Source organism: Dyadobacter sp. HNCC25DJ186, assembly GCF_056895235.1.
On record NZ_JBXHAS010000002.1, the window covers coordinates 691230 to 1127309 of the forward strand.

Below are 436080 nucleotides of genomic sequence, written 5' to 3' on the forward strand. Positions count from 1 at the left end.
AACAAAAGATAAGCGTGGATTTTCAGTTGACTTTAATTCGTCTACGATGATGGATAAGGGCTTTTACTCGATTCCAAAAGTGCAGGATGAATATGGCCCGGGTGATCACGGCCGTTATGCTTTTGTTGACGGAAAAGGCGGCGGATTAAATGACGGTGATTATGACGGAGGCTGGGGACCACGGTTTGAAGGTCAGTTGATTACTCAGTATGATAGCCCGGTAGATCCAATCACCAAAGTACGTTCTCCAACGCCATGGACTAACCGCGGGAAAGATAACCTGAAACGTTTTCTGGAACCAGGTATTTTATCAACCAATAATGTCTCGGTTTCTGCCTCAGGCGAAAAACACAATATCCGTTTTTCTGTTTCGAATATTTATCAAAAAGGTATTGTTCCAAACACGAAGCTGAACATTACAAACTTCAACATCGCAGCGGATTACAAGTTCTCGGATCGCTGGAAATTTGAATCAAGTCTGCAATATAACCGTCAGTATTCACCAAACATTCCTGACGTAAATTATGGTCCTAACTCGATCATTTATAACATGGTATTCTGGGCTGGTGCCGACTGGAACGTGGACGATATGCGCAATTACTGGCAGCCTGGAAAAGAAGGGATTCAGCAAATTTATGCGGAATATCAACGATATAACAACCCTTATTTCATGAGTTACGAATGGCTTCGCGGGCACCAGAAAACGGATATCGTAGGGCAGGCAGCCATGACATACAAGATCAATGATTTTCTTGAAGCAACTTTAAGAACGCAGGTGACAACATGGAATTTGTTCAGAAATGAAAAAATGCCTTATTCTGCAACTTCTTACGGCAGAGAAGAGGCTCGTGGCGATTACCGTGAAGACCGTCGGAATTTATTTGAAAACAACACCGACATCCTTGTGAAGTTTGATAAAAACCTGTTTGAAGGTTTTAATGCAAAAATCTGGGCGGGTGGAAACCTTCGTAATTTTTCATATAATTCTCAATACGGTTCAACGGATTATTTGAACGTACCGGGTCTTTATAATTTCAACAATTCATATCGCCCGGTTCGCACGTCGAACTTTGCATCGGATATGCGCGTAAACTCTGCTTATTATTCAGCGGATTTTTCTTTCAAGGATTATTTTACGGTTTCAACAACCGGTCGTATGGATAAACTTTCTACGCTGCCTGCCGGAAGCAATACTTTCTTTTATCCTTCTGTGGCAGCTTCTACTATACTTTCAGACTATATTCCAGTTCCGGAAGTTATTTCTTTCCTGAAACTGCGTGCATCTTATGCGAATGTAAAAGATGGTTTGACAAGCGCAACGATTGGTACTACGCCGGCTTTGGGTACCGCGAATCCGATAGGATATGGCGACCAGTATTATGCGCCGTATGGTGGCCCAAGCTACCAGAATGCGGCAGTTTATTCGACTCCTTTTTCTTATAACAACACACCTGCCGCCTACTTCACCAATACCTTGAACAATCCGTCAATCAAGCCAAGTACGACATCTCAGACGGAACTTGGGCTTGATGTTCGCGTGATGAAAAACAGGATTGGTTTGGATGTAACTTATTTTATCTCTAACGAAGGTCCAAGAATTTATCCGTTACCAATCTCAACGACAACAGGTTATACGTCGTATTTGGTGAATGGTATCAATACGCAGAAGACGGGGTGGGAAATTGCCTTGACAGGTTCTCCACTGAAGAGCGCTACGGGTTTGAATTGGGATGTAGTAGCAAATTATTCGACCTATAAGGAGGTATTGAAAGATATTTATCCTGGTGTCGAAAATTATGAGACATTCCTTAAAGTTGGCGACAGACTAGACAAATATTATGGTCGTGCTTTCGCTAAGACTCCCGACGGACAAATTATTAATGATGCGTCTGGTAGGCCGGTATACCTTCCTGTTAATCAGTTTCTTGGGTATATAAATCCAAAATTTGTTTTCGGTATCAACAACAAATTCGCCTACAAAAATATCAGTTTCAGTTTCCAGGTTGACGGACGTATCGGTGGTGTAATTTCAAATTATGTTCAGAAACAAACTTTCCGTGGAGGACGTAATGCTGAGCTTGCAAAAGGTGCTTTTGGTGAAGCGCGTTTGAAAGATTGGGAAGGATTCAAAAGTGGTGCAACAGATAGCAAAAACTATTTGGGAGAAGGTGTGCAGGTCAGCAATGGTAAGGCACTCAACTTTGATACAGACGGTAAAATTACTAACATGGATGAGCTGCAATTTGCGCCAAACACAACCAAACAATATGTTCAGGACTGGGTTAGCCGCTATTATAACACTGAAGAAGGTAACCTGATGAGCCGCTCATTTGCTATGCTTCGTGAAGTAGTAATCGGTTATTCAATTCCGTCAGCCTGGTTGGCAAACTCGAAAATTCTTCGTTCAGCATCAGTTTCGCTGGTAGGAAGAAACCTGCTTTATTTTGCTGAGAAAAAGGATATTGACCTGAACCAGTACATCTCGGGCGGAGAGTCAAGCCCTCAGACTCCTTCGATGCGCCGTTATGGTGTTAATGTAAATCTTACATTTTAATAAAATTTAGCCACAGATTTTTAAAATATTACTATATGCGTTGTTATAAATTTTTAACCGGACTTTTCACTTTTGCTGCCTTGTCTCTCACAAGCTGCGAGAAGAGTTTTGAAGAGCTGGAAGTCGATCCAAACCGTGCCACATCAGCACCGGCGTCCCTGATCTTGCAGGGTATTGAATGGGATATGTATAATAATACCGGAAAGCCGTTTAGTTCTGAAATGCGTTGGAACCAGTATTATGCAATCAATTATAACTATTACGGAAATAACGAATACCAGTGGTCAACTTTTACCAATCATTATGCTACGTTGAAAAATGTTGTTCAAATGGAATTGGAGCAAAAGAAAACGGGTGCTGCCGATGTGAACGGTTATAGTGCATTGGGTAAGTTTTTCCGCGCGTTTTTTCTGGATCAAATGTCTGCCCGTGCAGGTGACCTTCCGATGACTGAGGCACTTCTTGGCCGCGACAATCTTTTTCCAAAGTACGATACACAGAAGGATATTTATATTCAGATACTAAAATGGCTGGATGAATCTAATAGTGAGATAACTTCGTTAATTGCGAAAGGCGAAACCGAAGTAGCAGGTGATTTCTATTTCACTGGTAAACTGGCGAAATGGCAAAAAGTGATTAATGCATTCAGGTTGAGGATCTTGATCCGTTTGAGCAAGAAAGAATCAGAGGCCGGAATGAATGTGAAGGCTCAGTTTTCTGAAATAATTTCTAATCCGGCGAAATATCCGTTACCGGAAGGAATGACTGATAACCTGGAATTTGTATCCAACAACTTTAACAAATATCCTTCTAATCCGGATAACTTCGGGTTTGATGCGACGCGTCAGAACATGGCGGCAACGTACGTTGGATTATTGTCTGAGCGTAAAGATCCGCGTGTTATGGTGACAACCGAACCGGCCGGTGCTCAGTTGAAAGCCGGAAAATCACCTTCTGATTACACTGCTTTTGTTGGAGCTAGTTCTGGTGAAGATTTGGCGGATATGTCGGCCAAGGCCGGTATTGACAACGGAACCGGTTTTGCTCCGGGCGCTTATTCCTTCCAAAGCCGTTCTCGTTACTACTCCAACTATATAGGTGAAAGTGTTTTTATCGTGGGATATCCTGAAATGTGTTTTAATATTGCTGAGGGAATTAATCGCGGTTGGGCAACTGGAAATGCAGAATCCTGGTATCAAAAAGGTATTAAAGCTTCGTTAGAATTTTACGGGATTAAAGACGGAGCCAATAATATGCGGTATTCAAAAACAGGTGGACGTGATGCAGCTGATTTTGTATCATACAATGTAGATTTCAGCTTTGATAATTATTATGCGCAGCCTTTAGTTAAATACAGTGGGAACACAACAGCTGGTTTGGAGCAGATCATCACGCAGAAATATCTTGCTTTCTTTATGAACTCCGGAAGTGAAGCGTATTTTAATTTCAGACGCACTGGTTTCCCTAAATTCATGACGGGTGTTGGTACCGGAAATTCGGGTCGTATTGCAGTTCGCTGGCAATATCCGACTTCGGAAAGAACCTACAATCCGGAAAACTACAAAACTGCGATCGACAGACAATTTGCAGGGAAAGATGATATTAACGATCAGATCTGGTTGTCAAAATAATATCAATTTCAAATAACAAAAAATGTCCGGCCAGCTTTTGGTCGGACATTTTTTATTAAAACAATATTTTAAATTAATGTGCTTCAAGCCAGTTTGCTCCGATACCGATACCCGTTTCCATTTTTACCTGCAAAGGAATCGCGGTGCGCATGAGCTCATCCACTTTTTCTTTGATCAGTTCAACTTCATCACGATGAACATCGAAAACCAATTCATCATGAACCTGCAAAATCATACGTGACCGCAGTTTTTCCTTTTTAATAAAATCATGAATATTGATCATTGCTACTTTGATCATATCGGCCGCAGATCCTTGTATCGGTGCGTTAATAGCATTTCGTTCAGCAAAACCCCTGTTGGTCTGGTTTCTGGAATTAATATCCGGAAGATATCTTCTCCGGCCCAGAATCGTTTCGACATAATGCTGATCGCGGGCGTCAATAATAACTTTATCCATATACTGTTTTACCGCCGGAAATTCTTCAAAATAAGACTTTATAATTTCGCTGGCTTCTCCACGGGGAATCGATAAACGCTGTCCTAATCCAAAAGCAGAAATTCCATAAATGATACCAAAATTGACCATTTTTGCCTTTCTCCGCATATCGGAAGTCACGTCAGCAAGCTCAACTTTAAATACCTTACTTGCCGTTGTTGCGTGAATATCCCGGCCCTGATTAAACGCTTCGATCATACTCGCATCCGCACTGAACGCCGCCATAATCCGCAATTCGATTTGTGAATAATCGGCGGAAAGTATCTGAAAATCTTCATTATCAGGAATAAAAGCTTTGCGTATCTCTCGTCCGCGTGGCGTTCTTATCGGAATATTTTGAAGGTTTGGATTCGTTGAACTTAACCGTCCAGTAGCTGCAACCGCCTGGTTATAAGACGTATGGATACGACCGGTACGTGGACTTACCAACGTGGGCAAAGCATCAACATAAGTTGATTTCAGTTTTTGCAATTCCCGGTAGTCAAGAATTTTCCGGGCAATTTCAAACTGACCTTCCAACTCTGACAAAATTTCTTCGCCCGTTGCGTATTGACCCGTTTTGGTTTTTTTAGGCTTATCGATCAGTTTCATTTTATCAAAAAGCACTTCACCCAATTGTTTGGGAGAACCGATGTTGAAAGACTGTCCGGCAATCTCGAAAATCTCGGATTCTGTTTTGCGCAGATCACCTTCAAGTACCAGTGACATTTCTGCCAAAGCATTTGAATCAAGTCTTACGCCTGTATTTTCCATCGATGCAAGCACCTGAACGAGGGGCATTTCAACTTCTTCAAAAAGTTTCTGTGCGTTGTACTTTGGAAGTTCTTTTGCAAAAATGTTGTGAAGCTGCAAGGTGATATCGGCGTCTTCTCCGGCGTATTGCGTAGCTTCCGGAATAGAAACATCACGCATATTGCCCTGTTTTACTCCTTTTTTACCAATCAAAGAAGTAATGGAAACAGGTTCATAATTCAGATAGGTTTCAGCCAGAATATCCATGCCATGCCGTTTATCCGGTTCAAGAAGATAGTGTGCCAGCATGGTGTCATGCAGCTTGCCCTTTACTTCAATGTTGTAATTTTTTAACACAAGAATATCATACTTGATATTCTGCGCTATTTTTTCAATAGATTCATTTTCAAATACTTCTCTGAAATACTCGACAATTTCCTGTGCTTTTTCTTTATCTGCGGGGACAGGAATGTAAAATGCCTCACCGGGAAGGTACGAAAAGGAAAGTCCAACCAGATCAGCCTCAATTGTTTCCAGCGAAGTCGTCTCTGTATCAAAACAGAAAGCAGTTTGCAAGCTCAGGTATCTTGCAAGACTGGTCATCGTTTCCGGGGTATCTACCGTGTGATAGCGATGGAAAGTATTATCAATCGTTTTTCTTGGTGCAGTGATTGTTTCAGCGTCTTCACCAGTTTCACCAGACAATTCAAAATTGGCAATATCGGTGTCTTGCTGTGTAGGAGCCTTTGGTTCAGCCGAGGTCGGGTTTCCAAATAAATCGTATTGTCCTTTTTTATCTACAGCTTTAACCGGTGCAACGGTTACGCTTGAAGAAGGTGTGTCACTTCCTAAAATTCTCTGACGCAGTGTTTTAAATTCAAGCTCATCAAAAAGCGCATTGACCTTATCCCGATTGGCACCACAAATGGTCAGATCTTCCGCATCAAAAGGAACCGGAACTTTTATATCGATCGTTGCCAGTTGCTTGCTCAGAATTGCCTGCGCCGAAAATTCACGGACTTTCTCGCCTAGTTTTCCTTTTATTTCATCTGCGTGGACGATCAGATTTTCAATCGTATCGTATTCAGCAATAAGTTTTTGTGCTGTTTTTTCGCCAACGCCTGGAATGCCTGGAATATTGTCAACAGCGTCGCCCATCAATCCGAGCATATCAATAACCTGGTCGATACGCTTGATCTGCCAGCGTTCCAAAACTTCGTTGACGCCCAGTTTTTCGGCGCCTTTTCCCATAAATGCCGGTTTGTAAATATGCACATGCTCTTCCACCAACTGACCAAAATCCTTATCAGGCGTCATCATGAAAACTTCAAAATTCGCCTTTGAAGCTTCTTTGGCAATGGTTCCGATAATGTCATCAGCCTCGAAACCGTCCATGATCAAAATTGGGATACACATGGCTTCAAGCAATCTTTTTACATACGGAATGGCTACCGTGATGTCCTCAGGCTGCGCTTCACGCTGTGCTTTATAAGCAGGATACTCAATATGTCTGAAAGTGGGAGCGGAGGTGTCAAAAGCTACGCCGATGTGTGTTGGTTTTTCCTTTTGTAAAACTTCCAGAAGCGTGTTGGTGAATCCAAATACGGCGCTGGTATTCAGTCCTTTGGATGTTATTCTGGGCGCTTTTATAAAAGCAAAATGTGCACGGTAAATCAACGCCATGGCGTCGAGTAGAAATAGCTTTTGGGTGGGTTTCTCCATAAGATTTTTAGAAAACGAAAACCAAAGATAATGTAACCCGGCTTATTTTCTGGCTTACTTCCGGCTAATTCAAGGTCGTTTTTTGCTTATGACCGTTCAAATCAGCATCTTCGCTTTATTTTTCAATGGAAAAACATCAGTAAAAAGAGAAATGAGCGCAATGAAAAAGCAATTTACCCTAGCCATCTTATTAATTGGTTTATCAGTGATGCATGCTTGTAAAGGTCCGGAAGGTCCTGCGGGGCCGGCAGGTGTAGGAACTCCGGGGGAAACAGGACCGGCAGGACCGGCCGGACCGGCTGGAACAGCCAATGTATTTTATTCAAGCTGGGCAGCAGCGGGTCCATGGAGCAAAACAACCTACAACAGTTTGCTTCGCTCTTACATTGATATTCCAGCGCCAAGAATTACGCAGGATGTTTTGGATAAAGGTCTTGTGCTCGTGTATGCGAAGGTGAACACCTCGGATAATTATGTTCGTCAGCTTCCGATAAGTTTGAAATCTCAATTTACAGAAGAATATATCGACTATACCCTTCAAATCAACACCCTGCGAATCTGGTCGACACCTATTGCGGCTACGGTTGACCCGTCTTCGGCTTATCAATTTCGCTATGTTGTAGTTCCAGGCGGTCAGGCGATTCGGATGAATTACGAAAAATTGACTTATGAAGAAGCCGTGATTTTGTTTGATATCAAGGATTAATATTGAAATATCGGTTTGAGATTATATTAAAAAAAACTGCCGGTTCTGCGAAAGGACCGGCAGTTTTCTTTTGTACGAAGTTTGAAAAATAAAAAAATCCGAATTTTTTTGGTCATTTTCGCCGTTGTCTATTTTTGAAATAAATCTTAATGTAGTGAATAAACCATATAACTGGCCTGCCGCTAAGCCACCAGTGGCCGAGCAGAAACCATACGATACCGGAATGCACGGTGACGTGCGTATTGATGAATATTACTGGATGGCGGATTTTTTTCGTGAGGGGCCGGATAGCGAAAAGGTCGTGGAATACCTCAAAGAAGAAAACGCATACACAGAAAAGATGATGGAGGCAACAAACCAGCTTCAGACTGATTTGTTTGCTGAAATGAAAGGACGTATCAAAGAAAAGGATGAGTCTGTGCCGGTATTTAAAAACGGCTATTTTTATTACACCAGAAGCGAAGAAGGGGAGCAGTATTATAAATATTGCAGAAAACTGGGAAGCCTGGACGCGCCGGAGGAAATTTTGCTGGACGTGGATGCACTCGCTAAGGATTATCCCTATTATGCTGCAACCGGTTTTAACATTAGTCCTGATAATAAATTGCTGGCCTATGGCGTAGATACAGTATCCCGGAGGCAGTATACGATTTACATAAAAAATCTTGAAACAGGTGAGGTTTTCCAGGATTCCATTTTTCCTACGAGCGGAGCTTCGGTTTGGGGAAATGATAACCGCACACTATTTTATACCGCAACAAATCCGAAGACACTGCTTAGCGAAGAAATTAAACGGCATACGCTTGGGCAAGCCTCTAAAAGCGATGTAGTTGTATATAAGGAAGAAGATAATAGCAATTACATTGGTGTCGGTAAAACGAAATCAGGGAAATATATTATGATCGCTTCGTCGGCGACGGTTTCTTCCGAGTATTTTATCCTGGACGCTGACCGCCCTGAGGGTGATTTTGAAGTGTTCCAGTCACGGATGAAAGATGTAATCTATGATGTGGATCACCAGAACGACCGTTTTTTAATCGTTACGAATCAGGATGCGCTGAACTTCAAATTGATGGAAACGCCACTGGATAAAACTGGCGTTGAACATTGGAAAGAAGTTATTCCCACCAGCAATGATGTTTTGATCGAAGGCATCGAAGTATTTGAAAAATTTCTTGTCGTGACGGAGCGAAAAGACGGTTTGCTGCAATTACGCATCAGAATTGGCGAAACAAGTACTGAACATTATGTCGATTTTGGAGAGCCGGCATATGCCGCTTATGTCAGCTCGAATCCCGAATATACCAGCGGTATGCTGCGATATTATTACACGTCTTTGACAACCCCCGGATCAACCTATGATTACGATATGGTTTCAAAGTCGAAAACTTTATTGAAACGTCAGGAAGTTGTAGGCGGCTACGATCCTGAGCTTTATCGGGCCGAAAGGTTATATGCAACATCGCACGATGGTTTGAAAATTCCGATTTCTTTGGTTTACAAAAGGGGAATTTCTCTGGATGGAAACGCACCGCTGTTGTTATATGCTTACGGATCTTATGGAAACAGTATAGACGCAGGTTTTAGTACCAACCGGCTAAGTCTGCTTAACAGGGGTTTTATCTTTGCCATAGCACACATTCGGGGAGGTCAGGAGATGGGAAGGCAGTGGTATGAGGACGGAAAATTGTTCAAAAAGAAAAATACATTTACCGATTTTATTACCTGTGCAGAACTACTGATCACTGAAAAATACACGTCTTCACAGCATTTGTATGCCGAAGGTGGCAGTGCCGGAGGTTTGCTGATGGGCGCCATCGTAAATCTACGCCCCGATTTATGGCGTGGCGTGTTGGCCGATGTTCCCTTTGTGGATGTTGTTACAACCATGCTTGATGAAAGTATCCCCCTGACAACGAATGAATTTGATGAATGGGGTAATCCAAAAAACAAAGATTCTTACGATTATATGAAATCATATTCGCCCTATGATAACGTCGACAAAAAGGCCTACCCGAACATGCTTGTGACAACCGGTTTGCACGACAGCCAGGTTCAGTATTTTGAGCCTGCGAAATGGGTGGCCCGGCTTCGCACGCACAAAACGGATCAGAATATTCTCCTGTTGAAGACCAACATGGAAGCCGGGCATGGTGGAGCGTCAGGACGGTTTGAGTATTTGAAGGAAATAGCGCTTCAATATGCCTTCATGTTTGCGCTGGAAGGGATTGCGGACTAACGGAGCCTGATAACTTTAAAAGGGTCGGATATAAACTCCGGCCCTTTTAACAAGAAATAAAATTATCTGGGGAATTTGAGCCGACAATTAACACATAAGAAAGGGGTGCTCAGTTTTTAGGTATTATTTGTTTTGAGTTTGGAAGCCGGCTGTGACATCTTTTATTGAAACCTCATTTTGACGGTTTTTAAGCCAATTAACAATCGTTTTGTTTGTCAAGTAGCTAATTGATGCAGCGTTAGACGACAAATACAAATGGCTGCTTTCCAGTGATATATCTGCTGCTTTTCGTAACATGATCGTTGTTGTTTTAGTGCACTACAAAATAAATACAAGGCTATGACAACGGTATGTCAGTAGTTTTTACGAATCTTTTAAATTATTTAGCACAAAGTTCAGTCGTTTTTTAACGGACTCTGCAAGTGTTTTTGGCTGCACAATCACAGCGAATTCTGCAAACATCACAAACCATCTTGCAAAACCATCGAGAGAAGCACTTAGAAAAGTAATCTCATAATCGTCGCCGATCTTTTTTTCTGAAACAAATCCATAATAATGCTTCTGTTCCTGAATATAGCGTAAGATGTCTTTCTTCACCCGTAGCACGACAAGTTGGAGATTTTCAAGTTTAGGAACGCTTTCGAGATGTTCTTTTAACGATGCGTGTTGTTTGCTAAAAGTCGTGTCCGTGAGCTCAATTTTCGACATACGGTCACAGCGAAAATTTCTATAACTGTCTCTCAATAAGCAAAATGCAACAACATACCAGTAGTTATGCTCATGATAAATTCCGATAGGCTCGATCTCGCGGCTGGTAATGTCATCCGTATTAAATGCAGAATAATGCAATCGTATAACTTTCCTCTCTGAAATCCCTTTTAGTAATATTTCAAGGGTATTATTCAGTGTCGGATTGAATGCCTCACGTTGATGTCTGATCTCAATATGCTGTTCCATATTTTCGAGCAAGTTCTTATCCGCACTTTTCAATACCGATTTTATCTTGAACATCGCCGACTGATGGTGCATTTTGGTTGAAGAATCCGTGAATTTTTCCATCAGCTTTTCAGCCGTGATGAAAGTTCTCGCTTCTTCTTTTGTAAACATAACCGGCGGTAGGCGATAGCCATCCATGATTGAATAACCAACACCTGCCTCACCGATGATGGGTACGCCAGCCTCTGCCAGCGTATTCATATCTCGGTATACCGTCCGCAAACTAATCTCAAACCTTTCAGCCAGATCCTGGGCTTTTACAATCTTGCGTGATTGGAGTTGTATAAGAATGGCAGTAATGCGGTCGAAACGATTCATGAGAAGCAAATTGATTATTTCAATTTGCGAATTTATTCAAATTAAATGCTTCCGCTACTAACTCAAAGGAACGTTTTCTGCTTTCATAACTAGCTGTCATTGTCGAGATGATTATTTCGTCAACATCAAAATCGTCAGCAAGTTTTGTAAGCTGCTCTTTTACATCATCCTTCGTTCCTGAAATGATCCGGCCGCTGTTATACTTTAAGCGCTCAAGTTCGCCCTGGGTGAAATTGTAATTTCTTATCACATCAGCATTCGGGAACGGGCCAAATTTCCCTTTTTCAAACTCTATCAAAATATAGTCCATCATTTTCCGCATAAATCTTGCTTCTTCCTCAGTTTCACCACAGATCAGGAAAATCGAAAGTATAGCAGCTGGCTGTTGATATTGGTAAGACGGTTTGAAGTTTTTCCTGTATGTTTCAACGATCTCGGGCGTGGCAAATCCATTGATAAATTTGGCCACTACAAGTCCAAGTCCGAATCTGGCTGCAATTTTACTGCTCCCGCCGCTTGAACTCAGAATCCATTGCATAGGAATAGTTTCCGACTGCGGAGTGGCGTAAATAAAGCCACGTTCGGTACCGGCTGTGTCCTGGAAGAAATGCTGCAAATGTTCGAGCTGACGTAAATAACTTGGTTCACTGAAATCATTCGACGGATTCAGCAATGACGAAGTAATTCGGTCTGTGCCAGGTGCTCTGCCCATGCCCAGATCAATTCGTCCAGGGAAAAGTGTTTCCAGCAAACGGAAGTTTTCTGCCACTTTCAGCGCGCTATGATTAGGCAGCATAATGCCACCTGACCCAATTCTGATATTTTTTGTAGAATCCGCCAGCTTTACCATAAGCATTTCGGGTGTTGAGCCGGCTATAAAAGTAGAATTATGATGCTCAGAAACCCAAAAACGACTATATCCAAGTGCTTCCGCAAGTTTAGCAGTTTCGATCGTCTCTAATATGGCACCTCTTACATCATCCTGGTTTCTTACGACAGACTGATCGAGAATTCCAATCTTCAAATTTTTCATGGTGAATATTGTGTTTTTTGATACAACACCATGCATTGAATTTGTATTCCAACGCTGTGGGAAATTAGTTTTTTAATTTCAGCCTCTTCAAATAATTAAGTTCTTTCAACTCATGTTTCTATTAATTTCAATTTTTTAAATTTTTGTTATCCGAAACTTTTTTGCGATGATTTTCTTCATAGTTTCGCGATGTATTGTAATCCCATCCAATCTGTCAGTTCATCCGAAATCAGCACATCAATGTTGAAGAAACGTCTGCGTAAAATTTACGCCGCCTTTCTCTTTATTGTGTCTTTAAAGAATATTTAAAATAAAATAGATGAAAATGTAGAAATAATATTACATATATTTGTATATATATTTTTGTCATGTTGTAGAATAATTTTCAAACTGCAAGTTGCTTCATCGTATCAACTTAGGTATTTCTTGTAGAAATACTTACGCTAACTTTAAGGCTAAGAATATCATTTTAACACAAAATCTTGCATCTCGACGTAATGGAAAGGTTTTACAAGCAAATTAAGATAATAGCAGGATGTGCCTTGGTGTTTACTACACAGGCTGTTTTTGGACAAAGTGGAATTGTGGTTACAAAGCGATCAGCTCCAATTGGTTTAGTTAGTTTTTCGTCGGAATCAATCCTTAGTGGTATAAGTGACGCCAAACATATAGACGGTTACGTTAAGAAAAATGGAACCACAAATTTTATTTTTCCAGTTGGCGATAACAATGTCTACCGTCCTTTTGCTGCGGCTGCGGACGGAGTTAAGGGAGCATATTTTCTTGAAAATCCTAACGGAGCCGGCGTGCCATCCGGAGGGCCTTTTTTAATCTCTCAAAAGGAAAACACGGTTGAAACAGTAAGTTCCCGCGAATTTTGGGATATCGATGGATCTAATGCCACTAGGATCACGCTTACCTGGAATGCCGCCAGTGGTATATCATTGCTTACCGGCGGAGTGTTGGATGTCCTAACAATCGTAGGATGGAACACAGGAAGTTCCCGATGGGAAAAGGTCAGCTCAAATGTGGACCAGGCTGCATTGCTTGGAGGTAGCAGCACGCTCACTACCGGCTCAATTTCTTCAAGTGCAAGCATAGTTCCTGATACATACAGCATTTACACATTGGCAGCCGGTTCATCAGCTCCTTTGCCTGTAACGCTTGTTAGTTTCAAAGCCTCATTAAACGACGCTTCAAATACAAATCTTCAATGGCGGACAACATCCGAACAAAATAGTCAAAAGTTCAATATCGAACATAGTACTGACGGCAAAGCTTGGATAGAAAAAGGGAGTGTGGAAGCAGTGGGAGAAAGTTCTTCAAGTGTTGATTATAGTTTTATTGATGTAACTCCCGTGATTGGGGAAAACTTGTATCGTTTAAAAATGGTCGATAAGGACGGTACTTTCGCGTACAGCAGGATTGAAAGTGTTCGACTGGAAGGTGTCGCTGCTGTGTTCTATCCCAATCCGGTTGTAGATAGATTGTTCTTGAAAGTTTCCGACAAATCTCCCGTTATAGAAGTCGCGTTGAGAAACGCAGCGGGTAATAGTGTTTACTCCGCTTCGTCGGTCCCTGCCCATGGTATTGATGTAAAAAGTTTGGATGCCGGAATTTATCTGGTTCAGGTTATCCTTGAAAATGGTCAATACAGGACGCAAAAAATCTTAGTAACAAAGTAATTTCAGTCTGAAAATGGTCTATTTGGATACCTATACCACTCCGTTGACAGCAAGTACGGCAGCTCATTTGCTCCGACGTGCCACATTCGGTCCAACAAATCAGGAAATTGTGGATTCTACTTCAACCTTATTGAAATTTTAGCAGGCTTATCCTTTAACTCGAAAACAGCTTCTCCAAAATTTGCAGCACGGGTTGCGGGGATAATATTATTAGAAAAGCCATATTGCTCCTTAGGAATCCCGAGAAAATTGGTGTCCATTTTCTTATTCCCGTTTTCGTCAAGAAATAACGAAATCGCATATTTACCCGCAGGAATATTATCAAATATAATGGCTATTTCTTTTTGGTTATTGACAGGCACCAATTTCTTGAATATTGGATTATTCTTATCGTTATAGCTTGCCTCACTATTATACCAGCCGATCATTATATTTCCCGTTTTGCTTTTAATGTTGCTGATATGTACAGTCTGGCTGCTCGTTTGAGCATAACAGTTGGGAAAAATAAAAATTAAGAAAAAAGCACTGAAACCAATTTGAAGAAATCTCATGAGTTTTATTTTAGATTATTAAAAACCTGTTACAGCAAAATACCATACCCAAAGGATAAGAAATACTTGCATGGGCACTCGAAACCACAAATAACTTTCTCCATTTCCATCGAATGTACCCTGTTGATAATCAAGATGATCAATAGCAGCCTTGATATTGGCAGGTAATATAAGTATAAAAAATATAATCAGAAGAATCCCGGCTGTGTACCTCAGGTTTGGAAAAAGCAGCGCAAAGCCGAGCAGAATTTCACAAACACCCGTAAAAAAAACGATCTCCTTTTTCAGGGGTAGAAACTGAGGTAACATTTTTTTCATGCCGTTAGCAAACTTAAAATGTCCAACAGCTGTGAAACAGAGCATGAAAAACATGGCGATATTTGCATTAATAACGAATTGCCAGTCTCCCAGGAAGATCTTCGATATTCCGGAACCAACTGTGAAAACTGAAAAAAGAACGATTAAAACCTGCATCATATTTTATGTTTTGTTTCTGCAAATTTCGTGGAATTGTCGGTACCCCGAAATAACATATGTTAGTTTCGGACGTGCTGTCTTCGGATCCTGCTCAGACTTTCCGGTTGTATTCCTAAATAAGAAGACAGGTGTTTGATTGAAAAAGATTGGACAAGCTTTGGATTCTGTTCCAGTAGTTTGAGGTAACGTTCCTCTGCCGTCAAAGACATTAATTCCATTTCACGTTCTATTCTTCGGACATACTGAGCCTGCGCCAATAACCTTCCAATGCGCTCCCCTGATTTGTAGCTTTCATAAAAACTATTCAGAAACTTCTCCGGAATCAAAATGACTTCAACTGGCTCAACTGCTTCAATAGAAAATGGCGATGGTTCGCGGGTTAGAAGCGAATAGTACGCGGTGACGAACTCATTCTCAAAATGAAATCCCACTGTAAATTCTTTTCCATCTTTTGAGAAATAATTACGTGTGGCACCGTTGACGATAAAGAAGATATGATTTTCAACTTGTCCTTCACGACAAAGAAAATCTCCTTTCTCAAAGCTTTTAATCGTGAGGTTTTGACAAAAAAAATCCAGCTCCATCTCGGAAATACTCGTCATGGCTCGGATCGTGGCTTTTAATTTTTCTATGGCTTGCATCCTGGATCGTTTCAAAAAAAATAACAACTGCCCTGTATTTGTCAAACAAAAATTCTTCTAATCAGGCACAGTTTTTTATTACTTCCCATACCATTTCATCAACAAACAACTATCATGTTAGAATTTCAATACAACGATCTGTTCGGTTCAATCATGAACGATTTTCCGGATAAGCAGCTGCCCGACAGTTATCCAAATACTTCGAATCCTACGATTATGCCGCCCATGAATCCGACTCCGGATGTTCCTGGTCCTGACGCGCCCGAAGTGGCTCCTGGTTCAAGAACTGAGAAGCCATCTGAAAGTATGGACGATATTCCATCAGAAAGCAGCGAATCAGAATGATTTAAATTTACAGGAAAAGTACAAACGGTATTTGTTGAAAATGAATATCGTTTATTTCAACCTCTTCACCCGGATAATTTTAACAGGTGGGTTTAATAATTGAGAATCTGCGCCCTGGCCTGTTTGTGCACCTTGAATTTTACGTACAACTTCCATTCCGGACATCACCTGTCCGAATGCTGCAAATCCTTGTCCGTCAGGGTTTCGCTTACCACCAAAATCCAGTTCAGGCTGGTCATTTATACAGATGAAAAATTCGGAGCTTGCAGTTCCCGTCCCCATTCGTGCCATTGAAAGTGTTCCATCAAGATGTTTTAAACCTGTAATTTTCGTATTTTCATGAATAACAGGTTGATAATTTTTGGTCGTGTCATCCTCAACTCCACCTTGGATTACTTCAATTCTTACTTTATTATTGGGTTGATTATCTAGCCTGACAACCCGGTAGAAAGTAGCCCCGTCATATCTCTTTTGGTCAACATTTTGCATAAAATTTTCGCAACTGACAGGTGCCTTTTCAGGAGCTAACCGGATCATGATCTCCCCTTTATCCGTTTCTATTAAAACTTTTTGAGCGACGGATATTGTTTTGATACCTGATAATAAAATCCATATAGTGAGAATGGTCTGATATAAGCCTTTCATAAGTTTTGGTCAGAAGTTCAGTCATGCAATTTTATTAATATTTTGGACAAAATCACATTCTAAATTTCAATCTTTTGGCGTTTTTTCTGTGATGACTGACTACTTTTACGATCCGGAATACTACCATTTAGAAAGATTTATGAACTACCCCCTGATTGCCCAACAAACAAGCATTTCTGAGAAACAAGTACGCAATACCATTCAATTATTTGATGAGGGAGCTACGCTACCGTTTATTTCGCGATATCGAAAAGAAGCTACCGGAGGGTTAGACGAAGTTCAAATTGGAGCTATAAGAGATGCCTATATAAAACAACAGGAAGTTGAAAAACGCAGAGAAGCTATCCTGAAAAGCATCGAAGATCAGGGAAAACTAACGCCTGAATTACGTAAGCAGATTGGAAGCGTTTTTTCGCTTGTTGAGCTGGAAGATATTTATTTGCCTTACAAGCAAAAGAGAAAAACACGTGCTTCCATGGCTATGGAAAAAGGGCTGGAACCTTTAGCACAACTTATATTTTCTGGTAAAGAATCTGATCCGGAGCGTAAGGCACAAAATTATTTGAATGATAAAGTCGAAAAAATTGAAGATGCTTTGCAGGGTGCGCGGGATATTATTGCCGAATGGATCAGTGAAAATCAGGATGCTCGGGCCAAAATCCGTTCTGTTTTTCAAAGAGGCGCGATTATTACATCCAAGGTAAAAAAGAAAAAAGAAGAGGAAGGTGTCAAATATCGTGACTACTTTGAGTTTTCTGAACCGCTTTCCCGAATTCCTTCTCACCGGCTGCTTGCCATTCGCCGCGGGGAGGAGGAAGGATTTTTGAGTGTAGATATCTCTCCTGATGAAGATCAGGCGATCGAGAATCTTGATCGAATCTTTCTGAAAGGTACCGAAAGAAGCAAGGATCAACTTGAACTGGCTATCAGCGATAGTTACAAGCGGTTATTGAAGCCAGGGATCGAAACTGAGTTTTCAAATTTGTCAAAGGAAAAAGCGGACCAGTACGCGATACAGATTTTTACCGAAAATTTGCGACAATTATTGTTAGCATCGCCGCTTGGACAAAAAAACGTTTTGGCAATCGATCCTGGTTACCGGACAGGCTGTAAAGTTGTAGTGCTCGATAATCAGGGAAATCTGGTTGCTGATAAAGTAATTTACCCCTTCGATAGATCCAACGAGGCAAACGCTGTCCTGACAGATTTAATTCAGAAATATAATATTGAAGCCGTCGCCGTAGGAAATGGAACTGCCGGACGGGAAACTGAGGATTTTGTCAAAAAACTTTTATCATCCGCCGATAAAGAAAACAGCATTGGGCTTTTCATGGTCAGTGAACAGGGGGCATCTATTTATTCAGCTTCGGACGTGGCCCGTGAAGAGTTTCCCGATAAAGATGTAACCGTGCGTGGTTCAGTATCTATTGGCCGCCGTCTGATGGATCCGCTTGCGGAACTCGTTAAAATTGACCCAAAATCCATTGGCGTAGGGCAGTACCAACATGATGTGGACCAAACTGCATTGAAGAATGCTTTGGATGTAGCCGTAGAAAGCTGCGTAAATTCCGTAGGCGTAAATCTCAACACGGCTAGTAAGCATTTATTGCGGTACGTTTCGGGACTGGGACCCGCTCTGGCGCAGAATATCGTTGATTTTCGTGCAAAAAATGGGAATTTCAAATCCAGGCAACAACTTTTAAAAGTGCCGCGACTAGGAGCAAAAGCTTTCGAACAAGCTGCCGGGTTTCTGCGAATAGAAAATGGCGTCAATCCGTTGGATAACAGTGCAGTACATCCGGAAAGTTACCCTGTTATTGAGAAGATGGCGAAGGATGTTGGCGCAAGTGTCAAAGATCTTGTTCAAAAACCCGAGTTACGTAAACAAATTAATCCAAACATGTATGTTACTGATACTGTTGGCCTTCCGACGCTGAAAGATATTTTACAAGAACTTGAAAAGCCGTCGCGCGATCCAAGAACGCCAGTTAAAAAATTTGAATTTGACAGTGCCGTGCGTAAACCTGAGGATTTACGTGTGGGTATGGTCCTTCAGGGAATTGTAACGAACATCACTGCCTTCGGTGCTTTTGTTGATGTTGGTGTAAAACAGGATGGGCTTGTGCATCTTTCACAAATGGCCGACAGGTATGTAAAAGATCCTAATGAAGTTGTTAAGCTTCAACAAATCGTGACGGTCAAAGTTTCCGAAGTTGATCTTGCAAGAAAAAGAATTGCTTTGAGTATGAAAGGGATTTAGTTTCGATCCGTTTTAAATTACGGCATGATTGTTGCACAAATGAAAATCTACCAGAACCAAACCCCAATCTATCAATGCAGGAATTATATTTTACGCAGCAATTACCGATTACTTTGGATGAGGCATGGTTGTTTTTTTCAAATCCGGCAAATTTGAAGGAAATAACACCCGCACACATGGATTTTGTTGTCACTTCAAAACACCATGGAGAAAAGATGTATCCTGGTCAGATTATCCGATACATTGTAAAACCTGTTCTTGGTATTCCCTTGAACTGGTGTACGGAAATAACCCACGTGGTTGATAGAAAATATTTTATTGATGAACAGCGTTTCGGTCCTTATGCTTTTTGGCATCATCAACACCACTTTGCCGAAGTAGAAGGCGGAGTCGTTATGACGGACATCTTAAACTATAAAGTGCCGCTAGGTTTTTTGGGAGACATTGCCGATGCCGTTTTTATAAATAATGAAGTAAAAGGAATTTTTGAGTACAGAAAGAAAGTTCTGACCGAGCGGTTTGGATCCTAATCTCTTAAATTTTAAAATGGCTGCGTGTTTATAGACGCAGCCATTTTCATGGCAAAGAATTATCAGAAATTATACTGAACACGACAAGTAAAAACATCATCATCCGCATCTTCAGTGAAACCTGGAATCTGCGAATTTTCATTTTTTACATTTTCATAGTAAAACGTAAATTTCAAAGATTCGTTTGCGCGATAAACATAACCAAAACCCAAAGTATTGTATTGCAAGTCCGCTTTGCTGAAACCATTAGTCGTGCTCAGTTCCTGGCCGGAAACTTTTTTATTTGGATCGTACCAGTCATATTTCATGACAAATTGGTGGTTCTCACTATTCAAATTTTGAAGAAAATAAAAATATGCTCCATCGAAATCTCGAATGTAAAGTGGTGCTTTCGACCCGCTGATCATGGGATATGTTCCGGGCGTTTCGCTGTTGAGTGCAGTAGCAGTTTGGCTTCCTTTTATATATTCCGCGCGAAACTCGGTTTGTCCTCTTTTGTTAGGAATGATCAACTGAGCATCAGCTCCTGCATAATTTCTTGGCGCTGCTTTCCCGAAATTGGTCCGGGAAGAATCTCTTGACATTACATATTGCGTATTATTTTTGACAACTTTATACAGCACTTCCGATTGGCTGGTGATGCCTCCAGCATATCCAGAAATCGCTGCGGAAAACATCGCGCGGGAGTAATGGGTGATTCTTTTCGGTTTCATACTGATTTTGGCGATAACGTCTTTGTGACTGTCATAATCCACCGGGCCAGACATTCCTTGTCCATTAAAAACGCCAATGTCAAATCTGAAATCAGAGCTTTTACCATTTGCGTGGCGTTTGTTTAAGGTTAACATCACACCGATATCGCGCTCTGTTTTCATCAAAATCTGTGACATTCGGCCACGCTCAGGCGTCTCGCGGTTCGCAGATGAAAGATTCACTTCATAACCAAAAGGTCTTGCAAACATTCCCGTGGTGATAGCGAAAAGCTTCAATTTATTCTCATAAAATCTTCCCCAAAAATCTCTGATAACAACGCCTCTTTCCGTACCATCAAATTGAAAAACGAAGTAGGAGGTTGGCTCCCCTTTGGCATTCAGGTGCGCGTAGTCAACCCGGAGTCTTCCGCGACGAAGCATGAAACGGTTATCTGCAAACTCTGAAAAATTTCCACCTGCAAAACTCTCGGCTCCCTTCGCACCGATGAACTGAAATTGCGGCTGGATATATCCGCTGATCCGAACCCGATTATAACGTTCGTAAATTGATAACATTCCTTTGCCCATCTGGTTTGTTGTATCTACAAGGTCCATGAGAAAGCGTTGGGCAAAGGTATAATCGGGTTTTAAAAGCATGAGCAAAAACAGGATTGGCGGTATCCATTTCTTCATTACCAGGAAGTTTTTCTATTTATGGTGTCAGTTCAAAAAAATATTTCGCAACAGATTGATATATAAGTACTTATAAACTAATGTATATTTTTAACTAAAAATGTATTATACATTTTATTCTTTTCACAAGAATATGAAAGTATTAAATATATAATACTAATTAATAATATAAAATGTTTAAAAAGTGCTATATTATTTTACTCTGTGGTAAATATTTGAACCACAAATAACCGCATTAAATGTGAATTAATATTAATTTCATCCTGGATAACTACTCCAATTGATGATTATTTTAGGCTGGCACCTACGATGGGTGAGATTGTTTTCTGCGCTTGTAAATGGAATTATCGGATCGTCTTTGTTTCAAAAATAAAATATTTGCTTAATCAATTTTCGTAAGTGGTAACGTGATTTAGCATCTTCAACGACGCTTTCATTTATAGAAAGATCATTTTGTTGACACATTTGGCAGGATTTCAATGAAGTATTTTAATGATCTAAATTGAATTATGTCGGCTTTGCCTGGGGTAGGGAGAAGGCAAGACGGACTTGCAAAGAAATAATCTTCGCAAGTCCTTTTCTGCTAATGTGTTTTTAATTCCAGGATTTTTTTTAACTGAACCAGGGTGTTCATCCAGTTCTCCTCCATTTTAACCACCTTATCTTCGTCTTCGATATTATCCTGCGTGACGGTAACTGTCGTTTCGTCGTCATAAGGAGATATGTGGTATGTTATGTGTGCATAATTATCTTCGAAATCTTCCGTTCCGGACATGGAGCTCCAATAAGAATAACTAAGAACTCTCTGCGGAATAATGTCAAGAATCACGCCTTTGTCGACATAAGGAATGCCATCCCATTCACCACGAAATGTTATCGGATCGTGAAGCTTCCAGGTAGATTCGGTTTCCGTTCCGTACATATATTGTTTAATAATTTCAGGATCTACCAAGGCTTTCCAGACTTCTGATGGGCTGGCAAAAATTGAAATGGACGTCGTTGCTATCAGTTCTCGGTTCATGATTTCTTGGTTTTAGTTAATATCTCTTCCAAAATACAAAGAAAAATCATGCCATATACAGATACAATCAGGTTAATTCATGGGTGTCCGATTGGAGTAATTACGCAAGATAACAGCGGATTTAAACGGCTAAATTATAAAAAGAATTGAAAGTATTAAAAAATAGATAAGTATAATACTTTTATTTATTTTAAAACTTTTAGTATGTTGTTTATTTATAATATTTATACAACTTTCGTAGTTGTGATCAGCGTTTATTGCGTTTCAATACATTGTCTAAGGCGAAAGTATTGTACTGTTTCTCGAAAATCAGAAGAACAGAAAAGAATGCTGCATGGATCAACTGTGACGGGATTGCATCCCACCATTCAATCATGGTTGAGCCAAAAATTAGAGCGATCATTACAATTGCGCCACCTGTCAATGCTTGTTTGGTAAATAAACCCAGGAGCAACAGCGCTCCTACCGCAAATTCACCAATAGGGAGGACGTAACTAAACGGCGTTACTATAAATTCCGGCAGCATCGATTTTTGAAATTGCTCGACCATCCATCCGCTAAATACATTCAACTTTTCAAGTCTGACCAGCCCGTGACCAAACATACTTATACCGACTGCAAGTCGCGCCATAAGAAAAGATAATTGTTGAGAGGAAATCATAATTTGAAGGATTCGAAAATGTGATGTTCTTTACTCAAATATACATGAAAGCGCTTGAAAAACTCTGTTGCGTTCTATAATCTGTTGTCAGATTTAAATGATATCCCTCTAAAACAAATTGGATGATGGGGCATTTGAGCCAAGAAAGTATTCTTGATTCAAAGGATAAATGTCGAAATGGCCAGGTTATAGGCGATGTATATTATTGGATTATTCTAATATCAGATCGATGCTTTAATATTTAGATGAATTCAATTTGCACGAAATTTACCCATTTTCGTGCAAGATTAGATGCCTTTTAATATTTATTAACCAATTTAAAAAAATAAAAAGTATAATAAATAATATAAGTAAAGTATTTACTGTAATTTTAGTTTGTAGTATAAGTAATTGATAAATGGTTGAAAATCAAGACAATATTTTAGTCTATAATTTGCCCGTCATTTTTTTTGAGGTATTCATGTACTTTTTTCTACCTATTTACGGGGGTTTGGATTTTGTCTTAAGGGTCGATTTATACTGTGTCTATTGTTAATTTTTTCGGACTACTGCGCCTTAATATAGAAAAAATGAAGATTCAATATTTCGATTACCTGGCTTAAAACTCATGTTGACACAATGTAAATTTCAAACTAACCCGCTTAATGTTGAATTTTATCAAGATTAGCCGTTTTTAAACATCTGCTGAAAGTGGCGGATGTGGTTCCCAGATAAGTGGCAATGTAATGGTCGGGAACACGGCGGAACAGTGAATATGGCTGGTTGATGTAGTATTCAACGCGTTGCTCTACAGAAAGATACTTAAACAAACGCACACGCTCGCTGAAACTAACCAAACGTTGTTCTAAAAGCTGAATGATTAACTGGGCAATAAGTATATCCTGCTGCGCAAGCTGGCGGTAAGTGTTGTAGGAAATGGAGTAAACGGTTGTATCAAGAAGCGTTTCCATAACTTCGTCCGATACCTGTTGTGAAAAAAAACTTTCGGCAACACACGCGATTTCTCCATCTGCTATAAGCCTCGAAGTAATATCGTCGGAACCTTTCAAATAATACGATCTGATGACACCAGATTTGATGAAATATATATTATTGTTAACCTGCCCAATGTCTACCAGTAATCTACCTTTCTTAATCACATAAGGAGTGAGGAATTGGGAAAAATGCTCCTTTAATGATTCAAACCGCGGTGTATCAATGGCTTCCATCAATTTATGCAGTGGCAGTTTTCCGTTTTCCATAATTAGGTAATTAATAGGCGTTTAAATAAGAAGAAGCCATAAAATGTCTCTCCGAAACCAACATTCTTGTCGCGCGACAAGCTGAAATATTGTCGTACGACAAGTTGAATTGATGTCGTACGACAAGATATAAATATTGCAAGAAATATTTACTTTGATCCAAGAAAAAATGAATTATCAACTCATACAAAATGCAACATGAAAAACCAACGATTACAATAATATGATCTCAAATGGTGAAGAAGCCATGAGCTGGATGAATTTACCATTACATGGTTTTCATCAAATGCGAAAAAACAGGTGGGAAGAGGGGCGTAATTGGGTCAATACAGATTCTAATACCGGATGGAAACAAGTTATTGGTGCAACCTGGGTTGAACCAATCTACGGAACTCATTGGGAGAATACCTGCTCAGAAGAGTACTACTACACTTATTGTGACACGCAGCCCGACCCTGTTCAATGCCGTTCGTATTGTATGCTTACGTATCAGACTGTTTACTACATTTATCATGATACACCAAGTGATGGTGTGGTAACTCAGGCATCTGCAACAAATCAGGGAGGAGCCTGGCAGGGATTTAGTCAACAAGCCTTCGGCAATATTAATCATGGCGAGTTTAAAAAGATGAATAGAATCGACGATGAACTGGGTATTTAATGGAGGAAATAATTCTTCGATTTTTAGAATATCTTATTAAATAATGATGAAAATCAAACTCTTAACTCTTTATATTTTCTCTGGGTTGCTATCGTGTAATCCGGAGAAAATCACGACTCAAACTGATAAGTATGGAGTGGTGACTGAAAAGCCATTCTTGTGGAAATCTTCAATTTCCGATGGTACTTTGGCGTACGGCCTCTACCACGGCTATGTAATTGATGGTAAAGGGGTACTTTCCATAGCCATGCGAAAATCTTTAGATCCAAAGAAATACGGTGAATTTTATCTTCAGTTAAAAGATGTAATTACAGGAGAGAACATCTGGACTTGGGATGACCTTTATGACAAAACGTTAGTCAGAACCCTTAATAAGGCCATAGTCTTAAACGAGGATAAGTTGTTATTACATGATCGGTACGCAGACTATTGTATTAATTCAAAGACCGGAAAAACGATATGGAAAAGCCAAAGAGGGTTTGCATCAGCGGCTGAACCGACAAACATTGGAAATCAATATTTCATCTCCGGGAACTCTCCTGTCTCTAGAAACCTCAAAAGAATCGAAGATAGTATGTTCATGGGAGATTTTGATACCGATAAATTGGAGGAGAGTATTCGACCTGAATACAATGCTGAATATGCGTATAGTGATGGATACAACTATTTTTTAGGTGCCATTTATCGCTTTAAGACTTTTCTCCTTGATGGCAATATGATGATATTGCTTCCATCCAATGAAATGGGACCACCCGCGCGTTATAATAACAATAGAACTTATTTCGGTCTCTATAATATCTCTCAAAAAAAATGGATTTACAACAGGGCCCCGCTAAGCATTGAAGAGGACGGAGCAGCGCCAAGTTTGACGCCAATTATTGATGGTGGCAAAATTTACCTTACTTCTTTAAATTCCTTGGGTTGTTTTGATCTTATGAAAGGAGAAAGAATTTGGCAATACAAACTTACTGATGAACATACTGGATTTCAGGATTTCATAAAAATCGATGATAAAATTATATTGAGTGGGCACAATGGATATTTGTACTGTATGAAAGCAGGGAATGGAGCTCAACTTTGGGCACTTCAATCTGGCTCGTTATCCAGTGACATTTACCATCAGGATGGTGTCATTTATGGCATCCGCGGCGACAATCTGAGAGCCTATGACTTGCAAACAGGAAAATTGCTATGGGATATGCCTCCGTTGGATGCAAAAGGTGGTTCCATTTACAACGGTTTCGTGACTGGTATCCCTGCTCAAAATGGTAAAAAAGGAAGGGTTTTTGCCAGCACGGAGTTGAATGTATATTGTTTTGAGGCGATAAAATGATCGTCTGCTCCTACTTATCCAACTCTTGGAACATTGAAAACTCAGTAAAATTTTAGAAGCCTTTTATTGTAGTTATTACCCGGAAATCGCGGGTTACATTTGAAAATTTGGCTTTTTCAAACAAACTCCCTGCATCGCCCGGCGATTTGATATTCGTTATCGTTCCATTCCGGCAACACCGATCCCACACCATGTAATAACCTCCGGGGTCACTGAAATCTGCCGGATCAAGAAAAATATCGGTCGCATACGTTATTTGAATAGTTTCTGTTGAAGCAATCACGCAGAGTTGATTTGTATACGAGACCGATTTTCGTCCTGTTTTCGGTATGTCAATAAAGCCCATCGAGGCATTGTCGCGCTTTCTGAATACATAAACCAGAACCCGATTATCTTCGGCGCCTGGGTTGCCGTTGCGCGCATCAAAATACATTGTAAGCCCAATGTTATAGTTATAATAACTATTTTTGTTTTCGGTTATAAATAATTGCCCACCCACAATATGTGTGGCCCTTGCTTCGATGATGCATAGCAGAAGTACGAAGGATAAAATCAATCGGTTTTTCATGATGGGCGTTGCGGTAAAAATTAGGCGATAGGTAGAATTTAGAAATAAAATAAAAACAAATGTCAAAGGGTACCAGGTACGAATACGTTGAAATTACTGATTTCGCGGCAGAAGGTAAGTGTATTTTCAAATCAGAAGATGGTGTAATTTTTATAGAAGGAAATGTTGCGCCGGGGGATATTGTGGACCTGGAAGTGGTCAGAACAAAGAAAAAATTAAAAGAGGCTATTGTCACCAAAGTTCATTCCTATTCTTCGCTTCGGACGCAGCCCTATTGTCAGCATTATTCGGTTTGCGGCGGATGCAAATGGCAGCATATTGCTTACGAACATCAGTTACGGTTTAAGAGACAGCAGGTTGTAGACCATTTTCAGAGAATTGGTAAGATCAAAAATGTGGAAATCAATCCGATTCTTGCAGGACCAAAGACAGAATATTATCGTAACAAACTGGAATTTACTTTCTCAAATTATCGCTGGGTAACAAAAGAGCAATTAGATACTGGCGAAACATTTTCAAGAAACGCACTGGGTTTTCACGTTCCGAAGCGTTTTGACAAAATTTTTACTGTGGACACCTGTCATTTGCAGCCGGATCCATCCAATGCCCTACGTAATTCGCTTCACGCTTTTGGTGAGGAGAATGGAATCCCATATTATGATGTCAAATACAACGTAGGGACGCTCAGAAATCTGGTGGTTCGTACGGCAAATACCGGCGATATCATGGTGATCGTGCAGTTTGGCGAGCAGAACGACGAGGCGATTGATAAGGTCATGAATTTTATGCGGGAAAATCATCCGGAAATTACTTCGCTGAATTATATCGTAAACCTGAAAGGAAATGATTCTTATCAGGATCAGGAAGTAATTAATTTCTCGGGAGAAGCGACGATCAGGGAGACAATGGAAGATCTGACGTTTTTGGTTGGGCCAAAGTCTTTTTATCAGACAAACTCTGAGCAAGCTTACAATTTGTTTAAAGTGACAAGAGATTACGCAGGACTGACCGGAAACGAATCTGTCTACGATTTATATACAGGAACTGGGACGATTGCCAATTTTGTTGCACGCCAGGCCAGGAAGGTAGTCGGTGTTGAATATGTTGAAGCAGCGGTTCAGGATGCGCGAATAAATTCTGCGTTAAACGGAATCACGAATACAGAATTTTTCGCAGGTGATATGCGAAGAATAATGAATGAAGGATTTCTGGCAAAACATGGAAGACCGGACGTAATCATTACCGATCCACCTCGGGCGGGTATGGACCAACCGGTTGTGGAAACAATTCTGGCGGCTGCTCCTGACCGCATTGTTTATGTAAGCTGCAATACGGCCACGCAGGCACGGGATTTGGCGTTTATGTCAGAAGATTATGAAGTTACCAAAGTTCAGCCCGTCGATATGTTCCCTAATACGCATCACGTTGAAAATGTCGCTTTGTTACTAAGAAAGGAACGATAGGATCGAAAGTGTGAATAGTATTATTTCTATTGACTAACTAATTTTTTGCGATGTTTGATTTAAATTAATATAATTTTACCAATAAATAAGAAAGCCGCCTGAACCTTATGTTCAGACGGCTTTTTTATTTATAAACATCTTTTTGGAATTAAAAAGGCGGTTCGCTGTCTGGTCCTTTGTAGTCAAAATTATTTAAATCATTGGCTCGACTTCTTAAAGTCCCTCCACCGGAATTTTGTGCCGGATTAGCATTTCTGTTTTGATTTTCAAAAGAAGAAATCGGATTTGGATTGTTAATCGGGCGATCGGTTACGAATGGAGCAGGCGCAAATTGAGAGTCCAGATCGGCAAATTTTGTATACTTCCCGATGAATCTTAGTTGAACCGTTTCCAGAGATCCAGCCCTGTTTTTTGCAATAATCACTTCGCCGACACCTGCAACAGAGTTTCCGGTTTCATCCTCAGTTATGCCATAATATTCAGGACGATACAAGAAAATTACCATATCGGCATCTTGCTCAATAGATCCGGATTCCCTTAAATCTGAAAGTTGAGGCCTTTTTTCACCACCACGGGTCTCAACCGCACGGCTCAACTGGGAAAGCGCAATCACGGGCACATCAAGTTCCTTAGCAAGATTTTTCAATGAGCGAGAAATCATCGCAATTTCCTGTTCACGGTTACCAGCGCCTTTTCCACCTGTATCACCCGTCATCAGCTGCAAGTAGTCAATAACCACCATCTGGATATCATGCTGCGCTTTTAATCGACGGCATTTTGCCCGCAATTCCAAAATGGATAGGGCAGGGGTATCGTCTATGAAAATTGGTGCGTTGGTCAGTCGATGGATACGGTGGTGAAGCTGCTCCCACTCATGCGGAGCAAGGCTTCCCTTACGGATTTTCTCACTATCAATTTCTGCTTCGGCCGAGATCAGACGATTCACTAACTGAACCGAGGACATTTCGAGCGAAAAAATAGCTACGGACATATTAAAATCCACAGCAGCATTTCGGAGTGATGAAACGACGAAAGCCGTTTTTCCCATACCCGGACGCGCCGCAAGGATAACCAATTCAGTTTTCTGCCAACCTGACGTAACTCTGTCGAGAGCGCTGAAACCCGAAGGAACACCCGTTAGTCCATCCTTGTTATTTTTTTTCTGATCCAGCTCTTCCAATGCCTGACGCATCAAAGAACCCATGTCAGAATAATTTTTCTTAATGTTTGACTCTGAAATTTGAAACAAAGCCTGTTCGGTCTTGTCAAGCAGTTTGAAAACGTCAGTGGTATCCTCGAACGCATCTCTCTGAATTTCAGATGAAATGGTAATTAATTCACGCCTTATGGACGCTTGTGTGATGATCCTCGCATGGTACTCAATGTTTGCCGCCGAGTTGACTTTCGAGGTCAGCCCAACGATATAGGATGACCCTCCAATCAGTTCAATTTCGCCGGTACTCCGCAACTTGGAAATAACGGTGAGCATATCGATAGGCTCCGAATCTGCAAAGAGTGTCAGGATCGCAGCGTATATTCTTTGATGTACATCTTTGTAAAAACTCTGCGGTCTTAATATATCAACAACAGCTGTAAGTGCGTCTTTTTCAATCATTAAGGCACCCAGAACTGCCTCTTCCAGGTCTATGGCCTGAGGAGGAAGTTTGCCATAATTCTGCTCAAAACCCTGTGTTCGGGAAACAGCTGGTTTCCGGCTGGGAATACCAGATTTAGTACCTGACTTGTTAAATTGGTTTGTCGATTTGTCATTTTCCATGTATGACAAAATTAAACATAACGGGCTTGTCAGAAAAGAAACTTGCGACAACTATTTTTTTTAATTTATTAAAAATATCATGTTCCGCTGATTATGAAAGAGTTGATCAAAATATATTTATTTTACATCGTTAGTATTGGTATGGAATTTTTAATTTGTGTATTATTTTAGAATAAATCTTGGTTATTATTACTAAATTTTAGAGTAATTCCTTAAACACTAAACGATCATTCATTTGCTAGAAAAAATTATCACGCTCGAAGACGTCTCAATGGTCGATTTTTTGGGCACTCATAATTCCAATATTAAAGAAGTATCCGCTGCTTTTCCAAAAAGCAAAATTATCTCCCGCGGGAATGAAATCCGGATTCAGGGCACTGCACCTGAAATTATGCGTATCACCGACATACTTGAATCGCTGGTTGCGCATTACCTGAAATATGGTAAGGTCACAAGCGAAAATGTTAAAGTTTATTTGAACGGCATTTCCAGGCCAGCTGTCCAGAATGCTGAGGATGACGCCGATGTGATCATTTACGGAAACAAAGGGCTGGTCGTTAAAGCAAAAACAGCTAACCAGAAATTGTTGGTTGAGGCGGCAGCTAAGTTTGATCTTGTGTTTGCGGTTGGGCCTGCGGGAACTGGAAAAACATATACCGCGGTGGCCATCGCGGTTCGGGCTTTGAAAAATAAAGAAGTACGCAAAATAATTATCACGCGTCCGGCGGTTGAGGCGGGAGAGAACCTTGGGTTTTTGCCGGGTGATTTGAAAGAAAAAATAGATCCCTATTTAAGGCCAATTTACGACGCGCTGGACGACATGATCGCGCCGGAAAAGTTAAAGCTTTATCTGGAAACACGTGTCATCGAAATTGCTCCGCTTGCCTATATGCGCGGTAGAACGCTTAACAATGCTTTCATCTTACTAGACGAGGCGCAGAATACCACGCCGATGCAAATGAAAATGTTTCTTACCCGGATGGGGCCGAGTTCAAAGGCAATCATCACCGGGGATAAGTCGCAGATAGATCTTCCGAAAAACCTGAAATCAGGTTTGATTGACTCGCTTGCCGTTTTGAAAGGCATAAAGGGTATTAGTTTTGTAGAATTGGATGGTTCGGACGTTGTACGCCACCGCTTGGTCAGGGATATTCTGGCTGCTTATGAAAAATCGGAGATTTAATCGTCACGCCTTTTTATTTATAGCGCTCCTGGGACTTAATGTACCCGGGAGCGTTTTTGCGCAAATAGCGGATTCACTTCTGATACGCTGCGTGACACATGAAAGGGAAATTTACAAAGAGAAAAAAAGCCCTGGTTTATATCGGGATCGGATTAATACAGAAAATGCCATTCAGGAGTATTTGAATAATAACCGTTCAGTACTTAGGGTTGGTGCTACAAATGAAGTGATAAGAATTCCTGTTGTCGTGCATATCGTGCATAACCGGCGGGACGGCATGATCGGCGGCCTGAATAATCCAAATATTACAAACGAGCAGATAAGAAGTCAGATTGAGGTTTTGAATGAAGATTACAGGAGAAAGGTCAATACCAGAGGGTTTAACTCAGATCCCGTTGGCGTGGATACCGGCATTGAATTTTACCTCGCCGAGTACGACGAAAATGGAAAAAGTACTACTGGTATCACAAGAACCCAATATCTTGCGAGAGACTTGTTTAACCCGATAACCGACGATCAGCTTTTATCTGACATTGCTTACTGGCCGTCAGATAAATATTTAAATATTTGGGTATGCCGGCTGCTCGATTCCTATCTTGGGATCTCTCAGTTTCCGTCGGTTGAGGGAATTAATGGGCTGAATACAAAAAATGAGAAGTACGAGCGAACCGACGGAGTCATTATCGATTTCAGGTTTTTTGGTAGGGATGCGACAGTTAATACAAGTGAAATTTATAATCTCGGCAGAACGACAACGCATGAAGTAGGGCACTGGCTTGGTTTGATTCATATATGGGGAGATGCATTTTGTGGCGATGATTTCTGCGACGATACACCGCCGGCAGAGAGCAGAAACCAGACTTCCGTTTGTGTCGATAAGTATTCAAATTGCTCCGGATTTCCGACGCGTAATATGATTGAGAATTATATGGATTATTCGCCTGATTCCTGTATGAACATTTTTACTGCTGGCCAGTTAGCGCGGATGAAGGCGGTATTGGAGCTGAGTCCACGGAGGAAAAAAATGATCGAATCGGCGATAGAAGGCAGGCTGGAACCTTCCGAAAACCTCGCATTGGAAGTCTTTCCAAACCCGGCTAGTGAAGAAGTGAGTGCAAATGTCCGCTTTGCCGATTTTCAAAATTTTTCCCTTTCCATTTATGATATCAAAGGAAATCGCCTTGAAACCCAGACGTACACGGATGTCTGGAGCAGACGTGTTACACTCGATATCAATAAATTACATACAGGATTATATTTTTTTAAAGTGACCACAGACAAAGAAACCGTCACAAAGAGGTTTGTAATTAAATGACAAAAAAGTATGCTCTCACGGGTACCTTTTGTTGGATTAATTCTGACTTTTTCAATCGGTATTTTACTTGGCGACTGGATCTTAAAGAATCCTTCGGTGAGTTGGTATTTCAATAGCACAATACAAACGGCTGTGATCTTTTTGGTCACAGCCGTTTCTTTTTGGTTTTATAGTGAAAAAAAGTACCTGGTATTTGGCGTTTTACTTAACATAGTATTGCTTCTGTCAGGATTTCTGTCACTGACGTTGCGCCATGAAAATCTATATCGTAACATCGATTTCCTGACAAAAAATAAATATGATTTTTATCTGGTAACCGTCCGGAATATTCCGGAAAAAAGGGCGAAATCCATCCGGGTCGATGCGGTGATTGAAAAGATTCGCGTTGACGGAAAGTGGATCAAATCTGATGTTAAAGCCTATCTGAGTATTCCGCAGGATGCTTCACAAATTCCTTCTGCAGGCGATCAGATTGTGGTGAGGGGAAATCTGGAAAATCCAAAACCGCCAATGAATCCGGGAGAGTTTGATTACCGGCGTTATTTGTGGAATAAGGGAATTGTCTGGACGGATTATCTGCCGGAAAATTCATATCAGGTTATTAAATTATCTGGAAGTCAGCATATAAATTCATGGGCTCAACGAATTTCTCAATGGTCGGACAGGCAGTTTCGTGAGAACCTGACAGATGATAAATCGTATGGATTAGTTAAAGCCATGTTACTTGGCAGGCGAGATGATTTGCGTTCGGACCAGGTTGACGACTATACCACTTCGGGAACCGTCCATATTCTTTCTGTTTCGGGTATGCACGTCGCAATTATATTTTTTGTGCTCAGCTATTTGTTAGGTTGGATGAAGCGTTTAAAAGGCGGAAAGTACCTTTACCTGGCTACAATAATGCTCCTTCTCGGCTTTTATGCAGTGGTCACCGGCCTGCCACCTTCGGTTCAAAGAGCTACGCTCATGTGTATCGTTTTTGTTGTTGCAGAAGTTTTTGCCCGAAAGCACAATTCCATGAACACGCTTGCCATATCTGCCCTGATCATTTTGTTATTTGATCCACAGGCAATTTTTGATCTGGGATTTCAGCTTTCGTATCTCGCGATGTCCGGAATTTTCCTGTTCTTCAGACCAATAGAATCATTATGGATACCGGTCAGTTGGTTTTGGAAATATATCTGGCAAATTACTGCACTTTCATTTGCTGCGCAGCTCGCCACTTTCCCTTTAAGCCTATTCTATTTTCACCAGTTCCCATTTTATTTTTGGCTTGTCAATCCCTTTGTGATTACGTGTACGAATGCGCTCCTGCCTGCCGCATTGGTTTTGCTTTTTGTCAGCCTGGGTCCGTTTGTCTGGTTAAAAGCGACCGTAGGATGGATAGTTTATGTTTTCGCACTGCTAACGAATATTTCCGCCTCGGTTCCGAAAAACCTGCCTGGTTATCTGATCGGAAATCTTTATCTTGATAGGTTCGAAGTTGTCCTGCTTTATGTTCTGATGTTATTGGCCTGGTATGCTTACGAATCGAGGGAATTTCAAGGGTTGAAATACCTGTCGGGCCTTGTAATATTGTTTGTTTTTTATTCAACCTCACAAAGTTCTCAAAATTACATCAGTTATAAAGGCATAGTTCATTCCGTTCCTAACCATTCCGTCGTCAGCCTCAAAGAAGGTGATAAATTGTTTGTTTTTTCGGATGAGGCCTTTCGCGTGGACACCAGCGCTTATGATTTTTATATCAAAAATTACGGTATCAGTGAAGGTGTTTTAGAGACGATATTTTTGGCAGATTCTGTGAAAACTGAAAGTTTGGTTTCAATGAAGGTTGGTGATGGAAAACTACTTTCCTGGAAAAGCCACTTGATATATCTTGGTGGTTATTTTCCGACCAAAACTTCCATTGATTACGTTCTCCATAATTCATCAAAATACCCGAAGATTTCAGAGATTGATGTAAATTTAAATACTACTTTTTTAATAAGCGGGGAGGTGAAAAAGCGGACAGCAGAACGCTGGCATACCACGCTTAAAGCAAATCATATCCTTGTTCACGACCTTCAAACGCAGGGCGCGTTTTTATTGCCTTGAATAAATATCCAGGATTTCTTTACTGATTTTTCGTTCCCACTCCGCCTGCGCCGTGGCGTTTAGCCCGTGGCCAGTTGCGGCGTCGTACGCTTCCTGCTCCCTGTTCATCTCTCTGAAAGCCTCAAGGAATTGGTATTGAATTTCACTGTCATAATCTTCGATAGTCAATTCTCCTGATTCGAGCCGTTTCTTAAAACGCTCAACGACAACTCTCGTGATGTCAAAATGAAGTTGTTCATGTCTTAATGTACCCGCATTTTTTGCTTCCGGCAGCCCCCAGGACATACTTTTTACCATAAATATTTTCAGGTCAATTTGAAGAATAAGATCGTTGTCTTTTGGATAGGAGTGGCCTTCGTAGGCAAAAGATGTAAATACGGCGGCGGCAAATCTGCTGCCTGGCCTGCTCTTTTGTCCCTGAAAATCTGACCATACCAGTGGCCTTTTAACACTGTAAAAAACGGTATCAGCCTTATCCTGAGCGGTTACTTCATTGAAAACGATTTTCAGATTTTTCGCCAGCGCTGGATTTTTGCCATTATTTGAGCCCATCCACTTTTGAAAATGGGTCAATGCCTGATCAAGCATTTGCCGTATCAATTTTTGATGATCATACTCTTTTTCGGGACGGGTATAGGTCGCAGAAGTCTGGTAGTTTGTAAGTTCGACCGGCACCATATTTCTATACCACCGGAATGTCACTTCCAGCTTAATATCTCCGGAAACGCGGTTTGGGCCAAGCCGCTTCTCATTAATCTGGAAGTCTTTAATCGTAATGTAAAGCGGCAAAAGTTCAGCATTTCTTTTAGGCGCATTGTAGGACCAATAGGAAGCCAGCTCCTTTTCAATCGGGTTGGCTAATGCGGCCGGTTTCTCCTTTCCAAGGGAAATAACTTTTCCAAAAACATTACCCTTTATCTTGCGCTTGTCCTCTACATCCTGCACAAAAAACTTGTTCGCCCGGATCATGGACGACGGTTCTCTTCCGAGCGTTATAATCTCAGGAGTAATTTGAGCAAAAGAAACCAGGTTCAGAAAAATAAATAAGCAAATCAGGCCTTTTGTCCCGCTCTTATTTGTTAATCTATATTGAATCCAATTCATGCTTTTTCTAAGTTTGCAGGTAATTTATGTTTTAAAGAATCGAATGAGTTCACTAACAACGAAAAACCGGCCGGAATTTGATGATATTTTTATGGAGCTTGCAATAAATCTTGCAAAACGCTCTCATTGCATCAAAGCGCAGGTCGGTGCGGTACTGACAAAGGACACGCGGATTATTTCAATAGGTTATAACGGGCCGCCGGCAGGAACGCATAATTGCGATGAGGAGTTTCCGGAAGTTGGATGTCCGAGAGATGCAAAAGGAAGTTGTTCCCTGGCGCTTCACGCTGAACAGAATGCGATTCTTTTTGCCGTTAAAAACGGATCCAACATTGAAGGAGCTACACTTTTTGTAACATTAGCCCCTTGTATTGCCTGCGCAAGAGTTATTTATACGATGAAAATAAGTAAAGTAATTTTCCTGCATTCCTATGCAGCTTACAAGGGTATTGGAAGAGAAGAAGGCGTAGAGTTTTTAAGAACTTTCGGCGTAGAAGTTGAACAATACGGGAAATAATGTTTAATTATTAATTGTTAATGGTTAATTATTAATGATTAAGGGTTAATTTTTAATGATTTAATGGATTAACTGGCATTGAGTCTTCGCCAGCTAATCCATTATCAGTGGTGATGTCAACTGCGCCAACTGTTTGTGAATTAACCATTAACCATTAACCAGTAACCATTAACCATTAACCATTAATCCTTAACCATTAACAATTAATCATTAACCCTTAATCATTATCAATGGTGATGTCCACCCTCGCCATGTACGTGTCCATGACTGATTTCTTCATCCGTCGCAGGGCGAATCGATAGAATAGAGCCCTGGAAATGCATTTCTTTTCCCGCAAGCGGATGGTTGAAGTTCATGACAACCACTTCTTCTTTCACTTCAACAACCTGGCCGTGCATACGCTCGCCATCTTCGTTTGTCATCGGAACAATATTACCGATCTCAAGAAGTTCTTCCTGGTCAACACCTTCCATTGCAAAAACAGCCTTTGGTAATTCGACAATTGCCTCAGGGTCAAATTCTCCGTAACCTTCCTCTGGCGAGACAACGAAGTCAAAAGTATCACCCTGAGCAAGTCCTTCAATCTTTTCTTCGAAGCCCTCAGGAAGTCCGCTGATTCCCTGGATAAAATACATCGGATCTTCTTCCGTTACTACTTCTACAATATCCATTTCACCGTCATTGTCGGGTATTCTAAGACTATATATAAGTGCTACGACATTATTCTTTTCGACTTTCATTTGCTTGTTTGGTTAAAATATTGGTTGTTGTAAAATAATTGTTCCACGTTGGATTAGGAAAAACAAACGTACGGGAATTTTGCCAAAATGTCTTTTTTTATGAATTTTTTAGCGCATTTATTGCTTTCAGGAGACAATGAGGAGGTCATTATCGGAAACTATGTCGGAGATTTTATAAAAGGCAGGTTGACCGGCGAGAAGATAATCGGCTGGAGCAACGATTTTTTGCTCGGAGTAAAATTGCATAGGCATATTGACATGTTTACGGATGAGCACCCAATCGTCAGAGTGGCAAAACATAAGGCTGCGGAAGTCTTGGGAAAAACGGCAGGAATCGCAATTGATATTTACTTTGATTATTTTTTAGCCAAATATTTTGATCAATTTTGCAATGAGACTCTTGCAGCATACAGCGCCAGAATGTATGATGTGGTCCGAAAAAATGATCCGTTGATTCCGGCAAATATGAAATCCATGGTGCGGACGATGATCAAACAGGATTGGCTTAATACCTATGAAACACTGGAAGGAATTAAACTGACATTCGGACGGTTGTCGGGAAGGGCTGATTTTCTGGACGTATTAAATATGGCGGACGAAGATTTAGAAAGAAACGAAGAATTTTATCATGCCAAATTCGATCTTTTTTTTCCGTTGCTGCAAGCAGAATCAGCCAGGTTTATTGTTGAAACCAGGGCTTAGGTAATGCTGTAAAAGTTAGTATATATTAAAATTTAGAATAAAAAATGGCTCAAACGCCTGACGCTGCCCTTAAAGAAATTAAAGCTAAGAAGTTTAAACCGGTATATTTCCTACACGGTGACGAACCCTTTTACATTGATGTTATTGCTGATGCCCTTGAAGAACGTGTTGTATCCGAATCAGAAAAGGGATTTAACCAGTTTGTGCTTTACGGTAAAGATACCGATGTTGCCGGCGTGCTGAGTTATGCAAGACGTTACCCATTTATGGCAGAACGGCAGCTTGTGATTGTCAAAGATGCCAATAAACTCGGCGGTATTGATCAAAAAGAACAACAGGCGCGTCTTGAAGACTATGCCCAAAACCCGCTGCACAGTACCGTTCTTGTGTTCTGTTTTCACGCAAATGCTGACGAACGGAAAACTTTCGTGAAAGCTTTCAATACGCATGGTCATGTCATACAATCAAAAAAAATGTATGACAATAAATTGCCGGATTGGGTTGCTTCTTACTGTCAATCGGAAGGGATGAAAATAAGTCCGAAGGCGGTACAGATGATGGTCGACAATATTGGTAACGATTTGAAAAGGCTTACCAATGAGATCAGGAAAATTATGGTGAACCTCCGTGTTGATCAGGGAATCGATGCCGAGGTGGTGGAGCGTTTTGTTGGAATCAGTAAGGAGTATAATGTTTTTGAATTTCAAAAAGCGCTTTTGATGCGTGACGTCATCAAGGCAAATAAAATTGCCACGCATTTTTCTGCCAACGCGAAGGACAATCCGCTTGCCCCGATTTTGATCATTCTTTTCGGTTTTTTCTCAAAGGTCCTGTTAGTACATGCCAGTCAGGATAAGTCTGAAAAAGGCTTGGCTGCGGCATTGGGTGTAAATCCTTTTTTTGTTAAAGATTATTCGCTGGCAGCCAGAAATTACCCTTTGCCGAAGGTTGCACATGTGATTCACTATTTACGTGAAACAGACAGTCGTTTAAAGGGTCTGGATGGCGTGAGTATACCAGAAGGAGAACTGTTGAAGGAACTGGTTTTTAAAATCGTTCATTAAGTAATATACGAGGCACTGAATAAATGCCTCGTATATTACCATTTAGCTTTGTGCGTCATGAAAAATGATTCCCAGCGTATACCTTTCTCCTGAAAGGACTTCGCTCACGCCGTGTTTCATATTGACCCGATAATATCCTCTGCTGCCTTTCGCCGGCCGGAAATTGGTTGTGAACAAAAGTATGTCGCCCTTTTTTGGTTTTAAAACAATCGCTTTGGATTGTGAGCGGGGTGTTTGTTGGACTAAAACAAATTCGCCTCCATGATAATCTTCATCAGCCTCATTCAGAAAGATCACAAGCTGAATAGGAAAGAATATTTCTCCGTATAAATCCTGATGTAAAGTATTATGACCGCCCTGACCATATTTCAGCACAAGTACGGTAGGTTTTGTCTGTCCATACTCACGGCATAATCCGTGAAGTTCTTCGAGTGACTTTGGGAAAGTTTTATTAATGTTCAACACGTTCATCCAGTTATTGGCAATCGGAACGAGTTTTGGATATACCAATTGTCTAACCTGCTGAATCAGTTCAGGTAACGGATATTGAAAATATTTATACTCACCCAAGCCGAATCGGTAGCGTTCCATGACGATTGTTTTGCGATATAATGCCTGGTTTTGGTATTGGTTAATTAGCGACGCACATTGCTCCGGATTTACGACATTTTTTAGAACCGCAAATCCACTGCTGTTCATATTTTCCGTAATTTTTTCCCAATCGATGGATTCGATAATTTCAGAGATTGTGTTCATAGTTGAAGGATTACTTTTTGGTACAACAAAAGTATCCCGCCCCTCAAATTGAAAAAACCTGAATCTTGCTGAGTTGGCGTCAACATAATTCAGGTTTTCAAATAATTCACAATTTCGATCAGGACTCCAATACGTGAACGTCTTTTCGCTCACCTATTTGTTGTCTCCACATGGCATAATAAAGGCCTTTTTCTTCAAGAAGCGCATTATGGCTTCCGGTTTCAATGATATTGCCTTTTTCCAAAACATAAATTCGGTCCGCATACATAATCGTGGAAAGTCTGTGTGCTATCATAACCGTAATGTGCTGGCGCTGGCTCGTGATGTTGCGGATCGTGTTCGATATTTCTTCTTCCGTCAGAGAATCAAGGGCGGAAGTTGCTTCGTCAAAAATCATCAAATGAGGGTTTCGTAAAAGCGCCCGGGCAATTGATAAACGCTGGCGTTCACCTCCGGATAATTTCAAACCGCCTTCTCCTATCACAGTATCAATTCCATTTTCTGCACGTAACAAGAGGTTATAACACGCCGCCTTTTTAAGTACTTCTTTGATCATTTCATCCGTAGCAGCAGGATTTACGAATAAAAGATTTTCTTTGATCGTTCCTGAAAAAAGCTGTGTGTCCTGCGTGACAAAACCGATCTGATGTCTTAATTCATCAAAATCTATACTACTGTCGCTGTGATCGTTATAGTATATACTTCCGGTATTTGGATGATATAATCCAACCAGCAATTTTACAAGCGTCGTTTTTCCTGATCCTGAAGGTCCTACAAAAGCGATGGTTTCTCCTCGTTTAACGTTGAAAGAAATTTCATCCAGCGCCGGTCTCCTCGCTGTCTGATGCTGGAAGTGGACTTTTTCAAAACGTAATGTCTCAACAGCGTCAATTCGTTCCGGATGCGCAGGTTTTCTTTCGATTGGCCTGCTTAATAATTTTTCAAGATTTATCAAAGACGCTTCTGCTTCGCGGTAAGATAAAATCACATTTCCAAGCTCCTGTAAAGGCGTGAAAATAAAAAATGAATAAAATTGCATCATCATCATTTGACCGACCGTGATCTGATCATGAAATACAAAAAACAGCAGCGAGAACATGATACATTGCTGTAAGAAATTGACGAACGTTCCCTGGATGAAACTGATGGAGCGGATACTTTTAACTTTTTTTAATTCCAGTTTCAGAATCTTAAAAGTTGTTAAATTAAGCCGGCGAATTTCCTGTTGGGTTAGGCCGAGACTTTTTACAAGTTCAATATTTCGTAAAGATTCCGTTGTAGAACCCGCCAGCGCTGTCGTTTCTTTGACAATATTTTTTTGTACCTCTTTAATCTTCCGGCTTAGAATACTGGTAAGCAAAGCCAGCACAACCGAACCAACCAGATAGATAACCGGAAGCATTGGGCTAAGTTTAAAAGCTACTATGGTTACAAAGACAATTCCGACTAACGTTGCGAACAACACGTTTACAAAACTGGTGATGAATTTTTCGCAATCGGCCCGTACTTTTTGTAAAACTGATAAGGTTTCTCCACTACGTTGATCTTCGAAATCCTGATAGGGCAAACGCAACGCATGTCGTAACCCATCGGTATAAAGGTCCGCCCCGAATTTTTGGATAACCACATTGACGACATAATCCTGGAACGCTTTTGCGATTCTGGAAACCATAGCAGCTCCTATGATCATCAGTAGGCCAATTGTGATACCTTTGAAAAACTCGTCGTTCAAACCATTGTCGCGGAAATATTTCGCCTTATTCGCAAACGGATCTATCAAAACATTTCCAAGGATGTAAGGATTCAGTAAAGAGAAGATCTGGTTAATGGCCGCTAAGATCAATGCAAGAAAAATGAGGCCTTTATATCGGCTAAGATATTGTAGTAATAATTTCATGTCGTGGTGAAATGACGGTAGTATTTGGTGCTGATCGTTGTATTAACCTAAAGATGGTAAATTTAATTCTGTTTTCCGCAGATAGAATAGAGGATTATGGAATTGGTGGAGCAGATAGAAATATTAAATTCAAATGGTATGAAAGATGCAAAATAAAAAAGGCATCCTTTTGGATGCCTTTTTTTCGTAGCGGGGAGCAGAATCGAACTGCCGACCTTAGGGTTATGAATCCTACGCTCTAACCATCTGAGCTACCCCGCCGTACCGTTATTGTGGTGCAAAAGTATGTTAAAGAAATTTACAATGCAACTGTTTTTGGTATTTTGAATGAAAAAAACTAAATTGTAAAAAAACAAAAATGTACGTTTTTCATTTTTATTAACGTTTTATGTTATATTACAACTTTTAAGATCAGCAGGTTAACCTTAGTAGAATGGAAGAACCAATAAACCCAGTCCCGATGGAAAAATTTAAGTTTACGACTGAATTTGAGTTACGATCATCCCCAAAAGTGTTATTTCCGTACATATCCACGCCATCTGGCCTGGAACAGTGGTTTGCGGAGAAGGTGATCGTCATGCCAAATCAAAGGTTCGATTTTCAATGGGATGGAGATAGTCACATAGCCAGACAGACGGGGTTGCGAATAAATAAAGGGGTGAAATTTGAATTCGAAAATACGAGCGACGATGACCTGGATAATAACCATCTGGAAATCAAGCTGGAAGTGAGTGAATTGACGCAAACAACCTTTTTAAGAGTGACAGATTATTCGGCGAACAGAGATGAGGCTGAACTAATATCGTTGTGGAATGGGTTTATGGATAATCTTAAAGAAATTGTAGGGAGTTGATGAAAAAGCTGGATAAGCTTATACTAAAGTCCTTTTGGGGACCATTTATAGTAACCATGTCAGTTGTGGTTTTCATATTTTTGATGAAGATCATGATTTTTTATATTGATGATTTTGTGTCAAAAGATCTGGGTATCTGGGATTACTCCCGCCTGTTCTTTTTCTTCAGTCTCATTACTGTCCCGACCGCCCTTCCGCTTGCCATGTTGTTGTCATCATTGATGGCTTTTGGTAACCTCGGAGAGTTTTTCGAATTGACGGCACTCAAAAGTGCCGGTATTTCAGTTGTCAGGGCGATGGCTCCGCTATTCATCGTCGCCGTAGGGATCAGCATCTTTTCTTTTTATTTTAATGACAGGGTCTCGCCCTGGGCAAATCTGAAAGGATATAGTCTGCTCTATGATATAAAAACCACCAAGGCAACTTTGAAAATCAAGGAAGGGATTTTCTATAATGACCTTCCTGGTTACAGTATCAAGGTTGACAAGAAAATGGCTGATGCGCAGTCGATGAAAGGTATGGTGATCTATAAACATGATAACAGGTCATACGAGCGTGGAAACACACAGATTATCCTGGCCGATTCTGGTAAAATGTACACGATCAACGAGAATTCAAATCTGGTGATCGAGTTGTATAACGGGACAATGTACAATGAGGAGACAGAGGGGAGCGGAAGAGCATACATTTCACCCATAGCTACGGGCGGTCCCGGTGCTCCGCCGCCAAGTACAAAGTTTACAAGAAATGTTTTTGATCATTACAAACTCGTTGAAAGTTTGTCGTCTTTCGGTATGAAACGTACGGACGAGGGGCAGTTCAAATATCATGAGTTTATGAAAAATATTAATGATCTGAACCACACGGCTGATTCTATCAAGACTTCTTATGACGAGACGAAGAAAAATCTCTTGCCGAACAGTCAGCAATATTTTTCCTATAACTACAAACAAGGAACTGACAAGACCTTAAAACCTGGAAAATGGATCGACTCTCTATTGGCCAAGCCAATTAAAGACAGTTTGAAAACAGAGATATTGACAAATGCGAAAAGTTCTGCGTCGAGTATGCAGAGTTACGTCAAGTCTAATGCAGATTATTTGCAGTCGAAATTGAAGGAAGCCAGTAAATATGAATTGGAAAAACATCATAAATATACCAATGCGATATCCTGTCTCGTAATGTTTTTGATCGGCGCACCACTAGGAGCGATTATCAAAAAAGGTGGGTTTGGAGTGCCTGTTTTGGTCTCTGTTCTATTTTTTATCTTGCTTTACGTCCTCATCAATCAGGGTGATAAATGGGTTAAGGAAGGTATGTTAAGTGTTCCGGTTGGAGCCTGGCTGGCAAATACGGTGCTATTTCTGGCAGGAGCTTATTTCATTGACCGGGCCCGAAGTGACTCACGGCTTTTCGATAAGGACGTTTATCAAATGCGTATTAAAAGAATTAAATCTTTCCTGGCGAGTAGATTTGGAAAATCGCGGCTTATCAATTCATAGTAAATTATATTTTCTTTATAGTAAAAGAATTTGTACTTTTGCGACCTTGTTTGCAGTATAGTGCTGTAAATCTATCACATATTTAATCTGTTGTTACAATCATGTATTTAACTACGGAAAAGAAGAGAGAGATCTTCGAAACCAAAGGTTTTAAGAAAGAAGGCGGAGACACTGGATCAGCCGAATCACAAATTGCTTTATTTACGTACCGTATCAATTATTTGAACGAGCACTTAAAAACGCACAAAAAAGATAACGATACTCGTCTGGGGCTACTTAAAATGGTAGGAAAGCGCAGAAGATTATTGGATTATCTTTACAAAAACGACATTACTCGTTACCGTGCTATTATCGCGGAATTGAACATCCGTAAGTAATTTATTAGATCAGGGAACTTGCAGCATCGTAAGTTCCCTGATTTTTTGCGGGATTTTTAGAAGGAATTTTCATAAAGAAAGCGTTCTGGTGACGTTTTCACAGCTACCCAAACATTACATATTCTATGCTATTTAACATAGTGACCAAAACGATACCATTGCCTGATGGTAGAGAAATTACAATTGAAACAGGGAAATTAGCAAAACAAGCAGACGGATCGGTTGTGGTGCGTATGGGTAATACCATGCTGCTAGCTACTGTTGTTGCCAATAAAGATATCAGAGAAGGAATTGACTTTTTACCTCTTTCAGTAGATTACCAGGAGAAATTTGCTTCGGCTGGTAGAATACCAGGAAGTTTTATGCGTCGTGAAGGGAAACTTTCTGATCACGAAGTATTGGTTAGCCGTTTGGTTGACCGTGTTCTTCGTCCGCTTTTTCCGGATGATTATCACGCAGAAATTCAGGTGAACATCATGTTGATGTCAGCAGATGAAGAGGCTTTGCCGGATGCATTGGCTGCTCTTGCTGCTTCGGCTGCAATTGCTGCTTCTGACATTCCTTTCGGCGGTCCTGTTTCAGAAGTGCGTGTTGCTAAAATTGACGGACAACTTGTAATAAATCCGGGTACTTCGGTTTTGGAAAATGCTACATTGGAACTTTTGGTAGGTGCAACTTACCAGGATATCACAATGGTTGAAGGCGAAATGAACGAAGTTTCGGAAGAGGAAGTAATCGAAGCTTTGAAATTTGCGCATGAAGTGATCAAACAACAGTGCCTTGCAGTTAAAGAATTCGAAGCTGCTGTTGGAAACATCGTGAAGCGTGAGTACATCGGTGACGTTCAGGACGAAGCGCTTGAAGCTCGCGTTCGTGAATTTTGCTATGACAAAGTTTATGCAGTAGCCCAGTTGGGTTCTAAAAATAAAAATGTTCGTAAAGAAGCTGCAAAGGCAGTTTTGGCTGAATTCCTTGAAACAATCGGAGAGGAAGAAGAAGTTAGTATCTCGCTTGTGAAACGTTATTTCCACGATCTGGAATATGACGCATCCCGTCGTTTGGTACTTGACGAAAGAAAACGTCTTGACGGACGTGCATTGGATGAAGTTCGTCCAATCGCTTCTGAAATTGACTTTTTGCCAAACGCACATGGATCTGCACTATTCACACGTGGAGAAACTCAATCGCTGACAACAGTTACGTTAGGTACAAAAAATGACGAGCAGATTATTGATACGCCGTTGAAATACGGATACAGTAAATTCTTGCTTCATTATAACTTCCCTGGTTTTTCTACTGGTGAAGTGAAACCTAACCGTGGACCGGGACGCCGTGAGGTGGGTCATGGTAATCTTGCCCTTCGTGCTTTGAAAAAAGTTTTGCCTGCGGCAGAGGATAATCCATACACAATCCGTATCGTTTCAGATATTCTGGAATCGAACGGTTCTTCATCCATGGCAACGGTTTGTGCAGGTTCTCTTGCGCTTATGGACGCTGGTTTGAAAATCAAAGCGCCTGTGTCAGGAATTGCGATGGGATTGATCTCGGATGAAAAAACGGGTCAATATGCAGTACTTTCTGATATTCTTGGAGATGAGGATCACTTAGGTGATATGGATTTCAAGGTAACAGGTACTGAAAAAGGTATCACAGCTTGCCAGATGGATATTAAAGTGAATGGACTTTCGTTTGAAGTATTGTCAGAAGCACTTTTGCAAGCAAAGGCTGGCCGTCTGCATATTTTGGGTGAAATGAACAAAACGATTAAAGAACATCGTCCTGACCTGAAACCTCACACGCCTCGCGCCGTCATAATCAAAATTGACCGTGAGATGATTGGAGCAGTTATCGGGCCTGGGGGTAAAGTTGTTCAGGATATTCAGAAAGAATCTGGTGCTACAGTGTCAATTGAGGAAAAAGATGGTGCGGGTTATGTAAGTATATTCTCGGCAGACAAGACTTCCATGGATAAAGCAGTTTCTCGTATCAAGGGAATTATTCTTGTGCCGGAGATTGGTGAAGTTTATTCAGGAAAAGTGAAGTCAATCATGCCGTTTGGCGCGTTCGTTGAGTTCTTACCTGGTAAAGACGGATTGCTTCACATTTCGGAGATTAAGTGGGAACGTATCGAAAATATGGATGGTGTTCTTGAAGTAGGAGAGGAAGTGCAGGTGAAATTGGTAGAGGTTGATAAGAAAACAGGCAAGTATCGTCTGTCACGCAAAGTGTTACTTCCAAAACCAGAGAACAAAAACGCATAAAATTGTGTTTTCATCAACAAGGGCATTTGTAAATGTCGTTATTTATACATATTAATATTTGAATTTAGATGAGACAGCTAAAGATCAGTAAGCAGATCACCAACCGTGAAAGTCAGTCGTTAGATAAATACTTGCAGGAGATCGGAAAGGTAGATTTGTTGACGCCGGATGAGGAAGTGACGTTAGCTCAAAAGATACGGGACGGTGACCAACTTGCGTTGGAAAGATTAACAAAGGCGAACTTACGTTTTGTTGTTTCTGTTGCGAAACAATATCAAAATCAGGGCCTTTCTTTGGGTGATTTAATCAATGAAGGAAATCTGGGTTTGATTAAGGCAGCGCAACGTTTTGATGAAACACGTGGTTTTAAATTTATATCTTACGCTGTATGGTGGATTCGTCAGTCAATTCTTCAGGCGCTTGCTGAGCAATCACGTATTGTACGTCTTCCATTAAACCGCGTTGGTTCTTTAAATAAAATATCAAAGACTTTTTCTGAGCTGGAACAACGTTTTGAACGTGAGCCATCTCCGGAAGAACTTGCAGAGGTGCTTGAAATTTCTTCTTCGGAAGTTGTTGACACGATGAAAATCTCGGGACGTCACGTATCTATGGATGCGCCGTTCGTTCAGGGAGAAGAAAACAGTCTTCTTGATGTGCTTGAAAATGATTTGGAAGACAAGCCTGATTCTGGTTTGGTTAACGAATCATTGCGTAAAGAAGTACAGCGTGCCCTTTGCACACTTACGCAGAGAGAAGCGGATGTAATCGCTCTTTACTTTGGCTTAAATGGGGAACATGCGATGACTTTGGAGGAGATTGGGGAGAAGTTCAACCTTACACGGGAACGCGTGCGTCAGATCAAAGAAAAGGCTATCCGCAGATTACGTCATGTATCAAGAAGCAAAGCTTTGAAAACTTATTTAGGATAAGTAATTATAATATTGAAAAACGGGATGATCAGACATTGACAATCCCTATTTCTATCGAAATTAAAATGGCCTCTTCTGAGGCTATTTTTGTATCCAAACAATATGGCAATATTACAGCCCTTAATCGATCTCGCCGAAATCTGTTATGCCCACGGTATACGGCACGTGGTCATATCTCCGGGATCCAGAAGCGCAGCATTAACGCTCGCATTTGCACGTCATGACGGGTTCAAAAAGACTGTCGTCATGGATGAGCGATCTGCGGGTTTTATAGCCCTGGGAATGGCCCAGCAGCTTGAAATTCCTGTGGTTTTGATCTGCACCTCAGGAAGCGCAGCTTATAACTATGCCCCAGCCATCGCCGAAGCATTTTTTCAGCAAATTCCTTTACTGATATTAACTGCCGACCGGCCGTCCGAATGGATTCATCAATTGGACGGGCAGACCATTTATCAGTCGGAAATCTATGGAAAACATGTCAAGAAATCTTACACACTTCCTGCTGATTATTCCCATAAGGATGCGCGTTGGATGATCAACAGATCCGCTAATGAAGCAGTAATTTGTACCCGGTCGATACCCCCTGGTCCGGTCCATATCAATATCCCAATCCGGGAGCCATTTTATCCGTCAACAGGAGAAAATGTCGCTGTGTCATCAGAAGTGAGAATTGTAAAAAAGACAGAATCGCAGGCAACCTTATCTACGGAAACATGGCATGAGCTTCTGAATGAGTGGGACAGTTTTGACAATATTTTAATAGCCGGTGGGCAGTACAAATACAGTGAAAAACTGAATGATTCACTCACTAAAATAGCTCAGGAGCTTGGTGTGCCAGTTTTAGGAGATAGTATTTCTAATCAGTCAGGCTGCGAGGAATTCATCACCTACCATGATCTGTTTTTACCAATTTCTAACAGTGATAGATTAAGGCCGGAATTGCTGATTACCTATGGCTTATCCTTCATTTCGAAGTCATTGAAACAATTTCTGCAAAACAACCCTGCTGTCCGACACTGGCACGTCAGCGAAGATGGGCATTTGGTTGATACATTTTTCTCAGTAACGCAGCAAATTCCTGTTTCAGCTGAATACTTCTTCGAAAATCTATTTGAAAAACTTGATTACCAGCATTTTGTCCAAGGAGAGGATTCAGACAACGATGCATCGTTTCAGGAGAACTGGAATTCGCTAAATCGTAAATCTAAAAGATTATCGACCCAATACCTGAATAATCTAACATCGTTAAATGATTTAACAGGTGTTAATATGGTGGTTAATGCGTTGCCCGTCGCATCGCAACTTCACGTAGCAAACAGTATGCCAATCCGGTATGTTAATTCCTTGGGAGAAGCCGTCAAACACCTTGAAATTTTCGCCAATCGAGGCACAAGTGGGATTGATGGATGCGTGAGTACAGCGCTTGGAGCGGCGTCAATTACTGAGAAACCGGTTTTTCTACTTGTAGGTGATGTTGCATTCCTTTACGACAGAAATGGGCTACTAATTCAGCCTCTCCCAGAGAACTTAAAGATTATCGTCCTTAATAATAGCGGTGGTAATATTTTTAGAATGATAGATGGCCCGGCCAATCTTCCGGAACTTGAAAGTTATTTCGAAACTCGGCACCCATTTACTGCGAAGAGAACTTCCGAAGACTCAAAAATTGCATACTTTGAAGCAAGTGATTTTGACTCGTTCAGGGTGGTATGGAAGGAGTTCTTAGCAAGTAATACAATAAGTCTTTTGGAAATATTCACGGATCCGGTTAAAAATGCAAAAGCCTGGAAAGACTTCAAAAATCATATCGCAGCTGAATGGTAAAATCGGTAAATTATTTGCAGTTTTTTGCCAGTTCGTCGATTGCTATTGAATCTTTTAGGACCACGCCTTTTCTCCAGGTTTCGCAGGCTTTTGCCTTATTATTTAACGTAAAATAAAGACGGCCAGTAAAGCCATAGAGCAAATCCACAGGTTCTGCAAGCTCTATGGCCTTATTCATTTCATTCAATGCCTTTTCAGGCTCGTTGTTTTTTTGATAGTACAAGCCCAAATTACGCAGGGCGTAACCATTCTCAGGTTGCGCATCAAGGGCTCGCTCTATCAGTTTTTTTGCCTCTTCCAAAGCATTTGTCTGAATCAATACATAACCTTTATTATTCAACGCTAGCGGGTCAGCGGGATTAGTACTTAATATCCTGTCAAAATAGAAAATAGCTTCTTTCCAGACCTTGTCATTTGTCGCAATTAACCCCAGATTGTTGAGCGCCTCGGGCTGCGCAGGATTAAGTTTTATAGCATATTCAAAATCTTTTTTTGCCAAAGCATAGGAGCGAAGTTTATAATAAACCGCACCCCGATTTACGTAAGCTTCAACATTTTTTGAATCCAGTAATATTGCTTTGTCAAAATCGGATAACGCCTCCGAGGTTCGGCTTGTCGCGTCCATCAGATTTCCATGTGTCAGAAAATACTTCGATGAGTCGGCGTACTCTTTGTTTATTTTTTTCAGATCCTCTTCCGCAGCATTAAAATCACCCAGGCGAAGGGCAGATTCGGCTCTCACGAGATTTGCCTGTACAAGTGTAGCATCCAGCTTGATTGCTTCTGACAAAACCTCACGGGCATCATTTATTTTCCCGATTTTCATCAACGCGATACCTTTGTTCAGATAGGCATCGGGAAATTCCGGATTTTTGGCGATGGCCTCGTCGTAAAGTCGGATTGCCTCGGTATAATTATTTTGTTTTAGTGCTACATTCGCTTTAAGAAAAAAATCAGCAGCATCTTTTTTGTCCTGACTGCTGCACGATAAAAATATTAGCACTACGTAAATTAGTAAACTATGTTTTAGCAATGAATTCATCCCAATTTTCAATTGATTACTTTTGCAGAAATTTTTTTTCTTATGCGATATATAAAAGATATTCCCCATCAACAATTCAAGATTAGTATTTACCAGTGGAATAATAAGTACATTATAAAAATTGAAGCTGGCATGTTCGAGCAAACTTACAAAATCGATGAATACGAGATAACAAATATTGAAGAAATCGAGAAATGTATGGATGTTACGTTTTTGACCAAAGTCTTAGCAAGATTTGAATCGATGCAGGGCGATTTTGATGAGACACTGAAGCGTAACGACATTATTTTCTAAACATTGCCACAAAAGTATATCATCATTTAAAAGCAGATTATACGGTTTGAAGGCCGTTAGCGTTAACTATCCAATAATATCAGCAGGTAACAGCCACGAAATATTGTCTTTACATTATTATATGAATAAACAGATTAAGTCACCTCAGAAATCCACAAAACTAACCCCTATGCTTTTAAAACATAGCACGTATGCGCTCGGTTTAGGCTTGTGCGTAGGTTCGCTTTCGGTAAATGCTCAGAGTACATTAAGTTACACAGAGCCCGAAGCCCACTTTCGCAACGGCCTTGAATATTATGAAAAATCTAATTATGTCGCTGCGAGACAGGAGTTTGGCGAATATTTAAATGTAAATGACAAACTTTTAAGTACCAGTGATTATAACAAAGTAACGGCAGAATACTATGTAGCAGTCACAGGACTTTATTTAAATTACCCGGAGGCAGAAGTGCAGGTAGATCGTTTTGTGCGGAATCATGCTGAACATCCCAAGGCGCAACAAATTTACGGGGATCTGGGCCGTTACTACTATGAAGCCGGTCAATATGATAAGGCAATTACTTATTTGGAGAAAGCTACCAAGTTGCCAGGTAGTGGCGCTAAAAAGATGGAAAGCACTTATCAGCTGGCCATGGCCTATTATAATACCAAGCAACTTGACGCAGCATTACCGCTTTTTAATCAGGTAAAACAGGATCCATCGTTTGCCAATTCTGGTGATGCCGCATTTTATGCCGGCGTTATCAATTATCAGAAGAATAACTTCGAAGAAGCCTACCAGGATTTTTTGCAGGTAGAAAACCATCCTTACTACAAAGAAGAAGCTCCAAACTGGATCATATCGTCTCTGTATCAGCTTAAACAGTACGACAAGTTGCTGACCTATGGTGAGAAAATTCTTGCACAGAAACGAGGTGGAACGAAAATTGCCGAAGTTGCATTATATGTAGCAGAAGTGTACTATGAAAAAGGGGACTACGCTGCGGCTGTAAAGGCCTATGAGCGGTATAATAAAATGAAGGCAGGAGCAGTACCTCCATCTGTTGCTTTGCATTATGGCCACTCTTTATTTCGTACAAACAACTTTGAGGGAACAATTTCCACACTTAAGGGAGTTGCACCGGGGAAAGATTCTGTATCGCAGTACGCCTCATATCTATTAGGAATCAGTTACTTAAAGACATCTAATTTAAGTTATGCTTTAACCTCACTGGACAACGCAGCACGGTTAGACTTCAACCCGGTTGTTAAGGAAGAAGCTACCTACAATCACGCAAAAGTACAATTGGATCTTGGCAACAATAATGACGCCATAAAAGAATTCAATGCCTTTCTTGCCAAATATCCAAATAGCAAACATCAGGAAGAAGCGTCGGAATTAGTTGCGGAAGCATACTCCGGAGCCAGCAACAATCTGGGTGCTATCACTTACATAGAGGGTTTGTCAAAAAGGAATACGAAGATCAACACCACTTACCAGCGTTTAACATTTAACCAAGGTGTAGTTGAGTTTAATCAGGAGCGCTTCGAACAGGCATTAGCACTTTTCAACAAGTCGATCAAATTCCCTGTTGATGAAAGTATATTTCTTGCTGCCACTTTTTACAAAGCGGAATCCAATACCGGTTTGAAGAAAATGGACGACGCGGTTTCCATTTATACGCAGTTGTCAAAAAATCCAAAGGCCGGTATTTATGCAAGAAAGAGTTTGTATGCGCTAGGTTATTTTTATTATAATCAGAAGAAATACAGCCAGGCACTTGGATACTTCAAAGATTTCGTAAGCAATACGGAAGGGATGGAGGCGAGCATCATTGAAGATGCCCACGTACGTCTGGCCGACTGTTATCTGGCTGCAAAAAATTACAATGAAGCCATCAGCGTTTACGACAAGGTTTCTGCCAAAGGAAAAATTGATAAGGATTACGCGTTATTTCAAAAGGCTCGCGCTTATGTTTACATGAACAAGGAACAGGACGCCCGTCGCCAGTTTGAACAGCTGATCAGCCAATATCCAGGCTCCCGTTATCTTGATGACGCTTATTTCCAGATAGCGGATATTGATTTTAAAAATGGTGGTTATTCTGCTGCGGTTAAGGGTTACACCCGCATGATCAATGAGAAACCTAAAAGTTACCTTATCCCTGCTGCCTTGTTGCGTCGCGCGCAGTCGTATTACAACTTGCAGGTTTATGAGCAGGCAATTGTCGATTTCCGAAAAATCCTTTCTGAATATCCTGATTCTCCGTCTGCAAGCAGTGCATTGGAAGGTATCCAGGAAAGTTACACAGCGGTTGGCCGTCCGGAAGAATTCACCCAGGTACTTGGCGTGGTTAGAAAAAATAACCCAGGAAACGACAAACTGGAAGAAGTTGAATTTGACAACGTTCGTAATCTTTATTATGCCGAGAAATACGAAAATGCAAAACAGGCATTATTAGAATTCCTGAAAAGCTACCCTTCAAGCAAGCACCAGTATGATGCGCGCTATTTCATTGCGGCCTCCTACGACAAAACCGGAAATGTTGCGGAAGCCTTGCAATACTACGGCAAAGTAGTTCAGGAAAACCGCTCGACCTACGTGGCCGCTTCTGCACAACGTTCCGCTGAACTGGAAATCGGCCGTGGTAATTTCAACAATGCTGTTACCAATTTCAGAGTACTTTTAAGAAATTCGGAAAACAAAAAAGAACAGACGCAGGCTTGGATTGGCTTGATGGACACGTACTATAACCTAAAAAGTTATGACTCGACCTTGTATTATGCAAAGGAAGTTGTGAACGCCGGTAATGTAATTCCTGGAGGTTTAGGCAAGGCACAGCTCTATTTAGGTAAAGTCCCATACGAAAAAGGTGATCTGACGAAAGCTTCGGAAGAGTTTAAAAAACTGGCGAGCACATCAAAGGATGAATACGGAGCAGAAGCGAACTATATGGTGGCTACCATTTTAGTGAAAAATAAGAAATACAAAGAGGCTGAGACAGCAATTCTGGATATGAGCAAAACTTTTGAAGGTTTTGATTATTGGCGGGTTCGTTCGTTCATTCTGCTTGCCGATGCTTACATGGGCTTGAAAGAAGTTGGACAAGCAAAAGCGACCCTTACCTCCATTATTGAAAACTCAGATGATCAGGAAGCAGTGACCCTTGCGAAAGCGAAACTGGCTCAGTTTGAAAAACAAAAATGATAAATTCCTGTCGAAGCAAACAGCAAAAAATATTTCTTATGACGCATTCAAGAACAATCCGAACATCCATATTTTTATTGACATTAGGTTTTTCTTCTAACATGGCTTTTGCCCAAAGAGGAGAGATTGAAAGTCAGACCTACGAAATCGTTAAGGAAAAAAGCATTGAATTTGCCCCTGCAAACCGGCTTTTTGATAAAGTGCAGCCCATTCCAGGAACGACTAACGAGAAAAAGGTTAATTATCAGATCATTGATCCAAACATTAACATTGCTTCTCCAAAATTAACACCAACCGTCGCTGCATCTTCGGACGAAAAGGCGCGTCAGGAGCAACCTGATGTGTTGAACAACTATATTAAATTAGGTGCAGGTAATTACGGGCGTTTTCTTGGTGAAGGTTTTGTAAGCGGACGTCGTGGTGACGATCTTGTTTTTACGGGCCAGGTGAAACACTTATCCGCAGGTAACGGACCAGTTGATGGCAAAAACTCAGCGAATGCCGCCACCAATATTCAGGTTGGCGGAAAATATATCATGAGCACTTACAAAGTGGACGGCTCGCTGGAATATGACCGTAAAAATTATTATTTCTACGGTTACAGACCCCAGCCGGAGGGTTTTGTAGTAAACCGGGACAGTATAAGACAAACGATCAATCAGTTTGGGTTTAACCTTGGATTTGAAAATACGGATCCGTCGGTTGCCGTGGATTATTCAGTCAAAACAAGTTTGAATACGCTTTCTGATCGCTACGATGCATCTGAGCTTGACTGGGGTACAACGTTGAAGGCATCTGTTCCAATCTCGGAATCGTTTTATGCGCAGCTGGAAGCCGGTGCCTTTATCTCACAACGTGTCGACGCTTTAACGTATAACCGGAATTTGTACCGTGTTAAACCTACGTTCAAATATACTTCGGATATCTTTACAGTTACTGCCGGAGTGAATGCCGTGAACGAGACGGATAATCAATTAAATATAAATAAAACCAAAGCATATCCTGTATTGAATATTGACGTAAACCCAATCAGTGGTGTTCACGTTTTTGCAGGCTGGAATGGTGATGTAGTCCGTAATACGTTAAAGAGCATGCTGGCGGAAAATCAATGGCTTGGGTCTAATGTGTTGATTGTGAATACTGAAAAGACCTCCGATATTTTTGCTGGTGTGAAAGGTGAAGTGGCAGGTGGATTTAACTACGAGGGTAAAGTTTCTTACACTCAGTACCGTAATTTCTACAATTTTAACAACTCTTTGGTGGATGTTTCGCGATTTTCCATCATCTACGATCCACAGAAAACAAAGGTGTTAAATATTTCAGGACAAGCAGGTTATACGCTTAACGACGTGTTCAAAAGTTCGTTGAAAGCAAATTTCTACGATTATGCAATGGGTTCTGTCGAAGAAGCCTGGCACCGTCCGGATCTTACGTTAAACTGGTTTAACGCGCTGACCATTAGCAAGAAATTATTCGTGACTGCCGATTTTTACCTTTTAAAAGGAATAAAAGCAAAAGATTTCCAGACCGGAGAAGTTAAAAAATTACCTGCCATTGCAGACTTAAATTTGAAGATTGACTATCTGTTAACCAGGAACTTCTCTGCCTTTGTGGGTATCAACAACCTACTGGGGAAAGAGTACCAGCGTTACCAGTATTACCCGCAGCAGGGTTTGAACTTTGTTGGAGGATTATCATTTTCTTTTTAACTTCGCTTCGTTCATCACAAAAAACACTTCATGATAGCTGTTGAAACTGTTATTAGAAAATTGGTAAGTGACTACGAGTTCGTAATCATTCCAGGCTTTGGGGCGCTTCTGTCACACCAGGCTCAGGCATCTTTTAATGCGGAGACAGGTGTGTTCTCTCCTCCTAATAAGAGGTTGGCATTTAACGAGTTCCTTAAACTGGATGATGGTTTACTTGCCAATTATATTTCACGTCATGAGCAGGTGGCACACACGGATGCAGTGGCACATGTCAGGAACTATACAGAGCAGCTACGAACTTCGTTAAAGTCGACGGAGCATGCAACCATTGAAGGAGTAGGCGAGTTCAGCACAAACGGAGAAGGAAAACTGGTTTTTGAACCTAATACCGACAAATGTTTCAAAAATGAATGGTACGGATTCAAAAGTACACCAGCGAAAATGGTGGAGAAAAAAGCTTCTGTAATTGCGATGCCGGTTGTGGATCTTCATGAAGAACACATTGAAGTACTGGAAGAAAATGAAGCTAAAACATTCAAGGTAAACTGGATAGGATGGGCATCTGCTGCCATGATTGCAGGTATCATGTGTTATTTCAGTTTGTTCTTTGTTTCCGGAAACGGAGAAAATAGGAGCACATTAAACCCGTTTACAAGCCTGTTTGAAAAAATCAGTAATTCATCTTCAGAGAGGGAAATGAAAAAGCCGGCAAGAGTTGCTGAACGTAAAGTCGTTTATGTAACTAAAAAGGCAACTATTGATCCGATTGTGAAGGAAGGCCCTGTAGAGAAGATCGAAGCTGTTGCAATTGAAACCGCAGATGTTAAAGTTGAACCTGCCGTTGATCCAGTTGTTTCTACCTCTAAACGGTTTTATTTGATCGCAGGAACTTTTAAAGGAAGCAAACAGGCGAACGTTCTTTTGAAGGATCTGAAAGAAAAAGGTTACGCAGAAGCTCTGATTATCGACGCCGACAAATACAGCAAAAAGTTTAAGGTTTCTGTGGGTGGTTTTGAAAATGAAAGTGACGCCTACAAGGCAAATGCTAAGCTGAAAAAAGTGATCGGCGGTGAAGGATGGGTTTATAAAAGCAGATAAAATAGATCAGCAATAACAAAAGAAGGAGCCCCGAAAAGGCTCCTTCTTTTGTTATTATACGAAAATGACATAATTTTACGTTCAACACAAAAATCACAAACGAATAAATCAATGTTTGAATTACAAGCAGAAGATCGTCAGCGAATAGCAATATCCTGGGCAATATCTTTTGGTATAACGATTGCTATGTTAGGTATATTTTTCTTTATCCACCTGAGCAGCAACGTTCCAAAAGTGGCGCCCATGGAGCTTTTTGTGGAAGTAAATTACGGAACAAGTAAAGTTGGTAAGGGAGATATCCAGACTTACAATAAACCTAGCAATTCTAAGGTTAGGGAAAATATGCGCGCAGACGCAGAAGAGACAAAAGAGAGAAAGTCTGTCGCAACGCCAAAACCGACGCCTCAGACCCCGCCGAAAATTGAATCGGTGAAGCCTACCAAGACTGTTGCTGAAAAACCTGCGATCACATCGAAAGTTGAAAGCCCGGTAGAAGCGCCAGAAAAAACAGAAGTGAAAAAATCTACGGGAAGTGTTTCGTCATCAGCACCTGTTTCGAAACCTGCTCCTGAAAAGGCGGTTAATAAAGATGCATTGTTCAGTAAGTCTTCCGGAAGTAAGTCAGGAAGTAATGGTACCAACGGAACAAAAAGCGGCGTTGGCGGAAACAACAATGGGGATGATGCAGAAGGTTTGGGCGACAAAGGTGCGAAAACAGGGAGTTTATTTGCCAAGACATACAAAGGTGAAGGTGGCGGTGGCGGAACGGCCGTGGGGCTAAGTTTATCGGGCTGGAAATGGTCCAGAAGACCAGTTGTGAATGATAAGTCTGATGCAACAGGTTCTATCACGTTCAAAATTACGGTTGATAAGAACGGCAGGGTTAAAAATATTATCACGCAAAGTACAACTGTGACCGATTATTCAGTCGTAAATCAATACCGTAGTGCTGTCCGTGAGCTTACATTTATATCTCAGTCATCAAATGTTCCGGAAGAATCAACAGGAACGATCACTTTTAAAATCAGTTCGCAGTAACACGTAATGAATTATCAGGAAACAATCGATTATCTATATAGTCGCTTACCAGTTTTTCAAAATATCGGGGCCCGTGCTTTCAAGCCGGGCCTTCATACTACCCTTCAACTTTGCGATCACCTGGGAAACCCACAGGAAAAATTTCACACCATACATGTAGGCGGCACCAATGGAAAAGGCAGCAGCTCCCATATGTTGGCTTCTGTTTTACAGGAGGCTGGGTTTAAAGTTGGCCTATATACTTCACCTCATTTAAAGTCTTTTACAGAACGTATACGAGTAAACGGAGCCTGTATCGATGAAGGTTTTATTTGCGAATTTACCGCTGTTAATAAATCTTACATTGAAAGTCTAAGTCCTTCGTTCTTCGAAGTAACGGTTGCCATGGCATTTTCCTATTTTGAAAAATGCAAAGTTGATATTGCTGTAATTGAGGTAGGCATGGGTGGCAGGCTGGATTCCACGAACATTATCACACCGCTTCTGTCGCTTATCACGAACGTAAGTTTTGACCACACCCAGTTTTTAGGAGATACACTGGACAAGATCGCTTTCGAAAAGGCAGGAATTATCAAGGAAGGCGTCCCGGTTGTCATCAGTGAAAAACAGGATATTGATGTCTCAACTGTATTTGCTTTGAAGGCGTCTGAGAGAAATGCCGGTATTTCCTACGGTTCGGATCATTATGATATTCTCAATGCCAGGCATATTGATGGAAATCTTGTCGTTGATGTTTTCGATAAGGTAAGTGGAGCATTATCGTATGGTCATTTAGTGCTGGACCTCGCTGGAATTTATCAATTAAAGAATATCTGTGGTGTGCTGACTGCCTTAGCGCAACTAAAACAAACAAATCTGGAAATATCCCATGAGGCTATTTATGCGGGTCTTTCAAGAGTTGTTGTCAATACCGGTCTTAAAGGACGTTGGCAAAAGCTTTTTGAAAAGCCGTTGGTTTATTGTGATACTGCTCATAATTATGCCGGTGTTTCCTATACGATGCAGCAGTTTGACAGTTTGTCATCCATTCAAAAAAGATTTGTTATCGGCTTTGTAGCAGACAAAGATATTTCGGCTGTTCTGGAGCTTTTTCCAAAGGATGGGGAATACTACTTTTGTCAGCCCGGTAATCTAAGGGCATTAAATGCCATAGATTTGCAGCAGAAGGCATCAAATATCGGGTTGAAAGGGAATGTTTATCCAGATGTCAATGAAGCCTTAAAAGCGGCAATTTTGGAATCCAGTCCGGATGATACCATTTATGTGGGTGGGAGCACTTTCGTTGTGGCAGATCTGGATGTTATTTAGTTTATAGATTATTTTTAAAATGTCACGTAGAAAATTAGATCATTACAAGTTCAGCGCAGAGGCCAATAATGTAATTGAAAAAGGTAAACCGCTATACGAAACCATAAAAGGAAAATGGAATGAACTCTATTTTCAAAACAGTAACCCAATCGTATTGGAACTTGCTTGCGGAAAAGGAGAGTATACGGTTGGTTTGGGAAAGGTGTTTCCGGATAAAAATTTTATCGGAATGGACATTAAAGGTGACCGTATTGCCCGTGGAAGTTTAGCGGCTACGGAATCCGGATTGACCAATGTTGCTTTTCTTCGTGCAGGAATTCAATATTCAGCAGAGTTTTTTGAAGAAAACGAACTGGATGAGATTTGGCTGATACATCCGGATCCGCAAGTACGCGATAGGGACGAGCCAAAACGATTAACCAATCCTGATTTTCTTGCCAGTTATTCAAAGTACTTGAAAAAGGGCGGATTGTTTTGTTTGAAAACCGATAGCACTTTTTTATACGAATACAGTCTTGAGACAATTGGAAATTCGGACCAGTACCAGATTCTTGAACATACCGGAGATCTATATCATTCTCCTCTGCTTTCGGAACATCATGGTGTACGGACGCATTACGAAAAAATATTTGTTTCAAAAGGCTACACAATCAAATTCATCAAATCAGTTATAACGGCATAAAAAATCCCTGATCGAATTAACGATCAGGGATTTTTTAGTATTTAGTATTACTAATTACTTACTCAAAAGAGTAGCAAAGTAGTTAACAGTACGAACAAGCTGAGAAACGTAAGACATTTCGTTATCATACCAGCTCACAGTTCTTACCAATTGAGTATCCCCAATTTTCTGAACCTTAGTTTGAGTCGCGTCAAATAATGAACCGTAGCTAATTCCGATGATATCGCTGCTTACGATTTCGTCTTCAGTATATCCGTAGCTTTCGTTAGCAGCAGCTTTCATAGCAGCATTGATCTCTTCAACACTTGTTTCTTTACCAAGAATTACTGTCAATTCAGTTAGAGAACCTGTAAGAGTTGGTACACGTTGTGCAGAACCGTCCAGTTTTCCTTTCAATGAAGGCAATACAAGACCGATGGCCTTCGCAGCACCAGTACTGTTAGGTACAATGTTCTGAGCAGCAGCACGAGCTCTTCTCAAATCGCCCTTTGGATGCGGAGAGTCCTGCGTGTTTTGATCATTTGTGTAAGCGTGGATGGTCGTCATTAAACCATTAACGATACCAAATTTCTCTTCCAAAACCTGAGCCATCGGAGCAAGACAGTTGGTTGTACAAGACGCAGCACTGATAATTGTCTCAGAACCGTCCAAAATGTCGTGGTTGACATTAAATACGACTGTTTTCAGATCGCCGGTAGCAGGAGCGGAGATAACAACTTTTTTCGCGCCAGCCTTGATGTGTCCTTCAGCCGATTCTTTACTCGTGAAGAAACCTGTACATTCAAGTACTACATCGACATCGTGCGATCCCCAAGGGATGAGGGTAGGATCCTTTTGCGCATATATAACTACGCTTTCGCCGTTTACAACGATTGAATTTTCCGTAGATGTAACTTCAGCGTTAAATCTTCCTTGTGCAGTATCGTATTTAAGTAAGTGAGCTAGTACCTTAGGGCTGGTTAGATCATTGATGGCTACGATATCAATGCCTTCCATGTTATAAATTTGGCGATAAACTAGACGGCCAATACGTCCAAAACCGTTGATTGCAACTTTAACTTTTGACATGTGCTTATTGGGATTATGTTATTACAGGAGCAATATTAAGAAAAAGGATGACGGTTTTAAAGGATTTTGGAGAATAATTGAAACATAGTTTTGCAGTTTATAGAAAGCCAATAACAATAGTTCATAAAATTATGTTAACCATTTATATTAGTAAAATAGATTACTAATAATTTTAGTATTCTCGTTTTTTTTACTAAATAAATTAGTTAGTTCTTTTCTTATATTTATTGTTTAACTTCTCTTCTTGATATCTGAAACAGTTTATTTGTGCTTCAATATGTTTAAATATTCACTCTGTTTATCGTGATGAATCGTATATATTTGTATTCCTTAAAATAGGGTAGTGACAAAATTTTAATTAAAATCTTTCTTAGTTATGGAAAATAAGTGAGTAGGATAATTTATTGTAATTTCTCTCAACTACTTATATTACAGGCAGTTAATTATATCTTATTAATTTAAAACTTTAACATGAGCCTTAACTCTCAAATTGAAGAACTCTGGTCTAATCGCGAATTACTGAAAGACCCGGAAAACATTCAGATCATTAAAAACATTATTGAAGAGGTTGACAAAGGGCGGCTGAGGGTAGCGGAACCACAGGAAGACGGCTCTTGGTTAGTAAATGAAGCACTGAAAAAAGCTATCATTCTATACTTCCCAATTCAGCAGATGGAAGTTAGTGAAGTTGGTATTTTTGAGTACCATGATAAAATGAAGCTAAAAACTGGTTACGACAAACTGGGTGTTCGCGTGGTTCCCCCGGCAGTAGCACGTTACGGAGCTTACATTTCAAAAGGCGTTGTATTGATGCCTTCTTATGTAAATATTGGAGCGTACATAGACGAAGGAACTATGGTTGATACCTGGGCAACAGTTGGGAGCTGTGCGCAGATCGGGAAGAACGTTCACCTTAGTGGCGGAGTCGGAATAGGTGGGGTTTTGGAACCGGTTCAGGCAGCTCCGGTGATCGTGGAAGACGGCGCCTTTATTGGGTCACGTTGCATTGTTGTTGAAGGTGCGCATATTGGTAAAAGAGCCGTTCTTGGTGCAGGTGTAACCATTACGGGAAGCTCGAAAATTATTGATGTTACAGGTCCTGAACCCGTCGAATACAAAGGCTTCGTGCCAGCAGATTCAGTGGTTATTCCAGGTACTTTACCAAAGGAATTTGCTGCCGGAACTTACCATGTTCCTTGTGCATTGATTATTGGAAAGAGGAAGGCGAGCACTGATTTGAAGACTTCGTTAAACGAAGCTTTACGCGAAAACAATGTTACGGTTTAATATCCTGCATGGCATATTAAACTGAATTTACATAACTAAGTTTAAATTCTTAAAGTGCGGTTTCAGATCTGAAACCGCACTTTTTTTATGTTTAATTTCTTAAACAACACATTTAACCGGCTCAATTCAAAAAAATCCATGCTTTACAAATGTAAACAATAATGTAAATTGACAATTGTGATTTTAGTTTACATTTATAAATTCTTAAATTTACTTTTGTATTGTTTACAAAAGTAAATTTATTAACTTTGTATACTGCTATTAACAATTGTAGAAGCTGTTTAAGATTGTATATATGGACTTGAATGAGAAAATTAAACAGATATTGGTTGACAAAAATATATCGCCTTCTCACTTCGCTGATGAGATTGGCATCCAGCGTTCCAGTATTTCTCACATCATAGCGGGAAGAAATAAGCCTAGTCTGGATATTGTCCAGAAGATCATCAAACGTTTCCCGGATCTGGGTATCAATTGGATTTTAGAAGACGAAGATCTCCCTGAATCAATCAGTGAAATAAAGCCTTTCAAGGCAGATAATTATACCATGTTTAATGGTCAGAAAAATGGTATTGCCAGCCTCGCAGAATCGCGTAGAAATAATCTACCAAATCAGAATCCAGGATATCAAAATCTCGTGTCAGAATCATCCATTCCTCCGGCAAACGAAAAAAAGGTTGAGCGCATTTTGATCTTTTACTCAGATGGAACCTTCCAGGAATTTAAATAATCACTGTATGGATTATACCGGGTGATACAGAAAAAAGCTGCCTACGGGTTGTAGCTGAAAGAGACTACCTAACTCAAATGATAACATCAAATTAAAAGTCCGTTTATTTCCGTGTCCTTTTACTAATTGGACAAATAAAATTGCTAACGATTTAGGATCTCAATAGCCGTTAAAGATTGTCCTAAAATTTCGCCACTTTCTGAAAAGTATATTTTGCTAGCCGGTTATCATCTTATTGTAACGCTGACAAACTGCTTCGCCGTGTCGGTGATAGATTATCAAACCTATTGACCTTTTTACGCGCAGAGTCGTCAAAATTATGCTTACTTCGAACTTCATTTCCATCAGCGCACTTAAATATTACTATGATGATCCGGAAAGGGATACGTATAACAAGTTTGATGTTTGTATTTGCCGCATTGATTTTCATTATTTTTAGGAGTAATGTCAGGTTACAATCGACAAGCTTTTTGAAAAAATATACGGCCGAAGAATTGAAATATTTTGGTGAAGTTGGTTTCGGCGATTCGGATAGGCTGACAAAATGGAACAAGAAAATCCAGGTTCAAATTCTCCCGCCTTTTCAGAAAGCAGATTCCCTTGAAGTAGATAAGATCATTGACGAAATAAGACCATTGATAGGTAAAATAGATATTGTTTGGGCCAGAGAGAAAGGAAACGTGTTAATTAATTTTCCCAAAACGGACGAAGAATTTAACAGTCATAGACCGGCTGATTTGTACCAGGAACCAAAGGGTTACGCTTCTGCTAATCTTCACTTGAACGGAAATTTACGGACGGTCGATATTTACATAATGCCTTATTTAAACGGAAAAGGACGATGGGAAGCGCTTCGTCATGAGCTTTGCCATGCAGTGGGACTAATGGGCCACTCAAAAAGGACATTCCAAGAACCACATCTGTTAGGGATTACAGCTTTAACTAGCTTCGATGTTTATGAGACTGATCTGGATTTACCGTCTTCTTTGCCAGAGGCAGAGCGACGAGCCATAAAGCTGCTATATGAAGATTCTTTACCACCGAACCTTTCAAGGAAAAAATTCATAAAGTCGATCAGGGAAGTCACTAAGAATAAAACTCCTTAGCGGTGTTCCCTTTACATTCACAAAATACCCAATATGTAAATCAAATGCGGTTTATGTAAACCCAGCATCTTCGATAGGTAAAGGTTGGCTTTGGCGTATTCTGTGAGAGCTGACCATTTTACATAAAAAACATCAGACACTAATTTCCATTTATTTATAAGTATCCACCGTTTACTCATTTTCCTTCCTTTGAAATTGAAATTTTGGAGCATATTAGCTTGTTCCAACTCCTTCAAAGTACCTTTCGATTCGCTAATATTCCTCAGTTTTGATAACATGAAAGTTCTCGTCGTTTTAATTATAATATCACTTCCCACCTTTGCCCAGGTGACGCCTATGAATGCCAATTCGGATGTGGAAAATAAATTTCAGGCTGCAAAAACTGAATTTCACACTTTCGAAAAAGAACATGGGCATTTTTTCCAGACCAGGAATGTCCGGATGCATTACCTAACCTGGGGCAATCCGGAAAACCCGCCACTGATATGGTTACATGGAAGTGTGAGCACCGGTTATGAAATGCTTACGATGGCTGACAAATTTGTTCAGGAGGGTTACTACGTGATTGCTCCGGATTACTACGGCCACGGCCAGACGGCGATCCCACCTCATGACGTATCATTATACCATGTGGCAGATGACCTAAGCGATCTGATGAAGCATTTGAAAATTGAGAAGGCAATAATCGGCGGCTGGTCGCGAGGTGGATTTATCGCGAGTGCATTTTACGATGTATACCCGGAAAAAGTTTTGGCTCTGATACTGGAGGACGGCGGCTCGGTAGCTACAAATACCAACTATCATAAAATGGACTCCGCACAATTAATTCAAAAAGTTAATGGGTTTGCAGATCAGATTATACCTGACACTGTCTATTCCACAGAACTTGATGCGTACAGTGCCTTCCTTGAAAAAGATCAGAATGAAAATCAATTTGAGCTTTTGACGTGGATAAGAAAAAATGAGGAAGGGAAATGGGTGGTCGGGCCGGGTTTATGGAAATTGTTTCATATGAGCAGTACAGAGCAATCACTGGAAAATATACTTAGGCCGACACGTAGTCCGCTTTTTGCCGAATCGATGTCTATTATTGAACCGAAAATAATTTACCGCAATTTGAAGGTTCCAATGTTGATACTGGATCCTTCTGGCCACAACGACCTGTTTCCTTTCGAGAAAGAAAATGCGGCACTCAAAGATCAGCACCCACATTTAATAACACATAAAATATTACTTAATACGGGACACAACATTCACTACGAAAGACCTGATGAATGGCTCAGGGAAGTTTTGTCTTTTCTACGAAAAATCAAATGATTATTTAAGTAAGATAAATCATGTCCGTAATAATAACATACAGCAGAACAACCACTAAATTTCGCGACTTACTTTTAAATCATAAGCAACTATTTACAAGTATAATAAATAGAATATAAAAGCCAAGTATCAAGAATATAATATTTATTTTCTGCTAAAAACATATAAAACTTAAAAGTATTTTATAAATGTATTAAAAGTAAAATAAAATTAAAAAATGTAAAATGTATATAATATTTAAATAGTAAAATTAGTCAAAAATGTATTTTAATTACTTACCTAATTATACTTTAAATATTTTAATACGCCCATTTTAGTGACAAAAAAATCTCTAATTGTATCTCTAACGCTACGAAGAACCCATATAATCTCGCCAGAAAACTGACGGGCACAACAAAATTGATAGTTTTTATAACATCCCTTTGAAAATCAACCATCTCGTCTTTTTTGAAAATCACAAGTATAATTTCAGAAAGTAAAAATTTTAATATTACCAGACAGAGCAGGATAGTTCCGGATTTGGCGAATACTACTATTGTATAAATTATCGATTAAGTATGATTATTTACGTCAATTGATACGAGAATACATCAGTAAAGTGCATGAAGATGTACAGGTATTCACAAAAGAACAATCTATGAGCTCATCTGTCCCGGCTTTGTCTGAAATGCAACTCATTGAAAAATTTGTTCAAGGGGACAGAGTTTCTTTTACAATTTTGTACAAGAGGTATTGGTACAAATTATATCTCATTGCCCAGAAAAGGCTAAATGACAAAGCAGTTTCAGAAGAAATCATTCAGGAGATCTTTGTGCAGCTTTGGGAAAAGCGTGAACATCTAGAAATTACCTCGCTTGAAAATTATCTTGTCAGAGCTGTACGATATTCGGTTATCGACCACATACGCAATGAGATTGTAAAAGATAATTACATCCATCACTACAAAACCTTCATTGCGCAGGAAGAATTCCAGACTGAAAATGTGGTTGACGTAAATGATTTAGCCGCAGTTATGGAAGTCGGAATCAAGACGCTACCAGAAAAGTCGCAAGAAGTTTTTCGATTGAGCCGGATTGAAAACTGGCCAGTCGCAAAAATAGCTACGCACTTGCGGTTGTCTGAAAAAGGCGTTCAATACCATATTACGAAATCTCTTAAAACTTTGAGAATCCATCTCAGGGATTTTGTAGCAGTGGCAATCCTGCTTCTCAACATATAAATATTCAGGGAACTTTGATGGCCAATATTGATTTTTATATAAATATTTAAATATTTTTTATTACACTTCTAGGGGTTTTCATTTTTAAAACGACTTGTACATGTAGTTCAAATTTCTCCTTCTATGACCAAGTTCGAATTCGAAAAATTGCTGCAACGCTATTTACGAGGCGAGTGCACGGAAGCAGAAAAAGTGAAAATTAAACTTTGGTTTGATAAGCTGGAAACAGACCAATTTTTTCAGTTGTCAGAGAAGCAGGAGGCACAATCGGAAGAAATTTTACTGGCACACATTAATAGCAAAATTGACGGATATGCCCAGAACAATTCTAACAGACGTCTGGTGCATTTAAAGAGAATGACGATTTATGGAAGCATTGCAGCATCGGTGGTCTTAGCTTTTTTTTTATTGAGAGATAACCGAGGTGTCTTCGAAAATCCAGTCACAAATGATAAAACTAGTATCGAAAATATTGATTACAAAACCATTACAAAGTCAAACACAAAAACAAGTTGCGAATTAATTGTTCTCGAAGACAGTACGAAAGTCCGACTGACGCAGGGGAGCACCATTTCTTACAAAAATCCTTTTGAAAAAGACCGGCGAGTAGTTGTTTTAAATGGTTCAGGATTTTTTCAGGTCAGCAAAAATCCACATCGCCCGTTTTTTGTTTTTTGTAACGGCACAATTACAAAAGTTATTGGTACCAGCTTTTGGGTTAACTCAAACACTAAATCGAAGTCCGTAGAAATAGGAGTAAAAACTGGGAAAGTATCTGTGAAAATTGGGCAAAATGCAGTGTCAAAACAAAATTGTACTCAGCCTTCCACTGAAATTTTCCTAACTCAAAATCAACGGATGGTCTTTTTTGAGAAACATGGCAAAGTTCAAAAATCGCTTGTACCTGACCCGATCATGCTGGATACGCCAGAAGTCGCGGAGCTGAAATTCATATATGAAGATGAGCCTTTGCCGAACGTTTTAAAGGAATTAGGTCAAAGTTATAATGTTCGAATATTGATGGAGAACGACAAACTAAAACAATGCTCCTTTACAGGTGACCTTACGGCAATGACTTTTCAGGAAAAATTTGATCTGATTTGCGAATCCGTTAACAGTAAATATAATATGCAGGGGACCAGCATAATAATAACAGGTTCCGGCTGCGCGAATAGTCTTTAATCCTAAACCTTTTTTTCATCATTTTAACCCCGCCACTATGAGCTAATCTACTACTAAACTTCTAAAATTGACCGGAGGTGAGCCACCACCTCCGGTCATGACAACGGCTCACCGCTTCGATAGTACACCTGATTCCAGGTGTGGGTGGTCGTGTTATGTTTTATTTTTTCCATCTAATAAAACCATTCAAATTTATGAACCAACCGCGACAATTACAATTGTACGCATCGCTGTACAAGATTATGAAAATATCTCTGGCGCAAGTCGCTATGGCCATCGTATTTGCGACGGTATCATTTGCCCACGATATCAACGCACAAGAACTGCTTAACAAAAGCGTTACCCTGCAACTCAAGAACGTTGACCTTAAAAATGCGTTAAACAAAATTGAAGAGCAGGCCAAGGTTAAGTTTGTATACAGCAAAGAGTCGATACAAACCAACCGAATTGTTTCCATTTCGGTATCAAACCAACATTTGGCAAACACCCTTGACGCGCTTTTCAAACCGCTGAATATTTCTTACAGAGTTGTTTCTGGAAGAATACTATTACAAAACGACAACGCTGCCAATGAAAAAATAAACTTACAAACGGCGCCTGAACGGACAATAAAAGGGAAGGTTACTGACGAAACTGGTCAGGGACTTCCGGGTGTCAGTGTAGTTTTGAAAGGCACTTCAACCGGTACGGTATCCAATGAAACCGGCGATTATACCATCAACGCGCCTGATGGAGGTGGGACGCTCATCTTTTCCTTTCTGGGTTACATTTCTCAGGAAGTTGCAGTGGGTTCCCGTGCTTCTGTGGATGTTAAACTTGAAATTGACTCAAAAGCTCTTTCGGAAGTTGTTGTAGTTGGTTATGGTAGCCAGTTGAAAAAGGAGATAACCGGATCTGTACAAACAGTGAAAAGTGAAGAACTGAAAGATATTCCTGTATCGCAGGTAACTCAAAAATTACAGGGAAGACTTGCCGGCGTCCAGATCAACCAGACCACAGGAAAGCCCGGCCAGGGTATGTCGGTTCGTATACGTGGTCAGGTATCTGTTTCTGCGGGTAGCGATCCACTGTATGTTATCGATGGTTTTCCAATCACTGGAACGATCGGCCAGATGAACCCGGATGAAATTGAAGATATTTCGATCTTGAAAGATGCGGCCTCAACTTCTTTGTATGGTTCAAGGGCAGCCAATGGTGTGGTTTTGATCACGACAAAAAAACCGAAAACGGGTCAGACTAACATCAGTTTAAATTCATTTTACGGAATTCAAAAAGTGCCGTCAAAGGGTTTGATTAAAATGATGAACGCCGAAGATTTTGCTCAGTTTAAAAAGGAATACTACGCTGACGCCGGCCGTGCGGTACCGGTTGAATTCCAGAATCCTGAACAGTACCGTGGACAAAACAATGACTGGTATGGTGCGCTGTTAAGAACTGCACCTATTCAGAGTTATAACCTGACGGTAACTTCAAGTAAAGAAAATGTAAGCACTTCGCTTGTAGCAGGGGTGTTTAACCAAAAAGGCGTTGTCCTGAATAACGACTACAAACGTTATTCTTTGCGGATGAATACGGATTATTCCATTTCTAAAAAAGTGAAAGTTGGTTTCAACATTGCCCCACAGTATGTTTTCGACAATACGCCGAGAACGGATGGAGACAGAGGAACCGGTATCCTTTTCAACGCTTTGCATACCTGGCCTGTTATGCCCATCTACGATGCGAATGGAGAACTGACAAAATTCAACACTTTTCCAGGAAACACGGGAAATATCTTCAACTATCCAAACTGGGTCAGAGCGGCAAACGAGTTAACCAATGAAACAAAAATTACAAAACTACTGGGTAATGCGTATATACAATATCAGCCGATTAAAGGACTGACGTTGAGATCGACGATCAATGTGGAGCAGGAGAGCAACAAGTATTTTTTCTTCAACCCGTCAACTGCCACCAACTTTATTAATGTTCCCATTCCGACGACCGCGGTTTCAATCCGACAAAACATTTCTAATTTTTCGTGGCTTAACGAAAACCTTGCTACTTATAACAAGAGTTTGGGCAACCACAATTTTGAGCTCTTAGCAGGTTTTACACAGCAGAGATTCCGTCAGGAATTTGACCGTATTACAGCGAATACCTACACCGACGACAGACTTCCAACCATCCAGGGAGCACTTAATATTGATCGTGCCGGTTCCTTTAATGTGAATGGGATTTCCGGTTCCCGGACATTTAACGGGATCAATGAATGGTCTTTGGCATCCTATATTTCCCGCCTGACATACAACTATAAAGGGAAATATCTTTTTACGGCAGCGGTACGTGCTGACGGAAGTTCACGCTTCGGATCTAACAACCGCTGGGGAACCTTCCCATCTGCTTCAGTGGGTTGGGTAGTATCTGACGAAGAGTTTTTGAAAAACGTGCGCCAGGTTTCTTTTGCCAAACTTAGGGCCAGTTATGGTGTGATTGGTAACAATAATATCGGTAATTACACCCAATATGCTTTGGTCAATAACACCACCAACGCCGTTTTCGGAAACAACGTGGCTACGGGGGCGAACGTTACCTCGTTATCCAATAACAACCTTGGCTGGGAAACAACAAAACAGTTTGATGCCGGGTTAGATTTGGGTTTGTTTAATGACAGAATTCAATTCATTTACGATTTCTACACGAAGAGAACTACGAATCTGTTGTATAGCGTACAAATTCCGCAGGAGTCTGGTTTTACAAACTTCAATGACAACATTGGTGAAATTAAGTTTTGGGGACACGAAATTTCTGTCACCTCACGCAATTTGATCGGTAGATTGAAGTGGACAACCAATGCCAATATATCCTTTAACCGCAACAAGGTATTAGCGCTTGCCGAAGGGATCGACAGGGTATACGGGACTTTCCATATTACGCAGGTTGGACAACCTTTTGGTCAGTTTTATGGAATGGTGGGACTGGGAAATTATATGAATGAAGCTGACCTAGCCAATTCACCGATTATTCCCGGACGTTCCATTGTTGGAAATATAAAATTAAAAGACGTTAACGGAGACGGTGTTATCACAAACGGAGGTGATAAGGATGACAGAACGATTATTGGAAATCCATTCCCAAAATTCACATACGGGCTGACCAATGAATTTAGATATAAAAACTGGGACATGTCTATTACAGGCTCAGGATCCTATGGAAATCAGTTAATCGTTCGGCATTTGTACAGTACTGCCAATCTTGACGGCGTTTTCAACATGGTCGATGAAGTGAAGTACCGTTTCAGATCTCCGGAAAATCCTGGAAAAGGCATGTATGGTATTACCAATGCAGCACTTGGAGGTAATTATACGGGTGTAGAAAGAGACTGGATGAATAGCCGTTTCGTTGCTGACGCATCCTATTTTACGATCAAAAACATCACATTGGGTTATAATATAGGTGTTAAAAATAGGTTCTTCAAGTCTGCAAGACTATATGCTTCCGTACAGCAGGTATATGTTTTCACCAAATACTGGGGTGGACCAAATCCTGAAACAAGTGCATCTGGTGATGGAACAGGAGATGGAGGAAACCTGAGCCAAGGCGTAGACTTATCCAATTATCCGGTTCCCCGTACCTGGACTCTTGGTGTTAACCTGAATTTTTAGGCAGATTAATTTTCATTAAAAGACTTTATACAGAATGAAAAAGAAAATTATATTAGCTTGTTTTTTAAGCTTCGCAATTGCCGGATGTCAGGACGAGTTTCTGACGGTTGTACCGGAAACACAACTCAGCTTAAGTACATTTTTCAAATCAGAATCTGATTTTACACAGGCAGTAAATGCTGCGTATGTGCCACTAAGGACCATCTATAACGACAGGATCTGGAAACTGACCGACCTGCATTCGGATAATGGATATTATGCAAGAAATACCCTTTTTGGAGCTGTGGACGCCACAGAAAACATAGCAGATTTTGCCGTACCGACTGCAAACGGTGTTACTGCAAATGACAATGTTCTGCAACAATATCGGCAGGATTACACGATCATCGCCAGAGCAAATCAAATCCTTGCACTTATTGACGGTGTTGATTTTAATGAAGATTCGAAAAAAAATCTGAAAGGACAGGCACTGTTTCTAAGGGCAAATGCTTACTTCCGGCTTGTCAGGCTTTTTGGGAAAGTGCCACTACACCTGGTCCCGACAGTAGGTCGCGATGACGCAGCACTTCCTTTGTCAACCACAGAGGAGATTTACGCGCAAATCGAAAAAGACGCAACGGAAGCATCCACGTCCTTACTGAACAAAACAAAACAGGAAGCTGGCAGAGCTACATCCGGAGCTGCCAAAACGTTGCTCGCTGATCTTTACATCACCCAGAAAAAATGGGCGCAGGCCGAAGTTGTTTTAAAGGACATTATTACCAACGACGGGTACATGCTCATGCCAAATTACGCTGATGCGTTTTCCACTACGACGGCAGGCAAAAACAATCAGGAATCGGTGTTTGAAGTACAGTTTAAGGAAGGGCCTGATGGTTATAATGGCAATTATATTTATCAGGTAATACCCGCCCCAATTACTGCTGCGGAGCTCCAACCAATTACCGGAACTTCAAATCCACAATCCTTATCAGGAGAGAACAATAATATCCCTACGCCCGACCTGATTGCTGCCTATGAAGCAGGCGACAAAAGAAAGGATATTTCCATTGGAACTGTGACATTGAGCCAGAGTTTGCGGGAAAACAAGGTTTATCCTTACATCAAAAAATTTGCAAAAACTCACTCGTTGCACGGAAATACAGGTAACAACCTTCCTGTGTACCGCTATTCGGAAGTACTGTTGTTTATGGCGGAAGCATTGAACGAACAAAACAAAACTGCCGATGCTGCTACATATTTAAATCAGGTAAGAACACGCGCTGGCCTCGCCGCCACCACGGCTTCCTCAGCGGCAGATATGCGCGAAGCCATCTTTAAGGAAAGAAGAGTAGAGCTGGCATTTGAAAACAAACGTTGGTTTGATCTGACAAGAACCGGAAGGGTGAAAGAAATAATCGGAGCATACGGCGCGAGAATCAAGGCCAATCCTACGAATTATTATTTTCCTGCCGGCGCGGTTCCTCCCGGAAATGCCTTTACAGTATTGGATGATTATTATGGCCTTCCGGCGGTAGAAGCGGCTTTAACGCCACACTTTTAGCTAGTTAGCATTTCAAAATACTGTCCTAAACCCTTGACAATTAAAAAGTGTAGTAAGTATGTTCTTACTGCACTTTTTGTTATTGTAGTATTATTGAACTGTATTGAAAAAACTATTATAATAATACTTTTTGTATTTACAATAAATAAAGAAAGTTCATATAAATACTATTCTTTTAATACAAAAAACACATACTATATTTTTAATTTATATTTAAAGTATAAATTATTTTTTACCATAACCCGACAGAACAGGATGGTACCTTCAACGATTCCCGTTATTATTGCAAAATCAGATTTTTCTAAGTTTTAATTTCCTTTATTTAAGTCTGAATTTAAATTCTGTTTTTATTCATCATATTCTTAAAATTATAATTACTTAAACTCTGAGCTGTAAAATGTACACAAAAAAACAATGGTCCAGACTTCCGATAACCCTCGCAGTGCTTATTGCTGTGGGTGTTTTTTGCGGAGTATTGTTAAGCAACCGAACTGCGAAAACAAGACCACCCGGGTCAAAAGTTGATAAATTAAAACTGGCTGATGGTTTTGTCGCAGAACACTTGTTCAGCCCGTCGGAAGAGCAAAATGGCTCGTGGGTTTCGATGGCCTTTGACGATAAAGGAAGGCTCATTACTTCTGATCAATATGGAAGTCTTTTCAGGGTTGTGCTGGCCCCGATCGGCTCTACGGAAAAACCGAAAATTGAACCACTGAAAATTGAGGGCGATACAGCTAAAATTGCTATGGGTTTTGCCCACGGTTTACTGTATGCTTTCAATAGTTTGTATGTTGTGATCAATAACCGTGAAAACGCAAAGTTATCAAAACCAAGTGGACTATATCGTTTACAAGATACCAACAACAACGATCAGTATGACAAAATCACACTGCTGAAAGCTATGAAGGGTGAAGGAGAACATGGTCCGCACAGCGTCCAGCTGTCACCCGACAAAAAATCTCTTTATGTGGTAGCAGGAAACCACACCGACTTACCTGAAATGGATTCATACCGTCTGCCAAAAAACTGGACAAACGATAACCTGTTTCCATTTATCAAAGATCCGAGAGGACACGCCAACGATAGAATGGCTCCTGGTGGCTGGATTGCCCACACAGATCCGGAAGGAAAGACCTGGGAATTGGTAAGTGCCGGTTACAGAAATCCGTTTGATATTGCTTTCAACGAAGCAGGTGATATGTTCACCTACGACTCCGACATGGAGTGGGATTTCGGAACACCCTGGTACAGACCTACACGAATTTGCCACGCAACAAGCGCGAGTGAGTTTGGATGGAGAACGGGAGATGCCAAATGGGCACCATCTTTCCCTGACAACGTCGGACCGGTTATGAATATCGGGCAGGGATCTCCAACGAATTTGATCTATCTGAAAGATGCCTTGTTTCCTGAGAAATATAAAAATACACTTTTGGCGTTCGACTGGAGTTTTGGAATCATGCACGGGATTCACCTGAAACCATCGGGAGGAACCTACACGGCTGACCATGAAGAATTTCTTTCGGGTTCACCATTGCCTTTGACGGATGGTGTCATCGGACCGGATGGAGCACTTTATTTCTTAACTGGTGGTCGCCGTCTTGAGTCGGATCTTTACCGTATTTATTATAAGGACTACAAAAAGTTAAAGGCCGGATCAAATGTAGCGACGGTCTCATTAACGCCGGAACACAAACTTCGTACGGAGCTGGAACAATATCACCTTGGTGTTAACCCGAAAGCAATTACTGCTTCCTGGCCGAACTTGGCCCATGCTGACAGATCAGTGCGTTATGCGGCCAGATTAGCCGTAGAGCACCAGCCGGTAGCGGAATGGAAAGAAAAAGCACTGAATGAGAAAAACGCAGAAATCAAGATTGAGGCTTTGCTTGCTCTTGCACGTCAGGGTGAAAAGAGCGTAAAAGAGCCATTGTTAAAAGCGCTGACATCAATTGATTTTAAAAAACTTACAGAATCGAAACAACGGGATTTACTTCGGGTTTTCGAGGTTACATTTTTCAGATATGGCGTGTTGGAAGGACCTATAAAAACGCAGGTAACGAATTATCTTAGCCCGCACTATCCTTCAACTTCTGCGTTGAGCAACCGTTTGTACAGCAAATTACTTGTCTTCCTTGAAGCGCCCGGTGCTGTTGAGAGAACCCTGGCTTTGCTAACAAAAAATGAATTTTTCGATGACAAGGACAACGAAACGGCAACAGCGTCTTCCGACCTTATCCTTCGTAATCCACAATATGGACTTGATATCGCTGGGATGCTTGAAAAGATGCCGGCAAAACAACAAACTTTTTATGCGTTTGTATTGAGTACAGCAAAAACCGGATGGACGCCTGAATTACGTGACACGTATTTCAAATGGTATGACAAAGCATTCAGTTACAAAGGGGGAAGAAGTTATATCGGCTTCATTGAAAAAGCACGACAAATCGCCCTTGCTAACGTACCAAAGGATAAGCTAGCCTATTATAACAAATTATCAGGAGCGGAAAAGCTTACGTTAAATGGTAATGATTTGGCTATCGAATATACTCCCAAAGGGCCTGGAAGAAGCTGGAAAGTTGATAATGCTGTAAGCTTGGTTCAGGACAGTCTGGCCGGAGCAGATTTTGAGACCGGAAAGAAAATTTTCTCGGCAGTGCTTTGTAGCAGATGCCACATGATGCAGGGAGAAGGAAGTGATATCGGACCAGATTTAACACAGCTGGGAAACAGGTTCACAACACGTGATGTTTTGGAAGCCATTATTATCCCGGATAAAGCGGTATCCGATCAATATGCTTCTACAATTTATACGCTGAAAAACGGAGAATCTGTTTTGGGAAGAGAAATGAACCAGGATGCGAACTTTTATTACATCGCTCAAAATCCATTTGATCAAAAAACGATCCGTAAAGTATCTAAAAAGGAGGTTACTTCCACCAAGCTCTCACCGGTTTCTATTATGTTGCCAGGTTTGATAAATGGTCTGAATCCAAAAGAACTGAGAGATCTGATTGCTTATCTTGAATCCGGCGGAAGCAAAAACAGTCCTATCTATAAAGAAGGATCTGTTCAAAAAGCTGGAAAATAATAATACATTTTAAAAGTGTAATTATTTTTAAAAGTATTAATTATATAACCTGAATTGAATTAAAAATCGGGAATGGATAGTAGAATTATCCACCTCACGAATTTTACTTCAATTCAGGTTTATTTTTTCGATTTCATGAAGATTCTCAAATTTTATTTTTCACTTTTTGCATGGACGCTCATCTTGTGTCTAATTGCCTGCGACGTAAAGGCGCTTCCCCGTAAAATCTACAAAGTGCTGATCATCGATGGGCAAAACAATCATAGAAACATGGCCGAAGGATCGGTGATGATGAAAAAATTTCTGGAAGAGACTGGGATGTTTACGGCTGACATTACGACCACTCCGAAAAAAGGAGAAAATATGGACAGCTTCAAACCTGAGTTTTCAAAGTACGATGTAGTGCTTTCAAATTATAATGGCGACTCCTGGTCAGAAGATACAAAGATTGCTTTTGAGAAATTTGTAAAAAATGGCGGCGGACTCGTTGTGGTGCATGCTGCTGACAACGCTTTTCCGAAATGGCTTGCCTATAACAAAATGATCGGGATTGGTGGCTGGGAAGGACGGAATGAAAAGTCTGGCCCATATCTCTATTTTGATAAAGAAAAGGGAAAAATGGTAAAAGATACGACAAAAGGTTTGGGCGGAAGTCATGGTCACCAGCATGAATTTGTCGTCACGAGCAGAGAAGCAAATCATCCGATCATGAAAGGTCTTCCCACTGAATGGCTGCACCAGAAAGATGAACTGTATGACCGTTTGAGAGGTCCTGCTGAAAATGTGACAGTTTTGGCAACGGCTTACAGTCCGGTGGAACAAAGAGGATCCGGAAGAATTGAACCAATGCTTATGACATTGCAATATGGCAAAGGTAAAATTTTCCACACGACACTCGGACATGAAAACTACTCGCAGAAATGTGTAGGATTTATTACCACATTGCAACGTGGTACTGAATGGGTCGCATCTGGTAAAGTGACACAGCCCATACCCAAAGATTTCCCCACAAAAACCAAAGGGAGTGCAAGACCTTGATTTTATAAAAACACTAACCACAATAATTACAGTTCAATGAAAAGTACCTCCAACAGACGTACCGCACTTAAAAATATCGTAGCCGGAGCAGGCACTTTGAGCTTGCCTATATCCATGACCAATGTGATGGCCGCTTCTGAAAAAGCGTTAGGTGCAAAATTAAATGGCAAAATCAATCACTCGGTCTGTCGTTGGTGCTATAGTAAAATTCCATTAGAAACCCTGGCCGTGGAAGCAAAGAAAATAGGCCTAACCTCTATAGAACTTTGCGGTCCTGAAGAATGGCCGGTCTTGAAACAACACGGATTAACCTGCGCACTTCCCTGGGGAGAAGGTCTGACACGGAGTTTGGACAAGGGTTTTAATGACCCTAAGAATCATGAAGAACTGATCAAAGGTTTTACCGATATCATACCGAAAGTGCAGGCTGCCGGGTATGATAAGATCATCTGTTTCTCCGGAAATCGTCGTGGTATGAGCGATGTAGACGGGATGATGAACTGTGCAATTGCTTTACGTAAGTTAATGCCGCTTGCCGAAAAACACAACGTGACGCTCGTAATGGAATTACTCAACAGCAAGGTAAATCACAAAGATTACATGTGCGATCATACGGCCTGGGGAGCAGGATTATGTGAGATGGTTGGTTCTGAAAAGTTCAAATTACTTTATGATATCTACCACATGCAGATCATGGAAGGTGACGTGATTACTACGATCAGAAAGTATCACAAATATATTGCACATTATCATACGGGTGGAGTTCCAGGTAGAAACGAGATCGATGAGACGCAGGAGCTTTATTATCCTGCGATCATGAAAGCCATTGTAGAAACGGGTTACAAGGGTTTTGTCGGACAAGAGTTTGTACCGAGCCGGAAAGATGATATAGCTTCGTTGAAACAGGGGGTAACTATTTGTGATATCGCTTAAAGACTGTTTAAAATCCAGCGGAAATTGTAAAGCGGCTCCATGGAGCCTCCTGTTTATATAAAATGCTTTGATTTGGGTCAACTTAACTCCATAGGAGTTTCCTGAAAAAGCAAGGAGGCTCCGACGGAGCCAGGGATAAGCCTTAGAACAAACAATACTATAAACAGGAGACGCCTACACCGTCATTAAGTTTGAAAATCGAGGTATAAATCGATTTTAATAGGCATCTATCGCATACCGAAATATCCGTGAAAATGAAAACGAATACCAACAGACGTTCAGTATTAAAGAAAATAGTCGCCGGAGCCGGGCTTTCCACATTACCACTTTCGGTGAGTCAGGTATTTGCCGCATCGGATAAGGCACTTGGGCCGGAACTTAAAGGGAAAATTAACCACTCGGTTTGTAAATGGTGTTATTCCAAAATTCCATTGGAAACATTTGCGCAAGAATGTCAAAAAATCGGTTTGAAATCAATCGAATTGCTCGGACCGGAAGAATGGCCGATACTGAAAAAATACGGTCTTACTTGCGCTTTGCCAAATGGTGCAGGCATGGGAATCGAAAAAGGGTTTAACGACCCGAAAAACCATGATGCGCTGGTAAAAAGTTATGAAGAGATTTTCCCAAAACTTCAGGCAGCGGGATATACAACGGTTATCTGTTTTTCAGGAAATCGCAATGGGATGTCCGATGTTGACGGTATGCGTAACTGCGCAGAAGGTTTGAGGAAACTGATGCCTTCTGCTGAGAAACACAATGTCACGCTAATCATGGAGCTTTTGAACAGCAAAGTGAATCACCGGGATTACATGTGCGATCGGACAGAGTGGGGTGCAGGTCTCTGTGAAATGATCGGTTCTGAAAAATTCAAACTGCTTTATGACATTTACCACATGCAAATTATGGAAGGTGACGTAATTGCGACGATCAGAAAATACCATAAGTATATCGGACATTACCACACAGGCGGAGTTCCGGGCCGGAATGAGATAGATGAAACGCAGGAATTATACTATCCGGCGATCATGAAGGCGATTGTTGAAACCGGTTATAAAGGATTTGTCGCGCAGGAGTTTATTCCTAGCCGTAAGGATGATATTGCTTCGTTGAAACAGGGGGTGACGATTTGTGATATTGGTTGAAAATAATTGAGTATGTATTAATAAAAGCCCGTCTGATGCATTGTTGCGAGACGGGCTTTCATTAATTACAGCTAAATTCATTCATGCAGATTTCCGATTTTAATGAATTATGGAGGCGCATAAAGTATTTTGCCAGAAATATAATGTTTTCACCGCCGGTAGTTTCTAACGCCTCAACTAGCCATCATTCTGATATGATATTGTGTAGAGAAGATATGAACTCATTCCTTTGGCTTGTTTCAGCATAGGAATTGAATAGAATTACCAGGGCCGAATTATTCTCCTCGTTGATGAAGAGCCAGCTGTTAAACCCACCTGTGCCACCATTATGCCAAAAAACTCGTTTTGTTGAATTTTTCTTAGGTGCTGACAATACCCAGGCCAAACCTGACTCGCCGTCAGCGTCTTCAAAAGCTTTTTGATGTGACAGTTTAATCGCTTTACCCAATGTATTTTCAGGCGGCGATAAATTGGCATTGGCGTATAAAAGCAAATCTTTTACAGTAGATTTAAGTACGCCCGCGCCATTAAAAGCGTTCATGGTTTTCCAATAGTCCGTTTCTTTTCCGTTGGCATATCCTTTACACCATCTGGTTACATCAGTATCTTCGAAGTTGACCTTTGTATCGTTCAAATGCAACGGGTTTAAGATTCGATTCGTTATCAGTTCATTATAATTTACTTTATAATGCCTTTCAAGAATATTTCCCAGTATAGCAAAGCCTGTGTTGGAGTAATTTGATTTGGTAAAAGGCGTAGATTCAAGTTGTACATTATTCAAATACTGGTATAGTTTTTCGTTACCATAACCTTCATATTGCTCAATAGCGGAATAATTATTTGGCATTCTCGGCAGACCAGAAGTATGCGTTAAAAGATGTTTAAAATTTACTTCGATTCCGTTTCTTTGAAGTGTAGGCAAGTTTGAAGGCAGATAACTTCTGATCGGAGTGTCGATATCCATTTGTTCGTTCAGAAGCATTTCCGCTACGGCGATGGCTGTAAAGGTTTTAGTGATAGAACCAATTTCAAAAAATGTATTTTCGTCAGGTATGATAAGATTCCCCTGTGCGGTTTCACCATACCCATAGAAATTAGTTTTACCATCTTTTAAAATTCCAATAGAAATACCCGGACAGTCCAGTTTTTCGAAATTATCAGTAAAGATCTTTTGCACTGTTGAATCCAATTTCGATTGGAGCGGATTGTTGGTCAAAGTGGCCGGAATAATTACTTTTTCATTGTCCTTACAGGAAATCAAAGCAAAAAACAAAACCAATAAAATAATTCTCATAAGTTTAAAAATTGCACGTTAACCCGATTGAGGCTGATCTTTTAAAGCCCAAAATGCTACCATCATAACTTCTGTCCAGTTTTATGAACGATAGGGCGGCATACGGACTGATTGAATAATTGGACCTTCTAATGAATTTCCAGCCAACCCTTCCTCCAAACGAAGGCGATACCTGACCTCGAAATTTTCCCTTATTTTCAAATTCTCCATAATCGTTATACTCATAACGGTCAAATGCCAATTTTGTGAGCACATGGCTAATTCCAATAAATACTCCTAATTCCAGCCTTTATGAAATATTCAAGTTATAATCAATGGATACGGTCTGCAATAGACGCGTCTGAATATTAGTATCCAGCAAAAAGCCAATTTGGGGAGAAATGGATATTTGATGTTTATTATTACCCAGTATTTGCCAGCAGTAAAAGGCATTAATACCTTCTCTGTTCCGGCCTCCTTTGGCTCCTGCCACCCCGATACCGTAAGACTTGTATTCTAAACCCAACTTTTGCCTGCCGCTGATCTGACCTTGACTTTCCTGAGCCTCGGACTGAATGCTTATAAATACGAGAAGGAAAAATATAGCAAATAACCTTATTGAGCAACGTTTTACCATTAACATAGTGTGTGTTAGATGAATTAGAAAGCCAGACCAAAACTAACGAAAAGAATATTTAAAACTATTATTACAGAAGTAATATAAACTTAAGATAATTTTAGGTATTGATACGAGAAGCGGATTTATTTTTAAATTGATCGATTGGAAATTAACCTTGTAACTTTTTTATCAATGGCATCTTCACCTTCTTCAAGCCCTACGTGTTTTGCCATGATTTTTCCGTTTGCGTCTACCATTATCCAAACTGGAACTGCATTTAAATCATATTGCTTGTCTAATTTCACATACGAGCTGTCACGTTTGAGAAGCAGCTGTTGCCACGGCATTTTTTCCATTTCCAACGCTTTTTTCCAGGCCTCATCGTCTCTGTCGATGGATACACTGACAATATTGACGTCTTTACTGTTACTTTCGAATATTTTCCGGATCTGAGGTATTTCCTTTCTACATGGACCGCACCAGCTTGCCAAAAAAATTATCAGATTATCTTTATTTTCATCAAGAATTGAATCTACCGGTGAAAGATCAGAATTGAAAAATGCTACGCTTGCCGGAAATAGATCTCCTTCAGGATTTTTATATCTGATATGCTGCACTAATTGTTGATAGATAGGAAAATCATGAACCGATTTATCCCATAGATGTAATAAATTAGCTATTGGTTCGTCAGAAAATTGTTTCTTTTGCCAGTTCAGCTGATGCAGCAAATAGACAGAGTTAGGGAATTTCCTGATTAAACCTTTATTGTATTCAGCTGAATTGTGGTCTTTGGATGATTTGAATTGCGGAAACCGGTAGGATGCCTCAGTCTGCTTGTTAATGTTGACAAAAGTAAGTTCAATTGCTTCCTTTTTCCGCATATTAGAGGTCTTGTTGACTACGAAGTTCATTGCTCCCTTTTCGGCATAGAAGGTGCTCATGAATGTTTTATCCTTAAATGGATTATAGAATCCTAACATCCAAACAGGATGATTTTTATTACCGGTTGCATATAACAAGCTGGCTTCAAAAGGAACAGCGATATCTTGAGCACTGGTTGATAGTATAAATTTTCCATTTTTCACAATGGCTGAATCCAAAAATTTCCTGGAAGATACTTCTCCGAGATAAACTTTCTTTCCCTCTAGAAACGACTGTGTGTTTTGGAGATCAACATTTACAACACACCGATCTTCTTTAACACAACAGCTAATAACAATTGTCATACTGAAAAAGAGGGCAATTCTCGAAAACACCCGCATGGACCGATTTTCCCAAATAGCAATTTTCATAAGTTTCATTATTAAGTTCAATACAATATAAAAATATTAAACTATATATACAATTTATTTATATATAAATATTAAGAAGCGTTTTTTTAATAGAGAAAACAATGGTTTTTCCAATATTACATCATCTTGATATTCGTGAATTGCCGTTTCAAGACCATTACATTAAAAAGCGTAAAAACCGCACACGAACCCGCGGCAGTTTTTACGCTTTTCGACAAACATCCAATTTAGTCCAGGTTATCCTCGTCTTTGGCAGGTTTCACCTTCCTGCGTTTTTCTGCCCATAAATATAGCGGTGGCAAAAGGATTGGAGCAAAGATTAAGGTACTGGTCAGACCACCGATGATTACAGTCGATAAAGGTCTTTGAACATCTGAACCGATTCCTGATGAAATGGCTGCTGGCACCAAACCAATAATTGCGACTACCAATATCGACAAAAGTGCCCGAAGTTGGTTAGTAGATGCCGATAAAACATTACTCCGCAGATCGTTATCTGGGTTCAAAGACGCCCGGTTGAGTGCAGACACCAGTAGTACACCGGCCATGACCGAAATTCCAAAAATACTTACAAAGCCGACGCCGGCAGAAACGTTAAAGTAGTAGCCACGTATCAGCAAAGCAACAATTCCACCACCAAGCGCGAAAAGTATACAGCTCATAGTAACCATCGTGTGAGCCAGGTTTTTGAATAACATAAACAAGAACAGGAACACCATCACAATGGTCAGCGGAATGGTGAATGCCAGTTGTTTTCCCGCACGTTCGAGGTTTTCATACTGACCGCCGTAAACAATACTGTAACCTTTTGGAACATGCACCTTGGCATCCAGTTTCTTCTGCAATTCCGCCACGAATCCGCCCTGATCACGTCCGCGAATGTTCGTTCTGACGGTTACCATTCGTTTGCTTCCGTAGCGGTAAATATTCGTCTGACCTTCTATGAAATGAATATCAGCCAACTGATTCATTGGTATCATAGCACCGGTTAATGACGGAATTTGAAGGTTTTTAATCGCATCAATGGAGTTTCTGTACTCTGGCAGGAAACGCACAACAATGTCATAACGCTTCGTACCGTCATACAAGGTAGAAATGGTCTTGCCACCGATTGCTGCTTCGATCATATTCTGGATATCGGCGACATTTAGGCCAAAACGTGCAGCATTCTGGCGATTGATGTTGATTGCCAGCTGATCCTGAGGACCTTCCTGTTCTATGTTTACGTTTTCCGCACCGGTAGTTTGTTTTACAATCGCAGCAATACTATCCGCTTTCTGGCGCATCATGGTCAGATCATCCCCGACAATCGATATGGCCAGGTCGGCCGCGCTTCCCGTTACGATCTCCATTACCTGATCAATAATTGGCTGACCGGAAGAGAAAGCAACCGAAGGTAACTGAGCTTGGAGATCCTTTTTAATTTTATCGACAAGCTCCTTTTTGGTAATTGTCTTGGCCCAAAGATCGTAGTCTTTCAACCCGATCAGAATCTCGTTCCGGTTGGCAGGAAATGGATCCGTACCATCATCATTCCGGCCCGACTGGGTAATTACAAACGATATCTGCGGATATTTTGCAATGATACTTCTAATCTTCGGCGCATAACTTGCGTTTTCCTGAATGGTGATACCGGATGCAAAATTTCCACGCAGAAAGATAGAACCTTCGTCCAGAGTTGGAAGAAATTCAGAGCCTAATTTAGCGCCGCACAGAACTAAAACCATCACAACAGCAAACCCAATTAAAACGGCGGATTTGTAATGTGTCAAAAAATTGGCAACTGTTTTGGCATAAAGGTTCGTCAGTCCGTCAAGAATAAAATTCTTGTGTTCCTTCATAGGCTTGTCCGGATTCGCCAATTGTTTCTTGTAAGCGAAGGAAATTAACACTGGTATAAAAGTTAACGCCGCCAGCATTGAGCCGATAACCGCGAATGCGAGCGTTAAAGCCATAGGAGAGAACAATTTTCCTTCTACCCGAGTCATTAGTAAAATTGGCATGTATGCCAGGATAATGATGGTGACCGAAAAGAAAATTTCACGACCAACTTCCTGCGCGGCAAGCAATGTGATCTTCACAATCCCCTGTTTTTTCTCCTCAGCCGTTGCGGTCCTGTATTTTCTGATCAAATGTTCGGCCATTACACAGGCCCCATCCACGATGATACCAAAGTCAATCGCGCCGAGCGAAAGTAGGTTGGCAGGAATACCGGTCAGACGCATCAAAATAAAAGCGAACAACAAGGAAAATGGAATGGTGAGCGCAACAACCAATGCACTTCTGACACTTCCCAGGAAGAAAATCAATAGAATAATAACAATCGAAATTCCTTCAAAGAGGGTATGGGCAACGGTTTCCAGAGAGTGATCGATCAGGAAACTTCTGTCGTAAAGTGGTCGTAAAGTAACGCCTTCCGGCAGCTCGCTTCCCTGTAAATCCGCCATTCTTTGCTTTAATACTTTCAATACTTCGCTCGGGTTTTCATAACGGCGCAGCAAAATAATTCCCTCAACGCCGCCACTGACGTCCACGCTGTCTTTTGTAATGGTATAGCCCATCACCCCACTTGGTGGCGGCGGTGTAATTTCCACAGTCGCCACATCACGAAGAAATACCGGGACGCCATTTTGTGATTTTAAAACAATATTCTGAATATCATTTTCATTCTTAATCGCACCCAAGCCACGAACAGCGAAACCCTGTCCGCCGCGAGAAATAATATTTCCTCCGGTATTCTGGTTATTTGCATTTACGGCATCCATAACGTTTTGTAAAGACAAACCGTATTTTACCAGTTTTTGCGGAGAAGTAAGAATATGGAATTGTTTCAGTGGCCCGCCAAATGTTGTAACATCTGCAATCCCAGGAACTTGCAGCAAAGCAGGCTTGATAACCCAATCCTGCAAATCACGTAATTGCGTTGGACTAAAAGTTGGTGGCGCTTCCACAACATAACGAAGAATTTCACCAACGGCCGTTGATAGGGGAGCAAGTTCGGGCGCTACACCTGCCGGCAACTCAGCGGCCGCTACTCGTTCCAAAACCTGTTGTCTGGCAAAATAATCGTCTGTTCCGTCCTTAAAAGTAAGCTGCACAACAGAAAGTCCAAAAATTGTCCGGCTTCTGCGGTCTAAAACATTAGGCGTATTTTGAAGCGCACGTTCAATCGGAACCGTAACCTGTTGCTCAACTTCCTCAGCTGCACGGCCCGGATATTGAGCGATCACAATTACATTGGTATCTGCGATATCGGGATATGCCTCAATTTTAAGCTGTGTAAAACACCAGTATCCGATACCCATCAAGACAAAACTGATGGAAATGACCACCCATCTGTTTCGTAAACTAAAAAAAAGCAAGTTCTTAATCATCTAATTCCATTGGTCTACGTGATGTGTAATAATAAACCCGCTTTTTACTTCTTTTCGAAGCTTTGTTAAAGCTGATTTTACATTTTCTTCTTCGTCTATGAATGTGATCAAAACGGGCGTTTCGTCAAAACTAAATAAGTCATATGGCCTGTTCAGGTGTTTCGTTTCGTCATAGCCTAGTCTTCCGATGAACACGGTTGCACCGCGAATTTTCTCTTTCATGAGTAGTTGCATGATGTACTCATATAGCGGCTGCTCGCGGAAAAACTGATCTTTTCCGATAAATATTTGTGCTTGTAACATGATTTCTAACTGGTTTTAGTAACCGAACGAAAGTCCTTTCAACTGCATAACGCCTTTGATCGCTACGGAGTCGCCATTATCCAATCCGGAAAAAACGATAATCCGGTCGCCAACCTGATCGCCGATGTTAACCTCTTTACGCTGAAAGCCGTTAGCTCCCTTTTTCACAAAAACATAACTTTTTCCCTGTATCGTGATCAACGCATCTTTATTGACACTTATATTCTTCCCTTCACTGACGCCGAACCCAACGGTTCCGAACATACCCGCTTTAAGTTTTCCGTCCGCGTTATTCATACTGACACGAAGCTTAACCATCCTCGTCGTCGGATCTACCATATCAGCAACATTATCAATGATCCCTGTAAACTTGTCATTTGGAAAAGCAGTGAATTGTACTGTACACTGCCTTCCGTTTTGAATTTTACTTATTGCATTTTCAGGAATATCGCAAGTAATATAAGCCGTTCCCGTCTTCGCCTTACGCAACAAATCTGCCTGAAATCCACCTTCTTTCAATTTGGTTTCGTGCTCAATTAATGCGGCTCTTTCATTGGACAGATTGGTTTGTTCCATCGACATTGCCGTCTGTGCGTCTAGTAAATCCTTACCCGTAGCGGCGCCGTGTTGCTGCAAATCCTGAACGCGACTTAATTCAATTTTCCGCTGTTTTATATTTACATTTTGAATCTGATTAATTGTAATCAAATGCTGGATAAGCTGGGTATAACTGCCGGCAAGATCCGGATTTTGAAACAAAACAATATTCTGAGACGCGCCTTCATTGGACCTGACCACTGTCGCTGAGACCGTCGCTGGAGCTGTTATGTCAGCAGTCAAGGAGCTGCTGCCAATTGTTTCGGTTTGAAAAAATTTAACACTTTCGGCTTTTGGAAATTCTATTTCCGCGCCGTTTTCGGTAATCTTCGGTTCTATATTTTCCACCTTCTCGGTTTTCTCAGCCTTTTTCTCGCAGGAGAAAAGCAGTATTCCAAACAGCCAGCCGTACTTAAATAAATTCTTCATGATGTTATTGCGCGATTTGATTAATGATCCCCGAAGCATACAATAGTTTAATGTAGCTCTGACGGTATCGTTGTAAGGTTTCGTAGTATTGTTGTTGGGTGTCCAGCCAGCTTCTCTGTGCTTCCAAAAAATCGATAATCGTCGTTCCGCCGCGCAGATATGAATATTTGACATTGTTTAAAATCGTCTGAGACTGCGCCAGCAATCCGGTAAAATTTTGAAGATTCCGCTTCTGGGTTATGTAACTGCTATATGCCGTTGAAATCTCACTTTGAATCAGCGATTGTGTTGCCAGCAAATCCTGTTCGGCCTGTTGTTTCAATACATGAGATTTTTTTATCTCGCCCTGGTTACGGGAGAAAATCGGAATGGCAATGGTTCCATAAACACCAAGGTAAGGCACGCCGTTCTGTGGGTTAAAAATTGCACCTAATTCAGGAACAGGAAGTGCCATTGATTTTTGAAGTTTTATATTGGAATTCGCAACATCGATTGTCGACTTCAAAGTCTGAATATCACTGCGCGACTGTAATGCCTGTTGTAACAAATCATCAACATTCGCAGGAAAAACAAACTGAAAATTATCGGTCGTGTCAACGTTTATATCTTCCTGAATGCCCATGAGATATTTCAGATTTACAATCTCATTTTTATAGTTTTGATCGGCAGACTTCATTTGAACATTATACTGATTTGCAAGAAGCTCGGTTCTGGCCAGATCGGTCGTCGTGATCACCTGATTTTTCAAACGTACTTTATTGATATTCACCAAAGTATCTATATTACTTTTAGCAATATTTAATATGTCAAGTTGTTTACGGGCCGACCATACGTCCAGCCATTTGCTTGCTACATCCTGAAATAAATTTCGTTCCGTTTCAGTGTACGCTTTCTGGTTAAGAATAACATTCTGATTGGCATAATCAATTTTGTTCTTTCTTAACTGCGGCATTTGGAACGGCTTGGTAACCTGCCACCAGACCTGGCGGTTCAAGTGATTGGACCAATTGCTATTATCCGGAAATTTCGAAGCTTTGATCAGTTGTAAAGACTGATTGTTCAAGACAGGGTTGGGACGTAAACTTGCCGTAATAATATCTGTTTCAGCAACATTTACATTAAATTGTTCCCTTTTCAAATTTGGGTTATTCGTTTTTGCCGCCTGCAAAGCTTGTTGCAAACTATAATTTGTCTGGGCAGATACCGTTTCAAAAAGGCAAAACGTGATAACGATGGCGGTACTTAGGATTTTAAAATGCATCTCCTTCTTATTGATTGCTAATATGATAGCAAAAGTGCATTTACTTCGTAAGAAGCACCGTTAGAGAACTCATAGAAAATTATTAGAAAAAAATTAGAGCGTTAATATCAGCCTTAGAAGCGTAGGAGAGTGGTTCGCAATAACAGCCGGTCAGGTATATACTTTTAAAGGTGGGGGAGTGTTACCATGAAAATTGTCCCTTCACCGATTTTTGAGGTTACCGAGATAGTACCTTTATGGAGGGAGATAATCTTCTGGGTGAGGGAGAGGCCGATACCATTTCCCTCAGCAAATTTTTTATTAGTTCCCCGAAAAAATGGAGTGAAAATTAATTTTAAATCTTCCTCAGAAATTCCAATTCCATGATCAGAAAACATTAAAATGATATTATTAAAATTAAAATTTATATTTACCGTAGTAACCGGATTGTTGGAAAACTTCCCTCCGTTCTCCAACAAATTTGAGAATGCTACATTCAATAAGTACTCATTCCCCACTACTGAAATTTCATTATCGTATTCGAATTCGTTTTCGTAACGTATGTCAATCAGGTACTCAGGAATCTCCTTTTGCACCTTCTGTTTTGCATCGAGCAATACTTCATCTATCCTAACCTCTTTAAACCCTATTTCCTGTGGATCGAAACTTGCTTTTGCAAAATCCAGCAAACTGTCGGAAAGCTTGGATAATCGATGCGCGTCAATCAAGGTATTATTGATCACTTTCTGATATTCTGCTATACTCCGCTCCTTATAAGTCGACAATTCTAATTCCGTAATCAGCACTGCTAACGGTGTCCTCACCTCGTGAGAAATATTTGAAACAAACTGTTTCTGAGCATCAAAAGAATTCTCCAGACGATCCAGCATTTGATTAAAAGTATCGGCCAGTTCCGCCAGCTCATCCTTTCCTTCCGCATGACTTAGCCGGAGATCCAGATTTGAAGCAGTTATAGTTCTCACGTTGGCAACAATTTCTGTAACGGGAAGTAATGCCTTTTGCGAGAAAAATCTTCCCGCCGCATAGATCAAAACAATTGAACAAATGAATACCAGCCATATCGTTTTGCTCAAATTTCTTAATTTATTATATCCATATTCATCGTAAGCAGACGCTGTCAAAATATAGTTTTTTCCTTCATAAGAAAACAATAAACCGACGACCTGCCAGTCATTCTGATAAAAACGGATAGATTTTTTCGCTCTGATACGATTTATCATCTGTTTTGTTTCCTTTACTTCGTCAATCTCTGCGGCATCGTGATATAACAAATTAAACGATGTGTCATAAATCGCAACCTGCACTTCGTTGATCGTTTCCCTGTTGTTTTTATAGATGGTCTGCAAAGTATGTGCATCCACCTTCGCCTCGAAAAAAAGATTCCCTTTCGTAAGTGTTTCCTGATGCAGCCTTTTAAAAAACTCGTTTTCACGACTCTGATACGCCGAATAGTATACCAATGCTGCGAAAACTGAAAGGATCGTTGCAGTCAATACAGTAAAAAGAATACTTAATTTCGTACGTATCTTCATGACCTAAGTGGTTTGGATAACAGTTGACTTCCAGCCAGTATTGTTCTTTTCTACAATATGCAAACCCTCGCCGGTGCCGTCAAATCCGCCAATTATTTCGCCATCAACATTCCAAAACGAACTTCGTCCAGCCGCTTGCATTCCATAAGACATACCTCCAAAATTCGACATTAACACATTCATAATAAACATGTTAGCATAACTTTGTAGATCCGAAAGCCCTTGTTGAATTCCATTGGGCGTGTAAAAAATACTGGCTATGTAAAGTGAGCTATTCAGTGCAGCGGCTTTTGCCGGATGAGCCGGATTGGTTATGTCCGCACAGATAGCCAGGGAAATAATTTCGCCTTCCAGATTAATCAAAATGTCACTATTAATGCCTGGGACAAACACGATTTCCTCACCATCATGGAGATATTGTTTCGTATAAATCCGTTCTGGCTGGTTTGGTTCAAGAACGAACATTCCAATATAAAGTCCGGATTCCAGAAGGATAGGGGCTCCCGCCAGAATAATGATATTCCTATTAGAAGCCAGATTTTTAAGCTTATCCAGTCGCGCATCATTTTTTTCAAACGACAGTTCGGCAGCAAATTCGCGCTCATATCCGGTGAGTGACATCTCGGGAAATACAATAAGCTGAGCTCCATGATCTGCAGCAAGATCTACGAGCCGATAATGGTCTTCCAGATTTTCGGTAGTACTTTTTCTTTTAGGAATCGTTTGGGCAGCTGCGACGATCATGATCTTGCGGGTAATAAAATTATAATTCTCCTGTTCTAAGAATAAATCCCATCCCAGGTTTTGTATGGATTAATTTTTGTTCAAAATTCTTGTCAACTTTCTTTCGAAGATAATTGATATATACATCAATGAAATTCGTCCCGGTATCAAAATGCGTATCCCAAACCTTATCAGCGATTTCCGTCCTTGACAAAACGCGTTCATTATTTTGCATCATATATTCCAGCAACTTGAATTCCTTCGGAGTCAAAACAATTTCAACTCCCGAACGCTTCACGATTTTTGTTTTGTCGTTCAATTCCAGGTCGGCATATTTTAAAATATAATCCTGGCGTTTCGCATTGACCGCACTACGTTTTGTCAGAGCGCGTAACCTTACATGCAGCTCTCTAAAATCAAATGGTTTCACCAGGTAATCATCTGCACCTGCGTCAAAAGCTTCCACTTTATTGTTGGTTGTTCCGAGAGCGGTCAACATTAAAATGGGTATATCCGGTTTTACACTTCGCACTTCCTTGCATAAATCTATTCCATTGATGCCTGGCAAAATTATATCCATGATTATCAGATCGTAATCATTTTGAATGGCCATGTATTTACCTGTCAGGCCGTCAAAGGCGAGGGTTGTTGTATACCCATTATCATCCAATCCCTGTTTTACCAGAATTGCCAGCCTTTCTTCGTCTTCAATGACCAGGATATTCATACACCAGATTTGTTACTTCTACAAACATACTATGATTTTAAGAGAATCGGTTACCCTGGATACTCTTTTGCAAAATTGAAAAAGTTGCAATAATTTGCACCCAAAGAAATATAGGTTTATATACTTTTTTCTATATTTATATTATGTTATTTGTTATATAAAAAATCAATATGATAGAGGTCATTCAAAATTATAAAGAGCTCAAAAGGAATATGGGCAATCTGATCAATAAATCAGGGTATAAAAATTCGTATTTAGCTGAGAAGATAGGGATGCAGCCGACCTTATTCTCGGTTAAAAAGCAAAGAGGTAATTGGAGTGATGATGAAATGGAGAAAATTCTGGTTCTGATTGAAAATGAGGAGTTGGAGGATTTTTACTTTAGCGAGATTTTGAAAAAAAAAGAGAAGGAAGAAACCATAAGTTATTCAAACTTTAAAGAAGAAATGGGGTGGAAATAACATTGGCCAAATCTTTTTCGAAGGAATTAAAAAAATGTCCAGACTATATTCAGAAACAAGCTTTCGAAGTTTTGGAAATTGCCGAAAAGTCCAGCAACATCTATGATATACCAGGATGCGAAGAAATAAAAGGCAAACAAAATAAGGGCTTTTATAAGATTAGAGTCGGAGATTGGCGGATCGGATTGAAATACATTAATGGTCAAATTCACATATTACATTTCATTACAATATACTCGCGCGGTGATGTTTATAAACATTTTCCTCCAAAATAACTTAAAGTCAATACCGGGATCATTTATCACTGAATTTGGTTTTGATTTCTCAGAAAAAATTTAAAAAAATTCAGCTTCACTAAATTGGTTTTCAAGTAATTATAACACCAATTTTTCCAATACGAACTCCTTAGGTTTAATCAAATCATTCTGATCGACCCACAGCTCGCTACAATGAATTCTCAGAGCCTGAAAATCGATATCTATTTGTTGTATAATTTATATTATGTTAAATAGATTATCTGTCAAAAAAAGGAAGATACTATGAAATAGTATCTTCCTTCCAAATTTGAATTACTTCTTATTCTTCAACACATACGACCTGCTTTCCAGCAAATTGTTCAAGTACACTGTTTACAGTAGCAAGGTTTTCTTTTGCATCTGCTTCGTCCTTAACCTGGATCGCTTTCTCGAAGTATGGTTTTGCCTTTTTGAAACGGCCACAAACACGACCTTCAACTTCTTTACCTTTTGCCTGGTATTCCGTCATGCTCATGTTGTCAACTTCACGTTTCAATTCAACAGCTTCGTTAAAGTAGAAAACACCAAGGTTATAAAGCGCATCGTAATTGGCAGCATCAAGTTCCAGAACTTTTTTGTATGCAGCGATTGCTTCGTTATTTGCTGTCGCTTTTTTAGCTTTCAAATCTGCCAATTCTTTTTCAAGCGCCGTATTATCATTTCCTTTGGCAGCTTCTTCCGCAGTTTTAATCTCTCCCTGGATTGAAACGATTGCTTCTGTCGCTTCTTTCTTTTTAGCTGTAACGTCAGCCAACTGGCGCTTCAAGTCAGGTTTCGGAGCTTTTTTAATTAAAGCACCAATACGTTTAATTTCTCCATCGTAAATCTCAATCTTCCCTTTTTCAGCTTCCAACTTCTTGGTTAGTTCAGCTGATTTAGTAGTTCCGGATCCCAATTTACCTTGCACTTCTTTGATTTTCGTACCCAATTTGGTATTCATGTTATCATAAAGAATACCAAGGTTCACGATATTCTGAACATTTGTTGGATCAGATTTCGTAAGGTTAGTCAACTCGGCAATCGCCTGATCTTCTTTACCGGAAGCTAATAAAATGTTAACAACCTCAGATTTAAGATCTTTGTTATTTGGGGAACGTTCCAAACCTTTATTCAAAGTTGCAACCGCTTTATCGAAGTTATTCTCTGCGCGATACAATTGAGCAAGACCGTAGAATACACTTGGATCTTTTCCTCCGTTTTCAGCATATTTCTCAAATTGAGTTTTTGCTTCTTCTTTCTTGTCGATTTGCTGCGCAGCAATACCGCCGTACAAACTTGCAAGTGTATCTTTCGCGTTTACTTGCTGCGCCAACTGGAACATTTCCAAAGCACCAACAAGGTTTTTATTCTGATATTTTTCTGCTCCTTGTCTTACAAAAGCGTTGAACAAAGAAGGATCCTCTCCGGTTAGAAACTTCTGAGCATCTTTCGCTTTTTTGGGATCAATTTCGGCAGCTTTTTTATATGCTTCAAAAGCAGTTTTTGCAGCACTTGAATCTAACTCAGAACTTTGTGATGCTATGGAAGAATAAGTGGTAGCACGATCCATCCAAAAAGCTGCTTTTGCACTTGCTTTTGGATCTGATACCCCTTTATCGCTTTTTTCTTTATCCTTGCGGAGTTGATCTACCATCGCCTTGTTAATAGCATCCTGCGAAAATGCAGAAAAGCTAATAAGGCCAAGTGCAGAAACAAAAAACATTTTTTTCATAGATCTCGATTGGTTGTGAATGAACATTACTAAAATACAAATATTAATAATTAATCTTAATTATTATAAAAATCATGCCTCTGGCGCGTCAGAATCGTCATTTTCAGCATCCTCGTCTTCGTCATCTCCACTTTCAATTTCATCCGCGATATCATCTTCTATCACTTCCGCATCATCTCCTTTTATGATCAGTGAATCAGTTACATCGCTTACGATCACGTTTCCATCTTCGTCCAGTTCCTCCGCCTTTTCATCCGGATCTTTCAGGATTCGGGTTACCGAGGTGATTTCATCAGAATTGTTAAGACGGATCAGTTTAACACCCTGGGTGTTACGTCCGGCCTGACGAATATCAAGAACACTCATACGAATGGCAATACCGTTTCTTGTGATGATCATCAAATCGTCCTGTTCGGTAACTTCGCGAATGGCTACAAGTTTTCCAACTTTATCGGTCGCATTCATCGTTGACACTCCTTTACCACCACGGTTCGTGACGCGGTAACTATCAATCAATGAGCGTTTTCCAAATCCATTTTCAGAAACAACCAACAATTGTGCATCTTCACGATTGATACAAACCATACCGATAACCTTATTTGCAGGATCAGTCAGGTTAATACCACGAACACCAGCGGCTGTTCTTCCCATTGGCCTCACTCCTTTTTCATTGAATCGTACGGCACGACCAGCACTTGAAGCAATCACGATGTCATTATCCCCATTTGTCAGGGCAACATTTAACAACCGGTCGCCCTCTTTAATCGAGATTGCGATGATACCGTTTGTACGTGGACGAGAATAAGCTTCAAGTAAAGTTTTCTTAATCGTACCTTGCTCTGTACACATAATGAGGTAATTATTGTTGATATAATCCTCATTTGTCAAAGTACGAACATTGATTACCGATCGAATAGAATCACCGTTTTCAAGGCTGATCAAATTCTGAATCGGCCTTCCTTTTGATGTTTTGCTTCCTTCCGGCACTTCATACACCTTCATCCAGAACAACTTACCGTATTCGGTAAAGATGAGCAGATAATTTAACATTGTAGCCGAGAACAAATGTTCAGTGAAATCGGTATCCTTGGTTTTTACACCACGGGAACCTACCCCACCCCTTGTCTGTGTCCGATACTCAGCCAATGGCGTACGTTTGATGTAACCTTCATGAGAAATGGTAATAAGCATTTCTTCATCAGGGATCATATCTTCGTCACTGAATTCCTCAGCAGCAAATTCAATTTGCGTACGACGTGCATCACCGTAGCGATCCTTGATATCCGTTAATTCAGTTTTGATAATGTCATACTTGCGGTATTCATTGGCAAGAATGTCTTTCAAATCTGTAATCACGAGCATTATTTCGTCATACTCCTTAATAATCTTATCTCTTTCAAGACCTGTCAATCTTTGCAGACGAAGTTCAAGAATGGCTTTGGCCTGAATTTCACTTAACGCAAAATTCTCCATCAAACCATTTTTCGCAATTTCCGGGTCACGGGCACTGCGGATCAAAGCAATTACTGCATCAAGATTATCAAGCGCAATAATTAAACCTTGTAAAATATGTGCTCTCTTTTCTGCTTCACGCAATTCATATTCCGTACGACGTGTAATCACGATGATACGGTGATCGATGAAATGTTTGATCAGATCTTTCAGGTTCAACATCACGGGGCGGCCTTTTACAAGCGCCACATTATTTACACTGAAAGATGATTGAAGCGGCGTGTATTTGTAAAGGTGATTCAGAACAATATTCGGAATCGCATCCTTTTTAAGATCGAAAACAATACGCATTCCGTCTCTATCCGATTCATCACGGATATCCGAAATACCATCCAGTTTTTTATTATTAATCAAGCCGGCGATACCTTCAATCATGGTCGCCTTATTGGTCATGTAAGGAATCTCCGTAACGATGATCTGTTCACGACCCGTTTTCGTCACGTCAAAAGATGCCTTCGCACGCACAATGATACGGCCGCGACCTGTTTCCATTGCGGCACGCACGCCCTGATATCCGTATATAATACCTCCGGTCGGGAAATCAGGAGCTTTCACGTGTTGCATCAACTCGGAAATCTCAATATCGTTATTATCGATGTAAGCAAGCACGCCATCCACAACTTCCGACAAATTGTGCGGTGCCATGTTTGTCGCCATCCCCACCGCAATACCTGACGATCCATTGACAAGCAAATTCGGAAATTTTGCAGGAAGAACGGTCGGTTCTTCAAGAGAGTCATCGAAATTGGGCTGAAAATCAACCGTATCCTTACCGAGATCATTTAACAATTCATCGGCAAGTCGTTTTAATCTTGCTTCTGTGTAACGCATCGCCGCGGGAGAATCACCATCAACGGATCCAAAGTTCCCTTGTCCGTCCACCAGCATATAACGCAGCGACCATGGCTGAGCCATACGAACCATTGTGTTATAAACCGAAGCATCACCATGCGGGTGATACTTACCTAAAACCTCCCCTACTATACGAGCTGATTTTTTATGGGATTTATTGTAGCTAACACCCAAATCAGACATACCATATAAAACACGTCTGTGCACCGGTTTCAAACCATCGCGAACGTCGGGTAAAGCGCGGGAAATAATAACTGACATCGAGTAATCGATGTATGCTCCTCGCATTTCATCCTCAATATTAATGGGGATAATGTTTTCACCTGAAGATTCTGCCATAAACAATTAGAAAAGAATCAAAAATTTAAAATGAGAGATTGATATTATTCAAATACTCACTTGATTATTACAATACCGTTACTACTAAAAAGTCAAATTTCGCTATTTTTAGGCATTCTAACAAACTTCTTGAAGGCATATTCTACATTCGTTTTATATCGTTGTGATCCTGGGGAATTTAGGATTAATTGTGGGTAGGAATTATTCGGGTTTTCGACGTTCCCGGCGTTCCCACGCGTGCCGCAAGGTCTGAGATAGTAAGCCTTTCTGGCTGTTATTTAGGTTGAAATTTTGGTTTGCATTTATTTTTTGAAATAATAAATCGGAAAGTAAATACTGTTCAATCGTTAAATTTGTTAACGTGCCGCATGGGCTGAGATAGTAAGCCTTTCAGGCTGTTATTTAGGTAACAATTTTGGTTTGCATCTATTTTTTGAAATAATAAATCGGAAAGTAAATACTGTTCAATCGTTAAATTTGTTAGTATGCGTCCTTATAAGTAAAAAACCTATTTTCCTAAATTCCTTTCTATGCCTTTATTACTGACATTTCTTTCTATTTTATTCTTGATTCTGCTTATCGCATGGCTCAAAATTGATACTTTCATCTCATTTCTTTTGGTATCAATCGGTTTAGGACTTGCTAGCGGACTTGACGTTGTGACAGTAAGTAAAGCAATTCAGAAAGGCGTCGGCGGTACGCTTGGCGACCTGGTCTTGATCGTAGGTTTTGGTGCCATGCTTGGGAAGCTCGTTGCCGACAGCGGTGCCGCGCAACGGATAACGGATGCGTTAATTGGCGTGTTCGGGCAGAAGTATATTCAATGGGGAATGGCGCTGGCAGGATTTGTAATCGGAATTCCACTATTTTACAATGCCGGTTTTGTCATTGTGGTCCCGCTGATTTTCATGATCAGTGCTACGGCCCGGCTTCCTTTATTGTATGTGGGTATCCCGATGCTTTCCGCATTATCTGTCGCTCATGGTTACTTACCTCCTCACCCATCTCCGGCCGCTATTGCCAGTCAGCTTAATGCAGATTTAGGAAAAACTTTGTTTTATGGTTTGATGGTATCAATCCCGGCAATCGCCATTGCGGGCCCTATATTTGGAAGTACCCTGAAAAGGTTTACGCCCAAACCGGACGCAGATTTGTTCAATGTTAAACCAAGACCAACCTCTGAATTACCGGGTTTGGGTATTAGTATTGTTACAGCTTTGCTTCCGGTATTTCTCCTAACGGCCATGTCAGGAATTAAAAATCTTTATCCTGACAATCAGGCCATTGCGTTACTTGCCGAACCTTATTTTGGAATGCTGATTTCTGTACTTTTCGCTGCGTTTACCCTCGGTATTCAGCGTGGTTTGAATATGAAAGGTATCAGTAAGTCAATGGAAGAAGCGTTCAAGGGCGTTTCAGTTATTCTGTTGATCATTGCCGGTGCTGGCGTTTTTAAAGAGATCATGACGGCAAGCGGCGTGAGCAACTACATTGCAGAAGGTTTGGTCGGTATTGATATATCCCCGATTGTTCTGAGCTGGGGAATTGCCGCTATCATCCGCGTTTGCGTTGGTTCAGCCACCGTTGCAGGATTAACAACAGTGGGTATACTCTCCCCTTTGCTTATTCACTCGCCTGTTGCTCCCGAATTGATCGTTTTGTCTATCGGTTCAGGAAGTCTAATGTTCTCCCATTTAAACGACGGCGGCTTCTGGTTATTTAAAGAATATTTTAATTTGAGTATTAAAGATACGTTGCTGACATGGTCGGTCATGGAAACAATAGTCTCAGTTATGGGTTTGTTGGGTGTTTTAGTATTAAATTTGTTTGTTTAAGAGTAATCGACTGTGACTTTTGCATCTTTCAAAAAACAATACTATTAATTATCCTTATCTTAACTTTTGCATGACTCCTGAATCCAATTTCGAAGCACTGGGACTTAATTTACCGCCGGCTCCAAAACCTCTTGGCGTTTATAAACCATATCTTATTGTTGACAATCGCTGGGTATATGTTTCCGGCCACGGTACCGTTCAGGACGACGGAAGTCTGATCATTGGCCGTATCGGTGCCGACCTCGATGTTGAAGAAGGAAAACTTGCCGCACGCCAGGTGGGTCTTACAATATTATCGACGCTGAAAGCTAATTTAGGGAGTCTGAACCGTATCAAGCGGGTCATCAAGATTTTAGGAATGGTGAATGCGACAACTGATTTTGAGCGCCATCCTTATGTAATCAATGGATGTAGTGAATTGTTTGCGAAGGTTTGGGGTGAAGAAAATGGAATAGGCGTAAGAAGTGCCGTAGGTATGGGAACCTTACCAGATAATATTCCTGTTGAAATTGAAGCAATGTTTGAACTGGAAGATAACTAGGAATGCCTCAAATTGCTGATTTGAATGGTCTTGAATAACAATGATTTACTAATTCCAGTCAGCAATTTTTATTTTCACCAAATACAACCCAAAAACACAATGTGGTATCTGCTCAACAAACCAGAAGAAGTAATTTCCCCTTCTCTTCTTTTTTACAAAGACAGAATCGAGAATAATATTCGCAGTATGGTTCATATGGCCGGTGATGTGAATCGGTTAGTGCCACATGTTAAAACACATAAAACAGGTGAAATTGTCAAGATCCAGTTGAATGCAGGTGTATCAAAATTCAAATGTGCGACGATTGCCGAAGCTGAAATGATTGCCGAAGCGGGTGGAAAATGGGTTTTAATTGCGTATCAATTGACAGACATTAACATTCAGCGACTATTTGAACTTCGAAAAAAATATCCTGAAACTACTTTTTCTTCACTAGTTGATAACGAGCAATCTGCACAGGCACTGGAAGAATATTCAGCAAGTAAAGATTTTGTTTCTACCATATTTATAGATGTCAACAACGGGATGAACCGCTCCGGGCACCCGACCAACGGATTACTTCTTTCTTTATACAGGTTCCTTTCCGGCTTATCCAACGTTTCCGTATCCGGTGTTCATGTTTACGACGGCCACATCAGAAATCCCGAGTTTTCTGAGCGAAAAGCACATAGCGACGAAGATTTTGAAAAAGTGCTTCCACTATTAGATCTGATCAGAGAAGATATTGGTACCGAACCAGTTGTCATTGCGGGAGGCTCTCCAACTTTCACAGTTCACGCGCTTCGTCCGAATGTTTTGCTGAGTCCCGGGACAAATGTACTTTGGGACTGGGGATATGGTGACCAATTTGATGAACAGCCATTTTTACACGCCGCCCTTATTTTAACAAGAGTGGTATCGAAACCTGCTGCTGGCATTGTAACGATAGACTTAGGTCATAAGGCTGTTTCCGGCGAAAATCCGATTGACAAACGTTTTCTTTTGCTAAACCTCAAAGGTTATACCGTAACCGGACAAAGTGAAGAGCATGGCGTACTCCAGATCGGCGAAGAGGCCTGGGAATCAATCAACATTGGCGATGTATTTTATGCACTTCCCTATCACGTCTGCCCGTCAGTTGCCTTGCACGAATATGCGTCGGTGGTTGAAAGTGGCGACATCGTTGATGAGTGGAAAATTATTGCCAGAAACCGCCGCCTGACCATTTAAAATAGAAAAATCCTAAACCTTGAATGAGCACCAATTCTCTCATTCAATATTCTAAAATTCAATCATTAGTCAAATATGTTTCTTTTTGATGCCCATCTGGACCTTTCCATGAATGCTGTGGAATGGAACCGTGACCTTACCCAGGATCTTCAAGCCATTCGTGATCGGGAAAAAAAATTAACAGACAAACCCGATCGTGGCCTTGGTGTTGTAAGTTTTCCGGAAATGCGCAAAGGAAACATTGGTTTATGTGTAGCCACACAGATCGCCCGCTTTGTAAAACCGGATAGCAAAATTCCTGGCTGGCATTCTCAGGCGCAGGCCTGGGCACAAACACAGGCGCAGATTGCCTGGTATCAGGCCATGGAAGAAGCAGGTGAAATGGTTCAGATTAGGGACTTGCCAGGGTTACGCAAACACCTTGCACTTTGGAAAAATGCAGCGTCAAACGAAAAACTGCCCATTGGTTATATACTAAGCCTCGAAGGTGCAGATTCTCTGATTTCCTTAAAAAATCTGGAAATAGCCTATCATTATGGGCTTCGCGCCGTAGGTCCGGCTCATTATGGCCCGGGTGTTTATGCATACGGAACCGATTCGGATCAACCATTGTCTCAAAAAGGCAAAGACCTGCTCGCTGAAATGGATAAATTAAATATGATCCTCGACGCCACGCACTTATGCGACAGCGCATTCTGGGATGCTATGAAAATTTATCAGGGACCGGTTTGGGCAAGTCATAACCTTACAAGAAAAATCACACCACATAACCGTCAGTATTCTGACGAAATGATTAATGAGTTAATCAGCAGAAAGGCAGTAATCGGAATGGCGTTTGACGCCTGGATGATGATTCCCGGCTGGGTTCGGGGAAAGTCGACGCCTCAAAATACAGGTTTGGTTATTGAACATATTGCAGAACACATCGACCATATCTGTCAGCTGGCAGGCAATGCCTCGCACGTCGGAATAGGATCAGATCTTGATGGTGCGTTTGGAAAAGAACAAGCTCCAGGCGATATGGATTCTATTGCCGACCTACAATCCATCACTGGAATTCTTAGTAAACGAGGATATTCTGAAAATGATATTGAGCAGATCATGTGGAAAAACTGGGTTGATTTCCTGGAACGATCTTGGTTATGATTATTTGAAGTTTTTATTTTTCCCATGGGCTGAATGGACCTGGGTCTATTCAGCTTGTTCTTTTTTACTACGATTTTCGAACACACCTATTTTCCTTTCAACAGCTACCAGCAAAGAACTGGAATGCGTGTTCCTCAGACTGGCATTGCAATAAGCAAATGCGCTGATGTTAATAACTACCTGACTACATTGTCCAAGTCATCTCCAATCCCTTCCGAACTTAGTTGCCAGTATAAATAACTTTAGCAATCTCGTTTCTAAGATAATTATTCAATTCAGCTTTTTTGACATTTAAAATTTCCTCTATAACCGGGTAAGCGTCCCTATCCAATGGACCCGCCAGACACAATCTTTTTAGACCTTCGATACCAGATTTTTCATAAATCTTCTAACAAATAAATGCGGAAAGTGCGTACATGATATTTGTCTTATCTTCAGACCGCCCCCTGATCGACACTACTTCATTTAAATCAAGATCCGGATGCTCTTTAAGGTACTTTTTTAGATTTTCTAATTCTTTCTTTTTTGACTTTTCTATGTTCCCACCCAAGAAAGTGGCCATTCCTTCATTAACAAAGTTGGATAGTGTATTCCAATAAGCTTGATTCAAATAGGTATGCGCAATTTCATGTCGATCATACGCTGCACCTGTTCCAGAATTTATTATTCTGTTATTAGGATCGTTTTCGGCAGATTCTTGAATTGTATTATACATTAAATATGTGTAATCGTAGCCCTGACCTCTTAATCGTTCCTCAGTATTTTGAAAAACATAATACTTGGACTGAAAGGTTTGAACGTCAAATAACTTGGCCAAGCTATCACTTAAAATGGCTGATTTTTCAGCTTGCGCATAGTTAAATTTCGCGTTATCTTGATAAAAGAACAGAATACTTCCCACCTGCGTAGAAATCCAATTTTTTGTGTAGAAATCCTGATATCTGGAAAATACAAACGCCCCATGGGCATTTTTTTTAACAATCACATTGAAAATGGAATGGAGATTTTTTTCAGAACTTATAAATGCAGTTTTAAGAATATAAATGGAATCCTTTTTTTGGATACTCAATAAGACGGGCGAATAATTTCTAAAACCACCTGTTTGACTGGATAAGAATATTAATTCAATATCCGGAAACCAATATTTATCTTTTTCTTCAGCGCACCAAAGATCCTGTGAATGATAATTTAGTGTGTCAATGGCATTCAAATAATGTTCCCAGTTTCGTAAAATAACTTGCTCTACCGCGTTTAAACTTTGTATATCTTTATTGATTGTAACGACTACCGACACTTTCTTCAATGTGTCAGAAGCAGACTTAGCGAATATCGCTGACTTAACAAATAATATGAGCAAGATGACAGCTGTTCGAATCATAGTTTAATAGCGTATGTGTGAGGTATAACACTGCAATTTATTGCAATTGTTACGTATATACAACCATCAATAAATTGAGTTGCACAAAAAAACCTTTCTTGGATACAACTTCACTCCTTAACAATTTCATCACAAAATATCTAAAATAATTACAATTTATTCCTGATATTTGTAAAGAAAAGAATTCGGTCTGCTTATTTGTAATAATTATAAATTATTTGCATCTTTGATACATGTTCAAGATTGATGACGATTTGCAAGTGCTTGATTGATTAAATCACTTTGATCAAATTATTAAACTGTCAGCTATGAAACCAATATATCAAATATCTTTCCGCACAAAATTGACCGACACATTGTCGTTCCAGCGATTGCACGATTGTTTGAAAAAACTAAACGTTAAACACTGGGCATATGATTTCAAAGAACTACTACTAAGTCTTAGATCTGAACTTGAAGATTTCCGCCGAATCCAGGCAGAGCTTCGGTCTGCTGGTTTTAAATGTGATTTTATTAAGATGGAAAATCTGAAAAGGGATGACGGAATGTTTGCCGTATAATTTTTTTATAACAAAAAAAAGCAGCAAGCTATAATCTGACCTGCTGCTTTTTTTAACGAAGTATTACTCTACTCTTCCGTAGAAGAAATCATGAATTTTAAAAAGTGAAACACTTCCTGCTGGTTTCTGATATGATTTCTTGCTGCTGAAAGATCGTCACCAATTTTAATCGTATATGCTGTCAAAGGCAACGCTTCGAACATATCTTCGTCTGTGGTATCGTCTCCCATGGCCAGTACAAAATCATAATCACCTTTTTCGACAAAGGATCTTGCGGCAGTTCCCTTGTTGAATGCCGTTTTCTTTACTTCAACAACTTTATTTCCGTCTATAATCTGAAGATTAAGCTCAGGCTGTACAAAACTCTGTAATTGCCAGATCAATTCCTGTGCCCGACGAACGGCATACTCCTGATCTTCGGCTGTGCGGTAATGCCAGGCAAGAGAAGTTTCTTTCTCCTCAACGAATGCGCCCGGACAACGTTTTGCGTAAAGATCAAGAATTGGCCGGATACTTTCTTTCCAGTTTTCTTCATAACTATCATTTAAGGTCCACTCGTCGCTATCCTTGGTTTTGATCAGCGCACCATGTTCTGCGATAATGTGAACTGGTAGTTCTTTGAAAAGTTCATGAAGAAAATACCTGTCACGGCCACTGATGATAATTACGGTGTCGCGTTTGGCAAGATCCATAATCAGTTTTTTGGTATCCACAGATACAATCGCTTTCGAAGGATCCGGTACAATCGGTGCTAACGTTCCGTCATAATCGAAAAACAAAATTCGATTCGAAGAAGAAGCATAAGCTTTACGGATATCATCAATTCCTTTATTCGTCAGAAAAACCTGACGGAGTCTTTCATGTTCTTGTTCCAACATAATCATTTGGGTAAAAAAGTCATTGGTCCATGCGAATACATCATATTCGCGGATCCTGGTTTGCATGGCATTCATGCGTTTGGTTTGTTCATCCTCAGGCATTTCAAAAGCCCGTACAATAGCATCGGCAATATCCTGGTTGTCGAGTGGGTTTATGATTAAAGCTTCGCCCAACTCGGCCGCAGCGCCTGCCATTTCACTCAGAATTAATACACCTTTTTTATCCTTCCGGCTGGCGACATACTCCTTGCATACAAGATTCATCCCATCCCTAACCGGCGTGATAAGCGCAACGTCACTGGCAGTATACATTCCCATGAGTTCGTCAAAAGACATCGAGCGATATTGGTAGATGATTGGCTGCCAGTTGATAGTTCCATAACGAGCGTTGATTCTTCCAACTGTTTGATCAATATCCGACTTCATTTGTTGATATTGATCAATGCTGGCGCGGGAAGGAACAACGACCATCACAAAGGAAACCTTCTCATGCCAGCCAGGATAAACTTCCAGGAATCGCTCAAAACCATGCAGACGATGAAGTATCCCCTTGGAATAATCAAGCCGGTCCACTGAAAAAATAATTTTCTCCTTCAAAGAGTCTCTGGCCTGCTCCCGCTCTTTTTTTACATCGGCCTCATCAAAAGCAGAATTAAATTTTTTGTAGTCAATACTAATCGGAAAGGAATCCACTTTCACGATCCGGTTACTCATATTGATATAGTGCAGCTTGTTACCATACCCTGATACCATCCGCGCAGCCTTAAGAAAATATTCTACATAATCGTTGGTGTGAAATCCAACCACATCTGCACCCAATATCCCATCAATAATTGACTTACGCCATTTTACTGGTAACATTCGGAATAATTCGAACGAAGGAAACGGAATGTGGAAAAAGAACCCTATTTTATTCTGGGGAAATTGCTGCCGAATCATATCCGGCAAGAGCATAAGCTGATAATCCTGAACCCAGACTACATCATCGGGCTGGATAATCTCGCTAACCTTATCAAAAAACAATTTGTTGGCAATCTGATAACTTTCGAAATAGGCGTCGTCAAATTTTGCGAGTGATGGGAAGTAGTGGCATAACGGCCAGATCAGGTTGTTGCAAAAGCCTTCATAGTAGTTTTCATTCACGTCAGACGGTATAAAAACCGGATGTGCCTGAAAGCTGTCATTGGCAAGATTCTGACCTTCAAGCTCCTCAGGGGTATTTTCTGTAAAACCTACCCATTGGATTTTCTCTTTGGAATTGAAAGGTGATCCCTCCTGTTCATGTACGAGTGACAACACCGCTGACACGAGTCCGCCCGAATTTTGAAATAGCTGGACCTGATCATTTTCGCTGATAATCTTGAAAGGTAGTCGATAGGCAACAATGATTAATCTTCCTGTTTTTTCTTTAATTTTTAAATCTTCCATAAGTTTCAATGCATGTTACTTTCAGATGCATCTGATTAAATATAGGGTAAGTGAACTAGAAACTATACCCTTTTAGAAAGATTTACCGCAAATTTTATTCCAGAACTATCATTTTAACCATAAGATTATTTTTATTCTTGAAATAGTAGAAATTATATATTTCATTTATAGAAAGAAATCTATAATTTTGTGCAGTGCCACGCAAGTGGCCTATAGTGTGTGTTGTAGTGCACAAATGATCTTGGCATATGCTGAGATTTTTTTGTTTAAAAGCCAACTAAAATTGATTCGATTGCAATAAAAATTTCTGCACACCTTTCGAGCGATGTTTATTAATTACGTACATATTCCTACTCCATCGTTACCCACCCCAATATTCCCCATAACCGGCAACTAACCGAATTACCCCAATAAAAATTTAATAAAATAATGTCTTGAATTATAATTTTTTCAATATTTAAATTTTATTATAATCTCATAATCAGCTTATTAAATTATTTTAGTTTTATTATTCTAAAACACTAGCACGATTATTACACTATACGTACTTAATCAAAGTGGGTACGCTCATTTTGAGGTGAGAAATATTTAGTAAAAAATCCCAGCATTTGCCGGGATTTTTTCTCTTTCGATCTTTGCGACAGTAAAAATAGAATTATTACTACACCTCGCATGAAAAATGTGTAACATTTACTAAAAAATAAATAATATATTCTACAAGGTTATTGTTTATGCAAATAATTCATTCTACTTTTACATCAGTTACCTAATAATGTAGAGTGCTGGGTTAAATAATGAACAAAAGAGCCTTGGTTATACCGAGGCTTTTTTCTTTTAACAACGCGTCGAAATTTATAAAATCCCACGAGGATGCCCATGCAGAGATAGACTCCTGCAAGAAATTGACACGATATAAAAATTTATTTAGATTTTTTTGAGAGGCCAAACGGGGGGCGAATGTATAATTCTATCGCAGCAGTAAACCCAGAAGTTTTGATTGGTACGACGCCAGCCGGAAGTGTGTTACTAATATTTGTGCGATATCCGGCAAATAATTCGACACCCACAAGCTTATTAATTTGTCGGTTATACATTAGACCACTATCCATATCGATCTTCCGGAATTGGCCAGCTTCGTTGTTCCTTTCAATGATATAGTAACTTCTGCTGACGGCTTCACTTTTGAAAGATAAAATATCCTTAGGCGAAATGTTGTAACGAACCGAAATCTTCTTAGGAAGGCTGATCTCGATACCAGTTTTAGAAGAAAAATTATAATTAAAAACAAATACTGGCAGAACGGTAAAATTTTGATTTCTACTGGCCATCAATCCAAAACCAATCTCCTTATTAATTGATTTTTTCTTTAGATAGACTGCTGTAAAATTATAGTTTAGCGGGACGTTACGCAAGGGAATATCCGCCAAACTTCCACTCTTATTGACTCTTGAACCAAAGATTAAAAAAGCACCCGGTTGTAATGTAAAAAAGGACTTTAAGTCAATTCCCATCGAGCGAAGATTCCAGTTGGACATCTGGTGCATTGGATTCTCTCCGCTGGTATTTATTTCAAGCTGCTCTGTCCTGTAATGAGGTCCAAGAACGACCGCGTATTTTGGCTTGTGAAGAACAGGAATCCATGCCCTCACGTAGATATCCTCCTGCGTATAACGCTGCGTTTCTGATTTTTCTGACCTGTACCTTGATCCCGGTGCTTGTGTGTGTTCAATCGTTATCCATTTGGATGGACCCATCCCCGGTAAACCTGGCTGCAATTCCTGCGAGAAACAATAAGTGCTCAGCAATGTCAGGGAACATGCAACAAATCCAAGATAACGGTTTACCATATTACAGGAATAAAAATTCTCTTCTTAATAACTCTAAATTTTTTCGGGTGGAGATGACATGCATATTTAACCATGTTCAAAACCAAAGCATAATCATCAACTGCGGAGTAATACGTGTTACAACCAAATTATCAATCTCGAAATAGGATACGAAAATAATCTAAAATAGTCACTTATCCTTTCCGAAACACGGATATGTTTTTATAAAGTTCCAAAGCAGGTAAAAATTCGTTTCTTATTATTTTCAGACAGTTAAGCGTATCTCGGCATGGGCATAAGTAGCTGCTTTAAGAATACTTATCCAATTTTTGTTTTGCCACATTGAATCCGGGAAAATACGTTTCCGATCCAAACTAAATAAAACGTAACGGACGAACGGTTATCAGTAAGTAACAAGTAATCTTTGTTAATTAACGGATTACATTTAGAGCCAAAATTCAAATTGGATTCGTTGAATTATCAGATGTAATGCGTTAAAATTCGATTAAATTGTAACTGACCTCATATCCTATTTCCACACAATTCGTTAGTTATTCAGAGTTTTGCCTGGCTCCTGCTTTTGTAGCAAATGATCAAAGCGAAATAATTTGATTCATAAATCCCGGTTGAGAATAGTTAAAAACCTGTCGACTTTTTGACAGGTTTTTTTGTATTTTAAATTGCAAACTTTTTTCTGATCAAATGTTCAGTCAGTTAACTTTGCAGACTTGATGACCTTCGTTCTTAAAACACGATTCCTATGCTGATTAAACATTGCCAGTTAAATGATTTACCAAAACTTTCACTGATTTTCGACGAATACAGGGTTCATTTTGAACAGGAATCTAATCTGGAAGCCTCAACCAAATTTCTGAGAGCACGAATTGAGAAGAACCAAGCCGTTATTTTTGCCGCCATTGACCAGGATTCTGATGATATAATGGGTTTTACGTTACTCTATCCAATGTATTCTTCGCTAAAAGTCAATTCAACATGGACGCTCAATGACATGTATATCACAGAAAAATATAGAAAATTTGGGGTTGCAACCCGGTTGCTTGAAGAAGTAAAAACATTTGGAACCGAAACCGGCGCGGAATGGATTACACTAAAAACCGGCGTAGGAAATAATAAGGCACAAGCGCTTTATGAGAAATTTGGGTTCAAAAAAGACGAAGGGTGTCACTATTATTACTTGCAACAATAGTATCGTTTATTTTGAATTCAAAAAATATCCGGGATCGCTATCAACTTATTTTCACGATACGACAAACATTGGCATAGTCGCAAAATTTTGCATCATTCAAGCTTTCAGCTAACCACTTTATTTCTTAATATTGTAAGTAGTTGATGTATAATCTATATCAATTAAAGGTTACGATATTTTATAAAGAACTCAGGAATTCCCGAGTTCTTTTTTTTGCAGCATGCCAAAATTTTCCAGCTCTCTATTTGACTGGATTTGCATCAGAAATTCTTCCCATTCCCAAAGTTTTGACAGTCAGGCGCTCGTGTTCCCTAACTACAAAATGTCCATTTCAACTTCTTTTTATCGAAGTATTTGTAGGTGATCCGGTAATTTTTTTCACCGAAATGCTGTTGTCGGTAATGTGTAAGGCAACGCAACATCGCGTTGTATGGTTAGTCTGTTTAATCAAAATGTTAAAAAAATCAGCAGTCCTTTTATTCCTGGTTATTTTATTTGTGAAAGCTCATGCACAGGAATCCTGGAAATTACATACCGAAAAAGACGGGGTAAAGGTTTTTACAAAAGCCATTTTAACTTCGAAAATTAAGGCGCTGAAAATTGAAACAATCCTTTCAGCAACGGCTTCCGAATTGGTAACTGTACTTACGGATATTGAAACACAGAAAGATTGGGTTTATAATACAAAATCCTGTGCGACGGTTAAAAAGAATTCGCGGTCGGACTTGTATTACTATTCGGAGGTAGAACTTCCATGGCCGGCGCAAAATCGGGACTTCGTCGCACACATAATGGTTTCTCAAAACCCTTCGACAAAAGTCGTGACGATGGACGCCCCGTGCGTTTCCGGGATGGTTGCAGAGAAACCCGGGATTGTGAGAATTGTAAAGTCAACGGGAAAGTGGATTATTACGCCAGTTTCTAAAAACCAGGTAAAAATCGAATATACCCTGGCGGTTGATCCTGCCGGCTCAATTCCCGCCTGGCTCGTTAATATGGTTGCTGCGCAGGGACCTCTTGAAACGTTCAAAATGCTGAAATCTCAGCTGCGAAAACCAGAATATAGAAACGCCAGACTGTCATTTATCGCTGACTAAATATAAAATCTACGATGTAAATACCAAATTAGAAAAGTAACTAAAAAAATGATTATCAAGGCCTTATTTCATTATTTTTATATTGACTTTTTACTATACCTGACAGTATTAAAATTCAGTTAAAAGCAAATTAAAATATTACCTAGCCATTTAATCTAAAGAACTTCTTTGAACGTAGGTAAGGTGACAAATAATCACTCACTTCACTTACGTTGCTTATGAATTTTTTTAGCAGTCTGGTTAAGCAAGCGGCATTCGCGACCGCTCTCACCTCTTCAATGATTCTCGTTTCCTGTGAGGATCACCGTATGGCCCCTACCGAACAATCGCTTCCTGACAGACTTTTCTGGGCTTTGTCAGATGACAACAAAATTCACCAAATCAATGTTAAAAACACTTCTACACCTCTAAAATCTATTTCTGTAACCGGCCTTGTCGCTGGTGACGCTCTGGCTGGAATTGATTTCCGTCCGGCAACAGGCCAACTTTATGCAATCAGCAAACAAGGAAATCTTTATCAGATTAGTCTTATATCTGGTGCTACCGAAGGAAGGGCAACCAGAATTGGCGATGCGCCACTATCTTCGGCATTAACCGGTGCCAACATCGGATTTGACTTTAATCCAACCGTTGATAAAATTCGTGTTACCACCAGCAGTACTCAAAATCTGCGCGTAAATCCTGAAACAGGCGTGATCGCTGCAACAGATCTTGTATTGAAGGGATATTCCAATCCACAGATTGGAGCAGTTGCCTATACAAACAGCCGTGCCGGTGTAACTGCAGCTCCGGGCGTAGGTACGACCCTATATGATATTGATCCGACAACTGACCAATTGTATATTCAAACGCCTCCTAATGATGGTGGCCTTGTTGCAGTTGGCAGCCGTTTTGATATCGACATTGAAGATGTTGGCGGTTTTGATATTTCTCCCGATATCAACGCATCTGATGTTTACCCGATCGCTTCTGTAAAATATCAGGGCAAGTGGGAATTAAATCATGTAAACCTGACAACCGGTAAACTTCAAAAACTGGGTGATTTACCAGCCGGAGTAAACATCATCGGGATAGCGATTCCTTCGCTTCCTGTTGCTTATGCGCTGGATGGGGTAAACAATTTGAGAATATTTGATCCGATGACAGGTGCGAGCTACGGCACAAAAGCCATTATGGGGCTTCCATCTGGTGTATTGCTGGCAGGAATTGATATCAGACCAGCCAACGGCCGTCTTTATGCACTGGGTATGAACAGTAAAATTTACAGCGTTGACCTTGGATCAGGAATGGCGGCAGAAGCTGCAACGCTTAAATTAGCTGACGGAACGCCTGTAACGTTAAACGGATCGATCTTCGGCGTAGATTTCAACCCGGTTGCTGACAGATTACGCGTGGTAAGTGAAACCGGCCAAAATTTACGGATTAATGTCTCGCCGGGCGAAATGAATGGAGTTACTGTCGTCGATGGACAATTGAAAATTACAGGATCTCCTCTGACGCCGTTTGTTGTAGCCGGAGCTTATACCAACAGTTTCCCTGGTGCAACTGCAACGACGCTGTACGATATTGATAGTAACATGGACATATTATACAGACAAAATCCTCCAAATGATGGAAGTCTGGATATGCCTAAAAACCTGGGTATTGACGTAACTTCCAACATAGGATTCGACATCGGAAATGCTTCGGGCATGGGCTACGGAATTTTCACAGTAGGTGGAAACACGAATTTCTACTCAGTAGATCTTAGCACTGGTGCAGTGCAGGTTAAATATACGTACCCTGTATCTGTAAAAGGATTAGCGCTGGGTTTTGGATTATAATAACAAAACTAAAAACAAAAGAGGTGATCAGGGCTTTCCTGATCACCTCTTTTGTTTTACAAAAAACTGGATTTTTTAACCGTTTACAACTTGTCCTCCATTAGGATGCAAAACCTGCCCGCTGATATAGGAAGAATCTTCACATGCAAGAAAAACATAACTCGGGGCAACTTCGCAAGGCTGACCAGGCCTTTTGAAAGGAGTGTCTCTCCCGAATTCTGCTACATGTTCGGCGTCGAATGTTGCGGGAATTAATGGCGTCCAGATCGGGCCGGGTGCAACGGCATTCACACGGATTCCTTTTTCCACAAGATTAATTGCCAAAGATCGTGTAAAGGAAGTAATCGCTCCTTTTGTCGAAGAATAGTCCAGAAGTCCCGGACTTCCATGATATGCCGTGATTGAGGTTGTGTTGACGATGGAGTCGCCTCCATGAAGATAAGGCAGTGCGGCTTGTGTAAAATAAAAGAAGGAAAAAATATTTGTACTGAAAGTATCGGTCAGTTGTGCGGAAGATATTTCTTCAATACTTTCTTTCGGATGTTGCTCAGCTGCATTATTTACCAGAACGTTCAGTTGCCCAAATTCGCCGATCACCTGGCCGACGGCTTCCTGACAAAATTCCTGCTCCCTGATATCTCCTGGAATAAGTAAACAGCTTTTTCCCTCTGCTTCGACAAGTCGTTTGGTTTCATCGGCATCCTGATCTTCATTCAAATAGACAATGGCAACATCTGCACCTTCCCGTGCAAAATGAACTGCAACCGATCTTCCTATGCCGCTGTCCCCGCCTGTGATCAAAGCAACCTTACCTTCCAGTTTACCACTTCCCCTGTAATTCTCACGAATCACAACCGGTTCAGGATGCATCTTTCCCTCAATGCCCGGTTGTTCATTCTGCGTCTGCCCATTGGTTTCTATGTTAAATTCCATAATGTTGATGATTAGTTTGGCGACTGTATTCAAAAATTTATGCCACAACAAATTGTTAGTTTAAAAAAGCTTTATTGATCATACATAATTCTTAGGTTTCTCCCCAACAGCTACCGAATTCCATATTCGAAATCTATTCTTTGTCAGCCTTCAAATCTTTCCTATTTTTGCAAAAAAAGTATTCTACTTGAAAAAAAATAGCGTCACCCTTAATGACATAGCAAAGGAGCTGGAAATGACAGCCGCAACAGTCTCCCGTGCATTAAGCGACCACCCTGAGATCAGTGCGAAAACCAAAAGAGTTGTTCAGGAAGCGGCGCAAAGATTAAATTATAATTCAAACCGAATCGCTTCTTCCCTGCGTTCCGGCAAAACCAATGTAATCGGGGTTCTAATTCCAACGGCTGAGAACGCATTCTTCGGCTCAGTTATTCATGGTATTACCAACCTGGCCAGTAAAAGCGGATATTCTGTTCTCATTCATGAGTGTGAAGAATCATATGAACTTGAAGTCAAGGGAATTGAAACATTGATTGGTGCCCGTGTGGATGGCATCATTGTTTCGCTTTCCCGAAATACTCTAAAATACGATCACTTTCTTGAAGTAAAACGCAGAAATATTCCTCTTGTGTTCTTTGACAGAGTTCCGGATGAAATGGATATACCTTCTGTTGTTATCGACGGATACAATGGTGCATTTCTGGCCACCCAACACCTGATCGATCAAGGATATAAACGAATTGGACATATATCAGGCCCGACTTATATTAAAACTTTCAACGACCGGTTCAGGGGATATCTCGCTGCGTTGCAAACCAATAATATTCCGGTTGACGAAGCGATTATCTACACCGGAAACATTTCAATTGAGTCTGGCATGGAAGGTACGCGACATTTGTTACAGCTGCAAAATCCGCCGGATGCCATCTTTGCTGCTGAGGATTTTACTGCGCTAGGTGCCTTGAAAGAATTAAAATCAAGCAAAATCCAGGTTCCACAGGAATTCGGTATTTTTGGTTTTTGCAATGATATGTTCAGCGAACACACGACTCCTTCCCTATCGACGATGGATCAGCAAACGGTTTTGATGGGGCAGGAAGCTTTCAAGTTGCTCTTTGACATGATTAAAAACGGCGTTTCTGATCAGGCAAATGCTACCAGAAAAATCATCGAACCAAAACCCATTTTCAGAGAGTCTTCGATGAAAACAGGTTTCGACTTCTAAAATTTTAAACCTGCCAAAAAAGCTTATTATCAACCAGTTAAAGGAAACTAAAAGCAACTTTCTCTTTTTATAGTATTTTCCGTAAACGATTACGTTATTTTTGTAGATATTAAAGAATTTTAACTAAAATATTCCGTTTTCTCAAACTTCATCTATGTTAAAAAAACTAATCATTCCAATTTTTTCAATGGCCTTTCTTTCAGGGACTGCCTTTGGACAGGTTGAGACATCGACGAGCAAGGTCAAATTGCAGCTGGTGACAGACCAGCTTTCACATCCAACCGCATTTGCTGTTAACAAGAAATCACCGGACCTGATCTTTGTTTGCGAGCAGGAAGGGAAAATCCGGGTGATACAAAATGGAAAAATCGTAACAACGCCATTTTTAGACATTACACAAGATGTTTTGAAAAAAGATGGCTATGACGAACGCGGATTACTAGGCCTCGCTTTCCATCCTGATTATTCAACCAATGGTAAGTTTTACGTTTACATCAGCGTAAAAGCAACACCCGCTGAAAAAGGCGTTGATCATCGTTCAGAAGTGCGGGAGTATACGGTGAGTAAAGCAAATCCTTTGTTAGCCGATAAGGCATCGGTAAAAAAGGTATTGACATTTGACCAGCCACAATCAAATCATAATGGCGGCGATCTGAAATTTGGTGCGGACGGATTTTTGTATATCTCCGCTGGAGATGGCGGAGGCGCTGACGACAAGCACGGGCAGTATGGCAATGCCCAGAACATGACCAACCTGCTGGGCAAGATCCTTCGAATTGATGTCAACAAGTCTCCGTACTCGATACCGGAAGACAATCCATTTGTAAAAACACAGGATGCGAGAGGGGAAATTTATGCGTATGGTTTGCGTAACCCTTGGCGTTTTAGTTTCGACAAAAAAACGAACGAGCTGTTTGCCGGAGATGTTGGACAGAACAAATATGAAGAAATTGACATTATCACAAAAGGTGGAAATTATGGGTGGAGACCGATCGAAGGTTTTCACGATTTCAGAGCTGATGATCCAAAACCAGTTAAGCCTATCGCACCCATTGCAGAATATCCACATCCCGAAGGACTAAGTATTACGGGAGGATTTGTCTACCGGGGAAAAGCGATTCCTTCCTTGACTGGAAAGTACATTTTTGGCGATATGATGGGACCAATCTGGTCTCTTACTTCCGGCCCAAATAATAAATGGACAAGGGAAAAGTTATCGATCGGAAAAGATGCTGGTTATTGGCACGTGTATAGTTTCGGTGAAGATCTTTCCGGAGAACTTTACGTGCTGACAGAACTATTGGAGGAAAATAAAGGCGCGTTATATAAATTAGTGCCATAAAATATTGACAACCCATGCTGCCTGGAACTCCGGCAGAACAACATATAAAAAGACCAGCATCCTTGTTTCGAGGTGCTGGTCTTTTTTGCAATATCTCTGTGTTACCTTTTGATAACTGGGATTTTTTAACGGCAATTTAATAACTAAACGGTATAGACTTCGACCTGCCAATAATTTAGTTTTGTCATGCCTTTTAGGTTTGTCGTTACAAATTTTGAAAATCATTCCTTTCTATAATTAGCCATGAAAAATTCATTTGAAAATTCTCTTCCGGTCGGTTTAGTGATGTCGCTTTACGACTTTGAAATCCCAACTGAAAACAAGACCGCGATTTCGAGTATCTTAAGGTCAGACAAGGTTACTGCTTTAACAAAAACGGAGCTACATGACGAAACGGATTTCCAGGAGCATGTATGGATAAACGGAGAACTTAGCTGGAAACTTTAACGTGCAGCACTTGCCGTTGTTATAACAATCAAGATTTATGGAAAACCGTATGAGATCTCTTCAAAAAAGTCTGGATTTTTGGTTGTGATAGTGACTTTTAACTATCTCTGACGTCTGAATAGAAAGCTGTCGTTTGGTAACTTATTGTGGATTAACTGCCGAATCAGCGTAAATTGAAATTAACTATAAAAGTTTCGCTATGCGGTATGGTGGTCAATTTATAAAACAATTTCCTCAATTAAACACTGTAATGAATTAAGTTAAAACATTACTGCTATTAAACAATTACTGCTATGAACACATCTACAATGCGCCTTGAAAGAGAAGAAGAAGTATTTTACCTATTGATTGGCATTTTAATTCTTTGGGTCATCTCAATGATCAGATCTCATAAAATTAGTAACCTGGATTCCGAACATTGATTTAAAATTTCCAGTAGTTCTCCTGGAAAACAATCATACAATTAATTTGGCAAAATTTACCCTAATATTGTCGCGATCACCCCTTAAAAAATGCGGCGGTTTCACATATTTTTGCTTTTGTGATTTATTAAATTATCAGAGCTAAAGAATTCCAACATGAATGTGTCCCTCAAAACCGTCGACGACTATATGTGCCTCCAAAGTGACGAAGTTTGTGAGGCACTCGAAAATATCAGAGCTTTAATTCAGGAAACTGCACCGGAAGCTGTTGAGGTAATCAGTTATGGCATTCCTGCGTATAAGTATCTTGGTAAAATGCTGATTGGGTTCAAAGCTTCCAAAAATCATTGCTCACTTTATACCTGGAACGACCACACGGTTGAAACCTTTAAAGCCGACTTGAAAGATTTTAGTACGTCGGTTGGAACGATACGATTTACGGTTGATAAACCGATTCCGGAGCAACTGGTTAAAAACATCGTGAAGGCCAGAATGAAAGATAATTCTGATAGTCAGAAAAAGGCGAAGATATCAAAGTTATAAATTATAGAGTCCGAAGAAGATTAATTTCAATACCTGTAGTATATTAAATAGAACTTTATGAATCCGGAAGTAACTCAATACATTGAAAAATTGCAGCCCTGGCAGATTGAGGTTTGCCAGGCATTGCGTAAGCTAGTCTTTGAAAACTTACCAGGCGCAGAGGAAAGAATGCAATATGGCAAACCTCATTATCTAAAAAATGGTCACTATGCTTCCGTCATCCAGGGCTCTAAGGATAAGGTCTCATTTGTAATTTTTAATGCAGCGAAACTTGAAGATATCAAAGGATTTTTCCAATCAACGACAAGCCCGGACAGGAAAACTGCCACGATTAAAGAAGGACAGAAGGTCGATTATACACTGTTATCAAAATTGTTGAAATCAGCTTCTGATTCGCTTTAATTTCCAGTCCAAACTATTTACTCTTGTCAAAAGCCATTTTCTCGATCTAAATATCAGCACACTGATAGGTACCGTCTGAAATATTACCATATCAATTCGCAAAATATTAAACGAATACCAATAAATGTTCAAAACGCGGACTATAAGCCACAAACAAACGTTCATGGCTCGGTTTTTCACCAAATACTTCTCCGACCTCAGTTCTTTTTGAAGGAATACAGATATTTTCCTGACCGAGTTGTTTATACCTCTGCGTCCGGTTTTCTAATTTTAACGTCTGGCGTTTTAATCTGTTATAACAGGCTTTAATCTGGGGATTCTGTTTACTCCAACCCAAAAATCAGCAGTCACAACCAGTAAGTCTTTCATGGTAATAAAGTCAAGCGGTTTCTTTAAAAAGGCACTTGCCCCTGCATCGTAACAATCGCTGACCTGCTTTTCAGTACCTCCATTTGACATCATGATAATGGGAATATTTGCGACCATCAAATTGCGTTCGGGCTTCTTTTTCAATATCTTCAAAATGGTAAGACCATCGTAAAACGGCATGTGATAATCTAATATAATTGCACATGGCAAATTACCTTCAGCACCCAACTTCACCTGGTCTTCCAGTGCCTTGAACAATTCAAATCCTCCCTCCAGAACAGTCACTTTGTATTGAGGCAAATAATTTATAAAGACCTGCCGCAGCAAATAACGGTGATCCGCATTGTCGTCCACGATAAATAATTCCTGTGTGCTCATGATTAATTGTTTAAAACGTTTAAATATTCGATTAATTGAACGACTCCCGATAATCCACCGGGAAGGTAATCTGAAACAAAGTTCCTTCTCCGGCAGTGCTTGTAGTGGTCAGCTCGGCAGCCAACAATTCACATAGTCTTTTGACGATAAATAATCCTATACCTTCACCTGTTGAAGAAGTGGAAGTCCGCCTTGTACTCACTTCCTTATCGTCCCGATCTTGAAAAGTAAGTTTTGTAACAAGATTAGCTGGCAGCCCATCTCCGGTATCCTTTATTTCAAGAAACCATTTTTTCTGCCCCCCGTGATTTTCAGCAATACTGACGGGTCCCCACCTTATAGAAACAGATCCGGCTTCTGTATATTTCAATGCATTGAGTAGCAAATTCTGAGCAATTCTTCTGATCTTAACAGCATCACTGCTGATCAGAAGTGCAGTGTGCGTATCGACAATTAAATTCAGTCCTTTATCGACCGACATCAAAACCATACTTTCACACAATCCGGAAAGTAATTCAGACACGTCAAATGTTGTTATTTCAATTATTTCCTCGCCTGCTTCCAGACGTGAGTAATCAAGCAACTGGTTTAGCATCGATGTCACTTGCCGAAGATTACGCTGCAATATTTCCAGGGACTTGGCTCGGTCCTCCTCGGTGTCAATCAGATTTAAGAGCGAAGTCGCACCCATAATCAGACCAAAAGTCCCTCGTAAATCATGTGAAGTTGCCCTTAAAAATTCTCCACGGTGACTGATATACTGCCGCATTTTTTCGAGAGACTGAATCATTTCATTGGACTCTTCCAGTTGCTGCATCCATTTACTCTCTTGAAGTTCTGCATCTTTCAGAGAAGTAATATTCAAGCCAGCAATCACGACGCCACTCTTATATCTGATCACCGAAATCCCCAGCCATATATTATCTCTTTCAGAATAAATTTCTTCATAGGACCTTTCACCGGTCTTCAAGACGTGCTTCATTTTTTCAACATCCTCATCCGGGAATAATTCTGTAGCTTGATGATCAACAAGTTCAGCCATCGACTTTTGCATCTCTTTGGCAAAAATTTGATTACAAACTTCCAATCGAAAATCCTCTACTTCCCCAACGTCATTATGAACGGGTTTGAAGTAACTGATCGAACCCGGAGAACAGTCGAGCACAGCCTGCAAATTTTCCATCATCTTGATCAGCTTGATATCAGCAACTTTGCGTTCCGTTATATCAAGAATGGTCACAACTACGCCGGTCTTATCGATTTGTCGCGTTATAAAAAAAGCAAAATATTTAACTTTGCCCGAGCCAGGATCTGTGAGTTCCCTATAAACTGGCTCTCCCGTCTCAAGAACCCGAAGATACAAGTTAAACAATTCGGTATCCGTTAATTCCGGATTGGATCGGGTCCATGCACGACTGATATTTCGCGCAGATGTCTTCTCATTAAATTCCAGTGCCTTTTCGTTGTATACAGAAGTAACAAAATCAGAGACAGATTCAGCACCTTCTTCCTTCACAACCTCCATTAAAGTAATCGCCGCGGGAACCCCATTCAGGACACTTTGTAAACGGTCCGCTGTTTTTCTCAATTGGTTATTGGAAACTTCCAGTTCCTCATTGGCCTTTTTGAGCTGTTGTGTCCGCTCCTGCACATGAAAGTTTAATTGTTGGGAAAGTGTTTTCTGAAGATGGATATCTGTTCCGTTTCCAATATAACCTGTGAATTTCTTTTCCGGCGAGAATATCGGTTTTGCTGTTTCCAGCACCCAGCGGTATTCCCCATCTTTCCTTTTTAAACGATACTCAATGCTGAAAATGTTATGTCCCTCCAAATTCCGGGCAAACGTATTATCATAACGGGCACGATCCTCAGAATGGATCAACGCCGCAAAACTTAGATCAGGATTATTTTGACTTTCTAAACCCGAAAATTCCAGAAAGGCTTTGTTTAAAAAATTAATTTTTCCTTCCGGACCACTAACCCAGATGAGTGCAGGCGCATGGTCGATCATATCGTGAAACCATGCCTGCCGTTCTTCCAGCATCCGCTGAACACGCCTTTGCTCCGTTATATCTTCAATGATCAGCAGAATGACCTCCTTACGTTCATGCTGAACAACTTTTCGTGCATGAAGGAGCATCGTCTTTTCGCCTATTCCGGCAAAGTTCAAACAAACTTCATACGATTTTATCTGTGCACTATCCGTCATCACTTTTTCGAGCAATTGACGCAGCGGAGCTATATCCCACTGGCCGCGGTGCAACTCGTAAAACATTTTACCCGCAATATCTTCTTCCTGTAAGTGGAATATTTTGTAAAATGCCCTATTGGCACTTTTTACCTGCAACTGCTTGTCGAGCAATAAAGAAGCCTCGGCGATGGTACTGAAAATGGCCTCGGAGTAACCATATGCCTCCGTCAGCTGATCATTCCTGATTTGAAGTTCCTGGTTGATCTTCAACAATTCCTCATTTGTTGATTCTATCTCCTCCTTACTGGTTTCTAATTCCTCATTGATACTTTGTAACTCTTCATTACTGCTGACAATTTCTTCATTGGCTGATTGCAGTTCTTCATTACTGGTTTCCTGCTCCTCAATAATTGAGTGCATATCATTGCGCAATGAGGACAGTTCCATTTCCAATTGTTTGATCCGGTCATCTCTGAAATTGACCGTATTTTCCCTGACTGAAATGCTGTCAAGTTCTTCAAAAAGGACCAAACACAAATATTGATCTTCTGAACTCCTTAGCGGAACAACTTCGATATTCACAAAATGAACCTTATCGTTCACTGTCATCTCCAAACCGTCCTTCGTCACCGTTTCACCTGATTTTCGGCTTTTATGAATGGCGTTTCGAAGTTCAAAAACCAGGGAAGGGCGAGCCATTTTCAGCAAATTAAAACTTGCCTTTCCTGACGCATGTTCAAGAAAAAGTCCCGTAGAGCCTCGAAATTGAATAATTTCAAGATCCTGGTCTACAACAATACAGGCAGGAACGTACCGTTTAAGCAATAATGTATCAACCTCCTTGGCCAGATCAAACGTGGGGGGCGGCAACTGATTTCCCTTGCGTTGCAAAGGCGTAGCTTTAGCATTTCCAGGACGCGTATCCACATTCCAGCGGCTGTTCATGTCAAAAGTCACCTTACCGGTTTCCCGGCTCTTACGAATAAATATTTTATGTTTTTTGTCAAATTGAGAAAATAGAGAAACCGAACTCCCAATGGCTTCGGAGTTTCCGAGCAGCAGGAAGCCGTCAGGGTTTAAAGCATAGTGAAATGTTGCCATTATTTTTTGTTGCAGAACCGTATCAAGATAAATCATAAGGTTCCGGCAGCTGATCAGGTCGAGCCTCGAAAAAGGTGGATCACGTAAAACATTGTGTGAAGCAAAAACACACAGGTCACGAATAGACTTTTTGACGGCGTACTTTTCTTCCCGCTTCACAAAAAACTTCTGAAGCCTTTCAGGTGAAATGTCCAGAATTTCACTTTTGGAATACAGTCCCTGACGCGCCTTGGCAATAGCGAATTCACTCAGGTCACTAGCGAAAATCTGAATTGGCCTTCTGGAATTCTCACCTAACAATTCGACCAGGATCATCGCTAGTGAATACGCCTCCTGCCCCGTCGAACAAGCGGGTATCCATATACGGATCGTATCTTCGTCAGTTTTATTTTCTATAATCTGCGGGAACAGCTTATTTTTCAAAAATTCCATCACATCGGAATCTCTGAAAAAATTGGTCACATTAATCAATAAGTCGTTGTATAGATTTTCCGCTTCGGAAGGATACTGCTGTAAATAAATAACATAATCTCTAAGCGTATCCATTTTGTACAACAACATTCGCCGGGTAATTCGTCTGCGGATTGTTGACATTTTGTAATGATCAAAATCCACTCCTACTGCCCTTTTCAGAATCAGCAAGATATTTTTTAAATCCTCTTCCACCACGCCCGACTCTTCTTCTTCATTGTCAAGGGATGTGGAATTCAAAATAACGGACTGGTTACCCAGACGTTCAAGCTCTTTTGCTATCTCGATTGGCGAGAGTACCATATCAACCACACCTTCCGAAATGGCCGAGCGCGGCATACTCAAATGTTTTGCTGTTTCATCCTGCGCGAAGGTGATACCGCCGGCAACTTTGATCGCTTTAAGCCCCAAAGTGCCATCTTGCGCCATACCTGACAAAACGATACCGATAGCACTTTCTTTCTCCCTATTGGCCAATGAGATAAAAAACTTGTCAATCGGCATGTGGCTGGCGGGTTTTGGCTGCCTGTCTATTAGTTCCAGCCTGTTTTCCGTTAGTTCCATGTCCTTGTCGTGCGGAATGACATAAACGCAATTGCCTTCCATTTCCATCCCGTGCTCCGCTGTAAAAACGGACATTTCCGTTACCCGACTAAGGATCTCAGATAATTTGCTTTCAGCAGTTGGAGACAGGTGCTGTATGTAAACATAGGCCATCCCTGTGTTAGCGGAAAGATTTTCAAAAATCTGAGTTACCGCTTCCAATCCACCAGCAGAAGCTCCAATAGCTACAACAGGCAACGACTTCGCATCCAGTGGCGATTCATCTAACAGATCTATAATTCCTGACATGGGGTTTAGGCAATTCTTGCACCAGAATCTGACTTCAAACCTCTGTAAACTTTTAAAGTCCCAGATCGATGAAGTAAAACTGATATGTTTTACAATAATATACAATAGCCATGTAAATTCAGCAATTTCGAAACCGAAGTTGTCATTTCATATCAATATACTTTGTCAAAATTCGAAGAAGTTGCTTTTTTAGACCCAATCGTATACTTACCGATATATTTTAAATTGCAGTCTGTTCCTGAAAGGCGTTAAGCGTTGACAGTAAAAATTTTCAACTAACTTAAACTTATATTTTGGTTACATGTTTAATAAAGTGATTTACACTTTTTCAAAGTTCAGTTAAACCATGAAAATCAGACAATTCAACAACGCCGACCGCGAGCAGGTTTTGTTATTATTGAGATTAAATACACCGGAATATTTCTCCCCGGACGAACAAGAAGATCTGATCTATTACTTTGATTTTCATGCTGATAATTATTACGTGGCCGAAAGCGATGGTGTAATCATTGGCGCTGCGGGATTCAATATTTCTGACGATCAAAAAACCGCTCATTTATCCTGGGATATTGTACATCCTGATGCTCAGGGAAAAGGTCTCGGTTCAGAATTGACTATTTTTAGAATACAGCGTATCAAGGAGATTGGCTCGGTACAAACCTTGGCAGTTAGAACTTCTCAACTGGCTTATAAATTTTACGAAAAATTTGGTTTGATTCTCCGCGAGACGGACAAAGATTACTGGGCCGAGGGATTTGATCTATATCAAATGGACTGTGATATTGACAGAACGAGATTAAAATTTAGCTAACGGACTTCAACGCGACTGGCTAAAATTCTGGCACAAAGTTTGTTATGGCTTATAGCAGACACTTTAAACAGTTTTGGATATGGGCCTAAAAGAATACAAAAAGAAAAGATCTTTTCAGGAAACGCCCGAACCTGAATCGGGAGTTCCGGCAGGAGATAAATTAAGATTTGTTATTCAAAAACATCACGCTTCCAGACTTCATTATGATTTCAGACTTGAAATGGATGGTGTTTTGAAAAGTTGGGCTGTTCCCAAAGGGCCTTCGACTGACCCGTTCGTAAAAAGGTTGGCGATGATGGTTGAAGATCATCCTTATGATTATAAAGACTTCGAAGGAATTATTCCAACGGGAAATTTCGGAGCCGGAACTGTGATCGTTTGGGATCATGGTACTTATGAACCTCTGGAAAAGGCAGACAATAAAAATGACCAGGAAAAACATTTATTAAAGGATTTAAAGTCCGGCTCGCTTAAATTTAAACTGAACGGAGAAAAAATTAAAGGAGAATTTGCATTGGTCAAGACCAAAGGCATGGAAGAAAATGCCTGGCTCCTGATAAAACACAAAGATGAATTTAGCTCAAAAGACGATATTACTGAAAAAGATAAATCCGTCATTTCGGACAGGACGCTTGAAGCTGTGAAAACAGATCCGGGAAAATTTTATAATCGTGAAATAATTAAACCCGGCAGCACGGTTAAAGACAAAAAAACGATCAGTAAAAATGAAGCCAGGGAACAGATTCGAGAGCAGATTGGCGAAAATAACGAGATAGAAAAAGAAAAAAAATCTGCGACTGACATCTTAAAAAAAGCGCCCAAACAAAAGTTCAATACTGATATCAAACCTATGCTGGCCACATTGGTTGATTCAACATTTGATGATCCTGGCTGGGAATATGAGGTAAAATGGGATGGATACCGTGCTCTTGCATTTATGAACCAAAAACAAACTGAATTAAAATCGCGTAATGGCAAATCGTTCAACGACAAGTTTTACCCAGTTTTTAAGGCAATTTCAGAATGGAATGTCAATGCAATTGTTGACGGAGAAATTGTCGTGGTGGATGATAAAGGAATTTCAAATTTTGGTTCATTACAAAACTGGCGGAGCGAGGCGGACGGCGAATTACACTTTTATGTGTTTGATATACTCTGGTTGGATGGAAAAGATCTAACCGAACTTCCGCTGGCTGAACGGAAAATCGTTTTGCAAAGTGTTTTGCCAGACGAAGGAAATATAAAAAGTGGATACAGCGTCATTGCCGAAGGATCCGATTTTTTTGAAGCAGCCAAAGAGCTGGGTTTGGAGGGGATTATTGCGAAAAGGTCGGATAGTCCGTATTATCCAGGTAGTCGGTCAAAAGACTGGCTTAAAATCAAAATTAATAAGCGGCAGGAAGTGGTGATCGCTGGTTATACCCGTAATGAGGGTTCCTCCAAACTTTTCAGCTCCCTGTTGCTGGGTGTGTATGACGAGGGTGATTTTGTTTACGTCGGTAAAGTTGGAACTGGGTTCAAAGATCAGCAGCAACGGGAGATGCTTGCTCTTTTCGAACCTATGATATTAAAAGACAGTCCTTTTACGGAACTTCCCGATTACAATAAACCATCAAGATTTCGCCCAAACCCGCCAAAAGCAAAAGCTATCTGGCTCAAACCTTCGGTTGTTTGTGAAGTTAGTTTTACCGAGATCACCGCTGACGGCGTGTTTAGGCATCCTTCATTTGAAAGCCTGCGGGAAGATAAAAATGCGAAAGACGTCACCCGTGAAACTACTAAACAAGTTGACCTGATCGTTGATAAAAAACAATCAGAAATTAAAAATGAGAAAATCGTCGGAAGCCCAGGGAAGTCATCCCGAAAATCATTGCTAAACCCGAAAGAGGAAACGCAGGTAAGAAAGATAAATGGAAATGAGTTAAAATTTACGAATCTGGGAAAGGTTTTCTGGCCGAAAGAAAATGTTACAAAACGGGATCTCATCAATTATTATTACCAGATAGCTCCGTTTATCTTACCCTATCTGGAAAACCGCCCCGTGTCACTCAACAGATTCCCAAACGGTTTTGAAGGTAAAAGTTTTTACCAAAAGGATGTCACAGGCAAGTCACCCGACTGGATTGTAAAATTTCCATACAGTACTGAAACAGAAGCGAACAAAAATTTCATGGTCGCCACAGATGAAGCCAGCTTGTTATACATGGCAAACCAGGGCTGTATAGAGATGAATCCATGGAATAGTAAAACGCGGTCTCCCGATAATCCCGATTGGTGTATTCTTGATCTTGATCCTGATACGACTAATACTTTTGAACAGGTTATCCTGACCGCACAAACAATAAAAACAATACTTGACGAGTCGGACATTACCGGTTATTGCAAAACCTCCGGTTCAACAGGTATTCATATTTATATACCACTTGAAGCAAAATACAGCTACGACCAGTGTCAGTTATTTGCAAAATGGATCGCTTCCCAGGCTCAGGAAAGATTGCCCGAATTCACCAGCATTGAGCGAATGACCAAAAACAGGAAGGGCAAGTTATATATCGATTATCTGCAAAATCGCCCGAAAGCTACGTTGGCTGCCCCCTATTCCTTAAGACCAAAACCGGGCGCGACCGTTTCGATGCCGCTGCATTGGGAAGAAGTAAAAAAAGGTTTACAACTTAAAGATTTTACCATTTTCAATGCGATGAAAAGGATAGAAAAAGAAGGCGATCTATTCAAACCGGTTTTAGGAAAGGGTATCGATTTGATGGAAATTTTGGCACAAGCAGACTTATAAAACTAAATATTTTTCAAAGCACAGCGACAGCCAAATCAGTCCCAGCACCTCCTAATCACGCTTCGGGAATCACGCCAATGGCATCAATTTCAATGGCATAACCGTAATGCAGATTTGGAACCGGAACGATGGAACGCGCAGGCTTTGCGTCTCCGAGCATTTCTGCATATATCTGGTTAAATAAAGGCCAGTTTTGCACGTCTACCAGATAAACAGTGACCTTTAATAATTGCGAAGGCTCACTACCTGCGGCTTTTAAAATTTCAGTGAGATTCTGTAAAGCCTGTCTGGTTTGGACGTCGAAGCTTTCAGTAAAAGTATGACTTCGGTCGGGTCTTACCGGAAGCTGGCCTGAAATGTATATCAGCCCGTTGTGCGTCGTCGCCTGCACATAATGGCCGCCCACGGTTGCTGCATTATCCGTCTCAATCACGCCTATTGAAGTTGCCATATTCATGCTGGTTTTTTTAACATTTTTCAATTGATCAAATATACCTAACCAGCTTCAAAACGCGTCGCCAATATCCGGCCAGTGCTGAAAATAAAACTAATTTGTAACCAATATTTATTTATTACAACTATTATGAGTAAAACGAAAATGATTTTTGCTTACCATGATAATCAAAATTGTAACCGCAATTAGATATCCTTTTTATTAGCTATGAAACAGCCTCTTCCAGGAATATTGTATCTGACTGGATTTTGTAAATAGAAATGCAGGTCAGTATCCTAGTCTTGTTAGAATTTACCAAAAAAAGCGGGTTGCAATACCCGCTTTTTTAGTTCACAGTTTTTTTTAACATTATAAGATCACCATAAAATCGGAGTCAGGATTTTTTTTCTGGTCCAGATACTCCCAAGTTTGGATATCATCCTCAGAATACAAATTCCCCGGATCTTCCGGGCCCTCATCACCAAGTGCTTCGACAAAAGCGTTCAAACCTTTTTTGTAAATGCCTTCCCTGGTTATTCCGTTTTTGTCAGTAAACAAAACAGCGGATTGATCAGATGGCCAGTTCGTAATTTCCATATTCCATAAAGATTTGTTTTCAATGGGTTTGTAAAAAACTATACCTGCTCACTTGAAGAAAGAATTGGCTGGTGGCTCCTGAAATATTAAAGGTATTTGACACTGTTCATTCCAGGCAACATCATTGGTCACTAAACTTTTAAAAAGTATTATTTCTAATAAAATTATTTACCTTTTAAATAGTAATAATATATACTAACCATTTTATACTCATTTTAAGTATTAGAAGTACGATAAAATATATTATCCATATTGATTAAAAGCGAGTAAGTTATCATTGGATTTAGGGTAAATGTTCTAAATTGCAATTACATTCCCCAATATATCCGTTAGATGAAAAACCTGATCCTGATACTCCTGACACCATTTTTTCTTCTTGGAAGTGTTTTCTTAATCCTGTTTCCTGGCAAGCTTAATCCAATTAGTGACCAAAGCCAAAGTCCCATCACCCTTTGTGCAACACCCGGAGGAACCCAAATTTCAGCCTCAGAAAACGGAAAATTTATTGGCGTCATGCCTGGTTGGGGAAGTTATTCTTACAAAATTTCCACTGCGAATGACAGTGCCCAATTCTATTTTGACCAGGGCCTTAATTTATATTACAGTTATCACATGAAAGAATCTCTGGCTTCTTTTAAAGAATCTTCTCGTCTGGATCCGGGCTCGGCGATGACTTACTGGGGGCAGGCGCTTGCCATGGGACCATATTATAATGCGGCGCATACTTACAAAATGCCTGCCGAAATCCAGGAGGTGTTAAGCAGCATGAATGAAAAAATCGGTTTGACTACAAGCAAGGAAAAATCGCTTATTGAGATAATGAATTATCGGTATTCGACCGACCTGACTGATTCAAAACGAAAGGACCTGAACCTTGCTTATGCCGCTTCTATGCGCGAGCTGACTTTAAGTTTTCCTGACGATGACGATATCAAAGCGCTTTACGTGGACGCAATCATGCTGATACATGCCTGGGACTTTTGGAATAATGATGGCGCTCCTAAACCGTGGACTGAAGAGGTTGTGCAGTTATGTCAAAAAATATTAGAGAAAAACCCTAATCATCCGGCGGCTTTACATTACCATATTCACCTTACCGAGGCATCCCACCATCCGGAAGAGGCGCTCCCGAATGCTGATAAACTAAAAGATCTTTTTCCCGGCGTGGCGCACATGGTGCATATGTCGAGCCATGAGTATCAGCGCAACGGACTTTTCGCCAAAGGGGTTGAAGTGAATGATGCCGCTGATCAAAATCTTGGACTATATGATTCTCTCGCTAAAAATCTGAATCTGGCCAAACACAGTCCTCATTATTTTGCTGTACAAACCTACTGCGCATTAAGTGGCGGAATGTACGAAACGGGGAAGCGGGATGCGCTTCGCTGTCGCGAAAGTGTAACTCCGACAGCTGAAACAACTTATGATCAGTACTTGTATATGCTGCCTTCGCTAACGCTCGTGCGACTTGGCAAATGGGAAGAACTATTACAAGATCATAACGCTCCGGATCAAAGCTGGACATATGCAAGTTTACTGGATGATTTTGCAAAAGGTATGGCTTATGTCAACACCGGAAAGATAGGTCTCGCTAAAAAACATTTGGGCCAGTTAGAAAAAAAAGCGAAAGATCCGGTCCTGGAAAAACGTAGAATTCCCTTTAACGCTCCTTCGCCTGTCGCTTTGATCGCCGGAAAAATACTTGAAGCATCTATACAATTCAAAGAAAAAAATACTGTCAAAGCGATAGCCAGCCTGAATGAGGCAATCAAGATTGAGGATGAACTGATTTACACGGAACCTAACGACTGGCCAATTCCTGCCCGTCAGTTTTTGGGTGCCTTTTATTTAAAAATGGGTAAACCTGCAATGGCAGAAAAGGTCTACAAACAAGATCTGGTACGGAATCCCGGCAACGGCTGGTCGTATCTGGGACTATACCAAAGTGAAGAAGCACAGAAAAAGACGACGAGGCTTATGGAATATAAGAAAAAATACGAGCTGGCATTTTCTCATGCGGAAAAAATTCCGAAAGGTTCTGTATTTATCCGTTAGGAAACCGCAGGTCAGTTATTTCGCTGGACTTTTTCGAACAAACTTTGGGCTCAGCGTTATAAGTTCGATCTAACACATATTCTTTTGATAATGAGCAATTTTATGTTCAAATGTTTCTGCGATCTTTCCTGCTCTCCATTTTGCTTCTTCGGATTTGTCACCTGTAAAAAGTTCATCAATGGTTTCTGTAAACAATGATATCCAGGCGGCGAAATGTGAATGATCCACCGGTAGCCTCTCATGATGCTGGAACGGATTGCCTGTGTAAGTATACTCGCTGAGCAAAATTGTTTGCCAGAATTTATACATTTTTTCCAGGTGCGCTTCCCAATTTCCGTTAAGTCTCTCGTCAAAAATTGGAGCAAGTTTAGTATCCTTCCTTACTTTATCGTAAAATGTATCAACCAACATTTTGACTTCTTCAAGTGATACAATTTCCTTTTTCGTTTCCATGATTGTAGGTCGGTAAGTGTATTCTGCCTTTAATTAAGTTTACTTAAATAATCCCAATGATCATACTCCAGTCGTCCCTTGTTAAGCTCTTGTGCAAATGTAAAGACTATTTTTAAATAAAAGACATAAAGATCTTTTATTATTAATCTTTATCTATACCTTTGTGACATCAAAAATTTCAGATCCTTTATGTAGAGCGCCTACATTTTAAAATTAATAAAAGATAAAAGGGTATTAATATTTTTTTAATAAGCAAATGCTATGATAATCAGAAAGGTATTTGAGCAACTGGAAACAGCGACGCAGCCGATAGCGAAAATAATTCAGGCAAACGAGCATTGCAAAACGCTTGTAATCGGATTAAAAAAGGGAATGATCTGGAAGGAACATAAAACGACAGTTCCGGCCCGATTGCTGGTAACAGAAGGCTCCGTAATTTATAAAGAGGATGGAAAATCAATAGTTCTTGATCAATACGACGATCTGGAAATCCCGCTTCATATCGTCCACACACTTGAAGCCAGCGAAGACAGTCTTTGCTTTCTGGTTCAAGGGTAGCCTTATCCAGTCCTACTACAAGTCATCATTTAACGTTACAACCCAATCTTATGATAACGCAGGAACAAAAGGATCTTGTTACAGCTACGGTACCGATTTTGAAAGAAAACGGAGTTTTACTTACGACGCATTTTTACAAACGTATGTTTGCACATAACCCGGAATTGAAAAATGTTTTCAATATGGGCAATCAGCAAAATGGCAGACAGCAGACGGCCCTGGCAATGGCTGTTCTCGCTTATGCCGAGCACATTGAGAATCCCGGCGTATTAATGCCGGTTGTTGATGGAATCGGGCAAAAACATGTGAGCCTTAGCATCCGCCCTGAACATTACATTATTGTTGGGGAACACCTTCTGGCTTCTATTTCGGAAGTTTTAGGAGACGCTGCGACGCCAGAAATTCTGGATGCCTGGCGAGTAGCATATGCCCAGCTGGCTCAGATTATGTCCGGGCATGAGACAAAGCTTTATCGCAAGCAGGTTGAGAAAAAAGGAGGATGGACAGGCTGGCGTCCATTCATAGTAAGAGCGAAGGTTCAGGAATCGACGGAAATCACTTCCTTTCACTTATATCCGGCGGACGGTGGCGCCGTGGCGGATTTTACGCCTGGTCAGTTTTTGAGCGTTCGGTTGTTTCTTCCGGAACTAAATCTGTCGCAGCCTCGGCAGTACAGTATTTCCAATGCTCCGAACGGGTTGTATTACAGGATTTCAGTAAAAAAAGAAATATCCGGCAACCCGAATCCAGATGGTTTGATCAGCAATCGCCTGCATGATTTTATAAATTTGGGCGACCTGATCGATGTTTCTGCTCCTGCCGGGACTTTTCTGCTGAAAAATGATAACGATCATCCGGCTGTTTTTATAAGCGGCGGTGTTGGGCAAACTCCACTGATTAGTATGCTTGAAGAACTAATCAAAAGTGGCAGCAAAAAAACTAAAACCTGGATTCACGGAGCGCGTAACGAAGATGTACACGCTTTCAAAAAGCTGATTGACTATTGGGCAGAAGATGAAAATGCGATTCAAAAACATATTTTTTACAATAACGCTGACAGATCAACTGCGCAGGACACATGCTATCCTGGCTGGGTGGAGCTTGATGTTATAGGAAATGATATAATAACCGAAAACACAGACTACTATATTTGCGGTCCGGCACCATTTATCTCCAAACATTATAACCACCTCGTCTCCAAAGGGATAAGTAAGGAGTATATCCATTTTGAAGAATTCGGACCTCAAACTTTGAGCCTTAATTAATCAAAAACGGCGGTCTGGATTTATTTTGCGGCATCCTTCTGTTAATATCTTAACTATTGACAAATAGGTTCTGACATTAAAACAGAATCCGTTAGCTGTCAACGGATTCTGTTTTAATATTCCTCATTTAAATCCAATTCAGGATTATAAAATTTGGTGAAGTTGTGAGAAAACCATGACTCTAGTCTCCATGATCAAAGCATTTCGAGAAAAATACTTTCACTTGTGATCTCGGTCATCAACTCGATAAAATAATCTGAAAAATGCAGCAAATTTAACAACCCAATGCGCATTTTGTTTGGTAAGAAACCGTGGTACTTTTTAAAAGCAGCTGTGAAATGGGTCGCATGTTTATAACCCATTCTTTGGGCAACATCAGATATTTTACAACCGTCTGCAATAAGTTCCTGCTTAGACTTTTCCATCCTGAAATCATGTAGATAGCCAAAAACAGTTGTTCCAAACACCTCCTTAAAATACTTTTTCAAGCTATATTCGTTGGTACCTACCCGGTGTGCCAAATCCTTTAATGAAAGCGGTTCTTCCAGATTTTCAACAAGAATTTCCTTGGCCAGGTGCATTTTGACGACATCGTCCTCTTTTAACGCAGAAGTAATATCAGGTAATGGTAACTGGGCATGTTGGTCAAATTGCAACGCGAGCAGCTCAATCACTTTCGCTTTGACAAAAAGATTTTTGTGATGACCATTGTACTGGCAATTTAAAATTTCAAACAATATGGAAATCATGCGCGAGGTAACAGGAAGATTTCTCAGACTTAAAAATGCCGGCAAAACTTCCTTGATTCCTTCCTGAAAATGTTTGTAGAGTGTATGGGTTTCCGGAAGATTATCAAAGAAAAATTCGGGAGAAATATTGATTATAAAAACTTCACTTTCCACAAAAGGCTGCCACTGAACGGTCATTTTCCGTTTCGGCAAAAGTAACAGGTTGTGCTGATACGGCCGGAACCTGACGAAAGGTTGCGCGAAAGATTCAGAAAAATAGGTGGTTACATTTTGCAGACAAAAATTCATCTGTATATGTGAACCAGAGGTGTCGATCAGCAGTCGTTTCCTCGAATGCACCTGAAAGTTCCCATACCAAAAATGAACACCCCGAAGCAAGATTTCCCGTCCCGATCCCTGGATATAGTCATTATCGAATTCAAGATTATTTTCGATTATTTCATCCCTCCTCAACAAATTAAAATCAGGATACTTCCAGCTCTGACCAATTTCCTCTTTCGGTTCTGCCGTTTCCCAGGACGCCTCGCTTTTATTCGTAATCATTTTACTCTCCAACGCTGTACGAGTTATTACCACAGAATCTAAATCGACTCTAATTAGACTAACTATAAACAACATTACGAAAAAAATCTCATTATGCCATGGGAATGATATTCAACCTTTCTTCTAATTCCATCCCGGAAAGCATGTGAGTCAGAATGGGTTCACATTTTTCACGACAAGCAGGATAAAACTTTCCGTGTTGCCAGTGGGCAGATTTTGGTGACATCCCCCACCAGAACTCTGCCATGGCTAGTGGAGTCATTTTGTTTTGAAATGCATATTGAAGCAATTTTGGAGCAGCACACTCTCCCGCACCCGCCGGCGGATTTTTGTATGACGCATTCTCAAAAATCTGTTGCAAGCTCAACGATTCGCCATTTTGGTTCAAAAAATGATATTGATCAAAAATCTGGTTCTGCAAAGCTATTGAATGAGATTTACGATAACTTTTCAGAGAGGCAATCTCTCCGTTGCATTCGCCTGATGTACCGGTTTCCAGTCTTTTTATTTCACTGTTAATCTTCGAAAGCTCCAACATTCCAATATTCAGGAAACCTCCCTCTTCAACCCCATCAAAAATAGGCGGCACAAATCCATCCAGATGATTTCGGCCAGCTATTTTGCCAGAAAAAGCAGACAGATACCCAATTTCACCATGCTCCTGTTTTACCACTAAAACGCCAAACATTTTTCCAATCACTGCACCATCAGTTCCCGAAAGACCAAAGTTATGATTCCAGTCTCCCTGAGTTTTCAGATAATATTGTAATTTTTCAACAGCAAGCAAACTCAGCGGGTGGGGTTCATAGTCAAAAGGAAAAGTGAAACGTTCCGGAATAGGATACGCATGCATTGATTCTTCAAATGACGAGAAAATTTGATCCTTAAAATGGGAAGATTGTGTCAAGAAAATATTGGTAATACTTAATAAGCAGATTTTGAATTCAAACTCACGCAATTAAGAGATTAAGATACCTGTTAAACAGATTAAAACATGAACAGAATTCAGTAGGAATAACTTCAATTAAATAAATGAAATACAAACACTTAACCTGTTTTATTCCAAAGTTACGCATCCTGACAGTTATTATAAAATAATAGTAGTGGCTATCCGGGATGTTGTTGAAAAAATGCTACAAAATATCGCGAAAGTGGAAAGCCAAGGTAGAATATTGCGGTGGTAGACCGTATTCTTTCTAAATCAATAACGTAAAATTTTGAGTTCAGCGAATCGTCTTTCAGAACTTTGCCTTAACTTTGGTATTGTAATCTCTTTCATTCTTTTATTGGAGCCATTAAAAATGGATCGTAGAGGTAACTCTGCCACAAGCGTTTTAAACTTGCTGTTTTCCATGAATTAAAAGAATGAACGCAATGCAAATAGCAGATTTTTCCTGCATAGATTGGTCATTGACCACAAGATTGTGATCGCCTTAAAGCGCCAACATCTTGTTGCAGATTATTGGGCGGTCAATCATGACCGCCTTTTTTTGTTCAAAAAGTGCCTCTTTCTCCATTAAACCTGCAATCATCAACTCGTGTAAGTTTGGGACGGTTCAAAATCACTCTGATTTAATTCGACAGCCTTGATCGTTTTTTTGCCGGCGCGCTCGCCAGGGACAAAGTTGCCTTCAATCCATCTGATAAAGTTTTGCGTATGCGTAATGTACATGTTGGCCGTCAGCGGTTTCAGATTAGACGATTCAATTTCGTTGATGTATAAGTTCATCAATCTGTTAATCTCCTCAGCTAATTCCAGGTTCGTCTTCATAGGGTTAGGTTTTAAATGTTGAGTGTACTACTGATTTGTATTTTACGGATCAAATGGCGATCTGGCTGAGACAAGAACTTTATGCACCCAATGACCTTAAAAAACCGGCAGAACTAAACTGCCGGTTACGTGTAGAGGGGAGGTCACTTAATGTTATATAAAGTACTGTTTGGTTAATTACTATGATTAATCGATGTTCTGTTCTTTGCATTAAATGTTTACAAATATAGACAGTGCTAGTTTCATTTCTTTTCATATTATACTGTTGGTAACGCTGAGGCCCTGATTTGAGGGTTTGAGTTAACCGTTGGATTAGGCGCATCAGCCAAATGTTAAGTATTTGTATATTTTCGTCAGGTTTTAAACATCAGAATCTCCAAGTAGTCGGACAGAGCAATCTTCTCTCAACTGAGAATTTCAACTCCCGAAAAATGCCGCGAATGAACTGTTTTCGTTCACTAATTCAATACTGGTAAAATGCTAAAAAGGGCTAAATATTCTTATCACCTTATCTTTGGTAAGTGTCAGCAGGTGAATTTTATCCAATCACTTCCTTAATACAGTTGTGGGCTTATAGCATTCAGTTAGAGCACCTCCGGTAATGGTTGGTAAAATCAATACAATAGATGGTGGAAGAATCAATGTTTCAAAAAGAAAAAATTATGGCCTAATTTCTATTTAAACGTATAATCGGCTATTTTTACCTGAATGAAGTCACTGATCAATTACATTTATGGATACCTATTATAGTGGTTATAACATCGGACAGGTTATTTCAAACCCAGTCAAGAGTTAACAAATCCTGACCAACGATCTGATGGAACTTCGTCCAAAAAAAACCTGGCGACACACACACCTCGATATTCAGGAACAATTTTAGTATCAGCCTTACTTAGAAACTGATGAGCATAAAAACCCATCGTGCCCTTTTGTAAATCTGACATTTAACCCAACTTTATGATCTCCACAATTATTATTGATGATGAATTACATTGTATCCAAACCCTCCTTAAAAACATTGAATTATACTGCCCCCAGGTTAGGGTTGTAACTACTTGTCAGTCAGGAGAAGAAGGTATTGATGCAATAAAAAAACATAATCCGGACCTCGTATTTCTAGACGTTGAGATGCCTGTTTTGAATGGATTTGAAATGTTAAACAAACTGTCTGCCCCTCGTGATTTTCAACTAATTTTCACAACAACCTATGATCAATTTGTACTACGCGCTATGCGTGCAAGTGCGATTGATTACTTAATAAAGCCCATTGAAGGTTCGGAACTGGCGGAGGCTATCGAACGCGTGGAAAAGCAGCTTATTAACAATATTTCCGATAATCACAGAATCGGAAATTTTATTTCTAACAGCGACCTTGACCAGGACGATCAGCGGATCGCTTTGCCAGACCGACACGGCTATATTTTTGTAAGTCCATCTGAGATTTGTTATTGTAAGGCTGAAGGCGCATATACCCACGTATACCTCACCAATGAACGAAAAATCTTAATTTCGAAAGCTTTGGGCGAAACCGAAATCATGCTTCCGCCAAGAATATTTGAAAGAATTCACCATTCCAGTATCGTTAACCTGGCACATATCCGTCAGCTTAAAAAAGGTGACGGACTTTTTATTATCATGTCTAACGGAGACAGTCTGAGTGTTGCACGTTCAAAAAAAGACCATTTGTTCAGCAGACTAGGAGTAAAATAGATTTCGCTATTGATTTCTTTGTGATGAAAATTATCATATTCGGAGCGTCAGGTTCGGGTGCCACCACATTGGCCGGAAAATTGTCGCAACTTATCGGTTATCAGCATCTGGATTCTGATGAATACTACTGGTTGAAAACCGAGCACGCATTCACCTCGAAACGCGAACCGGAACTTCGAAATTCTATGTTTCTTCAAGATTTTATCAGGCACGAAAATGTGCTCGTGTCCGGACCGGTTTTTGGTTGGGAGCAGCAGTTTTTTAATTTATTTGATCTGGCTGTTTTTCTATGGATACCAAAAGAAATTCGATTAGGTCGGCTTTTGAATCGGGAAAAAGAACGTTACGGAGATCTTTTAACAACAAACGAAAATTATAAAACCAAATGCGCAGAATTTCTCGAGTGGGCGGCCGGATATGATGATCCGACTTTTAAAAGCAGAAGTCTCGCCCTTCATAACCGTTGGATTCAAGGATTGAATATTCCGGTTTTACGGATTGAAGGCGATACTTCTGTGACGTTTCGAATTAATCTGGTTCTTGACAAAATTAAAGAAATTGAAAACAGGCTCTAAACCTCCCGAATCATCCGGTCAAAAACTTTGCGTTGTTCCATCATGGATTTGATCTTATCGTCAGGGTTTGTATGGCATTCTAAAAGTACCCAGCCTGTGTAATTCATCTTACCCAAATTAGACAGAAGTTCTTTGTAAGGATAATCCGTGCTGTCCAGCTCGCGAACGTGGATCGTATCACCAAAATACTGTTTGACAAGATCAAAATTTGATTGAAACCCTCTTCCATTCAAATCCTGCGGATTACAGTTCCAGCAGATCTTCGCATTTTTGTGATCCGCATACTCCATGATCTTCCTGATATTAGGAAGTTCCTGGGTTTCCTCACCATGCACTTCCAGCCGCAACTGCTGGCCAAAATCGGCTGCATAACCGGCAAGTTCCTGCAACGACGCACCAATTTGTTCAAGCGTTTTTTCAACCGGAACTTCTTTATGCAACCCGTTTGGCTTGACCTTAACGCCTGTGCCACCCACGTCAGCACTCAAACGTATAAATTCCTTTGTTCTTTCTATGGATGATTTCAGCTTCGCCTGGTCCGGATAATCATATTGTTGATTCGTTCCAAGCCCAATAATGTTTACCGGACTGTCGGCAAATTTTCTTTTAACTTCTGCCCTTTCAGTGGCAGGAAGATCAGGCATCACCTTATGAGCATGTTCCACCCTGAGCTCGACTCCATGAATATTTGTATCTGTACAGTTCCTGATTATAGTCTGCAAGTCCCAATCCTTCCCCCATAGATAGGTTACAAAACCAAGCTTAAAATCACCTTTCGCGTTAAGCAGAGATTCCGCGACAGCAGTGCCTGACAAAAAGCTCACCCCTGCCAATAGTGATAGGTCTTTCAAAAAAGTTTTTCGATCTGAGAGCATTTTTCGATGGATTAGTTAAAGCCTTACCGAGAAACAAAGACAAGAATTACATTATATACTCCGATGTTCTGCCTAAGTTCATGATAAAATATTGAAAAGATCCTTCGAAGTTGTAGTGTGCGATTAAAACACATTTTTGGGTTCTTACTACACAATCATTGCAGAATTATCATTCTTTGAGACTTGAAAGTTTACTGGCATGAAATTCTAATTTACTGACCAAACATCAAATCAAGACATTTTTGAACGGTATTTCAATATTCTGAAAATATATAAACTTAAAATTTTAGCTATGGAAGGTGCATCCCAGCCATTTGGTTCAAATGGTTTAAATGAAAAACAGCATTTGGAATCAATTCTTGAATCTTCGGGTATTGGTATCTGGGAAATTGATCTGTTAAATCGAACCGCCTACCTGTCAGATAGCAGCAAGTCTATTCTAAAATTCCAGGGTAATAATTATATCAGTTACGAAACTTTCCTAACGCTGTTCCGTCCGGCAGATGCTCTAACGTTCGAAAAGACTATAAAATCAGCTGATGAAATCAATCAAATCTTTTCCATAGAAACGCGTACACCTGTGGATAATGAATTTAACCATTCGGTGCTTTGCCGAGGTATGGTTTCACGTTGTACTAATGGGAATCCAATATCCATCGCAGGGACGTTCATATCATTGCGTGATCCTGAACACAGGGCTGAAAACAGACTGCTACACACTCCACATCCGGAAATTGATGAAATGGAGCATGTTGATAAATTCAAATTCCTGGCAGAGCAATCGCCGATTGCAGCTGCTTTGGTTTCCGGCCCTGAGTTGACCATTGCGTTTGCAAACAAAAAGATGTTTGAAATCTGGAATAAAGATGAGTCCAGTATTGGCAATATATTAGGCGAAGTTCAGCCGGAACAGCTATACCAATACTCAAAGCAACTTTTAAAGGATATCCTTGTCACCGGAGAGCCCCACGTTCAAAATGGCGTATCAATTTTTTCGAATGAAAACGGAATTGAAACAGCTAATTATTATGATTTCACATATTCTCCCTTTTTAAATAGATCAGGAATTGTCACAGGAATAATTATCAATGCAGTGGATGTGACAAAGCGCCTGCAAACACAAAGAAAATTGGAAGTAAGTGAACAGAAATTTCGTTCGCTTATTGAGGAAGTACCTGTTGGCATCAGCGTTTTCACAGGCAGGGATATGACTGTTGAACTTGCCAACGAGCCAATGATTGGTTATTGGGCAAAAGACGCATCGGTAATTGGCAAACCACTTCGCGACGCTTTCCCCGAACTTATTGGACAGCCGTTCTTAAAAATACTTGACGATATTTTATCCACTGGCGAAACGTATAGCGCAACCAATGCTGCTGTCGATATTATTGTTGACGGTGTGCTTCGGACATACTATTTCAATTTCACCTACAAACCACTCTTCGATGACGAAGGGGAAGTTTACGCTATTATTGATATGTCTCTGGATGTAACTGCGGAGGTTATAGCGCAAAAAGCACTGATTGAAAGCGAAGCCAGATTACGTTCTGTGATCGATGCAGCTCCGGCTGCCATGGGACTTTTCGTTGGAAGAGAACTTATCATCGAAATGCCGAACCAATCCTTTATCGACATAGTGGGAAAAGGGCCCGATATAACAGGAAAGCCTCTTCGTGAAGTGATGCCAGAACTTGAAAATCAGGCTTTCTTACAGATTCTTGATGACGTTTTTACTAGTGGAAAGATGTACCAAAGTTTTGGTGCTCAGGTCGATATTGTTCAGAATGGAGTCATGACTCATAACTTCTACAATATTACCTATACACCGATCTTTGATAATGAAGGTAGGGTTTACGCCATTCTAGATATTGCTATCGATGTCACCGAAAGGGTCGTAGCACAGATGGAGGTCGAGCAAAGCCAGATACAGCTTTTGGAATTATTTGAACAATCTCCGGTGGCCATCGCCATGATCAGCAAGGATAATCTGGTCTTTAAAATGGCTAATCCGTTTTATGGAGAAATGGTTGGACGAGGTACGGAGGAGCTGGTTGGAAAATCGCTGCTGGAAGCATTGCCAGAACTGGCGGGTCAAGGTTTTGATATTTTGTTAAATGGTGTTATTTCAACAGGAGAGCCATTTATTTCACCGGAACAACCGGTCGACGTAATGCGTGACGGGAAAATGGAGAAAATTTATGTAGATTTCTGTTACCAGCCACAACGCGATATAGAAGGAAAAATTTCCGGAGCGCTTGTGGTAGCAACTGATATTACGCAGCAGGTTATCAGCCGGAGAAATATTGAGGAAGCGGAAAATGCGCTGCGAGGTGCCATCGAACTTGCAGATTTAGGAACATGGCAGATCGATTTCATCAACGATACTTTTGATTTCTCACCTCGATTAAGACAATGGTTTGGTATTGGTGAAGATGAAGATATCACATACGACAGACTTTATATTCCCGTCTCAACAAGTGATCGGGGACGGGTTCAGGAGGAATTTGATAAAGCACTGAGACCAGGGTCTGACGGTTTTTTTGATCTTGAATACACGCTGTATCATGGAGGATTCGAACGCATCGTCCATGCTCAGGGTAAAGTATCCAGAACTGATGAAGGCAGGCCCTCAAAAATTACCGGAACAGTCCAGGACGTCACTGTGCAGCGTCAGGTTAAGCTTGCGCTGGAACATCAGGTACAGGAACGCACGGAAGAACTTGCAAGGATGAATGAAGAACTCGCATCGATCAATGAGGAATATGTAGCCATTAACGAAGAATTATCAGAATCAAATAACCTGCTGATTCAGTCGAACGAAAATTTACAGCAATTTGCTTACGTTGCATCCCATGATTTACAGGAACCACTCAGAAAGATCCAGTCGTTTGGTAATATTATCACCAGCCGTTATGCTGGTGAATTGGGCGATGGTGTTAATTACTTGCAGCGCATGCAGACAGCAGCTAAAAGAATGTCAAATCTCATTGAGGATTTGCTGATGTTTTCGAGAATTTCAAGCAAAAGTGACCGGACTGAACCTGTAAATCTTAACGCAGTTTTTAAGTCCGTTTTAACTGATCTTGAATTGCTGATTCAGGAAAGCGAAGCCGTTATCGATATGGACGAATTACCCGAAATCAGGGGAGACCGATCACAGCTTGGGCAGTTGTTTCAAAACTTGTTGAGTAATGCGTTAAAATTCCGAAAAAAAGATGTTGCACCAAAAATCAGGATTTCGGCGAATGTAGTCTCCGGTTTAGAGCTACCCGCTACATTTGCACCGGCAAGATCAGCGAAAGCATTTGTCAAAATTGGTATCAGCGATAATGGAATTGGATTTGACGAGACTTATGCAGAGCGGATATTTCAGTTATTTCAACGTCTACATGGCAGGAGTGAATATTCCGGAACAGGTATTGGACTGGCTATTTGCGAGAAAGTTGCTGTTAATCATGGCGGAACAATAATGGTAGAAAGCAAGATACAGCAAGGCTCCACATTTTCTGTGCTGTTGCCGATGCCATCCTAATTTTTCGTAACTTGGAAAACAAGAGAATCATCATTCAAGACCACCAATATATGAAAATCAAAACCCTTCAAATAGCCAATATTATTGCCCTCATTGTTACTATAATAATGAATTACCTGTCCAATACAGGTATATTTAATAATAACACCATGGCATCTGTTTCAGCGCAATATCAAAATTATTTTACGCCAGCAGGCTACGCGTTTTCGATCTGGGGATTGATATATGTCGGGCTAATCGCTTTTATTATTTATCAAAGCAAGGGTGTTTTTAATTCGCGACAAGCTCCGTCTATCGTAGCAAAAATCGGCTGGATGTTTGTAGTTTCCTGCCTGGCTAATTGCTTATGGATACTTGCCTGGCTTTATAATTATACTGGATTTTCTGTGATTATCATGACCGTTTTGTTAGGCTCACTGACATCGATAGTTCTTCGTACACGGATGGAGCTTGATCTGATCACGTTCAAAATGGTGGCTTTGGAATGGTGGCCATTTGCGATCTATTTTGGATGGATCACCGTTGCTATCATTGCGAACATAGCGGCGTATCTGACCAAACTAAAATGGGACGGTTTTGGTATAACCGCTGTCACCTGGACGATCATCATGATTTCGGCAGCTGCATTAATTCATCTGGCTTTGATCTGGACGAGAAATCTGAGGGAAGCTGCCAGTGTTGGGGCTTGGGGACTTGCCGCAGTTGCAGTCGCAAACTGGGATGTTAACCAGGCAGTTGCCTATACTGCACTCTCTGCCACCATAATAATTCTGTTAAATACTGCCGTTCATGGCTTTATCAACAGAAAAAATCCTTTTATTATGTAAATCTCACTTGAAACCTGGAATTTAATAATTGGTGCTATAAGTCCCAGCAAAACATAAAAGTAATGTTACAGCGCAAAAGATGTGTTGAGAAGTGACTTTACAGCATCAAAGTAAGGCTGTGCAATTTTGCTGGGTCTTATGTCCCATCCCCGGTCATAGTTTACGATACAGGAATCAATAAAATTTTTAGAGTTTTCCTTAATGATCGGATCCCATATTGACAATTTTGATATGCGGCCCCGATCTATTCCCAATTTCGTAGGCTCATGTAATACCAATGCTGAAAATTCATATCTGTCCACCACCCCGGAAGCCCAAATGGCCCGGGCAATGGTTTTGTCTTCTACACGAGAAGTAAATACTGCGGAGATACTTTCCTCGTTCGGTAAAAGCAAATCAAAGTTCTGCTTTTTTAAATATTGATCAATAGCAGCCCTCACATGAATTAACGGATCTTTTCCATCCAGCTCGCTCAATAGCTTGAGACGCCTGATCTGCGCATCAGTTAAAGCAACCGTTTTCCGAAAAGTCTTTTGCATGCTCATATCGATTTAAATTAAATCATATCAAACTTACATAGACCCTGAAAAGAATCAATCCATATCTGAATGTTTTTGGGTTTAGCACAAAAATTTGGAATTATACCGATTATAAATACTTCTTTAAAACACTTAACATCTGCCTGTTTGATATGTTTCGTTCCAAAGAAACGCGGCATTAGGGAACTGAGAAGAACATTAGGTCAAGCGAGATTTTGTATGTTATTTACGCAGGTCGGGTATTTAGGTGAATAAATATTTTTATAGATTCACCCTGGAATCATATATTTATTCTTGATGAAACTTGCCGCCGACGCCATAGCAACTGAAAATATCAAACATGAAATTCAGAATTTTAGTGTTTTTATTGCTTTTCCAGTTGCCTGTTTTAGGTCAGGTCTCCCTTTCTCCTGATTCCGAAATATCCATCATAACATGTGGCCCGGACCAGGATGAGTTATACTCGGCATTTGGACACAGCGCGATTAGAATTAGAGATCCTGCCTCCGGGATGGACCTGGCTTATAATTATGGCGTCTTTAAGTTTGACTCAAAGTTTTATATAAACTTCACGCTTGGTGAGCTTTTTTACAAGCTGGGAGTCGATCAGTTCGACAGTTTTCTTGCCTTTTACATATCCCAAAATCGCTATGTCCATGAGCAAATATTAAATTTATCTTCTGATCAAAAACAAATGGTTTTTGATTACCTAGATGAAAACGCAAGGCCTGAGAATGCAACTTACCGTTACGATTATTTTTACAACAATTGCGCAACGAAAGTCCGGGATGTGTTTGTTCAATTATTTGGCAGTCAAGTTAAATTCGATGATACTTATACTACTTCAGGTTACACAATCCGGATGCTCACCGGAGAACGCCTTCGAAAGCAGAGATGGGGAAAATTAGCCATCAATATTCTATTGGGCTCACCTTTGGATAAGAAACTTTCGCTGTTTGAATATATGTACCTTCCCGATTATCTGGAATCAGGATTTGATCACGCCACGCTGAATGGGACAAGAATTGTAAAAGATAAAGTTGTAATTTACAAATCACAGAATACATCTTCGGCAAAAAGCCTGTTTCAACCCTGGCTTGTTTTTGGTATATTTCTGGTGCTCACCGCGGTTATTTCAAAATACGATCTTACCAGAAATAAACGGTCTGGCTGGTTCGATTATCTGCTATTTTTTGCTGTTGGAAGTATTGGTGTTTTATTGCTCTTTCTATGGTTTGCAACGGACCATCATGCTGCTGCCAATAATCTGAATATATTCTGGGCTGTTCCTACGCATATCTTCATACCGATCATTTTTGACAACAAAAGATTTTACCCTTTACAAAAAACATATCTTTTCCTCACATTGTTATCTGTCGCCATCGCCTTTCCTTTGTGGATGTTATTGACCAGTCAAATGGATACTGATCTAATTACCTTGCTTCTGATCATCTTCATTCGAACCATAACCTTATATCGTTTGGCAGATAAGAATTTGTAGTGTTTCCCTTGGAAGTTACAATTTGAATGCTGCCAAGATTATCCTTTGAATTTATTAATCAGCTCATTTTATGTTCGAAGAATACAAACTTCTTAGGATATGTTAAATTAATAATACACCTGATCACCAATCTGCGCACAAAAAAAGTTTAAGCAAACAAAACAAAGAAAATAGAATTAAACCAAGACAGAACAGGATAGTTGTTTTGTTCTTTTTTATTAGAATTGTCACTATATTTCCAAAACCCTGTTTAAATCACTCATTTACAATAACCTTTGACTCGTGTTACTGCAATCGACTGAAACCTTCTGGCTGTGGCAATTTTTTGGACGGCTCCATCCGCTACTTGTCCACTTCCCAATTGGCTTATTATGCGTGGCACTTTTACTGGAACTGATTGACTGGAAACGTAAATCTTCCGGATTGCGCGACGCAACCAACATACTCACCTGGGTCGGTGCCGGAAGCGCAGTATTTGCAGTCATTTTCGGCTGGATGCTGGCTGGTCAGGAAGAGGCGTCGGGGACAAATCTGGAAATCCACAGATGGTCTGGAATCGCCACGATGTTGCTGGCCGTTTTTGCAGCAGTCTCTCTTCGCCTTAACAAACGCGGCTTGTACAGGGCGTTGCTCATTGTAACAGTTTTTGGCGTTTCACTTGCCGGTCATTATGGCGCAATGCTCACACATGGAGATGATTATCTGTCCAGTGTTTTGCCAAATTCGGATGAGCCGGTTACAGCCAAAGGCTCTGACGAGCCGGATTTTATACTAACAAACACAGGTGCTTTAAATCCGCAGCAGATTCAGGATCTGAATGTGGAAGTCCGGACGATTCTCGCACATAACTGTTACAGCTGCCACAGCGAAACCAAAACAAAAGGCGATCTTCGGCTTGACAGCAAGGAAGCCATTATGAAAGGCGGGGAAGATGGCGTTGTTGTCGTTCCCGATCATCCTGATAAAAGTGAACTGATCCGAAGAATTTCTTTGCCAAAAGGCCATAAGGAAGCTATGCCTACGAAGGGAAAAAGACTTACGGAAAGAGAGATCAATGTCCTGAAATTCTGGATCGAAAAAGGTGCGTTATGGCCTGATGGCCAACAGGAAAGCATCTATCGTGTTGCACGGCTTGAACCAAGAACACCTGAACTTCCTGCCGCTAGCGGAGATATTATCCTGCCTGTCGACAGATTTGTGAATGTATATTTTCAAAAAAATAAAATTGCATGGAAGCCGGTTGTGAATGACCGAATCTATATCAGGCGTTTATATCTCGATATTATTGGACTGTTACCTTCGCCAGACAAAATCGAAGCATTCGTTGCGGACAACCGGCCGGATAAACGCGAACGGTTAGCAAAAGAATTACTTGCCAGAAACGACGACTATGCGCAGCACTGGATGTCGTTCTGGAATGACGCGCTCCGCAATGACTATTCCGGAACGGGTTATATTACAAAAGGTCGGTTTGATATCACAAAATGGCTTTACACGTCTCTCGCAGATAACAAACCCTATAACTGGTTTGTGAAAGAACTGATCAGCCCGACCAAAGAGTCGGAAGGGTTTATTAAAGGAATTAAATGGAGAGGCACCATTAATTCCAGTCAGCGTACGGAGATGCAGGCTGCCCAGAATGTTTCTCAGGTTTTGCTAGGATTAAATCTAAAATGTGCATCCTGTCACGATAGTTTTATTTCCGACTGGAAACTGGCAGATTCATACGCCTTCGCCAATATTTTCGCGGATACTTTGCTGGAAATTAATCGTTGCGATAAACCGACTGGCAAAATTGCAGATACAAGAATATTATTTCCTGAACTTGGAGAAATCAGTATCGACGCCAGCACTGAAAAAAGACTGCGCCAACTGGCTGATTTACTTGTTCAGCCAAAAGACGGCAGGTTATACAGGACGGCGGTCAACAGAATATGGGCACAGCTGCTTGGTCGTGGCATTGTTGAACCGGTTGATATGATGGACAATATGCCTTGGAGCGAAGACCTGCTGGATTGGCTCGCGTCAGATTTTGTGGCAAACGGTTATGATATGAAAAAGCTGATATTTACCATTGTGACTTCCAAAACATACCAGCTTCCGTCGAGTTCTGTGAAGGATGCTGGTGATATTATGGCAAATGACTACAAGTTCACAGGTATGGTCAGGCGCAGGTTAACAGCTGAGCAATTTACCGACGCGATCAGCGCAGCTTTCAATCCGATGTATGCAGATTCAGCGATCGTTTTTAACCTCTTGCCCGAAACCATTAAAAGTAAACTCCCGTTCGCAAGGGCAGGATTTGTCAAAAATGATCCATTCCTTACCTCACTTGGGCGACCCAACAGGGAAACGGTAAGCACAAGCAGAACTTCGCAGGCAAATCTGTTGCAGGCACTTGAACTCACGAATGGAAACAAGTTTACTGAGACTTTAAAACGCGGTGCGAAAGAATGGAAGAAAAAATATCCCGCATCTGATATACTGGTTACGGAGCTTTACCGAAATGCGCTCGGAAGAGATCCGCAGCCTAAAGAATTAATGGTGGCCCGAAAAATACTCGGTCCGACGCCAAGTGAAGAAGGTATTCAGGACCTTGTCTGGGCAATGGCGTTGATACCCGAATTTCAACTTATTTATTGATTTAATTACCCTATCAATCCATCCTGTTAAGTCAAATTGTGATGAAAAATAACTGGAACAGAAGAGAATTTTTACAAAGAGCCAGCGCGGCAACTTTGGCTGCACTGGCCGCAGGTGCTCCTGTTGCGGGATTATTATCCGGTTGTAAAAAAATTGCCGGTTCGGAATCCTCGGCAGATACTGTTATTTTGCTTTGGATGGCAGGCGGAATGGCTCATACAGAAACATTTGACCCGAAACGTTTTACTCCATTTGAAAAAGGAATGGAAGGAAACCGCGTGCTGAGTACGTTCAAATCGATGCCTACAAAATTGGATGGCATCCACTTTTCTGACGGCCTGCAATCTATTGGCAGTGTGATGGACAAGGGAACCCTGATCCGTTCTTATGTTGCAGCGGATATGGGACATATCTTACATTCCCGGCACCAGTACCATTGGCATACTTGTTACGAACCGCCTCAAACCGTAGCAGCACCCCATCTCGGTTCCTGGATCGCGAAAGAATTGGGACCTAAAAATCCTGTTATCCCTGCGTTCATTGACATAGGCCAACGTTTTACTGTCGGAGAGGCGGAAGAATTAAAAGCCTTTCATACAGCGGGTTTTCTTGGTAATGAGTTCGGGCCGTTTTTTATCCCTGATCCAAGTCAGGGCCTTGAAAGCGTTCGTCCGCCTGTGGGGATGGATGCAAAACGTTTTGAAAGAAGGAATCAACTTTATAATGAATTGATCAACAACAGCCCTGTTGGCGAATTTGGAAGTGATTACCAGAGAGAATCTTTAAAACGTTCAATGGAACAGGCTTACGCATTACTTAATTCGCCTGAGTCAAAAGCGTTCGATTTAAGTACAGAACCGAGAGAAAGTTACAATATTTATAACACCGGAAAGTTTGGCCTGGGCTGTCTGCTGGCCCGTCGTCTTACCGAGCAAGGAGCAAGATTTATCAGTGTTACGACGGAATACGAACCATTCAAAGGCTGGGACACGCACGAAAACGGAAATACGAGACTGGCCGATATGAAAAAACAGATCGACGGCCCGATAGCTCAGTTAATCATGGACCTTGATAAGCAAGGTTTGCTTGACAGAACGATGGTCGTACTTGCCAGTGAATTCAGCCGTGATATGATGGTCGAAGGAAAGCCGGATGCAAAGGTTTTGGAGCAGGTCAGCCAGCCTGATATCCTTTCGCAAATGAAATTTTATGGAATGCATCGTCACTTCACAGATGCCGGTTCGATGCTGATGTTCGGCGGCGGAATTAAAAAAGGATTTGTTTATGGAAAAACTGCAGACGAGCGTCCGTGTAAAACCATTGAAAATCCAATCAAAATAGATCAGGTTCACCAGACCATTTACCACGCGCTTGGAATTCCTGAGGACACGCAATACGAAGTTGAAAAACGCCCCTTTTACACTACGCCGGATGGCAAAGGAAAAGCAGCGCTGGATTTGTTATCATAACCGAAGACGGAGTTTTTTCCATGGAAACCTCGTTTTATTCTTAATAGTCAGACCAAATTATTCAATTGATCAATAATTAAATCAATCTTTCAAAAGTTGTATTTTCTTTAAAATCAACACTTTGTCAGATTCGGAATGGGAAAGCTTCACTGCTTTTTCATAATGTTTTAAGGCTTTTACTTTATCCTGGCCTGAATAAAGTTTACCCAATAAAGTGTGGTAAAAATGATTTTCCGTTAAACCTAACTGCTCTGCTTCTCTGATCGCTTGCTCATTTCCTTTTGTTTTGCCTACTGCGAAGGTTCGGTTGAGCGCTGCGATTGGAGAATATTCTAATATCAAAAGGTGATTATAAAGGTCAAGTATATTTTCCCATTTTTCGAGTGTGTCGTTTTTGTGCGTATGCCAATAAGCAATTCCGGCTTCGAGATGAAATTTAGTCAGCTGATCTCCCCTGGCCGACATGCTCAAAAAATATTTCCCCCTCTCCATAAGTTCATGGTTCCAAAGCGTTTCATCCTGCTCTTCATACAAGATTAATTCGCCGATCTCATTTGTTCTTGCTTCAAATCTTGATGCATGAAAACACATTAAAGCCATCAAGGCATTGACCTGTGGTTTGTTTGTACTTTCATTTTGTAAAAGCAAATAATTAAGCCGCATCGCTTCTGCACAAAGATCTTTTCGAAGTGTTGTATTTTGGGAAATCGAATAATATCCTTCTGAAAATAGTAAATAGAGGGTTGTCAGAACTGTTTCCAGCCGTCCGCTAATTTCAGATAGGGATGGTTGTTTGATTTTAATTCTCGCTTCTTTCAGCTTTTCTTTTGCCCTGTTGATTCTTTTATAAATTACTTCTTTATTAGTCAGAAACGCATCAGCAATTTCCTGAACGCCAAATCCGCAGAGAAGATTTAGCGCCAGCGCGATTTGAGATTCGCTGGATATACACGGATTACAAACCGTAAAAATCATCGCTAACTGGCTGTCCTCAATATTTTTTTGCGACATATCCATCTCGATCTCTTCGCCAGGAGGCATGTTATATCGAATTTCCTCCGCTATCTTCTTATCAAACAGTGTGTTCCTTTTAAGATAATTTTTCGTTTTATTTTTAGCAACGGTATACAGCCAGGCGGGTGGATTTTCCGGAATTCCTTTCACACTCCATAGCTCAGTAGCAGACAAAAAAGTGTCACTCACAATATCCTGAGCAATTTCAATATGCTCAATACCAAACAGATAACAGAGGACCGAAACTATTTTCTGGTATTCTGTCCGAAACAAATGCGGTATTAATTCTTTTTCTTCCATAGTTCAAGAAAAATGTCTTTGCAAAATTACAAAGACATTTTTTCACAGATTAAATCAAAGCGCCATCCGAATCTCAACATTGCCGCCAAATTCAAGGATTGGACAACCTTTTGCAATTTCCAATGCTTCTTCATAATCAGCCGCTTTGACGACTACCAGCCCTCCTATCGACTCTTTAATTTCCGCGTAAGGGCCATTCAAAACTGTTTTATCGTGGGTTAAAACTTTGCCTTCCCTGTCCCAACGCTGTAAAGGCCTGGCGAGTTTGTCTTGCGCAGCGATACTACCATACCAATTTTGCCATTTCTTCAAATGCTCCTGCATTTCATCCGGGGAGGTCTGTTCTTCCCGCGTCTGAAAATCCCGACGGAAAAGTAATAAGAATTCGTTCATCTGGCTGAATATTTAAATGTTTTGACGATGTAATAAGATTAATTGAAATTAAATTATCATCCAAACTGTCCTACTCTGTACGTACCAGGTGTGGTTGGGAACGCGAGGTTAAAGCGATTCCAGGTATTAATTGTCGTGATGGCAAGCGTAAGGTCGATTAGCTCTTCTTCTGAGAATTCGGCAATCGCTTTTCTGTATACCTCATCGCCCACTACGCAATGTGTTACCGCCTCCGCCCAGGCGAACGCAGCCCTCTCGCGGGATGTATAATATGGCGTCTCTTCCCAGGCACTGATGCTATACATTCTCTGCATCGTTTCGCCCAGTTCTAGTAATTCCTTCGCATGCATATCCAAACAGTAAGCACAGCTATTGATCTGAGATACACGTAAATTGACTAGCTCTAAAAGATGTTTTTCAATTGATGATTTTTTTAAATAACCGCCGATGCCAAAGATCGTTTTTAAAGCATTTTGACCTTTTGCCTGAACATTGATTCTGGTTTCCATGTTTCTGAATGTTTATCGTTAAAAATGAATGACAATCGACTTCTCTTTTCCGGACATAAACTTTGAAATATTTAAAAAAATAAAAAATTGTTACTCCTTGTACGCGCCAGATTTTGGTTTCAACGAAATGAACCATTACGTATTCGACACTGTGCAGTTGCTAAAAAAAATGAGTAACCGAAAAAACCGAAGTCTTTTGAGGTTACTCATTTAATTAATTACAAAATAATCTTTACCAGAACCAGTAACTACTATCTCCAGCCACCTCCGAGCGCACGATAGATATCGACCGTTGCGTTCATCTGGTTCATCTTTGTTTCAACCAGATCAAATCTGGATTCAAGTGCGTCGCGCTGAGTCAGTAATACTTCCATATAATCTGCTCTTGCCGATGCAAAAAGACGGTTCGAGATATTGATCGATTCGGTCAGCGCTTCCACTTCGCTCTTTTTCAAATCATAACTTTTTTCAAGATTATCTATCCTTGACAGCTGGTTTATTACTTCGATATAAGCGTTAAGTACAGTTCGCTGATAATTGTAAACCGCTTGGATCTGCTTCGCGTTGGCACTGTAATAGGCCGCTTTGATCGCATTTTTATTAATCAAAGGTCCTGCAAGATCTCCCGCTATGGAAGAAATAATGGACTTAGGCGCTTTTGCCAGGTAAATCGGGCTGAATGATTGCAGGCCAAGAACTGCCGTAATACCCAAACGGGGATAGAAATTAGCTTTGGCTACCTGCACATCAAGTTTAGCTGCCGCAAGGTCGTTTTCAGCTTGTCTGACATCCGGACGATTTTCCAGTAATTGTGTTGGAATACCTGCCTGAACTATCGCCGGAAGTAACGCCTCGAAGTTTTGATGCGTCCTCGCAACTGGCTGAGGATAACGACCTACCAGAAAATTAATCCTGTTTTCTGCCTCTACAATGCGCTGTTTGATATCATATTGCAAATTTTGGGTATTCAAAACCTGGGCCTGAAACCTGCGAACGGCAAGTTCGGTCACCTTTGTCGCTTCCTTTTCCATTTTGACAATCCGCAAAGCATTACTCTGAATCTCAATGTTGCGCTGCAAAATTTCAAGCTGACTGTCGAGTGCCAACAATTCATAATAATTATTGGCAATTTCCGAAACGAGATTTGTCATCATGAAGTTCTTACCTTCCACCGAAGAAAGATACCTGGATACGGCAGCTTTTTTCGCATTACGCAGCTTATGCCAGATATCGACTTCCCAGGTAGCAGAAGCCCCAAAACGAAAATCAGACAATGGGTCAGGCGTCCTTTTACCGGGTTTAATTTCCGTAATTTCCTCGGTCGCTCCCGGAAGCGTATACCGTGATGCTTTTTCGACACCAGCAGCACCGCCCAGGCTTACAAAAGGACGATACTCCCCTTTTCTGGCCATCACTTCGTTTTTCGAAATCTCGATTTCCTGCATCGTGATATTCAATTCCTGATTGTTTAACAGCGCAGTATCTATCAAGGCGGTAAGGGATGAGTCTGTAAAAAAAACTCTCCAATTTGCTTTTCCGCTGTTGGTTGAGTCCTGCGAGCCTTTATAGCTCACAGGAACAACTTTATTCTCCGTTTTCTGTACCAGAGCTGGCACGCTGCATCCGGTGTAGGTCAGAGCAATTAATGCAATTCCAACCCAATTTATTATTCTTTTATTGCGCATCATTACGTTGTTCATTGGTTTGAGGGAAAGCATCGATTGCGTGAACAAACTGCTCAGACAGCGAGCCGTCCTCTTCATCTTTGATCATTTTTCTACCATCGGCCAAAGTGCCGAATATGAAATACAGTCCCGGGATAATGACTACCCCGAAAATAGTCCCGAACAACATACCACCCATCGCCGAAGCACCAATGGTCCGGTTTCCGATCGCACCTGCTCCGGTAGCACTGATCAACGGAATCAAACCCGCAACGAATGCGAAGGAAGTCATCAGGATCGGACGGAAACGCACTTTCGCTCCTTCGATGGCTGCATTCAGGATCGTTTCGCCCTGCGACCGCTTCTGCACAGCAAATTCAACGATCAGTACGGCGTTTTTACCTAACAACCCGACGAGCATGATCAAACCGATCTGTGCATAAATGTTGTTTTCCAAACCCATCAATTTCAATAACAAGAAAGAACCAAACACCCCAACTGGAAGCGATAGCACTACTGCAAACGGAATGATGAAACTTTCATACTGGGCAGCCAACACAAAGTAAACGAAGGCCAACACGATCACAAATACAACCAGCGATTCATTGCCACGAATCGATTCGTCATAAGAAAGACCTTCAAAAGCAATGTCATAGCCTTTTGGCAAAGTTTTCGCAGACACTTCACGAATTGCCTGAATGGCGTCGGCAGTGGTATATCCTTTTGCCGGAAGACCTTGAATCGCGGCGGAGTTATATAAGTTGAAACGGGTAATCTCGTTAGGACCCTGACCTTTTTTAAGTGTCATGAACGATGAATAAGGCACCATTTCTCCTGCATCATTTTTAACAAATAGTTTTAAAATATCAGATGGAAGCCTCCTGAAACTTGGATCCGACTGCACGTATACTTTGAAGAACTGGTTGAACCTGGTGAACCCTTGTTCGTAAGTACTACCGATCATGATGTTCAGGTTATCCATCGCTTTTCCAATTGATACACCTTTTTGCATCGCAAGCTGATTATCAATCTTCAATTCATATTGCGGATAATTCGCAGCGAAGAAAGTGAACAAACCCGTCAGTTCCGGACGTTTGGCAAGATCTTCCATGAACTTCTTATTGACCTTATCAAACTCACTATAATCGGTGTCAGAATTTTTATCTAACAAACGCATGGAGAAACCGCCGGAAGTACCAAAACCAGGAATCGCTGGCGGTTCGAAGAATTCAACCACGGCACCAAGTCCACGTGTTTTGGCTTCCAGTTCTTCCATGATCTCCTTCACATTTTTATCACGGTCGTGCCAGGGTTTTAAATTGATCAAACAAGTACCTGCGTTGGAACCGCGACCTTCCGTCATAATCTCATAACCTGCCAGTGAAGACACGGATTCGATGCCACCGACTTCTTCACAAATCTTTTGAAGGCGTCTTGAAACTTCGTTGGTTTTTTCAAGCGTAGAACCCGGAGGTGTCTGAATGATCGCGTAAATTGTACTCTGATCTTCGTTTGGGATAAATCCAGCCGGCAAAATTTTGTTTACAAACACAATTCCTGCGCAGAACGCCAACAATACACCCCAGGTAACCACTCTCCTGCTTACAATCTTTTTAAGCAAGCTTACATATCTTCCTGTCAGTTTGTCGAAAACCCGGTTGAAACTATCAAGCGCTTTGGTTAGAACATTTTTCTTCTTTTCGTGTCCATGATGATTTTGCAGCAACATGGCGCAAAGTACCGGCGTAAGTGTCAAGGCAATCAAGGCAGAAATAACGATTGAACTTGCCATGGTGATCGAGAACTGACGGTAGAAAGTACCAACCGGACCAGACATAAATGAGATCGGGAGGAACACTGAAACCATTACGGCTGTAATCGCGATAATCGCTCCGCTAATCTCAGAAAGCACTTTTTTCACCGCATTATAGGGTGATATCCCAGGCTCTTCTTCAAACTTGGCATGGACGGCCTCGACGACGACGATCGCATCATCGACCACGATACCAATGGCAAGTACGAGCGCAAAGAGCGTGATCAGGTTAATGGAAAGTCCGAAACCCTGTATGACAAAGAACGCACCAATCAACGATACCGGAACCGCAAGGATCGGAATCAAAGTTGAACGCCAGTCGCCAAGGAATACAAATACCACAAGGGCAACCAGGATAAATGCGTCTCTCAAAGTATCAATAACCTGCTCGATTGACGCATCCAAAAATTGAGAAACGTCATAACTGATCTTGTAATCCACTCCCGGAGGGAAGGACTCTTTCATCACATCAAGTTTTTTCTTTACTTCCTCAATAACATCGCTGGCGTTACTGCCATAGTTTTGTCTTAAAACGATCGCTGCCGAAGGGTGGCCATCCAGATTGGAATAAATATCGAAAAACTCACTTCCCAGCTCAACTTTCGCAATGTCCTTTAAGTGAATACTTTCCCCAGCAGAATTAGCCCGAATAATAATATTTTCATATTCCTCCGGCTTGTCGTATCGTCCTTTGTAGGTTAGCACATATTCCAGAGACTGCGCAGCGATACCAGAACTCTGTCCAATACGACCAGGCCGTCCAACGATACTTTGTTCTCCAACGGCTTTCATCACTTCTTCCGTCGAAACGTTGTAAGCACGCATACGTTCCGGATTTAACCAAAGACGCATGGCATATCTTCTGCTACCCAATATTTGCGCTCTCGCTATACCCTTCGTCCGCTGAATTTCCGGAATCATTTTAACGGTTGCATAGTTGAAGAGGAATTTTTCGTCAATGCTTTTTTCTTTCGAATAAAGGTTAACGTACATCAACATACTAGGCTGAACCGGCGAAATAACAACCCCTTCTCTTTGAACTAATTCCGGCAAAAGCGGCATCACCTGATCCACCCTTGTCTTGACCCGAATAACAGCATCATTCGGATCCGTCCCGGGCTCGAAGATAATTCTGAGCGTTGCTTCACCGGCACTCGTTGCATCCGTAGCAATATAACGCATATCCTGAACACCGTTAATCGCTTGTTCAAGCGTAATCAATGTGGATTTCACTAACACATCCGCACTCGCACCAGGGTAAGCAATAAATATATTAACCGTGGTTGGGGCAATGTCCGGGAACTGAGAAATGGGTAATTTCTCAATCGCCAGGATGCCTATAAACACGATCATGATCGAAATCACAATAGCGAAAACAGGTCTTCTTATGAATTGATTGAACATGTCTTATACTTTTTAGATGCCTGACTATTCGGCATACAGATTTAAATTAGAGATAACAGAATCAGGCTTTACGAACTTGGAGTGGATCTTTTCGTTCTCCTTTACCTGACGCAAGCCTTCCAAAAGGATTTTGTCACTCGTTTTCAAACCAGATTTCACAACAAAAATGTGGGGAAGCTCAGCCTCAATCGTAATTTCACGTGACCGGATCACATTGTCTTTATCCACCACATAGACATATTTTTTCTCCAAAACTTCGAAAGTCGCTTTCTGAGGAATGATCAGGGCATCTTTAATCGGCAACTTCACCAAGATATTACCAGTTTCACCGTGTCGCAAAAGACCCTTCGGATTTGGGAAAGTTGCTCTGAAAGCGATGTTACCCGTCTCATTATTGAAGTCAGCCTCTATCGTTTCAACCAAACCTGGATAGTCAAATAATTTGTTATTTGCCATCAGGAGCTCCACTTTGAGTGCGCCTTCTTTGATTATCTTCGTTTTGTAGTCGAGATATTCGGCCTCTGGTACGTTGTAATAAACCCACATTTTACTGTTATCTGAAATCGTTGTCAGCAGATCGCCTTCATTAACAAGACTTCCAAGCCTTCCCTGGAAATGATCCATGATACCGCTAAACGGAGCTCTGATGTCAGTAAAGCTAAGGTGGGCTTTCGCTAAACCTAATTCCGCTTTTGCCTTATCCAATTTAGCTTTACCCAAGGCGAGCTCATTTTTGGATACCACATTGCTGTCAGCAAGTGACTTGGTATTTTTGTATTCTATTTCCGCAAAATTAGCCTCAGCCTGAGCCTTTTGTGTTTCAGCCTCATAGATCATCGGCATGATCTTGAACATGAGTTGTCCTTTTTTTACAAGTTGACCTTCATCAACATAAATATTCTGAAGGTACCCTTTTTCAAGAGCTCTTAGCTCAATGTGGCTGATGGCATGGATTTGAGCGACATACTCCTTAGTAACCAATGTGTCTTTCTGCAAAGGACTGGTAACCAGATAATCCACTTCTTCTTCCTTTTCTTCTTTTTTCGATTCACAGCCTGTATGTAGCAACAACGCACACAAGCTGATGACCATGAGAATTCTCTTCATGACATTTGATAGTTATACAATATGAGTTTGATAATTCTAAATTGAGCAGATGCGTTTTGACGCATTCCTGGTGAGTTGTTCCACGTAATTCACTGCCCTGATTTTTTTTCAGTAGGAAAACGGGAAACTAGAAGACAGGTCGTAGCCTGTTGATTGGTATCAAATCCTTAGCACTCCTAATCTGAGGAATAAAGTACTATAAGACGGGATATATGCAAATTCGCTGTACGAGAATAAATAACGTATGGGGTCGTAATGAACAAACCCATGAAATGGAGCAATAAAGGCAACGTGGAAGTCGCCGTTAAAATCAAGGTGTTTTTTGAAAGATTGCAATTCATCTTCCTTTTCTTCCACTTTGGCAGCGCGGTTCAGTGCGTTTTCTCTTTCCAGGTCTTTCGAAACCGCCTTAATAATAAGCTCCTGACAATCCTGCGCAAAAGTAAATAAACCAAAAACGGTCTGTTCGCTATTTGTGGGAGAAGAATCTTGACCAGACTCAGCCATCGGATGTCCTGATAAACGGACATAGCCGCCGAATAGCAGGATACAAACAGGTAAGAGAATTTTAAATAACTTTTTCATCGGATGCAACACGTTATCAAGTCAAGGAGTGAATATCGGGTCCTGATTCAAACTTGATTACAAATACCGCTTACGTTCGTTAGTACGGTATTAAATCCAAATTAAAATTGAATTAAAATATTACCGGTATGTGATATCGAGCGAATAATTATTGATTAAATATAAACATACCAATATTCTCAATGCTTTATCAGAACCTTTATCACACGATCCTATTGTGATGTATTCAATCAGTTATCATTTCACGTATCACTAGCTGGAAACTGATGATGTTATCTGTATTAATTTCAAAATTAGCTTTATACAAAATCAATGTGAAAGCCCTGTGATGAGCAGCCAAAACTTATTAAAAGACAAAACGCCAGTTGATTTCCAGTATAATATTGATTAGTCTTAAATACGGTACCGTGCTGGTACTATTTTTGTAAACAATAATCAAAGTATAAAAAACATTGTTCACATCGAAAATATAGAACTTATGAAAAAGATAATTGGATTAGGCGTCGTTACGGGAGTTGTTATTTTTGCATACTTACAATCCTTCAATAACAAATTGAACAAACGGTTGGTGGAAGGTAAAAAAGACGCTCAACTTGTTTAAAAAGAATTTCGGGATTTTATATACGAAACAGGCACCAGAAAATTCCCGGTGCCTGTTTCTTTTTGTTAGCATTTTAATTTTGTTTGCTCGGAATCTATATTCACTATTTTCCGTAACTATTCCCTAACCATCTGGGTATTATTTTGCGAGGTACCGGCCACATAATATAATTCAGCAACCGCTTTTTGGTAGTCAGTCACCAACTCAGCCATTTTAATTCTCATATCAATCAGTTTGGTTTCCCGGCTGTTGATCAGAAATAGTGTGCTTTCGCCAAGATCAAATTTTGCCAGCTCGCCATTGACCAGAATCAGCTGATTTTCTACGCTTCGTGCCTGTATAACTAACTGCGACTCATAAGCCAGAAGTTTGTTGTAGGAGTTCATAATGCTTGTATTGATCTCACGTCCCGTCTGCTGTAAATCGAAATTTAGATATTGTTGTTTCACTTTCACCTCGCGCAGTTTTCCGCGTTGTTCCCGTAAAAAAAGAGGAAATGCAAAGTCCACACCCATTTTGTAATTGCTCCATTGCAATTGGTAACTATCAGGAACCTGAGGGCCAAATGCATTGCGACTTGTCAGTAATGACGCGCTCACGCTCAACTTAGGTTTTAATAATTCCCGCCGGTAATTTCTTTCCAGTTCAAGCTGCAAAGCTTTACTTTTCAGCATTAATATCTCCGGATGCTGACTAGCGGCATTGGCGAGCAAGGAATCAATCTGCGTTCTGTCTGAGCCGGTTATTCTTTCAACCGGGTTCTGAGGGATAGAATATTCAGGCAGTTCCATCGGCTCTCCCTTATTGCTCCACAAGTGGTTTGAAAGGATCAATCGGGTATTGATAAGTTCTACTTTTATTTTCTCCAGCTGTAAACTACGCTCCTGGTAAGTGATCACCGCTTCCACAGAATCGATTGGTGGCTTATCCCCAAGCAGCGTTTGATTTTTTACGGCTTCAAATCTTTTTAAAGCCAGATCGGCGCCTTCCCGGATTAGCGCATACTGACGATGCGCGTAAAACCAATTCCAGTAATCCTTTACCGCATCAAACCAAACTTTGTTAATTTGCTTAATTTGCTCGGCTTCGGCATAATTGACCATCACCTTAGATTGTCGCAAAGTATTTCTTCTTGCGTCAATGAAAAAGCCCTGACCAATGGGTATGGCCAAACCGATTCCGGACAATCCGGAAGTACTTGTCTGGGTTTCAGGATTTGTATATTTTCCAACAAACCGGTCGTAGCCAATCTTCAAATCCGCTCCGCCCAACCATAGCGGGACTTTTAATTCATTGGACCAATTGTTGTAATATTCCGTATTACCAAAATCTTTTCTTCCAAAATGACTTTTGATGGCCGGATCAAAACCGCCCCAGGCCTGCATCACCTTCGCCCTGGCCTCCTCGCTAAGCAATGCTGCCTGCCGTACGATGGGATGGTTAAAAAAAACAATTTCCTCCAGATCTTTTAACTCGAAAACTTTGCTTGTGTCGCTGATCGTATTTTGCTGCGCGAAACTTTTGGCACAGGATGCTAACAGCATAATAAACACATACAAAGCAAATGTTTTATTATGCAAATGCTTCATTGTAAGCAATTTTAATATCTCTACTAAACTCATTTCTCAGCTCCCCCACCCTTAGGTTCTGCCTCCAGACTTGGTGGAAAGCCATTCAACTGACGCCATATCTCGTACCAGATCGGAACGGTACGAAGGATTACGCGACCATAAACACCGGAGCCTTGTCTTAGCTGAATGGGCCATGGCTCATCATTTTCAGGTACGGGATTCGTGGGTCTTACGAGCAGGCGATACTTCCCGCCCGGGCTGCTGACAAGGTCTATCACAGAAACCTGTCCGGAAAACGTACCTACTGCTACCGACGGCCAACCAGAAAATTGAACCGAAGGCCATCCTTCAAACTGAAGTCTTACTTCGCTGTTGTTAAGGATCAATGGAACGTCCATTGCATCTACATAAATCTCAGCGGCAACCAGTGGCCTGTCCGGCTGGAGCGTTGCGATAGACTCCCCTTCCTTTATATTTTCTCCGATCCCGGCCTTTAAGGTTTTTACGACATACCCACTTTGCGGCGCCCGGACCACATACAAGCCGCGACGAATTTCGGTGTTTGATATCTCGTTTCGAAGTTTGGCTATTTCACCTTGTGCCCCAACTTTACTGGAAAAGGCTGAGCTCAGATCAGATTGCGCCTTAGCAACTGACTGCTCGTACTGTGCTTCAATATTGTCAAGGTCTATTCTGGCATTCAACAGCGACTGTTTGGAATTATTTAATTTGTTTTGCTGACTAATTACTTTCGCGTTATCCTCCTGCAGCTTCAATCTGCGTGATTCGATATCGGTCAGAGAAAACAATCCATTCAGGTAACCAGCCTCGTAACGTGCCAACCTGGATTTACTAATCTCGTAAAAATTCTTAACTGCCACCAGGTCAGCACTATCGATATCCACATTATTCTCCGCCTGCTTCACTTTGTTCCTGGCCGAAGTGAGCTGGAGCTGCAGAGCTCTTGACATGGCGCGGATCTGGGCTGAGGTCGCTTGCATTCTTTGTGTCGCCGCATCCTCGCTACCTTCCTTAGCAGCCAGTTGTTCCTGTAACCTCACAGGCAACTGGGGGTCGAAGTAAGATTGACTTGTTTCAGAAATAATGAGGATCGTGTCGCCAATATTCACTTTCTGCCCTTCCCGAACTGCCCAATGTTCAATTCTTCCTCCTATCTGATTCTGAACTGTTTGAGGACGATCTTCCGGCCGTAAAGCAGTTACAACACCACGTCCAGGAATAGTTTGCCGCCAGGGCAGAAACAATCCTAAAAGAAATATCAAAAGTAGAATCAACATGATCCTCCCTAAAAGCCTTTGTCCACGCGTAACCAGAATTTCACGACTGGAAAGTGTCCCAAGCTCTTCCCATTTACCTTCTTCGAAATAATTTTTAGTTTCAGAAACCATGGTTCACCTCACTTTCTTCTAATTCCAGATCGGTTACCGCGGCTAGTTTTTCACTGCCTGTAACCATATCAAAGATTGTATTAAGACTTGTCATAAACTTTTCTACAGCATAGCTAATTTGTACAATGATAACCTCCGCGGCAACAAACTGACCAAGTGTCATCTGACGTTCAACCACATAATACGAACCCAGGAGCAGTAGACCACCCATTAAAACCGTCCTTAAAGCCACTGAGCTTGCAAAAAACTTTCGTAGGATCTTGAAATGATCATTTCTGGCTTTCAGGTAATTTGCAGTAATCTTGTCAGTATTGAAAATTACTTCGGCAAGTTTCCCAGGGATGTTTCGATACTCATCAAGGTTGGAGGCAACTTCTTCAAGATACGCAACCACCTCATATTTATATTCTGATTCCTTAATACTGGTTTTAACGCCGATCTTGTAGAAAAAGAAAAGCATCATCACAATGACCAAAACAGTCAAAATACCAAAAGTCATAAATATTGGATGATAAAAAGATAATAAAATGGCCGCAAAAAAAATCGTAACTGCTGCGGCAACTACATCCACCAATAATTTTGTCAGACCTTTCTGAATGGTAATGACATCAAAAAAACGGTTTACAAGTTCAGCCGGATTTTCTCCTTCAAACTCCTTTCTTTTGATTCTGGGAAAACGATAGGCAAATTCGACAGTTGCTTTGGCAAATATTTTTTGCTCAATCATCTCAACAAGCGTGAGCTGTCCAATCAGCATCATTCCTCCCACAGCAATACCCAACAGAACAACCCCCATTAAAATATACGTTGAGCTGTATAGGGCACCATTGGATAGAAAATTAAAAACAGCTGTTGTACCCAAAGGTAACGTTAAGCCGATCAGACCGATCAGAATTGCGTAAACAAAGATATAATTGATGGTAGTTCGCTCCACATAGAGCATACCAAGAAGCCTTTGCCATGGAGTTGGCGCGTCAGCTTTGTGTTTTTTCTTCATTAAAATGTTGGGTTATACCTATAAAAAATCGAACACTTTTCTTTAAAATTTAGATCAACTCATTCGCATAAGCTTATCTCAGCCACAAATTTGAAGCCGAATCATGAGAATCGGTTAAGAATGAGATTAGAATCTTTCTAATAAATGATCAAACTTCGAATGGAGAAGGAAATGGCACTATTTCATACATTTGAGAGTCAAATATATCATTAAAAAATTCCTTGTGTTCAGGGTATCGTTTTTGTGCAAATTTTCCATTCTGGAACAGGAGTTATCTTACTTATGAATAATTGGAAAATTATTAAAAATGTATGCCACGGAGAACTGTATACTATTGTCAGTTATTCAAATCAAACCTTCCTAATTATTACTGCTCATTTGAAATCGTTTAGATAACAAATTTTGGAAAGTCTAAAACAAACTCCAAAAAGTAATATATAAACAACAAGAGTTTTGAGACAAAATATGACTCCCATCTGATTCGAAACGAAGACCAATTATCTTTCAAATATACCTGCAAAAAATTAAAATTGTTTTCGACCTGCCAAATTCTTTTTGATCCGGCTAAGCGTCTCGGGCGCGATACCCAAATAAGAAGCAACCAGATTTTGCGGGACCCGTTCAATCATCTTGGGGTTTGATTCCGCCAATTCGAGATACTTTTCTTCGGCATTATGGGTATTCGAGCTCATCAGTCGTCGCTCTTTGGTAACAATGCTGTTTTGATAAAGTATCCTAAAATACCTGTCCATGATCGGGACGGCCATAGTTATATCTTCATAATCCTGTCGGGAGATCTGCAGCAACTCAGAATCTTCTATGGCATCGATGTTAAATACTGCTGGTTTTCCTGTCAAAAAGCTGTTGAAATCTGACAACCACCAACCTTCCCAACCGAAAACACTCATGTGTTCAACGCCCTTTTCGTCAACATTATAAGTACGAAGAAGTCCTTTTGATATAAAAGTAAGGTATTTGCAGACATCGCCTTCCTGCAATAAATACTGTCTTCTCCTCAATTTTTTCGAAATGAAAAATGTTTTGATTGTCTCCTTCTCATCATTTGTCAGCATTACCTTTTCCTGAATATGGCTAAACAGTATATCAATCATAATTCAAATGTTTTTTACTGTGCGCAAAGATAATTTTTCAGACTGACAGTACCTGACAATGAATCCACATTTGAGCTGCTTGATTTAGATCAAGTACCCGGATTGATACACATCATTCTCCATCATCTTCCGATCTGGTAATTTTGTGTCATTGGCAGGTGTAACACCAAAATAGAAAAAAACTGCCGTTTTTAACTTTTAACTAATAAACAATATATATGCCAAATATCGCATTAGTGGTTGGAGCAACTGGTATCACAGGGAGCAACCTTGCAGAAAAACTGATTGAAAAGGGATGGATTACCTATGGCCTCGCCCGCAATCCCAATAACATTGCAGGTCTGATTCCGATTTCGGCTGACTTACTTAATCCGGAAGAACTGGTGACAAAACTCGCTGACGTTACACCTACCCATGTTTTCTTTACGACATGGATGCGTCAGGATACAGAGGCTGAAAATATCAGGGTCAATAGCCTGATGATCAGAAATTTACTTAAAAGCCTTTCTGACAAAAAATCTGTGCAGCATGTGGCACTTGTAACAGGCTTAAAACATTATCTGGGACCATTTGAAGCGTATGCAAAAACCGGCACATTGCCAGAAACTCCTGTCCGCGAGGAGCATCCAAGGCTGGACCTGGAAAACTTCTATTATGCTCAGGAAGATGAAGTTTATGACGCATCAGCACGTGACGGGTTTACGTGGAGCATTCACAGACCACATTCGGTGATCGGAAAAGCAGTCGGCAATTTAATGAATATGGGAACGACCCTGGCGGTATACGCGTCGATTTGCAAATATACCGGGAAGCCATTTCACTTTCCGGGATCTGCCGAGCAATGGAATGGATTATCAGATGTCACAGATGCAAAAATTCTTGCCGAACACATGGTATGGGCTGCAACTACGGAGGCTGCTCACAATGAGGCCTTCAATGTTGCCAATGGTGATATATTCCGTTGGAAATGGTTGTGGGGACAAATAGCAGGATGGTTCAAAATTGAGCCGGCTGGCTTTGACGGAAATATCCATCCACTGGAATTGGAGATGAAAGATGATGGCGACATTTGGAAGCAAATCGCTGGTAAATACAATTTGAAAGAAAATGAGATCAACCGACTGGCATCTGCCTGGCACACCGACCTCGATCTGAGCCGACCTATGGAGGTTATGACGGATATGTCTAAGAGTCGCAAATTAGGGTTTACCGTGTATCAGGACACGAGAGATTCATTCTTCGACTTATTTGAAAGACTGCGAACGGAAAATTTAATTCCATAAAAAAAGATCGGCATGCGCGCGCATGCCGATCTTTCTATTATAACCCTTCGGAATATCCGTCTGATGTTTTGAATTTATCAACGGTTCCTTTCGCTTTGTCAGCTACGGAAATTACGGTATCAATGGCTTTATCAGCATAAGCATCTACAGAATCGCTTGCCCTGTTGGCTACTGTGTCAACTTTTTCTTTTACGTTATCTACAAATCCCGTAGCCTTATCTTTAGTTTTCGCCCATTGGGTTTTAAGGTCACCCGTTTTTTCGTCTGCCAGGTCCTTCAATTCCTGCCTGATTTCCTGCCCTGATTTTGGAGCATACAGTATAGCAGCAATAGCTCCAATCGCAGCTCCGATCAATAAGCCGGTAGCAAAACCCGCACCTTCGGATTCATTCGTTTCGTCATCTTCGTGGTATGATCTCATAGTTTTCGTTTTGTTGTGAGCTTTAAGATCTATATAAATCCGTGCCAGAAAACACAGAATGCCAAGATGCCATCAATAAAATCATTGTCATCTGCCGGAATTACCATTGTAATAATCCTTTTAAATTCGATTTTCTGTTACTGAAATTTTTACAAGACGGCCATTACATTAGCTATTGTTTTTCCACCTCGACTCCGTATTTTCTTTCCATTGATCGCATGGAAATCTAATACCCCATAATCTTTCGTATCATTCTACACAAAATCCTGTGCTCCACAGAATTTCCCCAGCTTTACGAAGGCACAATAATTATAATTCATTGAATAACAAGTTAAACCGCAATGCTTGTTTTATTTAAGATTAAAGTTCGATCTATACATTTAACCTTTATAGGGATGAAAATCGGGATTATTGCGCATTTGAAATATCCAATCTCAAAACCTTTTATGGGAGGTCTGGAAGCGTTTACTTATGATATCTGTCAGCGGTTACTGGCGAGGGGGCATGATGTGTTACTATATGCCTGCGCATCTTCTGACCCCATCTTAAACGTAAAACCAATTCTTTGCGAGGCAGACCACAAACCCATTACTTCTTCACGTTTTAATTCGCGTGAGTTGAGTACCGAATTTATTACCACACATCATGCCTATGTAGAAATGATGCAGGATATTGATAGCGATCAACTTGACGTGATTTTTAATAATAGCCTGAACTATGTGCCGATTATGATGTCAGCACTTGTGAAGGCACCTATGGTTACAGTTCTTCATACACCGCCTATTTTTGAGTTAAAAAACGCAATTCGACATGAACAGTCTTTTGGCAATATAAAATACATTTCCGTTTCAAAATCGAATGCGGAAAATTGGAAAAATTACGCGCCGGATTGTGCAGTTATCCCAAATGGTATTGACCTGAATACCTGGCAGTACTATCCGGAAAACAATGGCGAATATATTTTTTGGTTTGGGAGAATACATCCTGATAAGGGTTTGCATATCGCGATTCTGGCTGCCAAGGCAGCCGGGAAAAAACTAAAAATTGCAGGCGCGATCGCCGACACATTTTATTATGAAGAAGTGATTTTACCCCTCGTAGACGAGACAATTCAATTGATGGGACACTGTGATCAGAGCAGACTTAATGAACTGATCGGTAATGCGCAGGCTTGCCTGATCACACCTTGCTGGGACGAACCGTTCGGGCTGGTGGTCGCCGAATCACTTGCCTGTGGAACGCCTGTGGCAGGAATCTCACGTGGCGCTTTGCCCGATTTATTATCCAACTTAACCGGAAGATTATCTCGGAGTGAAGATATTGAACAACTCGCTGATTGTATCATTCAAGCGACAAAGCTTAACCGGAAAGATTGCCGGGACCGGGCCGAGCATTATTTTGATGTGGAGAAAATGACTGATCAGTATGAGTATGCCTTACAAGATGCCGTTAGAAATAATAAGCCAAAAGAAATGAAATTCAATGTCATTTAATTATGCGTTTTATATACATCACCATGGATCGGGCCACCTGATGCGATCGGTAGCCATTGCCAGGAATCTTCCAAGAGGAACGGTCACATTTTTAGGAAGCAGCCTGGATCGTTATCAGGATATTATCCCTGATTATATACAGTGCATTGAGTTGCCGGGTGATATGATAAACACGGATGATAAAAATGCTACTATCTTAGATTTGAATTTCCTACATTATGTCCCTATCAATTTAAAATCCGCGGCTGAGAGAACTGCGAAAATCACAGCGAGTCTGAATGCACTTTTTCCGGTACTGCTGATCGTGGACGTATCTGTTGAAGTCGCGTTACTGGCAGCGCTTACCAGCATTCCGACCGTTGTGATTCGCCAAAATGGCGATCGTGATGACCTTCCTCATCTCAGCGCCTATCAAAGTGCGCAGATGCTGATTGCGCCATGCAACCGGAAACTAATGAACCCTTCAGCCCATGAATGGGTGGATAATAAAACGTATTATTCAGGTGGTTTTTCCCGATATTCCGGCACAACGAAGTTTGCAGCTGACGTAATTCCCGGATCATTAGGCGTGATGACAGGTACGGGTGGAACCTCCTTGGGGCTTCCATTTATCAGGCAACTTGGACTATCATGTGAAACAAGCACGATTCAGGTCATCGGTGCTCTTGCAGGGAACGAAACCTTGGATCTTCCAAACAATGTCAATTTACTTGGCCCGATTCAAGATCCTATTGAACAATTTCAAATATGCGAAGTGATTATAGGAAATGCCGGCCACAATACGGTTATGGAAATGGCTGATCTGAATAAATATTTCATTTGTATTCCCGAACCCCGGCCCTTTAATGAGCAATTTGCAAAGGCAAAACTGCTTCGGGAAAATGAAATGGCCGTTGTGGTTCACCCGGATCAAATTATGAAGGGAGATTGGCAAGAAATTCTCTCCAGGGTAAAGCGTCTGCCATCCAACCGTTGGAATGGTGTTATAAATCAAGATGCTCCTGAAAAGATTTGCAACGAACTTACTTTACTTGGTAATCGACTTTTCGGTAATGGGTCAGAGAGATTTTAGCCCTAACGAAATCTCCAGCTGTGTAGGAAATGTAAGTGTTTTAATGTAGAGTTCCCCCCTCTCGATCAAACCTAGATCTTCAAATTTATTTAACCAACCTTCCATCGGCCATATTTTCCACTTCTCATGAAATGACGTTGCATTGATGATAATGTCTTCAAAATGATTTAACGGCGGATCGTAGCTCGGATGGAATTGATGGTAAGCAGTTGCGCTCGTCACAGCAATTGGTATCCCCTTCTCTCTGGACATAAACGAAAAATCTGTATCCTCCCCTCCATACCCTTGAAAAGCAGGATCAAAACCACCTATTTGATCAAAAACTTTCCTGCTGCAACCAAAATTTAGTGACCAGAAAAGTTCGTATGGGAGCGCATGTAAACCGCCACGAATGGGGTCAGCCGTGCTCAGTTCATCAAGTTTTTCGATAAACTCAGGCGTCTCAGTAGCGAACTCACGCAGATAACGAACCGGACCAGTCCATAAACAATCCTGGCACGCAAAACCTTCAAAATAAAGCCTGACTAAATTTTCAGCAGGAATACAATCAACATCCAAAAAAATCATATGTGAGCTTACCGATTGTTCTACTGCATAATTCCTTGCTTCTGCCAATGGAAGCGGACGTTCAGTAATCAGTGCGAAACTTTTGATATCAAAAAACTCGGAACGTAAATTAATGACAGGCTCATTCATGTGCACAATGATCAGTTCATCTGGCAGCATACTGTTGCGTTCAAGTCCGGCAATCAAATTCTGCAAAGCCTGGGTTCGTCCGCTCACAATGGTCAGAACGGATACTGAAGATATCATGCCTGAAATAATATTTCCCATAAATCTATTTGTTTTCTTCGTATAGTAACCTTTTGACAGCCCGTGCAATATTTAAAAACCGCCCGGGTATGTCCCAGGCGGTTTCTAAATTAACCGAAAAAAATTAAGCTGGAATTTTTCTTGGCTTTTCACGCTCCCAAAAGCGGTGCTGCGCAATGGCCATGATAAATTTATCTGTAAGTTCTTCGACATCATCAACTACAACAACACCTTCTCTCAGAACAGTTTCTTCTGAGTAATCGTCAGGAAGTTTACTGCTAAAATAGGTTGCTTCAAGCACCTGGATGGCAGCTTTATCAGCGGCAATTGCCTTGCAATGCTTGAATGCTTCGTTCAGAAAGTGAATCGCATCAGCCTCAGCTTCAAGCGTCGCGACACTGTTGGTTCCCGCCGGAACGTACACTGCATCATAAAGCACAGAGGCGGCGGTTAAAAAGCTGTGATCGACAACAATCTGCGCATCATTTTCTGCAATAATATAATTCAACCTTGGCGCTATAACTTCAACGACCGCACCGGCAGCGATCAATGCATCCTTGACAGTCGTCAATGAAATCTCGTCAACGCCATCGGCTGCAAGTATAGCCACCTTGCGGGTTTTGATACTGTCTTTAACCGTACCAGCCATACTCAATGCAGAGGAAATAGCCACGCTGCCTTCAACAATTATCGGGTCATAATCAGCAGGATCACCATCTGCCGGAATGTTATGATTCACTGGCAAAGCTGGATCTTGCGGCACTGGAAGTCTGAGCGCAAACGCAACCTCAGCAGCAAGGCCAGAGTCGATTAACGATAAAATACCAAGCATACGCTCGCGTATTGCTACCGTTTTAACTTTTCCAAGCTCGAAACTAAATGCATCGACAATGTGATTTCTTTCAGGATCCGACTGGCTGTCGAGAAATAGTTTGGCCTGGCTGAAATGATCCAGGAAACTTTTGCTTCTTGCCCGCACTTTCCGTGCTTCAATACGTTCCGGATAGCTCGTAAAACCACCCTCGGAAGCCTTGGCCTGAGCAGGAAAACCTTGTCCCAATGTATTTGGGTTATAGCTTGACTTACCTTTATCAATCGTTTGACGCATATAACCATCCCGCTGATTGTTACGAACCGGACTTATTGGACGGTTGATCGGAATCTGCTGGAAATTAGGTCCACCCAAGCGGATTAGTTGCGTATCAGTATACGAGAACAACCTACCCTGTAAAAGCGGGTCATTTGTAAAATCAATCCCGGCCACTACGTGTCCGATATGATAGGCAACCTGCTCCGTTTCTGCGAAGAAATTATCAGGATTTCGGTTCAGCGTCATTTTTCCAATGCGCTTCACAGGCACGAGTTCTTCCGGAATAAGTTTAGTCGAATCAAGAAGATCAAAATCAAATTTGAACTCGTCCTCTTCGGAAACAATCTGCACGCCAAGCTCCCATTCAGGAAAATTGCCGCTTTCAATCGCATCCCATAAATCTCTTCTGTGATAATCAGGATCTTTCCCTGAAATATTCTGTGCTTCATCCCAGGCCACCGAGTGAACGCCTAAGAGAGGCTTCCAGTGGAACTTGACAAAGCTGGATACGCCTTCTGAATTTATAAATCGGAAGGTATGTACACCAAAACCTTCCATCATCCGGTAACTTCTCGGCAGTGCCCGGTCGCTCATCGCCCACATAATCATGTGTGCAGATTCAGGCGTCAGAGAGATAAAATCCCAAAACGTATCGTGAGCCGATGCAGCCTGAGGGATCTCATTATCCGGCTCTGGCTTAACAGCATGGATCAAATCAGGAAATTTTATAGCATCCTGAATAAAGAATACTGGCATGTTATTCCCTACCAGGTCAAAATTTCCTTCATCCGTGTAAAATTTAACAGCAAATCCTCTCACGTCTCTGGCCAGATCAGTAGATCCACGTGAACCAGCGACCGTCGAAAACCTGACAAAGACAGGTGTTTCAATAGAGGTATCATTTAAAAACTGAGCTTTGGTCAAGGCTGACTGGGACTCGTACAATTTAAAGACACCGTGTGCACCTGATCCCCGGGCGTGTACAACCCTTTCAGGAATGCGCTCATGGTCAAAATGCGTAATTTTTTCTCTTAATATAAAATCCTCTAACAGTGCTGAACCACGATCCCCTGCTTTTAGAGAATTCTGGTCATCGTTAATTTTAACCCCATGATTTGTCGTCATCAGAGTTCCGGTCGCATCGACTTTGTCCGGGTTCAGGTCAACGATTTTATCATTGTCCGATTGTTCGTCCTGTTTTATTTCTTTATTTATTGCCATAACAGTTTCTTCGGTTGATTTAATATTATGCTTCGTCTGCTGCTTTGTAATTCACTTCATTTTCAGCGATTTCAGTCAGCAAAACATCTGCTTTTTTTTCTTCCTCCAAGGTTGTATTCAGAATTTCAGCAACATCGTCTAAACCTAATGTTACAGCTAGCTGCGCAAGTCCACCATAACTGGCGATTTCATAATGCTCAACCTTTTGAGAAGCCAGGATAATTCCGACATCGCGGGTAGCTGTTCCAGCATCTGTGCTTTCAATAATTCCCTCAGCCTCTTTGGAAATACCTTCCATAGCATCGCACTTTTTGGCAATGGCTTTCTCTCCGAGAAGTTCAAAGACTTGTTCCAATCTTTTGACATGGCCTTCAGTTTGTGTAAGATGCTCCTCAATTGCCGCACTTAACTTCCCTGAAGTTGCCGACTTCACCATTTTCGGAAGCGCTTTAACCAGATGGTTTTCGGCCCAATAGATGTCGCGAATCCCGTCTAAAAAAAGCTCCATCAATGCTGGCTCAGCACCAGCTGATGTTTTAGTCTTAAATTTTGGCTCAGTGCCGCTTGCGTTTTCCATTTGTTAATTGATTAAGTGTTCATGTAGGTTAACAAAATATGTACCAGTCGTTAGCACGCACTGCTTTTTAGTTTTGGATATGGCCTTAAAACAAACTTTTTGTACCCTGACGAATAGATGAGGAGGTGTACGACAATTGGAATGACAAATCAACCTTAAATGTTAACCCCACTTTATCGGAAAGTTGCTTGTATAGCGATTTATTAACGTCGTTCAATAAACTAACAATGTTAGAAACTGTTTCCGACGAATCCGGATTGACTTTTTATCTTTAAGAAAGCTTGAATTATTATGTATGTAACAGCTTCGATAATACCAAATTAAACTTGCAGGTGCAAACAACTTTTAACTATATACGTAAATATGCAAGAAAGTTTAACAGATAGTTACGAATTGATCGGATTAGATGAACTTAATACTGAATAACATTAGAAAACAAAACAATGGGCACAACGGTTTTATTTTATCAAAAGCCTTTTGCTAAGTGCTTTGATTAATACCTTTCGCCTTTCTTTGTGAAATCTTTTTTTGCAACCATTCCGGATATTGTGAATCATCTTCGGCGTCATAGACACGCAACTGCTGGTCAGGCTCAGGAATCATTAAGTCTGCCTGCTCACAACCCAGAATTTTTGCAGCTGTTTGTACACCGGAATAGGTCGCTCCGGCCACGCCATTGGCAAGTATGCTGGCACCACACAAAAACAAGTTCTCAATTTCACTTTCAGGTTTAAAAGCAAAAGCACCTATCTGCCAGAAATTTTTCTCAGTACCGTATATACAACCATTTGTGGAATCCAGATAGAACATATTGGTCAAGGGAGTACCCAATTCCTTTTGAACAATGTGGTTTCTGACGCCTGGCAGGATCTTTTCTAATCCATCAAGCATTTTCTCGACCAGTCGTTCTTTCAAAGCAAGATATTCAGCGGAATGACTTTCACTTTTAAATATATTAAAAGTCTCGTGGCCAATCAGGCTGATGACTTCAATTGTATGATTTATTCCGTCGAAACTGGTAGGATCTTTCAACGTGCTGCAATTGATAAAAAGACTATCAAACGCTCCGCCACTGTCGAGATCGGGTTTCATTTGCTCCAAATAAATTTGATCCGGATCCTTATCTGCCACAAGCCAGATATTACCAGAATCCATTCCTGCCTTCCTGACATCCATATTAACGGTTAAAAACAGCATCAGAGATGTACATGAATATTTCGTACTGCTAAGCTGCTTAAAAAGTTTAGGGCTTAGGTTATCAGCCCCCACAAGGCCGAGAAACGTTTTACCAGGATCTGTGTTTGAGATAATACGTTTGGCGTAAATTTGTTCTCCGTCTGCAAGCTCCACACCTATTGCCCGCTTCTTTTTGTCGTCTGAAAGTAAAATGCGCGTAACATTTTTACTGGTCTGTATTTCTCCTCCGTGTTTTTTTATCGCTTTTGTCATGGCCTTAACAATCGCTGCACCACCGCCCATAGGATAAAAACCACCATTGGAATAGTGATCCATCACGGCGGCATGGTATGGAAAACAGGCTTTTCCGGGCGGCAGTCCATGATCACCGCACTGGATGTTGAGCACCTTTTTCAGCAAGGGATTTTTAATATGCCAGTCTATAACTCTCTTTAAACTGAACAAACCATATTTTCCTAAATGTCTTGTTTTCCATGGGATGGTTAAATGATCCATAAAACCATTCATTTCTGAAATAGCTCCAAGCTGACTACTTACATTTTTTATCAGGTTCAGATATTTTTTCAGGCCATTTTTTTCTTCCGGAAAACGATCAGACAGCACACGATACATTTCATCATAACCAGCAGGAATATCTACACTTTCTACACCAATCCGGCAGTGTTCATATCCACTTTTGTTCATTTCAAAAAATACGAGATCATTGGCTATGCCCAAACCCTGGTAAAGCCTGCTGGTAGACTGACCATTACTGAGTTGTCCCAAATAATGAACACCGGGAGAAAAACGCTGCCCTTCAATTTGAAAGCTATGACACCATCCGCCGGGTACATTGTGCTGTTCGAGTACGAGCACTTTATGCCCTTTCCGGGCCAGACAGATTGCCGCAGAAAGTCCGCCTGCCCCAGAGCCAATAATGATTGTGTCAAATTCCATATTACAATATATACGAATTTAATGCCAGCCAGGATTTTCACCAAACAAAAATCTGGAAGCAGGGCTCGGTAATTCAATACAGGATTGCGTACAGATCATTAATATTATTCCAACTTTGATTTAATTTAAAGCCACTTCAACCTATCGTTTACTGCAATTGGTATAGTTTTAGTGCTAATTGATTTCAAAACTCAAAGCATAAAATACTAAGCAACATGGGGAATACAACTGAATATAAAGAATGGCTGTCAAATGTCAATCTGGATGACCATCAAGATGTTTATGATCTTTACAATTCAATCAATAACTACGAAACGGCAGGCAAATTTCATACGTCAAAGGAAGTTACAAACGACGGAAGCGAATATTTCGTGAAGGCAGAAGGTAACCAGGATCCTTTGCACCTTAAATCGGAGGAAGAGAAGTTTTCTTTTCTTCAATATATTGCCGAAGAATATACAGACTCAGGTGATGGTAATGTAGAAACCTGGTACAATCTGAAAAAAGAAGTTAACAAAATCGATTAAGCCTGCGGCCGTAACGGGTCCACCAACGATTTGATTTTTTACAACAATGCCTGACTTATTGGTCGGGCATTGTTTGTTTGAGGGTTAATTATTCAGACTTGACGCCATAACATACAATTTCTCCTGCGGGAACTGTCAATCGAATCGATTTGCCATTTCTAACCTCCACATTGAGCTCCTCTGGACATTCATTGGTGCCGTAAAGACAAAACATTTTGGATCCTATCGGGTGAATATTGTGATCAATAGTGACGTAAATCCTGGCTGTTGAATTATAATCCAGATTTATAACACACAAAATTTCTACATCATCCAAAATCCGTGACCAGGCGAAAACCTTGCAATATGGATCGCCCGATTCGTCAGGATAGTGAAAGTTTATTCCGTTTTCACTAACCGGACGCTGGTAAAATTTCCCGGTTATTGTTACCGGATATTTTTGCACAAATTTTTCCAATGCTGCCATTTTAGTGTCTCGGTAACTGTCAATAATATTTACCAATGCTGCCTCCCGTTCCTTTGGAAACATGCTTGCTTTAAAAGACTGCACCGGACTTGTAATTATCTGTGTCATAAGCTGCGGTATTAACAAAGTGAAGGTAAAATGTTGATGTTACAAATCATGTACCAATGCAAAAGTCATTGTAATTATGGTTGATTTTCTATTTACCATTTTCAACAAATTTTCAGTTAGCCGCCTCCAAAAATAGATTTTACATCTGCTGCGGGTAAAATTTTGATCTTATGAAAATGTATTGAATGTATATTTCAAGTAGGTTGTTGTAAAAGTCATCGGTTAGGGTTATCCCAAATTGGAAAACTGACAGGAAAATGCAACTTTTGAAAAGAAATTTTTCAACCCAAACAAACTCATGAAAAAGATAGCAATCAATGGTTTTGGCCGGATCGGACGCGCCGCACTCAAAGTAATCTTCGAAACAAATGACCTCGAACTGGTCGGTGTCAACGACCTGATGAGCATTGAAAATGCAGCTTATCTGCTGAAATATGACAGTAATTATGGAAAATACGAAAGGGAGATTAAAATTGAGGATGATACGATACTGGTTGACGGAAAACCCGTTAAATATACCAGTATAAAAAACATCGAAAGCCTACCCTGGAAAATGCTTGAAGCCGATATCGTTATTGAAAGCACAGGTATTTTTACAAACCAGGCTGATGCGGAAAAACACATCGCGGCCGGCGCAAAATTCGTAGTCATTTCTGGCCCGACGAAGGATACGCCGACGGTGGTACACGGTGTAAATACCGAGGATGGAAAAGTTGCAGTATTCTCATGTGCGAGCTGCACAACCAATAACATAAGTCCGATTATAGAAATTCTGGGCCGCAGGCTCGGTATTAAAAAAGCCATCCTCAACACGACGCACGCCTATACGGCGTCTCAAACGTTGGTTGACGCACCTTCTAAACGCGAACCTCGCATGGGACGTGCCGCCGCGACGAACCTTGCACCGGCAGCTACCGGTGCAGCAGTTGCAACGACCAAAGCTCTGCCTCAATATGCGGGAAAATTTGATGGCATCGCCGTGAGGGTACCCGTGACGGTTGGTTCAATTTCTGACATCACGTTCATTGCTGAGCGACCTACCAGTATTGAGGAAATCAACCAGATTTTGACAGAAGAATCAGCCACGCCCCGTTATGAAAAGGTCGTTTCAGTGACTGATGAACCACTGGTATCCGGCGATATCATCAAGAGTCCGTTTGCAGCAACCGTAGACCTGGAAATGACGCGCGTGGTAGACGGCGACCTGGTTAAAGTGATGGCCTGGTACGATAACGAATGGGGATTTACGAATCAAATGATCAGACAAATCCAGTCTATATAGCACGGATTGGCTCCGGCCAGTCCTAAACTCATTTATCATGAACTATTCAGAACTTGCATTTTCAGATGACATCAAGGCTATCCAGGAAAGAATGGGTAGCCGAAAAACTTATGAACGGGTTGAGAAGGCCAGTTTTGTTGATGGGCTCACAAATGTTGAAGCACGGTATATCAGCCAGCTCGACAGCTTTTACCTGGCTTCATTTGGGGAGAATGATTTTCCTTACATACAGCACCGCGGCGGACCGGCAGGTTTTATTAAAGTGATTGACGAGCAAACTATTGGCATTGTTGATTTTGGAGGAAACCGGCAATATATTTCGGTTGGGAATATTGCTAAAAATTCAAAAGTGTCACTGATCCTTCTTTCCTACCCATTGAAAGCAAGACTTAAAATTTATGCCGAGGCTGAAATTTTAGAGATCAATGATAATCCCGCTCTATACGACCTGCTCAAACCGGACGATTATAAATTCAGGCCAGAGCGCCTGATGCTTTTCCACATAAAAGCCTACGACTGGAATTGTCCGCAGCACATCACTCCCCGCTATACCCTGGCCGAAATAAATAAACTGGACGAGGCCAAGGTTGAATACATTCGCCAATTGGAACGAGAACTTGAAGTGCTGCGGGAAAGGCTTGGTCAGTCATGAACAACATTAGAGGCTAATCCCACTCCTCTGTGTTTTTGATACCGAGGGCGATTGCTTTAAATACCGGATTTTTTCCCTGCTTTTTCTGATCGCTATAATCTTTCAGCGCAGCGAGTGCAGGTTTTCTTAACAGCAATATTGCAATAATGTTTAACCAGGCCATCATGCCAACGCCGATGTCGCCAATTGCCCAGGCCAGTGCAGCTGTTTTTATAGATCCATAGAACGTTGCTGCCATAATCAGTCCGCGAAGGCCCCATACCAGCCACTTGTTATTGTCCTTTTTAAGAAGATAGCTGAGGTTGGTTTCAGCGATATAATAATATGCCATGATGGTCGTAAAAGCAAAAAACAGCAGCGCAATAGAAACAAAACCACTCCCCAGTGAGGGGAATTCCGTATTGATCGCAGCCTGTGTGTAAGCGGCACCGATGGCCATATCATGTACGTTTTCAACCAGAAACCCACCAGCCGGATTTACAACATTGTACTTTCCTGTGAAAAGGATCATCAAGGCTGTGGCTGTACATACGAATAACGTGTCAACATATACGGAAAAGGCTTGTACCAATCCCTGTTTTACCGGATGACTTGCTTCCGCCGCCGCCGCCGCATGGGGGGCAGTCCCCTGACCGGCTTCGTTCGAATAAATACCCCTTTTAACTCCCCATGAAACCGCCATTCCAAAAATTCCTGCAAAGGCAGGCTCCATATCAAACGCACTCCGAAAGATTAGCCCAAAGACCGCCGGCACCTGATCAATATTGAGCGCAATAACAATCAACGCCATTAAAATATATGCGCCTGCCATGAACGGAACGACAATTTCGGCCACTTTACCAATGCGTTTTACTCCCCCAAAAATAATTAATCCTAATAAGATCGTAACCGCTGCACCGGTTATTTCAACAGGTATATCAAATGCGCTTTTAGCACTGATGGCGATGCTATTGCTTTGTACTCCCGGAAGAAATAATGCTGTACTCAATATCGTCGCGATCGCGAACAAGGTAGCGTACCATTGAACACCAAGCCCCTTTTCAATGTAAAATGCGGGCCCTCCACGGTACTGGCCATCTTTCACCGTTTTATAAATCTGTCCAAGCGTCGCTTCGACGAACGCCGATGCGGCTCCCAGGAAAGCAATTGCCCACATCCAAAATACGGCACCGGGCCCACCCATCGCAATAGCCGTGGCGACTCCGGCAATATTTCCGGTACCAACCCTTCCTGAAATCGCTATGGCAAAAGCCTGAAACGAAGACACACCTTTTGCAGATGACTCCCCGCCAAATAACAGACTAACCATATCCTTTAAATAGCGAACCTGCAAAAAACGTGTTACGACAGAAAAGTAAATCCCAGTTGCAAGACAAAGAACGATGAGCGCGTTACTCCAAACAATATCATTGACTAAATTGACAATTTGTTCCATAGAAGATTAAAATAGGGATAGGATGTTCAGCAAATTTGGCTGATGGCGGTTAAAGTAAATATAAATATGCCAAAAAGATAGTACTGAATGTTTTTATTAGCGCAATTAATTGAAAAAGTGCTATTTTATTGTGAAGCTGTCTATTTAATGATCTCGCGACAGTCTTATTTCCGTTCTGTTCAGAGAAGGCCAGATGGCCAATCCTTATATTTCTATCGAGCAAGGAAGATCGAGCTTTCAATTATTTATTTGTTAAGTAAGCCCAAGGAATGTTGTCAACAAGTGATGCCTTATTTTCCATCGCTCAGAATATCGTTCTCAACAAACATTTTAAGGTCTTGTTTGTTTGAGATGGTTTTCTTTTCATGATGTTCCAGATGAAAATTTTCAAGCTTTTGCAGTAAATATTGAAGCGTCAGCTTCTCGGAAATTGTCAGCTTGCCGTTGATCATTTTACCAACATTACTCATATCTTTAAATACATCGTAGAGTAATACTTTTCCATCCTCAGTAATCGCAATCTGCTTGCTCCTTTTATCTTTTTCATCATCCCATTGGGTCACGAGTCCGGTTGCAATCAATCGCCGGATCACTTCCATACCTGATGTTTTTTCCTGTAAATTATAACTGATCAGTTCGGTTTTGGAAAGATGGTCATGGGTTAATAAAATTGAAAGGGCAGTAAAATCCTCAGCCGTTAACAATGGCGTGCCTTCCAATGCTTTTTTGATATACGATTTTGCGTATCGGCTCATGTTTACAAATAATCGTCCAATGTTGTTGTCAAGTTGGAAAGCTATTTCTTGTGCAGTGTTTTCATTTTTGCCAAATCTAGCCTCAACTGGCACAAAGTGCTCTTTGGATTCACTGGTCCTATGAAGCAGAAATCCGGCGAATTCCTGCACCGAAACTTCACGTCCCTTGCTCTCTTCTTCCAGTTGTTCTACAAGCGTGATTAATTGATGAATAAGCTGGTAAGATTTCATGCCAAATTAAATTATAACGACTAATAATGATTCAAAGTTACATGGTTTCCATGATTTCCAGGCTTTGCTTTTTGAACGTGGTATAGGCATTCCGGAATTTTTTATTGACGTTTCGTTGCGGAATAAAACTTTTAAACAGATTAAATGTCCTGATAAGCGTTAGTTTATAAAGCGGTAGTTTAACGTTTTTTATAGCGAGCAGGTCTGAAATTTCAGTACCTAGTAAAAAACGCATCAAACCAAGAATATCATCATCCGTCGCTTTACTTTTGTTGACTGCCAGAATGTGCGCGATAAGGGATTCAGTCAGCTCTCTGCCATGCGATGATGCGCAGAATTGTCGCCGTTTGATGGTCGCATCCAACGCATCGCCCATTTCTTGATTTTCAGGAATTAAATCCTCTTGCAGACCGGTCAGATAGCCGATTACGGCCCAGGTATGCAGAAAAGCCTCCTGATCTGATTCGCTTATACTAAAACCGAGTAGCCGTAGCCCGCGTACCACAATGAGAGAAAACGAAAGGTTGGTACCCGCCATATCTTCCTGGTTGATTGGAACACCCCAGGCATCATCCCATTTTTTACTTTGGTAAGTATAATGACGAACCGCGGCGTGCATAATCCGCACTTTTAAGATTTGCTGATACGCATTTCCATTTGGCGCAAAAGCATCAGGAGCCATCACGTCCCAGACGAATATGGCTGTATCATACAGGCGCTTTGTGGTTTGTTTTCTGATCAGTTCCGATATGTACAAAACCATGGTGCCATGGGCAGCCGTATAACAATAAGGAAGCGACAGCAGCCCGAGCAGGCTCATGATTATTTCCGAATAGCGGGTGAAAAACACGGATCCCTCCTTCATCAAACGTGCATCTGCCCATGCCGGTAATTGTTGCGATTCTTTGATGAATGCAAATCCGGGAAACATGGTGCTTAATGATTCAACAGTATTTTCTCCGCTTCCAGTAGTCATCCACTTTTGTAACTGGATTTTCTTTAAGGGATCGGCAAAAACTGCTTTAATGAAGTCATCCGCTGGCTGATCGCCCAATAATCTTTTTCTATCTAAAAGTTCGTCACTATATATTTTGTGATCAGCCATAAGTTAAAACGTTGAGCTAAGTATTGCCTCGGCCGCCAATCTTCCACTTTTCATCGCAGCGTTGATCGAACCATTCATTAAATAATCACCACACACAAAGCAGTTTGGATATAACTTTTTGACCTGAGGATTCGGCTCATTTGTTACCTGATCATCATTAGGCAAGGCGTAAGGAATGTGATAAGTTCTAAGATGTTTCCAGTCAATTGCCTCCGGAAACCAAGTCTGCATTTCACGAACTGCCTTAGTCTGAAGTTCAGAACTGTCAACACTGGAATGATCTCCAATAAATGAAAGAGAAATCAAAGAATCTCCATTTTTTGAGTATGCCGGCGAAACCTGATTCATTACAGCAATATTGTTCACCAGTTTTCCGGGCAGCGTATTTAAGGCAATTAAGGGCTTTGGAAAGGGTTGGCCGGGCGAGGTGAAATACATATTCGTAACAGAATGATAAGAATTCACCGACTGCTGAAATGGTTTCGGCAAATTTAGCTGATCTGTCGCAATAAGAATTTTCTCCGCTTGGTACACGGATCCAGTTAAAGTCTTAACCGTGTTCCCATCAATTTCTGTCACTTTTTGATGAAAAATTAATTCCTGAACTGACAGGTCACGAGCCAGCTGTAATGGGATCATTCCCATACCTTTTGCAGGAACCGCAGCGTCGCCTTCACTAAACATCTTAAAGACAAACTCAAACATGCGACTTGACGTGCTTAGTTTGTCTTCAAGAAAAATACCCGACATGAAAGGTTTAAAGAACTGATTCATCATCCGGACACTAAACCCAGCATTTTCCAGATAAGCCAATGTAGTGGTTTGTTCTTCCGAAAAAATCTCTTCAATGCCTTTTCCGGCAAGTTTTATTTTCAGTCCGAGCATCCGAATTTTATCTCCAAGCGTGCCGGCAGATGAGCGCAAAGTACTGATTAAAGTACCTGGTTGTCGTAGCGGATCGCCGATTCGTGTGGTGCCGTTTTCGTTCAATATTAATGCACCCGGATCAAATTTGCGCAGATCAAGGGCATCGTAATCCAGAAATCTTTTTGTCTCGGGATATGCAGTTAGCAATACCTGGAATCCACGGTCAAGCAAAAAACCATCCACTTCATCTGTACGGACCCGTCCTCCCACCTGATCAGAAGCTTCCAGGATTTTTATAGATTTACCAGCTGCGTTCAACACTTTTGCAGCCGTTAATCCCGCCAACCCTGCGCCTATAATGATCACATCCGTTTTATTATTATTCATGAAAGGAAAAGTTTAACTCGATATGGATATTCCTACACTTTTAGCACTTACGGCATCAAACTGTTTTCAGTTTACCCATACCTCCATCAATTCCGATGACCTGTCCGGTAACCCAGCCGCTATGCTCAGATAGCAAAAATGCAATCGCCTGGCTAATATCTTCTGGCTGACCAAATTTTCCCAGCGGATGCCTTTTCGCAGATGCTTCGCGTTTTTCAGGAGTACTTAGCAAACTTTGGGCCATGGGCGTATCCGTTAAAGAAGGAGCAACCACATTCACACGTATTTGCTGCGCTGCCAGTTCAGCGGCCAGCGCCAGTGCCAGACCTTCCACTCCACCTTTCGCTGCTGATATACTGGCATGATAGGGCAAACCGGTTTTAGCGGCCACAGAACTAATCAGAACTATTGAGGCGCCAGCAGCATTTTTTAACTGTTTGAGCGATTGCTGAATGATTTGAACAGCTCCCAGCACATTGATGCGATAATCATTTAAGAAGTCATCTGTTGAAAGCCTGTTAAATGGTTTCAGATTGATGCTGCCCACAGAATAAACCAGCCCGTGCAATTGTTCAGGCAAAAATTCGACCATCGGACCAAGCTCACCCGTTACGTCACCTTGCAGATGTTTAACACCCTGAGGCAGATCAACATGCTCAGATCGTGAAATAACATAAACAGCCGCATCGTTTTCGTGTAAAAATTTAACAAGGGACAAACCAATACCTGAACTTCCCCCAACTACGAGTATATTTTTCCCTTTAAAATTCATTATCCAATATATTTTAGAAATTCATTTTTGGTTTCAACATTTAAAAATTGCCCGCAATATTCAGCTGTCATCGTCGTACTGCCGGAATCTTTGACGCCCCGACTGGATACACAGTGATGATACGCGTCGATAACAACAGCCACATCCTCAGTGCCGAGCGCTTCTTTCATTAAATTCGCAATTTGAATTGTCAGCCTTTCCTGGACCTGAGGCCTTTGTGAGCAATATTGCACAATCCTGTTCAATTTTGACAGACCAATTACCTGACCGTTACTGATGTAAGCCACATGTGCTTTTCCTACGATCGGTACAAAATGATGCTCACAATTGCTGAATACGGCAATGTTTCGCTCGACGAGCATTTGATTGTAATGATAGGCATTTTTAAAAAGCGTGGGCTCTGGTTTGTTGGCCGGATTTAGTCCGCTGAATATCTCTTTCACATACATTTTAGCCACCCGCTTTGGCGTGTCCCGCAAACTATCGTCATCCAGATCCATGCCCAAAACCTCCATGATGCCGGCAAAATGCTTGGCGATCAGTTCTATTTTGGTATCGTCATCAAGCTCAAATGCGTCGGATCTCATCGGCGTGTCAAACGACGAACCGTGGTGTCCTTCCTCATATTCGAGCACATTTTTATCATTCGTTTGTTCAAATATGATTTTGTTATTTAACATGAAGTTATTTGTAATTTAAGTTAATCTATCTGGTCACATGCGGTATTGCATTTCGTATTTAATCTGGCTTACATTTATCCATATCACCTTTATATCACATTCAATTTATATCTGATCAGGGAATCAAACATCAGCAAGAATTTTTGACCATTGGAAACTCTGATGCGTTCTGACATTACCTGATTCGCCGGAACTCTCGTGATTTTAAGTAACAATTGCCGGTAATAGACATATGCCAGATAAACCCCTTTTCGACATGAGGCTGGCAATTCCCGGATACCACTTAAGGCCTCGTCAAACTCATTGATAATTTCCTGTTCAATTGTCCGCTTATTTTCATCAGAAAATGACGATAAATTGATATCCGGAAAATAACTTCGGTTCAATTGCTGATAATCTGCCTGCAAATCCCTTAAAAAATTAACTTTCTGAAATGCAGAGCCCAACTTCATAGCAGGAACTTTCAACCGGTCAAATTCCTGTTGGTCGCCGTTTGTGAATACATGCAGGCACATGAGACCCACCACCTGTGCGGATCCCATAATGTACTCGTTATACTTGTCATGCGTATACGACTGCTCGTCCAAATCCATTTCCATACTTTTCAGAAATTGCCGGATCAGGTCATGCTCGATATTAAATTTGTTGACCACCTCCTGAAATGAATTAATAACAGGATTGGTACTGATACCCCGCTCTATCGACTTAAAACAATCCGCGGAAAATTCGGCAAGCAATACGGATTTGGGATAATCGTGAAAACTGTCAACAATTTCATCTGCAAGCCTCACAAAACCGTAAATAGCATGGATGTGGTCGCGTAATTCTTTACTGAAAAAAAATATCCCAAGCGAAAAACTGGTACTGTAAAGCCGTGTTGTTTCTCTGCTACATGTTGCAGAGAGCTTATCAAATTTTGCTTTCATTATTTAAGTTTGATGTATCGGACGATGGTTTTTGCCTGTCTGTCGCCATCGTCTTTATAACAGATCACGGCAAACGCGTTCGGATCGATCTATCGCAATCCTTTCAACACGGCATTTTTAAGGTTACAGTAATTTTCGACATCATCCCTTTATTTTTCAAAGTAATACAATATTATACTATTTTTTAAATATTAGTACAAATTTATACTTAATCAAAATAATAAGATGATTAAACGATGCACGGTAAATTAGCATCGCTCAGTTCCGCAGATGCCTGCCTTACATTAACTTATATCCCGTAATATTATGCTTGTTTCAAATGTTGTATAATTTTTAGCGTTTCGTCAATCAAGAAAAATTAAAAAGAAAAACCGGCCCGTAACGTCAGACGGTTAAAATCTTCTTTTTTCTCAATTCCCAGCTGCTGAACAGAAGAACGCTGAAAACGGTAACCTGCTGAGATCGTAAATCCGGTATTGTTGTTAAACAAAATTTTCAGACCGATCCCTGCTGCCATCGTCGGTCCTCCGCCAAAACGAACGCTGTCGACATCGTTGGAAGTGGCATTAAATCCGTGACCTCCTTCAATGAAATAAAAAGGCAGTTTATCTCCGGTATTAATAAAATCTCCACGGACACTCAAAACGACAGGAACGAAAGTTTGCACGGCATAAAGGTCAGCACCAAGTCCAAGTCCGGTATAAAGCCACTGGTTAAATTTATATCCATTGGTCGTCTGGAAAGAAAATGCGGAAGTTGTCACGCCATTCGATGCACGGTTGCTCATCGCCAGCGGCCCAAGCTCAGTATAGTGAACAAAACCCTTTTGTTTGTATCTAATATTGGGATTGACGTACTTTTCATTTTCTATTTTTTCAACCTCATCTGTCAGAAATGTAAGTATGCTTTTGTCGAACATTTCCAGCCTGACGGCAGGTTGCTCTTCCAGCAACGTGCCTTTCATGATTGAGCCATTTTTCAGAAAAACCCGCACATATCGATTTGTTTGTCCGAAAGTGCAGGCGGTAAAGTACAGGATAAAAATAAATGTCAGTGTTAAAGTGTTTTTCATGTTGTGGTGGTATTAATGTAAGGGATAATCAGTTATCCAACCAGACTTTAAATTCCGGACTTCTTTCCCTGCTCACATATGTATTTTGTTCGAACGGAGGTTTGAGAAATACCTGAAGTCGACTGGATAACAGCGCCTTGACCTTTTGAATAGATTGTATTCTGGCGATAATTTTTCTGTTTATCCTGAAAAACAGGTGCGGATCCAGCAGCTCTTCAAGGCTTTCCAGATTATAGTCTACCAAATATTTACGCCCCTCCGACGTCACCAGATACACCACTTTATCATCAGCGTAAAAATAGGCCACCTCGTCTATATTTTTGTAAAGGATCGTATCCGCATATTTGACCAAAAAACGGTGTTTATATTTTTTACTGAAAGACAACATATTCTCTTCGATCCTTTTGATATCGGCCAGAGAAATTCCACCACGACTTTCATTCAGATTCCGGTATTTGATCAGCGCATTCTGAAGTTCGTTTTTATCCAGTGGTTTTAAAAGGTAATCGATGCTGTTCAGTTTAAAAGCCTGCAAGGCATATTGGTCGTAGGCGGTTGTAAAAATAACCGGGCATTTTACAGAAAGACGCTCGAAAAGACGGAAACATAGGCCGTCTGACAAATGAATATCAAGTAATAACAGATCCGGCTCCGGATTTTTACCCAACCAGAATACTGCTTCCTCAATGGATTCCAGGGTATCGAGAACTTCAATGTCAGGATCAAATTCCCGTAAAAGTTGTGATGCTCTTTTGGCGGAGAGCGCCTCATCTTCCAGTATAAGAACTTTCATGGGTTAGGTTCTAAATTTCAAACAATTTTAAGAAAAAATCATGGCTCAAAAAAGGAGGCATGCGTTGGCCTGATCAGTGGTATGGTAACGCTGAATTTCTCAGAGGTCTGTTTTACTTCAAGCCCATGCTGTCCCAGAAACTCGTATCGTTGCGTTATGTTATTTAGTCCAAGCCCTGTTGATTCCTGATCATCAGCCAGTTTTAACTGAAGATTATTTCTAACCGTTATCGTTTCGTTATCCAGACAAAGGATCTCCACATGAAGTGGTTTGTTTTTACCGATCACATTGTGTTTGACCGCGTTTTCTACAAGCATTTGCAGGGAAACAGGCACGATAAAAGCCGACTGGCAATCCTTATCAACGTTAATCGTAAAGATCAAACCGGACTCAAATCGGGTTTTAAGTAAATAAAGGTAAGATTCAATAAAATTTAATTCCTCTTTCAGTTCAATAATTTCCTTTTCCGGGCTTTTCAGCACATATCTGTAAACCCTAGAAAACTGCCGCACAAATTCAACCGAGGCATTTGCATCCATCGGTATCAAAGCACTCAGCACGCTAAGATTATTGAACAGAAAATGCGGATTAACCTGATTTTTAAGCGCCTGCAATTGCGCCTGGCTGCTGATCCGTTTATAATTTTCTACTTCCTGGTTGCTTCGTTCAAGTTGCTGGTGATATAGAAAGATAACGTTAATTGTGTTTAAAAAAAGATTGACCCGAAAACTGAACATCAGAAGCAACTTCATAGGAAGAATCCAGTCCATCCAATTATGCGATATGGTGTAATAGGAGGTAATTCCACCGAAAAGCATCGTTGCAACAAACACTGCCAGTATGCTACCTCCGAAACTATAACTGATTCTTTTCCAGAATGATTTTATTTCCAGGGTCGCCAGAAAATTGTCCAGCATACGGTTCCCTTCCCAGATCGCGATGGTCAAAACCAGAAATAGAAGAAAAATCACCGGCTTGGGTGTGACGATCGGATAATGCTCAAACGATTCTACCAGCAAGGTATTCAGAAATGAATATCCTCCCAGCAAAATCATAAACAAAAAGCGGTACCTGATCGAGAACATAGCGACGTATAGTAACAATAAAAAAACATTGGTAAACTACCTAAATTCAGATCGTTTACCAATGTTAAGCAACAGTTTTATTATGGCATCAAAACTTTGTCAATAACGTGCACGACGCCGTTGGTAGCCAAAATATTAGCTGCCGTGATATTCGAAGCACCGCTTGTCGTACCTACCACTTTCGCTCCGCCAGTCAGATTGAAGGTAAGCTTGCCGGCTGTATTGGCAGTTGCTACTTCGCCTGTAACGTTCGGAAGATCTGTGGAGAACACACGGCCAGGCACAACATGATAAAGCAAAACATTTGTCAAAAGTGTTTTGTTAGCCGGATCAAGTAAAGTGGCTTTCGGTGTTGTCTTGTATAACTCAGTAAATGCAGCGTTGGTTGGAGCAAAAACGGTCAGTCCATTAGCAGAAGCCGTAGAAAGGGCTGTTGCCACCGCAGGATCAGCTGCCAGGACTAGTGAAACCAGCTCTGAAAAATCAGTGTTAGCCTGGGCCACCTGCACCAATGATTGCGTTGGCGGCACGATGACATTATCAATTACGTGAATCACACCGTTTGAGGCATCCACATCTGTAGCGATAACTTTGATGTTACCATTGATAAAAACACCGTCGGCATTTTTTGACAGATAAATGTCGTTGTTGGCATTGACCGTTTTAACGGTTCCACTTTTGACATCCGCTGCCTTCACTTCGCCACTTACTACGTGCGTTGTCAAAATAGGAGTCAGCGCGTCTTTTGTCAATCCATCCAAGCTTGTAATACCAGCTTTTGTAAACGCCGCATTATTAGGAGCGAATACCGTGAACGGGCCTGTTCCCTGTAATGTTGTAACCAGCTCTGCTTTGGTTACTGCGGCAACAAGTGTCGAGAATTGCGCATCTCCGGACGCAACAGCTACGATATTCCCAACTGCTGGCGTTTGCGGCATATCATCGTCGTCGTCGTCACTACAGGAAACGATCGTTGTAGCCAATGCGGCAGCCAGAAAATACATACTCAATCTGTTCAATCTGCTAAATGATTTCATGGTAAAAAGGTTAATTATTGTGGACTAATTTATTTAGTTACTTTCAATAACCTGCCTGGCTATTTTTTAATTGTTGCATCACAACCGAACAGAACAAAGGCGGGAGTGAAACATCAGTTTTAAAGGAGTGAACGGTCGAAGTAAGATCTGGCGTAGATGTGCCCGGAAGTAATGTTATTCATTTGCAAGCCTTAAAATACCACTTCACCCCAGCAATCCTACGCTTGCCCGCTTTTCTGTTAGCGAAATCACATGCAACTGACAAAATTTGGCAAATCGATAATCAAGAAGAACATGAAAAACTATCTATTGCTCCTAATTTCGTTTTTAGCATTCCCGCCTTTAATGGCCCAGCAACTTATGCAGACGGTGCGCGGAACCATCCGTGATGAGGTAACAAATTCACCTGTAATCGGGGCATCCATCGTACTTATTCAGGAGGAAGGACAAAAGCCGATAGGGGCCATTACTGATATTAACGGCGAGTTTAAGATCACTGGTGTCCCAACAGGAAGGCAATCTTTCCGGATTACATCTGTTGGCTATGAAGAAAATCGAATTTCCAACGTGATCGTCACTGCGGGCAAAGAAGTTATTACCAGTCTCACATTGACTGAAACGGTGCGGTCACTCGACGAAGTGGTAATTTCCGCAGACAGAAAAAATGATAAAACCAAAACCAATAATGAGCTTGCGCTTGTCGGTGGCCGCTCATTCAATATTGACGATACCAAACGCTACGCCGGTGCTTTGGGCGACCCCTCACGGATGGCGGCAAACTTCGCTGGTGTGATATCGGGCAACGATTCGAGGAACGACATTGTGGTCCGCGGCAACTCCCCTACCGGAATGTTATGGCAACTGGAAGGACTTAACATCCCAAACCCAAACCATTTTGGTTCCCTTGGAAGCACGGGCGGGCCCGTGAGTTTGCTGAATAATAACACATTGGACAAGTCTGACTTTATTACCAGTGCTTTTCCATCGCAATATGGCAACGCCCTGTCAGGAGTGTTTGACCTGCGCATGCGTGAGGGCAACAACCAGAAGCATGAATTTCTGGGACAGATTGGGTTTAATGGTTTTGAAGCCGGCGCTGAAGGGCCGCTTTCCAGAAATTCGAAAGCCTCTTATCTGGTCAATTACCGATATTCCACGCTTGGTCTCTTTAAGGCCCTGGGTATTGAGTTTGGAACAGGAAGTGCTATTCCAAATTACCAGGACCTGAATTTCAAGGTATCAGTACCCACTGGAAAAAAAGGTAAACTTTCTGTTTTCGGAATACTGGGTCAAAGTGATGTGGACTTTCTCGGTAATGATGTGGACACAACCGACACTAATTTGTATGGAAACGAAAATGAAAACACCAGGGTCAAGTTCAGAACAAACATTCTCGGGCTCAGTTATGAATACAATGTTTCTCCCAAAACATTTACCAAATTTACCGTTGGGACTAGCAATACCGACCAAAAATTCAGCGGAGATTCTATAAGTGTCGTCACTCGTGAGGCATTTGCAAGTGGTGAAGCCAGATTTAAGACAAGAAAAACTTCTGCAATCTTGCATGTAAGACACAAAGTTAATGCCAAACACAGTCTCTACGCTGGAATTACAACAGATCTGCTCAACTTTGACCTTTATAACCGGGATATTTACGACGGAGGTCGCTTTGATACGGTGCGGGTGAACGTCAACGGGGAGAATACCCTCCTGACCCAGGCTTACGGGCAATGGAAATATAGAATGAACAGAAATCTGCAATTAACAGCCGGACTTCATGCGCAGCATTACAGCCTGAATGACAACTTTGCCCTTGAACCTCGTTTCGGTTTACAATACACATTCAGTCAGGGACAATCGCTTAGTTTGGGATATGGATTAAACAGTCAGGCCCAAAATATTTACACCTATTTCGTACAAACAAAAACTGAAAGAGGTGTAATTAACAGCAATAAGGGCCTTGATTTTACCAGAAGCCATCATTTTTCAATAGGTTATGAAAACCGACTGGCGGAGAACCTGCTGCTAAAAGTTGAACCTTATTTTCAGGCTTTGTATGACGTCCCGGTAGAAAGAAGAAGCTCCTCATATTCAACCTTAAACACGGGCAGCACTTTTGCGACGGACGACGAAGATAGCCTCGTTAACGCGGGAACCGGCAGGAACATTGGAATTGAACTGACGTTGGAAAAATATTTCAGCCAGGGTTATTATTTTCTGGTAACTTCCTCGCTGTTTGATTCCAAATACAAAGGAAGTGATGGTGTCGAGCGAAACACTGCTTTCAACAGCCGGTATGTTGTCAATCTGCTTGCAGGGAAAGAAATTAAAGTTGGGCGTAACCGGAATGGCATACTAAGCGCAAGTATAAAAACCTCGTTCGTTGGCGGGAGATACACATCGCCACTAAACCTTGAAGCATCCCGCAAAAGAGGAGAAGCCGTTTACGATGAGAGCCAGGCATATTCGCAAAAACAGGATGCTTATTTCCGCACAGATTTGAGACTTGCTTACCGAAAAGAAATGCGTAGAAGCACACTCGAAGTAGCGGTTGATCTGCAAAATGTGAGTGCCAACAAAAACATTTTTCAGCAAACATACAACCCAAGAACAAACAGCATCGCGACGGAATACCAGCAGGGATTCTTCCCTGTACCGATGGTAAGGTTCACTTTCTGAAACATTTATTATCTTTATTTTACGGATTATTTCAATTTAAAGAACCTGGTGATTTAGACCATTTTATTTGCCAGATTTACAATTGCCGAAATTCTAAAATGATTTGAACAAGATGGCTCCTGAATCCAAATATCAACTAAATGATCTTAAACTGCGTCTGGTTGGCATCCCGTTTTTTTCGTTCGTGATACCCATGATAGTCCATTTTGATGATTTCATAAAAATGAACAATGTATATGCTGTCGCCGTAATCATTTCATTTTGTACGACGGTCGCACTTTGGGAAGGAAACCGATTTATTATACTTGGCATGCGCCAAAGATTTCCGGGTTACAGTCAGACCACTAAAAGAATTCTTCTGGAGTCCTTGTTAGCAATCATTTATACATTTTTCGCAACTTTTCTGCTTGACGAATTACTGTGCAAGGGTATTCTTCGCAAGGAAGGCAATTTGCTGGGCTTTCGAATCAGCCTGGTTCCTACCGTCCTTGTCTACCTGGTTTACGAAGCAGTCTACTTTTTCGAATCATGGAAAACTAATGTGCGCAAAACAGAGTCATTGATGAGGGAGGGTGTACAATCTCAACTGGAAGTACTTAAAAACCAGCTTGACCCGCACTTTCTGTTTAACAGTATGAACACCTTGGCAGCATTGATTGACGATACCAATACAGATGCACAACAATATCTCGAACACCTTTCGGATGTATACCGCTACGTTCTGGTAAGCAGGAATAAAAATACAGTATTGGTCGAAGAAGAAATCGCTTTTGTTGACGCTTATGTATATTTGAACAAAATCAGATTTCGAGACAACCTGCTAGTGGAAAAAAATATATCAACGGAAACTTACAGGCAGCACGTCACGCCGCTGAGCCTCCAGATGCTGATCGAAAACGCGATTAAACACAATGTAGTATCAAAAGAGAAGCCATTAAAAATATTGATTCAACAAGAAGGTGATCAGTATCTGGTGGTTGAAAACAATATCCAGGAAAAGGCGATCATGGAAAAGTCAACGCGGGTTGGGTTGCAGAATATTATAAACAGATATAGCCTCCTGACCGAACGGCGTGTGCAAGTCATCCAGGACGGGGCAATATTTACGGTCAAAATACCCCTGATCAGCCAACTGATTTAAATATGTTTAATACCCCGAATCTGAATTAAATCATCTGCGCCTATGAAAGCCCTGATTATTGAAGACGAATACCCGGCAGCCGAGCGATTGGAAAAACTGATAAAAAAACTGGATCCAAAAATCGATATTGCTTGTTCGATCGATAGTGTGGAGGCTGCAAAAAAATGGTTCAAATCCGGAATGACCGTTGATCTGATTTTTTCAGACATTCAGCTTTCAGACGGACTAAGTTTTCAGATTTTCGAAGCATTTCCTGCACATAGTCCCATCATTTTCACCACTTCCTATGACGAATATGCGATCAAGGCGTTTAAGGTAAAAAGCATCGATTATCTATTGAAGCCGATCAAATTACACGAACTTCAACAGGCGATCGATAAATATAAAAACCTCAAAGGTGATTTCTCTCCCGAGTTGTATGCGCAAAAAATCGACTCATTACTTAAAAGTCTGGAAATACGCAATAAAACGCACAAGATGAGATTTTTAGTTAAAAATGGCGAGCAATTGATTCCGATACATCAGGACCAGATTGCGTATTTTTACACAGCCAATGAACTCGCTTGTCTGGTGGGATGTGATGGACGCCAATATCTGATTGACTACTCTTTGGAAGAACTGGAATCGATGATGGACCCGCTCTGTTTCTTTCGGCTCAACCGCCAGTTCATAGCCAGGGTGACGGCTATTCAAAAGATACACAGTTATTTCAACGGAAAACTAAAAATAGACCTCCGTCCTGAAACGTCCCAGGAGGTGTTGGTTAGCAGAGAAAAAGCGTCTGCATTTAAAGCATGGCTTGACGGATAGGTTAAACAACTGCGTACAAATTATTCTCTCAAAATGCTTGCAATTTCTGATCAAATTATCTGTCAAATTCAAGCCCTTTCAACATTGTAAAACTGCTCCGAACTAAAAAGAAAGGAGACTCGATCAAAATTAAATTAACCTAAACAAACATACTCAGCTTCGCATCTTTTATTAAAATATTGCTTTATTTATAAAAATATTTCATTTCGTACAACATACACTGATGAGAAAATGGTTAACGCACTTCGACAACACATTATAGATCGCCTTGGTAGCGCACCGGATAACATCGACGATGTTCTGGCGACCTTTCAAACGTTCAAATTAAAGCGCAACGAAGATATTTTGAGACAAGGAGAGATATGTAAATACGTATACTTCGTAGCGTCCGGTTGTCTGCAGGTTTTTATTTACGACAAAGAAATGAATGAAACCACCCGGGACATTATTACTGAAAATAACTGGTGTTCTGAACTGATCAGTTTCGGAAGCCAGAAACCCGCTGCTGAAAATATCAGGACGGTTGAACCATCTGAACTTTTAGCCATTGACCGCCAGGGTTTTCAGCGATTGATGGAAACTGTTCCGCAGTTTGATCAAGTATACAAGCAAATACTGGAAGCCTCCTATGCCAATTCGGTTTACAGAATCAATACTTTTGTTTCATTAACTGCGTTAGAACGGATAAAATGGCTTATGGAATACCGCCCCAAGCTCATGAGCAGGCTTTCCAGCAAACTTATTGCATCCTACCTTGGCATATCACAGGAAACTTTCAGCCGGCTTAAAGGCAAGCTCTAAAACCTTGACATTTGTCAACACGAAACGGTTTTTAATTGCAGAATTTTGATCCATCAATCACAATTTAAAATCGCGAACGATGAATGATTATTTGCTTTTATTCCGTAACATCAGCGGAGACGACAGTTACATACTTACACCGCAGGATATGGCCGAAGACATGCCGGCCTGGCAGGGTTGGATCGGAAACATTGCCATGAAAGGCAAACTTCTGGCGACACAACCTATTGAATACCAGGGAATGGTTATCAACAATGAAGGAGTTCATGCAGGACCGGATAAAGGAGGGAACAATGTGCTCGTAGCAGGATTCCTGATCTGTAAGGCAGATAGCCCGGAAGAAGTGCAGGCATGGAGCAAAAGCTGCCCGATTTTGAAATACAAACATGGAAGTGTCGAAATACGTCCCATTATTCCATTTCCCATCAGTTAAAATTTAGCTATCATGGACAAAATTTTAAATCTCGGGCGATGGTTGTTTCCGCTTTCCTTTCTGATGTATGTCGGGCTGCATTTTGGTAAACCTCACGTAGGCGCAGCTTTCGTTCCCGACTATCTTCCAATGCCTTATTTCTGGAATTATTTCACCGCATTTTGCATCATCGCATTTATTGTCAGCGCGGTCATTGGCAAATTCGATAAACTTGCCTACACACTCATGGCACTTTATGTAGTTTTGATGGCTGTATTAGTTCATCTTCCCAGGGCAATGGGTCACGAATTGGGTGTTGAAAACATGACCACCGATCTGGCCAGGGAGCGGGAACTTGAAATTGTCAACTTCTTTCGTAACATTATGGTTACCGGTGCTTTAATTGGTTTTGCACGTTATGTTGCACGGGACAAACGAGTCGTCGGATAAGCGTATTATTATTCATAAATTCACCTTTAAACAACAAATAAAATGGAAAAATTAGGCGCAAATACCAATGCTCTGAACTGGTTTGAGATTCCGGTTAATGATATAGACAGGGCTCAGAAATTTTATGAAACCATTTTTGAAATAAACATGCAGCCTATGGACATGATGGGTATGCAGATGGCCATGTTTCCAACCGAAAGCCCAAAATCAGGCGGTGCGCTGGTGAAGAGTCCAAATCACAAACCAAGTACCGAAGGAGCCATAATTTACCTTAACGCAAATCCCGATCTGCAATTCGTCTTGGACAGAATAGGAAACGCCGGGGGCCAGATTACCATGCCGAAAACAAACATCGATCCTGAAACAGGAAACATGGCGTTTTTTATCGATTCAGAGGGAAATATGGTAGGCTTGCACTCAGGAGAATAGATTATTTGAGGCTATAATCCGAAATTTTGTCAGTTTGTTTTTACTATTTTCGCATTGAAATCTGTCAAAATTAATGTCTGAAAAAGTAAAATTGTCAGAATAATTCAGAGCAATTGCGGTAACTGACGCGTCGGGAATTTTTGGAACAAAGTTTGATAAAATGCTTTTAGATGCGCGATGTATCGGGAATTAAAATCATTGTTTAACTTTTAAAAAATAATAGTCATGTCAATTATCAAAAGGAACCGGAATTCATTTTCTGCAATCCCAGCGCTGGTCGACGATTTCCTTGGCCGTGAACTTTTTAACTGGGACAACAGTAATTTCTCTTCGACTCAGACTACCGTACCGGCGGTGAATATTAAGGAGACAGAAGATAGCTTTGGCGTGGAAGTGGCAGCTCCCGGACTGGAAAAGAAGGATTTCAAAATCCAGCTTGAAAATAACCTGCTGACCATTTCTTCACAAAAAGAAAACCACGAAGAAAACCAGTTTGACGGTTATAGCCGCAGGGAATTCAGCTATCAGTCTTTCCAAAGAAGTTTCATATTGCCTAAAGATGTAGTCAATGATGAAGGAATTGTTGCGCGATATGAAAATGGCTTGCTGCAACTTATAATTCCAAAGAAAGAAGAGGCCAAACATAAAGGACCAAGATTAATCGAGATTGGCTAATTTTAAAAGAGAAGACCTGTGATCTGGCAGGTCTTCTCTTTTTTGTATAAAATCCATTCATGATAAAGATCAATCAAAAACACCTTTGAAATGCAAAATATGGACACCACTTATCAAATTGTTATCCAAATGAGAGCCCTGAATGGTATCCGTGAAATAGGACGGTTTATGATCAGTACTGATAAGGAATTCGCCCTGGAAACATTTAATAGTTTAAAGGGGAAAACGACACATCCGGAAACCCAGGTGCTGCGGATAAGCCTGCTCGAAACCGAAGGAATTTCAGGTAGTATTATCGGCACAGCTGGCTGCAATCTGGACGAACTGTCTGAAAACTGCAAGATCATCACAAGGGATGCTTTTAAATTTTTTAATCTGGGTGTAATTTAAAAAAAACGATCTTACCAATCTCCGTTCCAGGTTTACAGATTAAACTACAATTTTTCAATCCTTGGATAAATGATTGTTCGTACCGATTTCTTCAAGTGTTCCCAGGTTTGATCTATTTTGTATCCTTGGCTAGCTTTTTGATCAAAGAACCAATCGTAAGCCCCTGCACGATGATTGAAAAAAGTACAATTACAAAAGTAATTGACACAATTATATTTTTGTACGGACTTGCTGGTAACGAAAGTGCTAGCGCTATGGAAATTCCGCCACGCAGACCTCCCCACGCCATTATTTTCAATGTGCCATGTCCAAGTTGCCTGTGAAAACCGAAAGTAATGGCAGTCGAATAAAGCACAGCAAATCTTACGACAACAATCATAACGGCTGTAATAAGCCCGACGATTACATAATTTACCTCAAAAGTAACTACAACAATTTCCAAACCGATCAAGAGGAATAATATTGCGTTGAGAATCTCGTCGCTGACTTCCCAGAACTTGCTTAAATAATCCCTCGTGATGTCACTCATCGCACGTGCCTTTCCCCTGTTTCCAGTCATTATGCCGGCTACAACCATGGCCAGGGGGCCGGAAACGTGTAAGAAATGACAAAGTGAATACCCTCCCATGACCATCGCCAGCGAAATCAGTATTTCTGTTTGGAAATGATCAATCGATTTCATCAGCTGGTAACCCGCATAACCTATTATTCCTCCCATAAGCACGCCGCCTACTGCCTCCTGAAGAAACAGCAAGCCGATCTGGGATGGGCCGAAATTTTCGATACCCACGGATGCGATCTGAATTAATGTCGCAAATATCACAACACCAATACCATCGTTGAAAAGCGATTCTCCAACAATATTGGTCTCAACGGTCTTGGATAATTTCGCCTTTGTAAGGATCCCCATCACGGCGATGGGGTCAGTCGGGGCTATCAGTGCACCAAGTAGCAGACAGAATACAATCGGTATGGGAATGTCGAAGAGCATTGTCAGATAATGAAAACCATAACCAACGATAAAAGTAGATAATACGGTGCCAATTATGGCGAAGCTGGTTATGGTTTTTGCCGATTTTCTTAAATCCGGAAGGTGCATATGCAGAGATCCAGCAAAGAGTAGAAAGCTTAAAAGGATTCCCAGAATAAATTCAGAAAAATCAATTAAGGCCAGTTCCTCTACAACGACAGCTGAAAAACGGCTCGAAGTATTACCTAATGCAATTACTGCCAATGCAACAACTGAGCCCATCAGCATCAGGCTTATACCCGAAGGCAGTTTCAAAAAACGCACATTAAGGTAGGAGAAAAGCGCGGCAAGCGAGATCAAAATTGAGAACAGGACAAATAATTCCATGGGCACTGATATATTAATTTTTGTTAAACTAAAAATTTACCTTTTGTAATTTCCAGTTATATCTTTTCTGGCTTGGTGAATCCAAAAAAGTAGCGTTGATTGGACATAACAAGCGAAAACATTGGCTCGATTAAAATCGGAGCAATGCAATTTATTAAATTATAATGGTGGTTATAACCATGCCAGCAAGACCACGACCATCTGGAATTTATTAATATTATTTTACATATTTATGACTACTGAAAAAAATCCAAACCTTATGGATCAAATATACTTTACATGTGCCTGAACAGCTGGCATGATTATAAGAACTTTCGAAATATGTTTTGAATATTTTGAGGTATATGGGCAGCGATAAACCATCGCGAAGAATTGCCGGATGTCTTTGCAGGTGAAAGTGGCTCGTCGCAATCTTTCTTAATGTTTTAAAACCGAGTTTTTTATTTCAGGAATATGACCAGTCGCAGCGGGCTGGGTTCTTCGAAAGAATGATACTTTTAAAATCCTTACCTAAGGGAAAGAAGTTACTTCATGTTTCTTTTCAAGACTGAATCATGTAGCCCTGAACTTTGAGCAAATTATCAATTCACTGGTAAAACTTTTCATAATATTCCGCAGTACTGGCCATTCAAATTTAGTTATACTGAAATATTTTGACAGCAATTATTGGTTTTAAAATATAAAAATGAAGCGTTTTTTAAAGAAAAAATACCTGAAAACGGTTAACAGCATAGCTTTCTTTCCTGCCATTATTGCGCTGGGATTTCTGGTTTTGTGTGGTACAATGATATCAATTGATCATTCCGAACTAGGGAAATCAATTAAGGGGCAACTTCACTGGCTACGATTGAAGGATGCCTCGACGGCAAGAAGCATTATTGGTGCCATAGCATCTGGCATAATATCGCTGACTGTATTCAGTTTTTCGATGGTGATGATTGTGCTTAATCAGGCAGCATCACAAATGAGTAACCGCGTATTAGGCCAACTAATCGGAAATAAATTTCAACAGATCGTTTTAGGTATCTACATTGGGACAATCATATACGCATTTTTTCTGCTAAGCACTATCCGTGACATTGACTCGGGCATTTACATACCTGCTCTCAGTACATACCTTTTAATATTTTTTACTATTTCGGACATTTTTCTATTTATCTATTTTCTGCATTACATCACTCAGTCGGTCAAATATGAGGTCGTGATCCAACGGATATTTGATGATACGCTCAATGCTCTTAAGAAGGCTTGCCCCGAGAAAGCGCGTCCGACTATCATCACTCAGCCGGAGACACCTTACCAGATTAAAGCTGTTAAGTCGGGAATTTTTGAAAGTATTAATCTCAAAGGTCTAACACAACTTTGCAAAGAGCATCATGTTGAAATAACTGTCCAGCTGACTCCTGGAAGATATGTGCTGCCCGGAACTACACTTATGTCTTCGAGTAAATTTCTGCCGGAAAATGTCCAGCAACAGTTTATTGAACAGGCCTCATTCTCTGTTAATCAAACCATTAATGAAAATTATGTTTACGGTTTTACCCAGTTGCGTGAAATAGCACTAAAAGCCCTGAGCCCGGGAATCAACGATCCAGGCACAGCCATCATAAGTTTACGTGCCCTTTCTTCATTAATTCTCTACCGGTCAGACCATTTCCCGGAAAATGTTGTCAAAAATGATCAGGGTTCGGCCATAATTGTAGTCCCGGAAATCAGCTTCGAAACAATTGTAACTGACATCTTAAGTCCGATTTGGGATTATGGGAAAGATGACAGATTGTTGTCCAACGAGCTGTCTCTGATCTGCTTACAACTGAAAAATATAACCTCTAACACAATTTTTGATCGTATTTTAAGTAAAATAGCGGCCCATCAGTTAACGATAGAGTCGTTATCAGAATAATTAAACTAGTTTTAGTAACACCCATACGGAACAAGTTAACTACCAACCAAACACATCTCTCACATAAGTGCGGCTCATTTTCCATGATTCAGAAACCTGGCGTTTCGGAGGTTCGTCAAAAGCGAGTTCGACCGCAACTCTTCCTTTATATCCGATTCTTTTTAATGCTTTTGCAATAGCTTTAAAATCCGTCACACCCTCGCCTACCGCTTCGGTCCACTTACCATTTTCCTTTTGGTCCCGGATATGCAGATACACAATCTGCTTTTGGTAAGTTTCAATAAACCAGACCGGATCTACTCCTCCCCGAATCAGCCAGTTAAGATCAGGCCCTAACTTGATATCCGGAATTCTGGCAATTGTTCCCTTCAAATCGTGAAAGTTGTTTTCAACCTCGTAGGTATGATTGTGCAGGTTGAGGGTAATGCCTTTTGATTTGCAAATTGGTATTAATTTTTTTAACAAATTGGCCTGGGCATCCAATTCCTCGTCCGTTTTAAGGCGTTTTGCATTGCCCACCGAAACCCCGAAAGTCTCTCCACCCAGCTGGTGCAACCTGTCGATAACGGTCGTGGCATAAGAAAGAATTTCATCATGTTTTGCCTTATTCCACATGTCGGCTCCAAAGGAACAACCTGTTACCGGAAGATTATGTTTTTTAATCAGTGCTTTAATTCGTTCGACAGAATCATCAGCTTTCAGCAATACATCCATCAGTTCAATTCCTGAATAACCAGCCGACTTGATGTCTGCGAACACTTCCGGCAAGTCAGCAGAACAGTCCCAGGTTGGCGGATATTTACTCGCATAAACCCAGAGATGCGCAGATACTTGAACACCATTTTCGAAAAACATACTGTTTGCTTTTTGCGGAAATAAAGAGGCAAACAGACCCGCAGTCGCCAGAGCGGAGGTTTGCATAAACTGACGACGTGGTATATCAGTAAGCTGATTTTTCATAAGTATTTTGAGATTAATTGATTTACAAGCGCACATTCAACATTCGAGACCAAGGAGACTTCAATATCTATGACATTATTCCAGACTAAACGTGATATAACCTCCATAATAGCCTTTACCCGGATTTGGGCTTACCGCGACTGTGATGTATTGTTTTTCACCGATTGAATAAGTGGAAGGCACCGCCGTAGCACTTCCGGGCAGTTCTTTTTCCCATAATATTTTTCCGGTTTTCTGATCAAAAATACGAAACATCTGATCTACTGTTGCACCGATAATGATCAGTCCGCCGGCAGTAGCAATTCCCCCGCCACGATTAAAAATACCTGAATTTTTGATACCCTGCGCTTCCAGTTTTTTATCAACCCCAAGCGGGACCTGCCACAAAATCTCGCCGGAATTCAGATCAATGGCATTCAGAGTAGAAAATGGCGGCTTGATCGCCGGAATGCCATTCGGATCTTTGAAAAATTCATAACCGGAAAAACCATAAGGTTCTTTCCTTGCCGATTCATCAGCATCCGGCATTTTCCCTTTATCCCCTACTACATCGATCCCTTTCAGATAGGCCGTGATAGCATCAATTTGTTGCTGCGGCAAGTGCTGAAACGAAGGCATCGGTTCCGCGCCTTTTTTGATAAAGTTTTCAAGATTTTCTCTGACATAGTTCTTTACTTATAAAGAAATATCCGGCCCAAAATTGGTCCCCTTCTGATCTGCTCCGTGACAACTGCTGCAATACATTTTGAACAAATTTTCGCCACTTTCATCATTGTCTTTTTTCAACGACTTAATATCTTTCAACTGAAGAAACCACGGCATATCAATCGCGTTGACAAACATGACACCTGTATTAGGATTGAAGGATGCGCCGCCCCAGTTTGCACCGCCGTGTGCGGCAGGTACGATGAGGGAACCATGGAGGCTTGGCGGTTCGTAAATGCCTGTGTTGTATTTATTTTCTGCGATCTGGTCTTTGATAAATTGTGTTACTTCCGGCGTTATTGTGCTGAAATATTCAGGCTTAAAGCCCTGCCGCGAGAATGGCGCAGGTTTGCTTGGTATGGGCTGGGTGGGCCAGGGTTTTTCTCCCGGCATTTCACTTTTGGTCGGAACCGGCACTTCGTTGATCGGAAATAAGGGCTTGCCTGTTTTCCGGTCAAACATGAAAACATATCCCATTTTTGTTACCAACGCTACACCATCGATCAGTTTTCCATTGTGTTTTACCTGCACTAGATTCGGCGGAGATCCATTATCCCGATCCCACAAATCATGGTGTGTTGTCTGAAAATGCCATATTCTTTTACCCGTTTTCGCATCCAGAGCCAGCAGACAATTGGCAAATAAATTTTCTCCCTCCCGGTCGGCACCGTAAAAGTCAAAAGAAGGCGAAGCAGTAGGAACGTAAACGATCCCTAACTTTTCGTCCAGGGCCATGCCACCCCAGCAATTTGCACCTCCGTTTTTCTGCCTGGCATTCTTTGGCCAGGTTGTATATCCAAATTCCCCTTCTCTGGGTATGGTATGGAAAACCCATTCCAGCTTTCCGGTATTAACATTAAATGCCCTTATGTCACCGGACGTAGATGGAAGTTCATCAGGAACTTTGCAGCCAACAATGAAATAATCTCCATAAATGACACCGGGCGCATTGGCAGTAACATGGACCCGCTTTTTCATCGACGGTTCCACGGAAAGTCCTGTATAAAAATCTACTTTCCCCTGATCACCGAAATCTTTGATCAGTTTTCCCGTCGAGGTGTCGATGGAATAAAGCGTTGACCCAAAAACAAAAAGCAAGGCATCAGGTCTTCCATTCTTGCCAGGATGAAAAGTGACACCCCGGGTCCAGGTGCTCACGTCGGTACTGTCAGGAATAAATTCCCAAATCAGCTTTCCGGTTTCCGGGTTAAGCGCTACCAGCTTATCGCTTGGCATAAAGGCAAACATGCTGCCTTTCACAATCAGTGGATTAAACAGAATACTGGAACCGTCCTTGCTGTCCTGATAATTCCAAACCTCCTTCAACTGGCTTACGTTCTCCGTGTTGATGATCGAGAGCGGAGAAAATTTATTATTTGAAGCGTCGTGACCGTAATTGATCCATTCATCATCGACTGAAGATTTCGGCCGTTTTCCTGGTATGAAAGCAATGAGTAATGCCAGCAAAAGTGCCCCTGCCAGTAAACCAGCAACTGATTTGTAGTTATTTTTTATCATAAAATTAATGATGTTCCGGTGAAGGTTAACCGCTGATTTGTCAGAGCTTACAAGCCGTTGGTCAGTAACTTCTCATGAATAAATTGCCTGGCCCTTGGCACATCTGTTTCTTCCAGATGCTCAATGATAATCGGTATATTCGGATGTTTCATGGCGAGCCGTTTGAGATATAGATCATAATTGAGAAAACCCAGCCCTGGTGCCGGTAATTCGATCATGCCCACACCACGAAGTGCGTGTGCCTCGTCACCATCAATATCGGCCATCGCCACGCCAACGGAGCTTGACGCCAGCTTTACATCCTTTGCATGAGCAATTTTTATTTTATCAGACAAAGCGTCGAATATTTTATTAATTGTCAGATCAATGTTACCAATATTGTGCTCGTCGAAATAATTGGTGGGATCCATCAGCAGGCCCAGATTTGGATGATCAATATCGGCAAAGAGCCGCAATGTTTCATCAATAGATCCGATGACATTATTCACATAAGTTTCCACGCAAAACGTTACACCATGCTGACGGGCAAAATCTACAAGTTCACCGATCACATCACGGCATTCAGCATAACCTTCCTCCGTTTTATTTCTCGGGTCCGAAACCCAGTCACTTTCCAAATGGTATGTCCCCGTTTCACTGATCACGTAGGGTGATCCTAATTCGTTGGCATACCGGATAATCTGCCTGAGATGATCCAGATTTGCCTTGCGTTTTTCCGGTACCAGGTGTACGAGATTGGTATAACCTGAAATGCAGCATATCGGCAAATTATTATTTCTGAACGTGTCCCTGATCTTTTTGGCTTTTGCTGAATCAAGGGCGTTTTTCGACAAATCCATGTCTTTAAAAGATACGTCCAGCTGCACGGTATTGAAATCAAGCGCCCTGATTCGGGCAGCTGTTTGTGGCAAATCGTAAGGAAAATAACCGGTAAAAATTCCAACCTGAATCATAAGTCCATCATATTACTTCTTTAAGAATATATTTCTGCAATCTCTACCGCCCGGTGCTCTCTTGCCGAAACGTAGCAGGCATCTACCAGGGCCATTGTTTTTAAATTATCCCTCCCACCGATCTCCGGCTCCTTATTTTGTTCCAATGCCAACAGCAATTGCGCCATTGGCCCCGCAAAGGCATCCGGAAACCAGGCCTCTTGCCAGCGCGGAAGTTGCCAGCCGGAAAGTTCTTTGCAGGTAAAATCCAGTGTGCTCGGGCTGTGCGCAGGATAATTCGGCCAACCGATACTTCCCTTCGCCATGCCGTCAAGGCCTTCCACCCTGTAATTGATGTAAATATCTTCCTCCGCACCTTCTCGGGCGGGGCCTGTCCAGACATCGTCCCAGGAAGAGGCGCACATGCCATTTTCGTATTCGAGAATATACAGTGCGATGCCGTCGTCATGAGCAAATTTTGAAACTGTACGCGGATCCTGCGCAACACTGCAATAAACACTTTTCGGGTCTCCAAACCAGTAGCGGAATGTGTCCAGATGGTGAATGCTCATTACCCTTAAAGTAAGCCAGCCCATACCCGCCTGCCAGCCTGTCCAGTGCGGGATTGCCCGCATATCAATTGAGCCGAAAACCGGTTTGCCAAGCAATCCTTTGTTTAACAGATCTTTGCAGGCTCTTACCGATTGATCATAACGCATATTCTGGTTTACACCCAAAACGACGCCTGCATCCTCACAGATCCTGACTATTTCCAAAGCCTCGGAATAATTCATTCCCAGAGGTTTCTGAGCTAAAATCGCCCTGATGTTTTTGTGTTTGACGGCCTCTTTGATAACAGCAATCTGCCCATCGGGTGGCACAGCGATGTCAACCACCTCCACTTCGGGATCTGCAAACATTTGCTGGTATGATGCGTACACCTTTGAAATATTATGCCGCTGTGCAACTTTCTGGCTGTTGGCCAAGGTCCGCGAGGTGATCGCTACCGGATTGAATCCGGCATTTCTGTAAGCTACCAACTGGCAGTCGGCCATAATGAAACCGGCTCCTACACAGCCAATGCCAATGGATTTATTTTCAGGAAAAACAGGTAAATATTCAAGTTCAATATGCATCCCAAACCCGTTAAGAACGATTTAAATCCTGCAAAGTAATTTCAGCATCTTTGCTCAAAAAGTCTGCTTGTTTGACAACCTGTTTGCCACTTTCCAGCAATGCACTATCCGCAACCATTTTTACAGGTTCAATACAAGACGTATTTTTTTCCCTGAAAGGTTTGTTGAAAGATAAATTATACGCCGAAATGACTGACCAGCGTGGCTTATCTGATAAATTGGCATCCGAACGGTGCAGAATATTGCTGTGAAAAAATAGTGTGTCACCCGCTTTCAGTTCCACATAAACAAGTTCACTGTTTTTCTCAGCCTCCGCTACGAAATCCGGATCGGCACCCTGCTGCTCACCAACAAATGAGTGCTCAAAACGCTGCATTTTGTGGGTCCCTTTTAAAACCTGCAAACAACCGTTTTCAATATTGGCATCCGTGAGCGCAACCATGACCGAAATCATCGCTTCCGGATACAAAAAACCATTTTTATACCAATAGCCGTAATCCTGATGCCATTCCCAGGCGCCACCTTTTTTTGGCTCTTTTTGCATAACTTTGGAGTGAAAATGGCAAACTTCTCCTTCATTCCCGAGCAGCATTTCCACTGCTTTTATCATTCGCTCCGACCTGGACATCAGCCCGAAAGAATCGTCGCCAGGCGTAAACCAAAGCGTCAGTTTTGTACGGTTTCCGTTGGTATCTTTAAGGTCAAAAGCATGACTAGTCACACTTTCATCTGTTGCCAGACTATATAAAAGATCAATTTCTTCCTGACTAAAAAAGTTACGCTTGATTAAAAAACCGTCCTTTTCGAAATCAGATTTTTCGGTTATACTAAGTTCTTTTCCCATGAGTAAATTTGGCCTGTTATCAAAATATAGATAAATGTTCTTGAAATATTAACAATACAAAATACCGGGATATTCTGTCGCATTTCTATCAGAATATCATTAGTTTTATATGTTATTTTGAATATCGTGGTCGAAATGATACCTGAAACTTAGAACATACCAGATGAAACCACTTATCCAGAAGTTACCGATAGACAGTAGTTCATCATTTGTTGCCAGAACATATTCGACGCCTTATTTTGAAACACCCTGGCACCAACATGAAGAGTATGAATTGCTTATAGAGACTGTGGGACAAGGTTCGGTATTTGTTGGTGACTTTATCGGAGAATATGAAGAAGGTGATGTTTTTCTGCTTGGCAAAAACCTGCCGCATTGGTTTCGAAAAAAAGAAACAGAGGCGAACGGAAGCGCTGTGGTTGTTCAGTTCAAGGAAGAGATTTTCGGTGAAGCATTCCTGAAACTTCCGGAAATGCAACAAATAAACAACCTTTTAAAAAATGCATCACATGGTATCGCGTTAAAAGGCGCCCTTAAAATAGCGGTTGGTGATACCTTAAAATCAATAGAATCCTTGACAGGTTTTTCCCAGCTTTCGGCTCTGCTGAACTGTTTGAACCAGATCAGTATTTCAGATCAAATAACCTTCCTTACCAATTCGCCGATCGTTTCTGTTTCTAAACAGGATCAGGATCGTATCCACAAGGTTTTCGAATACACGATGCAAAATTTTCAAAACAAGATCCTGCTCAAAGATGTTGCAGCTATAACCAATCAAAGCGAGTCGGCATTCAGCCATTATTTCAAAAAAAATACAAAGAAAACTTACATCCGGTTTTTAACTGAAATCAGAATTTCTCACGCCTGTAATTTACTTCTGACCACTGAAAAGTCCGTTACCGAAATATGTTATGAAAGCGGTTTCCATAATTGGTCAAATTTCAGTGAACATTTTAACAAAATATTAAAACAGTCGCCGATGAAATATAGAAAAGAATTTTTCCTTCGGGAGTCTCCGGGATCAAATACATAATAAGTCTTAATATTGCGGACATGATGAGGTAAATTCTATACTGCCAGGTAGGTTGATTCTGGTTTGTTTAAAAAACAGTCTACTCTAAGATAATCACTGCACGTTAATATTAAAATATTTACCCGTATAATTAACTATCTACAACACTGGCAGCCCCACCAATAATACAAAGACCCTTCTCTTGTGAAATTCGGATGGGATGTCTTGCAAATAATTATCCGTATCTGCCTCTATTTGAATTAAATAGAGGCAGATACGGATAATATATTTCGACTGCACTAATCTATTGGGCATTGCTTGAAATTCCACTAAATCAACGGCTTCATGTCCTTTGAGGAAAGCATACCTGGCCTCACCTGAAGAACGCCTGTCAGCGGATCGATTAATCCGTTTCGCTCCTCTTCGATATCGGTTGCCTGCGTGTAGACATCCCCTGCAATAGCCCTTTTTCTGAGCTCCCGTTTGAATAGTGCGATTTGGCTTGCCCTGTCATTATCATCCTTCGGCCCACCATAGTCTTTGAAACCAAATCCTCCCCACTCACTTACGATTAAAGGTACCTGTTTCCTGTAAAAAAACGGATCTCCGACCACAAGCGGAAAAGCTGCTACGGTCTGCATGTTGCCCGCAGTAAGTTCATCAAGCAGCCTATTCCATTGTTCAAGTTCGGGGGTATACAAATGCGCACTAAGCAAATCTGATTTTAGCCTTCCTTCGCAGGAGATATGCTGCCAGCCATCATTATCTACAACAAGAAACTGCGGATAGGAAATTTTCATAAAATGATACACATCAATAATATACTCTCGGGTTTCAGCATTACTGGCAATATCCTGCGCACCCCAGTCCTCATTGTATAGACTCCATATGACAACTGACGGATGTGTTCCGATTAGCGTAAGCATACGCACAAGTTCTGCACGATGGTTTTCCCGGCTTTTCCGGGTTGACTGGTGCGGGCTAGGAACTTCAACCCACAATAATAGTCCGATTTTGTCGGCAAGTTTATATACCCGAGGGTCCACTCCTGCAATATGTATTCTGACCAGGTTGCATCCCAGCTTTTTGATAGCAAGCAAATGTTTTTTTATTTGATCATAGGTTGAATTTCCCGGCTGATAAAGAATACCATCCATATAAATCGGTTCATTATTCAGGTAAAGCCGATTGCCTCGGGCTTCGAATTTTCTCAGTCCAAACTTGGTCTCAATTTCGGAAACAGACCCTTCTTTATCAACCAGTCGCGCGACTAAGCGGTATAAATTTGGATAATCTACTGACCAATAGAGTGCTTCATTCAAATTTACCACAAGCCGCTGCGCTTTCTGTCCTGCTTCCAGCACCAGGTCATATTCATCCTCAGCCACAGGAAGGCTGTCGCCACCGACCTGAAAAACTGACAATTTAATTTTGTATTCACCCGGATCATGAATACGCGTTGTTAAGGTAAACCGAACAAGATCATCCTCAATAATACTCACAACGCCTACTCTGGAACGTAATCGGTTTCGCTCAACTCTTTCAAGCCATATACTACGAACAGCACCGGTAAATGTCTGATACCAGATTCCTCCGCGTTTGTAAACATGCGACTCTTGTTTCCCGCGTGGGATATCCGCATCCATACTACTGCATACCCTGACAGTTAGCCGGTTAGTTGGTAGCAATGTTTCAAGTTCGTAGGAGAAAGATGTATATTCCCCAAAGTGTTTTTCTTCCCCTTCAATGGTTGAAAGTAGCATACCATTCAACCAGACCTGAGTCTGGTAACCGCAAGCGCCAAAAGTAAGCTGAAGGATGGTGTCACTTAATTCTGCTGATAAAGAAGGTTCAGGTATTTCAAATTCCCGTTCATACCAAACCACAATTTGGTCTTTCCAGTCGTGCTGCGTTGCAGCCAGGTGCTGCTCAACACTGCCAGGCCAGTTCGCAGTTTGCGTGTAGTCATGATGAGTATACCAACTTTCTCTGATACCCCTGTCATCAGAATCGATCTCAAACTTCCATGCTCCGTCCAGTAAGACGTATTCGTTTGGCCTGAGAACAGCCCTCGGAATATCTTCATGAATTATTCCAGCGTCCAGCGACGCCTCCTTGCTTTCAGATGAACCGTAATTGGTATGATGTTGCATTTTTACCTGTTTTCAGATTTTCAATCCTGAATTCCAGTCAATTGATATTCAGGAAAGGATATTTGATGACAAGTAAATAAATATGCCAGGTTAGTTACCCAACGCTAATGGATGGTTTAGGTATCCCGATGGTTCACCGAGATTTGTTTCTGCCAGTATACAAACGGAATAGGCAAAATAATCTCAATAGCCATGAAAATCGGCATAGGAAATGGCGGCAGGCCCAAGGACCAGACAGATAGTAACCTGCTCAATCCGCCCAAAAATATCATTCCCCAAATAAGTCGATAAACAAAAGTCTTTTTTTCAATATTTGGAATAACTGCAAAGACGGATGTTCCCAACCCAATGGAAACTCCGTTCAAAAAGCGAAGATTGCTGTCCAATAAAACATTTTCTGAATCGGACAATCCAGGATAGATGGGGTTGAAAATTCCTAGTAACCCAAGTATTCCGGATAATATTGGCGCCAATGCCAGCAGGCACATCATAACTTGTAACAGTTTCTTGCTTTCAGTTCCGTTCATTCTTCTCAATATACAAATGTCTTTTTAAATCATACCCCAACTAGCCGACTAAAAGTATCCAAAATTAGTGATACCTGTGAGAAGCAGAATAAACCGTAACGTAATCACTGGAATACTATGCCGTAGTGCTTTTCCTGGTCAGGCTGCGGGGTAAACTAGTTTCCCCATCGATTCATATCAGCTTCTCCATCGGTCCGCCCCCCAATTTGGGAATTCCGGGTGCGATATGCCAAAGTTCTTCACCTTGTTCAATCAGATCGAGGTGAACAGTGCCTGCCAAATAAAACAACCATCCGGCAATTAACCGGATGGTTGTCAATAGTTGGCATCATTCTTCTCATACAATAACAGAGTCAGGAACTTCCAGCGCTGCTACTGTAGACGACAATATTATTTTTTTATAAATTTCCTGGATTCAATGTGTTTGCCATTTGTAATCTTCAAAATAAACGCGCCTGATGAAAAGGAACTGATATTAAAGCGTTCTTCAAAGTGACCTTTTACATTCCGGAACTCTTTTGATAACACCTCATTACCTGAAAGACTATAGATCGAAATAGATACCGGCGATTGTGTGTCCGTCTCCGTGGTAACAGTGATCATATCAGAAGCAGGGTTTGGAAAGACGATGGTTGTCGGTAATTTTTCGGATAACTCCTCTCCCGATAAAGGGGACGCCGCAATTCTGGCAGATGCGCCGGGTATTACTCCCTGATCATCTAAACTCCACTTAAATGACGAGTAAGTTGTGTTCAATGTATTCTGAACAATGTTGGTAAGATCGACGAGCGAACCACCGGACGGACGAATATACAGTCCGGATTTTCTGTTTTTAATCCAATAATACCCAGCCTCATCTGAAACTTCAATCTCCCATTGGAGTTCAGTGTTTCCTTCATTTGAAGCCGTTAGAACAACCTGTGATAAAGTCGTATTATCAGCAACAGAACCGTTTGTGGGTTGAACGGCATAACCCGAATATTTATTGACAATATGATAATAGCCCGAAGTTGGAGCTGCCTTAAATGTCCATTGAAAAGAACTCAAAGTAGGTGCCGCAGCTTCCGCATCCTGTACGATTAGTGAAGTTGCCAGGCCATCTTTTGGTCTCAGGTAGTCCGCACTCCATTTGTTGATCACATGAAAATAAGACTGGGTTAGAGGATCGCTTCCCGCAGCCGTCACTGTAACCGATATCGCCGTAGAAGTTGTAGTCGCACCTCCGTTGTCTGTCGCTCTGGCGGTCACGCTATGCGTTCCCACACCGGCATTGACCCAATTATAGGTATACGGACTTGTGTTATCGGTTCCCAGCAAGGTAGTCCCGTCGTAGTAAGACACAGATGAAACCGTACCCGGGGCGGTATCGCTGGCATTTGCCGAAAGCGTAATTGGTGTCCCGTAGGTAACGTTGGTAGCACTTGACACCAGCGATACACTCGGTGCTGGGTTGGCTACCGGATAGTTTGTCGTAACGGGAGCCGTGTAACCGCTACGGTATTCAATCTTTTTCAGCATATTACCGGCTGCGTCGAAATTAAACAACAGGGTTGAATTTTTATATAAGATCGAGTTTGAAAAATCAATATTCACACTCGCGTTAAATCTGAACTTCAACGGTGTATTGGCCGCAGAATAAGTACCGCCTGCCGTAGAGAATTTCACCGAAAACGGATAGTCCGTCGCCGATTTATTCATTAACATAATGGTATAACCGTTCGCATCCTGCATACCAAACTCCATGATGTTGTAGGTGTTATTGTCATTGATCTGGCCTTGCATGTAAGTGCCCCGTTTGTTCTGACTTAACATTTTCATGTGCTGGGCCGTAGAACGAAGCGTACCATTACTCTCCAGCATTCTGAACTTATTTCCCTCTTCGACTGACCAGGGCGTAAAATAAACAGCGCCATTTGCCAACGCCTGTTTCGCCATGATCGCCATGTACTGGCCCGCTGAAAAAACACCCGGGTCTACACTTACCTCCGTGTTATACTCTCCTACTGCAATTTTCAGTGGTTGATTGGCCGGGCGCTGAGTGTTCGTGGCATCAATCATCGATTTCAGGATCGCGTATCGTCCCGCCATGGTTCCTTCATTGGCATCACCGTAAAAGTGAAAAGCGAAAATATCGACAATAGGATCACCATTGTAAGTGTCTGTGCCTACTCCCGATGCACCGTTAAGAAAATCTTTATACCATTGTCCCAAAGGGCCCGTTGTGGCAGTTCCCCACCAATGGCGGAAGTCGGGTCCGCAGACAATACTATTAGCGTCTTTTGCCTTGATAGCCTTCGCGATGATACGGAACTGGTTTTTCCAGCCTGCGTAATTATACCCGTCCTGATAAACAGTTCCGGCATACCACGCATCCCAGTTATTGGAAGGGTCAGGTTCATTACCGATTCCCCAATAAACAATACCAAGGTTTTTGGTAACATTAAAATAGTCCATCCACTGGGCTGTCTCTGTCGCCGTCAGATCAATTGGGAGCTGGACGAGCGGGATGAGATTCATTGACTTGATATTGTTGATCGCCGTAACGTACCAATCCCTGTCAGCAGCGGTATTTTTTGAAACATTGGGAAAATTACCACCAATCCTCACAATGGAGCAGTTCCATGTACTGGTTTCAGCCATGTTTTCTGCGAATTTATCAACCGTCACCCCGTTCGTGTACGTTTGGTATTCCCAGTAATTCATTCCAAAGAACTTGTCGGTACTCTGTGCGAAGGCAATCGAAAAAGAACAGCATAAAAATGCCAGCATAAAAATTATTTGACACCCCTTGTGACTGACAAACCGGCGCTGTAAAGGAATTGTAAATTTTAGGTTTTTCATATGATTTTTGGTTTTGGTTTATGGGGTTTTGAAACCATGACCGGATTTTAGCACAAAACCGGTCATGGCGATTAATTCTTGCGTTAGTTTTTGATTACTTTTCCGGACTGGATCTGTGTTCCGGCCTGGATCTTCAAAACAAATTCGCCGGAAGGGAAAGCGCTGATATCGAAGTCCTTTTCAAAATGGCCGTTTACGTCTTTGAACTCTCTGGATAGCAACCGCTTTCCGGAAATATCATAGATCGAAATGAAAACGGAGGATCGAACCTGTACTTCGGTGGCAACGGTGATCAGGCCACGCGTTGGGTTCGGATAGATCACGGCAGTTTTCTCTTCTGAGAATTCTTCCATTACAGATGCCGCTGCAAGTCTTGCCGGATTTGCCGTTGTAACATTGACATAATTGATATTCTGGTCGGCAGTATCCATGACAATCCTAAACACTTTCTGTCCCTGCGTCAAAGGAATGTTTGGAATAGTAACACTTTTAAAATCCTGCCATGAAGTACCAACAGGAATGGCAATGGGGCCGGTTACGTTGACACCATCGACTTCAAGGTGCATTGTTTTTCCGGCAGCAATGGCGGCAACACGAAACTCAAAGTTATAATTACCGGCAGCAGTTACATTTACCGTATATTCTGTCCACTCCCCGGCCACCGCGTATCCGATGTTATAACCGCCTTCCGTCGCAGCCTGAACATCCACGTCATCCGTCCGGTAAGCTGCCCCACTATTGCCGGAAGTAACATCCGCGTACGCTACATTCGGGCCACCAAGGTCATAGTTTTCCGCTTCTATTTTACCGGGTAATGCCACTGCTATGCCGCCAAAGGGAGATTGTGCAGTTGGCGAAGAAGTAATAATCAATTGTGGCGCATTTGCCCCTTCCTTAGTGCTCCATACCGTTTGTGGTCCACTGGTTACGGTATTTTTCATGTTGAATGAAATCAGATTTCTTCCCGCCGCCTTCTCTGCCTTCACATAATTGGTTACGTCCCAGGTGTAATACTTTCCGGCGACATCGTTAACGTCCGTTGTGGCTAGTGGCGCCGTGCTCGCACCCGGCTTATTGGTCCAGTTGATGGTTGACTCAGTCCAGGTTACATTGGAAACCGAATACATGGAAACCGGAATCAAACCCGCACCACCGAGGTTTCCAAACACGCGTATTTGTGCTGTGGTAACGCCGCCGCTTATAGAAGTGAGGTCAAAGCCTAAATAACTTTCCCGGTTAAAACCGCTATTCGCTGTGCCATCCAATTTGGTTTCCATTTTTGCGGGATCAGTAGCTCCGTAATTGGTACCAGCGTTGGCGCCATCGCGTGTGTAAGCATCTTTGTTGGCAGTAAGTGTCGTATTCACCAGAGTGGACGGAACAAATACGGCAGTATAGGTCACATCGTTTACAGGAATTGTAAAATTCTGATTCATCGTTCCGCCGTGCTGCCAGCCGGAGAATTCGTAGGAAGTTCCGTTCAGTGTTTGATATTGATCTGTACCCAGTGTGAATGGAAATTTTTCAACCGCTAATGTAGCATAGGGTGTTGTATTCGGCGATCCGTTCAGATTGACCTTTAAACCGGCAGGTTGCGTAACAAGGCTGACCGTCGAAGTTTTAGGATAAATGTCCACCACCGCAGTGTCTGCCAGGCCTTGTGAATCTTTCACAATCAGCGAAAGCCGGTACCATACATTCGCTGCCGGTTCACCGTAACTGCATTCTAATGAACCCGTTTTGGTACCCGTTGTACCTACGCTGGGATGCGAATGGGTGTTATGATGGAAGTCGACATTCCAGGTAAAGGCTGATGCAGGCAAAGTTCCGTCTTCCGCATCGGTCGCATTACCGGAATAGGAAATGATATCTCCATAGGAATACGTTGTCGTCGTAGACGGGGTCAGTATCTGCGCTACCGGTGGAGCATTATACGCTAATACGGTAAGGGTTGCATAAGTACTGAAAGCAGTTCCAAAGCTGTTGGTCACCTTTGCCCGGTACTGCCCTGCCTGGGCCGCTGTCACACTGGGTATCGTATAAGTCAGGGCATTCGCACCAGGAATATCGACCCCACTTTTTTGCCATTGCACGGTTAAAGGATTCGCACCGGAGGCGCTGATTGTAAATGAAGCGGGTTGCCCCTGGGCAGCTGCCACATTCACCGGATTATTCGTGATGGCGGGTGCACTGGTATTGGTATAAATAATTTTATACACCACCCCATTTTGCAGATAGTACAGGTTACCGTCTATCCCTTCATCGATTCCTATCAGATCAGCACCCAGATTGCTCCCAAAAGTTGATTTCACTTTGGTAGCCGGATCAATATAATTAATCCAGTTATTACACCAGTCAAGGTAAAAATATTTGCCCTTGTGTGAGGCCGGATAATTGCTTACCGCCGCATCTACAAACACTCCGCCGGAAATCGCGCAGCCCTGGTCTGTGTTGCCAATGACGGGTGTAAATGAATTGAGATAAGAGAATGCAGCGCCGACATATCCGCTCCCGGAACTTCCGTGCGTCACATTCGGCCAGCCGTAGTTACCACCTGCGGTTGTTGCGTCATTGATCTCCTCCCGGGATGAGGGTCCCACATCATTCACATAGACCGTTCCTGTTTCCGAGATATCAAACGTAAATGGATTGCGGTGCCCCATCGTCCAAATACTTTTGCGGGCATTATTAGCACCGGCATCGTTGAAAAATGGATTACCAACAGCAGGAGTACCATTGGCATTCAGTCGTAAGATTTTCCCATAATATACATCCTTGCTCTGTGCATTCGAGGAAACGCCATGGTCACCCACAGCAACGTAGAGGTAACCACCCTTAAATTTCATCGCACCACCATTGTGAATAGTAAATCCGGTCGTAGGAATATCCAGAAGATTTACCTGACTATTAGCCAACATCACGTCACCATTCGCCGTAACCCTGCTGATGCGATTGGCAGAACCATTTGAAACGGTATAGTACAGATAAACATAACCGTTGGTTGCAAAATTAGGATCAAGCACAATCCCACCAAGCCCCCTCTCATCCGTTTGATTAACCGACATGGTTGCAAAACTGGTTGCCAGGAGCGCCCCGTTTTTAATTATTCTTACTCTGCCATCTTTCTGGACAACAAAGATTCGTCCGTCAGGTGCAAAGTCCATCGCAGTAGCCGTACTGTTCGCCATACCATTCGTCACAGTGACCCGGCTGAATCCCGAAGGAAAAGTCTGCGCGTTAGTTTGGCTATGAACCAGACTCAACAGAAACGCCAGAAAACCTAAAAACACCCTTGAGGTGGTTGAACATGGTAATTTTTGATTCATAGTCATTCATTTAGAAGTTAATAAATTGTGTTTAACGAATTATTTATTGCATTTGATTGTGTAAATATGAGTATCCGGGGAAATTGTGAGGGGATAAAAACGTCTGAAATACGGGAGAGAAATGTCCTAAATGAAAAGAGCCCGCTGTAAGCCCTTTAAAACGAGGCAGATGTGAGGAATGTCCAAAAAAAATTTGTCTGCGAAGAAGATTTTTTACATCCGGCGGGGTTGCAACCTTATGTGCACGGCCTCAGATGGACCTGTCATGCAATAGAAAAAAATAAGGGAAGCAGCAAAAAAGAAATTGCCCGCCAGAAGAAATCTTCGAACGGGCAATCAAAACTTAAAACTCAGACCTGCTCCCAAGCGCAGCAGGCCTGGATCATTCTTTCATCAATATCTTAATATCCTCGGCAAGCCGCTCCATTTCGAGGGAAAGCGTACCATTGTAAACACCCCGAATTCTTCTTTCCCGATCAATCAACAGGCAGTGCTCAGAATGAACAAATCCGGTAGAATCTTTGGTCAGTCCCATTTCTTCTTCTGCGAAATACGACCGGCGTGCCAACAGGTTAATTTCCTCTTTGCTCCCTGTCACAAGATGCCACTGGGCTGAACGGATGTTATACCGGGAAGCAAATTGATTTAACTGCGCGACAGAGTCTACCCACGGCATAACAGAGTGGGAGATAAAAAGGATGTCTTTATTATCCTGAAACTGGTTTGCAACCAATTTGAGATTGCCCGTCATTTTGGGACAAATGCCAGGGCAAGATGTAAAGAAGAAATTCGCCACATAAATCTTCCCGTCAAACATCGCATTAGAAATACGTTGATTGTTCTGATCAATCAACGAAAATTCGGCGATCCGATGCACCGGACTTTTCACTGTATCCATATCCCACAGAGGAGTGAAATCCGCCGTGTTGTAATAGGGTAATGTTTCTTCATTTTTACAGCTGGCTAAAAAAAACGTCAGCAAAATGAAGAGTAAACAACTACCCCTTCCGAAGACTTCTACACTGTTTCCTACCCGACAAACCATAGATCCGATTGTTTTTCACCACATAATTAGCGTATATACTTCCATCCAGGTTCCACATTTTTTGTGTACCCTCCTCATGTCCGTTTTGATAAGTAAAATCTTTGTAAGGCATTCCGCTTTCGTACCAGTCCTTTGCGTGGCCGTTATACTCATCATTTTTGAACTCGTATTGAAACTTCATTTTCCCGTTGGACCACCAGCCCTTATGCACCCCTTCTTTCCGTCCGTTTTCATACAGACGTTCTTGCATAGGTTTTCCTGAAGCATACCAAGACCTGCTCAGACCATCAAGTTTTCCCTGATGGTAAAAATCAATTGCCAACGTGTCCGCATCGGAATTCAAAACAAATGACTTGCCACTAAATGGTTTGGCGTTATAATAGGTCACTCCCCTCGTCACGTTGAGCTTCACCAGATTAACGGTTTCGATCTTCCCGTACGGCGATGTCTTTTTGTTGATGCAAGAAGCTACAAGCAGGCAACATTGCAGTAAAACAAAAAAAACCAAACATGAAGTAATTCTCTTCATCATTTTCATTAGTTACTCACCGTACCAGCCGTGCCGTAAAAACCATTTCCGTTGATGTAAGGATCATTCGACGTGATATGATAATGGTAAATACCCTGCGGAAAATCAGCCGTACTGTGTGTATGACCATGATAAGCATCAAGATCAGTATTCTGAACTGTGGTGCCATTTTCTGTCGGTCCGTACACCGGAAAGCCATCAAGCAGAAAACCCAGCAAAACATCTTTCCCCTTTGTTGAGGTAAGGTAATAAGGCTCAGCGTGATAGTGATACTGATTTGTTGCCGTGGGATGACCAAACTGCTGATCAAACGAATTGATTTCAAATGTCAAAGGCTGATTAGGGCCGGCATACTGATTGAAAAAAGGAACGCCATTCAACGAAACACCGATTGCACCTAAAGGTGTAGCGCTGTGCGACGTGCTTGCTACTGGATTAAGCGGGATTTTAAATGTAAAATTCTGATCCGCTATTTCGTTAGGATTCAAAGCGAAGTTGGGGTTATCTCCATTGTAAGCTTCATACAAAGCACTTTCCCACGCTGTGCCTTTGTAATACGGGCTTTTATGATCCGGCCGTCCGCTGGTTTTGATCACGACAAAGTTGCCTTCCACATAAAGGTCTGTAGCGCCGTAAATTTTTTTATACACTTCCGGCACTTCGGTTGCGGCAGGTACCGCCTCTTCACTGCTGCTGCAGCAGCTTAGTATGAGCACAATTAAAAAATTAAATAGTGTCATTTGGATGTTGGATAATTTCATAAAACTGCGTGTTTTTTTCCTTTATTTTCATTCAGAATTCTGGCCATTCTGATCCGTTTGACGACTGTAACTAGTAAAAGTTTAATAAGGCCGGCTACAATTTTCAACAAACGGTCCCGACACAAACCTCATCGGGCCAGTTGCGTTACCTGATCAATATTTAAAATCGAATTGATCCTTGACAATTCGTTTGACGTAAACTCAACATTTTGAAGACATTTAATGCTGTCTAATACCTGCTCTGGTTTACTTGCGCCGATCAGTACGGAGCTTACCCGTGGATCTTTTAAAATCCATGCAAGTGCCATTTGCGCTAAATTTTGTCCTCGTTCTTCGGCGAGTTGGTTAAGCAGACCCACCTTGTGTATTTTTTCATCCGTGATTTCGTTCGCATCAACAGCGCCATTGCCTCTATGGCTTGCGGCTCTTGAAGCTGCGGGGATACCTTTCAGGTATTTATTCGTTAATAAGCCTTGTGCTAAGGGAGAAAATGGGATGCAGCCTACGCCATTTTCTTCTAAAACATCCAGCAACCCATTTTCAACCCAACGATCAAACATAGAATACTTTGGCTGATGGATCAGGCATGGTGTTCCCAGTCGTTTCAGGATGGCAAATGCTTCCGCGGCTTCTTCTGGCTGATAACTTGATATACCCACATAAAGAGCCTTGCCTTGCCTGACCATTAGATCTAATGTTCCCATTGTTTCTTCTAATGGGGTATCAGGGTCTGGGCGGTGATGATAGAAAATATCCACGTAGTCTAAACCCATGCGTTTTAAACTTTGGTCAAGACTGGCAACCAGGTATTTTTTAGATCCAAAATCTCCATAAGGCCCTGGCCACATACCCCACCCTGCCTTCGTGGAAATTATCAATTCATCACGATACGGAATGAAATTATCCTTAAATAGTTTCCCGAAATTTTCTTCCGCGGAACCTACCGGTGGACCATAATTATTGGCTAGATCAAAATGATTAATGCCATTGTCAAAAGCTGCTTTTAATATATTACCTGCATTCTCCAGTACATCAATATGGCCAAAGTTATGCCACAGTCCTAGGGATAGCGCAGGCAACTTCAAACCACTGTTCCCGCATTTCCGATACTCCATACCCTGGTATCTACTTTCACTTGCTGTATACTGCATTTGTCTTTTTTTTAATCCGTTTTTTAAAAAATTATTTTACTTCTCAACTTCCAAAAGTGCCTTTACCACGATTTCAAGGTCTGATACACCCCGGAACCCACTGAACCCGACTGACAAAATTTGGCCATTTTTGAGTGTTACAGGTTGACCGCCTTCCCAGCCGATCAAGTCCGGTGCTTCAATTCCGTTGGCATTTTCATCGATTTCCTTGTTAAAAACCATTCGTTCATAAGCACCGGTTTTGACACCCGTAAGCCATACCTGACTTGCTTTGGTCCATGCTACCTGATAGGATTTACGAAGTCTGGATTTATCAGATCCAAACATTTTACCATAAACCATCCCGGTATGATCAATGATGCAGATGGCAACATTGCCATTTGAAATCATTTCATCTTCCGGTTTTTTCAAATAATCATAAATTAATTGATCAATTTCATCGAATAGTGAATTTATGATATCGAGTATTTCTTTGTTGTACATAGCGTATTTTTTCCGACCATTATCGGTTTCGTTTTCCTAATCTACTCGTTTGAAATTTAAATAATCATAATTCATATCGCCGATCTCAACCGTATGAATCGTGATGGTTTGTATTCCTTTTTTTAAGTGGATTTTGCCGATATTATCCAGGTAATTCCAATGATGCCATTGACGCCAGGGCACTGTGTCTGCGGCTACAAAAGTGGATGGAATGGTAATTGGCCCGGTCGCAAACTTATCATTGACAGCTAATCTGATAACTCCATTTTTGTTTGAAGTAAACATTAACCCAATTTGATAATGACCGGTTTCCTCTACCCTTACGGTATATTTTGTCCATTCACCGGCTTTTGTCCAGCCAACGTACAACTGGTCTTTTTGTGGCTCTGACAAATTATAATCACTGTTATCAATCGGTGGATCTCTAAACTTGGTGTAGGAAATATCAACCGGCTCATTTATTCTAAATTCATTCAAATAACTGCCATCTGGTTTATTTAATCTGCCACTTCCCGAGTTGATGGAATCTAAATCATGAAAGGCAATCCCTTCTCCGCCAAAGTCATAGTATTCACATTGCAGTTTCCCGGGAATAACCTGCGGACCATTCTTATATTGGCTGTCAAAATATACTTTGCCTTTATATTTTGAAGTTTGACTTTGTGCTTCGCTTGGATTTATACATACCAACGAGGCACTGATCAAACAGAAACGCAACACTACTTTTACCAGCGCTATTTTCATATTAATTTTCCATGTTTCATGATCCTATAAAAATATCATTTTTCATGGGCTTGTGTTTGATTTCTAAAAATGGTCTATCTATTTCGTCTTGTACATCACCAACCTGATCATCCAAGAAGACAACAAACCTGCGCCCTATTTTCTGGTTGTCGGAATAAGCGCATCCCGGATCGGCAACACCCATTTGTCCTTTTCCATATCATAAAGAATAAAGTCGGAATCAAACTGCCAGTAACTCCAGCTCCATTTTCTGGCCTCAGCCTGCCTGGCAATATAGTTGGTCCATCGAATGCGGGACGGTAAATCCGCTTTTTCATAGGCGCCGAACTCCCCCAGGGTTAATGGCCGGTTGTGTTTCTTCGACCACTCCTGCGCCATATCAAAATCTGCCTTCACAGCTGCTTCTTCCTCCTTTGTTTGTTTCCATTCTATGCCGCTCAGATCTTTGTTTTTCACTGACCACGGAGCGCCCTGATGAGTAAATTGTATCGGACTGTAATAATGGATCGCCACGATGATATTTCGATCCGCTTCTGGCAAAGTCAGGTCTGGCAAAAACTTGATTTGATTTCCATTGATCGTTCCCACAATGATGGTGCGCTTTGGATTTGATTCCCTCAAAACCTGATACGCTGCCTGATGAATTTCATTCCAAACTTCCGGCTTCATATTCGGCTCGTTGGCAATTTCAAACATCACATCACTGGAGTAACTTTTGCAATGGTCGGCGATTTGTTTCCACATGGCCAGAAGTTTTGGCTTTGTACCCAAAGGATCTTTTTGCATCGCATTATGCTCATGAAAATCAACGATGACCATAAGTTTGTTTTTTAATGATTCGTTGATCGCCCAATCCAGTGTCTTGAAAAACTCAGGCCGGATCGTATACAGCGAATCATTCATTGAAAACTTGAACGGACCGATGACGATGCGGACATTATCAAAACCTGCCTCCTTGATAAGCTTGAAATGCTTGTCTTTCATCCGGGCGTTCAACGGGTCTTTCCACAGTGGATCATAACCAATAATGTTCACACCACGGCCAAGTTTTTCATTTTGACGGAAAGCGTACCCTTTGCCAGATTCATCCTGCGCTGACAGATCAACAGCAACAGCAAGGCTGAGAAATAAAAAGAGGCAAAAAATTTTCTGACTGACTATACTTTTCATAGGGATTTGCTCAATCGGTTGTTAAACTATTTTATGTTAAAATCACTTGTACACTTCGTGGATGGCCTTGTTGATTTCGGTCAGCATTTGAGGAACCAACGCAAAGGGATCGTAGGTCTTACCACGTATGGCAAGCGTTTCGATGGGTAAGTAGCCCTGGTATCCACCCTTTTTTACGATTTGGATCAAGCGGTTGTAATCGGTTGGTACTTCACTACCTAATCCAAATACACTTTCCTTCACCTGCCAGTTGATAGCGTATGGCATGACCAGTTCAATGTCTTTGTATGGATCTTTGGTTTTAAAATTGCCTGTATCCACAATTAATCCGGCCCATTTGGAATTGACGCCTTTCAAGACGTAAATGCACTGTTCGGCTGTCTGGAGCATATCCCCATGATTTTGTACACCGATTTGAACGCCGTACTTTTCGCCATGGGCCGCACACTCTTTGTAACATTCAATCATCCAACCTGCAACTTCCTCCCATTTGCCTTCATAGCCTTTGGGAATTTCGCCGGAAAATAAACGGACCATGGGAGCACCCATTTTCGAGGCAGCAACGATCCAGTTTTTGGCCAGCTGAACTCCTTCCGCTCGCACTTTTGGATCTGGCGATGCAAAATTATTTCGTATTCCTGTTCCGGTAATCACGATACCCAGTTCAGCAGCCCGGTCTTTAAACTTTTTCAAATATTCGTCTGACGGAACTTCCGGGTAAGTAGGAAAAAAATAAGCAGTCGGATCGAGTGCCTTGATATGGTTGGCCGCGCACCAGTCAAGCAAATTAAATAAAGTGTATACCTGTTCTTTGTTTCTTGCATCGCGTGCTGTTAACAGGTCACTGAAAGAATAGGCATTGAGCGACGCGATCACCGGTACATCCTTCTTTTCACTTTGCTTCTTTTGCGCGCTTACCGGAAGGGCGTGGAGATTTAAAATTAGAATAGCCGCGAAGAGCGCAATTCCTTTATAAAAATTTATTTTCATCATATTCATGTTGATACCTATCGTTTTCATTATTTAAATATTCCATTACTAATAAACGCAACCTTTTTACCGTCGGGCGACCAGCTTGGAACGTTCATGGTACCCTGTCCTCCGTACACATAGGCAATCACCTTTGCGTCACCACCCTGAACCGGCATCATTCTTAAATAAACACGTTCATAAAAAGGATGTTTGTCGGCCGGAACTTCCTTTGCGAACGAAACGAAGACCAGCCATTTATTGTCGGGTGAAATATGCGGAAACCAGTTGTTCATCTCGCCAAAAGTTAACTGCGTCTGATTTTTCCCATCGGGATCCATTCGCCAGATCTGCATCGTACCCGTTCTTGTGGAATTGAAATAAATGTATTTTCCATCCGGTGAAAATTCGGAACCATCATCAAGGCCTTTTGCAGTCGTTAACCGAATTTCCTCTCCCCCCTCTTTTGCGATCTTGTAAATATCAGGCTCACCTTCCCGCTCACCCGTGAAATATAAAAACCGGCCATCGGGTGACCAACCATGAAGATAGGAAGGACTTTTTTCCGTTACACGCCTGGGAACACCACCGGTAACCGGTAGCGTGTATACGACCGACTGTCCCTTTGCCTCCGGGGGATGATGACTGATACCGATCTGCTTCCCATCAAAGGACAGGACGTGATCATTGTTATTCTTGATAGCAAAGTCTGTATTTAACTCGATCGACAGCTTCGTTGCGAGATTAAAATTAAACAGCTTGCCAGCTGCATTATAGATTAACGTTTTTCCGTCCGGCGTCCAGTTTGGGGCCTGCCATGACCCTTCCGCACCGGCAAGCACCTGGCGATTTCCCGTGGTCACGTCCATCACTTCCAGCAAACTTCCGATATAGGTTTTATACTGGATCAGATCATGGGGAGCCACATTAAAAACACGTGTATTGTTAAAAACGGCTTCTTCTGAAAATGCATTGGTGTGTGCGCAAACGAAAAGGCCCGCGATCAAATCCTGACCAAGATCGATACTATCCAGTTTCTCAACCTGATACAGTTCTCCAAATCGTGCCACTGACATGATGTAGCTATTTCCCTTTTTTTCCAGCTGAAGCACATCAGGTGCTTTAATCGCCAGTTTTATTTCCTTCATGGTGCCACCCTGCGTTGTCCGATACTGAAAAGCAGTCAGGCCGTCGCCATGAACTGTGCAGGCGATCACCGGAGCGTTGGGTGCGCCTGAACTTCGGATCATCAGACCCGCCTTTCGATGCGGTTCATGTCCCTCACCGATAAATCCGACCCGGGTCTGCATAATAAAATCGCCATTCATTTTTTTACTTAAAAACGCGAAACTATCCTGACCAAACCAGATATTGGAACCTGAGCCTGAGAGATGATATGTTTGTGAAGCTTCATCAAACCGCGCTGAACCAGGGATGGCCGGTGATCCGATGTCAGAAAATTGATTAAAAATTCCGGTATTACTCCCTGGAACCTGAGCGTACAGGTCTGAAAAAAAGAAGAAGCAAATAACGGTAGAAAACAGGAATGCAATTTTATTTCGATCCATAGGGCTGTTTTGAACTTTCTGTGTTAAAATAATTGATCAGGTTGAAGACATTGTCGTTGAGTATTTTCATCTCAGTCAGGAGTGGCTGGTATTGATTAAATTCTGAGTCCACCATTCCTTTATTCGAATCCCGGTTCGATTCATCTACATTCAGATTTTTAGGATCGTTGTCCTGGTAGGTGAACCAATGCCAGCCCACACAATTTTTACTTTTGATGAGCTCGATGGCAAAATTTTGATAAAAATAACCCCGGTCCTGCTGCGTTTTGACCAACCATCCGGCACCGCCATTATTCGGCAGTCCGGAGTCAATCCCCTTGGTATACCACTCCGTGATCAGAAATGGTTTGCCTGCCCATTGTTCCCAGTTGCTCAGCATGACCGGATCCGGCTGCCACATTCTGTAATGATTGATAGAGACAATGTCCATGTACTTGCCCGCCACCTTAAAAATTTCCGGATTCGTTAATTCCTGCCGGTTGGTCTGATTAAACCGACAACCCAGGTACATGTGATTGGGATCGTACTTCCTGATCGCAGCCGCTACTTTGCTGAGATAGGCCTCGAAGTAAAAACCTGAGAATGCGAGACGATCCTCCTCGGTAATGTCTTCCACTTTTGCCTGTTTGCCCTTGCGATCATCAAACCATTTTCTTGCCGCGATATAACCGGGCTCATCTTTTGCAAGAGCCGTTAAATGGATATCCAGTGCGTCTGTTTTCCAGGGAAGTTCATTGTCGGTATAATAACCGAGTAAAAATTTATCGTCCTTATATTGTGCAATTTCCCGTATCGTTTTTTCAACATGCCGATCAAATTCAGGGTCAAATACCATCGTCAGGTCAAAGCGAAAGCCTTGCCACCCCGCTACTGTATATTTTCCTCCGAAACGTTTGATGTGCTCGGCCTTATAACTTTGCATCGGGTTAACAATGACCGTGTACACCAGTGGTGCCTCAGATGCCCTTATTAAATCAACCGCCGACCAGGCTCCGGTTCCGTTAAATCCTTTTTCGCGCAGCAATGCGCTCTCTTTTTTTATCCAGCCCTTTTCATCCTGATACTTTTCCTTCATCCTTTTCTGCTGTAACTCGGATGCTCCCGGCCGATATACGGCAACGCCTTTATGGATGAACGGATATCCGTCAGGATCGATGATCCACCACCGGTCCATGATTTTTTCAGTACGAAAAAAACCTGTGGCCTTTGTTTTATTGACCTGCCAGCTTCCGTACTTATTGAGTGAAGGCTCCTTTTCAAATTCAAACCCGGGCAACTGATCCACGGTTTTTGCCTGATAATTGATCCAGGTGGTGTCCGCATTTGATTTTCTGGCAGCTACCGTATGAAAGGATGCCTTCTGCGCGTATATGCGGGGAATAACCAGTATGATGAGACAACAAATACGCAACAACGTTCTTAATCGCATGGAAAATTTGTTAATAGACGAAAATTAATTTTTAGCTTTCTGACCCCAGCCATTCTGTTTGGACTCGTAATATTTTTGCAAAACATAAAATGCCTTTTTTCTTTTGCCTGTTTCAGATATCAGCCCTTTTCGATTCCAAAAGTCTTGAAAGTAAGGATGTTGTCTCCGGGGTGAACGAAAGTCAACCAGTATCCATGGGGTCATACCCCGTAAGCCAGGCATATTTTCCAGCATGAAAATTTGATTTTTGTACAATAACTCCTGGTATTCCTCACTCCATCTGGTTTCTTCATCGGCATGAAAACCCGCCAGTGCATCTGCACCGAACTCCGTGATCACCACAGGCTTATTGTATTTTATTTCATACTTGTAATTGAGCATATCTTTTGTGTTGCTCCAATACCAACCGGCATACTCGTTGAAACTTACCAGGTCGAGTTTCTCGCCCAATGGATCTTCTACCACAATTTCATTGCCTTTCCGGTGAATTTCAAGCGCGGCAGATACCAATCTGGTATTGTCCATCGAACGAGCTTTTGCTACCATTTTGCTCATGAAAATATTACGGGGTTCACTAATCGGCGTTTCATTGCCGACGGACCAGACGATCACGCTTGAACGATTTTTATCCCTGGTCATCAGGTCGCTTAACTGCTTCTCCGCATTTTGATAAGTCGATTCGTTAAGCCATGAGATCGTCCAGTACACCGGGACTTCGGCCCATACCAATAGGCCCATTTCATCTGCCAGCTGTACCATTTCCTCGCTATGCGGATAGTGCGCCAACCGGACATAGTTACAGTTCATTTCTTTTGCCCATTGCAACAACATGCGCATATCGCCCTGTCCGCGGAGCCGGCCCGGAATCAATGGATTTTCATCGTGCATTGAAATTCCACGAAGAAAAATTGATTGCCCGTTCAGCAAGATATCCTGACCTCTGGTTTCAATTGTGCGAAAGCCTATTTTGTCTGTTACCTTGTCAGTCGTCGACTGGATTTCAACCGCATACAGCTTAGGATTTTCGGGAGACCAATAGGTAATATTTTTAATCGGAAAATTGAGCTCAGCCCTTCCTGCAGAATCTGTTTTAACCGTTTGTTTAATGCCCGCTTCGGGAATGGTGATCGTGACGTTTTGGATTTTGCTGATCCCTGCGATCTGAATAAATCCTTCCACCCTATGCAAACTTCCTTTCGCTAATTGTACTTTGTAGTCCTGTATGTGCGTGACAGGCAGCTCCGCCAGCAACACGTCCCGTGTGATCCCGCCATAATTCCACCAGTCTGTATTAATGGTTGGGATCTCATCCTGAAATCTTTTGTTATCGACCTTCACGATAACCACATTTTCTCCGTCGGTAAGTTTACCTGTAACGTCAAATTGAAACGGAGTAAAACCTCCTTTGTGCTGACCGAGTTTTTTTCCGTTCAGATAGACCTGACTCTCATAGTTGACCGCTCCAAAATAGAGCACATATTTTTTGTCTGTTTTGGGATTAACAGAAAACTTTTGGCGCATCCAGATGGTGCCTTCATATAATTCCAGTTTTTCTACCTGGGAGTTCCAGTCGCCAGGAATTTTCAGCGTTGGCGATAGGTCAAAATCATATTCCACCCAATCATTCTTGTCATTTGGTTTTTTGTTGTCATAAAATCCGCCCTTGCCTGTCTCCGATTCATCAAAAGGCATGTGTCGATAATCATAATATCCCATTTCATAAGGATCGATAATATAGTTCCACCGACCATTCAGGCTGGTGACATTTCTGGCAGCGATATTTTGAATTAAATCCTGTGCATTCGTACTAAAAACAGAAGCAAAAATGATCCAAAGGGTTGTTAGAAAATTCTTCATTGATTAAGTCCCGGTTACTAAAAATATGGTTCTGCCGTTGCGTTTGGTGAGAGGCAAAGGTGAGCAACGAATGCAGTAACCGGGGGAGAAAAATATCCTAAAAAGGGGGGTAATTTGTACTTTCCGACTTAAAAATGAGCTTTTTTACGATCAACTCGGACTGGTGATGGCATTTATGTATTCAGACGGAGACAAATTGAATTGTTTTTTAAATTCCTTGCTAAAGTATTTTCGGTCGTTGAAACCCACAGCGAAAGCAACGTCGGCGATCGACATAGAAGTTTGTTTAAAAAGCTGCGCTGCTTTTTTCAGCCGCATCTCTTTGATAAGATCCGCAACAGAATAATTCGTCAAAGTTTGCACTTTCTTGTAAAGAACAGAACGGCTCATTCCGATTTCAAGAACCAGTTCATTCACATCAAATTCAGGGTTCTCCATCTTCGCCTCAATGATCGTCATGAGCTTGGCAATAAATTTATCTTCCGGTGAATCGGATGAAATATTAAATGGTCTTTGCAAAACCATCTGCTGTGAGAACTTCTCCCTAATGATCTCTTTTGCCATCAAAAAATTTTTGATGGTCAGTTCAAGAATTTTGGTATTGAACGGTTTCGAAATATACGCATCGGCTCCAATCGACAGCCCTTCAACCTGATGCGACTCCGACGCACGAGCGGTTAGCAAGATGACAGGAATGTGGTTGGTACTTTCATTGGACTTCACTTGGACACACAGATCCAGCCCGCTCATTCCGGGCATCATGATATCGCTGACGATCAGATCCGGGATGTCATGTTCCATCGACAACAGCGCATCAGCTCCATTTGAAAATTCTACAACATCATAGGTTGCTTTAAGTGTATCCACCAAGAAAGCGCGCACATCGTCATTGTCTTCTGCAAGTAAGACGGTAAACCTCTTTTTCTGAGGCCCATTTGGCGTTTCCATGTCGGCCTCCCCGGTCTCAGTTGGCTCCACGACTGTAACGTGTTCATGTACGTACGCCGGAGGATTTTCTATCTGACTTTCCTCCAAATGTTCTTTTCCCTTTCTCAATGAAATCGTAAAGGTGGTGCATCCCGGCCCGTCTGCTGCCGATATCTTACTTTGAAAATCAAGGGTACCTTTATGTAATTCAATGATGCTTTTTGAAAAGGCCAACCCCACGCCACTCCCTATATTTTGTCTGGCAGTATCATCAACCTGAAAAAAATTCTTAAACATTTGCGCATGATAAATTTCAGGAATTCCCCGACCATTATCCCTCACATGGATGTCCACCCGCTCACTGCTGCCTGGCCTGTTTTCAATGTCCAAAACGATTTTTCCATTTTCGGGCGTGAACTTAAAAGCATTGGAGAGTAGATTAAAAATCACCTTTTCAAGCTGGTTTGCATCAAAATACAGGAGAATCGGTTCCTCACTAGCCGCGAATTCGTAAGTAATATTTTTTTCAATGGACAGACCGTCAAAATAGTTAAATATCTCCCTGGCAAAAGGAACCACATCCTGTACGGAGCAGTGTATTTTCATTTGCCCGTCTTCGGCCTTTCTGAAATCCATTAACTCGGTCACGAGCTTCATCAAACGGGAAGCATTATTCCGTATCAGATGAAGTTGCCGGTTGTCAGACATTTTATTCGCCGAACTATCGATCAATTTCTCCACTGGTCCAAGGATGAGTGTAAGTGGAGTTCGGATCTCGTGTGAAATATTGGTAAAAAAATTCAGCTTCATCTTATAGATTTCCTGCTGTTGTTCATTCTGAAGATGCTCCCTATCCAGGTCTGCCTGCATCTGCCGTCTATATTCACGCAGACGTGAGATGCCAAAAATAAGACCTGCAAAAAGTAAAATATAGATGGTATAAGCCCACCAGGTTTTCCACCACGGAGGCAGGATCACCAGCTTAATACTTCGCACATGCGAACTCCAGACACCATTGTCGTTAGACGCCTTGAAGTTCAAGGTATAGGAACCGGGCAAAAGACTCGTAAAATTCACCAGCCTCTGGTTGCCTATTTCCTGCCATGCATGGCTGTTGGATAATCCTTCAATCTGGTAGGAATACTGATTCTTTTCCGGGTTAATGTAATTGAGTGCGGCAAACTTGAAAGTCACCAGTCCCTGATCATGATTTAAAACAATCTTGTCAACCATGGTGGGTGACTGCTGTATAGCCGACTCCGCGGAAATCGGAACACGTTTGTTATTAATCAGTATTTCCGTCAGTGCAACAGTGGACTTATTGGTGTTTACCAGGATTTTATCCGGTGAAAAAATAGACAGGCCGTTGATTCCTCCAAATGCGAGTTCACCGGTTTTCAGGATCAGTCCGCATGCATTTGAAAACTGATTGCTGGCCAGACCATCTCTTGCAGTGTAAATTGATACTTCCAGATCATTTTTACTAAAAGGAACTGCAAATTTCTTAAACTTAAGTTTGACAAGCCCCTGGTCTGTACTGAACCACAGGTTATGATCTGAATCTTCGGTAATGGCATGTATAAACGTATCATTTAACCCTAAAATGCTCGTAATGGTATAAAAACGCTCATTTTTTACATCAAAATAATTGAGACCGTCCTCGGTTCCGATCCACAATCTTGCTTTTGAATCCTTAAAGAAATACGTAACGTGATTATGACTTATCTGATACTGCGTCTGTCTTCCCCTTCTGTACAGATGTGTGAAAGACTGGGTTGATGTATTGAAGTAATTCAAACCATTCTGCGTACCGACCCATAAATGGTCCTTCGCATCTTTAAGTAATGCGGTTACAAAATTATCAGCCAGTGCCTGATCGCTATTTAAATTTAAACAGGTCGCTATCGTTTTTCCATCCTTAAAAAATTTCAGTCCACCGCCATTGGTACCAACCCATGCGCCGCCTTGATCCGGGAGTATCGCATTAATGATCTTTTCACTGAGCTTTCCTTCCCGGATCGGAATATTGTAGTGTGAAAATGTTTTGGATTTTTTGTTAAAAACGCTCAGCCCTTCCAGCGCGCCGATCCACAAGTTACCTTTGTCATCAACTGCCATGGACTTGATTCCATTGATAGTCCGACCGGATCCCGGCGACTTCAACGAATAATGCGTGGAAATGTGTGTTGTTCTGTTAATGTTCGTTAGCCCTCCACCATACGTACCAACCCAAAGCGAGCCATCCTTATCCTCTGTAATCCCATTTACCAAGGGGTGTAAGAGTCCCGCGCTGCCACCAACACTTTCTCCAATGTTGATAAAATTTGAATTTCCTTTATAATGAAAATCAATTCCTCCTGAAAATGTGCCTACCCAAATGCATGAGGCGCGGTCCTTCATTAAACAGCGCACCGCATTATCACTGAGGCTGTTGGTATTTCTGGCATCGTGAAAATAATTTGTAAAAATGTTAGTGGTTAGGTTCAACTGGCTAATTCCATTTTGTGTCGCAATCCAGATGGTATTTTTATCATAAACCAGAATATCCTTAATCCAACTGGAAGATATACTGTTGGGCCGCGATTCACCAAAAACGTATGCCTGAAGATTATTACTACTGCGACTATACCGAAACAAACCAGATGTTTCGGTTCCAAACCATACATCACCTGCAAGGTCCTGCCTGATAACAACAATTTTCGAGGTATTGATGACTTTATTTTGTTCAAACGATTTATCCAGCTGAATGACTTTTTGATTCGTGGGATCAAACTTGTGCAATCCGCTTTTCGATCCCACCCAGATTTTATTGTCTCGATCTGTCAACAGAGAAAAAATAGCCTCTTTTTTCAAAGAAGCGTCACTATCAGGGAAGACATCTTCCAATTTTTCAGTAACCTTATTTAGCCTTTTGAGTCCCGCAAAAGTCCCTACCCATATATTTTTTTGTTGATCCTCTGCAATACAAGAAATATAATTTCGCCCACCTTTTACCTCTTGTATATCAATTGATTCAAAAGTTTCCAGATCACGTTTAAAGTGATTTAATCCATGCGCAGTTGCAATCCATATCGACTTTTCACTATCCATAAAAACAGTATTCACCCGATCGTTGCTAATACTGCTATTGTCGCCAGGAATATGGTTGAAGGTTTTAAATTCATATCCGTCATACCGTGTCAGCCCTTTGAGGTTACCAAACCAGATAAAACCCTGATCGTCCTGCAAAAAAGCAGCGATCGGGCTTTGTACCAGTCCATCGCGATAGGAAAAATGTTTGAAATTAACCGCATCATATTGCGCCCACGATACTGTCTGGTTACACAGCAGGAGCATCAGCACAAAAGAAATACAAATTAAACGGTGCGGCTTCAAGTCGTTCTTATTAATGAGATAGGCTAAGGTAAAAAATAATTAATTACCTCGATATCCAATCCTATTTTTTTATCAAAAACTGCAAATCGACCTTGATTTCGGGTATTAGTGTTGCGCTTGTAGCGAAATTATTCCGAATAGCAACGCCTATTATATTCTGCTGCAATCACTTAAATCTGTTTGATGTAAACAAATGTCAGTCCCGATTTAGCGTGTCCAGAACATGTTTATATAAAAACCTTTATTCTAAAATTCCTATTCTGGACGTTTACAACCCCTTTTACAGACATTTTTAGCCCTCCCAAGACGCCGTAGCCTTCAATCTTTACAGCATCGAATTCAGAACCTTAAAATGGTGATGAGCGATCCGAGAAGTAATCTCCATTGTAACCCAGCTATAAGTATGACAAGAAATTAATTGTAAAGGAAAACAACGCCGTGACCCAAGGGGACATGGTAGTTTCAATGGCAATACGTAAGTACAAGCCCATTTCAGGCGTTTTTAACAAATCAAAAATTATGCGAAAAACTATACAGGTTTCAAAAACTTCATTTGTGCAGTTTCTACTGGGACTATTTCTGCTGGCCTCTGTACCGGCTCATTCAGAAAACATACTGGCCGTGAAAGTGTCAGGGTCTGTAGTCGATCAGGCCGACCAACCGCTGGTTGGGGTAAATGTTATTGAGAAGGGCACCATCAACGGAACGGTTACGGATAGTGACGGAAAATTTACATTGACCGTCGCCAGCGAAAAGTCAGTGTTAGTGATCAGTTACATCGGATACGCGGGACAGGAAACACCGGTCAATAATCTTACTACGATCAATATAAAACTAATCCCTGAAACAGCGACGCTGGGTGAAGTGGTGGTTGTCGGTTATGGTACCTCCAGGAAGCAGGATGTCATTACTTCCATTGCCTCGGTAAAACCGGAAGCCCTCACGAGAAATGCTACACTGGATATCGGAGAAATGATGCGAGGCAAGGTGGCAGGTGTTTACGTATCGACCAACGACGCAGGACCCGGAGGTTCATCTAGGATCCAGATCAGGGGGCAAAGTTCGCTTTCAGCAGGAAGTGATCCGCTGGTAATCGCTGATGGAATACAAATCGGTTCGATCAATGATATTAATCCTGCAGATATCGAGTCGATGGACATCTTAAAAGATGCGGCTGCGCAGGCTATCTATGGCGCAAGGGCTGCTAACGGCGTGGTATTGATTACGACCAAAAGAGGCAAAACCGGAAAAATAACTGTCAACTATGATGGTTACTATGGAACACAGAAGGCAAAAAGAAATTTCGATGTGTATACAGGTCAGGAATTTGCGCAATTAAAAAGGGAAGCTGACAGGGCAGTAAACGGAAATATCATGCGTGCAGATGCGCTCATTTTCAGCGCGGACGAATTAGCGGCCATTGCTGAAAATCGTAGTATAGACTGGTCCGGCGAGGTTATGAAGCCGGCCACCATTCAAAACCATAACATCAGCTTTTCGGCAGGCAGCGAAAAAACAAAGTTGTATTTTGGGACCAATTACCAGAACATGACCGGTATCGTACCGACGACTAAAATTGAAAAGACAACCATCCGGTTAAACCTGGATCAAACTTTGACCAAATGGTTGAAGATGGGTGTCAACACCTCGTTTCAACTTGCCATATCAAGTGACCCCGATGTTGCAGGCATTGTTCGTCAGGTTGTAACTGCCTCGCCGTTAGGAAATATCTACAATGCGGATGGATCTTTCAATGTTCGGCCAGGTGGAAATCAGGAAAGTTTCAATCCTCTCTTAAATTTGAATGAAATAGAAAACTCAAAAAATGCCCGAAATGATATTGTTAACGTTTTTGCAGATATCATTCCGTTTAAGGGATTTAATAACCGGGTCAATCTGAGTCGCAGGTCTTGGAATAATAAAGAACTCAACTATAATTCCCGCTTATCTGAAAGCGGTGTTGTAAATGGAGCTGCAAATGGCTCTGTCTATTTCCAGGAAAATGCAGAATGGCAGTTGGAAAATATAACCACGTATAAAACCAGTATTCATGATCACAACATCAATTTAACACTGGTTGAAAGTGCGATCGAATCCAACTATTATGACTTCAGGAACTCGTCATCACAAATTCCGAATGACATCCTTGGAATTTACGGTCTGTCGTCAGCACTTATCAATGTGCCAACGATTGGAGGAAATCAACGCAGATTGTTGTCGATTGCAGGGCGTGTTGAATACGATTATTTATCAAAATACTCGATTGGCATCACGGCCCGGGCAGATGGGTCTTCTGTTTTTGGATCAAAAAACAAATGGGGATATTTTCCAGCAGTAGCGCTGGGATGGACCATCAGCAAGGAAAATTTCCTTGCCAACATCAAAGCCATCTCATTTCTGAAATTAAGAGCAAGTTATGGTAGCGTCGGTAATCAGGCCATAGCGCCCTATGGAAGTTTGGCGCTTTCCAACCAGGTAGATTATTTATTTGGTGCTGACAGGATATCCGGTTTCTCTCCGGGAAGTCAGCTGGCTAACCCGTCACTTAAATGGGAAACTTCCACAACCCTTAACGCAGGAGCTGACTTTGAACTCTTTGACGGGCGACTAAACGGAAGTGTTGACGTTTACGACAAGAGGACAACGGACATGCTGGTTTTCAGACAATTAAATTCTTCCATTGGATATTCCAGTCAACCAGACAACATTGGTGAAGTTCAAAACAAAGGCATTGAACTAGGACTGGATGGCGTTTTGCTTAGAAAAAACGACCTGTTAATTAAAGCAGGTGGTACGTTTACAATGAACAAAAATGCGATTATCAGTCTGTATGGCGATTTGAACAACGACGGCATACAGGATGACGATGTTGCAAACAATTGGTTTGTCGGACAACCTATCTCAATCTACCGTCAGCCAAAATACTTAGGTGTATGGCAAGGGACAGAAGTGTATCCCGGATCTACCTTTAATCCGACGACCGGCAAATGGGAGATCGCCGGTGCACAGGCACCCGTTGCTGTGAATGAGGAAACTGGCTTGCCGCTCAAAGATCCATTTACAAATGCGACGCCAAAACCGGGGACACCTAAAATAGAAGATGTCAATGCTGACGGTAAAATTGATGCCGCAGATTCGCGCATAACATCTCAAAATCCAAAGTGGATCGGATCGTTTAACTTTAATGCGAGTTACAAGGGATTTGATTTTTCTATGGATGTCTACACCGTTCAGGGAATTATCAGAAACAATCAGTTCTTATACGATTACACAGCAGGTGGTGACCTGAGAGGAAACAGAAATGGTATCAAGGTAGATTACTGGACACCGGAAAATCCAGCATCTGTATTTCCGCAGCCCAATGCAGGTAATTCCCCTCCCGGTATGTTTAATATCGGATTACAGGACGCTTCCTTCTGGCGATTGCAAAATGTTACCATTGGTTATAAATTACCTTCAAAACTTATTTCCAAGATAAAACTGAGCAAAGCAAGAATCTATGTGACCGGTCAAAATTTGATAACCAAAACCGATTACCAGGCCTACAGCCCTGAACAAGACTTGTATGCATATCCGTTAACCCGAAACTTGATCTTTGGATTAAGCCTGAGCTTATAAAAAAAGATAGTATGCGAGAGTTCATCAAAATTCACAGATTTGCTATGTTTTTATCCATTAAAAAAATACCAATGAAAAATACTGTTACCATGCTTTTTGGATTCCTGGGACTTTTGTTCCTGACGTCCTCCTGCACAGACTGGCTGCAAGAAGAAAACTTCACACGAATTAGCTCCGACGTAATTTATAAGGACGAGGCGGGCCTGAAAGTGGCACTTGGTGGACTTTATAACTTACAACGCACCTATGAAAGGGTGAGTGACGCCAATGGAACAACTCAGAATAATCTCTGGCTATACTGCGCAGATGATTTAGGGAGTACACGTACATTTAACGACGCGCAACTTTACAAAGCCAGCATGAACGCAATCAATTTCCCAAGAGGAAAATGGCCGGCAGGTTATCAGTTGATCGACCGGGCGAGCGCGGTGATCACCAATGCGCGTGACGTAAACTTTACTGTGCCTGCAAGCAAAAACACGTTGGTCGCAGAAGCAAAGGTGATCAGGGCCATGACCTATTTTAAACTTTGGCAATTGTATGACAATATCCTGATCGACACCATCCCTACAACGGCCGCCAATGCATTTGACCCCACCGTATTTGAGCCTGCGACCAAAGAAGAGGTTTTAGGATTGATAAAATTTGATCTGGACTATGCAATAGCCAATTTAACATACGTGGCAAAACCTGGTCAGGTGAACCTTGGCCTGGCTCGTCATCTGCGTGCACAGGTGGCGGCCTGGGAAAATGATTGGGCAACCGCAGCAGCGCAGTGCGAAGAAATTATTACAAAAGGTGGCTATCAGCTGCAGTCGGTAGAAAATGTTTTCGGGGCGAATGTGAATCATGCGGAAGCGATCTATACCACGCAGATGGATCAGGTTTTAGGAGGAAATGATGCCCTATCGGGAGGTAGTAATACCGTTATGGGAGCGGTGTTCCAGTGCCGGTATTATGAGATGCCCGGTGGGCACGTCATTGAAGACAATGTTTACGGTGGAAACAGTTATGGCTGGACAACTCCGAATAATTATTTAAAAAGTCTGATGAGCTGGGATCCGGTGACAGGCCTGTCGCCCGACAAACGTTTTTCAACTTATTTTTATCCGGACACCATCATAGGCAACAAACCGGGCTCGCCGTTTTTCGGAAAAAAATTACCGAGGACATCCTACCCTGACAATTTCCGGCAATACCACTGGAGCATCAGGAAATATCAGGATTTTGTTAAACCCGCTGGAACAGCTGCGAGCTACAAGGATATTATGGTGGTGCGTTATGCCGAGACACTTTTACTCGCGGCCGAAGCGAACTGGAGGTTATCAAATAATTCCACCGATGCAAAAGCGCTGGGTTATATCAATCAGGTTCGTTTCAGAGCTTTTGGCGATCGCACATTTGATTTAAAATCAATCGATCAAAATGCAATTCTGGATGAGCACGCCCGAGAACTGGCGTTCGAAGGAGGCCGCTGGTTCTTGCTCAAAAGAATGGGTGTTTTAATTGAGCGTGTGAATCTTTACAAAAAATTCGGTAGTGCAAAATCCAATGAAGTGGGTATCGTCATGCAGCCACACATGGTACGCTGGCCGATCTCACAGGACCAAATTGATTTAATGGGCGGAACATTCCCTCAAAATCCCGGATATTAAATAATAATTTCAAAACAGGACTGATACTGCTCAACCAGTCAGTCCTGTTTTTTTTCGAAAATGAGTCCATCTAAAAACTCAGTTTCAAACCAAAGGACACATTTGAAATATCAGAAAGCTTAAGAAAGTTTCTATTCTGCACATAGCTGATCATCAACAGATCGTAGCTTCCAATCTCATAGTATAACTCCACTGCACTTATTCTTTTATTCACAGTAATTTGCCTTCCGATTTTACCCCCCATATAAGCACCGGACCTAATCGCAGTCGCCCACCAATAATAACCCGCGGGGTAATATGAAGGCCATTTAAAATCAAATTGTGGACCGAAAGTATAACTTAAGTAGGCCCCTAATGAAAAAGGTGCTGCATAGTAGTTGTGTTTAAAATTAATTTTCCAGGGTGAATAAGTTGTTTTGGCACTGAATGTGACCAGCGCATCTCCTCCAAACTTTTCCGGTAAAATACCTGCAAGCAAATCCGTTTCCAGTTTCTTATTGTGAGAAGCAAAACCTAATCCTCCGGAAATGAATCCGATATTACCAGCAAACTGCATTTTAACGTGATCCGGAATATACCATTTCTTTATTTTTAATGAGTCGGTTAAATGCTGGGCAAATGTGGCTGAACCAGTCAGCAGCATAAATACAATAAGCTTTTTCATCTTTGGCTAATATTCAATTTGGTCGATTTTGTATCCGGTTTTCCAGCTGGTAATGATCAAATAGCCACGAGCTCCCACGCTTGTTGTTTGGTGGTAGGCAACACCATCTTTGTAATACTCCCCTCCCTTAAACGCATGCTGATGCCCGTATAAAGTGAAGTCAACTTTTGCCTGGCTAAGAATCTGAGCATATTGCTTTTCTAAATTCCGGTCAAAATCTCCGTCGTAAGGAGGAACATGGGCAATGACAATTTTCTTTTTATCATCGTAGTTTTCCAGCTGAGATTTGAGCCACGGCACATCCGGTGTTTTACCATCGAATGCATATTCGAGAGAATTTGTATTGATAAAGACAAACCGGTGACCTGCATAATCAAAAGAATAATTCATAGCTCCGTACATTCTTTGGTAATTGTCCCGTCCATTGGCAACCGTATCATGATTTCCGATAACGGTCAGATATGGAAATTTAAGCCGGAGCATTATTTCATGGATCCATTTAAACTCCTGCGATAAACCAAAATCTGAAATGTCACCAGCATGTAGTACAAAAGAAATTCCCTTTTGCCTGTTGGCACTTTTTACGAAGAGTTCTGATTCGTCATACCACCGCTGGGTGTCTCCCATCAAAATAAACCTTAAAGTATCACCCAAGGGGATATTTTGTATTCGCTCTATACTTTTGGCATGAATATTTGTTTCATTTTCTGCCAGGATAATCTCATTGGGATTGTAGCCAAAAGGATCATCACAGGAAATGATAAGCATGCCAAAAAGTGGGAGAATCGTCATCCAGATATTTTTCATAGCTTTTTCGTTGCGTATTATTTTATTGAAATGATGAAAAGGACATAAGTTTTCCGTCAGGCAAAGTCAGTGCTTTTACCCGTCATTATTCCTTACGGTATGTTAACTGGCGCAACCAGTCTGTTCAAATAAGAACAGGAGAAATTGAGTAGCCAGATCCCCTAACTCCTATTTATATACGTTATCTCACTTACCTGATTCAATTAAAAGATATGTTAATAACGGGACGAGACCGCACTCCGATTAATGATTTTGTTAACCCTCCACTACAATTTCATTCGTAGCCTGCCAATTTGTATAAAATAACAACTGCTGGCACTTTTCATAAACTTTTATTCAGCAATAAATAAGGCATTGAGTCAATCAAAAGGTGATTTTGATAAGTCACTACTTGACATTTACCCGGCATTATTTTAAAGAGGTTACTTAAAGATCAAATGGTTGTATGCGTCTAAATTTAATTCTAAAATATTTTTGATTCCTCTGCGAAACATAAACATTTTCAAACAAAATTTACATGCATTGCCAGGCCCTGGGTTCTCCAAATATCCAATATCGAACTGCCGAAGAGTATCAGGTTCTATCTCGCATCCATAGTAGATTTTTTTGAATAGTTATACTGATCAATAAGAATGCAGTTTTATCGATGCAGCCGGATGAAGTTATTGCCAACAAAAATTATTTTCATCTTCATACAACCATTTCTCATTTATCTTGCCTCTTTAACTAAATACTTAAAAACTTCCTATGACCTCGGAGGCAGAATTGATTACGGGTTGCCTGTTACATGATCGGATTGCACAGCGGCACCTGTACGACAGGTACAAGAATGCTATGTATACGCTTGCTTACCGCATCACGGGCGACTACGATGATGCGAACGACGTGTTGCAGGACGCCTTTTTGGAAGTTTTCAAACATCTGGACCAATTCAGAGGCGACGCCACTCTGGGTGCCTGGATCAAGCAGATTGTGATCAGAAAGTCAACAAAGAAGAAGAAGCTGGTCATCTGGCAAAATATTGAGGAAGAGCATGGAGAGAATATTGACTGGGCAGAAGTTGACATCAATGTCGCACATCTGCAAACGGCCATTTTATCGCTTTCCGATGGTTTTCGAACCATTTTTGTGCTGGCAGAAATTGAAGGATATACACACCGGGAAATTGCTGTGATGCTGAATATTTCGGAGGGCACATCAAAGTCGCAGCTCTTTCATGCCCGCAGAAAGTTACGCAGTATGCTAACGTTGAGATAACCTATGGAAAAGAATATTAATATTTTAAGAGAGGCGCTTTCGAAACTTCCATCATCAGGTCCTTCCGATTTTATATGGACTGAAATTGACCGGAAGCTGAATGAAATTCCGCTTAAAAATGCTTTGGAGAACCTTCCGGAATTTGAACCGGACGAGTTTGTTTGGCAAGCCATCGAAAGCAAAACGGCAAATGCGAAAGTAAAAAAAATGCATTGGTGGTATGCTGCTGCTGTATTGTTGCTGACTGGTATTGGCGGATTGTGGATGGTTCCGGGAACCAATCCTACGATTTCCTTCTCGCAGGAATCGATTGATGCGCGGCTTCAACCTCAAAATGAACAGGTTACCGACGAACAATATGCAAAACTGAAAGCCTATTGTGAAGCGCAGACAACGGTATGCAGCAATCAGAATTTTAAACAATTGCAGCATGAATATGAAACACTTCAAACCGCTGCGCACCAGTTGCAGCAAGCGATGGGACAATATAATACGGAGCCCGAATTGGTTCGCCAATTCAGTGTTGTGGAGCGGGAAAAAGCAGAAGTGTTGAATGAAATGGCTAAAATGATTTAAATCAGGATCATGAAATTGTATAAAAATATTTTTCAAAGATTAACAGCACTTACAATCCTCTTTTATTGGGTTACGGTCAACGGTTTTCAGTCGGTCTATGGTCAGGGCGTTTTGCAGGTCGCCACCAGATCGATTGAAAAGACCGTGACTGCCCACACTATACGCACACTTTTCATTAATGCTGAGAAAGCCGACATTGAACTTATTGCCTGGGATAGAGCGGAAATTGTTGTGGTGATGGAATTATCCGCCAGGCATCCTGATAAACGGACGGCGGCGACCGATCTTGGAAAAATTAAATACATAGCCGATCGGAGCGGGAAGGATTATTTTCTGAGAAATTACATTTTGTTGAGAGAAGGGGAAAGTAAACCGTTGTCAAATTTGAAAGCACGTTATACGATCCACCTTCCGCCGACTTGTTCGGTTGATCTGAAAAATACGTTTGGAACAATTCAGATGAAAGGGCTTACGAATAACCTGAAACTGAGTGCTGATTTTTGTACAACGTCACTGGCAAACATCAAAGGAAAAGGGCTTTTAGAAACGACTTTCGGAGAATTAAAAGCCATTGAAATTTCAGGGACTTTTTCTTTCACGAGTGATCATACCAATCTGCAATTAGAGAACATTGGCGGTGTCGTACGCATGAACACCCTATATGGAAACGTCGAAATATCTCCTTCTGCCGGATTGACAAGCCTTGCGATTCAGTCGAAAAAAGCAGTGGTCACGATGGTTACGAAAAACTGGCAACATTTTGATTATGATATTAACAGTGCCTACACGACGATGAAACTTCCAAACGGGTTTAAATGGAAACGAAATACGCCGGATTTCAAGGATGCCTTCTTTTCCAAAAACCGGCTCGCCAATGTGCAGATCAGTGCCGAATTCGGTAACCTGACCATTAAATAGTGCACCGCTTACCTCTGACTATTAGCCATGAAGAAAACTTTCCTTTTTTTAGTTTATGTATTTTTAGTTAAATCTGCATTTGGACAAGATTCTACACAAATCACTTTCACAGAAGAACCGGATACGCTTGTAAAACAGCGTTTTATTGACAGATATGACAATGTTTTTATGACGAAGGTGCCGACGCGGCACATGTTTAAAATTGGGATTTCGCAGTATTATCAGGCTATTGCTTTCACATTGCATGATAACTTTTTGTGGAATAATACCTCGCTGCAAGCTGGATATGAATTTAAATTTTTACCTGCTTTTTCAGTTGCGATATCCGGGCATATTCCATTTTATGGTAAGGAAATTCCGTTCAGAAGAGTGTGGGGAAACACCGTGATTGATGCACAATTGCGATGGTTTTTTAACATGCGCAGAAGAATCGAAGCTGGAAAAAGTGCAAACAACTTTAGTGGAAATTATCTTGCTTTAAATTACACGTTGGCGAGTACGATTGCAAACGATCCTACAATAGGAATAAAATTAGGTTTTCAAAGACGTTTTCTTAATTCAGGGTTCATGGACTTTGCAATTGCTTTGCAACAAGACGTACCATGGTTTCATTATGGGATTCTGGACAATTGGACTTTTTCGTCCCAGGCAAATTTCGGGTTTGCCTTTGGAGATTGGAAAAAGGCTGACAAGACTCCGCTTTGTGATCTGTTACGGTGTAACGAATTTGTGGTCGACCAAATAAAAATAAAATTGCCAGAGTTAACTTTCGGTGATAATTTAAATAGAATAAAACTTGGTATTGCCTACGAGCGTAAGATTAAAACGTCTCCATTTTCTATAAACTTTCAATTCGATATCGGTCTGAGCAAAGGTTATAATTACATGAAAATGGAGAACATTCGTTATCCGGATTTTTATGGTTCTTTTGATAGGTTCGTTTCAAAAGAAATTTCGGCGATAATTGCAGCTCAACCCCGGTATTACTTTCTTCAAAACCGGCAACGGTTGCGGGGAAATGGTGGTAATGGACTGTCTGGTGTTTACACTGGAATTAATACGGAATATAACTTTTACTCAGGCAGGCATAGCGAGATCTTTAAGCGAGACAAGGTTATTCAGCGAAAAGTCATTAGTTATGGTCCTTTAATCGGTTTTCAGCAAAGACTTTTTAAGCATGGGTATATAGATTTCAATATTTCCTACAATGCTAATAATGAACTGAATTTAAAAAAGCGCTCTTTTGGTTTTCGAGGTAATCTTGGACTTGGATTTGCCTTTTAACTGTACTTAAAAAGATCAACGTAATCTATGAAAAAAATATTAACACTCGTTTTTTTTTGTTTAGTAGCAGATATTTCGTTCGCGCAGGACACGACGAGAATATTTTTTACAGAGGAAAGTGATACACTTAAAAAACAGCGTTTTATTGACAGATATGATAATGTTTTCATGACAAAAGTGCCAACGCGGCACATGCTTAAAGTTGGTCTGTCGCAATATTATCAGGCAGTGCCATATCCGTTGACCGACGATAAGACTCTGAACAACTTGTCGCTTCACGTTGGTTATGAGATTAAATTCCTCCCTGCATTTTCATTGGCATTATCTGGTCATTTCCCATTGCATGGGGTTCAGCGACCGGTTAAAGAGTCTTTGCAAAATACGGTATTAGATGCGCAATTACGATGGTTTGTGAATATGCACAAAAGGATTAAAGCTGGTAAAAGCGCAAACAATTTTAGCGGGAATTATGCTGCCCTTTTTTATAATATGCCCGGAACGTTTGACGACGATCCGAAAGCAGGACTTAAATTTGGATTTCAAAGGCGGTTTTTGAATCATGGTTTTATGGACTTTTCGTTTGCCGTATTTAAATCCGTATTTGATTATTCCTACGGCTTTGCTACAACCGGCTTACAGTTTTCAACGCAGGCAAGCTTTGGGTTTGCGATTGGGGACTGGAAAAAATCAGCCACCGCACCTTTTTGTGATATCTTACTTTGTGATGAATTCCAGGGCCAGCAATGGAAAATCAGGCTCCCTGAACTTACGGTTGGCTATTATTTAAACCGGATCCAGACGGGAGTAGCTTTTGAGCGGAAAATAAAAACATCTCCGTGGACAATTAATGTGGAATTGGACGCAGCCATAAACAATGGCTTCAATAATCTCCGGTATGACCATGAGGAAACCATAGGATATGGCAATAACGACCAACGCATTACAAAGACATTTCCTTACGCGAACGTATATTCCCGCGAAAAAATCCTGATTCTGTCTTTGCAGCCAAGGTATTATTTTATGCAAAAAAGCAAAAGGCTTAAAGGAAAAGGAGGCAACGGCCTTTCAGGTTGGTATGCCGGCTTACATACTGAGTATAACTATTACAAGGGCAAGCATAGTGGCTCGGCAATTCCAGGCGAGGATTTGATCAGTGAAACAAACATTATTCAGGCAGGTCCGTTGGTTGGATTTCAACTCAGGGTTTTCCGGCGCGGCTATCTGGACTTGAACACCTCCTACAACGTCAAAGACCAATTAAAAAGTAACCAAACCACTTACGGGTTACGAACAAACATTGGCGTCGGGCTCGCACTTGGACGCTAATGCAGAATCCAAATTTGTGTCTGTATTCAAACTACCACCGAGCTTATACCCTATCTTATTAAGTTTGCACGATGATCAGGCATGACGTTCATACCCTTGGTTTGAACTACTTCAAAAATTTCCTCCCAGCCAGCACACCATTTTTTGGAATTGACCTAAAAAGAGCTCAATTTTAAGCTTTTCAGTGACCTGTTGTCAGACTTACCCGTTTATGGCACACCGTTAAGTTTGAAGAAAAATTTATATCCCTAATTTCTAACCCCAAAAAGTTTAACCTTTTGATTCATGAATAAAAGAGAATTTCTTAAAAATGCGGCAGCTTTATCTTCCCTTGCCATGATCCCAGCCGAATCATGGGCATTTTCCGCCGACAAACGATTAAGAACCGCGCATATCGGTCTGGGCGGAATGGGTCAGGCAGATCTTGCATCCATATCTTCTCATAGCAACGTCGATGTGGTAGCACTATGTGATGTTGATTCAACTGTTTTGGCGGAGGTGAAATCCAAATTCCCTAATGCAAAAACGTACAAGGATTACCGCGTGATGCTTAAAGAAATGAGCAAGGATATTGATGCGGTAATTGTTTCTACGCCTGATCATACACATGCACCTGCATCGATTATGGCCATGGAAATGGATAAACCGGTATATTGTCAAAAACCGCTTACGCATTATGTAAAAGAAGCGCGGGCGATGGATAAAATGGCCAAGGACAAAAAACTGGTAACCCAAATGGGTATTCAGGTGCATTCTTTTTATGACTACAAACTCGCTACTTTGCTGATCCAATCCGGAATTGTTGGAAAAGTATATACCGTGAGAGCCTGGTCGCCAAAAAACTGGGGGTATAATGGTCCTGTTCCTGAAACTGGCGATCCTGTACCAGCAAATCTGGACTGGAATTTATGGCAGGGCACTTCGGCAGAGAGACCTTACAAAGATGGTTTTTACCATCCGGGCAACTGGCGGAAACTTGTTGATTATGGCTGTGCCACGTTGGGTGATATGGGTGTACACATTTTTGATACGCCTTACAACGCTTTGCAACTGGATGTTCCAAGAACGATTACCAACAATTGCAGAAGACCGAATGGATTTGGATACCCTGAAAAAAACATGGTTACTTATGAATTTCCGGGAACAAAATATACCGCAGATACGCTGAAATGGGTTTGGTATGATGGCGTGGGCGCAGATAAACAACGCGAAGATCTGATGCTTCCGGACGGCGCTGACCTGCACGACCAGGGAGCGATGTTCATCGGAGAAAAAGGGAGATTATATCTGCCGCATTTCCAGGTCATGCCCAAACTGATCGTTGACGGTGCCTATAAGGATATTGATATCTCACAATTCAAATTGAGCGAGCCGGTTCGTGAGTATAGCTCGGAAGTGCACAAACATTACCACGAATTTGTGGATGCGTGTTTGGGCAAAGCAACATGCAGCGCACCCTTCTCTTATGCTTCCCGGCTTACAGAAACTATTTTGCTAGGCGTAATCGCCGGGCGTTTCCCAAATAAAACATTACACTGGGACGCCAAAAAAGCGCAATTCGCAGAAGAAGATGCCAACCAGTATCTGGGTGGGGTTTATCGGAAATTCTAGATTGCGAAAGTGGATAAGGACTTCGGTTTAATGTCTTTTTTGTAGTTGACCCTTTATCCTGCTTTGACAAACCCAAAAAAATCTCCTGCGGGCTTCGACTTGTGGGGGATTGTTTGGGGGTTTGGACTGTGGTCTAAATTACGCAGTCGACTGACAATGAATGATTTGAATTTGAGGTCCTGTTTACAGCCACGACACGAAGAGCCAAAACGTTACCTGCTGATAGTCAGCTGCTGACTTTTCTAAAAAATCACCCAAACAATCGTATGACACAACAGACAGAATTCAGTTGAGACTAAATTGCGACAATGCAAAGTTTATTTAACTTTTGACAAATTTCACGATAATTCGACAACGAGAAATAATTTAATTTTAAATTTACTAATCAATCTGAAATCAAAAAACATGAACAGAATATTAGTTTTAATCACACTATCAGACAGCGGAATTGAGAAAATAAAATCAAATCCTGAACTACCAAAAAAGGAAATGGAATTCGTGAATCAGTGGAAAAAAGAAAACATTTTGGAGAGTTTTTTTATTTCTGTTTCAAAAAAAGACGCTGTTTTAATATTTCAAAACCTTGATGAAACTAAGACAAAGGAACTTATTGAAATTTTGCCGTACTTTCCACACATGGAAAAAATTGAATACCACAATTTAAACAAGCAGTTTTAACAATAATCTACTTCAGGAACATACTTTCGGAATAAGTTCAGACTTTGTCCATCTAATGAGCATTGGATCGGCAAATTCACCGCCTCGGTAAAGCGGCAATCGGACAGGCTTTAATAACCAGCAAAACTCAAAAGTGTACATTTCGAATAATCAAAAACTCTTGTTGTTTTGTGCTGATTTGGATAAAATTGGGTCATTGTCGGATATTTCTGTTAGGGAATACTTGTCCTTGCAATAACTTAGCAATTTTTAGGATAACTAATAACCTTTTCATTTTGTAAACGTGACCTTTGAATTTCTCTTAGCCCTGTTGGCTCGTATAGTTACAACAACCTGAGCTTGATGTTCGGAATCTATGCCTGTGTATCTCTTTCCGTCTCCGGGAAAGTGCTTTTCACGCATTATAATTCCGGCCGTTGGCTTCAGCCACTTCAGTTTATTAAAAGCACTCTAGCGCTCGACCGTCATTCCAGGCAACCCGTACACTGTTCGCCTACCTGACGACTGCGACAGGGCGGGCTCAATCCATATTTCTTGAACTGGTAGCGTTCAGGTATCACCCATTTCTTATCAAACTACGTATATTTGGTTGCTGAAATAAAATAAGAGATATCTCATTGATTAACAATAAATTAAAACACTATAAATCCACCTTCTTTCAAAGAAAATTAATGCATATATTTGATACTTATCTCGCGGTATTTTTTTTCACAAATTACCGCTGGTGGCAAGTGTATCAGAAGGCAACAACATAACCACACATCATAACAATGCAAGAACTACTATTTGACTTTATCTCAAAATACATTTCGCTGACAGAAGAAGAGAAGAACGCAATCATTTCGCTAAACCTGTTTCGCTCGGTTAAGAAAGGGACGACTTTACTGCATGAAGGACAGAAATCGAAAGATAGCTACTTTGTTTTAAAAGGATGCATAAGGAAATATTACGTAATAGATGGCGAAGAAAAAACTACTGCCTTCTTTACCGAATTGGACGCTTTGACGCCGCATTGTGTTATCAATAAAGCTCCTTCAGAGTATTACGTTAGTTGTGTGGAAGACAGTATTATCTCAGTTTCCGATTCTGATATGGAAGTAGAAATAAACAGTAAATTTCCAAAATTTGAAATCATGTGTCGGATATTATCGGAAGAATTGTTAGCCAAACAACAAATCAATTTTGACGAGTTCAAGACTTCTTCTCCTGAACAACGATACCTGAATTTAATTGAAAAAAGACCAGACCTTTTACAACGTATTCCACAACACCAGCTAGCGAGCTACTTAGGTATAAAGCCACAATCATTAAGCCGGCTAAGAGCAAGAGTTTTGGAAAAAGACAAAGCGTAACTCCATTTCTTAACTTAAGTGAACGATTTTAAGTCTATCGCCAATCCATTTTTGCAGTATCGTTTAACAGCAATTAAAAAGATATGCAAAAGAAAATATTATGGATTGGCCTTGCCTTCGTGTTGGCAGGTAGTTTACAGTTGAATGCGCAAAATGCCAAACAAGACAGCACTTACAAAAAGTGGTATATTGGAAGTTCATTCTTTCTGTTAGGAAATTTTTCCAAAGTAAATAACCCTGAGTATGTCCAGTTAAATGTCGGATATAGGATAACACCGAAAGATGTTGTTTCCTTTGAATTCAAAAGATCCATTTATTCCTGGCCGATAGGTATTCCTTTTGGACCATCCTTTGATGCACCGGGACTAAACTATCCGGGCCATGCACGTATACTTGCGCCCACACTAGGATACCAGCGTTTTTGGTGGAAAGGTATATACACTTCCGTTTATGCATTGAATGCTTTTGAAAAGTATATGGATGAGAATAAAAAAAAGATTGGAAATGGCTACACCTTGTATCTGAACTTTCATTTGGGTTACCAGTTCAGGTTTTTTAAAAACCGGTTCTTTTTTGAACCAGCTATTGGATGTAGTTATTGGCCCGTAAGAACTAATGTCCCGGAATCTTTTAAACTTGTTGAAAAAAAATGGCCTAACTATTTTATTCAACCCGGGCTTCATTTTGGGTTTAACTTTTAGCATCTTTATCAAGGAAATTAATCAGATAGCATTCAACATCATGAAACTCCCAACAGCGACTTCCACTCTTCAAGAGTAGATTTTAAGAAAAACGTACATACATCTATAACTATAAATAACTACTACAATGAAAAAGATCGGCATTTATTCCGTATTGATATTGCTCTCGACATTTCTCAGTTCATGTGGCATCGGCACCGCCCACATTACCAATCACAATCAAAACGCCACTCAGGTACACTTAGGTCAGAACAATTTCAAAGTAATTGACCAGGTAAGCGGAAGTTCTGAGGCTTCCTATATTTTGGCAATTGGAGGTATGAACAAAAGACAATTGTACGAAAATGCATATTCAGCGATGATGAAAAAAGCCAACTTGCTGAATGGCTCCAAAGCCATAATCAACGTGATGACAGAGGAACACTTCAGTGGTTTTGCCCCTTTCTTTGTCAGAAGAACCATAACGGTGAGTGCCCAGGTAGTTGAATTTACGAGGTAGTTTCTGAGAAACGGGCTGCATATTATTTTGGGGATTGACAGTTGGAGACCCCTTAGGTACCACCTGACTTGAAGAGATAAAATACAAAAAACCTTATTCACGTATACCACAGCGGCAAAATCGAGTTATTGGGATTAATTCTCACTCATCGGGCAGACTAAGAGCATGAATTAAAAAAAATCAAATCGTAACTTCATTTCTTAACTTAAGTGAACGAGTTATTGAATATCGCCGATCTACTTTTGAAATATCTTTTAACTTAACAAGAAAAGAAATGCAAAAGAGAGCTTTATTCATTGGTTTTGTCTTATTGGTGACAAGCACGTTACAACTCAAAGCACAATATGCTAAAACAGACAGCACTTACAAACGGTGGTTCATTGGTAGTTCCGTGTTTTTATTGGGCAATCTTTCTTCCACGAATCCTCCGAACTTCGCTCAACTCAATTTGGGTTATCGGATTACTGGAAAAGATGTAATTACCTTAGAAGCAAAAACCTGGAAATATGCCTGGCCGAATGGTATTCACCCATTTTTTAACAAAGCGTACGGAAAGCCGGAAGAAGAATTTCCGGGATATGTTCGCGAGTTTGGCTTATCAGTGGCTTACCAACGGTTTTTGTGGAAAGGTTTATATGCCGAACTGAATGTAATGCCTTCTTTACAAACGTTTGTAGACGACAACGGCAAAAAAATTGACAATGGATTTCAGATTTTCAATACATACCGCGTTGGATATCACATCAAACTTTTTAAGGACAGATTTTTTATTCAACCATCCATTGCCATTACGCACCGTGCACATCACACAAAATTGCCTGATGGATTTAAACAGCTAGACGACAAATGGTCGAAATTCATTTTCGGCGAACCGGGATTTCATTTTGGGTTTAATTTTTAGTCGATCAATAATGAATAAACAAAAAACACTGGAAGACATGAAGGTCAGTTTGAAACTGAAGCTCGCTACGTTGTGGGCGAGTTTTATGTTTCTTTATATCTATGTTGATTATTTCGCCTTATACATGCCGGGCAAGATAAAAGATATTCTGACAGGGAGGCTGTATGTATTTGACATTACGCAAGGATTTCTTTTGGCAGCACTCACCTCTGTGACCATTCCGGCACTGATGATTTACCTTTCTGTTGCTCTTCCTGCAAGAGTGAATCGCCCAGCCAATATCCTTGTTGCTACGGTGTATATTCCCTATACCTTTTTTAATCTGGCAGGAGAGACTTGGATACACATGGTGTTTGGCGCCGTTGCAGAAGTCATACTTCTTTGTCTGATTATCCGATATGCATGGAAATGGACTCGCATTGAAACATGAAAAACCTATGAGCGAAAAATTTTTGAAACGTAAGCGTGGATGGTTTTCTTACCTCTTCCCCGTTCACTTCATGATACCATGACGTCATACGAGCAGGTCGGTCACTTCAGAAGTTTCAATATCTCAATACCATAAATTTTTTCAAAAATCTTGCTAAAATAAGAAGGTGTATTAAAACCTGCCATGGCCGATACCTCCGAAACGGTGCGATATTTACCTGTTCTGATAGCCTCCAAGGCAACCTGGAAACGTATGATTCTCACCAGTCGGCTTGGCGTAATACCTACGGTTCTGTCAACGCGTCTGAAAAGTGCTCTTTCACTGATTCCCAATTCATTACAAATCAGATTAAGGCTCAGGTCTATTTTGCCAATGTATTTTCTGACGATGTTTTCAAATTCCTGCAGCCAGATCAGATCGGCGGGAGAAGGTTCGCTGGCCAATAACAGACCGGCGAATTTATCCTGTGCATTTGCCTCCTTCTGAACGATCGCCTGCTCCTCGTTAAGCATGTCTTTTCTCTCAACCGACAAACCCAGGCTTTCAGAGATTCTCCGGAATTCGTGTAGTTTCTTATGATAGGTGATATTTTTAGCGATTGCAAATACCACCTTATCCCGCTCAATTGGCATAGACGTCCATGAAAGCCATACAACTTCACTATTTTTTGTCAAATATCTGTTTTCAAAATTAAGCAGGGGATTATTCTTTTTGATACTTTCTCTCTTGTCGTGGGTAATGTTCCGATCGTCCGGATGCACAAAAGAGTTAATCGGCCTGGACATTAATTCCTCATTGGTGTACCCTAAGGTCTTGGAAACAGCGGGGTTTATCTTTTTAAAATAACCATCGTAACCAGCAACGCACAACAAATCCGGCGATAAGTCAAAAAAATGTTCAAGGTCGAAAGTTAAGTCCGGCAGGTTCTGATCCATATATTTTCTCGTCAAGGGTTAGATGATCAAAGTTACCTTAAGAAACTCTATTTCGAAATATTCATAAGACAACTTTAACGCATATTCCGATTCTCATCATGAAAATTGGCAGTTCTGTTCAGTAAACTGGCAGGTTTGTTTCTTTAAAATGCGTCACATTTGTGAATTAATAACCGAAAGTAAATTAAAAGAAGGTCATTGTTGTCAAGGTTACGAAAACAACTTGATAAAATATTCTGATCGTATACATGCACTATAAAAGGATAAGTCTAAAATACTATTAGCATGAATACCGAAATTTCTATGTTTAAATGAATTGGCTCAGGTTCCATGATTTAAATAAAAATTACTATCCCCCTCTACTTAAAATTTACCATGTCTAAGACCAATATTTTTGTCTACGTAGAACTGTCAAAACTTGTCTCGAATCTTAATAGCAATAGGACGGTTTCAAAGGAAATTTTGAAGCAACAAGCCGGGTATTTCAATGTTATCGGTGGCAATTATTTTTCTGAAACTTTAAACCCCGAGTGGGAAAATATTGTGTCCGAACTGAAACAAGAAGGGCCAGCTTTTGACGACAACAGACAAATTAAGGCCAATGCCTTTATCAATACGATCGATCGCATGTCTCAACAGGATTGCCTTAACATGGTATACCGCATTACCTCTCTCTACGAAAAAGTAAAATTAGAACTGGCATTCGCTGACTGAATATTTTGTCAGGCCAATTTGTGGAAGTAGTTTCAAACGTTCCCTGAGAGTCTCAGGGAACGTTTTGCTTAACAGCAGGAGAAAATTCGGGTTTGGCAAAAATGGATTACAAATAACATTTTATACGCCGGCAAAAATGCTCCACCTGATTAATTCATTTTGTCAAGAAGATCTGCCGATTTCGCAAAAAAGCTTTTGACGGCATCTTTCTGGTCAAGTGTCAGGGTTTTAGGATCAATAGCCAAGGTTTTGGTTTCAAGTTCCTCATTCTGAGTCGGTAGTCCAGAATATTTTCCAACCACATTATTCTGTAAAGTGCCTGACATAATTCCTAAATTATCCGGGGGTGCATGCCCACACGTTTGACATTCAGATTCGTAATTCCCTCCGACGCTAAGTGGTCAAATTACAAAATGTAAAAATCAATTTGGGTTTTAAGGTCTTGCCAGATAAAAAAAACTGGGTCCAACTGGAATGGTTATAACCACTTCATTTGCCATGCTAACAAATGGCCATTCCGTTTTGGCACCAAGCTGATCAGAATTATCCAGTTGAATGGAGCCAAATTTTACTTCACGGAACAAAAAAGGGTATCTCAAAAATATTAAAATTTACAAATTAAGTTAGAAATCTAGTAACCTGGCTTTTGAAGTTATTGTTCGCTGGCAGAACAAAAGGCTGGACGAATATTACGGTTGATGATCAGCTTACAGACCACATGGTTACATTTACATCAAAATGTCATGAAAAAAGATGTATTCATTCTGATAAAACTGACTTTCCAATGTTAATCAAATTCGAAATATGACCGACCAAGGTGCTTTTACTTCAATTACCGAGATTGATTTATCGCCAAAACCTGGCAAAACTTATTGGAAAAACTCAGGCAGGGAATGGAGAGAAGAATTTATTTACTTTCTGCTTGTCGACCGTTTTCACGATGACCTCAACAGAAATCCTGTATCCGGTCATGCAAGAAGTAGTGGTTTTGGGAATTCAGAACAATTACAAAAGATATGCGGCGGCACTTTAAAAGGCATCACCAATCATCTTGACTACATCAATGAACTCGGTTGCACCGCACTTTGGCTCAGTCCTGTTTTTGAAAATAATCCTTCCTCCTATCACGGTTATGCGATTCAGAATTTCGTGGATATTGATCCGCGTTTTGGGACGAAAGAGGATCTTACAGCATTGGTTGATGCTGCTCACGCCTTGGACATAAGGGTATTTCTTGATATCGTGCTGCATCACAGCGGGGATAACTGGTCCTACCCCAATGATGAAAATTATTACTATTACCAGGGTGTCGTATTCCCTTTTGGATCCTGGCGCGATGAGCAACGACCCTTGCCTACGGAGCTTCGGAACCCCGAACTTTATTCAAGAAAAGGGCAGATACGAAACTTTGATACTTATCCGGAGACCCGGGACGGCGATTTTTCAACCTTGAAAAGTTTTAGAAACGACACCTCGCCCGAAGCACTTTATGTACAGCAAATGCTGACAAAAATTCATTGCTACTGGATAAAAGAAGTCGATGTTGACGGTTTTCGGATTGATGCCGTAAAACACATGGGCGAGGATTACGTCAGCCAGTTCTGTTCGCATGTGCGGGAATTTGCCTATAAACTCGGGAAACGTAATTTCTTTTTATTTGGTGAGCTGGTTGGACCGGAAGAAATGTACAACAAATACATCGGCCCGAAAACCTCTGTGGTAGTAGAAGACAAAGCCATCTATTTCGGACTGAATTCTGTTCTTGATTTTCCATTATACCACATCCTCGCAGACGTAATTCATGGCGTCGACACACCCGATAAGCTGATTGCCAGATACGAATCGCTACGAAAAAACGCGATGAACCGTGGGGAATTTGGCGAATTTCTCGTAACATTTATTGACAATCACGATCAGGTTGGGCAGGTCTTTAAAAAGAGGTTTGGGAATGGCGCAACCGAAAACCAGATCATTGCCGGCATCGGTTTTTTGCTCTGCGCATTGGGAACTCCTTGTATTTATTACGGGACTGAGCAGGGTTTTGAAGGATCAGGAGAAAATGACTCCGGTATCCGGGAGGCTATGTTCAGCCTGGAAGATCCTGCTCTGAATGCATTGAATAAATCCGGTCATATCTATAAAGAAATAGCCGCCATTGCAGCACTAAGAAAACAAAGCCCGGTCTTAAAATTTGGACGAATGTATATGCGTGAGCTTTCTGATGATGGTAAAAATTTTCATTTACCTTCCTTTAAAAAGTGTTTGCTGGCATTTTCAAGAGTTCTTTATGATCAGGAAATTATCGTTGCCTACAACAGTTCTCTCACTGATCCGGATGAAGAGTATATCCTTGTAGATCCGCTGCTCAACCCGGAAGGAAGCAAATTCAAATTTATCTATGGGCAGTCGGGCCATATCAGTGTGTTGCGCAATGAAGAAGGAGACCGGCACTTTATAAAACTAAAACTTGGACCGGCTCAATTTGTCATTTTAATCAATAATGAAAAGTAATAGCTGTTTGCTGTGAGCCCATTCTCAATAATTGATTGAATTTTAGTATATTGAGAATTGTGTAACAAGCACTGGTTTCTTGTTTTTACTTTTTCGACGAACCTGACTCCCGGCCACACATTTTTTATGCTATCCAGTCTACCTAACCTCGACCAAGGCCTAACCACTGACCAAGTCGTCTTATCCCGCAGCACGCACGGAGAGAACAAAGTAAAAAATAAAAGTAAAAACGGCATGCTGTCGGCGATTTTGGGTTTGGTTAAAGAACCCATGCTGATCTTGCTTATTGCTGCGGCAGCCATCTACTTTGTGACAGGCTCTCAGGGGGAAGGACTTTTTATGCTCGGTGCCATTTTCGTCATTTCAGCGATATCCATTTACCAGGATACCAAAAGCAGGAATGCCCTGGCTGCGTTAAAATCACTTACCCAGCCTAAATGTAAAGTCTTGCGTAATGGCGTGGAAGTTGAAATTTTGAGGGAGGAAATTGTGATAGGCGATTGCCTGATCCTGGAAGAAGGAAATAAGGTCCCCGCAGACGGCTCCATTCTGGGAGCACATGACTTTTCGGTAAACGAATCTATCCTGACTGGCGAATCACTTGCCGTGGCAAAAAATGAATCTACTGCCGAAGTATATCAGGGAACGCTCGTCACCACTGGCAGAGCAACCGTGAAAATAACTGCGATTGGTGACCAAACGAAGCTGGGAAAGATTGGGGTTAGTCTGGAATCCATTGAACAGGAACCTACCCCACTCCAGATTCAGATCACCAATTTTGTTAAAAAAATGGCGATTGTCGGCGGTATCGTTTTCGTTATCGTCTGGGCGATCAACTATATCCGCACAGGGCAAATTTTAGAAAGTCTCTTAAAAGCCTTAACGCTCGCGATGAGTATTTTGCCTGAGGAAATTCCGGTTGCATTCACTACGTTTATGGCACTGGGTGCGTGGAGGCTCATGAAAATGGGGATTATCGTCAAGAGAACGCAGACGATTGAAACACTCGGGAGTGCCACGGTGATTTGCACGGATAAAACCGGAACGATCACAGAAAATAAGATGGAGCTGGTTAATTTGTATGTCCAGGCAACAAATTCTATTCACCTCCCTAACAAAAGTCTAAATGAAACTGGTCAAAGTCTGCTGGCAATGGCTATGTGGTCAAGCGAACCGGAGCCCTTTGACCCCATGGAAACTGCGTTACACGAAGCTTATGGAAAACTGACGGCGAAGGATGACCGATCAGATTTCGAGCTGGTGCACGAATATCCGCTGGAAGGAAAACCACCCATGATGACCCACGTTTTCACGAATACGAAAGGTGAACGGATCATCGCCGCCAAAGGCGCACCGGAAGCGATCATGGCACTTTCAGAATTATCGGCAGACCAGAAAAAGGAGATCGTTAGCGCCATTGATGACCTCGCTGCCAAAGGTTACAGGATTTTAGGCGTTGGACAAAGTGCATTTTCAGGCGAAGTTTTTCCTGAGAAACAACAGGAACTTACATTTCATTTTATGGGTCTGGTGGCTTTTTATGATCCTCCAAAAGCCAATATCGGTTCTGTTTTTGAGTCCTTTTACAAGGCTGGAATTCAGGTAAAAATCATTACCGGAGACAATGCTGCTACGACACAAAATATTGCCCGGCAAATCGGATTCAAAGGGGCAGAAAACGTCTTGCTGGGCGAAGAACTCGTAGCGATGGACGAAACGACATTACAACAAAAAGTAATGGATACCGGTATTTTTGCAAGAATGTTTCCGGAAGCAAAATTAAAGGTTGTTAATGCACTGAAATTGCAAGGACAGATTGTAGCTATGACCGGCGACGGGGTCAACGACGGCCCGGCTCTGAAAGCCGCACACATCGGCATCGCGATGGGAAAAAAGGGTACGGAAATAGCGAAACAGGCTTCCTCACTAATTCTGGTTGATGATGATCTGGCCAGGATGGTAGATGCTGTGGCGATGGGCCGTAAAATTTACATCAGTCTGAAAAATGCGATCCGTTACATTATTTCAATTCATATCCCGATCATCCTCACCGTATTCATTCCCCTTGCGTTGGGTTGGATCTATCCCAATATTTTCACCCCTGTCCATATCATTTTTTTCGAGTTGATCATGGGGCCCACCTGCTCGATCATTTATGAAAACGAGCCGATGGAAAACGATTTGTTATTACAAAAACCAAGACCTTTCAGCGCGACGTTTTTTAGTTTGAAGGAACTATCAGTCAGCATGATACAAGGCCTGATGATCACAGCGGGTATGCTGCTGCTTTATCAGTATGCAGTCATGCGATCTTACAATGAAGCATTGACCAGATCAATGGTTTTCATTGGGTTATTATCAGCGAATATTTTTCTAACACTGATAAACCGTTCATTTACACATTCAGTTTTCAAGACGATTCGCTATAAAAATAAGCTGGTTCCGATGATTATCGGAATCACCATTCTGCTTTCAATACTAATATTTACAATACCTGGCGTTAACCGGTTTTTCAGTCTTTCAATTGTAAGCCTGACTCAACTGCTGATCAGTATCGGTGCAGGATTTGTATTTACAGTTTGGTATGAACTTGTAAAATGGTATCATCGAAAAAGGAAATAAAAGCAATTAAAGCGGTTCTGATCCCGTATATTGAACCTTCATCAGGTGTAGCAATTTAATCAAAATAGTTACCTTAGCGACTTTGATATTCCCTCCGCCAGCGGAAGAAATATCAGATTTTTAATTCAAGCATTAGAAAAATATTCCGAAGCATATCATCAAATTATGTTCAGTCATTCCGGCACACAGCGTACCCCAAATCATAATTTAAAACTGGCAACCCTTCTCGGTCTAACGGCAGGTCTTGTGAATGCCGAGGGGTTTTTAGGATTTTCCGTGCTGACAACCAACATCACCGGACACGCAGCATTACTGGCCGAAGGAATTGCGCAGCAAAACTGGGAAAACGCACAGGTGATCGTGTTTTGGATGCTTTTATTTCTTGCCGGTGCTTTTACATCCGGATTAATTCTATCTCTTTTTGGTCCTAATCAACGCTATTCATATTCCATTCCGATTGTGATTGAGATCATTATACTTGCTTTTTCAGGTCTGTATGGATACAAATATGATGGAACCACCCTGTCGAAAATAGCTTTTGCCGGCAGCTTACTTTATGCCATGGGTTTACAGAATGCTTTGGTTACGTTGGTTTCCGGATCTGTTGTGCGAACAACACATCTGACGGGCATATTCACCGACCTGGGTATTGAACTGGCTCAATTGACAAAAACAACAGCGACAGACCGCACGGTTCTTTTATTAAAAATAAAACTCAAATTATTTATCATCTGCTCCTTTATGTCTGGTGCAGTTGCCGGAGCCTACCTATTTCAGCATTTCGGATTCAGGTCATTTTATGTTCCTGTTATTATCCTGACTTTTGTATTACTGTACGATATGTTCAGAAACAGTGTAGTACATTATTACAGAACAAATTCAAGATCATTCAACCAGGGTAAAACAGTAAATTAGGCAGTCAATTATTCTGATAATTTTTACGACAGAAGCGTTTTTTTGCCTCCTATTTTGTGACTACCCCGGTAAATCCACAAGTGCTAAATTATCTGCTACACCTTAAGATTAAATTTATATGATTTGGAATATACTTAAAGGTCTCGTTCTCGGATTTTTCATATTTGTCTTTACGACTTTCTTATGGCATCTTGTTGCTACAAGCCATATAAAATATTTGCACGTAAAAAATTGTGACGGTGCCGCAGGGCAAAGTTTCAAAGCGCTGAGTAAACTGGTTAAGTCTAGCTGGTTCCAAAGAAAACACAACGACGTAGAAGTTCTCTCGGATGGCCAATGTATGTTCTTCATGTTTTACCAGAAACCCGGAGCGTTGTATTTCGGACAGGAAACGACAAGTGGGCATCTTATTGGCGTTGCTATGACCACAACTGAATTACATCAAATAGCCGATACAATCTCTCCCAATACGAATTTTCAAACAATGTTGGATTACCTGAGGGAAAGAGCGAAAACCAAACCCGTGCCCTCGCATGAATTTTGATAAAACTAAGGAATTAACGGACACGTCGATCCAATCTTTTTTGTCCAAAGTGTTTTTTTTCTCAAAAAATTACTAACTTTTTCCTTGACAAAATAGTATTTAGATATCTTCTGAAATGAGGACTTTAATCAATTTTTGCCGGCACTGAGTTTCTTAAAAATTTAAATAAATTTCAGAAACGCACAATATTTATTTATTTTATTAATCATCTGAGTATTAGTCGGACTGTATAACACGGATTTTTTTATGGCTTACATAACATACAGAAAGGTAGTTAAATTGGCTATTCTCATTAACGTATGTTTTGCATGCGTAGAAAAGAAAGGTGAAGGGGAATATGTAAAAGACACGATTAAGCGAAACATAAAGGAGAGGGTTGACAAAAAATTCTCTGTGGGGACGGTAGCTAATTTTATTGAGGATGGCAAGGAAGAATATTTTTGCTATGGTCATAACGATACAGACAGCAAACGACGGGTTAACGCAAAATCTGTTTTTGAGATTGGTTCTGTATCTAAAACTTTCACTGGGTTACTTTTAGCAGACTTGGTCGAAAAAGGTAAGCTTAAACTTGACGATCCTGAATTTTCTTCATCTTTAATAACTGCATGACATTTAACGATATGCTAAATTTCGCCCCATTTTACCTCAGCCTAAATACTTATTAGGAATGTTTGGCAGGTGATATTGTATCCCATAAGCGTGTGCGAGTAGGAGTGAAATATTTTCTGCTATCTGCAATTGATTTCTGTGCATTTGTGGAAGCAGTCCCATCATCGTGTAACTTAGCGGATTAACTGATGGTATAAACGTTTCCCATTCATAACTTTTCCCCCAAATCAATCCTTTTACCGTAACGGACAAATTTGCTCCTTTTTCCAGAAGTAGCCGCAACATATCCAATGAATTGTTATTATTCTGTGCAACAGTGTGAAATATGGGGGTATGCCCTCCAAATCCGTGCACATCAAACCCGGCTTTCGCGTTTACGTCCGCACCATAACGAAGCAGTACCCTCCCACAGTCCGGATGATTATATTCCGCGCAATAATGTAGCAGCGTTGCACCCTCCAAAGATGTGAAGGCGTTATTAAAGGTTGAATATTGCTGATGGACCAGGAATGGATCTTTGTCAAGTTCCTGTGCGAGCATTTCGTGGTTATCACTCAAAACTGCTAACAGCGCAGGTTCGGGAAAATCAAGACCATGATTGATAAAAACTTTCACACATTCTTTGAACCTGGACGACCGTAAGTACATCTCGACCATAGTCGTAAAAAGGGGAATGCCATCATGTACCTCATTAGGGTTTCCACCATTTTCGAAATAGCTGTTTAATCCTTCTACCGAATGGATTTCAATATCGTAAATTAACTGTTTATAATCTTCCATACCTTGAAAATGTGATATAAATCAAGACAAAACAACTGCCATTCACATACTTAGTTTATGAGTACGCCTACTCCAAAACTGGTCAATATTGCATAAAAAAGGAAAGGATATATTTTCTTAAAACTACGCTAACTTCACCTTCCATGTTGTGTTGGATGTTAAGTTTATACACCTAACCCACCAGACCCCTCCTATCGAAACCCGAACTTCCTGAACTCAATTGATTCTAAAAGAATAATATTTTGAGATTGTTTTTCATTACACGCATTTTTGACTAAAAGAATATATTTATAATTCGAAAAAGTCAAGGTCTTTGCCATGGGTTTCCTCGCTGCTCAAAACCGAATATATACCAATGGCAAAACAGATGAGCCCAACAGCAGCGCCTGCCTCCATAACTGAAAAAATATCTTTAAAGTAACCGAAAAGCGTAGTCATTAGAACGACGGTTCCTCGAACCATATTTGGAATTGTTGTTGCAGCCGTTGCACGCAGATTTGTACCAAATTGTTCTGCGCCCATCGTAACGAACATGGCCCAATAACCTATACCAAAGCCCATGACCAGCATTATTCCATAAAACGACTGAACCGTTTGCAGTCCACCAAATAAATAAAAAACGCCGCTCAGCAGTGTAATCAGCATTAATAATAACACCGCTTTCCGACGTGAGCCAAGCCACTGGCTAATGAAACCGCTGGCAATATCCCCGATGGATAGCCCGACATAACACCACATAATAGAAAGTCCTGGTTGAATAGCAGGTGCGATACCCAATGCATCGCCAAATTCATTGCTGAAAGTAGCTAAGATCCCAATGACAAACCAGGTAGGTAATCCAATACCAATACAACGCAGATAGCGCCCCAGGCGGTTTGAATTTGTGAACAAAGAAAGAAAGTTACCCTTTTTGATATCCTTATGGTCTTTCAGCTCCTCAAAAACATTTGACTCAAAGACCCCAACACGCAATAGTAACAATCCAGCACCCATAACGCCACCAATAAGATAAGCTGTGCGCCACTCCAGCCATTCGGCTGTAAAATAGGCAGCCACTGCACCTAATAGCCCAAGTCCCGCAACCAGTGAGGTGCCAATAGCACGAAGACGTATAGGCAGAATCTCTGACACAAGGGTTATACCTGCACCAAGTTCGCCGGCCAGACCAATACCGGCTATGAAACGGAGCAGCTTATAGGTGGATGGATCCCGTACGAACCCACAGGCGATATTAGCAAGAGAATAAGTTAAAATAGAGCCAAACAATACAGAAAGCCTGCCTTTTTTATCTCCCAATATCCCCCAGAGAATTCCGCCCAACAGAAGGCCTGTCATTTGCCAGTTGATAATAGAGGCACCCACCATTGAAACTTCTGATTCGCTTAATCCCAGATCACGAAGGCTTGGTATCCTGACTATTCCAAAAAGTAGTAGGTCATAGATATCCACAAAATAACCCAATGCAGCTACAATAACAGGAATACTAAATAGGTGTTGAAAATTCGTTTTTGACATGAAAATATTTTTTGAGATAAATTACCACCAACGCCCGGAAGGGAGGCATTGGCGGTTGTAATTTTAGGTGGGAATAAACTAACTTGGGATTAGCCGAATGTCTTCCGGCTAAGAGGGATGAATCATTTATTTTGCAATCTAAACAAGCAACTTTTTAACCCGCTCTGTTCCGGATTTATATATACCTGCTACTTTGTCCATTCTGATTTTCAATTCTGCTTTGGATTTGTCGTAGTCTTTCCACACCTCCCGCAGGCGATCACTAATTTGTTTGCCAGTAGTTTCGTTGATCTCAAAGGTCCAGTCATCGAATCCCAAATCATAGTACATTTGGCCCTTGATGGTATCTTCGGGTTGGCGCAGGTAAAAACATGGTGTACCGTTGGCAGCCGCTATGATCGGAGAATGACATTCGAAACTTAATACCGTATGTGCTTTGGCATAAATGGAGGCTGCCTCATCGGGTAGCCAGTAACCTCGTTTCACGATAAATGGCTTTACATCCTCAGGTAAAGGATTGATAAGTAATTCATCCATGATCTCAACCTGATAGGTCATTTCCGGACATACAAGTACTTTGTTTCCCGTTTCCCGCACCCAGGTTATCATCGCTTCCCGCAGTTTGGCATGGTCGACCTCTTTATATTTCTCATTGGTTTCTTCCACCATTTTTATCCGGTCGGCACTCCACCCGTTGTTGTTGACATTAAACTTATGATAGGGTGTATAACGTAAACGAGGGACAGCGCAAATGAATTTTTTATCTTTCAGATCATTATCGTTTAGAAATGAGAAGGCCTTTTTGTCATCACGGATGTTGATGAAAAATGTGGCATCCGGCGCAAATTGGACGTGTTCTCCTTTTATTCCTACTTTTTTTAAGTGTTCGATCGACTTGGTTTCACGGGTATAGATGAACGCAGCCTTCAGGAGAATACTTTGGTGATACTGGCTCGGATTTTCGAGTGTTGTGCCATAGATACCGAAGGGTTTGGCAGTATGTTTCATCCAGCTCGCCAGATTATCAGCCCCAACCAGCGATGGTCCAGACCCATGAATCATCACATCAGCCGTTTTAAAAGCTTCAATGACTTCGGGATTATCCACTTCTTTGTCTTTGTTTACGCTCCCGTAAATGATTTTTACTTTTGGGAAATTTTTGTTGAGTAATTTCTTCACCGCTTCACCGTTGCTTCTTTTCCAAAGAATAATGTTTGCGTCGGGTACATAAGTCTCCAGTACATGCAACAGCCCTGGTGTGTGACCGATATCTCCGATGTTTACATCCTGCCAACCCGAAACCAGCAAAATCGTAGGATTGGCTTTTGCAGAAGCTTTTGCGACAAAAGACGCCAGAATTGAACCTATTGAAAATAAGGCGGTTTGCCTGATAAACTCTTTCCTTTTCATGATTTAATTGGAATTATGGAAATTTTAATAAAAAGATGGCCGTTCAAAGCCAGAAGTTTGAACGCCCATTCTGTGAACAGATTACACTCCCGGATATCCCGGATTTTGCTGTAATTTAACGTCGCGGTTCGCGTCAATGGCTTTCTGAGGAATGGGCCAAAGCTCATGATGAGGCTTCATGGTTGCTTTTGCGTCCCAATTATAAATAATTGCTCTTTTGTAAAGTAACCCCAATCGCACCAGCGTGCGACGTCTGGCTTCTTCCACAATCAGTTCCCTTGCTCTTTCATCCAGAATGTAATCAATATTGACAGCACTGGGCACAACGAGCTTCGCATTAGCGCGGCTACGCACTACGTTGATATCTGCCGCAGCCAGCTCAAATTGTCCTTTATGCACATAAGCTTCTGCCCGTAAAAGATAAGTTTCTGCCAATCGCATCCGGATTTGGTCGTTATTCGTTCTTCCGTTGATAGCGCCTTGCTGCATAGTCCCTTCTATTTTACGGATCATCGGATACCACCAGCGTAGGGTATCGACAGCAATTGTAGTGGCGCTTCCGTTTTCATTGGCTACGAAGGCTTTCCCATTTACAACTACATAACTTGCCTTCTTTCCCTTAAATCCGGATGTAGGATCGTTGTAATACCAGTCTCGTCGAATATTATAAGCAGAATTCCTGATATCATTGTTGAAGTTATCTTTCCAAATATTATAGAAAAAATAATTGGTCGGACGATTTCCTCCCTGACTTCGCCCAATAGAATCAGTGACCAAAATCCGCTTGTTGTCAGGCGAGCGAATGTTCTCAAACTGGGGCCCCCACCATCTTAAATCCTGGTTTTGATTTTCTGCACCGCCTACTGTCAGAAATTCATACTGAACTGCCCATATTGTTTCCAGATTTCCCGAAGCTCTGTTTTGCTGACCAGACCAGAATAGATCCGAAAACACATCTCCTGCTCTTTCCGTATTGCCAAATCGCCTGGTCATCAGGCTATATGCCCCTGCATTGCCGTCGATTACTTTTGTGGCGGCTTCAATGGATTTATCATAAAAGGCAGCGTCCTTGGTTTCCTGTCCCAGGCTGATGTATACCTCGGAAAGCAAATGCAGGGCGGCTGCTTTGTATATTCTCCCGTCTTTGTTGGTACCTGTCTGAACGTTTGGCAGCCAGGTGGAAGCAAATTCCAGGTCGGCCCGTATAAATTCAAGGACTTCCAATCTCGAAGCTCGGGTAAAATCAAATTTGGGTTCGGTTAGTTCTCTGTCTACGATAGGAACACCACCAAATAAATTGACTAACACATTGTAAGTAAAAGCTCTGAAAAATTTCGCTTCTGCCACTACTTCGTTTTTTTCCTGTTCTGTCCATTTAATCCCCGGGCCTTCGGCGCGGGAAATTATCAGGTTGGCATTTTTGAGCATGCGTGTATATGCCCAGTCCCAATAATAAACCACAATCTGATCCTCCGGCAGCACGAGTGAATAATCTTTCATAAAGCGACCGTCCGCTACGCCACTCGTACACAGATCGGTGCCTGTCGCCATTTGGTCGGGGCGGTCGAGTGTGCGTTCATCACGTGCAGATTTATGCAATGCCACAATAATGGACTCGAAACCTGCTTTTGAGGTAAGCAGGTTTTCCGGGCTGAATTGGTCCAGAGGTACTTCATCGAGAAAACTCTCCTTACAACTGCCGCAGAAAAGCACTAAAGCCAGTAATAACGCCTGACTAAATTTTATTCGTTGAATTAAAAATTTCATTTCTTTATGATTTAATATTTGATCAAAAGATTACAGACTAATGTTGATGCCCATTACCCATGAGGACAATAATGGGCCATTTAATGGGATACGTCCACCTGAACCATGCTCCGGATCCCAGCCATTCCATTTCGTCCAGGTTTTCAGGTTCTTTCCGCTTACATACACCTTCGCACTTCCGATCTTGATTTTTGAAAGCAAATTCTTCGATAGATCATAGCTCAGGCTGATATCCTGAAAGCGGAGAAACGAGCGGCTTTGGTAAAACCGGTAACCCAGCGGGTTGGGATAGCCAATACTTGGACGATCAGATAAAGGATTCTCAGGAGTCCAATACGGCAAATCCATCAAATTGGTACGGTCAAAGAAATTTGAACCATGATTCAACAGACTGTTCGGGCTAGATCCACCCACAACGGCGTTAAAAAAGATAGATAGCGACAAGCCACCGTAGGAGAACCTGTTGGTGAGTCCCGCAAGAAAATCGGGTTGATTTGAATGTAATACCTGGCGGTCGGCAGGTGTCAATTTGCCATCGCCATCCACGTCTTTAAATCTGATATAGCCGGGCTTGGCGGTTGGGTCCAGGGCATTGTCTTCTCCGGTCTGCCAGATGCCGTCCCACACATAATCGAAGTTGGTCCCAACAGGTTTTCCGATGAACCGGCTGTTGGCAATATCATCGTCTTCTATACCATCTTTATTCAAATCGAGCCCGGATAACTTGGTAATTTTGTTGCGGTTGAATGAATAAACCAGGTTCGTCGTCCAATTAAATTTCCCCTTAGCAATATTCTGGGTGTTCAAAGAAATTTCCAGGCCTTTATTATTCGTTGCGCCAACATTGGTGAAATAGACTTCATAACCTGTCATGTTTGGAATACGCATGTCCAACAGTAAATCTTCTGTATTTTTTGCGTAGTACTCAATCGTACCCGAGATTTTGTCCTTGAAGATACTGAAATCCAATCCCAGATTGGAAGCGATCGTTGTTTCCCAGCCCAACTGTCTGTTAGCCATTCTGGTGGGTGTGATGCCAATGGTGGTGGAGCCGCCGTCACCGAAAACATATTGATTATCTGCTTGTGTTAGGTTACTTAATGAAGAATATGGCGAGATGCCCCTGTTGCCATTTTTACCGTAGGTGTATCTTAATTTTAAATAACCTACAACCGAATTAGATCTCATAAATTGTTCTTCCGAAATCAGCCAGCCCAAACCCATGGATGGGAAAATGCCATATTTACGCCCGGCACCAAAGGCAGAATATCCATCCTGCCGTACAGTAGCATTAAATACATACCTGTTTTTGAATTTGTACCCCAGGCGGCCCATGTAAGAATTAGCTGTTGACTTCAAGGCAGATGAAGTCACAACTTGATTTTCTCCAATGCCTAAACCATTGTACGAAAGGGCATCATTGAAAATATTATTGCTTGAAAGAGAGGAGCCGCTTTCCCTGGTTATTTCAAAACTCTGTAAAAGTGTTAAATCAAAGGTATGATTCTGACCAAATACCTTTTGATATTTTACAATGTTTTCGAGTGTCAGATAATGATGCTTACGATGACTTTTGCTACCACTTGCTAACCGAAACAATCCATCGCGTGGTTCATCTATGGAGGGTGTGAAATTTGCTTCATCGTTGAACCTGAAATTATTACCCAGATTCAAACGATAGGTTAAACCCGGAATCGGGAGCGTAACGTCAGCGTACAGGTTATTGAAGAAGGTATTGGTTAGCCTTAAGTGATCGTTTGATAATGAGGCGCGGATAGGATTTGGGGCGATGCCGTCACCCATGGGCAGGTTTCTTATGGAGCCGTCATCATAGAAAAACGATGAAAAAGGGCTCAGATAACTGGTAAATTCCAGGTTGGCCGGAATGCCGGAATAGTCTTTTTTGGTATAACCAGAATTAGTACCAACGTTGAGCCAGTCTGTCACAGCCACGTCAAGGTTCAGCCGAGCAGAGAGACGTTTGAAATTATCACCGATGATTCGCCCTTTCATGCTGATGTATGAGCCTGATACATAGTAATTCACTTTCTCAGAACGCCCTGACACATTCAATTCGTGGTTAAACATCGGAGCATCCTGGGCAATGGCTTTCCAGGGATCAACGGAAATACCTGCCGCTACATTGGCTTCCTCAATGGCTTGTAAAGTAAGCGGCCTGCCCAGGAAGGCTGCAGCATCCTTTTTCATCGCCAGATACTTATCCGGCCCCATTAACTGAGGCGTATGAGAATAATCAGACATCCCATAATAGGTGTTATAGCCCAATTTTGGTTTTGAACTAGTCCCTTTTTTTGTGGTGATCAGGATAACCCCGTTGGTTGCCCTGGATCCATAAATACTCGCTGAGCTGGCGTCTTTCAGAATGTCCATGGATTCGATATCGTTGGAATTAATATCGGAGAAACCGCCAGTATAAATTACTCCATCCAATACGATCAACGGATCATTGATAGCTGATATGGAAGCATTTCCCCGAATTGAAATTGTACCATCAGCACCAGGACGCCCACCATCAATGACCCTGACGCCAGCCACGGAGCCTCTTAGATTCTGCACTGCATTGACATTAGGGCTGCTTTCATTTTGTTTAGGATCAATCCGCACGACGGCGCCGGTAAGATCTTTTTTCTTCTGCGTGCCGTACCCGACAACTACAACCTCTTCCAGAGACTTTGTATCTACTTTAAGGCTGATATTGATTTGCGTCTGGCGGCCTACCACTATCTCCTGCGGAAGATATCCAACAAATGAAAACACCAAAATTGCAAGTTCATCAGGGACCTCAACTGAATATTTTCCGTCCGTATCAGTGATTGTGCCCCGTTGTGTACCCTTAATCATGACACTCACTCCAGGTAACCCGCCACCCGTCTCGTCAATAACGGTACCTGCCACGTTTTGCTCGGCTGGCACATGCACCATGTTTACAGAAGGTGTCAGCTGACTGGTGTCATTTTGCTTAAGAAGCGCTATTTGCTTTCCTGTGACTTCATAGTGAATACCTAGTGGCCGAAAAAGATCATCCAGAATAACCCTCAGACTGGCCGAACGCCCCTCCACCGTTACTTTTTGTGACAGTTGAATTTCTCTGGGATTAAAAATGAATCGAACGTTTGACGTTCGTTCAATTTTTGCAAGAGCATTTTTAAGACTGGTTGTTTGGGGATTGACTGTGATGCGCAGCTCAAGTATTTCCTGCCCACGCACATCATGGGCATAGGCAATACCCGCTAAGAGGGCAAATATCAGTAGTTGTGTAATCGAGAAGCGCATAAATTCACGGACTAATCGATGTTGTTGGTAGTAAATGCTCATAATCCAAAAAGGTTTTTCTCATGGATGGCATTTACTATTCATAGATACTGCATTTTCAGCAATATTTTAAGAAAAACTTTACTAATTATTCTATTTAGCTTAAAAACAGGCTTTTAAAACTTGCAGCCGTTGCTGTGTATGATAATTTGTCCATCAACCAACTCATAAGAGGAGCGGGTAACGGTACAAATCAGTTTTAACTTTGCAAAGAGGGACTCGTCCGACAAGTTAGCCGTTACATAACAATCATTCATTGTGATGGCATCGTATATCACCGGGAGGCCGTAGGTTTCCTCGAGCTGAGCAAAGACCTTCTCAATAGGAGTTGCTTCAAAAACAAAAGACTGGGCACTAACAGGTTTAAGAATTTCAGGCTGAGGTACTATTGTTTTAATGAGCCGGCTATCCGAACGGGTAAATGCTACCTGTTGATTCGGAGTTAAAATAACTCCAACACGCTCATTGCGCTGGTTTTGTCGCACTTTTTCAACATCTTCCAGCTTGTACACTGACACCCGTCCGGTTTTCACTTCAACCTTTGCCAGCGCAGTATTATCAAATTCACTAACCATAAAACTAGTGCCCAACACCTGTGTTGAAACACTGTTGGTATAAACCCAGAATGGTCTTTTTGCATCCTTTGAAACATCAAAAAATGCCTTCCCCTTCAGATAAACTTCCCGCCTGGAGGTAGTAAAACGGGCAGGATATTGGAGTGAGCTTTTTGGATACAATTGAATAACAGTGCCATCTTCCAGGTCAACGTTTATAACTTTGTCGCTCGTGTTGGTTTTCTGTATGGCGCCGTCAATCAATTCCGGGTTAATTTTCCTCAGTGTTGCCAGTACCTCACGCTGTTCCTGATTGTAAACCATACTGCCTACGTAACCGATTCCTAATACAATCAATACTGAGGCAGCAATCCGAAATGCCATTCGCTGCCATATTTTTTGGGTGGGAACGGGTTGCCGATTTGTAATTTCATCCAAAACCTGAGATAGATCTTCTGGAGACAGCGCGGTATTTTCCTCCTCCAATGCGAGCAAAAAGGCACGTGCTACCTGTAATTTTTCAATCTTATCCGGATTCTTCGTCTGCCAAGCTGTCCAAAACTGATCCGCAGACGGCCTCCGTTCAATAACCCATTGTCGAAATCGATCATCGCGTGCAAAATCATCAATATTAAAATCCCGATATTTAGTTTCCATATCCTGGTTCATTATCTTCTAATAGGTAGATGGCCAAATGGCAGGCCAAATACTTGCTTCTAACAATATTTTATCTGCTAAATATTAAAGTCTTTTAACAGCAACACAATAACCACCCAATATTCTCGAATGGAGGTATATGCAGATTGCAACAGATTAGATACCGATTGAGGGTTTACGTTCATAATATCGGCAATTTCATCCCGCTCCAATCCCTGATAGAAGCGGAGGTAAATAACTTCACGCTGTCGCTTTGGGATTTTATCCAATGCCTGAGCTACCCGTTTGGTGGTTTGGGCCAGGCTTTCCTCTTCAATAATCGTCCACTCGGGCGAGAAAGAAATAAAATTGCTGTCGTTCTCCAGGTCTGTCGGTTCGTCAGGGCGCAAGATTTGCTGACGATAGGCTTCACGAAGTACTTTTTTCCTTACAGAGCTAAGCAGATATGCCCTGACGCTGTCCGGAACAGTGATGCGGTCACGCCGATTCCAGATTTCAATAAATACTTCCTGAACACAGTCCTTCACAAACGCTTCGTCTCGGATAAATTTATGCCCATAGTTTAACAACGGGTTGAAATACCGGTTTAGCAGTTTCCCCAACGCAAACTCACTGCCCGCCTTGAGTTGCTGCCAAAGCAAAAGGTCAGATTGGGCAATAGAAGGACCGGTTGAGCTCGTATCTTGCAAGATATTTTTCAATTAATATTTAAGTAAAAGGAAGCGTTTTGCCATTTCTAATTGACTTTCTTATTAAAGTTATGTATCCGTGTAACTGATCCTTAATAAACCTTGTCCCGGCAGAGAGCAAATGCTATTTCAGGATCGATACTTTATTTTAAGATAAATATCCATTTGCTTTCTGTATTTTGTTTCAGATGGAAAGTCATAGACTGCCTGCTTCCATCCTTCGTGACAATCTGAACATTATACTTTCCATAAAAACCTCTGAAACCCGCAATTCCACCCTTCCCTGACACCAGGTTAATATTTTTAGTCATCCATTCCTCCTTAATCAACTTTTTTAAGCGATTGTAAACAGGTTTCGGGTTAAAATCTTCATCCAGCAAGCCCCCTCCTTTCAACCAGATATATCTGTCCGACAGACCCCACCAGTGAATTGATGCAATAGCCGGATGCCCATAGGCCAAAATGTAAAATTGCTCTGCGAAATCTGCCTGTGCCTCTTCCGTCCATGTCCCTTGCCTCCAGCCCCCTGTGATGTTTTTGCCTGACGACTGCGGTGTGAATTCTGTAATATGAAGAGGGAGCCCGAGTTCTTTCATCCTGTCAAAAGTTTTGACAGTTTCTTCCGGTGAAAACCACATGTCTCTTGGTTCGTGAGCCTGTATTCCCACTCCTGTAACAGGAGTACCGCGCTTCTGAAGTTCTTTGATCAGCTGGTAATATTTTTCACGAACGTCGGGCTTTGCAATGACATAAAATTCGTTTATCATGAAATCACCCTTATTGTCCATTTCGTGTGCCCATTGGAAAGCCCTTTCCACCCATGGAAGTGTCTGCTCCTGGGTAATACCAGTAACATTGTACCGGGTACCTTCATCAATCAAGTTGCCTGACACCGAATCCAGGAGCGCTTTCTCCCATGGAATTGTAGTAACCGGCTCATTTACAACATCCCACATTGTTATCTGATCCTTGAATCCGCCTACAAGGTTCTGGATCCTGGCCTTATGCAGGTCCGTTGCTGTTTCAATCGGCAGCTTCAAAAGCCAGGAAGGCGTTCCCGCCGTATTTGTCCATGCCAGGGTATGCCCTTTTGGAGTCACTCCATTTTGCCTGCACCAATCAAGTTTCTCCTGTAATGCCTGCCACTGCGTTTTTCCCTGCTCTTTCTCGTAAGGTGCCCACTTTACAGTTAATTCCGTAAAATTAAACAAACCCATAAACGCCTCTTTGAATTTTGTTGCATCCAAGTGACTGATCCCTGGCCTGAAAACTTCTTCACAAAGATTACCAAATAAAAAATCCTGCGAAATCTGGTTTACTATGACAGAAACATTTTCGATTTCTTTACCAGAAGTATCAACAACGACCACCCTCCCATTCCCTTTTCTATACTTTTCTATATTTTCTTTTGCCTGAGCAATGTACTGCTGTTCCGTTTTAATTTTATTTTCCTGCTTTTTTTTGGATTCCTTGGTTTTTACTGTTTGCTGACCGTACGAAATTGTTGTCAGGAGGCAAGATAATGTCACGCTTATGATACTAAATATTTTCATGGTTAAAACTTTATACGAAACAAAATGAAGTATTAAATAATAACAGGGTTACATACAGTAGCGTAGAATCCTAAACTATTTCGGTAAGGTGTTACTCCTAATAAAAAAACAGCCGTTCCACCCGAACAGGATGAAAAGAGCTGAATTTTGTAATTTCCCGGAATATCCAAATAATTATTTTCAAGGATTTTAAAATACCGTTTTATTATAATTCCGTTTATTTCATAAAAACGGCACTGCTCTTTTTGCCAGATGCTTCAAAAATAAGGATATAGCTTCCCACTGGCAGTTTACTTACGTCAACGTCAGTTTGCATACCTGATTTTGTTACACGAGATTGTGAAATAACCGTCCCATTTGTAGACAAGATTCTGATCATACTTCCGGCCTCAGCTGGTGTCTTATGTTGAACAATAATTGAATTCGTAGCTGGATTAGGAAAAATGGTGATTTTTTCGAATTCATCATTTTTTTGCTGGACTGCAACAATCCGGCTATATGCATAGGAACCATCATTATCCAACATTTTCAAACGGTAATATTGCACTCCACTTTCTAAACTCAGATCATCAAAGTTATATCTTGTTTCTGTCCGTGCATTTTTGGCAGGAACAGTTCCGATTGAAAAAAACAAGAATCCATTTAAACTCTTTTCGACGATATATTCCGATACATTAATTTCAGACGCAGTGGACCACATCAATACAGATTTTGTTTTCTCAAAACCGGAAACCCTGCTGGCTGTAAACGAAAGAAGTGTAACTGGTAAGGCTGCGTTGTATTCAAAAGCACCCAAATCGGAAAGGCCATCGACAGGTCTGGTCAAACCAGTGATATCCTCAACAGATGTCGGCGATCCGACAGCACGGTCAATAGCAGGTGACGCAGCCTGAAGTCTGAAATTGTTGCCAGTTGAATTCATAAATAAAGGATCTGCATTAATCGTGTTAGTAACCGCAGTATTTGCAGAAAACGAACCAATGGCACCAAAAAACAGATTGTTATCAATACTGACGGGAAAGTTTTGACTGTTGTTGCTTTTGATTTGTCTGGGGCATCCACTTACAACATTGTTACGAATATTGATACCGTAATTTGCATTATTGGACGCTTCAAGAAGTAAGCCAGCGTTTTCATAAACACCTCCGAATCCACAATTAAAGACAGTGTTTTGATAAATATCAATATTCTGAAGGGGCCCATTGTTAAGATAACCCGCTACCCTAATCCCAATCCTGCTAATATTATAAACCAGGTTGTCATGAATTTTAACACCATTGGCAACGCCGCCTTCCTCACTGGCAACCGTAATTCCTCCTCTGATACAACTGTATACCTCATTACCATACACCTCCACGTTGCTCAAATCCCTTTGATAAGCATCCACATAAATGCCGACGCGAATAAGATTAAAAACTGTATTATGATGAATTTTGCCATTCATCGAGGCATTTTTTGCGTCAATTCCTTCTCCGCCATTGCTGAGATCTGTCATTCGGTCAGAAACAGAATTGTATCCTACATCAAATCCATTTACAGAGGCCATCGTAATACACTCGCTTGTTCCCTGTGTAGTCGATGGGAACACACATGCCTGTTGAACCACATTACGCAACACCGTAATGTTGGATGAATTGGCGGCTACTATTCCGGAAGCACCGGTATTAAAAGTACTGCAGTTTTCAAATGTAATATGGTCGCTAAATCTAGCTGAAAAGCCTGCCCATGCGGAATTAATTATCCGCAATCCATCTACGATGATCCAGCTTTTGGGTATCGCCTCCGTTCCAACAATGTTAAAGAGTGCCAGGCGGTCTGCAGACGTCGGACTTGATGCACTGCTTCCGTCAATTATAACCTCACCTTTCACCTCTGCCCGGTAACTAATGGGTGCAACGGACGTACCAGAATTGGCCGGCACGATTCGGGTAGCAGGATAGTATGTTCCGGATTTAATTGTTACTACATCTCCGGCCAAAGCCATGGACGCTGCTTTATTGATACTTAAATAGGGTTGGCTCAATGAACCATCATTAATGTCGTCATTTCCATCTTTGGCGACGTAAATATCTCTGCTAAATACGTAACCGTTGACTAACAGGAAAAATATTATCATTAAGTTTTTTAAAGGTTGCATCATCTAAAATGGTTTATTGTTAGCAATAGTTTTTGTAAATGGCCCTGCTGAATTGAACTTATCCCATCCAGCCCCAAGAACTGCCGGTTATATAAGTCAGATTGGTTTTTGAAAGAAAAATGACTGGATGTTTGTCTGAGTATTCCGTCTGGTTTGGAATATTAGTTTTGACCAGTTCAGATATTTTCTGTTTCCCCCATAAAAAGTGAAGAGTGATGCTGCAAAGGAACGATAGTGGTAGCTGCGTAACCGGGAAACAAATTTTCGTACAGGCAAGCCGGCATCCAGAGTTGTAAATACACATAGTAATCCATTAGGTTTTTGTCATGGATGGCATGTGCTGCATTTAGATACTGTATTTTCTGTAATAATTTTAAGAAAAAATTTACTGATACTATGCGTACACTGTCAATTCGGGATACAGGCAAATTATTTAAGTGCTTAATTCAAATTCCTTGAGCATGTCGGTAATTTGCTTTTTAAGATTGAGCGCTAAAATCAGTCGCATCACAACGTCGGCTAAAACATTAAAAATTTATAATCCAGGCAGAATAAATCTTTAAAATTTGAAGGGCTAAGGCAACTATTACAACGCCTATGACCTCTAAGTGAGCTTATAAAGACATTGCACTCCGCACCGAAGATTAAGTGTAGGTAAATGACCTAAGATTTCTATTTGATTGTCTCTCATGATGCGTGATGTATAAATTTGACAGAAAAACCCCGTTTCATCAGCATCTGGAAATCCAATTGTCAGGAACAATTCTCACCGGTATAACCGTAGCTGAAACTAAATCTTACTTTTCCAAAATTTCGCGGCAGCCTGTTTTACATTTTTCCGAATGCTACTTCGTGTCTGAACATCCCTTCGGGAAAGAAACTCTTCTCTGTTTCTTTTCAAAAGTTGCTATACATTCATCAAAAAGCATGTTGCGTTATGCTTTCAAGTTGAGGAATTTGGCCAGAAGACTGCTTTTCCTGCCTGGCTGGCGTGATTAAATAGACATTTTTACTTGGCCGGTTTATCTCCTCCAAACGGATTACCAGTATCATAAAATGCATTTGAAGGTCCGTCTATACCTGCGTGACTTCTGATTGATCATTTTTGCTTCCAATCCAGTGCTCCTGACCTGCTTAGCCTCGCCATCCCAAAAATGAGGATGAATTTTCTGGCCTAGCGAAATGTGAGTATCCAGCCCGTCAATGGTAATGCGCAAATAGATAGGAGCTTTTCCGTCTTTGGATGCTTTTCCCCGGTAGAGCCATAACAGCAGGGATAAATTTTATTTGAATTTCATTCTCAACACATTTTAAGGTTAGAAATAAATGCTCTGGGAGAACCTTAAATCAAATCGCCACAATCAAACATTCATTCGGTCACCTAATTTACCAAATCCAAATGGTGACCGAATGGTTTGATTTATCTTGGTTCAGAATAACCTGCCTTTTTATTAAATATGCTGAAAATCAATGCATTTAAAACAAGAAAGGCACACTTTCGTGTGCCTTTTGTGATCCCGCTGGGATTCGAACCCAGGACCCATACATTAAAAGTGTATTGCTCTACCAGCTGAGCTACGGAATCCTAATTAATTATTTAAAATTGTCTTTTAAAAAGTTAAAGCGAAATTTCAAATAGTCAAAAAATACGTCAATTTTGTTTCACATTCATTCCGTGTCCCTCAATTGTGATGCAAAAGTAAACATTTTGATTTATTTTCCAAACTTAATACAGTACTATTTCACAAACCGAATTTTTATATTTTTCTAAGTTTCTATTTTTGAGAATATTGGCACTAAAAAAAAATTATTATTAATTAAAAAAATTGTCTGCTATTCTAAACGGCGGTCATCAGATTCAAACTTGATTCTAAATCTCACGCTGTTTAATTGCTGGTGATTTCACAACCGTCACCGTGATTATCGTCGCCAATATTAAAGCAACCGACATTAAAATATAGGAGGCTTCAAATCCGCTCGTGCTCCCATTTAGGTATCCAACGAGATACGATCCGATAAATGAGCCCAAAGCCCCAATGCTGTTTATCAAACCCAAAGCGCCACCGACAACATTCTTTGGCAATATCTCTGTTATTAGGGCAAAAAATGGTCCGTAAGGCGCATATAAAGCCCCTCCTGCGAAAACTAAGAGACAAAATGATAACCAAAAATTACTCGCGCCGACCAGATAGGCGCCGAAAAATGATAAGGAAGCGGCCAGAAGAAACGGCCAGATAAAAACTTTTCGATTCTGTGTCTTGTCAGAAAAATATGATGCTGCAAGCATTCCAATGATCGCCAGAATGTAAGGCACTGCCGATAACCACCCCGTTGTGACAATATCCATATCCGGAGCTGCCTTGACAATAGACGGAAGCCACATCACAAAACCGTAAACCCCAAGACTCCATAGTAGGTACTGAAAACACAAAAGAATAACAGCTCTGGATTTAAAGGCCTCAGCATAATTTTTCACAGGCTTTATTCCAACTTGTTCATCAAACAATTGGCTTTCTATATCTAGTTTTTCGACATCTGTCAGCCAATCTGCGTCTCTTGGTTTTTCATCGATCATTTTCCACCAGATAAATGCCCAGATAATCCCGGGGGCACCCTGAATGATAAACATCCACCGCCAGCCCATCGAATCAATAAGATATCCTGACAAAACGGACATCCATAACACCGTTACCGGATTCCCTAAAATCAAAAATGTATTAGCCCGGGATCGCTCCTTTTTTGTAAACCAATTGCTTAGCAAAATCAGCATAGAAGGCATTACGGCGCTTTCAACGACGCCCAGCATAAATCGGATTATGATAAGCGAGCTGACGTTACTGACCATTCCGGTTGCGGCAGCCAGCGCTCCCCATAAAATCAATGAGATAAAAATCAACTTCCTGGCGCTTTTGCGGGCGGCATAATGGGCACCTGGAATCTGAAAAAAAAAGTAGCCAAGAAAGAACAATGAGCCAAGTAACGAAGATATGTTGTTCGTTATATTCAAATCATCAGCCATTCCGCCTGCTACTGCAAAACCAAAATTGGCTCTGTCCAGATAGGCCAGGCTGTATGTGATGAAGACAATCGGAATAATTCGGTACCAGCGTGATGGAGCAAGTTGCGATTTCATCAAAGATCAGAGCTTTCGTTATGTCTTTCAGTAAAGACAATCCAACAAAGGACATACCGTTCTCGTGATCAATTTGTTTTAAAAATAGTTTCAATTATAATAATCCAAGACGAATGAAGAATGGAGGGTTTAAAGTTGAAACATGAATGACGATCTGTACCAGAAATTAGACAATCCTGTGTGGCATTCATTGCAAAGTTCACATAAAGTTTTTGCATCAGGAAACGAAATCATAAAACGATATCAGCCAGATTTCCTGACATTTTTAGGTTGCGAAGTGCCGCTGACAGTCAATTTGGAACATATTGATCAATGGATTACACCCGGCGAAAATTTCTTTATGGTAGGGGATTTACCAACGCTTACTAACAATTGGAGACTGAATGCGAGAATGGATTGTGTGCAAATGGTCTGCAATGAACTCTATTTCGATGCGGTTGATCGTGATAACAAGATCGTGCCCCTAACTGAAAATCATCGGGAAGAAATGCTTCAACTGATAAATCTCGTCCAACCTGGATATTTCCTCAAAAATACACCTCTCCTCGGAGATTATTTTGGAATAATACACGAAGACAAGCTGGTTGCAGTGGCCGGAGAACGTATGAAGATGATCGGCTTCACAGAGATAAGTGCAGTCGTGACACACCCTCAGCATACCGGAAAAGGATATGCAAAACAGCTCGTCGCGCACGTTTCTCAAAAAAATATTGAGCATAAAACGGTTCCCTTTTTACATTTCGTAAGCAGCAATATCCGGGCGAGAAAGATTTATGAAATGCTGGGGTATACCGAACGAAGAATCATTCCATTTTGGCAAATTCAATATAAATGATAAATAAACGTATGCATTGAAATACCGGCTTTGAAGCTCTATCGGTCAAAATGTTTCGTTTTTTTCGGTCAGCATAATCTTTACAAATCCAGGCAAATAACATCCCGTAGGACTTACCTATCGCGACTGTATACAAAAAAAGAATTCCGGAAGCCCGGAATTCTTATAAGTCTTACCCTCCTCTACACATTTAAAATGTGCATAATGCACAAATGTATAACAAAGTCGTATTTAAACAAAAAAATCTTTAAAGAACTTCGGTATAGATCGTAATATTCCTTCAAAACAATATGATAATTCATATCGTTTTTCATGTTCTGCCTCATATTGGCGTAATATAAAGCATCTAAATTACCTTCATGGCTTTAAGATTATAAAATTTTGATACAAAATCAAGTATTTTTATAATCATGCTAATTCAGTTCTATGAGTCTCAATTTTCCGGAGCAATTTATACGAATCGAAGTTCCCGCTTGGAAAGACTAAAATATCCCGGCAAAGCTTTTAGATTTAAACTTTGGCCGGGATAATTTCTGGGAACTCAGCAATGTTATATAAAACTATTTGCTTTGTTTTTGACTCTGCGACTTATTTTCGCTGCGATGTTCCTTTTGATTATTGGTGATATGGTCTTTCTTAACCATTTCTTCCTCTTTATGTCGGCTGTCAAGATTATCCTTATTTTCGACTTTGACCTGCGGCTTCGGATTAGATGTCTGTGACTGTTTCATAATTACCAGAATTAGTTATATCTAATTAATTATAAAAATGATGCCAATCCAGACGGTAAATGGGTCAGATTTTAAATGATTATTAGATTATCACATAAAAAAGGCGAGACATTTACGTCCCGCCTTTCTTTAAACCCATTATTCAATTTATCGCACAGAATTTCTTGGATCTGAATTAGTTTGCAACAGATATTCTTTCGGTGGCTCAACACCGAGAAGGTTTTTCACAAAATAATCCCAGCGTTTTCTCATCATGTAGGGATTATAACTTCCATATCCATGTCGGCTATTGGGGAAAATGACAAGATCGTAGTCTTTATTCGCTTTTTCCAGTGCTTCCACGACGAGCATCGTATTGTAAGGAGGCACGTTGTCATCCATCATGCCATGTGCAAGCATCAATTTACCTTTCAGATTTTTTGCATGAACCTGATTAGCCTGGTTTTCATAGTTGGAAACCCCATTTCCTGTGTCTGTTAAAAGTCCAATATATCGTTCACCCCAGTCATCCTCATAATTCCTGTTGTCATGGTTTCCGGATTCAGAAATACCCACCTTGAAAAAGTCTGGGAACATGAACATCGCACATGCCGTAGCAAAACCACCACCTGAATGTCCATGCATACCAACGCGGCTGGTATCCATCCAGTTGTGCCTACCAGCTAGCTGTCTGATCGCAGAAACCTGATCAGGCAGGGTGTTATCAGCCATGTTGCCATAACTCATGTCATGAAAACTTTTTGATCTGGAAGGATTACTGGTTCCTTCAAGCTCCATCACCACAAAACCCAACTCTGCCAATGCCTGGTTGTCTCTTCGTGACGCATTGAAGGCCCAAGATCCAATACTGCCGCCTTGCGGTCCTGGATAGATATAATCAACAATCGGATATGTCCTGGTAGAGTCCATATTTGTTGGCGTATACATTAGTCCGTACAAATCAGTTTTCCCATCGTGCGCCTTAACCGAAAATGGAATCGGAGCCTTCCAACCAGCTGTTTTCAAACGCGTTAGATCCATTTTTTCAAGTGGAAGAATAAGCTTTCCATTGGTATTACGTAAAACTGTAACAACAGGAACATCCGGCTGTGAATAGGAATCTACAAAATAATTCCCTGATGATGAGAGAATTACGGAATGCATACCGGGTTCTGGTGTGAGAGAAACAAGGTTTTTCCCGTCAAATCCTATTTTATAAAAATGACTGAAATAGGGATTGCCTGGCTCTTTGGCATTGGCCATAAAATATACAACCCTGCTTTTTTCATCAATTTTGATAACCTGTGTCACCAACCAATCGCCCTTTGTGATCTGGTTTTTCAACTTTCCCGACTCCGCATCATACAAATACAAATGCCCCCAGTTATCTCTTTCGGAATACCAGATAAACTCTTTCGATGATGGTAAAAAACGCCAGCTGATTCCCTTATGCCCCGACTCAAACTGTGTTTTTGAAGTTTCCTCAAAAATTTCTTTGACATCTCCTGTAATTGCATCTGCAATCCTGAATTTTTCCTGTTTATGGTCGCGGGAAGTTGATACAAAGGCCAGCTGACTTCCATCCTCGCTCCATTCCGCATCACTGAGCACGCCACCTCTGCTGATGTCATCGCCCAAAGTTGCCCGGTGCGCATCCGGCGAAATTTTCAACCGGATAATCGCAGGCGATTCTACATCGATGATCACGCGGTGAAGCATTGCGATGACACTGTCGCCCGGCAATGGGTATTTCCATGACTCCAACTTTGGATGTCCCACATTTGTTGTAACCAAAAACATATCACCTACTTTGCGTTCATCCTGCTGATAGGTAAATATTTTTTTAGAATCGGGCGACCATAACACGATCGGGCGATCACTGTGCCGCCATCCCGCATTATCTGCTGCATAACCAAAATCCTTCACCCCATCGGTAGTCAGTTGCCTGGATTGGTTTGTGGACATATCTCTTACCCACAAATTATTATCCTTGATATAAACAGCCTTTTTGCCATCCGGTGACAAAGATTCACTTCTTGGTTCATCATCGGATTTCGCTTTCGTTGTCGAGGTAAGCTGACCACTTTTTAGGTCAAACTTCCAGTCCTTATTTCCCTGAGAAAAAGTGACATATTTTTCATCTGGCGAGAAACCAATGCTCTGGAAAGGCAACATGAAGGCCGAATAATTTTTCCCCGTTGCCGAAGAAATAGCCTCGGCCAATTTTTGATGATTAAAAGCGGGAAGACGCTTTGCCTTTACCACATCCACCACGATAAACTCACTTCCCTGGGCTGTTAAAGTACGGTACCAAAATTTTTCGCCCGAAAACCAGGTTGGCTTTCCGGTTACGTTATCTACCAGGTTCTGGGTGTTGTAGGCCAAAAATTTCTCGGCTTTTTTGTAATCCTCTGCGGTGAGATCAGGCTGTTTTTGCGCATCAGCATTCCCGGCCAGCATAACGGATAAAAGAATTACTGCAAACTTTTTCATGTTAAATGGTCATAGGTCAGGAGTTGGAATTATTATTTCAAAGCGCAAAATAGACATTTTACACCAATCCGGTTCAAAAGCCAGCGTTTTGAATCGTTGTTCTGCCAACTTTTTATAATTCGTTATCAAATTTGACCACTGTACCCTCTCTTTCAAACCTTGATTATGAATTAGCAGATATTTTATATCCGATTCCAACCAAATCGAGTAATATTAAGTCTCCTAAAAGTTATATCAGATCAACAACCATGAAAAAAATTTTAACCTGCCTGGTATTATGCCTTTTCTTCACCAGCTGCCTCCCGTTTTTTAGAGAAAAAGATGGGAAATTTCTCAGTGAGGTTATAAACCTTGATGAGTTTAATTCTGAGTTTGATGATTATAATTCAGACATGGCTTACAATAAAAGCGGCCACACCCATTTGCTTTTTTCTTCAAAACGTGAAAAAAAGAATCTCTTAAATCTGGTTTATTTCAAGGCTGAGTTTACATATGATGGAAAACTTGGTGTGAAACGGTATAATAACTCAGCAACACAGAATCTCAGCTATTTTATGCACTATCAACCAACGGTACGCATGGCTGAAAAGGCAAACGGGAATTTTAATGTTTTTGGTCCGAAAACAATTTCACTATCAAGATATTTTAACGGTCCGATCACGGAACGCAATGATCTGTTATTGTTTTATGCCGATGATTCCGAAGGCAATCTTGAAATCAAATATGTTCCTTATTTAAGTTTGAAAATCGGGGAGCCGATGAAATTTGACATCCTGAATTCCTCCGCAGATGACGCATATCCAACGTTTTCACAGGAAGGCGACAAAATTTACTTTTGTTCTAACAGAGACGGCAATTTTGATATTTACGAAGTTTCCATCCCTGTTACCGTGCCTCAGAATATGACCGCGCAAAAACTGGTTCATCCCGAGAATTATACAATAAGAAAAGTAGAGGAATTGTCAACACCCTATGATGACAAATGCCCTGCGATTGACGGGAATAAAATGATATTTGTATCCGACAGACCGGATGGTTTTGGCGGCTTTGACATTTATGAATCCAAGCTGGTAAACGGAAAATGGCAAACTCCGGTAAACCTTGGAAATCGCATCAATACGCGTTACGACGAATACCGCCCTATTTTTGCCGACGCACAGTCTTTCACCTACCAGCTGATGGTATTTTCTTCCAACCGGCCCGGCGGTAAAGGTGGCTTTGATTTGTACATGACAGGGCTTGACGACTGAGAAGATTCAGCTGCTAATCTTACAAAAAATCAAAGATCTGTTATTTATTAATATACAACAAATATCTCTTTTCAACCTTTGTATGTCTGGTTTTTTGATCCAGGAAACCTTTTTTAAGCATCGTAATATGGAAGTTTTCGGGCTTCAGAATAATTTTTGCTTTTACGCCCGCTTGTATCAAACTATCTCCAATCGCAGCGGTTGTATATAAAAAACATGGGGTTTTCTGCATAAAATAACCAAGCTGATCTGTTGTTTTTAACAGATTAACATCTCCGGGACTGTAAAACTCGAATGAATAAGAAAAGGCATGATAAGACCCAACGGGTAGCTCAGTATTCGTTGCATAAATCACTCGCGCAGCCTCCCTACCCGACTGATATTGCAGCAAAAACGGGTAGAAAAAAAGGAATAAAAATACGTAAAGCATGGCAGCAGACGCATAACCCTTAAATGAAATTTGCTGCAATGGAGTTTCTGACTTAATAAAAATCGACCCGAATGCAATGGCCAACGTGATCACTGCGCAGAGGATAGCGTACGGAATATTGGTCAGGTATAACAAGCCGAGAATAGCGGCGCAGAGGAGAAATACCAATGCAGACTGAATCGTGGCAAATGTGGATAAGCCATTTACTCTTGATTTTTGATATAAAAAATATCCCGTGATGATAGAGAAATAGGGAAATACGATCACGATATAATGTGGAAGCTGGAATTTCGAAAGTGAGAACATGATGAAAGTGATGATCGTACTTCCATAAATTATCCAACGGACCGGCTGCCGGTCTTTGTCATTTTTCACCAAATAAACGACGCCCGCTATAAGTCCGATTGACCAGGGCAGGAATGCCCACAAAGTAGTATGCAGAAAAAACGAGAGATCGCCTTTTCCACGAATGGGACCTGTGTTAAAAAACCTTCCAAACTGGCTATCCCAAAAGAAGAATTTCAGACCGGAAACATTTGTCTGGCCAAAAACTACTTTTTCCGGATGCAGATCAAACTGGACATACAGACAATATAATTCAGGGAGAATACAAATAAAAGTAAGGATCAACAAAATCCACCACCGATAATTGATAAACTGAGCCCATTGTCTGGTGATAATCCAAAATATAACCCAGCCGCCTGCAATGGTTATCAAAACAAAAATACCTTTCGTCATGATCGCGCAGCCAGCGAAAACGGCCGCCGCTGCGATATGGCCCCAATGTTTTCCCTGGTAAATACCCAACATGTGCCAGATCGCGGCAATAATGCAGGCTGTCAGATACGGCTCTGCCCGAACGTCAAAATTGGCAAGTACACTGTGAAGTGCGACGGCATAAATCAGGACAGAAATCCGGGCTACCGAAGCGTTAAACAGATCACGTGCTGTCAGATAAGTATAAAACAGACTAACGAGCCAGAAAATAAATGCCGGGAGTTTATACCCAAACCCATTGATACCAAATATTTTATAACTTATTGCAGCCATCCAAAACGGAAAATGCGGCTTATCCAACCAGTCAGAACCGTTTCCGTAGAGATTAACCCAATCATTATGCTGAACGATGCGCTTCGCAATTGTAGCATAAAGCGCGCCGTCAGGTTCCATGATATCAAGCCATAATCCGGGTATGTTTAGCATGATACCAAGAAATAAAAGCCAGGGAAAATAACGTTGAAGGGAAAGTTCTGCGCTGGTCATAAATTAAGCTTTCAAATGATTCTTTTAAATTCTGATATTTTCAACCGAATACTAGTCAGACCGCATTGAAAAAATCAAATAAACTGATGTCTGGATATATGCAGTATTGATATGAATTTCGCAACTGAATTTTTTGCGGCAAGATAGGAATGAAAATAGCTGATAAAATAATTTCCTCGTTATTTTTATATTTTCACGTTATATATTCCAACGAAAATCTGCACAAAGGTGTCTTCGATTAAAGGATCTATAATCACACTGAAAATGGCCAGATATGTATTCCTCGTGTTTCTTATGCTGAAAATTTCGTCGTCGGAAGCACAGTTTTCGAGGTGGACTATTGCGCTTAAAGCCGGTGCCGGACGTTCGGGAATTTACAACAATGAGGAATTGGACGGAAATACTTTCGACGAATACCGTCGTGATTTAAGTTATTCCGGTGGTATTCGAATCGGGTACAATTTTTCAAAATATTTTTCAGTTTCGCTGGATCCTGAGTGGGAGAAAATAGAAGACAAGAGAAGGCGGAGCGCGATCCAACGCAATGTGGTGACGGACGATGGAACATTTAGCTTTACAAATATTTACGATTTCCAAAACAAATTCAGCCGTTTACAGGCTCCTCTTACTGTACAAATCTACCCATTTCCAGATAGAATTAAAGTCTATATAACCGGAGGTATTATGCCGTCCTATATTTATAAAGGTACCATATCCTTCGACTCAAAAACCACCAAACCAAACGCCATAATCACCGAAGGAGGAAAGTTTGACGCGGATTTCAGCATCCCTCAGAACAAAGGACAGGAAAAAGATTTAGGTTATTTAGCTGGTTTGGGTTTTTCCATTTCCAAACGTTTTTCAGCAGAATTGATTTACCGGTTCAACCGGCCGATCCGTTATACATTATTTGATCCGGGCTATACAATGATCGGTGTCCCGGTTTACACTATGCGGGCAAATCAGGGTTTTCAGCTTTCGATCATTGGAAAACTGAATTAAAAGATCGGTACAATAATAGTCAAAATAACGATTTTGAAATAGGATCTATGGAGCATTCAAAGGTTTCTTAACCTCTCGTACATCATCTAAATTTTTTCAAATGAACTTTGCCAAAATAGCAAAATTTACTTCAACACTTTTGGCTGTAAGTTTCCTGCATCTCCAATGCAAAGACTCGGATAATCAGCCTGGGCCATGCGATTGCCAAAGTAAATTAAGTACAGCTCACAGGGATTTTGATGGAGTGACATATAGTTTAGGAAAAAACTTGTTAGTTCCCTGTGGGGATTCGCTTTCCTTGCCGGTTCCATTCAGGAAACATGGTTTGAAGGTGAATGTATCGTACAGGCGCAAAGACTGTTATGGTGCTCTTACTTCACCACAAATATTCGGCGCTTATGGTTACTTCATAGATTTTACCGCGATCAGGGTAAAGAATCCGTAGCTATTTTAATCAGAAAACCTTCTTTTTTTGGGACGAGGACTTTATTTTCATGTTTGTTATAAATCCATATAACCGACCTGCATGCAATTTCACACCGAATCCAATTCAATTACCTGATTTTTATAATCGCCGGGTAATATGGCATTCCGAATAAATTTTTCAAACCCTAAAAAACGGCAGCCCTTATAAACCCATAGTACCGGTTTTAAATATTTAATTTTCCCAAGCGACAACAGCTGATTGACTCTGGCAGGAACCACCATGATCTGAACCTGCCTCAACATCGGATACCGGATCGGTACTAAATGTTTCCTGTATTGTTTATACAAATCCATAGTGAAATCGCTGTGTAACAGATTATCTTGTAAATGCTGTTCTCGCATAATTTCCCAAGCTTCAAAAGTCAAAGGAAGACCTCTGATTTTCATACGCTCGCCGACGGCGAGAAATACTTGAAACACATCATCTTTTTCAGCGAGAGTCAGTTTTCTTTCCAGCACCTCAAATGAACGAATGGAGTAATCAATAAGCATAAAAAGAACGTCCCGATAAGCCCAGTCAGGAATTTGGTCTCCCCGACTGTGTTCAACATCATGGTGAATGGCAGCAATTTTATCAATTGAATCCAGCGCGGCCTCATACCGGGAAAATACAATTTGTCGGGCATAAGAAACCGTTGAGAAGAGCCGGCCAAGAGGATCTGCAGGCAGCCGGCCGGTAAAATAGAGCCAGTCAACCGCTTTATTTAAGGCAAATTCGGCTGAGGCGCCGGCAAAGATGAAAAGTATGGAATCTGCCTTACCCCAAATTTCCCTAACGATCGAATCTTTTTCTACGAAATACTTCATTTTGAAACTGATTGGCCATATCATGTCTCACAAACGGGTTTAACGAAAAAAGGATTCCGCGAACGTCCCGCATAAGATCAGGAAATAATTAAGGCTGCGGTTTCAAACCCTCCCACTTTACTTTCCATTTTCCATCTTTGGGAAAACCTGGATTTGCAGTTTTAAGATCATCTGAACCAGCACACATTAACGCGATAGCTGCAAGAATTCCCCCATTTCCGGGAAGGTAAATCGTCAGGCGTTTGTCCTGAAAATTATGTCCGTTGGGTAAGTATGTATTCGTCCTGATATTTTTAAAAAGAGCATCAATCGCGTTTTCCGGCTTTTTTAAACGCGTGGCCGTCATGGCGATCATAGGAAAATCCCAACCCCAGGTACGCTCCCAGTGCCAGACTTTTTCGATTGTGTCATAAGTGCGCTGCATAACCAAAGTATCAACAACGCCATTGGCCGGCAAAGTACTCAGCGCAGCCAGAACCGCAGGGTGGTCAATCGTGAATTTACTTAATGGTGAATAAGAATCTTCGACACTTTCAGCGGCCTGATAAACGCCATCCTTTTGCGCGGGCGGAGCCAGTTTATCAATCACTTCCTGCCAGTGCTGATCAGGTTTTAATCCGGAGCGCGCCCTCCACTTTTGGGCAACTTGCAAGGCCCATTTCCAGTAAGCCAGCTCATAAGGTGAGTTAAATGTTTCTAGTGGGTTGTAACACTCCTGCGCAGGAATAATCCCCTTTCCAAGGTTATAACTCTGGGTTTTGGCATCCAGATGAGCAAATGAAGCCATAAAATCTGCGCTTCCAAAAATCAGTTTCTGATACTTTTCTAAAACTGCTTTCGAAGGATTGTTCCGATAAATCAGCTCAGCAAGATAGATGACATGCGGTTGCTGCCAAATTAAAAATGATCCAACTGAAGATGGTGATTCCACGCCCTGGTGATCAGTCATTTTTTGCCATCGTACCCCTTCATAACCTTGTCTTTCGGCAATTTCTCTTGCTCCATCGTACACATCAAAATACCATTTCAGACTTTTTTCCAGCAATTCGGTTCTTCCCCAAAGCGCGTAGTGGGCCGCGTGCCACCAGTACATTTCCAAATGTGGTTTTCCATACCAGCTGTTGTAGGTCAAACCCGTTTCCTGAGGCGGAAAATTTCCGGCACACTGGACCCGTGTGAGGTACTGCGATAGAACGATCCGCCTTTCCAGCTCATTTGCCCTGCTGTCGGTACTTCCTGCAAGGTCAATGGCTGCTCCTGAAAGCCAGAACTTATTCCAACCCGTGATGCTGCTTTTTTCAACTTCTGTGAATCCTGGCAAACTTCCGGATACCTTCTCGGGTGAGAACGAAACAGTAAGTTGAAAGTTATCTTTTGGCGCAGGCAAAAGTTCAAAATCGTGATCGCCGGTTTTAGTTAATCTCCCTTTATCCGTCCAACTGCTCTTGACATAATAACGGTCTTCATCCAGTTTCCTGCTAAAAACAGCACCAGAACTGGACTGACTTACTGTGGTTTCATGTGCTGAATTGTTTTTATAATTTGTCCCAACATCTGTAAACTGGTTGGACGGGTATGGAAATCTGAATCTGACTTTTATCCTTTTTTGTTTTAATAAGGCGGATGTAATATGAACTGAAATAATATCTCTTTCTGCATCTGCGATCGTGAGTACCTTTACGGTAGTTCCTCCTAACGAAAAAGTGCTTGAAATTTCACCGGTCCAGAGATTCAGTTCCTGATGAATATCTTGCAGATCCTGAGGTTGAGCAATACTGCCATCCTTTTTCAAAAGCTCCAAACCAACATTTCCAAGCTGCAAACGCGCCGGATTTTCTCTGAAATAACTGACGGCATTTTTATTTCTTGCAGGCTCATTAATTTGTACAGCATACAACCGATCCGCTTTGCCATTAAAATCATACGGTTTCAAAGTCTCGCTAAATTTCAGGTTTTCCGGGTTCGGGAAACTATGCCAGCCCCACTCCGACTGCGTTCCCAGCGGAACTCCTTTGGCATAATATTCAGGAAAAGATTGAAGCCCGGTGACGTCGACAGTATAGGCAAATTTACAATTGCCAACCGTCAGCGAAGAAAGTGTATCGATGGATTTTACGATCACATTGTGCCTGGCGACCACCGATTTCCGATCAATTTGGGAAAAGATGGGCTCTATTTGAAAGAAAGCCAGAATGAAAAACAGTCCTTTTATAAAATGATTCATTAATATTTCTTGATTAAAGAGGCATCAGTTATTTGGGGAAAACCTGCACTGTTCTGCGGCAAACATTCACAGCAAGACAAAACTGGACACGATTTTTCCGGGAAATATTCTAACCCAAATTGCCAGGTTCAGCAGTAATTAAGGTATGTTTTAGAGTATTCCCAATGATTAATGTAAATTTTTCTATGCAATCGGTACCGGGAACGTTATCATTTTTTGGAAAAATCAGGATTTAGCTTCTTGGAACAAAAAACCAAGTGATAATGCCAACCTATTCTGACAGACTATCAATTTGGCAAATTTGAACTTTTCTACTTTTACCAGAAAAAAACATGGCACCGATTTGCCGGTTGCACAGAAAAGACATAAAAAAACCGGTCTCTCTGTAAATGTTTACAGAAAGACCGGATTTCTAACGCATTAAAATAACTATTTAACCGGTTTTCCTTCGCGGTCAAGTTCAACGACCTCAAATCCTCTGGCCGATATTTTATCCAGTAATTTCGTCTTATCGCCTACCAATACGATTACGAGGGCTTTTTCCTTCGGAAGATTTCCTGATGCCAGTTTGTTGACATCCGAAGCACTGAGTGTTTTCAAAAGCTGGTTCTGTTTCTCGGTGTAATCCTGTGGCAGATCATAAGTCTGGATGTTGCTCAAAAATCCCGTTTTCTGAAAACCAGTCTCATATTTTCTTGCTTCACTTTGCGTAATTGAACTTTGCGTGAATGCGAGTTCTTCGGGAGTCATCCCTTTGGTTTCGAAATCAGTGATGATTCTTAACACATCAACGAGTGCGCTATCTGTGGCTTCCGCTTTTATCCCGGAAGTAAAAGTATAGGTTCCGGTGTATTTGTCGCCTGCAAAATAAGAACGGGCGCCATAAGTCCAACCCTTATCTTCACGAAGATATAAATTCAGACGACTGTTGAAAGCGGCACCTAAGGGATAATTCATCACATTGGATTTGTAATAATCGCCAAGCGCATCGTACTTCATGTCAGTAACTTTCCCTACTCGAAATTCCGTTTGTGCGGCATTGGGAACATCTACAAAATATACCTTTGTTTTTTCAACTTTCGGAGCGGAAGGGAAAGCCGGGAATGTGATTTCATTGCCAGGCATTTCATTTAGGAATGTAAGTTTTGATAAGATATCTTTTTCAGTGACATCACCAACGACCACAATCTCCGCATCTTTTCGCGAGAATTTATTTTTATAGTAATACGCTACATCAAATAGTTTGATATTATTGATCGTTGCCTGAGAGCCTAAAGTAGAACGTCCAAGGGGATTTTCTTCACCCTGAAGCAAAGAATTGTAGACCAGGTTTGCCACAGTAGCGGGCTGGTTCAATGCATTTTTAATACTTTCAGAATATCGTTTCTGATTTCTTGTAAAATCCTGATCATTGAATGCCGGGCGAAGTAAACGTTCCTCCAAAAGCGCGATCGTTTTATCCAGATTTTTTGTCAGCGAACGTACCTGAACCTTTATTGCGTCGTCAGCTGCGTAGATGTCAATGCTGCTTCCGAGTTCGTCAAGTGCTACGGAGAATGCTTCTGAGGTATAATTTTTAGTATCTTCTCCCATCATCGCAGCAAACAAATTCGCCGTGCCGGATTTGGAAGCACTGTCCAGAAATGCGCCTCCCTTAAAACTTAACGATAAATAGACTGCGGGTACTTCATTCGCTGTGGTACCAATTATCTTGATATCGCCCATCTTGCCTTTCCACAATTCAGGCGCTTTTACAACAACCGCACTTGCCGGCGCAGGAATTTTGCTGCGGTCAAATTTATCTTTTGCTTTGTTGTATTTAAGCCCGGCATATCCATAATCAGGAGCCTTATAACCTGCCTGAGAAATGGTGTAGTTGTCGTCAGCGGCCTTGTTATCCTCATTTCCTTTGGTAAGAATACTCAAAACCACAGCATGTTTACCCTTGATATACTGGTTGTAAACACGCATCACATCTTCCTTAGTAACAGAAGCGTAGTCTTTCAGGAACTTGCCAATGTAATTTGGATTCCCTGTGAAAGTGTAAAAACTGGCAAGCTGCGAAACTTTGCCTGAAACGCTTTCAAGACCATAAATAACATTCGCTTCGCTCTGGCTTTTGAACTTGGAAATATCCTGATCGCTCACGCCACGTTTTTCGAATTCCACCAAAGTTTCACGAATCGTTTTTTCGATATCAGATAGTTTTTGTCCGGGATAAGGTATAACACGAAAACCAAATTCACCGGATAACTCACTCGTGCTGTTATTCACCGACATATTGACCGCCTTGTTAGCCTTGATCAGGTTTTTATACAAAAGTGAATTATTTCCCTGACCTAGTATTTCAGCGAGGCAGTCCAGTGCCGGTTCATCTTTACTATATGTCGGCGTTGTTGGATAGACCATATAATACATCGGCAATTTGGCATAGTTGTCGGTGTAGGAAACATAGCGGTCTTTTTCCAGAACAGGAGCGGGAAGCACGACTGGTTTAACGGCTGGACCTTTCGGTATCGGGCCAAAATATTTCTCAGCCCAGGCAAGAACCTGTTTTGGATTCACATCGCCACCGATCGTTACAACTGCGTTGTTCGGCCCATACCACCGAAGAAAAAAGTTTTTCAAGTCCACAGCTGCAACACGGTTCAGATCTTCGATATATCCGATCGTCAGCCAGCTGTAAGGATTTCCATAAGGATATAGATTTTTAGAGACCATTTCCCCGGCCAGCCCGTAGGGACGGTTATCATAATTCTGCCCACGCTCATTTTTAACCGTAGCACGCTGCACCTCGAATTTTTTCTGCGTTACGGCATCAAGAAGAAAACCCATCCGGTCAGCTTCGAGCCATAACATTTTTTCCACCTGATTTGCCGGGATTGTTTCAAAATAATTCGTCCGGTCGCGGTTGGTAGTTCCGTTCAAAGTTCCGCCGGCTTCGGTGATCAGCTTAAAATGTTGTTCATCATCCACATGGTCCGAGCCCTGAAACATCATGTGTTCAAAAAAGTGCGCGAATCCCGACTTCCCTATCTCTTCACGGGCCGATCCCACATGATAGGTAACATCCACATGCGCGAGCGGGTCACTGTGATCTTCGTGGATCAGCAGCGTCAGTCCGTTCGGCAAAACATAACGCTCATAGGGAATGATGGTTTCGGAGCCTTTTCGAACGACCTTTTCAATTAATTTCGCCTGTCCGTTTACCGTAACAGGTACCTGCAAGTAAAACAAAGCGCTAACCGCAATGATCAGTTTTTTCATTTTTCAAACTGTTTTTAAAACTTGGAACATTTTATTTTTCCCAAAATGCTGATATGCTGATTATTGGAAACCACGCGTATCAGGAAATTGATTGGCTATTTCGGGTAAACCCGTTTTCGAAACGTAAGTTCTTAAATACTTTCGATTTTACACGCTATCGATCGGAAATTCATCAATAGATTAACCTGCCTCAGATTTATTTTCGCTTTGAGCCACCTTTCCTAGTGCAAAAAAGGCTTAATCTGATACGTCGGACCAATTTCCTATATCCAGAAAAGATATAATAGTCATTGACATGATACTTCGGAGACTTAAAAGAAAAAACAGTTTCAATTTAGCGACTACCGCTGACCACTAAATGAAACGTCCAAAGCAGCTAATGCAGTCGGATCATCAAACCATTTCCCTTTATTTCCAGTAAAAAAAATAAAAAAGATGAACATTCCATTTTATCATTGATAACAAAAAAAATGTTGCCAGATAATAAATCCGGCAACACATTGGTTTGGTGACGAAGAGAAAATTATTCAACAATGACCAGATCATGATCCTGCTTGAACAAATCCCCATTGTACCTGCGCCCTGGTCTTCTATCCAAAAAATGTTTTAATCTAAACCTTGTTTGTTTTCCTGAGAGCGGTGTCAATAATACTGATGCGGCGAAACCATAGGCGGCAGCAAGTACGATTCCTGCAACAACTGCCCCCGGAGAAAGTGATTCTTTTGATCTGTTATTTTTTGCGTTCATAGTGCTGATATTTATTTATGGTTGCTATGCTAAAAGCATGCCATCAATTTTTATTTGAAGTATGCTACCGGTATCGATTCTTTTTCACTGATCAGAATTAGAGGCAGTTGCAGCAATTCCGTTAAAGTTACTTTCACTACATTTTTTGATTATTAAAAAATATTTGGCGATTCATAAAGTAAAAATTATTGTGGCGCGTCTACCCTAAAAATCAGTAGAAATAAATCAATCAGTTTAAAATTAATTAAGACAAATAATGAAAAATAAAGCTCGTTTTATATTTCCCCGACTTATCGGCGCAACTGTAATCGTAGGCCTTGCAGCGCTTATCGTTACTACTTTATTCAAATTGTTACTAGGCACACTATTCGTGGCGGGTGCGGTGATGCTGGTAAAACGCCTTCTGTTCAATGACAGACAGAACATGTCGGTACCGCATGAATTTCAAAATTACCACGGTGGTATCACACCACTTGGCAACCATTACGGTATGGCCAGCCAACCAATCGTAGTTTCGCCAAAGTTTTCTAAATCATCAACCATTATCCCTATCAACTAGTAAAAAATCGCCGGGTCACATTGGTACGGTGGAGGTTCATTAAATTATAAATATTTCATTCAGATTAAATTTTAAGATCATGTATAATCAAGCAAAAACAGATTCACAAAACGAACAAGGATTCAGATATAATGGCCACGGGTGTGGTAACGGTTTCAAAAGCAAATTCGCTGAACATTTTGCTCGCAAGGGGCGTTTTGATAAAGTTTTCGGTGGGCAATTTGCAAATCGTAAAGCGGCCAACATACAGGAAAATGATTCCTCTTTTATAATTTCGCTCTACGCTGCGGGACTGAATAAAAGTAATTTCAAGATTTCAGCAACTGAGGATATCCTGACTATATCCTATTCAGCTCCAAAAACGCAGGAAAATGATGGAGTCAGTTTCAGCCATCAGGAGTACGAATTCGGCAGTTTTGAACGCTCTTTTCAGTTAAACGGTAAAGTTCTGACAGACAGCATTAGCGCGACATACATTGACGGCGTGTTGATTGTAACCTTGCCAAAAAATCCGGCAACGAATATTCCCGCACAAGAAGTGCCTGTAAGTTAATCTAACGGTGTTAGAAAATTGCATTCTGAGGCCTAAAATGCATTACTAACGTGATCATCTTCTAAAGAGCAAAGTTGGTTCTAGTTATTTAATAACCGGAACTAACTTTGCTTTCGTTATACTTACCACTTATATAACGCAACCAAAGTCATTTTTTCCAAACCAACTCATTACTCCAACTTTTGAGCATCGCCTTTAAACGTTTCCCACCACTTTGTTGAAATATAAAAAGGCGAAAGTATAGCGAATAAAAGCCACTTCATAATTTTGTCCAGCATGATCTTAACAGTTTAAATGTCAAAACAATATAACAAAAAGTACTAAATATTTCATTCAGCAATTTTTTTAAGCTCTAAAATTCAAGGCTGAGAATTTATTATTTGAATAAACGATTTGCGCGAGAAGCCGGCAGTTAAGAAAGTCTTCCTATCAATCGTTACCCATTCAAAAATCCCAGTATCCAATCGATTTACTGTATTAAATCAAAAAATAATTGCAATTTTGGATTGCTATCAAACTACAATTATCTGTGATGATTAAATCAATTTTACTGTTTTTGAGCTTTATAATTGTTTCGTTTTCTTCGGTTGCACAAACGGAAAAATCGACTTATTTTCCAGATGGGACTAAAATTCCAAACTGGTTTTCGGACAGTTCAAAAATTAATATTAACGATCTTGGCAGGCAATTCATCATCACCGACCATGGCGCGATAATGGATAGTACCGTTGTGCAAACAGCCGTTTTGCAAAAGATAATCGATAAGGCTGAGCAGCAAGGTGGTGGGGTGGTTGTTTTTCCCAAAGGTACGTTTTTAAGCGGAGCCCTGTTTTTCAAACCTAAAACTCACCTTTTCGTTTCGAAAGGTGCAGTGCTGAAAGGCTCCGATAAAATCGCGGACTATCCGATCATGGCCTCCCGAATGGAGGGGCAAAGTCTGGATTATTTCCCTGCACTGGTGAATGCGTATGGTGTCAACGGTTTTACAATCTCAGGCCAAGGCACCATCGATGGCAACGGACTGAATTATTGGAAGGCATTTTGGCAAAGGAGGAAGGAAAATCCTAATTGCACTAACCTTGAAGTTTCCCGGCCAAGACTGGTTTTTATCTGGAAAAGTAACGACGTGCAGGTGCAGGATGTTACGCTCCAAAATTCGGGTTTCTGGACGAGCCATTATTATCAGTGTAACAATATCAAAATCCTCAATGTGCGCATAACAGCACCACACGAACCCATTAAGGCACCAAGCACAGACGCGATAGATCTGGATGTGTGCAATAATGTGCTAATCAAAGATTGTTATCTGGCGGTCAACGACGATGCGATTGCGTTGAAAGGAGGAAAAGGACCATATGCAGATAAGGACCCAGGCAACGGCGGCAATTCAAATATCATGATCGAAGACTGTGAGTTTGGCTTTTGTCACGCGGCCCTGACCTGCGGCAGCGAAGCCATTCACAATAAAAATATCGTGATGCGTGACTGTCACATTACCAATGCGATGCGTGTGCTTTGGCTAAAAATGAGACCGGATACTCCGCAAAAATATGAATTTATAAGTGTTGAAAATATAGATGGGCAGGCGCATAGTTTAATTTATGTAAAACCATGGAAACAGTTTTTTGATCTGAAAGGCAGGAAAGATGTTCCGTTATCTTATTGTGATTACATCAGTTTGAAAAATATCAAGCTGAAATGCGAAGTATTTTTTGATGTGAGCCCAGGTGAATATGACAAACTCTCAAACTTTAAATTTGATAACCTCGATATTACCGCTAAAAATGCTTCGTACGACAAAACGGTTGGTAAGAATTTTACAATGAATAATGTAAAAGTCAACGGCAAAAACATTCAATAAACTAAAAATAAATCCCCCCTTACCAGAAAGTAAGAGGGGATTTTTAATTGAATCAAAACCTATTTCAGATCGAACCTGTCAAGATTCATCACTTTGTCCCAGGCTTTTACGAAATCTTTCACAAATTTTTCCTGAGCATCTGCACTTCCGTAAACTTCTGCGATTGCCCTCAATTCTGCATTTGAACCAAACACAAGATCTGCACGACTTGCAGTCCATTTCGGCTGACCTGTTGCCCTGTCAGTTCCCAGATAAAGTTCTTTATCTGCGGACATTGATTTCCATGCGGTGCTCATATCCAACAGATTGACAAAAAAGTCGTTGGTAAGCTGGCCTTCGCGACTCGTGAACACACCATTTTTAGATCCGTCAAAGTTGGCTCCCAAAGCGCGCATTCCGCCTACCAACACCGTCAATTCGGGTGCTGACAATGTGAGAAGCTGGGCTTTGTCAATCAGCAATGCTTCGGTAGACACTGAAAATTTGGCTTTTTTGTAGTTACGGAAACCGTCAGCCGCGGGTTCAAGATATCCAACCGATTCCACATCCGTTTGCGCTTGTGAAGCATCCATGCGCCCTGGTGTGAAAGGAACGTTAACAGAATGTCCGGCATCCTGCGCCGCTTTTTCTACACCGGCAACGCCCGCCAATACGATTAGGTCAGCCAGAGAAACCTTTTTACCCGACACTTGTGCATTGTTAAATTCGCTTTGCAGTCCTTCCAAAACTCCAAGTACTTTTTTCAGTTGAACCGGATTATTTACTTTCCAGTCTTTCTGAGGAGAAAGTCGCACACGCGCGCCGTTAGCTCCTCCCCGCTTGTCGGAACCGCGGAAAGTTGAAGCCGAAGCCCAGGCAGTAGATACCAATTCTGAAACAGACAGTCCTGAACCTAAAATTTTAGATTTTAAACCTGCTGCATCATTTTCATCGATCAAGGCATGATCCACTGCCGGAATCGGATCCTGCCAGATTAATTCTTCTGACGGAACATCCGGACCTAAGTATCGTTCACGAGGCCCCATATCACGGTGGGTCAGTTTGAACCATGCTCTTGAAAAAACGTCAGCGAATTCGTCAGGATTTTCTAAAAAGCGGCGTGATATTTTTTCATAGGCCGGATCAAATTTCAAAGCAAGGTCAGTCGTAAGCATGGTTGGAGCATGCTTTTTGGAACTGTCGTAGGCATCCGGGATGATATCACCGGCATCCTTGGCAACCCACTGGTGTGCGCCTCCCGGACTTTTGGTTAATTCCCATTCAAAAGCAAAAAGGTTCTCAAAGAAATTGTTGCTCCACTGAGTAGGCGTCGTAGTCCATATTACCTCCAATCCGCTGGTAATCGTATCCGCGCCTTTGCCAGAACCATAACTATTGCTCCAGCCAAAACCTTGGGCGTCCAGGTCAGCACCTTCCGGTTCTGCACCCACATGATCAGAAGGAGCAGCTCCGTGTGTTTTTCCAAATGTATGTCCACCCGCGATCAACGCCACAGTTTCCTCATCATTCATAGCCATACGGCCAAAGGTCTCACGAATATCTCTTGCAGATGCGATCGGGTCTGGATTTCCATCCGGACCCTCAGGATTCACATAAATAAGCCCCATGTGTGCGGCACCAAGCGGATTTTCCAGATTACGTGAATGGATATCGCGTCCCGGATTTTCATCTGAAACCAACACACCATCATCAGCAACGCCTGGCGAACCATCTGCATAACGCTTATCATTTCCCAACCAAGTTGTCTCCGCTCCCCAGTAAACATCCTCATCAGGCTCCCATACATCCGCACGACCTCCTGCAAAACCAAATGTTTTGAAGCCCATTGATTCCAGGGCCACGTTACCTGTAAGAATCAATAAATCTGCCCAGGAAATTTTCTTGCCATATTTTTGCTTGATCGGCCACAGTAATCTGCGCGCCTTGTCAAGACTTACATTATCCGGCCAACTATTCAGTGGCGCAAAACGCTGCTGCCCCGAACCTGCACCGCCGCGGCCATCACCTACACGGTAAGTACCGGCACTATGCCATGCCATACGAATAAACAAAGGACCGTAATGGCCAAAATCCGCCGGCCACCAATCCTGAGAATCGGTCATCAGTGCATGAAGATCTTGTTTAACTGCTTCCAGGTCCAGACTTTTAAAAGCTTCCGCATAGTTAAAGTCGTCTGCCATCGGATTGGACAAAGAAGAGTGTTGACGCAGAATATTCAGCTTCAACTGGTTAGGCCACCAGTCACGGTTCCGTGTACCTCCGCCAGCAACACTATGCTGCATCGTGCCATTGTGAAACGGGCATTTGCCGATATCGTTTGATTCGTTTTCCATTTTAATTAGTTCATGATTTAACAAACACTGGACTGCACCTAAATCGCTTGCAGACCATTAAAATTATAATATTCAAGATAATAATAACAATCGATTAATTTTATAATGAAATAGGTAAAATCTATTAAAAAAACGGAAAGTCTGATCAAATCCCATGATGACAATGAGTTACCAGTTCCTGAGTTGGTTTTATCACGGCAAAAACTAAGGTGATTAAGACAAAAATGATGATTAAAATTTTATTAGAAACGCAGGCTTGGATGATTTGGCAGATGATAAATTAAAATGTAGAACAAATAATTATGACAAGTAGAATTATTTTAGCTAATTGCACCCAACTTTTGCGTTTACTCCAGATGATGCGCCAGTTTCAGTGATTGACCTTCCTACTTAAAATTTAACTTTAAAGAAACTTACATTTAATGTATTTGCCCAACTAAGTTTATTAAGAATAATTTTTACCAAGGATAATCAAAAACAAAAGCAGGCATGAAAAATTTTTTCTATTTAGCAGTATTATTAGCGGCCATCTCATGCAACTCGAATGCGACCGAACCTGACCCGGTCGTTGCCATTGAGCACCAGGCACCTTTTGGCACAGACACAGTCGGTGTAAAACTTAAAAGTGTAACGTTCAACGGAAAACTGCTGATCGAATATGCTTATTCAAAAGGATATCTCAGCGGTTATAAAAAGTACGTTGCATTTTCAAAACCAAGATTTTTCCAGACAGGTATTTTCACAAGAAACGGTAGCGCCCCTCAAAAAGCGGAAGTTTTGGTTGCACAAATTACCCCTGAAACTGAATTTGTTTCTGAAAAACAGGATCCAAGAATTACTTTGCAATATGCCCCTGCCAAAGCGGACTCGATACGTGAAGTTACTGAACAGAACTTTTTGACTTCGTCTACGGTAAACAAAGTCTACAAGTTTAATAACGCCGGGTTTATTGTTGAGGAAGTTGCGAGCCCTTCTAACGGTGATGGTTATGTTGTGACGTATGTGAGGAATGGTGAGAACAACGTTTCGCAAACTTACAGAGTGGTTAAATCTCAGTCAGCGAAAACAAACAAAGTAGAATTTACTTACGACACGAAGCCAAATCCGTTCTTTGATCTGGGTATTGACTGGGAAGGAAATTTCACTAATTATGCGGTAAGCCCAAATAATCCGTTGATTGAAACGGTTTACAATGTAAATAACCGCGGCGTAAAATCAACTTATGTTTATGAATATCTTCCAAATGGTTACCCGAAAAAAATAACCATTACAAGAGGATTCATTAATGTTGATGGTGGAGAAGAGACGGACAGTCCGATTGTTTTAGACCTTCAATACTATTAGACACAATCTATTTTGAAAAAAAATCCCTGGCTGCAAATTTGCGGCCGGGGATTTTTTTTTCAAAACAGGAGACAGACTGGATACTTTACTTTTTCAGTCCTTTCCATTTTTCAATCAGCATATTGGCGATGATCTCATACCCTTTATCTGATGGATGTAATCCGTCATAAGTCATATTGATCGCTTCGGGCGGATATGGGTAGTCGTCGGAATCTGGATTGTATGGAACTGCCGTATAACCGGGATAGGTATAATTTTCATACTTGCCGGTTTGGGGATCTTTCAACCGTTTGAAGTTTACCATATTTTCCGGTGTCATACCACTTTCGTGATATAAATCCACGACCGGATAATTTTCGAGTTTTCCTATTTCAGCCACAGCATTCGCAAAATTTTCGAGCTCCTGCTCCTTTTTAGTCCTGTATGATCCGTAAGCATTATTTTTGGCATTATTGATATAAACAAAATCACCCCGCTGCATAGGAGTTATCAGGATGATCTCAGCCTCACTGTTAAGCTTTTTTAATTTGTTATTGATGATCCGGAATGCACCATAAACTGTGCCTGAACCGGTATTGTCTTTATAATCCGAAATGGTCCCCAATGTTTTCCCCTGCCACCAGTCGTTAGTCCCCAGAAATATTGTATAAACATCCGCCTTTACCAACCCGATAGATTCAATCTTTTCGGCTATGTTGATGGAGGTCCAGCCATTATGCCCCTGATTAACATACTCGATATTTTTAAATTTTTCCGAAATTAAGGTCAGATAACCTTTCGTTACCCTATTGCCGGTTTCGTCCTGATGGTCGTTTAGATAAGTAATGGAATCGCCAATGGCAACCCAGGTAATTTTTCTGGAAGCAGAGGCGACGGATATGCATATTAAGAGTCCAAAGAGAATTATTTTCTTTACGAAATGTTGACGATTGTCCATCTTGTATTTATTCATATCACTGGTTTTAAGATAAGATTTTACAGACTTATTCGAAAAATCTGTTTGAGTAAATAAATACAGTTTAATCTGTAAAATACTTGTTCGGAATCGTTTTTTACAAAATTGTTAACGAACATTTTTTTATAATAAGTAACATCAAATCAATAATATTATAGATATTTCGGTCTAAAAACGGTCCACCGGAACCTATCAAATTGTGACCAGAGGGCAACAATCCATATCACCTGTAAACCCCGATTCAATGAAAATAAAATTACTTGCGGCAATCGTTCTGATTTCTTGTTTAAGCTGTGAACAAAAAAATACGGCGGAAGAAAATTCGTTATCGCCAATTATGGGCACATGGAAACTGGTATCCAGTAAAGTGATTACAGGTAAGGATACAACGGTTACCTTCCCTATTCACAATCAGGAAATGATCAAAATTTTCAATGAAGATACGTTCGCATTTTTCAAGCACGATACCAATGGCGGCAAAGGAGATTCCGCTGTCTTTGACGCTGGCAGTGGAACTTACAAACTGAACGGACAGGATTATTCAGAACATTTGGAGTACTGCAATTACCGAGGCTGGGAAAATAGAGATTTCAGTTTTAAACTCCGTTTGCGTAACGATACATTGATCCAAACCGGGTTTGAAAAAATTGACAGTTTGAACATTAATCAGGAAATCGTTGAAGTCTATGTGAAGCGTTGATGATTGAGCTGTCAGGTATCCTTTTTGTTCTCTGACAGCTCAATATTATTTCGGATTATTTACGTAAAATGTATCAGTTGAAAAATATGTATCCTGCATTTTTGTAATTAAAAAACCAATGCCTGCTTCACCAAACTCATAATATATTCAAGGTTCGTGGTGTCGCGAATTCTGATCTCATAGTCACCATTTCCCCAATGCCCCACGTTGGAAACGTCCCTGCTCAACTGTTTAGGATCATCCAACTTTCCAATTTTCAGATTTATCCAGAATTTCAATTCCGACTTCAAAATCAGTATATCAGCAAATACCTTACCTTTTTGGGTAAATCCAATGACCATTTTCTGCGGTTTTATTTCAATATCAGCGCCCAGATTCAGTATGGCATTTTTATATATTTCGTACAACTCTACCGTCGTTTCACTCTTACCAAGTAAATGATCTTCTTCGGAATATGTTTTTATTTCTTTGGCCAGCTTACTGATTTCAGATCCTTCACTCTTCTGCATGGATCCGATACTCGGTGCAGATTTCGACTTCTTGATCTGATTAATCGTAATTACATCATGCTCAAATTGTTTAATTTCCCAAAGTTCTATCCCCAGATCTTTAAAATTGGTAGATTGCTTTTGAAAATCGGTAAACGATGGTGACACAAACAAAATCCGGCTTTGCGACCAGTCTACATCAGTACGTTTGAGATTTTCACCATGTACCTCGTTATACTCCACAATGAAGTCGGCCCGGTATTCCAGCATCAGGTTCAGATACGAAACGCCCTGATCAACTGCACTGTAATTCTGGCTTCGCTTGTATTCAATGATCACAAAGGCATTGCTCTCCGGGTCAAAAGCCAGGGTATCGATGCGGCGGCTCTGTATCGAAAACTCTGATTTGACAAGTTTTAAACTGCTGAGCAGTTCAAGGTTTTGTTCGAAGAGATCTTGGATTTCCCGTTCCAGTTTGAAGGGGATTTCTTTTAAAGTGGAAAGGGATTGTTTGTTGTTTTTGAAAATTTGCATAAAAATAAATTACCGTGATCCGGGCCCGTACAAGCCGGAAATAAAAATCACCCCCTCAACCCATTATAAACCCGCTTCAACATATACCCTTTTACCAACCCACCAAATTCCTGATCATCCATCATCTTTGAAAAGAGCTCCTGATTTTGTTCCATTCTGCTGATGAGTTTATCCATAAAAACATCTTCAAAACCGTATTTAAAGTTTGCCATCGTGTTATTTTGGGCTTGTTGTCCGAGTTTCGAATCGTTTAGCAGTTCGGCTTCGATCTGATCGAAAAAGAGTTTATCAGCCTCGTTAAATTCCGTATGAAACCGTTTGTTCAACACTTCAATAATCTCAGACAAAGCCGCTTTCTCTTCCTTGCTCATTCTGATTCCTGAAACATTTCCTCCGTCCAGACCGTATTCTGGCTGGTCTTCCATCAGAATGTTTACCTGGCTGATATGCTGCAAGCGATAGTATTCCAGTGAAACTTCATCGCCGAGCTGAAATCTGTCTTTGCTGTTTTTCGGAAGTGTTTTGAGCAGGAATTTCCCGTAAGTAAACAGCTTTTCCAGATCAATATCCGAGAAAGGCATGATCTGACTCAGGAAGGAATATAACCTGGTAAATGATTGTAAGGCGTGTTTAAAGTTTTCCTGCGATGCTGTTTCGGTTCCTTCAATTGTCGTTGTTTCGGGTAGCGCTTTGAAGCGATCACAAGCCGGATTGACAAAGGCATATAATTTTTTCTGCTCGCTCTCTGACAATTTCTTTCTGGATTTGAAATATACATTGCAGAAATTATCAACCTCGGTTTGCCAGATTACCTGGGCTTTTTCAAGCTCGTTTTTTAAATCATATAAATGGTTTGGATCAGTAGTGCTATCGACCGTTGTTAGCTCATAATATGGCTGGAACGAAGCCAGAATATCGTCTGTTTCGTTTGCAAAATCAAGTACAAAAGTATCCTCCTTTCCGGCAGACATGCGGTTCAGCCTTGACAAAGTTTGTACCGCTTTTACTCCCGAAAGCTTTTTATCGACATACATCGTATGCAGCAAAGGCTGATCAAAACCCGTTTGGTATTTGTCGGCAACCAGCAAAATCTGGTATTCATCCGTCCCAAACTTTTTTGGCAGCTCACTTTCCTTGAATCCGTTTAATTCCACCTCGGTAACGCCACTCGGATATTCATCATAAACCACTTTTCCTGAAAAGGCGACGATGGTTTTGATATCGGTATACTTCTGCTCCCTGATATATTTATCAAATTCTTCTTTGTAACGAACTGCGTGAAGCCTCGACCCGGTAACGACCATCGCTTTGGCTTTCCCTCCGATTTTTTTAGAAACAATCTGCCGAAAATGCTCAACGATCACCTCCGTTTTCTGTGAAAGATTATGCGGATGCAGACTTAAAAAACGTGCAATCGCTCTCGCTCCCTGTTTTTTATTAATGTCAGGATCTTCCTCGATCTGTTTGGAAAGCTTGAAATAGGTTTTGTAAGTCGTGTAATTTTTTAAAACATCCAGAATGAAACCTTCCTCTATCGCCTGTTTCATGGAATAAACATGGAACGGACGTGGTTTTCCGTCCGATGAGACGGTTCCAAAAACTTCTATCGTTTTAGGCTTAGGTGTAGCTGTAAATCCGAAGAAACTAAGATTGGTTTGCTTGCCGCGTGCCTGCATGGATTTCCGGATCTCATCTTCCGCATCCTCATCCAGACCTGAATAACTTTCGTCTTTTTCGGCTTGTTCCAAAGTACGGTCCGACAATACTTCTTTCATTTTCTTAGTCGCTTCGCCGCCCTGGGACGAGTGCGCTTCGTCGATGATTACGGCATATTTCCGGTTAGGCATTTCGCCGACTTTATCCAGAATAAAAGGAAATTTCTGTAAGGTGGTGATGATGATGTGTGAGCCGGAACTGATGGCATCCGCAAGCTGCTGCGAATCCTTATCAATTTTCTGAACGACGCCTTCTTTATGATCAAACTGGTAAATGGTATTTTGCAGCTGACTGTCCAGCACTTTACGGTCGGTAATGACGATGACGGAATCAAAAATGCGCTCGTTAGCAGTATTGTGCAAACTGGACAGACGATAGGAAAGCCAGGCGATGGAATTTGATTTTCCGGAACCTGCCGAATGCTGGATCAGATAATTTTTTCCTGCACCGGATTCGCGCGCATCCGCTGTCAGCTTCCGCACGACTTCCAATTGGTGAAAACGTGGAAAAATAATGGTTTCCTTAATTTTCCGGATACCGTTCAGTTCGTATTCCTCCGAACTGATGTGCATGAATTTTCCGATGATATCCATGAAACTATCTTTCACCCAGACTTTTTCCCACAAATAGGAAGTCCGGTAACCGTCCGGATTAAGCGGATTTCCGGCTCCGTTGTTATGGCCCAGATTGAAAGGAAGATAACGTGTATTCTTTCCGGCCAGCTTGGTCGTCATGAAGCATTCGTCGGCGTCCAGCGCAAAATAGACCAGACTTCTTTTTTTGAATTGAAAAATCGGTTCGGATGGCTCGCGGTCATACACATACTGATTTTGCGCGTCCTGAATATTTTGCCCGGTAAACTGGTTTTTTAATTCAATCGTGGCAATGGGAAGTCCGTTCAGCGACAAGACCATATCCAGTGAATTCCTCCCCTGCCGTTCGTAAAATAACTGGCGCGTTACGGCAAGCTGTTTGATCTTATATAATTCCTGCGACTGTACATTCAGCGTACTTTCCGGTTTGAAATAGGCCATTTTGAATTTTACGCCATAATCCGTAAAACCATTGCGTACCACATCCAGCGTTCCCCGCAGATCCAGTTCTTTAAGCAAACGGCTTAAGACTTTCAGCTCTACATCCGCTTTGTGAATGTTGCTGATTTTCTCCCATTCCTTGGGCTGAGATTCTCGCAGAAAAGCAAAAACATGATCCGGAAACAAACCAAGTTCCGCGTTAAAATCAGTAGAAAACCCTTTTATATAACCTCCTTTTTGCAACAGTTCTTCTTCAATGGCGGCTTCAAAGATTTTTTCAGTATGTATAGACATAAGTTGAGTTAAAGGAGGATGTTACTCGCAATTGACTAATATTTTTTTTACGATACAAATGTCTGGTAAACTTTGCAAATGTCAACATATGTTAACACCTTTGTATCAGCTTGTTATGAATGAAGGTCGACTCCAAGCCATTGAGGCGTATCCCTCTTAGTGCACTTACGGGCTTTTTTTACTTCTCTAAATTCCCAAAAATTTTCGATTAGAAGAATGACCCGTTAGCAAATCTTACGGTATGCAAAACGGGTACTGCTGTGTCAAATAACTGAATTAATATTATTTAATCAAAATTTAGTTACAAAGCGGCATGGCCTGAAATTTAAATGGCTTTAATTACTGGTAACGAGTATCAATGGGATCTTGCGGCTTAATCAATCCATTCAAATAAGTATTCATCCTTGAATTCGATATTAAACTTTGTCAAAAATTCCATGTATTCCTCTTTAAATGTCTTTTTTTGATGGTGACGTTTTTGATCACGAATATAGCATATGACTGCATCCAAATTGGAATGACTATATGAAAATGCTCCATAACCTCCTTGCCATTCAAATTTGGATTTAGAAAATCGTTTTTCGTTAATGAATCCATTTGAGGATTTTTTTACTTCACGAACGAGATCAGACAAGCAGCAAGTCGGTTTCATGCCAATCAGAAAATGTATATGATCTGGCATTCCATTGATAGACAGCATTTTTTGATCCTTATTTCGCACGATCCCGCTGACATATTTAAAAAGTTCTTCTTCCCAATGTGATCCAATCAGGCTTTCACGCCCTTTAACAGCAAAAACAATTTGAATGTAAATTTGGGTGAATGTTCCAGGCATGATGTATTAATTTAGATGTGTCTTCTCTTGAGACGGACATTACTTTGAAAGGTAATTCCTGTTATAGCAATCCCGGAGGGATTTAATGTTTATAGAAATTATTGAAATGTAAAAGGGATGCGACCCCTTCGGGGTCGAACAAGACTTCCATATATTTTTTTACTATAAATATTGAACCCTTTGGGTTCATTTAATACTCGGATTACACATCTGACTATTTACATTTTGAATATTCTTTTTCCTCTATTACCTTCGCCACAGTATTTCGAATCGTTACGCACGATACCAACCGGGTGCAGACACCACGGTGGTCCAATAATACGGGCTTACAGCCAACAAAAACGTATCAATATCGCCTACGCAACGGAATACAAATCATTTAATATTCAAACCATTAAACCGTATTTGTATGTCACCGCTTAATCCATTACAACGCCAGTTTCTGGAAAAATTTCAAAATGCTGCTGATCATGAGGTGATTGCTGAACTAAACAGCGAAGCCCGATGTAAAGGCTGAACCAGCGCCCGCGCTACCTATTTGTGGGCGATAAGACAAGAAATCATCAAACGTGGATGGGATTTTTCTGCCATTGGAAGTGGTGAAAATAGCTGGTATTTGCGTTACGAAGTAAAACTGGCAGGTACCAGGATTGAAATTGTTAAGGATCTTTGGCGACCATCAGCATGAAAATCCCGAAGGGATTAAATGTTTGTAGCCAACAATATTCGGTAACGGAATACGACCCCGAATGGGGTCGTACAATCTATCCTAATGCGTCTTTTCTATAAACAAGGGAACCCGTTGGGTGCGTTTGCAATCGTCAAACCACCTTCACCTTCCCCGTAACTACTTCGCTGATTAAGGCTGTTTTGTATTCTTTTAAAAGGGCGATTTCCTGGTTGGTTTTGGAAATCAAATCATCCACTCGTTTATGTTCAATTTCAATATGAGAAACAATTTCATTCTGTTCTTCAATATTCGGTAAGACAAGAAAAGAATTTCCAAGCTCCTCAGCATTCAAATGTGGCTGTGCAGCTCTTAACCTTTCTAAGAACAATTGATTATCCAATAGATAGGTACTCAAAAGACAAAATGCAACAAATTTAGGATTTACCGTTAATGCTCTTAATACCATATCGTAACCTGTAATCGCTCCCTCGAACTCATAAGGAATAATTGCGCTGTCACCAGTATAAGCACCACTTCTTACCACAATTATATCATTCTCTTTTAAAACGGGATCTCTATTCCAAGGGATATCGTCTGGATCTACAAATACAAGATTTTCCTTTGATATCTTCCCCCTGAAAACATTTGTGGCTCTTATAATTGGAAGGCCATCATCTTTTTGTTTTGGTGGCTGACCAAGACCATATTTAATCATCGAAACATATTTTAACTTGGACATTTTCCAATGCGCCGGAATCTCCCCCAACCATTCCACGCCACTATCCTTCATCTTCACATCAGGATCAAGTCCTTTGGTAACGGCCTGGTTAATGATGGCGGTGCGTTCTTCTTTGAGCAGCTCTATCAGCTTTTCTTTTTTGGTGATGAGGGTGTCGAGTTCGGATGTTTTTTTGTCAAGGTAATTTGCGATCAAACTTTGCTCATCACTAGGCGGATAGCAAAAATTTATATCATTCAGCGTAGTTTGAGTCATGCTTGGAACAGCCGAACCATATTTATATAAATCAAAATTTATCGTTAGGCATAAATAATAAAAAAATCTTGGTGAGACACCAGTTCTAATTTTAGTATAATATGCGGTATCCACTGACCAGAATGGGGTCTCTGAGAATTGCGGTTTATCAATAGTCCCCTTCCTACCCAATAATACAGACGGACCTTCATATAAATACTTGTTGGACATTCCGAAAATACCACCAGTACCATAAATGGGGTAAATACCATTATCATCTAATACTTCTTTTTGATCTTGCCCGTTACAAATCTTTGCAAAGTATTTTAATCGCTTTATGGCCCACTGCTTCGGAATTACTGTTAATTCTGAAATTCCCGAATCCTTATATTTCTCGTACCTCTCCATTAATATTTTTTCATTTGCTTCTAATGACCTCAAAGAGGTCCAATGTTTATAGAAAATTTCATATCGAAAAGGTACTACCCGGTCAGGTAGGACCCCGACGGGGTCGCATTCCTGTGTTACAGCCCTTTGCTATAAATATTTGAATCCGTCGGATTCATTAACTGGTTTTGCATCTTTTCTATTCAATTACCTCTTTAATCAATCCCATCGTTTCTGTTTCAAGCGCGAAAATATCGGCACGGATATCAGCCAGGGAACGGAGCGGTTTGTATTGGTAAAAATATTTGGTGAAGTTAATTTCGTAACCCACTTTGGTTTTGGTTTCGTCTACGTAGGCATCCGGCACGTGCGGCAACACTTCGCGTTCCATGTAGGTCTGGATGTCTTCCTTTAATGGGATATTTTCGGTGTCACGCAAACTGCTGTCGGCTTTTGGTTTTCCGTTTTTGTCCAGTTTGGGTTTTCCGTTTTTATCGCGTTCCGGTCTTTCCACGGTTACTTTGGCATAACCAAAATCGGTATTGTCAAATATCTTGCAATAATTGCTGGCTGTAAATTCCCCGTACAGTTTGGTGATTTCTTTAATATGGTCGCCAGATAATTCATTGCGTTTGTCACCCAGGGATTTGCTCATTTTTTTGGAGAAATCAACCGCGTTGATCAACTGAACTTTTCCTTTTCTGTAATCGGGTTTGTGGTTGGAAATGATCCAGATGTAGGTGCTGATACCGGTGTTGTAAAAAAGCTGATTGGGCAAGGCTACCACGGCTTCGAGCATATCATTTTCAATAATCCACTGGCGGATACTGCTTTCATTTTTGGTCGAACTCGGGCTGCCGGAAAAAAGCGGCGAACCATTAAACACAATCGCCAGACGGGAACCGCCATCACTAACCGGCTTCATTTTGGACATCAAATGCATCAGAAACAAAAACGATCCGTCGGAAACAGAAGGCAATCCAGCACCAAAACGTCCGCCGTGGCCTTTGCTTTCATGTTCCGCTTTAACCGATTTTTCAATCTTCTGCCATTTCACCCCAAAAGGCGGATTGGTGATCAGGTAATCAAAATGCTCACCCGGCAATTTATCCTCCGAAATACTGTTTCCCTTTTTGATATTGGCAGCGCTTTGTCCCTTAATGATCATATCCGATTTACAGATCGCATAAGATTCCGGGTTCAGTTCCTGTCCGAATACTTCCAGTCTTGCATCAGGATTCAGCTCATTCAGATATTCTTCGGCAACGCTCAACATACCGCCCGTTCCAGCACAGCAATCGTAGATCGTTTTTACAATTCCTTTTTTAGTCAGGATTTCCCGATCGTTCAGGAAAAGCAGGTCGATCATCAGCCGGATTACTTCACGCGGTGTAAAGTGCTCTCCGGCCGTTTCATTACTGATCTCGGCAAATTTCCTGATCAGTTCTTCAAACAGATAACCCATTTCCATGCTGCTCACCTTGTCGGGATGCAGGTCCACTTCCTGGAAACGTTTCACGATCATGAACAACAGGTTATTGTCATCCATTTTGGTGATCTGGTTATCAAACTCAAATTGTTCGATAATTTCACGCGCATCTTCCGAGAAACCGTTGATGTAATTGCGGAGATTGGCCGCGATGTTTTCAGGATCGGCAATCAGCTTATCAAAGTTGTAGGGACTTCTGTTATGAAATTTATAACCCGATACTTTATTGAGCAACGGATCAACATTTTGCACATTCATCGTTTTGACCTGCTCGTATTTTGTCAAAACTTCTTCTTTGGATTTTTCAAGCACACAGTCCAGACGGCGCAGTACGGTCAACGGCAATACCACTTTCCCGTAGTCACTTTGTTTGTAATCGCCTCTCAGTAAATCCGCTATGGACCAGATAAAATTTGCAGTCTCTTTAAAATTCTTCATTCGTTTGGGTTCGTAAAGGAGTAATTCCTTCATTTTTGTTATAAAAGCATCAGATGCAAAAATTTATTTGTGCTTGTCCTCAGGCACATCGATGATGGAAGAAAACAATACCTCGTAGTTAGCTTCAATATTTTTATGAAAAGAGATGGGCAGCATGGCCCAATCTCTCAATTCAACGAGTATTGGAATATTGCTATCGGTAATTTTTTCGCAAAGAGTGCCAAATTCATTCATATCGAGTGGCGATAAATCCTGCTTGCGAATAACCAGACCCAGATCACTCCCACTGTGGGCCTTTCCATTTACGCGGCTTCCATACACCCAAACCTCAATGGGTGTTTCTACGTTTTGAAAAATGGTGACCAATTCTTTTTTGTCCTTTCCTCTCAACAGCATTTATTCTTCATTTTGGTTTTTCAAAACAGTGGCCAGGTCGGCGCCGTCTTTTATAAACTGCGGCAAAAACACAAGCGTTTCATTCGCAAAATTCACCCCATAATCGTGAGCGGTATTGTTTCTGTTGTCACGATAGTGCAGCCACCGCTCACATTGTTCATCAGTTATTAAATCCCGTAAAACAGCATTCCTGAACACGTTCTTAAATACCATTTTATCAACTTCCTTTGGACTATGAAAATTAGGCTTGATAGCTTTTCGCAATAATTTGCCAGCCTGTTCCAGAATAAGCTCAAATTCTTTGACACAGGCCGAACGAAACATATCATATTCTACACTATCAGTCTCCGACCTGATTAATAACGAATGCGCTTTGTCAAGGGCTGCAATACATCTTTCTAAAAATGTTGTATCTATTTTCATCAATTATTAAAATCTTAATTTACTATTTCTTTTATTTGCCGATACAAAACTTAAAACTATCTAATTTTCAATTAGTTATAAACTTTAAGGGACAAATAAGGGACAAGTAATTACCCAAAAAACGCAAGAATCGGCAACCAAAAAAATTTTACAAATAATTTCTTCCAAGGTAATATTTTTGATTGAAATTAGCCAAAAAGTACGCAATCACCTAACTACAGAAAATTTGCTTCCAACCAGATGTCTCAGGCTTATCTGACAAAATCCTAAGAATCTTGAACTCATTTCTAAGAGGAAGTACTTTTAATCCGATAATTAAGCATATCAAAATCAGCATAGCCTTGTAACAGTCAGTTTTAGTGTTGTTAGATGTCTTTTTACTTTCATTTAATACTCTTCTCAAGCCACAAAATCATTAGAATAGCAAAATTTGTATCACTCGAGGCTGAAAAGCAAATAGATATTTTAAAATCCTGCCAATATGCTTCTGTTGCCTGTGTAAACTTTCAGAGACTTTCTGGATACAGCACTGATTTTAGATTTTCAAATGCTATTTTATGTTTTTCATCAGACATTTTTTCCAGGTTTATCAACCGCCATTTTACTGACGGTAGCTCCGCAATCAGCTCTGGATTTTGCATTTCGAGCAGTGTGAAGTCAGGTGTTTTATTTTTCACGGACAACAGAAAGCGGCGCTCTTTTTCGGTCATGTCCTGATTGATATCATGAATTAATCTTTCCCTGGTTTCAATTAATTCTTCCAGCGGAATATCGACCGAGGCCATCTGCACAAATTCACTTTCGTAGATTCCGGAAATATCTTTTCTGTTGGGATTAAGCAGTTCGGCCATTGGGCGGAAGTGGCTGACTAGAAAAATCAAAAATGTTTTACGTAAATCATCTGTTAAACCTTCGTTTTCATAAAGCTGCCTGACATCGAAGAGATCCCTTGGATGTTGTCGGTCCAAAGCGGCGCAAAGTTTACCGGCATACAGATCCGGGTGAGAAGCGACAATAATTTCAGCATACCCAAACTCACTTTCAACAGCTTGGTGTACCTCCATTTTTTCGGCAGGAAACACAGAGCCCCTGATTACCGGAGAAAGTTCAATTTTAACCTTTATCTCTCCCAGAGTCACAATCAGCCTTAATGAATTATCTTGTTGCTGAGTTGTGTCTTGAACGATAGCTCCAGCAATAGTTGTTTTAATATCAGCAGTTATTCTTGTGAAAGCCTCCTTAATTTTTTTCCATGCGGCAGCCCGGTCATCCGTGGGCAGATATAGAAGATCAATATCGACTGATAATCTGGGGAACGGGCGATAGAAAAGGTTAATCGCTGTTCCTCCTTTCAAAGCAAAACAGGATTCTTTGGCAATGATTGGAAGTAAGCGGACCAGAAGTCTGACCTGCTGAGTATACTCCTGTTTTTTACTCATAGCGGTCAGGTACAGTAATACGATACTTTTTATCCAGGTGTCCGCCTTTTACGATTACCCGGTTTCCAGAACCCAGCTCAATTCTATCGCGGTCAAGTTTGACTAGCCAGGGATGATTTTGCCGCTCGGCATACCAGAAAAACAGACGTCTCACCTTGAAATTATTGCAAAGCTCCAACAGTTGCTGCAATGCCCGCGGAGAAAGGGTGTTCATGCCCTGCATAAGCTCTTCGGCATGCTCAAAAGATATTTTTGACGGAATCTCATTAAGTACTTCCAAGATAGCCCTTTCCGGGGTTGATATCCTTAGCCCCTCGCGGGTGTCTTTCCAGTCAAATGTCCTGGTAAATTGATTCAGTTGTTTCGCTAACAATGGATCCGCTGCCCGTCCGAGTAAATCACTGGCATTACCTTTTTGAAAAAAGGAATCATCCGTGACACGATTAATCCAGGTGGGTAACGGATCCTGACCATACAACTGGACAATCCGTTTGTCCGAAAACGACAGATAATGGGAGAGTTTTAAAAGTTGTAATGCGGTTATACCTCCAATGGTTAGATCCGTGGCATCATTTCTTTGAAGAAAATAAACGACATCTCCCCATGCTACACTGGATCCTTCACGCTTATAAACACCATTTTTTAAGCTTGTAAGTTGCTTGCTTTTTATGAGATTATCGATCGCGTGACCCGACAAATCGTGAGATTGTAGCCACGCCCTTGTGACCAGTGCACCCTCAGGAACCAGGCGGTATACCTCTTTACGTCTGTTGGCATCAAGTGGCATTATTTACCTATTTAAATAAAATCGGCGATGATCGCCGATTAAACAAATTTAAATAATTTAATTAATTTAACAATACCTTAGATTTTCGGCGATGATCACCGAAAATCTAAGGTATCATAAACAAATCAATGAGTGTTTCGAACCAATCCAAAATTGAAATTTACAACCTATCAGACCCGTAAGTAACAGTTTAAAGGCGGGTAAGAAGTATCCTCAGTGTGAATTTCGTTTATTCTAAGGCTTTCAGAACGATACACTGGATATTCCGGAGCAAAGAGAGCCACTTATTCCGGACAACTTGAGCCAGTGATTCCGGGAACTTGAGCCACTTTATCGGAAGGTTTTTACAGCTATTCCGGGAAAGTGAGCCAGTCGGGAGTACTGACATTCCGGCATAAGTGAGCCACCTGTGATCGCTCTTCAAAGCTTTTCCGGGAAAGTGAGCCAGTGATTTTGGTATTGAAGTAATTATAACCACCATCTTTTGTAAAAAAACAAAAGCAACGGATGGCAAACAAAGTTACTTCAATGCAGACACTGCGCATGATCATACAGATGCTGGATCGGAACATTTCGGAACGTAAAATATCCAGGCAACTCAATCTTTCCCGTAACACGGTTAAATATTACCGTGAACGCTTACTTCAAAGCGCACACAGCTTCAAAGAACTGCAAGCCCTTGGCGACGCATGTTTGTCTGCTATTCTATATTCTGATACACCTTCGGTTCAGGATGAAGACCAAAGGAAGGAGGATTTTCGTCAGCAAGTACCTTATTTTCTTTCTGAACTCAAACGTACCGGCGTAACCCGTCAACTCCTCTGGGAGGAATATTTTGAAAAACATCCTGCGGGATACCGCTATTCCCAATTTTGCTACCATCTTAACGAGCTTAGTAAAGTTTTGCAACCCAGTTTCCATGCGACTTACAAGGCGGGTGAGGTTGTTATGGTGGACTTCGCTGGCAGTATGATGCATTATTTTGACAAGTCTACCGGTGAGCAAATAAGTTGCCCGGTACTGGTTTGTGTATTGCCTTTCAGTAATTTAACTTATGTAGAAGCGCTGCCTAATGCCAGGCTTCCTTATCTACTGGCTGCTTTGAATAACTGTCTTCGGTATTTTAAAGGCGCTCCATTGTCTTTGAAGACCGACAATATGAAACAGGTGGTCCAAAAGAGCAACCGTTACGAACCTACGTTTACAGATCTTATGCAGCAATGGGCGTTGCATAACAACATGGATCTGGTTGCCGCAAGGCCATATAGGCCAAAAGATAAAGCGCCGGCTGAAGGTCATGTAAAAATCGCCTATCAGCGCATTTACGCTCCATTACGAGATCGTATTTTTTTTAACATTGATGAAGTCAATGCCGCTATAAGAGATCAGCTTGAACTACATAATGACAAGAACTTTAAGGGGAAAAATTACAGCCGCCGCAGGCAATTCAACGAGCAGGAACAGCATTTACTTCAGCCGTTGGCAGACAGTCCATTTACCTTAAAGCACAGCACTTCTGCTAAAGTTCAGAAAAATTATCATGTTACTCTGGGAGAAGATTGGCACCACTACAGCGTGCCGTACCACTATATAAGCAAACAGGTAAATATCATTTATGATACCCAGACCGTAGAGATTTTCCTGGACCACCAACGTATTGCAGTTCATAAGCGCCTTTATAACCAGCACGGTTACACAACCGTTAAAGAACATATGCCTGAGAACCACCGCAGTTATACACAGCAAAAAGGCTGGGATAGTGACTACTTCCTGCGGTTAGCATCACAGGTAGGCCCATGTACGCACGGCTACATGGAAGGTATTTTAAAAGGAAGGCAGTTTACTGAACAAGCATTTAATTCATGCCGTGGTATCCTTAGACTGGGCAATAGTTACGGTAATGACCGTCTTGAATCAGCATGTCAAAGGGCACTGCCTTCAGGCACATTTAGCTACAGAACTCTGACGAATATCCTGGCCAATAATCTTGACAAAGCTCCCCATTTAATGCAGACAACCTTATTCCAGACGCCTGATCATGAGAATATCAGGGGTGCAGGAGCATATGAATAAAATGCCCTTACGAATCAATTGCCTCACTTAAACACAAATAAAAATGAATACAAACAAGACCTGGGAAGAGTTACGACAACTAAAATTACAAGGAATGGCTAGCCGGTACTCCGCCATTCTTGAACAGCCGTTACATCAGCAGCCCGAAGCACATACCTTGGTGGCAATGCTTACGGAAGCCGAATTAGAACAACGAACCCAACAGCGTACCCAGATGTATCTCAAGCTTGCCAAATTGCGGTACAGCGCACATGTCGAACAGGTGAACTGCAAGCTGGGAAGAGGTATTACGGCTGAACAACTGATTAGGCTAAGCGACTGCAGTTTTATAGAAAAATCCGAAAACATACTGATCACAGGGGCTACCGGCTGTGGCAAATCCTATCTCGCCTGTGCACTCGGCAGGCAAGCCTGCGTAAAAGGCCATAAAGTACTTTACTATCCCATGAACAGATTTATAGAGCAACTTGCATTGGCCAGGCTGGATGGAAGTTACCTGAAATGGCTCAATCAAATTGCACGGGTCAAACTCCTGATCCTCGATGACTTCGGCTTGCAGCCGCTTAGCCACGACATCAAAATGGCACTACTGCAAATACTTGAAGACCCTTACGCTTTCGGATCTACAATCATAACCGCACAGATGCCCGTAGGCAACTGGCATGGCTACTTAAATGATCCCAGCTTAGCTGATGCGATATGTGACAGACTGACAGCAAACGCGCACAGAATAAATCTCGAGGGAGCTTCTTTGAGAAAGATAAAAAACAGCTAAATTTACAACACTTCAATACTAAAAAGGAACTGGCTCACTTTCCCGGAACGCTGGCTCCCTTTCACCGGAATCTCCAGATACACATCTATTACCAAATTGACATTCTATGTATAAATATTCAATTCTAATTCCGTCCAATACATCTATGGTAGCTACTTCACGAATCCAGCGCTTTCAAATTGATTAAAGAAAACCCGGATATTCTTATTTGCTTGTGACTCATCCCGCGTACGACCATCACGCATACTGTAAAATGTGAAGTAGCTCTCTGCTTTGCTCTGAGATTTATTTCGGTTGTTGCCTTACCGTAAGCAGAAGATTTCAGTTTGATCAATCCAAAAGGGTGATACAATTTTACTGAGGAATTCGGTTCGCTTCACTGGAGAATTCGCAAGCGTTCACCATATGATTCCTTGGCAGATAGACCATCAGCAGACTACTACTCACAATCTACTAAATAACTATCAACCATTGACTTAAACTGGTCAATTCCAACCGAAATTGCCTGTCCGCAATTTCCGAATTGGGGTGATCAGTGGCTCCGATTTCTCCATTTTGTCCTCTCTATTGTTGCCATTCCATAATCGGGTAAAATTAAAAGAAAGGACATTTGCGGCTCACCTTTCTTTAATTTTACCCTATAAGGGGGCATATTCCACTTAAGTCCAGGTTTTATAAGTGGCTGCTTACTTACTGTAATACTTGTGAATTAATCATTCTAATTTCACATATTTCTGCCAGTTATGTTGTTCTCTGAATCCCAAGACTTCACGGATTTTTCGATTTGAAAACAATGCTTCGTGTTCCCCCAGTTCACGGGTAATGGGCACACCAGGGAAAAACCGTTCAGCCAATTCAATGCTGGGGATGATCGCACCATTGTGATCATTTCCGGCATTGAAAACCTGATAACCAAGGTCATCTTTTTTCAAACATAAATCTACAATCTGTCCTAGATCACGCGCATCAATATAACAGAACGCATTTCTCCGACGCACTTCAGGATTTTTGAAATAATGTGGAAACAGTTCAGCGTATTCGTGAGGCTCGATCACATTTCCGATGCGAAGTGCATAGATATCAAAGCCCGAGCGCCGCTGGAAGGCGCGAGCCGTTTTCTCATTCACAACCTTCGATAATCCGTAGCTATCCATGGGATCAACATCATAGTCCTCTTCCAAAGGCAGCACATGAGGATCGGTTTTGCCGTCTGAAAAACAAATACCGTAGGTGGTCTCTGACGAAGCAATAATAATCTTTTTTATTCCAAGTTTAACAGCTGCTTCAATCACATTGTATGTACCTATTGTGTTAACCCGAAAAGTTTCATTATCAGGGGTAATTAAGATCCTGGGCACAGCAGCGAAATGTACTACAGCATCAAACCTCGGCACGCCGTTACCCGGTTCCAGCTCATCTAATCCTGCATATGAACTCATGGCATTAAATATTTGCCCGGAGTCGGTAATATCAGCTGTCAGATTATCCACACCCAGGTAATCCAAAGGCACCCGGTCTACATTCATCACCCGGTGTCCTAGATCCAGCAGGTAGCGTATCACGTGCTTTCCTGCTTTCCCAGATCCCCCCGTAAATAATATTCGCTTTTTAGTCATGTATTCTCCTGTTTAATAATGATTTTAATTTTTCCAGCAATGAAGGTTTACGAGTTTTGAACCCCTGTTATCCAGACTGGTCAGGTCGGTAAGTGTGCTGCTGTTGGCTTTCATCAGTAAGTGAAAATAGAAAGCAATCAAAATTATATAGAAAGAGTTAAGCAAATAGAACCTACTTTGATTGGTTTAATTACATACTCCAATTCATATAATTTTAATGCGGACCGGTGCCTTGAAATCTTTAAGATCAATAGGTTTTCCCTTTTGAGTTATTACTATGCAACCTTTTTTATGCAAATCAATTGCTACATCGAGTACATCTTTCATATGCTCACGCCAGTCTTTAGGAAATAGCAAGCGTGCAATTTCCGAGGGGCAGGTACTTTTCTCAGCGCCACGATCAATGGCAGTAGAAAGGAGGCTTGTTGCTTTTTTCTCGTAATGCTGCATCCGTATGCTATAATAGGTTGTCGGAAATACTACATCAAAGATCCAGATTTACTGCTAAACTAAATGCCAGAGTCTTACTACTTTTCTACTTTTTCCCATCTAATCCAAGTTTATCTTCAAATAAATGTATTTTACTTAACAAATCTTGTCGTAATCGAAACAAAAAATACAGCACCTGGCTTCATCTTTTCTATCATGGTTCACGTTTCAACCGTTGTGCTGGTAAAACGTGATAAGTGCAAAAAAAACCGAAGTTTTCTGCGACAGTCAGATTAATTGATCTTAAATGCGTGTGGATATGTTGGCATCTACCGTATGTCAATGAAAAAAGTAATATTTGCATAAAATTGTTGAATCACTTATCATATCAAACAAAACTCAATGATGTTTGTCCGCCTGTTTGCCCTCTTTGTTATCATATACAGCTTTACATCTTGCAAGAAGAAAAATACTACTGAGCCTGAACTCGGGCCTGATGTTGCCGACATGGTTTACGTCGGCAGTTTTGACAAAAATCTATACGCGATTAATGCGGCTGATGGCGTAAAAAAGTGGGAGGCTGCGACAGGCGGGCAAATTAAATCCAGCCCGTCCGTTGCAAATGGTATCGTGTACGTTGGGAGTGATGACAAAAAGCTACACGCCTTCGATGCTGCTACCGGAGCAAAAAAATGGGAGTTTGCTACTAATGGTGAAATTCAGTCCAGTCCAATGGTGACCAATGGGACAGTCTATATCGGAAGCCTTGATGGAACGCTATATGCTTTGAATGCAGCTACGGGGACAAAAAAATGGGAGTTTCCTACTAATGGAATAATTTATTCGAGCCCAATGAGTGTGAACGGTATAGTGTACGTCGAGAGTGATGACGAAAATGACAACAAATTACACGCACTTGATGCAGTTACAGGCAAGAAAAAATGGGATTTTAAATTGGGCTGGAAGGATTTAAGTTTGACTATTAACCCCACATTTGCAAACGGACTGGTTTATATAGGCGATTATGAAAAGCTTTATGCAATTGACGCAGCAAGCGGGGCAAAAAGATGGGAAGCTCTGGCAGGTTCCGGTATTGTTTCGTCTCCGACAGTTGCAAATGGTATAGTGTATGCAATGGCCCGCGTTCGGTTGCTGTATGCATTGGATGCGGCCACCGGAACAAAAAAATGGGCCATCCCCACCTATAGCAGCAGGACTAGCCCTACGGTCCGTAATGGAATCGTGTACTTCTGTACTGTTGAAGATAAGAAACTGAACGCAGTTGACGCGGTAACCGGACTAAAAAAATGGGAATTCCAGATTTTGGAAAATCCTGGTTCAAGCCCAACCATCGCCGGTGATGTTGTATACACGTCTGCTTTTAGTCCATTCATCTACGCACTTGATGCTGCCACCGGCGCCATGAAGTGGAGCTCTTATAACGGAAATCAGCCGATTCTTTCCTCCCCCTGTGTGGTAATGAAGAGCGGGAATGTATACCACTCGGGAATAAGCGGCGCACAGGAATAATCTGTTTTGAATTAACATGCAGAAAATGACTGCAAAAGACAGCAACACTGAACCAGGTGGTCAACGTCTCCAAAATATCCAAAAGACAAGAGGAGTTAGAAGTCAGTAAGAAGGTCGATCTCGAATAAGAGCACACTTACAGGTCCTATCTATTAAGTACTTGACTTCAAGTCGTCGATGCTAAAATCCAACCTACTCCCCATCTTCCATTAAGATATAGATTCTTAAAGATCTTGTGTAAAGCCTTAGATATGGAAAACCAGATATGTGCTGACGAGTACGTGAGTGCCCAAAATACCAGACATATTATGAAATGGACAATTAAGCCTTACAAGTATATCTTTTGACAAGTTTACTCTTTAACACTTTTAAATATGCTAATAGGATGAATGCGAAAGAAAAACAGACACAATTCGTTGAGAATTATTTGAAGCCGACTTTGAAAAAATTCGGATATCTGACCAGTGGACAAACTTGGTGGAAAGACAAAGGCGACTTTTTTAATGTCATTAATCTTCAAAATTACTCTTGGAACTCAAAAGACAGTGTTGATTTTACATTTAATATAGGTATTGCATTAAAAGCTACCGTTAAAGACGAGCAAAAGAAAAAGGCGACTATTTATGATTTAACAACTCATATTAGTCATCAAGCTTTTATTTCAGATTGGAAAAGTAGAGATTTGGATAATAGTATTAATGATAACTGCTATTCAATAAGTGGGACATCGGATTTGACTGATTTTATGTTATCAATGCAGCATGATTTTGAGGAACATATTCTGCCAGGACTTGAAGAATCGCAAAAGTTAACTTACTGTATAAAGTTTCACGAACGCTTTCCTTTGTGGGGCGATATTTTGAAAAATGTAATAACAGAAAACAAACTTACATAATCTGAGACAAGAATACCTGCGTATTCTATGCACTTATTTATAATCCGGTTGGAACTCAATGGGTAAAGTATATTCTCCTTTTAATATTTCAACAACTTCGCTCAATCGGCCCTGACCCTCTTGCTCTGGATTTTCTCATTTAACAAAAAATGGATTGTTTATTATAAATGATTTCCACATGGCTATTGCGTGTGAGACAGTTATCGTATTCTTCAACTGCCGTCGCAAGTCTCAGTTAAACCACGGTTTTTACCGACGTAATTTGGGATAACTCTTTTCCTTCAGAAAGTCGATTGCTATCCGGCATAGCATCTCCCCTTTTTCGTCTGGCATTTCGTGCCCTATGTTAGGATAAATACATAGTTGTCCATCTTGGAGCGCTTCAAAAATCGATAGCGTGTGATCTAGTTTGATCATGTCCCTGTCACCACGGATCAACAATACAGGTACTTTAATGCTGGTAATTTTATCATTTTGGATCTTGATTTCCCTTTCCCATGTCCTTTGATTGTCTTCCCAAAACTTCATCCATTTTTCAGGTTCGGGATTCATCCGCTGATAATTTTCTAACCAGTCTTTATCTTCTTTTACAGCTTCAACGGTATATTGCTTTAACATGTCGCGCGCTTCCTCAGTTAGTCCACTGGCTTTTGAATTCGAAGCACCGCTCACCACTTTCTTTATTTTGTCAGGTCTATTTGCTGCAAGTAGCAGTGAAGTGTTACCACCCGTACTCCAGCCCATCACATACGCACTGTCCAGGCAAAGTTGATCGATAAGCTGCGAATTGTATTCGGCTAGCAATTCGCCACTTAAACTGTCGGCATGTTCTGATCGTCCGTGCCCTGGAGCGTCAGGCGCTATAACTCTGAAATGTTTTGAAAGTTCGGGTATGATTCCAGCCAGGTTTTCTATAGAGCCAAGCCCCTGATGCAAGAGTAGCAAAGGGACCCCTTGTCCATACTCCTCGTAATATATTTTCGTGTTGTGTATTGTTGCATACTTCCCATGATTTGAGCCATATTTAATCGGTTTTTCTATCTGCTCTTTTGGCTTTTCTACCTGATTGCATGAAGCAACGAGTAAGTTAAATACAATAAAATAAAGGAGTCGTTGCATCATGAGGTGTCTAAATGGCGTTGTTTGTTAAAATATGTAGATTTCAATATAGAATACTTATTTTTTATGAAAACTGTTGAGCAACTTAAATAATTTCCGGCCAAAGCCGGACCATTAACGCTTTGCGACGTAAGAAGCATCAGATTATGATGTCGCTTCAAAAAATAACTTATGATTGCCGCTTGGAGCGGATTTGGCAGCTCGACAATTTGGGCAGGTTCAAGGATCTGCTACTCGGAGCTTGACTCTTGAATAAAAACTACTCTTTCCGAATTAAATGAAAGGTAGCCCTGTTTAAAAAGCCTTTCCTCCGATAGCGCGCTGGAATCCATGGCAAGAAAAGTGAGCATGGTTACTTCCAATATATCTTTATCAATGTGAGCACCCTGGAAAAAGTAACTTACTTTCTTCACGCGACGGACAGTCGTTTCCAAGGTGATAAAACGAAAAGAAAAAAAGTTATCGTTCAATAGTGTATGTACTTATAGCTTGGGAAACCGGAGAAAATTGTGGTCCGGTTTCCTAATAAATTAGGATATGGCGATCAAGGGAAATGGGATATAAAAATGGAATGCTTTCTGGTCTTTTCATCACTAATGAGGATATAGAGGAACTTAAAGGCGACTCACAATTTCTGAGTTATCTGGATGAAATTCTGTTCAAACAGCAGGAATCAGAACCGGACTTAAAGCAGCCTCTACCAAATCATCTTTCTTTACTGGAAAATTCAGATAGCTTGACCATGTGATTCGGTGGCAGATTGACCACCAACCGACTATTATTCATCCGAAGCTAAAAAAATATAAATCAATTATTTAACATGGTCTATTTCAACCGAAACGACATGTCCTAAATTTCCGATTTTTAGTGATCTGTGGCTCCGAATTCTCCGGGCTGGACATGGGATCAAGCTGAAATAACTAGGGATACACAAAGTGACAGGAGCAAATTGCTTCTGTCACTAGCTACAATAAATTCCAAATTCGTGAAGCCCTTCTTTGACCAATACATTTGATGTCCTTACTCGTATATTAAAATTAGAAGAGAACTAGAAAGATACCATGTTATTCTTCTGAACGCCGTCTAAGAAGTAACCGAAAGGGTCTATTGCCACAACCTTTGGCTGTTTGTCAATCACAATTTCAATCTCCGTTTGCGGTTTTGCAAAATGGTACTTTCGAATATAGATAGGTTTGGTATCCGCATTCCAATATCCTCTTTCCGCTTCGAAGATCCCAATATCTATCAAATCATCTGCTTGCATTTTTTTTAATTTTAAGTCAGTTTCATCATTTTTTTGGACAGAAACCAGCAATTTCAACTTAAATCGCCCATTACCAATCTCCTTCGAAGAAAGTACTTTAATGCTGTTGTCATAGACGATTACTTTTTTCAAATGGTTTTCGACCACAGTTTTTTCAAACGCCGTGGTGTTTCGGCTCAATGCATTGATCAGGTTGTCAGCTGATGGTTCAACATTAGGAAAACTATGACTGGATATCAAAGTTTTAAGTGAAGCGTTCACATGCTCTTCTCCCAAAGATTCCCTGATTGCATACATTGCCAAACCACCTTTTTGGTAATGCACAAAAGGCTGTTGCCACGTCCTACTCAATGGCAACTCCTTCTGACCAGAGATATTTCTTAAACTGAAATAAAGCTCATTATCTGTCCGAAGGTATTTGCCCAGCCTCATTTTCCCCATGCGCTTTTCGGCTACCATTGCCTCGGTATATTTGGCAAGCGTTTCGGTCAACAGCGCGTTGCCGGCGCCATTCTGCGGATGAATTTTATAGGCCCACCATTGGTGTGCGGTTTCATGGGCCGTGGTTGAATAAATGAAATTGAGCCGGGATGTGTCGTTTGCATCAACCAGAAAGTTATACTTTTCACTACTAAAGATTACACCGGGGTAGGCTGTTGCGGCGCCTCGGTAAGCCGGGATTTCGGCCAGTGTGATTTGTCTGAGCGGATATTGACTGAACTGCGCAACGCCGTAATTGATGGCATCCTGCATAGCCTGCATCATGGCAGGCAGGTTCTGGATCTGTTTTGGCTGATAAAAGATTTGATAGGTAATTCCATTTTTGGTTTCTTTCCTGACCGCATACCGCATGCTGCTTACAGCGAACATAAATGCGATAGGCTGTGCCGTTTTATATTGAAAGTAGCTTCTACCGCCTTTTTTCCACGATTTTTTCAGGTTACCAACAGACACTATCTGTTGGTCCGCAACAGTAGAAACGGTGTTTTCAAAATCGACCAAGTGATAGTGGTGATCGGTCTCTACTGGTATGGTCTGCTTCACAAGCGCATTTTCTTTCCTGATTTGCGGATCATCCAGCTCAAATCTGTTATTGTAACCAAAAAACGGCAGAAACTTTTCAAGCTCAATATAGCTGCCGTTGCTTACAACTGAATTTTCACTGTCGAACGGTTTAAAACCCGACCGGTCCACTTTTAACGAAAAGTCGAGCTCCATTTCGGCACCCGGCAGAAGCGGTTTTTTCAAATCATAATAGTATTGGTTAAAACCTTCGTCAGACTTTCTTTGACTAGCTCCCGTCATCCGCAAGCTCACCAGATCCACCGCTGGATCAGCTCCGATCCAAAGTTTGGATATAGCAGAGGCGGAATTATTCCTTAAGATATATCTGCCTGATACGACATATCTTTTTTCATCGGGATAAATGTCCGTTTTGATTTTGACCATTGTGATTTTAGGCTGCGTAATGCCCGCATGGGACTTAAATTTCTGCTCATATTGCTTTTGCCACAGAATGTCCTTTCTACTTCCCGCACCAAGAGCAAGTCCATCACTTTTTTTAATTATATAGAAACCTGTGCAACTGATTAGCAGCAAAGCTGAAACTATTGTGATTTTTGAAGCCGCATCCCAGTTATGCAGGCCGGACTGCATTCGTTTCCACCATGTATCGTGCCTTCCGTTTTGCCACCAGCAAGCAGTCAGAAAACTTAGTAGAAAGGAGAAACCGCTCCAGAATAGCATGTATCCGTTAAAGGATTCAGTATGGTGCCCAAAGCCATTGATTGCCGAATAAATGACCTCGGGTGCTGAGCCGAACCGTAGCAAGTAACGCTCAATCCCAAGCATTTTTCCAAAAACACATATTCCCAAAACAACCAGGCTCAACAGCATGCCCAGGTATTTATTTGGAATAATGGTTTGAATAAAAATGATCATTGCTGTAAAGAGCAATAGCTGGAACCCGCTGTAATAAAATAGCGACAGATATGGTAAAAGCGCAATACCTGAATGACTTGCTGCCAACTGGAATCCAATTCCGGTAATTATATTGCAACAGATCAATATGACAATCAACACTGCCAGAGATCCGAATTTTGCCAAAGACAAAACAGCATTGGGTACAGGTGTTGAAAAAACAAGTGACTCAATCCTGTCAGCCTGCTCCCTATGGATCAGCTCGGATGCATAAAAAACCAGCAGCAACAAAACCATTCGTACTGGTAATACTTGCTCTATAACTAAGGCGGTGGTCGCATAAAAGCGAATGTCATATGGGCCATGGAACAGATTTTCATTTAATTCCACGCCATAAACAAAAATCCAAAGTGCAAGCAGAACCAGAAAGAGCTGCTGCTTGATCAGCGCAGCCAGTTCCAGAAATAGTTGTGAGCGGAGCGCAGAAATGTAGTAGACGAAGCCTGATGTTTTCGGAGCAACAGGCTTGTATGCTAATTTCTTTAATGTTCCTGTTAAAGCTTCACGTTTGCGCGCTTGTTTTGCATAGGCCGGACTAAACCCGAAACGCTTATAACTCAATGTAACTGCAAGAACAGCAATGCAAGTCCAGAGCAACCGGTTTGCAAGAAATCTACCGGTTACGGGAAAAACATGATGATTCCGGCGCCAGACGGACCAGCTTTTCAATTCACTAAAGAACGTAGTCAATCCAAATGGGTCAGCCAGCACAGACCAAAGCCCGGGGCCGCCAACCTTCAGGGCCGATGTGGCCATTAATGGAGAATTGCCAAAAATGGAAGCCGTAAAATAAAGGATGAAAAGCAGTACGCCCGATGCATAAACAGCTCTCACATTTTGCGTCGACATGGCTGCTGCAAAGATGAAGCTGCCGCAAAACAGCGCATTGGGTAACCCAAATAAAAGCAGCGGCTGTAAGTAATAGAGTAATTGAAAACTTCCCTTTTGGCTCGCCGGCAACCATAAGGATCCAACAAAAATCCCTGCGGCAGCAATGCAGATGATCAGGGAAACCGACAACAGCAAGCCAGAGAATTTAACACCGAAGTAGAGGCGCTTGCTGATGCCCGTAGACAAAATCAATGCATCTGTCCGGTAAGACTTATCCCTGAGCACCACATTTGCACAGAACAACGCACTGACGAATATCATGAAAATAGACAGCAGGCATATAATGAAATTGATTACATAAGGTCCATTTTTCAAAATTTCCGAACCGCCAAAGCTGCCGTGCGGCATTAAAGCGGCGAGACCCAAAAATAACGCAGCCGCAGCCTGGAAAATGATTTGTTTGAAATGATACCTCATTTCAAAACGCAGCAGGGCCACTATCATATCGACTGTCCCTTTCCCGGCCGCTGCATGCCGAATATCGTGGAGAAATAAACGTCTTCCAGACCAGGGTCGACGAGCCGGAATCCGCTATCGGGCTGGGTGTCTGAAAGAATATGTATCTGTGTCCTGCCACCAATGAACCGCGTTGAGATCACATTCCTATGATCCTGCAAAACAACCAACGCTTCTTTGCTGACTGTTTTCTGCCATACCCGGCCGCGTAGTTTTTCGGTTAAGGCGCTCGGTTTGCCTTTCAGGACAAGCTTTCCTCCGGTGAGCACCGCCATTTCAGGACATAGATCATGCACGTCCTCGACAATGTGGGTGGACAATAAAACAACCACCTGCTCCCCTATTTCGCTCAGCAAATCGTGAAACCGGTTGCGTTCCAGCGGATCAAGCCCAGCTGTGGGTTCATCCGCAATGATCAGTTGCGGGTTGCCCAGCAATGCCTGCGCAATGCCAAACCGCTGCCGCATTCCGCCGGAGAAAGTGCTGACCACCTGTTTTCGGTTTTCATACAGATTCGTTTGCTGCAAAAGTGCAGCTACCTGTTGCTTGCGGTCGGCTCTATTTGTGATACCCTTCAAAACAGCCAGATGTTCCAACAATTCTGTTGCCGAAATTTTGGGATAAACGCCGAAATCCTGTGGTAGATACCCAAGCCGGCTCCTTAGAAAATGCGGATTCTGTCCGATATCAGTTTCATCAAAAAAAACATTTCCGCTATCCGGCTGAAGTAACGTGGCCAGTATTTTCATCAGGGAAGATTTGCCCGCGCCATTTGGCCCGAGTAACCCGAACATCCCATTCCCGATTTCCAGGGAAACGTCGTCCAGCGCCTTGACACCATTGGCATAAGTTTTGAAAAGGTGGTCGATTTTAAGTCGTTGCATTCGATTACAGTTTGAGATAAGAGCCCAAAACTGTGCAATACCTGTCTGGCAACGAAAAATAGATGATATGGGCTGAGCTTTTAAGGATAAACCTCTGGTATACCGTGTTGAAAGCTTATTTTAAACCAATGTCACGAAAAAGGGCGCGTTCATCATTCTTTTTTGCCAAGAAGCAGAATCTGCGGTTTCTTTGATGTCTATGATTAAATGGATTCAAAAAGACAGGTTTTATCCGGGTAGGCTGGACTTTTGGCTTTATCTCGGCCTATTATTCTGGATCGCCATTATTGAGGCACTTAATGCCGCCGGCAGCTGGGAAACATACTTGTCCTCAGCAAGCGCGCTTTGCATTTCGCAGTTCCCTGTCCTGGCATTTGCATGGAAAAAAGAGAGCTGGAAGAAATCGCTTGCTCCGCACAAGTACCGAAGCTACGACATTGCATGCTATGGAATTTACCTTCCATTGCTAGCACTGGGCAGCAGCCTTATACTCGATCAGAAGACCAACACATGGGAGATTGTGCTGCAGGGTGCTGTTTGCTCGCTGGGTCTGAAGGTAATCCTGGTAGCCAATACGTATTGGGATAAGCAGGTTTTTAATGCAAAATGGGTGCAGCGGATGAGCCTGGAAAAGGCCATTCTTATCTCCATCATGCTCATAGCGATGACCCTGTCGTCCATGGCGGTATCAAGTCTGGACAATCCGCTTTATGATACCAAAAATCAATTGTTGATCGGGTTTGAATTCAACCTTTCGAAGATCTTTTACAGATTTGATACTTTTTTGATTTATGCGGTTCAATTGCTTTTGATGTATCTATGTGGCTATTTTTTCTTTCTGATCAACAGCAGAATTCTGGTTTCCAAAGTGCTGAAAGAAAAAGGTACCGTCTTATATTTTCTTAGTGCCTTAGCCGTGGTAGGCTTCTTCTATCCGGTCATGGGGCAGCTGCTTTCTCTTTTACCGTTCAGCAAACAATTAGGTGGCATTTTCTCGCAAAATCCGTTTGTCTGGGAGAATGCATTTGGCGCAATCATTATTTTGCTGATTAGTTTACCTGTACTTCTGGCCGCACAATGGTCAAAACAGAATACACGCATTGTTTTATTAGAAAAAGAAAAATCACAGGCCGAATTGAACTTGTTAAAACAGCAACTGAACCCCCATTTTTTCTTTAATACCCTGAACAATTTGTATGCATTAAGTCTTCAAAAATCCAGTGAAACGCCAGAAGTAATACTTCAATTAGCGGACCTGATGCGTTATGTAATCTATAAAGCGACAGAGCCCTCAGTTCGGATCATTGAAGAAGTGAAGTATTTGCAAGATTATCTGCAGTTGCAATCGATCCGTCTGAAAGAAAAATTTGACCTGCGTTTTGATGTGGATATGGCAGATGAAAACTTCAACATCGCCCCGCTGCTTCTTGTCGTATTGATCGAAAACGCATTTAAGCATGGTATTGAACCTGCTAGTGGCGATGCATTTTTGCATATCACCTTGAAAACGGACCGAAGAAAACTATACTTCACCTGTCAGAACTCGTTTGAACTGGTATCGGAAAATCCCTTAGGTATTGGTTTGAATAACCTGAGAAAACGGATACATTTATTATACCCAGGCAAATACAATCTTAAAATTGAAAAGGAAAAGAGTAAATTTAAGGTGGAACTGGAATTAGAAAACTATGAATATGCGGTGCCTGATCATTGATGATGAACCACTTGCGCATGAAGTGGTCCTTACGTACATGGCGGATGTCCCGTTTCTCGAAAACGCGGGGCAGTGTTACCGCGCCACCGATGCATTGGTATTTTTAAGTAATCAGACAGTGGATTTGATTTTCCTGGATATACGTATGCCTAAACTTAGCGGACTGGACTTTATCCGGACATTACAGCAACGCCCACTAATTATCGTGACTTCCGCCTATGAGCAGCACGCACTGGAAAGCTTCGAGCTGGAAGTATGTGATTACCTGCTAAAACCGTTTCGTTTTGACCGCTTCCTGAAAGCCGTAAATAGAGCAAGGACACAGTTTAATCTTCGTATGAAGATCACGATCTCCGAACCAAAAGATGATTTGAAAGTACATACCCAGCCCAACTTCATCTACGTTAAGTCTGATAAAAGAATGGTGAAAGTACTGCTTGATGAAATCTACTATTTCGAAGGTTTAGGTAATTATGTGAAGGTCTGGGGTGAGCAAAACTTTCTACTTACACCACGTACTATGATCAGCTTTGAAGAAAATTTGCAGTCTGAATCTTTCGTTCGAATACACAAATCGTTTATTCTAAACAAAAAGTTCATCCATTATATTGAAGGAAATGTTGTATTCCTAAAAAATGGAAGCAAGTTACCGATAGGCAAAAATTACCGGCAACTGCTCTCTAATGGCTCATTATTAACTTCGTGAACTGACTCTACCCGGTTACCTGCAAATGATAACAATTTAATACACTTATCCAGGTCTATTGAACTTATTCCGTGACAAAAAGATCAACGTCTTTGTTTCCTGGTCTTGCAACTAAGTTCCTGCGATCAAAGGTTATATCCTGGTCAATTGTGTCGAAATAGAATGGTCAGTTTAAACTGAATTGCAGTAGTAAATGGTTTCGAATTCACCATCTTTCTGAAAGATGCAACCAAACTACCCACAAAAGCGTCATATACAAAAACTGTATCCATGCCACATAAATCTACTTCTTCACTACGCAATAAAATCTTAAAGACTGTGCTTGCCATACTAGCTACATTCGTCGGGCTTTATCCACTTTTCTATTTTTTCCAGGATAACTTTGGACTATTGGGCAATAAAAACAGTGCCTTATTGGCAAGCGTACTTTGGAGCTCAGCTTTCTACACGCACATTACTGCCGGCGGGCTGGCCCTGCTGCTCGGCTGGGCTCAGTTTTATCAAAGGATCAGAATAGCCACTCCTGCCATACACCGCAACCTTGGAAAGCTGTACCTGTTACTTGCTCTTTGCAGCTCAGTTTCCGGGGCGTATCTGGCCCTTCATGCAGAAGGCGGCGTGATCGCTGCTACGGGGTTTCTGTGCCTTGCCATTGTCTGGTTTACCAGCACGCTGATGGGATACACCAGCATTGTAAAGGGGCGGGTTATCCAGCATCAGCAATTCATGATTTACAGTTACGCAGCATGTTTTGCTGCCGTAACACTACGCATCTGGCTGCCCTTGCTGATTTTCATTTATGGTGATTTTATCAAAGCATATGTTGTCGTGGCATGGCTGTGCTGGGTACCGAATATTTTGGTTCCGTATATATTAACCCGAAATAGGAATAAATCTGCGAACCAGGTGGTATGAGGCAATTTCGGACACAAGAATTACCAAAACAGTTGGGGGATATGACCGAATAGACCTTATCATGGACTGGTAGAGTATTGCCTGCAAATGTTCCTTGCTTTTCAGACGGTTCATGGAAATAAAATAAATCCGTGAATCTTTCAAAGTAAAATAAGGTGGCACTACTCAGGTGAAGCCCGGAGGTTGTTGCATGCCGCATGTCAAGAATCATAAAACCTCATTAATAAGGCATTATTGATACAAGGGAATCAAAAATCGACACCTACCTGAAGACTTCAAGCCCGATATATTTGCTCCTATTTACATTTGCCAAATCATTTGCATAGGTCCCACAATTCACCTTTCATAATCAATCCCGTTTACATTAAAAATAATGGTATCAAACAAAAGCTGATCTTTTTCTCTGGCGACCTGTCCAAAGAAAATTCAAAGACAAACTTCAAGCGACGAACTAATCAGAATTATTAGCCGGTCGTTTGTAAACAATTATTGCCTACATTTGCAATACAACGGTTAACAAAAATACAACTAATATGTTTACATAAAATGAAAGAAGAATCTTTAGCAATTAAAGCATATAACGAACTAAGAAGCAAAATTCTTTCCAGTCAACTACTATCCGGGACTCGGCTTAAAGAAGACGAATGGTCGAAAAAGCTGGAAGTGAACAGAATGGCGCTGCGTGAAGCGCTCACCCGCCTGCTTGGCGAACAGCTGATCGTACAGGGAGAAAAAGGCGGCTTCTTTGTAAAAAGCCTGACCATTGAAGACAGCCGCCAGATTCGCGAACTTCGCGAAATACTCGAACTCGGCGCTGTAAGGCTATCCATACAAAAAAACAATCCCGAATACATCAGGGAACTGGAGCACATTTGCGACGACTTCACTTCCATGGTAGAACGCGGATATTTTGGCGGCGCCTGTGAGGCCGACGTGAAATTTCACGAAATTTTGATAGAAAGCTCTGGTAACGAGAAACTTATTCATCTTTACCGAGCTAGTAATATCCCATTGTTCCACCAGAAACTCGGCAAAACCCAAACACACATGGACGACTATGAGCTGACAGACCAGGAGCACCGATCCATATTGAATGCAATCAAGCAACAGGACACCAAAGCCGCAGAAGAAGCACTTTCCAAACATTTGATACGTGGAGAGGTTGCATCTCTCGATCTATTATAACCACACAACATACGGATACGTGCATACGCCTTCGCCAAAATATACGGCGAAGGCGTTTTTTTTACAGATCGCATTACTGCACAACATAACTACAATTCTACAAGGCTTCCTGCCAAAACAAAAGATCGCCGAGTTCGCCGATTACCATGATTTGTATTTCCAAATTCAATTTAAAAAAAACAATATTTTGCTTTTTTTGTAAACAAAATAAAAATATATTTGTAAACAATTTTGAAACTCAACGTTCTTTCCAGAATCCATTGCGCTTGGTTTACTAAATGAATTAATATTATTCTAGCCCACCTAAATCTGAAACGTTTATGAGAAATACCAACGACGCCACCTGAGCCACGCACCAGCGGCCAAAGATTGCTTCCAAATTTTAGTAGCACAATGAAGTTCCCAATGAATTCTATTTCCACCCAAAATCCATGAGTAGAAAACTTAGATTATGAAAAAAATTCTAACACCAGTGAAGGCATCTTTACTGAAAGCCTCATTAGTCAAAACCTTTTTCTTTAACCGCGCGCCGGGGTATTATGCAGGCTTGTGCCTGCTGATTATCCTCGCGACTGGTTTCGTCAACGTTGCAATCGGACAACAGGTCAAAAAAATAACGGGTAAAGTATCTGACCAGAAAGGGGCTCCGGTTCCCGGCGCATCCATTATTGTAAAACAATCTACGATTGGCGTCATTACTGATGAAGCAGGAAAGTTCGCCATAGCTGTCCCAGCCGAAGCGAATACGCTGGTTGTCTCCTACATTGGTATGAAATCCCAAGAAATAGAAATAGGAAACAGAACGAACATCGATGACATTAAACTTATGGACGAAAGTCTGGGCCTAAAGGAGGTCGTCGTTACTGCGCTCGGTATTGAACGGTCGGCGAAAACACTGACATATGCTACACAAAAAATTGGAAATGAGCAGATTAACGAAGTCCGCGATGCGAATTTCACCAATACTTTGTCTGGTAAAGTTGCCGGTCTCACGATCACACCATCGTCAAGCGGACCAGGTAGTGCCACTAGAATTATTTTGAGGGGTAACCGCTCCATACAGGGCACCAACAACGCGCTGATTGTGGTGGACGGTGTTCCGATAGACAACTCGACGATTTCAGGCCAGGTAAGAAATGACTCCGGAGACGACAACCGGGGAACAAGCGGAAGCGATGGTGTAGCCAACATCAATCCGGATGATATTGAGTCGATTAACATTCTCAAAGGTGCGGCAGGAGCTGCCTTATACGGAAGTCGCGCCGCAAACGGCGTCATGATGATCACGACTAAAAGAGGTAAAAGTGGCGGTCTGAGTGTGAACGTAAACTCCGGCGTTTCTTTCGATAAAGCCTTTACAACACCTGCACTGCAAAACCAGTACAGCCAGGGCGCGGGTGGAATCTACTCAGCTTTGGGAACCGGCAGCTGGGGCGCTGCCATCACCGGGCAAACCGTGACAGACTGGGCAGGAAAAAGCGGCCCGTTGCAGGCTTTTCCAAACAATCAGTCCGATTTTTACAGGACGGGTATTTCAACCAACAACGCAATCGGCGTGAGCGGCGGTACCGAAAAAATGACTACCTATTTCTCCTATGCCAACAACAACGCAAACGGCATTGTCCCTACAAACAGCCTGACGAGAAATACCTTCAACGGCAGGATCGGTATCAATTTAACAAGTAAATTATCTGTTGATGCGAAAATTACCTATACGCTCCAGACCATCAAGAACAAGCCAGGAGTCGGCGGAGACGGATTTGTGGTCGCCAACCTGGCGCACATCCCACGGTCGGTAAATCTGGAAGACCTGAAAGACTATAAGACAGTTAGCTCTACCGGTATTGAAACGCAGCGTTACTGGACCAATCCCGACCCGGTTTACATGAATCCGTACTGGACCATTTACAATACCAAACACCGGGAAAACAGGAGCCGGGTTACCTCACTGGTTGCCCTCAAATACAAGTTCACCGACTGGCTTAATCTTCAGGGACGCATCAGTTCAGACAGCTACAATGACTTCAATACGCACAGTTACGCAAACAACACGGCTAATTACGCCCGGCTTCCGGGAGGTTATTATGCCGAGGAAAACGCTTTGGTTACGGAACGGAATATAGATGTGCTGCTTAACGGCACCAACAATATCACAAAGGATTTCAAGATCAATTACAACGTCGGCGGGTCGATGTTATTGAGAAGTCTGAGAAGAAGAGTGAATTACGCAGACGGGCTGGGCATTCCAAACAAATTCGATCTTGGCTTTGCAACCAATCTCGGCGTGACTTCGGCAACCAGCAAAAGAGATCTTCATTCCGTTTACGGAACGGCGCAGTTCGCATTCAAAGATTATTTGTTTCTGGACCTTACAGCCCGAAACGACTGGTCCAGCACGCTTCCTGAGCCTTACTCCTATTTTTATCCATCCGTTGGCCTTTCAGGAATCTTGTCGGAAATGATTCATTTACCGAATTGGATAAGTCTGGCAAAAGTTAGGGCATCGCTGACAAAAGTGGGTAATGACGCAGATCCGTACCTTATTAACCAGACGTATACATATAGCCGTGGAACATTCGGAGGCTTCGTTTCAAGCAGCCCTACGAAATCTATCGGCAACCTGAAACCCGAACTAACAAAATCGCTGGAATTCGGCACTGACTGGCGATTCATAGAAAACCGGTTTGGAATAGATGTTACTTACTATAAAACAAATTCTAAAAATCAGCTGCTAACGGTGAGCGCACCAGCCTCCTCTGGTTATGCATCACGGTATTTCAACGCCGGAAATATTCAGAATACCGGGATTGAAATCGTGCTGTCCGCCAAAATTCTGCAGGGAAATAATTTCACCTGGAATATGGGGCTGAACTATGCGCTTAACCGCAATAAGGTTATTGAACTGGATCCAAGGGTTCCGCGCGTTTACCTGGGCTCAGGCACCAATGTCCGTACAGCTACGCCACTGGTTGTGGAGGGTAAAAGCTACGGGGATATGTACGGATATAAATGGAAACAGGTCAACGGACAATATCTGATCGATGCAAACGGTGTTCCGGTTAAGACTGACGCCATAGAAAGAGTAGGAAATTACAACCCGAAATACACGGCTGGTTTCAGCAACAATTTCAGTTATAAAAACTTCACGCTCGGTCTGTTGATCGATGGTAAATTTGGTGGAATTGTTACTTCCGGAACCGCAGCACAGAACGCATATTTCGGAAATGCCGATTACACGACGCAGTACCGAGATGCAGCTTCATGGGTTTTACCAGGTGTGACTGTGGAAGGAACTGCTAATACCAAGGCCATAAACGCGGAAAAATTCTGGACAACTGTTTCGCAGAACAATTACTCATGGGCCGAGTTTTTCACATACGACGCCACAGCCGTACGTGTGCGCGAGCTGACGTTCGGTTATGAGTTAAAGGGACTTCCCAAGTTTATCAAGACGGCAAAGATTTCATTCGTAGCACGTAACCTGTTCTTCATTTACAGGGGAAATGCGATTCTGAATATTCCCGGGATTGGCAAACGAAAAATTGACTTTGATCCTGAGGTCAGCATTGGCAATAGCAACTACCAGGGTATCGAGTATAATAACCTGCCTTCGACCCGGAGCATGGGATTGAATCTTAAACTTTCATTTTAATTAAATCAATGATCGTCATGCATTACAAATTTAAAAAATATCAAAATATATCGCTTGCATCAGTGCTGCTGATCATAATCGGGCTGGCTGGTTGCACAAACGACTTCGATTCGATCAATACGGACAATACCAAGCTGGGCTCGGTAGGTGCCACAGAATATCCTTACATGTTTGCCAATGCGCTGATGACTACCACACTGGGTCCCAGTGATTTTGAAATTGGTGAAGGAACGGTTGCTGGCGTCTACTCTCAGTTTTACTCGCAGGCTGCAATGTCGTTCCCGACAGACCGTTACGTGATCAAGCAGGAATGGATGCCGGCCGCCTGGAATCCGGTTTACATTTCGGCAGCACCACAGCTGAAAACCATCATGGAGAAAACGGATGAGAAACTGGCTGAAAATGCGATCGCAAAAGTATGGTGGGTCTGGATGTTCCACCGCGTAACAGACTATTTCGGACCGGTTCCATACTTCGATGCAGCAAACGGAAAAGACGCAGTTGCATTTACGCCACAGGATTCCATATATTATGATTTTTTCAAGAAACTGGACGCCGCTTCAACGGTTTTGAAAGCAGCTGGAACAGCAACGCCTTACGACAAATTTGACCTGGTGTACAGCGCAAAAGGCAATCAGTCTCCGGCGGCATGGGCAAAATTCGCAAACACCTTACGTCTGCGCCTGGCATTGCGCATTTCAAAAGTGAACCCTACAGTGGCAAAACAGCAAGCAGAGGCTGCCGTTGCAGCAGGCGTAATGACTGCAATTACAGATGATGCGTACATGCCAAAATCAACTTCGGTTTATGCTGAGAGAAACGGTCTTTCGCAGATTGTGGCCTGGGACGAACTCAGAATGAGCTCTTCTATGGAATCCATCATGAAGGGTTATGAGGATCCGCGCATGCCAATTTATTTCCAGCCCGCAACATTTACAGGAAAATATGACGGCGTAAGAAACGGTTTACTGGTGGTTGAGAAACAAATGGATATCAATTCAAGGAAATTCAATTCGAACCTCGGTTCCCGCTGGGCGACAAACGTTGGTAATGGCAATTTCACGGCCAATTTTGCAGTACCACAAAACATTATGCATGCTGCGGAGGCATATTTTCTGAGAGCTGAAGGCGCATTGAACGGATGGAACATGGGCGATAACGCACAAAATCTTTATGAGACGGGAATTAAAATGTCGATGGCGCAATGGGGAATTACAGACCAGGCCGCAATCGCCAAATACATAGCCAACCCCGCTGTACCGATTGCACCTCAGGACGGACAAAGTTCTCCACCTGTTAACAATTATCCTGCAAAATGGGCTGCATCAGCCGACATGCAGCGCAAGCAGGTAGCACAGCAAAAGTGGCTCGCGCTTTTCCCGGACGGTATGGAAGGATGGGCGGAAGTACGCCGGTCAGGACTTCCTGAGTTATATACAGTCGTTCACAGCGAGAACGCGGATCTGCCGGAGGGTAAAAGAATTCGCCGCATTCCGTTTCTGGACACAGAAAAACAGACCAATGCAGCCGAAGTTGCCAAAGCGGTTAAAATGCTCAGCGGCCCGGACAATGCAGCCACGCCTTTATGGTGGGATAAAAATTAGTATTTAATTGATCAACAGCACTTATACTAAAGTGCTGTTGATCAATTAGATTTCAAATTATAAAAATAGTAATATGCGGCATACCGGATTACTTTTCTTTTTGATGATTACCTGTTCAGCAGTCTGTGCGCAAACTCATCACATAAACTCGCTGAAATTTATCAATCCCTCTGCGCCTATTCCGGATCATCCCCGTCTTTTGTTATTGGCCGGAGAAGAAAATAATATAAAAAAAGCAATCTCCACTCAACGTATATTACAGGGAGTTCGTGATGAAATTTTGCAGAAATGCGACAGCATGCTGATGACTAAACCCGTAGAAAGAATTCTTTTTGGTGTAAGACTGCTTGCCAAATCAAGAGAATGTCTTAGCCGGGTTTTTCATTTGAGTTATGCCTGGCGGATGACACATGAGCGAAAATATCTTATCAGAGCCGAACAGGAATTGTTAGCCGTCTCCAATTTCAGAGACTGGAATCCTGACCATTATCTTGACGTTGCAGAAATGACAATGGCCGTAGCCATCGGCTACGACTGGCTTTATTACGATCTGTCTGAAACATCCCGAAATATTCTCAAACAGGCCATTCTAAAAAAAGGAATAGCGACCTCATTTGATCCGGCCTATCCAAATTACCGCAAATGGCTTTCTGTGACCAATAACTGGAATCAGGTCTGCAATGCGGGCATTTCCTTTGGCGCTTTGGCCATCTATGAAGACGATCCCAAACTAGCTGAAAAAGTGATTAATCGATCCATCGCCAGTATTCAAATTGCAATGAAAGACAATGCACCGGACGGCGCATTTGCTGAAGGTTATACTTACTGGGGTTATGGCACTACTTTTAATGTCATGTTTTTGAGTGCAATTGAAAAGATTTTCAATACCGATTTCGGGTTAAATAAAACGCCCGGATTTTTGAAAACAGCCGCTTATCTTCAAAATATGATTGGTCCAACCGGCAAAAATTTCAACTATTCAGACGCCTCAGATGTGTCCACTTTACAACCGGCCATGTTTTGGTTTGCCGCAAAATTGAATGACCCATCGCTACTTTGGAACGAACGTAAATTTTTAACCAAAGAAAACCTGTCCAATAATACTGACCGGCTCCTTCCAGCCTTGTTGATATGGGGAAAAAACATTGATATTAAAAACATTAATCCTCCAAAAAATAAAATCTGGACCGGTGCGGGAAAAAATCCGGTGGCCCTGATCCGCTCATCCTGGACGGATCCAAATGCGGTTTTTATTGGCTTGAAAGGCGGCTCGCCATTCGTTACCCATGGACATATGGACGCAGGTTCTTTTGTTTTGGAAGCCGACGGAGTCCGGTGGGCAAAAGATTTTGGCTTTCAGGAATATACAGCGTTGGAATTGAAAAATATTGACCTTTGGGCGAATAAACAAAATGGTCAGCGCTGGGAAATATTCAGATATAACAACTTCTCGCATAACACCTTAACAATTAATGACTCTCTTCAACGCGTGAATGGTTATGCCCCGCTGACAAATCATTCCGGAAATCCAAAATTTTTAAATGCGATCACCGATCTTTCATCCATTTATAAAGGTCAGATCAAAAAAGCCGAACGTGGCATTGCGTTAATGGACAACCATTATGTAGTGGTCACCGATGAAATCGAAAACCTGGATCAGGAAACTAAAGTACGCTGGTCAATGCTCATTTCGGCGGAAGTCAGGTTAAATGGTAATCAGGCAGAATTGACACAGCATGGCAAAAAACTGACCATTAGTATTCCAAATTCCCCCGAAATTTCCATAAAAACGTGGACAACAAATCCACCCCATGATTATGATGATCCAAATCCGGGTACAACACTCATCGGTTTTGAAACCCTAATTCCGGCTGGTAAAAAACAAACTTTCCAGGTATTTCTGATTCCGGAAAATGCCCGGATGAAAGCAATAAAACCATTACCCCCCTTGCAAAACTGGCCCCGATAAGCAAAGGCCCGTTAAAACGATTTTGTAAATATTTCAGAATGAAAAAATTAGCATCACAAACCTGGATTTTCTTTCTTATCAACCTTAGCGCGTTTGCGCAGAAAGAACCCTTACTCCTGCCCAAACCAGATTTGGTCAGGGTAAGTGAGGGATCATTTTTACTCGAAAATATTTCGCTGTTTGTTCCCAAAAATGCAACGGAAGATATTTCGTTCGCTGTGAACGAGCTTAAATCAATCATCCATGAACGAACGGGAAAATATCCAAAAACAGCCCCGACTTCCTCCCTGGCGACTTTTCACTACAAAATCAAAGAATCCGGACACGAACTTCCGGAGGTAAATGAGATGAACGGCAACAGTGATAGAGAATGGTATCAGCTCATGATCAGTTCCGGAAAAATCCAGGTGGAGGCCAGTACATCCACGGGCCTGTTTTATGCTGTTCAAACCATTCGTCAGCTCGTACAGGGTTTTGGCAAAAACGCGACGCTTCCTTTCATTACCATAAAAGACAAACCCAAAATTGCTTACCGCGGCATCATGATAGATTTTGCCCATGGTGGTTTATTGACCGTTGATGAGATCAAAAAACAGATTGATTTTCTGGCAAAATGGAAAACGAATCAATATTATTTTTACAACGAAGTAAGCATTGATCTGGATGGTTTTCCTTCACTTGGATACAAAACGGGTTATTCCAAAAAAGACGTATCTGAAATAATTGCCTACGGAAAACAGCGGCATATCGACGTTATTCCATTTTTAAATCTATACGGACATTTGCATGAATTGCTAAGAAATGAAAAATACGCAGATCTTTCCATCGGGCATTACGGACATGAGCTTGATCCCCGAAACCCGAAAGTCAACGAGCTATTAACCAACTGGATCGCTCAGTATACCCAGCTTTTCAAAAGTCCATTCATTCATGTCGGTTTTGATGAAACCTGGGAAACCAAGCGTATTGCCGACGATGGTGATATCAAAATAAGTTCAGAAAAACTCTGGATTCAGCAGTTAGGTTTTGTTCAGTCTGAATTAAAAAAATACGGAAAAACAGTTCTGACCTGGACGGATATGAATAATTATTATCCCGAAATCATTAAAAAAATACCAGAAGATGTAATTCCTGTCATCTGGGAATACAAACCTGATACGGTTGAGATTAACCGCTACCTCAATCCTGTTTTGGCCGAAAAAAGAAAATTCCTGATCCAACCCGCCGTATCTGGCTGGGGGCACATTTATCCGGATGCAGACTATACTTACACCAACATTGACTTATGTTTGAAGGCCGGGATCAAAAATAAAACGCTTGGTTTTATCAATTCGGTCTGGACAGATCCAGTCGAACCTTTTGTGCGCCCGTCCTGGCTTTTTATGGCCTACGGAGGTATTGGAGCCTGGCAGGGAACCAGTGCTGATAAGAAGAAATTTGCCTCGGATTACGCTTCACTGACATTTCCAAAAGTGGCACAAGAAATGAAATCAGCATTTGAATCTCTTCAAAAATCGAATGAAGATCTGGATAAGTGCCTGGGCAAGAACACTAACGGAATGCCCAGAGGTACGATTATCGAAAGCTGGTCAAATCCGTTCTTACCGTATTATTTATCCAATACAGAAAAACATCTGCCCGATTTTAAAAATGCCAGAAAAAACAGCGAAGACGCACAATCAGCACTCATCGCCGCTTTGGGAAAATGTGATAAAGATGATGTTCATTTTATTAATTCCCTTTTGGTTTCAACCAGGTTAATGCATTACAGCGCCACGCGTTTTCTGTGGGCAAAAACTGTATGCGACCGCTGGAATAATTCCATGCTTAACAAGAAGAAAAATGATTTTGTTGTTTATGATATCACTTACTTATGTCACGGACTGCTCGTCGACATGATGGATGAAAACGGATCCTTAAAATCTGCTTATGAGCAGGCATGGAATTCAGAATATCAACCGTACAGGCTCAATACAATTCTGGGCCGGTTTGATGTAGAGCACGCATTTTGGCAAAAACTGCATTTGAAAGTAAATGATTACCGGATACAAAATAACCCCGATCACGTCGCGAAGAAGTCTTTCGAGGAATTATTTAAACCCGATTTTTAGGAACTGTACCGGCTGGTTTATTTGATTTAAAATTAAATCCGAAAACTATTTTATTGTTTACAAAATATACATATTTTTGTAAACAATAATTGGAACTTGATTATTATTTTAGGTGAATCTCAGACAGCATACTAAATCTTAGAAAAAAGTATTTGTAATCGTTTTCGTCCACTATGAAGTTTTCAGATTTAAGCTATCCGCAAATCAATCAGCTTACAGACAAGGTCATTGTTCTGCCGATTGCAGCCATCGAACAGCATGGTCCACATCTGGGTGTTTCAACGGATACTGATCTTGTAACCTGGATCGCACAGAAAGTGGAACAGTACCTGAAAGATGACATTTTGCTGTGCCCAACCCTTGCCTATGGTTCAAGTCATCATCACCTGTCTTTTGGTGGAACGATGAGCTTGACGATCAATACCTATACAATCGTAATCGTAGAACTGGTCGAATCCATGCTGAAAAATGGTTTTAGAAAAATCGTTTTGCTCAATGGTCATGGCGGAAATGTGACGCCCGTAAAACAGGCGCTGGCTGTTTTAGGAAATAAATATGATGCGGATTTATCACCCAACATCGCTCTGGTCACCTACTGGGAAACGGCTGGTAAGATATTTGCCGGACAAGCGCCCATGGAAAGCCCTGCGCTGAGCCATGCCTGCGAGTATGAGACCAGCATGATGCTTCATATTTTTCCTGAAAAAGTGTGGATGGAAAAAGCAGAAAGGCCTGCTCGTCCGGAAAGCAATGGCTATATTCCCTGGGAAGACGATGAGCCGAACCGAGGCGTTACACTTTTTAAACAAACACAATTCATTTCGTCAAACGGAAGCAGCGGAGAGCCGCAGCTGGCCACTGCCGAAAAGGGAAAACACCTGCTTGAAAATGCGGCTGCCTCAGTAACCGATTTTCTTCGGGCTTTTAAAAACTGGCCTTTATCAAAAGATCTTTCCAAACCATCATGAGCAAAATTGAAATAGAACACCCCGATAAAAAAGTCAGTACCGGCGCTTATTCCGCCGGCGTTTTGATCGATGGCTGGTTATTTATTAGCGGCCAGGGTTCGGTGGATCTTGCCACCGGCGCGGTGATCCACGGGACCATCGAAGAAGAAACGGCAAATACCTTAAACCACATAAAAAAGATCGTGGAGGCGGCCGGCGGCAGCATGGACGATATTGTAAAATGCAGCGCGCATCTAAGTGATATTAACGAATTCGACCGGTACAATACGGTTTACGCCTCATTTTTCCCAGGAATCAAACCTGCCAGAACGACGGTACAATCTGTTTTGGGCGACGGAATTAAGGTAGAAATCGACGCCATTGCCAGAATAAAAACACAGTAATCCTCTTCTTTGACAAGATCATAATGACGAAAAAAATAAGGATTGGAACAGTCGGACTTGGATTAATGGGAAGCAGTATCACAACCTGTATTCTGGCGGCCGGCCATGAGGTGACTTCGCTGGTAAAAGATATTACAGAAGCTCCCGGAGCGAGGGAAAGAATATTAAATTTTCTTATTGAGCTCAAAGAGGAAGGATTACTTTCTGAAAGTCCGCAGGCAGTTATTGAAATGTTAATTATTACTGATCAGGTACAGGATTTGGCGGATCATGAAGTAATTATGGAATCCATTACAGAAAGTGTTGAAGAAAAGAAAAAAGTATATCAAGCGCTGGAAACTGTAATTTCCGAAACTGCCATTATTGGAAGCAATACCTCGGCAATTCCCGTATCCGTTTTACAGCAGGGGCTTAAAAATCCTCTGCGCCTTTTAGGCATTCATTGGGCTGAACCTGCTCATATTACCCGTTTTATGGAAGTGATCTGCGGTAAAGATTCTGATATTATATATGCGGAAAAGATCATTACACTGGCCGAAAGCTGGGGAAAAGAACCCTCCCTTTTACGAAAAGATATCCGCGGATTTATCACCAACCGCATCATGTATGCCATGCTTCGGGAAGCTTTCAATCTGGTGGAAAACGGCTACGCAACGGTTGAAGATGTGGACCGTTCCCTAAGAAATGATTTGGGTTACTGGATCACTTTTGCAGGCCCATTCCGCTTCATGGACCTTACAGGAATTCCGGCTTATCTGACGGTGATGCAGGATCTTTTCCCTGAACTTTCCAATACAGCCATAGCGCCGGATATGATGAAAAACCTAGTAGCAGATGGTGCAAAAGGTGTTAGTAATGCCAAAGGATTTTACCCTTACACACCTGAGACTGCCGCGCAATGGGAAAAACTTTTTACTGAATTCAGCTACGATATTAGAAAGCTTGCCGAAAAATACCCTCAAAATATTGGTGAAAATTTAAAAACCACAGCACATTGATATGACGACGATCACAGCAATAAAAGCAACCGAAGTCATCGTTCCGGCCAAAGCGGGAAGCCTGAATTCTGAACAGGTTTTAGATAAGGATACCGCCTTTGCCAAAAAATTTATGACCGGAGAAAGCTGGACAGAATTTGCCAATCAACCCAAATGGATTCTTGAAATCACCCTTAAAAATGGTCTGACCGGCATTGGCGAAACATACAGAAGTGCTTCCAAAGAACTTTTGGAAGCAGCAATCGATGTATTTTTAGGTCAGGATCTTTTGAAAATGAACTGGCGCAGATTACCCGTTTCCGACCAGCGTATCTATGAAGCATTTGAATCCGCAATTCTGGATCTGGCCGGAAAATTACTGAACGTCCCGGTTTATCAATTACTAGGTGGCAAATACCGCGATACAATCGATTGTATGGGCTGGACGGGCCGCAGAACGCCCGAAGATGCTGCTCAAAAAGCCTTCGAAGCCATGCAAAAAGGTCATAAAGTTTTCAAATTCAAATGTTCTGACGAAGATGCCGTTAGGCTTTGGACCGAAGAAATCCACAAAAAATGCGGAGACGGAATCAAGGTCTTGCTTGATCCAAACCAACGTTGGGATGATGTCGACACGACGCTAAAACTGATGGAAGGTGTAGACAGAAATATAATGCTGGGACTTGAAGATCCCATTTTACACGCGGATGTACAAGGCTTTAAAACCCTTCAAGAAAAGCTAAAAATGCCTTTATACCGACATATTTCACTACCCTACACCCAGGATATTCGTGACATGATCACTTTTGTGAGAGCAGACGCGGCGGATGGATATAATTTCAACGGCTCCGCTTACAACTCGGTTTTGCTGGCAGAAATTGCGCATTTGGAAGGAAAAGCCTGCTGGCGTGGCTCAGAAGTAGATCTGGGAATTTCTGAAACCATGGGATTACATATTGCCGCGGCCAGTATCAACTGTACCATTCCGTCAGACATTTTTGGAGAACTGGTACGTGTGGACGATCTCATTGTAAATCCGATTCACTTTGAAAATGGCTCGGCGACAGTACCCACCGGCCCGGGGCTCGGCATTGAACTGGATACAGAAGCCATCGAAAAATATAGGACAAACCGGTTTATAGAAAAAACAGTATGAGCAAATCAGTTTTGTCGTGGATCATTCTTTTTGTCTGCAATTTGATCTGGTCCTTTCACTTTACTTGCATTAAACTAACACAGGATCAGGTCGGCCCCTACTTCACCGTTTGGGCACCGATGCTGCTGGCAACCATTTTCCTATTTCCTTTTGTTGTAAAGGATTTCAGGAAAGGAAACCGCAAACTTAAAGATCTGCTCATTTTTATCCAGCTGGCAGCTTTAGGTGCATTTCCTTCACAGGTTTTTATGACGTATGGAACGCAATATTCGCTGGCGAGCAATTCCGCAATTCTGGTTTTAGCCTTACCCGTAATAACTGCTGTTTTTGCATTTTTAATCTTAAAAGAAAAAATGAACCGCGCCCGCTGGATAAGTTTCGGCATTGCGATTATCGGGGTGGTTTTATGCTCAACCGACGATCTTAAAAAACTGGATTTTAGCTCACAATATGCCTGGGGAAACATTTTAATAGTTCTGGCCATTATCGGAAACGGTTATTACAACGTTGGCTGCAAAAAAATATCCGACAAATTCACCGAAATGGAAATACTGTTTTACACCTATCTTTTCCTGGTGATATTTCTGGCGCCGCTGGTCTGGTATTACGAACCTGAAATGTTCTTCAAAATCCCGCAGTACACAGCACAAACCTGGACGGGTATGATCGCACTTACGCTTTTTCATAATTTCATTTCCATGTTACTTTTCTTTAAAGCACTTAAAAATCTGGACGCAACCCAGGTTGCACTTTCCAATTATCTCATCACACTGATGGGACTGCCCATCGCTGCCTTTGTTTTGGGTGAAACTTTAAAAACACAAGCGATCATCGGCGGACTTCTGGTACTTGCCTCAACACTAATATTAACCATCGTAGATTCAAAAACACAGCAAAAAAATCTCGCAAAAGCTAATCAATCCATCAAATCATTATGAGCAATATCGCAGACGAACTCTTCGGCGTAGTTCCTATTATTCCGACCCCCTTTACCGAAAACGAAGACATTGATGAAAACGCGCTTCGTGATCTGATCGACTTTGCCATAGCCGGAGGAATCAAGGCGGTTTGCCTTCCGGCCTATGCAAGCGAATTTTACAAATTGACCGATGAGGAAAAACTCCGGGTCGTGAAAGTTGCTGTTGATCATGCAGCAGGAAGAATAAAAATTGTAGCTCAGTCCAATCATCCGTCATTAAAAATCGCGATCCGGCTGGCTCAGGCGAATGTTAAGGCAGGCGCCGATGTGATCTCACTCGCTGTTCCTCGGATATTTGCACTTCCTGAAAATTCTTTGAAAGAATATCTTTCGGAATTTCTACAAGCCGTTCCCAATACGCCGGTCCTGATCCAGGATTTCAATCCCGGGGGCTCCTCGATCAGTGTAAGTTTTATTAAAAACCTGATGGATGAAAATCCGAATTTCAAATATCTAAAACTGGAAGAACCACTTTGTGCACCAAAATTTGATGATATTATCAAAACCACTGATGACAAAATAGGCCTGTTTGAAGGCTGGGGTGGTCTTTATATGCTCGAATTAATTCCAATCGGTATACGTGGCGTCATGCCAGGTTTGGCAGTTGCGGACATTCTTCAAAAAGTATTTGATCTAAGGAAAGCAGGTGAGCATAAGAAAGCTTTCGATCTTTTTGAAAAAGTGATGCCTCAGATTTTTTTCTCTTTACAAAACATGGAGCTTTTCCATTATGCAGAAAAAGAATTACTGATAGCCCGAGGCGTACTTTCCAACAGTATAGCTCGTAAAGCCGCTTATATTCCGGACGCTTCATCGATCAGTTATATCAAAGAACTAAATCAGAATATCATTGATTTGTTGCACGATGAAAAGTATGGACTTACGCCGCTGGAAGCGAATTTGAGCAAGTAAAAAATCAGTTCTGTCTTACTTTTTGGTAATGCAGTGGTGATTTATCTACCTGACTTCAACCAAGCTTTCTGTAACCAGAATTTATATACAATTCCTGAACCACAATATGGAGAATTTTAAAGGACAAGTCGCCATGATGACCGGAGCCGCATCCGGTCTTGGCTTGTCTATTGCACGCAAGCTTTTGAACGGCGGCGCACAGCTGGCCTTGCTGGATTTGAATGAAACAGCCCTTGTAAGCCAGTTTGATCAATTTCCTGATCAGGTGATGTGTATTGGTATTGACATTACCAATCAGCAGCTGGTCGAAGAAACGGTATCAGCTATTCTGGGACGGTTTGGCAAAATCGATATTTTGGTCAACTGCGCAGGAATTACCGGGCAGACTAATTTAAAAAGTCACCAGGTGAGTACCGAAAATCTTCACAAGGTTTTTGAGCTGAATTTCATGAGCAGTTTTTACACGTCCAAAGCGGTAATCCCCAACATGCTTTCCAATAATTACGGGCGAATTCTACACATCGCATCCATTGCCGGAAAGGAAGGAAATGCAGGCATGCTGGCTTATTCGGCCAGCAAAGCGGCCGTGATCGGAATGGCCAAAGTGCAGGGAAAAGAATACGCAGAAAATGGAATAACGGTTAATGCGCTGGCTCCGGCTGTGATACAAACGCCGCTGGTGGACGCTATGCCCGAAGTGCAGGTGAAATACATGACGGACAAAATACCGATGAAACGTTGCGGAACGCTGGAAGAAGCGGCAAATCTAGCTGCTTACATCGTGTCGCCATTGAATAGTTTTACCACAGGATTCACTTTTGATCTTTCAGGCGGAAGGGCTACTTACTAAGAAATTATGGATGCGAAAGAAATGTATTTTGTCAGCCCGATTCATGGTGATATGCTGCACGCATGGGATGGAGCTCTTGATGGTGATTCTTTAAAAACAAAAATTATTGTTGCTGCGCCAGCGGAATGTGTAATTACTGTTAATGGTATAAAAGCGGTTTTTCAGGATGGATTTCATCAGGCTGAAATCATTTTGCAAAACTATGAAAACAGCATTGAAGCCGTGGATACAGATTCGGGAAAAAGTATTTCCATCACGGTATACCGCTTGAAAGATTTCGCCGGGAAATACCGGTTATCAATTGATGACAACATCTGGTTTCTGCGTGATATCCAACAAAATGCTGCAAACTACCAGTCGCTTTTCGAGCATCCTTATCTTGCTGTTTTAAAAGAAATCAACGATACTTATGGCACCAAAATTCATCTCAATTTATTCTATGAAACCGAAGGATTCAATCTTTCCGAATTCACAGATCAATATAAAAATGAGTGGAAAGAAAACGCCGGATGGTTAACGCTCAGCTTTCACGCAAGAGGCGAATTTCCTGATCAACCCTATATCCAGTCTGATTATGAAACAGTAAAAAAAGATTGTGATCTGGTCATTGAGCAAATAAAACGTTTTGCTTCGGAAGAGGTGATGACCAACGTGACCACCATTCACTGGGGAGAGGCAACACGGGAAGGTTCGCGCGTTTTACGCGATGCCGGCTACAAAGGTCAATTGGGTTATTTCAATATTGACGACGAACAATATCCAGCCAGTTATTATCTGAATGAAGCAGAAAGGCGGCATATTAAAAAACGGTTTGTCTGGAAAGATATGAGCGAGGATATCATCTTCATCAAAACAAGCATTGTCATCGACATGAAAAAGATTGACGAAATAGGTCCATGGCTTGATCATTACGGTAAAAATGGAGTCAAACCGCCGTATGTAGATCTTTTGGTACATGAACAATATTTCTATCCCTCCTATTTCAATTACCAGCCAGACTACCGCGAAAAATTGATTACGGCAGTGAAATGGGCGCAGGATAATGGATATGAACCGGCGATTTTGGGTGATTGTATTTAGCACAAAACCTGGGCAGGAAAAATAGGGAAGAAGTTCTGATATGCTTTTCGGTCACGTATAAACGCACGCGTTACCCACATAAAGGGTTCGCATGAAAACAGCATTTTATTCACAACGCATTACTTATGAATAAGAATCGCAGAGACTTTTTGAAACTTACCGGACTTTCCGGAATCGGCTTGGCAACGGCTCAAACAGCTTTTGCTAACCCTTCAGGCATCATCCAGGATGAAAAAAAACATATTCAAAAATTCAATATGTCGGGTTACGCCGCGCCGAAATTACCCGTTGTCCGCGTTGGATTTATCGGACTTGGCAACAGAGGTATGGCCGCGGTAGAACGCATGAATAAAATTGAAGGCGTTCAAATAAAAGCATTGTGTGATTTAAGGGAAGAGAAAGTCAGTGAAGCTGCTAAAATGGTTGCCCCAAAGGGACATCAACCGAAAACATTTCACAGCAGTCCCGATGCATGGAAAAAGCTATGCGAAATGACGGATCTCGACCTGATATACATTGTCACACCCTGGGCATTGCATACGCCAATGGCAGTTTTCTCCATGAATCACGAAAAACATGTTTGCGTGGAAGTGCCTGCTGCTAAAACCATTGACGAATGCTGGCAACTCGTTGAAACGTCCGAACGGACGAGAAAACATTGTATGATGACAGAAAACTGCTGTTATGATTTTTCTGAATTGCTGACCTTGAATATGGCGCGACAAGGATTTTTTGGAGAAATTACCCACGGTGAAGGCGCCTATCTACATAATTTACAGGAATATGTATTTTCCAAAGACCGGTTTTATCAAATGTGGGAGCTTGAAGAACTTTCCAAAAGAACAGGAAATTTATATCCAACCCACGGACTCGGCCCCATTTGTCAGGTGATGAATATTAATCGTGGCGATCAAATGGATTATCTTGTTTCGATGTCAAACAATGATTTTGTTATGGGTGAAACGGCTAAAAAACTAGCTGCGGATGACCCTTTTTTCAAACCATACGTTGGCAGGCATTTTAACGGAATGATGAACACATCCACGATCCGGACCCATAAAGGAAAAACAATTATGGTCCAGTTTGATGTGAGCTCACCCAGACCTTATTCAAGAATTCAGCTGGTAAGCGGAACAAAAGGAACTGCCCTGAAATATCCGGAACCGGCCCGTTATTCCAAAGATCATGAATGGCTGACTGAGGAAGAATATAAAGCAGTTGAAGCAAAATTTACCCCACCGATCATCAAAAAAATTGGTGAAGCGGCCAGGCAGGTGGGCGGGCATGGCGGAATGGATTTTCTGATGGACTGGCGCACCGTGGATTGTCTGCGTAATGGTTTACCGCTCGACCAGGATGTTTATGATGCCGCCCTTTGGAGCGCAGTCGGGCCGTTGAGTGAGTGGTCAGTAGCACATCGTTCCAATTCTATTGACATTCCTGATTTCACCTCTGGTTCCTGGAAAACCAATAAGCCGGTAGACATTTCTATGAAAGAAGGCGGAAATACGAAGGTATTGCTCTAAATAAAAAGCTAAAATCTTACAAAATGGAATCATCACAGCCCAGTTTTTCAAGAAGAGATTTTATAAAAAAAAATGCTCTTGCCGCCGCCGGTGCAGCCCTTGCCCCGGTAGTTTCAAAACCTGTTTTTGCAGCCGGATCAAGCCAGGTACAAACGCCTGCAATTCTGGGTGGAAAAGCCGCATGGAGTACCAGAAGATGGCCTGAATGGCCAGTGTGGAATCCGGCGACGGATGAAAAACAGGTGCTGGAAGTTTTAAGAAGCGGAATCTGGTCGCGGGCAGAAATGGTGACCCAGTTTGAAAAAGAATGGGCTTCCACGCTAGGTGCGAAACGCAGTCTGGCTGTTGTGAATGGCACCAACGCGCTGGTCATAACTTTGAACCAGTTTGACATCAAAGCAGGAGATGAAGTACTGGTGCCGCCTTACACTTTTATTGCAACAGTTTCATCGGTTTTGTCAAACGGGGCGATTCCGGTTTTTGTGGACGTTGATCCCGAAACTTTCCAGATGGATCCGGCCAAAATTGAAGCAAAAATAACGCCGCGAACCAAAGCGATCATGCCAGTTCATATTCTGGGCCTTCCTGCTGATATGGATAAAATTATGGCCATCGCAAAAAAGCATAATCTGCTGGTGATTGAGGATGCCTGTCAGGCGCATTTGGCCGAGATCAATAAACAAAAAGTAGGAACCATTGGCGACGCTGGTTGTTTCAGTTTTCAAAACTCAAAAAATCTGCCCATCGGGGAAGGTGGTGCCATTGTAAGTAACAACGAAAAATTCATGGACCGTTGTTATTCGTATCATAATTTCGGCTATGCGTACGGAACTGCCGTTGGCGCAGTCAGCAGCGGTTGCATTATCCAGGGAACAAAACTCAGATTTACTGAATATCAGGCCGCTATCGGCTTAGCCCAGCTTAAACGGCTCGATAGCCAGACTACTACAAGAAATGAAAATGCCGCCTATCTGAAATCCCAGATCAAAGATATTCCGGGCATCGTTCCTTATAAACTTTATGAAAATGTAACCCGTGCGGCCTTCCATCTTTTTCCTTTTCGCTATCACAAAAATGCTTTCAGTGGTTTATCAAGAGGAGCTTTTATCAAAGCGCTCACAGCCGAAGGGGTTCCGTGTTCAAGTGGTTATGCGACACTTAATACCCAGCCTTATTTAAAAGATACCTTTGAATCAAAAAACTACAAGAAAATGTATCCCGCTCATATGCTGGATATTAATAGCTACAACGAACAAAATAAATGTCCGCAGAACGATTTGCTTTGTAACGAAGAGGCAGTTTGGTTCACTCAGAATATGTTGCTTGGAAGCAAAACCGATATGCAGGATATTGCTTCGGCGATTGAAAAAATCCATAAGAATTCAGCGCAGATCAAGAAACTTGGAAAACGATGAGGAACTTACTTTTTCTGCTGCTATTTAGTATTTTACTTTTTCCTGATCCAATATTTGGACAAAATAAGGCGCAGACAAATCTGCAAAAGGGTTGGAAGGCAGGCGTAGCAAAAGTGGTTATTACCCCGGCTCAACCGATGTGGATGGCAGGATTTGCCTCACGCACAAGCCCTTCTGAAGGGAAACTTCATGAACTTTGGGCAAAGGCCCTGGCTTTGGAAGACTCTGATGGCCAGCGCTCTGTGCTTGTTACCATGGATCTTCTGGGTCTTCCAAAAATGATCTCGGACACGATCCGACAAGTGCTTGAAAACCGTTATCATTTATCAAAATCGCAGGTAATTTTAAACTCTTCACACACACATTCCGGACCGGTGCTGAGCACAGCCCTTTCAGACATTTATCCAACCAATCGGGAAGATGAAAAGAAGATAGAAGCAAATTCGATCCGGTTAATCCAACAAATTACGGATCTGGTTGGAAGTGCGATCAAAAATTTGACCCCTGCTCTTTTATACGCACAAAATGGAGTTGCACGGTTCCAGGTTAACAGAAGAAATAACGATGCGGCTAAACTTGAAACTTTACCAGCATTACTGGGTCCCTCCGACCCTGCTGTTCCGGTGATCAAAGTAACAGATGTTAATAACAATATCATCGCAATCGCTTTTGGATACGCCTGCCACCCTACGGTTTTGAATGGCAATCAATGGTCGGGAGATTATCCGGGATTCGCGCAAATTGAACTTGAAAAACTGTACCCAAAAGCAACCGCATTATTTTTTCAGGGAGCCGGTGCTGACCAGAATCCCCTGCCAAGAAATACGGTTCCGCTTGCCATACAATATGGGAAAACGCTTGCAGCTGCCGTTGAACGCATATTAAGTGAAGATATGAAACCGCTTGTACCAAAATTAACAACCGTTTATAAAGAAATTGATCTCAACTTAACCTCTGCGCCATCCAAAGAAGAATTGGTTAAAATGGCCGAAAAACAAACTGGTTTTCAGCAGCGCTGGGCAAAGAGAATGCTTGAAAAAATAAAAAACGGACAGCCTTTTCAAACCACTTATCCATATCCGGTACAAATCTGGAAACTGGGTGACCAGGCGGTGATGACACTGGGAGGAGAGCTGGTTTCTGAATACGCGATCAATCTTAAACGAATTTTCGGGCAAAGCATCATGGTGATGGGTTACGCTAACGACGTGGTAAGCTACATTCCTACCTCCACTATTTTAAGAGAAGGAGGTTATGAAGGTGATCTTGCTCAAATCGTTTACGGATTACCCGCTACCTGGGCTTCGGATACGGAAACTAAAATCCTGAATGGAATGATTGAACTGGCCGAAAAAGCGGGTATAACAAAACCTGAATCCATCCTGATAAAAGGATTTTAAGATGGGCAGAATTTACTGCTATAAGTCCTTATTAAGAGAAATTTATGAAAAATAGTGAAATCATTAAAGAACTTAAAACAGTGAATAAGTCATTAACAGCCAAGCATTATTTTTCAGGATTTAATAAGGCACATGACACTTATAATGCGATTTCGGCGGCGAGTGACGGGAAAATTTATTATGTACTTTCCTCAGATCAATATGATACCGGCGGACATATGTATGTCTATAATCCTGCGGATGAAAGCATCAAATTCCTGGGTGATCTGACGGAGATTTGCGGAGAAAATGGTTTGAAAGCAATCGCGCAGGGAAAAAGTCATGTCCGCTTTTATGAAAGAAATGGAAAACTTTACTTCTCTACGCATGTAGGTTACTATCAGCTTATTGATGGCATGGATCGTCTGCCCGAAACTGCACCGGCAGAATACAACTTATATCAGGGGGGACATTTTTTATCTTACGATCTACTTACTGAAAAATTCGAAGATCTTGCCATCGTGCCAAATGGGGAAGGCATGGTTTCAATGACCATGGATTTGCAGCGTGGCCATTTGTATGGAATTTCGTGGCCAAACGGTCATTTTATTCATTACGATGTTGAAGGTAATGTTCTAAAAGATTTGGGACCCATTTCAAAAAGAGGTGAAGCCGGTACTCCCGGAGATGATTTCAGGTCTTTGTGCCGATCTTTATTTGTTGATCCTGAAAGAGGAACCGTCTATTTTTCAGTCGCGGAAGGTGATATTTTTTCCTATAATCCCGTAAGCGGATCGATTAAAAAACTGCAAAATGTAGATTTACGACTGGACTATTTTGGCAAATATGATCCTACCCGGCCAGGCAGTATGTCCTATAACTGGCGGAAGATTTTCTGGCATCCCATTGAACAGGTCGCTTATGGCGTTCACGGGAATTCTGGTTATTTGTTCCGGTTTGATCCCAGGGAAGAAAAAATTGAAATTGTTGACAGAATTACATCTGAGCCTTCCAAAAAAAGCGGAATGTTTGACCAGTTTAGCTACGGTTATCTTGGTTTTCAACTAGGTTCGGATCAGCAGACGATTTATTATCTTACAGGTGGACCAGTTTACGAAGATGGCAAACGTGTGAAAGGTGAAGAGCAAATTGCCAAAGGTGCCGCCAAGGGAATTGAAAATCTGCATTTGATCACCTACAATTTAACAACACAAAAGTACATCGATCACGGCCCCGTTTTTTACGAAGATGGCGAACGGCCCACCTATGTCAATTCAATCGCTGTTGATGCCAAAGGCGATATTTACACACTTGCCCGTTTTGAGCATCAGGATGGCATTATTCAGGATTTATTGAAAATTTCAAATCCCTTTTAAAATCTTCCCCTTATGAAATCCCTGTCGTTTTTGTCCTTAATTTTTTTAATCTTAACCTGCGTTAATTGCAAGCCGAAACATTACGCTGATGCGTTAACGCCGGAGGAAGCATTAAAAAGTCTCGAGCTCGACGAGAATTTTAACATTGAAATTTTTGCAGCGGAACCCATTATAAAGGATCCGGTTGAAATGGTTTTTGATGAACAGGGACGCGCTTTTGTAGTAGAGATGCCAGATTATCCATACAAACCTGAAAACGGGAAAGGCAGCGGACGGATCAAAATGCTGGTCGACACCAATGGCGATAACCGAATGGATAAGTATTTTCTTTTTGCCGACAGTCTTATGGAAGCCACCAGCATTTTGCCCTGGAAAGGCGGGCTCTTAGTTGCCGCAGCTCCCAACATTTTATACATGAAAGATACAACCGGCGATTTTAAGGCTGATGTCAAAGAGATACTTTTCAGCGGTTTTTTTGCCGGTAATTCGGAGGCACAGATTACCAATTTAAGATTTGGAATTGACAACTGGATTTATGCTTCCAACCACGGACAGGACGGTGCAGTAACTTTTTCAAAAAAGCCTGGCTCACCCGCCCTTCCCATGAAAAATGCCGACTTTCGGTTCCGACTGGACAGAAACCAGTTTGAACTGGAAACAGGTCCGGGACAATTTGGTCATACTTTTGATGATTTTGGACACCGGTTTATAACTCAAAATACGATTCGGATTCAGCAAATGGTTATGCCCTGGCGCTACCTGCACCGCCATGACTACCTGCCTTCAAAAAAAGGCATGCAGGATATTTCCAACGGCGATCTTACAATGTTCCAGAAAACCGGGGCGCCTTACTGGCGGGCAGAAAGATCTGCCCGAAGAAATAAGGAATATAAAGAACAGCAGCTTGACCGCATCGAATATGCCGAAGGCCATTTCACGGGTGCTTCGGGAGGAACTTATTATGGTGGAAATACTTTTCCTGAACCCTATTATGGCAATGTCTTCACAGGTGATGTTTCCGGAAATCTTGTGCATCGTGATGTGATCACGTCATCCGCTTCCAGTCCTATGTTCACCGCAAAACGGGATTCAATTCGCGAAAAAAATAAAGAATTTCTCAGCTCAACCGATCCCTGGTTTCGTCCCGCTAATTTAACATCCGGTCCTGACGGCGCTTTGTACGTGATTGATATGTACCGCCAGCATATAGAAACACCCGTTGCCATTCCAGAAGATTTAAAAACAGATATGGATTTTCTGGCGGGTGTTGATAAAGGAAGAATTTATAAAATAACACCAAAAAAAACGGGATCGGCATCACATACGCCGGTCAATCTGACTAAAATAAATTCTCTGGAAGTAGTAAAATTACTATCCGACCCGAATCAGTTTTACAGATTGCAGGCGCAAAGGATATTACTCGAACGGCAGGATAAAACCATTATCCCGGCCGCGACCGAGCTGTTTTCCAAAAACACAGATCCCCGTGCAAGACTTCACGCCTTTTTTGTTTTGGAAGGACTAAGTGCGCTAAACGAAAATTTAGTTCGAAAAGCTATTAACGATTCCAATCCCGGCCTTAGAGAACATGGCCTGATTCAAGCCGAAAAATATCCGGCACTCTTACCGGAAATTATCGGTAGAAGCGCTGACATTAATACCCGTGTAGCATTTCAGGCGGCTATGAGTTTAGGAGAATTTCCCGTTTCCAAATCGGTCGCAGCGCTTGTCAGCCTCGTCAATGCTCATTTTAAAGATCCATGGTTTCACACCGCCGTGCTGAGTTCCCATGCCGGAATTTCGAATGAGTTTGTAAAGGAACTGGCAGCCTCGGGCTTCTTCTTAAAAGCTGAACCGGAAAAGCTGAATTTTATTAAAGAATTGTCCCAAACGAAAAGTGCCAGAAATCAGGATGGTGAACTGTTAATATTTCTGAATATACTGGCTAATCGGGCCCTTAGCAAAAATCCGGACTGGATGATTTCTGCCCTGAACGGGGCTGCGGAGGGAATAAAAATGGCTAAAATAAAACCTGATGAGACTCTGCTGAAACAGCTTGGAGATATCAGCAAAAATGTTTCGCCCAAAATAAAAGCAGCAGCACAGCAGGTTTTGGCTGCTTCCAAATGAAAGATAATTCTCTGAAAAAATTAACTATGCCCAGACAATGCTCCCGACGTACATTTTTTCTGCTCTCAGGATTCAGTATGTTACTGCCCGGCTGTGAGCTAAAAACGAAAAAAGAATCGGCTAAAAACCAGGTTGCGACCAACACAGATCCCTGCTCAGACTTTTCGGATGTTAGCGAAGCAGAATTAAAAAAACGAACCCAGCTTGGTTATGTAAAACAATCACCTTCCGCAGAATCTCATTGCAGTAACTGCCAGCTCTGGTTGCCTCGAAAAGACAGCAAGGATTGCGGCAGCTGTCAAATTTTTAAAGGTCCGGTGCTTGCACAGGGTTATTGTACGTACTGGGCGCCTCAAATGGGCTAGCGAGAAGAATCACTTGTGATTGAATAAATCGGCAATTAAATAATTAACTATTAAAAAGTAAGTTCGCCATAAGGATAGCGAATTGATCCTATACCTCGTTAGTTGCATCTCTATGAGGAAAGTTTTAACGACCAAAATAAATCCGATTTTTGACGACTGTTTATAGTGGTTGATTACTTGATTTTCATACTTAGCAGAAGTATATTGGAGAATTCGGAAGCATTGAACATATGATTCCGTGGCAGTTTGACCATCACCTGAGTATTACTGACCATCGGCTAAATTACTATCAATCATTTACTTAAACTGGTCAACTCGCACCGAAATTACCTATTATCAATTTCCGAATTGGGGTGATCAATGGCTCCGAATTCTCCAGCAAAGATCCGGATAATTCCGTTTTGTACACATAAAAACGCCGCCTCTATATCCCTGGGATTATCAAACCCCTGTCCGTTCATAAAAGGAATAACAGTTTCGGCGGGAATTCCAATCTGATCAAAGAAACCTCCTGGCTAAATACTAGCTACTCGTACAACTGATTTTACACTGAACCATTCTTTCATTTCGTTCGTAAGTGGCGAAAAAGCAGCACTAAGTCTTCGGTATATATCCTGTAGAGGTTTACTGGATTTATTAACATTAACCTGCTCTTCTCCTTTTAAATTTACGGATACAGTACTATTTTGATTGCTTCTCAAATAATTTAAAGAAATAACATCACCCGGTTTTTGTCTGGCAATACGTTCAGAAAACTCTGTTGAAGAATTTAATTCAACCCCATTGATGTTTTGGATGCTATCTCCTGCACGAAGACCGGCTATAGCCGCAGCACTTCCAGGTTATACCCCCGTTATAAAAACACCCTTTGTACTAGCTGAGTTCAGGTCATTCTGAACCATAAACTGGTCCTGCTCGGATGGCGAAGGAAATCAAACGCCAAATACGCCACGCCTTACCTTCCCAAAGACTTTTAAATCGTCTAAAATTTTGACTGCAAGATTCAACGGAATAGCGGAGGCATATCCGGCATAACTACCCAGCGTTTTGTTGGTTGTCAACAATAGTACCTGGACTTCTACGGCCGATTATCCCGATACTTCTTGCTTTGGCACTGACAAGTTCGGCTGTAACAGTTGTGTTTAAAGAAAGCAAAAATCCAACGGCCAGTACCCACTCACCCACCTGCAGAATATCAGAATTACCCGCTTTAACTACCGGAAGGTTATCGGCTTCAACTTTAAGCAGTGCCAGATCCGTATTTGGGTCACGTCCGATCAGCTATGCTTTATAACTGCATTTATCTGTAAGTGTAACTCAGATTTTCGAGGCATTATCCACCACATGATTGTTGGTGGCGATGTATCCGTCTTCACTGATAATGACACCCGATCCGGAAGCGCCATCGTTTGCAGATGAATTGAAACGAACTTTTATATGGACCACGTCAGGCATTGCGGCTTTTGCGGCAGCTACAAAATCTATCATACCGTTTGACCTGCTAACACAATCATTATCAGACAAAGCAGTTTGCCGCAGGTTGAGGATATCGTTTGAAGGAATGTTTGTGTTTATTATAAGTGGAGTGGTACATCTTAATCTTTACTTTCGTCGGCTGTCTCGTCATGAGTTAATTTACAGTTTCAGGGCCGTTTAAAACGCGAAGAATAAAATAAGTCTTAATTTCTAAACACGCATTTAATCCAGTATCCTCAATAGCTGAATGTACATTTCCACAAGTGCTCCTGATCGATCTTTCATATACTTATATAAGTGCCGAATCCTTGCATATAATTAAGAACATTAAGCAATGGAAAGAGTCAGGAATAAGCTACACACCGTTGCAGCACGGTAATGCAACGGCAAATGCGGAAAATAACCAACACAAAGCCGACTGGTGCCGATCCATTTATCTCCAATCAGGCGTTGCTAAAAAGAGTCTATTGGGTCGTTAGGGATCTTTCCGAAAATGGAAATGTCAATCCACTCCAATTTAAATACCATTCAGCAACTTAAAAAAGACGTAATTGCAGGTGTAAATACATAGTTTTGTCTAACTTTATAAACCAATTATTATGAAAAGAATGACTACGTTAGGATTAGCAGGTGCTATTTGCCTTTTCTACTTCTCTGCATTTTCTCAGAACGAAGATCCCGTGAAAGCAGGAGACGATAGCGCAATTACATCAATTGAAAGCGGTAAGGTTAAAGGATATTTGCATAATAACACCTTTACGTTCAAGGGAATACCTTATGCTAAATCAGAACGTTTTACAGCGCCCGAAAAGCCAACACCCTGGTCTGCTACACGCAGCTCGATGAGCTATGGTCCGGTTTGCCCTACCGATCCTACCACGACGGTTAACGATGCTTTCGAATTTGCTTTCAATCATAATTTGGGTTACTCCAATGAGCATTGCCAAACGCTTAATGTGTGGACACAAAAATTAAACGATGGCAAAAAGCGCCCGGTAATGGTATGGCTGCATGGTGGGGGTTTCACTGCCGGTTCATCAATCGAACTACCGTCTTACGATGGCGAGAACCTGGCAAAGAAAGGTGACGTAGTTTTAGTGTCTATCAACCATCGCCTGAATATTTTGGGATTTTTGGACTTATCCGCTTATGGTGACAAATACAAAAACTCCGGTAATGCAGGTTTGGCCGACATTGTTGCTGCCCTGCAATGGGTTAAACAAAATATAGATCAATTCGGTGGCGACCCTAATAATGTGACCATCTTTGGCCAGTCGGGCGGCGGTGGAAAAGTCACCTGTATGATGAATACCCCTCAGGCGAAGGGTTTATTTCACAAAGCAATTGTAGAAAGCGGCAGCTATGTTACTTCATTTACCGAAAAGGCCGTATCTCAGCGTTTGGCAGCAGCATTAATGCAGCAGCTGCATCTAGAGCCTTCACAGGTTGATTCACTTCAAAAGATACCGTATGACCAATTGAATACTGCCAGTAAAAAGGCTCTTAGCAAAGTAAATGGCGAGTTAAAAAAAGAAGGTAAAGCGGGCAATGTGGGCTGGAACGCTGTGCTGGATGGTGAAATGTTCCCTTATCAGCCTTCGGATCCTGCTGCAATGGAACTTTCAAAAACCATCCCTTTACTGGTTGGCACAACAAAAAATGAATTTGCCGCATTTGCACCCACGCCCAAAAATCTGACCATGGAGGATATGAAAGCCACCCTGCAAAAAAAATACGGTGATAAAACCGAGACCTATATATCCGCTGTAAAGAAGGCCTATCCCAACACCAGTAAGCCTTCCGAATACAATGATATAGAGTTTGGTTTTCGGTCCATGGCTATTAAGCAAGCTGATCAAAAGTCAGGCCTGAACGGCGGGGCGCCAGTCTTTATGTATCTCTTTACCTGGCAATCGCCGGTAAATGGGGGGATGTATAAAGCCATGCACTGCATGGATATCGCTTTCCAGTTTGATAACATCAACCGTTGTGAGGAAATGACCGGTGGAGGCAAGGATGCCTACGCCCTTGCTTCCAGGATGAGCAGCGCGTGGATAAACTTTGCACGGACAGGCAATCCAAATGCGCCCGGTTTGCCCAAATGGCCTGCCTATACTGCTGCCGGTGGTGCTACCATGATCTTCGATGTTAAATGCGAAGTGCGTGATCATCCAGATGCCGAACTATTAAAAGTTGTTTCCACTGGTAAATAGAATTAATTGACATGAAAAAAATTTATTTATTATTTACTATTCTAATGCTGAGTAGCTTACGTACTTATGCAGCTACCGTTGACACCATCCAGGTCCCAAGCGCGGCGATGAACAAAACCTACAAAGCAGCCATTGTTCTCCCCGAAAGCTACGCCAAAAGCAAAAAGGAGTTCCCCGTCTTATACTTGCTACATGGAGGATATGGCCACTTCGATGACTGGCTGCGTAAAACGCCTGATAAAATGCTGGTTAAAAACCTTGCAGATCAGTATAGTATTATCATTGTGATGCCTGAGGGCGAAATATTCAGTTATTACATTGACAGCCCGGTTGATCCAAACAGTAAATTCGAAACTTATACCATTAAGGAAGTGATTCCATTTATAGATAGTAAGTACCGCACGGTCAATGACAAAAAGGGCCGCCTCATTACAGGTTTGTCCATGGGTGGTTATGGCGCGCTTTATCTTTCTACCAGACATCCTGATCAATTTGCTGCAGCAGGTGCGATGAGCGGAGCTTTGGATCCTAATATGACGACCTGGAACCTCACTCCCGAGCGGTTTAAAGGCCTCACCACGTTTCTCGAGAAAACCTTTGGTCCGATGACGCCTGATAATTATCTGCCGTATTCTGTCGTCAACATGGCAGATCAGATTCGCCGAAACGGACTGCCACTCGTGCTCGACATTGGGGTGGAAGATTTTTTGCTCGAACCTAACCGGGAGTTGCACCGACGGCTAGTCTATAATCACACACCGCACGACTATACCGAACGCCCCGGCGGTCATACCTGGGATTTTTGGCAGGCAGCATTGCCCAGCCAGTTATTATTTTTTAGTAAAGTCTTAAAGGTCAATAATACGGCAGTTCAATAATTCAGGGTTTAGAAAAAATATCGGATGCTGTCACTGCTTGGATTTTTAACCATTTGCGTTTTTTTGGGATTGATCCTGACCAGGCGCTTGTCTGTACTGCTTTCGCTGATCCTGGTGCCCATCGTATTTGGACTGATCGCAGGTTTCGGGCCAAAAGAGGTAGGAGAAATGTTGTTGGCCGGGATCAAACAAGTTGCGCCTACCGGCATCCTGCTGATCTTTGCCGTGCTATATTTCAGCGTGATGATAGACACCGGGCTTTTCGATCCGGTAATAGCCTTTATTATCCGCTTAGCAAAAGGCGACCCGCTCAAAATCACTTTGGGCACCGCCGTTTTGACGATGCTGGTTCACCTCGATGGGGACGGCACCGCCACATTTATGATCACCGTCACAGCCTTGCTTCCGGTTTATAAAAAATTGGGAATGAACAAGTTGATCCTTCCCTGTATCGTCGCGCTGAGTGCAGGGGTCATGCACCTGGTGCCCTGGTCGGGTACAGTAGCGAGAGCTTTGAATGTCATGAACACCGATCCGGCGCATCTGATCATTCCTATCCTGCCAGCAATGATTGGCGGAATCCTTTGGGTACTTTTCGTAGCATTTTGGCTTGGTAAAAAGGAACGTAAAAGATTGGGCGTTGTTGACCTGGATTACGATCATCACCAGCAACTTTCTGTTGAACAGAAAGAAAGCCGCCGGCCTGGTTTGTTTTGGTTGAACGCTGTTTTGACGATTATTCTAATCGCAGCGCTCATTTTGTCACTGGCTCCGTCGCCAGCACTATTCATCATTGGTTTTGCGGTGGTGATTTTGGTCAACTATCCATCACAGGCCGATCAAAAGAAAAGGATTCAGGCACATGCCGCCAATGTATTTTCGGTTTCCATCATTGTTTTTGCGGCCGGAGTATTTTCAGGCATCCTGACAGGAACCAAAATGATCGATGCGATGGCCTTGTCGATGGTTTCCTCGATCCCGACACAGCACGCAGGTTACCTGCCGGCATTGGTTGGCTTTACAAGCATGCCATTAAGTTTGGTATTCACACCGGACGCTTATTATTTTGGCGTAATCCCTGTTTTAAAGACAACCGCCGCCCATTATGGGTTAAATTCAATAGAGATAGGAAGGGCGGCAATTTTAGGGCAAATGACCACCGGCTTCCCATTAAGTCCGTTAACTGCGTCCACTTTTGTCTTAGTTGGCTTGGCAGAAGTGGAACTGGCAGATCATCAAAAATTTACATTCAAATGGGCGTTCGGCACGACCATCATCATGACCTTAATAGCATTAGCTTCCGGGGCAATAAGCATATCATGACAAAAAAAAATCAAGTCCGTATTGGTTGCGGTGCAGGCTTTTCAGGAGACAGGCTCGAGCCTGCTGTGATCTTGGCCGAAAAGGGTGATCTGGATTACCTTGTACTCGAATGCCTCGCAGAACGGACCATTGCATTAGCCCAGAAAAGAAAAGAGACAGACCCTTCACAGGGTTATGATCCGCTGTTGGAGCGTAGGATAGAATCACTGCTGCCGTTGCTCAAACAAAAAAAGATACGACTCATTACCAATATGGGTGCTGCAAACCCGGTCGCAGCAGCAGATAAGATTATTGGCATAGCAAAGAGACTGGGAATTTCCATTAAAGTAGCCGCGGTAATCGGGGATGATGTCTTGGACCATATCCGTGGTGATGAGCTCGCCATGGAAACAGGCAATCCCATTTCCCGGTCAGGAAAGACGGTTTCAGCCAATGCTTATTTAGGTGCAGAAGCTATTTTACCTGCGCTGAAAACAGGCGCTGACATTATCATCACCGGGCGGGTTGCTGATCCATCCTTGTTTGTAGCCCCGCTGGTCCATGAGTTAGGATGGTCGTTGGATGATGCTGACATTATCGCCAAAGGGACTGTGATTGGACACCTGATGGAATGCGCAGGACAGATAACAGGTGGTTATTTTGCCGATCCGGTCAAAAAGCCGGTCGAAAATATGAGTACACTAGGCCACCCCTTTGCAGAGGTTTATGCCGATGGCAGCGCGGTTATTGGGAAGGTAGATGGAACAGGAGGTACCATAACCCTGGCTACGGCCAAAGAACAGCTACTTTACGAGGTAACGAACCCATATCAATACTTGACGCCCGATGTTTCAGCAGATTTCACCACCGTATCCTTGAAACAGTTTGGAAAAGATCGTATTAAAGTAACTGGCGGCAGCGGCACCAAAAAGCCATTGACGCTAAAGGTCAGCATTGGGTATAAAGCAGGTTTTTCAGGTGAAGGTGAGATTACGTTCGCTGGGGCCAATGCATTGGAAAGAGCACGTTTGGCAGGCGAAATAATTCACGAGCGGTTATATAGTCAGTTTCCTGGGTTAAGGGTTGACTATATCGGTCACACATCGGTACACCCGACTTCCCTCGCTTATGATTACAAACCATATGAAGTGAGATTACGCGTGGCGGGAAAAGCTGCAACCGCTGATGAAGCAGCTATAATAGGTCAGGAAGTGGAAGCGCTCTATACCAATGGCCCGGCTGGAGGCGGTGGGGTGCGCAAGTATTTGAATGAGATCATTGGCATTGTGTCGATTCTGATGGACCGAAACACACCCAAGTCATCCATAATTCTAAAAGAATATGAGCATTAAACTCTATAACATAGCGCACAGTCGCGCGGGAGATAAGGGCAATACGTTGATTTTATCATTGATTCCTTATGAAGAAAAGGATTACGAGCTGCTGTGCAAGTTGGTGACTTCGGATAAAGTAAAACAACATTTCAAGGAGATGATACACGGACAAATCCTCAGATACGAACTGCCAAATATTTCGGCTTTACAGTTTGTATGTCACCAGGCTCTGGCAGGTGGGGTTACCACTTCATTGGTCATGGACGCGCACGGAAAGACTTTGAGTTACGCATTGCTGGAAATGTGCATTGAATTGCCAGCCGGTTAAATACTTCCAAATGCCTTTAATAAACCGCAGGCATCTCTGACCGGCAATACGAAAAGGCGGTAGACTGAGATAAGAACAGGATGCTCTTGTTTTAAACTGACTTTTCTAAACTGTAACGTTTTTAACACTCAGTACAGTCAGAGCTAAGAATCGGTAAGGTTGCTTTGGAAACTTCTGATGTCCAACGGCTTAAAGATTTGGAGAAGAAAAATGTCAGCCTAATGAAGATGTGTGCTGATTTTAACTGCGGGGCGGTCCGACTGGAGAATTCAGACGCGTTGACCATATGACTGATAAATTCCGGATTTATCCTGGATTTATTCATACGGGTAGCAACGGACACAAATACGATGTGTCGGTAGTCTCATTAGGGCTGCATGGTCTTTTAAATATTTCGGAAATGGTAAGGGCGTAACTATTTATTTGCATTTAGATGAAGCGGGTCATCTCTTTTGTTCAACAGCATTCAGTTCACCAGACCATGAAGCTCAGTATATGATCTTTGGGTTGATGCATAATATCGTGATCCAATCCGACGCACATACCACAGATACTGGCGGCTTTTCTTAAATTATATTTGCCATTATTGCTTTGCTCGGAATAACCTTCCGGCCACGACTTGCCAAAATTGATGAACACAATTTATTTTCAATCGAAGCGGTTTCAACCTACCGGGAGTTAGGATACCAGATCAAGCCAGACTCGAAAAATAATTTTGAATTGATTATAGAGCATTGGGACGAAATTCTAAGGTTTATCTCAACGATCAAACTAGGTTATTCGAAAACATCTACATTGATCCGGAGATTGAATTCATACTCCACGCCCCCCCCCCTTTATAAAGCACTTAAAGAACTAGGAAGAGTTTATAAACGCTTTATATACTCCAATATATCTACGAACCTACTGTCAGGAAATCTGTTGAAAGGGTTTTAAGCAAAGTTGAGAACAGTAATAAATTTGCGAAAGCAATATCTCACGGTAATAATCAGCAGCTGTTCGGGGCTACTTACCGGGAACAGCTTACAGCAGAAGGCTGCAAAAGATTAATTGCTAATTCCAATAACTGTTGGAATCTGCTCATTTATCTGAATGTCTGGCAGAATGGAAGAAGCCGATGGATAGAGAAGAATTATTGAAAAATATATTGGCCACATCAACCCACAGCTGGGAGTATAACTATATGCTCGGGGAATATGACTTTTTGGAAAAGGTAGATTTTCAAACTTTTAACCTCGATAAAATCTTCAAGGATGGCGCTCAGATTGGAACACAACTCATCTATAACCGTCCAACTTTGTTACATAAAACCCGTGGCGCTTTTTGCGGCGGCCGCTGCCGTACTATCTTTTATTTAACCCTATCCAGAAAATACTGATCCAAATTGTAAGCTTCCGGGGCTACAAGCGATGAATCGGTAACACCAGTAAAATACTGGAATTCTGGTTCCCTCCTTGCTATAAAAAAAACTTAGCGCATCTCTATTTTCTTGGGTGTCATCTTCCCAATATTTCTGGATTAGATTCCAACCGGTACTCAATTTTTTTATATAGGCATTGCCATTCTGCGAAATAATCCACATAATTTTCTCTGGATTTGCAAGTGCCAGACGAAATCCGGTTGGTACACCATAATCGAATACATAAATTGCAAACCTTTTTAAACCTAATTGATCTACAAAACCCTGCATTGTTTGGCCAGATTTTCAAAAGTATACGTACAAGTTGTACGATATGGCAAATCAGTATTTCCAAATCCAGGAAGATCAGGGGCTTCAACGTGATATTTTTTGTTTAACATCGGTATCAGATGTATAGAAGACATGGCACATATTTTAACGGTCAAGCCACACCTTAAAAATAGGGGCTTTTTCCCTGCTTACCAGTACCTCCGTATCAACCTTTCTTTTCAGCAAAATCCTGAGTTTTCCGTTGAATTCGTTTTGTATGCTTTTGATGCAATGTACATTTACAATAATTTGCCGGTTTGCCCTGAAAAAAACATCCGGATCGAGTTCGTCTTCCAGGTCTTCCATACTCTGTGAGACGGTTTCCACCTGACCGCCGATCAAAGAAAGATGGGTAACCTTAAATTCAGAATACACAAAATCGACTTCCTCTACGGCTACGGTTTTGTAACCGTCGAAACTGGGAATCAGAAAGCGCTTTCGGTACAACGTGTTACGACCTTTAAACAATTTGAGAAGTTCTGTAAGGTTGGTATCTGGTTCCGGATCTGCACTCAGGGGTTTCACCTTGCCCAGGGCGGCGATCAGTTCCTCTTTTTCTATGGGTTTTAAAAGATAATCAATGCTGTTTACCTTAAAGGCCCGTACTGCATATTCATCATAGGCCGTTGTGAAAATAATAGGACTGCGTACCTCAGTGTGCGTGAAAATATCAAAGCATAAACCATCAGCCAGGCGGACGTCCATCAGCACCACATCAGGAGCTGGGTTTTGCTTAAACCAAGCCACACTTTCGCTCACCGTTTCCAGCACGGCAAGCGTGTGATTTGACGAGTTAATTTCGTTCAAAATCCTTTGCAGCCGCGCTGCATTGTGTTTTTCGTCTTCTATGATCAGTATCTTCATTCTGCTTGGAATTAAAATTCGATGAGTGGTATGACCACACAAAATTGATCCGAGGTTTTGATAATCTCAGGCAGCCTGCTGGCCAGAAGACGGTATCTGTCCTGTATATTTTGAAGACCAAGACTGGTTGAAGGCAAAGCGTTGGTTATCAGCTGAATATTATTGGTCACCGTAATGCTCTTTTGATCCACCGAATAAATATGGATAACCAACGGACTTTGCGCAGTAGCCCTATTATGTTTGATCGCATTTTCAATCAGAAGTTGTACCGTAATTGGTGGTACGAACTGTGTCAATACAGTATTGTCAAGATCAATATGTACAAGTACGTTATCTCCATGCCTGATCCCGATCAAATAAATAAAAGCACTTACAAATGCCATTTCATCTTTGAGCTGCACAAGATCTTTTTTCAGATTTTGGATCATGTAGCGGTATACCCGCGAAAGGTTTTCCAGAAATAACGTTGCAGTCTGTGTATTTTCATTGATTAGCTCTGCAAGCGTACTGAAATTGTTGAACATAAAATGCGGATCCAGCTGCAATTTCAGGGACTGCAATTCGGCCTGCATGGCTATTTCTTTGAATTCTAATGTTTTCAAGCGCAGATCCGAAGCTTCCGACATGGATATTTTCCATCTCTCCAATAAAAAATAACCTGTGTGCACTGCACTCACCATCACAGAAACGAGAATAGTGACCATAAAAAACTGCCAGATACTCAGCCGTTCCTGTACTGAAAAATTAATATTTCCGTAGATTACGGTAAACATCAGATCCTGCAAATAAAGCAGCACACCCACTGAAATAATGATCAGGGTCGTTTGCAGCAAAAATCGGATCAGGGAAGATCCTTCCCAGGGAAACCTCTTTTCCAGTCTGTGCGCAATACCCGTGCTGGTCTCTATAATCGCCCTGCTCAAAGCCAGATCTAAAAAAAGCTCGATAACGAGCTTTTGAAATCCACCCTGTATAGAGCAGATCCAGAATGCGTTATTGGGATCCATCAAATAGGATAACAAGTAGATCAACAGCATCACAACCGGGATGAGCATCAATCTTAAGCGCCGGTTACGCTTGGAGGTTTCTGTTTCCATACAGAGCTAATCTAATGAATTTCGATTTCAAAAAAATACTGATTTCACTTCCAGCCTCCACCCAAAGCCCGGTATAGCTCAATATGCGCACCGGCTTTCTCGCGGGATAGCTGGACCACGTTCAAACGCGTCTGCAAGTAACTGTTTTCTGCTGTGATTATTTCAAGATAGTTCACCATTCCGGTACGGAAAAGCACGTTGGCTGCTCCAATACCTTCCTGTAAGGCCACCTGTCGCCTGCGTGCCGCCAGAAACTGTTCATCCAGTTTCTCGTTCATGATCAGCGCATCGGAAACCTGCGCATACCCTTGAAGTACAGTTTGCCTGAAAGTAATCACCGCCTTTGCTCTTTCAATCACTGCCTGCTCATACTGGGTTTTTAGCTTACGCCGCTGAAAAACAGGCTGTACCAGTCCGCCAGCTACAGAGCCAAATAATGCACCCGGAACGCTAAACCAGTTTGATGCCTTGAAAGAATTCAAACCGCCGCTGGCCGTAATCGTCAGAGCCGGATACATCAGCGCCTGGGCAATACCAACCCGCGTATTCGCCGCCATGAGGGCAAGTTCTGCCGCGTGCACATCGGGCCGGACAGCCAGTAGCGATACGGCGTAAGCTGCACTGGAAATATCAATAAACTGCTCATTCTCAGCATATTCGCGTTTAATCTTATGTGCATAATTTCCACATAACAAACTCAGCGCATTTTCCTGAATCTGAATGCTTTGCTCAATCTGAGGAATCAGTTGTGCAGTCAGTTCCAGCTGCCCCCTCGCCTGCCGGATGGAAAGCAAATTGGCCTCTCCCACCCGGTACTGAGCATCGGTCATAGCCAGCGTGCTGTCACTTAGCTGCCAGCTTTGGGTCGCAATCTCCAACTGGCGGTCGAGCATCAAAAGATTGTAATACCCATTGGCAACATCGGACACAAGTTGGGTTTGAACAACCCTGCGTACCTGTTGCATTTGCATCAAACCTGCCAATGCCTCTTCTTTTTCCCTTTTGATCCTGCCCCAGATATCAATTTCCCAGCTCAGGCCAAGTGACGTACTGAAATCTTTCACGCTCCGCGAGCCTATGAACTGCTCGTTACCGATCCCGGCCAAACTGTTGGCAGAAGAAATATTCTGGTTTGCTGTGATTTGTGCGTTCAGGTCTGGCAGATAATTAAGGCGTACTTTCTTTAAGACTGCCTGAGAGGACTCAATATTTTTAACAGCGATTTTCAAATCGTTGTTTTGCGCAATGGCCGTGTCGATCAAGGCCTGCAAGGTTCTGTTTTTAAAAAATGATTTCACATCCGGCATCTCACTCAGGGTGGTATCCATCACCTCGCTGGTTCTGAACTGGCCGGGCATTGCCAGTTCGGGACGCTGGTAATCTTTTCCTACACGGCAGGAAGTGGCTATAAGTATCAGGAAAAATAAATAATATCTTGCTTTCATGGTTCTAGCTTTCTGATGCATCCTGATGATTCTGCGGGTATTTCGTTCCGCTTATGCTCTCCTGAATTTTTTGAAAAACAACAAATAGTACTGGTATAATCAACACACCAAGCAAAACACCTGAGATCATCCCGCCGGCAGCACTCGCACTGATCGAACGGTTCCCAACAGCCGACGGACCACTTGCAAACAGCAAGGGAATCAAGCCGGCTACAAAAGCCATTGACGTCATCAGGATCGGTCGCAGCCTTTGCCTTGCCCCGTCCAGTGCCGCGGTGTGCAGTTCCATACCATTCGGCCTTGCTTTTAAGGCAAACTCAACGATCAGGATCGCATTTTTAGCCAGCAATCCAACAAGCATGATAAGTCCTACCTGCACGTAAATATTATTGGTAATTCCCGCGGCGCCGATCGCCAGATACACACCCAGAATCCCGGTTGGGATCGAGAAAATAACAGCCAATGGCAGAATGTAACTTTCGTACTGGGCGGCCAGCAGGAAATAGGTAAAAAGAATACAAAGCGCGAAAATAAAAACCATCTGACTTCCGGATTTCTTTTCTTCCCGGCTCAGTCCGCTCCATTCGTACCCGTAGCCTGCCGGAAGTTTTTCGCTGATCAGCTTTTCGGTAACTTCCATCGCCTGGCTCGTAGAGAAACCTGCCGCGGGAAGAATATTGATACTGATGCTGTTAAAAAGATTATAACGGTTAACAACCTCAGGGCCGTAGACCTTGGTCAGTTTCACGAGCGTTCCGACCGGGATCATTGCTCCTGTATTACTTTTCACAAATATCTGGTTGAGCGACTGCTCGTCCATACGATACTGACCTTCTGCCTTGATATTGACCCGGTAAAATTTACCAAAGCGCACAAAATCACTGGCCTGGGCACCACCGTAAAAAAGTTGAAGCGTGCTCATCACGTCCTTCGGCGTCGTACCAAGCTGGTAAGTTTTATCCTCATCAACCAGCACTTCAAATTGTGGAAAATCACTTCTGAATGTCGTGAAGGCAGAAGATACAGCAGGTTGTTTGTTAAGCACTCCGATAAGCTCATTGGCCGTCTGGCTGAATTTGTCCAGCTTCCCGCCCGCCTTATCCTGCAACACCAGCTCCGCGCCACTCACACTACCAAAACCCTCCACTGGCGGCGAGCGGAAAAGACTCAGCTCCCCTTCCTTCACATCCAACAGCCGTTCGTTCATCGCTTCGATCACCTGGTTCATATCCTGAATCTCACCTCTTTCTTTGGTGGGTTTCAAACGGATAAAACCCAGCGCATACGATGGCCCGGAACTGTTGCTCAGTAAATTAAACCCCGAAATACTCGAAACCATTTCTACCTCCGGCATCCTGCCGAGCGCCTTGTCTATTTCAGAAATAACCGCTGTTGTGAATTTCAGATTATTGCCTGCAGGAAGTGCCAGTGCATAGGTGATAAAGCGGTCGTCCTCATTGGGTACAAATTCTTTCGGTGCGCTGGCCATCATCCAGAAAGCAAGGCCGCTTACCAACGCCAGTCCGCCCAGACTAAGCCACCATTTTGAAATTAAAAACCGGACACTGCGAATGTATTTATCGGTCAGGTTATCGAATCCGGCATTAAATCCGGTAAAAAATCGCTGTTTAAAATTCTGCTTCTGATGTGTTTGCCCATGGCCGCTTTTGAGAAAAAGTGCACACAGCGCCGGACTCAGCGTCAGTGCATTTAAGGCAGATATCAAAATGGCTATTGCCAGTGTAAAAGCAAATTGTTTGTAGAAAATACCGGCAGGGCCATCCATAAACCCGATCGGTAAAAAAACTGCCGACATCACCATCGTGATCGAAATAATGGCACCCGTAATTTCCTGCATCGCCGAAACCGTTGCCTGCTTGGCAGTGAGTTTCGTCCCTTTCATTTTGGCATGAACTGCCTCCACGACCACAATGGCATCATCGACTACAATCCCGATAGCAAGCACCAGGGCAAAAAGCGTCAGTACGTTGATGGTAAAACCTATGATTTGTAAAAAGAAAAATGTACCGATAATTGCCACCGGAACAGCTATGGCCGGTATCAGTGTAGAGCGAAAATCCTGCAAAAAGATAAAAACTACAATAAAAACCAGAATGAATGCTTCAATCAGCGTTTTCTTCACCTGGTCAATGGACTGGTCGAGACGCTCTTTAACACTCTGAATGATATGAAACTCCACCCCTTTTGGAAACGATTTGCTCAGTTCAGCCATACTGCTGCGCACCTGGGTTTCAATCTGGTTTGCATTCGAGCCGCTGGTTTGCTGTATCGCCAGCGTCACTGCCGGAAAACCGTCTTGTTTATTGTCGCTGTCATAAAAGGCAGCACCGAATTCTATTTTTGCCACATCACGAAGCCGCAGCATGCCTCCGTCCACTTTTGCTTTGATAACAATCCGCTCAAACTCCTGCGGCTCGCTTAACTTTCCTTTATACTTGATCACATACTGCATCGGCGCGTCAGATTCCTCTCCGAGCTTACCAGGAGAAGCTTCCAGACTGCTGTTGTTAATGGCATCTTCGACATCTTTGGGTACCAGGTTATTTACTGTCAGTTTCTGCGGATCCAGCCAGATGCGCATGGCGTAATCCTTGGTACCAAAAATCTGAACATTACCAATACCGGGAATTCGTTTCAGGCCAGGGAGCACATTTATTTTCGCGTAGTTTTGAAGAAATAATTCATCGTACATGGCCGAATCACGGCTCATCACATTGAAAAACATGATGTTACTGTTTTGCTGCTTTCTGGTGGTGATCCCGGCACGGATTACCTCAGCAGGGATCTGGCTGTTGGCCTGCGCTACGCGGTTCTGCACATTTACCGCTGCCTGATCCGCATTGATACCTAGCCGAAAAATAACCTGAATAGAAAAAGAGCCATCACTACCTGCCGTGGAGCTCATATACTGCATATCTTCCACCCCGTTGATGGCCTCTTCCAGAGGCGTAATCACAGAGCGGGTCACACTCTCGCTATTCCCGCCTGGGTAAGTGCCCGACACAAAAACAGTTGGCGGGGCGATGTCCGGAAACTGGGTGATAGGAAGCCTGCCGATGCTGACAATACCCAGTAGTACGAGTACCACTGAGATCACCGTCGCCAGTACCGGGCGGTTAATTATATTTTTTAGCATAGTTTTGTATTTACTTTTGAGGCTGGATCTGTTCGCCTTCCGTGATCATGGCTGCTTCTCTGGCTACGATACGGTCGCCTGCATTCAGCCCGGTTTTAACAAGGTAATAATCTCCGCTTTTGCCCAAAACCATAATGGCAACACGCTCTGTGACATTTTTGTCGTTGAGCCGGTAAGTGAAAATTTTGTCCTGTATATCAACCGTAGCACGCGCCGGAATCAGGAGTACTTTGGTCTGAACCTGCGGAAGGATCACCCGTCCGGTATTACCCGAACGCAGTACAAATCTGGGATTCCTAAACATGGCCCGCAAACTGATCGCACCCGTGCTGGTATCAAACTGACCGTCCACCATCTGTATTTTCCCATCCTGATCATAACGGTTTCCATCCGCAAGTTGCAGCGAGACTGCCGGTAACAGGGCTAGTATCTGAGGAAGGGTTTTGTCTGGATAATGCTGGTTAAAAATCAGAAAGTCCTTCTCGGTCATCGAAAAATAGGCATATACTTCGGTAATATCCGTAAGGTTTGTCATTGGCTCAGTTTCTGTCTTGGACGCCAGATTACCTACCCGTTTTGGAATACGGCCTATAAAACCACTGACAGGTGCCTTGATAAGCGTAAAATCCAGATTTATTTTTGCCGCCTGAACCGAGGCCGATTGCAACGCCACATTTGCCTCAGCAGCTTCATAAGCAGCTTTTGCAGTTTTCAACTGAAAATCGGAGGTAACCCCACTTTTGCTAAGCTCCTCAAATTTGGCGACTTCCAGCGCAGCGGTTTTCAGTGCCGCTTTTGATGCACCCAAACCCGCTTTTGCCTGGTTTAATTGCTGCGTATATACATCATCGGCTATTTTAAACAAAGGCTGCCCCACACTTACGTGAGCTCCTTCTTCTACATATATTTTTTCAATATATCCATCGACCTGCGGGCGGATATCCACATTAACCTTTCCCTCTATACGTGCTGGAAACTCAGCCGTTACGCTGACGCTGCTATCGCATAAAGTGATTACCGGCAATTTTTTCAGCGGTTGCTTGTGCTCTGTTGTTTCCCCTTTGGTTCCGCAGCCCCACAAAAGCCCAGCCGAAAACATAGACGAAAAAAGGAGTTTTATTAAGTACATATTATTCTTTAAAAATTATATAGATGAGCTTGGTTTCCCAAGTCTAAAACTTTGTATTCAACCAACAATGCCTAACCAATGCCTGACCACAAATATCCTTCCTCATGACAAAAGATGACAATTCCTGACAACAAAATGACAACTTTCTTAGAGCTACTCCGTTGCCCCCGATCTGAATTTATTCATCATCGCATCCAGACTGTATTCACCAGGTCCCAAAATCAGAATAGCCAGATAGCCTACTAAAAACGCTGTGGCAAGTTCATGCTCTCCGATCAGCTCCCAACTATGTACCGAAAGGATCACCAGCACTGTGAAAATTAGCGGGATAATCGCGAAGCGTGTCCCAAGTCCGAGAATCAACAAAATGGAACAGAAAAACTCTGCAAAAATGGCAAGACTTAAAGATGCCTCCATCCCCAGTCCCATAAAATCGACAAAGTCTGTCTTGTACTCTTGAAAGTGTATGAGTTTGGCATAACCGTGGCCTGGGATCATCAGTATACCGAACCCAACTCTGAGAACCAGCGTGCCTAAATTAAAGGATAATGGTCTGTAACCACCTGCCATTGTTTTCGTATTCATAAAATGGAACTATATAAAATTTCAAAGATTAACATATGGAATTCCTCTCACAACTACCAAAAGTAGGATAATTCCAAACGCAGGAATCTTTCTTTTACCCCAAACGGAAGAAATATGTACCGAAGTGTAGATATGAGATTCCGTAGCGGTTTCATTGACTCTGCGATGATTGTCTTATTTAATTCATTCAATGTCCAACTTATGGAATTCAAATTCATGGACTATCGCGATTCGCGATTAGGCCATATAAATTCGGTAACATTAAACAACCTGAGAAATTGTTTGATAACAGACTAACCTATAAAAAACAAGCTTCGGTGAATTGTCAATCTGCCACGGAATCCGGTGGATATACTATCGGTATTTCCTCACTAAACAATATGTAATTGAACAGCCGTTGGAAAAGCTCGAACATGAGCTGAATCCAAACGATCTTTTCAGGGGTCAGCCTTACGTCAAAAAAATTACTGAATCACTCGTACTACTTGCATGGTTATGCAGGATCCAAATAGCGGTTGTACTTTCATTTTTTTATAAGATAGCTCAATGCAAATAAAAGATCTTGATCACTAAAAAAGAACATGATTACCGGTTTTTAATTGAAAACCGGTAAGCCTGTTCTCCTGTGGTATATATTGGAGAATTCGGACGCGTTGACCATATGATTCGGTGGCAGATTGACCATCAACAGACTATTACTCACAATCTACTAAATAACAATCAACCGTTTACTTAAACTGGTCAATTCCAACCGAAACAACCTGCCCTCAATTTCCGAATTGGGGTGATCAGTAGCTCCGAGTTCTCTACTAAGACATTTGATTAGACCGTAGACTCCGGCATCAGCAGCATTTATTTTCAGAGGAACAAGTACATCAAGCTTACATTTTTGCTCCTCACTTCTTAACAAACGGAGAAACATTCTCGACAAATCCGTATCTTTCAAATTCTCAAGTTGCTTTTAGGTAATCTCATTGATTTGCATAGAATTTCTCCGCTTTTTTAGCCTACGATGTGAGCTGATGGTAATCCACCTTGTCGAGTGTCATCATATGCTTTAATTAAAAGAATAATCCAACAAAGAACAAAACTATCCTACAATTAAAGATATCTAGTATTATAATTACTAAATTAATAAACCAAAATTTATTATTTTTGTGCTATGAAGAATAGCACAACCGATTGTAGCGAGCGATGAAGACTTACAGGAATTACTTGTAATGCACCGCTCTTTAAAGATAGAAAAGAGATATAATCAAAGGGCAGAAGTAGTCCTTTTAAGTCTGGAAGGAAAAAGCATTGATCAGATCATTTCGAGCACTGACCTAAGTCGTCCTATTGTAAATAAATGGCGTCAACGTTTCCGCAAATCGGGTCTTGATGGCTTGAAAGTTGCAGCCCGAAATGGAAAACCGGCCACCATAACCGCGAGTCAAAAAGCAATGGTGATTCAAAAAGCTTGTGAAAAACCAACAGATGGCTACACCAACTGGTCACAAAAACGGATCGGCAACCAGGTAGGTATCAGCCAAAGTAAGGTACACCAGATCCTGAGAAAAGCGGACCTGAAACCTCACAAAATAGAGTATTGGTGCGGCAAGAGTCCAGACCCAGAATTTGAAGAGAAGATGTTCAATATCGTAGGCTTATATATGAATCCACCTGAAAATGCACTTGTGCTGTGTGTTGATGAAAAGACTCAAATACAGGCGCTTGATAGAACACAACCCGTATTGCCACTTAAGGAAAAAGCACCCAAGCGGCTCACGGCTACTTATAAAAGAACCGGGTCGCCGGGCGACGGAACAATCGCTCTTATCGCAGCATTAGCAGTTCATACCGGAGAAATTACAGCCAAAACAATGAAAACGAATAATGCAGATAACTTCCTTGCTTTCCTGAAAAAACTCGACAGGGTTTATACACGAAAAACCTTACACGTCATCGTGGACAACCTCACGATCCATAAAGACAAAAAAGTCAAGGAGTGGTTAAAGGGCAAAAGAAAAATAAAACTACATTTCACACCCACTTACTCCTCATGGCTTAACCAAGTCGAGATTTTGCGGTCCGCCGCCGCGGTTTAATATGCTTACCAGGGACGTTCTCAAAGGTGGAGTATGGAAATCAGTCGAGCAATTATCCTCACAGCTGATCGAATACATTAAAACCTATAATCAGACAAGGGCCAAGCCATTCGCGTGGACGTATACAGGGAATGCACTGTAAATTAGTTAACTTTCTTAGAGATCAACACACTAGGGAGGTGATTTTTGGTAGGGAGATTGTAGTAAATAATTATATTCAATATACAGGGGATCAGTCGTATAAATAAACAGACAAATTGGATTTCTTTTTAAATTTATCTTGAAATATAATATTGCGAATAGCTAAAATTATCTGTAGTGGTCCTACAGTTTCGCTACACATAATTAGCTTGGGGAAATTGGATAAAATTACGTTTTTTTCTGATGGCCGTATTTATTCATTTTTTGTCACGCCAATAAGCCTGTTCGCGGATTCTCTCTTTTGTTGGATCATATTCTTTTTCACTTCATTCCAAAATGGCGCTTTAGCGGAATATTCACCTGCTACTTCAATCGGTGTTTTTCCACTTAAGTTACTGTGGGGACAGAAGTACGGGGACGCGCGGTTATAGTAGAATTGCCATTCAGCAAGTTTCTCTGAAAGGCCTGGGTCGTTCAGGTCAACAGTTCTGTAAAACTCCTCGAGGTCAGTCTGCTGACTTCCTTCTACTTTCCCATTCAGATGCAGAGATCGCTGCTTTATAGGCCTAAATTTGCCAGGTCGCCGGTGCGATGCAGTATTCCATCAATCTTTCCTGGAACGCAATTGTAAAGAATTCCTGGCCCCGGTCAGTTTGGATGCGCTGAACGGGATAGTGAAATTCTTCAATCAGCTTGTCCAGAAAGTCAATCGAATTAGCAGCTGAGCGTCGTTTATACAGATTTAGAACCCTCAGTCGCGTACAGTCATCAATAGCAGTGTATGGATACAACCCAGCCTTAATCGTGCAAAGCTCTACGGCGCCGGACGCCCGGTTGCACTCGTTCACCTGGGATCAGCTTTGCATACCTAATTGGCAGATTGTTTTTCCCATATCGACGAAAAGGTTTAATAGCGTGTTTTTTTAGTATTCGTGCAACGGTAAAAGCAGAAATTTTCAGTTCGTGGTATTTTAACAAGTGGGAGCAAATTCTAAGTTTTCCAAAGTTAAACTCATTTCGAATTTTGGGAACAAGTGTCTCTTGCTCATTACTAAACTTTTGACAGTCAAACCGCTTTGGGCGATGTGGGCAGTCAACCAGATTGTAATCCTTATCGGAGAGCAGGAATTTGTATTTAAGCAAGTAACATTAACCGATGAAGGTTTACCGCTCCACTCCCTGAATAAACTTTATGAAGACTATCTCGTAGAGTTTTCCGATTTTCTGGAAATATGGGAGTATTACAGCTTTCACAGTAAGACCCTGCCCGATGAGCTCACTGAACTTACACAGGTAATCCGCGAGATTAGGAAACTGGAAGATAAAATAACTTTAAAACCCGGCCTGTAAACATAATATGTTATGATACCGCCAAAATCAAAACCCAAGAAAATCTACAAAGCCCAGGTTCATATTATTCACAGCATGATCCACATGGCGAAAAATAAACTTAACCACGAGAAGTGGATGCAGCCATGGGATTTTGTGGAAGCCAATATTTGGGCATTCGAAAAAATGAATGCAGTATTGAGAGAAACCTACGGCCTGGTTTATGATCCCTCATATTCCTGGGAAGCAGCAGAGTTATTTTTTAAAGGAATGGATGATTGAAACGATAAATCAAAAATGCACCATGAGCAAAACCCTTACTGAATTACAGGAACTTCTGACATTCTTTGAAACTGCCAATCTTCCGCAGGTACCGTTTAAACTGAATAAATACATGACCGTCGTAACCGACGTTCACAAATTCATCGAATCATCAGCTCACGCTGTAAGGGACTACAAGGGTCCAGAAATCGTTCACAATTCACTGCTGAAACATTTACAGGAGTTGAAGGGGATTGTGGAGAAGGAATATGGGAATGCACTATATTAATCAATTAGTAATTATAATGAGCGGATGATGTAGGCGGAAGTTAATATTGGAACCACAGGTGGTTATACTTCCGAAAGCGGAATTACTGCATTCGACATTCAGATTCATGATCCCACAGCAGGAACAAAGTTATTCATGTTAAAAAAGGAAGGTTATGTAGCTTACATTTCTGAGCTGACCAAAGTTTTAGAACTATTCCTTATTATAGCTCCGATCATTACATAAACCAGCTTTGAAGGTTCAAATACAGCCAAAATAAAGCCCGTAAACAATTTTTAAAGTTGAGACATTTAGGATGAAACCCTCAAACCGGATTCTCAAAACAAGCCGTTAATTGGCGTTTCATTACATCCATTGCTACAAAATTATCAAAAAACATTTGGGCGCCAACCTTTACAAAGCGTTCATGTTCAGACTGACCATAGACGACAATCAAGGCCAGGGGAGAAAGTTTTCTGATCATCGCTATGATCTTTATATCCACATAAAAAGGATCATCCAGGTTGATAACAGCCAGATCCAAATTTCGCCCATATCCCAAAGATGAAATTTCATTGGCAACTTTAACTTGCACTGGCTCGGTCGACACTTCTGAGACTACTTCTAAAAGAAAATCCCAGAGCAAAGTAATCCGATTAAAAATGAGCACATTTTTCATTAATTTTAGAACTAGAGAATTTAGGTTAGTTATTTGGTTTTTCTGCAATAAGATCAAACTTTTCAAGTAAAACTAAAATCCCTGCAAAATCAAGAGTCACTTTCTTGATCAAAATCAAAATGACGGCCCGGCAAAACCTGAAAATGATTAGCAGAGCAATGAGCTGCCAGTCCAGGCTGTGCTTGGTAAAGCAGAATTATTCATCAAATTGCAACAGAGAAAAACGGTCAAAACCTAAAAGCAAAATGGCGAATTCCAAAGTCTATGGCACTCCAAAGTAAGCAGGAAATTGAATTGGCGCAATGGGGAGCGGTTATTGAGGAAACGGAAATAAAAAGGTTGTTAATGTTGGAATAACGAGTGGAAGTCGTGACGGTTTGTTTTTCCGCTTGGCAGGCATTCCGGTAGCCGGTACTCTCCTTCCTTTCAATTTTACCAATATTTACGACTTGTTATTAATTCAATTCACTATTACAATTTACTTTCTCATTAGATCTGCAATTTTAAATTTGCAGAGCAAAAGGAGGGATTGTCTAAAATTATTTCCCTGACGTCAACGCATACCTGGCATCACCTTAACTTACCTGCGGCCGCCGCTGCGGGTGAATTTGATTTCAGTGAACAGCAAATTGTACCAACTTTTGGTATGGAGGCAATTTTGAAGCTTTTTAAGGCCTAATATTTCGTTACTTGCTGCTCACTGTACGTCAACTTACTTTAGCAGACCCGCCGGAAAAACTGTACTTTTAATGAAGCCTTCCTTAACCGGGGGAAGAGCACATGGCGTTTGCCATTTCCAGGGCAATGCGGAAAATAAAGCAGCTGTTATGGTTTCGGCTTCGGCAAGGGCATTGCAGAACGTAAGGCCCATCGGGAATGCGCATTATTTTGTCGTAGAAAATTAGTTGATTTGATAGAACAAAAAAACATCGTCGGGCTAATCAAAAAGCCAAATCCCATTATCTGCTTTGTAGATGAAGAGCTTTGGCTTTCAAATACCTAATTAACAATACACCAGCAAGATGAAATTCTTTTTAAATTTAATAATACTCTAATATTTACCATCTAAAACGGTATTGTCATCTTTGATCACACGGCAAGGATTGCCAACAGGAATGACCGTTTACCGGTAAATCTTTTGTTACGCCACTCCCCGTACAAATGATGGTGTTATCTCCAATATTTACACCCGTAGGCACAACCACATTTCCTCCAATCCAGATATTATTTCCAATGTTTATCGGGTAGGCATATTCCAGACCCGCAACCCTTTGCCTGGCATCTGCCGGATGTAACACGTTGCTGCCGATAGTTACCCGTACACAATCGAGAATCGTACACTAAATATTCGAAAAAAAATTATCTGCTGCATGGATATTGTAACCATAATCACAATGGAGCGCTGCTCTACCAAAAAATTCTCGCCTAGGGAACCAAATAGCTTTATTAAAAGGTGTTTTCTTCCTTTGCTTTTCGGGGATCAAGCTTATTGAATTCATAGCGTAAATCCATGGCAAGCTGTCTCGCTTCAAAAAGCGCAGTATCGAAAGCCAGATATAATTCTGAGGGCAGCATCTTCTCTTTTTCAGTTTTGTTAGTCTTTTGGGGTATTATTAATTTTCAAACGCGCGTGAAATGGGGTTGCGATTTTACCAAATTAGCATGTCCTTAATCTTTATTTTTCCTTATCCAATCAGCACGCCTTTGGTCTGGGTGATGCTTCACCTGAAAATGTTCGAATTTTGCTTCAAATCCATTTCCGTCAGGACAAGCTGCCACTAATCCGACCATTACGGGATGGTTTTCTTTCAAATACGTAATCCTGGTCATAGTATAGGTTTGATCATCCAAAGAGTAAAATATTTCTAACGCGTTCAACCGCCTTATTACTTTTACCCAGATGAAAGGTGGGATTTTATCCATCGGAATAACACTCCAGTCGCTTGTATGACTAGTTACTACTGTACTTATATTCAGTTGCCCGTCTACAAACTCGACGCCGGTCTTAATATAGTTCTCATGATCCAGACGAACCATCAATCCCATTTGATCAAAACGGTCCTTAAAGTTACCAGTGAGCTTAACTTTTGCCTCAAACTCCCCGCCGTAGGTTGTATATAAAAATGGGCCGTCGTCCACGGTAAAATTATAATGAGAGATCCGCCAGTAATCGCTTTGGGGCGTTACAACCATTGTCAAGGTATTATCTATAATTTCCCAGCTACGGGGTTCATTAAACCATTGCATCCTTTCAAGACTTGGTGCCATAATAATTTATTTTTGAGCTCATTTATGGAATATTTGTTTCTTCGAACTTAACAAAAATCTGGTATCATTCTCAATATCCGAGCGCTTACAAATTGCAAATTTTTTACCCCCTTATTTTAGAAACCACTAATGCGGCTTTGCAAGCATGTTCAGAGAATTACGTCATGACTGAGTTGGTGAAAGTTCAAAACCAATTCTTCCGTAAGCATTCTTGCTTTCTTCATATCAGAAAGCCTGTCTCTTTGAAGATCCGAACAACCCAAATACATTGAAAGATCACTTTTTAGAAGGAGCTTTTCTAACTCCATTACCTGGTCTGATACACGATTATTAAAGCCTTCTGCGGGTGTACCATCCGCCCTGAGTTCAGCTGACTATACCAAGCCAAGGACCAGCGTTAAGTATGCCTGCCGGCAATCCAGGAAAAATTCTCTTTAAAAATAAGACGTTATTAAGCTCTGGTCGTCTGGACGAAAAATGAATATCGACAAAACTCAGATTGCGGTGCAGGATTACAAATATCGTTTGTGGCATTTTCTGTGTAGATTTTGGTATAACTATAAAGTGTTGCACACAATGATAACGTCTGAAGAAAGTACAGATAAGCAGGTTTTAGCTCGCAAACTATTTGAAAGGCATTTTACTACAAAGGCCAGTATAATAAGGGTTTTATCTGATGTACCTATTAAATACCTCTTGTCGTCAGGCCTTTTGTAGGGCTTATCTCAAGTAATATCAAAATCACCTGAATACCTTTTTCGCTTGAATCCTTGTAGCTAACAAATCACTTTCATAATTTATCATTCACTTTTAGAATTAAGCGTTCATATATGTCCTATTCCAAACTATAATCTAAATTTTCAATATTTTGCGAAAAAACCTGGTGACTTTTTAATTTATAACCCTGATCATGCGGCTGCTCTTACCTTTCGGGGTAAATGTCCTGAATAAGTAATTGCCTTTTGAAGTCAGTGGCGAAGTATACAGCGGACTCTTCATCGTAGGTGCTGTGCCGTCAGTGCTATAGCGAATGGCCAGGCTTGGATACTGATTGTTCGCTGTTATCTTTCCATTTTCAAGTAAAACGCCCGGAGTAGGAACGCGGTAGGAAAATCCGCCCGCATAATAGTCCAGACGCGGCAGCTCACGGCTCCAAACACGCTGCACATAGCCGTTCCAGGCTAGCTGATAGGCTGCAGTACTCCTGGCTGTGTCTGGCTCAGTGGCCCAGTCCGGATCTTTTGCCCAGGCTCTTTCTGCACCACTCAGCAATTTAGGTAAAAGCATGTACTCGAATCGTTCAGTCGTTTCAATGGTTTCACCCCAGAGCGCAATCTGCAGACCGACAATATTCTTTTTACCTTCTTCGGTAAGCGCTTTCTTGCCGTGGTAAGCATTGGGCGAAATAGGATTCCCGTCCAGATCTTCGCGACTGTTCTTATAATAATCAAAGGGGATAAAATAGTAAGGCTTGTCGAAATCTACAAAGCCGGCCCAAAACATCCCCGGTTCGTTGAAACTCTTGTTGGCGGCCATGTCCGCGTAATTATTGGTAACATTGGAAAGTACAACCCGGTAACCCAGGTTGGCCATCCGGTATGCCAGATCCTCAGCACCTGTTCCCAGCAAATTGTTCCAAACATCCGTCTGGTACCGAAGGTGGGCCAGAGAACTGTCCTCAACCATGCGTTTCCTGCCATTTTTAAATATTTTCTTCATGCCAATCTCCTCCCAGCCATACAGGTAAAGGTTGCGCGCCTCCAGTATCGTGTTGACTTTGGAGAAATAGTACTTCCATAGTTCGTCCACTTTTTTTATCGAAGGATCTTTTTCAAGCAAAGCCTTCACCGCCGGCGATCTTTCCCATACGCCCGAAGGTACTTCATCTCCACCAAAATGAATGGTCGCCAAAGGTGCGTCCGCCTCTTTGTACATTGCAAGGAGTTCGTCGGTTACTTTTTCCATGAAATTATAAACCGATGGAAGTGCAACATTGACCACATTGTCTCGCCAGCCTTGTACCGAGCGGTATTCCGACTCGTCTTTCGGATCTCTCAGGCGGTATTTCTCTGCTTCTTCTTTTTGCCCCTTTGCCATCAGATCACGGTAGCGTTTTTCCATGGAGTAAATTGCGGCACGCGCATGACCGGGCGTTTCAATCTCGGGAATGACGCGAATGTGTCTTGCCGTAGCAAAGCGAAGCAGCTCAATATAATCACTTTTGGTATAGTAACCACTTCCCGGATAGGTGCCTGCAACGGGGCCTGAACCGTAAGTCGGACGAAGATGATCAAGATCGGTGAGGGTATGTCCGCGCCGTCCACCTACCTCGGTAAGCTCAGCAAGTCCTGGGATTTCCAAACGCCAGCCTTCATCGTCGTTCAGGTGAAAATGGAGCACGTTCATTTTGTACAACGCCATCAGGTCGAGTACTTTCAATAACTCAGCTTTGGTTCTGAAATTACGTCCCACATCAACCAGCAGAGCCCGGTGACCGAATCTTGGCGCATCTTCTGCCTCCAGTGTTGGAAGTGCATAGGATGCCTGTTTATGTTGCCAGGCAGTTGCCGGAAGCAGTGTTTTCAGCGACTGAATCCCGTAAAATATCCCTGCCGGGGAAGAGGCCGAAACGACGATTTTGTCCTTTTGTACAGATAATTGGTAAGCTTCCGCCGCTAGGTTATTTTTTTGCAGGAAGATAGCCTTACCTGTACCGGTTTCGGCAACTTGGGATTCTTTAGTCAAAATTCCCCTCAGGTCCTGCGCCAGTAAATTTGCTTCTTTGGTAAATAAAGGATCAGCGATGATCCTGATTCCGGCATGCAGCCGGAAGCTTCCGTTGGTTACCCGGTAGCTGACAGGAGTGGGAAAAATTTTGATTTGCTTAGCCAGTGGTGCAAATTGCAGCTGTGCGTTTTGATGAAAAGTAGCTGCGGCTACGTCCGGTTCATTTTGAAGCGCGCCCAGGTAGTCGGGATCTGTATTGACAATTTTTTCGCCCTGAGCAGGATTTTTGTCCCAAACAAGATAAAAACCCAGCGATAAATCGGACAGGTTACGGAAGTCTTCTGCGGTAATTTTAATGCGGGTAGTCGCTCCGGGAGCCAGTGGCGTGAAGCTTTTGGTCGGGGTAATCCGGTAAAGACCGCCATCCAGCGCAGTGATGTCGAAATCCGGATTTTCTTCTTTCAGTAGTCTTTTAAAGTTGTTAAAATAAATGGCCCATCCGGCAGCGGGAAGCATGGTTTTTCCGGAATTGGTCAACACGAGAACCGCGCGGCGGACCGCACTTCGCAATGGCGCATCGGGAGCCGTGCGGGCCACCTCCATTTTGTACGTCAATGTTACCGTTGAGGAAGTTGATTGAGCAAAACACCAGCTTAAACTTCCAAACAAAATCAAGCTGAATCGTAGTAATCGGGATATCGTATTCATAGCCCAAAAGTAAGTTCGGGTAAGTAATCCGGATGTTCCAATAATCCCGAAAGAAGTTAAAGCAGTCCCGGACTTGACTACTTATTCAGAAATGCAGGGTTATGCATTTTGCTGGCTCTTTAATTTAGCCACGTATTCCGATGGCGAAACACCGTATTGTTTGGTAAAACTTTTGGAGAAATACGAAGGCGTGTTGAACCCGACCTCATAGGCAATCTGGTTAATGTTCAGCCGTCCTTCCTGCAATAGTTTCAGTCCTTTTTTCAGTCGTATGGATTTGATAAAATCATGAACGCCCTGGCCGGTTAATGATTTAAACTTGGCATACAGCACAGTCCGGCTCAGATTCGTAAGCTCGCTGATTTTCTTATTGTCCAAATCCGGGTCTGCCAAATTCTGCTCCACGTAGGTTACAATTTTATCCAAAAACTCTTTATCCAACTGGTTGGCGACCAGGTCCGAAGGGTAAAGGTCATCCGACTGGACAAACTTCTGCCTTATCATATCCTGGTTACGGATAAAATTATACACCACCTGGAATAGCAAATGCTGTTTGACAGGCTTCATCAGGTAACTATCGGCGCCCGCTTCGTAACCCGACAGCTGGCTGTCTTCGCTGGCCTGACTGGTAAGTAAAATAACCGGAATATGGCTGGTGTTCGGGTCATTTTTGATTTTCTGGCAAAATTCCAGTCCGTTCATTACCGGCATGATCATATCTGAAATAATCACATCAGGCTGAGATCGGGCCGCGACCTGAATAGCCTCTGCACCGTTTTCTGCCTCGGAAACATCGAATACATCCGAAAGCAATAGTCTAAGAAACGTCCGTATCTCAGGATTATCATCCACAATCAGAATTTTCTTTCCGTGTAAGGCTTCTAGTTTTTCATAGGATAAGGTCTCGACGGTTTTTGTTTCAGGGGGCGGCAGCGGCGAAACTGATAGAGGACTGTTAGCAGATTTGATCGCTGTATTTTTTGATTTCGGGAGCATAACAGTAAAGGTCGTTCCTTTATCCGGCGAACTTTCCACGGAGATTGAGCCCTTGTTGACCTCAATAAATTCTCTGACGATGACAAGCCCCAGGCCGGTTCCGGTTTCGCCGGCAGTACCAATCGTAACGCTTTGCCGCTGAATGTCAAACAGGCTGGTGGCTTGCTCCTGGCTCATGCCAACACCTGTGTCAATAAAGGCCAGGATAATCTGATCGTCATTTTCTTTTGATTCTACCGATATTCTCCCATTCACAGGAGTGAATTTTATACTGTTGCTCAGCAGGTTACGCAAAACAGTGTCAATCATTTGCACATCAACAAAAACAGTGTGGAAAGGATCCACCTTTAATGAGAAGTGAATGTTTTTACCTTTCATTTGCTGTTCTAAGAGCGCCTCATTTTTGATCAGCAGCTCGTGCAGGTTAAGGTCTTCGGGAAGGTAGGCGATGTTTTGCGTCTGTGTCTGGGCCCAGTCAAGCAGGGTGATCAGCAAATTTTGGATAGAATTTGAACTTTTGTTGATATCACTGATATAGCTGTAAATTTCCTCGCTACTGAGCTCGGGAAACTTCACTTTCACCAAATCGGAAATCCCCGACAAAGCGGCCACCGGATTTTTGAGATCATGTGCAAGTATCGAAAAGAAGCGGTCCTTGGTGTGATTGCTCACTTCCAGATCTTCAATAGCTTCTTTTAGTTCGCGTGTTCTGGCGGTAACAACCCCTTCCAGCTGTCGGTTTTGTTGTTCTACGGAGGCCAGGCGCTGGTAAAAGAGCAAAAGTATGATCCCGATAATCGCCACAAGAATGAGCAACCTGAACCACCAGGTTTTCCAGAATGGTGGGGTTACTATCAATATGACTTCGGCGCTGTTGGCAGATAGTTCTCCGTTATTTGCGACAGTTTTTACCTTGAGCACGTATTCTCCGGCATCCAGGTTAGTATAGGTTACATTGTTTTTTGATCCAATCCGGCTCCACTGTTTATCAAATCCTTCGAGTATGTAGGCGTAGTTGACCTTCTCCTTGTTGATGTAATTTAGAGCGGCGAATTCGAATGTAATGACCGACTCGGCGTAGGATAGTACAATTTTTCTGACGCTGTTGATGCTCTCATTTAAAGGAGAGTTATCCTTGCCGACCGGCATCTCTTTGTTGAAAATCTGAAAGCTGGTGAAAAGGATAGGAGGTTCAGCAGCAGATGTTTGGGTGTCTTTTGGATGAAATTCGTTGAATCCGTTAAATCCCCCCAGGTACATTTTTCCATTTCGACTGAGGCATCGTGCCGCTTTAAACTCATTCCCCTGCAGTCCGTCGGTAACGGCAAAGTTTTCAAATGTATTCTTGCTGATGCTGTATTTGGAAATCCCTTTTGTTGTACTAACCCACAGGTTGCCAGCTTCATCAGCGATCAGACCGGTAATGACGTCGCTGGGCAGACCGTTTCGTGTATACCATTGCGTAATCTCTCCTTTTTTCGGATTGAGCCTGTTCAACCCGTAGTTTGTACCCAACCACAGATTCCCCTGGGCATCCTCCCAAATGGATGTTACACTATTGTTGCTAAGACTGTTAGCAGAGTCTGTATGTTTGAAAGAGCGGAATTTGCCGGTTTTTCTGTTCATCATACAAAGCCCCCCACCGTCTGTTCCTATTAGCAACCTGCCGCTACGACTTTCCTGAAGCGTGAGAATATAGTTTCCACTCAGGCTGGTTGGATTTTCAGGATCATTTACATAATGGGTAAACGAATTATCCGACGGGTTGTACAGATCGAGCCCGCCACCATAGGTTCCTACCCAGATTCGTTCCTGGCTATCTTTCAAAAGGTAAAAAGCATAGTTGCTGTTTACGCTCTTCGGGTTTTGAGGATCATTTACATAATGGCGGTAATTGTTTTTCTCCGGGTTAAATACCGTAATTCCCTCGCCCCAGGTACCAATCCACAAGTCATGATTTTTATCCTCGGCTACCGTCAGCACATAATCGCCGGCAATAGAGTTGGGATTGTCTTTGAGGTGTTTGTAATTTCTAAACTCATTTTTTGAACGATCAAAGCGATCCAGACCGCCTCCATCCGTACCGATCCAGAGCAGGTCTTTTGTGTCCTCGTAAATGAAGTTCACGATATTGTTGCTCAAACCAGCGGTTCCCTGCCGATGCCGGTAATGATTGAACTTGCCAGCTTCCGGGTTAATTACGTTGACCCCTCCATTCAGCGTTCCCATCCATAAATTACCCTGCCGGTCTTTATGTACGGAGTTTATCGTATTGCTGCTAATGCTGGTTTTGTCATTTTCGTTGGTCCGGAAGTGTGTAAAGCTGTTATTTTGGGTATTGAAAAGTGTAAGCCCATCATTTTCGGTGCCAATCCACAAATTACCCAGATTGTCTTCGGCGATAGAAAGCAGGACGTCATTACGAAGCTCCTTCCGCTTAAAAGGACTGAATAGCCCAGATTTCCTGTCCAGCTTACTGAGTCCTCCGCCGTATGTACCTACCCAAAAATTTCTATTACTGTCTTCGAACACAAACTTAACCTTATTATAAGATGCTGAGTTGGTTTGAGGAATCGTTTGAGTAAAGTTGCGGAATGTCTGCGTCTTCTTGTCGAACAGGTTAAGTCCGTTCGTAGTACCAACCCAGATGTTTCCATTCTTGTCTTGATATATATGGGAAATATTGTTGCCTGTTAATCCACCAGGTTTGCTGCGGGTTGCAGCGTAGTGTACGAACCGTTTTTTCTTAGAGTCGTAAAAATCGAGCCCTTCGGAAGCGGTTCCGATCCACACATTATTATCACTATCGACGAAAATACACTCGATGTAATCGCTTGAAATTGTTCCGGCCACTGATGATTTGATGCCTTTCCGGTAGTGGTTAAATTGATTGGATTTCGGATCGAACACATTGACCCCACCCTCCCAGGTCGCAAGCCACAATTTCCCATCGGCATCTTCGGCTATGGCCTTGATATCATTGGAGCTTAAACTATTCGGCTCACCAACATCTTTCTTAAAGACGGTAAAATGATAACCGTCATACTTATTCAGCCCGTCCATTGTAGCCAGCCAGATAAATCCTTTTTTGTCTTGGAATGTGCAACGAACGGTATTTTGCGAAAGGCCGTCACTACTGCCAATGTTGATAAACTTTACATTACTGGTTTGGGCGAAAATGTAATTTGACAGCAAAACAAGCAAAAAGACCGTTACTCTATATAACATACTAAAATATCTTGATTGAGGACTTTCACCATTTTTAATTTTTGAAGTTACAACTTTGAGGATTTAATATTATTGAATATTTTGAAATTACTGCCAGAAAATTCGCTTCCAGGGGTTAAAAAGGCAACCCGCGGACAGAACTACCATAATTTGGGACTATTGGAACACTGTGCCCAATGCGCTGCTGGTAATTTTATCGAACCAATCATCATTGCGATTATCGTTAGAATACAAGCATGTGATATTTAGGATAAATGCCTTTCTGTTTACCCAATTTTTCCGATCCCTTATCGATTAAAATGATGTCAAAATTTACGAAAAAATTATGCAATGCACTCTTCTTTACCGCCTCAGGACTACTGTCATTGAGCACAACGGCAGTATCGGTATATGGGTCCCCGAATGGGGTTACCACCAAGTTAAAGAAGATAACTATTTCAGGTAAGGTAGCATCAAAAGAAGGGGAGCTTCTCCCCGGTGCCTTTGTAATAGAGAAAGGTACGCAGAACGGTACCAGTACCGATATGAGCGGTAAGTTCAATCTGTTAGTTGAAGACAATGCGATCCTTATCGTTAAAATGCTCGGCTACGAAACATTGGAAATGCCAGTTGGCGGCAAATCGGTACTCGATGTAGTCCTGGTTAATGATGTTGCTTCGCTGAACGAAGTAATGGTCGTAGGGTACGGCAGCAAGAACAAAAGCAGCTTTACCGGTTCGGCGGTAACATTGGGTTCGGAAGATCTTAATCAGGCTTCCCTTTCAATGGCGAATTTGCTACAAGGCAGAGCGGCAGGTGTGCAGGTAACCCAGAATAATGGTACGCCCGGAGCAGCGCTTTCAATCCGGATTCGCGGAACCAACTCGTTGAACGCTGATAGTGAGCCGTTGTACGTCATTGACGGTTTCCCGGTTAACGGCGGTGTGGGTTTTTCCCTAAATCCCGAAGATATAGCTTCCATCACCATTCTTAAAGACGCAGCTTCAACAGCTATCTATGGTTCACGTGGTGCCAACGGTGTAATTCTGGTAACAACCAAAAACGGATCAAACAAAAAAAGCCGGGTTAGTCTGCATAGCTCTTACGGTATTCAGAAGGTAGTGAACCGCTTTGATCTGGTTGGTCCTTATGACCATGCAGTTAGACTAAACAGGCTTGCCGGAATCAACGGGGAGCTTGCCCCTTATGGCGCCGGACGGTTGGATTCATTGCAACGGGGAATATTAGGTACTGACTGGCAGGATGAACTTTTCCGCACAGCTTCTGTACAAAACCATACCGTTAGTTTTACCGGTGGCAATGAAAAAACATCGATTTTCTCAAGTTTTGATTACCTGGATCAGGAAGGTATCATCGTTCATTCCAACTTCAAGCGGATTGGTGGTCGTGTCAACATAGACCACACCGTGAATGACAAGTTCAAAATGTCAGCCCGTGTTTTTGGTAACTACGGTGTCCAAAATGATCTGCCTCTTTCTCCTTCAACAATCAACGGATTTTTGAAGCAGGTTTTGAGAGCTAATCCTGCATCTACTTACGATTCAGGAATGTCTCCGCAGCGCGATGCACGTAACCCGCTTCACTTTGTTCAGGCGGAAGATCGTGAAAATACCTCCTACCGTACCAATGGTTATTTCTCTATGAAGTATGAGATCATCAAAGGTTTGTTGCTACAAGGGGACTTCGGGGCAGATATCACCAAGAGCAAATACCGCTACTTTGCTCCCTCAACGGTTCCCAATGCTATATCGACAAAAGGTCTGGCTACCGTGACAGACATCGATGAAATGGATTTGATCTTTAACCCAACACTTAACTACGATATTAAGAAGGGCGAGCATTCCATCAAATTATTGGCAGGTTACAACCATCAGAATTTCACCTACCAGGAAACAGGTATAACAGCTACCAATTTCAGTAGCGATGACCTTGGATATAACAACCTGGCAACGGCGCAGGAGTTCAATGCTTACTCAGGAAAAAGTATGATCAAACGTAAAAGCTGGTTTGGACGTGTGGATTACGACTTCAATGACAAGTATATTTTTACCGGTATTTACCGGGTAGATGGTTCTTCGGTTTTTGGAGACAACCACAAACTGGGTTATTTCCCTTCCGCAGCATTCGCATGGAAATTTGCTCAGGAAGAGGCATTGAAGAATCTCCCGTTCCTATCGTCTGGTAAAGCGCGCGTCAGTTATGGTATCACTGGTAATGACCGTATCGGTTCCGGTATTTCCCTGGCAACTTTCGCTGCCAACAGTTCAACCCGCTATACTTTTGACGGAGTCACTTCGGTAAGTGGTATCGCGGTTACACGCCTATCCAATCCTGATTTGAAATGGGAACAGACTGCGGCCTGGGATCTTGGACTGGAAGTAGGATTGTTCAAGAACAGAGTCATTGTAGAAGCTGATTACTACGATAAGCAAACCAATGATCTGTTGCTTGACAGAAGTATTTCTCCTTCAACCGGTTTTGAAACCCGTTTCGGAAATGCCGGCAAGGTTCAAAATAGAGGGATAGAGCTTTCGGTTCAAACGGTGAATATAACCGGCAAGGATTTCAAGTGGAATACTACAATTTCTTATGCCAACAACCAAAACAAAGTGAAGTCATTGGGTGTTAACAATTCGGATATTTATGTAGGAAGCTTCAAGCCAGATGGTGCTGCGAACTTTGAAAGTCCGTTTATCATACGTGTCGGAGAGCCTATAGGTGCGATTTATGGGTATGTTTACGAAGGAATTCTTCAGGCAGACGACCCGGCTTTGGCAACACATCCCAACGCGCAGGCTGGAGACCCGAAATTCGCGGATCTTAACGGTGACGGTGTCGTAAATGCCGACGACCGTATGGTGCTGGGAACAGGTGTGCCAAAAGTGAACTTTGGTTTTACAAATAACCTGACTTATAAAAATTTAAGACTGGATGTAGTGGTACAGGGACAAGCAGGCGGAAAGCTGGTAAATGTTCAGAAAGTCGATTTATTAAACCCGATTACCCAGGGAAATGTGCTTAAGCAAGTCATAACCGACACATGGTCTCCGGAGAATCCAAGCGGTACGATCCCGGCCCGTAGTTTTTACGGTAATACGCACGGAGGTTTTGTTAACTCACGCTTTATAGAAAGTTCAGATTTCCTTAGGTTGAAAAACGTGACACTCACTTACAGCATTCCTGCTACTGTATTGAAAAGTATAGGGTTAGCCGGATTTGATATTTATGTGAATGCGCAAAACCTGGCTACACTCACCAAATATTCGGGGTTAGATCCTGAGATTGGTAACCTGGTCTCTAACACACAGCAGAACCGCAATGTGGCAAGAGGGATAGATTTTAATGCATATCCGGTGAGTACTATGTTTTTATTAGGTGGAAGATTGACGTTTTAATCAAAATATAAATCGAATCAGAAATGAAGAATGCATATCGAATAATGAATGTAGCCTTGCTCTCCGGATTTTTTCTGGTGGCGGCTTGCGAAAACGGACTGGAAGACGAAACATTTTCCGTGTATGACCAGAACGTACTGACCAAGCCGGAGCATGCCGAACAGGCAGTTCGTGGTGCCTATGCAGCATTGAAAGACAATGGCGGCTTTGGTTATTATGCCGGTCACCTGTACTGGTTGTACGAATATCCGGGAGAAGTGGTAACCACTACGGGTACGGCGCGTCAGGGTGGTCAGATCGATCAGCTGACCTACGATGCTTCGAACTCCACTTTCAATGGCGTATGGATCAGTATTTTCAAACTAATCTCAAGAGCTAATGAAGCCGAAGAACTGATTTCCAATGTTGATTATACAGGAAACTCGTCGACTGTGGCGCTTCAAAACCAGAATTTGGGAGAAGTTCGTTTCCTGAGAGCATTGGCTTATTACGATGCTACATCACTTTGGGGAGATGTTCCTTTGTTTATTAAATCATCTTCTAAATTTACAGAAAGTGATGAAAATCCCCCATTGACCAAACAGTCTGTTATTGAAGAGGCAATGATTGCGGATCTGCAATTTGCAGAGCAGAACCTGCCACAGTCATATTCTGCCACGGAAGTAGCCCGTGCGACAAGCGGTGCGGCTAAGGCACTATTGGCTCGTCTTTACATGCGCCGTGGTGAGTTTGAAAAAGCTGCTGAAAAATCATTGGAAGTCATGAACAAAAACTATGACTTGAGAACGCAGGCCGAAGGTGGTATCAAATCACTTTTTGCTACAAACAACCGCTCGGATAACGAGTTTATTTTTGTTCTGAAATCATCAAACGAGGCGGGTTCTTATGGTATCAACAGTAACAGTTTTGGTATTAACTCGGTGCCCTGGGATTTTAACAGAGGCTGGAACAACTTCCCGATTCACCTGCAGTTCTATGCACAGTTCGCCAAGGAAGATGCCAGAAGAGAACTACTCACAGGGATTTACAAGGCAATTTACGGGACGATTATCAGTGTTCCAAAAGAGTTTGGCGGCATTGGTGGAACTGCTCCTGATACCACAGCGGCCAAGTACGTTTACAACTTAAAATACCCGCACGTCAACAACTATAATTATGCAGGTTTCAACAACGTAGTTATCATTCGCTATGCCGACGTATTGTTGATGCGTGCAGAAGCATTGAACGAAGTAAGCGGTCCTAACCAGGAGAGTATTACGCTGCTGAATCAGGTTCGTACCCGTAGCGGACTTCCGGCGCTTACGTTGGCTGCTTTTACTACCAAGGAAAAACTGCGGGATGAAATTTTTGAAGAGCGCAACAAAGAGCTGTTTATGGAAGGCCGTAAGCGCGATGACCTCTTCCGTTGGGGAAGAAGCGCCAGCAATGGTTCTAATCCTCTGTTGAAATTTAAGGAGAAAATAGTACCCAGGTTGCTGTCACCCTCTACCTATTCAGATGCGGTGGATTACACCAAGTATCCTTATCCTCAGAATGAAATCCAAAGCAACACATCGCTTGAAGCCAATGTGAATGCAGGGCGGGTTAAGTAAAGCAATAGTTGCCTAGGGAAAGGTACCGATGTGGTTAAATTCGGTACCTTTCTTACGTAAACAGTCAATTCAGTATGCAGAAGTTTAAGAAGCCCCTTGTTTTAATTGCCTTGCTTTTAGCGGGAATCACACTGCTCTGGCAGTTGGATTCGGTTAAAGATTATGTCGCTCCCATTCGGATTGGCGCAATTGATTTGGTTCATGTGCCTGAGAACCGGCTTCGTTTTAAGGTTCATGTGAAAACAAACCGTAATTCGGATGCCTATTTGAAATACTGGAAACGGAACAGCAAAGACACATTGTATTCTACCGTTTCAAAAAACACTGATTCACACACGCTCTGGATTGTCAATACCACCGGAGACACGCGTTTTACTTTTCAGGTAGTAGCTTCGACGGGTACCAAAACTGTGCAGAGCAAGAAATACCCGCTCGAAACCCGCTCTATTTACCAGGCCACTCCTTACTTTACGCTGGAACACATCGATAGTACTTTCTCCAAAGAAATGGAGAATAAATACTTCCTTACCCAGATTTTGACTGAACCGGGATCGGCCGTTATCCTTGATCATAAAGGCGAAATTGTCTGGTATGAGCCGTTTAAAAAAGGCGTGAAAGTCTCGTACTGGACGCCGGAAAAAACAATTTTATGTATTGTCGGCGCAGAAAAAATACCATCTTCGGGAGGAGACGAAATTATTGAAATGGATCTTACAGGAAAGGTCCTGACTCATCTGCAGGTCGGCAAAGGAGACATGGATAAGTTGGTTCACCACGAAGTCCGTACCGATAAGGACGGCAACATTTATGCACTTACTTTTGATAAAAAGCGATTTGACCTTACATCCGTTGGCGGAGTAAAACAGGATACTGTGAAAGGCGATGGAATTGTCATTTTTAGCCGTGAGGGAAAAAAACTTTGGGAATGGAGCATGCTTGATCACCTGGATCCGTTGTCTGATCCGGAAATCATGAAACATAAAAAAGATTGGGTACATGCCAACTCGGTCTACCGGGAGAAAGATGGCAACTTCCTTATCTCCTACCGCGATTTGAATCAGATCTGGAAAATAGATTTCAAAACGGGAAAAGTACTTTGGAAGCTGGGCGAAAAAGGGGACTTTCCTTTAACCGAAAACCAGCTTTTCAGCGCGCAGCATTTTGCGCATACTACTGCGACCAACGAATTGATGATGCTGGATAACGGTATTAAGAACGAGACTACGCGTGCGCTTTCGTTCAAACTGGATACCAGAAACAAGACAGCGCAAACAGTGCTGGATATTAAATTGCCCAGGGAATATTACACCACAGCCAAAGGGAATGCGCAGTTTATCAACGGCGACAAAGTACTGTTCAGCCTGACCGACCCGCGTTCCTTTCTGATCACTGATTTAAAAGGTAAGATTCTGTGGAAAATTCTGATTGGCGGCGATCCGTACCGATTGGAACCAACGCCGGGCTTTACATTGAATAAACCGAAATTTTAAAAAATGGCAGTCACTTTCGAAACGGCTACTGAGCAGGAAACGATTAGTTTGCGCTATCTCTTTTTCACCTTTCTGAAAATAGGAATGGTGTCTTTTGGAGGGCACATGGCATTGATTTCCGTAATCCAGCGCGAAATGGCGGAAAAGGATAAAACGATCTCAGCTGAGACAATTCTGGATGCGGTAGGAATTGCGAGTCTGCTGCCCGGACCGATGGCGGTTAATGTTGTCACCTATCTTGGTTATCATTTGAAAGGAAAAAGGGGCGCATTGGTCAGTATGCTGGGAATTTTGCTTCCCGCATGCACGCTTATGCTGGTGCTCTCCTGGGCTTATTTTGCTTATTCGTTTACCTCTGAAGGAGTGGGAAGCATGTACTTTGTTCCGGCAACGGTCGCGGCAATCATCCTGTCCACGGGCGTTCAGATGTTTCAAAAGGAAGTGGGAGCAAAGTCGTTAAAGCTTATTTTGTGTTTCACAACCATCTTGCTTCTGCTATTTTTTAAAAGTTATTTTCTGACCGTCCTGCTCCTGCTTGCCGGAGGAATAGCCGGAGTACTTTTGAAACTGGGAACTGATAATAAAGCACAAAATAGTTCAAGGACGGGTTTCAGTTTGAAGCCAGGCAAGGCTGCTGCATGGACGCTGGCACTACTGGCACTGGTAGAAGTTTCCTTCCTCACCAATGCTGCGCAATATTTTGAGAACATTTACATAAAAATAAGTCTGATTTTTTCAGGAATCAGCTTGTCGCTGTTCGGAGGAGGTTATGTCATGATCCCGATTATGCAGGCATTGTTTGTCGATGATTTGAAATGGCTGCTGAAACAGGAGTTTGTAGATGCCATCGCCTTCAGCCAGATCACCCCCGGTCCCATTCTGGTGAGTGCGACTTTCATTGGATACAAGCTTGCCGGTGTTAGCGGCGCGCTGCTTGCTACCGCGGCGATCTTTATCCCGTCGGCAATTGTGATGATCGTCGTTTCCGGAATTTTTGAAAAAAATAAACACCGGCAATTTTTACAAAATCTACTAAGTGGTATAAAGGCAGTGGTAGTTGGTATGATTCTGGTCGCAGGGGTCAACATTGCACAGGGATTCGCAAGAGATTACCTGCTCGTTGGCGTAACGGTTGTCGTGTTTGCACTAAGCTACCGCCTCAAAATAAGTCCTGTGTACCTCATCCTGCTATCGATACTTTCGGGTATCAGTTTTTATTCCTGGCAATAAATACAAAAAAACATGGCTGAAAACTTTAATAATAGATCAATTGCCAACAGCCGACAGCTGACAGCCCAAGGCTGTCCGCCGCGCGGCCGACAGCCCCAAGGCATTCAAATCATCGGCACCCAGCGATCCGGATCCAATCTGCTCCGGGTTATCCTGGATCAGTCGGCAGATATTGCTTCTCCGCATCCGCCCCATATTTTGGTAACATTCGGCCCTCTTATGTCAAAGTATGAGCCGCTGACCAAAGAAAGTTATCAAATGCTGGTGAACGATGTGGTCGATTTTGTGGAAGCGAATCCGGTTCCCTGGGAAGGAGTCGCGTTGGATAAAGAAGCTATTTTTAATGCTTCGGAGCGATACACGCTTTTTGATCTGAACCGTCAGATTTACAAGGCAGCAGCCCATGCGAAAAAGGCCCGGTACTGGTGCTGTAAAAGTATGGCCAATGTTCACTATGCGGAAGAGCTGGAAACATACGGGATCATTGATAAGTACATTTTTCTTTATCGCGATGGACGGGATGTGGCAGCCTCGTTCAAAAAGGCCGTTGTGGGTGATAAGCATACGTATTTTCTGGCCAGGCAATGGAAACAAGATCAGGAAGCGTGCTTGTCACTGGCTGCGCAGCTTGAAGCAGATCGTTTTTTTGCGTTAAACTACGAAACGCTGATCAGCGAACCCGAGCGTACGGTTAAAGCGTTGTGTGCGTTTTTAGATATAGATTACAATGAGGAGATGCTCAATTTTCATACTTCGAATTCTTCCAAAATAACGGCAGCGGCTGGGGAAATGTGGGCCAATCTAGAAAAACCGATCATGAGCGACAATACGGGTAAATTCCTAAAGTCGTTTAAAGAGGGCGATCTTGAAATATTTGAAATGGTGGCAGGCAAAACACTTCAAAAACTAGCCTACCCTTTGTTCACTTCCATGGATAATCCGGAGTTGATTTCGCAGGAAAGTGTGAACCGCTACCGGGAAGAAAATAAGTTGCTTAAAAATGAAGTGCTTACAACTGCACGAAAAAGTGATCTGGAAAAGAGGGAACCTCAATTAGTCATCCTGGATGCAATCAGGAGCCGACAGTCAGTTTAACTTAGTGACCATAGCCGAACGCCCAAAACCGATCGCCGAAAGCCAAAGTAACCATGAAAAAATACATAGCAATACTAAGCCTGGGTTTGATGTTTTTCGCCAGCTGCAAATCTGACGGACAAACGCAAGAGCCAATACCAGTACCGGAAGAAGAACAATTGGACGGCGATCCGGATCTTGGAGATTTGTTGGCTCCCGGTATTTTTTATGACAAATTCGAAGGGCCGATAGACGAAACCAAATGGGGAAAGATGAACCGCTTGTGGGGGCAACCGACAAATCCTGCGCATCAGCACGGTGGTGTAATTCCTGAAAACGTGTATACCAAAAGTGGCTATGCGATCATGCGCGCATTGGGCGACCAGTACATCGGAACGCTTCGCGGGCCACAAGGGCATGGTAAGCGGTTGGGGGGAGTACTTACCTCTAAAGAACGGTTTGCTTCGGGTCGGTACGAATTTAAGATGCGGGTTCTGCAGGCGCCGGATATGGGCGTACTGTCGGCAGCGTGGTCATTTTGGTATAAAGAAATTACAAACGCATCAGATCCGGCAGTTTGGGATAAGGCAATTGCGGCAGGAAATATTCCCGACAGTAATGGCAAAATTATCCTGAACCATGAAATTGATATTGAGGTAAAAGGCGCGAACCTGAGCAACCCGATTTACACCAACTGGATCGGAGAGAAAACCGGGGAATACGATAGTAAAAATGTAGTTTATCCGACAGGGTTAAACGATAAGAAATTTCATGTGTACCGTTGGGACTGGCATACAGGTGGTAATGGACAGGAAGCCCGGGTGGAATACTATATTGATGACATGCTGATGCGTACCAGTACCACGAAAGTTCCGTACTTTGCTTCCAATATTAACGTGGGCAACTGGTTTGCCTGGTGGGCCGGCAATGACAGTGGAACTTACAAAGCGCCCAATTTTGAATCGCTGGAAATGTATGTGGATTGGGTTAAATTTACCCCATTCAATGAGCCCAATGATGATTTTCTAGACGATAAATAGCCTGGGGCTTTCACAGTAAGAATGGCTTCCTTCAAAAACAAGCAGGATACCTGCATTGTAGAATTTGACTTAGCCTTTTATATAGAAATACATATGAACATTGATATAAACGAGTGGCTAAATATTGCCCGGGAAGCGGGAGAAGCGATTTTAAAGATTTACAAAGATCCTGAAAAGGCGGACGAAGTAACCTTTAAGGCAGACCAATCACCTTTAACACTTGCTGATCAGGCATCAAATGAGGTAATCACAAGCCGCTTAAAAATACTTACGCCAGACATACCGGTACTGTCTGAAGAAGGCAGGAACATCCCCTATTCCGAGCGGAAAAACTGGGAACATTACTGGTGCGTGGATCCTCTTGACGGAACAAAAGAATTCGTAAAAAGAAACGGCGAGTTCACTGTCAATATCGCTTTAATTCATGGCCATTCCCCTATTTTGGGCGTAATTTATGTGCCGGTCACCGACACCATGTATTACGCAAGTGAGCAAATGGGTGCTTTTAAAATCGACGCCGATGGGAGCAAGACAACTTTGCGGGTGAACAACAAACCTTCGGACTGGACAGCAGTGGGAAGCCGGACACACAGCGCTCCGGAAGAGGCAGAACTTTTGGCAAAATACCCTGTTGTAAAAAGCGTTTCAATCGGAAGTTCATTAAAATTCTGCTTGCTTGCTGAGGGATTGGCACAGATCTATTACCGCCAGGGACCTACTATGGAGTGGGATACAGCCGCGGGCCAGGCGATATTAACGCTGAGCGGCGGCAGTATTACCAGGCCAGATGGAACGCCATTTCTATACAATAAAGAATCACTTTTAAATGGCAGCTTTTTGTGCATTGTCAACGCGTAGCTTAAACTTTTAACCTGATATGAAACAAAATAATCCCCGTCAAAAAGGCATTGTCATTTGGCTAATGGGACTTTCTGGAGCAGGTAAAAGTACAATAGCAATAGGTTTGGAAGCGAAGCTAAACGAAAATGGATTTTTCACTTTCGCAATGGATGGCGATCTGATCCGCTCCGGAGTAAATAGCGACTTAACTTTCTCTGAGATAGACCGCATGGAAAACATTCGGCGGGTGGTTGAGATAAGCAAAATGCTGGTGCATAAAAACATCATCACAATTTGCTCTTTTATTACACCCATGCAAAAACAACGCGAACTTTGCAGGGAAATTCTCGGCGGCCAATACTTTGAAGTTTTTGTAGATTGTCCTGTTTCAATTTGTGAAAACCGGGATGTCAAAGGACTTTATAAAAAAGCCAGAAACAACCAAATTTCCAACTTTACTGGCATCAATGCTGGTTTTGAACTTCCTTTGAACTCCAATCTTGTTTTAAATTCCTATGACAATTCTTCTCAGCAGTGCGTTGATTCAGTCTTCTCGGCAATCATTCCTTATATTTTTCAGAAATAAATTGGGTGCAATCAGGCCATCATTCATTATACAAAGTCTTTGAAATCGAACCCTCAAAATAAAAAACGCTAAGTGTCATTTGAAAAAATTAAAAGCCTTATAATCAGCCAGAAGTAATTTGGCAGTACTGCAATAGCAGATCACCAAGTTCGTATTTCAATTGAAAGGTTACCAAAGAAGCAGTTATTTATTACCCTTCATTTTTTCTTCAAAACCCTTTTGCAAATCACTGGTCCGCTGATCATATCACTTTTATCGAAAAAGCTGTCGGATTATAGGCATTACCGGGTTTATGTTTATCAGTCAGACCAAACTGAGCTATGTAAGAAAAATTTTCATCCGTTACAATCGTTGGCATATTGGCAATCAGCACTCTGTATCTTCGTTTCTCATCTTTCACGTCAAACAAATAACTGCATGAACCTTTGGTGTGCCCCGGATGATTGAGCATCACCAGCTGCATGCCGCCCAACCTGATCGTATCACCATCATATATCCCGGTCTACTTTTACCAGCTCAAAATACCGCACCTTTCCTTTTGAGCTATAATCTGAAAGTGCGCCGTCCTCTGCTGCTGAGGCATCACCTTCGTTGATCATCAATTTGGCCCCAGTCATTTATGGTCATAGTGCGCTTGGGTGTTCAAAAGTTTTTTTGTATCAGAAAGCCTGAAACCCAAGGCTTCAATACTCGTTTTAATTCCGGTAGCAGAAGATGCAAGCCCGGTATTGATCATTATATTTCCATTTGGCGTTACAATAAGATAACACGCCAGGTCAGATGTGCCATCTTAATACGGATTCCCCGCAATCCGGAACGGAGCGTAAGGTTTGGTCCGTTCAGGATGTGTTTCAGAGGAAGGTTTTGAGCCTTTGTCAAATAACAAACAAAAAAGAAAAAGTATCTTTTCATTAACGGAAAAACGGGTTATTTAAAACAAATTAAAACCTGTCAATACAAAGCAAGGCCGTAACCAAAATCTCATATTATACGACTTTCATAAAAAACTCTGGCTAGCCTAGCTTCTATAAACAGAAACAAAGCTAGCCCGCAACAGGCGTCGATACAAATGAATCAAAACCCAAAAACTATTAATCTGGCACATACAAGCCACTCTCTAGTGCTTTGAAGAGCGTATTTCGCATTATCTGGTGGCCTCACTTGACTGCTTTGGGCAGTTGAAGAACCTGAATGGCCCCTCCCGCACTGTATCCGGAAAACTGAAAAAATATATGATCTCCTTCCTTCCTACGAATTGCGTAAACTTTCACCACATTGTTGGTATAATCGATGGAGCCCTCTTCGCCGAAATAGTTAGCCTCGTCTTTGATACGGTCGAGTTCTTTCTGTGGTACTTTTCCTTGAAACAGTAGCACACCACCCGCCGCTGTAATGAGGTCTTTATAACTCTTCTCAAAATACGGCAAAGACCACTCTTTACCGGTGGCACCCGTCAAAAAAGCCTTGTAAACCTTGCCTTCCAAAGGAACCATACCTTCCCGCGTTGGGAAAAACAGCTTATCGAAATCGCGCGTAAGTGGCTTGTTCAGAGGGACTATATCTACCGGAGGACTAAGAAAAGGAAACGAGCCTAACTCCTTTTCACTGAAAGAAACCTTGCTCAAATCAATAGAGTCCGCAGTCACATGATTGAATGTTTCCTGCTCCGAAAAGGCACTATCCTTTTGAGGTACAGACTTTTCTGCCAGCGTATCTGCTTTGCCGGACCTATTGCAGGCAAAAAACAAACCGGACAAAATCAGGGAGATCAAAACTGTTTTACTTTTCATTTTTAAGGGTTGTTTTTGTAGTGGGTAATGAATTAATTATGTTATCAGCTAAAAATGCAGACCAGCGATCACTCAAAGGGAAAGAACATTTTTATAAAAATCAGAGACGATTTTCGAAAGCCTGCTAAAAGCTTTAAGATACTTTTTATTGCCATTCCTGTTGTATACACATACCTAGCTCAGGAATCCATCTTCTATTTTTCAATTTGAGCTTCAAAATGTTTTTTCAGCAGTGAGATTTGCAAAAACAAAACCAACGTAGCAAGAACAACAGCGTAAGTAGCAATCTGGGAGAACTCAAAAGCAAAGAAAGGGACCCAACTGCCCATCAGGCATGAGTATAGATCAGAAAACCATCTGCTGGTTTGTGATGTAGCATTGTCAGGCAAACAAATTAACGCAGCAACAAAACATACAAAAAAGCCTGCAAAAACTGATTTTGGAATCAAAGGCTTGTAGGTTATCACTTTACTTTTTTGTGGTGCCAATGCGTGAAACATGACCTTTGAGGTGAAATCAGAGGACGGAGATTGCAACGCGGTTCCCTCCAAAATGCGATCTACAAAATTTTCCAGTTGATTATTTTCTTTCCCTTTCATAATAGGCAATGATTTCTGGTTCTAACTGCTTTCTTAAAATGGCCGCCAGCTTTTTTCTGCTTCTGAATAGTTTTATCTTCACATTGTTTGAGTTGGTCTTTAAGATCTTTGCCATCTCTTCGATCGACAGGTCGTCATAATAGTATAAAATCAGCAAAAATGCTTCCTCACCTTGCATTAAATGCAGACACTGCTGAATCTTTTGATTTCTTTCCGTTTGATCTATATCATCCAGAATATTTCCCATTGCCCTCAGCTGACCTTCACTAAGATCTTCAAAGGAAACGATGCGGTTTATGTTTTTATGTTTTTTTAAATGATCCAGGCAGCTGTTATAAGTAATCCTGTAAAGCCATGTCGAAAATCTGGATTCTGATTTAAATGTATCAAGTGACTTAAATGTCTTCACGAACGCATCCTGACAAACTTCTTCAGCTTGCTCGCGGTTTTTTATCATTTTATAGGCCAATGTAAATACCATATCCTTATAGCGGTTGACCAATACAGCAAATTCCACCGAATTGCCTGCGATTATCCTGTTGATATAATACTGATCGTCACCCCTGTTCATTTATAGATATCTTCTCTATCTGTATGGAACCATCAGACGACAATGCAGAGAATATGGTTACAGACTACCCAAAAAAAAAAATCTTTACAGATGTCTGTAACCTGCCGGGATATCTTCTCGTCCAAGCCGGCAAGCGTACCGAACGATTTAAACAAAGACGTAATGAATACAACTGTATTAATACCCATATGCCTTTTTCTATCGATTTTTGGCATTTTTTACCTTTATCTGTCCACCCGAAATAAGGAGCGTCTGGCGCTAATTGAGAAAGGTGTAGATGCTTCCATTTTCATGAGTGGCCGCCAGCCCGCAAACTCTTTTTTCAAAATTATTCTTTTAAATCTGGCGTTTCTGCTGATTGGCGTTGGCTTGGGCATATTTATAGGGCTGTTATTGTCAATCTATACTATAATGAACCAGGACGCATTGTATCCGGCCTGCATATTCACAATGGCTGGAATATCGCTACTTGCCGGATTCAAGGTTACAAAAAACCTGGATAAATAAATTACGCTCAAACCAGCAATTAATAAAAATGAAATTTATATTATCAAACACGAAATCAGGCCGCCGAATTGTTTCTTTTATCGTGAACCGTTACCTAAGACCAAACCGTGGATTATTGATTTTTATCCTGTTCATTTTCACGCACTTAAATGCTGCCAATGCGCAAAATCTGGAAGCAAAAATCGACAGTATGCTTTTCAATGTTTTTAAAGATAAGGAAGGTCCCGGCGGTGTGTTTTTGGTCGCCAGAGCCGGAAAGCCAATATTTCAGAAGGCGTACGGAAAATCCAATATCGAGCTGGGTAATGATGCGTCAGTGGAAAACGTCTTCCAACTCGGATCAATTACCAAACAATTTACAGCGGTTGCAATCCTGATGTTGGAAGAACAGGGTAAATTAAACGTAAATGATGCCGTTACGCGGTATATATCCGATTACCCTTCTGGCGATCGAATCACCCTTCACCAACTTCTGACACATACCTCGGGGATCAAAGACTTCACGAAAATGAAATCCCTTGGACAGATTTCTCAAAAGGATCTTTCACCCAAAGAAATGGTGGATTTCTTTAAGAACGAACCGGTGGATTTTCTGCCAGGAGAAAAATTTGAATACAATAATTCCGGCTATGTGGTTCTGGGTTATATTATTGAACTGGTTTCGGGCATGACGTATGAGCAGTTTGTCAACCAATATATTTTTGACAAGGCCGGTATGAAGCATTCCAGATACGCCAGTGACCGTGCCATTGTTACTGGGCGTGCTTACGGCTATCAAAAAAAAGAATCCGGATATATAAATAAGACCAGGATCAGTTTTACCGTTCCTTTTTCGTCCGGTTCCTTAATGTCGAGCGCCAGCGATATGCTTCTCTGGCAAAACGCGCTGACCAAAAATTTACTTTTAAATCCTGAAACATTGAGTAAGGCTTTCAGTCCATACAGATTAAATAACGGTCAGGCGTTTGGCTACGGATATGGCTGGCATATAAAAGACACAAACGGAGTGGTTTTAAGGACACACGGAGGCAGTATCTTTGGCTTTAAAACCATGGGGGTTTACATCCCGGGCGAGGATATTTATGTAATTGGACTGAGCAACTGTGACTGTAATTCACCAACCCAAGTCGCTCAGGATATCGCCTTGCTGACCTTTGAACAATTAAAAAAATAATATTTTAAGGCCCTTAAACTTTGCACAGACTACACTTACAAAAAGTTCGGATATATTGTGTTTTGTTTAAGGGCCCTCAAATATCCATTTACGCTAATTTAATATAGGAACAAATGATAAAAACGGCAATACGGATTTTTCTATCGTTATCGCTTTTTACAACTTAAAGTTGTAAAAAAGGCGATGACTCGATGCAGCAACAGAACCCTGAACTCAAAACCGAGGGTATTATTAAAGAAAAGTGGCATTGGGATGCGGACAAAAAACAAAATGAAAGCGCAGGGTATGCCCAGGTAGTTAAAGTTGGCAAGACGCTTTACATTTCGGGCATCCCAACATCTGATTTGAGCCCGGATGGTATTACCCGGCTTTATAAAGATCTTGAAAAGTGTTTGAATACCTTTGGGGCATCCTCTAAAAATGTCGTAAAAGAAACGCTCTATACCACAGACATAGAGTCGATGAAAAAGCACAATGACGCAAGAAAGACCTTTTACAAAGGAGACTTTCCTGCCGCAACCTGGGTTCAGATAAGCAGGTTGTACGAAGCAGATGCAAAATTGGAAGTGGACCTGATCGCAGAGCTTGAATGAATGCACTAAATACCATCAAAGTTTAAAAAATGCCGAATAAACCGGATTCTGTACCTGTAAATCCCATAGCGGCCGATTCCGGAACAAGCATTTTCGTTGGAAGGATCAGGAGTGAGTTTTTTTTTAGCTCTGCTAAATTTTATCCTCGTCACATCGAAAGACCAGTCTTTGCAATAAGTTACGCCCGTTTTTCTGTTTAATCAAAACCTGAATATCCACAATGCAGATCACTTGCTGTAATTAAAGCAGATCGTTCTGCCATGCTGGGTTTGCAGCTAATAAACCAAAAGTTAATCACTACAATCACTCCTTTCAGTGTGTCTTTTCTAAGCGGTTCACCCTGTAAGGTTTGCGTTGGAAAATCACGTATGCACAGCCAATCAGTCTTTTAAACTCATCCCAGGGAGCATATTTTAAAGAATCCCGCTCTTTGTCGGATTTAGCCGTTTCTACGGCCTTTTTCGAAGTTATAACGATTTTGTCTACGTAGTTATCAAAACAGATCGTTTGTGAAAATCCTTCCGAAGCAAGGATTAAGAATATATCAACCCACAAACTGAATGACTTCATCTGAATGATAGCATCCAATATTAAATTGCGTAAAATAATGGCTAACGCGACTTTAAAGCACCTTTATAGATTAATGTAAATTTTATTGCTAAAAACCTGTTTTCAGACGCAATGGCTTTTGCGTGACATTACGACTGAAAACAGGGAAAATTTTAACTGTCAATAGGCAATTGTTACGGGAATGGATTTGAAGGTACTTATATTGTAAGTGGTATTATGGTAAAGGATCACCAGGTTATACTGACCTGGTTCCCAAGCTTTATCTCCGGTAATATCATTTCCTAAAACATCCTTACCAGCTCCAATCGTAATGTCATCGCCACCGAAAACTCCATTCACTTTTTTAAGCGTAGACACGCTGGACGCAGGAGCAAGACCTGTATGCTGGGTTTTAGCGACAATGATCGCTTTGCTCATATCCAGCTGACTTACGGTTTCAGGAAAGTAACTGAGTTTGCGTTTAACCAAAGCAGTATACAACACACCATCGCCTTGTATTTGCTTAACCTGGGCACGTGCCGTGAACTTATCTGCTTTTTTGAAAACCAGCGGATTCTCCAAATAGGTATTCATATAGTAAATCATTGTGTCATTTCTCGAAAAAATGTCGCGGTCAACGTATGGGTCCACCGGCATGTTGACTGCATCAATGATTACCAGGTCTTCTTTTATTTCAAGCCTCGTTCCATTTTCATCATCGACGATAAACAAAAAATCATAGGCTCCCTCCGGGGCTTCCGCAGGGATGGTAAAGTGTTTGTGCACGTTCGTGTTACGAACGCCTTTAAATTCCTCCCAGACAATCTCCATTTTCCAGTCGGCAGAATAGGTCGCGGACGACTTTTGCAAAATTTTAATCATGACCGAAGAGATTTTATCTCCTGCAATCACATCAGCGTTCAAATGGAAATCCCGCCCTCTTATGGCTTGTTTGTTATTGGCATAGCCGATCTCGATGTTTTCGGCCGTTGGCCCGGCGGGTGCAGGCTTATCATCATCATTACAGGCAGTAAAAAAAACTGTGAAAAGTAAGAGTAGTAAAATTTGTTTTAAATGCAGTCTCATGTTATTGTTTATAAAAGTGAAAGAAAATACATTGCTATTGCGCTACTTGCTTGGGTACACAGAAAGTTTATCAGCCTTAAACTTGTAACTACTGAATCTTAATACTAATACCCCGGATTGTCTGCCAGCCCTCTTTGTCGGTCAGACGGATCATAAAATGGTAATCGCCCGGATCGATGTCGGCAGGCACATCGATTTGCTGGGAAGCTTCAAAGCGCTGCTGATTTACAGGAATGTCAAAACTTTTAATGAGAAGGAAAGGGTTTACCGGTTTCTTCACCGGGTCGGTATTACAGTCGCTTACCTCCGTACTGTGGGTATGATGATCAAAATTATGATGGATATCAAGACTGTACGAACCAAGCTGAGCATTATCAGAGAAGGTCGATTTGAACGTAAATCTCTCCCCTCTTTTTACCACGCTGCATTGCAATGGAAATGTGCCAACCGCATCGGCATTGATCACCGGATACTCGGTATCAATCCTCGGATCATCTTTATCACAGGCCCCGGCTACGAAAGCAAAGACTGCGAGCAGAATAAATTGTTTGATTTGCTTCATGATCGTAAATTATGGTGCGTAATAAGAATTAGTGATTATGATTGTTAAACGCTGGATTTGAGGCTGAAAGGAATTTTTACAGCCAGCACGACATTGCGCCCGGCCTCCGGCAAGCCAATGAGCCTGTAAAAACTGGTATGGTTCAGATACCGGGTATTGAGTACATTGTGAACCTGCAGGTTAATTGAAATAAACTGACTGCCCAGCTTCATTTTGCCGCCGGCCGAAAAACCCAGCAGCTGGTAAGCGGGGGTTGGCCGCTCCGGAGGTACGATCCGGTTTTGACGGGCTGAAAAACGGCAGTCGATGCTGAAATAGGTATCGCTTAACAGTTTGTCCCAGCGCGGCTGGTAACTCAGGCTTGCCAGCGCTGAGGCAGGTGGTGAAAAAGGGAGCGCGTACCCCTGCTTGTCACCCGAAAGCTGCCGGGTGTATAAATACTCTCCTGCCAAAACTGCACTCCAGTTTTTAAAAAAATGATAGTCAATCTGCACCTCTGACCCGTAACGCATCACCCGGCTTTGCGCGTAATTGAAAACCTGGTTGCCTGCACCGTAAAAATAATCATGGCCTGACGTCGGATTCAGATAGATATAATTTGGGAAATAATTAAAGAAGGGTGTCAGCTTTCCGGACAGGCGGCTCGTTTTGGTCCCAAACCCCAGGTCAAACTGATACGATTTCTCTGCCGATAGGGATGGATCGCCCTTTTCGTACCGGAAGTAGTGGTAATTGACACCATTGGCTGCCAGCTCTTTGGCGATCGGCATACGGAAGCCGGTTCCTGCATTGAATTTCAGAAAAAAAGAACCAGGCGTGTAGTTGATACCAGCCGACCAGCTCAGATTATTAAAAGTCCGTGTAACTGCATCCGCACGTGTAAGGTATTCGCGGTTTGCCCCTTCCGGCTGCGATTCAAACCAGTCTTTGTATGCTTTGATCGCTATTTTTCCATAATCAAATCTTAGTGCTCCCTGTAAAAGCAGCTTGTCATTTAACCTGAACTTATCATATGCAAATCCGCCTGCACTGATCTGCGAAAAGGAAGGAATCAGAAAACCCCAGCCACCAATTTTATTATCCTGATGCTCCCCGCTCGCTCCTAAAGTGATGGTGTGTTTATTCATAACAAACTCACTTTTCACGTTAGCAGACCAGACCGTTTTGTCATATTGACGCTCCAATGTCCGAGGGTTTAATTGCCAGGCTGGATAAACCGGCGGCATATAGCCGTGGTTGACATACAGGCTGTGTTCCTGCCGAAAATTACGCTGGTAACCAAGCTCTACGTTCAGATGGCCATTTCCAAGTTTTATTTCACTTTGATTGATCAGCTTTGTATGCGAAACCTTTTGAAAGGGAAGCTGGATATCCCTGAACGAAATATCATGCAGCTCCAGGTCCACCCGGCGCGGCTCCAGACCATGGGCATTAGCAAAAAATCCACTTTTACTATAGGTGTGACTCAGGTAAAATACCGATTGAAACGGCTCTGTGATCCAGCCCGTACGCAGGTGCAGATTACGTTCATGTCCGGCTGTATTGCGAAGCCGGTTCTGATGCAGTGGTACGGCATAATCGTATACAAAGATGGTTTCTGCCGGAACGCGGTAGTCGCCATACTGTTGCACAGTTACCCGTGCATCGGCAAAAATACGGTCCTTTCTTTTATACAAATTCAATGAACCGCCATACAATCCGTTGTTGCTCTTACCCGTCATATCCAAAGAGCCGCCTGCCGAACCTGCCTCAGGCAATGCTGTGGGTTTGATATCGACAGCACCACCAATCGCCTCAGATCCGTATAAAAATGAAGCTGGCCCTTTAATGATTTCTACCCGACCTGCTGCAAACTGGTCGATTTCCAGTGCATGGTCTGCTCCCCACTGCTGGCCTTCGTGCCGGATGCCGTTTTCTACCACCACGACCTGGTTAAATCCCAGTCCGCGAATCAGTGGCTTGGAGCCGCCCGAGCCAATACCAATTGTTTTCACGCCGGGCAATTTTTCCAGCGACTGCATCAGGCTTCCACCCAGATTACGTCTCAGATAGTCAGCACCAACAATGTCAATATTGAGCGAAACCTGTTGCTGACGAAGCTGTTCATAATGATCCTTCACAGTGAGCTCCTGTAATTGTCCTTCGTCAACCTGCATGACAATATCACCAAGCACCAAAGGTTCTAATTTAAATGAGAGCGATTTGGTTAGTGGTATAAATCCGACAAAAGAGATGATCAGATTATACGTCCCTTTTTCAATCAAATCAAAACTGAAAGCGCCATGGGCATCCGTTACCGTGGTTAACTGTCCGGGCATAAGCTTTACAGCTGCACCTGCCAATGGCTGCCCTGCAATGGTCACAGCCCTACCTGACAACGACTGTCCCTGAACTACGGCAGGCCCCGATAGAAGCAATGTTAGAAAAGTAATCCGTACAAATATTTTATACATCCAGCTGTTTTTCAACCTACCGTAGGCTGATCTACATGAAACAATGTTGCAAATAAAGCACCAACAATTTAAAAATGCAACTATGTTGCAAATTCTAACAACCAATGGTTAAACTTAGTACAGAACCAATAAGGCCCTTTTTTTAGGGAGAAATCAGAAAAGTCAGCAAGCTACCCTAAAAGAACTTATCAAATCCTTTGACAAACATTTTGCAGCCAGCATTTTTATTGTACAGCTCCTCGCCGCTGATCATGTCAGACTTTTGCCGAAGATACTCTCTGACCAGGGCCCATTGCGGGCCGTACATCCCACAGGTGCCGATCTGATCGAACAGGAAATGATCTAAGCCAAGCCGGATCATCACCTGATAATTCGGGACGGGCATATCCTTGTCAAAAGGGGGCCAAAAGAAAATAACTTCCGGCCATCCATCGATGCGCTTATGCGTTCGGCTGCCTACTCATATGGAGCAAGGACCGTCGGCATCGTGCTCACAGGATATCTTAATGACGGAACTTCGGGGCTGTGGTCTGTCAAACAATTTGGCGGGACGACAATCCTACAAAGTCCTTCTGACGCGGCTTAGCTGGATATGCCCAGAAATGCAATCGAATCTGTGGATGTGGATTATAATCTGCCGCTGGCGGAAATCGGCGGGCTAATTAACACGTTGGCAAGAAGTCCTGCAAATTACACAAGCTCACAACCCGATGAGTTCGTTAAAATCAGAATAAAGGCAGAGGCAGATATTGCTGCTCAAGAAAACGCCTTGGCAAAAGGCATCAATCACATGGGAGAAAAAACCAATTTAACCTGCCCCCAGTGTGGTGGTGCACGCACCGAAACATCTGCCCATTGACGAGTTTTTTGCTTCTCTGGCTGAAAGACAAAAAGATCGAGCGATCAGCATTGTGCTGTCCGGAATGGGAAGTGACGGTACACTGGGCCTGAAAGCGATCAAAGTGGCTGGGGGTATTACCTTCGCCCAGGATCAGACCGCAACGTATCAGGGTATGCCGCAGTCTGCAATCAAAGAAGGAGTGGTGGATATGGTACTTTCCCCAAAAAAAATGGTCAGGGAACTTTTGCGGATCAGTAATCATGCTTACATTTTCGAACTGACTGCTGAAACAAGTGAATTTGGCCGGCATGAGACAGAGCAGGAATACATGACAAAAATATTGGCTTTTCTTAAGTCTGCCAAAGGAGTCGATTTTACGCACTATAGAAAAACAACGATTACAAGAAGGATTATCCGTAGAATGCTGCTTTATAAGCTTGCTACACTTGCCGATTATGTTTCTTACCTGAAAAAGCACCCGGCCGAGGCAGACATTCTATTCAGTGACCTGCTGATCAATGTGACAAACTTCTTTCGGGATCTGCCAGCCATGGATCATCTAAAAAAAGAAGTTCTAGCTCGTATACTCTCTGGAAAAGATGCTGGTGAACCTGTCAGGATCTGGGTCGCTGGATGTTCTACCGGCCAGGAAGCTTATTCTCTGGCCATCATGATGCTGGAATTATTAGGCGACCAGGCGACTAGTAGGCCAGTTCAGATCTTAGCAACTGATTTAAGCGATACTGCCATAGAAAGAGCACACATGGGTTCCTTTAGCAAAAGCGAGGTTGCAGACATCGCTCCTGAGCGTTTAGAGCGCTTCTTTTCAAAAACAGATGAACAATACTACCGGGTCAACAAACTTGTTCGTGACCTGTGCGTTTTCGCCCGGCACAACCTTCTAAGTGACCCGCCCTTCTCGCATATCGATCTGATCAGCTGCCGCAATCTTTTAATTTACTTAGACGAGGAACTGCAAAAGAAAGTTTTTGCAACATTCCATTATGCCCTTAAAGCGGATGGTTATCTTTTCCTGGGCAAGTCAGAGTCCGTGGCAGTTTCGCCCACCTACTTTTCACAGACTGAAAAGGGGCAGAAAGTCTTTCGGCGGAAAAATAATGCCCATACAAAAATTTAGGTTGATATGGCTTTCAAAAGCCATACCCCTACCCCGCTATTTAAGGCTATCACGGCCAATACGACAGAGTTGGTCTCTGTCAGTGCTCTTGACAAACTCGTCGATAACCTATTACTTTCAGCTTATGTGCCCGCCAGCGTTGTTATTGACCAGGACCTGGAGATCATCCAGTTTCGCGGCATAACTGCTCCCTTTTTACAGCATGGCCCAGGCAAAGCAAGTCTGAACCTGACTAAAATGGCGCACCCAGGGCTGGTATTTGAACTGCGAAACATGGTACACAAAGCACGAAAATCGGCAGCATCCGCAAAAAAAAATAGATTGGAGATCACCTATCTGAACAAGCCAATTTATGTCAATATTGAAGCAGTACCCATTACCCGGTATTTGGAGCTAATGGCGACATCGTTGATTTTAAAACATCGATATTCAACGACAAAGCACTGGCGCTTACAGGGCAAAGCGGCGAACACACGCTGGAAAAAACCTTACTTGAGTCCTACCAAAATTTTGCAGAAACAGGACTTTTTGATCTGTATGTCCATGTGCTGCAATCCGGAGAAACCGCCTACCATGAAATTACAGGCCTTGTGTCAGAAAACCAGACACTTGCTTTTCTGATCACATGCCAGATCGATCAGACTGGCATCGTTGTTACGGTGCTGGACATTTCTTTGCGTAAAGATGCAGAAATCAAACTGACAGAAGTCGCTACAAGTTTGCAGGCAGTTATTGACAGCTCACCGGCATAGATCGCCTTCTTTAAAGCGATCCACACAAATATGGAAGTGCCCATCGATTTTACCTTGATCGTTTGCAATCAGAAATTTTCCAGCGAATTCAGAAAGCCGGATTCAGAACTTATCGGCATCTTGGCATCCAGTCTGTTCCCAGCAGAGCGCTGCCAGCAAATGAGACGAGTATACTTGACCAGAGAAGTCTTCTATTAGGAAGTGATGCTTGATGGCCAGCCTAAGTGGATAGCTACATCAAATACCCGGCATGATCATGGCATAGCCGCCACCGAACTGGACATTACTGAGCTGAAACAGGCAATTTTTCAGCAGCAAACCCTAATGCATCCACTGCAGGGTTCGAGTGAGATGGTTGAGTCGCTGGCCGTGATGAAGGAATATGTACAAAGCCGGGGTGCGTTTTTAAGATCCTCTTTCCATGATCTTCGCGGCAGCTTTGGTATCATTGTCGGGGCGGCTTCGCTTCTGAATATGATGGATACTAAAAAAGAACGCGAAAAGGTGTTGGACATGATCCAGCGCAATTTGGCGGGCGTGTCACACATGATGAACCAGATGCTGGATTATTCCAGACTGGAATCAGGCGAAGAGAAATTTCAAAACGAACTTTTTGATGCAGGCTCTTTACGAACAGAATTATGCGAAGGATCCACGCAGTCCGACCAAAAAAAGGATCTTTACTTACATTTTGAAGGGCCCTTATATCTACAAGTGGAAGGCGACCATGTCAAGGTCCGCCGCATTGCACAAAATTTAATCTTGAACGCTGTAAAATATACTGTTCAGGGAGGAGTGACTGTCTTGTGGCAGGTCTCTGATGCCGGTGATCATGAAGACGGATCCTGGCATTTTATTGTTTCCGATACGGGTCCAGGCATTGCCAAAGAACTTATTTCCAAACTCAATGACCTGCCGGCCGAAAATCTGGATATTGGTATTCCGGATCAATATAGCGGCGAAATAAAGAACAATAATGAAAGCCACCCAGAAGGGATAGGGCTTTTTATTGTGAAACGTTTATGCGAGCTTCTGAAAGCACAAATGAATGTGACTAGCAGCTAGAATGCCTGCACAACATTTCGCATCGTTTTTCCGGTGTCGTACGTAACTCACTGACGTCGGAGATTAAAAATCGCGAGGCTTACCGGTTAGTTATTTGGGCTACGTGCTGTTTCTTTTCAGACGAACAGACCTACTCGATACATAACCAGCTTCGATATCGTAGTCGAATATTAGTTTGCTCAGACAGCCAGAGAGATAAACTTAAAATAAACAATTCTTACCCAGTTTCACGGTAGGTGTGGAGTTTTTGGACGCGTTGTGCATCTGATTCCGTGGCAGATTGACCATTACCTTCGTATTACTGGAATAAATTATTATCAATTATTTACTTATACTAGTCAACTCCACCGGAAACTACCTGTTTTCAATTTCCGAATAGGGCTGATCAATGGCTTCGAATCCCTACATAGTGAAAAGACTACGGATATCATTAGCAGAGACAATGTATTGATTATTCAGGTAATAGAGCATTTTTAAAGCGGTGGCATGTCGACTTTGATATGGCAAAATGGCTTTTCAAGTGATACACGAAAAAGCATATGACCTTGTGGAACTGGATCTTCAATTGCCCGAATGAGATGGTTACGATGCAGCTTCACAAATCAGAGGATTGCCAATATTATACTACCAAACATCGCCGATGACAGCTTAAACAGCGTCAGCCACAGAGGAGGTAATAAATTTGACCTTCGCCGCCCAAATAAATGATTTTATAACAAGACCATTTATTCCCGCTAACTTCATCAAAAAGATCACAAGATTTTGGAAAGAACCAGCGCGCAATAACTTGCCCCCTTGTGCTAATAATTATTGTAACGACCTGTCCGGCTTAAACTGGTGTGGTCAACCAACTCAAAAAGAAGCTTTGCCTCGTGCATCTGATCGTGAACAGCCCCAATTTTAACTGGCCTGAAAATGCATAGCCCAAAGCCAATTATTTACCAACGATGAATATTCGTTGATGTGCGTGTGCTCAGTAAAAATAGCATAGTTACATCTTTCAGTCACTGCCAATCCGTGCTCATCACATACTATATCTGTTTACCTACAAACCTGAGTTCGATTTTAAAATAGAGTAATTTGGTTTGTATTAATTGTTTCGAATTTAATGGCAGGCTTTTTCGGGAAGAAACAATAAGCGATCAATCCAGATATTAGATTGGTTATAAAATTCCCAAAGGAACGATGTCTTGAATGCTCAACTTGACACATATTCTTTAATTCGTCGTTGACCGTTTCGATAACTGATCGCTTCCTGAGCAGAATTTTATCTCTTAATTCCATTAGGCAGTTTTTCATTTTGTTTCTTATGCCCGTGATCAACTGTATTCCGTCAACAAAAAGAATTTGAGATAGTTGTTGAGAAATATATCCTTTGTCACCATAAAGTTTACCTGTTACAACTTCGACAAACTTCTCATTTTTAAGAGGTTGTCGATCGTCCACCTTCGCTTGGGTGATTATAAAATTTAAAATTTCACCTTTGTCATTAATGATTAGGTGAAGTTTAAATCCGTAAAACGGGGACGCCCAGTCCACCCCATTGTTGATTTGCCAACTGTGGCGATATCTTTGAATACCTTATCGCGTTTGATTCGTTTATTTTCACATACTCTTATCGGCGTAGAATCAATATAGGATATCCCGGTACATTTACCTAGGCAACACGATTTTAAGAATATAGTCATCGGAAAAACAGCAGACTGCATCAATTCTGTAAAGCGATTATACGAAACAGTCTCCGGAAACTCATTTTGCAAGTGTTGCTTCACATAAAACATAAAAAAATGCTTCATATCGCGAAATCCACCCGTATGGAAGAGGATCATAATTGTGATTACCTCGCTGTCAGACATGCGGGGCTTGCGTTTTAGAGGATTACCTATGAGTTTTGAGCCAATTCCTGCTTTGAAATTAATACAAAACTCGTCTACTAAATAGAAAATTTCAGTAACTTTATCTTTGGTAAGATTCATGATTATTTCTGTTATATATTTGAATGTGAGATACTTAAATATATGAAAAATATCGAATCTTACCAATTTTAAACCCTAGTTTTTCTCCCAAATATTAATCGAACTCAGGTTACAAGCTATGAAATAATAAAAAAATCCGGGCTTTAAGCTATTGCAACATCTCCTATTTCGTAGTTATCAAATGTTTGAAATGAGAATTGCTCCTCGATCCTAGTGCCGGCACCTGAATTTAAGACATCGCGATTTGTTCTTGCCAAGGCTAAATTGAACTGATAAACAAAATGCTTATTATGCAGATATAAAATACATAAATCGGATCCGTTACCGTTGAAATTTCGGATTTGGATGAGTTCCGACAATCGGCTAAAACCCAAACCTGTTCCAAGAAGGAGGCTGGCTTCAAATACAAATGAAGAAAAGATTATAGACCAGCTACGAACTTTATAGATCAAAAAATGCAATGTATACCAAAGTAACTGATTGCCAAGACTATATTTAGATTTGAGTTCGAAAAGAACAAGCAAGAAGAGAATCTAACAAGTAAAAAGTTCGGATCAGAAGACTACTGATTGCGTAGAAACTTTACCATCATCAGATCTTGCTCTGACAAACTTAATGATATTACCAATAACTTTTTAACGCGGGTCAATTTCTTACAGATGATATGTCACAGTCTCCACGTTGTACGGGTCCGTCGATTCGCATTCTGAGATAAGCAACTAAATTTGTAAATCATATATATTTTCAAATGCAAATAGTAAACACAAACACCCTACTATTTCGATTTGCACGCGATAATTTTATAAGAAATTATTAGAATAATATTGAGTTTTTATTGAATAACGCTAATTTTGATTGTATTGAATCAACAGCGGCGGGAACCAGATAGATTCGCTGAGATGAAAAATATACTTAAAGAAACAAGCACATTGGAAATGTTTGAATATCTGATTCGTTGGCTACTAAACTAATTCGCAGATAATATATTTATGGATTTAAAATCAATAAAACGTTTAACTCATAATTAATCAATCCTGTGACAACAAATTCAATACCGTTTTGGACGGTCAGAACAGGATTTGCCAAGCAAGATCGCCTTTTATATTATAATTAGGTTATTAAACAGATAGTTAAGGTATGTCAGTTTCAAGCAAAAATGATTCCGAACTATGGGAACTTCTAATTTCCGGCGATGAGCAAGGCTACTCGGCTCTATTTAAAAAATACTATCAAACCCTGGTCAGCTACGGAAAGTCATTAACATCTCAACACAATATCGTCGCGGACTGCGTTCAGGATGTTTTTATAGAGGTTTGGATGTATAGAAAAGGTTTGACAGTTCCTTCATCCGTAAAAGCCTATCTGTTATCCGGAGTTCGTAAACGGATCGCCCGGTGTATTGAACGGGAGCGTATTTTCAATAATACTGTTGAAATTACCGAAATTGACTTTGCCCTGGTTTTCACAGTGCTAGATGACATGATCCAAGACGAAGAAACCAGAAATCAGGTCCTGACTTTAAATAAGCTACTCAATCAACTGCCCGCCAGACAGAAGGAAGCACTCTATCTTAGATATCACCAAGGGCTCAGCATTGAACAAATTGCAGCGCTTATGCAGGTGAACACCCAGTCTGCTTCCAACCTGGTGCATAGAGGCATTAAGTATCTTCGGAGTTTCTGGAATCATGAATTTCAGATTCCACTAATTCTGCTGATTAAATTTATTTAATTTTTTTAACAAAAACTTACACATTACTGAGTATCGTTTTGAAATATTGTCCTCTCCGGTATGAAAGCTTATTTTTATGCAGAGAGACAAGTACAATTCCGTTGATCATTTTCTATCTGATCCCAGTTTTACAGAATGGGTGAGAACCGGTGCAGACAATCCTAACTGGATCCAATGGCTAGGTGCCAATCCTGAAAAAAACCAAATTGCATTGGAAGCCAGACATATCCTGCTGGCCATAGGATTACCCAACATAGAACAGAACCCGGCTGCCACAGGCTCGGCACTCGATCAAAGCTGGAGCAAAATTCAGAATCTTCAGAAAAATGCCAGAATTAAAACCCGGTCACTCTGGTGGCAGGCTGCTGCTGCTGCGCTCATACTGATAACACTAGGGGTTGCCTGGTATACCGGGCATCCAAATGCCGCTTTGGACGCAGAGTCCACTTTGACTTTGGCGGTAAAAAACAAAATTGAGCATCGGAACACTACAAAAAAAAACCAGCTCATTAATCTAACCGACGGAAGTTCTATCATTCTGCATCCCGGAGGAACGTTAACCTATCCGGAATTTTTCGATTCGACCAGCAGGGCAGTTTATCTTTCCGGAGAAGCCTTCTTCGAAATAAGTAAAAATCCCGGCTGGCCATTTATCGTATATACAGGCGATGTTATCACCCGGGTGGTTGGAACCAGCTTTCTGATTAAAGCCATGGAGAATCAACCTACCGTGGACGTTTTTGTGAAAACTGGAAAAGTAAATGTCAAACAGGTCTACCCTGTCAATTCCAGAATAATACAGGATTCTATATCGCTCCTACCCAATGAATCCATAAGTTTTGTAAAAGATCAGAATGCGTTCCTCAAAAAGAATATTTTACAACCGGCCAAGACAGTTTTCGATCAATATTCCTTTGAATTTAATGACGCTCCCGTCGAGAATATTCTCATGGCTATCGAAGGAGCCTATGGCCTGAAAGTTATATATCCGAAAGACGTGCTAAAAGATTGTTACCTATCAACATCCTTATCTGATCAACCCCTGCGCGAAAAGCTTAAAATTATCTGTGAAAGCTTGGGATCTAACTCAACCTACCAGCTCGAAGAAAACCGAATTATTATCAATTCAACAGGATGTAACTAAACTGCTATGCCAATGATTTAAACCTTATATGAAAAAGGTGCCGGATATGCTGTCACATATCCGGCACATGCAACATTTGACACCGGATTCGGCTATCCAGTGATAAAAGAGTATTGTCCAATTTTTCCAACCAATTGAAACAACAACTATCAAATTTATGAAAAAAAAATTATCCGGCAATGTGTTACTGTACCATTTTGTGATGAGATCTGTACATCAAATATTAATAGCGCTCTGGCTTAGTCAACTTATTATGGCAGCGCCAATTTCGGGCCAAAATATCCTGGAACGAAAGGTTAACGTTTTAGCGCCAAAAGTAACCCTGACCAAAGCTCTTAAGCAAATTGAAAAGCAGGCCGACGTAAAATTTTCTTACAACTCCCGCTTACTCCCTTTACAAACTGAGGTGTCCGTCGATGTAGCTGACAAAGCACTTTCTACTGTTCTTGATGAGCTGCTTTTACCCTTAGGCGTCTCCTACAAGCAGGTAAGTAATCACATCGTTCTTCGCAACGCGGCAATTTTACCTGGTGAGGAGTCTTATGATAATGAAGAGCTCGACCACGATTCGTTTGCTGAACAGCCTGTTCTGGTTGAGAGGGTCATTAAAGGTCAGGTGACCGATGACAAGGGGCAGCCACTGCCGGGAGTCAGCATTGTCATCAGAGGTACCCAGAGAGGAACCATTACAGACAGGGACGGTTTATATAATTTATCAATCCCGGACGGAAATCAGACCGTCGCTTTCTCATTTGTAGGTTACTTGACCCAGCAGCTGATCGTACCACCCAAAAGGACGATACTAGATATCGTGCTTCAGATAGACGAAAAGTCTTTGGAAGAGATGGTTGTAGTAGGCTATGGAACGCAGAGAAAAGGAGATCTTACCGGTTCAATTTCATCCATATCGTCTGACGTTTTTGACAAGTCAGTTGTAACTACGCTAGACCAAGCCCTACAGGGCCGTGTCGCAGGCTTACAGGTATCTCCGAATTCGGGCGTTCCCGGAGGAGGAACCTCCATTCAGATTCGTGGTGTAAACTCCATTAACAGCACCAATGAACCTTTGTATATCATTGACGGCGTAATTATTAGCGGACAGACGGGGAATAACGACGTTAACGTACTTTCAAATATCAATACAGCCGATATAGAGAGCGTTCAGGTACTCAAGGACGCCTCCGCAACAGCAATTTACGGAGCTCAAGGCGCCAATGGAGTGATCATTATCAGTATGAAGAAAGGCAAAGAGGCCAAACCGTCTATTAATTTCAATTCAAAATTCGGCTTTCAAAAAATGTCCAAACAGATCGATATGATGAACCTGCGGGAATATGCCCAACATCATAACGACTTTTCGGACGTTCTGGGCTATGGCAGACGGCAGGATTTCAGTTATCCCGAGGTACTTGGAGAGGGTACAAACTGGCAAGATGAACTTTATATAACTGCTCCTATGCAAACCTATGATATATCGGTCCGTGGTGGAAGTAACGGCTCGACCTATTCAGTTTCTGCGGGATACATGAATCAAAATGGCATTGTGTATGGGGCAGGATATCAGCGCAAAACATTGCGGATAAGTTCGGATAACACCGTCCGTCCATGGCTAAAAATGGGCGCCACGGTAAGTACAGCTTACGTAACGCAGCAAACGGCTGTGTCATCTTGGGGTGTTGTGGGCAGTGCCTTGTTTCAGACTCCTGCTATACCAGTTCGTAATCCGGATGGGTCTTTCGGCGGACCAACAACTGAGTTCGACGCTAACCAACTTGGATTTTCCAATCCCGTCGCCATCGCTCAACTCAACCAGCGAAACAGACATGATCTTAGCGGAAGAGGGAACCTTTACTTAACCGCACAATTAAATAAGCATTTTAACCTTCGTACTGAATTCAGTGGTGATGGCAATATTGATAATTACCAGCAGTTTCTTCCCGCCTTTCAGTTTGGTGAATCTATCAAGGCTAACACAGAGAATGCCCATGAAAAGAAATTCAGAGTCTATTGGGGTTGGAGGAACATGTTGAATTTTGAAAAAAACATCGGAATGAAACACCGGATATCCGCCATGATTGCACACGAAGTAATTTCAGAAAAAATCGATTTTCTCAGGGGGGAGCGTCAATATGGCTCCAACGAGCTGACCGGCCTTGGGGCCGGGGACGCCAATTATGCTTTGAACAATGGATGGGGAAGTGTCATGCGTCGTGTGTCCGTATTTGGAAGAGCCACTTACAATTATGATGATAGATATCTTTTTACCGGTACGGTCAGGCGGGATGGATCCCAAAACTTTGCGAAAGGAAATCAATGGGGGACTTTTCCTTCGGCGGCATTCGCCTGGAGAATATCAGAGGAGCGCTTTTTTGAACCTTCCAAAAGGCTCGTTAACGATCTGAAGTTGAGGCTCAGTTATGGAATTGTCGGTAATTCGAATATCAGTGCTTTTGCCTATGAGAGCAACTTGCTAAATACCCCAACCAACAACTGGGGAACTGCTTTGCAAACAGCTAATATTTCCAACAGAAATTTAACGTGGGAAACTACAAAATCCTGGAATACGGGTGTGGACTTGAGCTTTTTCAAAAAACGTATTGAATTAGTATTTGATGCATACATCAAAAAAACGGACGACCTGCTGCTTCGACTAAGCCTGCCCGCTTTTACAGGTACCTCCGACCTTCCCGGCTCCGCAGAGGCACCCTGGTACAACATTGGCGCTATTGAGAACAAGGGTTTTGAATTTTCATTAAACACAGTCAATGTCAGAAAATCGAACTTCTCATGGCAATCCAGCCTGATATTCACCCTGAACCGGAATAAAGTAACCCGGATGAATACCGAGACTGCTGACATTCCGATCTATGACAATTCCAACGGTAAAAATATTATTACCCGAACAATGGCCGGAGCACCGGTCAGTCAGTTTTACGGATACAAGCAGATAGGGCGGATTAATTCAGCATCCGATTTTCTGGTGGACAATGGGGATGGTACAAGTACAGTGAAGACTCCCACATTTAAATATAACGTCGGGACTATTCTTCGAAACAACGACCCGACATTGATCACTTCAACCTATATCGGCGACCTGCTTTTTGCTGATGCAAATGGCGACGGAATTGTTAATGAAAAAGACATCGTAAAAATTGGCAATCCATTCCCCAGGTACACTTTTGGATTCACAAACAGCATCACCCATGGCAATTTCGATGCTTCCATATTTATAAATGGCACCATCGATGCCGATGTTTTCAATATTTTACGGAGCCGTTCCGATGATCCGCGGAGTACATCTAATGTGCGTAAAGTTGTGGCCAATTATGCAAAACTCGGCTACCTCAACGACGATCCTACAACACAGGATATATGGAACGTATACGTCCTTCCAGGCGCCGATCCAAATCTGGGGCGCATGTCGGTGCAAAACACAAATAACAGCATTTTCAGTGATCGTTTCGTTGAGAATGCCTCCTTTATCAGGATTCAAAATGTTTCTTTTGGCTACCGGGTACCGAAGAAACTTGTTTCCAGATTAGGTATGGGGAGTTTACGCTTCTACGCAAATCTGCAAAACATTTTCGTGTTTTCGAATTACACCGGATACGACCCAGAGGTGGGATCATACAGCGGACAAAGTATGCTTCGCTATGGGGTTGATAATGGCAAGGTGCCCACTCCCCGTATCTACACGGTTGGCTTCGATGTTAATTTTTAAATCAAAACGAGATGAAAATAAAAAATATAATAGCGTATATAGTTGGTTTGTTAAGCCTGGTAAGCACCACTGCGTGCGAAGATTTCCTCCACGTTACCTCAGATACACAGAAGCAGGTCGGCAACTCCTTCAAAACTATTGAGGATCTGAGGGCGACGACGGCATTCTTATATACCAAACCCTGGAACAAATTTAACGAACACGCCCGTATTATAACCGACGGAAGAGGAAACAATGTCTATATTGACGGTGTTACCGGCACGATATCTGCCTTGGCTTTATTCGCCGAAAACTCCAATTTTAATGAGCTTTTTCAGACCTGGGGAGCATTGTATGTAGTTGTGACACAGGCTGATTACATCGTCAACGATTATGTACCGTTGGCAATATCCAATGGAGTGAGTGAGGCAGGGGCAAAAGCGTGCGAAGGAGAAGCCCGGTTCATGCGGGCAGCAGCATACTGGTACCTGGCTATGCTATGGCATGACGTACCTATTGTTGATGATCCCAAATCAATGGTACTCAATACGATCATTGCCCCCAACCCATTTGAGGATGTTTTGCAATATGCAATCAATGATCTGAAACTTGCATCTGAAACATTACCTGCCACAGACACTAAGGGAAGGCTTACCAAATACAGCGCAAAAGCCTTGCTGGCACGCATTTCAATGACGGCCGCAAATTATGCCATGGGTAACCGGTTTTCAGCCGATTATCTTGCGCGGAATAATACTGGCAGTAACGCTGCAATGGCCCAGCACTATTTCGAGCAGGTGAAAGACTTGACCCAGAGTGTCATCTCTGAATCCCAATACGAAATATTGGAAGACTATGAAGATTTGTTCAAGACACAAAACAACAATAACCAGGAAGTACTGTTCGGTCTGCAGTTCCTGCCCGGTGTTGTTGAGTACGGCTTGGGTAATCCACTCAATAACCTGGCATATGACCGGACAGTTACAGACAATATTGGAGGAGGAAGTGGGCTGTTTGCTTCTTACGATCTGCTTCGGCTGTATCTAAAGGACGGAGCCCTGTCCAGACTAAGGGGTAATGTTTGTATTCCTGGTCAAAATTATGCTTACCTGGGAACGCACCTTCCCGCAGGTAGCTGGACCGTTCCGTCCAACGCGAAAACCAAATGCAACTTAAAAAAATACGTAGTCGGCAGCACAAAAGATACTGACGGAGCCGCTGTTCAGGGTAACTCAGGATTAGTCCCAGCAATGCTAAGAATGTCTGAGGTCTATCTGATGTACGCAGAAGCAGCACTTGGAACAAATAATGTCACAAGCGATCCGATGGCACTCGAATACTACAACAAAGTCAGAAAACGGGCCTTTCGCCTGAACCAGAGCGATTTTACGCCTAACACCTCGCTGACACGGAACCAGCTTTTCAATGAAAGACGCGTGGAGTTCTTCTTTGAAGCACTATACTGGCCCGACTTGGTACGAAGGTCTTTTTATGATATGGATTGGGTCCTGAATTTTCTAAACAATAAATTAAAGGATAGCGACCCTACTACCGAATTTACCAATTATGCCTCCTATGCCTATACCTTTGACCCTCCGAAATATCCAAATGCTGGTGGATGGGACAATTCTCCTCGCATGCAAGCTGGATATATATCCCAGGCAGTTGTTCACAATGTCCCGGAGGGATCATACGTACATGCGGTCGGTTCCAAATCAAATATCTGGTGTCTACCGTATCCGGCTGCTGAGTCGTCGGGTAATCCTGAGCTAAATTCAGCACCTGTAAAGTATCAATTCTGAACCTGTTTCGAAAATGAAAAGAGATATTAAAATAGAGCGAAGCCATTTCCTGCTTACATGCCTATTCGTTTTTTGTTCAGTATTACTCTGCTGTGAGAAAGACGATGTAGGAAAAACCATACGGATCAACAGCGTATGGATGAATCAATATGACTCTGAAAATGAACAAATCACATCCAGCTTTCTAAACGTTTGGGTCCGCCTGGAGGGATCTGGCTTCACTGATTTGCTGGAACTATACTGCAACGGTGTAAGGGTTTCCTTCTCACCTGTGAACGTAACAGATAACTATGTCGTATTCCGAATACCGGGCGATTTACCTGTCGGAGGTGATGTTGCTGACCAAAGTGCGCTTAATGTTATTCGAATACGTACTAAAAATGGAGAAGCGACATACCCCGACTTTGTTTTCAGAGACCAGAACAAGATACCTGCTATATCGGGGGTATCTTCAACAATGCCCTTCGCCGGTGATATAGTTACTGTCAAAGGAATCAACTTGCAGAATGCAACTGCCGCCTATTTCCCTGGCGATATCGAGGCCTCCATTACTGCGAAGACCGATACAACCGTGACACTGGTTGTACCTGGAAGCGTTAACCGGGACCTTAGCGGTAGGATCCGTTTGGTTATCGATGGGGACGACTATTCTTCTCCCCCGTTTTTGTTTTACGAACAGGGAATTTTTATGCGCACTACAACACAGTCGGACGTACCCATGTCGGGTGGAACCGGCTACCTGACCTATTCAGGTGACGCTGTCAAAACCCAGACTGGACTAGCCAATAATCCGGAAAATGTAATTGCGATACCTGCAAACCCAAAAGATATGGCACTGGGAACCGGCAATGATGATAAAGGTAATACCGGTTGGTTACGCTTCGCAATGGTGAATGCGCTGAGGGCAGTAATCAATAATCCTGGCAACGATATAAAAGGATCCACACAGATGAATAACCTGGCGATCCAATTTGAGCTATATATGAACCAACCATGGAAATCTGGTGTGCTATCATACCGGATGAACTTAAGTAATGGAGGCGCAAGCTCGTGGACCTGCTATAATTTTGGGTGGTGGGCGGAAAAAGGGTCTCCATACGACTTCAACAACCAGTGGCAAACTGTTACAATCCCTTTATCCTACTACAAGGCCAATAGTACTGGCGGTTCCCTGGGTACATTGGATAGTTACCTGCTGGAAAATACAACCACTAATTCCGCGTTGGCTTTTGTAAATTTCTTTCAGGGATACCAGTCGCTGCCACTCACCAGATTTCAGTTGTTTGTTGCAAATCTGAGAATAGTTCCAATGAACGACAACCTGTAAATTTGCTATTGCGTACTTGACTATCAAATTCTGAAAAGCAATAAATATCAAGGAATTCCTTCTAGGAAAATCGATTCTGCCCGAAAAAATGAAGCAGAGTCGATTTTTCCTAAATTGATACCGATTACTGGGATAGCGAACTCGATTTATTGTGAGTTAAATAAAAAGAATGATGATGTGATATTTTCGAACAATCTCTGCCAGTACGTCCTCTGTGAGACAGAAATCTGCCTTTTTCAAGTGCTTTTTAGAAAATGCTCAAAACCTCTATCAAGCGAGTTTCTGGGGATTTACCGCGTTCAACTTAACGGATCCAGGTTTTTCGTCTGATAAACTTTTTTAGTAATTTTTTGAATTCGGGTTTTTCATTTTCCCTAAAAGTTCACAGGAATATTCTGGCTATATTCTTGCCAACATCCTGATCACAGGCGCTTTACCGTGGTGAAAATTACCTTACTTTAAAACTACCTCTTCTTGCCGCAGGTAGCTAATGGTCATTCCTTAAAGCAGGACTCAATTTCTTCCTTAAAAAAGAAAATCAATATTCTTCAGACCACCTGACAGGTAGCGCCACTGATATTCGAGCTGTTCTTTATAGAATTCTTCAAAAATAATTTTACCTGCGGGATTCAGTTCGGTGATCAAATGTCGTGCGAACAAAGCCCATACCCAAGACGATTCATTAGCAAAGATCAAAGCAATACAATCGTATCTTTCATTCCTAGGAATAGTATCCTCGAAAACTCCTACGCTATATTCAATTGATACTTTTTTATTGCACGCTAACAGCAGTGCTTTCTTTTTGCAACCTTACTGGAATCAAACGCGGTGATATTCTAAACTTCCTGACACTGCAAATAAAGCACTTACCTCACCTCCGGGAGCGCAAAATCAAATTTCCGGGTATGAGTAAGCTCAAATTTTGCTTAAATCAATCTAATCTTACGCCGATCCGTTACTGATGCCAATTGTCAAAGCCTCTTTTGGCCCCTTTATAGAAAATACGGAGCCATCGGCCAACACAATTAGGAAATTATGATCACCTCATTTCAATCCGAATTGACAAGTATAAATGACGGACTGTAGCTACGTAACTTATGAATAAAAAAGATTGATTAGCAACCATTGACCTTCTGGCGATGTCATCTGCAGTGCATACATCTTGATCAATATTGAGCATGGCTGGCAGGTAGGATACTTTTAAACTGTGGCCAGTCAGATTTAATATTTTGATTTAGCCATAGGTTTAGATGTTTAGGAAGATTAAAAATTAATCGTTGCCAATCGTCTCCATTTTTTCAAACGCATTCGTGTTTCAAATTGCACACATGTAAATATTACAATTACTGAAAATTAGCTTACTAACCGATAAGGGTTAAGTACCAAAGGAAGGTAATTTTCTCGTCGTAAAGCGCTAATCACTCAAAATCACGAAAGTGATATTAATGTATGTAACGCGCTTTCCTCAATAATTATACTTCTCGCTTGCAGCTTATCTAATGATTTAGATATACGGTAAAAATTTTATTCTGAAAGCCTTTAAAATTTATCCCTTTGAAGGGAATCCCGGTATGCCTTTGGAGAAACGCCAGCTTTTCTTTTAAAGAACTTCCCGAAGGACGACTGATCAGTGAAATTCAAAAAATCCGCAGTTCTGGCTATGTTATTTTCCGGATCGTTTAAAAGAAATCTTGCTTCATGCATAATGATATCTCCAATCAAATCGCTTGCATTTCTACCAGTAATTTCTTTAACTGTCTCTGTCAGATACTTTGCTGTAAGGCTCAACATATTAGCATATGCACCAACACTTTTATGCATTTTAAAATGTTTTTGTGAAAGCAGTACAAACTCCATGACCAGTTTTTCTTTTCTGGAAAGATAGGTGTTGGCAGGCGTTGAATATACTGCGCTAAGTCCAGCAATTTCATAAAGAAAAATCTGAAAGGACGTATGCAATAATTCATTACCAAAAGGGTGAGTGTTCGCCCTAAGCGTACGACGCTCGAGCTCATGCATTAGTGTTAAGACCATATTGGCGGCAGCATCATCCAGCTGCCAGCATGGGAAAAATTTCGTGGAAAAATAATCGAATAGCTCTACCTTAACATTTGGAATCCCGATCCGGTGAAAAAAGTCACTGGTAAAACTTATCATGGATACAGCCGCATCATCGCTGGCATCGACAAATTGCCTCAGCGCATTGGGTGGCATAATTACAAATCCATTTACAGGAGTATAGTATTTCTTAAAATTAATATTAAAAGTCACGTTGCCAGCTGTAACCATACAAATACTAATATAGTCTGATCTGAAATATTCACTGATGAAGTGTTCTTTCTTCACTGCCACATTGGACTTAACAGAAAAACCCCTTACATTACTTTCATTATTAATCAGTTCGATAAATTCTTGATGACTAATATATTGTACTTTCTCGGAGTTCACCATAATAAAAGTTCTTTAAACAGTTTCTTCTTTAAAACCGGTAATTATAATATCCAGGATCATAGGTCAGTTAATCACCTGTTAAATTTGCCTCTTAAAATAGATACGTATTTTGCTTAGTTGAGATCTCTCCTAATCTCCATATGCGGGTTTAGCAGAATTTGCTGAAAAACCTGGCTTCCCCAAACGGTTAACACTCGTATCTGTTTCGGATTTTGCATATTCCTTAAATTTACTCTGCCCAAGTTAAATTTACGAATATGACGCCACTCAATCATAATAAATTAAAGTCATAAGATATCTGATCAACTTTTCAAATCACAGAATCTCAAATTCATAGAATACCACGTTGTTCGTGCAGCTTGAAAGATGCAGCTTAAAATCATAAAGTTCAACAAACTTCGGCAGCTAAGGAATACACGTGGAACAATTTACAGAATAGAATTTTCAGTTTTGATAAATAAAATTTCACAGGACCTATTAATGATTCACCCAAATTCACATTCGGCAAATAAAAGCATTTAAAGATTACCGCAGCAGATTATTATCATTATTTACTGCATTTCAACACCTTGCTATTGGTTAACCGGCTATATTGAAACGTTATTGCTCATCCTGATTTTCAGTCGCGAATAAAATGGACTTGCAAGAAATCAATGTTTGCCGGTTGGTGACCACAAGGTAGTTTCCACAATCATCCTGATCCAAATCTTCTATCCATTCCCCCGCAGAAACTCCGGGCTTGAAAACCGCTATTTTATCCATTAAAATTTCAGACAGTGGCGTATCCAAAAAGTTGCAAATTTCCCTGCGCTGCTCAGTATAACCCCCAACTATGTGGCAGCGCAAATTGAACTGTCCTGCTTCAAAGACTGCAAACAGGGCGGCAGGACCCGATCCGATGATACACAAATCTGTACTGATCATAGTGACTGAATGTTTAATTGATGTTAGACCGCTACCAAAAGTTTTTTGTAATTATGCTTTTTAGCGTAAATAATTCATGGGCCCTTACAAGAATATTGCCAAGCTTAATCTTGTCCCAGGAGTTAATCAGATAATCATAGATTTGAGCCTTTTCCTCTGCATTCTCATCTTCATAAACCGAAACAAGAAGGCGTGTGCAATTCGCATGCGAATCCATGGTGGATGCCAGAAAATCCACTCCATCCATCAATCCCACATACCTACAGCAAATAATAATTTCAACCAGCTCCTTTTCCAGAACAAAACGCGCTTCTTTTACTGAGCTGACTGAGATTATTTTATAGCCTTTTCCAAAAAAGGCAATGAAGGATATCAGGTTATGGATCTCATAATCCAGATATAATATTACCGGCTTGGTTTTCAGACTAACTGACATAATATTATAGCTCAGAAACGCCTATGGCCTTTTTATAGGCCGCTTCGTTGACTTTATATTCGACTTTTGCATCTATGACGTTGCTGTAAGCCTGCTGCCACAGCGTTTGGGCTTCCAAAACATCCTGCCCCGTAACAGTTCCTGCCTTAAAGCGATCGTTATTCAGGCGAAGATTTTCATCTGCCTGCTGCACAGAAATTTGGGAAAGATCGACTCTTCTGGCTGACTGATTCAATTGAAAATAAGCATTCTGCGCTTCCAGTTGTATCAATTCACGGGTCTGCTCCATTTGCATTTGCTGCGCGTTGCTCTTGAAAGTCTGCTCTTTAACCTTACTCGCCCGTTCTCCCCAGTCCCAGATTGGAATACTTACACTTACAAAGCCCAGATATGACGAAAGGACATTGTTCCCGTTTTCAAAATTCATCTTGGGCCCTATGCCCGTAAATCCGCTGGCAAGGAATCCAACTGTCGGCTTAAAATCTGCCTTCAAAAGCTTCTGCTGCAATTGCTGGGATTCTAATGCTCTTTTTAATAACCGTATCTCGGAGCGCTGTTCTGCGGCATTCAGATAATTTTCGCCGGACATTTGGTTGAATGCTCCAACCACTGAATCCGCAAGGGTAATATCCGCGTTTCCCGGCATACCGATTGTTTGAGCGAGGTTAAGTTTTGACATTATAAGGCCGTCTTTTACCTTCCTTAAATTAAGCTCTGCTTCATTGAGCTGAACCTGAACCCTGAGCATATCATTTTTATAGATCATACCCGCGTCAAAGGAATTTGTCAGCTGCACCAGTAATGATTCGAGCAAAGACTTGAACTTGGTTGCGAGTGTAATCTTCTCGCTTACACTGGCAAGCTGCCAGTAAGCTTGCCGCACGTTGAATAGCACTTCTGACTCGGTAACCGCTTTTTGCTCTTCATAAATCTCGATTCCTTTATCCGCTGACTGTTTGCCCAGTTTTATTTTTCCTGCTGCATAGATGGACTGTTTAACTGTAACAGCCGGACTAACTCCGTATTCAGGAAGTAGTGTGTTAAGAGGCTTTCCGAAATAAAATCCGGTAACAGACCCATCTATCATCGGCTTATCAGCACCATTAAACCCTTTACGAGCTGCTTTGGCTGCCTGGATATTCAGCTCGGCTGCTTTTAACCTTTTATTTTGTGTCAAAGCCATCTGCTGCGCCTGAGACAGGGAGATATTGTTTTGTGCGTACGCGCCTTCTGAATACAGAATTATACCAAGTAAAGACACAACAATGACCTTTAACTTATCAGGATATTTTCTCATTTTATGAGGTACAATTTTTGATGTAATAAATTTTCATTAGTCCATTTCCATGACAGTTGCACAGTTATCAAATTGTAAGTGGCAAAACAGCCACTTACAATGCTGCAATACCTACTATACTAACACCCATCATGAAAAGACATATTTATATTTTGCTGCCGAAGGAATCTGTTTCAAAAAAATTAATGTGGCGACGAAATTGTTCGCCACATTAATTATGAACTACATATTCCAATTGTTCAATTTTTAAGCATGAGACGGTTTATACTGAATATGCTCGCTTGCTGGTGCAGGCATTTCAGGTTCAGGCATTGGTTTTATAAATCTGTAATATAAAACCGGTACGATGAAAAGGGTCAGGATCATCGAAACGATAAGACCAAAGGCAAGCACACTTCCCAGCGGTGCCCACATGGGCGATTTACTAACAATCATTGGAATAACGCCTACGGCTGCCGCAGCAGATGTTAGGAAAATGGGCCGCATTCTTCTTTTGGCGGCAGCAAGCGCGGCTGCTTTGATCGTGTAACCATGGTCAAGAACAAGTTCGTCTGCATAGTCGACCAGGATAATCCCGTTACGCACCACAATACCGATCAAACTGATAATTCCCATGAAAGCAAAGAACCCCATTGCGTTACCCGTAACATAAAGTCCTAAAAAAGCACCCAACAAACTCAGCGGGAAAGTTGCAAGTATGATCAGCGTTTTTCCTAGATTTTTGAACTGAAAAAGCAATGTCAAAAAGATCAGTATCAAACTTACGCCAAGTGAGACGCCCATTCCTGGTGCATTTTCCTGACCTGATTCTAAATCTCCTCCATAGCCTATTCGTATTCCTTCCGGTAATTCCAGTTTTTCTATTTCAGGGATGGCCTTTGCCATGATTGTGCCCGGTTTAATTCCGAGCTGCGCTTCTGACAATACTGTGAGCGTTCTTAACCCATTACGATGCGCCATATTTCCGGTGTGCCAGGCCGGAACAAGTTCTGCCACCTCTTTCAAAGGTACTTTTCCACCATAAAGTGTACTTAGATAAAGATTATCCAGATTGGCAAAATCCTTTCGGCTGGCATCGTCAAGTCGCATGAAAATATCGATTGGTTTATCGCCCTCCCACATAGTAGAAACAGAATATCCCTTCAAACCTGCACCAAGTGTTTGGGTGATGACCTGGCTGGAAACGCCAAGCCGACTGGCTACATCATCCTTAATTTTAACACTAACACCCATGTAATCCTGCTCATAATCATCTCTTACCCAGTTGGTACCGTCCTGTTTTTCAAGAATATCCTTAATCTGACCCGCTATCTTTTTCTGGTCGTTCAGATTGTTTCCTATCACACGGACCTCAATCGGCGAGCCGGCTTGTATACTCAATTGTTTGATACGAAGGTGTCCGTCAGGGATCAGCCCATCAAACTTTTCAAGATATTCTTTCACCATCTCATTGGTAGCTTCTGGATTGGTTGTGGTAATGAAGATCTGCGCAAAATTCCTTCTGGGTGTTTCAGGAGCGTAAGAAAACTGAAAACGTGGTGAGCTTGTCCCAACAAAACTGGATAATCCAAGAACTCTTTTATCCTGTTTTAATATATTCTCAACTTTCTTCACCACAGATTCCGTAGTCAAAAGAGACGTTCCACTTGGTAGCCAAACTTCTACGTTGAACTGGTTACGCTCCGAGTTTGGGAAAAATTGCTGCTCCACATTGGCCGCAGTCGCAAAAGCGACCAGGACGGAAAGCACGGCAGCGGCCATGGTCATTCTCGGCCAGCGGAAACAAAATTCCACACCGATGTTAAACGCATTTTGCAGGTAATCCAAAAGTGTCTTTTTAACAGGCCGATCACTCACCTGGTGTTTCAATCCCTTTTTGATAAATACATAACACATGTATGGCGTCAGAAGAAGGGCGACCAGCATGGAGGCGATTAAAGCAACGGCAATTGTAAGAGGTAAAGCTGCAATAAAATCTTTTGCGACGCCATCCAGAAAAAGCGCAAGGGGGGCAAAAGCAAAAATAATGGCTAGCGTAGCAGTGAAAATCGGAAGCGAAAGCTGCGTGGCTGACTGCCAGGCTGCGGTCCAGGGCGTCACACCTTCATCAAGCTTTTCAAGATAGTTGTCTACCACCACTATGGCATTATCAACGACCATTCCCAGAACAATAATTAAAGCGGCAAGGGTCACCTGATGTAGCTCAATACCGATGATATTAATAACACCAAATGTTATCGCGATCGAGATGGGCGCGGCAACCGAGGCGATGGACGCCACCCGGAATGGGAGTAGAAACATCACAACCAGAATTACGGCAAGGATAGCAATTCCAAACTCCACCATGAAATGCGAGATACTGTCCCCCACCACTTTAGGTTGGTCTACAATTGTAGTAACCTTGACATCCTCAGGAAATGCAGATTGAATTTCCTTAATTCTTGCCTGCACCAAATTACCAAACTTGACAATATTATTTCCTGGCTGCATTTCGATGCTTAGCATCATAACTTTGTCCTCACCTATTCGTATATACGAAGACACTTCTTCATAACGCCTCTCAATCTGAGCAACATCCTTTAACCTTACCACAGTTCCTGCCGGATCACTATAAACGATCTGGTTTGCTATATCCGCTTCGGTCCTGTACTGACTGTTTGCAAAGATGGGAACATTGTTATCCGCAATGGTCAGCTCCCCTGAGTAGCCGGTAACGTTTTGTAATTGCAGTGCCCTTGCCAGCACACTCACATCAAAGCCATATTGACGTAATTTATTATTGTCTACCTTAATGTAGATCTGCTGCTTTTGTCCTCCGTTTCGGTTGATTTTTGATATAGTCGGGATCGTTTTCAAGCCATCTTCCAAATCGTCAAGATATTTTTCGATCTCCGAATAGCTGCGTTGAGAAGAAGAAACCGTAATCATCTGCGCGACCACATCTCCAAAATTACTATTCACAATAGGCCCTAAAACTCCCTGAGGAAGCACTGAACGCATATTCATGTTTAATCCATGCTGCAGAGTAGCCCAGAATTTCTTGCGGTCCTTGACATTAGTGTTCAATTCCACGGTTATAAATACCTGACCATCTTTGGTAGAAGACTTGGTTTTTTCCTTTCTTACTTCTTCAAAAGAAAAAAGATACTGTTCAATTTTGTTAGTTACCTGCTGTTCCATCTGCAACTCATCCGCACCCGGATAAAATGCCATGACCATCGCCATAGGCATATCAATTTTAGGATCCTCGCTGCGTGGCATATTCAACAGCGCGTTGATCCCGAGCACGACCAGAAGTACAGTGACCAAAATCGTCACCTGCTTATACTTCATGGCCGATTCAACAAAGTTCATTTTATGCTTTTCCATTTAATATTGTGAATTTGGGATAATAGATTCCCCATCAGTACAGAAGCAATTCTGTACTGCCAGGTACTTTTTCCGAACTTTAGTTTAAATCAATCAGAAAAGTTACAAGGTCACAGACGCCCCGTCTTTCAGCCTTGTCTGACCTGAAACAACAACCTTGTCACCCTTATTTAAACCATCCGAAATAATCACATCATTCCCCTGTACACCGCTGGCAGTAATTCTCTTTCTTGTTACTTTCTGGTCATCCCCTGCCACAAACACGTAAGTAATATCATCGGCATCACGGATAACAGCCGTTGCAGGTATGGTGATGGCTTCGACTGAATTGCCTGTCACTATTTTTGTTTGGGTGATCATCCCCGGCAGCAGTTTTCCGCCCGCGTTGCTGAGCCTGACTTTTACCGAATAGGATTTACTGGCAGGATCAGCCTGCGGATTGATTATTGTAATTTTTCCGCTAATGTTTTGATTTAAAGTGGATACAAAAACTTTTGCATTTTGCCCTATGATAATTTTACCAATTTCACTTTCCGGTACCGTTACCCGTGCATAAACCTGATCTGTTTTGATGATCGTAAAGGCAGGAACGCCCGGAGCAGCCATCGCGCCGCGCTCGACAAGTTTTGCCGTAATGATTCCGGACATCGGAGCATACAATTTTGTGTCCGCAACACGCTTGATCGATAAGTTCTTGTTTGCTCTTGCCTGGGCAAGTCTTGTTTTTATTTCAATAAAATCCTTTGCCGGCAAACTGCCCTTTTGATATAAAGCATTCAAACGGTTATAAAGATCCTCCGCCTGTTCCAGACCTGCATTGGCAATAAGTAGTGCATTATCATATTCTGTTGCATCGATGGTAGCCAAAAGCTGGCCCACGCATACATGTTGACCCTCACCGACCTTAACTGAATAAATCGTCCCGGGCACAGAAAAACCGATCTGGACTGAGTTATCGGCTTCAATGGTTCCGGAAAAACTCAGCTCTTCGGCTTGCCCTTCATTTTTGATCTGCTGCACTGTGACTTTCACCGCACTTTGTTTTACTTTTTTTTCTTCCGTTGCAGCGCATCCAGCAATTGAGGTTGTGATAGAAGCAATCACAAAGACCCGCATAATGACAGGCCTGATAAAATTACATTTTTTCATTTTTCGGGTGGTCAGATACCTTTAAAAGTTGGTATGCAAAGGTTAACATTGTTTACCCGACTAAAAAGGTTCTTTGATCGGTTTGATTGGGCCAAACTTCGGTTTTTTCTCAATTCAAATCGAAATTCATCATCTTTAGATTTCAATATTATTGCTGTGGAATATTAAATATCCATAACATTATTTTCTATAACGTTATCAATAATAAACAACACAGCACCGAAGCTTCATTTGTTTGCATATAAGCTCTGGTGAAGTTCGAAATTGCGCTAATTTAATTTTGGTTAAATAGTCCATTAAAATATAGATTAGACTTGCTTCATTTAAGTGGACATTGAGTTGAGAGAAACATTTTTAACTTAACATTTATATCTCGAGAAAGAAGAGTAGTTAACAAATAGTTAAAACTGATGAGCGTTGAACTACGTAGCACCCGCACAGACCTTAGCGCTCTGGCAAAAAAAATTGGATGTTCCACCGTCGATACGCTGCCGCTGGCTTAGAGAGTTTTCAGCAAAATAAAACGGGAGTTTTCCCGGCAATGAAAAAGTGATTTTGAATGAAACGGAGCAGTGTTTAGCTCCACTAAAAAAACAACTCCGCGACATGCAGCTTGACCGCGATATACTAAACTCCCAGTACCGCTTTTCGCTGTTGAATAGCTTGAACAACTTGAGATCCTATTGAAATCTGGCTTAAAATATTTATTTTTAAGTGACCTCTGAGTCAAGCCTCCGGCTTTTACTGGCACTTATAAATCCTTCCTAAAATCTGGGATGTAACGCGCCATGTAATTTAAAGACATTTGATGAATACCCTCGTGATATTCTAAAAGGAACCCGTACAGAAAACCTTAACAAGCCGCGTAAATTGACGTAACAAGAGTGTTTCGATATGATGTTGCGTATTGCCTGCCTGGTACGAAAAAGTAAAGTTAGAGCTGGCGTTCGCAGACTGAATATTCACGCCAGATCAATCCATTCGTTTAAGTAGTTTTATAACATTCCCTGAGTACCTCAGGGAATGTTTTTTAATAATTTATTTTCCCGACACTTCGACTAATACCTGCATCATTCAGACTATTGCAGAAGAGCGAAGCAATAAAAAATCTAATCTTACCACAGTATTTCAACCCTAGCGATAATGATTACAACTGATCCAGATGTGCGACTGTCTTATTTTTAAAAATATACTACAAATCCCTGCTGATCAATTATATTATTAATAGCTAATTTTTAAATAGCTGTGCCTGGATTTTAGAATTTATTCTATCTTTATAAGGTTAATTATAACTAAGTAATTTTAAGACATATTACTATTCATCTTATCCAAAACTCCTCTATACTTAATGAACTTACAAACTTTACCGCTAACTGAAGACAGTCGGTTCTGGAAACTTATGGAGTCCAGCTATGAAGGATTTTCGTTGCTTAACGAGTCATTTGAGGTTACCCATACAGGGCAGTCTTCGGAACGTATTCTAGGCTGGGGCAGCGCAGAGCTATTAGGATTATCAATAATTGATCAGATTCATCCGGAAGATGTCGCGTTACTTGCTGAGTCTTTCCAAAATTTATTGACATGTCCTGGTTTGACTAAATCTAATACCTTCAGATTTATGCAAAAAAACCATAATTTTATCTGGGTTGAATCTTCAATGACTAACATGTTAGATGATCATGATGTAAAAGCAATTATCTTTCGCTTTAAAGATATCACAACCGAGAAAAATTGGGTTAAAACCTTACTGAAGACGAATAACGAATTATATGCCTATAAATTCGCATTGGACGAATCTGCAATAGTCGCGATTACAAACCATCAAGGGATCATCTCCCACGTGAATGATAATTTCTGTCGTATATCGATGTACGAACCTAGTGAGCTGATTGGTCAGGATCATAGGATTATTAATTCGTCATTTCACGACAAAGCGTTTATGGGTGAACTCTGGAAAACCATAACAGCAGGCGAGATATGGAAGGGGGAATTGAAGAACAGAGCGAAGGATGGTGTTTATTATTGGGTCGATACAACCATTGTTCCGTTTTTGGATGAATATGGTAAGCCTTACAAATACGTTGCCATCCGCTCTGATATTACAGAACGCAAGCTTGTAGAAGAAAAGTTGAAACAAGAGCAGCAGCATCTAAGACTGCTGGAATCTGTTGTCACAAATACGAATGATGCAATTTTGATTATGAATGCAGAGTTTGCCTTTCAACGCGGTCCAAGTATTTTGTATGCCAATGAGGCCTTCACCAAAATGACAGGATATTCGTCCGATGAGCTACTAGGCAAGTCTCCAAAAATTATGCTTGGGCCCAAAACAGATTTTAGAGAATTGGAAAAATTAGTAGAGGCGGTCAAAAACAGGCAATCCTGCGAAATTTCTATTGTCAATTACAAAAAGAACGGTGAAGCCTTTTGGAATAATGTAACAGCGACTCCGGTCACAAATGAGAGTGGCCAGTACACGCATATAATCGCTGTAACCCGTGATATTACCGAAAAAAGGAAACTCGAAAAAGAGTATAACCAAATTTTCTTAAATGCACCGGATGTAATTTGCACGGTGGGTACTGACGGCTATTTTAAGAAAATTAACCCTGCTTTGGCCCGTATTTTGGAATACAGTGAGCAAGAACTGTTGGACAGACCAATCTTCAGTTTTTTTCATCCCCAAGATCGGATGAACGTTATGGACGAACTGATTCTCAAAAATAAATGTGAAGAAACCCTTTACTTTGAAAAAAGGTGTCTCACAAAGTCAGGTCAGATCAGGTGGCTTGGATGGACATGCACACCCGCTACCGAAGACGGGATCATTTTTATAGTGGCCCGGCATATTACAGAAAAAAAGGAACTCGAAGACTTGCTTGATAAGGTGACAAGATTGGCCGTTATAGGTGGTTGGGTAATTGATCTGGTAAGTACTACTATATATTGGTCAGATATTACCAGAGAAATACATGAAGTAGATCCTGGATATGAACCGGATATGCAAAAAGGTCTTAATTTTTACAAGGAAGAATCTGACCGGAAATTGGTCGCCAAACTGATTGACATAGCAATTCAAAAAGGTATTTCTTTTGATGTTGAATTACAAATACTTACAGCCAGGGACAAATTGAAATGGGTACGGGTAATTGGAGAGCCAGAGTTTGAAAACTCACAATGCGTTAGAATAAGGGGTAGCTTTCAGGATATCAGCGTACGAAAACAGGCACAACTTGGCGTCGAGCATGCTGAGAGAGAAAAAAATTTAATATTGGAAAGTATAGGTGATGCTTTCTTTGCCGTTGATAAAAACTGGGTAATTAACTACTGGAATAACAAGGCTGAAAAAGTATTTAACAAAACAAGACAAGAGATCGTCGGGACGGACCTGTGGCATGTTTTTCCGAGAGCCATGGGTTCGGATTTTTACACTAAATTTCACCGAGCCGCTATCTCCAAAGATGCTTCCCATTTTGACGGTTATTATCCACCGCTCGAAAAGTGGTATGATGTTAGTGTTTACCCTTCCACTAATGGCCTATCCTTTTATGTAAAGGATGTCACGGAACAAAAAAAATGGATAGCAGCCTTGGCCGACTCTGAAAAAAATTATAGTTCTCTTTTTCACTTTAGCCCTTTGCCCATGTGGGTATTTGATATTAACACCCTGGCTTTCCTGGATGTAAACGCTGCTGCAATAAAAAACTATGGTTACAACTACGAAGAGTTTTTGTCTATGACAATCCTGGATATCAGGGAAGTAGAAGAAATACCCAAAGTAAAATCTGTACTATCGATGAGTGATGCTCATGAAGGTCTAAGTCATCGTGGAATTTTTAAGCATAAAAAGAAGAATGGTGATCATATCAAGGTTGATATAAAAAGTAATCGTATTCAGTACAAGGGAGTCGATTCTAAAATTATAATAGCAAGTGATATGACTGATCACTATAATTATACTACCAAAATTGAGCAACAAAACAAAATATTCAGAGAAATCGCCTGGATGCAATCACACGTTGTAAGAGCGCCTCTGGCACGTATCAAGGGAATTGTACCGATGTTGCAAAATTGGAACGCATTTGCTCAAGAACGGGAAACGCTATTGGATTATCTATTTTTGGCGGCAAATGAATTAGATGAGGTTATCAAATCAGCATCGGAGAAAACAAGACTGGCGCAAATTGACTTGGAACAATCTCTATAAAATTTAGCACTGAAGCGATGAGGCCGTTCTTGGGCGGCCTCTCTTTTAAGGATTTTTGCCGAGTTTTGTATCCGAAACCGGACAAGCCGCAAAGATGATTGGCAGTACCTTTAAAGAAAAAGCTCAATAGGATTAAAAGGACCTTAAGGCATGTGTTTTGTCCGGTCGGACTATATTTAGGCGCCATATTTTTCTTTAAGGCGAGTATTCGTTAGGCTGTGGGCAAGTGCCATTCGGCCGAACTCCCCCAAAACCTAGTCACATCAATTCACAGTGAACTTGTTAAATTTTTTATCACTTTTCATTGGTCCCAGGATGGCTTCCGGCTCTATAGCCATTAGACTTCAAATTTCCATCCCTTTTATACTGCACAGCAACTCCCTGGCTATTGCTTTTGGCTAATTTAACGCTTGACTGACTTGAATTCCTCGTGGCACATCCCCTAAGTGTGCAACGTTCACATTTTTTGGCTAGACAATAATAAGCTTCCGGTTTATATCCTAGCTGCTTGCTCTTGTTCCTTTCTGCACACATTTCATTCTTTACACCATCGGATGGATGAAAAAGTCCTGTTGATAGTAGCAGTCGATGGCAGGCATCAATAAGGAAAGGGATTTGCTTATGGCTATGTTTTTATTTTTGCAAGAGTAATTGAATTTCACACCAATAAGTATGTCCGGAACTGAAGAGCTCACAGCAATGGGGACAGATCGAATATTTATTAGCACTTTCTTTGTAAATATGAGTATTATTCTCATTCGTACCGACTGGAGATAAGCTAAACCTTTCAGACGTAGAAAAGATAAATTTTTCAGAATTCATATTGGGAATCTTTCATAGACTAATTGAGTCTATGAAAGATCCACACCACCGGTACAGTAGAATTCGATTGGTCTGATACATCCGGCATTTCAGCGTCAAATACATATACTTTGCTATG

The 436080-nt window shown here is 41.7% G+C and carries 353 protein-coding genes, 2 tRNA genes, 3 pseudogenes and 1 riboswitch (1 of these 359 cut by a window edge); of the genes and pseudogenes, 180 read left to right on the forward strand and 178 right to left on the reverse strand.

Annotated elements, in window-relative coordinates; translation table 11 throughout:
- Positions 1 to 2554, forward strand: partial view of a SusC/RagA family TonB-linked outer membrane protein gene (locus AC1XUO_RS07880; protein ID WP_483329223.1) — the 3' portion only. The gene continues 683 nt to the left of window position 1, outside the view; 2554 of the gene's 3237 nt are visible here — the last part of the coding sequence; its start codon lies beyond the left edge, outside the window; the stop codon is at positions 2552 to 2554.
- A gap of 35 nt (positions 2555 to 2589) precedes the next feature.
- Complete coding sequence (locus tag AC1XUO_RS07885) at positions 2590 to 4185, forward strand: SusD/RagB family nutrient-binding outer membrane lipoprotein (RefSeq protein WP_483329224.1); 1596 nt, start codon at positions 2590 to 2592, stop codon at positions 4183 to 4185.
- Between the two features lie 73 nt (positions 4186 to 4258).
- Here the strand turns inward: AC1XUO_RS07885 and polA are convergent, their stop codons facing one another.
- Positions 4259 to 7135, reverse strand: coding sequence for a DNA polymerase I (polA, locus tag AC1XUO_RS07890; RefSeq protein ID WP_483329225.1), 2877 nt, complete (start codon positions 7133 to 7135; stop codon positions 4259 to 4261).
- 88 nt (positions 7136 to 7223) lie between these two features.
- Here polA and AC1XUO_RS07895 point away from each other — a divergent pair, with 88 nt between their 5' ends.
- Both AC1XUO_RS07895 and AC1XUO_RS07900 read left to right on the forward strand, forming a co-directional pair.
- Positions 7224 to 7841 carry a hypothetical protein gene (locus AC1XUO_RS07895; RefSeq protein WP_483329226.1) on the forward strand — a complete coding sequence of 206 codons (618 nt, stop codon included), beginning with the start codon at positions 7224 to 7226 and terminating at the stop codon, positions 7839 to 7841.
- A 154-nt stretch (positions 7842 to 7995) separates the two neighbouring features.
- Entirely contained in the window at positions 7996 to 10080 is a 2085-nt protein-coding gene (locus AC1XUO_RS07900) for a S9 family peptidase (protein ID WP_483329227.1), read from the forward strand.
- A gap of 123 nt (positions 10081 to 10203) precedes the next feature.
- Here AC1XUO_RS07900 and AC1XUO_RS07905 read toward each other — a convergent pair whose 3' ends face one another.
- The 3 genes from AC1XUO_RS07905 to AC1XUO_RS07915 form a co-directional block, all read right to left on the reverse strand.
- Positions 10204 to 10377 (reverse strand): hypothetical protein, encoded by a 174-nt coding sequence (locus tag AC1XUO_RS07905; RefSeq protein ID WP_483329228.1) that lies wholly within the window; start codon positions 10375 to 10377, stop codon positions 10204 to 10206.
- Positions 10378 to 10443: 66 nt separating this feature from the next.
- Positions 10444 to 11394 (reverse strand): helix-turn-helix transcriptional regulator, encoded by a 951-nt coding sequence (locus tag AC1XUO_RS07910; RefSeq protein WP_483329229.1) that lies wholly within the window; start codon positions 11392 to 11394, stop codon positions 10444 to 10446.
- A 19-nt stretch (positions 11395 to 11413) separates the two neighbouring features.
- Positions 11414 to 12427: an LLM class flavin-dependent oxidoreductase gene (locus AC1XUO_RS07915; protein WP_483329230.1), complete on the reverse strand. Its 1014-nt coding sequence runs from the start codon at positions 12425 to 12427 to the stop codon at positions 11414 to 11416.
- 497 nt (positions 12428 to 12924) lie between these two features.
- On the opposite strand from AC1XUO_RS07915, the gene AC1XUO_RS07920 reads away from it, so the two are divergent.
- On the forward strand, positions 12925 to 14112 hold the full coding sequence (locus tag AC1XUO_RS07920; RefSeq protein ID WP_483329231.1) for a T9SS type A sorting domain-containing protein: 1188 nt from the start codon (positions 12925 to 12927) through the stop codon (positions 14110 to 14112).
- 116 nt (positions 14113 to 14228) lie between these two features.
- Here AC1XUO_RS07920 and AC1XUO_RS07925 read toward each other — a convergent pair whose 3' ends face one another.
- The 3 genes from AC1XUO_RS07925 to AC1XUO_RS07935 are packed head-to-tail and all read right to left on the reverse strand — an operon-like array spanning position 14229 to position 15781.
- Positions 14229 to 14663, reverse strand: coding sequence for a DUF2141 domain-containing protein (locus AC1XUO_RS07925; protein WP_483329232.1), 435 nt, complete (start codon positions 14661 to 14663; stop codon positions 14229 to 14231).
- Between the two features lie 18 nt (positions 14664 to 14681).
- Complete coding sequence (locus AC1XUO_RS07930; RefSeq protein WP_483329233.1) at positions 14682 to 15140, reverse strand: DoxX family protein; 459 nt, start codon at positions 15138 to 15140, stop codon at positions 14682 to 14684.
- A 59-nt stretch (positions 15141 to 15199) separates the two neighbouring features.
- Complete coding sequence (locus AC1XUO_RS07935) at positions 15200 to 15781, reverse strand: Crp/Fnr family transcriptional regulator (protein ID WP_483329234.1); 582 nt, start codon at positions 15779 to 15781, stop codon at positions 15200 to 15202.
- 114 nt (positions 15782 to 15895) lie between these two features.
- On the opposite strand from AC1XUO_RS07935, the gene AC1XUO_RS07940 reads away from it, so the two are divergent.
- On the forward strand, positions 15896 to 16126 hold the full coding sequence (locus AC1XUO_RS07940) for a hypothetical protein (RefSeq protein ID WP_483329235.1): 231 nt from the start codon (positions 15896 to 15898) through the stop codon (positions 16124 to 16126).
- Positions 16127 to 16177: 51 nt separating this feature from the next.
- On the opposite strand, the gene AC1XUO_RS07945 is transcribed toward AC1XUO_RS07940, so the two are convergent.
- Positions 16178 to 16771 carry a peptidylprolyl isomerase gene (locus AC1XUO_RS07945; protein ID WP_483329236.1) on the reverse strand — a complete coding sequence of 198 codons (594 nt, stop codon included), beginning with the start codon at positions 16769 to 16771 and terminating at the stop codon, positions 16178 to 16180.
- Between the two features lie 139 nt (positions 16772 to 16910).
- On the opposite strand from AC1XUO_RS07945, the gene AC1XUO_RS07950 reads away from it, so the two are divergent.
- Positions 16911 to 19031: a Tex family protein gene (locus tag AC1XUO_RS07950; RefSeq protein ID WP_483329237.1), complete on the forward strand. Its 2121-nt coding sequence runs from the start codon at positions 16911 to 16913 to the stop codon at positions 19029 to 19031.
- Between the two features lie 74 nt (positions 19032 to 19105).
- Positions 19106 to 19561: an SRPBCC family protein gene (locus AC1XUO_RS07955; protein WP_483329238.1), complete on the forward strand. Its 456-nt coding sequence runs from the start codon at positions 19106 to 19108 to the stop codon at positions 19559 to 19561.
- 62 nt (positions 19562 to 19623) lie between these two features.
- On the opposite strand, the gene AC1XUO_RS07960 is transcribed toward AC1XUO_RS07955, so the two are convergent.
- The 4 genes from AC1XUO_RS07960 to AC1XUO_RS07975 form a co-directional block, all read right to left on the reverse strand.
- Entirely contained in the window at positions 19624 to 20946 is a 1323-nt protein-coding gene (locus AC1XUO_RS07960; RefSeq protein ID WP_483329239.1) for a porin, read from the reverse strand.
- Positions 20947 to 21529: 583 nt separating this feature from the next.
- Complete coding sequence (locus tag AC1XUO_RS07965) at positions 21530 to 21967, reverse strand: SRPBCC domain-containing protein (RefSeq protein ID WP_483329240.1); 438 nt, start codon at positions 21965 to 21967, stop codon at positions 21530 to 21532.
- Positions 21968 to 22214: 247 nt separating this feature from the next.
- Entirely contained in the window at positions 22215 to 22598 is a 384-nt protein-coding gene (locus AC1XUO_RS07970) for a DoxX family membrane protein (protein ID WP_483329241.1), read from the reverse strand.
- Positions 22599 to 23269: 671 nt separating this feature from the next.
- Positions 23270 to 23869 (reverse strand): Crp/Fnr family transcriptional regulator, encoded by a 600-nt coding sequence (locus AC1XUO_RS07975; protein WP_483329242.1) that lies wholly within the window; start codon positions 23867 to 23869, stop codon positions 23270 to 23272.
- Between the two features lie 223 nt (positions 23870 to 24092).
- On the opposite strand from AC1XUO_RS07975, the gene AC1XUO_RS07980 reads away from it, so the two are divergent.
- Entirely contained in the window at positions 24093 to 24530 is a 438-nt protein-coding gene (locus tag AC1XUO_RS07980) for a hypothetical protein (RefSeq protein ID WP_483329243.1), read from the forward strand.
- Between the two features lie 43 nt (positions 24531 to 24573).
- Entirely contained in the window at positions 24574 to 25863 is a 1290-nt protein-coding gene (locus tag AC1XUO_RS07985) for an outer membrane protein assembly factor BamB family protein (protein ID WP_483329244.1), read from the forward strand.
- 52 nt (positions 25864 to 25915) lie between these two features.
- On the opposite strand, the gene AC1XUO_RS07990 is transcribed toward AC1XUO_RS07985, so the two are convergent.
- Positions 25916 to 26431 (reverse strand): hypothetical protein, encoded by a 516-nt coding sequence (locus tag AC1XUO_RS07990; RefSeq protein WP_483329245.1) that lies wholly within the window; start codon positions 26429 to 26431, stop codon positions 25916 to 25918.
- Positions 26432 to 26490: 59 nt separating this feature from the next.
- Here AC1XUO_RS07990 and rlmD point away from each other — a divergent pair, with 59 nt between their 5' ends.
- Positions 26491 to 27894 (forward strand): 23S rRNA (uracil(1939)-C(5))-methyltransferase RlmD, encoded by a 1404-nt coding sequence (gene rlmD / locus AC1XUO_RS07995; RefSeq protein WP_483329246.1) that lies wholly within the window; start codon positions 26491 to 26493, stop codon positions 27892 to 27894.
- A gap of 148 nt (positions 27895 to 28042) precedes the next feature.
- Here the strand turns inward: rlmD and dnaB are convergent, their stop codons facing one another.
- On the reverse strand, positions 28043 to 29671 hold the full coding sequence (gene dnaB, locus AC1XUO_RS08000; RefSeq protein WP_483329247.1) for a replicative DNA helicase: 1629 nt from the start codon (positions 29669 to 29671) through the stop codon (positions 28043 to 28045).
- A 235-nt stretch (positions 29672 to 29906) separates the two neighbouring features.
- Between dnaB and AC1XUO_RS08005 the strand changes: the two genes are divergently transcribed.
- From AC1XUO_RS08005 to AC1XUO_RS08015, 3 genes are read left to right on the forward strand one after another with little or no spacing between them, the layout of a single operon-like run.
- On the forward strand, positions 29907 to 30854 hold the full coding sequence (locus tag AC1XUO_RS08005; protein WP_235152760.1) for a PhoH family protein: 948 nt from the start codon (positions 29907 to 29909) through the stop codon (positions 30852 to 30854).
- Positions 30835 to 32169: a M43 family zinc metalloprotease gene (locus AC1XUO_RS08010; protein ID WP_483329248.1), complete on the forward strand. Its 1335-nt coding sequence runs from the start codon at positions 30835 to 30837 to the stop codon at positions 32167 to 32169. Before AC1XUO_RS08005 ends, AC1XUO_RS08010 begins: the two co-directional genes overlap by 20 nt.
- A 9-nt stretch (positions 32170 to 32178) precedes the next feature.
- The gene (locus tag AC1XUO_RS08015) at positions 32179 to 34263 is read left to right on the forward strand and encodes a ComEC/Rec2 family competence protein (RefSeq protein WP_483329249.1); all 2085 of its coding nucleotides are present in this window, start codon (positions 32179 to 32181) and stop codon (positions 34261 to 34263) included.
- Here the strand turns inward: AC1XUO_RS08015 and AC1XUO_RS08020 are convergent.
- The gene (locus AC1XUO_RS08020; RefSeq protein WP_483329250.1) at positions 34252 to 35367 is read right to left on the reverse strand and encodes a DUF922 domain-containing protein; all 1116 of its coding nucleotides are present in this window, start codon (positions 35365 to 35367) and stop codon (positions 34252 to 34254) included. The two genes, AC1XUO_RS08015 and AC1XUO_RS08020, sit on opposite strands and share 12 nt — an antisense overlap.
- Before the next feature lie 43 nt (positions 35368 to 35410).
- Between AC1XUO_RS08020 and AC1XUO_RS08025 the strand changes: the two genes are divergently transcribed.
- Positions 35411 to 35884 carry a deoxycytidylate deaminase gene (locus tag AC1XUO_RS08025; protein WP_483329251.1) on the forward strand — a complete coding sequence of 158 codons (474 nt, stop codon included), beginning with the start codon at positions 35411 to 35413 and terminating at the stop codon, positions 35882 to 35884.
- 227 nt (positions 35885 to 36111) lie between these two features.
- Here the strand turns inward: AC1XUO_RS08025 and AC1XUO_RS08030 are convergent, their stop codons facing one another.
- Positions 36112 to 36624: an FKBP-type peptidyl-prolyl cis-trans isomerase gene (locus AC1XUO_RS08030; RefSeq protein WP_483329252.1), complete on the reverse strand. Its 513-nt coding sequence runs from the start codon at positions 36622 to 36624 to the stop codon at positions 36112 to 36114.
- 99 nt (positions 36625 to 36723) lie between these two features.
- Between AC1XUO_RS08030 and AC1XUO_RS08035 the strand changes: the two genes are divergently transcribed.
- Together AC1XUO_RS08035 and holA are read left to right on the forward strand one after the other, a co-directional pair.
- On the forward strand, positions 36724 to 37326 hold the full coding sequence (locus AC1XUO_RS08035; RefSeq protein ID WP_483329253.1) for an acyl carrier protein phosphodiesterase: 603 nt from the start codon (positions 36724 to 36726) through the stop codon (positions 37324 to 37326).
- Positions 37327 to 37370: 44 nt separating this feature from the next.
- A complete protein-coding gene (gene holA / locus AC1XUO_RS08040) occupies positions 37371 to 38390 on the forward strand; it encodes a DNA polymerase III subunit delta (RefSeq protein WP_483329254.1) in 1020 nt (339 codons plus the stop codon).
- Positions 38391 to 38432: 42 nt separating this feature from the next.
- Here holA and AC1XUO_RS08045 read toward each other — a convergent pair whose 3' ends face one another.
- From AC1XUO_RS08045 to AC1XUO_RS08055, 3 genes are all read right to left on the reverse strand, one after another.
- Entirely contained in the window at positions 38433 to 39146 is a 714-nt protein-coding gene (locus tag AC1XUO_RS08045; protein ID WP_483329255.1) for a 2OG-Fe(II) oxygenase, read from the reverse strand.
- Between the two features lie 118 nt (positions 39147 to 39264).
- Positions 39265 to 41043, reverse strand: coding sequence for an ABC transporter ATP-binding protein (locus AC1XUO_RS08050; protein WP_483329256.1), 1779 nt, complete (start codon positions 41041 to 41043; stop codon positions 39265 to 39267).
- Positions 41044 to 41230: 187 nt separating this feature from the next.
- Positions 41231 to 41304: transfer RNA gene (locus AC1XUO_RS08055), tRNA-Met, on the reverse strand.
- Between the two features lie 199 nt (positions 41305 to 41503).
- Between AC1XUO_RS08055 and AC1XUO_RS08060 the strand changes: the two genes are divergently transcribed.
- The 6 genes from AC1XUO_RS08060 (at position 41504) to menD (ending at position 48792) form a co-directional block, all read left to right on the forward strand.
- Entirely contained in the window at positions 41504 to 41896 is a 393-nt protein-coding gene (locus AC1XUO_RS08060; protein ID WP_235152771.1) for an START-like domain-containing protein, read from the forward strand.
- Entirely contained in the window at positions 41896 to 43398 is a 1503-nt protein-coding gene (locus tag AC1XUO_RS08065; RefSeq protein ID WP_483329257.1) for an LptF/LptG family permease, read from the forward strand. Before AC1XUO_RS08060 ends, AC1XUO_RS08065 begins: the two co-directional genes overlap by 1 nt.
- A gap of 101 nt (positions 43399 to 43499) precedes the next feature.
- Entirely contained in the window at positions 43500 to 43775 is a 276-nt protein-coding gene (gene rpsO / locus AC1XUO_RS08070; RefSeq protein WP_090335674.1) for a 30S ribosomal protein S15, read from the forward strand.
- Positions 43776 to 43900: 125 nt separating this feature from the next.
- Complete coding sequence (gene pnp / locus AC1XUO_RS08075; protein WP_483329258.1) at positions 43901 to 46036, forward strand: polyribonucleotide nucleotidyltransferase; 2136 nt, start codon at positions 43901 to 43903, stop codon at positions 46034 to 46036.
- Between the two features lie 68 nt (positions 46037 to 46104).
- Positions 46105 to 46968, forward strand: coding sequence for a sigma-70 family RNA polymerase sigma factor (locus AC1XUO_RS08080; RefSeq protein WP_015810559.1), 864 nt, complete (start codon positions 46105 to 46107; stop codon positions 46966 to 46968).
- A gap of 102 nt (positions 46969 to 47070) precedes the next feature.
- Complete coding sequence (gene menD, locus AC1XUO_RS08085) at positions 47071 to 48792, forward strand: 2-succinyl-5-enolpyruvyl-6-hydroxy-3-cyclohexene-1-carboxylic-acid synthase (protein ID WP_483329259.1); 1722 nt, start codon at positions 47071 to 47073, stop codon at positions 48790 to 48792.
- A 10-nt stretch (positions 48793 to 48802) separates the two neighbouring features.
- On the opposite strand, the gene AC1XUO_RS08090 is transcribed toward menD, so the two are convergent.
- Positions 48803 to 49834, reverse strand: coding sequence for a tetratricopeptide repeat protein (locus AC1XUO_RS08090; RefSeq protein ID WP_483329260.1), 1032 nt, complete (start codon positions 49832 to 49834; stop codon positions 48803 to 48805).
- Positions 49835 to 49876: 42 nt separating this feature from the next.
- On the opposite strand from AC1XUO_RS08090, the gene AC1XUO_RS08095 reads away from it, so the two are divergent.
- The 7 genes from AC1XUO_RS08095 (at position 49877) to trmB (ending at position 59150) form a co-directional block, all read left to right on the forward strand.
- A complete protein-coding gene (locus AC1XUO_RS08095) occupies positions 49877 to 50128 on the forward strand; it encodes a hypothetical protein (RefSeq protein WP_483329261.1) in 252 nt (83 codons plus the stop codon).
- Positions 50129 to 50297: 169 nt separating this feature from the next.
- Positions 50298 to 53315: a tetratricopeptide repeat protein gene (locus AC1XUO_RS08100; protein WP_483329262.1), complete on the forward strand. Its 3018-nt coding sequence runs from the start codon at positions 50298 to 50300 to the stop codon at positions 53313 to 53315.
- A gap of 38 nt (positions 53316 to 53353) precedes the next feature.
- Positions 53354 to 55024, forward strand: a complete 1671-nt coding sequence (locus AC1XUO_RS08105; RefSeq protein WP_483329263.1) for a TonB-dependent receptor — start codon at positions 53354 to 53356, stop codon at positions 55022 to 55024.
- Positions 55025 to 55054: 30 nt separating this feature from the next.
- Positions 55055 to 56122 carry an HU domain-containing protein gene (locus AC1XUO_RS08110; RefSeq protein WP_483329264.1) on the forward strand — a complete coding sequence of 356 codons (1068 nt, stop codon included), beginning with the start codon at positions 55055 to 55057 and terminating at the stop codon, positions 56120 to 56122.
- A 111-nt stretch (positions 56123 to 56233) separates the two neighbouring features.
- A complete protein-coding gene (locus tag AC1XUO_RS08115) occupies positions 56234 to 57160 on the forward strand; it encodes a hypothetical protein (RefSeq protein ID WP_483329265.1) in 927 nt (308 codons plus the stop codon).
- A gap of 6 nt (positions 57161 to 57166) precedes the next feature.
- The gene (locus AC1XUO_RS08120; RefSeq protein WP_483329266.1) at positions 57167 to 58468 is read left to right on the forward strand and encodes a bifunctional folylpolyglutamate synthase/dihydrofolate synthase; all 1302 of its coding nucleotides are present in this window, start codon (positions 57167 to 57169) and stop codon (positions 58466 to 58468) included.
- Between the two features lie 19 nt (positions 58469 to 58487).
- The gene (gene trmB / locus AC1XUO_RS08125; RefSeq protein WP_483329267.1) at positions 58488 to 59150 is read left to right on the forward strand and encodes a tRNA (guanosine(46)-N7)-methyltransferase TrmB; all 663 of its coding nucleotides are present in this window, start codon (positions 58488 to 58490) and stop codon (positions 59148 to 59150) included.
- Positions 59151 to 59204: 54 nt separating this feature from the next.
- Here the strand turns inward: trmB and gap are convergent, their stop codons facing one another.
- Positions 59205 to 60218: a type I glyceraldehyde-3-phosphate dehydrogenase gene (gap, locus tag AC1XUO_RS08130; protein ID WP_483329268.1), complete on the reverse strand. Its 1014-nt coding sequence runs from the start codon at positions 60216 to 60218 to the stop codon at positions 59205 to 59207.
- 471 nt (positions 60219 to 60689) lie between these two features.
- Here gap and AC1XUO_RS08135 point away from each other — a divergent pair, with 471 nt between their 5' ends.
- From AC1XUO_RS08135 to AC1XUO_RS08190, 12 genes are all read left to right on the forward strand, one after another.
- Complete coding sequence (locus AC1XUO_RS08135; RefSeq protein ID WP_483329269.1) at positions 60690 to 61505, forward strand: 2,3,4,5-tetrahydropyridine-2,6-dicarboxylate N-succinyltransferase; 816 nt, start codon at positions 60690 to 60692, stop codon at positions 61503 to 61505.
- A 295-nt stretch (positions 61506 to 61800) separates the two neighbouring features.
- Entirely contained in the window at positions 61801 to 62235 is a 435-nt protein-coding gene (locus tag AC1XUO_RS08140) for a helix-turn-helix transcriptional regulator (RefSeq protein ID WP_483329270.1), read from the forward strand.
- A 470-nt stretch (positions 62236 to 62705) separates the two neighbouring features.
- The gene (locus AC1XUO_RS08145) at positions 62706 to 63341 is read left to right on the forward strand and encodes a hypothetical protein (protein WP_483329271.1); all 636 of its coding nucleotides are present in this window, start codon (positions 62706 to 62708) and stop codon (positions 63339 to 63341) included.
- A 276-nt stretch (positions 63342 to 63617) separates the two neighbouring features.
- Positions 63618 to 64658: an alpha/beta fold hydrolase gene (locus tag AC1XUO_RS08150; RefSeq protein ID WP_483329272.1), complete on the forward strand. Its 1041-nt coding sequence runs from the start codon at positions 63618 to 63620 to the stop codon at positions 64656 to 64658.
- A 637-nt stretch (positions 64659 to 65295) separates the two neighbouring features.
- Entirely contained in the window at positions 65296 to 65877 is a 582-nt protein-coding gene (locus AC1XUO_RS08155) for a sigma-70 family RNA polymerase sigma factor (protein ID WP_483329273.1), read from the forward strand.
- 123 nt (positions 65878 to 66000) lie between these two features.
- Positions 66001 to 67059: a FecR family protein gene (locus AC1XUO_RS08160; RefSeq protein ID WP_483329274.1), complete on the forward strand. Its 1059-nt coding sequence runs from the start codon at positions 66001 to 66003 to the stop codon at positions 67057 to 67059.
- A 242-nt stretch (positions 67060 to 67301) separates the two neighbouring features.
- A complete protein-coding gene (locus AC1XUO_RS08165; RefSeq protein WP_483329275.1) occupies positions 67302 to 70703 on the forward strand; it encodes a TonB-dependent receptor in 3402 nt (1133 codons plus the stop codon).
- 34 nt (positions 70704 to 70737) lie between these two features.
- On the forward strand, positions 70738 to 72246 hold the full coding sequence (locus AC1XUO_RS08170; protein WP_483329276.1) for a RagB/SusD family nutrient uptake outer membrane protein: 1509 nt from the start codon (positions 70738 to 70740) through the stop codon (positions 72244 to 72246).
- A gap of 397 nt (positions 72247 to 72643) precedes the next feature.
- Positions 72644 to 75337, forward strand: a complete 2694-nt coding sequence (locus AC1XUO_RS08175; RefSeq protein WP_483329277.1) for a PQQ-dependent sugar dehydrogenase — start codon at positions 72644 to 72646, stop codon at positions 75335 to 75337.
- Positions 75338 to 75472: 135 nt separating this feature from the next.
- Positions 75473 to 76375, forward strand: a complete 903-nt coding sequence (locus AC1XUO_RS08180) for a ThuA domain-containing protein (protein WP_483329278.1) — start codon at positions 75473 to 75475, stop codon at positions 76373 to 76375.
- A gap of 36 nt (positions 76376 to 76411) precedes the next feature.
- The gene (locus AC1XUO_RS08185) at positions 76412 to 77308 is read left to right on the forward strand and encodes a hydroxypyruvate isomerase family protein (protein WP_483329279.1); all 897 of its coding nucleotides are present in this window, start codon (positions 76412 to 76414) and stop codon (positions 77306 to 77308) included.
- A 254-nt stretch (positions 77309 to 77562) separates the two neighbouring features.
- Positions 77563 to 78453: a hydroxypyruvate isomerase family protein gene (locus tag AC1XUO_RS08190; protein ID WP_483329280.1), complete on the forward strand. Its 891-nt coding sequence runs from the start codon at positions 77563 to 77565 to the stop codon at positions 78451 to 78453.
- Between the two features lie 184 nt (positions 78454 to 78637).
- Here the strand turns inward: AC1XUO_RS08190 and AC1XUO_RS08195 are convergent, their stop codons facing one another.
- From AC1XUO_RS08195 to AC1XUO_RS08245, 11 genes are all read right to left on the reverse strand, one after another.
- A complete protein-coding gene (locus AC1XUO_RS08195) occupies positions 78638 to 79747 on the reverse strand; it encodes a serine hydrolase domain-containing protein (RefSeq protein ID WP_483329281.1) in 1110 nt (369 codons plus the stop codon).
- A 4-nt stretch (positions 79748 to 79751) separates the two neighbouring features.
- Positions 79752 to 80000 carry a hypothetical protein gene (locus tag AC1XUO_RS08200; RefSeq protein ID WP_483329282.1) on the reverse strand — a complete coding sequence of 83 codons (249 nt, stop codon included), beginning with the start codon at positions 79998 to 80000 and terminating at the stop codon, positions 79752 to 79754.
- Positions 80001 to 80036: 36 nt separating this feature from the next.
- Positions 80037 to 80369, reverse strand: coding sequence for a hypothetical protein (locus AC1XUO_RS08205; RefSeq protein WP_483329283.1), 333 nt, complete (start codon positions 80367 to 80369; stop codon positions 80037 to 80039).
- Between the two features lie 125 nt (positions 80370 to 80494).
- Positions 80495 to 81637, reverse strand: a complete 1143-nt coding sequence (locus tag AC1XUO_RS08210) for a thioredoxin-like domain-containing protein (RefSeq protein ID WP_483329284.1) — start codon at positions 81635 to 81637, stop codon at positions 80495 to 80497.
- A gap of 227 nt (positions 81638 to 81864) precedes the next feature.
- A complete protein-coding gene (locus tag AC1XUO_RS08215) occupies positions 81865 to 85011 on the reverse strand; it encodes an efflux RND transporter permease subunit (RefSeq protein WP_483329285.1) in 3147 nt (1048 codons plus the stop codon).
- Entirely contained in the window at positions 85012 to 85314 is a 303-nt protein-coding gene (locus AC1XUO_RS08220) for a DUF190 domain-containing protein (protein WP_483329286.1), read from the reverse strand.
- Between the two features lie 15 nt (positions 85315 to 85329).
- Positions 85330 to 86340, reverse strand: coding sequence for an efflux RND transporter periplasmic adaptor subunit (locus tag AC1XUO_RS08225; protein ID WP_483329287.1), 1011 nt, complete (start codon positions 86338 to 86340; stop codon positions 85330 to 85332).
- Between the two features lie 4 nt (positions 86341 to 86344).
- Entirely contained in the window at positions 86345 to 87601 is a 1257-nt protein-coding gene (locus AC1XUO_RS08230; protein ID WP_483329288.1) for a TolC family protein, read from the reverse strand.
- Between the two features lie 164 nt (positions 87602 to 87765).
- The gene (locus AC1XUO_RS08235; RefSeq protein WP_483329289.1) at positions 87766 to 89133 is read right to left on the reverse strand and encodes a HAMP domain-containing sensor histidine kinase; all 1368 of its coding nucleotides are present in this window, start codon (positions 89131 to 89133) and stop codon (positions 87766 to 87768) included.
- 3 nt (positions 89134 to 89136) lie between these two features.
- Entirely contained in the window at positions 89137 to 89877 is a 741-nt protein-coding gene (locus AC1XUO_RS08240; protein WP_483329290.1) for a carbon-nitrogen hydrolase family protein, read from the reverse strand.
- A gap of 19 nt (positions 89878 to 89896) precedes the next feature.
- The gene (locus tag AC1XUO_RS08245) at positions 89897 to 90583 is read right to left on the reverse strand and encodes a response regulator transcription factor (protein ID WP_483329291.1); all 687 of its coding nucleotides are present in this window, start codon (positions 90581 to 90583) and stop codon (positions 89897 to 89899) included.
- Positions 90584 to 90753: 170 nt separating this feature from the next.
- On the opposite strand from AC1XUO_RS08245, the gene AC1XUO_RS08250 reads away from it, so the two are divergent.
- Entirely contained in the window at positions 90754 to 91044 is a 291-nt protein-coding gene (locus AC1XUO_RS08250; protein ID WP_483329292.1) for a hypothetical protein, read from the forward strand.
- The gene (locus AC1XUO_RS08255; RefSeq protein ID WP_483329293.1) at positions 91035 to 91319 is read left to right on the forward strand and encodes a type II toxin-antitoxin system RelE family toxin; all 285 of its coding nucleotides are present in this window, start codon (positions 91035 to 91037) and stop codon (positions 91317 to 91319) included. The genes AC1XUO_RS08250 and AC1XUO_RS08255 overlap by 10 nt, the downstream gene beginning before the upstream one ends.
- A gap of 301 nt (positions 91320 to 91620) precedes the next feature.
- Here the strand turns inward: AC1XUO_RS08255 and AC1XUO_RS08260 are convergent, their stop codons facing one another.
- Positions 91621 to 93051, reverse strand: a complete 1431-nt coding sequence (locus AC1XUO_RS08260) for a tetratricopeptide repeat protein (protein WP_483329294.1) — start codon at positions 93049 to 93051, stop codon at positions 91621 to 91623.
- Between the two features lie 72 nt (positions 93052 to 93123).
- Positions 93124 to 95754 (reverse strand): DNA gyrase subunit A, encoded by a 2631-nt coding sequence (gyrA, locus tag AC1XUO_RS08265; protein WP_483329295.1) that lies wholly within the window; start codon positions 95752 to 95754, stop codon positions 93124 to 93126.
- Between the two features lie 530 nt (positions 95755 to 96284).
- Between gyrA and AC1XUO_RS08270 the strand changes: the two genes are divergently transcribed.
- The 4 genes from AC1XUO_RS08270 (at position 96285) to AC1XUO_RS08285 (ending at position 100485) form a co-directional block, all read left to right on the forward strand.
- Positions 96285 to 97589 carry a gluconate:H+ symporter gene (locus AC1XUO_RS08270; RefSeq protein WP_483329296.1) on the forward strand — a complete coding sequence of 435 codons (1305 nt, stop codon included), beginning with the start codon at positions 96285 to 96287 and terminating at the stop codon, positions 97587 to 97589.
- A gap of 70 nt (positions 97590 to 97659) precedes the next feature.
- Positions 97660 to 98130: a RidA family protein gene (locus AC1XUO_RS08275; protein ID WP_483329297.1), complete on the forward strand. Its 471-nt coding sequence runs from the start codon at positions 97660 to 97662 to the stop codon at positions 98128 to 98130.
- A gap of 99 nt (positions 98131 to 98229) precedes the next feature.
- Complete coding sequence (locus tag AC1XUO_RS08280) at positions 98230 to 99339, forward strand: D-TA family PLP-dependent enzyme (protein WP_483329298.1); 1110 nt, start codon at positions 98230 to 98232, stop codon at positions 99337 to 99339.
- A gap of 75 nt (positions 99340 to 99414) precedes the next feature.
- On the forward strand, positions 99415 to 100485 hold the full coding sequence (locus AC1XUO_RS08285) for a dipeptidase (protein ID WP_483329299.1): 1071 nt from the start codon (positions 99415 to 99417) through the stop codon (positions 100483 to 100485).
- 388 nt (positions 100486 to 100873) lie between these two features.
- Here AC1XUO_RS08285 and AC1XUO_RS08290 read toward each other — a convergent pair whose 3' ends face one another.
- A complete protein-coding gene (locus AC1XUO_RS08290) occupies positions 100874 to 101863 on the reverse strand; it encodes a hypothetical protein (RefSeq protein WP_483329300.1) in 990 nt (329 codons plus the stop codon).
- Positions 101864 to 102171: 308 nt separating this feature from the next.
- Here AC1XUO_RS08290 and AC1XUO_RS08295 point away from each other — a divergent pair, with 308 nt between their 5' ends.
- The gene (locus AC1XUO_RS08295) at positions 102172 to 102423 is read left to right on the forward strand and encodes a hypothetical protein (protein ID WP_483329301.1); all 252 of its coding nucleotides are present in this window, start codon (positions 102172 to 102174) and stop codon (positions 102421 to 102423) included.
- A gap of 68 nt (positions 102424 to 102491) precedes the next feature.
- On the opposite strand, the gene AC1XUO_RS08300 is transcribed toward AC1XUO_RS08295, so the two are convergent.
- Positions 102492 to 104729: a bifunctional alpha,alpha-trehalose-phosphate synthase (UDP-forming)/trehalose-phosphatase gene (locus AC1XUO_RS08300; protein ID WP_483329302.1), complete on the reverse strand. Its 2238-nt coding sequence runs from the start codon at positions 104727 to 104729 to the stop codon at positions 102492 to 102494.
- A 920-nt stretch (positions 104730 to 105649) separates the two neighbouring features.
- Complete coding sequence (locus AC1XUO_RS08305; protein WP_483329303.1) at positions 105650 to 106576, reverse strand: DUF6268 family outer membrane beta-barrel protein; 927 nt, start codon at positions 106574 to 106576, stop codon at positions 105650 to 105652.
- Positions 106577 to 107315: 739 nt separating this feature from the next.
- Between AC1XUO_RS08305 and AC1XUO_RS08310 the strand changes: the two genes are divergently transcribed.
- The 3 genes from AC1XUO_RS08310 (at position 107316) to AC1XUO_RS08320 (ending at position 110682) form a co-directional block, all read left to right on the forward strand.
- On the forward strand, positions 107316 to 107762 hold the full coding sequence (locus AC1XUO_RS08310) for a GNAT family N-acetyltransferase (protein WP_483329304.1): 447 nt from the start codon (positions 107316 to 107318) through the stop codon (positions 107760 to 107762).
- Between the two features lie 452 nt (positions 107763 to 108214).
- Positions 108215 to 108859, forward strand: a complete 645-nt coding sequence (locus tag AC1XUO_RS08315) for an START domain-containing protein (RefSeq protein ID WP_483329305.1) — start codon at positions 108215 to 108217, stop codon at positions 108857 to 108859.
- Positions 108860 to 109077: 218 nt separating this feature from the next.
- Positions 109078 to 110682 (forward strand): DUF4394 domain-containing protein, encoded by a 1605-nt coding sequence (locus AC1XUO_RS08320; protein WP_483329306.1) that lies wholly within the window; start codon positions 109078 to 109080, stop codon positions 110680 to 110682.
- Positions 110683 to 110757: 75 nt separating this feature from the next.
- Here the strand turns inward: AC1XUO_RS08320 and AC1XUO_RS08325 are convergent, their stop codons facing one another.
- Entirely contained in the window at positions 110758 to 111615 is an 858-nt protein-coding gene (locus AC1XUO_RS08325) for an SDR family oxidoreductase (protein ID WP_483329307.1), read from the reverse strand.
- A 187-nt stretch (positions 111616 to 111802) separates the two neighbouring features.
- Here AC1XUO_RS08325 and AC1XUO_RS08330 point away from each other — a divergent pair, with 187 nt between their 5' ends.
- The 6 genes from AC1XUO_RS08330 to AC1XUO_RS08355 all read left to right on the forward strand — a co-directional run bounded on the left by AC1XUO_RS08330 (position 111803) and on the right by AC1XUO_RS08355 (position 115996).
- Positions 111803 to 112840 (forward strand): LacI family DNA-binding transcriptional regulator, encoded by a 1038-nt coding sequence (locus tag AC1XUO_RS08330; RefSeq protein WP_483329308.1) that lies wholly within the window; start codon positions 111803 to 111805, stop codon positions 112838 to 112840.
- A gap of 154 nt (positions 112841 to 112994) precedes the next feature.
- Positions 112995 to 114182, forward strand: coding sequence for a PQQ-dependent sugar dehydrogenase (locus tag AC1XUO_RS08335; RefSeq protein WP_483329309.1), 1188 nt, complete (start codon positions 112995 to 112997; stop codon positions 114180 to 114182).
- A gap of 243 nt (positions 114183 to 114425) precedes the next feature.
- Entirely contained in the window at positions 114426 to 114629 is a 204-nt protein-coding gene (locus AC1XUO_RS08340; protein WP_483329310.1) for a hypothetical protein, read from the forward strand.
- 293 nt (positions 114630 to 114922) lie between these two features.
- Positions 114923 to 115051, forward strand: coding sequence for a hypothetical protein (locus tag AC1XUO_RS08345; protein WP_483329311.1), 129 nt, complete (start codon positions 114923 to 114925; stop codon positions 115049 to 115051).
- Between the two features lie 156 nt (positions 115052 to 115207).
- Positions 115208 to 115594, forward strand: a complete 387-nt coding sequence (locus AC1XUO_RS08350; RefSeq protein WP_483329312.1) for an iron chaperone — start codon at positions 115208 to 115210, stop codon at positions 115592 to 115594.
- A gap of 57 nt (positions 115595 to 115651) precedes the next feature.
- Positions 115652 to 115996 carry a DUF1801 domain-containing protein gene (locus tag AC1XUO_RS08355; protein WP_483329313.1) on the forward strand — a complete coding sequence of 115 codons (345 nt, stop codon included), beginning with the start codon at positions 115652 to 115654 and terminating at the stop codon, positions 115994 to 115996.
- A 285-nt stretch (positions 115997 to 116281) separates the two neighbouring features.
- On the opposite strand, the gene AC1XUO_RS08360 is transcribed toward AC1XUO_RS08355, so the two are convergent.
- Together AC1XUO_RS08360 and AC1XUO_RS08365 are read right to left on the reverse strand one after the other, a co-directional pair.
- A complete protein-coding gene (locus AC1XUO_RS08360; protein WP_483329314.1) occupies positions 116282 to 116743 on the reverse strand; it encodes a response regulator in 462 nt (153 codons plus the stop codon).
- 31 nt (positions 116744 to 116774) lie between these two features.
- Complete coding sequence (locus tag AC1XUO_RS08365) at positions 116775 to 121358, reverse strand: CheR family methyltransferase (RefSeq protein ID WP_483329315.1); 4584 nt, start codon at positions 121356 to 121358, stop codon at positions 116775 to 116777.
- Positions 121359 to 121704: 346 nt separating this feature from the next.
- On the opposite strand from AC1XUO_RS08365, the gene AC1XUO_RS08370 reads away from it, so the two are divergent.
- Positions 121705 to 122169 carry a GNAT family N-acetyltransferase gene (locus AC1XUO_RS08370; protein WP_483329316.1) on the forward strand — a complete coding sequence of 155 codons (465 nt, stop codon included), beginning with the start codon at positions 121705 to 121707 and terminating at the stop codon, positions 122167 to 122169.
- A gap of 79 nt (positions 122170 to 122248) precedes the next feature.
- Positions 122249 to 124960, forward strand: coding sequence for a DNA ligase D (gene ligD / locus AC1XUO_RS08375; protein WP_483329317.1), 2712 nt, complete (start codon positions 122249 to 122251; stop codon positions 124958 to 124960).
- Between the two features lie 55 nt (positions 124961 to 125015).
- Here the strand turns inward: ligD and AC1XUO_RS08380 are convergent, their stop codons facing one another.
- Positions 125016 to 125411 (reverse strand): RidA family protein, encoded by a 396-nt coding sequence (locus tag AC1XUO_RS08380; protein ID WP_483329318.1) that lies wholly within the window; start codon positions 125409 to 125411, stop codon positions 125016 to 125018.
- A 351-nt stretch (positions 125412 to 125762) separates the two neighbouring features.
- Positions 125763 to 125990 carry a hypothetical protein gene (locus AC1XUO_RS08385; protein ID WP_483329319.1) on the reverse strand — a complete coding sequence of 76 codons (228 nt, stop codon included), beginning with the start codon at positions 125988 to 125990 and terminating at the stop codon, positions 125763 to 125765.
- A gap of 333 nt (positions 125991 to 126323) precedes the next feature.
- Between AC1XUO_RS08385 and AC1XUO_RS08390 the strand changes: the two genes are divergently transcribed.
- Positions 126324 to 128045: a tetratricopeptide repeat protein gene (locus tag AC1XUO_RS08390; protein WP_483329320.1), complete on the forward strand. Its 1722-nt coding sequence runs from the start codon at positions 126324 to 126326 to the stop codon at positions 128043 to 128045.
- 69 nt (positions 128046 to 128114) lie between these two features.
- Here AC1XUO_RS08390 and AC1XUO_RS08395 read toward each other — a convergent pair whose 3' ends face one another.
- Positions 128115 to 128498 carry a group III truncated hemoglobin gene (locus AC1XUO_RS08395; RefSeq protein ID WP_483329321.1) on the reverse strand — a complete coding sequence of 128 codons (384 nt, stop codon included), beginning with the start codon at positions 128496 to 128498 and terminating at the stop codon, positions 128115 to 128117.
- 261 nt (positions 128499 to 128759) lie between these two features.
- On the opposite strand from AC1XUO_RS08395, the gene AC1XUO_RS08400 reads away from it, so the two are divergent.
- Together AC1XUO_RS08400 and hmpA are read left to right on the forward strand one after the other, a co-directional pair.
- Complete coding sequence (locus AC1XUO_RS08400) at positions 128760 to 129056, forward strand: cupin domain-containing protein (RefSeq protein WP_483329322.1); 297 nt, start codon at positions 128760 to 128762, stop codon at positions 129054 to 129056.
- A 50-nt stretch (positions 129057 to 129106) separates the two neighbouring features.
- Complete coding sequence (gene hmpA, locus AC1XUO_RS08405) at positions 129107 to 130321, forward strand: NO-inducible flavohemoprotein (RefSeq protein WP_483329323.1); 1215 nt, start codon at positions 129107 to 129109, stop codon at positions 130319 to 130321.
- Positions 130322 to 130515: 194 nt separating this feature from the next.
- Here the strand turns inward: hmpA and AC1XUO_RS08410 are convergent, their stop codons facing one another.
- From AC1XUO_RS08410 to AC1XUO_RS08420, 3 genes are all read right to left on the reverse strand, one after another.
- The gene (locus AC1XUO_RS08410; protein ID WP_483329324.1) at positions 130516 to 131613 is read right to left on the reverse strand and encodes a helix-turn-helix domain-containing protein; all 1098 of its coding nucleotides are present in this window, start codon (positions 131611 to 131613) and stop codon (positions 130516 to 130518) included.
- Between the two features lie 91 nt (positions 131614 to 131704).
- Positions 131705 to 132520 carry a pseudouridylate synthase gene (locus tag AC1XUO_RS08415; RefSeq protein ID WP_483329325.1) on the reverse strand — a complete coding sequence of 272 codons (816 nt, stop codon included), beginning with the start codon at positions 132518 to 132520 and terminating at the stop codon, positions 131705 to 131707.
- 624 nt (positions 132521 to 133144) lie between these two features.
- Entirely contained in the window at positions 133145 to 133384 is a 240-nt protein-coding gene (locus tag AC1XUO_RS08420; RefSeq protein WP_483329326.1) for a hypothetical protein, read from the reverse strand.
- 957 nt (positions 133385 to 134341) lie between these two features.
- Here AC1XUO_RS08420 and AC1XUO_RS08425 point away from each other — a divergent pair.
- Together AC1XUO_RS08425 and AC1XUO_RS08430 are read left to right on the forward strand one after the other, a co-directional pair.
- Positions 134342 to 135094 carry a LytR/AlgR family response regulator transcription factor gene (locus AC1XUO_RS08425; protein WP_483329327.1) on the forward strand — a complete coding sequence of 251 codons (753 nt, stop codon included), beginning with the start codon at positions 134342 to 134344 and terminating at the stop codon, positions 135092 to 135094.
- Positions 135095 to 135117: 23 nt separating this feature from the next.
- The gene (locus AC1XUO_RS08430) at positions 135118 to 135669 is read left to right on the forward strand and encodes an AAA family ATPase (RefSeq protein ID WP_483329328.1); all 552 of its coding nucleotides are present in this window, start codon (positions 135118 to 135120) and stop codon (positions 135667 to 135669) included.
- Here the strand turns inward: AC1XUO_RS08430 and AC1XUO_RS08435 are convergent.
- A complete protein-coding gene (locus tag AC1XUO_RS08435) occupies positions 135666 to 136544 on the reverse strand; it encodes a sugar phosphate isomerase/epimerase family protein (protein ID WP_483329329.1) in 879 nt (292 codons plus the stop codon). The genes AC1XUO_RS08430 and AC1XUO_RS08435 overlap by 4 nt on opposite strands.
- A 292-nt stretch (positions 136545 to 136836) precedes the next feature.
- On the opposite strand from AC1XUO_RS08435, the gene AC1XUO_RS08440 reads away from it, so the two are divergent.
- A complete protein-coding gene (locus AC1XUO_RS08440; RefSeq protein WP_483329330.1) occupies positions 136837 to 140076 on the forward strand; it encodes a PAS domain-containing protein in 3240 nt (1079 codons plus the stop codon).
- 50 nt (positions 140077 to 140126) lie between these two features.
- Positions 140127 to 140903 (forward strand): tryptophan-rich sensory protein, encoded by a 777-nt coding sequence (locus tag AC1XUO_RS08445; RefSeq protein WP_483329331.1) that lies wholly within the window; start codon positions 140127 to 140129, stop codon positions 140901 to 140903.
- 65 nt (positions 140904 to 140968) lie between these two features.
- Here AC1XUO_RS08445 and AC1XUO_RS08450 read toward each other — a convergent pair whose 3' ends face one another.
- Positions 140969 to 141442, reverse strand: a complete 474-nt coding sequence (locus tag AC1XUO_RS08450) for a DUF7678 domain-containing protein (protein WP_483329332.1) — start codon at positions 141440 to 141442, stop codon at positions 140969 to 140971.
- Between the two features lie 340 nt (positions 141443 to 141782).
- Between AC1XUO_RS08450 and AC1XUO_RS08455 the strand changes: the two genes are divergently transcribed.
- The 3 genes from AC1XUO_RS08455 (at position 141783) to AC1XUO_RS08465 (ending at position 147055) form a co-directional block, all read left to right on the forward strand.
- Complete coding sequence (locus AC1XUO_RS08455) at positions 141783 to 142943, forward strand: lipoprotein N-acyltransferase Lnb domain-containing protein (RefSeq protein WP_483329333.1); 1161 nt, start codon at positions 141783 to 141785, stop codon at positions 142941 to 142943.
- Between the two features lie 282 nt (positions 142944 to 143225).
- The gene (locus tag AC1XUO_RS08460) at positions 143226 to 145586 is read left to right on the forward strand and encodes a DUF1549 domain-containing protein (protein WP_483329334.1); all 2361 of its coding nucleotides are present in this window, start codon (positions 143226 to 143228) and stop codon (positions 145584 to 145586) included.
- Between the two features lie 41 nt (positions 145587 to 145627).
- Positions 145628 to 147055 carry a DUF1501 domain-containing protein gene (locus AC1XUO_RS08465; RefSeq protein ID WP_483329335.1) on the forward strand — a complete coding sequence of 476 codons (1428 nt, stop codon included), beginning with the start codon at positions 145628 to 145630 and terminating at the stop codon, positions 147053 to 147055.
- 81 nt (positions 147056 to 147136) lie between these two features.
- On the opposite strand, the gene AC1XUO_RS08470 is transcribed toward AC1XUO_RS08465, so the two are convergent.
- From AC1XUO_RS08470 to AC1XUO_RS08500, 7 genes are all read right to left on the reverse strand, one after another.
- Positions 147137 to 148369 carry an RNA polymerase sigma factor gene (locus AC1XUO_RS08470; RefSeq protein ID WP_483329336.1) on the reverse strand — a complete coding sequence of 411 codons (1233 nt, stop codon included), beginning with the start codon at positions 148367 to 148369 and terminating at the stop codon, positions 147137 to 147139.
- A 54-nt stretch (positions 148370 to 148423) separates the two neighbouring features.
- Positions 148424 to 148762, reverse strand: a complete 339-nt coding sequence (locus AC1XUO_RS08475) for a YciI family protein (RefSeq protein ID WP_483329337.1) — start codon at positions 148760 to 148762, stop codon at positions 148424 to 148426.
- A 56-nt stretch (positions 148763 to 148818) separates the two neighbouring features.
- Complete coding sequence (locus tag AC1XUO_RS08480; protein WP_483329338.1) at positions 148819 to 149271, reverse strand: carboxymuconolactone decarboxylase family protein; 453 nt, start codon at positions 149269 to 149271, stop codon at positions 148819 to 148821.
- A 251-nt stretch (positions 149272 to 149522) separates the two neighbouring features.
- Positions 149523 to 150956, reverse strand: coding sequence for a TolC family protein (locus AC1XUO_RS08485; protein ID WP_483329572.1), 1434 nt, complete (start codon positions 150954 to 150956; stop codon positions 149523 to 149525).
- Positions 150946 to 154152 carry an efflux RND transporter permease subunit gene (locus tag AC1XUO_RS08490; protein WP_483329339.1) on the reverse strand — a complete coding sequence of 1069 codons (3207 nt, stop codon included), beginning with the start codon at positions 154150 to 154152 and terminating at the stop codon, positions 150946 to 150948. Before AC1XUO_RS08490 ends, AC1XUO_RS08485 begins: the two co-directional genes overlap by 11 nt.
- Before the next feature lie 24 nt (positions 154153 to 154176).
- Positions 154177 to 155259, reverse strand: coding sequence for an efflux RND transporter periplasmic adaptor subunit (locus AC1XUO_RS08495; RefSeq protein WP_483329340.1), 1083 nt, complete (start codon positions 155257 to 155259; stop codon positions 154177 to 154179).
- Positions 155260 to 155418: 159 nt separating this feature from the next.
- Complete coding sequence (locus AC1XUO_RS08500) at positions 155419 to 155844, reverse strand: hypothetical protein (RefSeq protein WP_483329341.1); 426 nt, start codon at positions 155842 to 155844, stop codon at positions 155419 to 155421.
- Positions 155845 to 156322: 478 nt separating this feature from the next.
- Here AC1XUO_RS08500 and AC1XUO_RS08505 point away from each other — a divergent pair, with 478 nt between their 5' ends.
- Complete coding sequence (locus tag AC1XUO_RS08505) at positions 156323 to 156445, forward strand: hypothetical protein (protein ID WP_483329342.1); 123 nt, start codon at positions 156323 to 156325, stop codon at positions 156443 to 156445.
- A gap of 116 nt (positions 156446 to 156561) precedes the next feature.
- On the opposite strand, the gene AC1XUO_RS08510 is transcribed toward AC1XUO_RS08505, so the two are convergent.
- The 4 genes from AC1XUO_RS08510 to AC1XUO_RS08525 all read right to left on the reverse strand — a co-directional run bounded on the left by AC1XUO_RS08510 (position 156562) and on the right by AC1XUO_RS08525 (position 161534).
- Positions 156562 to 158034: a TolC family protein gene (locus AC1XUO_RS08510; RefSeq protein WP_483329343.1), complete on the reverse strand. Its 1473-nt coding sequence runs from the start codon at positions 158032 to 158034 to the stop codon at positions 156562 to 156564.
- Positions 158035 to 158063: 29 nt separating this feature from the next.
- Positions 158064 to 159425, reverse strand: coding sequence for an HlyD family secretion protein (locus AC1XUO_RS08515; RefSeq protein ID WP_483329344.1), 1362 nt, complete (start codon positions 159423 to 159425; stop codon positions 158064 to 158066).
- Positions 159415 to 160422: an ABC transporter transmembrane domain-containing protein gene (locus tag AC1XUO_RS08520; protein ID WP_483329345.1), complete on the reverse strand. Its 1008-nt coding sequence runs from the start codon at positions 160420 to 160422 to the stop codon at positions 159415 to 159417. Before AC1XUO_RS08520 ends, AC1XUO_RS08515 begins: the two co-directional genes overlap by 11 nt.
- 524 nt (positions 160423 to 160946) lie before the next feature.
- Positions 160947 to 161534: a Crp/Fnr family transcriptional regulator gene (locus AC1XUO_RS08525; protein ID WP_483329346.1), complete on the reverse strand. Its 588-nt coding sequence runs from the start codon at positions 161532 to 161534 to the stop codon at positions 160947 to 160949.
- Positions 161535 to 161752: 218 nt separating this feature from the next.
- Here AC1XUO_RS08525 and AC1XUO_RS08530 point away from each other — a divergent pair, with 218 nt between their 5' ends.
- A complete protein-coding gene (locus tag AC1XUO_RS08530; RefSeq protein WP_483329347.1) occupies positions 161753 to 162817 on the forward strand; it encodes an SDR family oxidoreductase in 1065 nt (354 codons plus the stop codon).
- 37 nt (positions 162818 to 162854) lie between these two features.
- Here AC1XUO_RS08530 and AC1XUO_RS08535 read toward each other — a convergent pair whose 3' ends face one another.
- Positions 162855 to 163238 (reverse strand): YtxH domain-containing protein, encoded by a 384-nt coding sequence (locus AC1XUO_RS08535; protein ID WP_483329348.1) that lies wholly within the window; start codon positions 163236 to 163238, stop codon positions 162855 to 162857.
- 395 nt (positions 163239 to 163633) lie between these two features.
- Between AC1XUO_RS08535 and AC1XUO_RS08540 the strand changes: the two genes are divergently transcribed.
- Both AC1XUO_RS08540 and AC1XUO_RS08545 read left to right on the forward strand, forming a co-directional pair.
- Positions 163634 to 164731 carry a glycosyltransferase gene (locus AC1XUO_RS08540; RefSeq protein WP_483329349.1) on the forward strand — a complete coding sequence of 366 codons (1098 nt, stop codon included), beginning with the start codon at positions 163634 to 163636 and terminating at the stop codon, positions 164729 to 164731.
- Entirely contained in the window at positions 164721 to 165803 is a 1083-nt protein-coding gene (locus AC1XUO_RS08545) for a glycosyltransferase (RefSeq protein ID WP_483329350.1), read from the forward strand. Before AC1XUO_RS08540 ends, AC1XUO_RS08545 begins: the two co-directional genes overlap by 11 nt.
- Here the strand turns inward: AC1XUO_RS08545 and AC1XUO_RS08550 are convergent.
- The 4 genes from AC1XUO_RS08550 to AC1XUO_RS08565 all read right to left on the reverse strand — a co-directional run bounded on the left by AC1XUO_RS08550 (position 165789) and on the right by AC1XUO_RS08565 (position 171637).
- Entirely contained in the window at positions 165789 to 166637 is an 849-nt protein-coding gene (locus tag AC1XUO_RS08550; RefSeq protein WP_483329351.1) for a glycosyltransferase family 2 protein, read from the reverse strand. The two genes, AC1XUO_RS08545 and AC1XUO_RS08550, sit on opposite strands and share 15 nt — an antisense overlap.
- A gap of 103 nt (positions 166638 to 166740) precedes the next feature.
- Positions 166741 to 168927 carry a catalase gene (locus tag AC1XUO_RS08555; protein ID WP_483329352.1) on the reverse strand — a complete coding sequence of 729 codons (2187 nt, stop codon included), beginning with the start codon at positions 168925 to 168927 and terminating at the stop codon, positions 166741 to 166743.
- A 25-nt stretch (positions 168928 to 168952) separates the two neighbouring features.
- Positions 168953 to 169504, reverse strand: coding sequence for a YciE/YciF ferroxidase family protein (locus tag AC1XUO_RS08560; RefSeq protein ID WP_483329353.1), 552 nt, complete (start codon positions 169502 to 169504; stop codon positions 168953 to 168955).
- Positions 169505 to 169984: 480 nt separating this feature from the next.
- Positions 169985 to 171637 (reverse strand): phytoene desaturase family protein, encoded by a 1653-nt coding sequence (locus AC1XUO_RS08565; RefSeq protein ID WP_483329354.1) that lies wholly within the window; start codon positions 171635 to 171637, stop codon positions 169985 to 169987.
- Positions 171638 to 171852: 215 nt separating this feature from the next.
- On the opposite strand from AC1XUO_RS08565, the gene AC1XUO_RS08570 reads away from it, so the two are divergent.
- On the forward strand, positions 171853 to 172164 hold the full coding sequence (locus AC1XUO_RS08570; protein ID WP_483329355.1) for a hypothetical protein: 312 nt from the start codon (positions 171853 to 171855) through the stop codon (positions 172162 to 172164).
- Between the two features lie 88 nt (positions 172165 to 172252).
- On the opposite strand, the gene AC1XUO_RS08575 is transcribed toward AC1XUO_RS08570, so the two are convergent.
- Entirely contained in the window at positions 172253 to 172738 is a 486-nt protein-coding gene (locus AC1XUO_RS08575; protein WP_483329356.1) for a hypothetical protein, read from the reverse strand.
- Between the two features lie 298 nt (positions 172739 to 173036).
- On the opposite strand from AC1XUO_RS08575, the gene AC1XUO_RS08580 reads away from it, so the two are divergent.
- Together AC1XUO_RS08580 and AC1XUO_RS08585 are read left to right on the forward strand one after the other, a co-directional pair.
- On the forward strand, positions 173037 to 174020 hold the full coding sequence (locus AC1XUO_RS08580; protein WP_483329357.1) for a type I glyceraldehyde-3-phosphate dehydrogenase: 984 nt from the start codon (positions 173037 to 173039) through the stop codon (positions 174018 to 174020).
- Positions 174021 to 174057: 37 nt separating this feature from the next.
- Positions 174058 to 174672, forward strand: coding sequence for a pyridoxamine 5'-phosphate oxidase family protein (locus AC1XUO_RS08585; protein ID WP_483329358.1), 615 nt, complete (start codon positions 174058 to 174060; stop codon positions 174670 to 174672).
- Positions 174673 to 174685: 13 nt separating this feature from the next.
- Here AC1XUO_RS08585 and AC1XUO_RS08590 read toward each other — a convergent pair whose 3' ends face one another.
- The 11 genes from AC1XUO_RS08590 to AC1XUO_RS08640 all read right to left on the reverse strand — a co-directional run bounded on the left by AC1XUO_RS08590 (position 174686) and on the right by AC1XUO_RS08640 (position 185817).
- Complete coding sequence (locus tag AC1XUO_RS08590; RefSeq protein ID WP_483329359.1) at positions 174686 to 176107, reverse strand: alanine/glycine:cation symporter family protein; 1422 nt, start codon at positions 176105 to 176107, stop codon at positions 174686 to 174688.
- Between the two features lie 290 nt (positions 176108 to 176397).
- The gene (locus AC1XUO_RS08595) at positions 176398 to 177093 is read right to left on the reverse strand and encodes a MarR family winged helix-turn-helix transcriptional regulator (protein ID WP_483329360.1); all 696 of its coding nucleotides are present in this window, start codon (positions 177091 to 177093) and stop codon (positions 176398 to 176400) included.
- 37 nt (positions 177094 to 177130) lie between these two features.
- The gene (locus AC1XUO_RS08600; RefSeq protein WP_483329361.1) at positions 177131 to 178198 is read right to left on the reverse strand and encodes an oxygenase MpaB family protein; all 1068 of its coding nucleotides are present in this window, start codon (positions 178196 to 178198) and stop codon (positions 177131 to 177133) included.
- A 3-nt stretch (positions 178199 to 178201) separates the two neighbouring features.
- Positions 178202 to 179452: an NAD(P)/FAD-dependent oxidoreductase gene (locus AC1XUO_RS08605; RefSeq protein WP_483329362.1), complete on the reverse strand. Its 1251-nt coding sequence runs from the start codon at positions 179450 to 179452 to the stop codon at positions 178202 to 178204.
- Positions 179453 to 179507: 55 nt separating this feature from the next.
- Positions 179508 to 180224, reverse strand: coding sequence for an SDR family NAD(P)-dependent oxidoreductase (locus tag AC1XUO_RS08610; RefSeq protein ID WP_483329363.1), 717 nt, complete (start codon positions 180222 to 180224; stop codon positions 179508 to 179510).
- Entirely contained in the window at positions 180224 to 180904 is a 681-nt protein-coding gene (gene folE, locus AC1XUO_RS08615) for a GTP cyclohydrolase I FolE (protein ID WP_483329364.1), read from the reverse strand. The genes AC1XUO_RS08610 and folE overlap by 1 nt, the downstream gene beginning before the upstream one ends.
- An 89-nt stretch (positions 180905 to 180993) precedes the next feature.
- Positions 180994 to 181830 carry a phytoene/squalene synthase family protein gene (locus tag AC1XUO_RS08620; RefSeq protein ID WP_483329365.1) on the reverse strand — a complete coding sequence of 279 codons (837 nt, stop codon included), beginning with the start codon at positions 181828 to 181830 and terminating at the stop codon, positions 180994 to 180996.
- Between the two features lie 358 nt (positions 181831 to 182188).
- The gene (locus tag AC1XUO_RS08625; protein WP_483329366.1) at positions 182189 to 182902 is read right to left on the reverse strand and encodes a hypothetical protein; all 714 of its coding nucleotides are present in this window, start codon (positions 182900 to 182902) and stop codon (positions 182189 to 182191) included.
- Between the two features lie 28 nt (positions 182903 to 182930).
- On the reverse strand, positions 182931 to 183695 hold the full coding sequence (locus tag AC1XUO_RS08630) for a LytR/AlgR family response regulator transcription factor (protein ID WP_483329367.1): 765 nt from the start codon (positions 183693 to 183695) through the stop codon (positions 182931 to 182933).
- Between the two features lie 38 nt (positions 183696 to 183733).
- Positions 183734 to 184780, reverse strand: a complete 1047-nt coding sequence (locus tag AC1XUO_RS08635; RefSeq protein ID WP_483329368.1) for a sensor histidine kinase — start codon at positions 184778 to 184780, stop codon at positions 183734 to 183736.
- Between the two features lie 80 nt (positions 184781 to 184860).
- Complete coding sequence (locus tag AC1XUO_RS08640; RefSeq protein WP_483329369.1) at positions 184861 to 185817, reverse strand: fasciclin domain-containing protein; 957 nt, start codon at positions 185815 to 185817, stop codon at positions 184861 to 184863.
- A gap of 294 nt (positions 185818 to 186111) precedes the next feature.
- Between AC1XUO_RS08640 and AC1XUO_RS08645 the strand changes: the two genes are divergently transcribed.
- The 9 genes from AC1XUO_RS08645 to AC1XUO_RS08685 all read left to right on the forward strand — a co-directional run bounded on the left by AC1XUO_RS08645 (position 186112) and on the right by AC1XUO_RS08685 (position 193604).
- Entirely contained in the window at positions 186112 to 188496 is a 2385-nt protein-coding gene (locus tag AC1XUO_RS08645; RefSeq protein ID WP_483329370.1) for a TonB-dependent receptor, read from the forward strand.
- Positions 188497 to 188608: 112 nt separating this feature from the next.
- Complete coding sequence (locus AC1XUO_RS08650; RefSeq protein WP_483329371.1) at positions 188609 to 189637, forward strand: sensor histidine kinase; 1029 nt, start codon at positions 188609 to 188611, stop codon at positions 189635 to 189637.
- Positions 189638 to 189679: 42 nt separating this feature from the next.
- Positions 189680 to 190447: a LytR/AlgR family response regulator transcription factor gene (locus AC1XUO_RS08655; RefSeq protein WP_483329372.1), complete on the forward strand. Its 768-nt coding sequence runs from the start codon at positions 189680 to 189682 to the stop codon at positions 190445 to 190447.
- A 231-nt stretch (positions 190448 to 190678) separates the two neighbouring features.
- On the forward strand, positions 190679 to 191248 hold the full coding sequence (locus tag AC1XUO_RS08660) for a Crp/Fnr family transcriptional regulator (RefSeq protein ID WP_483329373.1): 570 nt from the start codon (positions 190679 to 190681) through the stop codon (positions 191246 to 191248).
- Between the two features lie 79 nt (positions 191249 to 191327).
- A complete protein-coding gene (locus AC1XUO_RS08665) occupies positions 191328 to 191681 on the forward strand; it encodes a YciI family protein (protein WP_483329374.1) in 354 nt (117 codons plus the stop codon).
- Positions 191682 to 191693: 12 nt separating this feature from the next.
- Positions 191694 to 192110, forward strand: a complete 417-nt coding sequence (locus tag AC1XUO_RS08670) for a DoxX family protein (RefSeq protein ID WP_483329375.1) — start codon at positions 191694 to 191696, stop codon at positions 192108 to 192110.
- 42 nt (positions 192111 to 192152) lie between these two features.
- Positions 192153 to 192539 carry a VOC family protein gene (locus tag AC1XUO_RS08675; RefSeq protein ID WP_483329376.1) on the forward strand — a complete coding sequence of 129 codons (387 nt, stop codon included), beginning with the start codon at positions 192153 to 192155 and terminating at the stop codon, positions 192537 to 192539.
- A gap of 225 nt (positions 192540 to 192764) precedes the next feature.
- On the forward strand, positions 192765 to 193214 hold the full coding sequence (locus tag AC1XUO_RS08680) for an Hsp20/alpha crystallin family protein (RefSeq protein ID WP_483329377.1): 450 nt from the start codon (positions 192765 to 192767) through the stop codon (positions 193212 to 193214).
- A gap of 90 nt (positions 193215 to 193304) precedes the next feature.
- Entirely contained in the window at positions 193305 to 193604 is a 300-nt protein-coding gene (locus AC1XUO_RS08685) for a hypothetical protein (RefSeq protein ID WP_483329378.1), read from the forward strand.
- Between the two features lie 112 nt (positions 193605 to 193716).
- On the opposite strand, the gene AC1XUO_RS08690 is transcribed toward AC1XUO_RS08685, so the two are convergent.
- On the reverse strand, positions 193717 to 194961 hold the full coding sequence (locus AC1XUO_RS08690; protein WP_483329379.1) for a cation:proton antiporter: 1245 nt from the start codon (positions 194959 to 194961) through the stop codon (positions 193717 to 193719).
- Between the two features lie 685 nt (positions 194962 to 195646).
- On the opposite strand from AC1XUO_RS08690, the gene AC1XUO_RS08695 reads away from it, so the two are divergent.
- Positions 195647 to 196864, forward strand: coding sequence for a DUF2254 domain-containing protein (locus AC1XUO_RS08695; protein ID WP_483329380.1), 1218 nt, complete (start codon positions 195647 to 195649; stop codon positions 196862 to 196864).
- A gap of 39 nt (positions 196865 to 196903) precedes the next feature.
- On the opposite strand, the gene AC1XUO_RS08700 is transcribed toward AC1XUO_RS08695, so the two are convergent.
- The 6 genes from AC1XUO_RS08700 to AC1XUO_RS08725 form a co-directional block, all read right to left on the reverse strand.
- The gene (locus AC1XUO_RS08700) at positions 196904 to 197824 is read right to left on the reverse strand and encodes a sugar phosphate isomerase/epimerase family protein (RefSeq protein WP_483329381.1); all 921 of its coding nucleotides are present in this window, start codon (positions 197822 to 197824) and stop codon (positions 196904 to 196906) included.
- 75 nt (positions 197825 to 197899) lie between these two features.
- The gene (locus AC1XUO_RS08705) at positions 197900 to 198442 is read right to left on the reverse strand and encodes an outer membrane protein assembly factor BamB family protein (protein WP_483329382.1); all 543 of its coding nucleotides are present in this window, start codon (positions 198440 to 198442) and stop codon (positions 197900 to 197902) included.
- 57 nt (positions 198443 to 198499) lie between these two features.
- Positions 198500 to 200047 (reverse strand): hypothetical protein, encoded by a 1548-nt coding sequence (locus AC1XUO_RS08710; protein WP_483329383.1) that lies wholly within the window; start codon positions 200045 to 200047, stop codon positions 198500 to 198502.
- A gap of 47 nt (positions 200048 to 200094) precedes the next feature.
- Positions 200095 to 201000 (reverse strand): sugar phosphate isomerase/epimerase family protein, encoded by a 906-nt coding sequence (locus tag AC1XUO_RS08715; protein ID WP_483329384.1) that lies wholly within the window; start codon positions 200998 to 201000, stop codon positions 200095 to 200097.
- Positions 201001 to 201020: 20 nt separating this feature from the next.
- Positions 201021 to 202115 (reverse strand): Gfo/Idh/MocA family protein, encoded by a 1095-nt coding sequence (locus AC1XUO_RS08720; protein ID WP_483329385.1) that lies wholly within the window; start codon positions 202113 to 202115, stop codon positions 201021 to 201023.
- Between the two features lie 10 nt (positions 202116 to 202125).
- Positions 202126 to 202959, reverse strand: coding sequence for a phytanoyl-CoA dioxygenase family protein (locus tag AC1XUO_RS08725; RefSeq protein WP_483329386.1), 834 nt, complete (start codon positions 202957 to 202959; stop codon positions 202126 to 202128).
- 163 nt (positions 202960 to 203122) lie between these two features.
- Here AC1XUO_RS08725 and AC1XUO_RS08730 point away from each other — a divergent pair, with 163 nt between their 5' ends.
- Positions 203123 to 203992, forward strand: coding sequence for an AraC family transcriptional regulator (locus AC1XUO_RS08730; RefSeq protein WP_483329387.1), 870 nt, complete (start codon positions 203123 to 203125; stop codon positions 203990 to 203992).
- A 308-nt stretch (positions 203993 to 204300) separates the two neighbouring features.
- Here AC1XUO_RS08730 and AC1XUO_RS08735 read toward each other — a convergent pair whose 3' ends face one another.
- From AC1XUO_RS08735 to AC1XUO_RS08810, 16 genes are all read right to left on the reverse strand, one after another.
- On the reverse strand, positions 204301 to 206124 hold the full coding sequence (locus AC1XUO_RS08735; protein WP_483329388.1) for a glycoside hydrolase family 2 protein: 1824 nt from the start codon (positions 206122 to 206124) through the stop codon (positions 204301 to 204303).
- Positions 206125 to 206240: 116 nt separating this feature from the next.
- Positions 206241 to 206651, reverse strand: a complete 411-nt coding sequence (locus AC1XUO_RS08740; protein WP_483329389.1) for a DUF4345 domain-containing protein — start codon at positions 206649 to 206651, stop codon at positions 206241 to 206243.
- 390 nt (positions 206652 to 207041) lie between these two features.
- Complete coding sequence (locus AC1XUO_RS08745) at positions 207042 to 209492, reverse strand: Ig-like domain-containing protein (protein ID WP_483329390.1); 2451 nt, start codon at positions 209490 to 209492, stop codon at positions 207042 to 207044.
- Positions 209493 to 209575: 83 nt separating this feature from the next.
- Positions 209576 to 212818, reverse strand: coding sequence for a PQQ-dependent sugar dehydrogenase (locus tag AC1XUO_RS08750; RefSeq protein WP_483329391.1), 3243 nt, complete (start codon positions 212816 to 212818; stop codon positions 209576 to 209578).
- 382 nt (positions 212819 to 213200) lie between these two features.
- Positions 213201 to 213716 carry an SCO family protein gene (locus AC1XUO_RS08755; RefSeq protein WP_483329392.1) on the reverse strand — a complete coding sequence of 172 codons (516 nt, stop codon included), beginning with the start codon at positions 213714 to 213716 and terminating at the stop codon, positions 213201 to 213203.
- A gap of 100 nt (positions 213717 to 213816) precedes the next feature.
- Positions 213817 to 214395, reverse strand: a complete 579-nt coding sequence (locus AC1XUO_RS08760) for a toxin-antitoxin system YwqK family antitoxin (RefSeq protein ID WP_483329393.1) — start codon at positions 214393 to 214395, stop codon at positions 213817 to 213819.
- A gap of 5 nt (positions 214396 to 214400) precedes the next feature.
- Positions 214401 to 215132 (reverse strand): YHYH protein, encoded by a 732-nt coding sequence (locus AC1XUO_RS08765; protein ID WP_483329394.1) that lies wholly within the window; start codon positions 215130 to 215132, stop codon positions 214401 to 214403.
- Positions 215133 to 215281: 149 nt separating this feature from the next.
- The gene (gene mgrA, locus AC1XUO_RS08770; protein ID WP_483329395.1) at positions 215282 to 216304 is read right to left on the reverse strand and encodes an L-glyceraldehyde 3-phosphate reductase; all 1023 of its coding nucleotides are present in this window, start codon (positions 216302 to 216304) and stop codon (positions 215282 to 215284) included.
- Between the two features lie 36 nt (positions 216305 to 216340).
- Complete coding sequence (locus tag AC1XUO_RS08775; RefSeq protein ID WP_483329396.1) at positions 216341 to 216787, reverse strand: GlcG/HbpS family heme-binding protein; 447 nt, start codon at positions 216785 to 216787, stop codon at positions 216341 to 216343.
- A gap of 36 nt (positions 216788 to 216823) precedes the next feature.
- Positions 216824 to 217531 carry a carbohydrate-binding protein gene (locus AC1XUO_RS08780; RefSeq protein WP_483329397.1) on the reverse strand — a complete coding sequence of 236 codons (708 nt, stop codon included), beginning with the start codon at positions 217529 to 217531 and terminating at the stop codon, positions 216824 to 216826.
- 135 nt (positions 217532 to 217666) lie between these two features.
- Positions 217667 to 218701 (reverse strand): glycoside hydrolase family 5 protein, encoded by a 1035-nt coding sequence (locus AC1XUO_RS08785; protein ID WP_483329398.1) that lies wholly within the window; start codon positions 218699 to 218701, stop codon positions 217667 to 217669.
- Between the two features lie 42 nt (positions 218702 to 218743).
- Positions 218744 to 219721, reverse strand: a complete 978-nt coding sequence (locus AC1XUO_RS08790) for a sugar phosphate isomerase/epimerase family protein (protein WP_483329399.1) — start codon at positions 219719 to 219721, stop codon at positions 218744 to 218746.
- Positions 219721 to 221238 carry a TolB family protein gene (locus AC1XUO_RS08795; RefSeq protein ID WP_483329400.1) on the reverse strand — a complete coding sequence of 506 codons (1518 nt, stop codon included), beginning with the start codon at positions 221236 to 221238 and terminating at the stop codon, positions 219721 to 219723. Before AC1XUO_RS08795 ends, AC1XUO_RS08790 begins: the two co-directional genes overlap by 1 nt.
- Positions 221225 to 222667 (reverse strand): hypothetical protein, encoded by a 1443-nt coding sequence (locus AC1XUO_RS08800; protein WP_483329401.1) that lies wholly within the window; start codon positions 222665 to 222667, stop codon positions 221225 to 221227. Before AC1XUO_RS08800 ends, AC1XUO_RS08795 begins: the two co-directional genes overlap by 14 nt.
- 24 nt (positions 222668 to 222691) lie before the next feature.
- Positions 222692 to 224524, reverse strand: coding sequence for a glycoside hydrolase family 2 protein (locus tag AC1XUO_RS08805; protein WP_483329402.1), 1833 nt, complete (start codon positions 224522 to 224524; stop codon positions 222692 to 222694).
- Positions 224525 to 224674: 150 nt separating this feature from the next.
- Positions 224675 to 228826, reverse strand: coding sequence for a hybrid sensor histidine kinase/response regulator transcription factor (locus tag AC1XUO_RS08810; RefSeq protein WP_483329403.1), 4152 nt, complete (start codon positions 228824 to 228826; stop codon positions 224675 to 224677).
- 519 nt (positions 228827 to 229345) lie between these two features.
- Between AC1XUO_RS08810 and AC1XUO_RS08815 the strand changes: the two genes are divergently transcribed.
- Together AC1XUO_RS08815 and AC1XUO_RS08820 are read left to right on the forward strand one after the other, a co-directional pair.
- On the forward strand, positions 229346 to 232444 hold the full coding sequence (locus AC1XUO_RS08815) for a SusC/RagA family TonB-linked outer membrane protein (protein WP_483329404.1): 3099 nt from the start codon (positions 229346 to 229348) through the stop codon (positions 232442 to 232444).
- 71 nt (positions 232445 to 232515) lie between these two features.
- On the forward strand, positions 232516 to 234099 hold the full coding sequence (locus tag AC1XUO_RS08820) for a RagB/SusD family nutrient uptake outer membrane protein (RefSeq protein ID WP_483329405.1): 1584 nt from the start codon (positions 232516 to 232518) through the stop codon (positions 234097 to 234099).
- A 70-nt stretch (positions 234100 to 234169) separates the two neighbouring features.
- Here AC1XUO_RS08820 and AC1XUO_RS08825 read toward each other — a convergent pair whose 3' ends face one another.
- On the reverse strand, positions 234170 to 234763 hold the full coding sequence (locus AC1XUO_RS08825) for a hypothetical protein (protein WP_483329406.1): 594 nt from the start codon (positions 234761 to 234763) through the stop codon (positions 234170 to 234172).
- A 6-nt stretch (positions 234764 to 234769) separates the two neighbouring features.
- Positions 234770 to 235570 (reverse strand): metallophosphoesterase family protein, encoded by an 801-nt coding sequence (locus AC1XUO_RS08830; RefSeq protein WP_483329407.1) that lies wholly within the window; start codon positions 235568 to 235570, stop codon positions 234770 to 234772.
- Positions 235571 to 236317: 747 nt separating this feature from the next.
- On the opposite strand from AC1XUO_RS08830, the gene AC1XUO_RS08835 reads away from it, so the two are divergent.
- The 8 genes from AC1XUO_RS08835 to AC1XUO_RS08870 all read left to right on the forward strand — a co-directional run bounded on the left by AC1XUO_RS08835 (position 236318) and on the right by AC1XUO_RS08870 (position 244572).
- Positions 236318 to 236827, forward strand: coding sequence for an RNA polymerase sigma factor (locus AC1XUO_RS08835; protein WP_483329408.1), 510 nt, complete (start codon positions 236318 to 236320; stop codon positions 236825 to 236827).
- 3 nt (positions 236828 to 236830) lie between these two features.
- Entirely contained in the window at positions 236831 to 237403 is a 573-nt protein-coding gene (locus AC1XUO_RS08840) for a hypothetical protein (RefSeq protein WP_483329409.1), read from the forward strand.
- A gap of 9 nt (positions 237404 to 237412) precedes the next feature.
- Positions 237413 to 238321: a DUF4097 family beta strand repeat-containing protein gene (locus tag AC1XUO_RS08845; RefSeq protein WP_483329410.1), complete on the forward strand. Its 909-nt coding sequence runs from the start codon at positions 237413 to 237415 to the stop codon at positions 238319 to 238321.
- A 27-nt stretch (positions 238322 to 238348) separates the two neighbouring features.
- Positions 238349 to 239605 (forward strand): hypothetical protein, encoded by a 1257-nt coding sequence (locus AC1XUO_RS08850; protein WP_483329411.1) that lies wholly within the window; start codon positions 238349 to 238351, stop codon positions 239603 to 239605.
- Between the two features lie 27 nt (positions 239606 to 239632).
- Complete coding sequence (locus AC1XUO_RS08855; RefSeq protein ID WP_483329412.1) at positions 239633 to 240931, forward strand: hypothetical protein; 1299 nt, start codon at positions 239633 to 239635, stop codon at positions 240929 to 240931.
- 285 nt (positions 240932 to 241216) lie between these two features.
- Complete coding sequence (locus AC1XUO_RS08860; RefSeq protein WP_483329413.1) at positions 241217 to 242542, forward strand: Gfo/Idh/MocA family protein; 1326 nt, start codon at positions 241217 to 241219, stop codon at positions 242540 to 242542.
- A 405-nt stretch (positions 242543 to 242947) separates the two neighbouring features.
- On the forward strand, positions 242948 to 243220 hold the full coding sequence (locus AC1XUO_RS08865; protein ID WP_483329414.1) for a hypothetical protein: 273 nt from the start codon (positions 242948 to 242950) through the stop codon (positions 243218 to 243220).
- A 770-nt stretch (positions 243221 to 243990) separates the two neighbouring features.
- Positions 243991 to 244572: a Crp/Fnr family transcriptional regulator gene (locus AC1XUO_RS08870; protein WP_483329415.1), complete on the forward strand. Its 582-nt coding sequence runs from the start codon at positions 243991 to 243993 to the stop codon at positions 244570 to 244572.
- Between the two features lie 63 nt (positions 244573 to 244635).
- Here the strand turns inward: AC1XUO_RS08870 and AC1XUO_RS08875 are convergent, their stop codons facing one another.
- On the reverse strand, positions 244636 to 244848 hold the full coding sequence (locus AC1XUO_RS08875; RefSeq protein ID WP_483329416.1) for a hypothetical protein: 213 nt from the start codon (positions 244846 to 244848) through the stop codon (positions 244636 to 244638).
- A 552-nt stretch (positions 244849 to 245400) separates the two neighbouring features.
- On the opposite strand from AC1XUO_RS08875, the gene AC1XUO_RS08880 reads away from it, so the two are divergent.
- The 3 genes from AC1XUO_RS08880 to AC1XUO_RS08890 all read left to right on the forward strand — a co-directional run bounded on the left by AC1XUO_RS08880 (position 245401) and on the right by AC1XUO_RS08890 (position 247103).
- Complete coding sequence (locus tag AC1XUO_RS08880) at positions 245401 to 245772, forward strand: DUF6567 family protein (protein WP_483329417.1); 372 nt, start codon at positions 245401 to 245403, stop codon at positions 245770 to 245772.
- 274 nt (positions 245773 to 246046) lie between these two features.
- Complete coding sequence (locus AC1XUO_RS08885) at positions 246047 to 246673, forward strand: hypothetical protein (protein WP_483329418.1); 627 nt, start codon at positions 246047 to 246049, stop codon at positions 246671 to 246673.
- Between the two features lie 10 nt (positions 246674 to 246683).
- On the forward strand, positions 246684 to 247103 hold the full coding sequence (locus AC1XUO_RS08890) for a DUF6326 family protein (protein WP_483329419.1): 420 nt from the start codon (positions 246684 to 246686) through the stop codon (positions 247101 to 247103).
- Positions 247104 to 247204: 101 nt separating this feature from the next.
- Here the strand turns inward: AC1XUO_RS08890 and AC1XUO_RS08895 are convergent, their stop codons facing one another.
- The gene (locus tag AC1XUO_RS08895) at positions 247205 to 248038 is read right to left on the reverse strand and encodes a helix-turn-helix transcriptional regulator (protein WP_483329420.1); all 834 of its coding nucleotides are present in this window, start codon (positions 248036 to 248038) and stop codon (positions 247205 to 247207) included.
- A 375-nt stretch (positions 248039 to 248413) separates the two neighbouring features.
- On the opposite strand from AC1XUO_RS08895, the gene AC1XUO_RS08900 reads away from it, so the two are divergent.
- Positions 248414 to 248752 (forward strand): hypothetical protein, encoded by a 339-nt coding sequence (locus AC1XUO_RS08900; RefSeq protein WP_483329421.1) that lies wholly within the window; start codon positions 248414 to 248416, stop codon positions 248750 to 248752.
- Between the two features lie 149 nt (positions 248753 to 248901).
- On the opposite strand, the gene AC1XUO_RS08905 is transcribed toward AC1XUO_RS08900, so the two are convergent.
- Complete coding sequence (locus tag AC1XUO_RS08905; protein WP_483329422.1) at positions 248902 to 249078, reverse strand: hypothetical protein; 177 nt, start codon at positions 249076 to 249078, stop codon at positions 248902 to 248904.
- 108 nt (positions 249079 to 249186) lie between these two features.
- The gene (locus tag AC1XUO_RS08910) at positions 249187 to 249351 is read right to left on the reverse strand and encodes a hypothetical protein (RefSeq protein WP_483329423.1); all 165 of its coding nucleotides are present in this window, start codon (positions 249349 to 249351) and stop codon (positions 249187 to 249189) included.
- A 205-nt stretch (positions 249352 to 249556) separates the two neighbouring features.
- On the opposite strand from AC1XUO_RS08910, the gene AC1XUO_RS08915 reads away from it, so the two are divergent.
- The 5 genes from AC1XUO_RS08915 (at position 249557) to AC1XUO_RS08935 (ending at position 255956) form a co-directional block, all read left to right on the forward strand.
- On the forward strand, positions 249557 to 251263 hold the full coding sequence (locus AC1XUO_RS08915) for an alpha-amylase family glycosyl hydrolase (protein ID WP_483329424.1): 1707 nt from the start codon (positions 249557 to 249559) through the stop codon (positions 251261 to 251263).
- A 126-nt stretch (positions 251264 to 251389) separates the two neighbouring features.
- Complete coding sequence (locus tag AC1XUO_RS08920) at positions 251390 to 253885, forward strand: cation-translocating P-type ATPase (RefSeq protein ID WP_483329425.1); 2496 nt, start codon at positions 251390 to 251392, stop codon at positions 253883 to 253885.
- Positions 253886 to 254050: 165 nt separating this feature from the next.
- Positions 254051 to 254800, forward strand: coding sequence for a YoaK family protein (locus AC1XUO_RS08925; RefSeq protein WP_483329426.1), 750 nt, complete (start codon positions 254051 to 254053; stop codon positions 254798 to 254800).
- A 118-nt stretch (positions 254801 to 254918) separates the two neighbouring features.
- Positions 254919 to 255344, forward strand: coding sequence for a hypothetical protein (locus tag AC1XUO_RS08930; RefSeq protein WP_483329427.1), 426 nt, complete (start codon positions 254919 to 254921; stop codon positions 255342 to 255344).
- 246 nt (positions 255345 to 255590) lie between these two features.
- Positions 255591 to 255956, forward strand: coding sequence for a serine hydrolase domain-containing protein (locus tag AC1XUO_RS08935; RefSeq protein ID WP_483329428.1), 366 nt, complete (start codon positions 255591 to 255593; stop codon positions 255954 to 255956).
- A 36-nt stretch (positions 255957 to 255992) separates the two neighbouring features.
- Here AC1XUO_RS08935 and AC1XUO_RS08940 read toward each other — a convergent pair whose 3' ends face one another.
- The 12 genes from AC1XUO_RS08940 to AC1XUO_RS08995 all read right to left on the reverse strand — a co-directional run bounded on the left by AC1XUO_RS08940 (position 255993) and on the right by AC1XUO_RS08995 (position 273484).
- Complete coding sequence (locus AC1XUO_RS08940) at positions 255993 to 256736, reverse strand: ankyrin repeat domain-containing protein (RefSeq protein ID WP_483329429.1); 744 nt, start codon at positions 256734 to 256736, stop codon at positions 255993 to 255995.
- 288 nt (positions 256737 to 257024) lie between these two features.
- Entirely contained in the window at positions 257025 to 258251 is a 1227-nt protein-coding gene (locus AC1XUO_RS08945) for an MFS transporter (RefSeq protein ID WP_483329430.1), read from the reverse strand.
- 138 nt (positions 258252 to 258389) lie between these two features.
- Positions 258390 to 259661, reverse strand: a complete 1272-nt coding sequence (locus AC1XUO_RS08950) for a polysaccharide pyruvyl transferase family protein (protein WP_483329431.1) — start codon at positions 259659 to 259661, stop codon at positions 258390 to 258392.
- An 81-nt stretch (positions 259662 to 259742) separates the two neighbouring features.
- Positions 259743 to 261428: a RagB/SusD family nutrient uptake outer membrane protein gene (locus tag AC1XUO_RS08955; protein ID WP_483329432.1), complete on the reverse strand. Its 1686-nt coding sequence runs from the start codon at positions 261426 to 261428 to the stop codon at positions 259743 to 259745.
- A gap of 30 nt (positions 261429 to 261458) precedes the next feature.
- A complete protein-coding gene (locus AC1XUO_RS08960; protein ID WP_483329433.1) occupies positions 261459 to 264764 on the reverse strand; it encodes a TonB-dependent receptor in 3306 nt (1101 codons plus the stop codon).
- Positions 264765 to 264877: 113 nt separating this feature from the next.
- Entirely contained in the window at positions 264878 to 265972 is a 1095-nt protein-coding gene (locus AC1XUO_RS08965) for a FecR family protein (RefSeq protein WP_483329434.1), read from the reverse strand.
- 77 nt (positions 265973 to 266049) lie between these two features.
- On the reverse strand, positions 266050 to 266661 hold the full coding sequence (locus AC1XUO_RS08970; RefSeq protein ID WP_483329435.1) for an RNA polymerase sigma factor: 612 nt from the start codon (positions 266659 to 266661) through the stop codon (positions 266050 to 266052).
- A 143-nt stretch (positions 266662 to 266804) separates the two neighbouring features.
- Entirely contained in the window at positions 266805 to 268214 is a 1410-nt protein-coding gene (locus AC1XUO_RS08975; RefSeq protein WP_483329436.1) for an endo-1,4-beta-xylanase, read from the reverse strand.
- A 217-nt stretch (positions 268215 to 268431) separates the two neighbouring features.
- The gene (locus tag AC1XUO_RS08980; RefSeq protein ID WP_483329437.1) at positions 268432 to 270330 is read right to left on the reverse strand and encodes a T9SS type A sorting domain-containing protein; all 1899 of its coding nucleotides are present in this window, start codon (positions 270328 to 270330) and stop codon (positions 268432 to 268434) included.
- A 1070-nt stretch (positions 270331 to 271400) separates the two neighbouring features.
- Positions 271401 to 271625 (reverse strand): Arm DNA-binding domain-containing protein, encoded by a 225-nt coding sequence (locus AC1XUO_RS08985; protein ID WP_483329573.1) that lies wholly within the window; start codon positions 271623 to 271625, stop codon positions 271401 to 271403.
- A gap of 238 nt (positions 271626 to 271863) precedes the next feature.
- Positions 271864 to 271936: transfer RNA gene (locus AC1XUO_RS08990), tRNA-Lys, on the reverse strand.
- Between the two features lie 285 nt (positions 271937 to 272221).
- Complete coding sequence (locus AC1XUO_RS08995) at positions 272222 to 273484, reverse strand: MFS transporter (RefSeq protein WP_483329438.1); 1263 nt, start codon at positions 273482 to 273484, stop codon at positions 272222 to 272224.
- A 142-nt stretch (positions 273485 to 273626) separates the two neighbouring features.
- On the opposite strand from AC1XUO_RS08995, the gene AC1XUO_RS09000 reads away from it, so the two are divergent.
- Positions 273627 to 274319 carry a GNAT family N-acetyltransferase gene (locus tag AC1XUO_RS09000; RefSeq protein WP_483329439.1) on the forward strand — a complete coding sequence of 231 codons (693 nt, stop codon included), beginning with the start codon at positions 273627 to 273629 and terminating at the stop codon, positions 274317 to 274319.
- Between the two features lie 560 nt (positions 274320 to 274879).
- Here AC1XUO_RS09000 and AC1XUO_RS09005 read toward each other — a convergent pair.
- On the reverse strand, positions 274880 to 275050 hold the full coding sequence (locus tag AC1XUO_RS09005; protein WP_483329440.1) for a hypothetical protein: 171 nt from the start codon (positions 275048 to 275050) through the stop codon (positions 274880 to 274882).
- 147 nt (positions 275051 to 275197) lie between these two features.
- Complete coding sequence (locus tag AC1XUO_RS09010) at positions 275198 to 277522, reverse strand: DPP IV N-terminal domain-containing protein (protein ID WP_483329441.1); 2325 nt, start codon at positions 277520 to 277522, stop codon at positions 275198 to 275200.
- A 248-nt stretch (positions 277523 to 277770) separates the two neighbouring features.
- On the opposite strand from AC1XUO_RS09010, the gene AC1XUO_RS09015 reads away from it, so the two are divergent.
- Positions 277771 to 278772: a TolB family protein gene (locus AC1XUO_RS09015; RefSeq protein ID WP_483329442.1), complete on the forward strand. Its 1002-nt coding sequence runs from the start codon at positions 277771 to 277773 to the stop codon at positions 278770 to 278772.
- 40 nt (positions 278773 to 278812) lie between these two features.
- Here AC1XUO_RS09015 and AC1XUO_RS09020 read toward each other — a convergent pair whose 3' ends face one another.
- Positions 278813 to 280465: an ArnT family glycosyltransferase gene (locus AC1XUO_RS09020; protein ID WP_483329443.1), complete on the reverse strand. Its 1653-nt coding sequence runs from the start codon at positions 280463 to 280465 to the stop codon at positions 278813 to 278815.
- Between the two features lie 264 nt (positions 280466 to 280729).
- Between AC1XUO_RS09020 and AC1XUO_RS09025 the strand changes: the two genes are divergently transcribed.
- The gene (locus AC1XUO_RS09025; protein WP_483329444.1) at positions 280730 to 281467 is read left to right on the forward strand and encodes an outer membrane beta-barrel protein; all 738 of its coding nucleotides are present in this window, start codon (positions 280730 to 280732) and stop codon (positions 281465 to 281467) included.
- A gap of 534 nt (positions 281468 to 282001) precedes the next feature.
- On the opposite strand, the gene AC1XUO_RS09030 is transcribed toward AC1XUO_RS09025, so the two are convergent.
- The 4 genes from AC1XUO_RS09030 to AC1XUO_RS09045 all read right to left on the reverse strand — a co-directional run bounded on the left by AC1XUO_RS09030 (position 282002) and on the right by AC1XUO_RS09045 (position 288999).
- Entirely contained in the window at positions 282002 to 282760 is a 759-nt protein-coding gene (locus AC1XUO_RS09030; protein WP_483329445.1) for an oxygenase MpaB family protein, read from the reverse strand.
- Positions 282761 to 282848: 88 nt separating this feature from the next.
- The gene (locus AC1XUO_RS09035; RefSeq protein WP_483329446.1) at positions 282849 to 284984 is read right to left on the reverse strand and encodes a hypothetical protein; all 2136 of its coding nucleotides are present in this window, start codon (positions 284982 to 284984) and stop codon (positions 282849 to 282851) included.
- A gap of 429 nt (positions 284985 to 285413) precedes the next feature.
- Positions 285414 to 288251, reverse strand: a complete 2838-nt coding sequence (locus AC1XUO_RS09040; protein WP_483329447.1) for a M16 family metallopeptidase — start codon at positions 288249 to 288251, stop codon at positions 285414 to 285416.
- Positions 288252 to 288774: 523 nt separating this feature from the next.
- A complete protein-coding gene (locus AC1XUO_RS09045; RefSeq protein WP_483329448.1) occupies positions 288775 to 288999 on the reverse strand; it encodes a hypothetical protein in 225 nt (74 codons plus the stop codon).
- 256 nt (positions 289000 to 289255) lie between these two features.
- On the opposite strand from AC1XUO_RS09045, the gene AC1XUO_RS09050 reads away from it, so the two are divergent.
- The 3 genes from AC1XUO_RS09050 to AC1XUO_RS09060 all read left to right on the forward strand — a co-directional run bounded on the left by AC1XUO_RS09050 (position 289256) and on the right by AC1XUO_RS09060 (position 291972).
- Positions 289256 to 289558 (forward strand): hypothetical protein, encoded by a 303-nt coding sequence (locus AC1XUO_RS09050; RefSeq protein ID WP_483329449.1) that lies wholly within the window; start codon positions 289256 to 289258, stop codon positions 289556 to 289558.
- A gap of 79 nt (positions 289559 to 289637) precedes the next feature.
- Positions 289638 to 290111, forward strand: coding sequence for an Hsp20/alpha crystallin family protein (locus tag AC1XUO_RS09055; protein WP_483329450.1), 474 nt, complete (start codon positions 289638 to 289640; stop codon positions 290109 to 290111).
- Positions 290112 to 290643: 532 nt separating this feature from the next.
- Entirely contained in the window at positions 290644 to 291972 is a 1329-nt protein-coding gene (locus AC1XUO_RS09060; RefSeq protein WP_483329451.1) for a rhamnogalacturonidase, read from the forward strand.
- A gap of 59 nt (positions 291973 to 292031) precedes the next feature.
- On the opposite strand, the gene katG is transcribed toward AC1XUO_RS09060, so the two are convergent.
- Positions 292032 to 294305 (reverse strand): catalase/peroxidase HPI, encoded by a 2274-nt coding sequence (gene katG, locus AC1XUO_RS09065; RefSeq protein ID WP_483329452.1) that lies wholly within the window; start codon positions 294303 to 294305, stop codon positions 292032 to 292034.
- 489 nt (positions 294306 to 294794) lie between these two features.
- On the opposite strand from katG, the gene AC1XUO_RS09070 reads away from it, so the two are divergent.
- Positions 294795 to 295649, forward strand: a complete 855-nt coding sequence (locus AC1XUO_RS09070; RefSeq protein ID WP_483329453.1) for a hypothetical protein — start codon at positions 294795 to 294797, stop codon at positions 295647 to 295649.
- Between the two features lie 85 nt (positions 295650 to 295734).
- Here AC1XUO_RS09070 and AC1XUO_RS09075 read toward each other — a convergent pair whose 3' ends face one another.
- Entirely contained in the window at positions 295735 to 296601 is an 867-nt protein-coding gene (locus tag AC1XUO_RS09075) for an SGNH/GDSL hydrolase family protein (RefSeq protein ID WP_483329454.1), read from the reverse strand.
- 247 nt (positions 296602 to 296848) lie between these two features.
- Between AC1XUO_RS09075 and AC1XUO_RS09080 the strand changes: the two genes are divergently transcribed.
- A complete protein-coding gene (locus AC1XUO_RS09080; protein WP_483329455.1) occupies positions 296849 to 297304 on the forward strand; it encodes a lipocalin-like domain-containing protein in 456 nt (151 codons plus the stop codon).
- A gap of 107 nt (positions 297305 to 297411) precedes the next feature.
- Here the strand turns inward: AC1XUO_RS09080 and AC1XUO_RS09085 are convergent, their stop codons facing one another.
- The 3 genes from AC1XUO_RS09085 to tnpA form a co-directional block, all read right to left on the reverse strand.
- Positions 297412 to 298326, reverse strand: a complete 915-nt coding sequence (locus AC1XUO_RS09085) for an endonuclease NucS domain-containing protein (RefSeq protein ID WP_483329456.1) — start codon at positions 298324 to 298326, stop codon at positions 297412 to 297414.
- Positions 298327 to 298373: 47 nt separating this feature from the next.
- Complete coding sequence (locus AC1XUO_RS09090) at positions 298374 to 301370, reverse strand: type I restriction endonuclease subunit R (RefSeq protein ID WP_483329457.1); 2997 nt, start codon at positions 301368 to 301370, stop codon at positions 298374 to 298376.
- 373 nt (positions 301371 to 301743) lie between these two features.
- Positions 301744 to 302205, reverse strand: coding sequence for an IS200/IS605 family transposase (gene tnpA / locus AC1XUO_RS09095; RefSeq protein WP_483329458.1), 462 nt, complete (start codon positions 302203 to 302205; stop codon positions 301744 to 301746).
- A gap of 255 nt (positions 302206 to 302460) precedes the next feature.
- Positions 302461 to 302556: riboswitch (SAM-I-IV-variant riboswitch) on the forward strand.
- 187 nt (positions 302557 to 302743) lie between these two features.
- On the opposite strand from tnpA, the gene AC1XUO_RS09100 reads away from it, so the two are divergent.
- The gene (locus AC1XUO_RS09100; RefSeq protein ID WP_483329459.1) at positions 302744 to 302893 is read left to right on the forward strand and encodes a hypothetical protein; all 150 of its coding nucleotides are present in this window, start codon (positions 302744 to 302746) and stop codon (positions 302891 to 302893) included.
- A 133-nt stretch (positions 302894 to 303026) separates the two neighbouring features.
- Here AC1XUO_RS09100 and AC1XUO_RS09105 read toward each other — a convergent pair whose 3' ends face one another.
- The 6 genes from AC1XUO_RS09105 to AC1XUO_RS09130 form a co-directional block, all read right to left on the reverse strand.
- Complete coding sequence (locus AC1XUO_RS09105; protein WP_483329460.1) at positions 303027 to 304289, reverse strand: restriction endonuclease subunit S; 1263 nt, start codon at positions 304287 to 304289, stop codon at positions 303027 to 303029.
- Positions 304290 to 304434: 145 nt separating this feature from the next.
- Entirely contained in the window at positions 304435 to 306195 is a 1761-nt protein-coding gene (locus AC1XUO_RS09110) for a type I restriction-modification system subunit M (RefSeq protein ID WP_483329461.1), read from the reverse strand.
- A gap of 30 nt (positions 306196 to 306225) precedes the next feature.
- Positions 306226 to 306558, reverse strand: coding sequence for a nucleotidyltransferase domain-containing protein (locus AC1XUO_RS09115; RefSeq protein WP_483329462.1), 333 nt, complete (start codon positions 306556 to 306558; stop codon positions 306226 to 306228).
- Positions 306559 to 306981, reverse strand: coding sequence for a nucleotidyltransferase substrate binding protein (locus AC1XUO_RS09120; RefSeq protein WP_483329463.1), 423 nt, complete (start codon positions 306979 to 306981; stop codon positions 306559 to 306561). It abuts the gene before it with no gap.
- A gap of 506 nt (positions 306982 to 307487) precedes the next feature.
- On the reverse strand, positions 307488 to 308420 hold the full coding sequence (locus AC1XUO_RS09125) for a nucleotidyl transferase AbiEii/AbiGii toxin family protein (protein ID WP_483329464.1): 933 nt from the start codon (positions 308418 to 308420) through the stop codon (positions 307488 to 307490).
- Positions 308413 to 309207 (reverse strand): type IV toxin-antitoxin system AbiEi family antitoxin domain-containing protein, encoded by a 795-nt coding sequence (locus tag AC1XUO_RS09130; protein ID WP_483329465.1) that lies wholly within the window; start codon positions 309205 to 309207, stop codon positions 308413 to 308415. Before AC1XUO_RS09130 ends, AC1XUO_RS09125 begins: the two co-directional genes overlap by 8 nt.
- A gap of 507 nt (positions 309208 to 309714) precedes the next feature.
- Here AC1XUO_RS09130 and istA point away from each other — a divergent pair.
- Positions 309715 to 311280, forward strand: coding sequence for an IS21 family transposase (gene istA, locus AC1XUO_RS09135; protein ID WP_483329466.1), 1566 nt, complete (start codon positions 309715 to 309717; stop codon positions 311278 to 311280).
- 43 nt (positions 311281 to 311323) lie between these two features.
- The gene (istB, locus tag AC1XUO_RS09140; RefSeq protein WP_483329467.1) at positions 311324 to 312055 is read left to right on the forward strand and encodes an IS21-like element helper ATPase IstB; all 732 of its coding nucleotides are present in this window, start codon (positions 311324 to 311326) and stop codon (positions 312053 to 312055) included.
- Between the two features lie 713 nt (positions 312056 to 312768).
- On the opposite strand, the gene AC1XUO_RS09145 is transcribed toward istB, so the two are convergent.
- A complete protein-coding gene (locus AC1XUO_RS09145; protein ID WP_483329468.1) occupies positions 312769 to 313671 on the reverse strand; it encodes an NAD-dependent epimerase/dehydratase family protein in 903 nt (300 codons plus the stop codon).
- A 204-nt stretch (positions 313672 to 313875) separates the two neighbouring features.
- Entirely contained in the window at positions 313876 to 314121 is a 246-nt protein-coding gene (locus AC1XUO_RS09150; protein ID WP_483329469.1) for a DUF3253 domain-containing protein, read from the reverse strand.
- 381 nt (positions 314122 to 314502) lie between these two features.
- Between AC1XUO_RS09150 and AC1XUO_RS09155 the strand changes: the two genes are divergently transcribed.
- Together AC1XUO_RS09155 and AC1XUO_RS09160 are read left to right on the forward strand one after the other, a co-directional pair.
- On the forward strand, positions 314503 to 315630 hold the full coding sequence (locus tag AC1XUO_RS09155; RefSeq protein WP_483329470.1) for an outer membrane protein assembly factor BamB family protein: 1128 nt from the start codon (positions 314503 to 314505) through the stop codon (positions 315628 to 315630).
- Positions 315631 to 316015: 385 nt separating this feature from the next.
- Positions 316016 to 316525 (forward strand): DUF4304 domain-containing protein, encoded by a 510-nt coding sequence (locus tag AC1XUO_RS09160; RefSeq protein ID WP_483329471.1) that lies wholly within the window; start codon positions 316016 to 316018, stop codon positions 316523 to 316525.
- A 249-nt stretch (positions 316526 to 316774) separates the two neighbouring features.
- Here AC1XUO_RS09160 and AC1XUO_RS09165 read toward each other — a convergent pair whose 3' ends face one another.
- Both AC1XUO_RS09165 and AC1XUO_RS09170 read right to left on the reverse strand, forming a co-directional pair.
- Positions 316775 to 317647: an alpha/beta fold hydrolase gene (locus AC1XUO_RS09165; protein WP_483329472.1), complete on the reverse strand. Its 873-nt coding sequence runs from the start codon at positions 317645 to 317647 to the stop codon at positions 316775 to 316777.
- Positions 317648 to 317874: 227 nt separating this feature from the next.
- Positions 317875 to 318078, reverse strand: coding sequence for a hypothetical protein (locus AC1XUO_RS09170; RefSeq protein WP_483329473.1), 204 nt, complete (start codon positions 318076 to 318078; stop codon positions 317875 to 317877).
- Between the two features lie 119 nt (positions 318079 to 318197).
- Here AC1XUO_RS09170 and AC1XUO_RS09175 point away from each other — a divergent pair, with 119 nt between their 5' ends.
- The gene (locus AC1XUO_RS09175) at positions 318198 to 318392 is read left to right on the forward strand and encodes a hypothetical protein (protein ID WP_483329474.1); all 195 of its coding nucleotides are present in this window, start codon (positions 318198 to 318200) and stop codon (positions 318390 to 318392) included.
- A gap of 300 nt (positions 318393 to 318692) precedes the next feature.
- On the opposite strand, the gene AC1XUO_RS09180 is transcribed toward AC1XUO_RS09175, so the two are convergent.
- Together AC1XUO_RS09180 and AC1XUO_RS09185 are read right to left on the reverse strand one after the other, a co-directional pair.
- Positions 318693 to 322196, reverse strand: coding sequence for an ABC transporter permease/M1 family aminopeptidase (locus AC1XUO_RS09180; protein ID WP_483329475.1), 3504 nt, complete (start codon positions 322194 to 322196; stop codon positions 318693 to 318695).
- A gap of 23 nt (positions 322197 to 322219) precedes the next feature.
- Positions 322220 to 323119 (reverse strand): ABC transporter ATP-binding protein, encoded by a 900-nt coding sequence (locus tag AC1XUO_RS09185; protein WP_483329476.1) that lies wholly within the window; start codon positions 323117 to 323119, stop codon positions 322220 to 322222.
- Between the two features lie 199 nt (positions 323120 to 323318).
- Here AC1XUO_RS09185 and AC1XUO_RS09190 point away from each other — a divergent pair, with 199 nt between their 5' ends.
- From AC1XUO_RS09190 to AC1XUO_RS09295, 22 genes are all read left to right on the forward strand, one after another.
- Complete coding sequence (locus AC1XUO_RS09190) at positions 323319 to 324833, forward strand: sensor histidine kinase (protein WP_483329477.1); 1515 nt, start codon at positions 323319 to 323321, stop codon at positions 324831 to 324833.
- Positions 324808 to 325539 (forward strand): LytR/AlgR family response regulator transcription factor, encoded by a 732-nt coding sequence (locus AC1XUO_RS09195; RefSeq protein ID WP_483329478.1) that lies wholly within the window; start codon positions 324808 to 324810, stop codon positions 325537 to 325539. The genes AC1XUO_RS09190 and AC1XUO_RS09195 overlap by 26 nt, the downstream gene beginning before the upstream one ends.
- 270 nt (positions 325540 to 325809) lie before the next feature.
- Positions 325810 to 326454 carry a DUF2306 domain-containing protein gene (locus tag AC1XUO_RS09200; protein WP_483329479.1) on the forward strand — a complete coding sequence of 215 codons (645 nt, stop codon included), beginning with the start codon at positions 325810 to 325812 and terminating at the stop codon, positions 326452 to 326454.
- A gap of 546 nt (positions 326455 to 327000) precedes the next feature.
- Complete coding sequence (locus AC1XUO_RS09205; RefSeq protein ID WP_483329480.1) at positions 327001 to 327639, forward strand: GntR family transcriptional regulator; 639 nt, start codon at positions 327001 to 327003, stop codon at positions 327637 to 327639.
- A gap of 451 nt (positions 327640 to 328090) precedes the next feature.
- The gene (locus tag AC1XUO_RS09210; protein ID WP_483329481.1) at positions 328091 to 331291 is read left to right on the forward strand and encodes a SusC/RagA family TonB-linked outer membrane protein; all 3201 of its coding nucleotides are present in this window, start codon (positions 328091 to 328093) and stop codon (positions 331289 to 331291) included.
- A 17-nt stretch (positions 331292 to 331308) separates the two neighbouring features.
- Positions 331309 to 332895: a SusD/RagB family nutrient-binding outer membrane lipoprotein gene (locus AC1XUO_RS09215; RefSeq protein WP_483329482.1), complete on the forward strand. Its 1587-nt coding sequence runs from the start codon at positions 331309 to 331311 to the stop codon at positions 332893 to 332895.
- A 73-nt stretch (positions 332896 to 332968) separates the two neighbouring features.
- Positions 332969 to 334864, forward strand: coding sequence for a heparinase II/III domain-containing protein (locus AC1XUO_RS09220; protein WP_483329483.1), 1896 nt, complete (start codon positions 332969 to 332971; stop codon positions 334862 to 334864).
- A gap of 38 nt (positions 334865 to 334902) precedes the next feature.
- Positions 334903 to 336975, forward strand: coding sequence for a family 20 glycosylhydrolase (locus AC1XUO_RS09225; RefSeq protein WP_483329484.1), 2073 nt, complete (start codon positions 334903 to 334905; stop codon positions 336973 to 336975).
- 173 nt (positions 336976 to 337148) lie between these two features.
- Positions 337149 to 337943 (forward strand): creatininase family protein, encoded by a 795-nt coding sequence (locus AC1XUO_RS09230; protein WP_483329485.1) that lies wholly within the window; start codon positions 337149 to 337151, stop codon positions 337941 to 337943.
- Positions 337940 to 338326 (forward strand): RidA family protein, encoded by a 387-nt coding sequence (locus AC1XUO_RS09235; RefSeq protein WP_483329486.1) that lies wholly within the window; start codon positions 337940 to 337942, stop codon positions 338324 to 338326. Before AC1XUO_RS09230 ends, AC1XUO_RS09235 begins: the two co-directional genes overlap by 4 nt.
- A 23-nt stretch (positions 338327 to 338349) precedes the next feature.
- Positions 338350 to 339324: a 3-hydroxyacyl-CoA dehydrogenase family protein gene (locus AC1XUO_RS09240; protein WP_483329487.1), complete on the forward strand. Its 975-nt coding sequence runs from the start codon at positions 338350 to 338352 to the stop codon at positions 339322 to 339324.
- 1 nt (position 339325) lies between these two features.
- Positions 339326 to 340459 (forward strand): mandelate racemase/muconate lactonizing enzyme family protein, encoded by a 1134-nt coding sequence (locus AC1XUO_RS09245; RefSeq protein WP_483329488.1) that lies wholly within the window; start codon positions 339326 to 339328, stop codon positions 340457 to 340459.
- Positions 340456 to 341397, forward strand: a complete 942-nt coding sequence (locus AC1XUO_RS09250; RefSeq protein ID WP_483329489.1) for a DMT family transporter — start codon at positions 340456 to 340458, stop codon at positions 341395 to 341397. The genes AC1XUO_RS09245 and AC1XUO_RS09250 overlap by 4 nt, the downstream gene beginning before the upstream one ends.
- Positions 341394 to 342350: a dihydrodipicolinate synthase family protein gene (locus AC1XUO_RS09255; RefSeq protein WP_483329490.1), complete on the forward strand. Its 957-nt coding sequence runs from the start codon at positions 341394 to 341396 to the stop codon at positions 342348 to 342350. Before AC1XUO_RS09250 ends, AC1XUO_RS09255 begins: the two co-directional genes overlap by 4 nt.
- A 106-nt stretch (positions 342351 to 342456) precedes the next feature.
- Positions 342457 to 343200: an SDR family NAD(P)-dependent oxidoreductase gene (locus AC1XUO_RS09260; RefSeq protein WP_483329491.1), complete on the forward strand. Its 744-nt coding sequence runs from the start codon at positions 342457 to 342459 to the stop codon at positions 343198 to 343200.
- Positions 343201 to 343206: 6 nt separating this feature from the next.
- The gene (locus tag AC1XUO_RS09265; protein ID WP_483329492.1) at positions 343207 to 344280 is read left to right on the forward strand and encodes a hypothetical protein; all 1074 of its coding nucleotides are present in this window, start codon (positions 343207 to 343209) and stop codon (positions 344278 to 344280) included.
- Between the two features lie 125 nt (positions 344281 to 344405).
- Positions 344406 to 345806 (forward strand): Gfo/Idh/MocA family protein, encoded by a 1401-nt coding sequence (locus AC1XUO_RS09270; protein WP_483329493.1) that lies wholly within the window; start codon positions 344406 to 344408, stop codon positions 345804 to 345806.
- A 23-nt stretch (positions 345807 to 345829) separates the two neighbouring features.
- A complete protein-coding gene (locus AC1XUO_RS09275; protein WP_483329494.1) occupies positions 345830 to 347221 on the forward strand; it encodes a DegT/DnrJ/EryC1/StrS family aminotransferase in 1392 nt (463 codons plus the stop codon).
- Positions 347218 to 348621, forward strand: a complete 1404-nt coding sequence (locus tag AC1XUO_RS09280) for a neutral/alkaline non-lysosomal ceramidase N-terminal domain-containing protein (RefSeq protein WP_483329495.1) — start codon at positions 347218 to 347220, stop codon at positions 348619 to 348621. Before AC1XUO_RS09275 ends, AC1XUO_RS09280 begins: the two co-directional genes overlap by 4 nt.
- A gap of 44 nt (positions 348622 to 348665) precedes the next feature.
- Positions 348666 to 349976 (forward strand): NHL repeat-containing protein, encoded by a 1311-nt coding sequence (locus tag AC1XUO_RS09285; RefSeq protein WP_483329496.1) that lies wholly within the window; start codon positions 348666 to 348668, stop codon positions 349974 to 349976.
- A 12-nt stretch (positions 349977 to 349988) separates the two neighbouring features.
- Positions 349989 to 352106 carry a PVC-type heme-binding CxxCH protein gene (locus AC1XUO_RS09290; protein WP_483329497.1) on the forward strand — a complete coding sequence of 706 codons (2118 nt, stop codon included), beginning with the start codon at positions 349989 to 349991 and terminating at the stop codon, positions 352104 to 352106.
- 26 nt (positions 352107 to 352132) lie between these two features.
- Entirely contained in the window at positions 352133 to 352471 is a 339-nt protein-coding gene (locus AC1XUO_RS09295; RefSeq protein ID WP_483329498.1) for a high-potential iron-sulfur protein, read from the forward strand.
- A gap of 515 nt (positions 352472 to 352986) precedes the next feature.
- Here AC1XUO_RS09295 and AC1XUO_RS09300 read toward each other — a convergent pair.
- The 3 genes and pseudogenes from AC1XUO_RS09300 to AC1XUO_RS09310 form a co-directional block, all read right to left on the reverse strand.
- Positions 352987 to 353301, reverse strand: a pseudogene (locus AC1XUO_RS09300) (PDZ domain-containing protein); the annotation flags it as partial.
- Between the two features lie 205 nt (positions 353302 to 353506).
- On the reverse strand, positions 353507 to 353752 hold the full coding sequence (locus AC1XUO_RS09305) for a S1C family serine protease (RefSeq protein WP_483329574.1): 246 nt from the start codon (positions 353750 to 353752) through the stop codon (positions 353507 to 353509).
- A gap of 36 nt (positions 353753 to 353788) precedes the next feature.
- On the reverse strand, positions 353789 to 353959 hold the full coding sequence (locus tag AC1XUO_RS09310) for a hypothetical protein (RefSeq protein WP_483329499.1): 171 nt from the start codon (positions 353957 to 353959) through the stop codon (positions 353789 to 353791).
- Between the two features lie 587 nt (positions 353960 to 354546).
- Here AC1XUO_RS09310 and AC1XUO_RS09315 point away from each other — a divergent pair.
- The 7 genes and pseudogenes from AC1XUO_RS09315 to AC1XUO_RS09345 all read left to right on the forward strand — a co-directional run bounded on the left by AC1XUO_RS09315 (position 354547) and on the right by AC1XUO_RS09345 (position 361380).
- Positions 354547 to 356160, forward strand: a complete 1614-nt coding sequence (locus tag AC1XUO_RS09315) for a carboxylesterase/lipase family protein (protein WP_483329500.1) — start codon at positions 354547 to 354549, stop codon at positions 356158 to 356160.
- A gap of 44 nt (positions 356161 to 356204) precedes the next feature.
- On the forward strand, positions 356205 to 357038 hold the full coding sequence (locus AC1XUO_RS09320; protein WP_483329501.1) for an alpha/beta hydrolase: 834 nt from the start codon (positions 356205 to 356207) through the stop codon (positions 357036 to 357038).
- A 24-nt stretch (positions 357039 to 357062) separates the two neighbouring features.
- A complete protein-coding gene (locus AC1XUO_RS09325) occupies positions 357063 to 358361 on the forward strand; it encodes a CitMHS family transporter (RefSeq protein ID WP_483329502.1) in 1299 nt (432 codons plus the stop codon).
- Positions 358358 to 359692, forward strand: coding sequence for an acyclic terpene utilization AtuA family protein (locus AC1XUO_RS09330; RefSeq protein ID WP_483329503.1), 1335 nt, complete (start codon positions 358358 to 358360; stop codon positions 359690 to 359692). The genes AC1XUO_RS09325 and AC1XUO_RS09330 overlap by 4 nt, the downstream gene beginning before the upstream one ends.
- Positions 359682 to 360002, forward strand: coding sequence for an AtuA-related protein (locus AC1XUO_RS09335; protein WP_483329504.1), 321 nt, complete (start codon positions 359682 to 359684; stop codon positions 360000 to 360002). Before AC1XUO_RS09330 ends, AC1XUO_RS09335 begins: the two co-directional genes overlap by 11 nt.
- A gap of 366 nt (positions 360003 to 360368) precedes the next feature.
- Positions 360369 to 361141 (forward strand): annotated as a pseudogene (locus AC1XUO_RS09340) (Tn3 family transposase).
- Positions 361072 to 361380 carry a hypothetical protein gene (locus AC1XUO_RS09345; protein WP_483329577.1) on the forward strand — a complete coding sequence of 103 codons (309 nt, stop codon included), beginning with the start codon at positions 361072 to 361074 and terminating at the stop codon, positions 361378 to 361380. The pseudogene AC1XUO_RS09340 and the gene AC1XUO_RS09345 overlap by 70 nt, the downstream one beginning before the upstream one ends.
- Here AC1XUO_RS09345 and AC1XUO_RS09350 read toward each other — a convergent pair.
- From AC1XUO_RS09350 to AC1XUO_RS09385, 8 genes are all read right to left on the reverse strand, one after another.
- A complete protein-coding gene (locus AC1XUO_RS09350; RefSeq protein ID WP_483329505.1) occupies positions 361363 to 361692 on the reverse strand; it encodes a hypothetical protein in 330 nt (109 codons plus the stop codon). The two genes, AC1XUO_RS09345 and AC1XUO_RS09350, sit on opposite strands and share 18 nt — an antisense overlap.
- Positions 361677 to 361826 carry an alpha/beta fold hydrolase gene (locus AC1XUO_RS09355; RefSeq protein ID WP_483329506.1) on the reverse strand — a complete coding sequence of 50 codons (150 nt, stop codon included), beginning with the start codon at positions 361824 to 361826 and terminating at the stop codon, positions 361677 to 361679. The genes AC1XUO_RS09350 and AC1XUO_RS09355 overlap by 16 nt, the downstream gene beginning before the upstream one ends.
- A gap of 10 nt (positions 361827 to 361836) precedes the next feature.
- A complete protein-coding gene (locus AC1XUO_RS09360; protein ID WP_483329507.1) occupies positions 361837 to 362595 on the reverse strand; it encodes a LytR/AlgR family response regulator transcription factor in 759 nt (252 codons plus the stop codon).
- Positions 362596 to 362606: 11 nt separating this feature from the next.
- Entirely contained in the window at positions 362607 to 363692 is a 1086-nt protein-coding gene (locus tag AC1XUO_RS09365; protein ID WP_483329508.1) for a sensor histidine kinase, read from the reverse strand.
- Between the two features lie 44 nt (positions 363693 to 363736).
- Entirely contained in the window at positions 363737 to 365137 is a 1401-nt protein-coding gene (locus AC1XUO_RS09370; RefSeq protein WP_483329509.1) for an efflux transporter outer membrane subunit, read from the reverse strand.
- Between the two features lie 4 nt (positions 365138 to 365141).
- A complete protein-coding gene (locus tag AC1XUO_RS09375; protein WP_483329510.1) occupies positions 365142 to 368294 on the reverse strand; it encodes an efflux RND transporter permease subunit in 3153 nt (1050 codons plus the stop codon).
- A gap of 10 nt (positions 368295 to 368304) precedes the next feature.
- Positions 368305 to 369423 carry an efflux RND transporter periplasmic adaptor subunit gene (locus tag AC1XUO_RS09380; RefSeq protein WP_483329511.1) on the reverse strand — a complete coding sequence of 373 codons (1119 nt, stop codon included), beginning with the start codon at positions 369421 to 369423 and terminating at the stop codon, positions 368305 to 368307.
- A 153-nt stretch (positions 369424 to 369576) separates the two neighbouring features.
- The gene (locus AC1XUO_RS09385; protein ID WP_483329512.1) at positions 369577 to 370008 is read right to left on the reverse strand and encodes a DoxX family protein; all 432 of its coding nucleotides are present in this window, start codon (positions 370006 to 370008) and stop codon (positions 369577 to 369579) included.
- Between the two features lie 1220 nt (positions 370009 to 371228).
- On the opposite strand from AC1XUO_RS09385, the gene AC1XUO_RS09390 reads away from it, so the two are divergent.
- Entirely contained in the window at positions 371229 to 372095 is an 867-nt protein-coding gene (locus AC1XUO_RS09390; protein WP_483329513.1) for an IS630 family transposase, read from the forward strand.
- 1 nt (position 372096) lies between these two features.
- Positions 372097 to 372237 (forward strand): IS3 family transposase, encoded by a 141-nt coding sequence (locus AC1XUO_RS09395; protein ID WP_483329514.1) that lies wholly within the window; start codon positions 372097 to 372099, stop codon positions 372235 to 372237.
- Positions 372238 to 372802: 565 nt separating this feature from the next.
- On the opposite strand, the gene AC1XUO_RS09400 is transcribed toward AC1XUO_RS09395, so the two are convergent.
- Positions 372803 to 373084 (reverse strand): DDE-type integrase/transposase/recombinase, encoded by a 282-nt coding sequence (locus tag AC1XUO_RS09400; protein ID WP_483329515.1) that lies wholly within the window; start codon positions 373082 to 373084, stop codon positions 372803 to 372805.
- Between the two features lie 193 nt (positions 373085 to 373277).
- Here AC1XUO_RS09400 and AC1XUO_RS09405 point away from each other — a divergent pair, with 193 nt between their 5' ends.
- Genes AC1XUO_RS09405 through AC1XUO_RS09415 form a run of 3 tightly spaced genes read left to right on the forward strand, consistent with a single transcriptional unit; the run spans position 373278 to position 374115 of the window.
- The gene (locus AC1XUO_RS09405) at positions 373278 to 373586 is read left to right on the forward strand and encodes a hypothetical protein (protein ID WP_483329516.1); all 309 of its coding nucleotides are present in this window, start codon (positions 373278 to 373280) and stop codon (positions 373584 to 373586) included.
- 12 nt (positions 373587 to 373598) lie between these two features.
- A complete protein-coding gene (locus AC1XUO_RS09410; protein ID WP_483329517.1) occupies positions 373599 to 373847 on the forward strand; it encodes a hypothetical protein in 249 nt (82 codons plus the stop codon).
- A 22-nt stretch (positions 373848 to 373869) separates the two neighbouring features.
- Positions 373870 to 374115 (forward strand): DUF6965 family protein, encoded by a 246-nt coding sequence (locus tag AC1XUO_RS09415; RefSeq protein ID WP_483329518.1) that lies wholly within the window; start codon positions 373870 to 373872, stop codon positions 374113 to 374115.
- Positions 374116 to 374419: 304 nt separating this feature from the next.
- Here the strand turns inward: AC1XUO_RS09415 and AC1XUO_RS09420 are convergent, their stop codons facing one another.
- Complete coding sequence (locus AC1XUO_RS09420) at positions 374420 to 374773, reverse strand: hypothetical protein (protein WP_483329519.1); 354 nt, start codon at positions 374771 to 374773, stop codon at positions 374420 to 374422.
- Positions 374774 to 375302: 529 nt separating this feature from the next.
- Between AC1XUO_RS09420 and AC1XUO_RS09425 the strand changes: the two genes are divergently transcribed.
- Both AC1XUO_RS09425 and AC1XUO_RS09430 read left to right on the forward strand, forming a co-directional pair.
- Positions 375303 to 375452: a hypothetical protein gene (locus AC1XUO_RS09425; RefSeq protein WP_483329520.1), complete on the forward strand. Its 150-nt coding sequence runs from the start codon at positions 375303 to 375305 to the stop codon at positions 375450 to 375452.
- Between the two features lie 70 nt (positions 375453 to 375522).
- Entirely contained in the window at positions 375523 to 375678 is a 156-nt protein-coding gene (locus AC1XUO_RS09430; protein WP_483329521.1) for a hypothetical protein, read from the forward strand.
- Between the two features lie 174 nt (positions 375679 to 375852).
- Here AC1XUO_RS09430 and AC1XUO_RS09435 read toward each other — a convergent pair whose 3' ends face one another.
- From AC1XUO_RS09435 to AC1XUO_RS09455, 5 genes are all read right to left on the reverse strand, one after another.
- A complete protein-coding gene (locus AC1XUO_RS09435) occupies positions 375853 to 376071 on the reverse strand; it encodes a hypothetical protein (protein ID WP_483329522.1) in 219 nt (72 codons plus the stop codon).
- 148 nt (positions 376072 to 376219) lie between these two features.
- Complete coding sequence (locus AC1XUO_RS09440) at positions 376220 to 376348, reverse strand: maltose acetyltransferase domain-containing protein (RefSeq protein WP_483329523.1); 129 nt, start codon at positions 376346 to 376348, stop codon at positions 376220 to 376222.
- A 93-nt stretch (positions 376349 to 376441) separates the two neighbouring features.
- The gene (locus AC1XUO_RS09445; RefSeq protein WP_483329524.1) at positions 376442 to 377041 is read right to left on the reverse strand and encodes a DUF1349 domain-containing protein; all 600 of its coding nucleotides are present in this window, start codon (positions 377039 to 377041) and stop codon (positions 376442 to 376444) included.
- A gap of 891 nt (positions 377042 to 377932) precedes the next feature.
- Positions 377933 to 380476, reverse strand: coding sequence for a family 20 glycosylhydrolase (locus AC1XUO_RS09450; protein WP_483329525.1), 2544 nt, complete (start codon positions 380474 to 380476; stop codon positions 377933 to 377935).
- A gap of 99 nt (positions 380477 to 380575) precedes the next feature.
- Positions 380576 to 384700 carry a hybrid sensor histidine kinase/response regulator transcription factor gene (locus AC1XUO_RS09455; protein WP_483329526.1) on the reverse strand — a complete coding sequence of 1375 codons (4125 nt, stop codon included), beginning with the start codon at positions 384698 to 384700 and terminating at the stop codon, positions 380576 to 380578.
- Between the two features lie 299 nt (positions 384701 to 384999).
- Here AC1XUO_RS09455 and AC1XUO_RS09460 point away from each other — a divergent pair, with 299 nt between their 5' ends.
- The 8 genes from AC1XUO_RS09460 to cysC all read left to right on the forward strand — a co-directional run bounded on the left by AC1XUO_RS09460 (position 385000) and on the right by cysC (position 395947).
- A complete protein-coding gene (locus AC1XUO_RS09460) occupies positions 385000 to 388095 on the forward strand; it encodes a SusC/RagA family TonB-linked outer membrane protein (protein WP_483329527.1) in 3096 nt (1031 codons plus the stop codon).
- 23 nt (positions 388096 to 388118) lie between these two features.
- On the forward strand, positions 388119 to 389687 hold the full coding sequence (locus AC1XUO_RS09465) for a RagB/SusD family nutrient uptake outer membrane protein (protein WP_483329528.1): 1569 nt from the start codon (positions 388119 to 388121) through the stop codon (positions 389685 to 389687).
- 74 nt (positions 389688 to 389761) lie between these two features.
- Positions 389762 to 391177: an aryl-sulfate sulfotransferase gene (locus AC1XUO_RS09470; protein WP_483329529.1), complete on the forward strand. Its 1416-nt coding sequence runs from the start codon at positions 389762 to 389764 to the stop codon at positions 391175 to 391177.
- 3 nt (positions 391178 to 391180) lie between these two features.
- A complete protein-coding gene (chrA, locus tag AC1XUO_RS09475; RefSeq protein WP_483329530.1) occupies positions 391181 to 392407 on the forward strand; it encodes a chromate efflux transporter in 1227 nt (408 codons plus the stop codon).
- Between the two features lie 12 nt (positions 392408 to 392419).
- The gene (locus AC1XUO_RS09480) at positions 392420 to 393502 is read left to right on the forward strand and encodes a sulfotransferase family protein (RefSeq protein WP_483329531.1); all 1083 of its coding nucleotides are present in this window, start codon (positions 392420 to 392422) and stop codon (positions 393500 to 393502) included.
- A gap of 53 nt (positions 393503 to 393555) precedes the next feature.
- Entirely contained in the window at positions 393556 to 394521 is a 966-nt protein-coding gene (locus AC1XUO_RS09485; protein ID WP_483329532.1) for a glycoside hydrolase family 16 protein, read from the forward strand.
- Between the two features lie 93 nt (positions 394522 to 394614).
- Complete coding sequence (gene cysQ / locus AC1XUO_RS09490) at positions 394615 to 395379, forward strand: 3'(2'),5'-bisphosphate nucleotidase CysQ (protein ID WP_483329533.1); 765 nt, start codon at positions 394615 to 394617, stop codon at positions 395377 to 395379.
- A gap of 19 nt (positions 395380 to 395398) precedes the next feature.
- The gene (cysC, locus tag AC1XUO_RS09495; RefSeq protein ID WP_483329534.1) at positions 395399 to 395947 is read left to right on the forward strand and encodes an adenylyl-sulfate kinase; all 549 of its coding nucleotides are present in this window, start codon (positions 395399 to 395401) and stop codon (positions 395945 to 395947) included.
- 241 nt (positions 395948 to 396188) lie between these two features.
- On the opposite strand, the gene AC1XUO_RS09500 is transcribed toward cysC, so the two are convergent.
- From AC1XUO_RS09500 to AC1XUO_RS09530, 7 genes are all read right to left on the reverse strand, one after another.
- Positions 396189 to 396398, reverse strand: coding sequence for a hypothetical protein (locus AC1XUO_RS09500; RefSeq protein WP_483329535.1), 210 nt, complete (start codon positions 396396 to 396398; stop codon positions 396189 to 396191).
- A gap of 37 nt (positions 396399 to 396435) precedes the next feature.
- Positions 396436 to 396564: a hypothetical protein gene (locus tag AC1XUO_RS09505; RefSeq protein WP_483329536.1), complete on the reverse strand. Its 129-nt coding sequence runs from the start codon at positions 396562 to 396564 to the stop codon at positions 396436 to 396438.
- Positions 396561 to 396683, reverse strand: a complete 123-nt coding sequence (locus tag AC1XUO_RS09510) for a hypothetical protein (RefSeq protein WP_483329537.1) — start codon at positions 396681 to 396683, stop codon at positions 396561 to 396563. Before AC1XUO_RS09510 ends, AC1XUO_RS09505 begins: the two co-directional genes overlap by 4 nt.
- Positions 396684 to 396700: 17 nt before the next feature.
- Entirely contained in the window at positions 396701 to 396859 is a 159-nt protein-coding gene (locus AC1XUO_RS09515; protein WP_483329538.1) for a hypothetical protein, read from the reverse strand.
- A 245-nt stretch (positions 396860 to 397104) separates the two neighbouring features.
- Positions 397105 to 397737 carry a hypothetical protein gene (locus tag AC1XUO_RS09520; RefSeq protein WP_483329539.1) on the reverse strand — a complete coding sequence of 211 codons (633 nt, stop codon included), beginning with the start codon at positions 397735 to 397737 and terminating at the stop codon, positions 397105 to 397107.
- Between the two features lie 194 nt (positions 397738 to 397931).
- On the reverse strand, positions 397932 to 398336 hold the full coding sequence (locus AC1XUO_RS09525) for a hypothetical protein (protein ID WP_483329540.1): 405 nt from the start codon (positions 398334 to 398336) through the stop codon (positions 397932 to 397934).
- Positions 398317 to 398907 carry an RNA polymerase sigma factor gene (locus AC1XUO_RS09530; protein WP_483329541.1) on the reverse strand — a complete coding sequence of 197 codons (591 nt, stop codon included), beginning with the start codon at positions 398905 to 398907 and terminating at the stop codon, positions 398317 to 398319. The genes AC1XUO_RS09525 and AC1XUO_RS09530 overlap by 20 nt, the downstream gene beginning before the upstream one ends.
- Positions 398908 to 399069: 162 nt before the next feature.
- Between AC1XUO_RS09530 and AC1XUO_RS09535 the strand changes: the two genes are divergently transcribed.
- The 3 genes from AC1XUO_RS09535 (at position 399070) to AC1XUO_RS09545 (ending at position 401181) form a co-directional block, all read left to right on the forward strand.
- Positions 399070 to 399414, forward strand: a complete 345-nt coding sequence (locus AC1XUO_RS09535; RefSeq protein WP_483329542.1) for a DUF6249 domain-containing protein — start codon at positions 399070 to 399072, stop codon at positions 399412 to 399414.
- 28 nt (positions 399415 to 399442) lie between these two features.
- Positions 399443 to 400588 carry a serine hydrolase domain-containing protein gene (locus AC1XUO_RS09540; protein WP_483329543.1) on the forward strand — a complete coding sequence of 382 codons (1146 nt, stop codon included), beginning with the start codon at positions 399443 to 399445 and terminating at the stop codon, positions 400586 to 400588.
- Between the two features lie 191 nt (positions 400589 to 400779).
- Positions 400780 to 401181 (forward strand): RidA family protein, encoded by a 402-nt coding sequence (locus tag AC1XUO_RS09545; protein ID WP_483329544.1) that lies wholly within the window; start codon positions 400780 to 400782, stop codon positions 401179 to 401181.
- Between the two features lie 312 nt (positions 401182 to 401493).
- Here AC1XUO_RS09545 and AC1XUO_RS09550 read toward each other — a convergent pair whose 3' ends face one another.
- The 5 genes from AC1XUO_RS09550 to AC1XUO_RS09570 all read right to left on the reverse strand — a co-directional run bounded on the left by AC1XUO_RS09550 (position 401494) and on the right by AC1XUO_RS09570 (position 406216).
- Positions 401494 to 401751 (reverse strand): hypothetical protein, encoded by a 258-nt coding sequence (locus tag AC1XUO_RS09550; RefSeq protein WP_483329545.1) that lies wholly within the window; start codon positions 401749 to 401751, stop codon positions 401494 to 401496.
- Positions 401752 to 401910: 159 nt separating this feature from the next.
- Entirely contained in the window at positions 401911 to 402816 is a 906-nt protein-coding gene (locus AC1XUO_RS09555; protein WP_483329546.1) for a DUF4625 domain-containing protein, read from the reverse strand.
- Between the two features lie 88 nt (positions 402817 to 402904).
- Positions 402905 to 403378, reverse strand: coding sequence for a DUF4625 domain-containing protein (locus AC1XUO_RS09560; RefSeq protein WP_483329547.1), 474 nt, complete (start codon positions 403376 to 403378; stop codon positions 402905 to 402907).
- Positions 403379 to 403422: 44 nt separating this feature from the next.
- Entirely contained in the window at positions 403423 to 405831 is a 2409-nt protein-coding gene (locus AC1XUO_RS09565) for a TonB-dependent receptor (RefSeq protein WP_483329548.1), read from the reverse strand.
- A gap of 175 nt (positions 405832 to 406006) precedes the next feature.
- Entirely contained in the window at positions 406007 to 406216 is a 210-nt protein-coding gene (locus tag AC1XUO_RS09570; protein WP_483329549.1) for a hypothetical protein, read from the reverse strand.
- On the opposite strand from AC1XUO_RS09570, the gene AC1XUO_RS09575 reads away from it, so the two are divergent.
- The 6 genes from AC1XUO_RS09575 to AC1XUO_RS09600 all read left to right on the forward strand — a co-directional run bounded on the left by AC1XUO_RS09575 (position 406217) and on the right by AC1XUO_RS09600 (position 409627).
- Positions 406217 to 406417 carry a chemotaxis protein CheB gene (locus tag AC1XUO_RS09575; RefSeq protein WP_483329575.1) on the forward strand — a complete coding sequence of 67 codons (201 nt, stop codon included), beginning with the start codon at positions 406217 to 406219 and terminating at the stop codon, positions 406415 to 406417.
- Positions 406418 to 406423: 6 nt separating this feature from the next.
- The gene (locus AC1XUO_RS09580; protein WP_483329550.1) at positions 406424 to 406690 is read left to right on the forward strand and encodes a hypothetical protein; all 267 of its coding nucleotides are present in this window, start codon (positions 406424 to 406426) and stop codon (positions 406688 to 406690) included.
- On the forward strand, positions 406656 to 407810 hold the full coding sequence (locus tag AC1XUO_RS09585; protein ID WP_483329551.1) for a CheR family methyltransferase: 1155 nt from the start codon (positions 406656 to 406658) through the stop codon (positions 407808 to 407810). The genes AC1XUO_RS09580 and AC1XUO_RS09585 overlap by 35 nt, the downstream gene beginning before the upstream one ends.
- A 6-nt stretch (positions 407811 to 407816) precedes the next feature.
- Positions 407817 to 408431 carry a hypothetical protein gene (locus AC1XUO_RS09590; protein WP_483329552.1) on the forward strand — a complete coding sequence of 205 codons (615 nt, stop codon included), beginning with the start codon at positions 407817 to 407819 and terminating at the stop codon, positions 408429 to 408431.
- Positions 408401 to 408562: a hypothetical protein gene (locus tag AC1XUO_RS09595; RefSeq protein WP_483329553.1), complete on the forward strand. Its 162-nt coding sequence runs from the start codon at positions 408401 to 408403 to the stop codon at positions 408560 to 408562. Before AC1XUO_RS09590 ends, AC1XUO_RS09595 begins: the two co-directional genes overlap by 31 nt.
- Positions 408563 to 408766: 204 nt before the next feature.
- Positions 408767 to 409627 (forward strand): sensor histidine kinase, encoded by an 861-nt coding sequence (locus tag AC1XUO_RS09600; protein WP_483329554.1) that lies wholly within the window; start codon positions 408767 to 408769, stop codon positions 409625 to 409627.
- A 1065-nt stretch (positions 409628 to 410692) separates the two neighbouring features.
- Here AC1XUO_RS09600 and AC1XUO_RS09605 read toward each other — a convergent pair.
- A pseudogene (locus tag AC1XUO_RS09605) lies at positions 410693 to 411603 on the reverse strand (IS982 family transposase).
- Between the two features lie 1137 nt (positions 411604 to 412740).
- Between AC1XUO_RS09605 and AC1XUO_RS09610 the strand changes: the two are divergent.
- From AC1XUO_RS09610 to AC1XUO_RS09630, 5 genes are all read left to right on the forward strand, one after another.
- Positions 412741 to 413334 (forward strand): RNA polymerase sigma factor, encoded by a 594-nt coding sequence (locus AC1XUO_RS09610; RefSeq protein ID WP_483329555.1) that lies wholly within the window; start codon positions 412741 to 412743, stop codon positions 413332 to 413334.
- Positions 413335 to 413410: 76 nt separating this feature from the next.
- On the forward strand, positions 413411 to 414478 hold the full coding sequence (locus AC1XUO_RS09615) for a FecR family protein (protein WP_483329556.1): 1068 nt from the start codon (positions 413411 to 413413) through the stop codon (positions 414476 to 414478).
- Positions 414479 to 414731: 253 nt separating this feature from the next.
- The gene (locus AC1XUO_RS09620; RefSeq protein ID WP_483329557.1) at positions 414732 to 418199 is read left to right on the forward strand and encodes a TonB-dependent receptor; all 3468 of its coding nucleotides are present in this window, start codon (positions 414732 to 414734) and stop codon (positions 418197 to 418199) included.
- Positions 418200 to 418210: 11 nt separating this feature from the next.
- Positions 418211 to 419980 carry a RagB/SusD family nutrient uptake outer membrane protein gene (locus tag AC1XUO_RS09625; RefSeq protein ID WP_483329558.1) on the forward strand — a complete coding sequence of 590 codons (1770 nt, stop codon included), beginning with the start codon at positions 418211 to 418213 and terminating at the stop codon, positions 419978 to 419980.
- A gap of 13 nt (positions 419981 to 419993) precedes the next feature.
- On the forward strand, positions 419994 to 421307 hold the full coding sequence (locus tag AC1XUO_RS09630) for a glycan-binding surface protein (RefSeq protein ID WP_483329559.1): 1314 nt from the start codon (positions 419994 to 419996) through the stop codon (positions 421305 to 421307).
- A gap of 1539 nt (positions 421308 to 422846) precedes the next feature.
- Here AC1XUO_RS09630 and AC1XUO_RS09635 read toward each other — a convergent pair.
- The 6 genes from AC1XUO_RS09635 to AC1XUO_RS09660 form a co-directional block, all read right to left on the reverse strand.
- Positions 422847 to 423758: a helix-turn-helix domain-containing protein gene (locus AC1XUO_RS09635; protein ID WP_483329560.1), complete on the reverse strand. Its 912-nt coding sequence runs from the start codon at positions 423756 to 423758 to the stop codon at positions 422847 to 422849.
- A gap of 600 nt (positions 423759 to 424358) precedes the next feature.
- Positions 424359 to 424682, reverse strand: a complete 324-nt coding sequence (locus AC1XUO_RS09640; RefSeq protein WP_483329561.1) for a hypothetical protein — start codon at positions 424680 to 424682, stop codon at positions 424359 to 424361.
- Between the two features lie 31 nt (positions 424683 to 424713).
- The gene (locus tag AC1XUO_RS09645) at positions 424714 to 425118 is read right to left on the reverse strand and encodes a response regulator (RefSeq protein ID WP_483329562.1); all 405 of its coding nucleotides are present in this window, start codon (positions 425116 to 425118) and stop codon (positions 424714 to 424716) included.
- A 4-nt stretch (positions 425119 to 425122) separates the two neighbouring features.
- Positions 425123 to 426415, reverse strand: coding sequence for a TolC family protein (locus AC1XUO_RS09650; protein ID WP_483329563.1), 1293 nt, complete (start codon positions 426413 to 426415; stop codon positions 425123 to 425125).
- A 246-nt stretch (positions 426416 to 426661) separates the two neighbouring features.
- Positions 426662 to 429784 (reverse strand): efflux RND transporter permease subunit, encoded by a 3123-nt coding sequence (locus AC1XUO_RS09655; RefSeq protein WP_483329564.1) that lies wholly within the window; start codon positions 429782 to 429784, stop codon positions 426662 to 426664.
- Between the two features lie 102 nt (positions 429785 to 429886).
- Positions 429887 to 430933: an efflux RND transporter periplasmic adaptor subunit gene (locus AC1XUO_RS09660; RefSeq protein ID WP_483329565.1), complete on the reverse strand. Its 1047-nt coding sequence runs from the start codon at positions 430931 to 430933 to the stop codon at positions 429887 to 429889.
- Positions 430934 to 432281: 1348 nt separating this feature from the next.
- Here AC1XUO_RS09660 and AC1XUO_RS09665 point away from each other — a divergent pair.
- Complete coding sequence (locus tag AC1XUO_RS09665; RefSeq protein WP_483329566.1) at positions 432282 to 435140, forward strand: PAS domain S-box protein; 2859 nt, start codon at positions 432282 to 432284, stop codon at positions 435138 to 435140.
- Positions 435141 to 436080 lie beyond the last annotated feature (940 nt).

Bases quoted from the DNA above. Each gene is read 5' to 3' on its own strand.
- AC1XUO_RS07885 (WP_483329224.1), top strand. From the start codon at position 2,590: ATGCGTTGTTATAAATTTTTAACCGGACTTTTCACTTTTGCTGCCTTG.
- polA (WP_483329225.1), bottom strand. From the start codon at position 7,135: ATGGAGAAACCCACCCAAAAGCTATTTCTACTCGACGCCATGGCGTTG.
- AC1XUO_RS07895 (WP_483329226.1), top strand. From the start codon at position 7,224: ATGACCGTTCAAATCAGCATCTTCGCTTTATTTTTCAATGGAAAAACA.
- AC1XUO_RS07905 (WP_483329228.1), bottom strand. From the start codon at position 10,377: ATGTTACGAAAAGCAGCAGATATATCACTGGAAAGCAGCCATTTGTAT.
- AC1XUO_RS07910 (WP_483329229.1), bottom strand. From the start codon at position 11,394: ATGAATCGTTTCGACCGCATTACTGCCATTCTTATACAACTCCAATCA.
- AC1XUO_RS07915 (WP_483329230.1), bottom strand. From the start codon at position 12,427: ATGAAAAATTTGAAGATTGGAATTCTCGATCAGTCTGTCGTAAGAAAC.
- AC1XUO_RS07920 (WP_483329231.1), top strand. From the start codon at position 12,925: ATGGAAAGGTTTTACAAGCAAATTAAGATAATAGCAGGATGTGCCTTG.
- AC1XUO_RS07925 (WP_483329232.1), bottom strand. From the start codon at position 14,663: ATGAGATTTCTTCAAATTGGTTTCAGTGCTTTTTTCTTAATTTTTATT.
- AC1XUO_RS07930 (WP_483329233.1), bottom strand. From the start codon at position 15,140: ATGATGCAGGTTTTAATCGTTCTTTTTTCAGTTTTCACAGTTGGTTCC.
- AC1XUO_RS07935 (WP_483329234.1), bottom strand. From the start codon at position 15,781: ATGCAAGCCATAGAAAAATTAAAAGCCACGATCCGAGCCATGACGAGT.
- AC1XUO_RS07940 (WP_483329235.1), top strand. From the start codon at position 15,896: ATGTTAGAATTTCAATACAACGATCTGTTCGGTTCAATCATGAACGAT.
- AC1XUO_RS07945 (WP_483329236.1), bottom strand. From the start codon at position 16,771: ATGAAAGGCTTATATCAGACCATTCTCACTATATGGATTTTATTATCA.
- AC1XUO_RS07950 (WP_483329237.1), top strand. From the start codon at position 16,911: ATGAACTACCCCCTGATTGCCCAACAAACAAGCATTTCTGAGAAACAA.
- AC1XUO_RS07955 (WP_483329238.1), top strand. From the start codon at position 19,106: ATGCAGGAATTATATTTTACGCAGCAATTACCGATTACTTTGGATGAG.
- AC1XUO_RS07960 (WP_483329239.1), bottom strand. From the start codon at position 20,946: ATGAAGAAATGGATACCGCCAATCCTGTTTTTGCTCATGCTTTTAAAA.
- AC1XUO_RS07965 (WP_483329240.1), bottom strand. From the start codon at position 21,967: ATGAACCGAGAACTGATAGCAACGACGTCCATTTCAATTTTTGCCAGC.
- AC1XUO_RS07970 (WP_483329241.1), bottom strand. From the start codon at position 22,598: ATGGCGCGACTTGCAGTCGGTATAAGTATGTTTGGTCACGGGCTGGTC.
- AC1XUO_RS07975 (WP_483329242.1), bottom strand. From the start codon at position 23,869: ATGGAAAACGGAAAACTGCCACTGCATAAATTGATGGAAGCCATTGAT.
- AC1XUO_RS07980 (WP_483329243.1), top strand. From the start codon at position 24,093: ATGATCTCAAATGGTGAAGAAGCCATGAGCTGGATGAATTTACCATTA.
- AC1XUO_RS07985 (WP_483329244.1), top strand. From the start codon at position 24,574: ATGATGAAAATCAAACTCTTAACTCTTTATATTTTCTCTGGGTTGCTA.
- AC1XUO_RS07990 (WP_483329245.1), bottom strand. From the start codon at position 26,431: ATGAAAAACCGATTGATTTTATCCTTCGTACTTCTGCTATGCATCATC.
- rlmD (WP_483329246.1), top strand. From the start codon at position 26,491: ATGTCAAAGGGTACCAGGTACGAATACGTTGAAATTACTGATTTCGCG.
- dnaB (WP_483329247.1), bottom strand. From the start codon at position 29,671: ATGGAAAATGACAAATCGACAAACCAATTTAACAAGTCAGGTACTAAA.
- AC1XUO_RS08010 (WP_483329248.1), top strand. From the start codon at position 30,835: ATGAAAAATCGGAGATTTAATCGTCACGCCTTTTTATTTATAGCGCTC.
- AC1XUO_RS08015 (WP_483329249.1), top strand. From the start codon at position 32,179: ATGCTCTCACGGGTACCTTTTGTTGGATTAATTCTGACTTTTTCAATC.
- AC1XUO_RS08020 (WP_483329250.1), bottom strand. From the start codon at position 35,367: ATGAATTGGATTCAATATAGATTAACAAATAAGAGCGGGACAAAAGGC.
- AC1XUO_RS08025 (WP_483329251.1), top strand. From the start codon at position 35,411: ATGAGTTCACTAACAACGAAAAACCGGCCGGAATTTGATGATATTTTT.
- AC1XUO_RS08030 (WP_483329252.1), bottom strand. From the start codon at position 36,624: ATGAAAGTCGAAAAGAATAATGTCGTAGCACTTATATATAGTCTTAGA.
- AC1XUO_RS08035 (WP_483329253.1), top strand. From the start codon at position 36,724: ATGAATTTTTTAGCGCATTTATTGCTTTCAGGAGACAATGAGGAGGTC.
- holA (WP_483329254.1), top strand. From the start codon at position 37,371: ATGGCTCAAACGCCTGACGCTGCCCTTAAAGAAATTAAAGCTAAGAAG.
- AC1XUO_RS08045 (WP_483329255.1), bottom strand. From the start codon at position 39,146: ATGAACACAATCTCTGAAATTATCGAATCCATCGATTGGGAAAAAATT.
- AC1XUO_RS08050 (WP_483329256.1), bottom strand. From the start codon at position 41,043: ATGAAATTATTACTACAATATCTTAGCCGATATAAAGGCCTCATTTTT.
- AC1XUO_RS08060 (WP_235152771.1), top strand. From the start codon at position 41,504: ATGGAAAAATTTAAGTTTACGACTGAATTTGAGTTACGATCATCCCCA.
- AC1XUO_RS08065 (WP_483329257.1), top strand. From the start codon at position 41,896: ATGAAAAAGCTGGATAAGCTTATACTAAAGTCCTTTTGGGGACCATTT.
- rpsO (WP_090335674.1), top strand. From the start codon at position 43,500: ATGTATTTAACTACGGAAAAGAAGAGAGAGATCTTCGAAACCAAAGGT.
- pnp (WP_483329258.1), top strand. From the start codon at position 43,901: ATGCTATTTAACATAGTGACCAAAACGATACCATTGCCTGATGGTAGA.
- AC1XUO_RS08080 (WP_015810559.1), top strand. From the start codon at position 46,105: ATGAGACAGCTAAAGATCAGTAAGCAGATCACCAACCGTGAAAGTCAG.
- menD (WP_483329259.1), top strand. From the start codon at position 47,071: ATGGCAATATTACAGCCCTTAATCGATCTCGCCGAAATCTGTTATGCC.
- AC1XUO_RS08090 (WP_483329260.1), bottom strand. From the start codon at position 49,834: ATGAATTCATTGCTAAAACATAGTTTACTAATTTACGTAGTGCTAATA.
- AC1XUO_RS08095 (WP_483329261.1), top strand. From the start codon at position 49,877: ATGCGATATATAAAAGATATTCCCCATCAACAATTCAAGATTAGTATT.
- AC1XUO_RS08100 (WP_483329262.1), top strand. From the start codon at position 50,298: ATGCTTTTAAAACATAGCACGTATGCGCTCGGTTTAGGCTTGTGCGTA.
- AC1XUO_RS08105 (WP_483329263.1), top strand. From the start codon at position 53,354: ATGACGCATTCAAGAACAATCCGAACATCCATATTTTTATTGACATTA.
- AC1XUO_RS08110 (WP_483329264.1), top strand. From the start codon at position 55,055: ATGATAGCTGTTGAAACTGTTATTAGAAAATTGGTAAGTGACTACGAG.
- AC1XUO_RS08115 (WP_483329265.1), top strand. From the start codon at position 56,234: ATGTTTGAATTACAAGCAGAAGATCGTCAGCGAATAGCAATATCCTGG.
- AC1XUO_RS08120 (WP_483329266.1), top strand. From the start codon at position 57,167: ATGAATTATCAGGAAACAATCGATTATCTATATAGTCGCTTACCAGTT.
- trmB (WP_483329267.1), top strand. From the start codon at position 58,488: ATGTCACGTAGAAAATTAGATCATTACAAGTTCAGCGCAGAGGCCAAT.
- gap (WP_483329268.1), bottom strand. From the start codon at position 60,218: ATGTCAAAAGTTAAAGTTGCAATCAACGGTTTTGGACGTATTGGCCGT.
- AC1XUO_RS08135 (WP_483329269.1), top strand. From the start codon at position 60,690: ATGAGCCTTAACTCTCAAATTGAAGAACTCTGGTCTAATCGCGAATTA.
- AC1XUO_RS08140 (WP_483329270.1), top strand. From the start codon at position 61,801: ATGGACTTGAATGAGAAAATTAAACAGATATTGGTTGACAAAAATATA.
- AC1XUO_RS08150 (WP_483329272.1), top strand. From the start codon at position 63,618: ATGAAAGTTCTCGTCGTTTTAATTATAATATCACTTCCCACCTTTGCC.
- AC1XUO_RS08155 (WP_483329273.1), top strand. From the start codon at position 65,296: ATGAGCTCATCTGTCCCGGCTTTGTCTGAAATGCAACTCATTGAAAAA.
- AC1XUO_RS08160 (WP_483329274.1), top strand. From the start codon at position 66,001: ATGACCAAGTTCGAATTCGAAAAATTGCTGCAACGCTATTTACGAGGC.
- AC1XUO_RS08165 (WP_483329275.1), top strand. From the start codon at position 67,302: ATGAAAATATCTCTGGCGCAAGTCGCTATGGCCATCGTATTTGCGACG.
- AC1XUO_RS08170 (WP_483329276.1), top strand. From the start codon at position 70,738: ATGAAAAAGAAAATTATATTAGCTTGTTTTTTAAGCTTCGCAATTGCC.
- AC1XUO_RS08175 (WP_483329277.1), top strand. From the start codon at position 72,644: ATGTACACAAAAAAACAATGGTCCAGACTTCCGATAACCCTCGCAGTG.
- AC1XUO_RS08180 (WP_483329278.1), top strand. From the start codon at position 75,473: ATGAAGATTCTCAAATTTTATTTTTCACTTTTTGCATGGACGCTCATC.
- AC1XUO_RS08185 (WP_483329279.1), top strand. From the start codon at position 76,412: ATGAAAAGTACCTCCAACAGACGTACCGCACTTAAAAATATCGTAGCC.
- AC1XUO_RS08190 (WP_483329280.1), top strand. From the start codon at position 77,563: ATGAAAACGAATACCAACAGACGTTCAGTATTAAAGAAAATAGTCGCC.
- AC1XUO_RS08195 (WP_483329281.1), bottom strand. From the start codon at position 79,747: ATGAGAATTATTTTATTGGTTTTGTTTTTTGCTTTGATTTCCTGTAAG.
- AC1XUO_RS08205 (WP_483329283.1), bottom strand. From the start codon at position 80,369: ATGTTAATGGTAAAACGTTGCTCAATAAGGTTATTTGCTATATTTTTC.
- AC1XUO_RS08210 (WP_483329284.1), bottom strand. From the start codon at position 81,637: ATGAAAATTGCTATTTGGGAAAATCGGTCCATGCGGGTGTTTTCGAGA.
- AC1XUO_RS08215 (WP_483329285.1), bottom strand. From the start codon at position 85,011: ATGATTAAGAACTTGCTTTTTTTTAGTTTACGAAACAGATGGGTGGTC.
- AC1XUO_RS08220 (WP_483329286.1), bottom strand. From the start codon at position 85,314: ATGTTACAAGCACAAATATTTATCGGAAAAGATCAGTTTTTCCGCGAG.
- AC1XUO_RS08225 (WP_483329287.1), bottom strand. From the start codon at position 86,340: ATGAAGAATTTATTTAAGTACGGCTGGCTGTTTGGAATACTGCTTTTC.
- AC1XUO_RS08230 (WP_483329288.1), bottom strand. From the start codon at position 87,601: ATGCATTTTAAAATCCTAAGTACCGCCATCGTTATCACGTTTTGCCTT.
- AC1XUO_RS08235 (WP_483329289.1), bottom strand. From the start codon at position 89,133: ATGAAGATACGTACGAAATTAAGTATTCTTTTTACTGTATTGACTGCA.
- AC1XUO_RS08240 (WP_483329290.1), bottom strand. From the start codon at position 89,877: ATGATCGTCGCAGCTGCCCAAACGATTCCTAAAAGAAAAAGTACTACC.
- AC1XUO_RS08245 (WP_483329291.1), bottom strand. From the start codon at position 90,583: ATGAATATCCTGGTCATTGAAGACGAAGAAAGGCTGGCAATTCTGGTA.
- AC1XUO_RS08250 (WP_483329292.1), top strand. From the start codon at position 90,754: ATGATAGAGGTCATTCAAAATTATAAAGAGCTCAAAAGGAATATGGGC.
- AC1XUO_RS08260 (WP_483329294.1), bottom strand. From the start codon at position 93,051: ATGAAAAAAATGTTTTTTGTTTCTGCACTTGGCCTTATTAGCTTTTCT.
- gyrA (WP_483329295.1), bottom strand. From the start codon at position 95,754: ATGGCAGAATCTTCAGGTGAAAACATTATCCCCATTAATATTGAGGAT.
- AC1XUO_RS08270 (WP_483329296.1), top strand. From the start codon at position 96,285: ATGCCTTTATTACTGACATTTCTTTCTATTTTATTCTTGATTCTGCTT.
- AC1XUO_RS08275 (WP_483329297.1), top strand. From the start codon at position 97,660: ATGACTCCTGAATCCAATTTCGAAGCACTGGGACTTAATTTACCGCCG.
- AC1XUO_RS08280 (WP_483329298.1), top strand. From the start codon at position 98,230: ATGTGGTATCTGCTCAACAAACCAGAAGAAGTAATTTCCCCTTCTCTT.
- AC1XUO_RS08285 (WP_483329299.1), top strand. From the start codon at position 99,415: ATGTTTCTTTTTGATGCCCATCTGGACCTTTCCATGAATGCTGTGGAA.
- AC1XUO_RS08290 (WP_483329300.1), bottom strand. From the start codon at position 101,863: ATGATTCGAACAGCTGTCATCTTGCTCATATTATTTGTTAAGTCAGCG.
- AC1XUO_RS08295 (WP_483329301.1), top strand. From the start codon at position 102,172: ATGAAACCAATATATCAAATATCTTTCCGCACAAAATTGACCGACACA.
- AC1XUO_RS08300 (WP_483329302.1), bottom strand. From the start codon at position 104,729: ATGGAAGATTTAAAAATTAAAGAAAAAACAGGAAGATTAATCATTGTT.
- AC1XUO_RS08305 (WP_483329303.1), bottom strand. From the start codon at position 106,576: ATGGTAAACCGTTATCTTGGATTTGTTGCATGTTCCCTGACATTGCTG.
- AC1XUO_RS08310 (WP_483329304.1), top strand. From the start codon at position 107,316: ATGCTGATTAAACATTGCCAGTTAAATGATTTACCAAAACTTTCACTG.
- AC1XUO_RS08315 (WP_483329305.1), top strand. From the start codon at position 108,215: ATGTTAAAAAAATCAGCAGTCCTTTTATTCCTGGTTATTTTATTTGTG.
- AC1XUO_RS08320 (WP_483329306.1), top strand. From the start codon at position 109,078: ATGAATTTTTTTAGCAGTCTGGTTAAGCAAGCGGCATTCGCGACCGCT.
- AC1XUO_RS08325 (WP_483329307.1), bottom strand. From the start codon at position 111,615: ATGGAATTTAACATAGAAACCAATGGGCAGACGCAGAATGAACAACCG.
- AC1XUO_RS08335 (WP_483329309.1), top strand. From the start codon at position 112,995: ATGTTAAAAAAACTAATCATTCCAATTTTTTCAATGGCCTTTCTTTCA.
- AC1XUO_RS08340 (WP_483329310.1), top strand. From the start codon at position 114,426: ATGAAAAATTCATTTGAAAATTCTCTTCCGGTCGGTTTAGTGATGTCG.
- AC1XUO_RS08345 (WP_483329311.1), top strand. From the start codon at position 114,923: ATGAACACATCTACAATGCGCCTTGAAAGAGAAGAAGAAGTATTTTAC.
- AC1XUO_RS08350 (WP_483329312.1), top strand. From the start codon at position 115,208: ATGAATGTGTCCCTCAAAACCGTCGACGACTATATGTGCCTCCAAAGT.
- AC1XUO_RS08355 (WP_483329313.1), top strand. From the start codon at position 115,652: ATGAATCCGGAAGTAACTCAATACATTGAAAAATTGCAGCCCTGGCAG.
- AC1XUO_RS08360 (WP_483329314.1), bottom strand. From the start codon at position 116,743: ATGAGCACACAGGAATTATTTATCGTGGACGACAATGCGGATCACCGT.
- AC1XUO_RS08365 (WP_483329315.1), bottom strand. From the start codon at position 121,358: ATGTCAGGAATTATAGATCTGTTAGATGAATCGCCACTGGATGCGAAG.
- AC1XUO_RS08370 (WP_483329316.1), top strand. From the start codon at position 121,705: ATGAAAATCAGACAATTCAACAACGCCGACCGCGAGCAGGTTTTGTTA.
- ligD (WP_483329317.1), top strand. From the start codon at position 122,249: ATGGGCCTAAAAGAATACAAAAAGAAAAGATCTTTTCAGGAAACGCCC.
- AC1XUO_RS08380 (WP_483329318.1), bottom strand. From the start codon at position 125,411: ATGGCAACTTCAATAGGCGTGATTGAGACGGATAATGCAGCAACCGTG.
- AC1XUO_RS08385 (WP_483329319.1), bottom strand. From the start codon at position 125,990: ATGGAAATTACGAACTGGCCATCTGATCAATCCGCTGTTTTGTTTACT.
- AC1XUO_RS08390 (WP_483329320.1), top strand. From the start codon at position 126,324: ATGAAAAACCTGATCCTGATACTCCTGACACCATTTTTTCTTCTTGGA.
- AC1XUO_RS08395 (WP_483329321.1), bottom strand. From the start codon at position 128,498: ATGGAAACGAAAAAGGAAATTGTATCACTTGAAGAAGTCAAAATGTTG.
- AC1XUO_RS08400 (WP_483329322.1), top strand. From the start codon at position 128,760: ATGATAATCAGAAAGGTATTTGAGCAACTGGAAACAGCGACGCAGCCG.
- hmpA (WP_483329323.1), top strand. From the start codon at position 129,107: ATGATAACGCAGGAACAAAAGGATCTTGTTACAGCTACGGTACCGATT.
- AC1XUO_RS08410 (WP_483329324.1), bottom strand. From the start codon at position 131,613: ATGATTACGAATAAAAGCGAGGCGTCCTGGGAAACGGCAGAACCGAAA.
- AC1XUO_RS08420 (WP_483329326.1), bottom strand. From the start codon at position 133,384: ATGAAGACGAACCTGGAATTAGCTGAGGAGATTAACAGATTGATGAAC.
- AC1XUO_RS08425 (WP_483329327.1), top strand. From the start codon at position 134,342: ATGATCTCCACAATTATTATTGATGATGAATTACATTGTATCCAAACC.
- AC1XUO_RS08430 (WP_483329328.1), top strand. From the start codon at position 135,118: ATGAAAATTATCATATTCGGAGCGTCAGGTTCGGGTGCCACCACATTG.
- AC1XUO_RS08435 (WP_483329329.1), bottom strand. From the start codon at position 136,544: ATGCTCTCAGATCGAAAAACTTTTTTGAAAGACCTATCACTATTGGCA.
- AC1XUO_RS08440 (WP_483329330.1), top strand. From the start codon at position 136,837: ATGGAAGGTGCATCCCAGCCATTTGGTTCAAATGGTTTAAATGAAAAA.
- AC1XUO_RS08445 (WP_483329331.1), top strand. From the start codon at position 140,127: ATGAAAATCAAAACCCTTCAAATAGCCAATATTATTGCCCTCATTGTT.
- AC1XUO_RS08450 (WP_483329332.1), bottom strand. From the start codon at position 141,442: ATGCAAAAGACTTTTCGGAAAACGGTTGCTTTAACTGATGCGCAGATC.
- AC1XUO_RS08455 (WP_483329333.1), top strand. From the start codon at position 141,783: ATGAAATTCAGAATTTTAGTGTTTTTATTGCTTTTCCAGTTGCCTGTT.
- AC1XUO_RS08465 (WP_483329335.1), top strand. From the start codon at position 145,628: ATGAAAAATAACTGGAACAGAAGAGAATTTTTACAAAGAGCCAGCGCG.
- AC1XUO_RS08470 (WP_483329336.1), bottom strand. From the start codon at position 148,369: ATGGAAGAAAAAGAATTAATACCGCATTTGTTTCGGACAGAATACCAG.
- AC1XUO_RS08475 (WP_483329337.1), bottom strand. From the start codon at position 148,762: ATGAACGAATTCTTATTACTTTTCCGTCGGGATTTTCAGACGCGGGAA.
- AC1XUO_RS08480 (WP_483329338.1), bottom strand. From the start codon at position 149,271: ATGGAAACCAGAATCAATGTTCAGGCAAAAGGTCAAAATGCTTTAAAA.
- AC1XUO_RS08485 (WP_483329572.1), bottom strand. From the start codon at position 150,956: ATGCGCAATAAAAGAATAATAAATTGGGTTGGAATTGCATTAATTGCT.
- AC1XUO_RS08490 (WP_483329339.1), bottom strand. From the start codon at position 154,152: ATGTTCAATCAATTCATAAGAAGACCTGTTTTCGCTATTGTGATTTCG.
- AC1XUO_RS08495 (WP_483329340.1), bottom strand. From the start codon at position 155,259: ATGAAGAGAATTCTCATGGTCATCAGCTTGTGTGCGTTGTTGCTACAT.
- AC1XUO_RS08500 (WP_483329341.1), bottom strand. From the start codon at position 155,844: ATGAAAAAGTTATTTAAAATTCTCTTACCTGTTTGTATCCTGCTATTC.
- AC1XUO_RS08505 (WP_483329342.1), top strand. From the start codon at position 156,323: ATGAAAAAGATAATTGGATTAGGCGTCGTTACGGGAGTTGTTATTTTT.
- AC1XUO_RS08510 (WP_483329343.1), bottom strand. From the start codon at position 158,034: ATGAAGCATTTGCATAATAAAACATTTGCTTTGTATGTGTTTATTATG.
- AC1XUO_RS08515 (WP_483329344.1), bottom strand. From the start codon at position 159,425: ATGGTTTCTGAAACTAAAAATTATTTCGAAGAAGGTAAATGGGAAGAG.
- AC1XUO_RS08520 (WP_483329345.1), bottom strand. From the start codon at position 160,422: ATGAAGAAAAAACACAAAGCTGACGCGCCAACTCCATGGCAAAGGCTT.
- AC1XUO_RS08525 (WP_483329346.1), bottom strand. From the start codon at position 161,534: ATGATTGATATACTGTTTAGCCATATTCAGGAAAAGGTAATGCTGACA.
- AC1XUO_RS08530 (WP_483329347.1), top strand. From the start codon at position 161,753: ATGCCAAATATCGCATTAGTGGTTGGAGCAACTGGTATCACAGGGAGC.
- AC1XUO_RS08535 (WP_483329348.1), bottom strand. From the start codon at position 163,238: ATGAGATCATACCACGAAGATGACGAAACGAATGAATCCGAAGGTGCG.
- AC1XUO_RS08540 (WP_483329349.1), top strand. From the start codon at position 163,634: ATGAAAATCGGGATTATTGCGCATTTGAAATATCCAATCTCAAAACCT.
- AC1XUO_RS08545 (WP_483329350.1), top strand. From the start codon at position 164,721: ATGTCATTTAATTATGCGTTTTATATACATCACCATGGATCGGGCCAC.
- AC1XUO_RS08550 (WP_483329351.1), bottom strand. From the start codon at position 166,637: ATGGGAAATATTATTTCAGGCATGATATCTTCAGTATCCGTTCTGACC.
- AC1XUO_RS08555 (WP_483329352.1), bottom strand. From the start codon at position 168,927: ATGGCAATAAATAAAGAAATAAAACAGGACGAACAATCGGACAATGAT.
- AC1XUO_RS08560 (WP_483329353.1), bottom strand. From the start codon at position 169,504: ATGGAAAACGCAAGCGGCACTGAGCCAAAATTTAAGACTAAAACATCA.
- AC1XUO_RS08565 (WP_483329354.1), bottom strand. From the start codon at position 171,637: ATGGAATTTGACACAATCATTATTGGCTCTGGGGCAGGCGGACTTTCT.
- AC1XUO_RS08570 (WP_483329355.1), top strand. From the start codon at position 171,853: ATGGGGAATACAACTGAATATAAAGAATGGCTGTCAAATGTCAATCTG.
- AC1XUO_RS08575 (WP_483329356.1), bottom strand. From the start codon at position 172,738: ATGACACAGATAATTACAAGTCCGGTGCAGTCTTTTAAAGCAAGCATG.
- AC1XUO_RS08580 (WP_483329357.1), top strand. From the start codon at position 173,037: ATGAAAAAGATAGCAATCAATGGTTTTGGCCGGATCGGACGCGCCGCA.
- AC1XUO_RS08585 (WP_483329358.1), top strand. From the start codon at position 174,058: ATGAACTATTCAGAACTTGCATTTTCAGATGACATCAAGGCTATCCAG.
- AC1XUO_RS08590 (WP_483329359.1), bottom strand. From the start codon at position 176,107: ATGGAACAAATTGTCAATTTAGTCAATGATATTGTTTGGAGTAACGCG.
- AC1XUO_RS08595 (WP_483329360.1), bottom strand. From the start codon at position 177,093: ATGAAATCTTACCAGCTTATTCATCAATTAATCACGCTTGTAGAACAA.
- AC1XUO_RS08600 (WP_483329361.1), bottom strand. From the start codon at position 178,198: ATGGCTGATCACAAAATATATAGTGACGAACTTTTAGATAGAAAAAGA.
- AC1XUO_RS08605 (WP_483329362.1), bottom strand. From the start codon at position 179,452: ATGAATAATAATAAAACGGATGTGATCATTATAGGCGCAGGGTTGGCG.
- AC1XUO_RS08610 (WP_483329363.1), bottom strand. From the start codon at position 180,224: ATGAATTTTAAAGGGAAAAATATACTCGTAGTTGGGGGAAGTTCAGGT.
- folE (WP_483329364.1), bottom strand. From the start codon at position 180,904: ATGTTAAATAACAAAATCATATTTGAACAAACGAATGATAAAAATGTG.
- AC1XUO_RS08620 (WP_483329365.1), bottom strand. From the start codon at position 181,830: ATGAAAGCAAAATTTGATAAGCTCTCTGCAACATGTAGCAGAGAAACA.
- AC1XUO_RS08625 (WP_483329366.1), bottom strand. From the start codon at position 182,902: ATGAAAAACACTTTAACACTGACATTTATTTTTATCCTGTACTTTACC.
- AC1XUO_RS08630 (WP_483329367.1), bottom strand. From the start codon at position 183,695: ATGAAAGTTCTTATACTGGAAGATGAGGCGCTCTCCGCCAAAAGAGCA.
- AC1XUO_RS08635 (WP_483329368.1), bottom strand. From the start codon at position 184,780: ATGTTCTCGATCAGGTACCGCTTTTTGTTTATGATTTTGCTGGGAGGA.
- AC1XUO_RS08640 (WP_483329369.1), bottom strand. From the start codon at position 185,817: ATGAAATCATTTAGCAGATTGAACAGATTGAGTATGTATTTTCTGGCT.
- AC1XUO_RS08645 (WP_483329370.1), top strand. From the start codon at position 186,112: ATGAAAAACTATCTATTGCTCCTAATTTCGTTTTTAGCATTCCCGCCT.
- AC1XUO_RS08650 (WP_483329371.1), top strand. From the start codon at position 188,609: ATGGCTCCTGAATCCAAATATCAACTAAATGATCTTAAACTGCGTCTG.
- AC1XUO_RS08655 (WP_483329372.1), top strand. From the start codon at position 189,680: ATGAAAGCCCTGATTATTGAAGACGAATACCCGGCAGCCGAGCGATTG.
- AC1XUO_RS08660 (WP_483329373.1), top strand. From the start codon at position 190,679: ATGGTTAACGCACTTCGACAACACATTATAGATCGCCTTGGTAGCGCA.
- AC1XUO_RS08665 (WP_483329374.1), top strand. From the start codon at position 191,328: ATGAATGATTATTTGCTTTTATTCCGTAACATCAGCGGAGACGACAGT.
- AC1XUO_RS08670 (WP_483329375.1), top strand. From the start codon at position 191,694: ATGGACAAAATTTTAAATCTCGGGCGATGGTTGTTTCCGCTTTCCTTT.
- AC1XUO_RS08675 (WP_483329376.1), top strand. From the start codon at position 192,153: ATGGAAAAATTAGGCGCAAATACCAATGCTCTGAACTGGTTTGAGATT.
- AC1XUO_RS08680 (WP_483329377.1), top strand. From the start codon at position 192,765: ATGTCAATTATCAAAAGGAACCGGAATTCATTTTCTGCAATCCCAGCG.
- AC1XUO_RS08685 (WP_483329378.1), top strand. From the start codon at position 193,305: ATGCAAAATATGGACACCACTTATCAAATTGTTATCCAAATGAGAGCC.
- AC1XUO_RS08690 (WP_483329379.1), bottom strand. From the start codon at position 194,961: ATGGAATTATTTGTCCTGTTCTCAATTTTGATCTCGCTTGCCGCGCTT.
- AC1XUO_RS08695 (WP_483329380.1), top strand. From the start codon at position 195,647: ATGAAGCGTTTTTTAAAGAAAAAATACCTGAAAACGGTTAACAGCATA.
- AC1XUO_RS08700 (WP_483329381.1), bottom strand. From the start codon at position 197,824: ATGAAAAATCAGCTTACTGATATACCACGTCGTCAGTTTATGCAAACC.
- AC1XUO_RS08705 (WP_483329382.1), bottom strand. From the start codon at position 198,442: ATGCCTTCGTTTCAGCACTTGCCGCAGCAACAAATTGATGCTATCACG.
- AC1XUO_RS08710 (WP_483329383.1), bottom strand. From the start codon at position 200,047: ATGATAAAAAATAACTACAAATCAGTTGCTGGTTTACTGGCAGGGGCA.
- AC1XUO_RS08715 (WP_483329384.1), bottom strand. From the start codon at position 201,000: ATGATTCAGGTTGGAATTTTTACCGGTTATTTTCCTTACGATTTGCCA.
- AC1XUO_RS08720 (WP_483329385.1), bottom strand. From the start codon at position 202,115: ATGCATATTGAACTTGAATATTTACCTGTTTTTCCTGAAAATAAATCC.
- AC1XUO_RS08725 (WP_483329386.1), bottom strand. From the start codon at position 202,959: ATGGGAAAAGAACTTAGTATAACCGAAAAATCTGATTTCGAAAAGGAC.
- AC1XUO_RS08730 (WP_483329387.1), top strand. From the start codon at position 203,123: ATGAAACCACTTATCCAGAAGTTACCGATAGACAGTAGTTCATCATTT.
- AC1XUO_RS08735 (WP_483329388.1), bottom strand. From the start codon at position 206,124: ATGCAACATCATACCAATTACGGTTCATCTGAAAGCAAGGAGGCGTCG.
- AC1XUO_RS08740 (WP_483329389.1), bottom strand. From the start codon at position 206,651: ATGAACGGAACTGAAAGCAAGAAACTGTTACAAGTTATGATGTGCCTG.
- AC1XUO_RS08745 (WP_483329390.1), bottom strand. From the start codon at position 209,492: ATGAAAAACCTAAAATTTACAATTCCTTTACAGCGCCGGTTTGTCAGT.
- AC1XUO_RS08750 (WP_483329391.1), bottom strand. From the start codon at position 212,818: ATGAATCAAAAATTACCATGTTCAACCACCTCAAGGGTGTTTTTAGGT.
- AC1XUO_RS08755 (WP_483329392.1), bottom strand. From the start codon at position 213,716: ATGGATACAGTGAAAAGTCCGGTGCATCGGATCGCCGAATTTTCGTTG.
- AC1XUO_RS08760 (WP_483329393.1), bottom strand. From the start codon at position 214,395: ATGATGAAGAGAATTACTTCATGTTTGGTTTTTTTTGTTTTACTGCAA.
- AC1XUO_RS08765 (WP_483329394.1), bottom strand. From the start codon at position 215,132: ATGACACTATTTAATTTTTTAATTGTGCTCATACTAAGCTGCTGCAGC.
- mgrA (WP_483329395.1), bottom strand. From the start codon at position 216,304: ATGCAGTATACAGCAAGTGAAAGTAGATACCAGGGTATGGAGTATCGG.
- AC1XUO_RS08775 (WP_483329396.1), bottom strand. From the start codon at position 216,787: ATGTACAACAAAGAAATACTCGATATCATAAATTCACTATTCGATGAA.
- AC1XUO_RS08780 (WP_483329397.1), bottom strand. From the start codon at position 217,531: ATGAAAATAGCGCTGGTAAAAGTAGTGTTGCGTTTCTGTTTGATCAGT.
- AC1XUO_RS08785 (WP_483329398.1), bottom strand. From the start codon at position 218,701: ATGAAAAGTATAGTCAGTCAGAAAATTTTTTGCCTCTTTTTATTTCTC.
- AC1XUO_RS08790 (WP_483329399.1), bottom strand. From the start codon at position 219,721: ATGAAAACGATAGGTATCAACATGAATATGATGAAAATAAATTTTTAT.
- AC1XUO_RS08795 (WP_483329400.1), bottom strand. From the start codon at position 221,238: ATGGATCGAAATAAAATTGCATTCCTGTTTTCTACCGTTATTTGCTTC.
- AC1XUO_RS08800 (WP_483329401.1), bottom strand. From the start codon at position 222,667: ATGCGATTAAGAACGTTGTTGCGTATTTGTTGTCTCATCATACTGGTT.
- AC1XUO_RS08805 (WP_483329402.1), bottom strand. From the start codon at position 224,524: ATGAAGAATTTTCTAACAACCCTTTGGATCATTTTTGCTTCTGTTTTT.
- AC1XUO_RS08815 (WP_483329404.1), top strand. From the start codon at position 229,346: ATGCGAAAAACTATACAGGTTTCAAAAACTTCATTTGTGCAGTTTCTA.
- AC1XUO_RS08820 (WP_483329405.1), top strand. From the start codon at position 232,516: ATGAAAAATACTGTTACCATGCTTTTTGGATTCCTGGGACTTTTGTTC.
- AC1XUO_RS08825 (WP_483329406.1), bottom strand. From the start codon at position 234,763: ATGAAAAAGCTTATTGTATTTATGCTGCTGACTGGTTCAGCCACATTT.
- AC1XUO_RS08830 (WP_483329407.1), bottom strand. From the start codon at position 235,570: ATGAAAAATATCTGGATGACGATTCTCCCACTTTTTGGCATGCTTATC.
- AC1XUO_RS08835 (WP_483329408.1), top strand. From the start codon at position 236,318: ATGACCTCGGAGGCAGAATTGATTACGGGTTGCCTGTTACATGATCGG.
- AC1XUO_RS08840 (WP_483329409.1), top strand. From the start codon at position 236,831: ATGGAAAAGAATATTAATATTTTAAGAGAGGCGCTTTCGAAACTTCCA.
- AC1XUO_RS08845 (WP_483329410.1), top strand. From the start codon at position 237,413: ATGAAATTGTATAAAAATATTTTTCAAAGATTAACAGCACTTACAATC.
- AC1XUO_RS08850 (WP_483329411.1), top strand. From the start codon at position 238,349: ATGAAGAAAACTTTCCTTTTTTTAGTTTATGTATTTTTAGTTAAATCT.
- AC1XUO_RS08855 (WP_483329412.1), top strand. From the start codon at position 239,633: ATGAAAAAAATATTAACACTCGTTTTTTTTTGTTTAGTAGCAGATATT.
- AC1XUO_RS08860 (WP_483329413.1), top strand. From the start codon at position 241,217: ATGAATAAAAGAGAATTTCTTAAAAATGCGGCAGCTTTATCTTCCCTT.
- AC1XUO_RS08865 (WP_483329414.1), top strand. From the start codon at position 242,948: ATGAACAGAATATTAGTTTTAATCACACTATCAGACAGCGGAATTGAG.
- AC1XUO_RS08870 (WP_483329415.1), top strand. From the start codon at position 243,991: ATGCAAGAACTACTATTTGACTTTATCTCAAAATACATTTCGCTGACA.
- AC1XUO_RS08880 (WP_483329417.1), top strand. From the start codon at position 245,401: ATGAAAAAGATCGGCATTTATTCCGTATTGATATTGCTCTCGACATTT.
- AC1XUO_RS08885 (WP_483329418.1), top strand. From the start codon at position 246,047: ATGCAAAAGAGAGCTTTATTCATTGGTTTTGTCTTATTGGTGACAAGC.
- AC1XUO_RS08890 (WP_483329419.1), top strand. From the start codon at position 246,684: ATGAATAAACAAAAAACACTGGAAGACATGAAGGTCAGTTTGAAACTG.
- AC1XUO_RS08895 (WP_483329420.1), bottom strand. From the start codon at position 248,038: ATGGATCAGAACCTGCCGGACTTAACTTTCGACCTTGAACATTTTTTT.
- AC1XUO_RS08900 (WP_483329421.1), top strand. From the start codon at position 248,414: ATGTCTAAGACCAATATTTTTGTCTACGTAGAACTGTCAAAACTTGTC.
- AC1XUO_RS08905 (WP_483329422.1), bottom strand. From the start codon at position 249,078: ATGTCAGGCACTTTACAGAATAATGTGGTTGGAAAATATTCTGGACTA.
- AC1XUO_RS08915 (WP_483329424.1), top strand. From the start codon at position 249,557: ATGACCGACCAAGGTGCTTTTACTTCAATTACCGAGATTGATTTATCG.
- AC1XUO_RS08920 (WP_483329425.1), top strand. From the start codon at position 251,390: ATGCTATCCAGTCTACCTAACCTCGACCAAGGCCTAACCACTGACCAA.
- AC1XUO_RS08925 (WP_483329426.1), top strand. From the start codon at position 254,051: ATGTTCAGTCATTCCGGCACACAGCGTACCCCAAATCATAATTTAAAA.
- AC1XUO_RS08930 (WP_483329427.1), top strand. From the start codon at position 254,919: ATGATTTGGAATATACTTAAAGGTCTCGTTCTCGGATTTTTCATATTT.
- AC1XUO_RS08935 (WP_483329428.1), top strand. From the start codon at position 255,591: ATGGCTTACATAACATACAGAAAGGTAGTTAAATTGGCTATTCTCATT.
- AC1XUO_RS08940 (WP_483329429.1), bottom strand. From the start codon at position 256,736: ATGGAAGATTATAAACAGTTAATTTACGATATTGAAATCCATTCGGTA.
- AC1XUO_RS08945 (WP_483329430.1), bottom strand. From the start codon at position 258,251: ATGTCAAAAACGAATTTTCAACACCTATTTAGTATTCCTGTTATTGTA.
- AC1XUO_RS08950 (WP_483329431.1), bottom strand. From the start codon at position 259,661: ATGAAAAGGAAAGAGTTTATCAGGCAAACCGCCTTATTTTCAATAGGT.
- AC1XUO_RS08955 (WP_483329432.1), bottom strand. From the start codon at position 261,428: ATGAAATTTTTAATTCAACGAATAAAATTTAGTCAGGCGTTATTACTG.
- AC1XUO_RS08960 (WP_483329433.1), bottom strand. From the start codon at position 264,764: ATGAGCATTTACTACCAACAACATCGATTAGTCCGTGAATTTATGCGC.
- AC1XUO_RS08965 (WP_483329434.1), bottom strand. From the start codon at position 265,972: ATGGAAACTAAATATCGGGATTTTAATATTGATGATTTTGCACGCGAT.
- AC1XUO_RS08975 (WP_483329436.1), bottom strand. From the start codon at position 268,214: ATGAAAATATTTAGTATCATAAGCGTGACATTATCTTGCCTCCTGACA.
- AC1XUO_RS08980 (WP_483329437.1), bottom strand. From the start codon at position 270,330: ATGATAATATTTTTCCTGTTAGTCAACGGTTACGTATTTAGCAGAGAT.
- AC1XUO_RS08995 (WP_483329438.1), bottom strand. From the start codon at position 273,484: ATGAAATCGCAACTTGCTCCATCACGCTGGTACCGAATTATTCCGATT.
- AC1XUO_RS09000 (WP_483329439.1), top strand. From the start codon at position 273,627: ATGAATGACGATCTGTACCAGAAATTAGACAATCCTGTGTGGCATTCA.
- AC1XUO_RS09005 (WP_483329440.1), bottom strand. From the start codon at position 275,050: ATGAAACAGTCACAGACATCTAATCCGAAGCCGCAGGTCAAAGTCGAA.
- AC1XUO_RS09010 (WP_483329441.1), bottom strand. From the start codon at position 277,522: ATGAAAAAGTTTGCAGTAATTCTTTTATCCGTTATGCTGGCCGGGAAT.
- AC1XUO_RS09015 (WP_483329442.1), top strand. From the start codon at position 277,771: ATGAAAAAAATTTTAACCTGCCTGGTATTATGCCTTTTCTTCACCAGC.
- AC1XUO_RS09020 (WP_483329443.1), bottom strand. From the start codon at position 280,465: ATGACCAGCGCAGAACTTTCCCTTCAACGTTATTTTCCCTGGCTTTTA.
- AC1XUO_RS09025 (WP_483329444.1), top strand. From the start codon at position 280,730: ATGGCCAGATATGTATTCCTCGTGTTTCTTATGCTGAAAATTTCGTCG.
- AC1XUO_RS09030 (WP_483329445.1), bottom strand. From the start codon at position 282,760: ATGAAGTATTTCGTAGAAAAAGATTCGATCGTTAGGGAAATTTGGGGT.
- AC1XUO_RS09035 (WP_483329446.1), bottom strand. From the start codon at position 284,984: ATGAATCATTTTATAAAAGGACTGTTTTTCATTCTGGCTTTCTTTCAA.
- AC1XUO_RS09040 (WP_483329447.1), bottom strand. From the start codon at position 288,251: ATGAAAAAACTGATCATTGCGGTTAGCGCTTTGTTTTACTTGCAGGTA.
- AC1XUO_RS09045 (WP_483329448.1), bottom strand. From the start codon at position 288,999: ATGAACGCAAAAAATAACAGATCAAAAGAATCACTTTCTCCGGGGGCA.
- AC1XUO_RS09050 (WP_483329449.1), top strand. From the start codon at position 289,256: ATGAAAAATAAAGCTCGTTTTATATTTCCCCGACTTATCGGCGCAACT.
- AC1XUO_RS09055 (WP_483329450.1), top strand. From the start codon at position 289,638: ATGTATAATCAAGCAAAAACAGATTCACAAAACGAACAAGGATTCAGA.
- AC1XUO_RS09060 (WP_483329451.1), top strand. From the start codon at position 290,644: ATGATTAAATCAATTTTACTGTTTTTGAGCTTTATAATTGTTTCGTTT.
- katG (WP_483329452.1), bottom strand. From the start codon at position 294,305: ATGGAAAACGAATCAAACGATATCGGCAAATGCCCGTTTCACAATGGC.
- AC1XUO_RS09070 (WP_483329453.1), top strand. From the start codon at position 294,795: ATGAAAAATTTTTTCTATTTAGCAGTATTATTAGCGGCCATCTCATGC.
- AC1XUO_RS09075 (WP_483329454.1), bottom strand. From the start codon at position 296,601: ATGAATAAATACAAGATGGACAATCGTCAACATTTCGTAAAGAAAATA.
- AC1XUO_RS09080 (WP_483329455.1), top strand. From the start codon at position 296,849: ATGAAAATAAAATTACTTGCGGCAATCGTTCTGATTTCTTGTTTAAGC.
- AC1XUO_RS09085 (WP_483329456.1), bottom strand. From the start codon at position 298,326: ATGCAAATTTTCAAAAACAACAAACAATCCCTTTCCACTTTAAAAGAA.
- AC1XUO_RS09090 (WP_483329457.1), bottom strand. From the start codon at position 301,370: ATGTCTATACATACTGAAAAAATCTTTGAAGCCGCCATTGAAGAAGAA.
- tnpA (WP_483329458.1), bottom strand. From the start codon at position 302,205: ATGCCTGGAACATTCACCCAAATTTACATTCAAATTGTTTTTGCTGTT.
- AC1XUO_RS09110 (WP_483329461.1), bottom strand. From the start codon at position 306,195: ATGAAGGAATTACTCCTTTACGAACCCAAACGAATGAAGAATTTTAAA.
- AC1XUO_RS09115 (WP_483329462.1), bottom strand. From the start codon at position 306,558: ATGCTGTTGAGAGGAAAGGACAAAAAAGAATTGGTCACCATTTTTCAA.
- AC1XUO_RS09120 (WP_483329463.1), bottom strand. From the start codon at position 306,981: ATGAAAATAGATACAACATTTTTAGAAAGATGTATTGCAGCCCTTGAC.
- AC1XUO_RS09125 (WP_483329464.1), bottom strand. From the start codon at position 308,420: ATGAGTAAAAAACAGGAGTATACTCAGCAGGTCAGACTTCTGGTCCGC.
- AC1XUO_RS09130 (WP_483329465.1), bottom strand. From the start codon at position 309,207: ATGCCACTTGATGCCAACAGACGTAAAGAGGTATACCGCCTGGTTCCT.
- istA (WP_483329466.1), top strand. From the start codon at position 309,715: ATGGCAAACAAAGTTACTTCAATGCAGACACTGCGCATGATCATACAG.
- istB (WP_483329467.1), top strand. From the start codon at position 311,324: ATGAATACAAACAAGACCTGGGAAGAGTTACGACAACTAAAATTACAA.
- AC1XUO_RS09145 (WP_483329468.1), bottom strand. From the start codon at position 313,671: ATGACTAAAAAGCGAATATTATTTACGGGGGGATCTGGGAAAGCAGGA.
- AC1XUO_RS09150 (WP_483329469.1), bottom strand. From the start codon at position 314,121: ATGCAGCATTACGAGAAAAAAGCAACAAGCCTCCTTTCTACTGCCATT.
- AC1XUO_RS09155 (WP_483329470.1), top strand. From the start codon at position 314,503: ATGATGTTTGTCCGCCTGTTTGCCCTCTTTGTTATCATATACAGCTTT.
- AC1XUO_RS09160 (WP_483329471.1), top strand. From the start codon at position 316,016: ATGAATGCGAAAGAAAAACAGACACAATTCGTTGAGAATTATTTGAAG.
- AC1XUO_RS09165 (WP_483329472.1), bottom strand. From the start codon at position 317,647: ATGATGCAACGACTCCTTTATTTTATTGTATTTAACTTACTCGTTGCT.
- AC1XUO_RS09175 (WP_483329474.1), top strand. From the start codon at position 318,198: ATGGGATATAAAAATGGAATGCTTTCTGGTCTTTTCATCACTAATGAG.
- AC1XUO_RS09180 (WP_483329475.1), bottom strand. From the start codon at position 322,196: ATGAGGTATCATTTCAAACAAATCATTTTCCAGGCTGCGGCTGCGTTA.
- AC1XUO_RS09185 (WP_483329476.1), bottom strand. From the start codon at position 323,119: ATGCAACGACTTAAAATCGACCACCTTTTCAAAACTTATGCCAATGGT.
- AC1XUO_RS09190 (WP_483329477.1), top strand. From the start codon at position 323,319: ATGATTAAATGGATTCAAAAAGACAGGTTTTATCCGGGTAGGCTGGAC.
- AC1XUO_RS09195 (WP_483329478.1), top strand. From the start codon at position 324,808: ATGAATATGCGGTGCCTGATCATTGATGATGAACCACTTGCGCATGAA.
- AC1XUO_RS09200 (WP_483329479.1), top strand. From the start codon at position 325,810: ATGCCACATAAATCTACTTCTTCACTACGCAATAAAATCTTAAAGACT.
- AC1XUO_RS09205 (WP_483329480.1), top strand. From the start codon at position 327,001: ATGAAAGAAGAATCTTTAGCAATTAAAGCATATAACGAACTAAGAAGC.
- AC1XUO_RS09210 (WP_483329481.1), top strand. From the start codon at position 328,091: ATGAAAAAAATTCTAACACCAGTGAAGGCATCTTTACTGAAAGCCTCA.
- AC1XUO_RS09215 (WP_483329482.1), top strand. From the start codon at position 331,309: ATGCATTACAAATTTAAAAAATATCAAAATATATCGCTTGCATCAGTG.
- AC1XUO_RS09220 (WP_483329483.1), top strand. From the start codon at position 332,969: ATGCGGCATACCGGATTACTTTTCTTTTTGATGATTACCTGTTCAGCA.
- AC1XUO_RS09225 (WP_483329484.1), top strand. From the start codon at position 334,903: ATGAAAAAATTAGCATCACAAACCTGGATTTTCTTTCTTATCAACCTT.
- AC1XUO_RS09230 (WP_483329485.1), top strand. From the start codon at position 337,149: ATGAAGTTTTCAGATTTAAGCTATCCGCAAATCAATCAGCTTACAGAC.
- AC1XUO_RS09235 (WP_483329486.1), top strand. From the start codon at position 337,940: ATGAGCAAAATTGAAATAGAACACCCCGATAAAAAAGTCAGTACCGGC.
- AC1XUO_RS09240 (WP_483329487.1), top strand. From the start codon at position 338,350: ATGACGAAAAAAATAAGGATTGGAACAGTCGGACTTGGATTAATGGGA.
- AC1XUO_RS09245 (WP_483329488.1), top strand. From the start codon at position 339,326: ATGACGACGATCACAGCAATAAAAGCAACCGAAGTCATCGTTCCGGCC.
- AC1XUO_RS09250 (WP_483329489.1), top strand. From the start codon at position 340,456: ATGAGCAAATCAGTTTTGTCGTGGATCATTCTTTTTGTCTGCAATTTG.
- AC1XUO_RS09255 (WP_483329490.1), top strand. From the start codon at position 341,394: ATGAGCAATATCGCAGACGAACTCTTCGGCGTAGTTCCTATTATTCCG.
- AC1XUO_RS09260 (WP_483329491.1), top strand. From the start codon at position 342,457: ATGGAGAATTTTAAAGGACAAGTCGCCATGATGACCGGAGCCGCATCC.
- AC1XUO_RS09265 (WP_483329492.1), top strand. From the start codon at position 343,207: ATGGATGCGAAAGAAATGTATTTTGTCAGCCCGATTCATGGTGATATG.
- AC1XUO_RS09270 (WP_483329493.1), top strand. From the start codon at position 344,406: ATGAATAAGAATCGCAGAGACTTTTTGAAACTTACCGGACTTTCCGGA.
- AC1XUO_RS09275 (WP_483329494.1), top strand. From the start codon at position 345,830: ATGGAATCATCACAGCCCAGTTTTTCAAGAAGAGATTTTATAAAAAAA.
- AC1XUO_RS09280 (WP_483329495.1), top strand. From the start codon at position 347,218: ATGAGGAACTTACTTTTTCTGCTGCTATTTAGTATTTTACTTTTTCCT.
- AC1XUO_RS09285 (WP_483329496.1), top strand. From the start codon at position 348,666: ATGAAAAATAGTGAAATCATTAAAGAACTTAAAACAGTGAATAAGTCA.
- AC1XUO_RS09290 (WP_483329497.1), top strand. From the start codon at position 349,989: ATGAAATCCCTGTCGTTTTTGTCCTTAATTTTTTTAATCTTAACCTGC.
- AC1XUO_RS09295 (WP_483329498.1), top strand. From the start codon at position 352,133: ATGCCCAGACAATGCTCCCGACGTACATTTTTTCTGCTCTCAGGATTC.
- AC1XUO_RS09310 (WP_483329499.1), bottom strand. From the start codon at position 353,959: ATGATAGATTTTGTAGCTGCCGCAAAAGCCGCAATGCCTGACGTGGTC.
- AC1XUO_RS09315 (WP_483329500.1), top strand. From the start codon at position 354,547: ATGAAAAGAATGACTACGTTAGGATTAGCAGGTGCTATTTGCCTTTTC.
- AC1XUO_RS09320 (WP_483329501.1), top strand. From the start codon at position 356,205: ATGCTGAGTAGCTTACGTACTTATGCAGCTACCGTTGACACCATCCAG.
- AC1XUO_RS09325 (WP_483329502.1), top strand. From the start codon at position 357,063: ATGCTGTCACTGCTTGGATTTTTAACCATTTGCGTTTTTTTGGGATTG.
- AC1XUO_RS09330 (WP_483329503.1), top strand. From the start codon at position 358,358: ATGACAAAAAAAAATCAAGTCCGTATTGGTTGCGGTGCAGGCTTTTCA.
- AC1XUO_RS09335 (WP_483329504.1), top strand. From the start codon at position 359,682: ATGAGCATTAAACTCTATAACATAGCGCACAGTCGCGCGGGAGATAAG.
- AC1XUO_RS09350 (WP_483329505.1), bottom strand. From the start codon at position 361,692: ATGCAGGGTTTTGTAGATCAATTAGGTTTAAAAAGGTTTGCAATTTAT.
- AC1XUO_RS09355 (WP_483329506.1), bottom strand. From the start codon at position 361,826: ATGTCTTCTATACATCTGATACCGATGTTAAACAAAAAATATCACGTT.
- AC1XUO_RS09360 (WP_483329507.1), bottom strand. From the start codon at position 362,595: ATGAAGATACTGATCATAGAAGACGAAAAACACAATGCAGCGCGGCTG.
- AC1XUO_RS09365 (WP_483329508.1), bottom strand. From the start codon at position 363,692: ATGGAAACAGAAACCTCCAAGCGTAACCGGCGCTTAAGATTGATGCTC.
- AC1XUO_RS09370 (WP_483329509.1), bottom strand. From the start codon at position 365,137: ATGAAAGCAAGATATTATTTATTTTTCCTGATACTTATAGCCACTTCC.
- AC1XUO_RS09375 (WP_483329510.1), bottom strand. From the start codon at position 368,294: ATGCTAAAAAATATAATTAACCGCCCGGTACTGGCGACGGTGATCTCA.
- AC1XUO_RS09380 (WP_483329511.1), bottom strand. From the start codon at position 369,423: ATGTACTTAATAAAACTCCTTTTTTCGTCTATGTTTTCGGCTGGGCTT.
- AC1XUO_RS09385 (WP_483329512.1), bottom strand. From the start codon at position 370,008: ATGAATACGAAAACAATGGCAGGTGGTTACAGACCATTATCCTTTAAT.
- AC1XUO_RS09390 (WP_483329513.1), top strand. From the start codon at position 371,229: ATGCACCGCTCTTTAAAGATAGAAAAGAGATATAATCAAAGGGCAGAA.
- AC1XUO_RS09395 (WP_483329514.1), top strand. From the start codon at position 372,097: ATGCTTACCAGGGACGTTCTCAAAGGTGGAGTATGGAAATCAGTCGAG.
- AC1XUO_RS09410 (WP_483329517.1), top strand. From the start codon at position 373,599: ATGATACCGCCAAAATCAAAACCCAAGAAAATCTACAAAGCCCAGGTT.
- AC1XUO_RS09415 (WP_483329518.1), top strand. From the start codon at position 373,870: ATGAGCAAAACCCTTACTGAATTACAGGAACTTCTGACATTCTTTGAA.
- AC1XUO_RS09420 (WP_483329519.1), bottom strand. From the start codon at position 374,773: ATGAAAAATGTGCTCATTTTTAATCGGATTACTTTGCTCTGGGATTTT.
- AC1XUO_RS09430 (WP_483329521.1), top strand. From the start codon at position 375,523: ATGAAGCCTTCCTTAACCGGGGGAAGAGCACATGGCGTTTGCCATTTC.
- AC1XUO_RS09440 (WP_483329523.1), bottom strand. From the start codon at position 376,348: ATGCTGCCCTCAGAATTATATCTGGCTTTCGATACTGCGCTTTTTGAA.
- AC1XUO_RS09445 (WP_483329524.1), bottom strand. From the start codon at position 377,041: ATGGCACCAAGTCTTGAAAGGATGCAATGGTTTAATGAACCCCGTAGC.
- AC1XUO_RS09450 (WP_483329525.1), bottom strand. From the start codon at position 380,476: ATGAATACGATATCCCGATTACTACGATTCAGCTTGATTTTGTTTGGA.
- AC1XUO_RS09455 (WP_483329526.1), bottom strand. From the start codon at position 384,700: ATGTTATATAGAGTAACGGTCTTTTTGCTTGTTTTGCTGTCAAATTAC.
- AC1XUO_RS09460 (WP_483329527.1), top strand. From the start codon at position 385,000: ATGATGTCAAAATTTACGAAAAAATTATGCAATGCACTCTTCTTTACC.
- AC1XUO_RS09465 (WP_483329528.1), top strand. From the start codon at position 388,119: ATGAAGAATGCATATCGAATAATGAATGTAGCCTTGCTCTCCGGATTT.
- AC1XUO_RS09470 (WP_483329529.1), top strand. From the start codon at position 389,762: ATGCAGAAGTTTAAGAAGCCCCTTGTTTTAATTGCCTTGCTTTTAGCG.
- chrA (WP_483329530.1), top strand. From the start codon at position 391,181: ATGGCAGTCACTTTCGAAACGGCTACTGAGCAGGAAACGATTAGTTTG.
- AC1XUO_RS09480 (WP_483329531.1), top strand. From the start codon at position 392,420: ATGGCTGAAAACTTTAATAATAGATCAATTGCCAACAGCCGACAGCTG.
- AC1XUO_RS09485 (WP_483329532.1), top strand. From the start codon at position 393,556: ATGAAAAAATACATAGCAATACTAAGCCTGGGTTTGATGTTTTTCGCC.
- cysQ (WP_483329533.1), top strand. From the start codon at position 394,615: ATGAACATTGATATAAACGAGTGGCTAAATATTGCCCGGGAAGCGGGA.
- cysC (WP_483329534.1), top strand. From the start codon at position 395,399: ATGAAACAAAATAATCCCCGTCAAAAAGGCATTGTCATTTGGCTAATG.
- AC1XUO_RS09500 (WP_483329535.1), bottom strand. From the start codon at position 396,398: ATGCTCAATCATCCGGGGCACACCAAAGGTTCATGCAGTTATTTGTTT.
- AC1XUO_RS09505 (WP_483329536.1), bottom strand. From the start codon at position 396,564: ATGACTGGGGCCAAATTGATGATCAACGAAGGTGATGCCTCAGCAGCA.
- AC1XUO_RS09510 (WP_483329537.1), bottom strand. From the start codon at position 396,683: ATGATCAATACCGGGCTTGCATCTTCTGCTACCGGAATTAAAACGAGT.
- AC1XUO_RS09515 (WP_483329538.1), bottom strand. From the start codon at position 396,859: ATGAAAAGATACTTTTTCTTTTTTGTTTGTTATTTGACAAAGGCTCAA.
- AC1XUO_RS09520 (WP_483329539.1), bottom strand. From the start codon at position 397,737: ATGAAAAGTAAAACAGTTTTGATCTCCCTGATTTTGTCCGGTTTGTTT.
- AC1XUO_RS09525 (WP_483329540.1), bottom strand. From the start codon at position 398,336: ATGAAAGGGAAAGAAAATAATCAACTGGAAAATTTTGTAGATCGCATT.
- AC1XUO_RS09530 (WP_483329541.1), bottom strand. From the start codon at position 398,907: ATGAACAGGGGTGACGATCAGTATTATATCAACAGGATAATCGCAGGC.
- AC1XUO_RS09535 (WP_483329542.1), top strand. From the start codon at position 399,070: ATGAATACAACTGTATTAATACCCATATGCCTTTTTCTATCGATTTTT.
- AC1XUO_RS09540 (WP_483329543.1), top strand. From the start codon at position 399,443: ATGAAATTTATATTATCAAACACGAAATCAGGCCGCCGAATTGTTTCT.
- AC1XUO_RS09545 (WP_483329544.1), top strand. From the start codon at position 400,780: ATGCAGCAACAGAACCCTGAACTCAAAACCGAGGGTATTATTAAAGAA.
- AC1XUO_RS09550 (WP_483329545.1), bottom strand. From the start codon at position 401,751: ATGAAGTCATTCAGTTTGTGGGTTGATATATTCTTAATCCTTGCTTCG.
- AC1XUO_RS09555 (WP_483329546.1), bottom strand. From the start codon at position 402,816: ATGAGACTGCATTTAAAACAAATTTTACTACTCTTACTTTTCACAGTT.
- AC1XUO_RS09560 (WP_483329547.1), bottom strand. From the start codon at position 403,378: ATGAAGCAAATCAAACAATTTATTCTGCTCGCAGTCTTTGCTTTCGTA.
- AC1XUO_RS09565 (WP_483329548.1), bottom strand. From the start codon at position 405,831: ATGTATAAAATATTTGTACGGATTACTTTTCTAACATTGCTTCTATCG.
- AC1XUO_RS09570 (WP_483329549.1), bottom strand. From the start codon at position 406,216: ATGCCCGTCCCGAATTATCAGGTGATGATCCGGCTTGGCTTAGATCAT.
- AC1XUO_RS09580 (WP_483329550.1), top strand. From the start codon at position 406,424: ATGCCCAGAAATGCAATCGAATCTGTGGATGTGGATTATAATCTGCCG.
- AC1XUO_RS09590 (WP_483329552.1), top strand. From the start codon at position 407,817: ATGGCTTTCAAAAGCCATACCCCTACCCCGCTATTTAAGGCTATCACG.
- AC1XUO_RS09600 (WP_483329554.1), top strand. From the start codon at position 408,767: ATGCTTGATGGCCAGCCTAAGTGGATAGCTACATCAAATACCCGGCAT.
- AC1XUO_RS09610 (WP_483329555.1), top strand. From the start codon at position 412,741: ATGTCAGTTTCAAGCAAAAATGATTCCGAACTATGGGAACTTCTAATT.
- AC1XUO_RS09615 (WP_483329556.1), top strand. From the start codon at position 413,411: ATGCAGAGAGACAAGTACAATTCCGTTGATCATTTTCTATCTGATCCC.
- AC1XUO_RS09620 (WP_483329557.1), top strand. From the start codon at position 414,732: ATGGCAGCGCCAATTTCGGGCCAAAATATCCTGGAACGAAAGGTTAAC.
- AC1XUO_RS09625 (WP_483329558.1), top strand. From the start codon at position 418,211: ATGAAAATAAAAAATATAATAGCGTATATAGTTGGTTTGTTAAGCCTG.
- AC1XUO_RS09630 (WP_483329559.1), top strand. From the start codon at position 419,994: ATGAAAAGAGATATTAAAATAGAGCGAAGCCATTTCCTGCTTACATGC.
- AC1XUO_RS09635 (WP_483329560.1), bottom strand. From the start codon at position 423,758: ATGGTGAACTCCGAGAAAGTACAATATATTAGTCATCAAGAATTTATC.
- AC1XUO_RS09640 (WP_483329561.1), bottom strand. From the start codon at position 424,682: ATGATCAGTACAGATTTGTGTATCATCGGATCGGGTCCTGCCGCCCTG.
- AC1XUO_RS09645 (WP_483329562.1), bottom strand. From the start codon at position 425,118: ATGTCAGTTAGTCTGAAAACCAAGCCGGTAATATTATATCTGGATTAT.
- AC1XUO_RS09650 (WP_483329563.1), bottom strand. From the start codon at position 426,415: ATGAGAAAATATCCTGATAAGTTAAAGGTCATTGTTGTGTCTTTACTT.
- AC1XUO_RS09655 (WP_483329564.1), bottom strand. From the start codon at position 429,784: ATGGAAAAGCATAAAATGAACTTTGTTGAATCGGCCATGAAGTATAAG.
- AC1XUO_RS09660 (WP_483329565.1), bottom strand. From the start codon at position 430,933: ATGAAAAAATGTAATTTTATCAGGCCTGTCATTATGCGGGTCTTTGTG.
- AC1XUO_RS09665 (WP_483329566.1), top strand. From the start codon at position 432,282: ATGAACTTACAAACTTTACCGCTAACTGAAGACAGTCGGTTCTGGAAA.